This window comes from Mucilaginibacter sp. OAE612, assembly GCF_041806395.1.
Lineage (GTDB): Bacteria > Bacteroidota > Bacteroidia > Sphingobacteriales > Sphingobacteriaceae > Mucilaginibacter > Mucilaginibacter rubeus.
In genome coordinates this window covers 5651227-6112599 of the sequence record NZ_JBGMUW010000001.1, presented here as the reverse complement: position 1 = coordinate 6112599, position 461373 = coordinate 5651227, and the positions used below count along the sequence as shown (strand labels likewise).

The 461373-nt window shown below is 43.3% G+C and carries 394 protein-coding genes, 4 tRNA genes, 2 pseudogenes and 1 riboswitch (2 of these 401 cut by a window edge); of the genes and pseudogenes, 201 read left to right on the top strand and 199 right to left on the bottom strand.

The window, feature by feature from the left end:
• The 4 genes in view from ABID99_RS25515 to lpxB are tightly spaced (at most 41 nt apart) and all read left to right on the top strand, a layout consistent with a single transcriptional unit that may run on beyond the window.
• On the top strand, positions 1 to 964 hold the 3' portion of the coding sequence (locus tag ABID99_RS25515) for a hypothetical protein (RefSeq protein ID WP_373615507.1). 389 nt of this gene lie to the left of the window's left edge; 964 of the gene's 1353 nt are visible here — the last part of the coding sequence; its start codon lies off the left edge, out of view; it ends in the stop codon at positions 962 to 964.
• A gap of 41 nt (positions 965 to 1005) precedes the next feature.
• Positions 1006 to 1779: a 5'/3'-nucleotidase SurE gene (gene surE / locus ABID99_RS25510; protein WP_090532475.1), complete on the top strand. Its 774-nt coding sequence runs from the start codon at positions 1006 to 1008 to the stop codon at positions 1777 to 1779.
• 2 nt (positions 1780 to 1781) lie between these two features.
• On the top strand, positions 1782 to 2048 hold the full coding sequence (locus ABID99_RS25505; RefSeq protein WP_090532473.1) for a hypothetical protein: 267 nt from the start codon (positions 1782 to 1784) through the stop codon (positions 2046 to 2048).
• Positions 2048 to 3169 carry a lipid-A-disaccharide synthase gene (lpxB, locus tag ABID99_RS25500; RefSeq protein WP_188833681.1) on the top strand — a complete coding sequence of 374 codons (1122 nt, stop codon included), beginning with the start codon at positions 2048 to 2050 and terminating at the stop codon, positions 3167 to 3169. The genes ABID99_RS25505 and lpxB overlap by 1 nt, the downstream gene beginning before the upstream one ends.
• Before the next feature lie 95 nt (positions 3170 to 3264).
• Here the strand turns inward: lpxB and ABID99_RS25495 are convergent, their stop codons facing one another.
• From ABID99_RS25495 to ABID99_RS25475, 5 genes are all read right to left on the bottom strand, one after another.
• Entirely contained in the window at positions 3265 to 3432 is a 168-nt protein-coding gene (locus ABID99_RS25495; RefSeq protein WP_167516292.1) for a hypothetical protein, read from the bottom strand.
• Between the two features lie 381 nt (positions 3433 to 3813).
• Positions 3814 to 3978 (bottom strand): hypothetical protein, encoded by a 165-nt coding sequence (locus ABID99_RS25490; RefSeq protein WP_158604167.1) that lies wholly within the window; start codon positions 3976 to 3978, stop codon positions 3814 to 3816.
• 38 nt (positions 3979 to 4016) lie between these two features.
• Positions 4017 to 4145, bottom strand: a complete 129-nt coding sequence (locus tag ABID99_RS25485) for a hypothetical protein (protein WP_255485329.1) — start codon at positions 4143 to 4145, stop codon at positions 4017 to 4019.
• 41 nt (positions 4146 to 4186) lie between these two features.
• A complete protein-coding gene (locus tag ABID99_RS25480) occupies positions 4187 to 4363 on the bottom strand; it encodes a hypothetical protein (RefSeq protein ID WP_167516293.1) in 177 nt (58 codons plus the stop codon).
• A gap of 200 nt (positions 4364 to 4563) precedes the next feature.
• The gene (locus ABID99_RS25475) at positions 4564 to 5775 is read right to left on the bottom strand and encodes an MFS transporter (RefSeq protein ID WP_217633196.1); all 1212 of its coding nucleotides are present in this window, start codon (positions 5773 to 5775) and stop codon (positions 4564 to 4566) included.
• A 769-nt stretch (positions 5776 to 6544) separates the two neighbouring features.
• On the opposite strand from ABID99_RS25475, the gene ABID99_RS25470 reads away from it, so the two are divergent.
• A tRNA-Ala gene (locus tag ABID99_RS25470) sits at positions 6545 to 6618 on the top strand.
• Positions 6619 to 7030: 412 nt separating this feature from the next.
• Here the strand turns inward: ABID99_RS25470 and ABID99_RS25465 are convergent.
• Positions 7031 to 7390, bottom strand: a complete 360-nt coding sequence (locus ABID99_RS25465; protein ID WP_090532468.1) for a helix-turn-helix domain-containing protein — start codon at positions 7388 to 7390, stop codon at positions 7031 to 7033.
• 132 nt (positions 7391 to 7522) lie between these two features.
• Between ABID99_RS25465 and ABID99_RS25460 the strand changes: the two genes are divergently transcribed.
• The 11 genes from ABID99_RS25460 to ABID99_RS25410 all read left to right on the top strand — a co-directional run bounded on the left by ABID99_RS25460 (position 7523) and on the right by ABID99_RS25410 (position 25802).
• Positions 7523 to 7897, top strand: a complete 375-nt coding sequence (locus ABID99_RS25460; RefSeq protein ID WP_090532466.1) for a DoxX family protein — start codon at positions 7523 to 7525, stop codon at positions 7895 to 7897.
• Positions 7898 to 7932: 35 nt separating this feature from the next.
• Positions 7933 to 8646 (top strand): DsbA family oxidoreductase, encoded by a 714-nt coding sequence (locus ABID99_RS25455; RefSeq protein ID WP_373615505.1) that lies wholly within the window; start codon positions 7933 to 7935, stop codon positions 8644 to 8646.
• 7 nt (positions 8647 to 8653) lie between these two features.
• Positions 8654 to 9364 (top strand): SDR family oxidoreductase, encoded by a 711-nt coding sequence (locus tag ABID99_RS25450; protein ID WP_188833678.1) that lies wholly within the window; start codon positions 8654 to 8656, stop codon positions 9362 to 9364.
• Positions 9365 to 9920: 556 nt separating this feature from the next.
• Positions 9921 to 14063: a two-component regulator propeller domain-containing protein gene (locus ABID99_RS25445; protein ID WP_373615504.1), complete on the top strand. Its 4143-nt coding sequence runs from the start codon at positions 9921 to 9923 to the stop codon at positions 14061 to 14063.
• A 476-nt stretch (positions 14064 to 14539) separates the two neighbouring features.
• Entirely contained in the window at positions 14540 to 17602 is a 3063-nt protein-coding gene (locus ABID99_RS25440) for a SusC/RagA family TonB-linked outer membrane protein (protein ID WP_373615503.1), read from the top strand.
• Between the two features lie 10 nt (positions 17603 to 17612).
• Positions 17613 to 19532: a RagB/SusD family nutrient uptake outer membrane protein gene (locus tag ABID99_RS25435; protein ID WP_373615501.1), complete on the top strand. Its 1920-nt coding sequence runs from the start codon at positions 17613 to 17615 to the stop codon at positions 19530 to 19532.
• A gap of 404 nt (positions 19533 to 19936) precedes the next feature.
• Complete coding sequence (locus tag ABID99_RS25430; protein ID WP_373615499.1) at positions 19937 to 22387, top strand: glycoside hydrolase N-terminal domain-containing protein; 2451 nt, start codon at positions 19937 to 19939, stop codon at positions 22385 to 22387.
• Between the two features lie 173 nt (positions 22388 to 22560).
• The gene (locus ABID99_RS25425; protein ID WP_090532450.1) at positions 22561 to 23631 is read left to right on the top strand and encodes a glycoside hydrolase family 43 protein; all 1071 of its coding nucleotides are present in this window, start codon (positions 22561 to 22563) and stop codon (positions 23629 to 23631) included.
• 63 nt (positions 23632 to 23694) lie between these two features.
• Positions 23695 to 24042, top strand: coding sequence for a hypothetical protein (locus tag ABID99_RS25420; protein WP_090532449.1), 348 nt, complete (start codon positions 23695 to 23697; stop codon positions 24040 to 24042).
• A gap of 111 nt (positions 24043 to 24153) precedes the next feature.
• On the top strand, positions 24154 to 24723 hold the full coding sequence (locus ABID99_RS25415; protein WP_090532447.1) for a Crp/Fnr family transcriptional regulator: 570 nt from the start codon (positions 24154 to 24156) through the stop codon (positions 24721 to 24723).
• 65 nt (positions 24724 to 24788) lie between these two features.
• Positions 24789 to 25802, top strand: coding sequence for an NAD-dependent epimerase/dehydratase family protein (locus ABID99_RS25410; RefSeq protein WP_090532444.1), 1014 nt, complete (start codon positions 24789 to 24791; stop codon positions 25800 to 25802).
• A 103-nt stretch (positions 25803 to 25905) separates the two neighbouring features.
• Here the strand turns inward: ABID99_RS25410 and ABID99_RS25405 are convergent, their stop codons facing one another.
• Both ABID99_RS25405 and ABID99_RS25400 read right to left on the bottom strand, forming a co-directional pair.
• A complete protein-coding gene (locus tag ABID99_RS25405) occupies positions 25906 to 26109 on the bottom strand; it encodes a hypothetical protein (RefSeq protein ID WP_090532442.1) in 204 nt (67 codons plus the stop codon).
• Positions 26110 to 26197: 88 nt separating this feature from the next.
• A complete protein-coding gene (locus tag ABID99_RS25400) occupies positions 26198 to 28198 on the bottom strand; it encodes a family 43 glycosylhydrolase (RefSeq protein ID WP_175490070.1) in 2001 nt (666 codons plus the stop codon).
• Positions 28199 to 28712: 514 nt separating this feature from the next.
• Between ABID99_RS25400 and ABID99_RS25395 the strand changes: the two genes are divergently transcribed.
• From ABID99_RS25395 to prfH, 7 genes are all read left to right on the top strand, one after another.
• Positions 28713 to 30719 carry an alginate lyase family protein gene (locus ABID99_RS25395; RefSeq protein WP_373615498.1) on the top strand — a complete coding sequence of 669 codons (2007 nt, stop codon included), beginning with the start codon at positions 28713 to 28715 and terminating at the stop codon, positions 30717 to 30719.
• Positions 30720 to 31046: 327 nt separating this feature from the next.
• Complete coding sequence (locus tag ABID99_RS25390; RefSeq protein WP_373615497.1) at positions 31047 to 32660, top strand: glycoside hydrolase 43 family protein; 1614 nt, start codon at positions 31047 to 31049, stop codon at positions 32658 to 32660.
• Between the two features lie 63 nt (positions 32661 to 32723).
• Positions 32724 to 34805: a glycoside hydrolase 43 family protein gene (locus ABID99_RS25385; protein ID WP_373615496.1), complete on the top strand. Its 2082-nt coding sequence runs from the start codon at positions 32724 to 32726 to the stop codon at positions 34803 to 34805.
• A gap of 300 nt (positions 34806 to 35105) precedes the next feature.
• A complete protein-coding gene (locus ABID99_RS25380; protein ID WP_373615495.1) occupies positions 35106 to 36380 on the top strand; it encodes an alginate lyase family protein in 1275 nt (424 codons plus the stop codon).
• 460 nt (positions 36381 to 36840) lie between these two features.
• On the top strand, positions 36841 to 37572 hold the full coding sequence (locus tag ABID99_RS25375; protein WP_373615494.1) for a hypothetical protein: 732 nt from the start codon (positions 36841 to 36843) through the stop codon (positions 37570 to 37572).
• 5 nt (positions 37573 to 37577) lie between these two features.
• Positions 37578 to 38978 (top strand): RtcB family protein, encoded by a 1401-nt coding sequence (locus ABID99_RS25370; protein ID WP_373615493.1) that lies wholly within the window; start codon positions 37578 to 37580, stop codon positions 38976 to 38978.
• Between the two features lie 11 nt (positions 38979 to 38989).
• Entirely contained in the window at positions 38990 to 39595 is a 606-nt protein-coding gene (gene prfH / locus ABID99_RS25365) for a peptide chain release factor H (protein WP_373615492.1), read from the top strand.
• A gap of 345 nt (positions 39596 to 39940) precedes the next feature.
• On the opposite strand, the gene ABID99_RS25360 is transcribed toward prfH, so the two are convergent.
• The 5 genes from ABID99_RS25360 to ABID99_RS25340 form a co-directional block, all read right to left on the bottom strand.
• Positions 39941 to 41314, bottom strand: a complete 1374-nt coding sequence (locus ABID99_RS25360; RefSeq protein WP_373615491.1) for a leucine-rich repeat domain-containing protein — start codon at positions 41312 to 41314, stop codon at positions 39941 to 39943.
• A gap of 166 nt (positions 41315 to 41480) precedes the next feature.
• Positions 41481 to 42110, bottom strand: a complete 630-nt coding sequence (locus tag ABID99_RS25355) for a hypothetical protein (protein WP_373615490.1) — start codon at positions 42108 to 42110, stop codon at positions 41481 to 41483.
• A 19-nt stretch (positions 42111 to 42129) separates the two neighbouring features.
• Entirely contained in the window at positions 42130 to 43227 is a 1098-nt protein-coding gene (locus tag ABID99_RS25350; RefSeq protein WP_373615489.1) for a hypothetical protein, read from the bottom strand.
• Between the two features lie 2 nt (positions 43228 to 43229).
• A complete protein-coding gene (locus ABID99_RS25345) occupies positions 43230 to 44087 on the bottom strand; it encodes a methyltransferase domain-containing protein (protein WP_090532418.1) in 858 nt (285 codons plus the stop codon).
• Positions 44080 to 45834, bottom strand: coding sequence for an FAD-binding protein (locus tag ABID99_RS25340; RefSeq protein ID WP_354484803.1), 1755 nt, complete (start codon positions 45832 to 45834; stop codon positions 44080 to 44082). Before ABID99_RS25340 ends, ABID99_RS25345 begins: the two co-directional genes overlap by 8 nt.
• 71 nt (positions 45835 to 45905) lie before the next feature.
• Here ABID99_RS25340 and ABID99_RS25335 point away from each other — a divergent pair, with 71 nt between their 5' ends.
• The 3 genes from ABID99_RS25335 (at position 45906) to ABID99_RS25325 (ending at position 48519) form a co-directional block, all read left to right on the top strand.
• Positions 45906 to 47072 (top strand): aminotransferase class V-fold PLP-dependent enzyme, encoded by a 1167-nt coding sequence (locus tag ABID99_RS25335; RefSeq protein ID WP_373615488.1) that lies wholly within the window; start codon positions 45906 to 45908, stop codon positions 47070 to 47072.
• Between the two features lie 231 nt (positions 47073 to 47303).
• Entirely contained in the window at positions 47304 to 48239 is a 936-nt protein-coding gene (locus ABID99_RS25330) for a DUF6268 family outer membrane beta-barrel protein (RefSeq protein ID WP_354484800.1), read from the top strand.
• Positions 48240 to 48288: 49 nt separating this feature from the next.
• Positions 48289 to 48519 carry a hypothetical protein gene (locus ABID99_RS25325; protein ID WP_229701671.1) on the top strand — a complete coding sequence of 77 codons (231 nt, stop codon included), beginning with the start codon at positions 48289 to 48291 and terminating at the stop codon, positions 48517 to 48519.
• Positions 48520 to 48785: 266 nt separating this feature from the next.
• Here the strand turns inward: ABID99_RS25325 and ABID99_RS25320 are convergent, their stop codons facing one another.
• The 5 genes from ABID99_RS25320 to ABID99_RS25300 all read right to left on the bottom strand — a co-directional run bounded on the left by ABID99_RS25320 (position 48786) and on the right by ABID99_RS25300 (position 57055).
• The gene (locus ABID99_RS25320) at positions 48786 to 49826 is read right to left on the bottom strand and encodes an IS110 family transposase (RefSeq protein ID WP_091169225.1); all 1041 of its coding nucleotides are present in this window, start codon (positions 49824 to 49826) and stop codon (positions 48786 to 48788) included.
• 507 nt (positions 49827 to 50333) lie between these two features.
• Positions 50334 to 51842 carry a carboxylesterase/lipase family protein gene (locus ABID99_RS25315; RefSeq protein ID WP_373615487.1) on the bottom strand — a complete coding sequence of 503 codons (1509 nt, stop codon included), beginning with the start codon at positions 51840 to 51842 and terminating at the stop codon, positions 50334 to 50336.
• A gap of 13 nt (positions 51843 to 51855) precedes the next feature.
• A complete protein-coding gene (locus ABID99_RS25310; protein ID WP_373615486.1) occupies positions 51856 to 53454 on the bottom strand; it encodes a S8 family peptidase in 1599 nt (532 codons plus the stop codon).
• 115 nt (positions 53455 to 53569) lie between these two features.
• A complete protein-coding gene (locus tag ABID99_RS25305; RefSeq protein WP_373615485.1) occupies positions 53570 to 55243 on the bottom strand; it encodes a tetratricopeptide repeat protein in 1674 nt (557 codons plus the stop codon).
• A gap of 60 nt (positions 55244 to 55303) precedes the next feature.
• The gene (locus tag ABID99_RS25300; protein ID WP_373615484.1) at positions 55304 to 57055 is read right to left on the bottom strand and encodes a c-type cytochrome; all 1752 of its coding nucleotides are present in this window, start codon (positions 57053 to 57055) and stop codon (positions 55304 to 55306) included.
• Between the two features lie 194 nt (positions 57056 to 57249).
• Between ABID99_RS25300 and ABID99_RS25295 the strand changes: the two genes are divergently transcribed.
• The gene (locus ABID99_RS25295; RefSeq protein ID WP_373615483.1) at positions 57250 to 58566 is read left to right on the top strand and encodes an amino acid permease; all 1317 of its coding nucleotides are present in this window, start codon (positions 57250 to 57252) and stop codon (positions 58564 to 58566) included.
• 13 nt (positions 58567 to 58579) lie between these two features.
• On the opposite strand, the gene acs is transcribed toward ABID99_RS25295, so the two are convergent.
• Positions 58580 to 60481: an acetate--CoA ligase gene (gene acs / locus ABID99_RS25290; protein WP_090532845.1), complete on the bottom strand. Its 1902-nt coding sequence runs from the start codon at positions 60479 to 60481 to the stop codon at positions 58580 to 58582.
• A 497-nt stretch (positions 60482 to 60978) separates the two neighbouring features.
• On the opposite strand from acs, the gene ABID99_RS25285 reads away from it, so the two are divergent.
• Positions 60979 to 62637, top strand: coding sequence for a glutamine--tRNA ligase/YqeY domain fusion protein (locus ABID99_RS25285; RefSeq protein ID WP_373615482.1), 1659 nt, complete (start codon positions 60979 to 60981; stop codon positions 62635 to 62637).
• A gap of 185 nt (positions 62638 to 62822) precedes the next feature.
• Here the strand turns inward: ABID99_RS25285 and ABID99_RS25280 are convergent, their stop codons facing one another.
• The 6 genes from ABID99_RS25280 to ABID99_RS25255 all read right to left on the bottom strand — a co-directional run bounded on the left by ABID99_RS25280 (position 62823) and on the right by ABID99_RS25255 (position 69064).
• Entirely contained in the window at positions 62823 to 63605 is a 783-nt protein-coding gene (locus tag ABID99_RS25280) for an enoyl-CoA hydratase/isomerase family protein (RefSeq protein ID WP_373615481.1), read from the bottom strand.
• Positions 63606 to 63610: 5 nt separating this feature from the next.
• Positions 63611 to 64030: a cobalamin B12-binding domain-containing protein gene (locus tag ABID99_RS25275; RefSeq protein ID WP_090532397.1), complete on the bottom strand. Its 420-nt coding sequence runs from the start codon at positions 64028 to 64030 to the stop codon at positions 63611 to 63613.
• A 222-nt stretch (positions 64031 to 64252) separates the two neighbouring features.
• Positions 64253 to 65608 (bottom strand): exosortase N, encoded by a 1356-nt coding sequence (gene xrtN / locus ABID99_RS25270; protein WP_373615480.1) that lies wholly within the window; start codon positions 65606 to 65608, stop codon positions 64253 to 64255.
• A complete protein-coding gene (locus ABID99_RS25265; protein WP_373615479.1) occupies positions 65589 to 68096 on the bottom strand; it encodes an XrtN system VIT domain-containing protein in 2508 nt (835 codons plus the stop codon). The genes xrtN and ABID99_RS25265 overlap by 20 nt, the downstream gene beginning before the upstream one ends.
• Before the next feature lie 51 nt (positions 68097 to 68147).
• Entirely contained in the window at positions 68148 to 68450 is a 303-nt protein-coding gene (locus tag ABID99_RS25260; RefSeq protein ID WP_091166986.1) for a transcriptional regulator, read from the bottom strand.
• A complete protein-coding gene (locus tag ABID99_RS25255) occupies positions 68447 to 69064 on the bottom strand; it encodes a hypothetical protein (protein WP_188833656.1) in 618 nt (205 codons plus the stop codon). The genes ABID99_RS25260 and ABID99_RS25255 overlap by 4 nt, the downstream gene beginning before the upstream one ends.
• A 316-nt stretch (positions 69065 to 69380) precedes the next feature.
• Here ABID99_RS25255 and ABID99_RS25250 point away from each other — a divergent pair, with 316 nt between their 5' ends.
• Positions 69381 to 70199 (top strand): DCC1-like thiol-disulfide oxidoreductase family protein, encoded by an 819-nt coding sequence (locus ABID99_RS25250; RefSeq protein WP_188833655.1) that lies wholly within the window; start codon positions 69381 to 69383, stop codon positions 70197 to 70199.
• A gap of 2 nt (positions 70200 to 70201) precedes the next feature.
• Entirely contained in the window at positions 70202 to 71131 is a 930-nt protein-coding gene (locus ABID99_RS25245) for a TIGR01777 family oxidoreductase (protein ID WP_090532387.1), read from the top strand.
• Between the two features lie 237 nt (positions 71132 to 71368).
• On the opposite strand, the gene ABID99_RS25240 is transcribed toward ABID99_RS25245, so the two are convergent.
• The 7 genes from ABID99_RS25240 to ABID99_RS25210 form a co-directional block, all read right to left on the bottom strand.
• Positions 71369 to 72019, bottom strand: a complete 651-nt coding sequence (locus ABID99_RS25240) for a nucleoside recognition domain-containing protein (protein ID WP_373615477.1) — start codon at positions 72017 to 72019, stop codon at positions 71369 to 71371.
• A complete protein-coding gene (gene feoB / locus ABID99_RS25235) occupies positions 71961 to 73484 on the bottom strand; it encodes a ferrous iron transport protein B (RefSeq protein ID WP_373615476.1) in 1524 nt (507 codons plus the stop codon). The genes ABID99_RS25240 and feoB overlap by 59 nt, the downstream gene beginning before the upstream one ends.
• 10 nt (positions 73485 to 73494) lie before the next feature.
• On the bottom strand, positions 73495 to 73710 hold the full coding sequence (locus tag ABID99_RS25230) for a ferrous iron transport protein A (protein WP_090532383.1): 216 nt from the start codon (positions 73708 to 73710) through the stop codon (positions 73495 to 73497).
• Positions 73711 to 74142: 432 nt separating this feature from the next.
• A complete protein-coding gene (locus ABID99_RS25225) occupies positions 74143 to 74295 on the bottom strand; it encodes a hypothetical protein (RefSeq protein ID WP_188833653.1) in 153 nt (50 codons plus the stop codon).
• Positions 74292 to 74681 (bottom strand): VanZ family protein, encoded by a 390-nt coding sequence (locus ABID99_RS25220; protein WP_188833652.1) that lies wholly within the window; start codon positions 74679 to 74681, stop codon positions 74292 to 74294. Before ABID99_RS25220 ends, ABID99_RS25225 begins: the two co-directional genes overlap by 4 nt.
• A gap of 1 nt (position 74682) precedes the next feature.
• Positions 74683 to 75063 carry a glycine cleavage system protein GcvH gene (gene gcvH / locus ABID99_RS25215; protein ID WP_090532379.1) on the bottom strand — a complete coding sequence of 127 codons (381 nt, stop codon included), beginning with the start codon at positions 75061 to 75063 and terminating at the stop codon, positions 74683 to 74685.
• A gap of 123 nt (positions 75064 to 75186) precedes the next feature.
• Positions 75187 to 76164, bottom strand: coding sequence for a tetratricopeptide repeat protein (locus ABID99_RS25210; protein WP_373615475.1), 978 nt, complete (start codon positions 76162 to 76164; stop codon positions 75187 to 75189).
• A 109-nt stretch (positions 76165 to 76273) separates the two neighbouring features.
• Between ABID99_RS25210 and ABID99_RS25205 the strand changes: the two genes are divergently transcribed.
• From ABID99_RS25205 to ABID99_RS25195, 3 genes are all read left to right on the top strand, one after another.
• Positions 76274 to 77485, top strand: coding sequence for a serine hydrolase domain-containing protein (locus ABID99_RS25205; protein ID WP_373615474.1), 1212 nt, complete (start codon positions 76274 to 76276; stop codon positions 77483 to 77485).
• 125 nt (positions 77486 to 77610) lie between these two features.
• Complete coding sequence (locus ABID99_RS25200) at positions 77611 to 77925, top strand: YbaB/EbfC family nucleoid-associated protein (RefSeq protein ID WP_373615473.1); 315 nt, start codon at positions 77611 to 77613, stop codon at positions 77923 to 77925.
• Positions 77926 to 78219: 294 nt separating this feature from the next.
• A complete protein-coding gene (locus ABID99_RS25195) occupies positions 78220 to 78897 on the top strand; it encodes a metal-dependent hydrolase (RefSeq protein WP_373615472.1) in 678 nt (225 codons plus the stop codon).
• A 215-nt stretch (positions 78898 to 79112) separates the two neighbouring features.
• Here ABID99_RS25195 and ABID99_RS25190 read toward each other — a convergent pair whose 3' ends face one another.
• From ABID99_RS25190 to ABID99_RS25160, 7 genes are all read right to left on the bottom strand, one after another.
• Positions 79113 to 79298 (bottom strand): hypothetical protein, encoded by a 186-nt coding sequence (locus ABID99_RS25190; protein ID WP_188833649.1) that lies wholly within the window; start codon positions 79296 to 79298, stop codon positions 79113 to 79115.
• Positions 79299 to 79370: 72 nt separating this feature from the next.
• Complete coding sequence (locus ABID99_RS25185; RefSeq protein ID WP_090532368.1) at positions 79371 to 80633, bottom strand: glucose-1-phosphate adenylyltransferase; 1263 nt, start codon at positions 80631 to 80633, stop codon at positions 79371 to 79373.
• Positions 80630 to 82054, bottom strand: a complete 1425-nt coding sequence (locus ABID99_RS25180) for a glycogen synthase (protein ID WP_373615471.1) — start codon at positions 82052 to 82054, stop codon at positions 80630 to 80632. Before ABID99_RS25180 ends, ABID99_RS25185 begins: the two co-directional genes overlap by 4 nt.
• Positions 82055 to 82466: 412 nt before the next feature.
• Positions 82467 to 85274, bottom strand: a complete 2808-nt coding sequence (gene polA, locus ABID99_RS25175) for a DNA polymerase I (protein WP_373615470.1) — start codon at positions 85272 to 85274, stop codon at positions 82467 to 82469.
• Positions 85275 to 85432: 158 nt separating this feature from the next.
• Positions 85433 to 85996: a DNA-3-methyladenine glycosylase I gene (locus ABID99_RS25170; RefSeq protein ID WP_373615469.1), complete on the bottom strand. Its 564-nt coding sequence runs from the start codon at positions 85994 to 85996 to the stop codon at positions 85433 to 85435.
• On the bottom strand, positions 85996 to 86601 hold the full coding sequence (locus ABID99_RS25165) for an ExbD/TolR family protein (RefSeq protein WP_373615468.1): 606 nt from the start codon (positions 86599 to 86601) through the stop codon (positions 85996 to 85998). Before ABID99_RS25165 ends, ABID99_RS25170 begins: the two co-directional genes overlap by 1 nt.
• A gap of 107 nt (positions 86602 to 86708) precedes the next feature.
• Positions 86709 to 87056, bottom strand: coding sequence for a carboxymuconolactone decarboxylase family protein (locus ABID99_RS25160; protein WP_090532360.1), 348 nt, complete (start codon positions 87054 to 87056; stop codon positions 86709 to 86711).
• Between the two features lie 121 nt (positions 87057 to 87177).
• Between ABID99_RS25160 and ABID99_RS25155 the strand changes: the two genes are divergently transcribed.
• Positions 87178 to 87555, top strand: a complete 378-nt coding sequence (locus ABID99_RS25155; RefSeq protein ID WP_090532358.1) for a VOC family protein — start codon at positions 87178 to 87180, stop codon at positions 87553 to 87555.
• A 127-nt stretch (positions 87556 to 87682) separates the two neighbouring features.
• Complete coding sequence (locus ABID99_RS25150; RefSeq protein ID WP_373615467.1) at positions 87683 to 88042, top strand: VOC family protein; 360 nt, start codon at positions 87683 to 87685, stop codon at positions 88040 to 88042.
• Between the two features lie 223 nt (positions 88043 to 88265).
• On the opposite strand, the gene ABID99_RS25145 is transcribed toward ABID99_RS25150, so the two are convergent.
• The 18 genes from ABID99_RS25145 to ABID99_RS25060 all read right to left on the bottom strand — a co-directional run bounded on the left by ABID99_RS25145 (position 88266) and on the right by ABID99_RS25060 (position 106757).
• The gene (locus tag ABID99_RS25145; protein ID WP_373615466.1) at positions 88266 to 88598 is read right to left on the bottom strand and encodes an MGMT family protein; all 333 of its coding nucleotides are present in this window, start codon (positions 88596 to 88598) and stop codon (positions 88266 to 88268) included.
• Entirely contained in the window at positions 88598 to 89257 is a 660-nt protein-coding gene (gene trmB, locus ABID99_RS25140; RefSeq protein ID WP_373615465.1) for a tRNA (guanosine(46)-N7)-methyltransferase TrmB, read from the bottom strand. Before trmB ends, ABID99_RS25145 begins: the two co-directional genes overlap by 1 nt.
• Before the next feature lie 279 nt (positions 89258 to 89536).
• Positions 89537 to 89983 carry a hypothetical protein gene (locus ABID99_RS25135; protein WP_373615464.1) on the bottom strand — a complete coding sequence of 149 codons (447 nt, stop codon included), beginning with the start codon at positions 89981 to 89983 and terminating at the stop codon, positions 89537 to 89539.
• Between the two features lie 3 nt (positions 89984 to 89986).
• Positions 89987 to 90337: a phage holin family protein gene (locus ABID99_RS25130; protein WP_167516304.1), complete on the bottom strand. Its 351-nt coding sequence runs from the start codon at positions 90335 to 90337 to the stop codon at positions 89987 to 89989.
• A gap of 58 nt (positions 90338 to 90395) precedes the next feature.
• On the bottom strand, positions 90396 to 90662 hold the full coding sequence (locus tag ABID99_RS25125) for a YtxH domain-containing protein (RefSeq protein ID WP_090532345.1): 267 nt from the start codon (positions 90660 to 90662) through the stop codon (positions 90396 to 90398).
• A 163-nt stretch (positions 90663 to 90825) separates the two neighbouring features.
• On the bottom strand, positions 90826 to 91860 hold the full coding sequence (locus ABID99_RS25120) for an AI-2E family transporter (protein WP_090532343.1): 1035 nt from the start codon (positions 91858 to 91860) through the stop codon (positions 90826 to 90828).
• Positions 91861 to 91938: 78 nt separating this feature from the next.
• Entirely contained in the window at positions 91939 to 92142 is a 204-nt protein-coding gene (locus ABID99_RS25115) for a hypothetical protein (RefSeq protein ID WP_090532342.1), read from the bottom strand.
• A gap of 1 nt (position 92143) precedes the next feature.
• Entirely contained in the window at positions 92144 to 93592 is a 1449-nt protein-coding gene (locus tag ABID99_RS25110; RefSeq protein WP_188833643.1) for a sigma-54 dependent transcriptional regulator, read from the bottom strand.
• Between the two features lie 172 nt (positions 93593 to 93764).
• Positions 93765 to 94370, bottom strand: a complete 606-nt coding sequence (locus tag ABID99_RS25105; protein ID WP_373615463.1) for an outer membrane beta-barrel protein — start codon at positions 94368 to 94370, stop codon at positions 93765 to 93767.
• A gap of 392 nt (positions 94371 to 94762) precedes the next feature.
• The gene (gene pgl / locus ABID99_RS25100; RefSeq protein WP_090532338.1) at positions 94763 to 95494 is read right to left on the bottom strand and encodes a 6-phosphogluconolactonase; all 732 of its coding nucleotides are present in this window, start codon (positions 95492 to 95494) and stop codon (positions 94763 to 94765) included.
• A 7-nt stretch (positions 95495 to 95501) separates the two neighbouring features.
• The gene (gene zwf / locus ABID99_RS25095) at positions 95502 to 97016 is read right to left on the bottom strand and encodes a glucose-6-phosphate dehydrogenase (RefSeq protein ID WP_090532336.1); all 1515 of its coding nucleotides are present in this window, start codon (positions 97014 to 97016) and stop codon (positions 95502 to 95504) included.
• 26 nt (positions 97017 to 97042) lie between these two features.
• The gene (gene gndA / locus ABID99_RS25090) at positions 97043 to 98467 is read right to left on the bottom strand and encodes an NADP-dependent phosphogluconate dehydrogenase (RefSeq protein ID WP_176625907.1); all 1425 of its coding nucleotides are present in this window, start codon (positions 98465 to 98467) and stop codon (positions 97043 to 97045) included.
• Complete coding sequence (locus ABID99_RS25085) at positions 98464 to 99090, bottom strand: HAD family hydrolase (protein WP_129568969.1); 627 nt, start codon at positions 99088 to 99090, stop codon at positions 98464 to 98466. Before ABID99_RS25085 ends, gndA begins: the two co-directional genes overlap by 4 nt.
• Before the next feature lie 104 nt (positions 99091 to 99194).
• Complete coding sequence (gene tal, locus ABID99_RS25080) at positions 99195 to 100283, bottom strand: transaldolase (protein ID WP_176625905.1); 1089 nt, start codon at positions 100281 to 100283, stop codon at positions 99195 to 99197.
• Positions 100284 to 100551: 268 nt separating this feature from the next.
• Positions 100552 to 101259, bottom strand: coding sequence for a ribose 5-phosphate isomerase A (gene rpiA, locus ABID99_RS25075; RefSeq protein ID WP_176625903.1), 708 nt, complete (start codon positions 101257 to 101259; stop codon positions 100552 to 100554).
• 73 nt (positions 101260 to 101332) lie between these two features.
• Positions 101333 to 103336 (bottom strand): transketolase, encoded by a 2004-nt coding sequence (tkt, locus tag ABID99_RS25070; protein WP_373615462.1) that lies wholly within the window; start codon positions 103334 to 103336, stop codon positions 101333 to 101335.
• Positions 103337 to 103374: 38 nt separating this feature from the next.
• Positions 103375 to 104130, bottom strand: coding sequence for an ROK family protein (locus tag ABID99_RS25065; protein WP_090532325.1), 756 nt, complete (start codon positions 104128 to 104130; stop codon positions 103375 to 103377).
• A 242-nt stretch (positions 104131 to 104372) separates the two neighbouring features.
• A complete protein-coding gene (locus tag ABID99_RS25060) occupies positions 104373 to 106757 on the bottom strand; it encodes an alpha-L-rhamnosidase N-terminal domain-containing protein (RefSeq protein ID WP_373615461.1) in 2385 nt (794 codons plus the stop codon).
• Between the two features lie 153 nt (positions 106758 to 106910).
• Between ABID99_RS25060 and ABID99_RS25055 the strand changes: the two genes are divergently transcribed.
• The 10 genes and pseudogenes from ABID99_RS25055 (at position 106911) to ABID99_RS25010 (ending at position 115992) form a co-directional block, all read left to right on the top strand.
• Positions 106911 to 109319 (top strand): DUF2339 domain-containing protein, encoded by a 2409-nt coding sequence (locus tag ABID99_RS25055; protein WP_373615460.1) that lies wholly within the window; start codon positions 106911 to 106913, stop codon positions 109317 to 109319.
• Positions 109312 to 110529 carry a hypothetical protein gene (locus tag ABID99_RS25050; protein WP_373615459.1) on the top strand — a complete coding sequence of 406 codons (1218 nt, stop codon included), beginning with the start codon at positions 109312 to 109314 and terminating at the stop codon, positions 110527 to 110529. Before ABID99_RS25055 ends, ABID99_RS25050 begins: the two co-directional genes overlap by 8 nt.
• 183 nt (positions 110530 to 110712) lie before the next feature.
• On the top strand, positions 110713 to 111342 hold the full coding sequence (locus ABID99_RS25045) for a SprT-like domain-containing protein (RefSeq protein ID WP_373615458.1): 630 nt from the start codon (positions 110713 to 110715) through the stop codon (positions 111340 to 111342).
• Positions 111343 to 111396: 54 nt separating this feature from the next.
• A complete protein-coding gene (locus ABID99_RS25040; RefSeq protein WP_176625894.1) occupies positions 111397 to 111921 on the top strand; it encodes a Uma2 family endonuclease in 525 nt (174 codons plus the stop codon).
• A gap of 6 nt (positions 111922 to 111927) precedes the next feature.
• Complete coding sequence (locus ABID99_RS25035) at positions 111928 to 112428, top strand: DUF2199 domain-containing protein (protein WP_176625891.1); 501 nt, start codon at positions 111928 to 111930, stop codon at positions 112426 to 112428.
• Between the two features lie 60 nt (positions 112429 to 112488).
• Positions 112489 to 113127: an MBL fold metallo-hydrolase gene (locus ABID99_RS25030; protein WP_373615456.1), complete on the top strand. Its 639-nt coding sequence runs from the start codon at positions 112489 to 112491 to the stop codon at positions 113125 to 113127.
• Positions 113128 to 113189: 62 nt separating this feature from the next.
• Positions 113190 to 114416 (top strand): ABC transporter permease, encoded by a 1227-nt coding sequence (locus ABID99_RS25025; RefSeq protein ID WP_373615455.1) that lies wholly within the window; start codon positions 113190 to 113192, stop codon positions 114414 to 114416.
• Between the two features lie 15 nt (positions 114417 to 114431).
• Positions 114432 to 114797 carry a hypothetical protein gene (locus ABID99_RS25020; RefSeq protein ID WP_176625886.1) on the top strand — a complete coding sequence of 122 codons (366 nt, stop codon included), beginning with the start codon at positions 114432 to 114434 and terminating at the stop codon, positions 114795 to 114797.
• A gap of 99 nt (positions 114798 to 114896) precedes the next feature.
• Positions 114897 to 115275: pseudogene (gene rbfA / locus ABID99_RS25015) on the top strand (30S ribosome-binding factor RbfA).
• Between the two features lie 9 nt (positions 115276 to 115284).
• The gene (locus ABID99_RS25010; RefSeq protein WP_373615454.1) at positions 115285 to 115992 is read left to right on the top strand and encodes a peptidoglycan DD-metalloendopeptidase family protein; all 708 of its coding nucleotides are present in this window, start codon (positions 115285 to 115287) and stop codon (positions 115990 to 115992) included.
• A gap of 243 nt (positions 115993 to 116235) precedes the next feature.
• Here ABID99_RS25010 and bshC read toward each other — a convergent pair whose 3' ends face one another.
• The 8 genes from bshC to ABID99_RS24970 all read right to left on the bottom strand — a co-directional run bounded on the left by bshC (position 116236) and on the right by ABID99_RS24970 (position 123149).
• The gene (gene bshC, locus ABID99_RS25005) at positions 116236 to 117852 is read right to left on the bottom strand and encodes a bacillithiol biosynthesis cysteine-adding enzyme BshC (RefSeq protein ID WP_373615453.1); all 1617 of its coding nucleotides are present in this window, start codon (positions 117850 to 117852) and stop codon (positions 116236 to 116238) included.
• A 131-nt stretch (positions 117853 to 117983) separates the two neighbouring features.
• The gene (rimO, locus tag ABID99_RS25000; protein WP_373615452.1) at positions 117984 to 119321 is read right to left on the bottom strand and encodes a 30S ribosomal protein S12 methylthiotransferase RimO; all 1338 of its coding nucleotides are present in this window, start codon (positions 119319 to 119321) and stop codon (positions 117984 to 117986) included.
• A gap of 46 nt (positions 119322 to 119367) precedes the next feature.
• The gene (locus ABID99_RS24995) at positions 119368 to 119745 is read right to left on the bottom strand and encodes a GxxExxY protein (protein ID WP_090532301.1); all 378 of its coding nucleotides are present in this window, start codon (positions 119743 to 119745) and stop codon (positions 119368 to 119370) included.
• A 41-nt stretch (positions 119746 to 119786) separates the two neighbouring features.
• Entirely contained in the window at positions 119787 to 120752 is a 966-nt protein-coding gene (ftsY, locus tag ABID99_RS24990; protein ID WP_176625877.1) for a signal recognition particle-docking protein FtsY, read from the bottom strand.
• Positions 120753 to 120958: 206 nt separating this feature from the next.
• Positions 120959 to 121123 carry a DUF4295 domain-containing protein gene (locus ABID99_RS24985; protein WP_090532298.1) on the bottom strand — a complete coding sequence of 55 codons (165 nt, stop codon included), beginning with the start codon at positions 121121 to 121123 and terminating at the stop codon, positions 120959 to 120961.
• Positions 121124 to 121206: 83 nt separating this feature from the next.
• A complete protein-coding gene (rpmG, locus tag ABID99_RS24980; RefSeq protein ID WP_022830075.1) occupies positions 121207 to 121389 on the bottom strand; it encodes a 50S ribosomal protein L33 in 183 nt (60 codons plus the stop codon).
• Positions 121390 to 121470: 81 nt separating this feature from the next.
• On the bottom strand, positions 121471 to 121704 hold the full coding sequence (gene rpmB / locus ABID99_RS24975) for a 50S ribosomal protein L28 (RefSeq protein ID WP_022830076.1): 234 nt from the start codon (positions 121702 to 121704) through the stop codon (positions 121471 to 121473).
• Positions 121705 to 122006: 302 nt separating this feature from the next.
• Positions 122007 to 123149, bottom strand: a complete 1143-nt coding sequence (locus ABID99_RS24970) for an NAD(P)/FAD-dependent oxidoreductase (RefSeq protein ID WP_373615451.1) — start codon at positions 123147 to 123149, stop codon at positions 122007 to 122009.
• Between the two features lie 170 nt (positions 123150 to 123319).
• On the opposite strand from ABID99_RS24970, the gene ABID99_RS24965 reads away from it, so the two are divergent.
• Entirely contained in the window at positions 123320 to 124027 is a 708-nt protein-coding gene (locus tag ABID99_RS24965; protein WP_256337406.1) for a zinc metallopeptidase, read from the top strand.
• 207 nt (positions 124028 to 124234) lie between these two features.
• Positions 124235 to 125176: a YXWGXW repeat-containing protein gene (locus tag ABID99_RS24960; protein WP_373615450.1), complete on the top strand. Its 942-nt coding sequence runs from the start codon at positions 124235 to 124237 to the stop codon at positions 125174 to 125176.
• Positions 125177 to 125290: 114 nt separating this feature from the next.
• Here the strand turns inward: ABID99_RS24960 and apaG are convergent, their stop codons facing one another.
• Together apaG and dusB are read right to left on the bottom strand one after the other, a co-directional pair.
• Positions 125291 to 125677, bottom strand: a complete 387-nt coding sequence (apaG, locus tag ABID99_RS24955) for a Co2+/Mg2+ efflux protein ApaG (protein WP_188833635.1) — start codon at positions 125675 to 125677, stop codon at positions 125291 to 125293.
• 45 nt (positions 125678 to 125722) lie between these two features.
• Positions 125723 to 126715, bottom strand: a complete 993-nt coding sequence (gene dusB, locus ABID99_RS24950) for a tRNA dihydrouridine synthase DusB (RefSeq protein WP_188833634.1) — start codon at positions 126713 to 126715, stop codon at positions 125723 to 125725.
• Between the two features lie 39 nt (positions 126716 to 126754).
• On the opposite strand from dusB, the gene ABID99_RS24945 reads away from it, so the two are divergent.
• The 4 genes and pseudogenes from ABID99_RS24945 to ABID99_RS24930 form a co-directional block, all read left to right on the top strand.
• Complete coding sequence (locus ABID99_RS24945) at positions 126755 to 127699, top strand: CPBP family intramembrane glutamic endopeptidase (RefSeq protein ID WP_090532289.1); 945 nt, start codon at positions 126755 to 126757, stop codon at positions 127697 to 127699.
• The gene (locus ABID99_RS24940; protein WP_090532286.1) at positions 127700 to 127912 is read left to right on the top strand and encodes a DUF2007 domain-containing protein; all 213 of its coding nucleotides are present in this window, start codon (positions 127700 to 127702) and stop codon (positions 127910 to 127912) included.
• Positions 127909 to 128715, top strand: a complete 807-nt coding sequence (locus tag ABID99_RS24935) for a phosphatidate cytidylyltransferase (protein ID WP_090532284.1) — start codon at positions 127909 to 127911, stop codon at positions 128713 to 128715. Before ABID99_RS24940 ends, ABID99_RS24935 begins: the two co-directional genes overlap by 4 nt.
• Positions 128716 to 128741: 26 nt before the next feature.
• Positions 128742 to 129395 (top strand): annotated as a pseudogene (locus ABID99_RS24930) (phosphatidylserine decarboxylase family protein); the annotation flags it as partial.
• A gap of 756 nt (positions 129396 to 130151) precedes the next feature.
• Here the strand turns inward: ABID99_RS24930 and rplS are convergent.
• Positions 130152 to 130499, bottom strand: a complete 348-nt coding sequence (gene rplS, locus ABID99_RS24925; RefSeq protein ID WP_090532282.1) for a 50S ribosomal protein L19 — start codon at positions 130497 to 130499, stop codon at positions 130152 to 130154.
• Positions 130500 to 130747: 248 nt separating this feature from the next.
• Between rplS and ABID99_RS24920 the strand changes: the two genes are divergently transcribed.
• A complete protein-coding gene (locus tag ABID99_RS24920) occupies positions 130748 to 131164 on the top strand; it encodes a hypothetical protein (RefSeq protein ID WP_373615448.1) in 417 nt (138 codons plus the stop codon).
• 15 nt (positions 131165 to 131179) lie between these two features.
• Here ABID99_RS24920 and ABID99_RS24915 read toward each other — a convergent pair whose 3' ends face one another.
• From ABID99_RS24915 to ABID99_RS24905, 3 genes are read right to left on the bottom strand one after another with little or no spacing between them, the layout of a single operon-like run.
• Complete coding sequence (locus ABID99_RS24915) at positions 131180 to 131425, bottom strand: hypothetical protein (RefSeq protein ID WP_373615447.1); 246 nt, start codon at positions 131423 to 131425, stop codon at positions 131180 to 131182.
• A gap of 5 nt (positions 131426 to 131430) precedes the next feature.
• A complete protein-coding gene (locus ABID99_RS24910; protein ID WP_373615446.1) occupies positions 131431 to 131922 on the bottom strand; it encodes a hypothetical protein in 492 nt (163 codons plus the stop codon).
• 44 nt (positions 131923 to 131966) lie between these two features.
• Positions 131967 to 132533 carry an RNA polymerase sigma factor gene (locus tag ABID99_RS24905; protein WP_112653363.1) on the bottom strand — a complete coding sequence of 189 codons (567 nt, stop codon included), beginning with the start codon at positions 132531 to 132533 and terminating at the stop codon, positions 131967 to 131969.
• 165 nt (positions 132534 to 132698) lie between these two features.
• Here ABID99_RS24905 and ABID99_RS24900 point away from each other — a divergent pair, with 165 nt between their 5' ends.
• Positions 132699 to 133982: a hypothetical protein gene (locus ABID99_RS24900; protein WP_373615445.1), complete on the top strand. Its 1284-nt coding sequence runs from the start codon at positions 132699 to 132701 to the stop codon at positions 133980 to 133982.
• Here ABID99_RS24900 and trmD read toward each other — a convergent pair.
• The 8 genes from trmD to ABID99_RS24860 form a co-directional block, all read right to left on the bottom strand.
• The gene (trmD, locus tag ABID99_RS24895) at positions 133979 to 134659 is read right to left on the bottom strand and encodes a tRNA (guanosine(37)-N1)-methyltransferase TrmD (RefSeq protein WP_243484701.1); all 681 of its coding nucleotides are present in this window, start codon (positions 134657 to 134659) and stop codon (positions 133979 to 133981) included. The two genes, ABID99_RS24900 and trmD, sit on opposite strands and share 4 nt — an antisense overlap.
• A 106-nt stretch (positions 134660 to 134765) precedes the next feature.
• On the bottom strand, positions 134766 to 135137 hold the full coding sequence (locus tag ABID99_RS24890; protein WP_176625865.1) for a VOC family protein: 372 nt from the start codon (positions 135135 to 135137) through the stop codon (positions 134766 to 134768).
• 53 nt (positions 135138 to 135190) lie between these two features.
• On the bottom strand, positions 135191 to 135580 hold the full coding sequence (locus ABID99_RS24885) for a VOC family protein (protein WP_176625863.1): 390 nt from the start codon (positions 135578 to 135580) through the stop codon (positions 135191 to 135193).
• A 16-nt stretch (positions 135581 to 135596) separates the two neighbouring features.
• The gene (locus ABID99_RS24880) at positions 135597 to 135797 is read right to left on the bottom strand and encodes a helix-turn-helix transcriptional regulator (RefSeq protein ID WP_176625861.1); all 201 of its coding nucleotides are present in this window, start codon (positions 135795 to 135797) and stop codon (positions 135597 to 135599) included.
• Positions 135794 to 136231 carry a hypothetical protein gene (locus ABID99_RS24875; protein ID WP_176625859.1) on the bottom strand — a complete coding sequence of 146 codons (438 nt, stop codon included), beginning with the start codon at positions 136229 to 136231 and terminating at the stop codon, positions 135794 to 135796. The genes ABID99_RS24880 and ABID99_RS24875 overlap by 4 nt, the downstream gene beginning before the upstream one ends.
• A gap of 68 nt (positions 136232 to 136299) precedes the next feature.
• Positions 136300 to 136734 (bottom strand): hypothetical protein, encoded by a 435-nt coding sequence (locus ABID99_RS24870; protein WP_373615444.1) that lies wholly within the window; start codon positions 136732 to 136734, stop codon positions 136300 to 136302.
• 153 nt (positions 136735 to 136887) lie between these two features.
• Positions 136888 to 137415: a ribosome maturation factor RimM gene (gene rimM, locus ABID99_RS24865; protein ID WP_354484726.1), complete on the bottom strand. Its 528-nt coding sequence runs from the start codon at positions 137413 to 137415 to the stop codon at positions 136888 to 136890.
• Between the two features lie 123 nt (positions 137416 to 137538).
• Positions 137539 to 138060 (bottom strand): 30S ribosomal protein S16, encoded by a 522-nt coding sequence (locus ABID99_RS24860; protein WP_090532249.1) that lies wholly within the window; start codon positions 138058 to 138060, stop codon positions 137539 to 137541.
• 231 nt (positions 138061 to 138291) lie between these two features.
• Here ABID99_RS24860 and ABID99_RS24855 point away from each other — a divergent pair, with 231 nt between their 5' ends.
• Both ABID99_RS24855 and ABID99_RS24850 read left to right on the top strand, forming a co-directional pair.
• Entirely contained in the window at positions 138292 to 138828 is a 537-nt protein-coding gene (locus tag ABID99_RS24855) for a 5'(3')-deoxyribonucleotidase (protein ID WP_129568986.1), read from the top strand.
• Between the two features lie 54 nt (positions 138829 to 138882).
• The gene (locus tag ABID99_RS24850) at positions 138883 to 140235 is read left to right on the top strand and encodes a PAS domain S-box protein (protein WP_373615443.1); all 1353 of its coding nucleotides are present in this window, start codon (positions 138883 to 138885) and stop codon (positions 140233 to 140235) included.
• 55 nt (positions 140236 to 140290) lie between these two features.
• On the opposite strand, the gene pfkA is transcribed toward ABID99_RS24850, so the two are convergent.
• The 4 genes from pfkA to ABID99_RS24830 all read right to left on the bottom strand — a co-directional run bounded on the left by pfkA (position 140291) and on the right by ABID99_RS24830 (position 144436).
• Positions 140291 to 141268 carry a 6-phosphofructokinase gene (pfkA, locus tag ABID99_RS24845; RefSeq protein ID WP_090532241.1) on the bottom strand — a complete coding sequence of 326 codons (978 nt, stop codon included), beginning with the start codon at positions 141266 to 141268 and terminating at the stop codon, positions 140291 to 140293.
• 145 nt (positions 141269 to 141413) lie between these two features.
• Positions 141414 to 143171 carry a protein-disulfide reductase DsbD family protein gene (locus tag ABID99_RS24840; RefSeq protein ID WP_373615442.1) on the bottom strand — a complete coding sequence of 586 codons (1758 nt, stop codon included), beginning with the start codon at positions 143169 to 143171 and terminating at the stop codon, positions 141414 to 141416.
• A gap of 23 nt (positions 143172 to 143194) precedes the next feature.
• On the bottom strand, positions 143195 to 143647 hold the full coding sequence (locus ABID99_RS24835; RefSeq protein ID WP_354484718.1) for a protein-disulfide reductase DsbD domain-containing protein: 453 nt from the start codon (positions 143645 to 143647) through the stop codon (positions 143195 to 143197).
• A 15-nt stretch (positions 143648 to 143662) separates the two neighbouring features.
• Positions 143663 to 144436, bottom strand: a complete 774-nt coding sequence (locus ABID99_RS24830; RefSeq protein ID WP_373615441.1) for a biotin--[acetyl-CoA-carboxylase] ligase — start codon at positions 144434 to 144436, stop codon at positions 143663 to 143665.
• A gap of 47 nt (positions 144437 to 144483) precedes the next feature.
• On the opposite strand from ABID99_RS24830, the gene rsfS reads away from it, so the two are divergent.
• From rsfS to ABID99_RS24815, 3 genes are all read left to right on the top strand, one after another.
• Positions 144484 to 144858 carry a ribosome silencing factor gene (rsfS, locus tag ABID99_RS24825; RefSeq protein WP_091167167.1) on the top strand — a complete coding sequence of 125 codons (375 nt, stop codon included), beginning with the start codon at positions 144484 to 144486 and terminating at the stop codon, positions 144856 to 144858.
• Positions 144859 to 144948: 90 nt separating this feature from the next.
• Positions 144949 to 147060 carry an ATP-dependent zinc metalloprotease FtsH gene (gene ftsH / locus ABID99_RS24820; protein ID WP_188833625.1) on the top strand — a complete coding sequence of 704 codons (2112 nt, stop codon included), beginning with the start codon at positions 144949 to 144951 and terminating at the stop codon, positions 147058 to 147060.
• Between the two features lie 56 nt (positions 147061 to 147116).
• Positions 147117 to 147755, top strand: coding sequence for a lactate utilization protein (locus tag ABID99_RS24815; protein ID WP_091167171.1), 639 nt, complete (start codon positions 147117 to 147119; stop codon positions 147753 to 147755).
• Between the two features lie 119 nt (positions 147756 to 147874).
• Here the strand turns inward: ABID99_RS24815 and ABID99_RS24810 are convergent, their stop codons facing one another.
• On the bottom strand, positions 147875 to 148960 hold the full coding sequence (locus tag ABID99_RS24810) for a metallophosphoesterase (protein ID WP_176625842.1): 1086 nt from the start codon (positions 148958 to 148960) through the stop codon (positions 147875 to 147877).
• A gap of 150 nt (positions 148961 to 149110) precedes the next feature.
• Between ABID99_RS24810 and ABID99_RS24805 the strand changes: the two genes are divergently transcribed.
• The 6 genes from ABID99_RS24805 to ABID99_RS24780 all read left to right on the top strand — a co-directional run bounded on the left by ABID99_RS24805 (position 149111) and on the right by ABID99_RS24780 (position 153267).
• Positions 149111 to 149482 (top strand): hypothetical protein, encoded by a 372-nt coding sequence (locus tag ABID99_RS24805; protein WP_176625840.1) that lies wholly within the window; start codon positions 149111 to 149113, stop codon positions 149480 to 149482.
• Positions 149483 to 150149: 667 nt separating this feature from the next.
• On the top strand, positions 150150 to 150980 hold the full coding sequence (locus tag ABID99_RS24800) for a sensor histidine kinase (protein WP_373615440.1): 831 nt from the start codon (positions 150150 to 150152) through the stop codon (positions 150978 to 150980).
• Positions 150946 to 151587 (top strand): response regulator transcription factor, encoded by a 642-nt coding sequence (locus ABID99_RS24795; protein ID WP_354484707.1) that lies wholly within the window; start codon positions 150946 to 150948, stop codon positions 151585 to 151587. Before ABID99_RS24800 ends, ABID99_RS24795 begins: the two co-directional genes overlap by 35 nt.
• A 29-nt stretch (positions 151588 to 151616) precedes the next feature.
• Positions 151617 to 152687, top strand: a complete 1071-nt coding sequence (locus tag ABID99_RS24790; protein ID WP_373615438.1) for a PA0069 family radical SAM protein — start codon at positions 151617 to 151619, stop codon at positions 152685 to 152687.
• A 48-nt stretch (positions 152688 to 152735) separates the two neighbouring features.
• Positions 152736 to 152921: a hypothetical protein gene (locus tag ABID99_RS24785; protein ID WP_373615437.1), complete on the top strand. Its 186-nt coding sequence runs from the start codon at positions 152736 to 152738 to the stop codon at positions 152919 to 152921.
• 52 nt (positions 152922 to 152973) lie between these two features.
• Complete coding sequence (locus ABID99_RS24780; protein ID WP_373615436.1) at positions 152974 to 153267, top strand: PIN domain-containing protein; 294 nt, start codon at positions 152974 to 152976, stop codon at positions 153265 to 153267.
• Here the strand turns inward: ABID99_RS24780 and ABID99_RS24775 are convergent.
• The 4 genes from ABID99_RS24775 to ABID99_RS24760 form a co-directional block, all read right to left on the bottom strand.
• On the bottom strand, positions 153241 to 153630 hold the full coding sequence (locus tag ABID99_RS24775; RefSeq protein WP_373615434.1) for a DUF2809 domain-containing protein: 390 nt from the start codon (positions 153628 to 153630) through the stop codon (positions 153241 to 153243). The two genes, ABID99_RS24780 and ABID99_RS24775, sit on opposite strands and share 27 nt — an antisense overlap.
• Positions 153631 to 153712: 82 nt before the next feature.
• Positions 153713 to 154456 (bottom strand): zinc ribbon domain-containing protein, encoded by a 744-nt coding sequence (locus tag ABID99_RS24770; protein ID WP_090532210.1) that lies wholly within the window; start codon positions 154454 to 154456, stop codon positions 153713 to 153715.
• Positions 154456 to 155553, bottom strand: a complete 1098-nt coding sequence (locus ABID99_RS24765) for a Nif3-like dinuclear metal center hexameric protein (protein WP_373615433.1) — start codon at positions 155551 to 155553, stop codon at positions 154456 to 154458. Before ABID99_RS24765 ends, ABID99_RS24770 begins: the two co-directional genes overlap by 1 nt.
• A 32-nt stretch (positions 155554 to 155585) precedes the next feature.
• Positions 155586 to 155948: a TM2 domain-containing protein gene (locus ABID99_RS24760; RefSeq protein ID WP_090532206.1), complete on the bottom strand. Its 363-nt coding sequence runs from the start codon at positions 155946 to 155948 to the stop codon at positions 155586 to 155588.
• A gap of 130 nt (positions 155949 to 156078) precedes the next feature.
• Between ABID99_RS24760 and ABID99_RS24755 the strand changes: the two genes are divergently transcribed.
• The 5 genes from ABID99_RS24755 to ABID99_RS24735 all read left to right on the top strand — a co-directional run bounded on the left by ABID99_RS24755 (position 156079) and on the right by ABID99_RS24735 (position 163213).
• Positions 156079 to 157062 carry an NAD-dependent epimerase/dehydratase family protein gene (locus ABID99_RS24755; RefSeq protein ID WP_373615432.1) on the top strand — a complete coding sequence of 328 codons (984 nt, stop codon included), beginning with the start codon at positions 156079 to 156081 and terminating at the stop codon, positions 157060 to 157062.
• 3 nt (positions 157063 to 157065) lie between these two features.
• The gene (locus ABID99_RS24750) at positions 157066 to 157857 is read left to right on the top strand and encodes an SDR family oxidoreductase (protein ID WP_090532203.1); all 792 of its coding nucleotides are present in this window, start codon (positions 157066 to 157068) and stop codon (positions 157855 to 157857) included.
• 4 nt (positions 157858 to 157861) lie between these two features.
• Positions 157862 to 158137 carry a hypothetical protein gene (locus ABID99_RS24745; RefSeq protein WP_188833617.1) on the top strand — a complete coding sequence of 92 codons (276 nt, stop codon included), beginning with the start codon at positions 157862 to 157864 and terminating at the stop codon, positions 158135 to 158137.
• Positions 158138 to 158343: 206 nt separating this feature from the next.
• Positions 158344 to 160710: an ABC transporter permease gene (locus ABID99_RS24740; RefSeq protein WP_373615431.1), complete on the top strand. Its 2367-nt coding sequence runs from the start codon at positions 158344 to 158346 to the stop codon at positions 160708 to 160710.
• 142 nt (positions 160711 to 160852) lie between these two features.
• Positions 160853 to 163213, top strand: a complete 2361-nt coding sequence (locus ABID99_RS24735) for an ABC transporter permease (RefSeq protein ID WP_373615430.1) — start codon at positions 160853 to 160855, stop codon at positions 163211 to 163213.
• A gap of 208 nt (positions 163214 to 163421) precedes the next feature.
• Here ABID99_RS24735 and murF read toward each other — a convergent pair whose 3' ends face one another.
• Both murF and recQ read right to left on the bottom strand, forming a co-directional pair.
• Positions 163422 to 164777, bottom strand: coding sequence for a UDP-N-acetylmuramoyl-tripeptide--D-alanyl-D-alanine ligase (murF, locus tag ABID99_RS24730; RefSeq protein ID WP_373615429.1), 1356 nt, complete (start codon positions 164775 to 164777; stop codon positions 163422 to 163424).
• Between the two features lie 173 nt (positions 164778 to 164950).
• Complete coding sequence (recQ, locus tag ABID99_RS24725) at positions 164951 to 167128, bottom strand: DNA helicase RecQ (protein WP_373615428.1); 2178 nt, start codon at positions 167126 to 167128, stop codon at positions 164951 to 164953.
• A 236-nt stretch (positions 167129 to 167364) separates the two neighbouring features.
• On the opposite strand from recQ, the gene ABID99_RS24720 reads away from it, so the two are divergent.
• Positions 167365 to 169872, top strand: coding sequence for a M14 metallopeptidase family protein (locus ABID99_RS24720; protein ID WP_373615427.1), 2508 nt, complete (start codon positions 167365 to 167367; stop codon positions 169870 to 169872).
• A gap of 134 nt (positions 169873 to 170006) precedes the next feature.
• Here the strand turns inward: ABID99_RS24720 and ABID99_RS24715 are convergent, their stop codons facing one another.
• The 3 genes from ABID99_RS24715 to ABID99_RS24705 form a co-directional block, all read right to left on the bottom strand.
• Positions 170007 to 172454, bottom strand: a complete 2448-nt coding sequence (locus ABID99_RS24715) for an outer membrane beta-barrel family protein (protein ID WP_090532194.1) — start codon at positions 172452 to 172454, stop codon at positions 170007 to 170009.
• A 534-nt stretch (positions 172455 to 172988) separates the two neighbouring features.
• Positions 172989 to 174671, bottom strand: coding sequence for a PspC domain-containing protein (locus ABID99_RS24710; RefSeq protein ID WP_090532191.1), 1683 nt, complete (start codon positions 174669 to 174671; stop codon positions 172989 to 172991).
• A gap of 25 nt (positions 174672 to 174696) precedes the next feature.
• Positions 174697 to 175029: a PadR family transcriptional regulator gene (locus tag ABID99_RS24705; RefSeq protein WP_090532189.1), complete on the bottom strand. Its 333-nt coding sequence runs from the start codon at positions 175027 to 175029 to the stop codon at positions 174697 to 174699.
• 183 nt (positions 175030 to 175212) lie between these two features.
• Here ABID99_RS24705 and ABID99_RS24700 point away from each other — a divergent pair, with 183 nt between their 5' ends.
• From ABID99_RS24700 to ABID99_RS24685, 4 genes are all read left to right on the top strand, one after another.
• On the top strand, positions 175213 to 178374 hold the full coding sequence (locus tag ABID99_RS24700; RefSeq protein ID WP_090532188.1) for a SusC/RagA family TonB-linked outer membrane protein: 3162 nt from the start codon (positions 175213 to 175215) through the stop codon (positions 178372 to 178374).
• Positions 178375 to 178385: 11 nt separating this feature from the next.
• Positions 178386 to 179885: a SusD/RagB family nutrient-binding outer membrane lipoprotein gene (locus ABID99_RS24695; protein WP_090532186.1), complete on the top strand. Its 1500-nt coding sequence runs from the start codon at positions 178386 to 178388 to the stop codon at positions 179883 to 179885.
• Between the two features lie 23 nt (positions 179886 to 179908).
• Complete coding sequence (locus ABID99_RS24690) at positions 179909 to 180937, top strand: DUF1735 domain-containing protein (RefSeq protein ID WP_090532184.1); 1029 nt, start codon at positions 179909 to 179911, stop codon at positions 180935 to 180937.
• A gap of 128 nt (positions 180938 to 181065) precedes the next feature.
• On the top strand, positions 181066 to 182040 hold the full coding sequence (locus tag ABID99_RS24685) for a hypothetical protein (protein WP_373615426.1): 975 nt from the start codon (positions 181066 to 181068) through the stop codon (positions 182038 to 182040).
• Between the two features lie 112 nt (positions 182041 to 182152).
• On the opposite strand, the gene ABID99_RS24680 is transcribed toward ABID99_RS24685, so the two are convergent.
• Entirely contained in the window at positions 182153 to 183025 is an 873-nt protein-coding gene (locus ABID99_RS24680) for a hypothetical protein (RefSeq protein ID WP_373615425.1), read from the bottom strand.
• A gap of 132 nt (positions 183026 to 183157) precedes the next feature.
• The gene (locus ABID99_RS24675; protein ID WP_090532177.1) at positions 183158 to 183565 is read right to left on the bottom strand and encodes a DoxX family protein; all 408 of its coding nucleotides are present in this window, start codon (positions 183563 to 183565) and stop codon (positions 183158 to 183160) included.
• 627 nt (positions 183566 to 184192) lie between these two features.
• Between ABID99_RS24675 and ABID99_RS24670 the strand changes: the two genes are divergently transcribed.
• The 3 genes from ABID99_RS24670 to ABID99_RS24660 all read left to right on the top strand — a co-directional run bounded on the left by ABID99_RS24670 (position 184193) and on the right by ABID99_RS24660 (position 187027).
• A complete protein-coding gene (locus ABID99_RS24670; protein ID WP_373615424.1) occupies positions 184193 to 185497 on the top strand; it encodes an amidohydrolase in 1305 nt (434 codons plus the stop codon).
• A 123-nt stretch (positions 185498 to 185620) separates the two neighbouring features.
• Entirely contained in the window at positions 185621 to 186127 is a 507-nt protein-coding gene (locus ABID99_RS24665; RefSeq protein WP_373615423.1) for a hypothetical protein, read from the top strand.
• Positions 186128 to 186238: 111 nt separating this feature from the next.
• Entirely contained in the window at positions 186239 to 187027 is a 789-nt protein-coding gene (locus tag ABID99_RS24660) for a hypothetical protein (RefSeq protein ID WP_373615422.1), read from the top strand.
• Between the two features lie 156 nt (positions 187028 to 187183).
• On the opposite strand, the gene ABID99_RS24655 is transcribed toward ABID99_RS24660, so the two are convergent.
• Positions 187184 to 188746 (bottom strand): glycoside hydrolase family 10 protein, encoded by a 1563-nt coding sequence (locus ABID99_RS24655; RefSeq protein ID WP_373615421.1) that lies wholly within the window; start codon positions 188744 to 188746, stop codon positions 187184 to 187186.
• 337 nt (positions 188747 to 189083) lie between these two features.
• Between ABID99_RS24655 and ABID99_RS24650 the strand changes: the two genes are divergently transcribed.
• Positions 189084 to 190001 carry a hypothetical protein gene (locus ABID99_RS24650; RefSeq protein ID WP_373615419.1) on the top strand — a complete coding sequence of 306 codons (918 nt, stop codon included), beginning with the start codon at positions 189084 to 189086 and terminating at the stop codon, positions 189999 to 190001.
• Between the two features lie 189 nt (positions 190002 to 190190).
• On the opposite strand, the gene ABID99_RS24645 is transcribed toward ABID99_RS24650, so the two are convergent.
• The 10 genes from ABID99_RS24645 to ABID99_RS24600 all read right to left on the bottom strand — a co-directional run bounded on the left by ABID99_RS24645 (position 190191) and on the right by ABID99_RS24600 (position 198888).
• Positions 190191 to 191585 carry a hypothetical protein gene (locus tag ABID99_RS24645; RefSeq protein ID WP_373615418.1) on the bottom strand — a complete coding sequence of 465 codons (1395 nt, stop codon included), beginning with the start codon at positions 191583 to 191585 and terminating at the stop codon, positions 190191 to 190193.
• 12 nt (positions 191586 to 191597) lie between these two features.
• A complete protein-coding gene (locus ABID99_RS24640) occupies positions 191598 to 192398 on the bottom strand; it encodes a hypothetical protein (RefSeq protein ID WP_373615417.1) in 801 nt (266 codons plus the stop codon).
• Between the two features lie 24 nt (positions 192399 to 192422).
• A complete protein-coding gene (locus ABID99_RS24635; protein WP_090532159.1) occupies positions 192423 to 192923 on the bottom strand; it encodes a heavy-metal-associated domain-containing protein in 501 nt (166 codons plus the stop codon).
• Between the two features lie 69 nt (positions 192924 to 192992).
• Positions 192993 to 193382: a hypothetical protein gene (locus ABID99_RS24630; protein WP_373615416.1), complete on the bottom strand. Its 390-nt coding sequence runs from the start codon at positions 193380 to 193382 to the stop codon at positions 192993 to 192995.
• A gap of 173 nt (positions 193383 to 193555) precedes the next feature.
• Positions 193556 to 194236 carry an OmpA family protein gene (locus ABID99_RS24625; protein WP_112656120.1) on the bottom strand — a complete coding sequence of 227 codons (681 nt, stop codon included), beginning with the start codon at positions 194234 to 194236 and terminating at the stop codon, positions 193556 to 193558.
• A 256-nt stretch (positions 194237 to 194492) separates the two neighbouring features.
• Positions 194493 to 195827 (bottom strand): HAMP domain-containing sensor histidine kinase, encoded by a 1335-nt coding sequence (locus ABID99_RS24620; protein ID WP_354484656.1) that lies wholly within the window; start codon positions 195825 to 195827, stop codon positions 194493 to 194495.
• A gap of 4 nt (positions 195828 to 195831) precedes the next feature.
• The gene (locus ABID99_RS24615) at positions 195832 to 196515 is read right to left on the bottom strand and encodes a response regulator transcription factor (protein ID WP_090532151.1); all 684 of its coding nucleotides are present in this window, start codon (positions 196513 to 196515) and stop codon (positions 195832 to 195834) included.
• 9 nt (positions 196516 to 196524) lie between these two features.
• Positions 196525 to 197433, bottom strand: a complete 909-nt coding sequence (locus ABID99_RS24610; protein ID WP_139160022.1) for a hypothetical protein — start codon at positions 197431 to 197433, stop codon at positions 196525 to 196527.
• Positions 197423 to 197764, bottom strand: a complete 342-nt coding sequence (locus ABID99_RS24605; RefSeq protein ID WP_090532147.1) for a hypothetical protein — start codon at positions 197762 to 197764, stop codon at positions 197423 to 197425. Before ABID99_RS24605 ends, ABID99_RS24610 begins: the two co-directional genes overlap by 11 nt.
• Positions 197765 to 197949: 185 nt before the next feature.
• Entirely contained in the window at positions 197950 to 198888 is a 939-nt protein-coding gene (locus ABID99_RS24600) for an FAD:protein FMN transferase (RefSeq protein ID WP_373615415.1), read from the bottom strand.
• A 736-nt stretch (positions 198889 to 199624) separates the two neighbouring features.
• On the opposite strand from ABID99_RS24600, the gene ABID99_RS24595 reads away from it, so the two are divergent.
• Complete coding sequence (locus ABID99_RS24595; protein ID WP_373615414.1) at positions 199625 to 200752, top strand: glycoside hydrolase; 1128 nt, start codon at positions 199625 to 199627, stop codon at positions 200750 to 200752.
• Positions 200753 to 200884: 132 nt separating this feature from the next.
• Here the strand turns inward: ABID99_RS24595 and ABID99_RS24590 are convergent, their stop codons facing one another.
• A complete protein-coding gene (locus ABID99_RS24590; RefSeq protein ID WP_090532141.1) occupies positions 200885 to 201361 on the bottom strand; it encodes an Lrp/AsnC ligand binding domain-containing protein in 477 nt (158 codons plus the stop codon).
• A 151-nt stretch (positions 201362 to 201512) separates the two neighbouring features.
• On the opposite strand from ABID99_RS24590, the gene ABID99_RS24585 reads away from it, so the two are divergent.
• Positions 201513 to 201624, top strand: a tRNA-Asp gene (locus ABID99_RS24585).
• 584 nt (positions 201625 to 202208) lie between these two features.
• A complete protein-coding gene (locus ABID99_RS24580; RefSeq protein ID WP_373615413.1) occupies positions 202209 to 205631 on the top strand; it encodes a ThuA domain-containing protein in 3423 nt (1140 codons plus the stop codon).
• 157 nt (positions 205632 to 205788) lie between these two features.
• Here ABID99_RS24580 and ABID99_RS24575 read toward each other — a convergent pair whose 3' ends face one another.
• Positions 205789 to 206361 (bottom strand): porin family protein, encoded by a 573-nt coding sequence (locus ABID99_RS24575; protein ID WP_091167635.1) that lies wholly within the window; start codon positions 206359 to 206361, stop codon positions 205789 to 205791.
• 192 nt (positions 206362 to 206553) lie between these two features.
• On the opposite strand from ABID99_RS24575, the gene ABID99_RS24570 reads away from it, so the two are divergent.
• The 5 genes from ABID99_RS24570 (at position 206554) to ABID99_RS24550 (ending at position 211262) form a co-directional block, all read left to right on the top strand.
• A complete protein-coding gene (locus ABID99_RS24570; protein WP_090532134.1) occupies positions 206554 to 206769 on the top strand; it encodes a hypothetical protein in 216 nt (71 codons plus the stop codon).
• A 63-nt stretch (positions 206770 to 206832) separates the two neighbouring features.
• Positions 206833 to 208584 (top strand): S41 family peptidase, encoded by a 1752-nt coding sequence (locus tag ABID99_RS24565; RefSeq protein WP_373615412.1) that lies wholly within the window; start codon positions 206833 to 206835, stop codon positions 208582 to 208584.
• Between the two features lie 129 nt (positions 208585 to 208713).
• Positions 208714 to 209220 (top strand): hypothetical protein, encoded by a 507-nt coding sequence (locus ABID99_RS24560; protein WP_354484647.1) that lies wholly within the window; start codon positions 208714 to 208716, stop codon positions 209218 to 209220.
• Between the two features lie 250 nt (positions 209221 to 209470).
• On the top strand, positions 209471 to 210346 hold the full coding sequence (locus ABID99_RS24555) for a flagellar motor protein MotB (protein WP_090532131.1): 876 nt from the start codon (positions 209471 to 209473) through the stop codon (positions 210344 to 210346).
• Between the two features lie 373 nt (positions 210347 to 210719).
• The gene (locus ABID99_RS24550) at positions 210720 to 211262 is read left to right on the top strand and encodes a hypothetical protein (protein WP_208057663.1); all 543 of its coding nucleotides are present in this window, start codon (positions 210720 to 210722) and stop codon (positions 211260 to 211262) included.
• An 87-nt stretch (positions 211263 to 211349) separates the two neighbouring features.
• Here the strand turns inward: ABID99_RS24550 and ABID99_RS24545 are convergent, their stop codons facing one another.
• Entirely contained in the window at positions 211350 to 211787 is a 438-nt protein-coding gene (locus ABID99_RS24545; RefSeq protein ID WP_373615411.1) for a DUF5990 family protein, read from the bottom strand.
• Between the two features lie 137 nt (positions 211788 to 211924).
• Here ABID99_RS24545 and ABID99_RS24540 point away from each other — a divergent pair, with 137 nt between their 5' ends.
• Positions 211925 to 212581 (top strand): metal-dependent transcriptional regulator, encoded by a 657-nt coding sequence (locus ABID99_RS24540; protein WP_188833590.1) that lies wholly within the window; start codon positions 211925 to 211927, stop codon positions 212579 to 212581.
• A gap of 88 nt (positions 212582 to 212669) precedes the next feature.
• Here the strand turns inward: ABID99_RS24540 and ABID99_RS24535 are convergent, their stop codons facing one another.
• A complete protein-coding gene (locus ABID99_RS24535; protein WP_373615410.1) occupies positions 212670 to 213158 on the bottom strand; it encodes a hypothetical protein in 489 nt (162 codons plus the stop codon).
• Positions 213159 to 213323: 165 nt separating this feature from the next.
• Positions 213324 to 214307, bottom strand: coding sequence for a pyruvate dehydrogenase complex E1 component subunit beta (locus ABID99_RS24530; protein WP_373615409.1), 984 nt, complete (start codon positions 214305 to 214307; stop codon positions 213324 to 213326).
• Positions 214308 to 214495: 188 nt separating this feature from the next.
• On the opposite strand from ABID99_RS24530, the gene ABID99_RS24525 reads away from it, so the two are divergent.
• The gene (locus ABID99_RS24525; RefSeq protein ID WP_373615407.1) at positions 214496 to 216406 is read left to right on the top strand and encodes a DUF4153 domain-containing protein; all 1911 of its coding nucleotides are present in this window, start codon (positions 214496 to 214498) and stop codon (positions 216404 to 216406) included.
• Between the two features lie 9 nt (positions 216407 to 216415).
• Here ABID99_RS24525 and ABID99_RS24520 read toward each other — a convergent pair whose 3' ends face one another.
• Both ABID99_RS24520 and pdxA read right to left on the bottom strand, forming a co-directional pair.
• Positions 216416 to 217603: a DUF5009 domain-containing protein gene (locus ABID99_RS24520; RefSeq protein ID WP_321556689.1), complete on the bottom strand. Its 1188-nt coding sequence runs from the start codon at positions 217601 to 217603 to the stop codon at positions 216416 to 216418.
• 82 nt (positions 217604 to 217685) lie between these two features.
• On the bottom strand, positions 217686 to 218741 hold the full coding sequence (pdxA, locus tag ABID99_RS24515) for a 4-hydroxythreonine-4-phosphate dehydrogenase PdxA (protein ID WP_373615406.1): 1056 nt from the start codon (positions 218739 to 218741) through the stop codon (positions 217686 to 217688).
• Positions 218742 to 219013: 272 nt separating this feature from the next.
• On the opposite strand from pdxA, the gene rsmA reads away from it, so the two are divergent.
• On the top strand, positions 219014 to 219793 hold the full coding sequence (rsmA, locus tag ABID99_RS24510) for a 16S rRNA (adenine(1518)-N(6)/adenine(1519)-N(6))-dimethyltransferase RsmA (RefSeq protein ID WP_091167303.1): 780 nt from the start codon (positions 219014 to 219016) through the stop codon (positions 219791 to 219793).
• A 106-nt stretch (positions 219794 to 219899) separates the two neighbouring features.
• On the opposite strand, the gene ABID99_RS24505 is transcribed toward rsmA, so the two are convergent.
• Entirely contained in the window at positions 219900 to 220751 is an 852-nt protein-coding gene (locus ABID99_RS24505) for a DUF4198 domain-containing protein (protein ID WP_373615405.1), read from the bottom strand.
• Positions 220752 to 220810: 59 nt separating this feature from the next.
• Here ABID99_RS24505 and ABID99_RS24500 point away from each other — a divergent pair, with 59 nt between their 5' ends.
• Positions 220811 to 222790, top strand: a complete 1980-nt coding sequence (locus tag ABID99_RS24500; protein ID WP_373615403.1) for a thiamine pyrophosphate-dependent enzyme — start codon at positions 220811 to 220813, stop codon at positions 222788 to 222790.
• Between the two features lie 212 nt (positions 222791 to 223002).
• On the opposite strand, the gene ABID99_RS24495 is transcribed toward ABID99_RS24500, so the two are convergent.
• The 6 genes from ABID99_RS24495 to ABID99_RS24470 all read right to left on the bottom strand — a co-directional run bounded on the left by ABID99_RS24495 (position 223003) and on the right by ABID99_RS24470 (position 230071).
• The gene (locus ABID99_RS24495) at positions 223003 to 224655 is read right to left on the bottom strand and encodes a hypothetical protein (RefSeq protein WP_373615402.1); all 1653 of its coding nucleotides are present in this window, start codon (positions 224653 to 224655) and stop codon (positions 223003 to 223005) included.
• A gap of 4 nt (positions 224656 to 224659) precedes the next feature.
• Positions 224660 to 224824 (bottom strand): hypothetical protein, encoded by a 165-nt coding sequence (locus ABID99_RS24490; RefSeq protein WP_175490065.1) that lies wholly within the window; start codon positions 224822 to 224824, stop codon positions 224660 to 224662.
• Entirely contained in the window at positions 224824 to 226056 is a 1233-nt protein-coding gene (gene fucP, locus ABID99_RS24485; protein WP_373615401.1) for an L-fucose:H+ symporter permease, read from the bottom strand. Before fucP ends, ABID99_RS24490 begins: the two co-directional genes overlap by 1 nt.
• Before the next feature lie 13 nt (positions 226057 to 226069).
• Positions 226070 to 226993 (bottom strand): ROK family protein, encoded by a 924-nt coding sequence (locus tag ABID99_RS24480; protein ID WP_373615400.1) that lies wholly within the window; start codon positions 226991 to 226993, stop codon positions 226070 to 226072.
• Between the two features lie 21 nt (positions 226994 to 227014).
• On the bottom strand, positions 227015 to 228919 hold the full coding sequence (locus tag ABID99_RS24475) for a glycoside hydrolase family 97 N-terminal domain-containing protein (protein WP_373615398.1): 1905 nt from the start codon (positions 228917 to 228919) through the stop codon (positions 227015 to 227017).
• Between the two features lie 435 nt (positions 228920 to 229354).
• Positions 229355 to 230071 (bottom strand): hypothetical protein, encoded by a 717-nt coding sequence (locus ABID99_RS24470; protein WP_373615396.1) that lies wholly within the window; start codon positions 230069 to 230071, stop codon positions 229355 to 229357.
• 54 nt (positions 230072 to 230125) lie between these two features.
• Here ABID99_RS24470 and ABID99_RS24465 point away from each other — a divergent pair, with 54 nt between their 5' ends.
• Positions 230126 to 230842 carry an SAM-dependent methyltransferase gene (locus tag ABID99_RS24465; RefSeq protein WP_176625748.1) on the top strand — a complete coding sequence of 239 codons (717 nt, stop codon included), beginning with the start codon at positions 230126 to 230128 and terminating at the stop codon, positions 230840 to 230842.
• Positions 230839 to 232452 carry an FAD-dependent monooxygenase gene (locus ABID99_RS24460; RefSeq protein ID WP_373615395.1) on the top strand — a complete coding sequence of 538 codons (1614 nt, stop codon included), beginning with the start codon at positions 230839 to 230841 and terminating at the stop codon, positions 232450 to 232452. The genes ABID99_RS24465 and ABID99_RS24460 overlap by 4 nt, the downstream gene beginning before the upstream one ends.
• Before the next feature lie 62 nt (positions 232453 to 232514).
• Here ABID99_RS24460 and ABID99_RS24455 read toward each other — a convergent pair whose 3' ends face one another.
• From ABID99_RS24455 to aspS, 7 genes are all read right to left on the bottom strand, one after another.
• The gene (locus tag ABID99_RS24455; protein ID WP_373615394.1) at positions 232515 to 234431 is read right to left on the bottom strand and encodes a gliding motility-associated C-terminal domain-containing protein; all 1917 of its coding nucleotides are present in this window, start codon (positions 234429 to 234431) and stop codon (positions 232515 to 232517) included.
• A gap of 239 nt (positions 234432 to 234670) precedes the next feature.
• Complete coding sequence (locus ABID99_RS24450) at positions 234671 to 235612, bottom strand: acyltransferase (protein WP_176625741.1); 942 nt, start codon at positions 235610 to 235612, stop codon at positions 234671 to 234673.
• A 59-nt stretch (positions 235613 to 235671) separates the two neighbouring features.
• Positions 235672 to 236373: a LytR/AlgR family response regulator transcription factor gene (locus ABID99_RS24445; RefSeq protein WP_373615393.1), complete on the bottom strand. Its 702-nt coding sequence runs from the start codon at positions 236371 to 236373 to the stop codon at positions 235672 to 235674.
• Positions 236374 to 236746: 373 nt separating this feature from the next.
• A complete protein-coding gene (locus ABID99_RS24440; protein ID WP_208057661.1) occupies positions 236747 to 237346 on the bottom strand; it encodes a tRNA-(ms[2]io[6]A)-hydroxylase in 600 nt (199 codons plus the stop codon).
• Between the two features lie 207 nt (positions 237347 to 237553).
• Positions 237554 to 238009, bottom strand: coding sequence for an FKBP-type peptidyl-prolyl cis-trans isomerase (locus ABID99_RS24435; protein ID WP_090532090.1), 456 nt, complete (start codon positions 238007 to 238009; stop codon positions 237554 to 237556).
• 79 nt (positions 238010 to 238088) lie between these two features.
• Positions 238089 to 238553: an FKBP-type peptidyl-prolyl cis-trans isomerase gene (locus tag ABID99_RS24430; RefSeq protein ID WP_373615392.1), complete on the bottom strand. Its 465-nt coding sequence runs from the start codon at positions 238551 to 238553 to the stop codon at positions 238089 to 238091.
• Positions 238554 to 238616: 63 nt separating this feature from the next.
• On the bottom strand, positions 238617 to 240362 hold the full coding sequence (gene aspS / locus ABID99_RS24425) for an aspartate--tRNA ligase (RefSeq protein WP_176625737.1): 1746 nt from the start codon (positions 240360 to 240362) through the stop codon (positions 238617 to 238619).
• Positions 240363 to 240552: 190 nt separating this feature from the next.
• A riboswitch (TPP riboswitch) is annotated at positions 240553 to 240770 on the top strand.
• Positions 240771 to 240832: 62 nt separating this feature from the next.
• On the opposite strand from aspS, the gene ABID99_RS24420 reads away from it, so the two are divergent.
• From ABID99_RS24420 to ABID99_RS24410, 3 genes are all read left to right on the top strand, one after another.
• A complete protein-coding gene (locus ABID99_RS24420) occupies positions 240833 to 243286 on the top strand; it encodes a TonB-dependent receptor (RefSeq protein WP_373615391.1) in 2454 nt (817 codons plus the stop codon).
• Positions 243287 to 243355: 69 nt separating this feature from the next.
• Entirely contained in the window at positions 243356 to 243988 is a 633-nt protein-coding gene (gene pnuC / locus ABID99_RS24415) for a nicotinamide riboside transporter PnuC (RefSeq protein WP_373615390.1), read from the top strand.
• 323 nt (positions 243989 to 244311) lie between these two features.
• On the top strand, positions 244312 to 245403 hold the full coding sequence (locus tag ABID99_RS24410; protein ID WP_373615389.1) for an acyl-CoA dehydrogenase: 1092 nt from the start codon (positions 244312 to 244314) through the stop codon (positions 245401 to 245403).
• Between the two features lie 325 nt (positions 245404 to 245728).
• Here the strand turns inward: ABID99_RS24410 and ABID99_RS24405 are convergent, their stop codons facing one another.
• Positions 245729 to 246262 carry a YfiT family bacillithiol transferase gene (locus tag ABID99_RS24405; RefSeq protein ID WP_373615388.1) on the bottom strand — a complete coding sequence of 178 codons (534 nt, stop codon included), beginning with the start codon at positions 246260 to 246262 and terminating at the stop codon, positions 245729 to 245731.
• Between the two features lie 34 nt (positions 246263 to 246296).
• Between ABID99_RS24405 and ABID99_RS24400 the strand changes: the two genes are divergently transcribed.
• Positions 246297 to 247286 carry a hypothetical protein gene (locus tag ABID99_RS24400; protein WP_373615387.1) on the top strand — a complete coding sequence of 330 codons (990 nt, stop codon included), beginning with the start codon at positions 246297 to 246299 and terminating at the stop codon, positions 247284 to 247286.
• A 129-nt stretch (positions 247287 to 247415) separates the two neighbouring features.
• A complete protein-coding gene (locus ABID99_RS24395; RefSeq protein ID WP_373615386.1) occupies positions 247416 to 249245 on the top strand; it encodes an FAD-dependent oxidoreductase in 1830 nt (609 codons plus the stop codon).
• 799 nt (positions 249246 to 250044) lie between these two features.
• On the opposite strand, the gene dinB is transcribed toward ABID99_RS24395, so the two are convergent.
• From dinB to ABID99_RS24355, 8 genes are all read right to left on the bottom strand, one after another.
• On the bottom strand, positions 250045 to 251163 hold the full coding sequence (gene dinB, locus ABID99_RS24390) for a DNA polymerase IV (RefSeq protein WP_373615931.1): 1119 nt from the start codon (positions 251161 to 251163) through the stop codon (positions 250045 to 250047).
• A gap of 401 nt (positions 251164 to 251564) precedes the next feature.
• Positions 251565 to 252731, bottom strand: a complete 1167-nt coding sequence (locus ABID99_RS24385) for a toxic anion resistance protein (protein WP_090531250.1) — start codon at positions 252729 to 252731, stop codon at positions 251565 to 251567.
• Between the two features lie 87 nt (positions 252732 to 252818).
• Positions 252819 to 253433 (bottom strand): TerD family protein, encoded by a 615-nt coding sequence (locus ABID99_RS24380; protein ID WP_090531247.1) that lies wholly within the window; start codon positions 253431 to 253433, stop codon positions 252819 to 252821.
• 4 nt (positions 253434 to 253437) lie between these two features.
• On the bottom strand, positions 253438 to 253992 hold the full coding sequence (locus ABID99_RS24375; RefSeq protein ID WP_373615385.1) for a TerD family protein: 555 nt from the start codon (positions 253990 to 253992) through the stop codon (positions 253438 to 253440).
• Complete coding sequence (locus ABID99_RS24370; protein ID WP_090531238.1) at positions 253982 to 254827, bottom strand: phosphoribosyltransferase family protein; 846 nt, start codon at positions 254825 to 254827, stop codon at positions 253982 to 253984. The genes ABID99_RS24375 and ABID99_RS24370 overlap by 11 nt, the downstream gene beginning before the upstream one ends.
• Complete coding sequence (locus tag ABID99_RS24365) at positions 254824 to 255519, bottom strand: HAD family hydrolase (RefSeq protein ID WP_373615384.1); 696 nt, start codon at positions 255517 to 255519, stop codon at positions 254824 to 254826. Before ABID99_RS24365 ends, ABID99_RS24370 begins: the two co-directional genes overlap by 4 nt.
• Positions 255520 to 255651: 132 nt before the next feature.
• A complete protein-coding gene (locus ABID99_RS24360) occupies positions 255652 to 256317 on the bottom strand; it encodes a TerD family protein (RefSeq protein WP_090531234.1) in 666 nt (221 codons plus the stop codon).
• A gap of 4 nt (positions 256318 to 256321) precedes the next feature.
• Positions 256322 to 256897, bottom strand: coding sequence for a TerD family protein (locus ABID99_RS24355; RefSeq protein ID WP_090531232.1), 576 nt, complete (start codon positions 256895 to 256897; stop codon positions 256322 to 256324).
• A gap of 388 nt (positions 256898 to 257285) precedes the next feature.
• Here ABID99_RS24355 and ABID99_RS24350 point away from each other — a divergent pair, with 388 nt between their 5' ends.
• The 8 genes from ABID99_RS24350 to ABID99_RS24315 all read left to right on the top strand — a co-directional run bounded on the left by ABID99_RS24350 (position 257286) and on the right by ABID99_RS24315 (position 267032).
• A complete protein-coding gene (locus ABID99_RS24350; protein WP_373615383.1) occupies positions 257286 to 258017 on the top strand; it encodes a hypothetical protein in 732 nt (243 codons plus the stop codon).
• A 79-nt stretch (positions 258018 to 258096) separates the two neighbouring features.
• Positions 258097 to 260871 (top strand): TonB-dependent receptor domain-containing protein, encoded by a 2775-nt coding sequence (locus tag ABID99_RS24345; protein ID WP_373615382.1) that lies wholly within the window; start codon positions 258097 to 258099, stop codon positions 260869 to 260871.
• Positions 260872 to 260880: 9 nt separating this feature from the next.
• On the top strand, positions 260881 to 262056 hold the full coding sequence (locus ABID99_RS24340; protein WP_188833573.1) for a DUF4249 domain-containing protein: 1176 nt from the start codon (positions 260881 to 260883) through the stop codon (positions 262054 to 262056).
• A 47-nt stretch (positions 262057 to 262103) separates the two neighbouring features.
• Positions 262104 to 264488, top strand: a complete 2385-nt coding sequence (locus ABID99_RS24335) for a hypothetical protein (protein WP_373615381.1) — start codon at positions 262104 to 262106, stop codon at positions 264486 to 264488.
• Positions 264489 to 264675: 187 nt separating this feature from the next.
• Positions 264676 to 264749: transfer RNA gene (locus ABID99_RS24330), tRNA-Asp, on the top strand.
• A 112-nt stretch (positions 264750 to 264861) separates the two neighbouring features.
• Positions 264862 to 264935, top strand: a tRNA-Asp gene (locus ABID99_RS24325).
• Positions 264936 to 265184: 249 nt separating this feature from the next.
• Positions 265185 to 266402: a site-specific integrase gene (locus tag ABID99_RS24320; RefSeq protein ID WP_373615380.1), complete on the top strand. Its 1218-nt coding sequence runs from the start codon at positions 265185 to 265187 to the stop codon at positions 266400 to 266402.
• A gap of 84 nt (positions 266403 to 266486) precedes the next feature.
• Positions 266487 to 267032: an ORF6N domain-containing protein gene (locus ABID99_RS24315; RefSeq protein ID WP_373615379.1), complete on the top strand. Its 546-nt coding sequence runs from the start codon at positions 266487 to 266489 to the stop codon at positions 267030 to 267032.
• A 69-nt stretch (positions 267033 to 267101) separates the two neighbouring features.
• On the opposite strand, the gene ABID99_RS24310 is transcribed toward ABID99_RS24315, so the two are convergent.
• The 4 genes from ABID99_RS24310 to ABID99_RS24295 form a co-directional block, all read right to left on the bottom strand.
• Positions 267102 to 267890: a metallophosphoesterase gene (locus ABID99_RS24310; protein ID WP_373615378.1), complete on the bottom strand. Its 789-nt coding sequence runs from the start codon at positions 267888 to 267890 to the stop codon at positions 267102 to 267104.
• 47 nt (positions 267891 to 267937) lie between these two features.
• Positions 267938 to 268993, bottom strand: coding sequence for a hypothetical protein (locus ABID99_RS24305; protein WP_373615377.1), 1056 nt, complete (start codon positions 268991 to 268993; stop codon positions 267938 to 267940).
• The gene (locus ABID99_RS24300; RefSeq protein ID WP_373615376.1) at positions 268990 to 269886 is read right to left on the bottom strand and encodes a tyrosine-type recombinase/integrase; all 897 of its coding nucleotides are present in this window, start codon (positions 269884 to 269886) and stop codon (positions 268990 to 268992) included. The genes ABID99_RS24305 and ABID99_RS24300 overlap by 4 nt, the downstream gene beginning before the upstream one ends.
• Before the next feature lie 124 nt (positions 269887 to 270010).
• Positions 270011 to 271498, bottom strand: coding sequence for a hypothetical protein (locus tag ABID99_RS24295; RefSeq protein WP_373615375.1), 1488 nt, complete (start codon positions 271496 to 271498; stop codon positions 270011 to 270013).
• A gap of 192 nt (positions 271499 to 271690) precedes the next feature.
• On the opposite strand from ABID99_RS24295, the gene ABID99_RS24290 reads away from it, so the two are divergent.
• A complete protein-coding gene (locus ABID99_RS24290) occupies positions 271691 to 272098 on the top strand; it encodes a helix-turn-helix transcriptional regulator (RefSeq protein ID WP_188833567.1) in 408 nt (135 codons plus the stop codon).
• Between the two features lie 89 nt (positions 272099 to 272187).
• A complete protein-coding gene (locus ABID99_RS24285; protein ID WP_373615374.1) occupies positions 272188 to 273300 on the top strand; it encodes a tyrosine-type recombinase/integrase in 1113 nt (370 codons plus the stop codon).
• 699 nt (positions 273301 to 273999) lie between these two features.
• Here ABID99_RS24285 and ABID99_RS24280 read toward each other — a convergent pair.
• Positions 274000 to 274581 carry a helix-turn-helix transcriptional regulator gene (locus tag ABID99_RS24280; RefSeq protein ID WP_373615373.1) on the bottom strand — a complete coding sequence of 194 codons (582 nt, stop codon included), beginning with the start codon at positions 274579 to 274581 and terminating at the stop codon, positions 274000 to 274002.
• 565 nt (positions 274582 to 275146) lie between these two features.
• On the opposite strand from ABID99_RS24280, the gene ABID99_RS24275 reads away from it, so the two are divergent.
• The 3 genes from ABID99_RS24275 (at position 275147) to ABID99_RS24265 (ending at position 276319) form a co-directional block, all read left to right on the top strand.
• Positions 275147 to 275455 (top strand): hypothetical protein, encoded by a 309-nt coding sequence (locus ABID99_RS24275; RefSeq protein ID WP_373615372.1) that lies wholly within the window; start codon positions 275147 to 275149, stop codon positions 275453 to 275455.
• Positions 275456 to 275671: 216 nt separating this feature from the next.
• Entirely contained in the window at positions 275672 to 275983 is a 312-nt protein-coding gene (locus ABID99_RS24270; RefSeq protein WP_188833561.1) for a hypothetical protein, read from the top strand.
• Positions 275984 to 276073: 90 nt separating this feature from the next.
• Positions 276074 to 276319: a hypothetical protein gene (locus ABID99_RS24265; protein ID WP_188833560.1), complete on the top strand. Its 246-nt coding sequence runs from the start codon at positions 276074 to 276076 to the stop codon at positions 276317 to 276319.
• Positions 276320 to 276334: 15 nt separating this feature from the next.
• On the opposite strand, the gene ABID99_RS24260 is transcribed toward ABID99_RS24265, so the two are convergent.
• Positions 276335 to 276847, bottom strand: a complete 513-nt coding sequence (locus ABID99_RS24260; RefSeq protein WP_373615371.1) for a hypothetical protein — start codon at positions 276845 to 276847, stop codon at positions 276335 to 276337.
• A gap of 1107 nt (positions 276848 to 277954) precedes the next feature.
• Here ABID99_RS24260 and ABID99_RS24255 point away from each other — a divergent pair.
• The 20 genes from ABID99_RS24255 to ABID99_RS24160 all read left to right on the top strand — a co-directional run bounded on the left by ABID99_RS24255 (position 277955) and on the right by ABID99_RS24160 (position 292196).
• On the top strand, positions 277955 to 278383 hold the full coding sequence (locus ABID99_RS24255) for a phage holin family protein (RefSeq protein WP_373615370.1): 429 nt from the start codon (positions 277955 to 277957) through the stop codon (positions 278381 to 278383).
• Positions 278374 to 278850, top strand: coding sequence for a lysozyme (locus ABID99_RS24250; protein WP_373615369.1), 477 nt, complete (start codon positions 278374 to 278376; stop codon positions 278848 to 278850). The genes ABID99_RS24255 and ABID99_RS24250 overlap by 10 nt, the downstream gene beginning before the upstream one ends.
• Positions 278851 to 278854: 4 nt before the next feature.
• Positions 278855 to 279070 (top strand): hypothetical protein, encoded by a 216-nt coding sequence (locus ABID99_RS24245; protein ID WP_373615368.1) that lies wholly within the window; start codon positions 278855 to 278857, stop codon positions 279068 to 279070.
• Positions 279071 to 279074: 4 nt separating this feature from the next.
• Complete coding sequence (locus ABID99_RS24240) at positions 279075 to 279335, top strand: hypothetical protein (protein WP_373615367.1); 261 nt, start codon at positions 279075 to 279077, stop codon at positions 279333 to 279335.
• A 10-nt stretch (positions 279336 to 279345) separates the two neighbouring features.
• A complete protein-coding gene (locus ABID99_RS24235; protein WP_373615366.1) occupies positions 279346 to 279720 on the top strand; it encodes a hypothetical protein in 375 nt (124 codons plus the stop codon).
• Positions 279720 to 280916, top strand: coding sequence for a DUF2586 family protein (locus tag ABID99_RS24230; RefSeq protein ID WP_188833554.1), 1197 nt, complete (start codon positions 279720 to 279722; stop codon positions 280914 to 280916). Before ABID99_RS24235 ends, ABID99_RS24230 begins: the two co-directional genes overlap by 1 nt.
• Positions 280917 to 280918: 2 nt before the next feature.
• Positions 280919 to 281353, top strand: coding sequence for a hypothetical protein (locus ABID99_RS24225; protein ID WP_188833553.1), 435 nt, complete (start codon positions 280919 to 280921; stop codon positions 281351 to 281353).
• A 37-nt stretch (positions 281354 to 281390) separates the two neighbouring features.
• Positions 281391 to 281777 carry a hypothetical protein gene (locus ABID99_RS24220; RefSeq protein ID WP_373615365.1) on the top strand — a complete coding sequence of 129 codons (387 nt, stop codon included), beginning with the start codon at positions 281391 to 281393 and terminating at the stop codon, positions 281775 to 281777.
• A 72-nt stretch (positions 281778 to 281849) separates the two neighbouring features.
• On the top strand, positions 281850 to 283751 hold the full coding sequence (locus tag ABID99_RS24215; protein WP_373615364.1) for a hypothetical protein: 1902 nt from the start codon (positions 281850 to 281852) through the stop codon (positions 283749 to 283751).
• On the top strand, positions 283751 to 284368 hold the full coding sequence (locus ABID99_RS24210; protein WP_188833550.1) for a DUF6046 domain-containing protein: 618 nt from the start codon (positions 283751 to 283753) through the stop codon (positions 284366 to 284368). Before ABID99_RS24215 ends, ABID99_RS24210 begins: the two co-directional genes overlap by 1 nt.
• A complete protein-coding gene (locus ABID99_RS24205; RefSeq protein WP_373615363.1) occupies positions 284368 to 285474 on the top strand; it encodes a hypothetical protein in 1107 nt (368 codons plus the stop codon). Before ABID99_RS24210 ends, ABID99_RS24205 begins: the two co-directional genes overlap by 1 nt.
• Before the next feature lie 161 nt (positions 285475 to 285635).
• A complete protein-coding gene (locus ABID99_RS24200) occupies positions 285636 to 285932 on the top strand; it encodes a hypothetical protein (protein ID WP_373615362.1) in 297 nt (98 codons plus the stop codon).
• Positions 285929 to 286147, top strand: a complete 219-nt coding sequence (locus tag ABID99_RS24195; RefSeq protein ID WP_373615361.1) for a hypothetical protein — start codon at positions 285929 to 285931, stop codon at positions 286145 to 286147. Before ABID99_RS24200 ends, ABID99_RS24195 begins: the two co-directional genes overlap by 4 nt.
• Positions 286144 to 286440 (top strand): hypothetical protein, encoded by a 297-nt coding sequence (locus ABID99_RS24190; protein WP_373615360.1) that lies wholly within the window; start codon positions 286144 to 286146, stop codon positions 286438 to 286440. Before ABID99_RS24195 ends, ABID99_RS24190 begins: the two co-directional genes overlap by 4 nt.
• Entirely contained in the window at positions 286430 to 286720 is a 291-nt protein-coding gene (locus tag ABID99_RS24185; protein ID WP_373615359.1) for a hypothetical protein, read from the top strand. Before ABID99_RS24190 ends, ABID99_RS24185 begins: the two co-directional genes overlap by 11 nt.
• Position 286721: 1 nt before the next feature.
• On the top strand, positions 286722 to 287552 hold the full coding sequence (locus ABID99_RS24180; protein ID WP_373615358.1) for a hypothetical protein: 831 nt from the start codon (positions 286722 to 286724) through the stop codon (positions 287550 to 287552).
• The gene (locus ABID99_RS24175) at positions 287545 to 288033 is read left to right on the top strand and encodes a hypothetical protein (RefSeq protein ID WP_373615357.1); all 489 of its coding nucleotides are present in this window, start codon (positions 287545 to 287547) and stop codon (positions 288031 to 288033) included. The genes ABID99_RS24180 and ABID99_RS24175 overlap by 8 nt, the downstream gene beginning before the upstream one ends.
• On the top strand, positions 288030 to 288836 hold the full coding sequence (locus ABID99_RS24170; RefSeq protein WP_373615356.1) for a hypothetical protein: 807 nt from the start codon (positions 288030 to 288032) through the stop codon (positions 288834 to 288836). Before ABID99_RS24175 ends, ABID99_RS24170 begins: the two co-directional genes overlap by 4 nt.
• Before the next feature lie 24 nt (positions 288837 to 288860).
• Positions 288861 to 291467 (top strand): SGNH/GDSL hydrolase family protein, encoded by a 2607-nt coding sequence (locus tag ABID99_RS24165; protein WP_373615355.1) that lies wholly within the window; start codon positions 288861 to 288863, stop codon positions 291465 to 291467.
• Positions 291468 to 291488: 21 nt separating this feature from the next.
• On the top strand, positions 291489 to 292196 hold the full coding sequence (locus tag ABID99_RS24160; protein ID WP_373615354.1) for a GDSL-type esterase/lipase family protein: 708 nt from the start codon (positions 291489 to 291491) through the stop codon (positions 292194 to 292196).
• On the opposite strand, the gene ABID99_RS24155 is transcribed toward ABID99_RS24160, so the two are convergent.
• Complete coding sequence (locus ABID99_RS24155) at positions 292193 to 292357, bottom strand: JAB domain-containing protein (RefSeq protein ID WP_373615930.1); 165 nt, start codon at positions 292355 to 292357, stop codon at positions 292193 to 292195. The genes ABID99_RS24160 and ABID99_RS24155 overlap by 4 nt on opposite strands.
• Before the next feature lie 250 nt (positions 292358 to 292607).
• Between ABID99_RS24155 and ABID99_RS24150 the strand changes: the two genes are divergently transcribed.
• Positions 292608 to 293228, top strand: coding sequence for a hypothetical protein (locus ABID99_RS24150; protein ID WP_373615353.1), 621 nt, complete (start codon positions 292608 to 292610; stop codon positions 293226 to 293228).
• A 348-nt stretch (positions 293229 to 293576) separates the two neighbouring features.
• Here ABID99_RS24150 and ABID99_RS24145 read toward each other — a convergent pair whose 3' ends face one another.
• From ABID99_RS24145 to ABID99_RS24120, 6 genes are all read right to left on the bottom strand, one after another.
• Positions 293577 to 293705 carry a JAB domain-containing protein gene (locus tag ABID99_RS24145; protein WP_373615929.1) on the bottom strand — a complete coding sequence of 43 codons (129 nt, stop codon included), beginning with the start codon at positions 293703 to 293705 and terminating at the stop codon, positions 293577 to 293579.
• Positions 293706 to 294080: 375 nt separating this feature from the next.
• On the bottom strand, positions 294081 to 295055 hold the full coding sequence (locus tag ABID99_RS24140; protein WP_373615352.1) for a DUF5712 family protein: 975 nt from the start codon (positions 295053 to 295055) through the stop codon (positions 294081 to 294083).
• Positions 295056 to 295097: 42 nt separating this feature from the next.
• Positions 295098 to 295664: a BfmA/BtgA family mobilization protein gene (locus tag ABID99_RS24135; RefSeq protein WP_373615351.1), complete on the bottom strand. Its 567-nt coding sequence runs from the start codon at positions 295662 to 295664 to the stop codon at positions 295098 to 295100.
• Between the two features lie 391 nt (positions 295665 to 296055).
• A complete protein-coding gene (locus tag ABID99_RS24130; RefSeq protein WP_373615350.1) occupies positions 296056 to 296364 on the bottom strand; it encodes a hypothetical protein in 309 nt (102 codons plus the stop codon).
• A complete protein-coding gene (locus ABID99_RS24125; RefSeq protein WP_373615349.1) occupies positions 296361 to 296630 on the bottom strand; it encodes a helix-turn-helix domain-containing protein in 270 nt (89 codons plus the stop codon). Before ABID99_RS24125 ends, ABID99_RS24130 begins: the two co-directional genes overlap by 4 nt.
• A 211-nt stretch (positions 296631 to 296841) precedes the next feature.
• Complete coding sequence (locus ABID99_RS24120) at positions 296842 to 297603, bottom strand: hypothetical protein (RefSeq protein ID WP_373615348.1); 762 nt, start codon at positions 297601 to 297603, stop codon at positions 296842 to 296844.
• Between the two features lie 47 nt (positions 297604 to 297650).
• Between ABID99_RS24120 and ABID99_RS24115 the strand changes: the two genes are divergently transcribed.
• Positions 297651 to 297863: a hypothetical protein gene (locus ABID99_RS24115; RefSeq protein ID WP_373615347.1), complete on the top strand. Its 213-nt coding sequence runs from the start codon at positions 297651 to 297653 to the stop codon at positions 297861 to 297863.
• A gap of 7 nt (positions 297864 to 297870) precedes the next feature.
• Here ABID99_RS24115 and ABID99_RS24110 read toward each other — a convergent pair whose 3' ends face one another.
• Both ABID99_RS24110 and ABID99_RS24105 read right to left on the bottom strand, forming a co-directional pair.
• Positions 297871 to 299088, bottom strand: coding sequence for an IPT/TIG domain-containing protein (locus tag ABID99_RS24110; protein WP_373615346.1), 1218 nt, complete (start codon positions 299086 to 299088; stop codon positions 297871 to 297873).
• Positions 299089 to 299562: 474 nt separating this feature from the next.
• Positions 299563 to 301185, bottom strand: a complete 1623-nt coding sequence (locus ABID99_RS24105; RefSeq protein WP_373615345.1) for a hypothetical protein — start codon at positions 301183 to 301185, stop codon at positions 299563 to 299565.
• 774 nt (positions 301186 to 301959) lie between these two features.
• On the opposite strand from ABID99_RS24105, the gene ABID99_RS24100 reads away from it, so the two are divergent.
• Complete coding sequence (locus tag ABID99_RS24100; RefSeq protein WP_373615344.1) at positions 301960 to 302604, top strand: hypothetical protein; 645 nt, start codon at positions 301960 to 301962, stop codon at positions 302602 to 302604.
• Between the two features lie 456 nt (positions 302605 to 303060).
• Here ABID99_RS24100 and ABID99_RS24095 read toward each other — a convergent pair whose 3' ends face one another.
• Positions 303061 to 304761, bottom strand: a complete 1701-nt coding sequence (locus ABID99_RS24095) for a cellulase family glycosylhydrolase (protein ID WP_373615343.1) — start codon at positions 304759 to 304761, stop codon at positions 303061 to 303063.
• Between the two features lie 876 nt (positions 304762 to 305637).
• On the opposite strand from ABID99_RS24095, the gene ABID99_RS24090 reads away from it, so the two are divergent.
• The 15 genes from ABID99_RS24090 (at position 305638) to ABID99_RS24020 (ending at position 330951) form a co-directional block, all read left to right on the top strand.
• Positions 305638 to 309843, top strand: coding sequence for a two-component regulator propeller domain-containing protein (locus tag ABID99_RS24090; protein ID WP_373615342.1), 4206 nt, complete (start codon positions 305638 to 305640; stop codon positions 309841 to 309843).
• A gap of 552 nt (positions 309844 to 310395) precedes the next feature.
• A complete protein-coding gene (locus ABID99_RS24085) occupies positions 310396 to 313593 on the top strand; it encodes a SusC/RagA family TonB-linked outer membrane protein (protein WP_373615341.1) in 3198 nt (1065 codons plus the stop codon).
• A 31-nt stretch (positions 313594 to 313624) separates the two neighbouring features.
• Complete coding sequence (locus tag ABID99_RS24080; RefSeq protein WP_373615340.1) at positions 313625 to 315217, top strand: RagB/SusD family nutrient uptake outer membrane protein; 1593 nt, start codon at positions 313625 to 313627, stop codon at positions 315215 to 315217.
• Positions 315218 to 315241: 24 nt separating this feature from the next.
• Positions 315242 to 316756 carry a glycan-binding surface protein gene (locus ABID99_RS24075; protein ID WP_373615339.1) on the top strand — a complete coding sequence of 505 codons (1515 nt, stop codon included), beginning with the start codon at positions 315242 to 315244 and terminating at the stop codon, positions 316754 to 316756.
• Between the two features lie 62 nt (positions 316757 to 316818).
• On the top strand, positions 316819 to 318294 hold the full coding sequence (locus ABID99_RS24070) for a cellulase family glycosylhydrolase (RefSeq protein ID WP_373615338.1): 1476 nt from the start codon (positions 316819 to 316821) through the stop codon (positions 318292 to 318294).
• 1115 nt (positions 318295 to 319409) lie between these two features.
• Complete coding sequence (locus ABID99_RS24065) at positions 319410 to 319703, top strand: hypothetical protein (RefSeq protein ID WP_373615337.1); 294 nt, start codon at positions 319410 to 319412, stop codon at positions 319701 to 319703.
• Between the two features lie 67 nt (positions 319704 to 319770).
• Positions 319771 to 319995, top strand: a complete 225-nt coding sequence (locus ABID99_RS24060) for a hypothetical protein (protein ID WP_373615336.1) — start codon at positions 319771 to 319773, stop codon at positions 319993 to 319995.
• 189 nt (positions 319996 to 320184) lie between these two features.
• Entirely contained in the window at positions 320185 to 322317 is a 2133-nt protein-coding gene (locus ABID99_RS24055; protein WP_373615335.1) for a glycoside hydrolase family 3 C-terminal domain-containing protein, read from the top strand.
• A 151-nt stretch (positions 322318 to 322468) separates the two neighbouring features.
• Entirely contained in the window at positions 322469 to 324586 is a 2118-nt protein-coding gene (locus tag ABID99_RS24050; RefSeq protein WP_373615334.1) for an alpha-L-arabinofuranosidase C-terminal domain-containing protein, read from the top strand.
• A gap of 43 nt (positions 324587 to 324629) precedes the next feature.
• Positions 324630 to 326192, top strand: coding sequence for a glycoside hydrolase 43 family protein (locus tag ABID99_RS24045; protein WP_373615333.1), 1563 nt, complete (start codon positions 324630 to 324632; stop codon positions 326190 to 326192).
• 103 nt (positions 326193 to 326295) lie between these two features.
• Positions 326296 to 328461, top strand: a complete 2166-nt coding sequence (locus tag ABID99_RS24040) for an NPCBM/NEW2 domain-containing protein (protein ID WP_373615332.1) — start codon at positions 326296 to 326298, stop codon at positions 328459 to 328461.
• A gap of 127 nt (positions 328462 to 328588) precedes the next feature.
• A complete protein-coding gene (locus tag ABID99_RS24035; protein WP_373615331.1) occupies positions 328589 to 328975 on the top strand; it encodes a hypothetical protein in 387 nt (128 codons plus the stop codon).
• 4 nt (positions 328976 to 328979) lie between these two features.
• The gene (locus tag ABID99_RS24030) at positions 328980 to 329291 is read left to right on the top strand and encodes a nucleoside hydrolase-like domain-containing protein (protein WP_373615330.1); all 312 of its coding nucleotides are present in this window, start codon (positions 328980 to 328982) and stop codon (positions 329289 to 329291) included.
• A complete protein-coding gene (locus ABID99_RS24025; protein ID WP_373615329.1) occupies positions 329273 to 330049 on the top strand; it encodes a hypothetical protein in 777 nt (258 codons plus the stop codon). The genes ABID99_RS24030 and ABID99_RS24025 overlap by 19 nt, the downstream gene beginning before the upstream one ends.
• A 53-nt stretch (positions 330050 to 330102) precedes the next feature.
• Entirely contained in the window at positions 330103 to 330951 is an 849-nt protein-coding gene (locus tag ABID99_RS24020; RefSeq protein WP_373615328.1) for a DUF2971 domain-containing protein, read from the top strand.
• Between the two features lie 317 nt (positions 330952 to 331268).
• On the opposite strand, the gene ABID99_RS24015 is transcribed toward ABID99_RS24020, so the two are convergent.
• On the bottom strand, positions 331269 to 332018 hold the full coding sequence (locus ABID99_RS24015; RefSeq protein WP_373615327.1) for a hypothetical protein: 750 nt from the start codon (positions 332016 to 332018) through the stop codon (positions 331269 to 331271).
• 349 nt (positions 332019 to 332367) lie between these two features.
• On the opposite strand from ABID99_RS24015, the gene ABID99_RS24010 reads away from it, so the two are divergent.
• Entirely contained in the window at positions 332368 to 332595 is a 228-nt protein-coding gene (locus ABID99_RS24010; protein WP_373615326.1) for a hypothetical protein, read from the top strand.
• A 52-nt stretch (positions 332596 to 332647) separates the two neighbouring features.
• On the opposite strand, the gene ABID99_RS24005 is transcribed toward ABID99_RS24010, so the two are convergent.
• Genes ABID99_RS24005 through ABID99_RS23995 form a run of 3 tightly spaced genes read right to left on the bottom strand, consistent with a single transcriptional unit; the run spans position 332648 to position 337231 of the window.
• Positions 332648 to 334564, bottom strand: a complete 1917-nt coding sequence (locus ABID99_RS24005) for a hypothetical protein (protein WP_373615325.1) — start codon at positions 334562 to 334564, stop codon at positions 332648 to 332650.
• 10 nt (positions 334565 to 334574) lie between these two features.
• On the bottom strand, positions 334575 to 336605 hold the full coding sequence (locus ABID99_RS24000) for a hypothetical protein (RefSeq protein WP_373615324.1): 2031 nt from the start codon (positions 336603 to 336605) through the stop codon (positions 334575 to 334577).
• The gene (locus tag ABID99_RS23995) at positions 336602 to 337231 is read right to left on the bottom strand and encodes a hypothetical protein (RefSeq protein WP_373615323.1); all 630 of its coding nucleotides are present in this window, start codon (positions 337229 to 337231) and stop codon (positions 336602 to 336604) included. The genes ABID99_RS24000 and ABID99_RS23995 overlap by 4 nt, the downstream gene beginning before the upstream one ends.
• A 587-nt stretch (positions 337232 to 337818) precedes the next feature.
• On the opposite strand from ABID99_RS23995, the gene ABID99_RS23990 reads away from it, so the two are divergent.
• From ABID99_RS23990 to ABID99_RS23970, 5 genes are all read left to right on the top strand, one after another.
• Entirely contained in the window at positions 337819 to 338721 is a 903-nt protein-coding gene (locus ABID99_RS23990) for an AraC family transcriptional regulator (RefSeq protein ID WP_090531134.1), read from the top strand.
• 93 nt (positions 338722 to 338814) lie between these two features.
• A complete protein-coding gene (locus ABID99_RS23985; RefSeq protein ID WP_090531131.1) occupies positions 338815 to 339648 on the top strand; it encodes an oxidoreductase in 834 nt (277 codons plus the stop codon).
• A gap of 42 nt (positions 339649 to 339690) precedes the next feature.
• The gene (locus tag ABID99_RS23980) at positions 339691 to 340422 is read left to right on the top strand and encodes an SDR family oxidoreductase (RefSeq protein ID WP_373615322.1); all 732 of its coding nucleotides are present in this window, start codon (positions 339691 to 339693) and stop codon (positions 340420 to 340422) included.
• A gap of 132 nt (positions 340423 to 340554) precedes the next feature.
• Positions 340555 to 341400: an oxidoreductase gene (locus ABID99_RS23975; protein WP_090531125.1), complete on the top strand. Its 846-nt coding sequence runs from the start codon at positions 340555 to 340557 to the stop codon at positions 341398 to 341400.
• Positions 341361 to 341639: an Atu4866 domain-containing protein gene (locus tag ABID99_RS23970; RefSeq protein WP_090531122.1), complete on the top strand. Its 279-nt coding sequence runs from the start codon at positions 341361 to 341363 to the stop codon at positions 341637 to 341639. The genes ABID99_RS23975 and ABID99_RS23970 overlap by 40 nt, the downstream gene beginning before the upstream one ends.
• A 184-nt stretch (positions 341640 to 341823) precedes the next feature.
• On the opposite strand, the gene ABID99_RS23965 is transcribed toward ABID99_RS23970, so the two are convergent.
• The 5 genes from ABID99_RS23965 to ABID99_RS23945 all read right to left on the bottom strand — a co-directional run bounded on the left by ABID99_RS23965 (position 341824) and on the right by ABID99_RS23945 (position 348000).
• Positions 341824 to 342753 carry an NAD(P)-dependent oxidoreductase gene (locus tag ABID99_RS23965; RefSeq protein WP_090531120.1) on the bottom strand — a complete coding sequence of 310 codons (930 nt, stop codon included), beginning with the start codon at positions 342751 to 342753 and terminating at the stop codon, positions 341824 to 341826.
• Between the two features lie 271 nt (positions 342754 to 343024).
• Entirely contained in the window at positions 343025 to 345166 is a 2142-nt protein-coding gene (locus tag ABID99_RS23960) for a carboxy terminal-processing peptidase (protein WP_373615321.1), read from the bottom strand.
• Between the two features lie 189 nt (positions 345167 to 345355).
• Entirely contained in the window at positions 345356 to 345985 is a 630-nt protein-coding gene (locus ABID99_RS23955) for a tetratricopeptide repeat protein (RefSeq protein ID WP_090531117.1), read from the bottom strand.
• Positions 345986 to 346164: 179 nt separating this feature from the next.
• The gene (locus tag ABID99_RS23950) at positions 346165 to 347007 is read right to left on the bottom strand and encodes an isoaspartyl peptidase/L-asparaginase (protein WP_090531114.1); all 843 of its coding nucleotides are present in this window, start codon (positions 347005 to 347007) and stop codon (positions 346165 to 346167) included.
• A gap of 72 nt (positions 347008 to 347079) precedes the next feature.
• On the bottom strand, positions 347080 to 348000 hold the full coding sequence (locus ABID99_RS23945) for a cyanophycinase (RefSeq protein ID WP_373615320.1): 921 nt from the start codon (positions 347998 to 348000) through the stop codon (positions 347080 to 347082).
• Positions 348001 to 348172: 172 nt separating this feature from the next.
• On the opposite strand from ABID99_RS23945, the gene cphA reads away from it, so the two are divergent.
• Positions 348173 to 350812: a cyanophycin synthetase gene (gene cphA, locus ABID99_RS23940; protein WP_373615319.1), complete on the top strand. Its 2640-nt coding sequence runs from the start codon at positions 348173 to 348175 to the stop codon at positions 350810 to 350812.
• Positions 350813 to 351049: 237 nt separating this feature from the next.
• Here cphA and ABID99_RS23935 read toward each other — a convergent pair whose 3' ends face one another.
• Positions 351050 to 351712 (bottom strand): DNA-3-methyladenine glycosylase, encoded by a 663-nt coding sequence (locus ABID99_RS23935; protein WP_373615318.1) that lies wholly within the window; start codon positions 351710 to 351712, stop codon positions 351050 to 351052.
• Positions 351713 to 351863: 151 nt separating this feature from the next.
• Complete coding sequence (locus tag ABID99_RS23930; protein WP_090531102.1) at positions 351864 to 352982, bottom strand: DUF4407 domain-containing protein; 1119 nt, start codon at positions 352980 to 352982, stop codon at positions 351864 to 351866.
• A 116-nt stretch (positions 352983 to 353098) separates the two neighbouring features.
• On the opposite strand from ABID99_RS23930, the gene ABID99_RS23925 reads away from it, so the two are divergent.
• The 3 genes from ABID99_RS23925 (at position 353099) to ABID99_RS23915 (ending at position 354785) form a co-directional block, all read left to right on the top strand.
• The gene (locus ABID99_RS23925; RefSeq protein WP_090531100.1) at positions 353099 to 353413 is read left to right on the top strand and encodes a rhodanese-like domain-containing protein; all 315 of its coding nucleotides are present in this window, start codon (positions 353099 to 353101) and stop codon (positions 353411 to 353413) included.
• A gap of 2 nt (positions 353414 to 353415) precedes the next feature.
• Complete coding sequence (locus ABID99_RS23920) at positions 353416 to 353631, top strand: DUF6358 family protein (protein WP_090531097.1); 216 nt, start codon at positions 353416 to 353418, stop codon at positions 353629 to 353631.
• A gap of 245 nt (positions 353632 to 353876) precedes the next feature.
• The gene (locus ABID99_RS23915) at positions 353877 to 354785 is read left to right on the top strand and encodes a prohibitin family protein (RefSeq protein ID WP_188834231.1); all 909 of its coding nucleotides are present in this window, start codon (positions 353877 to 353879) and stop codon (positions 354783 to 354785) included.
• Between the two features lie 41 nt (positions 354786 to 354826).
• On the opposite strand, the gene ABID99_RS23910 is transcribed toward ABID99_RS23915, so the two are convergent.
• From ABID99_RS23910 to ABID99_RS23875, 8 genes are all read right to left on the bottom strand, one after another.
• Positions 354827 to 355384 carry a hypothetical protein gene (locus tag ABID99_RS23910; protein WP_188834232.1) on the bottom strand — a complete coding sequence of 186 codons (558 nt, stop codon included), beginning with the start codon at positions 355382 to 355384 and terminating at the stop codon, positions 354827 to 354829.
• Between the two features lie 84 nt (positions 355385 to 355468).
• Positions 355469 to 356104, bottom strand: a complete 636-nt coding sequence (locus ABID99_RS23905; RefSeq protein ID WP_090531088.1) for a hypothetical protein — start codon at positions 356102 to 356104, stop codon at positions 355469 to 355471.
• Between the two features lie 291 nt (positions 356105 to 356395).
• Positions 356396 to 358672, bottom strand: a complete 2277-nt coding sequence (locus tag ABID99_RS23900) for a GH92 family glycosyl hydrolase (RefSeq protein ID WP_090531085.1) — start codon at positions 358670 to 358672, stop codon at positions 356396 to 356398.
• 336 nt (positions 358673 to 359008) lie between these two features.
• Positions 359009 to 361195, bottom strand: a complete 2187-nt coding sequence (locus ABID99_RS23895) for a hypothetical protein (RefSeq protein ID WP_373615317.1) — start codon at positions 361193 to 361195, stop codon at positions 359009 to 359011.
• A gap of 73 nt (positions 361196 to 361268) precedes the next feature.
• On the bottom strand, positions 361269 to 362018 hold the full coding sequence (locus tag ABID99_RS23890) for a DUF3823 domain-containing protein (protein WP_090531079.1): 750 nt from the start codon (positions 362016 to 362018) through the stop codon (positions 361269 to 361271).
• A gap of 13 nt (positions 362019 to 362031) precedes the next feature.
• Positions 362032 to 363942, bottom strand: coding sequence for a RagB/SusD family nutrient uptake outer membrane protein (locus ABID99_RS23885; protein WP_373615316.1), 1911 nt, complete (start codon positions 363940 to 363942; stop codon positions 362032 to 362034).
• A gap of 14 nt (positions 363943 to 363956) precedes the next feature.
• The gene (locus tag ABID99_RS23880) at positions 363957 to 367130 is read right to left on the bottom strand and encodes a SusC/RagA family TonB-linked outer membrane protein (protein ID WP_373615315.1); all 3174 of its coding nucleotides are present in this window, start codon (positions 367128 to 367130) and stop codon (positions 363957 to 363959) included.
• A gap of 507 nt (positions 367131 to 367637) precedes the next feature.
• The gene (locus tag ABID99_RS23875) at positions 367638 to 368825 is read right to left on the bottom strand and encodes a class I SAM-dependent rRNA methyltransferase (RefSeq protein WP_373615314.1); all 1188 of its coding nucleotides are present in this window, start codon (positions 368823 to 368825) and stop codon (positions 367638 to 367640) included.
• 165 nt (positions 368826 to 368990) lie between these two features.
• On the opposite strand from ABID99_RS23875, the gene ABID99_RS23870 reads away from it, so the two are divergent.
• Entirely contained in the window at positions 368991 to 369845 is an 855-nt protein-coding gene (locus tag ABID99_RS23870; RefSeq protein ID WP_188834236.1) for a DUF2911 domain-containing protein, read from the top strand.
• A 100-nt stretch (positions 369846 to 369945) separates the two neighbouring features.
• Here ABID99_RS23870 and ABID99_RS23865 read toward each other — a convergent pair whose 3' ends face one another.
• From ABID99_RS23865 to ABID99_RS23845, 5 genes are all read right to left on the bottom strand, one after another.
• The gene (locus ABID99_RS23865; protein WP_188834237.1) at positions 369946 to 371655 is read right to left on the bottom strand and encodes a sodium:solute symporter; all 1710 of its coding nucleotides are present in this window, start codon (positions 371653 to 371655) and stop codon (positions 369946 to 369948) included.
• A gap of 108 nt (positions 371656 to 371763) precedes the next feature.
• Complete coding sequence (locus ABID99_RS23860) at positions 371764 to 371955, bottom strand: hypothetical protein (protein WP_090531057.1); 192 nt, start codon at positions 371953 to 371955, stop codon at positions 371764 to 371766.
• Positions 371956 to 372165: 210 nt separating this feature from the next.
• On the bottom strand, positions 372166 to 373407 hold the full coding sequence (locus ABID99_RS23855) for a DUF6596 domain-containing protein (RefSeq protein WP_354484570.1): 1242 nt from the start codon (positions 373405 to 373407) through the stop codon (positions 372166 to 372168).
• 46 nt (positions 373408 to 373453) lie between these two features.
• A complete protein-coding gene (locus tag ABID99_RS23850; protein ID WP_090531052.1) occupies positions 373454 to 373798 on the bottom strand; it encodes a YciI family protein in 345 nt (114 codons plus the stop codon).
• A gap of 34 nt (positions 373799 to 373832) precedes the next feature.
• Entirely contained in the window at positions 373833 to 374285 is a 453-nt protein-coding gene (locus ABID99_RS23845) for a carboxymuconolactone decarboxylase family protein (protein WP_090531050.1), read from the bottom strand.
• A gap of 212 nt (positions 374286 to 374497) precedes the next feature.
• Between ABID99_RS23845 and ABID99_RS23840 the strand changes: the two genes are divergently transcribed.
• From ABID99_RS23840 to ABID99_RS23780, 13 genes are all read left to right on the top strand, one after another.
• Entirely contained in the window at positions 374498 to 374956 is a 459-nt protein-coding gene (locus ABID99_RS23840) for a DUF1569 domain-containing protein (protein ID WP_373615313.1), read from the top strand.
• Between the two features lie 68 nt (positions 374957 to 375024).
• On the top strand, positions 375025 to 376113 hold the full coding sequence (locus ABID99_RS23835; protein WP_373615312.1) for an acyltransferase family protein: 1089 nt from the start codon (positions 375025 to 375027) through the stop codon (positions 376111 to 376113).
• A 181-nt stretch (positions 376114 to 376294) separates the two neighbouring features.
• The gene (locus tag ABID99_RS23830; RefSeq protein ID WP_373615311.1) at positions 376295 to 376891 is read left to right on the top strand and encodes a TlpA family protein disulfide reductase; all 597 of its coding nucleotides are present in this window, start codon (positions 376295 to 376297) and stop codon (positions 376889 to 376891) included.
• 24 nt (positions 376892 to 376915) lie between these two features.
• A complete protein-coding gene (locus tag ABID99_RS23825) occupies positions 376916 to 379171 on the top strand; it encodes a response regulator (RefSeq protein ID WP_373615310.1) in 2256 nt (751 codons plus the stop codon).
• Between the two features lie 745 nt (positions 379172 to 379916).
• A complete protein-coding gene (locus tag ABID99_RS23820) occupies positions 379917 to 381311 on the top strand; it encodes a TolC family protein (RefSeq protein ID WP_373615309.1) in 1395 nt (464 codons plus the stop codon).
• A gap of 7 nt (positions 381312 to 381318) precedes the next feature.
• Positions 381319 to 384570 carry an efflux RND transporter permease subunit gene (locus ABID99_RS23815; RefSeq protein WP_373615308.1) on the top strand — a complete coding sequence of 1084 codons (3252 nt, stop codon included), beginning with the start codon at positions 381319 to 381321 and terminating at the stop codon, positions 384568 to 384570.
• 4 nt (positions 384571 to 384574) lie between these two features.
• Positions 384575 to 385663 carry an efflux RND transporter periplasmic adaptor subunit gene (locus tag ABID99_RS23810; RefSeq protein ID WP_354484557.1) on the top strand — a complete coding sequence of 363 codons (1089 nt, stop codon included), beginning with the start codon at positions 384575 to 384577 and terminating at the stop codon, positions 385661 to 385663.
• A 222-nt stretch (positions 385664 to 385885) separates the two neighbouring features.
• Positions 385886 to 386221, top strand: a complete 336-nt coding sequence (locus tag ABID99_RS23805; RefSeq protein ID WP_090531024.1) for a tRNA-binding protein — start codon at positions 385886 to 385888, stop codon at positions 386219 to 386221.
• Positions 386222 to 386695, top strand: coding sequence for a nucleoside deaminase (locus ABID99_RS23800; protein WP_175490035.1), 474 nt, complete (start codon positions 386222 to 386224; stop codon positions 386693 to 386695).
• A 178-nt stretch (positions 386696 to 386873) separates the two neighbouring features.
• Positions 386874 to 387485 carry a superoxide dismutase gene (locus tag ABID99_RS23795; protein ID WP_091172779.1) on the top strand — a complete coding sequence of 204 codons (612 nt, stop codon included), beginning with the start codon at positions 386874 to 386876 and terminating at the stop codon, positions 387483 to 387485.
• Between the two features lie 179 nt (positions 387486 to 387664).
• Positions 387665 to 389116, top strand: a complete 1452-nt coding sequence (locus ABID99_RS23790) for an amino acid permease (RefSeq protein ID WP_373615307.1) — start codon at positions 387665 to 387667, stop codon at positions 389114 to 389116.
• Between the two features lie 12 nt (positions 389117 to 389128).
• Positions 389129 to 389554 carry a ferredoxin--NADP reductase gene (locus ABID99_RS23785; RefSeq protein ID WP_373615306.1) on the top strand — a complete coding sequence of 142 codons (426 nt, stop codon included), beginning with the start codon at positions 389129 to 389131 and terminating at the stop codon, positions 389552 to 389554.
• Entirely contained in the window at positions 389473 to 390162 is a 690-nt protein-coding gene (locus tag ABID99_RS23780) for a flavin reductase family protein (RefSeq protein ID WP_373615928.1), read from the top strand. The genes ABID99_RS23785 and ABID99_RS23780 overlap by 82 nt, the downstream gene beginning before the upstream one ends.
• Positions 390163 to 390224: 62 nt before the next feature.
• Here the strand turns inward: ABID99_RS23780 and ABID99_RS23775 are convergent, their stop codons facing one another.
• The 4 genes from ABID99_RS23775 to ABID99_RS23760 all read right to left on the bottom strand — a co-directional run bounded on the left by ABID99_RS23775 (position 390225) and on the right by ABID99_RS23760 (position 397555).
• A complete protein-coding gene (locus tag ABID99_RS23775) occupies positions 390225 to 391394 on the bottom strand; it encodes a PepSY-associated TM helix domain-containing protein (RefSeq protein WP_373615305.1) in 1170 nt (389 codons plus the stop codon).
• Between the two features lie 3 nt (positions 391395 to 391397).
• Positions 391398 to 393809 (bottom strand): TonB-dependent siderophore receptor, encoded by a 2412-nt coding sequence (locus tag ABID99_RS23770; RefSeq protein ID WP_373615304.1) that lies wholly within the window; start codon positions 393807 to 393809, stop codon positions 391398 to 391400.
• Positions 393810 to 393890: 81 nt separating this feature from the next.
• Positions 393891 to 396305 carry a TonB-dependent receptor gene (locus ABID99_RS23765; RefSeq protein ID WP_188834245.1) on the bottom strand — a complete coding sequence of 805 codons (2415 nt, stop codon included), beginning with the start codon at positions 396303 to 396305 and terminating at the stop codon, positions 393891 to 393893.
• A 314-nt stretch (positions 396306 to 396619) separates the two neighbouring features.
• On the bottom strand, positions 396620 to 397555 hold the full coding sequence (locus ABID99_RS23760) for a hydrogen peroxide-inducible genes activator (RefSeq protein ID WP_091172769.1): 936 nt from the start codon (positions 397553 to 397555) through the stop codon (positions 396620 to 396622).
• Between the two features lie 300 nt (positions 397556 to 397855).
• Here ABID99_RS23760 and ABID99_RS23755 point away from each other — a divergent pair, with 300 nt between their 5' ends.
• The gene (locus ABID99_RS23755) at positions 397856 to 399361 is read left to right on the top strand and encodes an NAD(P)H-hydrate dehydratase (protein ID WP_373615303.1); all 1506 of its coding nucleotides are present in this window, start codon (positions 397856 to 397858) and stop codon (positions 399359 to 399361) included.
• Between the two features lie 346 nt (positions 399362 to 399707).
• Here ABID99_RS23755 and ABID99_RS23750 read toward each other — a convergent pair whose 3' ends face one another.
• The 6 genes from ABID99_RS23750 to ABID99_RS23725 form a co-directional block, all read right to left on the bottom strand.
• Positions 399708 to 400538 carry an anti-sigma factor domain-containing protein gene (locus tag ABID99_RS23750; RefSeq protein ID WP_373615302.1) on the bottom strand — a complete coding sequence of 277 codons (831 nt, stop codon included), beginning with the start codon at positions 400536 to 400538 and terminating at the stop codon, positions 399708 to 399710.
• A gap of 1 nt (position 400539) precedes the next feature.
• Positions 400540 to 401067, bottom strand: a complete 528-nt coding sequence (locus ABID99_RS23745; RefSeq protein WP_373615301.1) for an RNA polymerase sigma factor — start codon at positions 401065 to 401067, stop codon at positions 400540 to 400542.
• 48 nt (positions 401068 to 401115) lie between these two features.
• Positions 401116 to 401997, bottom strand: a complete 882-nt coding sequence (lipA, locus tag ABID99_RS23740) for a lipoyl synthase (protein ID WP_090530990.1) — start codon at positions 401995 to 401997, stop codon at positions 401116 to 401118.
• Positions 401998 to 402157: 160 nt separating this feature from the next.
• On the bottom strand, positions 402158 to 402487 hold the full coding sequence (gene ytxJ, locus ABID99_RS23735; protein WP_090530987.1) for a bacillithiol system redox-active protein YtxJ: 330 nt from the start codon (positions 402485 to 402487) through the stop codon (positions 402158 to 402160).
• 229 nt (positions 402488 to 402716) lie between these two features.
• Positions 402717 to 403211: a 6,7-dimethyl-8-ribityllumazine synthase gene (gene ribH / locus ABID99_RS23730; RefSeq protein ID WP_176625556.1), complete on the bottom strand. Its 495-nt coding sequence runs from the start codon at positions 403209 to 403211 to the stop codon at positions 402717 to 402719.
• Positions 403212 to 403369: 158 nt separating this feature from the next.
• Entirely contained in the window at positions 403370 to 404047 is a 678-nt protein-coding gene (locus tag ABID99_RS23725; RefSeq protein WP_090530982.1) for a tol-pal system YbgF family protein, read from the bottom strand.
• A 230-nt stretch (positions 404048 to 404277) separates the two neighbouring features.
• On the opposite strand from ABID99_RS23725, the gene ABID99_RS23720 reads away from it, so the two are divergent.
• Both ABID99_RS23720 and ABID99_RS23715 read left to right on the top strand, forming a co-directional pair.
• Positions 404278 to 405378, top strand: a complete 1101-nt coding sequence (locus tag ABID99_RS23720) for a DNA replication/repair protein RecF (protein WP_176625554.1) — start codon at positions 404278 to 404280, stop codon at positions 405376 to 405378.
• Complete coding sequence (locus tag ABID99_RS23715; protein WP_090530976.1) at positions 405371 to 405661, top strand: DUF721 domain-containing protein; 291 nt, start codon at positions 405371 to 405373, stop codon at positions 405659 to 405661. Before ABID99_RS23720 ends, ABID99_RS23715 begins: the two co-directional genes overlap by 8 nt.
• Here ABID99_RS23715 and ABID99_RS23710 read toward each other — a convergent pair.
• A complete protein-coding gene (locus ABID99_RS23710) occupies positions 405648 to 405845 on the bottom strand; it encodes a hypothetical protein (protein WP_091172734.1) in 198 nt (65 codons plus the stop codon). The genes ABID99_RS23715 and ABID99_RS23710 overlap by 14 nt on opposite strands.
• 148 nt (positions 405846 to 405993) lie before the next feature.
• Positions 405994 to 406413 carry a nucleoside-diphosphate kinase gene (locus ABID99_RS23705; protein WP_091172728.1) on the bottom strand — a complete coding sequence of 140 codons (420 nt, stop codon included), beginning with the start codon at positions 406411 to 406413 and terminating at the stop codon, positions 405994 to 405996.
• Between the two features lie 210 nt (positions 406414 to 406623).
• Here ABID99_RS23705 and ABID99_RS23700 point away from each other — a divergent pair, with 210 nt between their 5' ends.
• The 5 genes from ABID99_RS23700 to ABID99_RS23680 all read left to right on the top strand — a co-directional run bounded on the left by ABID99_RS23700 (position 406624) and on the right by ABID99_RS23680 (position 411625).
• Entirely contained in the window at positions 406624 to 407634 is a 1011-nt protein-coding gene (locus ABID99_RS23700; protein ID WP_090530968.1) for a bifunctional oligoribonuclease/PAP phosphatase NrnA, read from the top strand.
• A 7-nt stretch (positions 407635 to 407641) separates the two neighbouring features.
• The gene (locus ABID99_RS23695) at positions 407642 to 408619 is read left to right on the top strand and encodes an FKBP-type peptidyl-prolyl cis-trans isomerase (protein WP_090530965.1); all 978 of its coding nucleotides are present in this window, start codon (positions 407642 to 407644) and stop codon (positions 408617 to 408619) included.
• 61 nt (positions 408620 to 408680) lie between these two features.
• On the top strand, positions 408681 to 409673 hold the full coding sequence (locus ABID99_RS23690; protein ID WP_188834251.1) for an FKBP-type peptidyl-prolyl cis-trans isomerase: 993 nt from the start codon (positions 408681 to 408683) through the stop codon (positions 409671 to 409673).
• A gap of 124 nt (positions 409674 to 409797) precedes the next feature.
• Positions 409798 to 410565 carry a TatD family hydrolase gene (locus ABID99_RS23685; protein WP_373615300.1) on the top strand — a complete coding sequence of 256 codons (768 nt, stop codon included), beginning with the start codon at positions 409798 to 409800 and terminating at the stop codon, positions 410563 to 410565.
• Between the two features lie 37 nt (positions 410566 to 410602).
• On the top strand, positions 410603 to 411625 hold the full coding sequence (locus ABID99_RS23680; protein ID WP_090530955.1) for an asparaginase: 1023 nt from the start codon (positions 410603 to 410605) through the stop codon (positions 411623 to 411625).
• 125 nt (positions 411626 to 411750) lie between these two features.
• Here ABID99_RS23680 and ABID99_RS23675 read toward each other — a convergent pair whose 3' ends face one another.
• A complete protein-coding gene (locus ABID99_RS23675; RefSeq protein WP_090530952.1) occupies positions 411751 to 412458 on the bottom strand; it encodes a LytTR family DNA-binding domain-containing protein in 708 nt (235 codons plus the stop codon).
• Positions 412455 to 413474 (bottom strand): sensor histidine kinase, encoded by a 1020-nt coding sequence (locus ABID99_RS23670; protein WP_373615299.1) that lies wholly within the window; start codon positions 413472 to 413474, stop codon positions 412455 to 412457. The genes ABID99_RS23675 and ABID99_RS23670 overlap by 4 nt, the downstream gene beginning before the upstream one ends.
• 235 nt (positions 413475 to 413709) lie before the next feature.
• Between ABID99_RS23670 and ABID99_RS23665 the strand changes: the two genes are divergently transcribed.
• The gene (locus tag ABID99_RS23665) at positions 413710 to 414522 is read left to right on the top strand and encodes a hypothetical protein (RefSeq protein ID WP_176625544.1); all 813 of its coding nucleotides are present in this window, start codon (positions 413710 to 413712) and stop codon (positions 414520 to 414522) included.
• 94 nt (positions 414523 to 414616) lie between these two features.
• Here the strand turns inward: ABID99_RS23665 and ABID99_RS23660 are convergent, their stop codons facing one another.
• The gene (locus tag ABID99_RS23660; protein ID WP_373615298.1) at positions 414617 to 416029 is read right to left on the bottom strand and encodes a glycosyl hydrolase family 18 protein; all 1413 of its coding nucleotides are present in this window, start codon (positions 416027 to 416029) and stop codon (positions 414617 to 414619) included.
• A gap of 366 nt (positions 416030 to 416395) precedes the next feature.
• On the bottom strand, positions 416396 to 417577 hold the full coding sequence (locus ABID99_RS23655) for an alginate lyase family protein (RefSeq protein ID WP_373615297.1): 1182 nt from the start codon (positions 417575 to 417577) through the stop codon (positions 416396 to 416398).
• Between the two features lie 279 nt (positions 417578 to 417856).
• Between ABID99_RS23655 and ABID99_RS23650 the strand changes: the two genes are divergently transcribed.
• Complete coding sequence (locus ABID99_RS23650; protein ID WP_090530934.1) at positions 417857 to 418390, top strand: OmpA family protein; 534 nt, start codon at positions 417857 to 417859, stop codon at positions 418388 to 418390.
• Positions 418391 to 418451: 61 nt separating this feature from the next.
• Here the strand turns inward: ABID99_RS23650 and ABID99_RS23645 are convergent, their stop codons facing one another.
• On the bottom strand, positions 418452 to 418919 hold the full coding sequence (locus ABID99_RS23645; RefSeq protein ID WP_373615296.1) for a DinB family protein: 468 nt from the start codon (positions 418917 to 418919) through the stop codon (positions 418452 to 418454).
• Between the two features lie 213 nt (positions 418920 to 419132).
• On the opposite strand from ABID99_RS23645, the gene ABID99_RS23640 reads away from it, so the two are divergent.
• From ABID99_RS23640 to ABID99_RS23610, 7 genes are all read left to right on the top strand, one after another.
• A complete protein-coding gene (locus tag ABID99_RS23640) occupies positions 419133 to 420845 on the top strand; it encodes an arylsulfatase (RefSeq protein WP_373615295.1) in 1713 nt (570 codons plus the stop codon).
• A gap of 44 nt (positions 420846 to 420889) precedes the next feature.
• The gene (locus tag ABID99_RS23635) at positions 420890 to 423373 is read left to right on the top strand and encodes a glutaminase domain-containing protein (protein ID WP_373615294.1); all 2484 of its coding nucleotides are present in this window, start codon (positions 420890 to 420892) and stop codon (positions 423371 to 423373) included.
• A gap of 1011 nt (positions 423374 to 424384) precedes the next feature.
• A complete protein-coding gene (locus ABID99_RS23630; RefSeq protein WP_373615293.1) occupies positions 424385 to 427501 on the top strand; it encodes an AsmA family protein in 3117 nt (1038 codons plus the stop codon).
• A gap of 334 nt (positions 427502 to 427835) precedes the next feature.
• Positions 427836 to 429479: a tetratricopeptide repeat protein gene (locus ABID99_RS23625; RefSeq protein ID WP_373615292.1), complete on the top strand. Its 1644-nt coding sequence runs from the start codon at positions 427836 to 427838 to the stop codon at positions 429477 to 429479.
• Between the two features lie 256 nt (positions 429480 to 429735).
• Entirely contained in the window at positions 429736 to 432504 is a 2769-nt protein-coding gene (locus tag ABID99_RS23620) for a TonB-dependent receptor domain-containing protein (RefSeq protein ID WP_373615291.1), read from the top strand.
• A 34-nt stretch (positions 432505 to 432538) separates the two neighbouring features.
• Positions 432539 to 433792 carry a right-handed parallel beta-helix repeat-containing protein gene (locus ABID99_RS23615; protein ID WP_373615290.1) on the top strand — a complete coding sequence of 418 codons (1254 nt, stop codon included), beginning with the start codon at positions 432539 to 432541 and terminating at the stop codon, positions 433790 to 433792.
• Positions 433793 to 433854: 62 nt separating this feature from the next.
• A complete protein-coding gene (locus ABID99_RS23610) occupies positions 433855 to 434955 on the top strand; it encodes a phytase (RefSeq protein ID WP_373615289.1) in 1101 nt (366 codons plus the stop codon).
• Between the two features lie 64 nt (positions 434956 to 435019).
• Here ABID99_RS23610 and ABID99_RS23605 read toward each other — a convergent pair whose 3' ends face one another.
• Positions 435020 to 435580: a thioredoxin family protein gene (locus ABID99_RS23605; protein ID WP_176625523.1), complete on the bottom strand. Its 561-nt coding sequence runs from the start codon at positions 435578 to 435580 to the stop codon at positions 435020 to 435022.
• A 153-nt stretch (positions 435581 to 435733) separates the two neighbouring features.
• Between ABID99_RS23605 and ABID99_RS23600 the strand changes: the two genes are divergently transcribed.
• The 3 genes from ABID99_RS23600 to ABID99_RS23590 all read left to right on the top strand — a co-directional run bounded on the left by ABID99_RS23600 (position 435734) and on the right by ABID99_RS23590 (position 441625).
• Complete coding sequence (locus ABID99_RS23600; RefSeq protein WP_373615288.1) at positions 435734 to 436762, top strand: arabinogalactan endo-beta-1,4-galactanase; 1029 nt, start codon at positions 435734 to 435736, stop codon at positions 436760 to 436762.
• 308 nt (positions 436763 to 437070) lie between these two features.
• The gene (locus tag ABID99_RS23595; protein WP_373615287.1) at positions 437071 to 440289 is read left to right on the top strand and encodes a VCBS repeat-containing protein; all 3219 of its coding nucleotides are present in this window, start codon (positions 437071 to 437073) and stop codon (positions 440287 to 440289) included.
• A 10-nt stretch (positions 440290 to 440299) separates the two neighbouring features.
• Positions 440300 to 441625 carry a vanadium-dependent haloperoxidase gene (locus tag ABID99_RS23590; RefSeq protein WP_373615286.1) on the top strand — a complete coding sequence of 442 codons (1326 nt, stop codon included), beginning with the start codon at positions 440300 to 440302 and terminating at the stop codon, positions 441623 to 441625.
• Between the two features lie 238 nt (positions 441626 to 441863).
• Here the strand turns inward: ABID99_RS23590 and ABID99_RS23585 are convergent, their stop codons facing one another.
• A complete protein-coding gene (locus ABID99_RS23585) occupies positions 441864 to 443693 on the bottom strand; it encodes an ABC transporter ATP-binding protein (RefSeq protein WP_373615285.1) in 1830 nt (609 codons plus the stop codon).
• 193 nt (positions 443694 to 443886) lie between these two features.
• Here ABID99_RS23585 and ABID99_RS23580 point away from each other — a divergent pair, with 193 nt between their 5' ends.
• Positions 443887 to 445815, top strand: a complete 1929-nt coding sequence (locus ABID99_RS23580) for a sialate O-acetylesterase (RefSeq protein WP_373615284.1) — start codon at positions 443887 to 443889, stop codon at positions 445813 to 445815.
• Between the two features lie 27 nt (positions 445816 to 445842).
• On the top strand, positions 445843 to 447366 hold the full coding sequence (locus ABID99_RS23575) for an acetylxylan esterase (RefSeq protein ID WP_373615283.1): 1524 nt from the start codon (positions 445843 to 445845) through the stop codon (positions 447364 to 447366).
• 27 nt (positions 447367 to 447393) lie between these two features.
• Here ABID99_RS23575 and ABID99_RS23570 read toward each other — a convergent pair whose 3' ends face one another.
• Positions 447394 to 448140 carry an SDR family NAD(P)-dependent oxidoreductase gene (locus tag ABID99_RS23570; protein ID WP_188834267.1) on the bottom strand — a complete coding sequence of 249 codons (747 nt, stop codon included), beginning with the start codon at positions 448138 to 448140 and terminating at the stop codon, positions 447394 to 447396.
• Positions 448141 to 448152: 12 nt separating this feature from the next.
• Positions 448153 to 449181: a LacI family DNA-binding transcriptional regulator gene (locus ABID99_RS23565; RefSeq protein ID WP_188834268.1), complete on the bottom strand. Its 1029-nt coding sequence runs from the start codon at positions 449179 to 449181 to the stop codon at positions 448153 to 448155.
• Between the two features lie 158 nt (positions 449182 to 449339).
• On the opposite strand from ABID99_RS23565, the gene uxuA reads away from it, so the two are divergent.
• The 5 genes from uxuA (at position 449340) to ABID99_RS23540 (ending at position 456599) form a co-directional block, all read left to right on the top strand.
• Positions 449340 to 450539 (top strand): mannonate dehydratase, encoded by a 1200-nt coding sequence (uxuA, locus tag ABID99_RS23560; RefSeq protein WP_373615282.1) that lies wholly within the window; start codon positions 449340 to 449342, stop codon positions 450537 to 450539.
• Between the two features lie 225 nt (positions 450540 to 450764).
• On the top strand, positions 450765 to 452945 hold the full coding sequence (locus tag ABID99_RS23555; RefSeq protein ID WP_373615281.1) for an alpha-glucuronidase family glycosyl hydrolase: 2181 nt from the start codon (positions 450765 to 450767) through the stop codon (positions 452943 to 452945).
• Positions 452946 to 452968: 23 nt separating this feature from the next.
• Complete coding sequence (locus ABID99_RS23550; protein ID WP_373615280.1) at positions 452969 to 454081, top strand: glycoside hydrolase family 43 protein; 1113 nt, start codon at positions 452969 to 452971, stop codon at positions 454079 to 454081.
• A gap of 10 nt (positions 454082 to 454091) precedes the next feature.
• Entirely contained in the window at positions 454092 to 454928 is an 837-nt protein-coding gene (locus tag ABID99_RS23545) for an alpha/beta hydrolase (protein ID WP_373615279.1), read from the top strand.
• A 42-nt stretch (positions 454929 to 454970) separates the two neighbouring features.
• Positions 454971 to 456599: a DUF5597 domain-containing protein gene (locus ABID99_RS23540; RefSeq protein ID WP_373615278.1), complete on the top strand. Its 1629-nt coding sequence runs from the start codon at positions 454971 to 454973 to the stop codon at positions 456597 to 456599.
• A 185-nt stretch (positions 456600 to 456784) separates the two neighbouring features.
• Here ABID99_RS23540 and ABID99_RS23535 read toward each other — a convergent pair whose 3' ends face one another.
• On the bottom strand, positions 456785 to 457969 hold the full coding sequence (locus ABID99_RS23535; RefSeq protein WP_373615277.1) for an alginate lyase family protein: 1185 nt from the start codon (positions 457967 to 457969) through the stop codon (positions 456785 to 456787).
• 429 nt (positions 457970 to 458398) lie between these two features.
• Positions 458399 to 459748, bottom strand: a complete 1350-nt coding sequence (locus ABID99_RS23530) for an alpha-L-fucosidase (RefSeq protein WP_373615276.1) — start codon at positions 459746 to 459748, stop codon at positions 458399 to 458401.
• A gap of 116 nt (positions 459749 to 459864) precedes the next feature.
• Between ABID99_RS23530 and ABID99_RS23525 the strand changes: the two genes are divergently transcribed.
• Positions 459865 to 461046: an ROK family protein gene (locus tag ABID99_RS23525; protein ID WP_373615275.1), complete on the top strand. Its 1182-nt coding sequence runs from the start codon at positions 459865 to 459867 to the stop codon at positions 461044 to 461046.
• 41 nt (positions 461047 to 461087) lie between these two features.
• On the top strand, positions 461088 to 461373 hold the 5' portion of the coding sequence (locus ABID99_RS23520; RefSeq protein ID WP_373615274.1) for a SusC/RagA family TonB-linked outer membrane protein. Its footprint extends 3026 nt past the window's final position; the window shows 286 of its 3312 coding nt (coding positions 1-286); it begins with the start codon at positions 461088 to 461090; the stop codon falls past the right edge of the window.

The window sequence follows — 461373 nt, the reverse complement described above, 5'->3', positions numbered from 1 at the left end:
TGCCATCCTTAAAAAGCAGGACAACATCATTATCAGGCCGATTGGTGACCCTAAAAAGTTCTTCAACTGGGTATTAAATAAAAAAGCTTTTCGCGATCGCGATGTGCCAAATTTTACCTATCAAACACTGGCCAATATATTAATTTCGGTAAAAAAGCAAGTTAACATCAATGACAGCAAAATATTTGCTTTAGGGCATTCAGATGGCTCGGACGGCGCCATTGGTTTGGGGCTTTACACGCCAAATCAATTCGCCGGCTCTATGGCGTATAATTCAATGTTCGACAATATCTTTGCCCGTGACTTTTATATCAGAAACATTATAAACAGTCCGCTATACGTGGTACATTCTGACCTCGACGATCTGCGCCCCATCCAACAAACCCGCATCATTATGGATTGGTTAAAAGATAGGCATGATCATCTGATTTACAAAGAATACATCGGCTACCAACATTACGATAAGCATTTAAACACCGACCTTCCTTATACACCCGTATTTATAAATAGTGTGAGCCGTAACTTATTCAAAAACAAAATCTATTGGGAATGCTATAGCGATAAAATTTATAATTCGTACGCATGGATAAAACTAACGGGTATCGATATCGGGCTTAATCGTGCTGCCTGGCATCAGTCACTTACTTTTCCTAGTTATAATAAGATCAAAAAAGGGATCGACACCGGGTACCGGCAGTATCAGGGCCTGAACAAAAGCGCCGCCGTTAAAGGGACATTTTTTAATAATACATTCAACCTTGAAACATCGGGTGTAAAAGAAACAGAGATAATGATTAGCCCACTAATGGTAAACCTGGAGCAACCGGTTGTTGTAAACATAAACGGCAAACAGGTTTTCAGGGACAAAATACAAGCTGATAAAAACTTTATGCTTCGGAATTTCAAAGCCAGTTTTGACAGGGATGCCATTTGGGTAAACTCGGTTAAATTAAAAGTAGAATGAGCCGGGCCGGCTACATTGTTGAGGATTGTTAACTTTGCCCAATGAAAGTTACCAAACCCACCATACTTGTTGTAAATGACGATGGCATCACCGCGCCGGGCATCAAAGCCCTGATGGATGCTATGGCCGAAATTGGCCGTGTTGTAGTTGTTGCTCCGGATAGCCCGCAATCGGGTATGGGGCATGCCATTACCATCGGCAAACCTTTACGGCTTGACCAGGTTGACATTTACGAGGGCATTGAAATGTACCGCTGCTCGGGCACTCCGGTTGATTGCGTAAAGCTGGCTGTTAACAAGATCTTTAAAGGTAAAAAGCCTGATCTTTGTGTTTCGGGCATTAACCATGGCCTTAATAACTCTATCAATGTGCTGTATTCGGGCACGATGTCGGCAGCGGTTGAGGGAGCCATTGAGGGTATCCCGTCGATAGGTTTTTCGTTAGATGATTATACTTTGCAAGCCGATTTTGAGCCTTGTATCAAGTTTGTAAAAGAACTTGCTTTACAGGTTTTAGCCCATGGTTTACCACAAGCCAGTTTGTTAAATGTAAACTTTCCTGGTACCAAACACATTAAAGGCATTAAAATATGCAGGCAGGCGGCTGCCAAATGGGCCGAAGAATTTGATGAACGCATAGATCCGCATAAAAGGCCTTATTACTGGCTTACCGGCGTTTTTCAATTAAATGATGGCGGCGAGGATACCGATGTGTGGGCTTTGGAACAGGGTTATGCTTCGGTTGTGCCGGTGCAGTTTGATATGACCGCACACCACGTTATCCCCTACTTAAACAACTGGAAATTCAACCTGTAATTATGCTAAACAAAAACGACGTATCCTTAGGCCTGCTCATTGGCGCCATACTGCCAGGTGTTAGTCTGTTTGTTTTTGGATTTCTGCTTAAAAATCAACTGGTTTTCATGCATAAGCCGGGCATTCCATACTTTGTAGCTTTTGCTATCAATTTGTTTATCATCCGTTATTTTTATGGAAAAGGGGCCGATAAAACGGGAAACGGTATCGCTATGATCTCGCTTTTGTTTATGCTGGCCATATTCATTTTTAAATTGCAATCCTTATAATGAAATATTACCTGGTAGCCGGCGAAGCTTCGGGCGATTTGCACGGGGCTAATTTGATGAAAGCACTCAAATCGCTTGACCCTGGTGCTGATTTCCGTTTTTTTGGCGGCGACCTGATGCAGGCCGAGGGCGGCACACTGGTAAAGCATTATGCCGATATGGCTTTTATGGGCTTTGTTGAAGTGGTTGCCAACCTGCAAACCATTCTTAAAAACATGCGATCGTGCAAGCGGGATATCTCTGCTTACCACCCCGACGTATTGATCCTGATAGATTTTCCCGGCTTTAACCTCAAAATAGCCGAATACGCCAAAGCTAACGGCATACCGGTTAACTACTATATTTCGCCCAAAGTTTGGGCCTGGAACCAGAAGCGGGTGTTAAAAATCAAACGCATTGTTGACCATCTATTTTGCATATTGCCTTTTGAGGTGGCGTTTTACAAAGAGTGGGGAATGGATGTTGATTACGTAGGCAACCCTTTGCTTGATGCGGTTTCGGCATTTGATCCTGACCCTGCTTTCCTGCAAAAAAATAAACTTGGCGTAAAAAAAATTATAGCACTGTTACCCGGCAGCCGCAAACAGGAAATCAGCAGACTGCTGCCCGATATGATCCGGGCTTCGGCCTACTTTCCTGAATACCAGTTTGTAATTGCCGGTGCACCGGCTTTTCAGGCTGATTATTATGCGCCGTACTTAAACGGCGCCGAGATCCCCGTTGTATTCAACGGCACTTACGATCTGCTGAATCGTGCCCATGCAGCTGTTGTAGCTTCCGGCACCGCGACACTTGAAACCGCGCTGTTTAACGTGCCGCAGGTAGTGGTGTATAAAGGCGGGAAATTAACCATCGCCATAGCGCGCATGCTGGTTAAACTCAAATTTATATCGCTGGTTAATCTGATCATGGATAAAGCGGTAGTGAAGGAGTTGATCCAGGAAGAGTGTACGGCCCACAAGATAGGTGAAGAGTTAAAACTGATTGTCAATGATGTAACCTATCGCCAAAACATGCTCAATAATTATGACGAGCTTGATGTGCGCATGGGGCAGCCGGGGGCATCAGCCAAAACAGCCGGGTTAATTGTTAAATATACTGAAGCAGATAGGAAATCATAGTAAATTCAGCGACTTCCTTAAAGGAAAAGACCATTATTGCTGTACGCACTGACGCTGGGATATGTTATTTCGCCAGGTTGCTTTTAACAACAAGCTCAGGATTCTATTTCCTTATCATTATTTTCTTCTGGTTTTAGTTCGGATTGGATGATATCCTGTTCCAGCTTTTTTTCATCTTTCTGGTTTCGCCTGATGATCCAAACCAGCAAAATAATAACAGCAATAACTACAATTGTTACTATGGGATAATTAACCTGGTCCATAATGTTTGTATTTATGTAGAGTATGTAATTTCACAGATAGCAATACACCATACAGACAATCAGTCTTTAGCTCCTGCTCGTGCAGGATCAATTGACCGTAACCGATTTGTTCATCACCTGGTTAACGGTACCACGCGTAAATAGATGGTGCAATATGGTGTTTAACTGCATAGGTCATTCGCCCGCCGCTTTACCCAAATAACCGTTTCATGCATTTCCTTTAGGTGACCAAAGTGTTAATATATTGTTATTTAATATTATACAAAGATAGCATTAAGCTTGCCCGGCTTTACTAAAAAAAATAGAGCCCTGTTTTTTGCAGGGCTCCACGTTTTCATAGGTGATGTTAGTACTCGATAGGTAGATATATATATATGTTGATCAAGCGGCAGACAGCGTTTGCTGTGCTGCTACCTGCTTGTTGTTGCTCATGAATTGGGTTTTGGCCCTGTAGTTTTTCAGATCTTCCCTCAACAGCTCCAATAATTCGGCATCAAAGCGTGCAAGTAATTTAGTTATTGCGGGGGTTGGTTTATATGCTTTCATAGGTAGATGTAGTGTAGGTGATGTTTTTTATATTTAGTTTAAGCTGCCGGCGTTAAATAGGGCGTTTTAGTTTTGATAGCTTTTAAGTCGCTCATGATGATGTTTTTAAGTGCATTATCAAAGCTTGCTATTAGTTTGGTGGTTGATGTTTGTTTTTGCGTTTTCATGTTGTAGGTTTTGATGTTTTTAATATTTTAATGTCTCCGTTTTAGTCTTTCTTTTTTTCGTTTCCGTTTTCGGTGAGGTTATCATGGCGGCGTTTTGCTTCTTTATATTGCCTTAATATTTGCTCCTCATCGCGTGGGTCTGAAGTTTTTGTCGGTTCCACTGGGTTTTCCCACTCTTTCTCTTCTTCAGGTTTAACCGCTTTGTCTTTTGCTTTCATAACAACTGCGTTTGATAAGTACTGATCTAAATCAATGCCAAACTTTTATCGGAGAGCAAAAAAAGTCATTAAAAAATCAGATTTATTTTACAATACGATGTAAATGACTGTAATACAGGGGTGTTTTTTTAGAAGAAATTTTTACTTTTTTTGATCAATTCAATGCCGACAACTATTCAAAGCAGATAAACAGGCATACGTTACCGAACATCAGTAGCAGTAGCGGACGATTTTTTGTAGTTTAACAAATGCACTATGATCACTATTACTGATAAGGCAGTTCCAATAGCACACACTCCGTTCCACTCATAGTTTTTCCAAACTAAGCTGGCGAAGAACGTGCCTAAAGCCCCGCCTATAAAATAAGACACCATGTACACTGTATTGATACGATTGCGGGCTTCCGGGATCAATGCAAAAATAATAGACTGGTTAGAGATATGAGTAGCCTGCACACCCATATCAAGCAGAATAACCCCGATGATGAGCCCTATTATACTATGGCTCGAAAAATAGAATACAATAAAAGAGATCAGGATGAGCGAAAGTGTATAAATTGATAATTTGTATGCATCCATTTTATCACTCAGGCGGCCCATAAAGCCAACGGCTACCGCACCGAAAGCGCCAACAAGGCCAAACATACCCGCAGCGGCGCTGCCCTCATTAAACTGAGGCTGTTTTAACAGGAATACCAGCGTTGTCCAAAATGCGCTGAAACCGGCAAAACATAAAGCCCCTCTGAATGCTGCCAATCTTAATTTAGGTTGGGTTTTTACTAAATGGATCAATGATTTCATCAATTTACCGTAATTGCCTTTATAATCGGGTTCAATTTCGGGCAAAAACAAAAATATCATAACCCAGATGAGCAACATTAACCCGGCGGCTATATAAAACATGCTTCGCCAGCCGAAATGCTCGCCTATAAAGCCGCTTAATGTGCGTGACAGCAAAATGCCGATTAATAAGCCGCTCATTACAAAGCCAATCTTCTTACCCCGCTCATGTGGCCTGGCTAAGTGGGCCGCCATTGGGATCAGCAATTGCGGAATAATCGATGATACGCCCACCAAAAAACCCGCTATCATAAGTATAGTTACGGAAGGCGCCATGGCGCTGGCTATTAACGATATGATCATGAGCACAAAATCAATTAAAATAAGACGCTTACGCTTAAGCATATCCGCCAATGGCACTATAAATAATAAACCCGTAGCGTAGCCAATTTGCGTAAAAAGCGATATTTGCTGCGCTTTTTTATCGCTTACGCCAAAAGTATTCGCCATATCGGCCAGTAATGGTTGGTTATAATATATGTTGGCTACCACCAAACCTGTAGCTATGGTCATGATCCATAAAGTTAATGGCGTAAGATGCGGGTGTTGTTTTGCGGTATGTGTTGATGACATATTTTAAAAGGCAGTATATTTTTGCTGCAAAAGTGTTAAAGCATCTTTAAAAAAAAGCCTTTGTAAAGTAATTTTTATTATGTAACTGCGTTTAGAACATAAATTGTTTTAGCAGGCAATCGTTCTTTAAAGAGCTAAAAGCAGTATTAAGGCAAAAAAAATGTGGTATTTTGGAGTTTTTTAAAGAAAAATTGGCGATTGTTTTGCTTTAAGCATACAATATGCTTTGAAATTTAATTTTAATATAGGTTTGGATCCTAATTTTACTTTAAAAATCATTTAAAATTAAATTTTTGTAAATTTTATAAATAAAACCGAATCTTTTTTTGATGAAAATGAACGATGTGGCGATTATTATAAAATAATTTGAAAAAATTGGTAATTTAATAATGTTTTATTCTTATTTTTGACAATAAGATACCGGATGGCAATGTAATTGATAAAACTTACAAAACAATTACAAAATATATTTTCCGAATATCAAAACTTAGTGTTACTTTTACACCGTGTTAAAAATAACACAATACATAAAGTAGTCTTCTCATAATTTAGGTTTATAATTGGTTAGTAAAGGCCCCTGCCCATCAGGGGCTTTACTTTTTTATTAAGCTTTCGTTCCGCCGGAAAATTAAGGCAAACCAACAGCATATATATTTAAAGTTTAAATTAAACAAACCGATAGTAATGGCAGCTGAGACAGGATTGGATAAAATAAATAACAATAGAATTTCATTTTAATTCACAAAATTCTATATTTGCAGCCCACCACGGGGGATTAGCTCAGCTGGCTAGAGCGCTTGCATGGCATGCAAGAGGTCATCGGTTCGACTCCGATATTCTCCACCTTGATAATCAGCCACTTACGAAAACAGTAAGTGGCTTTTTTTGTGCTTTATCAGGTTGTTTAGGGGCTTATTCAAGAAATTTTTTTGCAAAAATTACGTCATATTCACCACCAAAACAGGCTAAAATCGCTTAGATAAAGCTTTCTAAAAAGTTCTTCATGAAAAAAGCATGCAAGAGGTTGCTCCGGAACGCTTAAGGTCAATTGTTCAAGGTAATCAATCAATGCGTCTAAATGATAAACCGACAAAGCACTTTCGGTGTTGATCTTTGTAACCATTAATAGAGATGAAGAGGTCTTGCGTATTTTAGGTATTTGCCGCAAAATGGGCTTATGCTCGACGAAGCGGAAAGGATCCTAAGAGTTTCAACTTAGTTGGCGTCAGTATGCATAATAGAATTCCTGTTTAGCTTATTTTTTAAACAGGAATTTACGATGCGTAACTCCCCAGGCCGAAATAGCTTCAATTACTCCGCTTAAAGTCTTACCATGTTCTGTTAACTCATATTCCACCGTTATCGGCTTCGTAGGCATCACGGTCCGGGCTACTATTTGATTTTGCTCCAGTTCCTGTAACTCTTTAGAAAGCATTTTGGCAGCAATACCATCTATTCCACGCAGCAGATCCATAAACCGCACCTTGCCATATAGCAGAAGCCATCCGATAATCTGAATTTTCCATTTCCCCGATAATAAGATCATCGTATCCTTTATCGCAATCAATTGCTCTTTACAATCAGGTATTTCCGGGGCTTGCTTTTTTGTATTCATATTACTGCAAAATTACGATGGTCGATTTATGGTTAGCGGCTTAGTTTCATAGAGGAAACCGGTTTCCAAAGGGTAACAGATAACATTTATAAAGTTACTTCAAAATAATTTTGTGCCGTAAATATTTGAACCATGCAGAAAGAAAAAAGAATTTATTGGATAGTTATCATTATCGCCATGGCGCTGATTGTGCTGCCGTCCTATTTTGCCCCGAAAGCGTATTTAATAGAGTCCATACACAGACTTGGCTTCCCGGCTTACTTTGGTCTGGAATTAGACATCTGTAAGATCGTTGGCGCCATAATTATCCTCATCCCCGCCGTGCCCGTTATGTTCAAAGAATGGGCTTATGTCGCTTTCGGAATATTGCTGCTTTCCGCAAGCCTGGGGCACTGGCTCGCTGATGGCCCCGCAAAAGGTATAGCACCGCTGATCCCGTTTGCCATACTATGTGTATCCTACTACTATTTCAGAAAACTAAACTATCCGGTGACCGCAAAACTGTAAATAGTAATGCCGTTTAAAAAAGAAAGCACAAAAAAATGAAAATAGAGATCTGGAGCGATGTGATATGCCCGTTTTGCTATATCGGCAAAAGGAACTTTGAAGCTGCCCTGGAAAAATTTCCTGACAGGGACAATATGGAGGTGGAATGGAAGAGTTTCCAGCTTGACCCTGTCATGTCGGAAGTGCCTCAGTATCAGGAAAACATGTGCCAGTTTGTGGCTGCAAGGAAAGGGATCAGCTATGAGCGCTCGGTTGCCATGCACGGACAGGTAGGAATAATGGCTAAGAATGCGGGACTGCAATACAATTTCGATAAAATGCTTGTCACTAACTCGCTGAAAGCGCATCGTATTATCCAAATGGCAAAAACAAAGGGACTGGGAGAAAAAGCAGAAGAACGCCTGTTTTATGCCTATTTCACAGAGGGCAAGAATCTTTCTGATGATGCGGTTCTAACAGAACTTGGAATTAGTATAGGCCTGACGGCTACAGAGGTGAAAGAAGCCCTCACCAATCCTGTTTTTCAACATCAGGTGGAAGCAGACGGTGCAGAAGCATCCAGGCTGGGGGCAAAAGGGGTTCCTTTCTTTGTAATAGATCGCAAATATGCCATCGCTGGCGCTCAGCCCGGTACTGAAATTCTTAAAGTACTGCAAACTGCTTACACTGAATGGAAGAAGGACAACCCCGGCCTGATCCATGTTAGACGGGGTGATACCTGTGCGCCCGGTAATGACTGTACAAATTAACTGATCAATGAAAAAACAAAAAAGAATAAAGATGAAAAAAACAATAGCCATTGTCGGTGCGGGTCCGGGTGTAGGATTTGCCGTGGCAGAAAAATTCGGAATTGAAGGCTACAATGTTGCGCTGCTTGCGAGAAATGTGGAAAAACTAAATGCGCTGAAAGACGATCTGTTAAAAAAAGGCATTGAGGCTGCAACTTTCCAGGCCGATATATTAGACCGGGGACAGTTGACACGCGCACTGCAAGAGGTTATCCACCATTACGGAGCAATTGATATATTGGAATTCAGTCCGACCCCCACCTGGGAAAGTATGCGGACTGCCCGGAATATAGATATAGCAAATGAACAATATCATCTCGACTACCAGGTACTCGCTGCAATAACTGCCGTGCAGGTTGTACTCCCACAAATGCTGGAAAGGAAAGACGGTAGCGTCTTGTTTACTACTGCGTCCTCCGCCCAGCATCCAGTAAACAGAACCGCCAGCTTCGGCGTTGCCGCAGGCGCTTTATTAAATTATGCGCGGTTGCTCAACATGGACCTGAAAGAGGACAGCATTTTTGCTGGTATTGTGTCAATTGGTGCTTTGGTTGTAAGTGAGGGTAAACACAAAGGGGATTTTCAGGATGGAATGCCAACGATAACAGCAGCAGAGGTGGCAGAAGCGCATTGGAATCTTTATAACCAACGCAATGTTGCAGAAATCATGTTGCCTTAATTTGGCGGCGGAGTTTGATTATCAGCGTTGAAGCAGATCCATGCAAATGCAATCGAATAAAAGTTTTTCGCGTTCGATTAGATCAAATATATGGATATTTCGGAGGTCTTGGCCATTATGTTCCATGCGCTTGAGGGCACCGTTTTGTGTTGATAGTAAAGACAATCAAAAGTCAGTCAAATTCACAATGAGGGAATAAAAAACTACTCCCAGAGCCCAAAAACCGTGTTTGGGAGTTGTTTTTGAGGCCCTGAATAATCCGATCTCCACATCTTTTCCGCAAAATCCGCCGAGTTTCGCACGAAATCGGCGGATTTTCTTTTTTTACATACGTTTTTAAACAGTCTGGGATGTCCCAAAAATGATGGCGAATAAGACCCGCTGCCGCCTGATAAAAAGACGAAACCTTTGAGAATAAGCCTGGAAATACCCTATAGTCATAAATTAACAATGATATTTGCATCAACTGGGTTATATTTGTCAAAACAACACCAATTAAAATATATTACTGAAGCCTTTATTGGTTGCTGCGAGTGACTATTCATCATATTTTATTATGCTTAAGTTTAAAAGCTGTTATATATTGACATGCCTGCTCTTTTTGTATGTCCCATCTCAAATTTATGGACAGGCTGCTATAAACTTTACATCTATTACGATAAAAGAAGGATTGTCTTCGAATACCGTAAATACCATTATAAAAGACCGGTTTGGATTGATGTGGTTCGGAACCGGAAACGGGCTTAATAAATTCGATGGCAGTAATTTCGTTATTTACAGGCATGGCGCATCTGGTAATAGTATTCCTTCCAACGAAGTCTTGTCAATGTTTGAAGATAAAAGTGGGCGGATATGGGTTGGTACCAGCGGAGGGGGGCTTTCTTATTACAACCGCAAGTTTGATCGGTTCGAACCTTTCAGGGGAGATGGTTCCTGGCGAGAAATTTCAGACATATCAGTCAGGGCTATTTGCCAGGACCACCAGGGCAAATTATGGGTAGGCACCTATGAAGATCTCCGGATAATTGATGCGAAAACCGGCAGAATTACGCCTGTTAAGATTCCGGAACCTGATAAAAAGGACGCGGGCGCGTTTGTCGTCCTCTCTTTGTTCGAAGATAGTCGACAGCGGATGTGGATTGGTACCAATTACGGGTTATACCTGTATGAATGGTCGTCAAATTCCTTCAAAAGGTTTTCGCACAATGAACAGGGCAGGTACACGTTAAGTAATAACACGGTTAAAGCAATCATTGAAGATAGAAAAGGCAGCATTTGGTTTGGTACGTACGACGGGCTGAACAAGTGGACAGACGATGGGCATTTTGAAATTTTTCGTTCTGGCAATCAATCGCCCCTGGGTCTGGACAATAATGCAATTTTCACGATGTGCCTGGCTAAAGACGGAAAGATCTGGATCGGAACAGAGGGTGGGGTCAATTTATTCGATCCTCAACTAGAGGTTTTTCAGCAATTGACCGCAGATCCCAGGAATGCGGGTAGCCTGAAAAGCAATTCCATACGCAGCATATTTATTGACCCTGCAGGTATATATTGGGTTGGAACTTTTACCGAAGGGATCGGAAAATACGACCCTCATCTTGCACTCTTCAATCACAAGAAAAGTGACCCTTTCGATCCTCTCGGTCTAAAATCTCCGCTTGTAACCGCTTTCGCGGAATGTAGCAACGGGGGCATTTTTGTAGGGACCGACGCAGGTATTGGCTTGCTCAACAAAAAGACAGGCCTTTTGCATTCCTATGATATACAAAGTAAGTTGAAACGCCGCGGAAGCTCACTGGCCGTAACATCACTTTATATAGACAGGAAAGGAAACTTGTGGGCGGGAACTTACCATAACGGGCTTTTCCGAATCGACACCGCTACTCATAGATATCTACAATATACAGCTGAGGGCAATGGTCATGGAATTTGTAGCAATGATATTACTTGTATTAACGCCGACGCGAGTGGCAGAATTTGGATAGGTACACTGGGTCGGGGAATAGATATATATGATGAAAATAGCCATTCATTTTCACATCTCACAAGTCAAAACGGGGCCGGCGGCCAGAGCCGGAGTTTACCCGTTAACGGTTTTATTTCTTCTATTATTCCGGGCCGGGACGGGCGCATGTGGATTGCTTCGATGGGAACTGGAATCGTAGTGCTTGATACTGAGCATCAAAAGTGGACGCATTACAATAAAAAAAATTCGGCACTGGCCGACGACGTTGTACTGAACTTATTTATAACTAATGACGGCAGTGTTTGGTCTGGCACCAAACAGGGGATTAGCTACTTCGACGAAAATCAAAAAAAATTCATTTCTTACGGTGAAGATCAGGGCCTGGCTAATTCCTTCGTAAAATCAATTTTGCAAGACGATAAAGGTTTCCTGTGGTTAAGCACAGATCGCGGAATCAGTTCGTTTGATTACAAAAGAAGGGTTTTCCGCAATTTTACTAACGAAAACGGCGTACAGCAAGGAGCTTTTTCTTCAGGCTCAGGAATAAAAACCAGGGACGGCAATCTTTATTTTGGAGGTCAGGACGGCTTTAATTTTTTTAATCCATCGAGATTACCGGTTGTCTCTCGTCCCGGACGGGTAATTCTAAGCAATTTAACCGTTGATAATGCGATAGTAAATCCTGGAAATGAGTCACCGATTCATGAGCATATCAGTACCGCAAAAGAAATCACTTTGAAATACGGCCAAAATTTTTCCATCGGTTATGTGGCACTGGATTATACATCTCCTAAACAGAATTTATATGCTTATCGGCTAAAAGGTTTTGATAAAGCCTGGAATTATGTTCAAAATATTCGGACAGCCAGCTATACCAATATTGATCCCGGGACCTACAGTTTTGAGGTGATGGCCAGTAAAGATGAAAACCACTGGAATAACCCGGTGACGACGATCAGGATAACTATATTGCCGCCGTTCTGGCGAACAGTTTATGCTTATATTGCTTACGTGGTTATTTTAGGATCGGCTTTGTTTTTCATAAGGAGACGTGGTATTCAGAAGATCCGGAGGCAATTCGAGCAGGCCCAGGAGAAACTTCAAGTCAGTCAGCTTATTGAACAGGAAAGGCGGGAAGCTGAACGTTTGCATGAGCTGGACTTGCTGAAAATAAAGTTTTTAACAGATCTAAGCCACGAGTTTCGAACCCCGGTGTCGCTGATCCTGGCCCCGGTCGAAAAACTGCTTGAAAAATCTGTTCCGGGGAATGACATCGAGGATCTGAAAATGATCAATAGAAATGGTCGCAGGTTACTCAACCTGGTCAACCAGTTGCTTGACTTTCGTAAAATGGAAGAGCAAAAGTTGAAGCTCAGCCTTTCGGCGGGAGAGATTATGTCTTTTATCACCGAGTCGTGCGAAGCATTTCAGGATCTTGCTTTAAAAAAACAGGTTACACTGGAAGTTGATGTGCAACAGGAAGAGTTGCAGGCTTACTTTGACCCGGATAAGCTGGAGCGGGTTATTTTCAACTTGTTGTCTAACGCTTTTAAATTCACCCCTGCCGGCGGGGTAGTTTCTGTCAGCGCCCGGGCTGAAAAGAGTTCGTTGTTGAGCACAGGCCTGCTGCTTAAGATTACTGATACCGGAATTGGCATACAGGCCGATGATCTCGAAAAAATATTTGAACGCTTTTATCAATCGCGCCAAAGCAGTGCAATAGTCAACCAGGGTACCGGCATAGGCCTCTCCATAACCAAAGAATTTGTAGAACTTCACGGCGGCACCATTCAGGCGGAAAGTATAGCAGGACAAGGTACAAGCTTTTTAGTAAGGCTTCCGCTCACCGCTGCGGTGGAGGCCGGTACCTGCGAAACACCTCCCGTTTCTGATAGAGAAAACGCTAAAGACAGGCAGGCCAGCAGTGAAAACCCTGAACTAAAGCCAACCGTACTACTGGTAGAGGACAACGACGAATTCCGCTCTTATTTGTCGGATCACCTGAAAAAATACTATCATATTATTGAGGCGGCCCACGGTAAAGAAGGGTGGCAAAAAACACTCGGCGCCCACGTTAACCTGGTTGTCAGTGATATCAACATGCCCCACATGGATGGGATTGAGTTGAGCAAAAAAATTAAAGCCGATAAGCGCACCTGCCATACCCCTGTAATATTATTAACGGCAACAACCGGGGAAGAGCATCAGTTAAAAGGCCTCAAAACAGGTGCTAATGATTATCTTACGAAGCCTTTCAATTTCCAAATCCTGCAAACCAAGATCGATAACCTTCTTGACCTGAACAAAAATCTAAAGGATACATATTCCAGGCAAATACAGATGGTTAGCCCACAGGTTGAAATGGAGTCGGCCGATGTAAAGCTTTTAAATTCGATCATGAAATATATAGAAGACCAATTAAGTGAGCCGGGGCTATCAGTTGAAGAACTGAGCCGGCATGTGGGCATGAGCCGGGGGTCACTTTATTACAAACTTCTGGAAATTACCGGGCAAACCCCGGTGGAGTACATCCGTAACGTCAAACTTGACAAAGCAGCCCAGTTGCTGGAAATCAGTGATTATAATGTAGCTCAGATCGCCTATATCACAGGCTTCGGCACACCCAGTTATTTTTCGCGGATCTTTAAAACACGCTTCGGCATGTTACCGTCGGAGTACATGATCATCAAAAGGAATATGTCTAAAAACAAGGCCACTCCTGCAATTTAAGGCGTCCTATAGCCTCCGCAGCCATCTTTTTACACAATGGTACATGTATCGGAAGCAGCATTCCGGATATTCGGAGGTTCGCGCGCTCAAGGCAAAGTAATTCGGCAACACTGCAGAAACCACCCAGAATGGCATCATTGAACAAATGTATCACGAATTTTGCGATTTGTCCTACCCTAATCCCTTTAAAGCGATGATCTTCGGCATAGCTATGAGGGCATTCCTGCCGCCATATACAATTTATAAACTAAAAAAAACATTCTGATTTATTTGATATCGTCCGGATTAAGATCCGCATTATGTCACCATCAATTTCGCAATCGATTGCGAAGCTGGTCATAATAAAGTTATCGTTGTGATTTAACAAACTATAAAATGAAAAACCTGATTAGGGGCCCGGACGGGAAGCATATTAAACTCAAACCTGGGCGAATTGTTCCATGGCACAAAAACTTCAATTTTTTTAAACCTGAATTATGAAAAAATCATTACAAACTATTCAAAAGAAACCTTTCTTGCTGCTGCTGGCGGTTTTGCTTTCCAGCCTTACAGCATTTGGGCAAGGCAGGAAAATAAACGGTACCGTAGTCGATGAGAAGGGTCTGCCTTTACCGGGCGCTACCGTAAGGGCAAAAACAGCTAAAGCAACGTCAGTAACCGATGTTGCCGGCAATTTCACCATAACTGTCCCTCCAACCGAGAAGGCGCTTATTGTGACTTTTATTGGTTATGCCGACCAGGAAATCCAGATTAACGGGCAAACCCATTTATCCATTCGTCTTAGCCAAAGCAGTAACAGCCTTAACGATGTGATCGTTATCGGCTATGGTAGCCAAAGGCGGGAAGCTGTAACGGGTTCAGTCGCGTCGATCAGCGGCGAACGGATCCGTGATATTCCCGCGCCTAATATCAGCCAGGCCATACAAGGCAGGTTACCCGGCGTAGAGGTCTCTCAAACTTCTACAAAACCAGGTGCAACGATGCAGATCCTGATCAGGGGCCAACGGTCGCTTACTGCAAGCAATGATCCTTTGATCGTACTTGACGGCATCCCTTTTACCGGCTCTCTTGGAGATATTAACCCTAACGACGTTAAAAGTATCGATATTCTCAAGGATGCTTCCGCCACAGCTATTTACGGCTCGAGGGGAGCAAATGGCGTTGTACTTATTACCACGAACAGGGGCCAGGTGGGAGGAGCCGCGAAAATTACCTATAATACCTATTATGGGGAGCAAAAACTTTTCGCCAGGTACCCGATGATGACCGGTCCCGAATTTTTAAAACTACGTAAAGCGGCAGGCCTGTACACCAACGCCGTAGACGAAGCGGACGATGTTAATACCGACTGGCAGAAGCTTTTTTACAGAAGCGGTATGGTTTTCAGCAATGACGTAGGTGTTTCCGGAGGCAGCCAAACGGGTACGTATAATTTCGGCGGCGGCTATTATAAAAATCAGGGCCTTATTCCTACGCAGCAATATACCCGCTACTCCATGAGAGGATCAGTGGACCAGAATGTAGGCAAATACGTTAAAGTTGGCTTTACCACTAACAATAACTATAATCTTACTGAAGGCAGCCAGGTTGGCGTTGGCAGTGTTTTGGGACTTTCGCCCCTTGCCAATCCCTATAATGCGGACGGAAGCCTGAAAAGAACCGTTAAAACGCCACTGTCTGAAAGTTTTGTGTTGACCAAAGGCATCATCAATAACCTCCACGATCAATGGCTCAACGAAACAAGAAATTACGCCACATACAACTCCGTTTATGGAGAAGTAAAAATTCCGTGGGTGGAAGGCCTGAAATACAGGGTAAACCTTGGTCTCGATTATGTGCAAAGCAACAACGGCAATTATACCGGAGTTGGGATTGGTAGTGCCACGCCTACAACGCCGTCAACAGCGGGCGTAAGCAACTCAGCCCAATATCACTGGGCGGTTGAAAATTTGCTGACCTACGACCATACTTTCGCCCAAAAGCATAACATAAATGTCGTAGCCCTGTATTCTACCGAGCAAACCAGGTATAATTCTTCCAGCATGTCGGCCAAAGATATTCCAGCTGATGCTTTCCAGTTTTATAACCTGGGTGCAGCAACCGGCGAAATCACAATCGGCAACGGCAACTACAGCCAGAGCGGCCTGATGTCCTACATGGGTCGTGTGATGTATTCATACGATGACCGCTTCCTGCTGTCTGCCACCGTGCGTTCGGATGCCTCTTCCCGTTTAGCTCCAGGTCATAAATGGCACACTTATCCCGCGGTTTCAGCGGGCTGGAATATCATGAACGAGTCTTTCATGAAAGGCATTTCGGTCATAGATAATCTGAAACTGCGCGCGGGCTTTGGGCAAACCTCAAACCAGGCAGTAAACGCTTATCAGACATTAGGTACTTTGGGTACGCGTCAGTATAATTTCGGCGACACAAACTATGCTACGGGCTATTATGTAACCCAGCTTCCAAGTCCAACTTTAGGTTGGGAATACTCCAAGACATGGAACTATGGAATAGACTTTTCTTTGTTTAAACATCGCTTATCAGGTACTGTTGAATATTATGTTACAAATACAAACGACATCTTACTGGGCGTAGGACTGCCGCCTACCGCAGGGGTTGGAAGCTATACTGCAAACGTTGGGCGGACTCAGAACAAGGGGCTTGAGTTAAGTTTGAATGGTACGCTCATCAATAAAAACGGGTTTACCTGGGATTTGGGTATTAATATCTATGGAAACAGGAATAAACTTGTGGCGCTCGCTTCAGGTCAGACACGTGATGAGGGCAACGCATGGTTCGTAGGCCATAATATAAACGCCATATACGATTACAAGAAAATAGGATTGTGGCAGTCTGGCGACCCTTACCTGAGCACCCTTGAACCGGGCGGAAATGTGGGCATGATCAAAGTGTTGTATACCGGAACTTATGACGCCAACGGTCAGCCAACAAGGGCCATCGGGGCTGCCGATCGTCAGATCATCGATGTTGATCCTAAATTCGAAGGCGGCTTTAATACGCGTGTGGCATATAAAGGCTTTGATTTTAGTGTTGTAGGTGCCTTTAAGAAAGGGGGCACGCTCATCAGTAGCCTGTACGGCTCAGGTGGCTATCTGAACCTGATGACAGGCCGCAGTAATAACGTTCAGGAAGATTACTGGACGCCTGATAACACAGGAGCAAAATATCCGAAACCAGGCGGTATCCTGAGTGGCGATAATCCGAAATATGGCAGTACGCTCGGTTACTTTGATGCATCCTATCTCAAAATCCGGACAATGACGCTTGGTTATGATTTCAGCAAGCTGCTCTCAAAGCACGCGAACATGCGCCTGCGCACTTATTTCACGGTGCAAAATCCATTTGTATTTTTCTCGCCTTATCACAAAGAGTCAGGGATGGATCCTGAACCAAACTCTTATGGTAATGAAAACGCGGCGGTGCCCCTGTCAAACAGTTTAAGACGATTCCTGACAGTAGGCAGCAACGCCCCTTCGACCACGAATTATGTACTTGGATTGAATTTGACATTTTAACATTATCAACATGAAAACTTTAAAGATAAAAAGCGTCATAAAATCCACGCTTTTGCTAACGGTCTTATCTACGGGATGTAAAAAAGTGCTTGATGAACAACCGCGTTCCTCCTTCACCCCGGAATATTTTAAAACGGTACAGGGTGTAAATGGTGGATTAACAGCCATGTACGCGCACCTGCGTAATATTTACGGGCAGGCTTATTACTATAATTCGGGTGTTACCGGTACCGATGAAGCTACATGGGGCCAGAGCGCCGACGGAAACTTCAAAGATCTGGATTGCTCAGGCGTCGGTATCATATCTTCAACCAGTTATCCTACCAGTATCATATGGGGCGAGTCTTTTACAGACATCAACACTGCCAGCGGTGTAATCGAAAACGCAAGCGCCGTGGGGATTTCCAGCGCTCTGATTGCTGAGGCCCGCTTCTTCAGGGCATTTGATTATTTTTTGCTGGTGCAATCCTACGGCGGCGTACCGCTTGATCTGGGGTCGGGAGCGTTGAAATTTAATATCACGCCTTCAAGGACGTCGGTGCGTAATACGGTACCCGAAGTTTATACAAAGGCGATTTTCCCGGATTTACTGCAGGCGATCAATGATCTGCCGGAAATCGGCCGGGTAACCGGCGGACTGACCAAAACGGCAGCTCGCCTTTTCCTGTCTAAAGCATATTTAACTTATGCATGGTGGTTGCAAAATCCAAACGGTATTCCTACCTACCCTGCAAGTAGCCGGACAGATCCCAATGGACACGATGCTGCGTGGTATTTTCAAAACGCCTACGATATCGCCACCACCGCAATTGATAATCCGGGCTCGTTCAAATTACAGCCAACATTTTACGATGTGAATGTTGGCACAAACGACCGTAACAGCGAAATGGTGCTTTATGCAGACCATACCCAAAGCAGTGAAAAATATAACGGTTCGAGTTTGACCTACGGAAGCGGCGGCGCTCCGGATAACTTTGCCGGCTGGATGATGACCTGGAACTATCCCAACATAATCAGTGGCGGGGTGAACTCCGTTCTGCGTGAGGCAGATCAACATTTAGGTCGGCCCTGGGTTCGCATGGCCCCTACTGTTGAAGTACTGAAAAACACTTTCGCTGATAAAGTAAACGATTCACGATATGACGGAACTTTCACAACCGTATATCGCGGAAACTGGCAAAAGGGCGGAAACACGGCCCAGACCTTAGCTAACGCCAACGGCTTGCCCGTTGCACAGGGGGGCGCGATACTCTCGTTCCTGGATAATGACGATCCGAACGTGGTGTATGCCAAAGGAAACGGGAATGTTGGTGCCGGGCTGCTGCCAGGTAGATCAGATTGGGTGGTCAACCCTGGCGATATAAGCCGGATAATTTATCCGGGACTCTGGAAACTGGGGCCTTATCGTACAGATAACGGCACAGGTTTGGGACAGCCAAATGCCGGTAGTACGCGTCCTTATCCAATAGCAAAATTCTCGGAGCTATACCTGATCGCAGCGGAGGCGGCAGTTAAAGGCGCCACTGTTAAACCAGGAAAATCAGCACGTGAACTCGTTAACGTGCTGCGGGCACGCGCAGGAAAGTGGCGTTTCAATAATAATGGTAATGTAGTAAAGATTGAAGACGATAGCCAGGCTATGATGGCGGCTACTCCCGCAATCATCGACATGAACTATGTATTAGCGGAGCGTTCCCGGGAATTTTATGCAGAAGGCGGCCGCTGGTTCGATCTGGTACGGACACAAAAGTGGGGGGAACTTGCTGCTTCCTTTACAATTGCAGGAACCACCTTTGGAGACCATACGCCGGTTAAAGTTACACGTTCCATCGACTCGCATCTCTATCTTCGCCCTATTCCGCAGGGGCAAATAGATGCATTAGTTATGAGCGCTGCTGATAAGGCTGCCTACCAGAATCCGGGCTACTAAGCTGGAGAAATAATGATTTTTTAACGAGGCTGTTCAATGTGAACAGCCTCTTAATTTCTTCCGGTCGGTGATGCTTAGCGTACAGCATTTGCATAATTATACGATGATCTTTCTCGTGTTTGAGGGGCAATTTATACGGCTTAATGCAGCTTTCCGGTTTAACATTTGCGCAATTGTATTGCGCAGGCCTATTCGGCGAACCCTGTTTTCTTTAAAACGGAGCTTGTTCGAAAATCAATCGGGATAATTAATCCGGGGATAAAATATTGTTCATAAGGCTAATAGTCAATATATTGTAAGAAAAAAGCAGCCATACTTAAAAAGTGACTTGCGCTATAACCCAATAAACTGACTTGCAAACCGGCACGGGCTTGTATACCCCTGTCATAACTAAACTGATAAAATTGAAAAAGACATTTTTAGCAATAATTGCAGGCCTTTTTTGTGCCGTCGCCTGGGGACAAAATAATCAATCCGCTCTTCGGGATCTGCGTTATAGGCTATGGTACACCAGGCCCGCCACCAACTGGAATGAGGCCCTGCCGATAGGGAATGGTTTTATAGGTGGAATGGTCTTTGGCGGCGTACAGCAGGAACGCATCCAGCTCAACGAATCTACCATCTGGGGAGGCGCCCCCAACAACAACATTGATTCGGCCGCTAAGCCTCATATTGAAGAAGTACGCGTGCTTTTGGCGCAAAAAAAATACCTGGAGGCGCAGGCGGCTGCCAATAAATATCTCGGCCCGAAGGGCAACAGCGGCATGCCCTATCAGCTCGCTGGCAATTTGTATATCAATTTTCCCGGCCAGACGGACGTTAGCAATTATTACCGCAACCTGGATATTGAACATGCCACAGCCACAGTACGTTACAGCTCGGGAGGCGTTCAGTATAAGCGGGAATACTTTACCTCTTTCAAAGAACATGTGTTACTGGTACGGCTGAGTGCTGATAAACCGGGAATGATCAATTGCAAGGTAAGGCTCCAGAGCCCGCTTGTACAAGAGATTAGCGCAGCTAACCAGGAAATCGTTCTTTCAGGTAAAAGCAGCGATCACGAAAATCAAAAAGGCCAGGTCAGGTTTAACATGATCGCCCGTGTAAAAAATCATGGGGGCACGATACAAACGGATACTTCCGGGATGACCATCGCCCATGCGGACACGGCGACTATTTATCTCTCCATCGGCACTAATTTCATCAACTATCACAACCTGTCAGGAAACGCGCCTGGGCGGGCCCGCAACGATATGCAGGCTGCCTGTACCAAATCGTTTAATACCCTGCGCCAATCTAATATCAGGTTTTATCAGTCGTACTTTAACCGGATAAAACTGGACCTGGGCATGACAAACGCGATCAAGCTGCCCACAGATGTGCGGATACAAAACTTTGCAGGTAACAACGACGCCCAACTGGCCGAACTGTATTTTCAATTCGGGCGTTACCTACTGATCTGTTCGTCACAACCGGGATCACAACCGGCCAACCTTCAGGGCATATGGAACGGGGAACTGAAAGGTCCGTGGGATAGTAAGTATACCGTCAATATCAATACTGAAATGAACTATTGGCCGGCGGAGGCCACCCAACTATCTGAGCTGGGCACGCCTTTATTTAACCTCATCAAAGATGTTTCCGTAACCGGTAAGGCGACAGCCAGGCAGATGTATGGGGCCAGGGGCTGGATGCTTCATCATAATACAGACATCTGGCGGATTACCGGTATAGTGGATGGCGCATTCTGGGGCTTATGGCCAACCGCAAATGCCTGGCTGTGCCAGCATCTGTGGGAGCATTATCTTTTCACGGGAGATAAAAAATTTCTGAAGCAATATTACCCGGTAATGAGAGGTGCCGCTACCTATTTCGTTGATGTGCTGCAAAAAGAACCGGATCATGGCTGGCTCGTCGTAAGCCCGTCTGTTTCGCCCGAGCACGAATACATAACCGGGAGCCATGAGGTGTCGGTTGCTGCCGGGACCACGATGGATAACCAATTGGTATATGGCTTATTTACAGATGTTATATATGCTGCGGCAGACCTGAATACAGACAAAATATTTGCCGATTCGCTGAAAGCGCTGCGCGAAAAATTGCCGCCAATGCAGGTGGGCCGGTACGGGCAATTGCAGGAGTGGCTGGACGACCTTGACCGGCCAACTGACAATCACCGCCACGTATCGCACCTTTACGGACTTTTCCCGGGGAACCAGATCTCTCCTTTTATACATCCGGAATTATTCGCCGCGGCCAAAAATTCATTGGTATACCGTGGTGACGTATCTACCGGCTGGTCAATGGCCTGGAAGATTAATTTGTGGGCCCGGTTATTAGACGGCAATCACGCTTACAAGCTAATCAAAGACCAGATAAAACCAGTCATGACCGGATCCGGAGGCACATATCCCAATTTATTTGACGCACATCCCCCCTTTCAGATTGACGGCAATTTTGGCTGTACTTCGGGGATCACCGAAATGTTGATGCAAAGCCATGATGCTGCAATCTATCTGCTGCCTGCTATGCCCGACGACTGGGATAAAGGCAGCGTAAACGGACTGATGGCCCGTGGCGGATTCAAGATAGACCTGGCATGGTCAGGCCGTCACCTAACAAAACTCGTTATACATTCGGCCCTTGGCGGGAATTGCCGGCTGCGTGTTAACGAACTGCTGAACAACCGGATGTTAAAAAAAGCAAACGGGGTTAACAGCAATCGATTCTATCGTATCACCGACATCGCGCAACCCATCATCAAAAAAAACGATAAAGATCTAAACGTAAAACTCCCGAAAAGTTATTTATATGATCTTCCAACCCTGGCAGGTAAAACATACCGCATTATTTGAGTAATTAATAAGATGAGTTGTAGTAGCAATTTCCCGCTATAAACATATAAAAGGGAATTGGCCGGCGATATGATGAAAAAATGCCGGACAACCCGGGCTATCCAGCCCCGTCAAATTAAACATCGAGGTATAAATGCCCTGCCTGCTGCCTTTGGAAAACAATATTAACAAAGATGAAACAAACCCAATTTAAACTTATCTGCACACTCATGGCGGCGGTTTTCACCGTAAATCAGGCCGCCGCCCAAACAAAACAAAAACAAACCTTTTTATCTCCTCCCCTCATCAGGTCGATTTATACCGCAGATCCCTCCGCACATGTTTTCAATGGTAAAATTTATATTTACCCTTCTCATGACATTGACACAGCCGTAACCGACAACGGCGGCGGCGATCACTTCGCGATGAGGGATTATCATATCCTTTCGCTCGATCATATCAACGGGCCGGTAACCGATCACGGGGTAGCCCTCGATATAAAAAATATCCCCTGGGCAGGAAGGCAGCTATGGGCGCCGGATTGTGCTTACAAAAATGGCGTGTATTACCTTTACTTTCCGGTGAAGGATAAACAAGATGTTTTCCATATTGGCGTTGCTACTTCCAAAGATCCCGCCGGGCCTTTTAAAGCCGAACCACAGCCAATTGAAGGCAGTTTTAGTATCGATCCGGCGGTATATACAGATTCGGATGGCCAAAGTTATATGTATTTTGGCGGTATCTGGGGAGGTCAGTTACAGCAATGGGCCACGGGCCAATACCAGCCCAACGGTTCTAAAACCGACCTTCAGAACGACGATGCCCCGGCGCTCAGTTGTAAAGTGGTCAGGCTAAGTTCGGATATGAAGCATTTTGAGGGGCCGGTGAAGGATGTTATTATCCTGGACGAGAGCGGGCGCCCGCTGCTGGGAAAAGACCATAACAGGCGTTTTTTTGAAGGGCCCTGGATGCATAAATTTGAAGGTAAATACTATTTCACCTACTCTACAGGCGACACGCATTACCTGGCGTACGCTACAAGTGATAAGCCATTCGGCCCCTTCCGCTATAAAGGAATATTTTTGAAACCGGTGCAGGGCTGGACCACGCACCATTCTATTGTGGAGTTTAAAGGAAAATGGTACCTGTTTTACCACGACACGGAAATCTCCGGCAAAACGCACCTGAGAAATGTTAAGGTAACGCCGCTTTACCATCGTTCAGATGGCAGTATTGCCCTGATTGACCCGTTTAAATCAAAATAAATTTAGAATAAGCCATATGATGAAGCGTAAAGGAGGATCAATTTGCTTAACATTTCGGAATGGATGCAAAAATTAAAGAAAGGCGACACTGCTTTTTTCAAACCACCCAAAGGCAAATTACTGGCAGACAACAGTGCCAAAAATTTCGAGCTCATTAATGATATTACTTCATTGTCGCATTTATACGAAATCAACTGCAATCTTGCAGTCAGCAAATCCATTTTCGGCTTTATTTATGCCGGACAGGATGGCAATTTTTTCCCGGACATAGATGGCAATTTTGTATTCACTCATCATATAATTATAACTGTAGTGACAAATACCATCGTCAGTAAAATCATTACCCATCTACCCAAAAATCTAAATGATGCCATTGCTTCGGGCATTCCGAATCTGCATCGCTTTGTATAACCATTTAAAGCACGATAAAACGATGCCATTTCAAAACTTACAGACAAAACCATCCTGGAAAACGGAAAGGCAAAAGCCGATAACGGTTAATAAAATTTCTAAATTTACAAAATGCATGAAAAGTTATTTGCACTCCTATCCCAAACAATCACGCCGGAAGATAGGGCCTTGTGCAAAGACTTTTTTGAGTATGTACTTTTCCCCAAAAACCACATCTGTGAAAAAGAGGGAAGCATTCCGAAGTATCTTTATTTCGTGGTTTCTGGCTATGTACGACTATTTTATTACAACGAGAACGGAGATGAGGTAACCACACATATCAATTGTCCGCCAGGATTTATTACTTCCTACTTCCACTTTGTCAACCAAACAAAATCCAACGAAAATCTGGAATGTGTAACGGAATGTGAATTATTGAGAATTACGAAAACGAATCTGGATCAACTAACACAGCAAAGCACAGTCTTCAGGGATTTCAGCATCTCGGTTTTCCAGCAATCACTTGCCTATAACGAAAACCGCTCAACAGAACTGGCAACACTAAGTGCCGAAGAACGCTATCGCAAATTAATGAAAAACTATCCGCAGATCTTACAAAACGTACCGCTGCAACACATCGCATCTTTTTTAGGAATGAACCCTAAAAGCCTAAGCAGAATACGAAAGGAAATCATTAAGTAACATTTGTGAAGTGCCTTTAAAAAGCCAATCTTGAATTTTGTACCATCATTTAAACATCAAAAACTATGGCACAGAAAAATTTGGCATTGGTTACAGGTGCAAACGGACATCTGGGCAATAACCTTGTGAGATTGCTTATCGAAAAAGGCATTCCTGTCCGGGCTTCGGTTCGCAACATTAAAAACCAGGAATCTTTTGCAGGACTCAATTGCGAAGTGGTTCAGGCTGACATCACCGACAAACAATCCCTGGCTAACGCCTTGCAGGATGTAGATGTTTTTTATGCCGTAGGTGCATCGTTCAAACTTTGGGCAAATAACCCGAAAAAAGAAATTTATGACGTCAATCTTTCCGGGGCGAAAAACATGATTGAAGCCGCCGCAGAAGCCGGTGTAAAACGGATTGTATATGTAAGTTCCATAGCGGCGTTAGATTATTCCAGACTTCCTACAAAGGAGAGCTATGGCTACAATCCCGACCGCAGGGATATGTATTACAACTCGAAAAATGACGGTGAAAAACTGGCGTTCGAGTTGGCTAAGAAACGTAACATTGAGCTGGTTGCCGTACTGCCTTCCGCAATGATTGGCAGTGAAGCATTTGCACCATTGAACGTTTCCTATAACATCATCCACCTGATTTTGAAAAAACAAATTCCTGTTGAAACCAACATTACGCTCAATTGGATTGATGTAAAAGACGTTGCCGAAGGTTGTTATCTGGCTGCAACAAAAGGCAGGGATGGTGAGCGGTACATTCTGGCAAACGAAAAATGTATGTCGATAAAAGAAACTACCAAAATCGCCCAGGAACTCTTCCCTGAACTGAATATAAAACTGCCAGCCGCCGTTCCAAAACCCATACTTTTGACCATTGCCTGGCTGATGGAAACCGGAAGCAGAATCACGGGAAAAGCACCATTGCTCACTACCAAAGACATTAAAATGTTTTCAGGACTTCAACAAAATTTTGATATTTCAAAGTCCAGAACAGAATTGGGATTTATTCCAAGAAACCCGGTGCAGGTAGTGAAAGAAGCAATGGTCTATTTGATTAAAAATCGGAACAAAATATATTAGTTGAGATAGTCGGATATATAACATAAATGATTTTTAACCTCCTTGTTTTCCGGATCTGAAATAATTACGGTTACGCTCTGATAGTCCAAGTAGAAAATCCTCATTAGAGATGCTTTAATCGCATTTGTATTTGAGGATTTTCAGTTGGCTTTAAAAATAACGTAGCATCGCTGAAAAACTTATACCTTCCGGTGCTCTCATCTTCTTTGGCTTCCTTTCCTGTTAAGCCTGGGCGGTTTGAAATTCTGTTTACTCCTTTGTTTGCAATTGCTTGTACTGCTGTACCATTTTTTTCTGCGGTTTTCATTTTTAAATGATAAAAAAGGTAAGGATAGCAATCGGGAAGCAAGGAGAGCGCCTGCCTTTATAACCAGTTAGTTTCGGGCAGGGGCAGCTTATTTAAACAATAATGATCTTATCGCCAAAGCATTCTTAGATCCCTTTATCTTAACATATAGATCATGCTGACCGGCAATGGCGGGTATCTTTGCAGATATGGCCGACCATTTATTCAATGAGCCCGTACTTTTAACTGGTATAACGGCGATTCTCCTGCCGTCTTTGTTTAGGTCATCGATCCATATTTCAACGCTGCCGTTATTAAGCGCCGCGGCGGTCAAAGAAATACTGGTTGCTTTGTTTGCCCCTCTCCCCATATCCACTCCGCCCAACATCACCCAACCTCCGGCATCATTGTTTAAGATAACGCCATCAACCTGAGATAACGTAACGCCCCAATAATTATTGGCGCCTGCTAAGGGCTGCTCCGAATAACCGTCTTTATAAACGAAAAGATCGAAATCCGCTTCCCTGCCTTCAGCAAAAAGGCCCAGGCTGGTACCTACCCACGAATTAAAATTAGGCTGGGCTTTGTCCAGTTCACTTGCATTGATGACCGTACCGATTTGATGCCATTGCAGACCATCAGAACTGTAGTAACCGGTTAGCTCATGCGCTTTTCGCTCCAGTTTCAGCCATACGCTTTCCCCAATTTTGTTTTCTGTGCTGAACGACTGGCCGCCCATCGCGAAATTGAATATTTTTCTGCCTTCTTCAAACCCAGTACAAAGACGCACGTTTACCGATTCATTGCCGGAAGCAAGGTAAATCCCCGCCTCTTGCCCCGATGCCAGTGCATTCAGCCTTACCCGCGTAACGAGCGAATAATAATGTCCCGCCTCTTTTTGCAGAATGTGGGTCCTGCCAATTTTCGGCTTAAGCCTAAGCCAGCCTTTATTGTCAGTGACTGAATACTGTTGCGCAGCGTTCTTGTTGAAAAAATGCCAATACAACGACAAATTTGAACTTGAAAATTCATCCGACCTCGGTAAGCGCCAGGCCAGGCCGTTATTTGTAAGATTTGGACGTGCAAGGGGCATATCTGAGGGATAAGGAACAAACGGACGGCCGTCGGCTGTCCACTGAACCTGCAAAATCAGGTCCTGCCTTCCCTGGCCGCTCCAGTCATCCCCTTTGGGTGCATCGTAACTTTGAGCGATACACCACCAGGTACCGTCACTTAACCGAAATGGAGACGACATATGATTGACTGATCTGAACCTGTTATCCGGATCTTTTGAAAACGCGAATATTTTTCCAAGGTTCTCCCATTTCGCTGAATCCGCAGTAAGTGATCTTGAACGAAGTACATATTGCCCGCCTGTAACATCACCAGCCATGAAGTAATAATACCAGCCCTCCCTCTTACACATCACAGGGCCCTCAGCCCAGCTATATTTCTTGTCATGATTGATCCAGTCCAGGTTAATCAATTTGCCTGTCAGGTGGCCGGAACGATCGATCTGCTGTATGCGGTTAGCTGTCTGACTGGCTTTAATGATCATGTAAGGTGTGCCGTCGTCATCTACGAAAATAGAATTATCGTAGCCGATAGGGCCTGTATCCGGGGTTGTTTTAACTTTTTCAGGCGCAGACCATGGCCCCGACGGTTTCGCGGCGCTTGACATGTATTGCCCGCCTCCTGCGCTGTTTGAAAAATAAATACGATAAACGCCATAAAAATAGGTTATTGCGCCTTGCCAAATGCCGGCACCCGGCGCCCCGGACTTTAACTCATCCCAATCCGCGGGCACAACCCTTGAAATGAGCTCCCAATGCAACAGGTCTTTGGAATGGAGAATCGGTAAGTTAGGGACGAAATGAAAACTGGAGCCGCACATGTAAAAGTCATCGCCAACCTTTAAGAGTGTCGGATCCGGATGATCCCCGGCGAGCACCGGATTGACATAAGTTCTAACCAGGGTTGCTGCATCCTGGGGGTAAGGGGCCGGCTTGATATCTTCTACCTTGTTGAACTGGGCCATAGCGCCATGATACCAGAAGAAAGAACAAACAACTATTAAACTACAACGGGAAATAATGGATTTGAAAGTCATCAGTGTACAAATGAATATAAGACCTAAAAATATGATTACAGCATTCGCCCGGATGTCCTGTATGTAACTAATCGTACAACGAATGTGCAAAATCGCCATATTGATAACGCTCATTGCAGATATCGAATAGCTGATTATCCATATTGTGATTAGACTTTAGATGACATGATCAAAGGCGCCGAATTATCAAAACAAGACTATTGTTCCATTTTTAAGTCATTGCGGCAATAGTAATGAGTATAAAAAAAGGTAAAAAATGTCTTTCCTGTATGTGCCTTTTTTATAAAAAACTGTTAAGAGTTGTACTGTGTGCTTTCCTGCTGATATAGTGAGTATCTTCCGGGCTGAACGTGTGCAAGGCGTCCGATTTGTCACTTATAATGACTATAACAAATGATAAACATTAGGCACAATTGGCGTATTACCGGGCCTTTTGTAATATCCGCAGGGCCGGTTGGTTTAAATTTTCGACGAATTAAAAAAATATTCAATTTTAATTATTTAAGACACGTTTATGAAAACAGTTGTCAGGTATCTTATTAATGCTTCAGCGCTGTTGTTTTGCTTTCAAACTTCAACAGCACAACAGTTTGTCCATCCGGGGCTGCTTCAAAGCCGCGAAGACCTGGCCAGAATAAAAAACGGTGTTGCCATGCGCATCGAGCCCATTTTTACGGGCTATAATGAATTAAAAGAGAATCGCCAGTCGCAGTTCGATTATAAAATGCAGGGGCCAATGGAGATGGTTGGCCGAAATCCTACCGTGGGCCAGGGTGTTTATGATGCTGACGCCAATGCGGCCTATCAGAACGCCATCATGTGGACCATAACAGCCGATCAACGTTATGCGGAAAAAGCAAAACAAATTGTTGATGCCTGGGCATCGACATTAAAATCCATAACAGGCCGTGACGCCGTATTAATGGCCGGTCTTGGACCGTTCAAAATGGTTAATGCCGCGGAAATTTTGCGCTATACCAATTCAAACTGGACACCTGTCAAAATTAAGCAAGCTGAGAAGCACTTTAAAGAAGTGATTTATCCGGTTATTAAAGATTTTGCACCTTTTGCTAACGGCAACTGGGATTCAGCTGCACTAAAAACAATGATGGCCATAGCAGTATTCTGCAATGACCGGCCAATGTTTGAACGCGCGATGGTGTACTATCAATACGGCGAAGGCAACGGCAGCCTGCCCAATTATATTATTAATGAAGAAGGACAGTGCCAGGAAAGCGGAAGAGACCAGTCGCATACGCAATTAGGTATTGCGCATCTTGCCGATTGCGCCGAGATAGCGTGGCAACAGGGACTAAACCTTTACGGTATACTCAATGATCGCCTGCTCAGGGGCTTCGAGTATACCGCGAAATATAATTTGGGGGAGGATGTCCCCTATTTGCCCGCAATGGACCGGAGCGGAAAATATTTGCATGCTCAGATAGCTACAGAAGGGCGCGGCAAACTGCGTGCGGTTTATGAAGAGGTATTTAATCACTATGTTCACCGGGCGAATAAAACGGCCACTTTTACGCAGAAAGCTGCTGAAAAGGTACGACCGGAACCGCAGGGTACACCGGGTGCAGACCATATTGGCTTTGGTACTTTATTGTACTCACGCAGCCTGCAAACTATTGATCCCTATGCAACCATTACGCCCTGCACACCGTCGGGATTGATGGCCGTGCCCGGGAATGGGTCCATTCAATTGACGTGGGTACCGGTACGGGGAGCCACTTTTTATCAGGTTAAAAGGGCAGTCAATGGGAAAGGAAAGTTTAAAATAATTTCCACCAGGGTTACTAATGCACAGTTTCAGGATAAAAACGTAGCCTCGGGGCGCAAGTATGTGTATACGGTATCGGCGGTGAATAATAAAGGCAAAAGTATGGACGCCTATCCTGCTGCTGTTACAGCGGGATTGCCCGCCGGATGGTCGGTTACCGATCTCGACCCCAAATCAAAAAAAGGACAAGCACGGTCCTTGGAATCTGGTTTTACTGTTGAAGGTAACGGCTTGGGATTTACCGGAAACGAAGAGCAGGCTACCTACATCCATCACAAATTAGTGCCTTATCAAACGCTCGCCATTCATTACCAGCCGCAGTTGACTTCGCAGTTCACCGGTTTCGGCATTTCGTTCCGGCAGTCTGCAAAGGAAAAGGGGACCGGGGTAAATTTGCTGATCTATCCAGAAGTTTCGCAACAACTTGAGGCTCCAAAATGGGTAGTAACCTGCACGGCACGGCTTCACCCGGGCGATAGTTTAACACAGGTGGGAGCGACGCTCGATATAAAAGAACCCGTGATATCTTTTAACCGTATGACGGGCGGTTGCTGGTTGAAGTTGGTTCAGGAGCAAAACCAGGTAAACGCGTTTTATTCCGCGGATGGTAAAGATTGGCAACTGATCGGGACTGTTGCGCGAAACCTATCGCTGACAGAAGCCGGCATAATTGTTTTTTCAGGGCTTGAAGCGGTATCTACAACGGTCAGGTTTGATCAGGTTAGGTTAGAATAATCTTTTAAAAATATTAGTATAGCCGGAAATGCTGACATCGTCAGGTCGGGTTTATATCACAAAAAGTCTATTTGGAACAACAATATTCTTTTTGATACCCATAAATTCGTATCAACCATTTAGCCTGAGCAAACAAACCGGCGATCATGTCTGCTGGTTGCACCATCAATTTTGGTATACCTGCGGTCGAAAAGCCCGGATTTTTACAGGGCCTGATAAGCTGGGTCAACTGAGGTGCATTATAAACCTTGTTTAAAACCGGTTATAACGTTACAGATTTTTAAACCCGATAAATGAAAACTAAGCTTTCCCTGATTTTTTAATACTATGTTCGGTAAGATTTCTTTTGCGCCCATTATTGCTGGCCTTGTTTCAGCCCTGCTTTGTTTTAATAAAGCCAGTTGCCAGCCTAAACAAGCAGCCCCGCTATGGGGCAGCTGGACTCACTGGGGCGACCAACCCGACGGTACTTACCGTAACCCTGTCTTACCTGGTGATTACAGCGATGTGGATTGCATCCGGGTGGGTACCGACTATTATGCCGTGTCCTCTACGTTTCAGTATTCGCCTGGTTTTGTGATCCTGCACTCTAAGGACCTGGTGAACTGGCGCATCCTAGGCCACGCCGTCAACGATATTTCGGTGATTTCGCCGTCTATGAATTATACCAGGATGGACCGTTATGGCCGTGGGATCTGGGCGGGTGCCATACGCTATCATAACGCCCGTTTCTGGATCTACTTCGGAGATCCGGACGAGGGTTATTTTATGAGTTCGGCCACACGGCTCGAAGGCCCCTGGGCACCTTTAAAACGTGTACTGAACGAAAAAGGCTGGGACGACTGCTGCCCGTTTTGGGATGATGACGGCCAGGGCTACCTGATAGGCACCAGGTTTGCCGACAACTATAAAATCCACCTGTTTAAAATGTCGGCCGATGGCTCGGTGATTGAACGGGAAAGCGACAAGGTGATCTACCAGTCGCAGGGCAGCGAGGCAAACAAGCTGTACAAAATTAATGGCTATTATTACCACCTGTTTAGCGAGGTGCGCAACAACGTAAGGGTGCTCATGATGGAGCGGGCCAAAAACATCCGGGGTCCTTACGAAGGCCCGCGGCAATTGAGCGAAGGTCAGCCGCAATTTAACGAACCCAACCAGGGCGGATTAGTGCAGGCAGCTGACGGTAAGTGGTACTTTTTGACCCACCATGGCTCGGGCGATTGGTCGGGCCGGATATTGAGCCTGTTACCCGTAACCTGGACTAATGGCTGGCCTATCATTGGCCAGCCTAATGCAGTGGGCCTTGGCGAAATGGTGTGGCAGGCCCCCATGCCCGTAACCGGCACCGACCGGGCTGTTCCGCAAAGCTCTGATGAGTTTACCGGCAGCACGCCCGGACCACAGTGGGAATGGAACTACCAGCCCCGCGCCGGCAAATGGTCCTTAACTCAGCGAAAAGGCTGGCTCAGGCTGCACGCCTTCAAACCGCTCAAAAACGATTTGCTGTATGCCGGCAACACCATAACCCAGCGCTGCTACCGCACCAACGCCAACGAGGCCACCGTTAAAATTGACTTGGGCGGTATGGCTGTCGGCCAGCGCGCCGGGCTATCGCACTTTGGAGCACCTCATTATGCGGCGGCCGGTGTAGTGCAAACCAGCCGGGGTAAACAGTTGCAGTTCTTTACTGAAAATGCCGTAACCGACGGCCCCATCATCAAGGGCAATAACATTTGGTTACGCACAGTGTGGGGCCTGGATGGCAAAAGTAATTTTACGTACAGCACGGATGGCAGGCATTTTAAACCCATTGGCGAAACCTATCAGTTAAGATGGGGATCATACAGGGGCGACAGGCTGGCCATCTACAGTTTTAACGATCTGCAAGATGCCGGTTTTATTGATGTTGATTACCTGCACTATCAATATTCCCATTAACAACAGCTCTAAAAGGGGTGCAGACTGACTGACCCTATAACATGCATAATCCCTACCAACCCGATGATCCGCTTAATATCCGCACTGCAATTATTATTCGTTTACAGTATATTGACCACGGCCCCGGCCGCCGCGCAATCCTGGACGGCCGACAATGGTAACGGCACCTACACCAACCCGTTGTTCTACGACGAATTTTCAGATCCCGACCTGATCCGGGTAAATAATGATTTCTACATCACAGGTACCACCATGCATAGCGTACCGGGCCTGCCGGTGCTGCACTCTACCGATTTGGTGAACTGGCAGCTGGTGAGTTACGCGCTTCCGCGTTTTGACGACAGCGATGATTTTAATCTGCGCAACGGTAAGGAAGCTTATGGACAGGGTATCTGGGCTCCCTGTATCAGGTACCACAACGGTACATTTTATATTTTCTCCAACATAAACCGGCACGGCCTGCAGGTATTTACCGCTAAAAGTGTGGCCGGCCCCTGGAAACAATATGACCTTAAAAAGCCTGTTTATGACCTTTCGGTACTGTTCGAAAACAACAGGATCTACATCGTTTACGGGCAAAGCGAAATCAGGATGATTGAACTCAAGCCCGACCTTAGCGGCTTTGAACCCAATACCGGCAGGCTGCTCATCGCACGAACCGAGGCTATGGGCGAAGGCAACCATTTTTATAAAATCAACGGTAAATATTACATCACCAATGCCGATGGCGGCCGTTTGCAGTGCGCCCGGTCTGCCAATATCTACGGCCCTTACGAAACTACGGTGATAAGCGCCAAAGAGACCATGGGCACTTCGCTGGGCTGGTTTACCAACAACATGGGCCAGGGCACGCCTGTACCTTCCCCCACCGAAAACCTGACCATGGTTAAGCGTAATGACCAGCTGTTAGCCTCCGTGCCCATGCACCAGGGCGGTATTGTAGATATGCCAAATGGCCAGTGGTGGGGCTTTTCGATGATGGACTTCAGGTCGGTGGGCCGTACTACGTTCCTCTCGCCTGTTACCTGGCAGGATGGCTGGCCCTTCTTCGGCATTGAGGGTAACCTCGGCCGTACGCCCAAAACCTGGTTTAAGCCGAACAACACATCAGCACCGCATGCCCCTTATGTGCGGAGCGACGATTTTAAATCAGGCCAATTGGCTTCCGCCTGGCAATGGAACCATAACCCCATCAACACTCACTGGAAACTTAAAGCCGGCGAACTACAGCTGCACACCCTACCCGCCAAAGATTTTTTATGGGCACATAACACACTTACCCAACGCTGCGTGGGCCCCGAGAGCGAAGCTACAGTAATCCTGGATGCCTCGCACCTGAAGGAAGGAGATATCGCCGGTTTAGGCCTGATGAACATCCCTTACGCCTGGGTGGCCGTACTGCGTGAGGGTAACGGGTATACGCTGCGTTTTTTTGACCAGTATAGGCATCAAACTATTGATAAGCCGCTACAATCGCCGCGGGTGAGCCTACGGGCCTTTGGCGATTTTGATAACGATATTGCCCGGTTGAGCTACAGCACTAACGGAACGCGGTTTGAAAGCCTTGGCGATACCATTCGCCTGCCTTACCAGTTAAAAACATTCCAGGGTACCCGTTTTGCGCTGTTTGCCTACAATACCCAAAATAAAGAAGGCGGCTATGCCGCATTCAGTAAATTTGAACTGAAGGAGCCCCTGGCTGACCGATCCAAAAATCTGCCCATCGGAAAAACAATTACACTAACCAACCTGGCCGACGGCCGCATGGTACGGGCCGATCCCCACGGCATGCTCGTCGCGGGACGGAATTACCTAACTAACGAAAAAGACGCGGGCTACAATTTCAGGGTGATTGACCGGGGAAATGGCCGCGTTGTGCTGCGGGCTATGAACGGTACCGGCTTTGTAACCATTACCGGCCAGGGTATGGCGGCCGACGTTCGGCTCAGCCAGAAGGAAACTGCCGCCAGCCTGCTGCTGTGGCAGGATATGCTACGGGGCCAGTGCATGCTGCTCTCATTACATACCAACCGTTTTGTGGGCCTGAACCCCCATACCGGCGAATTTTATGGGGCCGACTGGCCCGGAACCCTGCCCGGCAAAAAAGATGGTACCGTTTTCAGCTGGCAGGAAATTGCTCCATAAACCCGCGGCAAGTTTACCTGTATGATGCAGGCCTATACGGTGCAATTATCGGCTGTTTCATTTGGCCAGCGATGCCTGTCTATGAAAAAGCTTAGCTGTTTTTGAACCGGTGCCCTCCCTTATTTACCTATAAACACAGGAATGTGAACCCTCTGATTTACCACCAATTCGATTTAAATTTAATTTTTGATTAATATTAATTCTGGAGAGTATAAACAATTTGCTTTATTGTCTTATAATGGAGCTTTGCTCAGACTATAAGCTAAAATATTGCTCACTAAATTTAATTATATCTACAAAATGAAAAGTAAATCAATTCAATTGGCTATTTGTGTCATAGCCTCGCTTTGCGGATGCAGTAAACCGGTATCTGTTAAGAGCGTAACAACCGGCGGTAAAGACAGTGTAGCAGGCAAAAATTTAACGTCATATTCGTTAGGCAGCGTTACAACCATTGTTCACCCGGGAATGCTGCATTCGGCAGCGGATTTTGCCCGGATGACGGCCAAAGTGAATGCCGGGGCGCAACCCTGGCTCGACGGCTGGAACAAGCTCGTCGCTAACGGCCATTCATCTGCTACGTATGTTCCCAGGCCGGTAGATACTATTGTGCGCGGGAGGGCGGCAAGCGGAAAGGGTGAGAATTATATACTGGCTTGCCAGGACGCGGCCGCGGCTTATCAAAATGCATTACGCTGGAAAATTAAGGGCGATACCGCCTGCGGGAATAATGCCGTAGCTATTATGAACGCGTGGGCCGCAAAATGCAGACTGATTGACGGCGATAGTAACAAACAGCTTGCAGCCGGGCTGCAGGGTTACCAATGGGCCAACGCGGCCGAAATTATGCGTGGCTACAGCGGCTGGTCGGCATCCGATTTTACCGCTTTTAAAAACTTTATGCTTAATGTGTATTATCCCGTATCAAGCGATTTCCTGGCGAGGCATAACAATACCTGCGGAACACATTACTGGTTAAATTGGGATATGTCAAACCTTTGTACCGTGCTGGCCATTGGCATTCTTTGTGATGATATCAGTAAAGTTAATTACGCTATCAATTATTACCAGCACAGTGGTGTTGGTACCGCGTATATAGGGCGTGTAACCACCGCCACCTATCCCAACGGAATGGACCAGGCGCAGGAAGCCGGAAGAGATCAGGGGCATGCCACGATGGAAGTTCCGCTCTTTGGCACTTTTTGCCAGATGTTATACAACCAGGGCCAAAACTTTTTCGACTATAATCCCTGGAACCATGTTAACCCGCCGCTTTTGGGGGTAAGCGAATATATCGCGGCTTACAATATCAATACAACCAACACTGTCCCATATACAACTTATAATAACTGTGAAAATTCAAACCAAACCGTTATTTCAAGCGGAGGCCGGGGCAATGTTCGCCCGGGTTGGGAACTTGTTTATAACTATTATGTTAAAGTAAAGGGAAAAACAGCCACTTATACCACTCAATTTGCAACTAAAGTACGCCCCGAAGGAGGTGGCGGTGACTACGGAGGTAATAGTGGCGGCTATGATCAATTAGGCTTTGGCACACTGACCTTCTCCCGTTAAACAACAAACAACTAAACAGGCTGCACTGGCTTTGTCAAATATTGACGAAGCCAGTGCTTTCCTATGGTAATAGATACGCGCAGTTTAAATCATAAACAACAAGCACTGGCGATGGAAATTGTAGCTACTTTGCGGCCCAAACCTGCAAACTAAATAGCCGCTTCTTGATATTTCGAATTAAATTCTATCTTTGTATCCAATTCCTGATTTGTTAATCTTTTAAATATCAAGGAATCATGGCAGAGCAAATCTACATATCGCCCCTTTCGCTCATTGCCTGATCAGGCAGGCAAACCCCTGTATTTTATTAAATAATTAAACGGTTGCGTCAGTAACCTGTGCATTATTTTGCCTGCCCCCAAATTCACTGGATTTTTTGAGCGCTTTAACAAGGGTATATCCTTACTCAAGGACGAACTGAGATCAAAAATCAAATTCAGGAAAATTAAATGAAAGTGTGATGAACACACATGAATGGCCGCGCTGTGTCAAATCGGCACGGCGCAAAAGGCGGCTCGTTAAAACCGGTCGGGATAAACAACTGATACAGCTTGACAAACGGCGCGATGAACTAAGGGAGCAAAGAAGGCTTTTGCCGATGGTTGCGCTTGAACACCCGTATCAACGTGGCTGGAAACGTTTTTTTGTGTTGCGGGATGACCAGAAGCATAACCCGGGGAAGGACTTTTATGAAGCCTTGCTAATGAAAATTAACACGGGTGAATATCATCAGGACAAATCCTTCAAACGGAAAAAACGACGCAAACAACGTTATGTGTACCAGGCAAAACCGCAAATGCTGCGTGAATTGTCGCAGCATAGCTGGGATATCAACAAGATCAATTTAACCGAGCAGGAAAAGGTTTGCTTTACCCGTGTTGAAACTTTTGATGTTAAAACCTACCGTACCGAGGTGAAATATGTGTTTGCCGAGCCCTGGCGATATGTGCTGAAGGTGGTACCACATATGGTTACGCATATCAAAATGATCGATACGGATATTGAAACGGAGTTAGCGTGGATAGACGAACACTTTGATAACAACCACTTATGGCCGCGCATTAACCTGTTAACCCGTGGCCGGAGCTATCGCTGGAGAGATGAGTTTAACGACCGACCAAAATACATTAACAAATTTAAAAACATACCCAGGTATTCCTGTAAAGAAGCTTACCTGGAATTAGAAACATAACCCACATGGGCAATTTAAGAACAAAAGATTTAAGTAAAATAGGTTATCATAATGATCAGCTGCGAAGCCTGGTTATTGGTATAATCTCTAAAAATTTCAAGCACCATAGTAAGCAGCAGCTACTGGACCTGTTGGTGGATATTAAGAACGATCCGGAAGCATTTCTGGATGATGAGCTAACAAGCAAGATAGCCGAAAAGGTAATTGGCAAAACGGATGCACCATCGTTTAAAACGTTTGCACTGCGTGATGAACCGGTGTACTGCAAAACTTACGGAGGCAAGGGTATTGAGCAATCGGCCAAAAAACAAATGGAGCTGGCTAATATGCTACCTGTAAGCGTTCAAGGTGCATTAATGCCTGACGCGCACATGGGTTTTGGTTTGCCTATTGGTGGCGTACTCGCTGCAAACAACGCGGTAATTCCCTATGCTGTAGGTATGGATATTGGCTGCCGCATGGCGCTGTCAATTATTGATGAGAGCGATGGTTTTCTAAAAAGGTTTGAATATCAAATTAAACAAGCCTTAAAAAATCATACTCATTTTGGTATGGAAGGAGGTCTGGAGGTAAGGCAGGAGCATGAAGTGCTGGATAGCAGTATATTTAATGAGATTCCATTTTTAAAACCGCTGCGGAGTAAGGCGGTACGGCAATTAGGCACCTCGGGCAACGGAAACCACTTTGTGGAGTTTGGCGAGATCGAACTTTTGGCTGATAACGCTTTAGGTTTACCCGCTAAAAAGTACACGGCCTTGTTAACACATTCAGGCAGCCGGGGTTTAGGCTCGGCAATAGCGAGGCAGTACACGCAGATAGCCATGAATACCTGCAAACTTCCGCGCCACGCACAGCAACTGGCCTGGTTGGATATGGACAGCGAGGCGGGCCAGGAATATTGGTTAACCATGACCCTCGCCGGAGATTATGCCAAAGCTTGTCACGAGCGCATACACGCTAACCTTTTAAAGGCTTTAGGCTTGAAAGCTTTGCACGTGGTAGAGAACCACCACAACTTTGCCTGGAAAGATCGATTGGCTGACGGCCGGGATGTTATTATCCATCGCAAAGGCGCGACACCGGCGCATCAAGGCGAGCTGGGTATTATCCCCGGCAGTATGACCACACCGGCTTACCTGGTATCGGGCAAAGGCACAAGTGATGCTTTATATTCTGCATCGCACGGTGCCGGCCGGGCCATGAGCAGGCAAAAGGCTAAGGACAGCATGACGGTTTCGGCCATGAAAAAGTTGCTGACCAATGCAGGTGTAACCTTAATTGGCGGTACCGTTGAAGAGAACCCCTTAGCTTATAAGGATATCGAGGCCGTAATGGCGATGCAAAGCGACCTGGTTGATATTCAGGGCAAGTTTTATCCACGTATCGTTCGGATGAATAAGGAGTAGTGATGAAAAAGATGATGATACAAATCACTTCAGGCAAAGGCCCGGCAGAATGCTGCCGGGTTGTAGCCCGCGTACAAAACCTGATGTTGAAGCAAGCCAAACAGCAAGGCATTCAGCTTGAAGTACTGGAAAACAAAGCCGGCGGGTTAAACGGCACTTTACTATCCGCTACGATGATGGCTACAGGTAATAACCTGGATGCCTTTGTAAAAGAATGGAACGGCACTATACAATGGATAGCGCAAAGTCCGTATCGAAAATACCATAAACGTAAAAACTGGTTTGTGGGCGTATCTGTTTTTGACGTAAAAAAACTGATGCAATGGAACCCTAAAGATGTAAAGCTGGAAACCTGTCGTTCGTCGGGGCCAGGTGGCCAAAATGTAAACAAAGTGGAAACCGCGGTTCGGGGGACACATTTACCATCGGGACTGCAAGTTATGGCAATGGATAGCCGGTCGCAGCTCGAAAACAAAAAGCTTTGTTTAGCCCGGCTGGAAGCCAAAATACTGATCTGGCAAACAGAACAATTAATAGAGCAACAGCAAAACCAGTGGCAGGAGCATAACGCCCTGGAGCGTGGTAATCCGGTTAAAACCATCAGGGCAGTAATTTAAAACAGGCGGCAAAAGTAACCGGGTTTTTTCGTAAAAGCCTCAAAACGGCGTTTGGCTGTTGTTTTAGAAGCTTTGAATCCTCTGATATTCTCCATATATCGATTACCAGGCTTTTAGATTAATTTCTAAAAGCCTGTTTTTTTATGGGCACTACGCCGGTACAACACTTTTCGTAAGTTTTATTGATATGTTCCAATCCCAAACTGCGTAAAAAATAGACTTGTAAGGTTTTTGGCCAAAACGTTGTTGTCCCAGCGGAAAGTATCTTGTTATCCGTTTCGTTAATAAATTAACTATCGGCTGATCCTATTGATACTGTCGACACGGCACCAGTATATTAATCATTTATCTGGTTTGAAAGTGAATATCACAATGCGGCAACCACTGCTTTAACTGTATCTTATCTCCTTTTGATAAGTAATTGTCATCCAATCTTATCTCTTTTAATTTTGTTAATTTTTTGATTTCAGGAGAAATATAACGAAGTGGGTTATTCCAAATTTCAAGTTTTTCGAGATTAACCAACGAACCTATACAGTTAGGGATACTATCTATTTGGTTATCAAAAATTAGTAATTCTCTAAGATTTGACAGATAGCGAATATTATCAGAGATGCGTTTAATCTTATTGCTATAGACCTGTAATGTTTGAAGCCCACTTAATTTATTATCTACGAAGCCCAAATCTTTAAACTCATTTTCTTCAATTGAAAGCCATTTTAGGTGAGGAACAGTCTTGATTTTTTCAGGAAACATTGACAATTTATTGCCAGAAATATCAAGGTATTCTAAACTATCAAGGTTTGAAAGATCAGTTTTAATTTCGCGGATTTCCGTTTTTCCTACCAGCAGGCTTTTTAGCCCTCGCATTTTATACAAATCATCAGGAAGTGACTTTATGGGGTTTGCACCCAAATAAACACTATGAAGTGATTTAATTTTATAAAGCTGTGGGGGTATTGTTGTAAATTTATTCTCCGCGAGGTAAATTGTATTAATTGGTAATGTGCTGACAGCATCGGGCAGGTAAGCAAGTCCGGCACCTTGAAGATTTAGATACGCTCCCTCATTAGCCATTACAATTGACACTCCTGAAGACGTATAAAGGGTTTTCAACTTGCCTGCATCAATTTTGTTCACAATTTCTACTATACGCTTCTGCGCTAATGAATCGGATTGCCCCCTTTTGCTAAATAACCATGCCTTTACTATTCCCTTGCTTTTAATGCAGGGATATTGAAAGTTTGGGTTCCATTCAATGTCATTCGTTTCAACTGCAGATCTATCGGAGTACCGGTATCGTTGCCAGGTTGGCATCTCTTCCTCTTTTGTAGACGTGATGACAATACCGCTATCCGGGATGATAACAGTTTTAGTCCAAAGAAAAGCTGGAGGTAGCTCAGGGTAACCTTGAATTCCGAAAACTATCCCTGCTGCGCCCCTGGATGCTTTAGAGAAGATAAAAGTTGTATGTTCCTGCCATTTCAAAGCACAATAAGAAACAGTAAGAATATATACTGCCGATACTCCCATCTGTATTAGTTTAAAATGTTTAGTCTTGGAAGCAAAATAATTAATGAGATAAAGTAATATTGAACTTATCATCATCAATATCCCTATTCCCAGTCCAAACCCACCGGTTAAGTAAATTATTGCAAGGCCTAAACAGATGGCCAATATGGCAAGGGCTTTGAGCGGAGTTATGTTTGATCTTTTCAATTTTGTCAAGCTTGGAATCGCTAATACTAATATGGCAACAACCAGGAATCCTTCCCTGTACCCAGATCGTAATGATAAACTCCCGCGCGCATGCCTGCGTAAATAATATTATTTCTGATAACCATTGAATTGGGATAAAGAGCCGCGTACCATAATCCTTTATCTACTAAAAAAATATTTGTGCATTTCGACCTACTTTTAACAAACTTTTAGAAGTAATAATGATAAAGTTATCTTGATGATCTAATGCAATAGCTTCTGGTGCTGTTGGTAGTTTTAAGTGTTCTCTTACAGCCCACTTATCATTTGGTTTGTAGATTTCAATAATGCTTCCTTCCGAGGTTCCTAAGTGTGCAAGCCCTTCAATGGCGTATTGTTTGCCTCCTCTATTAATAAACTGCACTATCTCATGATTTGATATTTTATAATAATTCTTACCATCACTTGAAACCCAGTATAGAGCACCACCCCATTCACCTCTGTAAAAGCCCACTAAATAACCATCTTCTACTTTCAAGATTGAAGCCCTTCCCCCAAAGTCACGACTATCAGCTTTTTTAACTTTAATTTTAAAAGGTAATTGAGGAGATGGAAGTTCTTTCTTATCTACCACAAAAACAGAATCGTTTTTCTTATAGACAGCCCATTCGTGAAAAGAGAAACCATATTTTCTGAGGCTGTCCGGATTAGTAGGAATTGGATGCGTATTCCAGTTACTGATTAGCTTTTTATCAGTTTGGCCTAAACAACTTTCGAGGCTAAATACTATTAATATAATAAGTAGGTTAACTTTCATAAGTTGTAGAAAGAATTAATTAATAATCATAAATATGCTCTATCGTCACTCCTTTTAGTTTAAGTGTTCTTACAAGCGAGCTAAGGTTTCCCACCGTTGTCACTATAGCAACCCTGCTTAAGCCCGGCTTGGTAAAGATTGGCTGAGTAAATAGTATTTTATAATTACCGGTAACATTTAAAGGCCTGTCAGTTAAAACAGTAAGCATAATAGCACTTTTATTTCCGGCAATCTCAGTAAAACCAACACCATTTTCTGCCAGCTTATTAACCGCTGTATTGAATTCAGCATAACGCGGTAAATTAGCCAGCACCATACCGTTTGGCAATACTTTTACATTATGCATAAATCCGGTTGTATCCAAGCCTGTGGGTAGCCTATCCATCATTACTGCTGTTTGCAACGAGGCTGTTTCATAAGCCGATTTGGTGCCGAGGCCAATCAACCAGCCATAGCCGCTTTTAACCAATAGTTCGGTGGTTAGATAATAGCGCCTCTCCAGTTTACGCAGCAAATGCGGACCGGAGAAAGAGGTGCTGCTCCACAACATTTTAAGCTGATGGCTAAAATCATACTCGTACCATGGCAACGCCTCAATAAATTTCACATAGCTGTATTCATAGTCGGCGTTAAACTTATCTTCGGCGGTCATTTCTTCGTTGGGGCTGATATCGGTCACCCGGCCAATAACGGTCTCGTAAAATGATTTGATACCGTACTCAACGGTTGTGCTGCCGGCTATTACCCATATCATCACATGGTAGCCGGTATTGAAAGGGAAATTTCCTTTAATCTGATCGTACATTACACCGTAACCACCCCACATCTGGTCAACATGTTTCAGGTATGGAAAGGTGGTTGAAGTATGGGTTTTAAAGTAATCTGCCTGTTCAGCCGGACTAAACACCAGGAACCATTCGGGGTAGGTCAGAAAAGTTTGATCAGGCGGACGTACGGCTGCCTGAGGTGTTAGCGGGTGCTTATTGATTGACAGCCAGGCTTTATCCACCAATAAACCCTTCCCGGCAGGCACAGTGGATGGCTTCCTGTTTTTAACAACAAAAGTTATGATAGCCAGTAGCAGCGCAATTAATGTCAGTATCCTTAGCCTTTTCATGCCTATATTTTGGTAAACAACATTAAGGTATTATCGGATGGGTCTTTATCTTGTAGTATTCGTTTACCGGCATCTTTAAATCCCGCCTGCTCAATAATGGCTGCCCATTCATCTGCGGACTTGAAGTTTTTAAAATCTCTGGCTTCAAACTCCCAGGTTTCGTTCAATCCCACATTAAATACCGTATGCACCAAAGAAACAAAGGTGGCCATTTCTGGCGTTTTAACATTATGGTCGCGGATAACAAACGAGCCGCCGGGCCGTAGGATTCGGTATATCGATTCCACAAACCCATCCAGCTTCGCTACCGGGCAGTGGTGTAAACCAATATAGCACGTAACCACGTCCAGGCTTGCATCAGGAATAGTTAAACTACTAATTGGGTTATAGCCATTAATATCCACAAAATTGCCCAGCTTGCCCAGCTGCCCCCGCTCCATAATGTCTCCCGGCGAATTGGTTGGCGCGAGATCATTAATAAGATATATCGGGCCGGTGACCTTGATTTCTTTTCTTAGCTGACTAATATAACGACCGGTAGAACCAATCTCGGCATAACCCGAGATCTGTTTAACATCGCCCAATAACCCCAGTGTTTGCCTGACTATTTCTTTTTTTTGCTTTTTGAGCGCTGGCAAGGCATAAGTCAGTTCTGATAAGAATGGCTTAATGCTTTTCAATTTGCTTTGAACTGATTTATAGATCTCCTCATCGGTTTTGCCTATGGCGGTTTCTTCTTTTATTAATTGATGGAATTTATCCTCGGGATACAAATGAAATATCACCTGTAAAAAGCGGTAAAAATCGTCGCTCCATTTGGTATCGTTAAATACTGCTTTAAATTCGGATGTATTAGCCATTGCTTTTGGATTTTAATGGTTGATAATAGGTATCCCAAAAAATGTTCCTGAATTTATAGTCAGGATCAAGCTTGGTTTTCAGGTCGAATAACTTTTGCGCGTTAGGATATGCTTTATGAAACTGTGCCGCGGTTGGATGTACCTGGTAAGGTAAATAATAAGCACCGTTTACAGCAATTACGGCATCAGCCAGCTCACGGGTCCATACAGCAACAGCATGTTTAGATGCCGGATCTGTGCGTTGCTTGTAATAAACCACAAAAGCAAATACCTCTTCCCGTGCCCATGCCAGGTAGGTGCCCGGATCGGCTTTGGCATGTCTGATGGATACATTAAGCACGTTAACATTAAAACGGATAAATATTTCGGCCATGGCTTGTTCAAATTCCTCAAAGCGCTGAACAGGAACAAAGTATTCCAATAATACATAAGTGCTGTTGATTCGTGATTTGGGTTCCAGTTCGGCCACATCATAACCGGCTTCGTAGTTGCGCCAGTGGATCTTTTTGCCCCTAAACAGTAAAGGGTCAATTATAAACTCGCGGTAAGGCTTGCCTAATGGTCTTTCTGTAAACGCCCACAGGAAATACCGCTCCAGTGGATAAGATTCTTTCAGTGGCATCAGCCGGGTTTTAACTGTCGGCTTTTCGGTGGTTTCTATCCAGCTTACAGCTCTTAAACGCGTGTATTTTGGTGGGTAGATATCGCCGTTATGGAAAACTACCTGTGAATTATCGCGTATGGTTTTGAAGAAGTAATCTTTATATTCTTCAACTTTCATTTTTTTATCAATTCGTTTAATGGCCAGGTTATCGGCTAACTCGAGTTCGGCCTGAACGATAACGCCAATGCCATTATAACCGCCAATTGCGCCAAAGAATACTTCCGGGTTTTCTGTTTTAGTAGCATGCACTAACGAGCCATCGGCTAACACAACATCAATTGACCGTACTGATAAAACAACCGGCCCCATGCCCATATATCGCCCATGGGCATTAACACTCAATGCGCCGCCTACCGTGAAATTGGCATAGGTTTGCATGACCTTGATGCTCAGGTCATACTCATCAATATATTGCTGAATATCGCACCAGCGGATACCCGTCTGTACTTTGATGAGTTTATCTGCTGCTGAAAACTCCAGTACTTTGTTCATTCCGCGCATATCAATATGCAGACTATGCGGGCTTGCTGTTTGTCCACCCATGCTGAAACGGCCGCCGCCTACGGAGATAGCGCCGGTAGCGTTTTTAACAATTTCGCAGATTTCTTCGACCGAAGTTGGACGCGCAATTTTACTAACCAATACGGGATTCAGCCGGGTTACATCGTCAATAATACGCTCATCGGTTTTAAGGTGGGGGATCTCTTTACCTTCATCGTTTTTCAAATAATCGGGCGCCGACCCGGGTACCGAACCGTATTGGTTTGTCGTATAATCCCCTTTTTTGAAACCTAACCGCCAGAATAACCATAATGGCCCAAGCACGGGTATTAAAATAGTAAACAGCCAATAGCCTGAATAGCCCTGATCATGCAGGCGCTTAATAGAAGTAGCTATAATGATCCAGAATAATAAAGGATATAGGATAAACGTAGCACCTTCGCCAACAAGCAATATCAAGTTGTACAACACGTAAAAAGTGCACCAGTAAAACAGGGAAGCCAGCCAAAAAGCCCCTTTTGATAAGCGGCCGTTAAAAGTAAATAGCAGATAGGTTACAGGTAGTTTTTGTTTCAGGCGCATGGATGGTCTTGGCAATATGCTAATATATCATTACTTTCAATTATAATTATAGCCGCTTATATAAATGTAACATGATACCCAGAGGTAAATTATATATCAGCTATAAGAATTTGGTTGAAGGCGTTTATTATTGCCTTACTGATCGCTTTCGCTCACCAGGGCCGGATGTCGATCAATGCGCTAACGAAATGGTTTGCCTCTCGGTGAGAACTGGAATCGATCTGGTATTAAATGCTTTGAATTTTCCGCCGGGCTTCGAGATGATTGTTACCGATATCAATATCCCGGATATGTTCGCCATAATTAACTGGCACGAATTAACGCTTGTTCCCATCCCGGTTAATAAGTATACCTTAAATATGTCCCCGGCCCAGGTGGAAGCAGCAATTACACCTGCAACCAAAGCTATACTGATCACTCACCTTTTTGGCGGTATCATGGAAATTGAAGAGATAGTTGCCATAGCAAAAAAGCATAACCTCATTATATTTGAGGATTGCGCACAAGCATATGCCGGTAATTTATATAGCGGGAATCCCGCATCAGACGTAGTGATGTTTAGCTTTGGCTTTATTAAAACCAATACGGCTATTAGCGGGGCGATGATCAAAATAAAAGACCCGGGTTTGTACACTGAGGTTGTTGCGCAAAATGGGCACTACCATCAACAAAGCACTGCAGGCTATTTTAAAAAGCTTTTTAAAGGGCTGTTTGTAAAGCTGCTCACCAATAAAGTTATTTATACCGGGTTTTATAATTTAGTAATGGCTTTGGGAAAAGACTTTGAACAGGTATTAGGTGGCTTTACAAAGGGCTTCCCCGGCAACGATATTTTTAGACAGATCCGGCATCAGCCTTCCACTCCAAATCAAAGGCTGCTCCGAAAAAAACTTGCTAACTTTGATCAAAATAGTATTACTAAAAGGATCCAATTAGCTAAAGATATTTTATCAAAGATCCCCGATAATTATAAAATTGGTTTTGAGAACAAGAGGCATTCTTACTGGGTGATGCCTGTTGAAACCCATAATCCGGACGCACTGATCAAACACTTGCGTAATAACGGTTTTGATGCCTCGCAAAAAGCATCAAGCTTAATCAAGTTGAGCGAGGCGGGCGGCGTTCCCAAACCTGAAGAATTAGCATTAGACAATCTTGTTTATTTACCAGTATATCCCGCTATGAGCGCAAAAGGCCGTAATAAACTAATACAACTAATAATCAATTTTTCGCACTAATCTCTTCTTATGCTGACAGGTTGTGGTGCTTTAACGTTTTCCATAACTGGGCTTCAATTGCTTAACCATATCCCTGGCCGAAAGATATCCGTTTATTAATAAAAAATAGCCCGAACTACCCCACCCATCCAAATCCACTTTAAAAAAATATCATCAACAGCAATGAGGGTAAAACGCTTCAGGCGTGTTTAAGAGACAAATTTTAATAATCGTCTTAACAACACAAATGCTATGAAAGCAACATTCCTGATCTATCTTGTTATCTTTTTGATTTCGTTTAAATTTACTGCAGGCGCCCAGCAAAAAACGGCAACCAATGCCGATTCTGTATTTAAGCCCAAAATCGGATCATTTGATGCCGGTTACTCCTACTCGCCGTTTACCGTTAAAAATAAAAACATGAACATCAGGCAAGTGAATGCTTCGCTCAACGTACCGCTGATAAATAATTTCAGGGACGGAAAGCTTGATTTTTTACTTGCCGGCGTTAGTTACAGCGGGCTTTCCTTATCCGGAACAGGAAAATCATTCGGCGGTACTGATTTTTATTCTATTTCGGTGCCCATCACTTTTCAAAAATCGTTTTCTGCAAAGTACGCGCTGCTGGTATCAGCAATCCCTACCTTATCATCCGACCTGAAAGATGTTTCGGGCGAAGACATGCTATATTCAGGCTTTGCCATGCTCAAGATCCGTAAGTCTAAAACCTTTTCCTACGCCGTAGGTGTGGGTTATTCAAGGCAGTTTTTTGGTACGATACTGCTGCCGGTTATCGGGATAGAATGGCAGATCAGCGAAAAACTGAGCCTTAGCGGCACCCTGCCCGTTTCCGAAAAATTAAAGTACCAGCTCAACGATAAAAGTATCATTGGTTTCAGCAGCGACTTTGGCATTGGCGGGGGCTCGTATCGCCTATCAAAAAAAACCGGGTCAAATTATTTACAGGTACAGCAGTATAAAAACACGCTTTTTTATAATTACCAGCTGGCTAAAAACTTTTCGGTACAAATAAGCGGTGGTTACAATTTTGTGCAGCAGCTTGACTTGTACAACAAAGATCAAAAAGTTAACTGGGCACCATTTAACGACCTGAACAAACGTGTTCCCCTGGTCGAACTGAAAAAGGCCGGCTTTACCGTCGAATCGGGGATCAGCTACCGGTTTTAATCCGGAGCAAGTATTCCTTATCAATGTATAACATCAATCAACCGCAGCAATGGAAACAACTATTAATTTAATGGTCGAGGTTTTTAAAACAAATGTTGAGGATCCGGCGCAGGCAGCAAAATTGGTAGGCCTGCTCCAAAACCGCATTACCAATAGCAGTGTAAATTTTGACCTGGAAGATTGTGATAAAGTATTGAGGATAGAGGGCCCGGATGTTTCACCGCAATCGGTCGTGGGCATCCTTAAAGATTATGGCTACAAATGCCAGCCGCTCGAATAAACATACCCGGATTATAATGCTTGTATTCCTGTTCGCTTGTCAAATAAACCCGAAGAGCTGTTAAAAAACAGATGAAACGCGTCATTGAGAAAGCATCAAGGTAACCTGAAAAAAGCCGTTATGGCATGTAAAATATATTTTAGGGATATTATGTGTGGGGCCGCGTTAGATTCTGTGTTGATATGCAAAAGTTATTTTTTATTTTTGAGTCTTAGGCAGCTTTATGTTAGCCTGTTTAGGGCAGTCCTTCAATTGAAGCGACTGCTCTAACTATTTTCGGATATGTGTGCATTCTGTTGAAGGTAGTCTTTTTCGAATGGTTTGTTGGTTTTGTATATAGTGTATACCATCTCCAATAATTTTCTTTGTACTGCTACAGTAGCTTTCATTTTCACGCTATTTCGGGATACGATCCGGACAAATATAGCTTTATATCTTTCTGAATGTCTTATGGCCGCTAATGCAGGTAAGTGCATGGCTTTTCGTAAATGCTTGTTCCCCCTTTTAGATATCTTGGGTTTGCCCTTAACGGATGAGCCGGATTCTTTTTCCCTGACATCCAGCCCGGCGTAACTGGTCAGCTGCTTTTTACTCCTGATCAGCTCAAAGCCGTTTGTTTCGGCTATGATCACAGTGGCCGTTAATAAGCCGACTCCAGGAATAGTGGTAATGGTAGCCAGTGTTTGTTTTAAATGTTTGTCCTGTGCTACAGCTGTTCTAATCTCAGTAAGTATTTCTTTAAGTTGTTCACCAATCATCTTTATCCTGTCCATCATTCTGCGGATAGTATCTTCCCCCGGAAAAGCTTCGGACTGTTCAGCATGTAGCTGGTTCTTGATCATGGTTCTTTCTGCAATAAGTTGTTCTCTTTCACGGGTTATCTGCCGCAGGGTCCTGAACACCCTTTTGGGTTGTACCCAGTTATCCAGTTTCTTTTCAAGTCCGAACATGGCTATGGCAAAAGACATTGATTTATCGGTAATTGTTTTGATCTCCAGTGTCTTGAAGAAGTTTGAGATCTTGTTGGGCATGACAATACTTACAGCATACCCTTTGCCGGCCAGATAATAAGCAAGGCGCTCGTGGTATACACCTGTGGCCTCCATTACATATCTTAATGGATATTGGGGGATGCTTTGCTTGTTTATCCATACTTCCAGGTTTGCAAATCCTTTTTCATTGTTTGGAAAAATCTTGTTCGCATAAACTGTTATAACTGCCTGCTCATCCATCTTGCCGATAGAAACCACCAGCTCTTTTTGAGCCACATCAATACCTACTACTTGTTTTAATAATCTGCTTGCCATTGATCAAAGTTTTTAACTGTTATAAGTGAAAACCTTTCTTCGTTTTTCCTCCTGTTGGTTATCCTGGATATACTGCCTGGTCGTATTCCTTACATTCTGTTCAAACTCAAAAAAGTAAAGGAGTGAGGCTATATCTAACGCTCAACATGCTCAAGGCTGTTTGGGATTGCTGTGCTCTCACTCTTTTCACTCATAAAATCATTACAATAATATTAGATGTAAACATAGGAGGGATTGCAGTGTAAAGCCCACAGCGTGGATTGGGATTGCGGGCGGGAAAAGCGAGGACTTGTAACGTAAAGCCCGGGCCGCAGGCAACGCCCAAATCTATAAAATCAATCGAAAAATGTACTTAATAATCAATAGCTTACAATCATGCCATTATAAGAAACGAAGCAATCCCGAACTATACGGAGCAACTCTGCTAACCGGGGATTGCTTCGTTACAGCAATGACGGCTTTTTCAATAAGATTTTATCAAACCATTTTAAACTGCATCCAGGGCAATTATTTCAGCACAAAGCAGGAAGAAGGATGGGTCCTGTCGTTGTAAATATCGTTAAGCTGCGTTGGTCCCGAAACGGTATCAAAAACCATGATATTATTTTCGCCTGCTACAAAATGAGGCCATTGCTTATCATTAACCTGGCCCGGAGCTTTGCCTTTTATAAAGTTTACCCAGGTTTGGTGTATTTGGTTAGCCAGTTTTAGTTCTGTATCGTTAAAATTGTTTTGTTTGGGTAAAAACCAAACATAGCCTAATTCATCGGCATGGGTTGCACCGGTACCATCGCGCTTGTAATCAAAACGGTACATCCAAACGTGGCTGCCTGCCTGTGCTAATGTGTTAGCCAGCCGGTAGCTGTGCATCTGGTACATGTATTGGGTGAGTACTTTTATGGCAGCGCTATCTGCATTGCCATTTTTAGCCTCACTTTCAAAGGTTGATAAAATATAACGGTAATTATCACCAAACCAACCATATAGCACGGTGCTATCGGGGTGGTTGAGGCGTTTATCAAAATTCATAAACATTTTACTTTCAAACTTATTGGTACCGATCAGGAAGCGTACTTTATCATTCCTGTTTTTGAGGATATATTGATATGGATCCTGCGAAATCACCGCGCCATCTATCACCGGGCCAAAATAGTTGGTACCCTGTGCCCCATTGCTGATGTTTGCCTGTGCTGCTATAAGTTTTTCGGCGGAGATTTTGAGGAGATCGGCAGGTTTGCTAACACCCAGCTCGGTCATTAGCCGCTGCCTGATGCCCTTAGCCGTAACAGAATCCCGGATGCATTGCACGGCGCCACTTTCTAAAATCTGCTGGTTGAAATAGCCTTTGGATTGCGGTGTTGCCAACAGGGCACTGGTGAGTTTAGCCCCCGCCGATTCGCCCATGACGGTAACCTTCGAAGCATCGCCGCCCATAGCTGCAATATTTTGCCTGATCCATTTCAGCGCCATGATCAGATCGAGCAATCCATTATTGCCGGATGATTGGTAGGATTTGTTTACATCGCCCAAATACATAAAGCCGAAAACGCCAAGGCGATAATTAATGGTAACGGTAACAACACTGTCATCGTCGGCAAAAGCGTGCCCGTTCATCCCCATACCCGAGCCGCCTGTAAGCGAGCCGCCATGTACCCATACCAGCACCGGAAGCTTAGCATCCCTTGCTGTTGTTGGTGTATAAACGTTCAATGTCAGGCAATCTTCGCTGCCTTTTAGCCCGCCTGTGCCGCCACCCTGCGATGCCGGGCTTCCAAATTTTTCGCATGAAAGCGTATCTTTCCATGCCATCATTGGCTGCGGGGGCATAAAACGCAAAGGGCCAACCGGTGGTTTAGCATACGGGATGCCTTTAAACACCAGGGTTGGCCCTTCTTCGATACCTTTTATCCATCCGCCTGATACTTTTGTTACAACTGTTTGGGCAGAGGTGGTAAAACCTAAAAATATGCCCAGTAAAAACGTGTAAACCGGAATCAGGCGGATGATATTTTTCATAAAATGGTTGATCTTAATAAGTGGCAGCCAGCTGAAGCGCGTTATAAGCATTAACAACGCCGCCGGTTATACAAAGATCGGTAAACGGAACTTCTTTTTTAGTCTCACCATCTTTAATCTCCACATTATGTGATATTTTCACTACCGATTTCATGATGATCTCCTTAACCTGTACAGCCGTTAATTTTGGATAATATGAACGGATGAGCGCCGCCAGCCCGGTTACAACCGGTGCCGCCATACTGGTACCATCATGCTCGGCATAGGCTGATTTTGGTGTGGTTGAATTGATGGCTACTCCCGGTGCAAACACATCAACACTGGTTTTGCCATAATTGGAGAAGGACGCTTTCAGCGTTTCATCGTCTTTAGGGCCCGATGCGCCAACTTCTATCCAGGCACCGGCTACGCCGCTTTTGTCTTCATAAATACGGTTAGGGACGTTCAGTTCAACTTCGGTGTTATTGTTGTCATTACCCGCGGCATGTACCAGCAGCACATCCTTGCTTAACGCAAATTTTACTGCATCATCAACTGCTTTTTTATTGTACGAGTAACTTTTGCCGAAGCTCATGTTGATGACCTTAGCGCCGTTAGCCGCAGCATAACGAATGGCGTTTGCTACATCCTTATCGCGTTCATCGCCGGTAGGCACTGTACGTACCGACATGATAGCTACATCATTGGCCACACCCATAACACCAAGGTTGTTATCCCGTATCGCTCCAATGATCCCGGCAACGTGGGTGCCATGATCAGCATCCGGGCCGGTTACGTCATTATTGCCATAAAAACGCTCATTAGCGTTGTTATAGTTATCGCCCACGGTATCTCTTGAATTGAAATTAAGGTTGAGGTGATAATCCAACTGTTCTTTAAAGTGAGTTAAGCCGCCGTTTACCTCTTTCTCCCTGAACTCGGCTACATTTTTAAACGAAGGCAGGGCGCTTACCAATACACGTTTAACATAGGCCTCACCATTATCTTTAGGCTCAAATTTGGTGATGTCATCAAGGCTTGGGTTTTGGTTGCCCAGCTTCGCCAGCACCCCATCAAGCAGGGTATTGAATTTATTGATCACCGTATAGGTTTGTTGAGCTTTGGCAACCTGCTTATCCATATCGGCTTTCATAGCGCTGTACGCTTTAAAATCGGCAAGGTCTTTCCCGGTAAGTTTGGTACTGTCAACGTTGGCAAAGCGGGCGTTGTTGATCCGTACCAGCCGGGTAAGCTCCAGGTTATCATAATGTACATCTCCCTTGGCCGATCCTATAAAATCCCAGCCGTGCACGTCATCAGCATAACCGTTTTTATCATCATCCTTTTTATTCGCGGCGGTTTCTTGCGGGTTGTTCCAGATCACCTTTTTAAGGTCTTCATGTTCAACATCAATACCCCCATCAATTACGGCTACCAGCACGGTAACGTGTTTTTTGCCTTTTAACAGTTCGTTGTATGCTTTTTCGGTACTGATCCCAAATACAGAATCGGTTTTAAGATCAAGGTTTTGCCAGTTAGGTTTAGTTTTTGGAGCTTCCTGCGCATAAGTGAATACAGGTAAGCAAAGCCCGGCTACCAGCACAAGCTTTTTAAGCGGAAAATTGTTTATCATTAATACTTTCAGTAATAGTTTATAAGTACAAAAACTCTAAAGTAGGTTTTTAATTGTTTAAAAAATGTGCGGGTTTGGTGATTTTAACACGTTTTCAGGAAAAATATCTTGCCGGTCACTCTACTTTTTGCTCAAAAATATGTTCAATTATAAATTTTGATTCTTCTACATAAACCTTTTTCCTGATCAGTTCCCGTAAATCGTCGGTGGCACCATCCCTTATCTCATAGTTCTTTTCTTTACAGGTTTTTATAAAACCTGTATACAATTGTTTCGCTTTGCCTGTTTCGCCTTTTGCAAGTGTGGCAAGCGCTATATTAAACATGGCGTAAGTGGCGTCATCCTGGTATTTCAGCGCCTTGTAAGAATATTTTATACAGTCATCAAATTTACCAGCACAATAACATGACCACCCCAGGTTACCCAAGGCATTGGCATAAGTGCTGTCAATAGCTATTGCTTTTTTGGCGGCATCAATAGCTGCCAGGTAGTTACCCGATTGCGTATAACTTAAATTGAGCCCTACGTAGGCGTATTTATAGGTTGGGTCGGCCTTTACTGCTTTCTGATGATAAGTTATGGCTGTTTCATATTGCTTTTTCTGATAGTAGCAATCACCTATCCTGTCGTATGGAAAAGGATATGATTTATCAATGCTGATAGCTTTTTGGAGATCTTTTATGGCATCATCCAATTTATCTGCGTAATAATAAGCGTCGCCGCGATCAACATAAAAAGTCCGTCGGTCGGGTTCCAAGTTGATGGCCTGTGTGTAAAGACTGATAGCTGTTTCGTATTCGTTTCTGTCGCAGTAAATATCACCTTTCAGGTTATAACCATCACCGTCGTCGGCATTTTGGTTAATATGCTGATTGATAAAATAAAGGGCGCTATCAGGCATATCCATATTTTTGTAGCACCTGGTGAGGTTGTAGTAAGTCCAACTATAATTGGGCTTTAACCGTAATGTCAATCGCAGATCAGTTGCTGCTTCCTTATATTTTTCAAGGTCGGTCAGGCAGTCGGCCCGGTCATAATAAAGTACAAAATAGCCCGGGAAAAATTTAATGGCCTGGTTGTAATCAGCTATCGCCTTGTCAAGCTCATCAAGATTATAATAGCACTTAGCTCGCATCTGGTACGCATGGGCATACTGTGGCCATACCGCCAATATTTGATCACAATACGTTATACATTCGTGGTATTTATGTTCATCAAACAACATTTCTGCTTTCATTGTGTTGGCCGAAATCAATTCCGGGCTGTCTTTTAGCAACCGGTTCAATTCAGTGCCTGCGGCCGATTTTCCTTTAAATGACGCGGTAAGTAATTTTAATCGTTTAGCAAAAACGGTATTAGGAGCATTTTTAAAAAAGCCGTCTAAAATTTTATCGGCATTTTTATCGCCGGGCTGTGATGTGAATACCAGTTTAAAAAAATCTTTCCCCAGCTGTTTTTCCGCAGGCGAAAGATTGCTATTGTCAGCAATATCCTTAACAAGGCTAAAAACTTCATAGCCCTGATAGGGCATGATCCGCGTTACATCTTTTTGTAAAGTGATGTTTTTAATGCTTTTGGATAGCAACATCATTCCTTTATCAATGCTGTCTTGCCTGAAACAGGTGATAGCCTCTTTTAAATTGGATGCATAGTCGCTGATCTGATAACCAGGTGCGGTTATTGGTACAGAAATTTTTTTACTGGAAGTATCCGCCGGTACTAAAGCCCAGGTGGTTAAGGGGCCTAAAATGAACAGCCAAAAAGCTATTGGTTTGAATGATAAGGTCATGCTATAAAAATAGCATATCCGGTTAATATTAAAAAATGGAAATGGGTTGCCGGTTTAATCCTATTTACCCAGTTCAGCCCTAACCTTTTTTACCTCAGCCGCGGTAACCAGGCTGCTGTTATTACCAAAATTATTGCGGATATAGGTAAGTACCGCCGCGATATCAGCATCACTTAAAAAATTATGCTTGGGCATGGCGCTGTTGTAAGGCCTGTTTTTCACCTTGATAGGGCCATCCAGACCATTAAGCAGTACCCTTATAGCGAGGTCTTTTTCCATAAACTTACCACCGGTTACCCATTCAGATCCGCTAAGCGGCGGGATCATATTACCATCGCCGCGGCCATTTTTTTGATGGCAGTTGGCACAATAGGTATTGTAAATTTTAGCGCCACCTTTGAGCATGCCGGTTTGCAAATCGCTCTTTAAAACATCGGGCAACCTGAAACCCGGAAGTTTTTTACGGAGCTCCATTTTGGCAAGTTCGGCCTTGCCAAACCCGGCTTTGTTACCCGTGTAGGAAATTTTCCAGATCTTTCCTTCCTCTGTTTCGCTGATGTATAAGGAGCCATCCGGCCCCATGGCCAGCCCCATTGGCCGGTAAGCCGCGTCACTTACGCTTACTACCGTGTTTTTTCCGGTAAAGCCATCGGCAAAAATTTCCCATTGCCCAAAAGGTTTGCCGTTTTTAAAGGGTACAAAGCATACAAAAAAGCCAGCCTGTGGGTAAGGCGATCTGTTGGTTGAACCATGAAAAGCAATAAAAGCCCCGTTTTTATATCTTGCCGGGAACTGATCGCCGGTATAAAAAAACAGGTCGTTGGGGGCCCAGTGCGCCGGGAAAGCCATAATAGGCTGAGTGTATTTAGCGCCGTTGCCGGCTTTTATGCCATCGCCGCCATATTCGGGGTTCAGAAGTTTTTTCTTTTTAATAGGATCGTAATAATAATATGGCCAGCCTACATCAGTGCCCTTTTTTACTTTAATAAACTCTTCAGCAGGCAGCACCGCGCTTTGCCAGGCGCTGAATATTTTAGGGAACTGCAGACGCAGGTCGTCGCGGCCGTGGGCCACCACATACAGGCAATTGTCGGCAATATTCCAGTCCATGGCAACAACACTGCGCAGACCGGTAGCATAACGGATGCCGTCTGTCTGTACCTGGTTGGGTTTAGCCTCATCAAACTGCCAGATGCCCCCATATTGCTGCAGCAAGGGGCAGCCCTTGATCCCTTTTGAACCGGGGACCCTGTTTTGCTCCTGGCAGGCGTTTGAGGGCGCGCCAAATGCTACGTACATGTGCCCGGCATTATCAAAAGCCAAAGGCTTGGCATCATGTTCATGCGGAGCGGTAGCATCATGCAAGATCAATTCTAACGGGCCATCAGGCACCAGCAATTTAGGATTTAGTTTAGTGCGATAAAAATTTTCTTCCGAACTAAAGTACAGGTAGCCTTTATGCACCCGCATCCCTGTACCATACGGACCTTTATCTTCATAATTGGCAAACTTTTTAATAATATCTGCCCGGCCATCACCATTGGTATCACGCAGCGCAACATTACCACCGATAGAATCGGGGAAGCGGAGTTTTACATAAACATCGCCATTGGTGTTCACCGCGATATGACGCGCGCGGCCTTCCAAACTATCCACCACCACAACCGCTTTAAATTTGCCGGGCAGGAATAAGCCGCCATTGGTGGTGTCAGCAGCAGGCGGTACAGTGTTATGGCCTATATTTTTAAAACTGATAATCAACAGTGCACACAGCACCAGCATCACGCCGGTCATAGTTTTTTTGCTTTTCATTTGAGACGAACAGGTTATCTAAATGCAGGATTGGTATTAAACGGCAATGCCCTGCTATAAAAGCGATTTTGCAGGTAAATGTTTAGGAAGATTCATTTTTATTGGCTGAGAGACTAAATATTATAACATGGGCCGGATGTAAGGATATCATGTTATCCCAAAAAATCCTATCTTTTCAACAAAACAAAAGATCCATGCCCGAAACTCATCCCGAAAAAAACAAATTAGGCCTGTGGACCAGCACCTCGCTGGTGATTGGCAATATGATTGGTGCAGGCATTTTCCTGATGCCCGCGGCTATGGCTTCGTTCGGGAGTATTGGTTTGCTGGGCTGGGTGTTTTCGGCAATAGGCTCGTTCTTTTTAGCGAAGGTTTTCAGCAACCTGAGCAAGCTGCTGCCCCATGCCACCGGCGGGCCGTATGCCTACACCCGCGACGGGTTGGGCGATTTTATTGGATTTTTAGTGGCCTGGGGATATTACCTCGCTGTGGCCTGTGCCAACGCGGCAATTACTATCTCGTTTGTGAGCGCTTTAAGCACCTTTTTTCCAATATTGGGAAGCAGCAGTGTTGTAGCTGTGATTACCGGTTTATGTTCTATCTGGTTATTAGCTTATATCAATACATTGGGCGTTGTTACTGGCGGCAAGCTGCAATTGGTTACCACTATTTTAAAGGTGTTACCACTGCTGCTGGTAGCTATCGGCGGTTTGTTTTTCATTAAGGCAGCAAACTTCAGTCCTTTTAACGCCAGCGGGACAGGCATAGTCAGCGCCCTGCAGGCAACGGCTACCATGACCATGTTTGCTTTTATTGGTATTGAAAGCGCCACCGTACCATCGGGCAGCGTGGCCAATCCCGAAAAAACAGTGGCCAGGGCAACCATGCTGGGGCTGCTTATTACCACCTTTATCTATATACTGGGGAGTGTAAGCGTGATCGGTATTATCCCGGCGGCGCAGCTGCAAAAGTCACTTACGCCTTATGCCGACACCGCGATGATCATCTACGGCAGCAGCGCCCGCTACTGGGTAAGCGCCGGTATTGCCATCGCCGCTTTCGGTTCACTGAACGGGTGGACGTTATTGCAGGGGCAAGTGCCTTATGCCATTTCAAAAGATCAACTTTTCCCGCCGATATTCAGCCGCACTAATAAAAAGGGTGTACCTTATATGGGTATTATCATCAGCAGTATCATGGTATCGCTGTTTATGGCCATGAATTATACCAAAGGCCTGGTAACACAATTTAAATTTCTGCTGCTGCTTTCGCTGTTGAGCGTTTTGATCCCCTATTTGTTATCGGCAGCGGCTTACCTGGTTATCCGGGTACGAAAAAGCCCAAAGGCAGGGGGCTGGGCCGGAGCTATAGCACTGGCTATGCTGGCTTTTGCCTATGCGCTTTGGGCTATTGCGGGAGCCGGGCAGGAAGCTGTGTATTACGGCTTTTTACTGCTGATGGCCGGGATCCCGTTTTATGTTTGGGCTGCATTCACAAAAAATGCGAATTAGTTTTTCTTAAATATTATAAGGCCCCTGCTTTGATTTCGTCAACTACTGCCGGATCAAGCAAAGTACTGGTATCGCCCAGGTTTGAGGTATCCCCCTCGGCTATCTTGCGCAAAATGCGGCGCATGATCTTGCCCGAACGGGTCTTTGGCAAGCCGGTTACAAACTGGATCTTATCAGGTTTGGCTATCGGGCCAATGATACGTGATACCGTCATGATGATATCCTTGCGGGTAATGTCCTCATCGCCATGCTTATCGGGGCTCACCACATAGGCATAAACACCCTGGCCTTTAATATCGTGCGGATAACCCACCACCGCCGATTCAACTACGCTACTATGCATGTTGATGGCATTCTCCACTTCGGCAGTGCCTATACGGTGGCCGGATACGTTCAGTACGTCATCCACGCGACCGGTAATGCGGTAATAGCCGTCCTCATCGCGCAGACAGCCATCCCCGGTGAAATACATGTTTTCGTAAGTGGCGAAGTAAGTGGTGCGGCAGCGCTCATGATCGCCATAAGTAGTGCGCAGCATGCCCGGCCACGGAAATTTGATACACAGGTTGCCGCTTACACCGTTGCCTTCAATCACTTTGCCGTTTTCGTCAACCAACACGGGTTGCACGCCTGGTAATGGTAAGGTAGCATAACCCGGTTTGGTTGGGGTAATGCCGGCGATAGGAGAAATCATGATACCGCCATTTTCGGTTTGCCACCAGGTGTCAACAATCGGGCAGCGGTTTTTGCCGATATTGTCATCAAACCAATGCCATGCTTCCTCATTGATAGGCTCACCTACAGAGCCCAATTTTTTAAGCGAGCTAAGGTCTTTATTATTGACATTGTCCAGCCCAAAACTCATCAGTGAGCGGATAGCTGTCGGCGCGGTATATAATATGTTTACTTTGAATTTATCTACAATCTCCCAAAAGCGGCCGCAGTCAGGATAAGTTGGGATCCCTTCGAACATCAGCGTGGTAGCCCCCTGGGAAAGCGGGCCATATACGATATAAGAGTGACCGGTGATCCAGCCGATATCGGCAGTACAGAAATATACCTCGCCCTGGTTGTACTGAAATACGTTGGCAAAAGTATAACCGGTATAAACCATATAGCCGCCGCAGGTATGTACCACCCCTTTGGGTTTACCCGTTGAGCCAGATGTGTACAGGATGAAGAGCATATCTTCGGCATCCATTACCTCGGCGGGGCAGCTTGGGTTACCTTGTGTTTCCACTTTTTTGATCTCATCTTCCCACCAAACATCGCGGCCTTTGATCATGGATACCGGCGTGCGGCTGCGTGTAAGCACAATCACTTTTTTAACCGAACGGCATTGTACCAAAGCATCATCAATCACAGTTTTGAGCGGCACTTCCTTGTTGCCGCGCTTGCCGCCATCGCAGGTGATCACGATGTTGCACTCGGCATCATTGATCCTATCGGCAATGGACTGTGCAGAAAAACCACCAAACACTACCGAGTGGATAGCACCGATACGCGCGCAAGCCAAAACAGCAATAGCCAGCTCGGGGATCATGGGCATATAAATACAAACACGGTCCCCTTTTTTTGCGCCGTTATTTTTAAGTACGTTGGCAAACTGGCACACTTTATCATGCAACTGGCGGTATGTTAATATCCGGTGGTCTTCTTCCGGGTCGTTAGGTTCCCAGATGATGGCCGGTTTATCGCCAAGAGTTTCGAGGTGACGGTCGAGACAGTTTTCGGTAATATTGAGTTTTGCACCCTGGAACCATTTGATCTTAGGCTCCTTAAAGTTCCAGTCCAGTACGGTGTCCCACTTTTTTTGCCATAAAAAATTATCGGCAATGCCGGCCCAAAACTGCTCGGGCTGCTCAACACTTTGCTGGTAAACTTTTTTGTACTCTTCAAATGATGTAATTTTCATCGGTTGGTTGTTTGGTTGATGAAGCTGTTCCGGGTTTAAATTGTTTGTTTTTTTGTTGCCCCGCACCAGTTTCATGCTGGTTTAAATGGTGGGCGTAATTTAATAATTTATGTGTGATGTATATATTAAAATTCTTACTTTTTAAAATATTTTAAAAAGTAAGAATTGGACTATTGCAGGCTTTAGATTTTGGTATTGTTATTGGTTTGTGCAGGAGGCGCGTTAGGGATAGAAGTGGAAAGCCCGCAGCGAACGAGGGGGAGCGTAGGGGCAATGCGAGGACTTGCAACGGATAGCCCGGGCCGCAGGCAACGCCCATGTTATAAACCCGATTGGGAGGCCATCTCCTTGCATTGGATACCCGAGGTATGGGACGCCGATATATCCGGCATGGCTTCCTGTTTTGACTGGCCAATAATACACAACCGAATATGCTATGATAATGCGCACAGCCGCCTAAAATTTTGTTACTTTTGCTCATATTGCTATACTAATTTATGAGCGAAGAAAGATCACTGAACTTTATAGAGGAAATTGTAGAAGAAGATTTGGCTGCCGGTAAAAACGACAACCGTGTACTTACCCGTTTCCCGCCCGAACCTAATGGTTACCTGCATATTGGTCATGCCAAGTCAATTTGCCTTAACTTTGGTTTGGCAAAAAAATACAATGGCCTTACCAACCTCCGTTTTGACGATACCAACCCCGTTAAGGAGGATGTTGAATATGTTGACAGTATTAAGGAAGATGTAAAATGGCTTGGCTTTGATTGGGCCAATGAGCTTTATGCTTCTGATTATTTCGATCAGCTGTATGCCTTTGCCGTTGAACTGATCAAAAATAACCTGGCCTATGTTGATGACAGCACAGCCGAAGAAATAGCCGCCCAGAAAGGTACGCCTACCGAACCTGGTACGCCCAACCAGTACCGCAGTCGCTCAGTAGAAGAAAACCTGCAGCTGTTTGCCGATATGAAGGATGGCAAATACCCCGACGGCGCGAAAGTACTGCGTGCCAAGGTTGACCTGGCATCGCCCAACATGCACCTGCGCGACCCATTGATGTATCGTATTAAACACGCTCATCACCATCGTACAGGCAATAAATGGTGTATTTACCCCATGTATGATTTTGCTCACGGGCAATCGGATGCTATTGAAGAGATCACACACTCTATCTGTACGCTGGAGTTTGTACCTCACCGTCCATTGTACGATTGGTTTATTGAAAAACTGAATATTTTCCCGTCAAAACAATACGAGTTCGCCCGCTTAAACCTTAATTATACGGTAATGAGCAAGCGCAAATTGCTGCAGCTGGTTAACGAAAACTATGTTGATGGCTGGGACGATCCGCGTATGCCTACCATCAGTGGTTTACGCCGCCGTGGTTATACCCCTGCTTCTATCCGTGAGTTTTGCGAGCGTATTGGCGTTGCCAAACGCGAAAACATGATAGATGTTGGCTTGCTGGAGTTTTGTATCCGCGAGGACCTGAACAAAACCGCATGGCGCCGTATGGCTGTGCTTGATCCGGTTAAGCTGATCCTGGATAATTATCCCGAAGGCGAAACCGAAGTGATGCATGGCGAAAATAACCCCGAAGTTGAAGGCGGTGACGGCGGCAGGGATATCCCTTTCGGCCGTGAGTTGTGGATAGAGCGTGAGGATTTTATGGAGGTTGCACCTAAAAAGTTCTTCCGCCTGGGTATCGGGCTGATGGTTCGCCTTAAAAACGCTTATATCATTAAAGGTGAAAGCATTGTTAAAGATGCCGATGGTAATATCACCGAAATTCATTGCAGCTACCTGCCCGAATCAAAATCGGGCCATGATACCAGCGGCATTAATGTAAAAGGCACCATCCACTGGGTGAGTGTTGAACACGCCAAAACTGCCGAGGTGAGGTTATACGACCGTTTATTCCAGGTTGAAGACCCTTCAAATGAGGATGGCGACTTTAAAGATTATATCAACCCTAACAGCCTGCATGTATTATCAACCGTATACATTGAACCAGATTTAGTTAATGCCGAGTTAGGCAAGCCGGTTCAGTTTATGCGAAAAGGCTATTTTACTTTAGATAAAAACTCGACTGATGATAAACTGGTGTTTAACCGCACCGTTACATTGAAGGACGGTTGGGGTAAAAAGTAATCACCCCTGGCCCCCTTAAAAAAATCATGTCATTGCGAGCGTAGCGTGGCAATCGCACGGAAGAATATCCGCCCTGTATAGCATGCGATTGCTTCGTCGTTCCTCCTCGCAATGACATGTTTTTTGTGTTCCGGACACCCGTGACGACAACAACGGCATAGCCTTGAGTTTTCAGCTTTTAGCTTCTATTCTCCTTTAAATTCAGCCTTCCGTTTTTCCATAAAGGCTGCTACGCCTTCTTGAAAATCTTTTGTGCCGAAGCATTTCCCAAATTCGGTTATTTCAGTTTCGTAGCCGTTAACGCCATCGGTATAAGCGGCATTGATACTGCGGATAGCTGCCGCAAGGGCTAAAGGGGCACGGGATAATATTTTATTCAGGATCTCTTCGGCTTTAGTTAATAGTTCTTCGGGGTTAACTACGTGGGTAACCAGGCCATATTGCAGGGCATCGCCCGCGGTGATCATATCTGCGGTCAGGATCATTTCCATCGCTTTGCCTTTACCAACCAGTTGGGTAAGGCGTTGTGTACCACCATAACCAGGAATCAGCCCCAAAGTAACTTCAGGCAGGCCCATTTTAGCATTGTCAGATGCTATGCGGATGTGGCAGGCCATGGCCAGTTCGAGCCCACCGCCCAAAGCAAACCCATTTACCGCTGCTATTACAGGCTTGCTGCCGTTTGCTATTAAATCAAAAACTGCGGTGTGGCCAGTACGCGAAAGCTGTGCCCCCCCTTCAATATTCAGCGCTGCAAACTCACTGATATCAGCTCCGGCAACAAATGCTTTTGGTCCGGCTCCGGTAATGATGATACCACCTACCTTCGGATTTTGGAAAGCTTCAGTAAAAGCGCTATGCAGTTCGGCCAGCGTATCTTTATTAAGAGCGTTTAGTTTGCTTTCGCGGTTAATGGTGATTTGTTGAACGCGGCCCTTGTTTGTTATCAGTAAATTTTGAAATTCCATAGGTATTAGAAATTGCGGTGTTCATGTACCCAAGCGGTTATATATTTTACAATATCCTGCGTACTGGTGCCGGGCGGAAAAAGCTCGCCAACACCCAGCTTTTGCAGCTCAAGCATATCTTCATGCGGAATAATACCACCGCCGGTAACCAAAACATCATCCATTTTTTTCTCTTTAATGAGATTAATGATGCGCGGAAATACCGTCATGTGCGCGCCCGAAAGTATAGAAATGCCAATGGCGTCCACATCTTCCTGCAGGGCTGTATTCACCACCATTTCGGGGGTTTGGCGTAGCCCGGTATAAATAACTTCCATACCTGCATCGCGCAGCGAAGTGGCAATAATGCGCGCGCCGCGGTCATGGCCATCGAGCCCTACTTTGGCAACTAAAACACGGATTGGTCGGTTAAAGGTATTACTCATGAATAACCTATTGGTTTTTGTAAAAGTAATAAGAAAATTATGGAAGTTTATTTATGTTTCATGCAATGTAGGGAAACCTCATAATTCGATCCGTTTTACCAATTTTATATTAAAAAATTTCTACACAAATGCTTTATAAGATCTCCACAATTAATCGAATTACACGAATATAAAATTGATTCAATTCGATTAATACGTAAAAATTAGTGTAAAATTTTTCATTTATTGTTTAATAGCCGGCAAATTCTTCACGGCCTCTAACAATGCGGCTTCTGTAGCTGCGTTAACGTTTACCAGGTAAAACGGCTTGGCTCCTTTTGCTGCTGCCCATCGCCATTCAAACTCATTGATTGATTTCATGTTACCATTATCAAACCACCAGGCAGCGTAAATCTTATCCTTTGCCTTGGTAAGCACTCCTAAATAAACCTGCCGACCGGCAATTACTTCCTTTTTTATCGTACTGAAAATATAACCGCTTCCCTGCCAGCAAATCATGGGGTCATGTTCGGGGCAATAAAATCGAGAGGGTTTCACATAAACCAGCGCACCGGTATTTTCAAATTTAATTACCCCGCTTTCCAGTACCGATTTTTTATAACCGGGTAAGGATACGTTACTTACGCTTTTGTCCTCCAGGTCATCTATCGATTTGATGTTTATAGTTATTACAACCAACGCCACGGCCAAAGCAAGGTGTATCAGCGGGAAGCGCAGTTCATCCGGCGCCAGCCTGATGGTTTTATAAAACCGCGGATCGATGTATGGTTTTTCGGTTCGTTTCAATACGAAAGAAGAAAGGAACAATAAAGGCAATACCACGTAAATGAGCAGGCAGATAATCCCGGTCAGGTCATGCATCGTTGTACCAGCCGGTATTTTGAAAAAAACCAGCAGCAGGATACGGCAAAGGTTGCACAGGATGTTGAGCGCAAAAGTAAGCACCAACAAAAACAAGATCCACACCAGGTGCAATTGCTTTGCCGCCTGCCGCTGGTAATGAGCTATTATAAACAGGCAGATCATGAACGAGGTGGCAAGCATATGCAAACCTGCGCAGGCCTGGTCCACAGAAAATTCGAAACCTTTAAACCGGATGATGTTGCCTGCAGCGCTGGCTTCCATTCCCATAGATGCAAGCAGAGAGGCTGCTACTTCACTAAGCCAGATCCTTAAAGGAAAGCTGAATGTATTACTGACATATTCGAACGCGGGTGAAATGAGCAATAACAACAGGAACAATACCAGGCTTATTTTTCCTTTTAAGTTCTCAAAGAAAAGCAGTGCAGAAAACAGCAAGGCCAGGAACAAATTTGTTTTAACCGGAAAATAAATGGCAACTGTTGTAAAAACAATGGCCGGGACGAGGTGCCTTAATGAAAGGCTCCCACGCTTTACCTTGCAGATATAAGGCAGCAACGCCAGGCCAAGCACCGTATTGGCATCCCACTTAAAATAAATGATACCTAACCTCGCTGCAATGCCAATGTATATTAACCAGCAGCTACTGATGATTAGCCTGCTGCCGGTTAATTTAAATGAGATATACTCCTGCAAATTATAGCTCCGGCTGAACATGCTTGCTCTTATATACTAAGAAATTTATCACCGCTATTACAACCAGGATCAACAACCACTCACCGGGTTCGGGTACTGCGCCCGATGATTTTGCAGAAGCGTTTTGAAGGCTGTTCTTATTTTCATCAATCCCGAAGCGTTCATAATCTTTTTGAGTTTCGAGTACAATAAGGCTCGAAACAGGCGAGGCTATAAAAGCCTGGTTAGCCTCATCGATAATATCCGGCTGCACATAGGTTTTATCAAAATAATGCGGACCAACCTTTTTCATAATATCGTTATAAGCAAACAGGCGTAGCAGGTGGTCAGGCGCATTGCCTGCTTTTAAAGTATCGCCAGTTTGTTCAATAACTAAACCCGATTGAGCGAGCACAACATGAGTTGAATCTTCCTGCGAATGGCTAAATTCATGTTTTGTGAGCTTACTTTGCAGCGTTGCTACATCTCCTTCGTTATAAGTGAATACCCGCATCTCTTTCAATGCCTTTAAATAAGGTGTTAGGTTGGTGCCGATATTGTATAACTGCAATTGTTTTGCACCCGGCAGATAGCTGGTTAATGCTTTGCCAAACTCCGATTCGTCAAGGTCGCGCAGGTTAGGAGAGGTTTCGGCGCATTTGGTAATCAGCAATGAACTTTCGGGGTGTTTGATCTCATTAACCGGGAACATACTGAAGTTGAGTTTGCCCATCCTGCTGTAAACATTGTCACGGTTATCTTCAGTCAAAGCCTCAAGCTTGCCATCGTAATAGTAAACTTTTTTGGTTTTGATGGCCGGCCAAAGCTCGTCCAGTTCGCTGGCCGACCAGCTTGCGTTAAGGTCGAGGTAGACGGCTTCCGGGTTAAAGTTTGTGGTTTGAGGCACATAATCTTTCAGCTGATAGCCTTTGCCTGCAAATGCGAACGGCATATCGGCAAGCGGCGGGGCTTTAAACGTGATCTGCTCATCCGGTTGATAAGGCCGGTCGGCAGTATAAACGCCTTCGCTGATCTCATCAAAGTTTGGCATGTGGAGGCTTTCAGGTTTCTTCGAAAAAGATACCTGGATGGCTTCGGTTGCGTCTTCGGGCGATGGGCCATCGAAATAACTGCTTTCATAGGTAAGCATATCGCTTTGCTTGCGCAGCGGACTGGTGATCCCCACCCTGAATTTGCGGTTTTCTTCGGGAGTACATGGAAAAATTCGTGCCGTTACTGTATTGCCCTCCTGCCAGTGAATTACCGATGGGTCATGCTGCTCAACACCTACAATCTCGTGATAGGCAGAGTCGGCTTTGGCTTTGGTGGTTAATCTTGATTTTTGTTCTTTACCATCTATCCATAATGATAAGGAACTAACAACCGAACCTTCGGGCACATGGAATGTGTATATCGCCTCTTCTTTGCCAAGCCATGCCCGAACGCCCCCGTTCTCAGTGTTGTGTACGGTTAGTGTTTTTTCGGTATAAGCTAAACGGTATTCAGGAAAGATTTTAACATTGGTGATCACGTTGGCCGTTTTTAACTTATCGCCGCTCCAAAGCCGTTCCTGCGCCTGGTGGCGGGAATCGTACATGGCTTCTAATATTTTTATCCGCTCCTTTTCGTCAAGGTTTAAGTCGCCGCCAAACAGGCTTGCTATCACTATAAAAGGATCATGCTGCATTGGTTCATCGAATGAGGCTTTATTCCAATCGCCCCAATACCAGCTATCACTAAGGTTGGCAGTTTTATACACGATGCCCGCTTTGATGATCCGTTGCGCTATAGCGTTTTTAGGGATATTTTGACTGATCACCACCCAGGTCGGCAGTTTGCCTTCAGACAGTGTATTGTGATTGATAGCAAGGTTAACCTGGTTATTGATGCTTTTCCATTGCCATATAAATATGCTGCATGCAATGACAGGCACTAACAGGCCAGCCCCCAATGCCATTTTTAAGGACTTGCTGCCCCTTACTGTTCTTTTAATGGTGATAAACGTTACTATAGCCAAACCCATCGGCACAAAAACATGCAGCGAAAGCCCCAGCGCGATAGCTGCAAAAATGCCGATGAGATACATGGAGGTAAGGTATACGCTGTAATAAATAAAAAGCAGGAAAGCCATCCCCAGGAAAAATGTCACCACGTGTTTCATTTTTGAACTGAGCTCATTCATAAATACAGAAAGTATAATGCTGATTGTGGAGATACAGATAACAACCGACAGCCAGGTAACCGAAGTGTTGAAAACAGGGATGCTCAGGTTAAGTGCGAACGCGCTGATGAACCAAAGTGCCAGGAGGAGCACCCAATAATGTAAGCGCCTGAATCCTTTATATATCACCACAAAGAAAAACACAAGTGAGGCGGAGTAATTGAAGCAAAAAGCACCAAAAGCAGTTCCTTCGGTAAGTTCAAAAAGGCCGGACCCCTCCATAAGGAAGAATCCGGCAGATATAGTGATTAGGATTAGGCCAAGTTTAACAACACTATCTTCAAATAAAATTGCTTTAAGGTTTTTCATATTTTATAAATTAAAAGTACTTTGTATTTCAAAGTTTATAGATAAAAAAAATTACAGTTTTTGTTGTTTGATCAAATTTTCGAGGGCAAGGAGGTGCAATTTGAAGGCGGCCCGCCCTTTTTCGGATGCCAGGTAACGTGTATTGGGTTTGCGGCCTATGAAAGTTTTCTCCACCTGGATGTATTCTTCCTTCTCCAGCGCTTTCAGGTGCGATGCCAGGTTACCGTCGGTAAGGTTAAGCAATTCTTTAAGCGAGTTAAAGTCGTAGCTTTCATTAGCAACCAATACGCTCATGATTTGCAGGCGAATGCGGTTTTCAAAGGCTTTATCAAACTGATCTAATGATATCTTCACTTATCGTATCTAAAATGCATTACTGTACCATAAATAATGTGGAGCAGGCCGAAACCCAGACTCCAGAAAATTAAGCCGTAACCCGGCATTACAGCACACAGCAAACCTAATAAAATCTCCAATATCCCCAAGCTTCTAATACCCGAATATGTATAATGGCTGCCTGCAACTAACGACATGCCATAAAATATCAATGTAGCAGGTGCCACAACACCATAATAACCACGATAAACAAGTATAATAGTAAATAAACCGCCGCTTACCAATGGGATTGCCATATTAATGAGCAGGCGTTTGCTTCCGGCGCCCCAAAAAGGCTGACTGTTTTTTTTAGCCTTGCGTACCGATAACCAGATCCCTGTGCCAATAGACAATACAAGCACCGCGATTGCCACGATAAATAATTTTATGATCAGCAATTCTTCATTGTAAGTATGGCGCTCCCTGAGGGTAGTATACTCGCCCTGCAGCAAACTGTATCCTATGCCGGCGCCGGCGAAGGCATAGATGCCTGCCATCACACCCGAAAGGCCGCTAAGCGAAATAAACTTGGCCGAACGCTCCATCAGGTCGCGGATGGAACTTAACTCTGCATGAATATCTTGTTCTTTCATCAAAAGTACTTTGTTGTTCAAAGTTAAATATAAGATTTGATTTTGCAAGAGGGGGATTGAGTTTTCTCAAATTATTTGCATCGCGCATAGTTAACTCACCCGGTCTGCGCTTCGCTGGACCACCCTCTCTTCGCCTTCGGCGGAAAGAAGGTAAGAAAAATAAAAGAATAAATCCCCTCTTTACGCTTGCGTAGAGAGGGGTGACAAGCGCAGCGATGTCGGGGTGAGTTAACACGCCGGCATACTTAATTTAATTTCAGTATTTATTGAAAGTTTAAAATATATTGTATATTTGTTTCAGAAAACACTGAAAATTATGAAAACGCTCAAGAACCACATGATCCTGTTTGATGCAGAATGCCCCATGTGCCGTGCTTATACCGGTGCCTTTGTAAAAACAGGGATGCTTGATGCTGATGGCCGCGCTGCGTACCAGGAAGCACATGCAGGTACCTGCCCTGTTTATGACAGGCAACGGGCTGTTAACGAAATAGCCTTAATTAACCTGAAAAGCGGCGAGGTTACCTACGGTGTTAAAAGCCTTTTCAAAATAATTGCCAATACCTGGCCTGTATTTACTCCCTTATTTGCTTTTAAACCATTCATCTGGCTCATGAGCAAGGTTTATGCTTTTATATCATACAATAGGAGGGTAATTATCCCTGCTGCCGAAACCGGCTTCGAATACCAGCCTGCGTTTAAGCTGCATTATCGTTTATTGTATTTGCTTTTCACCTGGTTTTGTACAGGGTTTATCCTTACCGCTTATGCACATCTGCTTAGGGGGATTGTTCCTTTAGGCAGCCCCTATCGTGAGTACCTGATTTGTGGCGGGCAGATCCTTTTCCAGGGAGCAGCTATATGCAGCTTTGACCGCCGTAACCTGTGGACCTACCTCGGCAACATGATGACCATCTCTTTTGCCGGCAGCTTATTACTGCTGATGGGGTTGGTTGTAAATCACTTTTTTCAATTCGGCCCGCTGATTTACACCCTGTACTTTATGGCGGTAGCAGGTTTAATGCTCCTTGAACACGTCCGCCGTACCAAATTGCTTGGGCTTGGCTGGGTGCTCACCGTTACCTGGGTAACTTATCGTATTGTTTTATTATTACTTATTTTAAACCTTAACTGATCATGAAAGCTTATAAAAAAATCGTACTGGCCGGCGGCAACGGTTATCTCGGTACCGTGCTGGCCAAATACTACCGCGATTTGGCAGACGAGGTGATCATCCTGGCCCGCAAACAAAAACCTGTTGATGGCAATGTACATACCGCTGTTTGGAATGGTGAAACCGAAGGGGGATGGACGGTTCACCTTGCCGGTGCCGATATGCTGATCAACCTGTGCGGCAAAAATGTAAACTGCCGCTATACCGAAAAGAACAAGCGGGAGATCATCCGTTCAAGGGTGGTACCTACCGAACTATTAGGCAGGGTGATCCATAAGATGGAAAACCCGCCAAAGGTTTGGATCAATGTAACTTCTGCCACCATCTATCGGCATGCTGAAGACCGTCCGCAGGATGAGGATACCGGTGAGATTGGTTATGGCTTTTCTATTGATGTTTGCAACATCTGGGAAAACACTTTCTTTAAAACAGATACGCCCCATACCCGTAAAATTGCCCTGCGCATGGGCATTGTGTTAGGCCGAAGCGACAGCGTTTTTCCGCGGTTGCTTAACCTGGTTAGGTTTGGCCTCGGCGGCAAACAAGGCGATGGGCAGCAATACATAGCCTGGGTGCATGAGCATGATGTAGCCCGGAGCACCCAATGGCTGTTAGACCACCCCGAATTAAATGGCATATTTAACTGCACTGCCCCTGAAGCCGCAAAGAATACTGATATGATGCAGATTATCCGCAAGGCTTATGGTGCGCCTTTCGGTTTACCTGCCCCTCAGTGGCTGCTGGAAGTCGGCGCGATGGTAATCGGTACCGAAACCGAACTGATATTAAAAAGCCGGTGGGTAATGCCCAAACGCTTACTGGATAGCGGGTTTATATTTCAATACCCAAAAGCGGAGCATGCGGTGCATGATATTTTGAGTTTGAAGAGGTAGCAGGTTAATAATATGGCAACGCGTGATGAATTTCTTCAACACGGACGCTGCCGGGAGTCTGGGCTTTAAATAGCGAAACTTAATAAGCAGGTATTGGTAAGAATAGTTTTTACTATGAACTAAAACTACTTCAGCCCCCGATATACTTCGCTATCCAAAGTCGGAGACTTCAGCAGTGCAAACATTGCTGAAACATTTAGGGCTATGAACCATCAACTATGATCCATGAACTAAAAATTACTTGAGCCAATGGTATACGATAAAGCTCGCCGTATAAGCCAGCGCGGTCATATAGGCAAACTGGGCAGCGGGCCAGCGCCAGTCTTTGGTTTCGCGGTAAACAACGGCCACTGTACTGGCACATTGCATGGCGAAGGCATAAAACATCATGAGGGAGAAAGCCACCGCTAAGGTAAATACCGGCTCTCCGGTTTGCGGATTTTTAGCCTCGTGCATTTTTTGCTGAACCGATTGCATCTTATCGGCATCGCCCTCCACGCTGTAAATGGTGGCCATGGTGCCCACAAATACCTCGCGGGCAGCAAAGGAGCTGATGAGGGCTATACCTATCTTCCAATCGAAGCCAAGGGGTTTAATAACGGGTTCAATAACATGACCAAATACGCCGGCGTATGAGTTTTCCAGTTTTTCGGATGCGATAACTTTGCTGAGGCTATCCGGCGTCATGGTTTTGGTATATTGAGGCTGGGCGTATTGTTTATCTATCTGGGCAAACCTGTCGCCGGGGCCATATGATTTCATTACCCACAGGATCACCGAGACCGCAATGATCACTTTACCGGCCTGCAGTACGAACGTTTTTGAACGGTCATACATCGTAAAGATCACGTTTTTCCACCTTGGCATGCGGTACACGGGCAGTTCCATAATAAAATAGCCGCGTTCGCGGGCTTTTGAGGATAAACTTCATCACAAAAGCCACAATAACCGCCGAAAAGATGCTGAGCACATACATCGCCGTAAGCGCGAGGCCCTTCATATTAAAGAGCCACCAAACGTTGCGGTTGGGCACTACCAATGAAATAAGCAAGGTATAAACCGGTAAACGGGCAGAGCAGGCTACCAGGGGGGTAACCATAATGGTGATCATCCTGTCTTTCCAGTTTTCGATAGTGCGAGTACTCATGATAGAAGGCACCGCGCAGGCAAAACCGCCGATAAGGGGTACTACCGATTTGCCGTTAAGCCCTACCTTGCGCATCACCTTGTCCATCATAAAAGTAACGCGCGACATATAGCCTGTATCTTCCAAAATGGAGATGAGCGCGAACAGGATGGCGATCTGCGGGATAAATACCAATACCCCACTCAGGCCGGCCAATACCCCATCGATGATGAGGCTGCTCAGCGGACCGGCTGGCAGTATTTTAGCGGCGCCGGCCTGCAGCCAGATAAACAGGTTTTCGATGAGCGACATCGGGTATTCCGACCATGAAAAGATAGCCTGGAATATGAACAGTAAGATGGCGAAGAAGATCACAAAGCCAAACACTTTATGGGTAAGGATCTTATCTATCTTATTGCTTATGGTTTCGTCGTGCGCCGTTTCAGCTTTTTTAACCGTATCGTAAAGCAGGTCGTTGATGAAGTTGTACCGGGCGATGGTTTCTGTAGCCTGTGCCTTTTGCGAGTGGAAAGAATGCTCCTGCTCCAGTTGTTCAATCCGGTCGCTCTCGGCTGCTGAAAGGTAGCTTAGCGTTTCGTGCTGGTGGGCAAGTTGCAAGGCTATATATGGATTTTCAACCTGCATCTCCCCTTTTATTTGCGCTATGATGCCCGGCGCGATGCTTTCGATATCAATAGTATCCTGTTGCAGCGGCACGCTGTTGGCAAAAGCAATGGTGCTTTTAAGCTTGTCAATGCCTGTATTTTTCCTGGCAGAAATAGGGACTACCGGAACGCCCAGTTTTTGGGCAAAAAGATCAATATTAATTTTGATGCCCGCCTTGTCCGACACATCTACCATGTTAAGCGCCACCACTACGGGGATCTTGAGATCCGCAACCTGGGTATAAAGCAGCAGGTTGCGTTTTAAATTGGATGCATCAAGGATCACCACAACCAAATCGGGCACCATGCCTTTTGATTTATCGGCCAGTACCGAAAATACGATGGATTCGTCTTTACTTTTGGGATAGATGCTGTAAGTACCCGGAAGGTCAATTATTTCGGCCATGCGGCCGTCAGGCAGGGTACAAAAGCCTGTTTTTTTATCAACAGTAACCCCCGGAAAGTTCCCGATTTTTTGATTTAACCCGGTTAATATATTAAAGAGAGTTGATTTACCGGTATTTGGATTTCCTACAAGTGCAACTCTTATATTGGTTTTCAACGCTTACAAACTACTGCAAAATGATGGTGGATGCTTCAAACCTGCGTAAGCTAAGCTGGTAGCCTGATACGCTGATGGCAATAGGATCGCCAAGAGGGGCGATGCGCGAAATGCGGACCTCTTCGCCGGGTAAACAGCCCATCTCCATCAGTTTTACTGACATTTCAAGATCGGTAAATTCCTTTACAATACCAGTTTCGCCTATTTCCAGTTGTGACAGCTTCATCATTTATAATATAAAACGTAGCAAATGTAAGCTTATTTATATTAAATCCAAATAAGATTTGCTATGATGTGCAGATTTTAAATGTGCAGGTGATTTTTGATTTGTAAATGACAATTCGAGATGCAGTTGTGAGGATTTAGATCTGCAGATTCCGGATCGGCAAAGCATAAATTGGGTGCCTTCACTGACACAATTATGTCAGTGTTCAATTTTTAAAAAAGGAGTGTTCAACGTTTAATTTCTAAAAAAAGCAAGTAGCTGATTATCAATGATGATGTGTTCATGTTTGATACTTTGCTAATAGTTAGTAAAATTAAGTATCTGATTATCAGTGATGTTTTTTTGAAAGTAATTGCAAGTGTTTACACTTTTAAAAATTGAACACCCGTAAATTGAATAGTAAATGTGCTTTGCTGATATGGATTTACCTGGCTAAGCCATCATTTGCACATCTGCACATCTGGAATCGGCAGATTTAATTTCCCCGAAATGCGGACAGCCGCAACCCTTATGGAAAATGCCGCATGATGAACCTGCTGTTAACAGCAGCGCGCCTAATAAAATAACCAGTTTATTTTTTTTCATTTTTTTCCAATTGCCTCAACAGTTAGCATTACACTAAAAATCCCCATACACGCTCCAAGTACATCGCAAAAAAGATCGTTCCAGTCGCCGCTGCGCCAGGTAAAAACAGATGCCTGCAGCACTTCAATAAGCGCCCCGAAAAATACACTGGTTGCCCATATCACGAATGCCCTTGTATACGTAATCTGCCGTGGTTTTTGTTGCCTGATAACGCCAAAACAAACCAATACAATAAGGGTGAAAAACAAACCGCAGTGCGTGAGTTTATCAAAGCCCCTAAAAAACAGCGGGGATTTATCAACAGAATCAAGATGTACCGAGCAAATAATTAAAACAAATAAGGCCCACAAAATAGCGGGCCCATGATATTTTAAAAACAGCTTCATCTTATACGCCGATAACCGTTTTATAATCGCCGGCAGATAAAAGTGAGTCAGCATCGGCAGCATCAGCTACGGTGATCTTTACCATCCAGCCTTCGCCATATGGGTCGGTGTTAACCAGTTCGGGTTGGTTATTTAATGCCGGGTTAACTTCTGTTACGGTGCCGGCAACAGGCATAAACAGGTCTGATACCGTTTTTACTGCTTCAACGGTGCCAAAAACTTCGTCTTTAGCAACCTCTTTACCTAATGAAGTAATATCAACATACACAATGTCGCCCAGTTCGCTTTGAGCAAATTCGGTGATGCCTACGGTAGCTACATTGCCTTCAACCTTAATCCACTCGTGGTCTTTGGTGTATTTTAATTCAGCCGGAAAATTCATGTCGTTAAATTTTGTGTGCTCAAAAATAGTAAAACTTTGGCTTTCGCAATTATTGATATGTAAATTATAAAATCATCATTTTCTATATGGCATAGCAATGATTTATCAGCGATAAATTTGTAATTAAAACTTTCTTTCGGCAGATGCCATCCAGTCATCCAGGGCCTTCCGTTGGTCTGGGTTGTTTTGCAGCCACTTTGCTCCCGCTGTTTTATCGGCGCTTAAGCTAATTAATTTAACTGCTGTTGAAAAGCTTTGAGATTGGGCCAGCTTATAAAAGAAAGCCGCGTAATAATCCCAAAAGAAGGATTGCCTGCCCGGCTTTTCGCCAAGTTTGCCAACCGCCGTAAAAATGTTTTTCAACTGGGTTTCCAGCTGACCGCCAGAAACCGAAACGGCGGCGCTTAGGGTTTTATTGAGTAACAGGGTTTCCGGATCCGCTTTAGCTGCTTTCAGGTCGCCGCCTTTTAGTAAACTTTGCAGGTTGGTATAGGCTTCATCTGCACGGGGTCCCTCCGGGTCAAGTAAAAGGAAACTACACAAACCCATTAATGCCGGTACCCTTTTGTTTTGGTGGAAAGTTACCAGCCCGTATAAGCGTTGGCTATTAGCATGTTTAGGATCGAGTTTAATGGCTTCAATGGCAGCCAGCTCGGCATCGGCATATTTTTGCGCGCGGAAATAGGCTATCCCCAGGTTAAAATACAGCGGCTGATACCCCGGCTTCAATTTAATCCCCTCTTTATAAGCGTCGATGGCCTGTTGGGGTTGACGTGCAGTATCATAAATGCTGCCCATTAATTCATAAGCAGGCCCAGTTAGGTCGCCACCTGTTTTTATCACTTTGTTGAGATAAGGCACCGCTTCCGTACCCTTGCCTGATGCAGCAAGGCTGAAGGCCAGCTGATAGTTGGCCTGCGCGTTATCTGGCTCGGCGGCAAGTGCCTCTTTATATTTTTCAATAGCCGCCGAATAATTTTTTTCGCTGTTAAGTTTGATACCCTCCTTAATAATACTATTGACATCCGTATTTTGAGCATGCGCCAACCCTGTGCTAAGCACGAGGGCCATAATAAACAAGCCTTTTTTCAACAAAACCATACTTAAACATACTAATTGTGCTAACTAACAGAAAATTTTAAAACTTTAATCAATACCTGCTGTATAATTTCTAATTTTCGCATTCGTTTAGTGTGAGATAAATTGATTTATGAGATTAGTGTACAAAAGCCTGGTAGTGTTTGCTGCCCCCCTGTTACTGTTAGCCTGTTCATCCAAAAATAAAAATAAAGACCAATCGCAGTCGCAGGTTGCCGCCAGGCCGCTTGATACCACCGCGTTGCTGGCCTACAATCCTAAAAATGCTGATAAAAAGATAGATGCCGTAATGCAGGAGCTGCATCGTACCCGCGGTTTTAACGGTAATGTGCTGGTGGCAAAAAAAGGAAAAATAGTTTATGAAAAAGCCATTGGCTGGGCCGACTACCTGCATCGCGACAGTCTGAAAATAGGCTCGCAGTTTGAGCTGGCTTCGGTAACTAAAACTATGACATCAACCGCCATCCTCCTGCTGATGGAACGCGGCAAATTGAAGCTTGACGATGACGTTAAAAAGTTTTTCCCTGATTTTCCCTACGATGGTGTAACTATTCGCTTGTTACTTACGCACCGCTCGGGTATGATGAATTATGTATATTTTATCGACGATATTTACCGGAAAAATCATCTGAACCAACGCAAAGGGCTTACCAATGCTGAGGCTATGAAAATGATTGCCGATTATAAGCCAACGCGCTTCAACGAGCCCAATAAGCGTTTCCTGTATAACAACTCCAACTTTATGGTGCTTGGTTCCATCATTGAAAAAGTGAGCGGAATGAGCTATGCCCAATTTATGCAGGAAAATGTGTTTAAACCAGCCAGTATGACACATACCCATGTTTACTCAAAAGCGGTTTATGATAAAATCCCGGTTGATGTGGTGGGGCACGACCGCGGCCAGTGGCGTTATTCGGTAGTGCAGAACTTTTTGGACGGCCCGGTGGGTGATAAAGGCATTTACAGCACGGTTGGTGACCTGTTCCTGTTTGATCGTGCTCTGCGCGCGGGGTTGTTATTAAAACCGGCTACGCTTGATTCGGCCTATGTGCCACGCAACCCGATGGTGCACGGACATTTCAACTACGGCTACGGCTGGCGTACATTTACAGCACCGGGCGAGGAGGTAATTTATCATACCGGCTGGTGGCATGGGTTCAGGCATATTTACCTGCGGGATATGAAACACGACATTACCATAGTATTGCTTACCAACCTGGCCAACGGCAGTTTATTAAAGCTTGATGACCTGTTTAAAGCTGCTGGCATGCCTATTGTACGTAAAAGTGCATACAATGGTAATGGCGATACCAGTGATGATTAATTTTTTTGGTGAAAGGTTTATTGAGTTGATTTGGTGAGTGGTTTTAATAAACCGATTGATCACCTTTCCTCAATCCGTATTCCAACCATTCACCTAATCAACCACTCACTAAAAACTAAAAAATCATGTTTGATAAATTAATGGAAGCCCAGCAAAAGGCTGGCGAAATGAAAAAACGCCTTGATGCCATCAGTGTATCAGGCACAGCCGAGGGCGGCAAAATAGTTGTGAACGCTAATGCCAATAAAGTGATCCAATCGGTACAGATAGATCCTGATTTTTTAGCCGGTGCCGACAAAGAGGAACTGGAAGAGTTATTGGTTGTTGCGATCAACAAGGCGCTTGAACAAGCCGAAAATATTAGCCAAAGTGAAATGGCTACCATGACCCAAAGTATGTTTGGTGGCTTAGGAGGCCTGGGTAATATGTTTGGGAAATAAAATTATACCATCCCATCTTAAAAATGTCATTTCGATGAGCGAGGGCGGGCAACAGCGGCAGCGCTAAGAGAAATCGTATACGCCATTCATAACAAACTATTCATGGCGGGTTCACAGGCTTAGGAGATTCCCCCTCGCACAATGCACAAGTCAACATGGCTCGCTCTAAATGACATTTTCTTTAAACTTGCAATTCTCTCTGTCTGTTTGAATACCTATGTGTAACTTTTCTGCCACTAAATCAAATCGTTGACATAACTGTTTACTTTTGATCAGATCATAAAATAACATTCTATGAAAACTACTTATTATGGGCAGTCGGCCCTTGAGATTGTAGCTGGTGGAAAGAAACTGCTTTTCGACCCATTTATAAGCCCTAACCCACTGGCAAAGGACATTGACATTCACAGCTTAAAACCCGATTATATCCTGGTATCGCATGGGCATGGCGATCATGTGGCCGATCTGTTGGATATAGCTAAAAGCAGCGGGGCAAAGGTAATTTGCATTGCCGAAATTGCCGGGTGGCTTGGCACCAAAGGGATTGAAAATGTACACGGCATGAACATTGGCGGTGGCTTTAACTTTGATTTCGGCAGGGTTAAAATGGTAAACGCTATACATTCAAGTACTTTACCTGACGGTTCGCCAGGTGGTAATCCTGCGGGTTTCTTAATTTTTGCAGAAGGAAAAGTGATCTATTTTGCAGGCGATACCGCGCTTACCTATGATATGAAGTTATTGGCCGATGAAAATCTCGACTGGGCATTTCTGCCTATAGGTGATAATTATACCATGGGTGCGGATGATGCCATTAAAGCGTCGGCGTTTATCAATTGTAAAAACATCATCGGCATTCATTATGATTCATTCCCGGTTATTAAAATTGACAAGGATGAAGTAACAGAGAAGTTTATCAAAGCAGGCTTGAATTTGAAGTTGCCGGCTATTGGCGAAACTATTGAGTTGTAAAAAAACACATCAAATAAAATAATCGTCATTGCGAGGTACGAAGCAATCCCCATGAAGCAGAGCGGCTGTACAAGTCTCTCTGTAAAGTTTGGGATTGCTTCGTACCTCGCAATGACGGTTGGAGATATTTTCAAACGTAAACAGCCCCGGCATTTTGCCGGGGCTGTTTGCGTTTGATACCACCGGACTTAAACTTCCGGCTTCAGACTAAAGACTTATTTTCTCTTCATCTTCATGGTGTCTTTTTTCATGATGGTATCTTTTTTCATTTTTTTCGTTTTCTTCTTCTTGGTAGTATCAGTTTGCATAATGCCTTTTGAGGGGCGAACTACTGTACCGTGAGCGAAAACGCTGCTGAACGAGATCGCTGCTAAAGCGATCATACATAGTGCCTTTTTCATAGTTGATTATGTTTTAGATGGTTAGTTCTATCTATAACAAATTAACTATGGTTTGTTTTTTTTATTTTTTAATTAAATAACCGTGCCGCTTGGTATTATAGCCCGTTTCTTAACTACAACAATGCCATCCTGCACGGTATGGGTTCCATAGTCACCGTCTTCAAGTTTTTCGCCGCAGTTGATGGTTACGTTATTACCGATGTAAGTATTTTTATCGATAATGGCGTTTTGGATATGGCAATTATCGCCTATACCCATAATTGGCGAACCGCTTTCTTTACATTCGGCAATTTCCTCAAGGGTTTGGTAATTATCGCTGCCCATTACGTAACAGTTTTCGATAATGGTATTAACTCCAATGCGGGTACGAATCCCTATTATAGAATGGATGATCTGTTTGGCATTGATAATACAGCCGTCGGCAACAATAGATTTTTCCATCAGCGTGCCTGATATTTTTGACGGCGGCAACATGCGCGCACGGGTGTAGATCGGGTTTTTATCAAACAGGTTAAACTTGGGGATGTTATCGGTTAAACCCAGGTTGGCCTCGAAAAATGAAGGGATAGTACCAATATCTGTCCAGTAGCCTTCGTATTGATAGCTGGCTACGCGATGGCCTTCAATTGATTGTGGGATGATCTCTTTACCAAAGTCGGTACGCTCGTTGCCTTCAAGCAATTCATATAGCAATTTTCGATTAAAGATGTAGATACCCATTGACGCCAGGTATACACGGCCTTCAGCTTCCATCTCCGGACTAACCTCTGACGCCCAACTTTCAAAATTGCTTTTAGGTTTTTCGATAAATGAGGTGATCATGTTGTTTTCGTCAGTTTTCAGGATCCCGAAACCCGGAACGTCAGCCGCATCAACAGGGATGGTAGCTATCGAAATCTCGGCATTGGTTTCGATATGATGGTTGATCATATCTTCAAAATCCATCTGGTACAACTGATCGCCCGACAGGATCAGCACATACTCAAACTCATGGACCGCCAAGTGGTGTAAGCTTTGCCTCACAGCATCGGCCGTACCCTGAAACCAGGCCACGCTTGATGGTGTTTGCTCTGCCGCAAGAATATCAACAAAAGCATCACTAAAACTGCTGAAGTGGTAGGTGTTTTTGATGTGCTTGTTTAACGAGGCCGAGTTAAATTGCGTTAACACATAAATACGCGTAATACCCGAGTGCAAACAGTTTGAAATGGGAATATCCACCAAACGATATTTACCCGCAATTGGAACTGCCGGCTTTGACCGCGTTGCGGTAAGCGGTGATAAACGGCTGCCCTGGCCGCCACCGAGCACAATGGAGATTACTTTGGATGTCATAAAGTTAGTTTTAAGCTTTCGTATAGTTCAGTGTATTGTTGTGTTGAGCGTGCCCATGAAAAATCAAGGGCCATCATTTGCTTGCGGAGCTGCTGCATTTTTGCGATATCCTGGTAAAGTTGTTTTGCCCTGAAAACCGAGTGGCAAATATCTTGTACGCTGGCCTGTACAAAGCGGATCCCGTAGCCTCCCTCATCGCCAAAATCAATGACAGAATCTTTCAATCCACCAGTAGTACGTACAATTGGCATGGTGCCGTAACGCAGTGCATAAAGCTGATTAAGGCCGCAGGGCTCTACCCGCGATGGCATCAGCAGGAAATCGGCCCCGGCATAAATCAGGTGCGCCAATGACTCGTCATAGCCAATAAAAGCATTACAATGTTCAGGATATTTATTTTTAAGCTGAAGCAGCGCCAGTTCATTTTCCTTATCGCCGGCCCCTAATATGATAAAGTTTACTTCGCCTTCGTTTTCGAGCAGGCTGCGCTCAATGGCGGCTGGCAACAGGTCGGCCCCTTTTTCAACAACCAGGCGACCGATAAAAGTGAATAACGGTTTTTCGGGATCGAGCTCAAAGCGTTTGCAAATAGCTTCTTTATTAGCCCTTTTGCCTTTGGCCAATGTTTTAGCCGAAAATTTGGTTGGGATCATTGGGTCGGATTGCGGGTTCCAAACCTCGGTGTCGATGCCGTTCATGATACCGTAGCCCTTTGCCCGTTCAATGTAAAACAGGTACTCCAAACCATTGGAGTTATAAGTAAGCTCCTCCAAATAAGTTGGAGACACCGTTGTATAACGCCAGCTGCATTTAACCGCGGCGGCAAGTGGGTTGATCCCGCCCGCCCAGTCAAGCAAGCCCGTTTTGGTCAGGTCAATTTCAGGTAATAAGGATAGCCTGTCCCAGCCGAAAGCGCCGTGGTACTGGCCGTTGTGTATGGTAAATATGGTTGGGGTATTGGCCAGCCTTGTATATAGTTTGGAATGATAAAGTAAAAACGGGACTAACCCGGCGTGGTGGTCATGACAATGGATCAAATCAGGCGTTTGCTGTGAATAACTGATCCAATCTAAAAATGCCAATTGAAAAGCCATGAACTGGTCGCGCTCATCAGGGTAACTGTAGATATTTTCCCTGTCGAGCAAGCCAGGAATTTTTACTAAATAAAGTTCAAAACCAAGTTTATTTGTTTTCTCTTTCAGTATCTCGAAGAAAAGTCGGCGATTACCGAGTAAGGTTGCAGCAGCAAACACAATTTCAAAGTCGTTTTCCTGGGTAAACTTACGATCGTAAAAAGGCATAACAACCGCAGCCTGCAAACCTGCAAGGTTCTGGTACTTAGGCAATGCGCCAACAACATCGGCAAGCCCGCCAACTTTAGCAACGGGATAGCACTCGGCACTCAAATGGTATATTTTCATTCAGGTTTTATTGGCTCAATTTAAGCAAAGATTACCAAAAGAGAAACCCGCGGCAATTAATATAGTTTTGTAAAATTTAGATTAAAAGCGCTGAAATTTTATTACCGTTAAGATGTTATAGTTGTAAAAATGATAGGGAAAAAGGAAAGGGATAAGTATAGGTTAGTGTATTATGAAGAGGGAAAAATAGTCTTATATTGCAAAATGCATCATAAATTATAGATATGTCATTGCGGTGTCCGCCAGGATAGCCCGAAAAATTAACTTGCGCTCGTTTGCAACGAGTGCTTAACACGGTTAGGCGATTGCATCGCCAGAGATGCGTTTTAAACGCAAGCCCATATTAAGCGCTCGTTACAAACGAGCGCAAGGATCACATTTTTTAGAAGCTCCCCTTTAGGGGGCTGGGGGGCTAATGCGCCTCCAGCCAGTTTAAGCCAGTTCCAATCTCAACCATGATCGGCACTTCGGTTTTAATGGCGGTTTTCATGTTATGCATAATGATCGGTTTCACGATCTCTACTTCATGATTCGGAACGTCAAACACCAACTCATCATGTACCTGCATAGTCATGCGGGTATCCAGTTTTTGTGTCTTAAGTTCTTTGTGGATATTGATCATGGCTATTTTGATCATATCGGCGGCTGAACCCTGTATTGGGGCGTTAATAGCATTTCGCTCGGCAAAACCACGAACGGTTGCATTGGCCGAATTGATATCGCGCAAATAGCGGCGGCGGCCCATCAGCGTGCACACGTAGCCATTTTCGCGGGCGAAGTTCATGGTATCGCTCATGTATTGTTTAATGCCGGCAAATTGGATAAAGTATTGTTCAATAATTTCGGCAGCTTCTTTACGCGGGATCCCCAGGCTTTGCGATAAGCCAAAGGCCGATTGCCCGTAAATAATACCGAAGTTAACAGCCTTGGCATTGCGGCGCTGATCGCTGGTTACTTCATCAAGCCCGATGCCGTAAACATTAGCAGCTGTTGCCGTGTGGATATCGTGGTTATTGATAAAGGCCTGCATCATGTTAGGATCTTTGCTGATCTCGGCAATGATGCGCAGTTCTATCTGCGAATAATCGGCGGATACGATGGTATGATTGCTATCTCTCGGGATAAAAGCTTTCCTTACCTCGCGGCCGCGCTCGGTACGGATAGGGATATTTTGCAGGTTGGGGTTAACGCTGCTTAATCGGCCTGTTGCGGCAACAGCCTGGTTGTATGATGTATGTACTCTGCCTGTTTTAGGGTTCACCATCTGCGGCAGCGCGTCTACATAGGTCGACTTTAATTTTTGCAGCTGGCGGAAATCCAGGATATCGCGCACAATATCACTTTTGGCAGCTAATGAAAGCAATACATCCTCTCCGGTTTGATACTGGCCAGTTTTGGTTTTTTTGGCTTTAGGGTCAAGCATCAGTTTTTCAAACAAAACCTCGCCCAGTTGTTTTGGCGATGCAATGTTGAATTTTACGCCTGCTTTTTCATAAACTGTTTTTTCATATTGGGCAATATCTGTTTCCAGTTGCTTGCTAAACTCACGCAGGGTATCATGGTCTATTTTCACTCCCTCGTACTCCATATCCGCCAGTACATAAATAAGCGGGTGCTCTATCTCGTTCACCAGTTTTTCGCCTTCAACCTCTTTTAGTTTAGGCTCAAAAACATCTTTTAGCTGCAGGGTGATGTCGGCGTCTTCGGCTGCGTATTCTTTAATTTTTTCAAAATCAACATCGCGCATATTGCCCTGATTTTTGCCTTTGGGCCCGATAAGTTCTGTTATGGAAACCGGTTTGTAGCCCAGGTAATTTTCCGACAGGATATCCATATTGTGGCGGGTATCCGGATCAAGGATGTAATGGGCCAGCATGGTATCAAACAGAGTTCCTTTCACTTCGATGTTGTACCATTTCAGCATCAGGATATCAAACTTAATGTTTTGCCCTATTTTTCCGATATTTTCATTTTCAAGCACTGCTTTAAATTCGGTAACAATGCTTTGTGCCCCGGCCTGATCGGCAGGGACGGGTACATACCAGCCCTGCCCTGGTTTAACAGAAAACGACAGGCCTACCAGTTCGCAATGATTAGGATCGGTACCGGTGGTTTCGGTATCAAAGCAAATGGTTTGCTGCTGCGCTAATATTTTGATGAGTTCGGCGCGTTTCTCAACAGTGTCGGCCAAATGGTACTCATGCGGCGTATTGTTAATGTTTTTGGCAGCGATGATCAGGTCCTCACGAATATCTTCCACATCAACCGTCATGGTGGTACGACCAGTTGCCGTTGGATTGCCAAAAAGATCGATCTGGGTTCCGGCCGGTTTCAGTTCAGTAATACTGAAATCATCACCAAATACACGCTTGCCTAAAGTACGGAACTCTAATTCGGCAAAAAGCGGCTCTAATAGTTCCTTACTTGGAGCGCATACTTCGAGGCCTTCTTCATCCAGTTCAACAGGTACATTTAGCAATATGGTAGCCAGTTTTTTCGACATCAGGCCCTGCTCTTTAAACTGTTCAACGTTTTCGCGCTGCTTTCCTTTAAGCTCATGGCTATGCTCAAAGATATTTTCCATCGAGCCATATTGTTTAATAAGGGCTTTGGCCGTTTTTTCGCCGATGCCCGGAATACCCGGAATGCCATCAACCGCATCACCCCATAGGCCTAAAATATCTATCACCTGGTCAACACGCTCAATTTCCCATTTGGCCAGTATCTCTTTAACGCCTTGTATTTCCATCTCGTTGCCCATGCGGGCCGGTTTGTAAATGAAAATATTGTCTGATACCAATTGGCCAAAATCCTTATCGGGAGTCATACAATAAACAGTGTAGCCCTTTTGCTCGGCTTTTTTTGCAAGGGTACCGATGATATCGTCGGCCTCGTAGCCATCTGAAGTAATAACGGGGATGTTAAAGCCGAGGATAATTTTTATTACATAAGGTAAAGCTTTTGCCAAATCTTCGGGCATGGCTTCGCGGTGAGCTTTGTAGCCTTCAAAATCGGTATGTCGTTCGGTTGGTGCTTCGGTATCAAAAACCACGGCCATGTGGGTGGGGGCCTCCTTTTTCAAAACATCCAGCAGGGTGTTGGTAAACCCCATCATTGCCGAGGTGTTTAGCCCGTTTGAGGTAAACCGCGGTGTTTTACTTAAAGCAAAATGCGCCCGGTAAATAAGGGCCATGCCATCCAAAAGAAATAGTTTTTTCATAATATCATTGACACTAATTGCACGAATTTAAGCTAATTGACTCGAATTTTTTGATGCCGGTGTTTATGCAAAGAACACGATTTTTAATGAATTGCATGGTTTTAATTTCATTATCAATTTGTGTAGTTCGGTCACATTCGTGAAAATTCGTGTTTGTTTTATTTGAAGCTGCAATCAGGAATATGATCATTTACCATACCGGTGGCCTGCATGTGGGCATAACAAATAGTACTGCCGAAAAACTTAAAACCCCGCTTTTTCATGTCCTTACTGATGGCGTCAGATTCGGGGCTGGTAGCCGGTATTTTGTGCGAATGATTTACGATTGGCTTTCCATCGGGCATAAAGCTATACAGGTATCTATCAAACGAACCAAATTCTTTTTGTATACCGATGAACAGTTTAGCATTGTTGATAGCGGCTAATATTTTAAGTCTGTTACGGATGATACCCTCGTCATGCATTAAGCGCTCAACATCTTCATCGGTAAAAGCTGCCACTTTTTGCACATCAAAATTAGCAAATGCCTTACGATAGCCTTCGCGGCGGCGCAATATAGTGATCCAGCTAAGCCCGGCCTGTGCAGATTCTAATATCAGAAATTCAAATAAGGTATGATCGTCATGAACTTCTTTGCCCCATTCTTCATCGTGATATTTGATATATAATTCGTCGGTGCCTGCCCAGGAGCAGCGGATTAAGTTGTTAGTTTGATTGCTCATTATATTTGTCTTAGGTAGGAATAAATGATTGAAAATTTGGTGATTTTTTGCTGGCCTAACATGTCTATTACATTTTTGATCTCGGGGTAAGGGGTTTCTCCGTCGGCCATAATAAAAATACGTGTTAAACTATTATGTTTTTCGAATGTAGCTTTGCGCGATTCTTTTATCCATTCGGCTAATTCATCGAGCCTTAATCCCGGTTGATTGTAATAGTCTGTAGCGTTGTAGTAACCCGAAATATATTTTTTGATTTGAGCCAATGGCGTTCCGATCACATCCGTTTCGCCAAATTTATTTATCTCAGCTGGTGTGAAATCAGTGTTGTATTTATTTCCTATTTGTTTGAGTGTTGCTTCGCGTATATCTGGAGCATCAAGCTTTAGCATTAACTTTTTTTGTCCGATAAGTATAGTGGTAATGGTGAAGTAGCTATCAGGATCTGCAGTATTAAAAGAAGACCCCGTTGGCAAATTGATCAAAATAGGATAACGTATTGCGGGACGACCACTCAGCATGAGAAATGATAACACGATCAATAATAAATTGAACATCGGAAACATGTCTACGTCAAAATGCTTTCTGCGGAATTTAGGTCTGTACATGGTGTGAAAAGGTTAAGTAAAGGATTAAACAACGGCATTACAAGGAGCGAATCCTATACTGCTAAACAGGAACTCGCTTCACTCCTTATAACGACGTTGTTGCGTACTTATTTCACTTCATTTAACTCATCCCAATACTCAACAGCCCTGCGGTAATGCGGAATAACTATTGATCCGCCAACCAAATTGGCAATCATAAAGATCTCGTTCATTTCATCATGGTTGACGCCGGCTTCGTGGCATTTGCCGAGGTGGTATTTGATACAATCGTCGCAGCGTAAAACCATACTGGCTACCAGGCCGAGCATTTCTTTGGTTTTAACATCCAGTGCACCTTCGGCATAGCTGGTGGTATCAAGCGCAAAAAAGCGTTTAATGTTGGTATTGGCGGTTTCCATGATCCTGTCGTTCATTTTAGAGCGATAGGCGTCAAATTCTTCTACAAGTTTTCCCACGGGATGTTGAATTAATTATCGAGTAAATATTTAAGCTAATTAAGCTAAAATAATTAGCAATTAAAAGTATAAATCTTTATTTTTATCCGGTAACATTAATAACAAAATTTACCGGATAATTATGGAAAGCCTATCGCCCAATATTTTTGTGAAAGACATCGCCGCAACCATCAGCTTCTATGAACTGCTTGGTTTTAAAGTAGCCATGAGTGTACCCGAAACCGGTACTGATCTTGTTTGGGCCATGATGACCAATGGCAGCGTTACCATGATGTTCCAAACGTTTAGCAGTTTAGCCAATGACCTGCCTGAGATAAGCCGAGTTGATGGCGGCTCATTACTGTTGTACATCAACCTGAAAAATATCCGTACCTTTTTTGAAGAGATAAAGGATAAAGTAACCGTATTAAAAGTACTTGAAGCAACCTTTTATGGTGCAACCGAATTCTCGATAAAAGATAATAATGGTTATGTGCTTACTTTTGCCGAGCATGAATAATTAACTTATTGATTAACAAATCGTCATTGCGGAGACGAAGTAATCCCCAAACAGCAGAGCGACTAAGCAAGTTTCTCTGTATAGTTCGCGATTGCTTCGTACCTCGCAATGACGCCTTTTTCATAATATGATCAACTTTAAACGTGCCGACCATATCCAGGTTTGCGTTCCGTTAGAACGGCTGGAAGAAGCAAGGATTTTTTATACCGACGTGGTGGGGTTACAACGGATAGAACGACCGGCCTTTAATTCAAAAGGTTACTGGTTTCAGATATCAAATATCCAGCTTCATTTAAGTACCGAAGATGCTTTACCGCGCACATCGCGACATACCGCCTTTGAGGTTACTGATATTGCAGAAGCGCGACGCCATTTGGAAAGCTATGGCGTTGAGTTTTGGGAAGAACCTGTTCTTCCGGATCGCACACGGTTTTCATTTATTGATCCATTTGGAAACAGGATGGAGTTGTTGCAGTTTACGGAGTAAACTAATAACTGCTGCTGGAGCCAACAAGTATTGGGAAGATTAAATTATCTATATCTTGAAATAAAAAAAATGTCATTGCGAGCGTAGCGCGGCAATCTCGTCGCGTATAGGTCGGTCTATACTTGACTTTTATGCATTGGCTACGAGACTGCCACGTCGCGCTCACGCACCATCCAGCTCGCTCCTTACAGCAATGACATGGTTAAATGAGTTTAGCGGGAGATTACAACGCCAGCTCTACCGTAGGGTCCCAAAAAACTGTTTTAAAATCCTGCACTTGATCGTCAACCACTTTTACGCCTTCACTTTCCAGCATTTCGGCCATGCGGTTACCGCCGAAATGGGCTTTTGCAGTTAACAAACCCTGACGGTTTACTACCCTGTGTGCAGGTACCGGAGGTTTTACATTCCCGGCTGCCTGCATTGCCCAGCCTACCATCCGCGATGAGCCTTTGGTACCAAGATAGGCTGCAATAGCGCCATAGGAAGTTACCCGTCCGGGTGGAATGAGCCGGGCTACCTGGTATACTTTTTCAAAAAAATTAATGTCCTCCATCAGGCGTTTTCAGGAAATGAAAACTTAAGGTAGTTAATGTTTTTGTTATCCTTTAAATATTTTTTCTCGTAGTAAGTTTTGATAGAAAGCACATCGTCTCCATATTCCGAATGATAAAGGTCTTCGGTTCTAGCGTGAAGGTTTAGCTTTAGCTCGTCAATTTTTTCGGTGGTATAAGCGTGCAGTCCGTCGTTATCAGTTTTAAGGTTAACGCAGCCATCAGGTTTTAAAATGATGACATATTTATCCAAAAACCGGGGCGATGTCAGTCGCTTTTTTTCGCGGCTTATCTGCGGTTGCGGATCGGGAAAGGTGATCCAGATTTCGTCTATTTCGCCGGGAGCAAAATAATCAAGCAGGTTCTCGATCTGGATGCGTAAAAAAGCAACATTAGGCACACCGTCTTCGATGGCTGTTTTGGCGCCGCGCCAAATGCGGTTCCCTTTGTAGTCGATACCAATGAAGTTTTTATTGGGGAACATGCGGGCGAGGTTCACGGTATATTCGCCTTTGCCGCAGGCCAGTTCAAGCACAACCGGGTTACCATTCTTAAAAAACTCAACGGCCCACCGGCCCTTAAACGGTTTGCCGGCATCTAATTGCAATACATTACTAAAGGTTTCAACCTCGGCAAAACGCCTTAACTTATCTTTTCCCACTTTACGTTTTTAAAATAAAGCGCAAAAATATTGAAATTATTTTAACACGAATGATTTGCTTGTTGCAGAGCAATTAAATCGAATTGCACGAATTGGTTTAATGGATCTGTATAGCAGGTTTGAGAAATTCGAATAATTAGCAAAATTCGTGTGGGAATTTTTAACACGAATTGATTTGCAGATTGAGCAGCAAATAATCGAATTACACGAAGTTCAAAGATTAAACTTAATTCTAATTCGTGAAATTCGTCTCAATTCGAAAAATTCGTGTAAAAATTATTATACTACTGCCCCGCCCACCGGCTTAACATAGGGCGCGGGCTTATATTCAGCATCTTCTTTCTTTTTAGTGAACTTGGCGAAAAGCGCTTTTGCTTTGTCCCAAATGTTGCTCACGGTATCCTCATTAACATAATTTGAAGCTTTTTGTGATACCAGGCCAACCAGTGTTTTTACCAAAAAGTTGGAGTGTTTAAAAAGCGTTTTATTCAAGGTAAGCGGAATCACGAACCTGGAGATGAGGTTGAGAATATCGGGATGAAAAAAACTGGTATTTTTTACACCATCAGTATCATTTGAACGCGGGAACAGCGTAAGCACAGTCGAAAATAAAGCAGAGGGGCTGTTAACGCGCGCCTTTAAAGCCACCGATTGCTGTTTTTCAAGTGTTTTTAACCTGAATATTTCGGCTTGCAGATCGCTGATGTTGGTGATATGAAGATCCATGGTTTATCTTTTAAATATTTTTTGAATAAAGATGTTGATAAGCGGCCTTTCAAGGTGTCGTTTAAATATCTTGATAAACATGGCTATCAAAAAGTAAAGCACGGCAATACATCCAAAACCCATCCAGTAAGAGTGTAAAATATCGGCAAGAAAAAAGCCTAAAGTAACACTTGCAAAAAGAAAAGCCAGTACCATGCTTATTACAGTCACCAAATCGGCAATGATGCTTGCTAATATGGAGGTACCACCTTCAATCGCTTCGTATTTTAAAAGCTTAAACCGGGTTTCGGCATATTCCTTTAACTGATCAACTATTGGGGGTACTGGTGGTTGAGTCTCTTTTTTATCTTCCATGAGTAAGGTTATATATCCCGGATGTTTTATCCGCATCCGGGATTGGTGTTATACATGCTTATGCGTGCTCCAGGTCGTCCTGATATTCTTCTTCGGCACCTTTAATTTTCGACTTGATGTTTTCAACAACTTTGTCTTTTAAGCCAACCAGATTGTCAATTTCGGCAGCGGCAGTATCTTTTATCGACTCTCCAAGGTTTTTTAATGATTCGGTAAGCTTGTCGCGGGTTTCATTGCCTTTATCAGGTGCAAACAAAATACCTAACGCTGCCCCTGCTGCTAAACCGGCAAGCAATGCAACAACTACTTTTGAGTTATCATTCATTGTAATATAATTAAAAGTTGAACATTTTATTAGTTACGTGTAAATATCCTGCCAAATATGTGCATTTGGCACAATTATTTTTATTTAAGTATAAATTAACTTTTATCAGTCAAATAAATTTTACCCTGTGTTCACAAAACTATTCAGGGCTGTACGATATATTTTATATGCTGTTAATCCGTTCAAGCCTGTCGGCCGCCATGCGGTTTGTTTCATAAATTTCCATCAGCAGCAGGAAATAGGATAGCAGTACCGGGCCAAACACCAGGCCCAGGATCCCGAAAAGGGGCAGGCCTATAAAAACGCCTATTATCGAAATAATAGGGTGTGTGTTGGCAACGCGTTTATTAATGATCATGCGCAAAAAATTATCAATATTGCCAATGAACAATAAACCGTAAGCCAGTAATGCTACTCCCTGCCAGTTGTGCCCCTGTGCAAACAATACAATGCTTGCCGGGATACATAGCGTTGGTGCTCCTACAACGGGTAAAAACGAAATAAAGATAGCGATAACCCCCCAAAAAATCGGGTCGGGAATGCCAAATATCCAAAATCCGTTGGCGAGTAGTATTCCCTGTGTAAGTGCTATAATTCCTTGGCCTAAAACGTTTGAATAGGTAGAATCGCGCAGGGCATTGGCAAATTTCAATGCGTGCTGCTCCCTGAATGGCGCATATTTCAACAACCCGGCCTCAAATTCACGTATTTGGGTAAACATGAAATACAGTATAATATACAATACCAGCAGGGTCAATATGGTGTTGGCCGCGCTGCCCAGTATAGACGGGAAAAGACCGGTGGCAAAAGTGCCTAATTTTTGTAATGTCTCTTCGGCAAAATGAGGTTGATTAAGGTTTGCGCCGGCAAATGCGTCAATTTTTGAGATCCATTGGTCAATCGGGAGATCTTTAAGGTTGATGCTTGAAATTTTGCCCACAACCATTATGCTTAGTGTTAAGAAAGGGATCACGATAACAATAAGCGATATAAAAATAATAAGCAGGGCCACCAGCGAGCGGTTCCACCCTTTGTTTTCGGCAAGATTAATGTAAAGGGGACGAAAAATGGTGAACAGCACTACTGCGCCAAGAATTGAGCTAAACAAGCTGCTGAGCGCATATAATAAGAAACAGCCAAGTATAATGATACTCGCCAGGATAATATTGTTGCGCTGCTTATAATTGAAGACTGACATGTAGGCTGTTGATTGATACTTGCTTAAACAAAAAAACGCCAAAAAGTTTTAGCGTTTCAAGCATTAATTGCAACGCCTTTAATTGGTATCGTTAAGCAGGGTATTGATCCGGATTGAACTTATTTCTATGGTATCCATGTAAAACAAACAGTCTGATGTTGGATTGGGTATTTCATACCGTAATTGCTCAAGCGCCAGGTGAATGTTTGATAATTGATTTTTTATATCGTGCCTTAATTTGCGCATGGCCTCAGCATCGTCCTTTTCTTCATGAGCACCCATTTTACTTAAGGTTAATGGCCTTCATTTTATTATAGAGGGTTTTGCGGTCGATATTCAGGATCTCGGCAGCTTTGGTTTTGTTGAAATTAACTTCCCTTAATACCCTTATAATTGTTTCATATTCGGCCTCGAGCGCGGCATTTTTAAGGTCATGACGGGGTTCTTTAGCCTCGGGCGCTTCTACCGCATGCGCTGTGGTATGATGATGCTGCGTATAATGATTAGCCGTTTCGTATGATAATTTATAGGTCGACATTTCAAGCGGCAATGCTTTAAGCGTGATCTCATTGCCCTCGGCCAAAAGTGCTGCACGGCGGATCACGTTTTTAAGCTCGCGGATATTGCCCTGCCAGCGGTAATTCATAAAGCAATCCACAACCTCCTGCGAAAACGATTCAACGTTGCGCCCGAGCTCCTGGTTGGCTATTTTTAAAAAATGTTCGGCCAGTAAGATAATATCATGGCCGCGCTCACGTAATGGCGGCATGTAAATGCTAAACTCGTTAAAGCGATGATAAAGATCTTCGCGGAAACGGCCCTTCTGAATCCCTTCCTGCAGGTTCTCGTTGGTGGCTATGATAATGCGTACATCAAGATCTATCTCTTTGGTACTGCCTATTCTTTTGACTTTACGTTCCTGTACGGTACGAAGTAAAGCTGCCTGGATCTCGTACGAAAGGTTGCCCACTTCATCTAAAAATAAAGTGCCTCCGTTAGCCATTTCAAAGTGGCCTATTTTAGTATATAAAGCGCCGGTAAATGAACCCTTTTCGTGACCAAAAAATTCACTTGCCGCGAGCTCCTTGGTTAAAGAGCCGCAATCCATGGCTATAAAAGGCTGGTTATGCCGCGGACTGTTGAGGTGAATGCTTTTCGCTACGGATTCTTTTCCGGTACCACTTTCGCCTAAAATAATAACACTGTAGTTTGTTGGTGCCACCAGTTCTATCTGCCGGGCGAGCTCTTTTGACGCGCGGCTGGTGCCGGTTACAAATTCGGCTGCAAAAACGGTTTTTTTTACAGTGTTAACTTTAGTTTTCTCAGGTAAAATAGTCGCCTGGGGCTCCTCGTCAATTTCAACCAGGGCATGGTGTGTTTCAAGGGCCTTATTAATAGTATTTAATATTTCATCGGGATACAGCGGCTTGGTGATATAATCATAGGCCCCCATTTTAATAAGCTCAACCGCCATTTTAATATCTGAATAGCCGGTGATGATGATAACCCCTGTTTTTGGATATTGAATTTTAATATTGCGGAGCATTTCGCGGCCGTCGGTGTCTTCGAGCCTGAAATCACATAGTACAAGTTGATATTCACCATTTTTCAACGCTTCCATCCCCCCGGTACCGCTTGATGCCGTACTAACGTCAAACCCATTCCGCGTCAAAAACTTCGATAGCAATAACGCCACATTAACTTCATCATCAATGATGAGGATCCTTTTCATATTCAGCAATTATTGTGCGGTAAATGTAATATTACGTGTCAAAATACAAACAATGTGCTAATTTATACGATTTATTTAATTATAAAGGTTCATATCAACTAAAAAAACATAATAAAAAGGGGAGCCCGAATGAGCTCCCCTTTTTATATCAAGGTATGTGTAGGGCCATATATTAAAAGCCGTACGCTACACGTAAACCTATAAAGTTAACCTTGCTTGCGTCAACGCCGGTAGCATATTTGGTAGTTGCTTCGTAGCGGATACCAGCATCAATAAAACTGCTTGCACTTACCGGGAACTGAACACCAACTTGCGGAGCGTAAACAAATGCAGTTGATTTATTAGCGCCAACGTCAGATTTGTTTAGCAGGAATGCAGCACCGGCTTCACCTTGTACGTAGAAGTTGCTGATCGGGAAGTATTTCAAACCTGCTTTAACCGGGATCAAATGAAAATCGGTAGGGCTAACAGTTGTATTACCTACAACCACATCATTTTTACCAAAGATATTGTTGTAACCTGCGTTAACAGTAACAAATAACTGGTTTGAAACCACCGGGATATCAGCTTGTACCGAACCGCCTAAATTCCACTTGTAGTTATCTTTGAAATCGCCAAGAGGAATGCCTGCGTCAACACCGATGCTGTAACGGATGCCGCTTTTAGTTGTAGTTGATGTTGTAGTAGTGGTGGTAGGTGTAGATGTTTGTGCTTTTGCACCAAATGCTAAGCCTGCAAATGCAAGGGCTAATGCTGAAACTTTGAATAAATTTTTCATAACTATTGTTGTGTTTTTGATATATGTTGTTTTAAACACACAGCAAATTAACAACACAAATCAGATGCGATTTTTCATCCAAAAGTCATGAATATTTAATCGATTGATTAATAGTAATTTATTTTTTGACCCTATTGGTATTTTAGTCAGGGCAGTGTAAAATGCCGTCGTAATTGCTGTTTTTCTGTCAAAATTAACATTGGCTTAACATGTGTTTTTGACCCGAAAAATGATGAATTCTGCGTGAAATTGGGCGAAACGATTAAATATCGAAAAAAAATCCTGTGAATTTAATGTACAATGTGCATCCGGTAATCATTATAGAACCGCCAAAACAAAAAGGGCTTAAGCAAATGCCCAAGCCCTTTAGTTGGCTAAAATAATAGCGGATATTATTCTTTATTCTCCAATTCGGCAGCAGCCGGTTCGTCGAGGAACCATTCTACTTCGCCGGATATGGAATCAATAAGCTGCGCCGGATAAAGCTCAATGTCCTCATCATCTTCCAGGATGTGTTTTACAGCTTCGGCTTTACCTGCGCCGTAAACTAAGAATGCTATTTGAGCAGCATCATTAATAAGCGGTGCGTTGAGGGTAATGCGCCATACCTGCTGGTCTTCAAGCCATACTTCCTTTACGCCGGGTACACGGTCATGCAGCACCGGTGTATAAGGGAATAATGATGCGGTGTGCGAGTTATCGCCTAAGCCTAACAGCACCAGGTCAAAACTAGCTTCGCCATCATCAAAAAACGCCGAGATCACCTCCCAGTATTTGGCAGCGGCTTCGGCAGGGCCAAACGATGTCTCAACCGGGAAAATCTGTGCCGGACTGATCATCAATGGCTCAAACAACGCTTTTTTTGCCATTAGGTAGTTGCTGTCCTTATGGTCATGTGGCACGTTGCGCTCATCGCCAAAAAAGAAGAAAACCTTTTCCCAGTTCACCTGGTCGGCGTATGTTGTTGAAGCTAATAGTTCGTATAGCTTTTTAGGTGAGCTGCCGCCCGAAAGCGCCACACTGAACTTCCCGTTTTTGTTAATAGCTTCGGTAGCCAGGGTAACAAAGTGATCTGCCAGCCCGGTTAAAACTTCACCTTCCGTGTTATAGATATTCAGTTTCATCAGCTTTTTATTTTTTACCGTTTACAGGTAAAGTAAACCAATTATAACCGTCGCGGGCAATTAAAGCTTCTGCTGCTTCAGGGCCCCATGAATCGGCCGAATAATTAGGGAAGTTAAGGCTCTTTTTATTTTGCCATGTGTTTAGTATCGGCATTACCAGTTCCCATGCTGCCTCAACCTGGTCACCACGCATAAACAGGGTTTGATCGCCCATCATGGTATCCAGGATCAGTGTTTCATAAGCTTCAGGCGCCTGGTTGGTATAAGTACCTTTATAGTCAAACACCATATCAACGGCGTTTAATACCATATCGATACCCGGGCGTTTAGCCTGAACCTGCAAACGGATGCTCATCTCTGGCTGAATGCTGATGATCAACCTGTTTTGCTGCCAGCTTTCAGTAGCTTCGGCCGGGAAAATCTGGTGAGGGACATCTTTAAACTGGATAGTGATAACTGAAGATGACTGGTGCATTCTTTTACCTGTACGCAAGTAGAATGGTACACCTTGCCAGCGCCAGTTGTCGATGAAGAACTTAATTGCTGCAAAAGTTTCGGTATTTGATTCCGGATTAACTTTTGGTTCTTCGCGGTATCCCGGTACTTCTTTACCTTTCATCCATCCGCTGCCGTATTGGCCCCTAACTGTTGAGTTACGTACGTCTTCAGCGGTAAACTTGCGCATTGCTTTCAATACGTCAACTTTGCGGTCGCGTACTTCGTCGGCGCTAAAACTGATAGGAGGTTCCATAGCCACGTGGCAAAGCAATTGCAGCAGGTGGTTCTGGATCATATCCCTCATCGCACCTGAGCCATCATAATAGTCGCCGCGTTCTTCAACGCCCAATTGCTCGGTAACTGAAATTTGTACGTGCTCAATATGGTTACGGTTCCATAACGGCTCCATAATGGAGTTGGCAAAACGGAAAGCCATGATATTTTGAACAGTTTCTTTACCCAGGTAATGATCGATACGATAGATCTGGCATTCATCAAAAATGCTTTTCAATAACTGGTTCAGATCTTTTGCAGTTTCCAGGTCGTGTCCAAATGGCTTCTCAATGATGATCCTTACACGTTTTTTATCATCGGCCAGTTTAGCTTTTGATATGTTTGAGGCAATGATCGGGAAGAAATTAGGCGCTACCGCAAGGTAAAACAACACGTTTGCCTTAGTTTTCCACTCGGCGTTGTGTTTCTCAATGCGTTTGCCAAATTCTTTGTATGTTTCAAAATCAGTAGCGTCAGATACCTGGTAATAAACGTTTTTTACAAATTCGGCCCATTGTTTATCATCCGTTTTACCGCTGCGCGAAAACTGGTTGATATCTTTATATAGGTTTTCTCTGAACTGCTCGTCGGTTAGCTTGGTACGACCGGTACCAATGATTGAAAATTGTTTGGGCATCCATCCATCTAAAAATAGATTATATAGGGCCGGCGCAATTTTCCGGGAGTTCAAATCTCCCGTTCCACCAAAAATGATAAATATGGTAGGGTCTGATTTAGCTGTTGTGCTCATTGTTTTGTTTTAATTAATAGCGTCAATTAGTCGTTTGCCGGAGCCCATTGTGTATGGAAGGTGCCTTCTTTACCAATCAGCTCATAAGTGTGCGCGCCAAAATAATCACGCTGGGCCTGGGTAAGGTTTGAAGGCATTCTTTCGCTGCGGAAAGCATCAAAATAGCTCAATGCTGAAGCATAACCAGGAGCAGCAACACCGGCAGCAATAGTAGCCGATAATACTTTCCTGATGCCTGGTAAGGTACCGGCAACCAATGCCTGTATATCACTGTCAAGCAACAGGTGAGGCAGTGCCTGATCTTTATTGTAAGCGTTGTAAATGTCATTCAAAAACTCTGAACGGATGATACAGCCGCCTCTCCAGATCTTGGCAATTTCGCCTAAATGTAGGTCATATTTATATTCTTCAGATGCTTTGGTAAGCAGGTGCATACCCTGTGCATAAGTAAGGATGCTGGTAAAATAGAAAGCCTGCTCTAAAGCAACCAATAACTCCTCCTTATCGCCTTTAAGCTCGATAGGGTCGTTATAAAGGGCAGAAGCTTTTTCGCGCAGTGATTTGTATTTTGAAAGATCGCGCATAGATACCGATGTATCGATGGTTGGGATTGGAGTTACCAAATCCATAGCCACCTGCGACGTCCATTTACCTGTGCCTTTAGCTTTCGCTTCGTCCTTAATATCATCTAACAATAAATGATCGGTTCCAGGTGCTTTGTATTTGAAAATATCTTTGGTGATATCTAAAAGGAATGACTGTAAACGGCCTTCGTTCCATTTAGTGAACAGATCGCCAATTTCGTCGTTACCTAACTTTAAGCCTTTTTTAAGGATCTCATAAGTTTCGGCAATTACCTGCATGATACCGTACTCGATACCATTGTGAACCATTTTAACAAAGTGACCTGATGCGCCAGGGCCAATGTAAGTAACACAAGGTTCGCCATTAACTTTAGCAGCGATGGCTTCAAAAATAGGTTTCATCACAGCATAAGCATCCTTATCACCGCCCGGCATCATGCTTGGGCCGCGACGGGCACCCTCTTCACCGCCTGATACACCCATACCGAAGAAATGCAGGCCTTTAGCCTCCAGTTCCTCAACACGACGGTTTGTATCAGTAAAGTGCGAGTTACCGCCATCAATCAGGATATCGCCTTTTTCCAATAACGGGGTTAATTCCTCAATTACAGCGTCAACAATTTTACCGGCAGGCACTAACATCATGATAGCCCTTGGTGTGGTAAGGCTGTGTATAAATTCTTTAACATCGGCAAAGCCCTTGGCGGCCCTGTCACCAGCTTCCTGGTTCAATGAATCTACTTTACCGGTATCTTTATCGTGCCCGGCCACCGCGAAGCCATGATCGGCCATGTTCAGCAGCAGGCTGCGACCCATAACACCCAGGCCTATCATACCAAAGGCGTATTTATTTTCTGTTGCGCTCATGTTGTTTTGAGGTTTTCTTTTTTAAGAGTTTCTAAAATTTTCTTAGTGTTTTCGAGGCTGGTATGCTGGAACGACCGGATGCCTAATTTTTGCGCGGTATCGACAAACATTTTCCTGTCGTCGAAATAAACGCATTGCTGAGGCGATACCTGGGCTATACCCATAGCTAACTGCCAGATACCCGGATCAGGTTTACGCATTTTTACTTCGCATGATGATACAAAGGCATCAAAACATTCATGCAGCTTAAACTTACGTACCCTATAATCGTTTAGCTCCTTACCCTCGTTGTTCACTGATATAATGCGGAAGCCGCAATCTTTTTTCCAATCTTTCAGGAATTGCAGCATAGGCAATTCAACAGAGGTAGAATAGATAAAATCCTTAAAATCTTCGCGTACAAAATCCCGCGGGTGGTTAAATATCACCGTATCAAGGTATTCGTCGAGCGTGATGCTACCAATTTCATATACGTTAAAAATGAAATTATGCAGCGCGTTAACTTCGTCGTAATCAAGGTTAAAACGTTTGGCCGCTTCTTCGCGCGCCTCATGCCCCCATCCGTTCGACAGCAAAATGCCGCCCACGTCAAAAAAAAGGATCTTCAGATCAGCAACTTCCATAGATGTATTTGTATTGAAGTCGTTAGCCTAAGTCCTAAGTTCAAAGTCAAAGAGATAATCCCGACTTCGAACTTAAGACTTCCGACTTAAGACTTAGAACTTGATTACTTATTCTTCTGTGTTTCGATGGCGTTCAACAACTTTTCAAATGGCTTGTTGAATTTTTCGATGCCTTCATCTTCTAACTGCTGGGTTACAGCAGCAAGGTCGATACCTAAAGATGGTAGTTTGGCTAAGATCCCGGTAGCTTTATCTAAACCGGTTTCTAACGTGTTTGCAGCAACACCATGATCACGGAAAGCGTCAACAGTTTCCAAAGGAACGGTATCAACTGTGTCCGGGCCAATTAATGCCTCAACATATTTGGTATCTTTAAAAGCAGGGTTTTTACTACCTGTACTTGCCCATAATAAACGCTGTGGTTGTGCACCTTGCTCGGCAAGTTTTTTCCACCTTTCGCTGCTGAATACCCTTTTATAAATTTCGTATGCTTTTTTAGCTGATGCGATTGCGACCTCACCATACAGCTCTTTTTCGCCTTTTGCTTCAATGATCGGGTCCACAACAACATCAATACGGCTCAGGAAGAAACTGGCTACTGACGCAATGTGGGCAATTTTATGACCTGCAGCTAAGTGCTCTTCCAAACCGGCAATGTAAGCTTCGGTTACTTCTTCGTAACGCTCTAAACCAAACAGCAGGGTAACGTTAATGTTGATGCCTTTTGCAATAGATTGCTGAATAGCGGCCAAACCTGGTTTAGTGCCAGGGATTTTGATCATTACGTTTTCGCGGTTAACTTTTTTCCAAAGTTCTTCGGCTTGTTTAGCAGTACCTTCAGTATCTAAAGCCAGGAACGGAGAAACCTCAAGGCTTACGTAACCATCAACTTTGTTTGATTCTTCGTAAACGCCTTTAAACAGGTCGGCAGCAGCCTGGATATCTTTAACAGCTATTTCAAAAAACAGCTTTTCGTTGTCGCTTTCAGATTTGAGCGCGGCAATATCAGCATCATAATCAGAACTGCTGCTGATAGCCTTTTCAAAAATTGCAGGGTTTGAAGTAACGCCGCGTACGCCGTCAACGTCAATTAATTGTTTAAGTTTTCCTGATGAAATGATCTCACGGTCAATAAAATCAAGCCAGATACTCTGACCAAAACCATGTATCTGCGCTACGTTATTAGTTGCCATAATAGGGTTTGTTTTTGTGTTTGTTAATTATTTTGTTAAAAGCGCGATGAAGGTAGTAAAAATTGCTACCAAATCGGTCTATTATGTAAAGTTCTTAATAAGAATGTCAGTAATTGTAAGATTTATATCATACTTTGTTAACATTTCCGGGGTAAGTCTGCAGTTTTTAGCAGTAAATGCCGGTTTTTAGTCTTAAATTAGAATTAGCAAATCAAAAGTCTCATTTTCTTTAAGATTTCGGACTAAAGATGTCGACTTAAGGCTAAATCTAACTGTTCGAGGCCATGATAATATTTACATCAAAGCCGATAAAAAGCCCGCTTTCAATTACACCTGTTATCGATTTAATATCCCTTTCAAAACTTTTACCAATTTCATCGAATTTGCAATCCAATACAAGGTTGCCATTTTCTGAAATTATCGGGCCGTCTTTACCTTTTGCCGGACGGATAGCTATTTCGATGGCCCCTAAACTTTTCAGCTCCTTTTCCACATAAGGCAATGCCTGCGGGAAAACCTCGATAGGTACCGGAAATTTCGAGCCTAATTTATCAACCATTTTCGACTCATCAACTATAATATAACTTACTTCACTTGAGCTGATGAGCAACTTCTCTTTAAACATAGCCCCGCCGCGCCCTTTGATCAGGCTTTTGTCGGGGTCAACCTCATCTGCTCCGTCAAAAAGCCAATCGGGTTTATATTCATACAGTGTTGTAACAGGCAAACCTAATTTGGCGCAAAACATAGAAAGCTCTACCGAAGTAGGGATAGCCTTTACATTCAGCTTTTCATCTTTTACCCTTTGGGCAATGGCCACCAAAGCCAGGTATGATGTTGAACCCGAGCCAACACCTATAATATCGCCATCCTTAACTTTTGCCGCTATTTCGGCAGCTACCTTTTGTTTGCCTTCGATATTGATAATCTTATCGGCCCACTCCAGGTTATTTATCAGGTTGCTGTTCCAGTTCATGTTAGTTTAGAATCAAGAAGTCAAGAGTCAAGAGCCAGGAAAATCTTGATTCCTGACTCTTGATTTCTTGCCTCTATAAAAGAGCTTTTGCTTTTTTAACAACGTTATCAACAGTAAAGCCGAAGTGTTTGTACAGGTCTTCGGCAGGGGCCGATTCACCAAAGGTGGTCATGCCCAGCATATCGCCTTCGTCGGTGATGTATTTGTGCCAGCCCATTGGTGATGCCATTTCAACCGCCAAACGTTTTTTACTTGCTTTAGGGAATACTGATTCTTTATAAGCCGCATCCTGTTTTTCAAACAATTCCCATGATGGCATACTTACCACGCGGGTTGAAATGCCTTCAGCTTCCAGTTTTTCCTGTGCCTGCATAATTAAAGCGACTTCAGATCCGGTAGCGATCAGGATCAAATCAGGGCCTTTGCTGCCTTCTGAAAGGATGTAAGCACCTTTTTCCAGGTTTTCGGCTTTGCCATATTTGTCCTGATCAAGGATAGGTAAGCCCTGACGGGTGAAGATCAGCACAGTTGGGCCGCCTTTTTTCTCGATGGCAACACGCCATGCATGCGCGCTTTCGTTGGCATCAGCCGGACGGATCACGGTTAAGTTTGGTATCGAACGTAAAGAAGCCAATTGCTCAATAGGCTGGTGAGTAGTACCATCCTCGCCCAAGCCGATACTGTCATGGGTATAAACAAAAATCGGGTTTATTTTCATGATGGCTGCCAAACGGATTGGCGGGCGCATATACTCAGAGAACATCAGGAACGTAGCCCCAAAAGGTAATAAGCCTTTGGTTAAAGCCATACCGTTTAACGCAGAACCCATGGCATGCTCACGGATTCCGAAGTGGAAGTTGCGGCCTGCACGGTTTTCTGATGTAAACGAATCGTACTCTTTCAGGTTTGTTTCTGTTGATGGAGCAAGGTCGGCCGCACCGCCAATAAGGTTTGGCAATGCCGGCGCAATAGCGTTTAATACTTTGCCTGAAGCCTGGCGGGTTGCCATTTTAGGGTCCGAACCTTTAAATACCGGCAATTTATCTTTCCAGCCCGCAGGTAGTTCGCCTTTCGCGGCAGCTTCGTATTCGGCTGCTAATTCAGGGAATTTTGCTTTATAATCTGCAAATAATTTGTTCCATTTTTCTTCAACTGCAGCGCCGCGTGCACCTTTTTTGTGATAGTAATCCAGCACCTCGTCAGGTACGTTGAATGATTTTTCAGGATCGAAACCGAAGAATTGTTTTACCAGTTTAATTTCATCGGCACCCAGCGGCGAACCATGTGAACCTGCAGTGCCCGATTTATTAGGGCTGCCATAAGCTATCAGCGAACGAACGCGGATAAATGACGGTTTCTGAGTTTCGGCTTTAGCATTGATGAGGGCCAGCTCAAGCGCATGGGTGTCATTAACATCTGTCAAATCCTGTACGTGCCAGCCGTATGCGCGAAAACGGGCGCTTACATCTTCATTAAAAGCAATATCAGTGCTGCCTTCAATTGAGATGTGGTTGTCATCATATAAATAGATCAGGTTACCCAATTGCAGGTGACCAGCCAGTGATGCCGCTTCTGAAGTTACGCCCTCCATCAAGTCGCCATCACTGCAGATGGTGTAAATATTGTAATTGAATAGCTCGAAACCTGCCTTATTGTAACGTGCGGCCAAATGTTTTTGCGCGATAGCGAAACCTACCGCGTTGGCAAAGCCCTGTCCCAGCGGACCGGTAGTTACCTCAATGCCCGGGGCCAAGCCATATTCGGGGTGACCGGCAGTTTTGCTGTTTAGCTGGCGAAACTGTTTGATATCATCTAAAGAAAGATCATAGCCCATTAAATACAAAAAGTTGTACTGTAAAATACAAGCATGGCCTGCCGAAAGGATAAACCTGTCGCGGTTTGCCCAATCAGGGTTTTTAGGGTTGTAGTTCAAAAACTTTGTCCATAAAACGTGGCCCATCGGTGCCAGCGCCATAGCTGTACCCGGGTGGCCTGAGTTTGCTTTTTGCACAGCATCGGCTGCCAATACCCTTACGGTATCAATCGCCAATTTTTCTATGTCTTGTTGGTTTTCCATTTTGTTATCAGGTATTGTAGTTAGTGTTATTTTTTAATTTATTCGGTAGGTGTTGCAATTTTTCGTTTGGTTTTACTTTCGTCCTCGCTGAGCCAAAGCCTCGCGCCACCTTTGATACCATCGGCATTGGTAACTATCTTCATATTTTTGTCGAGCTTAAAAGTAAGCTCATCTGAATTGCCGCCGCCAATGTATAAAGTATCGTAATTGAATACAGTTTTCAATATTTTGAAAACCTTTTTCATGCGTTTGTTCCATTTCTCTTTGCCTTCTTTCTCCAAAGCCTTCTCGCCGATATAGTTATCATAGGTAATACCTTCTTTTATCGGGAGGTGCGCCAGCTCAAAGTGGGGCAATAAATGACCGTCCATTAACAAAGCAGTACCAAAACCTGTGCCCAGGGTTATCACCATTTCGAGGCCTTTCCCGGCAACTACGCCAAGCCCCTGCATATCGGCATCGTTTACCACCTGTGTTGGTTTGCCTAATGCTTTTTCCAGTTTTTTGCTTAAATCAACATCGGCCCAGTAATCGGTACCAAGGTTAGGCGCGGTTTTAACAACCCCGTTTTTTACATAACCCGGAAAACCAACCGATATTTTATCATATGCCGGAAAATCCTTCACAAGGGTGTTGATAGCTTTTATAACGTTTTCGGGATTTGCAGGAGCGGGAGTAGGTATCTTGTCGTACTCCATTTTTAAATCCCCTTTTTTATTCAGGATAGTGGCTTTAATGTGTGATCCACCGATATCGATTGAGAGAACCCTTAATTGGGATGGTGTTTTTTTCATTTAGCGTAATTTATTTAGCTGGTTAGCAATTTGGTGAAACCCTTAGTTCCCAGCGCATAAATATCACATTTTAATAATATCAAATTGTTAAATAATGCGATAAAATCAATTTATCCCATTAAAGCAACAAAGGTAAAGTTAGCGTTGCTTTTATTTAACGAGTCAATATTTAAAAGTATTTTACTTATGCGTGGCAAAATCAGTGCAATTAAGGTAAAATGTAAATACCCCGGTTATTTTTTTCAAATGCTTAAACTGTTATTACCTGTTTTAAGTGTAAAAGTTTTTCCTTTCCACACAAAAATGCCCGATGTGTTTTTGGGGAGCGCTATGTTGATACTCCATTTTCCTTTATCGAACACATATTTGGCATAAACTTTTCCGTTAGGGTGAGGCACTTCACCGCTGATATTTCTGATCTGGCCCAAATGCGGCTCAATTTTTATTTTGCTGAAACCCGGCGCGTACGTATCCACGCCTAAAACAGTACGGTAAAATTCAATATTCGGACTTGCACCCCAGGCGTGACAATCGGAGCGGTTATGGTCAAGGTCGGAGATTTCGGCCCAGGTGGTTAAGCCCATTTTGATATTATCCCGCCAGATGTTAAGCCAGTTTAAATAATCATCGCCGAAACCGCCTTTAACCATGGCCTGGTGCAGGTAATATTTAAAGTAGATAGTGCATTTGGTGAGTGTGCTGTCATTCAATAATTTTAAGCTGATGTTATGCGCTGTGGCATTGGATACCATACCTGCTAATATTGCTATAGAATTGGTATGCTGCGAAAATAATTGCTTGTCCTCGGTATCGGCATAAAGTTTTTTGCCAGCATCCCAGTATTTACTTTGGATAGCGGTTTTTAATTGCGCTGCTTTGGCCTTGTACATTTCAGCAAACGCGGGCATTCCCATTTTTGCTTCTATTTCGGCGGCCTGCCGATAGGCCCACATCAACTGCAGATCTAATATAGCCGAAGTGCCTTTGGCGCTTTTAGGGGCCTGGCCAAAATCCCAGCCTTTGTCATTAACCCAGTCAACAAATGTCCAGTACGGGGTATCTTTTAAGGAGCCATCGGCTTGCTGATACTTGCTGAAAAAATTGAGCACATCGCGCATGCCGGGCAGCTTGTCTTTAATAAATAAACTATCGGGCCGGTACATCCAGTAATCATGCAGCATGCCGATATACCAGAGCGAAAAGGTGGAAATAATTTGGGGCGAGAATGAGGGGTGGCGGCTCAGTGTGATGCCCTCGGCCAGACGGGAATGATCCATCTGGTTGATGGCGTTGCGCACCAGGCGGTCATCGCCGCTATTATAAAAAGATACCAGCGCCTGGATGCGGGTATCGCCAACGTATTGCAGCTGTTCGTAGTATGGACAGTCGGTATAGGTTTCACCAGCGCAAAGGCGGGCGGTGCGCCAGCCAATATCCAGCATCTGCTGCATTTCGGGGTTGGAAGTTTCCAGTTTAGCATTCATTTTAAATGGATACCCGGTGAATGTTCCATAGATATCGTCAATAACCAATGGCTCATCTTTGGTGGTTATTTTTACTTCGATATACCTGAAAGTGCGCCATGTTAAGGTAGTAAATGAATTGCCGGAGGCGCCGTCAGCAACTATGCTGTCGCGCCTGCCAACAAAGATCTTTCCATCCACATCATTCCGGTTACCTTTAACCGGGCCTTCCGGGCCACTTAAACTTTTAAAAAGCGATTCGGTATAAGTAATGCCAATACCGGCGTTTTTGCCCTTGCTGAAATTGAGGGTTAAAAACGCGTTAGTTAAATAGGTTTGATCGAGCAATAAAGTAGCCGACGTATTAGCCGGGATAATACCCGCTGTTTTTGTTGCCGGGAATGTAGATGAAACAGTTACCCCATCCGCCTTCCGTAAAACCGGGATCCTTTGCAAGGTCATTTCCATGGCGGGTATTGACGATGGAACCAGCATCCAGCCAAAGGCATTGGTTACGCCTTTGGGATTTCCGTTGTCAATACGGATAGCATTTTTCCAGCTACTGTCATCAAGCCCGGTCGTGTTCCAATCTTTTATAGAGAGGTTTAAATCTATCCGCTCGCCCGGCCCGGCAACATAATAGGGATGCCAGCCTATACCGGTGATAGGCTTAAATGATTTATCACGGATACATTTCCAGGTTTTATTGGTATTGATTATTTCTTCATTTGGCGTATCGCCCTGCATAATGAAACCTGTTTGTAAGGAGATCTGTGCTTCGGGGCGATAATCGCCATCATTCCAAACTACAGCGGCAATGAGGTTTTTGCCCGGCTGAAGATATGGTGCCAGATCAACCGTTTCATAATTCCAGTAATAGGTATCTCCGCGGGCGGGGCCTAACGAAACCAAAGTTTGGTTAACATATAATTTATAACGATTATCTGCCGATATATGAACGACGAAGGAAGCAGGCTTAGCTGAAAGCTCAATGCTTTTCCTGAAGTAATAAACGCCATATTCTTTTAATGATTCCTGTGGAACAGTGATCCACGATGCTTTCCACTGGTGTTTTAAAAGCGCCGGACTGATGGTTTGCGCATAGGTGGATGCTGTAATAAAAAGAAAACACAAAAAAAAGTAACGTTTAAAAGATGTCTTCATGAAATAGGGTGGTTTATAGGTGATCGGCATTTGCCTGTACAGCTAAATTACAATTAAAGCTTTAATTTATATGCAATATGCCTATTGGCCGGCAGGCCTGATAGTGGAATATTTCATAATTCCGTTATCTTTATTTTTTACAAACCTAAAACTATGGATGTATTAGCCGTCTTTTTATTAGTGGTGATCATTATAATAATGCTGAACCACAAGGGCAGTTTAAACAATAAGATCAAAGAACTTGAATTTAGAATATTCGAACTAAAAGGTATTATTGAACAGCTTAAGATAACCCGGCCGGGTGCTGAAGATGTCAAAAAAGCAGAAGAACGGGCACCTGCAATCATAGCTCCGCCACCTGCACCTTTTATACCAGAACATCCTGTTGAAAAACCGAAAGCTCCTGTTGAGGCAGAGATAAAACCAGAACCTATTACACCTCCAAAAATTGAACGGCAGCCCGAAGTTATTGAAGACAGCCAGTCGATTATCAATCGCCCTATAAAAACACGCGATTTTAGGCCCGCGAAACCTTTGCAGCCCAGGCCGTCTTTCTTTGAGCGCCATCCCGACCTGGAAAAATTCATTGGCGAAAATCTCATCAATAAAATAGGCATAGCCATCCTGGTGCTGGCCATTGGCTTCTTTGTAAAATATGCTATCGATAACGATTGGATAGGCTTAGTAGGCCGCGTGGGCATAGGTATTGTTTGCGGCGGTATTTTGATTGGTGTTGCACACGCACTCCGCAACAGTTATAAAGCGTTCAGCTCAGTATTGGTGGGCGGTGGTCTGGCTGTGTTTTATTTTACCATAACGCTGGCCTATCAACAGTTTAACTTGTTTAATAGCCAAACAACAGCATTCATCATTTTAATTGTGATCACCATTTTTGCAGTGGTACTCTCCTTATTATATGATAAGCAGGAACTGGCCGTAATTGCTTTGGTTGGCGGTTTTGCCAGTCCTTTTATGGTGAGCAACGGAAGCGCCAACTATAACGGCCTGTTTATTTATCTGCTGATATTAAATACCGGGCTGCTCATCATTGCGTACTATAAAGCATGGAGGGTGCTTAACATTGTTTCGTTTGGTTTTACGGTAATTGTTTTTTCAACGGTGCTGTATACACTTAAACCTCCTACCTACCATTTCGGCTTTATTTACGCCAGCATTTTTTACGCGCTTTACTTTTTTATCAACATAGCCAACAACGTACGCGAAAACAAAAAATTTATCGCGTCCGATTTCAGCATTTTGCTGCTCAATACCGGGTTATATTTTGCTACCGGCCTGTACCTGTTAACCATGATGCATGCTGAGCAATACCGGGGTTTGTTTTGTATTTGCCTGGCTGTGGTAAACCTGGTGCTTTCATACGTCCTGTTCCGCAATCGTAAGGTGGATACTAATATTTTGTACCTGCTTATCGGCATTACGCTCACGTTTATTTCGTTAGCTGCTCCTATTCAGTTGCATGGCAATAACATTACCATTTTCTGGGCTTCGGAAACGGTGCTGCTTTACTGGTTGTACCTGCGCTCGGGCATCCAGCTTATAAAATATACATCTGTGTTTTTATGGATAGCCATGCTGCTGAGCTTGTTAATGGATCTGTTCCAAACTTATGGTAACTACAGTTTGAGTTTGACCATTATTGCCAATAAGGGTTTCATCACTACACTATTCGCTGCTGTGAGTTCATTTTTACTTTCGGTATTGGTTAAAAAGGACGCAACCAAGCTGGAGCATACCAATGTTTTCACCGATCAACTTTTTGGGGTAGCCGCGCTTGTGCTTTTATTTTTAAGCGGTCTGCTGGAAATCAACCACCAGTTCCTGAACCATTACCCGGATACCAACCTTAATATTTTATATGCGATGGTGTATACGCCTGTGTTTGTATTTATCTACTATACGTCATCGCCCAAAATACAGGTTATCAATTTTAGCAGCAACACAAAATTTGTGATACTGTTCATCTGCCTGGTTGTTTACCTGTTACTTACACCACAATATTATTCGCTGCAACATTTGATGCTCGAAACTAAGAAGCCGTCGATCAGTCATTTTATGGCACATTGGATTGGTGCTGTATTTATCGGTCTGTTGTTTTACAGGGTGATCCGCTTATGTCAGCAAAATATGAACGAAGGCCTGAAAAAAGCGTTTACCTGGGTATTAAGCGCGGGCGTTGTATTGTTTTTAAGTTTTGAGGTGAGCCTGATGAGCAACCTGCTATTTTTTAGTAAAGCTAATTCTATCGATCAAATAGAAACCGTATACGTAAAAACCGGCTTACCCGTATTATGGGGACTGCTTTCCTTCGCATTGATGTGGCTGGGCATGAGGTACAAACTGCGGGTGATGCGTGTAGCTTCGCTAACGCTGTTCTCGCTCACACTATTAAAATTATTTTTGTTCGATATTAAAAACATCCCGGTTTGGGGTAAAATAGCTGCTTTCTTTTGTTTGGGAGTACTATTGCTTATTGTGGCCTTTATGTACCAGCGAACAGCAAAAAGATCCATTGCCGATGATGAAGCTAAAAAAAATGAATAAGCTAATACTTTTAACACTGCTGCTTTGCGGGGCTATATTACCGGCATCGGCACAAAAAAATTTTAAATATAAAGCCGCGCTGCACAAGATTGACAGCACCGGTTTTTACCGCATTGGCTTACAGCCGGAATTGGTAGCAAAGGCCAAACCCGACCTGTCGGACATTCGCATTGCAGACGCGAAAGGCGACTTTGTGCCTTACATCCAGGCTGGCAGCCTGCCGCAAAGAAGCCAGCAAAGCTTTGTTGTTTTCCCGGAGATCAGTAACACGCCAAAAACCGATACCAGTACTGTTTTTATCATAGAAAATAAAACCGGACTGGTACTCGACCGCCTTTGGATCAGGCTGCAAAACACAGCCGTAAAACGTAAAGTGAACCTGCTGGGCAGCGATGATCTGAAACAGTGGTTTGCCATCCAGGAAGAGATCCCCTTGCAGGAAGCTGTACAAAACAGTGAAGGCACCTACCTGCAATCGTTATCCTTCCCGGCGAGTAACTATCGCTATTTAAAAATCCAGGTAAACGATAAAAACAAAAACCCGGTTAAGTTTTTGGAGGCCGGCATTTATACAGAGTACGCATCAACAGTTCAAAGTTACACGCCTGTTGCGCCTTTAGACATCACCCGTACCGATAGTAATAAAACTACCTTTATCGACATTAAGCTGAACGATAATTACCAGGTAAACAAATTGCACCTCAATATCAGCGCACCAAGGTATTATAAACGAAGTGTTACCGTTTGCCAGTTTATAAACAATGGCAGGGAGCTCTTGAGCGAAGCCGAACTGTCATCAGATAAAACAACTGATCTGTTAATTGCAGCAAAAGCCAACCACCTGTTAATAGAGATAAGCAACGGCGATAATCAGCCGCTGAGCATCGGCGAGATCAAAGCGTTTCAATCTGACGAATATTTGATCAGCTACCTTGAAGCCAAGCAAAGCTATCGGTTCCTGGTCGGCGATCCTTCAGCTCAGGCACCGGAATATGATCTTAAGTTTTTTGCTGATAGTATTGGAGGGAACACCCCGGTTATTAAACATGAGGCTGTTGTTAAAAATACCGGCTATGCAGTGGCAGCAAAACCTGCCGGGAAAGATTACACTGTACTGATTTGGGTGGCTATTATTGTTTCGTTAGGGTTGTTGTTGTTGTTGACTTTGAAGATGACCAGGGAGGTGAAGAAAAAGGAAGGGGAAAGATAAGATTTACACCCTTTAAATTTAGGATGAGATTGGATGTAGAGGTTTGCCCATCCCGGCAGACTTATACTTTAGAGCAAATAACCGTCAGCAGAAGCTTAGAGAGTAAATCAAAGTTTTACAAACCATCGACTATGGTTTATGGACTATCAACCACAAATTCTTACATTTGTATTGAGGTAAAAATTGGATAAAGTAAAAGTTTTAGAGAAATATCTACCGGCAGAAGCGGCCCCGCTCATTGCCCGGTGGATTGACTACTTCAAATGTGAATTTAAAATTTCGCGCAACCGTAACAGTAAATTTGGCGATTACCGCTCACCTTATGGCGGCAAAGGTCACCGTATCTCGGTTAATTACGACCTTAACCCCTATGCTTTCCTGGTAACTACAGTGCATGAGTTTGCACACCTGCATACCTGGAACGAGCATAAGCAAAAAGCCAAACCTCACGGAACAGAATGGAAAAACAATTTCAAAAAAATGATGCAGCCATTTTTTGAAAAAGAGATTTTCCCGGCAGATGTTAAAAAGGCTATTGTAAACTACCTGGATAACCCGGCGGCGTCAAGCTGCTCAGATTTGAACCTGTACCGCTCGCTGCGCAAATATGATCCCCCCAAAACATCCGAAGCAATTTTAACGGTAGAAAAGATCCCGATTAAGGCATTGTTTAAGCTAAAGGACGGTAGAGTGTTCCGCAAAGACGAAAAGCTGCGTAAGCGCTTTAAATGTACCGAAGTAGCTACTAAGCGTATCTATCTGTTTAGCCCGGTAGCGGAGGTGGAGTTGATTGAAGGGGCAACGGCGGCGTAGCATACTTTTTTATTTAAGCCGTTTTAACTAAATTAGCATAAAAGTATTTACAACATGAGTACTACCATCCCTGCAACTGCTGTCGATATATACCGGATGCTGCCCGAGGGTACCAGGTGCGAAGTGTTGTACAACCAACTCATCATGACCCCGGCACCTAACACCGATCATCAATTCATTTCCGTAAAGCTTTCGGCGCTGTTATATAACTTTTTAGAAGAAACAGGCAAAGGTGTAATTCTGCATGCGCCTGCTGATGTTTATTTTGAACAGGAACAATCCGTTTTGCAACCGGATGTACTGGTGATCCTGAATGAAAATAAATCAATTATTCAAAAGGATGGTATTCATGGCGCACCTGATGTTGTTTTTGAAATATTATCCGGCAACCGCATTCATGATACTTTAAAAAAGAAAAGTTTGTATGAAAAGGCGGGCGTAAAAGAATACTTTATTATCGATCCGGAAGATAAAAAGGTGGTTATGTTTGCCTATAACGAATCCCGCCAATACGAACTGATATACGAGCTCACCGGCAAAATCACCTCCGCGATTTTGGGATGCAGTTTCAATTTATAATATAAAATGAGCTACAGATGTGCAAACTGCGGCATGGTGCATGAAGATTGGCCCTCTATTACATATGGCGCTCCCGCCACCTATAGCCAACTTACGGAGGAAGAAAAAGATACAATTGCTGAAATGGGCTCTGATCATTGTATCATTCATAAGCCTCAACAAACAGATCGCTTTATCAGGTGCACTTTGATGCAAAAAGTTAATGACCATTGTGATAACCTATATTATAGTATTTGGGTGTCGTTGAGTGAAAAAAGCTTTAATGATTACATGCATAACTTCAATAACGAAAATTACTTAGCAGGATATTTCGGATACCTTTCCAATAATTTACTGGGTTATGAAAACACCATGAATATTTATACCAACGTATTTACCCAGGCAGGTAATAACCGACCGGAAGTTGTACCTCATGATGATTTTGACCATCCTTTTGTGAAGGATTATTTTGAAGGAATAAGTTTATCCGAAGCTCAAAGAAGAATAGACATGCTATTAACTAAATAGCTTTCCATACTCAATTCTTAACCTTCAACACCCAATCAATTTATTCCGTACTTTTACCGCATGGCAAAAGTTATATCATTTGTAAATAACCCTTACCAGGAAAATACTTATGTTTTGTATGATGAAACCGGCGAATGTGTGATCATTGACCCGGGCATGTATACCGCACCAGAGCAAAACACCGTGGTTAGCTTTATCAAAAACAATAACCTCAAGCCTGTTATGCTGCTCAACACCCATTGCCATATCGATCATGTGCTTGGCAATAAATTTGTATTCGAACAGTATGGCCTTAAGCCCCGTTTCCACGTTGGCGAGTCGGAAGTATTGGCTGCTGTGGTAGCTTATGCGCCATCTATGGGCTTCCGTTACGATGTATCACCTATGCCTGATGAATTTTTGCCCGAAACCGGGACCATCCATTTTGGCAACACTACGCTACACTTGATATTCGCACCCGGCCATTCGCCTGCTCACTTGTGTTTTTATGATAAAGAGGCTAAGATCCTGATAGGGGGCGATGTCCTGTTCAGGCAAAGCATCGGTCGTACGGATTTGCCGGGAGGTAACTTCACCCAACTGATTGATAACATCGAAACCAAGCTGTTTACCCTGCCCGATGATGTTACGGTTTATCCCGGCCACGGCCCCGAAACAACCATCGGCTACGAAAAACAAAACAATCCGTTTTTAACTTAGTTAACCCCATAGTAACGTTTTATAAAGCATAAACAAAACCTGAACGCATAATTCCCACACAATTGAACACCTCCATTTACATAGCAAAGCGTTACCTGTTCTCGGGCAAAAAAATGCATGCTATCAATATTATTTCGGGTATATCCATGTTGGGGGTGCTCATTGGCAGCGCGGCTTTGCTCATTATCCTTTCGGTGTTCAATGGTTTTGAAAAATTTATCCTTTCGCAATACAGTAATTTTACGCCCGAAATAAAGATAGAAGCCAAGGTTGGCAAAACCTTCAATCCCAATACATCTTATTTCGCCTCTTTGCATAAAGATGCGCGCGTATTTTCATTTACCGAAGTATTGCAGGAAAAAGCCCTGATCAAATATGGCGATAAACCATTTTTAGGTACCGTAATGGGCGTGAGCGATGATTTTTTGAAAAACAACCAGCTCGACAGTACCATAGCCAGCGGCTCATTCACGCTTAAAAGCGGCGATCAAAATTTTGCCGTTATTGGCGCTACCATACAGGGGAGCTTAGGTATTAATGTTCATGACGAGCTTTCGTCCATGCAGATCTATTCGCCGCGGCGCGATGCGGAAAACTCGGCTAATCCTTTAAATGAATTTGTTGTACGCAGCATTAACCCATCGGGCGTATTCGACACACAACAGGAGTTTGATGATATAGCCATAACCCCCATAGAGTTTGCCCGCGACCTGCTTGACCAGCCGGTAAATGTTTCTTCACTACAGCTTAATTTTAAGCGCGGCACCAATATCGATGCCATGCAAAAAGACATCCAGGATAAAATAGGGAAAGACTTTACCGTAAAAAACCGCAAGGAACAAAACAGCGAACTTTACAAAACCCTTAATTACGAAAGCTGGGCGGTTTACATGATCCTTACCTTTGTGCTTATCATCGCAATATTTAATATCATTGGCTCGTTAACCATGCTGGTTATTGATAAGCGCAAGGACATTGCCATTTTAAGCGGACTGGGCGCCAATAAAAATATGATCCAGGGGATTTTCTTTTTTGAGGGAATGATGATCACCGCTATTGGCTGTATTATCGGCATAACGCTGGGCTCCATTTTTTGCGTGCTGCAGCAGCATTACGGATGGATAAAAATGGGGGCCAAAATGTCGGTGTTAGACTCGTATCCTATCGACCTTAAAATTAAGGATTTTGGCCTGGTGCTGCTAACCGTTGGCGGCATTTCGGTAATAGCTGCCGGCATCAGCGCCCGTTTAAGTATTAAAGGATTGGATGAAATCAAACAGGATTTGTAAATTTGTTAAATGGGTATGAGGTATATCAAAGTTTTTGTTTTGCTGCTTGTTGTTATTACTGTTTATGCATGTAATAATGATGCCCATAAAAAAGATGGGGTTACGCTTTATAAAGGCTTGTATAGCGCAGGGCCCGAAATTAAATCATTTAAAGATTGCGATAGCGGCCAGGAGTTTTGGGCTGTTGACAGTTCGGCGCAACTGGAGCTTCAGTATTCGCAGCTCAATTTCGAAAAACCCTACGAACCGGTTTACGTTGAGGTTGAGGGCATCAAATCAAAATCGGGCGATGTTGGTCGCGGGTCTGAATATGACAGTACACTCGTTGTAAAAAAAGTAGTAAAAATAACCAAAGAGATCCCGCAGGACGTATGTAATTAACCCCCTGCCGCCATTGTTAATAAAAGCCTAAAACAATAACTTAGGCTTTTGCATTAAGCATTAAACACTCATCTGCCTTATCGGCGTAACTAACAACCCATGGAATCAAAACGTCAGCAAAAATTTGCCGGAGTAATACAGGAAGACCTTGCAACAATTTTTCAGCGCGAGGGCATGAATTATTTGCCTAATACCCTGATAACTATCACCAAGGTACGCGTAACACCCGATTTGGCCATAGCCCGCTATATTTTTAAGCTTTTTGGGTAACCCTAATGTGCAAACCGCTTTGCATACCATCAAATCGCACGCTTCGGAGATCAGGTACAAACTGGGCGCCCGCATCAAAGACCAGGTAAGGATCATTCCGCAGCTTGAGTTTTTTGTTGACGATACCAGCGAATACGTTGAACGCATGGACAAGATCTTTGATAAGATCAGTAAAGAGGAACGCCAGCCCGATACCGAAGAAAACTAATAGCCACTGATGGACCGGCACACCTTGTTTGCTAATTACGTTAACAATCATCCCGAAGCCATTGGCAAAGTGGTTGATTTTGATGCAGACCATGACCGCCTTTACCATTTTGACCTTACTGCCGCCAATAAGGAATTGACGGCTGAGGTTATTAACATGCCTTGGATGTTTAGCCAGTTAGTGAATGAAAAACTGCGCGACAACAATTGCCGTTACGGTATTGGCGGGTACATGGAGCACCGTACCATTTATGCCTTTAGCAGTCATTTTGACACAGATGATGAGCCCCGGCGCCTGCATTTGGGCGTCGATATCTGGAGCGGTGCCGGAACGCAGGTATATGCCCCGCTTGATGGCATTGTGCACAGTTACCAGGATAATAATACCATTGGCGATTACGGCCCAACCATTATTTTACAACACGACCTTGATGGCTTAACCCTTTATAGCCTGTACGGGCATTTAAGCCGTAAAAGCCTGAACGGGCTTTCTAAAGGTATGCCTGTGTCTAAAAACAGCCAAATAGCAACCCTTGGCAATGCCGATGAAAACGGCCATTGGCCGCCGCATTTACATTTTCAGCTGATGTTTGATATGGAAGGTAAACAGGGCGATTATCCCGGTGTAGCTAAGTTTTCAGAAAAAGAGATCTGGCAGAAGAATATACCTGACCCCGGCTTGATATTGAGGTTTCCGAGGGCGGTGAATGTAGGGTAGCACCCCGTAGAGATGCATAATTGCGTCTCCCTCACAATTCTTAGCTGGCGCAAGTTTTGTGTGATTGCAAATGCTGAGGTAACTTGTGCCTTCTGCGTAAACGTATAACAGGATTTAGCATTTAAACTGTAAACTTTTTTAGGACGATACATTCGGAAAAGCACAAGTCATCCACGCTTATATCCCCCACACAAGACTTGCGCTAAAAGGGGCCGGTGCTGGGATAACTTGTGCGCCCTGCTGTCATTTTTCCGTTAATACCGTAAACTTAAAATCAAGCGGTTCAAACAAGCGGATAAGCTCATCAATAAAAGTTTGCCCCCATTTTACATACATGAGGCCGAAGTTTTCAGAACGCTCCTGCAGGCTGTCTTTCGGGAAGAGCTCGGCTTTGACAGCGGTTAGTTGCTCCAACCGTACACTGTAATTTCTTTTTTCGGCACGGATTAGTTTCTTTTCAAGGTTATCCATGGCCTTTTTAAGGCGGGCCTGTACAGCCGCAGCTGATGGTGAAAGGGTAGGATCTATCTTGTGGGCGCGGAGTTTTATTTTCTCAAAAAGGTTTTCCATTTCGCGCCATTCTTCGGCAATGCTCAGGTTATGGCCGCTGTGCTTTTTGATCCAATAGGTTTGCAGGGCATCGCTTTGTTTAAACAGGTCTATAGCGTCAAGGTTCATACGTTCAACCTTGGCGGCCTGTTCTTTTTTGATCACCAAAGCCGAGTTGCGAAGGACGAGGATAGGGAAATCAATTTTATAATGATCAAAATTGGATTTCAACTCGAGCCAGTAAACTACCTCTGCACCACCACCGATGTAGGCAATGTTTGGTAAAATACATTCCTGGTACAGCGGGCGCATCACCACATTAGGGCTAAAGCGTTCGGGATATTCGGCGATCTCCTTTTTCAGCTCAGCTTCAGTAAACCTGATTTCAGTATTGAGCACCTGGTAGCTGTCATTCTCGAAAACTATCCGCTCGCGAAGCTGATCTTTCAGGTAAAAGAAATTGATCTCGCGTGGGTTAACCTGGATGTGTACACCAAGCTCGTGCAGCTTTTGGTTAGTTTCGGTAATGTTTTTAAAACTATGCTGACCGATGATGTCCTGCTCCATAACAGGCGCGAACTCTTTTTTAAACTCATGATCATCGGCATCGATGATCACCAAACCATATTGCCCAAAAAGTGAATTAACCAGATAACGGGTAGCATCGGCCAGCTTATCAAATTTGGTATAGGCGGTTTCAACAATTTCGGCGAGCTCGGTTGCATGGCCTTCCATGCCTAAAACACCTTTGTACTGGTTAAGCGCCTGGCGTATACTCACCGGGTCGATACGGCCGGTTGCCCCCGAAGCCTCATACCACCAGTGTACTTTTTTACCGCCAATGTTGGTATAGTTAATCTCGGCAAAGTCGTGGTCTTCGCTGGCCATCCAGTAAACAGGCACAAAATTTTTATCGGGATGGGCGGTTTTCAATTGCCGAGCCAGTTTGATAGCCGTTGCAATTTTATAAAGGAAATATAAAGGCCCGGCGAAGATATTAAGCTGGTGACCGGTTGTAATGGTAAAGGTATTATCCTGCTTTAACAGCTCCAGGTTTTGGGCTGTAAGGGCAGTTGAATAAGTACATAATTTACCCGGCTCTTTGCCTAAACACTCGTACTGCTTAGTTAAAACACGTACCAGCACTTCGCGATCAGCAACTACCTTTTTGTTTTTCAAAAATTCGGCAAAACCGGCCATATCCGGGCGGTAACCATAAAAAGGCCGTAGTTCGGGTTTATTGTCGATATATTCGGCAACTGTGCTTGAAAAAAAACCGGTGTCTTTATAACTTATACAGGATGCGTCCATTGTTGATTTCGGGTTTTGGATGCTCAGTTCAGATTTCCCCTAAAACAAAACATCAGCAAATAAAATTAAATGCTGATGTCGAAATTAGATTATAAATCGCAAATCGCTTTACAGCCGACCGCAAATTAACATTATTTTACAATTTGTCCATAAAGGTCAAAGTCTTCTGCGCTGTCTATCTTTACGTTAACAAAGCTGCCAACGGTAGCATAATCAATGCTGGCATCAATCAAAACTTCGTTATCAACCTCGGGCGAATCAAATTCTGTACGGCCAACAAAGTAGCCACCATCCTTTTTATCAATCAGCACTTTATAAATATTGCCAATCTTTTCCTGGTTTTTATCAAAAGAAATGCCCTGCTGGATTTCCATGATGGCATCGGCACGCTCCTGTTTTACTTCTTCAGGTACATCATCAACCAAAGTATGAGCATGGGTCTTTTCCTCGTGCGAATAGGTGAAACAGCCCAAACGGTCGAACCTGGTATCCTCAACCCATTGTGCCATCTCTTCAAAATCCTGCTGGGTTTCGCCCGGGTAACCGGTGATTAATGTAGTACGCATAGCAATGCCCGGTACGCGGTCGCGGATCTCGTTCACGATATCAATGGTTTTTTGTTTGGTGATGCCCCGGCGCATTGATTTAAGCATATTATCGGTGATGTGCTGCAAAGGCATATCCATGTATTTGCAAATATTTTCACGCTCGTTCATCACATCCAGGATCTCCATCGGGAAACCTGAAGGGTAAGCATATTGCAACCTGATCCACTCGATACCGTTCACATCAGATAAACGGCGGAGCAGCTCATCCAGGTTACGTTTGCCGTAAAGGTCGAGACCGTAATAGGTTAAATCCTGTGCAATCAGGATCAATTCTTTTGTTCCGTTTTTAGCGAGTTTTTTTGCATCCTCAACCAATTGTTCAATCGGCGAACTCAGGTGTTTACCCCTCATTAAAGGGATGGCACAAAACGAGCACGGACGGTTACAGCCCTCAGCAATTTTAAAATAAGCAAAATGCGATGGCGTTGTTAATAAACGCTCGCCAATAAGTTCGTGCTTGTAATTTGCACCTACAGAAGCCAACAGGTTTTGCAGATCATTGGTACCGAAATAGGCATCAACGTTGGTGATCTCGGCTTCAAGCTCAGGCTTGTAACGCTCGCTCAGGCAGCCGGTAACAATTACCTTACCTACTTTGCCCTGCTCCTTAAGTTCGCTGTATTGCAGAATAGTATCTATCGATTCCTGCTTGGCATTATCAATAAAGCCACAGGTATTAATTACTATAATATCATTTTTGCCTACCTTCTCGGCCTCATGCACCACATCAAACTGGTTGCCCTTCAGTTGGCCCATTAATATCTCCGAATCGTAAATATTTTTTGAGCAACCTAACGTAACCACGTTTACACGGGGTTTGGCTTGCTTAACAGATGGACGGGAAATTTCTTTTGTCTTCATTATTTCCAATTGATTTCAGTGATTTTTTTGATTTCACTGATTCCATTTATACAGACAGTCTTTTAATTGAACAACTTACATTGCCAAAGTTAATCAATAAGCCTGTCTTGATTTTACTTGCTTTTAAATAGGATAAGAGTTGCTTTTGGAAAATTATCGGTAAAAAAGGGCCGGTCACTGCTTTTAGTTCAACAATAACTTTGCCTTCAATAAAAAAATCACATCTAAATTCTCCAACACACTTTTCCTTAAAATATAATTCGAATTTCTTTTCTGTTTCGAAAGCTAAACCTTCTATTTGTAACTGATGTTGTAAAGCTTTTGAGTATACTTTTTCGATAAACCCTGGCCCTAAATGTTTATGAACTTCAAAGCAACAGCCTATTATTCTCTCTGTTAATGAATCGTTTTCATAACTTGCCATGGGTAATCGGTGAAATCAAAAAAATCACTGAAATCAAAAAATCAAGCTTTAAACAAGCTGTCAACAAACGCCTGCCTGTCAAACAGCTGCAGGTGATCCATTCCCTCGCCAACACCTATATATTTAACCGGAATCTTAAACTGATCTGATATTCCTATAACCACACCACCTTTAGCTGTACCATCCAATTTGGTTAGCGCCAGGGCGTTTACATTGGTAGCTTCGGTAAACTGCTTGCATTGCTCAATGGCGTTTTGCCCGGTTGAGGCGTCCAGTACCAGCAGTATCTCATGCGGAGCACCGGGGATCACCTTTTGCATCACGTTCTTGATTTTGGTTAGCTCGTTCATCAAACCAACTTTATTATGCAAACGGCCGGCAGTATCTATAATAGCTACATCATCGCCATTGGCCACAGCCGAACGAAGGGTATCATAAGCAACTGAAGCAGGATCGGAACCCATAGCCTGAGCAACAACTTTTACACCAACACGTTCACCCCAAAGTTTAATCTGGTCAACCGCGGCTGCACGAAAGGTATCGGCAGCGCCTAAAACAACCTGGTTGCCAGCCTGCTTAAGCTTATGGGCCAGCTTGCCTATGGTGGTGGTTTTACCTACGCCGTTAACGCCAACTACCATAATTACGTATGGCTTATGATCGCCATATTCAAAATTGCGGAAGTCGTTACTGTTGTTTTCGGCAAGCAGTTGCTGAATTTCATCTTTTAACAGGGCGTTCAGCTCGTTTGTGCTTACATATTTATCCCGGGCAACACGGGCCTGGATCCTGTCAATGATCTTGAGCGTGGTGCTTACGCCAACGTCGGATGTAACCAGGATCTCTTCCAGCTCATCCAACACATCATCATCAACGGTTGATTTACCGGCGATGGCTTTGGTGATCTTTGAAAAAAAGTTATCCTTGGTTTTTTCCAAACCGGTATCAAGCGCCTGCTGTTCCTGCTGCGTGTTTTCCTTTTTCTTAAAAAAATCAAATAATCCCATGTTCGTTGATATGCAAATGTGCTAATTTCAGATGTGCAGATTGTTTGTTCAATGTACTAATTTCAGTATTCAAATATGTTGCCATATCAAATCACCTTTCTTCATCTGCGCATTTGCACACCTGAAATTTGCACATCTAATTTCATTCAACAAAAAAAGCCCTCTCGTTAAAACAAGACGGCTTCAATATTTTAATCAAAGAGTGATTATATAGTTTTACCTGCAATTGCATCCTTAACTAAATCGTTAGGGACAATTTGCTCTTTGAATGAATAAGCACCAGTTTTAGGTGATTTATTCATGGTGATCACTTTTGAATATTCTTTGCCTTTACCTGCTACTTTCAGCGTTGCAACTACTTTCTTTGCCATGTTGTTTAATTATTGATTTAGTGAATTATTGAGTTGGCTATATCAAGATAAAACTTAATGAGCCAATCAATCCGGTCAACTAATTATTTAATCTCTTTGTGAACGGTTACTTTCCTCAAAACAGGGTTGAATTTTTTCAACTCTAATCTTTCAGTTGTATTTTTTTTGTTCTTAGTGGTGATATAGCGAGACATGCCTGGCATACCGCTTGTTTTGTGTTCGGTGCACTCTAAAATCACCTGAACCCTGTTGCCTTTTTTTGCCATTTTCTTTTTATGTTGTACGTGTCACCTCACGGCTTACGTAATTTTTCAATTTATTATACTGCTAAACTTGAAAGTCAACTACTAAATGTAGCCTTTTTTAACAAATTTATTGATGCAGGCGGTAATACCGTTTTTGCTGATAGTTTTTACAGCAGAAGTAGATACCTTTAAGGTAATCCATTTATCTTCTTCAGGAATATAAAACTTTTTAAGTTTCAAGTTAGGATGAAACCTGCGTTTTGTTTTAACGTTTGAGTTTGAAACGTTGTTACCTACGATAGATCCTTTTCCTGTTAGATCACAAATTCTTGACATGACAAATATTTTTAATTATCAACCCTTTATCCAAAAAGAGTTTGCAAATATCAGACTTTTAAATCAAATATTCAACAGTGATTAAAAAAAATTTCAAAAAAGATTTACAGTAGTGCCAGGCGCTTATCTATTTAGCTAATAACAGGTTATTCTTACCTGTGTTGCTGTCGTCTGAACTCGAATTGATGGAATTTGATCAATTAACAGAATGCTAAGCAAATTCGATGAATTCTTTTAATTTCATAAATTCGAGTTCAGACAAAATCGGCGAGTAATTTACCGGGTTCTTGAAAATCAATTACTTACGAATTAAGTAACAACTCTGCCACTTCCTCACCTACCAAGCTCCCCATGGCAACGCCCATGCCATTGCATCTCACAGCGCAAAAAATATTAGGCTGCACCTGTTTTACTATCGGGCTGATCTCCTGCCCGAAACCCATGATGCCGCTCCACCAATAATCAATCTCTACATTTTGGCCGGGGAGGATCACCTCGTTCAGATAGTTTATCAATTGCTGTTTAACTTCATCGGTATGCCCAAAATCCCAGGTTTCTTCCGCTTTATAATTGAGGTTACGGCCGCCGCCAAACAATACCCGCCCATCAATATTGCGGAAGTAGTAATAACCCTGGTTAAAATGATAAGTGCCTTTAAGTTTTAACCCTGGAACAGGCTTGGTAATCATTACCTGTCCGCGGCCGGGTACTACATCAAGCTGAGGATATAGCTGGCTTGCAAAAGCATTTGTAGCCAGGATCACTTTGCCCGCTTTAAAAATACCTTGCGAAGTGCCGAGCCTGATGTGCTGATCTTCCTGTCCAATAGCGGAAATGCTACAATTATTAAGTACCAATACGCCGAGTTGGTATGCTTTATATAAGAGAGTACGCATCATTTTGCCGGTTTGGATCTGCCCTTCAAAAGGGTTGTATATGATATGCTTCACTTTATTGAAGCCAAAGCCTGCAATTTTTTCATCAGCTACTGAATAAATGTCAGCATGGCCTATAGCTTGTTGTAATAATTTGTTAAGGTGGTCTATTTGATCAATACACTCACGTGCATGGCTTTCCTCATGATCCATAAAAAGTTCATGTCCACCATATTGATAATAATCGATGTTAGCATCACCCAAATTTTCCCTTAATCGTTGCAGCCCTTTCCACTTGTAGGTCACCAAGCGCACGGCCTCTGTTTCTGATGAATGATTTATTGCCTCAATTTGTTCCGAAACTGTACCAAAACAGGCAAAACCAGCGTTTTTAGTACTGGCGCCTGACGGTAGGAAGCCGCGTTCCAATACTAAAACTTTTAAGGTTGGTTGCTGTTTTTTTAACTGAAGGGCGGCGCTAAGGCCAACAAGTCCGCTGCCAATAATGATAACATCGGCGTTATCGGTAAAGGCTGTACGCTCCCAGTATGAAAATGATGGCTCCAACATGTTCAAAAATAGCTATTCGGGAAGCAAAAACTTTGAGGTAGCCTAATGCTTTTAAACTTTTTGCTTAAAGCGGAATAGTTTTTGAACAAGCGCTGTAACGTTTGTAAGGTTTCAACCTACTTAGTTTTAACTTAATATTTATCAATCATATGAATCACATATCATTAATTATGGGATACATCGCGCCGAACTCGGCCTGGTTCCTGATGATTATTGTTGCCCTGGTAAGCTTTATTGTACAATGGCGGTTCAGGAGTAAAATTAAGCAGTATTCTGAAATTGGCTTAATGTCTGGCTTATCGGGACAGGAAGTAGCCGTGAAGATGCTGCGCGCCCATGGTATCTTTGATGTACAGGTAATTTGTGTTGAAGGACAGCTTACGGATCATTATAACCCCGAAACAAAAACAGTGAACCTGAGTACCGATGTTTTTTACAGCCGCAGCATTGCCGCTGCCGCTGTCGCCGCACATGAATGCGGCCACGCCGTACAACACGCCGAGGCTTATGGCTGGTTAAGTTTCAGATCGGCTATGGTGCCCGTTATCAACGTGGCATCAACTATTACCCAGTGGACTTTGTTCATCGGCATTATGCTGTTATTCTTTTCAGGTAGCCCTTATGTTTTGGCAGTTGGTGTTGCCGCGCTTGCACTGGTTACATTTTTTAGCTTTATAACCCTGCCGGTTGAGTTTGATGCAAGTCGCCGGGCGTTGGCGTGGCTGGATAACAATTATGCTGTGGTACAAACCGGACAAGAACATGAAATGGCAAAAGATGCCCTCTGGTGGGCTGCCATGACCTATGTAGTTGCCGCGTTGAGCGCTCTGGCTACGCTGGTTTACTATGCATCGTTTTTATTTAACAGGAGGAATTAACCCCCTAACCCCCTAAAGGGGGAAGGATTGTTGTAATTATAAAGGCCTGTTTCATTCGGAAACAGGCCTTTGTGTTTTAAAATGACACTTGCACTCCCCCTTTAGGGGGCCGGGGGGCTTTTAATCTTCATGATCTGTTCATTTAACAGGCCGAAACTTAATGTAATGTTCATGTTACACGGGTAGGTTTGGGTAAAATCATATATCATGAAAAAAATAGCAAGTGTATTTATGGTGCTTTTGATAGTGTCAGCAGCATCCGTTAAAGCCTATGCACAAATCAGTATAGGTGTTTCTGTAAATATAGCACCGCCTGTATTGCCTACCTATACCCAGCCGCCCTGCCCTGTTGATGGATATTTATGGACACCCGGTTATTGGGCTTATGACCAGGATGGCGGATATTACTGGGTTCCGGGAGTGTGGGTGAGTCCACCCAGGGTGGGTTATTTGTGGACGCCTGGTTACTGGGGATACGATGGTGCAGTATACGTTTTTCATGAAGGCTACTGGGGTCCGCACATCGGATTTTACGGCGGTGTAAACTACGGCTACGGTTATGTTGGAACCGGTTATGTTGGCGGACGCTGGGCCGGCAATTCATTTCAGTACAATACCGCTGTTGTGAATGTTAATAACACGGTTGTGCATAATACCTATGTCAACAAAACTGTTATCAATAACAACGTTACCGTTAATAATAACAGTTTTAACGGACCGGGTGGTGTGACCGCAAAACCACAGCCGCAAGAGCAGGCTGCCGAAAAGGAAAATCACATACAGCCTACTGCTGATCAAATTACCCACCGGCAGGTTGCGGTAAAAGACCCAAGCCAATTTGCGAAAAATAATAACGGGCATCCGGCAACCGCTGCCATGAACAAGTTCAACGGAAGCCGTTTTACACCGGAAGGAAGCAGGGCACAACCCTCAGTAAGAGCAAATGCAGCAGCTAATCCGGCTCATGCTGGTAATGCTGCACCATCTGCCGACAATTCCGCTAACAGCCATTCTCCAGCCAGGAGGACAAATGTCGCGGCAGTAAATAATGGTGCTGCAAGGGCTGCCGCTCAGCATAGCAACAGAGCTCCCCGCAGGCAAGCTTTGGCTCCGCGCGAAGAAAGACCGCATAGGGAAAGACAACGATAGCCCCAATCTTAAAACCATATATAAAGAAAAGCCCTAACGGAGTGATTCCGTTAGGGCTTTTCTTTATATTTTTGATTTGTCTTTCTTGTTTCTTGAATCTTGCCGTCTTGACTCTCAATTCAGCCTGTATGGCGCTATCAGATAAAACTCCGGGATTTGTACATTGAAGTTGGCGTTATCCAACAGCCGGACCATGTGGTATTCGCCTTTCATGTTGCCCATGTCGGTTTTAAGGTTACAGCCTGATACATACTCATGGGTATGGCCTGGCTCAATAACAGGCTGCTGGCCTACTACACCTTCGCCTTCCACTTCGCGCTTTGCACCGTTTGAGTCAAATATATACCAGTGACGGCTCATCAACCTGATGGCGTAGTTGGTCATGTTTTCGATGCTTACCTTGTAGGCAAACATAAAATGATCGTTTGCCGGGTTTGAATACTCCGGCTGATATATGGTTTCGATGGAAACCTTAACACCCTCAGTTATAGTGGTAACCATGTGACAAGTATCGTTTATTTCAAATATATGGAAAGGGAGCAAATATTAAGCCATTTCGATGGCATATTTTTCTTCGATCTCGGCCAAAATCTGGTCAACTGCTTCAAGATCAGGGGCGGTAACAAAACGCATCCTGAACTCTTTGAAATGATCTATCCCTTTAAAGTAGTTAGAGTAATGCCTGCGCATCTCGAAAATGCCCGTTTTAGGGCCTTTCCACTCTATTGATTTGTATAAATGGGCCCGGCAGGCTGCAACGCGCTCGGCAATTGTTGGCTTATCCAGGTATTCGCCGGTTTTAAAATAATGCTTTACTTCACGAAAAATCCATGGATAACCAATCGCGGCACGACCGATCATCATGCCGTCAACCTCATATTCCATACGCCACGCGGCGGCCTTTTCGGGCGAATCGATGTCGCCATTGCCGAAAATGGGGATTTTTATCCGCGGATTTTTTTTGATATCTCTGATCAACGACCAATCGGCTTCGCCTTTATACATCTGCGAGCGGGTACGGCCGTGTATAGTAAGTGCCTTGATCCCCACATCCTGCAGGCGTTCGGCAACTTCGTAAACATTTTTAGTGTTATCGTCCCAGCCCAGGCGGGTTTTTACGGTTACCGGTAAATGTGTGGCCTCAACAACCGCTTTGGTCATGGCTACCATTTTATCAATATCCTGTAAAAGGCTTGCGCCGGCACCGCGGCAGGCCACCTGTTTTACCGGGCAGCCATAATTAATATCCATTAAATCGGGATTGGCCAGCGTAGCTATTTCGGTAGCTTCGCGCATGTGGTCAATATCACTGCCGAAGATCTGGATGCCGATAGGCCTTTCGTATTCAAAAATATCCAGCTTTTGCCTGCTTTTTGCCGCATCGCGGATAAGGCCTTCGCTTGAAATAAACTCTGTATACATCATATCCGCGCCGTTTTGCTTACACACATAGCGGAAGGGCGGATCACTCACATCCTCCATCGGCGCCAGCAGCAGCGGGAACTCCCCTAAATCAATATTTCCTATTTGTACAGACATCCTTATCTTTAGCCTGCAAAAATACGAATTTTACATCGAATGATAAAAGCCTCATATCAAAGCCCTCAGCCACAGGGAAGTCAAATAACGCCGTTTTTACAATTTATAATACTGATTGCGCTAACTATAGGGATGCTGATTGTGTGCGGTTTAATAGCTGCCGGGATTATCGGGGTAATATTCGGATCACAAACACTTACGGATACATTTACTTTTAATACCCGAAATCCGCATGTTGGTGCCGCTTTATGGACGTTGCAAATCATCAGTACTACGTTGCCCTTATATCTTGCCCCTGTAATTTTTGCGCGCTTTATAGTAAGGGAACCTGTAGATTATTTGAAGATTACCCCCAAATTTCCACCGGTGCTGTTATTGCTGATCCTCTCTATCATGATCTGTTCATCCCCGGTTATGGAGGTATTAGTAAATGTTAACCAGAAACTGGTTTTGCCGGCCCCATTAAAAAGTTTGGAAGATGCGTTGCGCGCAATGGAGGCCCAGGCCCAAAAAGCCACCGAAGCCATGCTTCAAATGAAGACCATATCCGACATGCTTTTTGCGGTTTTAGTAGTTGGGTTGTTAACTGCCATTGCCGAAGAGTTTTTATTCAGGGGGTGTTTGCAAACCATCATGATCCGGTGGACAGGAAATCCGCATGCAGCTATCTGGATCACGGCTATCCTTTTCAGTGCTTTTCATATGGAGTTTTTTACCTTTTTACCGCGTGTGGCGCTGGGCGTGTTTTTTGGCTATTTTGTAATGTGGAGCGGCAGTATCTGGACAAGTGTTTGGGCGCATTTTTTAAATAATGCCACCCAGGTTGTGATCCTGTATCTGTATTCGCAAAAGCGCATTACGCTTGATCCTAACGATCAGCACGTTTTTAATTACCAGAGCTATGCATTAAGCCTGATAATTATTTTAATTTTGCTTTTTATGTACAGAAATACTGCTAAAGGAAAAAGCCCGCTGTTGAGTTAAATGGAAAAAAACTGGGTCAAAATTTTTACTTCAACTAATTTTTACCAATCAGAAATTGTTAAGCAAATGCTTACCGGGAATCATATTGATACCGTTTTGCTGAATAAACAGGATTCATCGCACCGGAGCTTTGGCGAAATAGAAGTTTACATTCACCAGGAGGATTTTAGTAAGGCTATTGAGATCATGATCCTCAATCAAATTAATATATGAAACAACGCGCCATCACTGGCTTATTTTTTATTATCGTAATGATTGGGTCCAATTTACTGGGCCCTTATGTATTTAGTGTTTTTTACCTGCTATTGAGCCTGTTTTGCTTGCTGGAGTTTTACAAGTTGGTTAAACAGGGCGGTATGCAGCCCGAGCGTTTTACTGGGGCACTTGCCGGCGTAATCATGTTCTTCTTTTTTGCGGCTAACTGCTATTTCCCGGCATACAAATACATTATCCTGCTGCCCATACTGCTTAGCTTTATCCCGATAGGCGAGTTATATAAAAAATCTACCGCGCCATTCACTAATATTGGCTTCACTTATTTGGGTTTGCTGATGGCTGTTGTGCCGTTCATGTTTTTCCATGCCATGGCTTTTACACGGGGAGATGGTGTTTTTAACTTTCACGTGCCGCTTGGTTTTTTAATCATGTTGTGGAGCAATGATACCGGGGCTTACCTGGTGGGCAGCAAGTTTGGCCGTAATAAGCTGTTTGAAAGACATTCGCCTAAAAAATCATGGGAAGGTTTTATTGGCGGCATCCTGATCTGCGCTTTGGCGGCATATATTTTGAGCCGTTTTTATACAGAATACAATTGTTTCGACTGGATCATTATGTCGCTTATCATCTCAAACTTTGGCACCATGGGTGATCTGGTTGAATCCATGTTCAAACGGAGCCTGAACGTAAAAGATTCGGGAGGCATATTGCCTGGCCATGGCGGCCTGCTCGACAGGTTTGACGGCTTGCTAATGGCCGCGCCAATTGTATATGCATACCTGTACTTAATTTCAAATTAGTAGTTTTGTATTAAACACAATAAATAATGACCATACATAAAGAAGGCTATACCTCACTCGCTATTACTATCCTGTTCATTTTTGTTTTAAATGCGCTCATCCAGTTTTACATGCCAACTGCGCATACGCTGAAATGGATAGTTTATATTTTTTCGGGTGCTTTATTTTTGATCATCCTGCAGTTTTTCCGCAGTCCGTTCTTCGATATTGAAACAGCCGAAAATACTATACTATGCCCTGCCGATGGCAAGGTTGTAGTGATTGAAGAAACCGAAGAGACCGAGTTTTTAAAAGATAAACGCATTCAGCTTTCAGTTTTCATGTCGCCGGTTAATGTGCACGTGAACCGTAACCCAATTGCCGGCGTGGTGAGCTATTTTAAATACCATAAAGGCAAATACCTGGTTGCATGGCACCCTAAATCATCAACAGAGAATGAGCGTACTACCATAGCTATTGAAAACAGCAAAGGCGTAACCGTATTGTTCCGGCAGATAGCCGGTGCATTGGCCCGCCGTATTGTATGGTATGTTAAAGAAGGTGATATTGTTGAGCAGGGTCAGCAGTTTGGCTTTATTAAGTTTGGATCAAGGGTGGATGTTTTCCTGCCGCTGGGCACTAAGATCCTGGTAAATATTGGCGATGTAGTAAAAGGCGGCCGTACCATTTTAGCCGAGCTGGTTGACGCTGAGCCTTTAAAAGAAGCTGCGAAACCTGATGCCATTGTTGTTCCCGAGCCAGCTGCAGCATCTGTTGAACCAGCCGTTTTGGTAGAAGAAACGCCTACTATGAACAGCATTACTCCTGCTCCATCATTGGTAGTTGATCATCCCGAGGCCGTAGAAGGACAGGCTACGGAAGATGATACTGCAGAGAAAGCCACTAAGAAAAGGTCATCTGCACCAAAACGAAAAAAAGCTGGCGATGATGATGCGGTGGCTAAAGAAGCGGACAGCGAATAATTAGCGTACGTTTTATTATAAGAAAGGCAGATGGGGTAAACTCTCATCTGCCTTTTTTTTGTGCTTTTTCGAAAAGCTATTTAAATGCGTCATTGCGAGGTACGAAGCAATCCCGATTAGTATAGCGGCTATGCAAATTCGCTCTGTAAAGTTGGGGATTGCTTCGTACCTCGCAATGACGTGGTTTTTATGGCTGTTGCACTGTCGCGGGTTTAGCGATAGCGTAACCCATGATTCGACATGATTGAAGCTTTCAGCTTCAGTGGCATCTTAAGCTGAAAGCTTAAGCCATGGTTCACCAAGGGTTACAAACCCGCGGTAGTTTACTTTGATAGCTTGCCTTTGCCTTCGTATTTGAAAATCAATAGATTAAGAGGACCGTTTTTCAAAAACCATCACATAGCAAAAGGCCTTACCGAAATTATTTCAGAAAGGCCTTTTAATCTTTTATATACCGCTAAGCGGTTGGGTAAATTAAACGCGTTTTGATTTGATACGAGCTGCTTTACCAGTAAGGGCACGTAGGTAGTATAGTTTAGAACGACGAACTTTACCAACGCTGTTAACTTCGATCTTATCGATGTTTGGAGAGTTAACAGGGAAGATACGCTCAACGCCAATGCCATTTGATACTTTACGCACAGTAAAAGTTTCGCTTACACCAACGCTGTTACGCTGAATAACAACACCTTGGTAAACCTGAACGCGTTCTTTATTTCCTTCTCTGATTTTATAGTGAACACTTACAGTATCACCAGCTTTGAAGGATGGAAGCTGCTTTTTTTCTACTGATTGCTCTTCAACAAATTTTACTAAATCCATGATTTTAAGCTCTTAATGCGATTTTTAGCCCGTAAAAATCGGATTGCAAGTATAGGGATTATTTTCAATAAATGAAAGTCAAATTTAAAAATTTCCACATTTAGTTTTTTTATTAACAGTGGGTTGTGGTGTTTTCCGGTATTAACTGAATTTTTAATCCAGTATTTCAAATATTGAAAGTAATAAAGCGCATATATAGTCAAAATATTTACTTAAAGTTTTTACCTTGACTATTTATCAGACTTCTCATGCGCCAATCAATTCATCCAGTTTCCCAAGCCACAATAATTGCTAAATGGTTGTTTTTTATTAACCTCGTTCCTGCCCTTTTAGCCGGCGTTGTTACAATTCTTACATTTACCAACCTTGTTTTAAGCCGTTTTAAAAGTATTTACGATTGGGTTCTTATCGCTTTGTTATTGCTTGGACTGATGGCTCAATATATTTACTATCAGCAGATGACGAATACTGATCATGTCATTAACCCGTCGGGGTGGAAATACTCGATAATTATCAACATATTTTTTATAATAGGACATTTGGCAAACTTTATTAGCAATCCTTCATTGGTAATACTGATGGTTGTTTACCCTGCCATTTTTCTTGCTATTAGCATCAAGGGATTAAAATTGATAAGACATTCCGAGGCTTCATCCATTTCGTAATGTTCAGATAGGTTTTTATTTTTTGATGGCTTCCGGCACCGGCTTCTTCTCCGTGAAATAAGCAATTAGTGTATATACCAGTCCAATCAAAAGCAGGTTAAATACAAAATTGATGAGCGTATCGCTTACCGAATGCGAGCGTCTATCGATATCAATAAACGTAAAAACAGCATAGACAAGTGCAATGGTCAGTATGACCCAACCAATAATGGATACAGGCAGGTAGATGATCCCTTTGCGGGTAAACCAGTTTAGTTTCATGATGATTAATTTTTGATGGATATGTTTTCTGTCATGGCGAAATTGATGAACGCGAACACGATGGCAAGGCTGATGAGGATCAATACAATGTTCCACAGTTTTAACCTGATACTGATATTGAGCTCTTTTATTTTGCGTCTGTCGGGATCTATTGGCCGAACCTGTACATGAATAATGGAAAGCAGGTTGATAACTATGCAAACAACAGGCAGTATGAACAATACCAGCGGGCCGATATAATCGATATAGGGCACTTTTTCCAGCTGTACCATCACGCTGAACATGGCACTAAACCAGTTTGCATTAATGTGGAAGTGATAATACATAAATACGCACAGCAAAAAGTGGCAGGGCACTATCACCAGCCACAATCCCAGGGCTGCCGAACGCCCGGCGTTCATGATGGCCATTTTCACCATGCCCTGGTGTTGGGATGGGTTTACATCGGGTACTTTTAAATTTTCCATTCGCTTTAAAAATTCTTCTTGATCTTTCATGTTAATTACCCTTATAATGCATTAATTGGTTTTGGTTGCAGTGCTTAAAGCATGTTTCTTAATTTCTCCAGCCCGCGCGAAAGCAACGATTTTACCGTGCCTTCATTTTTATCCAGGATCTCGCTGATCTCGGTATTTGTTTTCTGTTCAAAATATCTTAAGGAAATAACTTCCTGGTATTTAATATCAAGCTTAAGCAGGTTTTGACGGATCTGGTTGTAATCATTGTAAGCTTTCAGTTCCTGCTCCATCATCTCGCGCTCGTTGCCGGCATGGTCATGCAGCAGCTTTTCCATCTGCGGGTTTTCCAGCAGTTGCTGTAACGATTCCGGTTTGTATTTACTGCTGCGGTAATACTGATTAAGCTCATTGGTGGCAATGCGGTAAAGCCATGACGACAGGCCTATCCCCCTCCATTTAAATGAACCTATCTTCAAAAAAGCTTTTAGGAAAGTTTCGGCTGCGATATCCCTTGCCAGGTCATAATCCCCACAGCGACGCATAATGTAGCCGAATACCGGTTTATACCAACGATCGAACACCTGCCCGAAAGCAGCCGGGCTGGTTCGGCATTGTTCAATAAGCTGGGCTTCGGTGTGGTTAGGGTTCATAGCTGCAACGCCACTATAATGCAGTGAGCATTATTTGGTTGCAATCTAATTTAAGGAAAAACACAGTGTTAATATAACCGCTATGTTTTAACAAAGCGTTGAATTTTGAATAATTATATCCGGAGATAGGCTATAAATTGGTATCATTGATATATGCCATATCATATGCGTTTTAATGTAAAGCAAAACCCCTATTTCCTGTTTTCACCGTTCCTTGTTTATTATGTTTATCGTGTATTGAAATTTAAATATCCTGTGTTGTATGGTGATGAGCCAAGGTACGTAGGTTTTGCATCTAACTTAATTCATGGTTTTTATTCGCCCCCCGCGCCTGATATCAATTTATGGAGTGGTCCGGGTTATCCTATTGTACTTATGCCTTGTGCCGCCTTGCATTTGCCAATTATTTGGTATTCCTTATTAAACGCGCTTTTCTTTTACCTGTCGGTAGTGTTTTTTAATCAGGCCCTGCGTTATGTGGTTAAGGAAAAACTGGCGATGCTATTTGCTGTTATATGGGCATTTTATATTAATCTTTACCAGTTTTTACCCGCTATTTATACCGAGGTTTTTACTTCATTTTTAATAGTAAGTATTGTATACAGCATCACCTTGTATTATGTAAAGCGTAAAACAGTATACCTTGTACTTTCAGGCTTTCTGATTGGTTTCCTGGCCTTAACCAAGATCATTTTCGGTTATGTAATATTGCTTTGTTTGATTATCTGTTTGCTGTTAAGTATCATAAAGGTGATAAGAATATCTTGTATTAATGCGGTTTGTATCTTCGCTATAGCCTTGCTTACTACAGTACCCTACCTTTCTTATACCCAAAACCTTACCGGAAAGATTTTTTACTGGGGAAATTCCGGAGGGATGAGTTTGTACTGGATGAGTTCGCCTTATGATTTTGAATATGGCGACTGGAAGGTTCCCTATCTGTCTAACTCAATACTCCCGATGCCGTTTAAATCAACCGAAGGCGATTCGTTGCTGCAAGCAAATCATGCCAAAGAAATATCTTTTATCATGGCGCATCAAGGCGTTGAGCAGGATGAACTTTTTAAAAAAGCTGCAATCAGGAATATTAAATCCGCACCTAAAAAATTTGTAAAAAATTATTTCTACAACATCTCGCGGATGCTTTTTGATTTTCCTTATTCATATACCTATCAGCTTACTCAAACAATAAGCAACATTATTACAGGATCCTTGCTTTTGTGGGCTTCCGTTATTTGTTTAGTGATAAGTGTAATTAACCAGAAGAAGATCATCTATCCGGTTAAGCTAACAATGTTGCTTTTTACGGTTTACTTTTTGCTTAGCGGCTTTGCAAGTGCTTACGTGAGGCAATTGGATGTTGTAGTGCCGATACTGCTTTTTTGGATAGCCTGTACTATTAATAAAATGCCAAAAATGAGCTTTAAGTTTAAAGAAGCCGCTGTTTAATCTTTATCCAGCAGATCCGGCCGTCGTGCTTTTGTACGCTCTAATGCCTGCTCGTGGCGCCATTTTTCTATTTCGGGTGTGTTGCCTCCTAAAAGGATGTCGGGGACCTTGTGCCCGTTCCAGTCGGCCGGACGGGTATAAACAGGGGCATCCAGCAGGTCGTCCTGGAACGAATCAGACAGTGCGGATGTTTCATCGCTCAATACGCCGGGGATAAGTCTTACCACGGCATCAACCAATACGGCGGCAGGCAGTTCGCCGCCCGAAAGTACGTAATCGCCTATAGAGATCTCGCGGGTTACATAAATGTCGCGGATGCGTTGATCGATACCTTTATAATGACCGCAAAGGATAATGATGTTTTTTTTGATGGAAAGCTGGTTAGCGATAGCCTGATTGAGGGTTTCGCCATCGGGCGACATGAAGATGATCTCGTCATAATCTCGCTCTGATTTTAGTTTTTCAATACATGCCGCAAAAGGTGGAATGGTCATCACCATGCCGCTGCCACCTCCGTACGGATAATCATCCACGCTTTTTTGCTTGTTGGTGGCATAATCGCGCAGGTTATGAACAACAATTTCGGAAATCCCTTTTTTCTGCGCACGCTGCAAAATAGAATGTGCAAAAGGGCTTTCAAGCAAACCGGGCAATACAGAGATGATATCGAAACGCATATTTTCTTCAGATTCAGGATAAAAGAATCAGGATGCAAGATTACTGAAAAATGTCCTCTCTCCGAAATTGTCTTGATTCCTGAGTCTTGCAATCTTGCTTCTATGACTATCCTCTATGCTGATAAATTCCCCATAAATTACCCGCCGGATCAGTAAAATGTGCGGTAATCTCAGGAAAGTCTTTACCAATGGGTTGAACAATGATACCTCCGTTAGCCTCTATCAGCTTAAGTGTTGCTTCTGCATCATCAACCATAATGGAGATCAGTAACCCTGCTTTGCCCATTGGTTCGCGACCGGTTATCCACATGCCGCTTACTTCACCTACGCCGTCATCAAACGAGGCGGAGCCGTGATTATCCGTACGGATGTGCCAGCCGAAAACAGTTTCAAAAAACTTTGAGGATATGCTGATATCAGTAGCTGGAATCTCGATATAACATATTTTGCCGTTGCCGTAGGTGGGTTGCTTTGCCATAATGGTGCTTTTGATTCTTGTCTCTTGATTCTTGTTACCTGCTTCTATATCAACTATATCGCCTTCTCAATCATCCATCGATGCCCGAAAGGGTCAATAAAGTCACCCTGGCGGTAACCATAGTCCCAGTCCGTTACTTCAGAAGCTATCTTTGCACCGGCTTGTTTTGCAGCTTCCATCACCGCATGCACATCATCAACAAAAAGACCGATGGTAACGCTGGTAGCCTTTGTAGTATCGGGGCAAAGCACAGCCGTTCGCTCGGTTTCTTCGTGCAGGTGAAAGATGGTTCCGTCTATCGAAAGCTCCGCTACATGGATGCTGCCATCATCATTACTAAAACGCCTGAGTTCTACCGCGCCCAAAGCTTTAATGTAAAAGCTGATATCGGTTACACCATGCGGAATGGCTAACTGTGGTGCGAAGCTTGGTTTTGTTGCCATGGTTATATTGGTTTAATTAATCCTCTTCATCTAAGGAAAAAACATCTTCTACAGGTTTGCCAAATACACGGGCTATTTTAAGGGCCAGCACGGTTGACGGCACGTACCTGTTGCTTTCGATGGTATTAATAGTTTGCCGCGATACCCCGATAAGCTCTGCAAGCTCGGCCTGGGTTATGTTTTTGATGGCGCGCTCAACCCTGATGTTGTTTTTCATACCTGCCCCTCTTCCTTATTGATGAGACGGTTGTTCTGAAAAATTTTCCACCTGAAACGTACAATAAAAAACACAAGGGGTACCAATAAATTTAAAAACAAAATATGTTCGGTATCTTTACTTAATATTAAACTCACTACCAAAAGTATATAATTTACGTAAATGGCCCATTGCAATGAGTCGAGCCTGAGTTTAAAGATCTGTTCGTCTTCAATGCGTTCTTTTGCGAAAGCGATAAAGAATAAACCTATGGCCATGAGCAGTGTGGTAGTCATAAAAAAGATGTGATGACTGTTAAACAGGTCGTCGCTTACCGGTTCTTCATGCATACTAAAGCCCATCTCTTTTTTAAACATCACAATGGGGATATGGATCAGGAAAAGTGCAAGTCCCAAATATCTAAACCAGTGCGGAAATAAGAAGTGTGATTTCATGATTGTAAAATTTGCTCGAAACACAAGATGGCTGTATTCTAAATTTTTCTTATTGGATCAAGTATAGTTTAATTTGATTCTTTTGCGAGGCTTCTATTTAATAAAAAAACCTTCCATCTAAACCGGATGATAAAGAATATCAAAGGAGTAATGACATTGTAGGCTACAATTTCAAGAAATTTAAAGCCATGTATCAAAACAACTAAGATCAGAAAAAGGCAATAGTTTACATATATCGCCCATTGTAATGAGTCCAATCGCAGCTGTGAAATATGCTCATCTTCATCTTTTTCTTTGGAGAAAGCAATAAGTAATAATCCGATGATAACGATGATAATATTAAAGTCGTTTGTGATATTCATCCAGATATTGGGAACATCTCCTGTTTGGGCGAAGCCCTGGGGATAAATAAATTTTAAAGCAACCGCTTTTAATATATCTATGACAAAACACAAGTAACCGATTAGTCGACAATAATGCGGAAATAAAAAGCGTGATTTCATAATTGTAAAGTTTGGCTTACCAAAAGTAAAATAAACTTTACAAATGTCAAATATTTTTGACAAGTATTTTTTAAAATTCCGTTAAAAAAAATGCCCGTGAGACGGGCATGAGGGAATCTTATTTCTTTAATCTAAAAGTCTTTACTCTCAAACTTAACCTTCCAGGTAAATATCCAGCAACCCTTCGGGCAGGTCAATGTAAATCTCACCGCCTTCAACATCAATACCTTTAATGATCTCTAAGTTAAGCGGGAAAAGTACTTCCTTATTTTTGTATTGAACTGTGGCTATCAATTGCTGGGGATATTCCTGCACCGATAATATTTCGCCCAGTTCACCGTGGGTTTCATCTATAGCAATAAAGCCTTCCACGTCATTCAGGGTAAATTCGCTCTTTTTCTTTTTAGGTTTTAGCTTACCTGGCAGGTAGATATCCCGCTTTACCAGGGTTGATGCTTTTTCAATGGTATCAACATCTTCCAGGTTTAAGTAGGCGTTGTTTTTTTGCAGGTACTTTATTGATGATACAAAATAAGGGATCATTTTACCCGCAATGTCAATAAACACCGCGTTAAATTTAATGGCTTCAATGCCATCAAAATCAACGTAGATCTGTAGCTCGCCCTTTAAGCCTTTGGTTTTTAGGACGCTGCCTATCCTGAAATGCTCTTCGGTTTTCATTTAAAAATATAATTAAACAATAATGGCGAAGCTGTTTGCCTCGCCATTATTCGGATTTAAGAAATCAAACGTATAGATTCAAGATAAATTACTTTTCCTGCGTTCTGTACGCTTTTTTCAAAATTATTCTGCGCTTTCAGTTTCTTCAGTTGCTGCATCTTCTGCAGGAGCTTCTTCTTCGGCAACAGGAGCGTTTTTAGCAGCAATAGCAGCAGCTTTTTCTTCGCTCTTTTTAGCTTCAGCAGCTAAAGCAGCTTTGCGGGCTTCGTCTTTAGCAACATTAAGGCTGGTTTTTTTACCGGTGATTTTGCTGTCTTTCTGGTCAAGCCACTCAGCAAATTTGGTTTCAAGTTGCTCTTCGGTTAAAGCGCCTTTTTTAACACCGCCTTGTAAGTGTTTTTTGTACAGCACACCTTTGTATGAAAGGATAGCACGACAAGTATCGGTAGGCTGGGCACCGTTGTTAACCCAATCTAAAGTTTTGTCGAAATTGATGTCAATAGTTGCGGGGTTGGTGTTTGGGTTGTATGAACCTAAACGCTCAATGAAGCGTCCATCACGTGGAGCGCGTGAGTCTGCTACTACGATATAATAAAAAGGTTTGCCTTTTTTACCGTGTCTTTGTAGTCTGATCTTAGTTGCCATTGTAAATTTTTATGTATTCAACATTATCCCCGGAGTTCTTTCTGCGGGGATGCAAAGGTATTAATTTTTATCATAATTAAAAATGGTTGATAATTAATTATTTATGGTTGAAGTGAATGGCTGATTGGGTTGACTGGTGAATGGTTGTTTTTGTAGGACATAGTTTGGTTTATTTAGCTGTTTTTTAAACTTAACATTGCAATAATTTAAAAAAATCGGAACTTACCCGCCATGAGCATTAACAGAAAAATACGGATAGCTATTGATATGGATGAAGTTATTGCCGATACCATTGGCAAATTCATCAGCATGTATAAAGAAAGGCATGGCGAAGAAATAAGCCTGGGCAATATGGAAGGTAAGGAGTTTAGGGAAATCCTGCCACCGCACTTAAGCGAAACCTTGCGGGTTTATATTAATGAACGGGGCTTTTTCAGGGATATCCCGGTAATGCCGGATGCGCAGGAAGTAGTGAAGGCCCTGCACGAAAAGTACGATGTGTACATAGCATCGGCCGCTATGGAGTTCAAGTACTCGCTGGAGGATAAGCAGGAATGGCTGGAAGAACATTTTCCATTTATTTCGTGGACAAACATTATTTTTTGCGGGCACAAGATTTTGGACGTGGATATCATGATAGATGACCGGATCAAAAACTTCACCACGTTTAATGGCCGGAAGATCCTGTATACCTCACCGCATAACATGCTGCTTACCGACTATGAGCGGGTAAATACCTGGAAGGAAGTTGCAGCGAAATTATTGTAGTTGTTTGTTTATCATGTAAATAGCCATATCTTTAAGTATTCACAGCTTGTTTATATGTTTAACCCAAACCCGGCTGCAACCGGAAATTGTACAATTGTTTTTGATATCGATGAACAGAAATACCTGTTTGTAAGTGAAAGCTTTTACAGCCTTTTTGAAGTAGGCGCTGATCACCTTCGTCAAAATGTTGATTTTTTGATTGGATTGGTAAAGCCCGAAACATTTGCCGGTGTAAAGCAGCTTACTGAAGGGCTTGCTATGAACGAGTCGATCCAAATAACTTATCACCTGGAGGCCAGCCAAAAGCAGCTAACCGAAAAACGGACATTTGCTACTGATGGGCTCACCGGTCATAAAATTATATTAAGCAACATTACCTCTGCCCTGGAAGGTGTACGTACCCCGATCCCTTTTATCAAACCCGGGCTAAGCGAGCAGTTTCTCAATTCGCTTATTGATTCGCAAACAAATTTCCTGGTACGGATAGATATTAATGGCAGATTTAGCTTTGCTAACCGCAGGTTTTTTAAAACCTTCGGTTATGATGAGGCTGACATAGTAGGTCATCACTTTTCCAAAACAACCATTCCGGAAGATGCGCAGCTGTGCCAGGAGGCTTTTGTGGAATGTATTAATAATCCCGGCAAGATCGTCAGGCTCGCTCACAAAAAGCCTGCTAAAAATGGGAACCTGCATGATACCGAATGGGAGTTTGTATCCATCGCCGACGATAACGGAATGGTAGTTGAAATACAGGGCATAGGCAGGGACATTACATCTCAAATGCAAATGCGGGAAGAGGCTTTGCATATGAAAGACAGCCTTGAAGCATTGATCAATAATACCCGTGACCATATCTGGTCGGTTGATAAGGAGTTGCGTTATTTGTACATGAACCAAGCCTATGTTGAGCAGGTGACTCATTTAACGGGCCAAAAACCTTTTAAAGGTGAATACTCCTATAAACATCAGGGCTTTGGCAAGCAATTAATTGACGATTGGACTGTTTACTATAACCGTGCTTTAAGCGGAGAAAGGTATGATATTATCAGTGAAAGCATCGATCCGGTAAATGGGCAGCGTTTGTATTATGAAGTTAATTTTAATCCTATTTACACCGCTGCAGGCGATATAATAGGTGCAGGTTGTTTTGGTCATGATATTACCGAAAGGCTCAAAATACAGAAAGAACTCGTGAGTCAGAACGATCGTTTAAGAAATGTTGCTTCTTTAAGCTCGCACGAGCTGCGCCGGCCTGTGGCAAGCATGCTTGGGCTTATCAGCTTAATGGACCATGAAGATTTTTTTAATCCCGAAAACAAGGAGATCATAGCGCACCTGTTTACTGTGAGTGCTGAAATTGATACAGCGATAAGGCTTGTTGTTGACAGTACTATTGCCAAATAAAATAGCCCCGGCTTGATTAAGAGGGGGCTGTTTTTATTTATCGTTTTAGCTTAAATTACATAGAAAGCATTTCAACCAGTTTAATCATGTTTGGATCAATGCCCTGGTGGTGTTTAATAGCATGCTCAAACGGAGTATAAGCAATTTCACCATTGATAAGGCCTATCATTTCGTTGCGGTGCCCATCTCTCAAAGCTTCAACTGCGGCAGCGCCGACACGGCTTGCCAAAACCCTGTCCATACAGCTTGGTGCTCCGCCGCGTTGTATGTGACCTAAAATAGAGATCCGGGTATCATAATTAGGGAACTTTTCCTGCACTAACCTGCCCACTTCAAACGCGCCCCCCGCATCTTCACCCTCGGCAACAATTACTATACGCGATGTTTTATCTTTACGGCCAAATTCAAGGCGGTTTAACAAACCTTCGAGCCCGGTTTTGCTTTCAGGGATCAGGATAGCCTCGGCACCGGTAGCAATACCAGTACGTAAAGCGATAAGGCCCGAGTCGCGGCCCATTACTTCAACAATAAATAAACGGTCGTGTGATTCTGCAGTATCCCTGATCTTGTCAACAGCGTCAACAACAGTGTTAATGGCGGTATCGTAACCAATGGTAAAATCGGTGCCTACAAGGTCATTGTCAATTGTACCTGGTAGGCCAACCACCGGAATATCATATTCGCTGCCAAAAACTTTAGCGCCGGTAAAAGTACCATCGCCGCCAATGGCTACCAATGCGTCAACTTTATTTTTTACCAGGTGCTCATATGCTGCCTTACGACCTTCGGGGGTTCTGAACTCATCACACCTTGCAGTTTTAAGGATTGTACCACCACGCTGGATGATGTTTGAAACGGATTTACGGTTCATGGTAAAAAAATCACCTTTGCCCATGCCGTCGTAACCACGGCGGATCCCCGTGACTTCAATTCCGTAATACATGGCGGCACGTACCACCGCCCTTATGGCAGCATTCATTCCGGGGGCATCACCACCTGAAGTAAAAACGCCGATATTTTTGATCTGAGTCATTTTTTTGTTTTGTTATGAACAGGCTAACCTATTCATAACTAATTAGGGTTGTAAATATTGTTCATTATTCAAACGCCGCGCCTAACCAATAAAACGCGGAATTTGAATTTTGCGCGAATTTACACTTATTTTTTTAACCCGATCTCTATTTTTTGTAAGCGGCTATGCCACTGTCTAAAAATTTAAGATAGCTGGCTATGTCATAATTTGCAGGTGACGGTGCAATTTCTGCACCTGACGCATCTTTAAGTAGGTTGCCATTGCTGTCGAGCATTACATATAACGGTTGAGAATTTGCATTGAAAGTACCCGCTTCTAAATCGCTCCATTTACCGCCCAGGGTTGTGATTTTCTTGCCACTATATTTTGATGTGAATTGTTCGGCAGCCGGTAACTCGGCTTTGTCATCAACAACCAGTTGCAACAGCACAAAATCATTTTTAATGCGGCTAAACACCTGCGGATCTGACCATACGTTGGCTTCCATTTTACGGCAGTTAACACAGTTAAAGCCAGTAAAGTCAATGAGTATCGGTTTATGCAGGGCCTTTGATACCTGTAAAGCTTGATCATAATCATACCATGCATCCAACCCTTTGGTTTTGATGCGGGTATAGTTGGCAGCATACTTGCGTTCGCCAATGCTCGCGGGTATGGCCGCTGACGGACTTGCTGCTGATGAGCCTGAACCATCCGGAATATTTGAAAGGTTGAAATCCTGAGTGGCTTCGGGAGGTAAAAACGCACTAATAGATTTTAAAGGCGCACCCCACAAGCCCGGGATCATATAAATAACAAACGCAAATACGATTATAGCCAGGAACGTGCGCGGAATAGTAAGGAATTTTACATCGCTATCATGCGAAAACTTGATCTTGCCAATCAGGTAAAGCCCGATCAGTAAGCCAATGGCTATCCACAACGATAAAAATATTTCCCGGTCAAACCAGTTCCAGTGATAAGCCAAATCAACGTTTGATAAAAACTTCAAAGCAAATGCCAGTTCAAGGAAACCCAATACAACTTTAACGCTATTAAGCCATCCGCCCGATTTAGGCAGGGTTTTCAGTGCTGAAGGGAATAAAGCGAATATGGTAAAAGGCAGTGCTAAAGCCAGAGAAAAGCCGAACATGCCCATTGCCGGGCCAAGGCGATCACCTTTTGAGGCTGCATCAACCAGCAATGTTCCTATAATAGGGCCTGTACAGGAAAACGAAACAACAACCAATGTTGAAGCCATAAAGAAGATGCCTGCAAGGCCACCTTTATCCGAATTTGCATCCAGCTTATTGGCCAGCGAACTTGGTAGTGTGATTTCAAACGCGCCCAAAAAGGAAATACCAAAAACAATGAGCAGCAGAAAGAAGAATATATTAAATATGCCATTCGTGGCCAGTTCATTAAGCGCGTCCGAGCCAAAAATGATGGAGATCAGCAAACCTAACGTAACATAAATTACAATGATTGATACCCCATATATAAGCGATTGCATAACAGCTTTGCTCTTGCTGCCGCTTTTTTTGGTAAAAAAGCTTACGGTTAAGGGCAGTAAAGGATAAATACATGGCAAAATTACCGCGGTGAAACCGCCAAGTAACCCCTCAATAAAGATTTGCCAAAGTGATTTTGGCTTTTCTGCTGTTTTTGAAGCAGCAGCAGGCGCTTTTGATGCCTTTGCCGCTTCTGCCTTTTTTACCGAATCGGCTTGCTTTTTCCTGATAGCTAAGCTATCGGCAGCAGTGGGAATATCCGTAAATGTAACATCGGCAGCTGACACAGAAGTGTCGGCTGCTTTTTTTTGCACAGCATAAGCAGGGTTTGCTCCGGTTATGTTAAAAATAATGAGGGTAATTAATGTGATAAGCCCGGCGCGCAGGTAAGCACCTTTATTTAATAATTTCATGACTACTGTTAAGGTGTGCTGAATTATTTACCTAAAGGGATAGTGAAATCAACATCTTCCGGTGGCAGGCATTTCATATCGTTACAGGTCATGTAGGTTAGTTTGCCAGTAACTGCTGTTGCTTTGGGCGATTTTAAACTGATTTTTTGGCTAAAAACAACTTCCTTTTCAAAATAGCTTACATTCATGCTGAATGATTTTTCGTATTTGGTTACCGGCGTAGGCTCGGTAGTTTTGCCAACGGCAGCATATAATTTTGATGGGGTAAAATCAAATGAAGTTTTTATTGGGCCGCCGTCTTTTACGGTTTGTGAGTAAATGTGCCAGCCGCTTTGTATCGTTGCTTTTAAAAATACTACAGCTTCTTTGTCATTTACCTTTTTTGCCGCGTATGACCACCTCACCGGCGATTCGATCTGAGCGTAAGCGCCAACGCTGATGATAAGCGCGGTTACCAATACCAATAGTTTCTTCATTTGTGCTTTACTTTATTATTTATTTAAAAATTTCAATTCTTTAAGGTTAAACTCTAATTGCTGTCCGTTAGTATCTTCAATAACCAGCAAGCCATTTGGCAGTACATTTTTTACAATGCCATTGAACTGCTCGCTGTTTGACTCAAAACTTTTAACCTCGTTTAACCAGTATAGTCGGCTTAAGTAAGTATTCCTTACAAAATCAATTTGTCCGGCCTTCAGTTTCAGGTAGTATACTTCAAGCTTTTTGCAAATTTCCGATAATAACAGTGTTAAATCATAATCCTTTTGTAAGATTTGTTTTACAGAGGTGGCATTTGAGGCGCCGGGCGGAAAATTTTCCTGGTTTATGTTCAATCCTATGCCAATAACCGAGTCTTTGAGCTGCCCGCCCTGTATAGTATTTTCGATGAGCATGCCACCGAGTTTCCTGTCGGCATAGTAAATGTCATTAGGCCATTTTATTTTTAGCTCATCACCTAATAATAGATGCAGGGCATCATACACCCCTAAACTTACCGCGCGGTTCAAATCAAACTGGGCATCAACAGGTAAAAAATGGGGTTTTAATAAAAGGCTGAACGTAAGGTTTTTTCCGGGTTCGCTATGCCAGGTATTTTGTTGCTGGCCCCGGCCGGCGTATTGCTCTTCTGCCATAATGACCGTACCTTCGGGTACTGGCTTGGAATTTGACAGTAGTTTTTTAAGAAAACTATTTGTTGAGTCAACTTGTTTAATTGTTACTAAATTTTGACCAACAAATAATCCTGAAAATATGTTATTTTGCAAAGTGTAATAATTTTATACTCAAAAACGTTCAAAACTAATTCTTTTTGATGGTAAAAAACAAAGTGTTAAGTGAATCTGCCTATATTTCAGAGCTGGCAATACATGGTATCCAGGAAAAAAAAGGCAACGATATTATTAGGTTAGACCTTCGTAATATATTCAGTTCAGTAGCAGATTATTTCGTGATCTGTCATGCTGATTCGTCGACACAGGTAAAAGCTATAGCAAATAGCATTGAGGATGAAATTTTCAAAGCCACCCAAGCCGAGCCCTGGCGCAAAGAGGGAATTGAGCATGGCGAGTGGATACTGCTTGATTATGTGGATGTTGTGATCCATGTGTTCAGGACCGATAAACGTGAGTTTTATGGAGTGGAAGATTTGTGGGGCGATGCAGATATTAAATATTATAAAAGTGCATAAACATCCGTCACAAAAAGGCTCAACGCATAGTCTTACTGTTACCGCGTAAAATTTAAATTATAGATTGTAAGTTTGAGCTCGTAAAAAGAAATGAAAGATATTAAAGATTCTAAATCAGAAAATCCAAGACCTATCCGTAAAATTGTGAACAAGAAGCCCTCGCCAAAACCGCCCAAGTTCAATATCATGTGGCTATATGGTATTGTTATTTTGGCCTTTTTACTGATTCCGGCCTTGTTAAACGGCGGATCGGGCAAACCGGTTACTTTCCAGGAATTTGAAGCAAACATGCTTCGTACAAATGATGTTCAAAAAATTGTAGCTTATAAAAGCGGTGACCTGGTAATGGCCGATGTTTACATTAAACAGCAAAGTTTGTCAAAACCATATTTTGTTAATAACACCTCTAAAGAAAAAAACTTTTTTAATACCAGTACCAACAGCGGTCCGCAGTTTACTTTTACAGATGCCTCTTATGAAAGCCTGAAAAAGTCTATCGCCGATGCTCAAAAAGATGTACCTGATGATCAAAAAGTATCTTTACAATTTGAACAGGGACATGAAAGCCTGTTATCAAACTGGTTGGTACAAGGTGTTATCATGGTGATATTGTTTGCCGGCGTGTGGATCTTTATCATGCGCAGGATGAGCGGTGGTTCGGGCGGTGGTCCGGGCGGCCAAATCTTTAACATCGGTAAATCAAAAGCTACCCTGTTTGATAAAGAAGCCCAGGTAACCGTTACATTTAATGATGTTGCCGGTTTGGAAGAAGCCAAACAAGAGGTAATGGAAATTGTTGATTTCCTTAAAAATCCGAAGAAATATACTAACCTGGGTGGTAAAATTCCTAAAGGCGCGCTGTTGGTAGGATCGCCGGGTACCGGTAAAACCTTATTGGCCAAAGCTGTTGCAGGCGAAGCTCAGGTGCCTTTCTTCTCCCTTTCAGGATCAGACTTTGTGGAGATGTTTGTAGGTGTAGGTGCATCACGTGTACGTGATTTGTTCCGCCAGGCTAAAGACAAAGCTCCTTGTATCATATTTATTGATGAAATTGATGCTATCGGCCGTGCCCGTGGTAAAAACAATATCGTAGGCGGTAATGATGAGCGCGAAAACACCCTGAACCAATTACTGGTTGAAATGGATGGTTTCGGTACCGATTCGGGTATCATCATCTTGGCTGCAACTAACCGCCCTGATGTACTGGATTCAGCGTTATTGCGTCCGGGACGTTTTGACAGGCAGGTATCTATCGATAAACCGGATTTGATTGGTCGTGAGCAAATTTTCAAAGTTCACCTGAAACCAATTAAATTATCTGATGGTGTTGATGCCAAGAAATTATCTGCACAAACCCCTGGTTTTGCCGGTGCTGAAATTGCCAACGTTTGTAATGAGGCTGCGCTGATTGCCGCCCGAAAAAATAAAGAGTCGGTTGATATGACCGATTTCCAGGATGCTATCGACCGTGTTATCGGTGGTTTAGAGAAGAAAAACAAAATCATCTCTCCGGAAGAAAAACGCATTGTTGCTTACCACGAAGCAGGTCATGCTATTGCTGGCTGGTTCCTTGAACATGCTGATCCGTTGGTTAAGGTATCCATCGTTCCCCGTGGTGTCGCTGCCTTAGGTTATGCCCAATATCTGCCAAAAGAGCAGTTTTTGTACACTACTGAGCAATTGCTTGATGAAATGAGTGTATCTATGGGTGGTCGCGTTGCTGAAGATATCGTTTTCGGTAAAATTTCTACCGGTGCACTGAGCGATTTGGAGCGTATCACCAAACTTGCTTATGCCATGACCAAAATTTATGGTATGAACGATAGTGTTGGTAATGTATCATTCTATGATCCGCAAGGCGAGTACCAGTTTAACAAACCATACTCAGATACTACTGCCGAAATGATTGACGCTGAAGTACGAAAGCTGGTTGATGTGGTTTATCAAAAAACCAAAGACCTGCTGAATGCTAAACGTGATGGCCTTGAAAAGATAGCTCAGAAACTATTGGAAAAAGAAGTTCTTTTCCAAAGTGATCTGGAAGAAATTTTGGGTAAGCGTCCGTTTGACGAGCGTACAACTTATGATAAGTTTGTAAACGGTGAAGCCGCGTTAAATCCGGATGTGGATAACAATGCTATTCCAGACTCGCTGACTAATCCTGAACTTTCAAGAATAGAGAGCGAAGATCCGAAACTTTAATTTTTAAATTATAATACAAAGCCACCGGCAAAGCTGGTGGCTTTTCTTTTTTAGCCATGAGGGATATCACTACATCAAAAGAAAAACTGCTTAAAAAAATCAGGAAAGCACTTTTGGAGAAAAGGGATAACCCATACCCTCAACTGGAAGACCAGCCCCTTTATCCTGCAACGGATGAAATGCCTGAGGTAGTCTTCGCCGAACAGTTTACCAACGTAGCAGGCCAGTTTGTTTTTTGTGAGGATGAGCTGCAATTTATTGAAAACCTGCTTACCCTTGCCGAAGAACGTAAATGGCACAAAATTTACTGCTGGGAACCTAAGTTGCAGGAGATCCTGAACCAGTTTGAATACCCGCACTACGAAACTGATAAAGATTTTGAACAAGCCGAAGTTGGTTTTACCCTTTGCGAGGCTTTGATTGCCCGTAACGGCAGTATTTTGCTTTCAAACGGTAACATGGCTGGCAGAAGGTTAAGCATCTATCCATCGGTGCATATTGTGCTGGCTTACACTTCGCAAATGGTTATGGACTTGAAAGATGGTTTTAAACTCATCAAAACCAAATATGGCAACCAGCTGCCATCTATGATCAGCACGGTAACCGGCCCAAGCCGTACGGCTGACATTGAAAAAACACTGGTATTAGGCGCCCACGGCCCTAAAGAGCTTTTTGTTTTTATGCTGGAAGGGTGACCGTTGATTTTTTTGATTACGATGATTTCGTTGATTTTTTCTTTTTAGGATTACACCGATTGATTTTTTGATTTCTCCGATTGAGGTTAGCCTGTTGTCTTTCGCCTTTTACCTCGGTCTTAAAATAGCTCTTCCAGCCTGCACTCCTCCAGTATTATCCTTTCACTTTGGTTTTGTGCGTTATATTCCCATTTTACGAGGCGGATTTGGCCATCGGCAATTTCAATGCCTGTTATATCGCCATCATCGTAACAACAGCAGCCGCTATTGAAATAGCTTGGGTCGCATGCGCTGAAATCGGGAGCCACATCACCTTTCACTTGCCGGTTAACGATCTGTTTATTTAGTTCATCGGCCAGGTTATCGTCTCCGGCTTTCCTTGCTTTCGCGATATCGTTATACAGTTTTTCGAGGTGGGTTAACGACCTGAATACCGGTTGATGTGTGTGCCCGGTTATTAGCAGCGTGTTTTTTTGCCTCTGGCTCCATTCATACATAATGCGGTTATGATCTGTTTTGAGCAAGTCGTTATTTGCCGGGGTATTAATATTAACCTTCAGATATGCCTGGAAAGGTGCCCATACATTGGATACAAACCATTTACTGAACCAGTTGCCATCGCTTTGCAAATCGCCCTGGTGGCCATGCGTCATGAATATATTTAGTGGTTTACCATTAACTGTTGTTTGTAGTACAGCTCCTTCATAGATCTTAATTACTTCATCATAAATTTGCTTTAATCCAACTGCCGCTAAAGGGTCATTGTCCCAAAACAGATCATGATTGCCAAATATTTTCATGAATTCTTTACGTTGTATGAACCGTTTTTCGCTTTCAAATGTGGCTTTGTTGTGCTTTTTTATGGTGATGAATAAGTTTTCCCAAAGCTCCTCGCTGTCGCCAAGATTGATGTAGAAAAATTGTTGGCTGTAGTAATAATCAAGTGCTGTAAGGTAGTTCTTCTCGGCAAGGGCGAAGATATCCATATCGTCCCGAGCTCCCTTGTGTTGATCAGAAAAGATAATGAATTTACCTTTTTCTGCATCAAAGGGTATTAAAAGGCCTTTTTTACCCGACCCGGTTAGCAGGTTTTTGTATAACCGGTTCAATGATCCGTTAACCCGCTTCTTATCCGGTCGTGACGAGAGCCTGTCGGCCAACCGGGCAACTGGCTTAGTTAACAGTTTTTGTAAAAACTTGCGCATGACTTTTTAACGTATGATATAGTGTATTGTGTTGTAAGTTGACAGTTACTTTTACCGTGTTTAAACGGGATATAATACAGTGAAATAACGGATAGGTTGTTTTATTATAATTAGTTAGATTAGGCCTGATTTAAAGACACCCTAAATTATATGGAACCTATTGACTTAAAAACAGCCAGGGAAATGGTAGCCCGCTATAAGCAAACCCGAAAAGCGGTTATTGACAAACATCATGAGGTTAATGATACCGAATCTACATGGCTCCCGATAGACAAACTGAAGGAGTTTATTAATAATCTGCCGCCGGAAGCTACTGGAGTGAGGATACATTTTGGAGTGCATGATGCGGATCATAAAAATGCACCGCATCAAACATCGGTTGCAATAGTTGGCACAGTGGCAGGGAAAGGTGTGGATCAGCATATAGATGCTATACAGAGTGATGATGTGGCAAGCTTGGCGGTAAGTGGGTTAGCTGCTTTAAAATCAAGCAAGGATTGCCCGCCGACATGTCAATCCTGATAAATTTGTAAGCTGCATGAATGCTATTATATATTATTTTAGCGTTCATGCTTGATTCCCTTTATTATGTGATGTTTGTAGTGGCTTTTATATGTTGTATATTCACATATAAGTCGCTTGACAAAAATTTTAAATGGTTTTTGCCTTTCTTAGCTTTTGGGGTATTTTATAATTATCCGGCTATTTTTCAACTGCTTATTATTAACCATACCAACGCTTGGTGTAATAACTTCAATGACATACTGGAGTTTATTTGTTATACAATGTTCATCATGTCATTTGATGATCGTACAAAACGAAAAAAGTTTGTATATATAGCTGCGGGTGTTATTGTTGGGTTAACACTTATTGATATATTTCTCATTCAGGGTTTCTGGCATAGAGCGACTATCGCGATAGTTATACAGAATATATTTGGCCTTTGGCTTGTTTGTGATTATTACTATAGATTATTGAATGATGATAATGACGAATACATAGAATTAATATCACACCCCCCGTTTTTGGCGATAACGGGGATTTTTTTCTATTATTTGGCAATGACATTTTATTACTCTTGTTTCAGCTTCATGGTGTATAAAAACAATTATCATTTTTACCTGATAGCAATAACATTGTTGGATCTTAACTCATTAATGCTATACGGCCTATTTTCATTTTCCTTTATATGCTTTTTCAGGAAGAACAATTTATCCTCATAATAATAGCGGGTACTGCTTTATTGCTTCTGTTAGGGGTGTTCATGGTTAGCTTTATGCTCATGTACCAAAAAAAGCAGAACAAGAATCTGCTTGAGCGCGAAAACCTAAAGGCCTCATTTAAGCAGGAAATGCTTAAAACGCAAATAGAGATCCAGGAGCAAACGCTTAACGATATAAGCCGTGAGATCCATGATAATATCACGCAGGTTTTGTCATTTGTAAAATTGAACCTGGGCCTGCTTAACAATAGCCTTGATGACGAAAAAAAAGCCCGTGTAAATGAGAACCGCGAACTGGTTTCGCAAACCATTAATGATTTGAGGCACCTTTCAAAAAGCATGAGCTTTGAGCATATCAGCTCACAGGGGCTTATAAAAACCCTCGAAACCGAAACCGAACGTTTAACCCGCAGCGGCATCATCAATGTTATTTTTGATGTTGGAGGTGATGTATATAGTTTAGGCGAGCAGCGCGAACTGGTGATATTTCGGATCTTCCAGGAAGCGGTAAATAATACTTTGAAATACGCTAAGGCAGCTAACCTTAAAATCGGTTTGTATTATACTGCACAAATGTTTAATTTGCTCATCGAAGATGATGGTGCTGGTTTCAATGCTGAAAAGGTTGATAATAAGGGCGGTTCGGGATTGCGGAACATTGAAAACAGGGCAGCTTTAGTAGGCGCGGACGTAATTATTGCCAGCTCGCCTGGTAAGGGTTGCCAGATAAAATTGTCGTTCAATCCCCTGGTACAACAAATTTATGCTAAAGGAACCCATTCAAATAGCCTTAGTTGATGATCATAAACTCTTCAGGAGCGGTATGGCTGCTCTTGTCACCAATTTTAAAAGATACAACATACTATTTGAGGCCGCAAACGGGCAGGAACTGATAAATACCATAAACAACGGCACTGTTCCGGATATTGTATTGCTGGATATCAGCATGCCGGTTATGGATGGGGTTGAAGCTGCACAGGTGCTGCGGGCCAAACATCCCGGTGTCAGGATTATTATTTTATCCATGTTCGAAGATGCCGAAAAGGTGCTGATCATGGTAAAAATGGGTGTTAAAGGCTACCTGCTTAAAGATTCGGAACCGCATGAAGTTGAAGACGCCCTTTTGAAAGTTGCGCAGGGAGAGCTTTATTACCCCGAGTTTGTAACCCGCCACCTGATTACCAACTTTAACAGCAAGTTAGAAAACATAAAGCTTAACCCGCGCGAAATCGAATTCCTGCGCCTTACCGGCACTGAGCTTACTTATAAAGAAATTGCCGAAACCATGAACATCAGCGTGCGCACCGTTGATAGCTATCGCGACCAGCTTTTTGAAAAACTCCAGATCAAAAGCCGCGTGGGGCTGGTTTTATACAGCATAAAAAATAAACTGATTGAATTGTAATTTGCTAATAAATTTAGCAAATTTGTTCAATGTCACATGAGGAAAATCCGGATTTTTTTAAAGGACGAGGGGCGCAGGTAAATACGCACAATAAGTTTCTGAAAAACAAGTATGTACTTGATCATATCGAGGGTATTGACGAGCCTTTGCTTGAAAATAGCAACACGCAGCTTTTTGAAGAAACTCCAAAAAAAATAGTAAGCGAATCCAATAGTCCCGATCTGAGCCATATGTACTCGATCAACCCGTACCAGGGTTGCGAGCATGGTTGTATTTACTGTTATGCCCGTAACAGCCATGAATATTACGGCTTTAGCGCCGGGCTCGATTTTGAGCGCAAGATCATTATTAAACCCAATGCCCCCCAGCTGCTTGAGCAATATTTCAACAAAAAAAATTATAAGCCGGTTTGCATCATGCTGTCAGGCAATACGGATTGTTATCAGCCTGTTGAACGGAAGCTTAAAATAACCCAGGCCTTGCTGGAAGTTTTTTGGAAGTATAAAAACCCGGTAAGCATCATCACCAAAAACAACGTTATACTGCGCGATATCGATTTGCTTACAGATATGGCCAGGCTGAACCTGGTACATGTAAACATATCCATCACCTCCCTTAATGAGCAACTGAGGCAGAAACTTGAGCCGCGCACTGTAACAGCAACAGGCCGTTTGGCGGTTGTTCAAAAGCTTTCGGAAAAAGGCATCCCGGTACGGGTAATGGCAGCGCCGATCATTCCCGGGTTAAACAGTAATGAAGTGCCTAATATCATTAAAGCCGCCGCCGACAGAGGCGCTTTAGCCGCCGGTTTTACCATGGTGAGGCTCAATGGCAGCATAGCCGAAATTTTTAGCGACTGGATCTACAAGGCTTTTCCAGATCGCGCCGAAAAGGTACTGAATATGATCCGCTCGACACATGACGGCAAGTTGAATGATAGCGATTACGGTCGCCGGATGAGCGGCGAGGGCAAGGTGGCCGAATCAATTCACCAGATGTTTAAAATGGCTTGCAAACGCTTTATGAGCGATAGGCAGATGCCAGAATATGATTATAGTTTATTTGTACCAAGGAAAGGGAAACAGACGAGTATGTTTTGAGGGGGATATTTATATAAAAAACATTAAATTTGTTATGAAAGGATTGATATGGTATTAGTATTAAAAAAGGGAGCATCCAAAAAGGATATAGAGGCTATTGAAAAGGCACTTTATAAGGAAGCGCCGTCTATGGGTTTCGACGCAAAAAAATACAATGGAAAAGTGCCTTTAAAAGAAAATCCATTGACCATTCAAATTAAGTTAAGAGATGAGTGGGAAAGAGATATTAGTTGATACGAATATTATATTGTATCTGTTGGATGGGAACGATACGATATAAAAGTTATTGCAGGGTAAGCAGATCTGTATTTCATTTATAACCGAACTGGAACTAATAGAATTTAAAAACCTTTCAGAACGCGATGAAAAACAAATACACGGCTTATTAAGTGATTGTTCAATTATTCAGATGAATAATAAATTGAAAGAACAATATGTAACAATAAGAAAAAAATATAGTTTAAAACTACCAGATGCTATCATAGCGGCAACAGCCATTACATTCAATCTGCCGTTTATAACATCTGATAAACAATTCAAAACTATAAATAAGCTAAAGCTTGTTTCTTATGAGATTTGAATTTTTTAACCCTAAGCCGTCAACCCCAACGCCTATCCCCACCCCAAAAACATAACACAACAAATCGCCCCACAAAAAGCCCTCACCTAAAACGAGCCTGCCAAACAGGGTATGCCTCAGGTCATTTATCCAGGGCGCTTTATAAAGCTGGCTAAACTCTATCACGAAGCAAAACGCCAACGCAGCTACAACAGTAAACATACGGGGCTTGCTAATAAACAGAAACCTCATGATAAAGCAAACCATAGTGGCCCATAAAATATCGCCTATGAATAAAGGGATGAACTTAAAATGGCGGGATAACAAACCGAGGATAATGGTTGCTATTGTTAATATCAAATAGGTTATCCGGTTTTTAGGCATGGAATAAATATCGGCTAAATAAATGCAACAAAAAAGGCACCCACCGGGTGCCTTTGATATATTTAATTTTATAAATGGTTGCTTATGCTTCTTCAGCTTCTAAAGCCATTTGCTCGTCAACAAGGATACGTCCGCAATGCTCGCAAACGATGATCTTTTTACGCTGACGGATGTCTGACTGGCGCTGAGGTGGGATCTGGTTAAAGCAACCAGAGCATGAATCACGTTGAATAGTTACAACTGCAAGACCGTTTTTAGCGTTTTGACGTAAACGGGTGTAAGCGGTTAATAAACGCTCTTCGATGTTGTCCATAGCTTTTGCAGCCTGGGCATTCAACTCGGTTTCTTCTTTTTCAGTTTCGGCAGTAATGGTGCCTAATTCTTCTTTCTTGGCGTCAAGGTCGGCCTGGCGGGCTTCCAGATCCGCCAATGCTTTTTCGTAAACCTGGGTTTTGTTGGTGATTTCGAAACCGTATTCACGGATCTTCTTTTCACTCACCTGTATATCTAAGCCCTGGATCTCAATTTCTTTTGAGATAGCATCATATTCGCGGTTGTTTTTAACCTCGTTAAGCTGGCCTTCGTATTTTTTGATGTTCGCCTGAGCTTCTTTGATCAGGTTTTTACGGGTAACTATGTCATCTTCCACATCGTCAAGTTCACCTTTGATCTTTTGGATGCGGGTTTCAAGGCCTGCAACGTCGTCCTCAAGGTCGGCAACTTCCATTGGCAATTCGCCCCTTACCTGGCGGATCCTGTCAATCTTGGTGTGGATAGTTTGTAGTTCGTATAAAGCTTTAAGCTTTTGTTCTACGGTTTGTTCCATTAAATAAAATATTTGACGGGGTTTGTATTTACTTCTGTTAAACGGACGGCAAAGATAGGGAATTTTTTTCTAATTATTTCATACAATAATTGCTGCGTAAATTGTTCACTCTCAAAGTGTCCGATATCTGCAATAACTATCTTTCCTTCGGCATCAAAAAACTCATGATACTTGTAATCGGCCGTGATAAAAACGTCGGCTCCTGCGGCTATGGCATGCTTTAGCAAAAAGCCCCCCGAACCGCCGCACACAGCTACTTTTTTAACGTGTTTGCCCAATAATTTAGTATGCCGTATCACATGCGTGCGCATCTTATCCTTTACATGAAACAGGAAACTTTCTTCATTAAGCGGCATTTCCAACTCGCCTATCATACCCGAGCCTACCTGCTGGTGCTGGTTGGTTAAATTGTAAAGATCATAGGCAACTTCTTCATACGGATGGGCCAGGATCAAAGCCATCAGGATCTTGCTCTCCAAATTGGCCGGATATACGGTTTCTATCCTTACTTCATTTTCCTTGTGGCGTTTGCCAATTTCGCCCACATAAGGGGTTGCGGCATCATTGCCTTTAAATGTCCCTGTTCCCTGTGCATTAAAACTAACCTCGCTGTAATTACCAATATTGCCTGCGCCTGCTGCAAACAAAGCATCGCGTACAGTGTCGGCATGGTTTAGCGGAACGTAAGTAACCAGTTTTTTGATCAGGTTATGTTTGGGCAGCAGTATTCGGCTGTTTTTTAAACCTAAAGTTTCACAGATACGGGCATTAACACCGGTCATGATGCTATCCAAATTGGTGTGAATAGCGTATATAGCAATACCTTTACGGATAGCTTTTTCAACCACCCGTTCCACATAGGTTTTGCCGTTGAATTTTTTTAACCCCTTAAAAACGATAGGGTGGTGCGATATGATCACCTGGCAGCCGGTAGCAATAGCCTCATCAACCACAGCTTCGGTACAGTCAAGCGAGATCAGGGCCTGGCTTACCTCCTGCTCCGGGTTGCCAACTATCAGGCCAGAATTGTCATAATCTTCCTGATAGTTGAGCGGTGCGAGGCTTTCAAGGTAAGCGGTTAAGGCAGATAGTTTCATTAATTTTTTTTAGAGATAAATAACGGCTTTGTTTAGCTGCTCATTTTAGCCATTTGGTAGCTTTCATAAGCCATATTCTTATTATACTCCAAAGTTATCGACTTATTGTTGATCAAATCCACAATAGTGCCAATCCAGCAAAAGCCTACTGTTAGCAAATAAACAATACCCATCCCAATCTGGCCTAATACAAAGCGCTGAATGCCGGCAAAACCTACAAAACCAAGCAAGGTAAACAACAATATATCCTGCGAGTTTTTGCGCTTATTGCTGTAAACCATGTAAAAATATTTTTTCTGGCTTTCTGTAAGATCGGGGGTGGCGTGCTGTAAAAATCCCAACTCTTCCGGCGAAAAACCGGCAAACGTACTATGCGGGTCCTGGTACATGTTCATATAGGTAAGGCTTATTAAAAAGTAATAAGCCAAATTTAAATATTTACCGCATTAAAACTATAGGTTAAAAATGATTTAAAAATTCTTTTCCATACATAGGGGTAAACAATAGTGAGGTTGTAATACCTGTATGAAAGTTTTAGTAACCGGGGCAACAGGGTTTATTGGCAGGCAGCTCACGTTATCGCTGGCTATGCAGGGCTATGATGTTAAAGCCTTATGCCGTAATACCGATCACCCTTATTTAATAGAGCATAAAAATATCGAACCGGTTACCGGCAATATTCTGTACCGCCAAAGCCTGGGAAGGGCTATGCAGGGCTGCGAACAAGTATACCATACCGCCGCCATGGCCAAAATGTGGTGCCGTAACCCCGATGATTACCATGAAACCAATGTTGTTGGTACCCGTAACGTACTTGAAGTTGCAGCAGGCGCCGGTGTACAGAAAATAGTTTACACATCAACCTGCGGTGTTTGGGGCCCAACAGTAAAATACCCCATGAGTGAAAACGATCCGCGGATAGCAGGTTTTCCCATTGCTTACGAGCGTACCAAATACCTGGCCGAACTTGAAGTGCAAAATTTTGCAAAGCAGGGAGGGATATACATCGTTACAGTAAATCCATCACGCGTATATGGCGAAGGGCCTGTTACCGAAAGTAATACAGTAGGTAAAATGGTTTCGGCCTATTTACGCGGCAAATGGCATTTTATTCCTGGCAATGGCGAACAGGTAGCCAATTATGCTTTTTTAACCGATGTGGTTGATGGACATTTGGCGGCTATGAATAATGGAACCAGCGGCGAACGCTATATTTTAGGCGGAGAGGATATTAGTTTTAATGATTTTTTCAAAACAGTACATCAGGTATCAGGTAAACAACATCGTCTCATTCATCTGCCGTTAAAGACTATTGAATTTTATAGCCATTTTGAAAAGCTTAAATCACAGCTTACCGGGCTGCGCCCTTTCTTTTTGCCTGAGTTTGCCGAACGTTTAAAGTATGATCAAAAATACAGCAGCAATAAAGCCATAACGCAGCTTGGTTACCGGATAACCCCTTTTACAGAGGGGATGCATAAAACCATTAATTACCTTCAACAAGCCTGAAGCATGATAGATCAGACAGCCATTATAACCGGAGCCAGCGAAGGGTTGGGTAAATCGTTTGCCATTGAACTGGCGTCGCGGCAAATAAACCTGGTACTGGTATCATTGCCAGCTACCGGATTGCCTGAGCTGGCATCCTTTATCCGTAAAAACTTTGAGGTTAAAGTGAATTATTTGGAAATTGATTTAACACTTGCCGAAAGTTACCCTGCAATTTTTAATTACCTTAGTGATGAGCAAATTACGGCTCACCTGCTCATCAATAATGCGGGTTTAGGTAACTGGTCGTGGTTTGAAGATTTGAACATTGGGTTTTATAAAAAGCAAATTGAACTGAACGTGATTACACCTGTACTGCTTACACGCTTGTTCCTGGCCCAGGCCGATGTCTCTGCTACCTCTTATATATTGAATGTAGGGAGTTTGGGCGGCTTGTTTGTGGTGCCTAAAAAGCAGGTTTACGGTGCTACCAAATCATTTATCAGGTATTTTACCAAATGTTTGCAGCTGGAACTTCATGGCTCAAATGTGAAGATCAGCTTGCTTAGTCCTGGAGGGATCAATACCAAGCCCGAGTTGCTGGTAATGAATAATAAACTCAAAGGCATATCAAAGGCAACCATTATGGAGCCCGGGCACGTAGCACGTATAGCGGTGGATGGTTTGCTGAAAGGGAAAAAAGAGATCATCCCGGGTGTGGTAAACCGGATGCTTGTTTTATTAAACAGTTTGCTGCCTGCCGGTGTTAAAGAAATCATTATAAGGCAGCGACTGGCCACCATTATTAAAAGCTGACAGCATGATCATTTCATTACTTACCTATCGGCATATTAAAAACCTTTGCAGCTTTTTTAAGCGCACCCGCAATAGTTTTAAGCTTATTAATAATGAGCGGATCGTTATTATTTCGGGCAGCATGCGCGGATTGGTATTGTATTTTGACCGCGATGCATGCGAGGTGAAAAATGGAGAAACAGATTTCATCAGTATTGATATAACGCGCGATTTTTCGGTTGAGATGCTGATGCGGATCCTGGTTAATCACAACATGATAACTCCTGTTTTTGAAGGTTGATTGCCCTCCGGGTGCCCGCGTTTCAATTTTCCTGAGCTATTTCATCTGATGCGAAATTTTAAATTCGTACACCCGTTGTAACGTATCCGAACGATATTATCTGTCTATGTTTTTAATAAATTGATTATTAATGGTTTATATCATGGCTCGAATTTTGAAGACACAAAATCCCAGATCTTCGTTAGTAACCTTTAGCCTTTGTAATCATGATCAGAACTTACTTTAAACTTGCCTACCGCAATTTAATTAAGGATAAAGCTTATTCTATTATTAATATATCAGGTTTAGCTGTTGGCCTTGCAGCAAGTATCCTGATATTGCTTTGGGTACAAAACGAAACAAGTTATGATCAGTTCCATAAAAATGCAGGGCAATTATACCGTATAAACTGGGATGTTGATGGTTTAACTGTGGCCGGTACCCCTACCGCAATGGCCGCATCCGTAAAATCACAATTGCCGGTTGTTAGAAATGCGGTGCGCATCAGCCCGAAGAGTTACCTGTTTGAAGCCAACGATAAAAGGTTTATAGAAGACAAAGTAATTTATGCCGATCCTAATTTCCTGGATGTATTTTCATTTCCGCTTGTAAAAGGTGATCGTGCAGAAGCTCTAAAGCAAATAGATGGCGTTTTAATAACAGAAGCAACAGCCGCGAAATATTTTGGCGATCAAAATCCCGTTGGTAGGTTTTTAAAGAAAGACAATAGTGAAAACGTAATAGTGACCGGGGTTTTAGCCAACATCCCTGCTAACTCGCACATGCAATTTGATTTTGTAATGCCAACGGCAGCGTTATACAAAGCTAACCCTAAGGTGGAAAAATACCAATGGGAGGCGCCCTATTTTCATACTTATGTTCAGTTAGATAAAAATTTTGACCCAAGCCCTGCCAATTTAAAAAAATTGGAAAGTCAGATTTTTCAGATCTATCATAAATACGAACCACAAATGAAAAGTGCGTTCCATCTTCAACCCGTTACCCAAATTCACATGGCCCCGGCGATAGAGATGGATTTACCCGGACACGGTAATGCGCTGTACCTAAAAATGTTTTTTGTTGTAGCTATTTTAATACTTGCCGTTGCCTGTATCAATTTCATGAACCTGGCTACTGCGCGTTCGGCCCGAAGGGCTAAGGAAATTGGTTTGCGTAAAGTAGCCGGAGCGCAAAGGTTTCAATTGATATTCCAGTTTTTAAGTGAAGCCGTGTTCATTGCTTTTTTATCGTTGTTGCTGGCACTTTGGATAGTGATTTTAGTTCTGCCACAGTTTAATCAGTTAGTTGGTAAGCAACTCGCAGTTAATTTCGGTGATGCGAAGCTCTGGCTTAGTTTGCTGTGTATTGCCTTGGTAACGGGGGTGATATCGGGCAGTTACCCGGCGCTGTTTTTATCCGGTTTCAACCCTGTTAAAGTGCTTAAGGGGAATGTGAAATCAATGGGTGGTAATTTAATTTTTCGCCACGCTTTGGTGGTTACCCAGTTTGTTGTTTCGGTGGTTTTACTGATAGGTACGATAGTTATTTACCAGCAACTTAAGTTTGTACGAGAAAGAAATCCCGGCTTTAACAAATCCAGTCTTTTATATATGGACATGAACGGTGACATGGTAGATAAAGAAGCTTTGCTGAGAAATGAGCTACGGCAAAATCCGCTCACCAGTGATTTTGCTATTACCAACGAACTTCCTATAGATGTGGGAGCCGGCGCAAACGTTTCATGGCCGGGCAAGGATCCCAAAACACTTGGTAACCCGACACCCGGGTTATATGTAAGTGAGAATTTTGCCCATCTATTCGGATTGAAGCTACTGGCAGGTCGTTTCTTTTCCGAGTCGATCAAAACCGATTCAAATAATTGTGTCATTAACCAAAAGCTACTGGGCTTGATGGGCTTTACTGATCCTGCAGCAGCCATTGGCAAACCGATGACATTGCACAACAAACCAAGTATTATTATTGGTGTGGTTAAAGATTTTAATTTTAAACCTGCCCAGTCGGCCATTGAACCCCTGATCATTGCTTTAACAGGTGGCGGTGGTACAATGGTTATACGAACTAAGCCCGGAGCAACCTTTGCAACTATAAAGGCTCTGGAGAAAATGAGTAAAGAAATTAGTCCTGCTTATCCTTTCAGCTTCAATTTTGTTGACCAGCAAATGGCAAGCCTTTACCATGGAGAGCAGCAGATGGGTAATATTTTTAAACTATTTGCGGCAATAGGCATTTTTATTTCATGTCTTGGTTTATACGGTTTATCGGCGTTTATTGCCGAACAGCGTACCAGGGAAATAGGCGTACGCAAGGTATTGGGCGCATCGGTATTTAACCTGGTTTATTTATTATCATCCGGAATTACCAGGTTGATCCTGATAGCTATCTGTATAGCATTACCGGTTGCGTGGTACGCGGCAAATACCTGGCTGGCTGGATTTGCTTATCATATTAATGTTAGCTGGCTGATATTCTTGGTGGCATCGGGGTCAGCTTTGGGTATAGCCTGGCTTACGGTTAGCTATGAATCTATCAAAGCCGCAACCGTGAACCCTATTAAGAGCTTAAGAACTGAGTGATGCTTGCGTTACATAAATGAACACCCAATTGTCCGTATCCGAACGATAATGTGCTGTTGCTTTCATTTAAGTTGTTGACATGTAGCTATTTGTGATATTGGCACTGTTTTGCATGCCACACAATTAAATAAAACGGATTTTTATGCTGAAGAACTATATCAAAACCGCCTGGCGGAACCTTGTCCGCAATAAGTTTTATTCGGTGATCAATATTGCCGGGTTAACCCTGGGCCTCGCCATTGGGATCCTGATCCTGCTTTGGGTGCAGGACGAATTTAGCTTTGATAGCTTTCATAAAAACGCATCAAATATTTACCGGGTAGAGCTTTTTGGCGGTACAGGGGCCAGCAAGCAGATCTGGCAAACAACAGTGGCACCGATGGGGCCGCTGGCTAAACAGGAACTGCCCGTTGTGCAAGATCAGGTGCGCATAACCAATAACTGGTTTTTCTCATTATTTAAATACCAGGATAAAATTTTTAACGAGCAGGCGGTAGGCTTTGCTGATCCCTCCCTGTTTACTGTTTTTGATTTTCCGCTGATTGAAGGTAACAAGGCAAAGCCTTTTACGAACGATAATTCCGTAGTGATTACAAAAAGAACGGCAAAAAAATATTTCGGTAATGAAGATGCTTTAGGAAAAGTTATTGTGGCCGATAATAAAGAGAATTTTACTGTATCGGGCGTTATTGATGATTTCCCGCTTAACTCAAGCATTAATTATGATATGATCATGTCCATGAGCTATCATATCAAATATATGTTTACCAACAATAAGGTTGATCTGAACCATGATTTCAGCAATTACGCTTATGAAACCTATTTGTTGTTGAAACCGGGCACTTCTTTAAAAAAGCTATCGGCCGATTTGAATAAAGTTCACCTGAAACGGAAGCCTGAAGATACCGATGCCGATTACCTCTTGCTGCCCGCAACTAAAATGCATCTTTATAATGCGGACGGTACCGACCGGGGGATCAGCACTGTACATATCTTTATCATTATCGCCTTAGTAATATTAGTGATTGCCTGTATCAACTATGTTAACCTTTCAACCGCGCGGGCCATGCTGCGCGCCAAGGAAATAAGCATGCGAAAGATCATCGGCGCGGCAAAAACACAATTGTTTATGCAGTTTGTGGTAGAAACAGCTTTGCTGTTTATCCTTTCGTCGGTTTTAGCAGTGTTGGTAATTTATAACGTAATTCCTGTATTTAATGAAATTGCGGGTAAGCAACTGGTATTTAATCTTTCCAACTACCATATCTGGTTGGTTATTGCGGGTACCATCACTGCTACACTTGTATTGTCCAGTATTTACCCGGCGCTACTGCTTTCATCTTTTGAACCATTAAAAGCACTCAAGGGTAAAATCTCCAATGGTATTGGAGATGTGCTTTTCCGTAAGATCCTGGTAGTGGTGCAGTTTACCTTTTCAGTAGTATTGATCATCAGTACCATTGTGATCACCAGCCAGCTTAATTACATCCGGTCAAAAAATTTAGGCTATGATAAAAGTCACGTGTTTGCTTTTTGGATGCGCGATATGAAAGATCATTATGATGCTGTTAAAGCCGAACTTTTGAAACAACCGGGTGTTGAAGCCGTAACGCGTTCAAGCGGCAATATTGTTAATAATGGTGGTATTTCCGGCGATAACGATTGGGATGGTAAAGCCACCGGTCAAACGTTTATTGTACATCCCCAAGGAATTGATAAAGATTTTATTTCTTTTTTCAAGATAAAAATGGCTGCAGGTCGCGGTTTTGATGGCTCGGTGAGTGATTCGGCTCATTATATACTGAATGAGGCGGCAATTAAGGAGTTGGGCATGAAAGACCCGATTGGCAAACGTTTCAGGTTACGTAAAACCGAAGGGACAATCATAGGCGTGGTAAAGGATTTCCATTTTGCAAGTATGCGTGAAAAAATTGGGCCGATGGTGTTTTTCTACGCCCCGGATACGTATGCTTCACTGTATATTAAAACAACCGGCGATGGTGCGCCAAAAGCCATAGCAGCTGCCGAAAAAGAGTTTAAACAATACAATGGGCAATTTCCGTTTGGTTACACTTTCCTGGATGACATATTCAACAAACTTTACCAGGGCGAACAGCGGGAAGGTACATTGTTTAACTATTTTGCGGGGATAGCTATTTTAATCTCCTGCCTTGGCCTGCTTGGTTTGGCAGCTTACACCGCTCAGGTACGTACCCGCGAAATTGGTGTGCGGAAAGTTTTGGGTGCTACCGTAACAAATGTTGTTGCCTTGTTAGCAAAAGATTTTATTAAGCTGGTGCTTATTGCTATCGTTGTGGCTTTCCCGATTGCCTGGCTGGCCATGAGCCACTGGCTTGATGAATTTGCTTACCGAGTTGGCATAAGCTGGACAGCCTTTGTATTAGCTGCCGTGATTGCCCTATTGATTGCCTTTATCACTATCAGTTTTCAATCGGTTAAGGCCGCGTTGGCTAATCCGGTTGATAGTTTGCGGAGGGAATAATAGTTGGTTCAAATTGGTAGAGACTCATCACATGCGTTTCCCGAATACTGAAGACTTACGAAGTTTTCAAAACTTCGTAAGTCTTCAGTAATGATTGATATGGAAATGTAGAGACGCATTATATGCGTCTTCCGAATGCAGGACCTGCAAATTGATTGCTTACCCGTTCTCATGGGAAACACATATAATGCGTCTTTACTTTGAAAACTTAAAACAATTCCACCAACCGCTCTAAAGCCATTCCTCTTGATCCTTTGATCAGGATAGTTGAATTGGTAATAGGCTGTGCTTTCAAAGCAGCAATGGCATCTTCGGCAGTTTCATAAAACTTGTCCATGGTCCATGGTCCATGGTCCACGGACTGCGAAGCACCTAAAAAATCCTTTCCGATAAAGATGCGTTCATCAACAGCGGTATCCATAGCTTTGCGGATAACAGATGCATGTTCAACAGCCGCTTCCGGCCCCATTTCAAACATATCGCCCAAAATAAGTACCTTCCTTTTTGCTTCAATTTTGCCCACGTTTTCAATGGCTACAAACATGCTGCTTGGGTTGGCATTGTAATAATCGCAAATGAGCGTATTAGTAGCTGTTTGTACAATTTGCGAGCGGTTGTTTTTAGGCTGATAACCCTCGATACCGGCGTTGATTTCATTAGCCGGTAAACCGAGATATGTTCCGATACATATGGCTACTAAAATATTGGGCAGGTTATAAGTACCAGTTAGCTGGGTTTTAACTTGATAGCTGTCGCCGGTTTTATTATTGGTCCACTCCAAAGTAAGTAAGGGAGAGTTTTCCAACAGTTCACCGCTAATGAGATTATCAATGGCATCAGTACCATAATACTTCACATGACGCAAACGACGGGCCGCAGCCATCTCCATTAAAACAGTATCATCGCTATTGATAAAGACAGCACCATCTGTTTTGCTTACTCTCCCTTTAGGGGGCAGGGGGGCAAAATAATCATACAACTCTCCTTTACCCTTCTTTACACCTTCAACTCCGCCAAAACCTTCCAGATGCGCTTTACCAACATTGGTAATTAAGCCAAGCGATGGTTGAGCAATGCTGCAAAGCAGCTCGATCTCTTTTTGGTGATTGGCCCCCATTTCAATAACGGCCACCTCGTGGCTGGCATCAATGGTTAAAATGGTAAGTGGTACACCAATATGGTTATTTAAATTGCCTTGGGTAGCCTGGGTTTTAAAATGCTGCGATAATACGGCATTGATCAGTTCTTTGGTGGTGGTTTTGCCGTTGGTACCTGTAAGTCCGATAACCGGGATGTCAAGCTGACGGCGATGATAACGCGCTAAATCCTGCAAGGTAGTTAAAACATCCTCAACCAATAAATACTGTTCGCCCAGTTGATATTCGGCGTTGTCAATTACCGCGTAAGCTGCACCGGCCTCAACTGCTTTTTGTGCAAAAGTGTTGGCGTCAAACTTATCGCCTTTGAGGGCGAAGAACAGACTGCCAGGCACGATCTTCCGGGTGTCGGTGCTAATTACGGGGTGTTTGAGGTATATATCGTACAGTTGGGTTGTGGTAGTCATGTGTGTTGAACAAATACAATTCAAAAATATGTCATCATTAGCTTGCGCACGTTTGCAACGAGTGCTTAACGTGGCTCGGCGATTGTATCGCCGGGCTTGCGTTTTAAACGCAAGCCCATTTTAAGCGCTCGTTGCAAACGAGCGCAAGATTGTTCTTTCAAACTTAACAAAAATTATTCCCCCTTGTTCATCCAGCCAATTACAGCTTTGATTTCACCGTAGCTGTAATCATCGCCTAAAACTTCTTTTAAGGGCGATAGTCTTTCAGTTCCATAACTTTCAACGGCGTCGGCAATAACAGCGATCTTTTTCTGCGGAACTATTTCGGTGATATCCAGATCGCCGTTTTGTACATAATAACTCAGGTGTGTTTCTATGGTAGCTGTAGTGAACCCGCGCTCAGCAGCTATTTCGGCAACGGTTTTTCCGGAGCGATATAGGTTAAACGTTTCGGCTTTAGTATCATTGCTTCGCGAAGAAGATTTGGTTTGCCCCGGTGATTTCGCCTTCCGCTCCCGTTTAGGCGATTTCTGTTTTATTTTTGAGCCGAGGCCTTTTTCAGCACAATAAATCTTAACCGGTTCAAGCAGTTCGCGACCATAACGGGCCAGTTTAATATCGCCAAAACCAGAAATCATTCGCAGTTCATCCAAACTTTGCGGTAGGTAGGTAGCCATTTCCTGCAGTGTAGCATCGGATATAATAACATAAGCCGGTACATTTTCACCCTCGGCAATGCCCCGCCTAACTTCCCTTAACCGGTTGAATAACGGAATCTCATAAGGCAGGTTTTCTTCATGGTGAACCTCTTCAACTTTTTCTATCTCAATAAACTCAACCTTTTGCCCGCCCTTTAATACGTCGGTGCTCTGCGCGGTAAGTTTTAATACCGGGTATTCATCGCCGGCGGTTTGCAGATAGCCCATACTAATCAACTCGCGGATGTGGTGCTGCCAGTCGGCCTTGCTGATATCTGCACCGATACCGTAGGTTTTTAACTGCTTATGTTCTTCACGGATCTTATCGCTTTTTGATCCCCGCAAAAAATCTATTACATAGTTAGCCCCGAAACGTTCATTTAACCGGGCTACCGCCGAGAGCGCTTTTTGAGCGATCAGCGTGCCATCAAAACGTTTATATTCGGTTAAGCAAACATCGCATGAGCCGCATTTGGCCGGGAATTCTTCGTCGAAGTATTTCATCAGGTATTGCCTGCGGCACGATAGCAGCTGGCAATATTTAACCATATCATTAAGCTTATTAAGCATGATGCGGCTTTGCTGCTCATTGCCTTCTACTTTGGCAAAAGCCTGCAATTTCATTGCATCGCCGGGCGAGTAAAGCAACAATGCTTCCGACGGAAGCCCATCGCGTCCTGCCCTGCCGGTTTCCTGATAGTAACCTTCAATGTTTTTTGGCAGATCGACATGCACCACATAGCGCACGTTTGATTTGTTGATGCCCATGCCGAAAGCGATGGTTGCCACAATGATCTTCAGGTCATCTCGCAAAAATGCTTCCTGATTACGGGCTTTTATTTCGTTACTTAACCCGGCATGGTAGGCTTCTGCAGCAAAGCCTTCATCTTTTAAATCCTCGGCCAATGCCTCGGTAGATTTGCGGGATAGGCAATAAATAATCCCCGACTCATCCTTATGTTCATTTAAAAAGGCGATGAGCTGTTTAAAGCTGTTCTTTTTAGGCGCCACGCGGTAAGTAATATTTGCCCTGTTAAATGAGGATACAAATATTGCCGGCTTATGAAGGTTGAGCTTTTCAAGGATATCTTTTTGCGTAAGCTTATCGGCTGTAGCCGTAAGTGCTATAACCGGCACCGACGGAAACTCTTCCTTAAGCCCGGCAAGCATTAAATACTCAGGCCTGAAATCATGTCCCCAAGAGGAGATACAATGTGCCTCGTCAATAGCTATCTGTGCAACTTTCAGCGTTTTTAAAAAAGGAATAAGCTTACTTTCTTTATTTTCTTTGCTTTCGGCACTGAACAAACGTTCGGGGGCAAGGTAAAGTAGTTTGATCTCATTGTTTCGGAGCCGGTTTACAAGCACCCTCGTTTCCTCGGGATTTAACGACGAATTGAGGAAAGCCGCAGGGATGCCGTTAACGTTCAGGCTATCTACCTGGTCTTTCATCAGCGCAATAAGCGGTGATATTACAATGGTCAGCCCATCGAGCAGAACAGCAGGTAACTGGTAGCACAATGATTTGCCGCCACCGGTAGGCATCAGCGCCATTACATCCTGCCCCTTAAGTATATTTTGAATGATAGCCTCCTGCTCATGCCTGAAGGTACTATAACCAAAGTATTTTTGCAGGGCCTGGATAGGTGTCATGTTTGTTAATTGCAGATATGCAAATGTGCAGATTTCAGATTATAAATGTGCGGATTTCAGATGTGCAAATTTTAGATAATGCGCATCCTATTTGTTTTGTGTTTTTATAAATAAATTCAGTGTATTTTCTAATCATTTACATATCTGCACATCTGAAATTTGCACATCTAACAATTTGCCAATATTTTTCTGCATATTAGCTTATCTCTTTTCTCCTATATATCTATTATTTATTTATGATAAAAAAACATTTACTCCTTTTTGTATTTGTAAGTTTTTTTTGCCCGGCCTTTGCGCAAAAGATCCAATCGCCGCAGGAGTTCCTGGGTTATAAACTGGGTGAGCATTTTACTCCACATTATCGTATCGCCGAATATTTTAGATACGTTGCGTCGGTTTCAAAAAATGTAAAACTTCAGCAGTTTGGTACTACCAACGAGGGCCGGCCTTTACTGGCGATGTTCATCGCTTCTGATGAAAATATTGGCAGGCTGGAAGAGATCCGTCATAATAACCTTAAACTGGCCGGGATTGAAAGCGGTGGCGGCAGCACTGCCATGCCTGTTGTTACCTGGCTAAGCTATAATGTACATGGTAACGAGCCTGCATCAAGCGAAGCTTCGATGTGGACTTTGTTTGACATGGTTGATCCGGCAAATGCTGCTACTAAAGCCTGGCTTAAAAATATGGTTGTTGTTATCGATCCTTGTTTAAACCCCGATGGGCGCGACCGCTATGTTAATTTTTATAATTCGGTAGTTGGCGCTGCGCCAGATCCCAGCCCAACATCGCGCGAGCACGTTGAACCATGGCCGGGAGGCAGGGTAAACCATTTTTATTTTGACCTTAACCGTGATTGGGCCTGGCAGCAGCAAAAAGAAACCCAGGCCCGCGTAGGCTTATACAACCAATGGCTGCCGCAGGTTCATGTTGACTACCATGAGCAGGGTTACAACGCACCTTATTACTTTGCCCCTGCTGCCGAGCCTTACCATAAAGATATTACCCAATGGCAACGCCAGTTCCAGATCACCATTGGTAAAAACAATGCCAAGTACTTTGACCAGAACGGCTGGATGTATTTTACAAAATACGAGTTTGATTTACTGTACCCATCATATGGCGATACTTATCCTTTATACAATGGCTCTATCGGCATGACGTATGAGCAAGGTGGTATCAGTGCCGGTTTGGCTGTGGTTACCCGCAGTGGCGATACCCTTACCTTGGTGCAACGTGTGGCCCATCACCATTCAACAAGTTTAAGCACGCTTGAAATAGCCGCGTTAAATACTCAAAAGCTGTTGGATGAGTATAAAAAGTTTTTTGACAACAGTCGGGCCAATCCCCCGGGCGATTACAAAACCTATGTTATTAAAAACGATAACAATAATAAAATTAACGCGTTGGCAAAAATGCTGGGCCGCAACGGCATCCAGTATGGTTTTGGCTTAGCTAATAAAACCGTTACCGGCTTTAACTATGTTACCCAAAAAACGGAGCAATATAATGTTGGCGCAAACGACCTGGTAGTTAATGCCTATCAGCCTAAAGCAGTATTACTGCATGTGCTTTTGGAGCCCAAAACTTTTATCCCGGACTCTAATACATATGATATTACAGCATGGTCGCTTCCATACGCTTATGGTTTAAAGGCCTATGGGTTAAAAGAATCATTTAAGCCTGCCAGCACCGAGTGGAGTGTTGCTGCACCTAAGCCGCTGGTAAATACCCATGCCTATGCTTATGTATCGGCATGGCAATCGGTTAACGATGTGAAATTTTTGGCCGCTTTGCTTAAAAAGAAGATTAAAGTGCGTTATGCCGAAAAGCCATTTGAAGCAGGGGGCAGGCAATTCACAGCAGGTTCATTAATTGTTACCCGTGCAGGCAACGATCTGGCCGATTTTGACCAGGTGGTTACTCAAACCGCTGCATCACTTAATCAGGAGATCACCCCTATTTCAACAGGCTTTGTTGATAAAGGATCGGATATCGGTTCGGATGCGGTAAGGTATATCCATCAGCCTAAAATAGCATTGATTGCCGGAGATGGTATAAACTCCGAAGCAATGGGTGAGGTTTGGCATTTGTTTGAGGCACAAATTGGATATCCGGTCACTTTAATAAGGTACCAGGATTTAAGTCGCACAAAACTGGGCGAGTTTGACGTAGTGATTTGTCCCGATGGGCGTTATGAAGATTTTCCTTCAGAGAAATTACAGAACTGGATCCGTGATGGCGGTAAGCTGATAGCCGTGGATAATGCTGTATCATTACTGGTTGATAAAAAAGGCTTCCTGATTAAGCATAAGGAAGAGAAAAAAGAAGACAAGGATAAAGAAAAGGACAAGGATAAAACCGTTAAATTATATGGAGATCGCGACCGGTTAGCGCTTAGCGAGTCCATCCCCGGTGCTATTTATAAACTGAACCTTGATAATACACATCCGCTTGGCTTCGGTTTGCCTGATTATTACTATTCGTTAAAGCTGAATGACGATATCTACGATCTTTTTTCGGGCGATGACGGCTGGAACGTGGGCACCATAAAAAAGGATGGCTACGTATCGGGCTTTGTTGGTGCGGAATCAAAAAAGAAGATCAACAATGGCTTGCTGCTTGGCGTACAACCCATGGGGCGTGGTTCGGTAGTTTATATGGTTGATGACCCGCTGTTCCGCAGCTTCTGGGAAAACGGTAAGCTGTTATTCAGTAATGCCGTATTTATGGTGGGACAGTAACCCCCCAGCCCCCTGAAGGGGGAGCAGCGACATCGCTTTAAAAGTAAAGGGCTTGTTCCATTTTGGAAACAAGCCCTTTACTTTTAACTTATAGCCATGCTAATCAAAGGCTCCCCCTTCAGGGGGCTGGGGGGTTAATTATTCCCCTTTACCCTTCCTTTTTCATCATCGGCGCCGCTGCGGTGCTGACGCATTTTGATAGAACTGTTACCAAAGTTATAAGTAAAAGTAAGGCGCATTACCCGGGTATCATTTTTTTGTTTGATAACAAAGTTATTGTTCACCACCTGGCTGCTCAAGTCATTGCGGCGGATGTTGAAGATGTCATCGCATGAAGCTTTGATGTTGAATTTCTTTTCCATGAATGATTTACTGACACCCATATCTACCGAGTAGCGCGGCCTGATCTTGTAAATGCCGTAGGTTAATGATGATTGATAATCGCCGGTTACTTCAAAGCGGTAGCCTGCAAACTTGAATGTTTGTGTTGTACGGCCCTGGAAAGCCCATTGCCCATCATTGAACTTTTGACCAGCAAGGGTATCCGACTTAAAGCCCAGGTAAAACGCGGTTGCGTTAACATTGCCCTCCCACCATTTGGTAATGGTGAATGGTGTGTTGATGTTGACATTGTAACCGGTTTGTGTTTGCAGGTTTTGATGTGTTTCAAATGAACGCTTGCCTTCTGTTAAAATCAGCTCTGTAATAGCATCGGTTGTGTGACTGTAACCAAGGCTTACATTGATAGTTTTATTATAAGTATAATTAAGCTCAAAGTTTTGAGTGTATTGCGGGTTCAGGAACGCATTACCTTGCGAATAAGTGTAAGGGTCAAGGTAATAAACAAAAGGGTTCAGATCGTCATAGCCCGGACGGTCGATACGGCGGCTGTATGAAAAGCTTATCTCGTTTTTATCATTAATGGTTTGGTTAATAAATACGCTTGGGAACAGGTTTAAATAACTCCTCTTAACAGGTGTACTGCCAATCAGGTTACCTGTAGACCGGGTTTGCTCGGCACGTAAGCCTAATTGTACCGAGAATTTTTTGAACTGTTTGTTCAGGTTCAAATATCCGGCGTTGATTTTTTCGGTATAAATAAACCGGTTGGTACGTGTAGTATCATTAATATAAGCACCGTTGCTGAAGATCTGCGCTTGCAGGTCATTATCGGTTTTAACACTGCTGAATTTTACCCCGGCTTCCAGTTTGATGGTTTTGGTAAGCGGTTTGGTGTAGTCAGCTTTACCGGTGTAGATGCTTATGGTTGAAGGTGTTTGGTTACGCAGCATTTGTGGTTCATGCTGTATACTTCCATCAGGTAAAAAATAATCGGTATTGTACATGGCATTGGAGTTGTTTTTGAATTTAGAGTAATCCAAATCAATGCTCAGCTCCTGGCCGTTGGTATCAAGCTTAAGCCTGTCGTTAAGGTTAAGGGCGAAGTTTTTATAGGTTTGCCTGATATCTGATGTAGTGCGCAACGATGAATCGGGTACGCCAAATTGTTTGCCGATAATTGTGCGGTTATCATTCAAGTCTTTTTCGCTGTTTGAATAGCCGCTTACCACAAAACCTATGGTATGTTTTGGGGTTAGGTCATAATCGGCACCTAAACGATAGTTGTTGTAATGGTTGATGCTTGGCAGGCTTGATTTCTGGTTGAAATAAGTTTTATTGCCAAGCGAATCAGTAATGATACGGTCAATGCCAATATCATGGCCGCGTTTGTTATCACCCCTGCTTAATGAGGTAAATACATTGAGATTGCCTTGTTTGTGATTAAGGTTTAGGCTACTGTTATCGCGCCAGTATTTGCTTTTGGCACCACCTACAGTGATACTGCCGTTTGTGCCCGATTGTGTATTCTTTTTTAATTTGATGTTGATGATCCCTGAGTTTCCTGCTGCATCATATTTTGCCGATGGGTTGGTAATGATCTCGATAGATTTAATGGTATTGCCATCAGTTGAACGCAGTAAAGTAGCCAGCTGCGCTGCTGTAAGATAGGTTAGCTTGTCATTGATCATGACAGTTACGCCTTGTTTGCCTTTCAGGCTGATGTTATCGTCCTTATCAACAGTAACGCCCGGTGCACGTTCCAAAATTTCCATGGCTGTGTTGCCAGCTGCAAGTACGCTGTTTTCAACGTTCATTACCGTACGGTCAATTTTACGTTCAATGAGCGGTTTGGTAGCAGTAATAGTTACTCCCTTTAATTCGGTACTGCCTGTCTGCAGGTTCAAAGCCGGAGCTGTAACATGCGGTGTATTTGCAGGCACGGTGAAGCTTTTGCTTACAGCTTTTTGATAGCCAACAACAGTGGCTTTAATAATATAGTTGCCCGCTTTTATGTTGTCAAAAACATAAACACCGGCATCGTTACTTAATGCTCCTTTAACCACGGTTGAATCGGAGGCGCGTAAAAGGCTTACAGTTGCATAGTCAAGTGGTTTGCCCTGCTCGTTAACTAAGGCTCCAGATACCTTGGCGGCAGGCGCGGCCTGCTGGGCAAAGGATACACTACAGCTGATAGCAACAAGCAGCAGTGTATAAAATATGTTGTGTATGATAGCTTTCATTTTTAGTTCGGTTTAAAATTAAGGGCAATACAATGCCACTAAAGGATTGCTCCTTTTTTAAAATTTGCAAATAAGTGTTAGTTGTACCCGGTGTGTTTTATCCGGTTTTTAGGGTTTAGTAGTTATGAGATATAGGCGATTGTTTTCATAGTATTCCTGCTTTTGATTTAAATTGTTGGCAAAACAATCCCACCTGGCTTTTAGGCCATTTTTTAACGATTATTAAATTTATGTTGCCGGATCACCCGGAAATGGTAACTGTGTTGCTTTTTATAGTAAGATGCAAAAACAGGGGTGTTGGTTACAGATTATTTTCACTTTTTAATGCAGGCATTAAATTTTTTGCCATATTCTTAATAATCCGGAAGGTAATTGGCATTTCATTTTGGCGAATAATCTTTGATTTGAGGTTTGTTACCCTGCTGTTTAAAAGCGGGTTACCGCTTGTTTGAAGCAGGAAATAGAAGGGTATAATAAGCCCGCTAAAAATTAGCAGGCTTATATATTTAAAAAGTGTTTTCACAGGGAAATGGTTTATTGTGCTTTTGCTGTATCGGCGGGGCTTGCCGGTAAGGTATCCTGTTCCTGTTTGAGCGCCTTTAGGCTATCTGCTTTGAATTTGGCTGCCTTTATCGGGTCAACTTTGCATTCCAGCCCATTGGTGGTCATGATATAGGTGGCTGTGGTAATGCCATCACCATCGCTTTTGCACTCATATATGTTAAAGTTGATGTTACGGTCGAGTTTTTGATCAATGATGATCTTAGCGTTAAGCGGTACTTTTAGGGTTAGATGTAATTCCTGCCCGCGCCATAAAAAGCCTTTAGGCATTTCCAGGTGACGATCGAAATTTAAAACAGAATCTTTTTGCTCAAAACGATAGGAAGCGCTGCGGGCGTTGATCAAGGCTTCCTCAAGGTTGCTGCCACGGGCGCTGAAGGTTTCGACCAGTACAGGTTGCGGCACATCGCTTTTTTCGATATCGATAGTAACATTACGGTTTGGCATATCATTGCCATTAAAATCGTCATCTAAAATGATCATGCCTTTAAAGCGTTCATTTATTTTAAGGCGGGTGCTATCCTCATTGCTTAAATACTTGGTGTCATTCAGCTGTAGGTAATACGTGTTGTTTGTAGTTGGCTTAAGTTTAACTGTTTGCGTAAACTTACCACCCTCACGGAAGCTGGCCGCTGTTTTTACGCCATAGTATGAAACCGCGCCCAGCGAGGCCAACCAGATACATAATAAGGTAGTACCAATTGAACGGTTAAATGAAGCTTTTTTAAACAGGAAGCCTATCGTTGATAAAATAATAGCTAATAAAGGTATAGATAACACTAAAAAGCCGCTCGCCATGAAAATACCATTAGCCTGGTGATTAGTGATGTTGAATGGGAACAGGTTATAGATTCCCATATTACCTGCGGCAAATAAACCGATAAGCGAAACTATGAGCGCTATGGTCATGCCAAGGCAGGTTAATAAAATGGCTGCGGCTAATAGTTTACCCAGTAAACTGCCCGTACCTCTTAAAAAGGCGCCAAGATGTTCAAAGATATCGCTGATCAGATCGCGCACCTGGTAAATGAACGGTTTGGCTTCATGCTTAAAGTTTTGAAGGTTTTCGCGTACAGTGCTCAACTCTTCTTCAAAGTTCTTTTTAAAACCCTTCAAATCCTGCTTTTCACCCTTCATAGCCATACGGTCGGCACGGGTTATGGCTTTCGGCACAACCATCCATAATATAATATATATAACAAGGCCCATGGCGGCAAAAGGCACTAGGATAACAAAGGCCAACCTTACCCAGGCCGGGTTAATGTCAAAATAATTGGCAATGCCGGCGCATACACCACTGATGAGGTGATCGTCCGGATCGCGGAAAAGCCTGCGGCGTTCGGTATTGTACTCAAACGGATTGCCACCTGCAGTTTTGGCGTCGGTTTCGGCGGTTTCAAAATCCTGTACGCTGCCCATTTGTTCTGTAACTTCCTTAACGTCGGTCTCAACAATAACTTGTTTGGCGTCTCGTGCCAGGATCTCGTTAAACATTTCGGCAATGCGGTTTTCAATGTCGGTTGTGATCTCCAGGCTATCGGCCGAAGTAGAAAAATGACGCTTTACATCCGTCATATAGTTCTTCAACACTTCGTAGGCATCTTCTTCAATGTGAAAAACCATGCCGTTTATATTTATGATAATTGTTTTGTTCATGATTATAATGAGTTTGTAGGTTTTTCTATTTTCTATCGCCGATAGCTGTTTGAACAGCAAATACCAGCTCCTGCCAGGTTTTATCTAATTGTTCAAGTACGGCACGGCCTTCGTCCGAGAGCACATAGTACTTTCGGGGCGGCCCTGAAATTGACTCCACCCAGTTATAGGTGAGCAGTCCGTTATTTTTTAAACGGGTTAAAAGAGGATACAGAGTACCCTCAACTACAAGCAGTTGGGCTTTCTTAAGTTCAGCAATTATGTCTGATGCATATGTTTCGCCCTTAGCTATGATGGAGAGGATGCAATACTCCAGTATGCCTTTCCTCATTTGGGTTTGGGTGTTTTCGACGATCATAATACAAAGATATATGTTTTAGATTGTATTATGCAATACATAGTACTATAATTATTATTCTTTTAGCTGAAACTTGGCTTTTTGAAAAAAAAATGACGTTTTCAAAGAAATTACTTGACTTTTTGATAACGTAACATTACTTTTATGATTAATTAACTATTAACTGATCTTATTATTAACGAAATGAAAAAACTTCTACTCGTAAGTTTGTGCTTACTTGTGTTGTCCATGACGCAAGTATTCGCGCAAAATCGTACAGTTACTGGTACAGTTACGGCCAAAGATGACGGCCTTCCCATCCCTGGGGTAACAGTAAAAGTAAAGGGTTCAACAATCGGGACCCAAACCAACGCAGCCGGTAAATTTTCTCTAAGTATCCCGGAAAATGCGGTCCTTGTTTTCTCTTTTATCAGCTACGAAAGCCAGGAAATCTCTTCAGTTCAGCGTTCTACTTTCAATGTTGTGTTGGTTAGCGCCAGCAGGCAGTTAGGTGAGGTTGTTGTGCAGGCGGCTTACGGCGTTCAAAAGCAAGCACGTGCGGTTGGTTATGCTTCAACTACTGTTGACAGCAAATTATTAACCGAATCAAAAGTAACCAACATTGCTAACGGCTTAACCGGTAAAGTAGCCGGTTTGCAGATCAACACTGTGAATAACGGTGTTAACCCCGACGTTCGTATCGTGTTACGTGGTAACAGAAGTATCAACGGTAACAACCAGGCTTTGGTTGTTGTTGACGGTACGCCGGTATCAAGCAACTTCCTTAACCAGATCAACCCTAACGATATTGATAACGTTACTGTACTGAAAGGTGCAGGCGCGTCAGCAATCTATGGTTCTGAAGGTTCAAACGGTGTGCTTTTGGTAACTACCAAACGTGGTTCTGGTGTTCCAACCATTACTTACAGTAACACTACTCAAATCGAAAACTTCTCTTACTTCCCTAAATTACAAAGGCAATTTGGTGGTGGCGCAGGTGAGGTGATCGATCCTAACACTGGTTTCTACGGTTATGTTCCTTACGAAAACCAGTCTTACGGTCCTAAATACGATGGCTCTACTGTAGATATCGGTTTACCAACAGCAGATGGCAGCCAGCAAAAAGGTGTTTATGCTTCAACAGGCAAAGATCCTCGTATGGCTTTTTTTGATACCGGTTTAACCGAGCAAAATGATATTTCGTATTCAACAGGTGATGCAAATAGTAGTTTTTACATGTCTGCTCAGGATGTTTATACTAAAGGTGTAGTTCCGAATGATAGGAATCGTAGAACAGGTCTTAGAGTGGCGGCTATGAGAAAATTCGGTATCTTCAAAACCGATTATTCAATTGGTTACACCCGTACAAATACTAACGTAGCAGGTCCCGACTTTTTCCAGGGAAGAGGTGTTTATTGGAACGTACTTAACCAGCAAGCTAACGTTGACTTAAGGAAATATCAAAACCTTACTGATAAATATTCTGATGTAAACGGTTACTATAACTCTTATTATCCAAACCCTTACTGGCAAACAGTAAACTCACGCCAGGTAACCAGGAAAGACGCGTTAGTAGGTAACGTTACTTTCTCGGTTTCTCCAACCAAATGGTTTGATGCTTCTTATAAAGTGTCTGCATCTTACGGATGGCAACAATATAGGGCTACCAACGCCGAAGTTGATTTTAGTCCGTATGCATTAAGCGATCCGGGAGGTACCCACAATATCGCTTCTCAGGTTAAATTTAAACCAGGTAGCGTAGCCGATGCTGATTATTTTGGCGATGGTGGTAATGGTTACTCTCGTTTACAAGGTGACTTTTTCTTAACCTTTAAACACAAAATCGGTGATTTTGCCGGCAACTTATTATTAGGAAATTCAATCAATACGCAATATGTTAAGTACGTATCAAACGGCTCCAACAACTTGCTTATTAAAGATTTCTATAACTTAAGCTACAGAACAGGTGAGCCATTGGCGGGGGAAGGCGAATTCAGGAAAAACCTTATCGGTTTATTTGCTGATTTGAACTTATCTTACAAAGATTGGGCATTTTTAGAGGTAACCGGTCGTAATGACTGGAGCTCTTTACTTTCAAGTGCAAATCGCTCATTCTTCTATCCATCAGCTAAATTAACTGTTGTTTTAACCGATGCTATCCCTGCATTGAAAGACAACAAATGGTTATCATATGCCAAAGTAAGAGGAAGCTATAGTAAAGTTGGTCAGGTAAATATTGATCCATACTCATTACAAAATGTATTTGCAAGTACTTTAGGTGCCCCATTCGGTTCAACACCGGCGCTTTCATTAAGCTCAAAATTGAATAACCCTAACCTTAAACCAGAGCTTTCATACGAGCAGGAATATGGTTTGGAGTTAGGCTTCCTCGACAACCGTTTTTACCTTGCGTCAACTTACTATAATACACACACTAAAAACCAAACATTCCCTGTAGCTATTTCTCCTGCTTCTGGTTATTCATCAGCAGTACAAAACTTAGGTGAAGTACAAAACAAAGGCTTTGAGTTTGAAGTAAAAGGCTCGTTGATCAAATCAACTGACTTTTCATGGGATTTAGGTGGTAACTTAGCTTTATTGCGTAACAAAGTATTATCCTTACAAGAAGGCACTACCGAATTCCAGTTATTATATAACAGTGGTGCTGCAAGTAATAGCTATGCTATTGTTGGTCAGCCATTCCCTTATATTAAAGGTTCTGACCTGGTACGTGATCCTCAGGGCCATGTTATTATCGACGCTTCAACCGGCTTACCAAGTTTAACCGCAGGTGTAGTGCCTTTGGGTAATGCTGCTCCAAAAACAATTTTGGGTGTTAATACAGCAGTGAGGTATAAATTCATTACATTATCGGCCGTTGCTGAATATCGTGGTGGTTACTTTATCAATAACATAGTAGGTCAGGCCTTAAACTTTACAGGTACTTCTTATGTATCTGCAACTGCCGGCCGTCAGCGTTTTATTTATCCTAACTCAGTTATTCAAACAGGTCCTAATACTTATGTTCCTAATACCAGTATTTCAATTCCTGATGGTAACTCTGGCTTCTGGACAAGCTCTGCATATTACAATGCTACCAGTACTTATGTAAACAGCGCTGCATTCTGGAAATTAAGGGAGGTTGCTTTAAACTTTGATTTAACCCGTTTCATCAAAGGTCAAAAGGTTATTAAAGGCTTGCAATTTGGCTTAGTGGGTCGTAACTTGTTATTGTTCAGGCCTAAGAGCAACCCATGGACAGATCCTGAGTATAGCATAGATAATTCGAATGCTGTAGGTACAACCAACGAAAATCAAACGCCGCCTACCAGGATCTACGGTGCTAACCTTACAGTTAAATTTTAATTTGTATAATCATGAAAAAATATATAGCATATTCACTGATTTTACTTACTGCCACGCTTAGCAGTTGTAAGAAAAGTTTTCTTGACCAAACCGTAAACCCTAACCAGCCAACTGTTGCTACACCTGCGTTAGTATTAACCGGTGCATTAACAACAACGGCCCGTAACATCAATACAGGTTTTACGCTTGAAGGGTATTTGATGGGGTATTGGTCGCCGGCTGCGGGTTACGCTCCAAGCAACTCATTGCTTACCTATAACTACACCACAGCCGATTACCAGGTATTTACTCCGTATTACCTGAACCTGGCTAACTACGATTATATCATTAAACAGGCATCTGCAGATAAGTCGCAGGTTTATTATGTAGCTATCGCACAAGTTATGGAGGCCTATAACTTCCAGATTTTGGTTGATAATTATAATAATGTTCCTTATAGCGATGCTTTTCAAGGGGCAAAAGGACTTACCCCTAAATATGACAAGGGTACAGATATCTATAAAAGCCTGATCGCAAAAGTTGATGCAGCTATTGCCGCTATAAACGGTGCCGACGCCTCTGTTGCAGTAACGCCTAAAGCTTCGGAAGACGTAATGTTTAAAGGTGATATGACCAAATGGAAAAAGTTTGCCAATACCTTAAAGCTACGTTTGGTAATGAGGCAGGTTCCAAATGTTATAGATGCGGCGGCAGCCAAAACTTTGATGGCCAATAACTTATCAGAAGGGTTCCTTGGAGCTGGTGAAGATGCTACTGTAAACCCAGGTTACACTAATATTGATTCTAAGCAAAGCCCTTTCTGGGAACGATATGGCGCTAACCAGGCTGGCTCTAACGCTGCACCGAATATTACTGCCGGAGATTTTGCCGTTAAATTCCTTAACAACAATAATGACCCAAGAGCTACTGCATTTTACCAGCCACTTTCAAATGGTAGTGTAGTGGGTAACGTGTTTGGTACACTTGTTCCAGTCACCGCAAGTAATATTGGTAGGGTTGATCTTTATGGAAGCAATGCCTCTAATAATATAGGTTTGTTGAAAAACCCATCTATGAACGCCGTGGTTCTTTCTGCTGCTGAAGCCTTATTTTTACAGGCAGAAGGGGTTCAACGAGGAATTATTACTTCCAGCCTTAGCGCTCAGGCTCTTTACGAGGCAGGTATCACCGCATCATTTGTTTATGCAGGTTTGACCGCAGCTCAGGCTACTACCTATTATCAACAGGCTACTACAAACGTTGGATGGAATTCGTCAACCGATAAAATTCAGGCAATCATTGTTCAAAAATGGGTTTCATTAAATGGTTATGGTAACCTTGAAGCTTACAACGAATATAGAAGAACTGGTTTTCCTAACCCTCCGGTTTCAATTTATACAGGTGTAACTACTAAAGTTATACCAAGCAGAATCCTTTATCCTTCTTCTGAGTATTCTCAAAACGCTGTTAATGTTCAGGCGCAGGGAAGTATAAATCAATTTACGTCGAAAATATTTTGGGCGAAATATTAAACTGACTTTTAATCTAAAAAGAAATGAAAAAGAAATATATAACCCTATACTCGGTACTGGCTTTTCTGACTGTGCTTTTTAGCTCATGTCTGAAAAATGAAGCTAACTACACAGATTTTAGTAAAGTAGGAGCTTTAGTGGAGTTGCCATTATCTGCATACACGGGTGCTGGAAAACTTACACCTGTAGCATTGCCTATACAAGCCGCGGCACAACCTATTTCTATAGTTGTTAACCTTGCGGCGCCACAACCACTTAAAAGCAATCTAACGGTAACTTTAGCATTAGATCCGGCTGCATTGAAAGCTTACAACGATAAGAATATAGCTCAATACAAAGCTGATAGTACTGCAGCAGCTAACGATGCTACAGGCGGTACTGCAGAGCCAACTTATCCTACAATTTATACAATGCTGCCATCAACTTTTTTTACGTTGAGCGCTCTTACCGCGGTGATTCCAGCTAATCAAAATACTGCTTCAATCACTGCAAATGTTGTTACTAAAGATTTTGACTTATCTGCTAATTATGTTTTGCCTATTAGTATTACTGACGCAAGCGGTCAAAAAATCAGCAACTATAAAACAATCTTATTTAACGTACAGGCAAAAAATAAATATGATGGTGTATACACCGTTACCGGTACGTTGAGTGATGCTAACGTCGGAACTATTACGGGTAAATATCCATTGACAGGCGTGTATCTGAAGACACAAAGCGCTACAACCGCGGTGATGTTTGATCCAGGATTGAACGGTGGTACTTACGGACACCAGATACTGAACAATGGTGCCGGAAGTTACTACGGTAATTTTGCCCCTATTTTCACATTTGGTGCTAATGATGTAATTACTACCGTAACAAATTATTATGGGCAGGGTACTAACTCTTCATCAAGAGCTGCTCAACTTGCAACCGGAAGCACTCCAACAGCAACAGGTACTCCTGGAACTACCGGATTTTCTTTCACTGTTAAATATATTATGGTACAAGGTGGTAGTCCAAGAACAACTATAACCGAAACTTGGAAATACACAGGCGCAAGACCGTAAGAATATTATTATTTCAAACTTTTACAAGCCTCACATTTTGTGGGGCTTGTTTGTTTAAACAACAACAATTGAATTTTTATATTTGATAATATCATCCTATTTTAAAGCATCTATAACTAAAATAAAATATGAAAGCAATCCTAACCTCAACGCTGGCCTTATTTATTGGCGCTAACAGCTTTGCACAATCACAAAACATTAAAGGTGTAGTAAATGATCAGCAGGGTGAACATGTGCCCTATGCTTTTTTGGTTGACGTGGAACATAAGAATGCTACTTATGCTGACTCAACCGGAGCGTTCAACATGCAGGTCGCTCCTGAGGCAAAAATCGTTGTAATTGCCGGTGGCCATAAAGAATATACGTTTAGTCCGGACAATAAAGCCAATTATAACATTGTTTTAGAAGGAAAAAATGAGGGAGCAAATAGCGATACAAAAATCAAAAGGTCTATAGTTCAAAATTTTGATACGTTCAATTCACGGGTTAACACCATGAACGCGACCGGAAATGGTACTGTATCAGTGACTACGCGTCAGGAAGCTACTCAGGGCAGCAGGTATTTATATGATTATTGGGTACACGGTTATGTGATCAGTGCTGCTGACTCAATAGTGCAAAACACGCATTACCTGTTTAACTACGACAAGATGAATGGCAGCTTAATGGTGAACAAAGACAATAACACCGTGCTTCAGATAGACGGTAACAGCTTTAAATCATTCGTATTGTTTGATAAACAGGTTAGCAACCATGTTTTTGTGAAGGTGCCTGCTATTTCGCTACAACGCTATGTTGAAGTCATTGCTGATGGCCCTAAATACAAAATATATAAAGATGTTGCTACCAAATTCCATAAGGCCGATTTTTCGACAAATGGCATTGCCTCAACAGGAAATAACTACGATGAGTATATAGATCAGAATTTTTATTATGTTATTAAAGATGGCGGACAACCTGTTAAACTTCAATTGAAAAAGAAGGCGCTTAAAGAAGCCTTTGCGGCTGATGCCGATAAATTGAACAAGTTTATGTCGGCCGCCGGTTCCGGTGATATTGACGAGAATTATGTGAAGCAGTTGGGACAGGCAATGAATAAGTAATTATTTTCTCTATTATAATAAAGCCCGGGTCATATATGTGAACCGGGCTTTGTGTTTTTTTTAAGAAGTTCTTCTATGGTTTAATTCTGAGTTTATTAATCAGATATATAAACTATGAGATATCCAGATTGCCATTAAATACAAATGATGTACCGTTTGCTCTATAAATGGTTACGGAAACATGATATATAGTTCCTCCTACTAAACTATAAGTCCCTGAGCCAAAACCACCAGACATGCCTTGTTCAATGCCTTCTTTAAATACTTTAGTAATAGAAATGTTACCGTTAGTCCCATAAACATCATATACAATAGTATTATCCGCAGGATCCGGAACCGCACCTACAAATTTAGGTGCCTGGGGCGTAGCCGGTGTTGGAGTAGGGTAACTTATAGAAGCTAAAGCCCAATGTGAGCCGGTTGTCACCCTTATGAGTTTGCCTGTAACAGTCACATAGCCTCCCATTCCACTTGTATACGAGTCTTTTATATAATCCGATGCTAAAGGAACCTGGCCCTGGCCGCCAAGTTTTTCGTAATTGTCACGGGCCTTCATGTAATTATCAACGTCCTTTTGAAAAGCCTGGAGATCAGGCAAAGCTATTGTGCCTATTGATAAAATAAAGAAGTCCTGTCCGGCTGAAACGCTTGATGAAATCATATTGCCATTACTATAAACGCCATACGACGCATCTAAGCCGGGTATTCCGTTTACTAACGTAGGATACGCCGTCTGGTTCCAAACAGGTGTACCTATCATTTTTACTTCCGCTCCTGACCATACACCTTTATAGGTGTCAAAGTTCTCTCCGGGTTGTCTTGGCTGTAGTGTTAAATCGGCATAAGTGTAGGTTGGTTGTGTGGTATTCACCTTAGTGCTTTTGCCTTTACCGCTTTCATCATTAACGGATTTAAAAGAGTCCTTCTGGCATGAACTAAAACCTGCAAGTATTAGCAGCATGCCCCATAATAATTGTTTTTTCATATTGATTTGTGATATATTTTTTATAAATATATGATATCAATATGTTTCGTAGCAATAGGTGTTTTAACGGTATTTGATAAATATTTAATTGATAATAGCGGAGATGGTTGCTTTAATATTAAATTAATGTAATTATTTTTTATCAACACTATATTTCCCCGGCCCAATAAATATTAAACCGGCAAACGTAACAGCATCTTCAATGGCATGAGCGGCACCGCCCAGCCCGTCGCCGGTACCCAGGTGCATTAAGGCCGCAACTATAAGGTTGATAAGCATCAGGATACAAACCGGCCTGAATGCCAGCCCGATGATAAGCAGGAAACCTCCAAAACATTCTGTAACAGCTGCAAGTAATCCCCAAACCACCGGCCAGAAATGGATTCCTACATATTTCATTGATTCGCCAATATCTTTCCAGTTTTGGGTACCACCCATCAGTTTGGGATAGCCATGATAGATAAACATAATACCCAACCCGATGCGGATGACCAGAAGTCCAAGATTTTTGTAATTGCTTAAATTGCCTAAAAGTGCCATTTAAAGATATTTTGTTGATATGAGGGCTTAAGGTAATAAAAATGTTGGAGGGTAGTAAAATATGGGACTTAATTCCCAGGGAAATCGCGTTTAAAATAATTCGATCTGTTTTACTAATCTCATACTGAGAAATTTTTACACTAATGCATTGCAAGTTCTCTACAATTAATCGAATTACACGAATCTTAACTTAATTCAATTCGTGTAATTTGATTAATACGTAAAAATTAGTGTCAAAATTTCTCAGTTATTGTTTTTCAATCCACATGTGGTTAAAAGCGATTTCCCTGACTTAATTCCGTTTTTGAACGGACATAAGCTTCTTAATGGGAGCTACGCAATTCTGCGCTTTTTCTTCCTTAAGTTAACGGCTACCCGGCTCCGGTTTATCAACGAATTAGGTAACCCTGTTGGCTTGTTAAAAGGTTGATTTTTAATGATTTGTATATTAAAAATCGAAATTGTGTTAACTCTGTTAACCCCCTTTTAGCCCCCGAGTTAACGGCTATGTACTCGCATAAAAAGAATCGTGCTTCCCTGCTTTTTTGATTGTGGCTCATAGCCGGTGCTTCTCAATCTACCATATTCAAACTATTGTGCTTATATTACTATCACTAAACAACCCGTATGAAAGCAAGCCTTATTTTATCCTTATGTGTTTTTTCGTTACAAGCATTGGCGCAAAAAAACCCGCTGCGCCAGCATGTAAATGCTAAAGCCGATGCCTTGCAGGAGCAGGTAACAACCTGGCGGCGTGATTTTCATGAACATCCCGAACTGGGTAACCATGAGGTACGCACTTCGGCCATTATCGCCAAACATTTACAATCATTAGGTATTGAGGTAAAAACCGGCATAGCCACTACCGGTGTGGTTGGGGTGTTGAAAGGCGGGCATCCGGGCCCGGTTGTGGCTTTGAGGGCGGATATGGACGGGTTGCCGGTTATTGAGCGTACGCCTGTGCCGTTTGCATCTAAAGTAAAAACTACTTATAACGGACAGGAGGTTGGCGTGATGCATGCCTGCGGGCACGATTCGCACATGGCCATACTGATGGCGGTTGCGCAGGTGCTATCGTCAATGAAAGCAGACTTGCACGGAACCGTAAAATTCATTTTTCAACCCGCCGAAGAGGGCGTTGAACCCGGTCAAAAAGGCGGGGCAGAGCAAATGGTAAAAGAGGGCGTGCTGGAAAACCCCAAAGTTGACGTGGTTTTCGGGCTGCACATTAATTCGCAAACGGAGGTTGGCAAAATAACCTACCGGCCGGGCGGTACAATGGCCGGGGTTAATGATATGCAGATCATCGTAAAAGGGCGGTCGGCCCACGGGGCTTATCCATGGTCGAGTGTTGACCCTATCGTAACCTCGGCCCAGATCATCAATAACCTGCAAACCATAGTGAGCCGCAATATCAATGTAACCGAAAACCCGGCAGTGGTAACTATAGGTGCTATAAAAGGCGGTAACCGCTCAAACATCATCCCCGAATCGGTTGAAATGCTGGGTACCCTCCGCTCCTTCACCCCTGCTGACGAAAAAATGCTGGTTACCAGGGTAACCGAAATTGCCACCAAAACAGCCGAAGCGCAGGGAGCAACAGCTACGGTAAAAATACCCTACAGCAACCACTATCCTGTAACTTATAACGACCCTGAGCTCACTCAAAAAATGCTGCCAAGCCTGCAGCAAACTGCCGGCGTTGCTAACGTACTATTACGCCCGCCGGTAACCGGTGCCGAAGATTTTAGCTTTTACCAGGAAAAGGTACCGGGCTTGTTCATATTTTTGGGCGGTATGCCAAAGGGGGGCGATCCGCTGAAAGCACCATCGCACCATACACCCGATTTTTATATTGATGAAAGCGGCTTTAGTTTAGGTGTAAAAGCCTTGTGTAATATGACCATTGATTACATGAACAACAAGAAATAAGTATTCAGTATCCGATAGTTCTTTTTAATTGCAGCTGAAACAATAGCGATCAAAAAGTATTTTTACAACGGCTTATTCGTATATTGAACGGCTTTAATAGCATAGTGTGAAATCGTTAAGATCATGAAAAAGCATTTACTACCCCTTTTATGCCTGTGCATGTTTATGAGCAGTTTGCCTGGTATTGCAGCTTCGGCAAAAATGATGCTGCCTGCCGATACGGTAGCTAAATTAAAGCCCGAGGTACGCCAGGTTGTTGAAACGGTAATAAAAGCTTCCGGCACTTTCAGTATCGAAGCGGTATCTGATCTTTACGCTCCTAATGCCGTAGTAGCTGATGAACAGCCTCCTTTTTCGTGGAACGGGCAACTGGCTGGTGTACAGTGGATAAATTCGGTACAAAAAGCGGTTAAGGATTTTAAGATCAGGGATTTTAAAGTCGATTTGCAGCGTATCAAAACTTTTCAGCAAACGGAGGAGATAGTTTACCTCGTAGCCCCCGTAGAATATACCGGGCTTGTGAACGGCGAGCATTTTGAAGAACAAGGGGCTTTTTCGTTCGTATTAAGGATAGTGAGCGGTAAATGGCTCATTAAAAGCCAGGCCTGGGTACCGCGCAACGGCATGTAAAACACCAGTCTGTATCATATGCTGGTCTACTTTTGCAATCTGAATTTAAAATTAAGATTGACAAACTCCCCTTTTAGAGATGGCCCCGGTTTTATTTATAACTTAGCTTTTATGAACGCTATCCTACATATATTAAATGGCGATGCCGCGTTAGATGGTTTTGATCAAACCGGTCTCGATGGCGATGTTATGGTTTGGCGCGAGGTGTTTTCTGAAGGCCCTTTACAGGAAAATATCCTTTCAGGAAGTTTCTGGACCGCGCGCCGCGATTGGATTGGGACAACATTCGATGCCCCGGCAGATGAATATCAGCATAAAGTGATAGATGAGCTTGGCAAACTAAACAGCCGGTATACCGAGATTAACCTGTGGTTTGAATTTGATTTGCATTGCCAGGTAAACCTGCTGGGCGTATTGGAAATGCTTTCGCTGAAAACCGATATGTCGGCCCCGGCCATTTATCTCATTTGCCTGGCCGATTGCGTTCAGTTTGATAATAAGAAAGGCCTGGGTGAATTAACCGGCGAACAATTTGAAGAATTGTATGATGCCCGCGAGCACCTGAACGAATGGGAGCTCGGGCTGGCCGCCGATGCATGGAGGCTATATGTTAATAATGACCTCGCCGGGTTAGAAAAATGGCTAAACGAAAATATCTTTTGGGGCGGCCTCCCGCTGCTTAAGCCCGCACTACAGGCACACCTTAAACGGATGCAAACCAATGCGGATGGGTTGAGCTATATCGAACAAAAACTACTGGATATTTATAATGGCGGCGCAAAAACCAAAACGGCCATTTACCACGCTTTTTGGAAAAATGAAGGTATTTTTGGCATGGGCGATAGTGAGATCGATATCTACCTCAATAAACTGAAGGACAAAGGGTTGATTGAGTTATAAGTTGTGTCATTTCGACTGAGCAGAGAGGGGTTGAACATTGAGGCGAAAGCGAGATCTTATACGCCCGGCTTAAACGCATTGCATACCCGCTTGTTTATAGTGCATAAGATCTCTCACCCGGTCCTCGTTTCGAAATGACAACGGGATATTAAAGCATTACGGAACCGTGACGGCTATCGTTGGCGACCTTTCACTCTCATTCTTCATCCTATCTAATGCTGTGACTACATAAAAATAAGTTTTACCCTTAATAACAGTATTATCATCATACCCCAGTGTGGGGTCATATTTGATTTTGAGAATGTTTTTAGGGTTGTCGATGTCTATCTTTTCACCATCGTTAAAGCGGTAGATCACATACCCATAAACCGGCTCTTCGTCTTTAGCTAAAGTTGGAGTAAGCCACCTTACTGCTACACTTTTACCTACGGCTTTGGCCGTAACCTGTTGAGGGGCGTTAGGCGGTATCGAATCGCGCCATAGCATTACCGGCGGCAGCGCAGGATATTGGTAATAATTGTCACGCAACGAGTCGGTAAAGCCAAGCGGGTTGCTGGTGAGTGAGTTGGAACTAAAGTAAACACTGCCCTGCACCCTTGGGTTGTTACGAATAAGTTCTATTTGCTGAGGTAGCTGAGCCGGGTTTCTGAAAGCCTGAACTTTGCGCTCATTGATGCGGTAAGCCGCCTGGCCTACATATAAATGCCTGCCATAAGTATTGTCGCCCCACCAGTCGAGCAGCTTTTGAAAATCGGCAGCACGGTTGCCTATCTGCCAGTAAAGCTGCGGATTGATATAATCTATCCAGCCTTCTTTTACCCATTTGCGAGTATCGGCATAATTTTCATAATACGAGGAACCGCCATTGGTTTCGGAACCTTCCTCATTTTGCGCTTTATTAGCCCAGATGCCAAAAGGGCTTACGCCGAATTTCATGTTAGGATCATGCGCGTGAACGCTGTCGGCAATCATATGTATCAGCAGGTCCACATTATGACGGCGCCAGTCTTTAATATTATCGTAACCCTCACCGTACTTTCTAAATGTTTCCTCGTCGTTTATTTTTTGACCTGCAATTGGATAGGGATAAAAATAATCGTCCATGTGTACGCCGTCTATGTCGTAATTATCTACAACATCCAGAATTACCTGTACAATATAATCGCGCACTTCGGGCAGGCCGGGGTTAAAAGTTTTAATGCCGCCGTAGGTAAAGAACCACTCAGGCTTTATTTTGGTAATATGTTGCGGGCTAAGCGCTGCAAAGTTGCCATCAAAAGTGGCGCGGTAAGGGTTAAACCAGGCGTGCAGTTCCATACCGCGTTTATGTGCTTCGGTGATGGCAAATTCAAGCGGGTCATAGTTGGGGCTTGGGGCCTGGCCCTGTTTACCGGTTAAATATTTCGACCAGGGCTCACGGCTTTTGGCATAAAATGCATCGGCAGCGGGCCGTACCTGCAGCATAACCGCATTGATCCCGGTTTCCTGGTGCGAGTTTAGTATATCTATAAGCTCTTGTTTCTGCTTTTCTGATGGAGCTTTGGAGTTGGTTGGCCAGTCGATGTTAACCACGGTGGCTATCCATACTCCCCTGAATTCGCGCTTAGGCTGCATTTTTACATCAACCGGTGCCGGTACAAGATCGGCCGGCTGCGCATTAACTGTTAAACTTGTAAACAGGATTATAATCAGGAGTATGAACCGTTGGTATATATGCATCAAATAGAATTAAATTGAAAGTTGCAAAGATATAAACTCATAACGTAGCAGGTTTATTATGAAGTATAAAAATTGAAGCCTTATTGTGTTTTAAACATTTTGTAGTTATTTTAGCTCAACGCCTAAAACAATTGATGTAATAATTTTTTAAAAAATCATATTTTTAGTGTTTTAACGTTCAATATGTTAACCATTAAGGATAAACGCATCTGTATGTACTTGCAGGAAAGCGCTTTACATCAATTAACAGTTGATATTTCGTTAAAAACTAAACACTATAGCTAAGCTTTTGTTATACCACTTGCTTAACTATGCTAAAACTTAACATTTAATTGCTATGGAAAACCAATCTGGGCAACAACAACCTAAGAAAAACTCAAACGTCATTTATTTTCTTATTGTAGTAGTGCTTGCTTTATTGGGTACCGATGTGTATCTGTACCTGCAAAAAAACAACTCCGATAAAAAAATAGTTTATCAGCATGATGAGCAAACAAGGCTGCAAACCGAGCTCGACAGTCTTGAATCGCAGGTTGAACAGGTCACTGCAGGCAAAGCCAAAATGACCGCGGCATTAACCGCAAAAAACGACTCGTTGAAGTCGACCATTAAAGTTCTGAGGGCTAAACTGGCTAAAGGTAAACTTACCGCACAAGAACTTGCCAAAGTACAGGAGGATGTAAAGCAACTCCGTTATTTTGTAACCAAGTATACTGCCGACATTGATGAGCTCAAAAAACAGAACACATCGCTCACCACCGAAAGGGATACTTTAAAAACCAATTTGGCAACGGTTGCCAAAAAGGTGGATACGCTATCCAAGCAAAATGAAGACCTTGGCGCTAAAGTGAAAGTAGCCCAGGCGCTTAAGCTGGCAACATCAGATGTGGTGGCCTATAAAATAAAAGGCAGCGGAAAAGAGGTTGATGTAACCCGTGCAAACCCAGCCAAAAAACTGAAGATCAACTTCACTGTGGCCAGCAATACTTTGGCTACAAAAGCTATGCATGATATTTATGTACGCGTCATTGATCCAACCGGAAACCTGATTACAGCACCTGATTCAGGAACTTTCAGCGCCGATGGCCAGGACCTGCAATACACCTACAAAACATCCATTGATTTTAAGGATGATGGCACACAATACACCATCGACTGGATAAATCCGGCCCTGCCATTCCAAAAAGGAACCTATACCATTATGCTATATGCTGATGGCGGCACCATGGGAAAAACAGGTATTACACTTAAATAATCATCGGCACTAATTTTTCGAATTAGGTCGAATTTCACGAATACACACAAAGAGGCCCGGTTTGCTGCTGCAATCCGGGCCTCTTTGTGTTTTGTCTGATGTTCAGACGAAACTGTTATTGCAAGATGGCGGAATTATGAATTGTTTTTAATTCGTGTAATTCGACTTAATTCGAAAAATTAGGGATCATTACATTTTCATCAGCGCCGGGCTTATCCTTAAATAAACTTCAAAGCCAACAGGTGCGCTACCGTAAAGCGGCTTTAACGCCGATGGTGAAACATTGAGCGTAGCCTGTACGCCGCCGGTAACATTGGTGTTTTTGAAGCTGCTTAAAATACGGTTTGCTCCCAGGGTTAAAGCATTGATATTAAAGTTGGGGTTAAGCGGGTAGGCATCGTGCATGTCCAGTTCTTCGGCGTCTTTTTGCACAAATTCATATCGGCCATAAACAGCGGTTTTATTGAGCTGTAAAGTATTCTCCAATAAAACAGACGGCTGCGTTTTATGATTGTCCGAATAATGGTTTTGTCCGTAAACCAGTGTAGTTGCTACATAACTGTTTTTGTTCAGCATTTTGGTATGGATGGCTGATGCAGTGAACCTGTTTACGTTTTGCCCCGGCTCGGCTTCTTCCGCGCTGTGGATCCATCCGTCTGATACTTGCAGCGCCCACTTTTTGGATGGATTATAGGATAAACGGGCCGAGTATGAGTCAAACCGCATTTTATCAAAATCATAGCGGTGCTCATCCGGCTCGCGGCCGGTAAATATGGACCCCTCCAGCTTTACATTTTTTAAGCGGAAGCCCAATGTTGCAACACCAAAGGTGATATGTGTAGCATCCTGGTAATGATGACCAAGCGGCGCATCGGGGTCATTGATGGCCGAAAGGCGGTGCATAAATACCGGCGGACCTAAAGCCGGCTCTCCCGGGTAACCGAACGAGAGATAGAGATCAGCATCCTTAGCCACGCGCTGGGTATAAGCTACACTCAACTCAGCAAAGAGATCATGCGGGTGCTGTTTGTCGACCAATTTTTGTCCTTTGTATGATTCGCCGGTTTGATACAGGAGGGGATAACCGCCGTTGCCCACCAAAAAGGGATCGAACGAGAACATGGTATTAATGGAGAACAGCCCATTATTGCCTACTTTTCGCTGGGTCATGAACATGAACCAGTTGGGTACATCAATCCTGTTACTGCCACCTCTCTTGCCCGAATTAAACAGGTCCTGGTTGTTATACCGCGCAAAAAAGCTACCATGTACCATGCTCATCCATTTTTTACCATGGATCATGTAGGCATACAGTGGAGTTTCATCAGGCACCCATGAGGTACCCGAACCGTCGCGGTTCATGGGGAGATCGCGCGAGAACTGGCTCGTCATCATCATCATATGGTGCATGGGCGTATCCTTTTTCATATTGCCCATATCCATACCATCCATAATCATGGGTTTGGTGCTGTTCATGCGCATATTCTTTTTTGTGGTATCACTCATCTTCATATCGTGATGGTGCTGGGCGGATGCGCCCATAGCAGCAAGGCTTATGGCAACGAACACAATATATGCTTTCATAGTAGTGTAGGGTTAAAGATTAAAAAAGTTGTACTCCAGCCTGATGAGGTACATGTTTTTAGTATTCCGTTGCATATCATTATAGATAGGCGTACGGTACGAGAAATCAAGCCGGCAGGTACTGTTAAAGATCAGTTGCAAAGCGGGTGCAACATCCAGATAACTTTCGCTATGCCCTGGGTTGATTTTGCCCAGCAGTTCACAATACAAGTTTAAATTTACCTGCTTGTAGTCGCGATAATTACGTGGCAAAAGCAAATAGCCGCCAGATAAGGTATAAGCCGCGGCATTACGTACTCTATTGGTTGAAATTTCATAGTTCCCGCTGTTATCAAAAGCCCGCAAATAGCTTGCCGAACCCGAAAGCGCCAGCTTATGCAGCAACTGGGTGAAAACCATCCCGCCTTGTGCTCCGCTGTTATCCCCTTCCAAAGTGATTTCACGGTTGACTACGGGGTTGTTGATGCTTGCCAGTTTAGCAAAAAATGCGCCCCTGAAATGCTTTTGAACGGTATCGATAGAAAGGAACCGGTACTTGGCGTACACGCTGCCACCTTCAAAGTGCTGGCTTGAATTATAATAATCAGACATGTAAACCGAGCCATGCACCATCAAATGTCGGCTAACACCATACATGGCTTCAATAGTACTGCGGTTTTTGTACGATGGCTTAAAGTATCCCTGGTTTTCCATGCGGATGCCCAATGAGCCGGTTGCCATGTTGCTGGCAGGTTCTGTATTTACATACAGTTCCTGCGCCAATACAGGGCGTGCCATTACCATAAGGCAAACAGCCAATAATATCCTCTTCATAAAAAATGATGTTAAATGAAGAATTTAGATGGCTAAATGATAAACGCGGCCGCTTGCAGGGGCTGTATCCGTAACCTGACCAAGGTATTTTTTTGATACCGATTTGGGTGCGAAACCATTGTCAACCACGGTAAAGCTCACGTCGCCGGTAAATGATTTATCGGCAGCGTTAAGCAGGCGGTAAGTATCGCCCCCGTAGTTAAATGTATTCTCGGCAACTTTGGTATTAGCAAAATTATAAGTGGCTTTTAAACTGTTAACCGAAAATCCCGAGCCCTGAACCTTTTTGCTGATCTGCTCGAAATTTACCGGAACGTCATTTTTAAAGGTAATGAGGTAAGTGTTACGGATCAGATCAGTTTTGATTTCGCCAATAAACGGCAGCGTGCGTAATGCTTTTTCGGTAGATTTGGCACATAGGGCGCAGGTAAGGCCGCTAACCTGGAGTTCGGCTTTGGTAAATTGGGCTTTAGCTGCTGTTACAGAAAGCGCAAATATGATGATGAATATTTTTAAAGTTTTCATGTTGATCGTGTAATTAATTGTTAGAGAATAAACTATTGATAAGGTTTACCGGGTTTAACAATTAACAGATCAAATGCGGAAGATACAGTTGCGGATAAATGTGGCGATGCCCTGAACCGATGGATCGGGAGGGCTGCGGTCATAAAATTTGTCGGAAGAAGAAGATGGCAAGGCCGGAAATAGGCTATCGAACGACCAGCTTGGCAGTTCAAAGCCAAACATCTTTGCTAAAAACGAAGTTGATTCGCCCTGGTGAGCGTCTTTTACTTTTACTTCAAGCTGTTTATCCTTGCAGCATTTCATTTTGCCGCCTTTTTGGTCCATTTTGCAGTTAACCGCCGGGGCATCAATTTTTACAGATGCTACGTAGTCGCCGCAAATATGGAAATTAAGAGCAAAGCCCAATACCGTAACTGTGTACAGTATAGTGAGTAATATCGCTCCTGATCTTTTTACCATACTGCAAAAGTAGGTGATTAACTTGTTGATTACAAAATGTTTTTATCAGTTGGGATAACACATTGTTTAACAAATGTGCGAATAGTGATTTTGGCATATACCAAAAAGCCCCGGCTTTGCGCCGGGGACTTCTTCTTTAAACTATTAACTGATCTTATTATTAATTCACTGTGTTACTGGGCAGCTTGTTTAGCCTGCTCCTTCATTTTTTCGTTTGCCACAATGGTGATCTCAACCCTGCGGTTTTGTGCGCGGCCATCGGCAGTGGTATTATCGGCAATTGGTTCGCTTTCGCCTTTACCGGTCACTGTCATACGTGATGAAGCTACATTACCCGCAACTAAATATGATTTTACAGCATCCGCCCTCTTTACTGAAAGTGTTTGATTATAACTGTCAGATCCGGTATTATCGGTATGGCCGATGATGGTAATGTTAGTTTCAGGGTTTTTCTGTAATGAGGCAGCCAGGTTTTGCAGGTTAGTTTCCGCAGCGGGTTTCAAATCTGATTTATTGGTGTCAAATAAAATACCTGAATCAAATTTAACCAAAATGCCTTCACCTTCGCGGGTTACTGTGGCGCCAGGCACTGTTTGTTTAATCTCGGCAGCTTGCCTGTCCATGTTACGGCCGATAAAAGCACCTGCGGTACCACCTACAGCACCACCTATAATAGCACCTAAAGCGGTATTACCGGCAGCTTTACCAATAAAAGCACCTACTGTACCACCGGCACCCGCACCAATAGCAGCACCTTTTTGTGTTTTTGTAAGTGAATTACATCCTGAGCCTAATATGCCTGCTGTAGCTAATGCTATACCAAGGGTGGCTACTTTTAATTTAAGCGTTCTCATCGTACTTGTATATTATGTTATACCGTACTTTTTACAAAGCAGATGCCAAAAAAAGCGGATGGCAGTATTATGCGCCGCTTCTATCAAAAGAACATCTCCCATCAATCATAGCAACATTTTTTTAATGATAAGTAAAGTTAATTTCAATGAAGTAAAGAATACGGGATTATTGATTTTTGCAACACTGCCCGATTTTTAGTACAAAGCAGCAGTAAAATTTTTGCTACAGTACAATTTGGCATGCCTTTTTGCAGTTTTAGGAAATTACTATCAGTGTAGCCGGGAAAATAAGTTTAAAGGTACTTCCTTTATCTTTTTCAGAAATTACATTGATTTCAATATCATGAAAGGCCGCTATTGATTTTACAATAGGCAGGCCCAATCCAAAGCTGTCTTGTTGTAATGACTGTCTGAATTTTTTAAAGCGGTTAAAGATCAGCGGGATGGCGTCTTCATCTATACCGATGCCGGTATCAGCTATACTGATCATATACTTATCATTTACAGCAATGCCTGTTACCTTAATGCTGCCGCCCTCATGATTGTATTTAATGGCATTGTTGATAAGATTAAAGAACAGGTTAAAGAGTAAAAATTTATTGATGTTGACAAAATGCCAGTTCTCTGGCATCAACATTTCATAGCTGATGTTTTTATCCTGCAGGCGAATGGAGATCTCGTCATAAACCTCTTGCAACAGTTCGGATACCGATACCTTGTCTTCTTTTAAAAACTGTTCGTTCTCTATCTGGGAAATGAGCAGCAGCGTTTTCGTAATGCTCTTCAACCGGTTCAGGATCTTTTGCATTTCCAATAACCTGCCTTTAAGCTCATCGTTGATATCCTCCTCCTCAAACATATTCTCGATTTTTGACTGAAGGATAGAGATAGGTGTCATAAGCTCATGCGATGCGTTGGAAATAAACTCCCGCTCTTTATGAAACTTATCGGCAATGGTTTCGATCATGTTATGGATACTGATATCCAGATGCTGAAAATCTGATGTGGTAGTACGTACCTGCCGGTAGGTATGAAAATTAGGGAATTTTTGCCCTACAAGCTTGGTTTTAATAATAAGCCGTAAAGGCTTAAGTACATAGGTTGAATATACCTGGTCGGCCAGTACGGTCAGCAAAATCATTCCCAGCAATACCTGGAAAGCTATATTTTGCAGGGGAACGCTGGTTTCATCCAAAGTATCCACACTTTTGCCAATTTCCAGCAGGTAATTTTTGTTCTTAACCTTAAAAGTGTGACTTAATATGCGATACTCTAAAGTATCCCCTTCACTAAAAAGCCGCTTGCCTCTTTTTATAGTATCCAGGAAATAATCGGGATCAACTTCGTCCAGGCTGATATATTCTTCCTTAAGCGGGAGGTAGCTGCCGTAGCCTTCGCCGTTTTCGATGTAGGTTTCAATGCCCTTGCTTTTTACAATTTGCAGCAGCTTGTTTTTTTGTTTGATAAGCTTGCTGTCGACATAATTACGGCTGATATTTTTGATCAATACAGGAACAAGCAATACAAATAGTATCACGATAACCAGCTTGGAGATGGCGTTAAAAAGGGTAAGTTTTGTTCCTAATTTCAAATACTCAGGCGTTGATCTTTATTTTATAACCCAAACCACGTACCGTTTCCAGCCAGTCGGGCGGGGCATAGGCATTTAATTTTTTACGGATATTTTTAATATGCGCGTCAATATAATTGCTGTCATAATCATTATTTACCACGCTGCCCCAGATATGCTCGCTCAGCTGCATGCGGGTAAGCGTACGGTTTTTATGTAATATCAGATAGGCTATGAGGTCAAATTCTTTTTTGGTAATGGTATTAACAACGCTATTATAATAGGATATAGTACGTGCGGTAAGGTCGATCAGGAAACCACCCAGTTCAACAATGTTATTTTTAACCCCGAACTTACGCCTGATGATGGCCTGCATACGGCTTTGCAGCTCAAGCAACGAAAAAGGCTTAGGCAGATAATCGTCGGCGCCAAGGTCGAGGCCTTTGATCCGGTCGTTGATCTCTGCACGGGCGGTGAGTATAATACATGCCGCCTCCGAATTAGTCTTTTTTGATTCCCTGAGCAGATCAAGGCCGTCATAATCGGGCAGGCCCAGGTCTATCAATATAAAATCATACAGGTTTGTGGCAATTTTTTCGGATGCCGAAGTGCCGTCAAAACAAACCTCGCAGATATAGTTATAGTTTGAAAGAAAAATTTCAAGTTCGTGGGCAAGTGCTGTTTCGTCTTCTATTATTAAAACATTCATGTATTATGATTAATAAAAAACGTAGTAAAAAGTTAAATTATAAAATGACTCGCGCCGGTTAAGCAATACTCCTTCTACGTTAACTGGGATAGAATATTTGTACGAAAATTCAAACGTATAATGTGGCCGGTTATAAGCCACCGGGATTTTGAAGCTGTAATTAAGCATGTTGAACCGGCGGTTACGGCTCGCATAACGCGGGTCATATTGTATAGAAATATTGGCGGCCTCGTCCCTGAAATGATGATCAAGTGAATAGCGCTGAACAAAATTCTGCGTGCCCAGGATAAAATTAAAGGAAGGGTTAAAGGAAAGAAAATCCTGGTCGTCAAAAATGCTCCAGCTGCTTTCCCAGTATTTTGAATTGCTTATCGTTAAAAAAATGTCGTTCGATTTGCCGAAAAGATAATCAAGCACAGCACTTGTTTTCAGGTAATGCCAATCGTATGAATTTTTAAAATTGATATCATTTGAGGAGGCCGACTTGATAACCTGTGCTGCATCCCTGGCAAAAAAGAACCGCGTATAACTTACTGAGCCGGAAAAGGCTTTCGAAAATTTGTAAAAATACCCTCCGCCCAAATCAACCTCATCAACAGGGGCATACCCCAAAACTTTAAAGGCCGAGCCATATAAAAAGATACCCGACTTGGTATTATAAATCAGATCGGCAGTAACAAAAGGATATTTTACCGGGCCGGTACGACCAAAAAACAGCACGTCGCTGCCATAACTTACCCCGGCCGAAATTGACCGCTTACGAATAATGGTATCAGAATCGGCTACTAAGGGGTGCTTACCGGCAAAAAGGCGCAAATCAGTATCCGCACCAAATACGGTACCGCTTGCAGCCATAAAAAAAAGTAAGCAAAGGTATTTCATCAATATGGTAAATTGTTTAACCGGTTTAACTGCCATTTCTCCTCGGTATTTCGGGCGGGCGCTCCATGCCTTCGGGGCGGCGCTGCCTTTTGGGTTTGGGCTTAGGCGGTACGGCATCGTCGTCAACAGTAGCCGGCTTAGCCTGCCGCTTTGCTTTGGCTATTTCTTTGATTTTTTTCTTTTCATCCTCCAGTTGCTTTTTGGTTTTGGTAGTAGTATCAGCCGCTAATAAAGTATACGACAACGCACCCGGTTTTTTGTTACCGGCATGAGCAAGCGCATCAATGTTTTTTGTAAGGGCATTGGCAAATGATATACGTGTTGCAAATATCAATAACAGGACAATATACGCAAACCACTTTATCATTGAGGAGAAGAAAAGGTAAAAATAAGGCTCAAATAAAGGACAATTTAAATGTTTACACCAAAATGAGAAAGGTACAACAAATAACAATTCATTTGCAGGAGCACTTGTAAAAATGCCGATGCAAATGAATTATCCGAATCACAATTATGATGAAAGGTTTATGAGTGTACTTTAATGTTTGAAAGTCAGAGAGCGATGTCTTTTGACGGATAAACCCGGTTTTGATCATCAATAATAACGCAGGCCACCTGGTTAAGCTGATTGATCATGTATAGGCCGGCGTTAACACCTATGGTGAGTATTGGTGTGGCCAAAGCGTCGGCAAATTCGGCGGTAGGGCTAAGGATGCTTACGCTTGTAATACCGCTAACCGGAAACCCTTTTTTAGGGTTAAATACGTTGGTGAATTTTTTATTGCTGATACTTGCATATTTTTCGGCATTAACCGATGTTGCAAAAGCAAGATTACTGATCTCCAAATCAGCAAAGGGTTGGTTTAGCTGGCTAATGTCGGCATCGGCAACAGTCCAGGGCTGCAGGTTTGGCTGTAAGCCCCATGCAAGCAGGTCACCACCAAAATTGATCACGCCGCTGCTTACACCGTTCATTTGCAATACATATTTGGCCCTGTCGGCGGCGTAACCTTTGCCGTTTGCGCCAAAACCTATGCGCATCCCTTTTTCTTTTAGAAAAACAGTTTGTTTTACAGCATCAAGCACTATGTTTTTATAGCTGGCCAGTGGAAGCGTACGTTTGGCGGTTTTTACCAAATTGTTTTCGGCTGTGGCTTCGTTAAACGCGTTATCAGCCAGGTAGGTAATATCAAAAGCGCCGTAAGTAAGTTCTGATATTTGCAGTGCCCTGTTAATGAGCCTGAATGTTTCACCATCGGCTTTAACCGGGGCAACACCGGCATTACGGTTTATGTGGTTGATGCTGCTGTCATCGCTAAAAGCCGAAAGCAATTTTTCAACCCTGTTAATTTCATCAATGGCAATGTCAATTTGCTCATCGGCCAGCAGGGGGTTATTGCCCACTACACTAATCTCAAATTTATCGCCCATTAAACGTATGTTGCGTTTGTAGACTGTTAAATTATCGGTTAAAGTTTTTATAGCCAGCATAATAATAATAATAATCTTTTAAGTATCTAAAAATGAACACACAATGCACCGTAAATTACCTTACGCGAGTTTGATCAATTACGCTACATCACTCCTTTACAAAAACTAAAGTAGCGGCGCTTTATGAAATTGAGATGAAAAAGGCTTTTTAATTAATATAATTAACTGATTTTGACATTTTTTAACACTTAAATGATAAAAAGAGTTAAAGCGGACAGAAGCGCTAACTGAAGAGGGCAGTGTTGAAGCAACATCGAAATAAAATATCTTTTTTCCTCTGCTTTTATAAATCTTCAGCAGGATATGGTGTTGAAGATCCTGAAAGTAATATAGTCCATATAAAACCTGATTATGTCCATTTATCAGCTTGTTTTATTATCGAAAATTACGGACCAATTATCAATCAAAGAAAAGTTTATGAGAAAGAATCAAATCCTTTCAGCGATAGCTGTGACACTGGCTTGCGCTGTTTTGTCCTGTCGTAAAAATGCTGTCCCTCCTGCACAGCAACGCGTGAATCAGCCAGTTATAAATTCCGTTCAAAGCGGGGGAAGCATAACTGTAGGAATAGGAAGCCCCCTCCAGAAGATTGACCTTATAGGGGCGGGCTGCTATTTTTATAGTGGGCACCTGGTAAACGGGATAACTAATTTTTACTGATGCAAGCAACTGGCTTTGGCATGACCTTAATGTAAATGTTTTTAAAATTGTACTTAGAGCTGATGGAGTGGAGGATGTGAATGATAACACAGACCCGAATAACACAGATTTTTCTAAATTTAATTTTACCGGCAATTCTAACCTGGTTGACCAGATAACAGCGTTAAAAAAAGCGCAGCTTACAAATCCGGCTATTAAAGTTTGGGCTATTGTATTATCTCCGCCTAAATATTTGAAAACTAACAATAGCGTTAATAATGGAGGAACGCTTAATGCCAGTGTAACCAATGCTTATAGCGAGTTCGGCGAATTTTTGTACGCTCATATTAAAAATCTAAAAGACAATGGAATAACTGTTAATTATTTGAGCTTAATGAATGAGCCTGATTATCCGTCTTCGGGTATAGCATATGAATCGGCGGAGTTTACCACAGCGCAAGCCCAAAGTGTATATACAAGCACTGCCGGATGGCTTAAAACTAAATTACAGTCATTGAGTATCTCTGTACCTGTTTTTGCATCTCCGGATTGTATTGATGTAACCCATACCGGATCATATGTTTCGGGGCTTAATGCCTCGGGGAACGTAAGTCTTTTCACCACTCATCAATATTTAAATAGTTCGGCTGCTAACTTTTCAGCGGCCTCTTCATCAGCGGGTGCCAAGGGCCTGTATATGACTGAGTGGCACGCTGGCTTTGGTATGGGAACTACACCGGATGAATTAACGGCTGCCCTCGACCTTGTTAATAAATTTCAAGATGCCTTTAGGGGCGGAGCGAAAGGCTGGCTGTATTTTGAATGGGGTAATCCTGAAACTAATTTTGGCGGGCTGCTGTATACTCCCTGGGGAGCACCGGCGGTACGAAAGAAAAATTACTATGTTTTTCAACAATATACGGCTAACCTGCTTAACGAAAATTATATTCCTACAACCTTAACTGGCATAACGAACTTTGGAGCGGATAATGTAAGCGCTTTTACAACCTCAAACAAAGCCGATATTAATGTAGTTAACTGGAATGCCGATCCCCAAAACAGGGTTAGACTGTACTTTGGCGGCAATATAAGTACAATAAGGATTTACAGGACCAGTGCAACGGAAAATAACGTGTTGATTTGGAGCCAGGATAATGTGAATCAAAATTATTACGATGTTGATTATGCCGGAAAATCTTTCACTACAGTAAGGGTGACATGGTAATCGGGTCATGAATTTTCCCTTTTCACGTTCAATGGTCCGTTTTTTGGTAATTCAATTTAAGGTTTTCATAAAACAAACGCCTATAGCCCGGTAAAAACCAGGCTGTAGGCGTTTCAATAATTTGAGTAAAATTTATTCCAGCGTTATTTGCCTCCTGATACTTTCTTCAAGCGAAATGAAGGTTTCGGTACGTTGAATGCCTCTTACACCCTGGATCTGCTCGTTCAAAACTTCACGCAGGTGAGTGGTATCATGACATACAATTTTAGCAAAAATGCTCCATTCGCCGGTAGTGTAATGCAACTCGACAATTTCTTTAATTGTTTTTAATTGCTTTACAGCTTCATTATACTGTGATCCTTTTTCGAGGTAAATACCCAGGAATGCAGTGATGTCATATCCTAACTTTTGCGGATCTACCTCAAGGCTGGCCCCTTTTATTACACCCATCTCCTCTAACTTTTTCATCCGCACGTGTATGGTTCCGCCAGAAACAATCAACTCTTTAGCTATCTCGGTGTATGGAGTGGTAGCATTTTTCATTAATATTGATAAAATCTGGATGTCAAGATTATCAATTTCTAAATTTTGAGCTTTTCTGTGGGACATAAATTTGAATATCTATATTGAAATACAAGTTTAATTAAAATTCGATTAAAAATAAAATATTTTTGTTGAAATATTTGCAAGAAATAGATAGTCCTATTAAATTTGTATCAAGCAAAAGGGAAATGCTTAATGTTCTTTAAAGTAAAAACAATGTTGGGTGGTGAAATTTTTGGCAGACACACCTCCTTGTCCCGGTGGCGGAGATCATGGAAAACCCGAAGCGGGCTAACCACTCTGTGAAGGTTCGAATCCTTCCCCAACAGCAAGTTTAAGTACAAAGTCAGAAGTCTTAAGTCAAAAGACTTAGAACTTCAGACTAACGACTTAAGACTTACAACACTGTAGGATGGTGAAATTTTTGGCAGACACACCTCCTTGTCGCGGTGGCGGAGAAATTGGGAAACTTTTAGCAATAAAAATAACCACTCCGTGAAGGTTCGACTCCTTCTCCTACAGCTCTTCTCATAATTTAGGTTTATAATTGGTTAGTAAAGGCCCCTGCCCATCAGGGGCTTTGCTGTTTTTACAGCTTTTTTATTTTGCGCTCTCCAAAATATTGTAATCAGCCTAAGCCAATTCGCATAACATCATCCGGATAGCTTCACGGGCACCTGCCGAAAAAAGCAGGAAAGGAAATAACCTTTCTATATATGACCGGACGCAGCAAAAACCGTCAAAATTACAGTAAAAAATAATGTGTCATTTTTACACATTGGATATTGTTTCGTAAAGATTTAGTTATAAATTTGGTTGGCAACAATTTATTGCAATCGATTGTGGTATATTGCTGCCTTAAGTCCTGAAACCGATCCGAACACCAATTAACCCAATCTGCAATTAAGTCGATATGAAAAAAATCGTCCTGATGGTTCTTGTGGCATTCAGCTGCATTTACTTATCCTGTAACAAAACACGCCCCAATAAACCGCGCGTGCTTATCTTTTCAAAAACCATGGGCTTTCACCATGCATCCATCGATGCAGGCATAGCCGCTATCAAAAAGCTTGGCGCCGAAAATGGCTTTGAGGTAGACACTACAAAAAACTCGGCAATGTTTAACGAGGATACCCTCAAAAAGTATTCAACTGTTATTTTCTTGAGCACCACCGCCGATGTACTTGATTACAGGCACGAAGCGGCTTTTGAACGTTATATTCAGGCGGGAGGCGGTTATGTAGGCATTCACGCCGCCGCCGATACAGAATATGACTGGGGGTGGTATGGTCGCCTGGTTGGCGCCTGGTTTTATGACCACCCGGGTATCCATGATAAAAACCCGAATGTACAGCCCGGCACTTATAATATAGTTGATGCCAACAACGATGCAACTAAAGATCTGCCTAAAGTATGGAAACGCACCGATGAGTTTTACAGTTTCCGCAAGCCATTGGCTACGGATGTGCATGTACTCATTACCCTTGATGAAAGCACCTATAAAGGAGGTAAGCGCATGGGGCTGCACCCCGCCACATGGTATCATGATTTTGACGGGGGGCGGGCGTTTTATACAGCTATGGGCCATACCGACGAAAGTTATAAAGAAACAGGCTACCTGAAAATGCTGCTTGCCGGTATTAAATATGCCATAGGCGAAAATAAAGAATTGGATTACAGCAAGGCTAAAACCCAACTGCCACCCGATGAGGATCGCTTTAAAAAGACACAATTATCAACCGGCGAATTTTTTGAGCCAACCGAGATGACCATATTGCCGAACCTGGATATTATGGTGATCCAGCGCCGCGGCGAGATCATGCTGTACAAGCACGATACCCAGAAGGTAAAGCAGGTTGGTTTTTTTGACGTGTATTGGAAAGCCCATGTGCCCAATGTAAATGCCGAAGAAGGGATGCTTGGCCTGGCCAAAGACCCTGAGTTTGAAAAAAACAACTGGATTTACATTTATTACAGTCCTGCCGATAGTTCGGTAAACCGCCTTTCAAGGTTTACGTTTAAAAACGACACACTGGATAAAAAAACCGAGAAAGTTATTTTGGAGGTAAAAGCACAGCGCGAGATCTGCTGCCACACAGGGGGCTCAATAGCCTTTGGTCCGGGGCCTGATAAAACCCTGTTCTTCTCGGCCGGGGATAATTCAACTCCGTTTAATGAAAAAGGACAGAAATATGTAAGCAGTGGTTATGCTCCGCTTGATGACAGGCCGGGTCACCTGCAATTTGATGCACGCCGCTCGGCCGGTAATACCAATGACCTTCGCGGTAAAATTATGCGTATCAACCTTAAGGATGATGGTACATATGAAATCCCCGAAGGCAACCTGTTCCCGAAAGGTACTCCAAAAACCCGCCCGGAGATTTATGTAATGGGCGACAGGAACCCATACCGGATTTCGGTAGATCAGAAAAACGGCTACCTGTACTGGGGCGAAGTGGGTCCGGATGCGCATAATGACAGCCTTGACAACCGTGGCCCCATGGGGTACGACGAGGTTAACCAGGCTAAAAAAGCGGGTAACTTTGGCTGGCCATATTTTGTGGGCGATAACAAACCGTACCATCTTTATGATTATGCCACAGGCAAATCGGGCCCGGCGTTTGATCCTAAGCACCCGGTTAACAACTCGCGTAATAACACAGGTTTAACCGATCTGCCGCCGGCGCAACCTGCATTTATCTGGTACCCTTATGGTCCATCGGCAGATTTTCCGCAGGTTGGCGCAGGTGGCAGGAACGCTATGGCTGGTCCGGTTTATTATACCGATATGTTCCCCGAAGAAACCCGCCTGCCTGATTATTATAACGGCAAGTTTTTAGCATACGACTGGATGCGCGGCTGGATAAAGGCCATCACGCTAACTCCTGAAGGTGATTTTGACAAAATGGAACCTTTCTTCCCTAAGCTGAAGGTAAACTCCATGATTGATATGGAAGTTGGTCCAGATGGCAGGCTTTATGGGTTGGAGTACGGCAGTGGCTGGTTCTCGCATAACCCGGATGCTGGCCTGTTCCGCATTGACTATATTTCAGGCAACCGTCCTCCCGAAATTTCATCTTTCAAAGCTGATAAAACATCAGGCGTGCTGCCTTTTACTGTTAAGCTGACTGCCAAAGCCGCTGATCCGGAAAAAGATAATATTTCTTACACCTGGAACCTGGGTAATGGTGTAACTAAAGAAACAACCACCCCATCGCTTAGCTATACTTACACAACAGTTGGCGATTACAAAATTACTGTTGAAGCAAAAGACGATAAAGGTGCAGCAAGCAAAAGCGCGCCGGTTAGTATTTACGCGGGTAATGAGCAACCAACTGTTACTATCGCTATTACAGGCGGCAATAAGTCATTTTACCTGCCTGGTGTGCCATTCAAATACGCGGTTAACGTAACCGATGGACCTGACACCAAAGCGATAGATCCAAAACGCATTTATGTTGGGCTTGATTATATCGAAGGCTTTGATAAAGCACAATCAGCCACGCAGCATGAGCAGGGCGAGCCCGAAAATCGTGGCAAAACCCTCATGCTCACTATGGATTGCAAAAGCTGCCACAAAGAAGATGGCAAATCCATAGGCCCGTCATTTGTTCAGGTTGCGGCCAGGTACAAAAAAGATCCTAATGCCATGGCCAAACTCACCCAAAAGGTAATTAAAGGTGGTGCCGGTGTTTGGGGTGAAACCGCAATGTCTGCCCATCCAAACATTAAGCAGGGCGACCTTGATCAGATCATTAACTGGGTGCTTTCCCTCGATAACAGCAATCAGAAACCTTCGTTAGCTGCATCTGGCACTATTATGCCTGCTCCGCCTGAAAAACAACAAGCGGCGGCGCTGGTACTATCGGCCAAATACACAGATGACGGCGGTAATGACATTAAGAAGTTGACCGGAAGCGCCATTGTATCATTAAACAGCAGTACTTACCAGTTTAAAGGCACCGAAAAATTCAACGGGTTTACCGCCTTTAAATACAATGGCATTAACCTGATGATCTATCCGGGTACCGACGGTTGGTTTGCATTGGAGAATATCGATTTAACAGGCGTACGCTCCATTAACCTAACCAATTTCTGGCAAGCGCCACCTACTGCTCCGCTTAATTTTGAATTAAGGCTCGATTCGGAAACAGGAACCCTTGCAGGTAAAGGAAGTATGCCTGTGCCTGCTAAGGATGCTAAAGGCGGTGCTGTTCACCTTGTACTTACGCCGGTAACTGACGGTAAAACGCATAAGCTGTTCTTCATATACAAACCGGCAAGTAAAGCCGCTATGACAGCAGGGGTAACATCAGTTGTATTTAGTGCGAAGTAAATGTCCCCTCTAAACCTCCCCCTAAAAGGGGAGACTTTGAAGAACGCAACTCTTTTTTTGGAGAGCGCTTTATAAAACACAACGGCCCGGCAGGTTAACCTGCCGGGCCGTTTTTGTTTTCTCCAAGTTCGTGTCCCCACGAACTCTCGATAAATCTTTAAAAAATCTTAAAGCCCACACTCAGTGCCCAAAGGTTCTGACGTTTGGCAAAGCTATCGCTAACTTTGGTTAAACCGCCTTCGTAACGCAAATCGGCAGTGATTGAACCTATATCAACACCAGCGCCGGCCTGGAAACCAATATTGCTTTTGTTAAAATCATTGAATGCATTACCTACGTTATTACTTACGCTGGTGCTTTGATCAAGCGTATAAGTATAAATCGGCCCGGCCATAATACGGAAATTCAAATCTTTTTGGCCAAATGACTTACCTACCAATAACGGCACATTCAGGTTAGTGAACCTTACCTTGCCACTAAATGCGGTATTATTATCATTTGATTCAAATTTACCGCCGGTACCGCTCAGGTAAAGCTCTGGCTGTAAGTAAACGCCGTTGCCTACGCGGGCAAATAAACCGGCCTGGTAGCCGGTCAGGTTTTTGTCGTTAAAATTATCGGAGCCAATTTTTGAAAAGTTGACACCTCCCTTTACGCCTAATGAAAATTGTGCTTTTGCACTGATGCTTACAGCTATCAGCAATACTGCACTTAATAGATACTTTTTCATGATTTTCGATGTTAAATGTAAAGCCATAAACGCACGTTATCCTTTAAATTGTATACGGCCCTACGCTATTAATTTACTTTGGTTATAACCCGGCCCATATTTGAGCCGTATCAGGTATTATCAATACACGAGCCAAACAATTAACAGTAGCAACTTGGTATTTTTTATATTTTTGCTGAAAATAAATTGAACATGGCTGAAATCAGTATTACCAACAAGGATTGGGAACGCGTAAAAATTAAGATTCAACGTAAATACAACCACCTTACAGACGAGCAGTTAAAGTATAGCGAAGGACAGGAAGAAAGCTTGATTACCAAACTGATGGACCTGGTAAACCGCGATCGCAAATATGTGGTTTTCACCCTAAAAAAGGCCTTGGTTAATATTGATACCAACCGACTGTAAAATAGACACTGCGGTTATACAAACTGGACAGCTTTTTTGTATTTTTATTTTTTTCGAGGATAAATGATGAAACAGGGGTTAGTGTTCAAAAAAGGATACAAAAGAGCAGGCTTATTTGCAGGTATTGCATTGCTGGCCGCGGGTATAGTGGGTTTTAATGACGACCTGTTCCAGATCTCGAAGAACCTTGATGTTTTTGCCTCTGTTTATAAAGAGGTTAATATCAATTACGTTGATGACATCAATTCGGCCAAGCTGGTAAAAACCGGTGTTGATGCCATGCTCGATGGTCTTGACCCTTATACTGAGTTTGTGCCCGAATCGGAAATTGAAGATTATAAGCTGCATTACGTAAGTACCCAGTATGGCGGCATTGGCGCCAGTATTTTTTTGCGTAACGGTAAAGTATTTGTATCCGAAGTGTTTGCGGGCTTCCCGGCCCAAAAAGGAGATGTACACCCCGGCGATCAGCTCCTGAAGATAAACGATGTTGACCTTAACGGCAAAAATAACGACCAGGTAAGCCAGCTGCTTAAAGGTTCAAAGGGCGCAGCTATAAAACTGTTCATCAAACGGGATAATACACCTCAGCCATTTGAAAAGAACCTGGTTCGTGACGAGATCAAGCAGCCTAACGTATCATACTTTGGCATGGTTGATGGCAACATGGGGTACATTAAACTGGATAAATTCCTTGAAAATTCGGCTGCCGAAGTTACCAATGCGCTCGTCGAGCTAAAAAAGAAAAATCCCAACGGTATCATCCTTGACCTTCGCTCAAATGGCGGTGGCATACTACAGGAAGCCGTAAAAATAGTGAACCTTTTTGTGCAGAAAGATGTGGAGATTGTATCGCAAAAAGGAAAGATAAAGGAAAAGAACTTTACTTACAGCACCATTAGCGCACCGCTTGAACCCGATTTGCCTTTGGTGGTATTGGTTAACAGCCATTCGGCATCGGCAAGTGAAATTGTTGCCGGCGCCCTGCAGGACCTCGACCGAGCGGTGATCATCGGGCAGCGCAGTTATGGTAAGGGACTGGTACAGCAAACTTTCAATTTACCATACAATAGCCTGGTAAAAATTACCATCGCCAAATACTATGTGCCTTCGGGCCGTTGTATCCAGGAGCTGGATTATACCCACCGTAAGGATGATGGCAGTGTGGTAAAAGTGGCCGATTCGCTGATCCATGAATTTAAAACAAAAAACGGGCGCTCTGTTTATGACGGCAGCGGCATTTACCCGGACCTGTTTATCAAACAGGAAAAATTTGCCAATGTTACCCAGGCATTGGTGGGCAAACTGCTGATATTTGATTATGCCACCGTTTACCACGATAAGCACGCTAAAATTGCCGATGCCCGTTCGTTTACGCTATCTGACGGCGAATACAATGACTTTATAAAATACCTGGCCGATAAAAATTACAGTTACACCACCGCATCCGAAAAATTATTAACCACCTTAAAAGTTGAAGCCACTAAGGATAAACAGTTCAACGATATCCAGGCCGAGTATGAAGGTTTGAAAACCAAACTTATTGCCAGCAAAAAGAACGATCTTGTTCAACATAAAGACGAAATCAAGCAAGTACTTGAAAACGAAATAGCGTCACGCTATTACTATGAAAAAGGCCGTTACGAAACCAATTTTAAATACGATAAGGAACTTGCACAGAGCGTAAAAACCATGCAGGATAAAGCCCAGCTGGCATCAATATTAAAAGGCGAAGGCAGCTATAAAGTTATCGGAAAACCTGTATTGGCCATGGCGGCTAAAAAAGCAGCCGATAAAGATGACGACGACGAATAGGTTGAACACCAGTCTGTTTCAATTCAAAACACACATTGCATCCAATTAGTTACCCCTTGCAATAGGTAAGGGAGTTAAACTTTTATGGCCTGTTATTGTCATATACTTACAAACAAACAATAACACCAAATGAAAAAGATAATTTTAACAGCTGCCATATTATTAAGCAGCTTAACCGTAAAAATAGCCGGCGCGCAAATAAGCTTAAATATCAACATAGGCAGTCAACCGGCATGGGGGCCTGTAGGTTATGACCATGTAGATTATTATTACCTGCCCGATATTGACGCTTATTACGATATCAATGCCCATCAGTATGTTTATTATGATAACAATGTTTGGGTGCATGGCGCTATGTTGCCGCCGCGCTTTGGCAACTTTGATGTTTACCGCAGCTACAAGGTAGTAGTTAACGAGCGCACCCCTTGGGTTAGGAATGATGTTTACAAACGTAAATATGCCTCGTACAAAGGCCGTCATGATCAGGTTGTAATTCGTGATAGCCACGATGAAAAATACCGTAACCATTGGGTTGAACGTAAAACTGTGCGCAGGGTTGACGTAAAACAAAAATCAAACGGTAATAAACGCGGACATGATGGTCATGACAATCACGGCAATGGCCACCGCGATTAAGTTTTTGTATTGTTTAATTTTGATTGTTTTTATGAAGGACTGTCCCCCAAAAAGGACAGCCCTTTTTTCTTGCAATTCCCCTTATATCTTCCCTTAGGGGCATAGTTGGCCTTCGGCACAAAAGTTGCCCCTTTATGTCACATTCCGGTTAACTTTAATAGTTTACCTGTATAGGTTAGCTATAAACGAACATTATATTCGTTACTTAGCTAACCGATTTATTGTTAAACGATTTAAATCAAATTACACTATGAAATACCGAATATCCATTTTGGCTCTGCTTGTAACAGCAGTATTAGGCCAAAGCTGTGTAAGCAGCAAAAAATACAAAGAGCTGGATGCTAATTACACACAATTGCAGAACAGCACCAAAGACCTGAGCATTAAATACCAAACCAGCGAACAGGCCCTTGCCGTGGCACGTGGCCGTAACAAAAGCCTTGAAGAGCAAATTGAGCAGCAAAAAACAAATGTAACCGCTTTGCAGGATGCCTTGAACAAATGTTTAAACTCAAGCAGCCAGGGCAATGTGAATATATCAAAGCTGGTTGATGAGATCAATGCTTCAAACCGCTATATACAGCAGTTGGTTAACGCTAAAAACAAAAGCGATTCGCTTAACATGGTGTTGACCAACAACCTTACCCGCTCATTAACTCCGCAGGAAACCCAGGATGTTGATGTAAAGGTATTGAAGGGAGTGGTTTACATTTCATTATCTGATAATATGTTATATAAATCAGGTAGTTATGAAATATCTGATAAGGCAGGTGCTACTTTAAGCAAGATAGCCAAGATTATTATGGACTATAGCAATTATGATGTGCTGATTGAAGGTAATACGGATAATGTTCCTATTTCGCAGAAAAATATCCGCAACAACTGGGATTTAAGTGCTTTACGTGCCTCATCAGTAGTGCAGGCCCTGCAAACCACTTACCAGGTTGATCCTAAACGTTTAACTGCCGGTGGCCGTGGTGAGTATAATCCTATCGCGGATAACTCAACCCCGAGTGGTAAAGCACAAAACAGGCGTACTCAAATTATCATAACACCAAAATTGGATCAATTTATGGACCTGATAGGCAAAGCACCGGCCGATCAGCCCGCGCCGCCTAAACAATAATTGTAGTTTAGCTATCAATTTCAAGCCACCCGGTTGGGGTGGCTTTTTTGTGCGGCTATTTTCGTATGTTTTTGCAGACAGTATTGCAAGGGCTGAAGCAGGGCGCCGGGAGGGTCGGAAAGCTTTTATTTTCCATACAATTATTAACCGAATGATAACAAAATACAATTTTTTTAATTTGGAATATTGCTCATTTAATTAAGACGGAAAATAACTAACATTTGCTGTGTTACAATTAATTGAGCTTGCTTCATTACACTAAGGTTGCCATTACAATGGCATTTGTTTTGAATAAATGGAGCAACAGATATTGAGACAGGTTAAACCATGGGCTTTAACCATAGTCATATAAATATAACTTATTACACGCGTTATGAAAAAGATGATTTTATCGGCAGTTATTTTGTTAAGCTGCTTCTCTGCAAAAATAGCTTCTGCACAGGTTAGTATTGGTTTAGGGATCAACATAGGCAGTCAGCCCGATTGGGGGCCTGTAGGCTATGATCATGTTGACTATTATTACATGCCTGATATTGATGCTTACTACGATGTGCCAACCCATAATTATATTTACTATGAAAACAACGTATGGGTACACCGCAGGTATTTACCTGTAAGGTATCGTAACTATAATGTTTACAATGGATATAAAGTTGTGGTAAATGAGCGTAACCCATGGATACGCAACGCATACTACAGGGATCATTATTCCGGCTATCGCGGCCGTCATGATCAGGTGATCATCCGTAACAGCCGTGATGTAAGATATGCCAATCACTGGCGCGGCGGCGATCGCGGATGGCATGGCGGTAACCCAAACAGAGGCGGATGGCACGGCGGCGGTGATCATGGTCATGGTGGCGGGCACGGTGGTGACGGCGGACATGGTCACGGTGGTGGTCACGGGCATCACTAATAAACATTATTATATAGCAAATAGGCTTCCTGACAAGGAGGCCTATTTTGTTTCCAGGGCATATCTATAAGTTCATTGAGGCTCAGTTTAAGGCATATTTACCTTCCAGCCTTCAAATGGTTTGACCGTAGCACAAATGGGACTGCCGTCTTTTGCTGTTCCCGGAAAGCTCGTTATAAGGAATGCAGTCGAATGGTGGCCAAGCTGGGTTATCATGTCCCAGGTTACTCCGGAAAGCGGAACTTTAACTCTGCGGCTCCAGCCTCCCACCTGGCCTGCATATTCACCAACGTCAATATAAAGGAATTGACTTGCGGGCTGTCCCTGTACAAACGGCCCCGAAAATCGAAGATCATTGATCTTCTGCGGATCGCTTTTTAATTGGATCGTCAGATTAAATTGGATATCCAGCCCATCGGATCGTTGTGTCTGAATGGTTTCATATCTGTTTCCGCTGCCCTTTTGAATTCCGAAATCTACCCCCGCCGGAGGATTTTGCAGAATAATACAAAGTTGAATATCCATATACAATTATAATTAAAACCAATCTTCAAAAGTTTTATCCGGAGTATTTTCTTTTAAGTTGAGGCACTACCTAACGTTCAGGATGTAATAAGCGCTTTACTTTTGCTTATGTTTGTGTTTTATCAAATTGATTACTGATGTATACGCTTTCGGAAGAAAACTATTTAAAAGCTATTTATCGCCTTGCATTACAAGGGAAGGATTTTAAAATAACACCCACCGCCATTGCCGAATCACTCAGCAATAACCCGGCCTCAGTGGTAGATATGATCCGTAAGCTTACCGAAAAACAATTGATAGAATATGATAAAAAAAATGGCGTAAGGCTAACCCAGCAAGGCTTAAAGGATGCTACATTAATTGTACGCCGCCATCGCCTTTGGGAAGTTTTTTTACTGGAGAAATTAGGCTATCACTGGGATGAGATCCACGATATAGCCGAAGAACTGGAACACATTAACGATGCTACCCTTGCCGACAGGCTGGATAAATTCCTGGGCTTTCCTGAATATGACCCACATGGTGACCCTATACCAAAGGCGAACGGTAAAGTGCCTAAATCTTATTCCGTAAGCCTTTCTGAGCTTAAACCCGGTGCCCAAAGCCATGTTGCCGCCGTGCGTGACACCAGCAGTTCATTTTTGCAATACCTTCAACGGTTGAACATAGGGATAGGCACAAAAATTCAGTTGATTGAAAAAATTCCGTATGACAATTCGCTGGTGATAAAAATTGAAAACCGCGGGGATACCACGGTTTCGCAAAAGTTTGGCGAGAATATATTGGTGGACTAATTTTAGGTTAAAGGCGAAAGGATAAAGATGAAAGGGGTTCAGTTAATCTTTACAAAAAAAGCCTTTTGCCTTTCGCCTTTTACCTCTTTTATGGTTTCCCCGTTACTCTTGATGATTCGGCAAGTTCACCATCAACGTCTACATCAAAGTAGAGGCGGTAGATCTCCCATTCATTTTTGGGTTTGTAAAACATAAACGTCATGCGGGCCGGTTGGCCTTCGTGTTTAAGCAGATAGCTGTACAGAACCAGGCTATTTGAAGCCTTGCGTTGCATGATCAGGTCCTTGCCGAGATATTTGCCTATTACACTTCGCATGGAATCTATTTTGACAATAATCCCGGTAAGCCGGGTTGAATCCATCTGCTTGTTGCTTTTAAAAATATCAATCACTGCACGGGCCGTGCCTTGCTTGTCGTATTCTTTAAAAAACTTATCAATAAAGGTTTGTACCCCGGTTACCGGAGCTGCGGCCGGAGTTGCCACCTGGGTTTGTGCCGAGGCGACATTGCCAGTGAATACCAGCGCCGATACAATAAAAAATAAGGGTTTAAATGCTTTAAAGTAGGTGTATCGCATGTTCAAAAATGTTAATTTTTAAAAGTAGGCATTTTTTACAAATCCCCCAATAATAGCTATTAAGATGATTGAAATGTGGCAAAGCGGGCAGTTAAAATAAAGTTTCAAAAAATAAAGAGCCCGGTATTCTCATATCGGGCTCTTACATATTTTATATTAAAACGATTACTTGGTAACGTACATTACTTCTTTAACCGCTTTGATCACCCTTTCAGGGTTTGGCAGGTATTCCTGGATCAAAGTTGGAGCATATGGAAGCGGAACATCGCCACCCATGATACGTAAGATAGGAGCATCAAGGTAATCAAACGCGTCTTTTTGAACTTTAAAAGCAACCTCGGTAGCAATTGAACCTAACGGCCAGCTTTCTTCAATAATTACCAGGCGGTTTGTTTTCTTTACAGATTCAATAACTGTAGCATAATCGATAGGGCGTACAGTACGCAGGTCGATCACTTCAGCGTGGATACCTTCTTTTTCAAGTTCGGCAGCGGCTGCAATAACCACTTTCATGATCTTACCAAAGCCAACTAAAGTAACATCGCTGCCTTCTTTAACAACTTTTGCTTTACCCAGCGGGATATAGTAAGTTTCTTCAGGAACCTCGCCTTTATCGCCATACATTAATTCCGACTCCATAAAAATAACCGGATCGGGATCAAGGATAGCTGATTTTAATAAACCTTTAGCATCGTATGGGTTTGATGGTACAACCACTTTTAAGCCAGGGCAGTTAGCATACCAGTTTTCAAAACACTGGCTGTGCTGTGAGCTAAGCATACCTGCATTACCGGTAGGGCCGCGGAAAACAATCGGCACCGAAAACTGGCCGCCGCTCATTGACATCATTTTGGCAGCGCCATTGATGATCTGGTCGATAGCTACCAGTGAAAAGTTGAAAGTCATGAACTCGATGATAGGGCGTAAGCCGTTCATTGCCGAGCCGATGCCGATACCGGCGAAACCCAATTCAGAGATGGGCGTATCTATAACACGCTTTGCGCCAAATTCGTCCAGCATTCCCTGGCTTACTTTGTACGCGCCGTTATATTCGGCAACCTCTTCACCCATCAGGTATATATTCTCGTCGCTGCGCATTTCTTCGACCATGGCCTCTCTTAGCGCTTCTCTGAATTGTATTTCTCTCATTATCGTAAAATGATGTTTTTTTGCGAACGCAAATATAAACACTAATGTGTTAAATGCAATTAACCGTGGTATTGGTTTGATTTTTAATACATATATTTTACATTTTCATCATTCTGCAAGAAGTAAAACCTCAAACCGAACCTCAAAAACACAAATAAATACTACATTAGTTCCTAAACCTCACACAAATGAAATTCCCGTCATTAAAAAACCTGTTACAAAGCGCGGTAAATACCATTAAACGTTATCCGTTTGAAACACTTTTTGCCTTAGCTGGCACCATAGCAGCTACTATAGAGATCGAACTTAATCACCTTAACCGTATAAGCGAAAACTGGTGCATGCGCACTATCATGATAGCCAACCTTGGTTTCCTGCTTAGTCTTTCAGCTACGCTGTACACGCAAAGCAAAGGATGGAAAACAACCAAAATAGCATTAGCAAAAATTGCAGCGGCTGTGATAGCTGTACTGTTCATATTTATTATTAATCCCCCCGAACGACAGGCAGATTATACCCGGTTCTTTTTGCTTAGCCTGGCTTTTCATTTAATGGTTTCTTTTGCTGCCTTTACCGGCAAAGGCCAGATACGAGGATTTTGGCAGTTTAATAAAACTCTTTTTTTACGCTTTTTGGCATGTATGCTGTATGGCGTAGTATTGTTTGCTGGGCTGGCCGCAGCAATAGGAGCTACCAACTTTCTGTTTAATTTTAAGTTTGAGTGGGATACTTATCAGATTTTATGGGTATGGATCACAGGGATGTTCACTACTACCTTCTTTTTAGCGGGAGTACCAACAAACACTCGCGCGCTTAATGAAGATGAAAGCTACCCCAAAGGCCTAAAGATCTTCACCCAATATGTACTCATCCCGCTATCAACAGTATATGTGCTCATTTTACTGGCTTATGAAATCAAAATACTCATTGAATGGAAGCTGCCCAAAGGCCTTGTATCAAACCTGATATTAGGTTATGCCGTATTTGGCATATTATCGCTCCTGTTGGTATACCCCATCCGCGAGCAAAACGAAAACAAATGGCTCAAAACCTATACCCGCAGCTTTTACTTTTTATTAATCCCATTGCAGATATTGCTGTTTGTTGCCGTTGGCACAAGGGTATTTAGCTATGGCGTTACCGAATTCAGGTATTTTTTGATAGCACTTGCTTTGTGGCTGCTGTTCATCTCGCTTTATTTTTTACTGTTTAAAAAACAGAATATTAAGATCATTCCCATCTCACTCTGCATGCTAACCCTGCTTAGTATCTACGGGCCACAAAGCGCGTTTACCATGAGTATGTATTCGCAAAGGGGTATGGTGATTAGCTTTTTTAAAAAGCATAATGGATTTAAAGATGGAAAGCTGACACTTGTTGATAGCACAAAAATCAACATGAAGGAAGGAAGCCTCGGCGCAAGCAGGCTCAGCTATTTCATTTATCATTACGACCTAAAGGGCTTGCAACCCTATTTTAAAAGAGATTTAAACATAGTTGCTGATTCATTAGCAAAACAAAAGGGGGAGTACAACAACCTGCTGGTTGACAGGGAGGGGTTAAGGACTTTAAAATATCAATGGGCAAAAAAACAATTGGGCCTAGGCCGTTTCAGTGATTATTATTATCCCTTTGCTGAGACAACAACCGATTTTTCAGAGAGCGAAAGCTATGTGTTTAGTCAAAAAGAAAATATCACGGTTGTTAAAGGATACGATATTGAACTTTCAAGCAACCTGGGGGCAGATACTGTGATTAATAACTATAATGGCATCACTATAAAGCAAGTTTATTTTGCCGAAACACACAGGTGCAGCTTAATGCTTAATAACGATATAGTTAAATTTGATCCCATTGAGATTGTGAATAAAATGATGACCGATACTACTACGCTCGAAAAATATCGTAGCAAAAAGAATAAAGATAACCTTTATATGCCAAAAGGCTATGAGCTGCCAGCAAATCTGATGCAGGTAACCAGACAAACGCCCGGTTATACTGTAGTATTTCAATTCAGCAGTATTTACTTTGATCGTTCAAAAAAAGGAAACCCAGATATAAAAAACTTTAGTGGAACATATCTCATCAAAATAAAGTAAACAGTCAGCTTATATCTTAATCCTGATATTGATTTTATCCAATAACCCCGTAAGCCATACCATTACAAAAGCAAATACAATGCATTTTATGAGGCCCCCGGTGCCCTGGCTCAGGTATTCGGGGTAGCCTATCCTGCTCATTTCATATATGGGATAAAACAGGAAGGGCACTATGTAACAGGTAAAAGTGTTGGTGCCGGCGGGCTCTATCACCTTAAACCAGTTGTATTTATTTTTAACGTCAACCAGGAAAATAAAGAAAGCATATACCACCAAACTAATGCCGGTACAAATGAGCACCCATGAAGGGGTATCGCGTTCTTTGGAAATGCCGCCACTAAAATAGCGTACTATAAAGCCCAGGTTAAACAAAATTATTGCAATCAGGATCATGGCCACCCAAAGCATCTTCATTTCATTATTGGCCTTGAGGCGCATGTACAATACAGAAATAAATACCCCTGCCATTGTGAACGATTGCATGGCGCCATTACCCGCAATCCAGATATAGCCCTGCAGCTTGTCGATAAAATCAAGAAAGCCGAAATGCACATCCAGGTTAAAGAAAATGAAGAACATCCAGGCCGCCAGTTGTACCCATAAATGCCCGTCGGAATAGTAATAGATAAGTGCGCAAAGCATGTATGACCAGCCTATCAGGCCTAAAATACCCCACCAGGTAAAGTGAAGCCAGGTATGCCCGGGGTCGCTGGTACGATATAGCAACGCCATGCCTGCAAGTAACAATATACCGAAGCCCTGCAGCAAATAACGTTTAGTTGGCGACGTGTCCTTGCCGTAATCTAAAAAAATAAAGAAGAAGCTGAATGTAACCAGGCTTTCCCAAACTGGTTTGGGTAACAAGGTGGCAGCTTCATTGTAGGTTTCCATGTTGGCATGGAAAAAACCTATAAAAATGAGCGCGAATGAGCGGCTCACTATCCGTGATAATAGCTTGAAATTATCGCCCTGCTTTAACCTGTTTTGAAAAGCAAAGGGAATCGAAAGCCCGACTATAAATAAAAACGCGGGAAAAATAGTGTCGGCCAAACCCAGCGCATCAACATTTGAGCCCGCGTGTTTAAGCCATGTTGGGGTATTCGGAATGCCATCCAGGTCATTCACAAATATCATGAGGAACATTGTTACAGCGCGGAATGCATCTATTGAACGTATGCGGCTAAGAAAATTATTCATTCAGTCATGTAAATGCAACAAGCAGCGTAAATGTTTTAATTTAACGGTAATTAAATTGAAACATTACTATTACAAGGCTTTTTTAATCTCTGTCGCGGCTTAGCTTGCTGAATAAAAGTGGATTTTCATTAAGTTCGAGTCCTTCCCTGCGGTTTTTGACAATGTGGATAGCTGTAAACAGCGCTTCGCGGAAGGAGACCTCAGAAGCCTGGTTTTTTCCTGCTATATCATACGCAGTTCCGTGATCGGGCGAGGTGCGCACAAAGTTTAGCCCGGCTGTAAAATTAACACCTGTTTCAAAGGCGATCTGTTTAAAAGGGATCAGGCCCTGGTCGTGATACATAGCCAGTACAGCATCGAACTGCAGGTAAGTGCCATTGGCAAAAAAACCATCGGCCGAGTATGGGCCAAATGCCAGTATATTATTTGAGCGGGCTTCTTCAATAGCAGGTATAATGATATCTTTTTCTTCGCTGCCGATGAGGCCGTTATCGCCGGCGTGGGGGTTAAGCCCCAATACGGCTATTTTTGGCTTGCGCACCCAGAAATCATTTTGCAAACTATGGTGCATTAGCTTCAGTTTGGCCAATATTTTTTCGGCGGTAATGCTTTCGGCAATTTTTGATACCGGGATATGACCTGTAACCACGCCAACGCGTAAAGTATCGCTCACTAAAAACATCAGCGATTCGGCAGCACCATCGTATTGCTGCAAATATTCGGTATGGCCGGGGAAGTGAAACTGCTCACTTTGGATATTGTCTTTATTGATGGGGGCGGTAACCAATGCATCTATATAACCTTCTTTCAGGTCATAAACAGCGCGCTCCAATGATTTAAAAGCGTACTTGCCTCCTGCTTCCGTAACCTGCCCTATATCAATCTTTACATCTTCCTCCCAACAGTTGATCATGTTAGGTTTGCGAAAATGAGTTTGTGAAGGATCATTGATCACCAAAAAATTAAGCTCATTAACCTGGGTCGCGCGGCGGTGGAACGAAGCCACTTTGGTATGCCCGTAAACAATAGGCGTACAATAATCATAAATCTTACTATCGGCCAAAGTTTTAATAATTATCTCTAAACCGATGCCGTTTACATCGCCAATGCTGATCCCAATTTTTAATTTATCGCTCATTATTTTTTTATGATTTCACCGAGTTTTATGATTTCACCGATTTTTTTAAGCGGTGATTTCAATATTTTAACAGTGATGATTATTAATGGTTTATAAAGCTAAACGGCCTTTGGCCTTTTGCCTTTCGCCTTTAACCTTCAACTTAGGCAATCCTTTTACCTTTAACTTTTCGCCTTTAACCTATCTTTACACCTGCAAATAAAAGATTTTAAGCTTATAGTTCCTGATAAAAGCACAAATATGATTTAATTTGCTCAAATATTTGATTAATAATGACATTGGTAAGGGCAAAAAAACATTTAGGGCAACATTTTCTTACTGATAAAAACATAGCAGCAAAGATAGTGGACAGCCTGAAACCCGAAGGGCGATTCGGCCATGTGCTTGAGGTGGGGCCGGGCATGGGTGTACTGTCTGATTTTCTGCTGCAAAAAAGCGAGTACGAAACATCACTCATTGATATTGATACCGAATCGTACGATTTTCTGAAAAAAAAATACCCGCAATTAGGTACCCGCCTTATCAATGCCGATTTTCTGGAGCTTGATTTTAAAAGCATTTTTCCCGAAAACTTTGCCATTATCGGTAATTTCCCCTATAACATCTCATCGCAAATACTTTTTAAGGTGCTTGACAACCGCCAGCAGGTGGTTGAGGTAGTGGGCATGTTCCAGAAAGAAGTTGCTGAACGCTGTGCCGCCAAACCAGGCAGCAAGGAATATGGTATACTCAGCGTGTTTTTACAAGCCTATTATAAAGTGGAATACCTGTTTACGGTGAAGGCCGGCGTCTTTAATCCTCCGCCCAAGGTGCTTTCGGCAGTGATCAGGCTTACACGCAACGATAAACAAACACTTGATTGCGACGAGAAATTATTTTGGCAGATAGTGAAAGCGGGTTTTAATCAGCGCCGCAAAACCCTGCGCAACGCCATATCATCGCTCATCAACAAAGAAAAATTGACTGATGAGCCTGTCCTCGATCTGCGTGCGGAAAGATTGAGTGTGGAGGATTTTGTTAAACTTACTAACGCTGTTTCAGCGAGCAGGTAGGTAATTGATGTTTTAGCCCCTCTAAATTTCCCCCAGAAAGGGAGACCCACATGACGCTTCTATATTTTTAACCCGCTACTAAAACCTGCAACTGCTGTAAAAAAAATCAATGCTTATTTCCAAATCCAAATTCCCTGTATGAATTTGGTACGTCATCGGTATTGCTGAAGGCAAAGGTAAAAGTAGTACTCCAATTCTCATAGTCGGCTTTTTTATCCTGCGATGGTTCAACATGGGTTGAACTGACCATATATACCCCCTCCCGGCTCAGTTTAAAAAATACCAGGCCATTGCTGTCGCTCAATAATTTTTGCGGAACGATGGTGCCGTTCAAAGTACGTACATATTGCATCACCACAGCATCTTTCATGGGTTTACCTTTAAAAAGCACTTGAGCGGTAACATCATCGCCATAGCTTGATTTATAAGGGTTTTGCTGTATTACAATTTCATATTCCTCACCCAGGGGTTTATCAAAGTCCTTACCGTTAGCTTTATCAACAGAAATAAGGGTTTTGCTTGACTGGTGATACTTTTCAACAAAGTATTGCTGACTACTGGCCCGGGCTTCTTCGGCCATTTTATCAAGGCCTTCACTTTCAAGTGCTCTGATAAATTTATTCCTTTCCGATTCTGTTTCATCATCCCTTACCAGTTCAAAAAGTGCAAGACCGGAGTTTTGCAGCTCATAGACAAGCAGACTGCTATCGGCAGAGTTACTGACTTTTGAAAGGTCCGTTTTCTTTGAGCCTTCATACAGCATAAATTTAGTTGCCTTTGCTGTGGCAAACTTAAATTCATTTTCGGGTTTAAACTCGTTGCCGCTCAACAAGTGCAGGTTAAGCTTATCGCCTTTGTGAACGTAAAAATTATGTGGCAATAAGAAAAAATCCTGCGAACTGGCCGCAAAGCCTATCATGAGCAGTAATATAATGATGAAAATAGAGGTGCGCTTCATAGTTTTTGGATAGTATCACCAAACATACAAAGTTTTAAAAACTTCAGTAGTTTTACGTTATGATTTTTGACAGGAAAAACCTCGATAATGATACTTTGCTGGAATTTTATAAAAAAATGCTGTTTCCGCGCATGGTTGAAGAGAAGATGCTGATCCTGCTGAGGCAGGGCCGCATTGGCAAATGGTTTTCGGGTATCGGCCAGGAAGCCATAGCAGTTGGCAGCGCCCTTGCTATGAATGCCGACGAATATATTTTGCCTATGCACCGCAACCTCGGTGTTTTTATATCGAGAAATATCCCCTTGTCGCGGTTAATGGCGCAATGGCAGGGCAAACCCTCGGGCTTTACTAAAGGGCGCGACCGCTCCTTCCACTTCGGTACCCAGGAGTATAAGATCATTGGGATGATATCCCATCTCGGTCCGCAGCTTGCCCTGGCCGATGGCATTGCCTTAGCGGATGTATTATCGGCTAAAAAAAAATCAACCCTTGTTTTTACCGGCGAGGGTGCCACCAGTGAAGGGGACTTTCACGAAGCACTTAACATAGCCTCTGTTTGGAAGCTGCCGGTAATATTTCTGATCGAAAATAATGGCTATGCCCTTTCAACCCCAACCAACGAACAATATAATTGCCGCGAACTGGTTGATAAAGCCGTAGGCTACGGTATTGAAGGCCGCCGTATTGACGGCAATAACCTGCTTGAAGTTTATAACACCATAACCTCACTTAATAAAGCTATTCGTGAAAATCCGCGCCCTGTTTTGCTGGAATGTATGACCTTCAGGATGCGTGGCCATGAGGAAGCATCAGGCACCAAATATGTTCCCACTAATTTATTTGAGTGGTGGGCAGGAAAGGACCCGGTTACAAACTTTGAAAAGTACCTGATTACCGAAGGGGTTTTGTTTAAAGACATGATCTCTGTTATCCGTAAGGAGTTCGCCGCCCTTATTGAAACCGAAATTGAAAAGGCTTATGCCGAAACAGATATTATACCGGATGTGGCCACCGAGGTGCAGGATATGTACAAGCCTTACAGCTTTCCTGCTGTACAGCCAAAATCATCGCCGGTTACCAGTAAGCGCTATATAGATGCCATTAGCGACGGGCTTAAACAAGCTATGCACAAACACCCCAACCTGGTGATCATGGGACAGGACATTGCCGAATACGGCGGCGCATTTAAAATTACCCAGGGCTTTGTTGAGGAGTTTGGTAAGGCCCGTGTACGTAACACCCCCATTTGCGAATCGGCAATTGTTGGTGCAGGCATGGGACTTGCGCTTAACGGTTACAAAGCTGTGGTTGAAATGCAATTTGCCGATTTTGTTACCTGCGGCTTTAACCAGGTTATTAACAACCTGGCAAAAACGCATTATCGCTGGGGGCAGGGCGTTGATGTAGTAATACGGATGCCTGCGGGTGCAGGTACCGGCGCAGGCCCCTTTCACTCGCAAAGCAATGAAGCCTGGTTTACCAAAACTCCCGGCTTAAAAGTGGTTTACCCGGCTTTCCCGGCAGATGCCAAAGCCCTGCTGCTTGCCGCTATTGACGATCCTAACCCGGTAATTTATTTTGAACACAAATACCTGTACCGCAGTATCAGCGCCGATGTGCCCGATAATGATGTAATGATAGAGATAGGCAAGGCTAATGTGATTAGGCAAGGCGAAAAGGCCAGTATAATTACATTTGGTCTTGGTGTACACTGGGCATTGGAGTATGCAGACAAGCATCCCGATCAATCCATAGAGATCATCGACCTGCGCAGTCTGCAACCCTGGGATCAGGAAGCGGTGGAAACCAGTGTTAAAAAAACAGGCCGGGTGCTGATTTTGCATGAAGATACACTCACCAATGGTTTCGGCGCCGAAATTGCGGCCCATTTGGCCGAACATTGCTTTAAATATCTTGATGCCCCCGTAATGCGTTGTGGTAGCCTCGATACAGCCATCCCCATGAACAAAGCTTTGGAAGATCAGTTTTTGGCCAAGGCGCGATTGGAAGAAAGCATGGAACGGCTGCTGGCTTATTAGCAGGGCCCCCGAGCTATACTTCTATTCCTTTAGGTTTCATGTAGCGCTGGGCAGCACCGTTAAATATTTCGTTAACTCTTGATCTTAACTGATTATTGGCGATCAATTCGGGTATAATAAAAGACTATACTGCTTATTTCATTGCCTTTTAGGTGAAACACATTGAGTTTTTAGAAGAAGCATAACTACGGTTAATATTAAAAGTGTTTCAATTATTTTTCAATAAAAAAGGATTGTTCAACGGGCATTGCCGTTTGCAGTTTAGGCTCATGGCTATTACCATATTGCCAGGCTACCACGGTAACTTTTACCGGGAAACGGCTTCTCGGCGGAATAGCTGTAATATTTAATGTATTGCCTGATAGCTCCGCCGGGCCTTCTAATACATAAAACCCCACAGACACCTGTGCATCTGAGCTGGCATCCAATTTTATTCCCTTTGCATGTGCCTTTTGGTTGGGGACCGGAAAAAATGTAATATGCTGCTCCTTCCCCGCTGTATTGTGTGGCGGCACAAGCATTTGTGATTGCTGTACGGCCGGTTTATACTCAGCATCTCCAGGATGGGTAGCAGCAAACCACAACTCATAACTATGCGGGTTCTCCCAAAAACCGGCCTGCGGGCTCAATCTGAAAGTGGAATCATTTATCTTGATAACCGGGCCTGTAATGCGGTTAATAGCAATAGGAATATTCCCGGCAGCATGCCCTATAGCGGAACCAACCGGCATGCCAGCCCAAACAGGTAAGCGGGGACTGCCCCCGGGCACCGTATCATAAAATGCAGCATGGAGTTTAAAAGTGATGCCATCGGCTTCAGGTTCAAATTTCAGGTTTACTTGCTGGTGCGTATTACGCTGTTCAACCATCCCGCCATGCTGTACATAACCTATGAGCTGTGGTTTTTGATTACGATGTTTTGCCTGGTAGGTTATTGTTGCCCGTGCTGTTTCTTCATCAAAATACCAAAAGGCTTTTGAAGCATCGCCATTATACCTGCCTACCGGTGCTGCATCCGCGGCGGGCAATTCATTATAGCGCCATTTATCAACCAGCCAGCCGGTTTTTGTCGGATCGATATCAATCAATTTCGGAACGGTACCCAGAGGTACATTTTTTGGCAAGCGGTACTGCATGGCTTTTTTAATGTAGAAGGCCAGGTAACCGGTTTTTTCAGGCGTGGCAGCGAAATGCCCCTGTGCAGGGTTGGATAGCATACTCAACGGCAGCAACGGATGTTCCTGTCTTTCTTTTAATCCTTCATCGCTCCAGGTGTTGGCAGCTTCGTATTCGCCCATTGTTTCCAAACAAGGGATATAGTCCAGGCTTTGATCTTTACGCCAGATATCGGGAGCAAAAACGTTTCTTACATATGGCCATTGCCCGCTTACCGAGATGCAAGCAAGCGTACGCGAAGGGTTCCATGCACCAAAATAATAAGGTGCGCTTGCCGCTGCCGAATGCCCGATAGGGATCACCGGCGCTGTTTTCAATTCGCTATAACCTGAAATATCAGCGAGGTCATTGATCAACGTGTTAAACTGATCTCCGGCGCCCTCATTAAACAAAAACTTAAGATTGAAAGCCGGGCTAACCCAAATCTCCGCAACACCCAACTTGCCCATTTCCTTTCTGAATTGAGGATCTTCCAATATGGATTGCTCCTCCATATTGTTCTGGGCGAATATGACCGCCTTCACTTGCTTACAATTCGGCGATATCCATAAAAAAGCCCTTGACGGATCCCGCTTGGTACCAGCAGGCTTAACCGCCACAGACCATTGCCAAACAGCCGCTTGTGCTACCGGCAGATCTACCAACATCAGCGAGCTTAAAAAAATAAAATAGAGACAATACCTTCTCATAATTTTAATTCAATACAATTTCAGCATCGGCGCTTGCCGGCATATTAAAACACCATTGTTTATTGAAGCCCTGGTTTACCGGCTCGGCTTTTATCGTTACATTATTGAGTGTGATAGTATGGTGTGCAGGCAATATGTGGGTTGATATGTTTCTCCGGGCACTTTTCATTAGTGTTTAACTTTATAAAATTTAGCGCCGAATAAAAAGATCACCGCGTAGCAGATGATCGGAAGGTAATAAGCGTGAGCGACACTATGATTGGCTATCTGCCCCATTATCATTGGAAATACCGCGCCGCCCACTACCCCCATCGCTATAAAAGATGAAGCCTGTTGTGTATGACTGCCCAGGTTTTTGATCCCTAAGCTAAAAATGGTGGGGAACATAATGCTAAAAAAGAAGTTGATCATCAGCAGGGCGATGTATGATGTCCAGCCCAGGCTCTGTGCAACTATCAGGCACATTAAGATACTGCCGCAGGCAAATGCCGCTAATAATTTATTAGGCGCGATATAAGTCATTAACGAGGTGCCCACAATACGCCCCAGCGCCATCATCCCCATAAAAATAATCATAAAGTAACCAGCCTTTTCATTACTGAAATGCATAATATCCACACCGTAGTTGATAAAATATGCCCAGGTGCCGGCCTGCGCCGCCACGTTAAAAAACTGTGCCGCAACCGCCCATACGAAATGCGAATGCTGATATAGTTTTTTTGATGGTTCCACGTCTACGTTAACCGCATCAGGATCGACGGCCGAAGTTTCTGTATGCGGATCTGTTAAAACCGGAATTTTCAAAAAAATAAAAGCAACTGCTATAAGTATAATCACGCAGCCAATGGCCACATACAGCGTTTTTACGGAAGTAAGATCGGTTGAATGCATCGTATCCGAACCTAAAAGGAAATAAGAACCGATGGCCGGACCGATCATGGTACCTACCGCGTTAAATGTTTGCGCGAAGTTTACACGTTGGTCGCTCCGGCGCTGATCGCCCAGGGCGGCCGCAAAAGGATGCGCCACAGTTTCTAAAGTGGCCATACCGCAGCCCATAATAAATAAGGCTATCCTGAAAAAAGTAAATGAGGCCGCGTTGGCTGCAGGGACGAAAAGAAATAAACCCAGGGCAAATAAAATCAGCCCCAGGATTACGCCCGGTTTATAACCAAACTTCTTTAGAAAATATCCTGCGGGGATGCTCATAATAAAATACGCTCCAAAAACGGAGAACTGGATTAAACCGGATTGAGATTTGGAGAGATTAAGCACATTTTGAAAATGCTTGTTGAGCACGTCGCTCATGGAATGCAATAAACCCCACATTAAAAATAGCGAGGTTACAAATACAAAGGTTACGATGAATTTTTTCTCGGTAAAAGCTGGTTTATTGGTCATATTGTTGTTAAAATTAATTACTCGGGTGATTGGCGTTAAATAAGATATTAAGTCCTCGCCTGCTATCAAAAGCCGCAGCAGCACCCATCAGCGCCGCGTCTTCTCCCAATAAAGCTAATTTTATTTTTAAACTTTCAGCATATGCTGTTAACTTGCTGGTAAGTTCATCCAGAAACATGCCCGATGCTTTTGCGATATTGCCACCAATAACAATCACATCAGGACCCTCGGTTTGGATAATGTCCCGAAGGAATAAAGACAGGTTGACCGTAAACTCATCAAAGATGTTCCTAACCACAGCACTGTGTTTGGACATTGATATCAGCGCGCTTACGCCGGTAGCAGACAGCCCGGTTATTTCACGATATCGCCGTAAGAACCATCTTGTTGAGAAATAATCATCTGCAATGCTATCTTTATAAGGTCCGCCGCCCAGGTTTAAATCTTTCACAATACCATCAACGCACAAAGCTGAACCAAACCCTGTGCCCAGCGTAAGCCCAAGAACCTTACAGGAGCCGGTGCCTGCTCCCGCTACAACTTCCCCTTGTAAAAATGCTTCGGCATCATTTCGGAACAGGATATTTGCAGCATCTATGCTGAGCTCTTCCGACAAGTATAACTTAATATTTAAACCATAAATGGCCTCATATTTATGCAGGTCTTTGATCAGTGAAACCCCATTTTCATAATCAAACGGGCCAGGCATGGCCAGGGCAACCTGCTGAGCCGGAGAGCCGAATTTTTCATAAGCCTGTGTCAATGCTTTCGCCCAGGTTTTAAGTATTTCAGTTGCCGTTCCATGCGAGTCCACACTTAACCTGGTACGGGTATCTTCAATGATCATTTTTTTTTCCAGATCAATGACCGCTGCTGTAATATGCGTACCGCCGATATCTGCACTGATTACATAATTATTTTTACGCTGTTGGCTCATGTATGCTATATATATTATGGATTATTTTTCGGGAGTAAGATAAACCGCCTCTCCGCCTGATGGCAGCAGGGCAAATTTTAATACTGTTTTACTGTTAACACTTTTGCTGCTGACCCTAACGTGCGTCTCAGTATTCACCGATGGGTCATCGCTGTAAATAGTCGCTTTATATTTTTTACCGGGTTCTAAAAAACTCAGATCAAGTTTAATTTCACGTGCATCATTATTAGTGATAGTACCTACAAACCAATCTTTTCCGCTTCTGCGGGCTGTGGAAATGAATGCGCCGGGTGTTCCCTGCACTATTTTCGTTTCGTCCCATGTGGTTGGGATCTTGTCCCAAAACTCCAGTTCGGGCTCATTATGCTCCGCCGAAGGCTTATCATACCAATACAGCGTTTGCAGCGGGCTGTAATAAATTGCGGCCAACGCCAATTGATGGGCATGGGTAGTTTTAATACGTTTATTAAAATAACAGAAGGTATAATCGGCTGCTCCGGCAATGTACCGCGTAAAAGGCAGCACGGCGTTGTGCGTGGCATCGGGCATTTCCTCGTTACCACGGATCCCTTCGGCCGACATCAGGTTTGGCCAGGTACGCTGCTCGCCGGTTGGCCGCCAGTCGTCATGAATGTTTACCATGATCTGGGCAGCGGCCGCCTGTTGAATTGCTTTTTCTACCCAGGTTGTCCAGCGGTGGGACCCCTGCTGCACAAAACCAAATTTTACGCCTTTTACACCCCATTTATGATAAATAGCAAATAAACTGTCACTTTGAGCTAATAAACCCTGCTGATTAACATATAACCAAACACCAACACCCCTATCCTTGCCATATTTGATTATACCAGGCAGGTCAAAATCAGGTATAGCAACCTTGGTAGCATCCGAGCCAAAGCTAAATGCCGGTCCGTACCATTTCCAATCAAACAGAATATATTGCAGGTTATGCTTTACCGCGAAATCAATATTTGTTTTTGCATCATTTGTTGTCATGGCCATTACCCGCATGATTTTACCGGGTTTAATCCAATTGGTATTGGCTATTGCCGATGGCTCATTAAGATTCAACATCATGTAATTATGTTCAATCAGGTCGCCCGGTTTTTCAGCTATTATGATTGCCCGCCATGGTGTGCCTACCGGCGAGATGAGCTGCGCCCCGCCAAACATAGAGGTTACCAGGGTGGATGGTTTATCGGCACTCAGCTTAAATTTAGTGCGCGCATAATCAATTAGCTGTGCTTCCCCCAGCGCTGCAAAAAGGCCGTCAGGCAATTCGATGGTTAACGGCCGTTCGCTTTCGCCGGGCCAGTTTTTTAGCGGCAGTTTGTAATATGGCGCTTGTGCCCAATTGGCAAACCAAGCCTGGGTACCTTCAGGCAGGTGAAACTCGGTATTTTCCGCAGTGATGTTGTAGTAGGTTCCTTTAGGGTTTTCGCGGAAATAATACCGGAATGCTACTCCCTCGTTGTAAACCCGTACCTGTACCTGCATTACATAAATGGGATTGTCATCCTTTACCAGCGTAATATTGATTGCGTTGTAATGATCCCGGATCATAGCCCGCTCTCCGGTAACTGGTGCCCATGTGGTATCATGCCGGGATGAATCAGCGCCGGTGACCAACAGGTTTTCGCACCAGTTTTTATGCTGATCTACCTTCAGCGCCATTGCTTTTTCTGAAAGGTTATTATCCAGTTGCAGATCGAGTACCGACTCCAGAATTACCGGTTTGCTTTTATAATCCACGCTATAGTACATGGCACGCTTCCCGGCCTTAACTTTTTGACGGAACCTGAATGTTATATTTTTATCCGGCGACCGAAGGCTAAGTACAGAATCTTTTATTCCCTGTCCCCGAACCACACTGATAAAGCAGCTTAACCATAAACCGGTAATCAATATTATTGCGTTTTTTTTCATGTCAGATAGTATTTATCCAGGTAAGACAAATAATTTCACGATTTATAATCATATGAAAAGCAATTAGCAGTAATAATTATAAAGAGGATTTGGATCTTACTGATAGATAGTATATTGCAGATAGGTAAGGGTAGGTAAATAGGAGCTAAAAAAGTGAGAGCCTGACCTGTGCGAGCATATGCAAATTGAACCGGCCACTTTTAACCGCCCATTGGCAGCCTTCAAGGTTGAATTTCGGCCCAGGGTATGATTCCCCTTCCGTCCAGATCATGAAACTCTCATCTTAAATGCCCGGGCTTGCCGTAAACTCTTTAACGTTGCAAAGGCTTAAGCGGCTGTAGCGGTGTTAACTGCCCAACTTTTATCCTTGCCCGATAGGGAAAAGTAATGGGCAACAGCACTACCCTTGCTTCCTGAAAAAAAAATCATAAGCAATTACGCAGCATTCGAAATATACTTCACCAGGCTTCTTTTGGCCACCGGCAGCAGTGTTTGCTCAAGCGGAAAAGTGATATCACTGTGTACATAGTAAACCGCGGGGTTGGGCATAAACTTGTTCCTGTTTATAAGACGCAGTTTAATGCTTTCGGGGGTATTGGTGATACTTTGCTCGTAGGCATCAACAAAAGCTACGTTAATGCCGCGGTATTTATCATCCTTGCCTTCAAAAATAGTGATCTGGTACTCGTAGATCCGGTTGGTTCGTTCCTTGCCATTCTGTAACGAAAAATAACCGTGATAAGGCATTAGAGGGGTAATGCCTACGGGATCGATATTCACATGGCTTTCTACAAAATCATAAATGTCCCTGCCGGTTTTTATAGCCGGGTCCATTTTGCCTAAGGCATAGGTAATGATCTGCTCTATCTCCCGCATGCTTTGATCATCCATAATGATCTTTTGATAGGTAAGCTTTACTGCGTCGATATCAGCCTGTGTTAAGCGTTGCGGAAAGGCCTGCTGTAGCAGCGATTTATTTTTTTTAAAATCGATGAGGTTGTTATAATGAAATATCAGGTCGGCCAGGTTGGGATATAACCGGCTGTTATCAAAGTGACTGTTAATTTCCTGCAGGTAGCTTAACAGGATATATTTTTTGTATTCAAAATCAATATGACCTTCAATAAACCAGTTTGCGCCTAATTGCCTCATTTTTCAGACTCCTTTTGATAGCTTAAATTAAACAAAAAACACCAACTTTGCAATATGCCCTATGGAACCCTTTATTTAATTCCCGTACCGCTGGCCGATGACGCGGCCGCAAAATCATTTACGCCCTACCTTACTGATACCATAAACAGTATCAAAGAGTACATCGTGGAGAATGAAAAAACCGCCCGTCGCTTTTTAAAAGAGGCTGGCTTGAAAACCCCGCAAAGCGAGCTTTTGATCCATGATTATGGCAAGCATAATCGCGACATGGGTAAGGCCGATTTTTTTAAAGGCCTGCAAGCAGGTAATGATGTTGGGCTGATGAGCGAAGCCGGCTGTCCCGGTGTTGCCGATCCCGGTGCCGAGATTGTGGATAAAGCCCACCGCATGGGCATTAAGGTTGTACCCCTGGTTGGCCCAAGTTCTATTTTGCTGGCGCTGATGGCTTCAGGCTTCAGCGGACAAAGTTTTGCATTTCACGGCTATCTGCCTATTGATAAAGTGCTTCGTGCTAAAAAGATCAAAGAGCTGGAAAGCACAGCCATAAAGCTTGATCAAACCCAGCTATTTATCGAAACACCTTTCCGCAATAACCCCATGCTTGAGGAGATCCTGAAAACAGGCAATCCCAAAACCAAGCTTTGTATAGCCTGCGACCTAACCTCCCCAACCGAGTTTGTGCAAACTAAAACCATTGCCGAATGGCAAAAGAAAGTGCCTGATCTGCACAAGCGCCCAACCATCTTTTTACTCTATCACGGCAATAAATGACCATAAGCCAGCAGCATACCCCAGTTGTAATAGTGGGCGCCGGTCCGTCAGGTTTGATGATGGCCGCCCAGCTTTTACGCTATGGTGTGCAGCCGGTAATTGTTGATAGCAGGCAGGGGCCAACCACACGTTCAAAGGCGCTTGCCGTTCAGGCACGATCTATGGAGATTTACCGGCAGATGGGCATTGTCGATAAAGTGCTCAATGATGGTAAACGGGGAGGAGGTGTACAGTTTAACCAGGACGGTGAAGAGGTTGCCAGTCTTTCGCTTGCCAATGTTGGCGAAACGCAAACGGTTTTTCCATTTATCCAGATGTACCCGCAGAGCAAAAATGAGCGGTTATTATTGGATTTTATTACCCTCAACTGCTGCCCGGTATACTGGAACACATCGCTGCTGTCACTAAGCCAGGATACCGGTAAGGTAACATTGAAGCTGCAAAGCGGCGAGGATAAACAAACCATTACCTGCGACTGGCTGGTTGCGGCTGATGGCGCTCACAGCACTGTGCGCAAGCAACTGAGCATTCCTTTTAATGGCGATACCTACCAACACCAGTTTTATTTAGCAGATATTAAAATAGATGCCAGCTTTGGCGATAAGGTTAACCTGTTCCTCTCAAAAAAAGGTTTCGCGGGCTTTTTCCCCATGCCCGATGAACGGAGTTATCGTGTGGTAGGCAACCTGCCCGATAAGTTTGATAAAAAAGACGAGCTTCAAATTGAAGAGGTGTTACCACATTTGCGGGATGTAACCCAACAACAAATCATTGTTGAACATACCAACTGGTTCACTACCTACCGCCTGCATCACCGAATGGCCGATAAATTCAGGGAGCAGCGCTGCTTTTTAATTGGCGATGCCGCGCATATCCACTCGCCGGTTGGCGGGCAGGGGATGAATACCGGCTTGCAGGACGCCTATAACCTGGCCTGGAAACTGGCAGGTGTGGTTAATAACCAGCTTAAGGTATCGGTGTTAAATACCTATGCGCAGGAAAGGATGCCGGTAGCAAAAGAGCTCCTTAATACTACTGACCGGATCTTTAAAATGATCCTGTCGCGTAACTGGTTCATTAACTTACTAAAGAAATATTTGCTGCCTGTTATTTTAAAATGGGTATGGAGGAAACCCAGCCTTCGCGAAGCCTTTTTTAAACGGGTATCGCAAACCGGTATCTCCTATCGCGACAGCGCCATAAACCTTAACTTAAGCCATGCCAGCCAGATCAAAGCAGGCGACAGGCTACCTTATCTCAAAGTGTTCGACGAAAAGCGGGAGGTGGAAACCGACCTGCATGAATGGTGCAGTAAACCGGGTTTTACGCTCATCTGTTTAGGCAAGCTCAAAGAGCTCGACCTGTTTACCATTGCCAAATGGATCACCCAAAACTATGGGGCCAGTCTTAATTTTTTTTACCTGCCGCCATCAGCAAAAAATCAACACATTTTCGATGCTTTCGCCATCAAAGAAAACCAAAAGAAAGCCCTCATCATACGCCCGGATATGCATATCGGTTTTTTAAATGATGTGGTGGATGTTGATATGATGGATAATTATTTGCTGAATGTAGTGGGGGTGAAGCCGATCATAGTTCATGGTTCATAGATCATGGTTGCCTGCGAATTGTTCCTGCCTGCGTATTTTCGCCATGAACCATCAACCATGAACTAACGAACCACCATCACCCAGCCGCTCATTACATTGCCATTCTTTAAATCTATCACATAATAATATGTTCCTGACGGAATATCCTGGCCGTTAGATCTGCCATCCCAGGCTTCAGGATAGCCTGTGCTTTTAAACACCAGTCCGCCATAGCGGTTAAATACCTGCGTTGTCGAGGTTTGGTAAGTATTCAACGCCTCTATCGCCCAGGTATCATTAACCCCGTCACCATTGGGTGTAAAAGTATTGGGGATAACTACTTTTTTATAAACACGCACAAATACCTGGTCGGTTGCTTCGTCACCGCAGCCCGAGTTTGATGCCACGTGCAGGGTGTAGGTGATATCTTCCATTGGTGAAGCTGTAGGCGTAAGCTCAAGGCTGCTGCTCAGGTTATCGGTCGGTGTCCAGTAATAGCTTACGTTGGTTCCTTTGGTGCTGCCGTTAAGTGTTGTTGACTGGCCCTGGGTAATGTACCTGTTGGGCCCGGCATTGGCCACAGGCTTTTTTATAATATCTACTTGTACTGTGGCTGTCGAGGTACAAGTGCCGTTACTTACTGTTACAGTATAAAGTGTATTATCTGTTGGGCTGGCTACCGGGTTAGCGATACTGGTATCTGAAAGGTCCGTTGCCGGCAACCATGAATAGGTTGAGCCTCCGCTGGCATTTAATGTAACCGAACTCCCCTCGCAAATTGGCTCAACCGCATCAACAGCCGCAACGGGCTGGGCGTTTACTACCACTGTCACTGGCACCACAACCTCGCAGTTAGAGGATGATTTAACCGTAACATGATATGTTCCTGCAGCAGCAGCGGTCACATTGCTGATAGTTGGGCTTTGAATGGCCGATGTAAAACCATTTGGCCCCGTCCATTGATAGCTCACCCCGGTTGATGCGCTTAGCGTTAACGTTGTGCCTGCGCAAACCGGTGTATTGGCCGTTGCTGTTGATTGAGGCGGTGCGCCAACCGTAAGTGTAAGCACATTTGATGCAGACCGGCAAAGGGCCGAATTAATATTACCCGCCTGCGCCGTTACTGCCCGGTAGTAATAAGTACCAGCCACTGATGGCGATGTTATCTGGTAATTTGAACTGGTGCTGTTTGCTCCGGTAAGATCCGTCCAGGCCCCACCGCCGTTTTTGTATTGCCATAAAACGGTATAGCCACTGGGGATGGTCGTATTGAGTGTATAGGTTTGCGGAACATCTGAACAGGCCGATGCTGTATTGGCTGAGTTTGAAGTGCTGAAGCTGGCCTCTATCACAGGACCATAAGGTCTGAAAACAATATCATCAATGGCAAGGTCATTGGCAGGGGCACCGCCGGCGCTGTTATTGATCATTTTGATCACCACATCGCCGACACCAGCCGGTAGCGTAAAATTGAACGACTCCTGCACCCATTCATAATTGTTGCTTGTGCGGGCAATGGTGCCGGTATTAAAGCTTTGAATAATTGTTCCGTCAGTTTTTTCGATGGCGAAAGTGATGTTAGGCGGGCTGATATCATTGCTCCTTAACAAATTCACTACCCAGGCCGAAAACTGGTAGGTGGTATTGGAACATAAACCGGTAATGGCGCGCTTATAAAAATAATCGGTTTTGGATACGCTGGCATTTACCACCATCATATAGCCGCCTGTATTGCCTGTATGGTCTGTGGCCGACCACCAGACGTTGCCTGCACCCGCGGTAGTATTTTCAATTGTATACGAGCCGTCGCTTGGGAAATTGGCACTGCTATATGTATAACTGGTTGAGCCCGAATCGGCAGGCAAGGCACCGGAATGTGTTGAACTGCCTGAGCCAAAGGTAATGCTCACCACAGGATCGCCAAGGCTTTGCGCGTTTGTTTTACGAACTAATATAATGAGAAAAAAGCTGATTAGGGGGAGTAACTTTTTTGCTTCCAACGGAATACTGTTTTTAAAAAAGCGCCTGCATGTAACTACTAACACACAGACGCTACTATCGCAACTATTATGAAAAGGGGTATTAATAAACCATTTATGGGGTTATAATTGGTTTATGATATAAATATTGGGACAAAGCTGGTTTTCATCAATAATGTATCGATGAATAGCGCTTTTGTATTGGTGAATGTAAAAAGGATTTGCAAAAGAGTTTAAAACGCTTGTAAATAACCGGATAATCAATACCTGATCCGTTTGGATAACCGTAAACAGGGCAGTTCTACCAGGCGATAAAACAGGTAAGCAAAACTGATACTTACAGCAATGCCTGTTAAAAATTCAAACGCCCTGAATCCAAATGTTTTTGGCAGGTGCATACCCATAAAAGCTACAAGACTGCTCCCAACAACATCATGGGTAAGGTATAACGAAAAAGAGATTTTGGAAAAAAACGCAATAACCGGGTGGCGTTTTAACGGCAATATTAAAAGGGCAAGTGCCGTAAGGCCGGCAGCCATAGGAAGCCACCCTGCACCATATAAACCAATGGCAGTTACAGCTACGCCATATATCAAAACTTCAGTTAACCCTCTTTTACCTGTCAGGTACAGGTAATATAATATCCCAAGAGCAAAAAAAGGAAAAACGTTTAACAGTGTTGATCCGGGTACGGGTATAAATAAAGGCAATAAGCAAATCAGGGGCAGGGAGATGGCGCCCCATTTTTTTATAATAATTGGAAAGAAAACGCCGATGAACAGGTAATATTGAAACTCAATCCCCAGCGTCCAGTAAACGGGGTTTAGGTATGGGCGACCAGTAAAATTGTTGATATAAGCTAAGTGGGTTAATATGTTACTGATATCGGGCCGATAATTTGTGTTTAATAAATACCCGGCCAAAATGGTTAATAATATGGAGGCTATGTAAGGCGGCTCAATGCGTGTTATTCTTTTTAAAATGTACTTGGGGAATAAGGCCCAGCTATAATTTTCAGGAATAGCCCAGCAAATTATAAAGCCTGACAACAGGAAAAACATTTGAACGCCCAGCCAGCCGTAGTGCAGGCCGGGTAATGATTTGCCGCCAAGATGAAACAAAGCTACCGCCAATGAAGCTATTGCCCTGATATAATCAACCTGCTGGATATGTTGCCTGGTTTTGTTCTCTGTTAAAGTCATTATATAAAAGCCAGTTGATTAATTTTATTGATAAGCCAATCAAGAGAATTGCGTTCATTTTACTTCTGTTTCGACCAGTTGCGTGCAAAATCATTATAGCTTTCGCTTACCGGCAGCTCAACATTTGTAAGCCGCACCTTACGATTTTGAATAGACCGGATCTTGTTGACAGGTACGATATAGCTGCGGTGAATGCGCTGAAATTTGGCGGAGGGCAATTTCTCCAATACCTTTTTCATGGGTATCAGCGTAAGGATGGTTTTATCATTAGTGATATGGATCTTGATATAATCCTCCATACTTTCAATATATTCAATAGTATCCAGATCTATTTTAACCATGCGGTATTCGGAGTATACATACAGGCTTTCGTCAGTTTCGTCGTCGGTGGGCTTGTTTTTGTACTTGTAGTAATCAAACGCCTTTTCAACAGCTTTGGTGAAGCGTTTAATATCTATCGGTTTTAAAATATAATCAATCGCTTCCAGTTCAAAACCCTCATACGCAAACTTTTTATAGGCGGTAGTAAATATTACCATGGGTTTAGTCTGCAAAGAGCGCACAAGGTCAATACCGGTAACATCGGGCATGTTGATATCAACAAAAAGAAGATCTATTGGGGTGTTTTTTAAAAATTCGGCGCCGGTTATAGCATCTTCAAAAGTATTAACCATTTGCAATGCCTGGAAGCGTGATACATATTCGCTTATAAGCCTTAAGGCCAGCGGTTCATCATCAATGGCTATACATTTAAGCACCATAATTTAAGTTTGTAAAGTAAGTTGAACAATATACTCATTATTCAGGCTGCTTATATTGAACAAATGCCTGCCAGGATATCAATGTCCAGGCGCTGTTTGGTGTTGTTTATGCCGATGCCGGTATGCTGGTAATCACTTTTCCGTAAACCAAAAACCCGGTTTTTGCAGTAAAATGAAATATTGCGCTCATTAATATTAATTCTAATATCAATAGCAGCAGGTTCGCGCTTGCTTACGCCATATTTGCACTGGCCCCGGGTATTTAAAAAAACAGCGGAAAGGCCATGAACAGTCTTAAGTTAAAAGTCTGTAGTTTAAGTAGTAAGTGAAGCGTGCAGGTCAACACGTCAAAGCTTCGATTCAGACTCAAAACTTACCCATGAATAGTTTCACCTTTACCGTAGTTCTGAATTACCTGGGCTTCATACTCCAGAAATTGTTTCCAGCGGGCTTCAACATCAATTTCTTCAGCGTATTTTTTGGCCAGCCGAATAAACATAGAGTAGTGGGTTGCTTCGCTTACCATTAGTTCGTGGTAAAAAGTTGCCAGTTGTTCATCATTAATATTTTCGGACAGCACTTTGAAGCGTTCACAGCTCCTGGCTTCTATCATAGCCGAAAATAGCAGCCTGTCAATCAGCTGAGCTTCGCGGCCTCCGCCGGTGATGATAAATTTTCTGAGCTCGTTCACATAGTTGTCCTTCCGCTCGCGGCCGAGAATATAACCGCGTTCCAATATAATATCATGTACGCGTTTAAAATGATCCATTTCTTCCTGCACCAGCAGGGCCATTTCCTGTACCAATTCGCTCAGGTTGGGATTTTGAACAATAAGCGTAATGGCATTGCTGGCTGCCTTTTGTTCACAAAAAGCATGGTCGGTCAAAATTTCTTCAATATTGCTCTCTACCACGTTTTTAACCCAAAGCGGATCGGTAGGCAACTGCAGTTTTAGGATGGTTTTCTCACTCACAGCACAAAGATAGTTTTTGGAGGTGAAAGGTTAAAGGCGAAAGGTAAAAGGTATTTTTACCGTGGAAATTAAAAAATGAAGACCATCTTTATGGGATAGCCTTCGTTATTGGCGCTTGATCCGGTATGAGTACCGGTTGCCGTGTTTAGCACATCATGCCGGCAGTAAAAACCATACCAGCAAGGTTTTTCTATAGCATTAGTTAAATCAACTAAAACTAAGCAGATCAATTGTAAATACCAAAACCGAATTTGCGGGGATGCTTCCGGCCGCACTATTGCCGTAGCCTTCTCTTGAGGGGATCACCAAAATAATCCGACCGCCGGTTTTTACATACGGCAGGCCCGATTGCCAACCCTTGATAAGGCCCTGCAGGCTTTGGTTAATGGTGCCCGAGTCAAATGTAGTTCCATCCAATAGTTTGCCGGTATAAGTTACTTTAACAGTCGATTTAATGGTTGGATTTGCACCTGTTCCCTGGATTACTATCTTGTAATAAACACCAGAGCCATCAGCAGTAGTATGAAAAGCAGTGTCAGTACCGATATAAGCTTTAATAGCGGCATCATCCGTGGCTGCCTGTTTTGAGGCATCGAATTTGTCTTTTGAGCACGAGGTGAGGATCACCAATGGGGCGAATACGAATAATAGAAATTTCTTCATTAGTTAATAGTTCTGTTTGGATTAATTTGACGCGCAAAAGCTACAGAACGCTACAATAATTGAACTTATTTTGGGAAGATTAGTTAAATTCTGTTAAATCGACAGTGAAAACCAATACCGAATTTTCGGGGATACGGCCTACGCCATTTGCACCGTAGGCAAGGCCCGAGGGTACAATGAGCAATATGGTGCCGCCCTGTTTTACCAATGGAATACCTATTTGCCAGCCTTTTATCAAACGGTCTAACGAGCTTGAAAAACCGCTTGCTTTATCAACTACCATATCATTTAACAGCGCTGCGGTATAATTTACAGTGACCAACGAATTTTCGTTAGGGTTCCTCCCCTTACCTTCGGATAAAACCTGGTAATAAATACCGGAGGGGTGTTTCTGCACTTTGATCTGCGGGTTGGCCTTCAGGTAAATGCGGATCAGCGAATCATCTGTTTTGGCTTGTTTAGCCCGGTTTAATTTCGCTGAGTTATCACATGACATCATCAGTGTAATAATAACCGCGCTTAGCAATAGAATGTGTTTTTTCATGATAGGGGTCCAAATAAAAGCCCCCTTTGCAATAAAGGAGGCTCAATTTATGTTTTGGGTTGATTAAACCGTTGTTTTTATTTTTAGTTCGGTCATTTGTGCTTCGGCAATGGTTGATGGTGAATCGATCATCACATCGCGGCCCGAATTATTTTTAGGAAATGCGATCACATCGCGAATTGAATCCAAACCTGCAAATATCGATGCCAAACGATCGAAACCAAACGCGATACCACCATGCGGAGGTGCTCCATATTCAAAAGCATCCATCAAAAAGCCAAACTGTTTCTGTGCTTCCTCCGGCGAGAAACCAAGGTGCTTGAACATCAATGATTGCAAGCCGCGGTCATGGATCCGGATAGAGCCACCACCAATTTCGGTACCGTTGATCACCAAATCATAAGCATTGGCACGTACAGCTCCCGGTTCGGTATCCAGCATGGCAATGTCTTCGGGTTTTGGCGAGGTGAACGGATGGTGCATAGCATGATAACGGCCACTTTCTTCGTCCCACTCCAGCAACGGGAAGTCAACAACCCATAGCGGCGCAAAAGTATTTTTATCGCGAAGGCCTAAACGGTTACCCATTTCTAAACGCAGTTCGTTCAGTTGTTTACGCACCTTATCAGCGCCACCGGCCAGGATCAGCATCAAATCGCCTTTTTCGGCATTGAAAGCAGCAGCCCAGTTGGTCAGCTCATCTTCACTATAAAATTTATCAACCGATGACTTCAGGGTGCCATCCTCATTGTAACGGCAATAGATCATGCCGGTTACACCAATTTGCGGGCGTTTTAACCACTCGGTAAGCTCATCAACCTGTTTACGGGTATAACCTGCGCAGCCTTTGGCGTTGATGCCAACAACCAGTTCTGCATTGTCAAAAATGCTAAATCCTTTGCCTTTAACAATATCATTCAGATCAACAAACTCCATCCCAAAACGTAGGTCGGGTTTGTCAGATCCGTATAAACGCATAGCATCTGAATACAACATGCGCGGCAGTTCAACCAAATCAATACCCTTTACAGTTTTGAACAGGTGACGTGTAAGGCCTTCAAAAATATTCAGGATATCTTCCTGGCTCACAAACGAAAGCTCGCAGTCGATCTGGGTAAACTCTGGCTGGCGGTCGGCACGTAAGTCCTCATCCCTGAAACATTTTACGATCTGGAAATAACGGTCAAAGCCGCTTACCATCAATAATTGCTTAAAAGTTTGGGGCGATTGCGGGAGGGCGTAAAATTCACCTGCGTTCATGCGGCTTGGCACTACAAAGTCACGCGCGCCTTCTGGAGTCGATTTGATCAGTACCGGGGTTTCAACTTCGATGAAATCAAGCTTATCTAAATATTTACGCACTTCCTGCGCCATCTTATGGCGAAGTACCAGGTTGTTGCGGATAGGGTTACGGCGCAGGTCGAGGTAGCGATATTTGGCACGCAGTTCCTCGCCGCCATCGGTTTCGTCCTCAATCAGGAACGGCGGCAGCTTGGCAGCATTAAGCACTTCAATATCAGTAACGGCAATTTCAATTTCGCCGGTTGGGATTTTGGTGTTCTTGCTGGCACGTTCAATTACATCACCGGTAACTTTGATCACAAACTCACGACCAAGCCCGCGGCTTTTTTCGCGCAGGGTAGCATCTGTATCTGTGTTAAATATCAATTGGGTTAAACCATAACGGTCGCGCACGTCGATAAAAGTGGTACCGCCCAAATCGCGCGATTTTTGTACCCAACCGCATAAAGTAACGGTTTGGCCTAAATGGCTGATATTTAATTCGCCGCAGGTATGAGTTCTAAGCATAACAATGTTTTATAAAAGTCTGCAAAAGTAGGGTTTTAGTTGGAAGTCTGGAAGTCCGAAAGTCGGAAAGTCCGAAAGTAACAGTATTCTTTCTGCATAATCTATAGGCTTACTGGCTTTTGAGTGCAGATATTCAGCTTTCGGACTTCCTGACCATTGACTTTCGGACTTAAATCCTATCTTTGCCTCAATAATTCTCAAGGGGTGCCTTGCTTTGGTTGCAAAACAAACTGCAGATTGTTTACCAAACTGAAAGACGGGCTGAGATCATACCCAGGGAGTAAGTCAATAAGTACTAAGTTTTAAGCCTTAAGTCAAAGCGACTTTGGACTAACGACTTCCGGCTCACGACTTCCCCCCACACCTGATCCGGATAATGCCGGCGGAGGGATAAAGGTAAATAAGTTAAGTGTACTGCCGCGTTACCCTGGCGCGCAGATGGTTTAACTCAATTTTTGTTTTACAACATTTTGAAAAATTTATTTGTGGCTGTTATGGCCCTGTTGTTGCCTGTTATGGCATCGGCCCAGCTTTCCATTTCGGGGAAAGTGACCAATCAATCCGGCGAAGCATTGGCCGGCGCAACTATTACTATTTCAAACCCTCAGCAAAGCACCGTTACCGACGCTGCAGGTAAGTATAGTTTTAACGATCTGAAAAAAGGCAATTATGCCGTTAAAGCAAGCTATATCGGCTATCAACCTTTAACCAAAAGTGTTACGCTTGCTGCTAATCAATCAATTAACTTTTTATTGGGCGGCAGTACATTTACTGCCGATGAGGTTACTGTAACCGCTACCCGTGCAGGTAAAAACTCACCTACAACATTCACTAACCTCAGCAAAAAAGATCTCGAAAAAAACAACTTTGGCCAGGACTTGCCTTACCTGCTTAACCAAACGCCATCGGTAGTGATCAACTCGGATGCAGGTACAGGTATAGGTTACACAGGGATCCGCATCCGCGGATCAGACGCATCGCGCATTAACGTAACGGTTAACGGCATCCCTTTAAATGATGCTGAAAGCCAGGGCGCATACTTTGTCGATCTGCCCGATTTTGCATCATCTATCAACACCCTGCAAATCCAGCGTGGTGTGGGTACCTCAACCAATGGAGCAGGTGCCTTTGGCGGTAGTATCAATGTACAAACCGCTACTCGCAGGGATACCGCTTATGCTCAGCTCGATAACTCGGCAGGTTCATACGGTTCATTAAAAAACACCGTAAGCGTAGGGACTGGTCTGCTTGGCGGCAGGTTCAGTATCGACGGGAGGTTATCGCGCATCCGTTCCGACGGGTATATCGCCCGTGCATCATCCCGTCTGAAATCATTTTTTGTAAGCGGTGCTTATTATGGTGATAACAGTACTTTAAGATTAAACGTGTTCTCGGGCCATGAACGTACCTACCAGGCCTGGAACGGCGTAGCCGATTATGTAATAGGCGATGATACCCGCCCGGATAACCGTACTTATAACGAACTGGGAGATATGGGTAACGGAACCTTTTATAAAGACCAGGTTGACGATTACCTGCAAAACCATTACCAGTTACTGTACGATAAAAAGTTTTCGGATAAACTGTCGTTCAGCGGGGCCCTGCATTACACTCATGGCGAAGGTTATTACGAAGAGTACAGGAAAGGAGATGCTGTGAGTAATTATGGTTTATCACCTGTTATTTATGGTACCGATACCATTTCAACCACTAATCTTGTTCGCAGGCTGTGGCTTAATAATGATTTTTATGGTGTTACTTATGCCTTAAAATATCAGCCTACTACCAAATTGAACTTCAACCTTGGCGGCGCCTATAACGAATATAAAGGTGCGCATTATGGTAATATTATTTCTGCCGAAGAAAGTATAGGCGTTGGTCCTAACTATCAATACTATCGGGATGATGCCAAAAAGAAAGATTTTAACATTTTTGGCCGTGCCGAATGGCATGTAGATAAATTTTTGTTGTATGCCGATATGCAATACCGCCACATTAATTATTCGTTCTTCGGTATCGACAAAAACCTTAACAATGCGCAGCAAACAGCGCAGTTAAACTTCTTTAACCCTAAAGCAGGTGTTACTTACCAGTTTAATGAGCACAGTAATGTGTATGCCTCCTTTGCGGTGGGCAACCATGAGCCCAACCGCGATGATTATGTCGACTCGCCTCCGCAAAACCGGCCGAAACCAGAAAACCTGAAAGATTTTGAGGCCGGCTACCGCTTCAGCTCACCTGTTTTTAGCGGGGAGTTGAATGGTTTCTACATGCTATATAAAAATCAACTGGTATTAACCGGCTCATTGAATGATGTAGGCAGCCCGGTGCGTACCAACGTAAAGGACAGCTACCGCGCGGGTTTGGAATTCAGCGGAAAAGTGAAAATCACTGATCAGTTAAACTGGAGCGCTACCGCAACGCTCAGTACTAACAAGATTAAAAACTATCACCAGTTTTTCTCTAATTATGACGATGGCTCGCTGGTTGAAGAAACTTTTGCCAAAACAGATATTGCCTATTCGCCGTCTTTCACAGGTTCAAGCGTAATCAGTTACAGTCCTGTTAAAGGCGGAGAAATTGCCTTCATCAGCAAATATGTGGGTAAGCAATATTTAGATAATACCATGAACCGTAATCCCGAAGGTTTTGGCATAGCACCCGATAATGCCGCTAATCCTTATGCCGCCAACCGTTTGCTGAACAGCTTTTTTGTGAACGATGTGAGGCTGAGGTACAGCTTCAGTGTTCGCTCGGTTAAAAACATAACTGTTGGTCTGCAGGTTAATAATATCTTCAGCGAGAAGTATGAAAACAATGGTGCTACCTACCCGGATATTGAAGGTGGGCATGTAATTAACTATAACTATTACTTCCCGCAGGCCCCGCGGAACTTTATGGCATCGTTGAGTCTGGGATTTTAATGGGCCGTAATTTTATATCGACGCAAATTTTACGAATTGGATCGAATTTCACGAATTGAGGATTAGGATATGAATCATTGGCTCGACCTGTTCATTGAACAAATAAAGGAAACCACCTGGCTGCAATGGCTTGCCGTTGCGCTGGGTGTTACCGAGGTGTTGCTGGCCCGCGTAAATAGCATATTGTTGTACCCGGCAGGAATATTGGGTACGGCCATCTCGATATTTCTGCTGATGGAAGTTCATTTGTATGCCGAATCGGTACTGAACGGCTACTACATTGTAATGAGCGTTTATGGTTGGATCTACTGGGTAAAGAAACGGAACGAGCCTCCGGTAAAAATTACCTACTCCACCAAAAATGAATGGATAATAAGTTTGGCGATCAGCATTGTGGGTTGGGTGGTATTTTATTACATGATCAAAAACCTACCTGCTAAGTATTTTACACCGTCAAACGTGCCCGGCTGGGATGCTTTGGTATCCTCTACCGCCTGGGCAGGTATGTGGTTGCTGGCACGCCGTAAAATGGAGAATTGGATTTTTTTGAACATTTCCAACTTCTTCGCGGTGCCGCTTCTGTTTTACAAAAAGCTGCCTATGTTTGCCATGCTCACCATCTTCCTGTTTATTATAGCGATATGGGGCTATTTTGAATGGAAGAAACAGGTAGAGGCAGAGCGGTTGGTGGTTGGAGATTAGAGGTCAGGAAGAATGTTCAATGGCCAGGTTGTACCAGGTGTTCAATTTTAAAAAGTGTAAACACCCGGCGTTTTTTGAAAAATCAACATGGCTGATAACCAATGCTTTACGAATTTGTTGAAATTCAATTTTAATCAAATTGAACACCTTGGTTCTGGTAATCAGCGCTTTGTGTTTTTAAGGAGCCGAAACATTGAACACCCGTTTTTCAAAAATTGAACACTGACAAAATACTGTCAGTATCTTTTGTTATCCTGATGGTAAATTGAGTATTGTCTGTTACGCTTTAAGCCTTTTGCTTTCAGCTTTAAGCTAAATAAAAAATGCATCCATCACAAAATTTAAAACCCGAATGGGTTGATATCATCCGGAAAGATGCTCCTGCAGCTGAGCAGGCCGGCAAGCTGCAGCCTGATCAGCTGGCGCTTATTTATGAGCAGGGCTGGTTTAAATTTTTAGTGCCGCAAGTTTATTCCGGTTTGCAATTGGCGTTGCCGCAAATGGTACGGCTGGAAGAAAGCCTGGCCTGGGCCAATGGCAGTTTGGGTTGGGTTGTGACCCTTTGTGCCGGTGCAGGTTGGTTTGGTGGATTTCTGGATCCGGCTTTAGCTGCAGAGATCATGACCAATCCGCAATTGTGCCTGGCAGGTAGCGGCGCATCAACAGGTACAGCTACCATCAGTGGTGATGGCTATATGATCAACGGTACCTGGAAATATGCCAGCGGTGCACATCATGCCACACATATCACTGCAAATTGCATCATTAAAAAAGGCGATGACACTGTTTTGAATGATGAGGGCGAACCGCTGATACTTCCTTTTGTTTTCGACAAAAAAGATGTTAGTATTTTTCCGGCCTGGAAATATGTTGGCATGATGGCTACCGGAAGTGATGCCTATGAAGTAAAAGACCTGTACGTTGATAAAAATCGTTGTTTTAAGATCGACCCGCAGTATACGGTTGTAAACGAACCTTTATATCGCTATCCCTTTCTGCAATTAGCCGAAGCAACGCTGGCTGCTAACCTTTCGGGATTAGCTGTTCATTTTCTTGACCTGTGCGGACCGGCCTTTGATGAACGGATGAATAGCCCGCGTTTAACCGAACCTCAAAAGGTATACATTCAACAATTATTGACCGAACAAACTGCATTGATGAATGAAACCCGGGCAGCGTTTTATAATACTGTTGATAACTCCTGGAACAACTTTGAATCGGCCGATAATAACTGCTTACAGGAAGTAAGTTTAATGAGCCGGAAGCTGGCCAAAGTTTCGCGCGAAAGTGTGGATAAGCTTTATCCCTACTGTGGTTTATCTGCCGCCAACCCGGATACAGAAATTAACCAGGTATGGCGGGACCTGCATACCGCAGGTCAGCATTCGCTGTTAACCTTTGAATCGATTGATTAAAAGATATTCAGTTAGCTCGTTCGTAACCCCGTAAAAAATCGGAATGAAGTTTGAAATTTATTTAAAGATGGTGCATGGAGCTGCGTTAGGGATGGGAGCGGATACCGGCCTGTGGCTAAGGCCTTGTGCAGTATGAGCGTACAGCCCGGGCCGCAGGCAACGCCCATATTTATAAATCAATTAAAAAACGCATCCGATAATCAATAACTTACATTTACGTCATAACGTCCCTTCAGAGCCTCTCGCAGAGAGACCCTGAGGGAACATAAACTTTATCCCGGTAAAACACACCTTTCGCCTTTTACCTTTATCCTTTCACCTCAAATCAAACCTTCGCAAACTTCTTCACCGTTTCGGTTACATGTGCCAAATGGTGGTTGCTGTGCCATGCGTACAGGGCCAGTCCTTTTTTCAGCGATATCGTTTCGCCCGAGGCCGGGTGAACAAATGTGCGTGCCCATTCGTTTTCGGTGAAACTTTCAAACAGGGCTACAAAATGCTGATGGATGCCTTCCAGCATTTTTAATGAAGGTTCAACCGGCAGGCGGTAATCTGGCAGCAATGCCCAGTCGGCCTCTTCATATGGCTTTATGGTTGGGTTATTTTCGGTAAGGGCAAGCTTAAAGCGGGTAATGGAATTCATGTGGCTATCGGCCAAATGGTGAATCACCTGGCGCAGTGTCCAGCCGCCGGTGCGGTATGGCGTATCCAGTTCCTGGTAATTAAGGCCGGCAATTGCATGACGCAGCTTCCCCGGCAGGGTAGCAATATCTTCAATCCAGCCGCGCATATCTTCGGTAGTGTATGAAGCCGGGGGCGCAAACTTCCCAATAGGGTATTTCATTTGTTCGTCTGTCATGGATTTTAAAAAAATAATGGTAAAATAATAATTTTTGAATAAGGTTTTTTATTTTTATGAACCTATTTTTCTTATCAACAATATTATGGCTGATGAAACCTCACCTCCGGCAAACTCTGGAAACAACAATACGCAAGCTCCCAACTCTGTAAATGGAGGTAAAAGTAGCAGTCCTTGGATAACAAACGTTATAATTCCGATTGTTGTAACTCTACTATTAACTAGTGGCATCATAAAGTTTTTTGGAGATGAAATACTTGCTGTTTTTAACAGAAATAAGGAATATACTTGTACTGTTATATTAAAAAATGGCCCAAACGAGCTTTTACGGAATGTTACAGTTTTTGTTGATAGTAAGCCTTATAACTCTCGCGATAATGGCACTGTAATATTCAAACTAAAAGCCGGTATTGATTCGTTAACATTTGTATACGGAAATGCTCCGCACAGCGAAAATTTCATTATAAGAAAAGACACCACTTTTACTTTTGATATAGGCAGCTCTCTTTCAAATCCGATCACTGGTTTGGCTTTGAAACCTAAAAGGTTACCACAACCTAATAAAAACCCCAATCAAACAACAATTCAGGTACCCACTAACGTATTAATTATTCCGCCAACTGTATCTACAGGGGGAAATACTTCACAAGCGCCTTCAAATAATCCGGTTCAAATACGTGTAGACGAACTTAATGCGAACCAAATTTTGGAACACTTAGAGCTAAAGGTTAAAATTGATAGTAATGATTCATATAGGGGGCGTGGAGAGCAATTTGCATACCATTATAACTTAACAGGTAACGCTGAATATCTCGGTCGTGTAGCTCATGCATATTATAAAAGGAATGACCCCACTTTTCCTGAATATAAGAGAAATGTTTTTAACGTGTCGGGCTTAAGCGGTAACAATCTTGAATATGTTGGTTATCAATGGGGTAGTGTAACTAATACCTATGTTCAAGTTGAATTGACAAATGGGGAAAGATCATCTGTTTTTTTAAAAAATATTGTCTACGAAAAATAACCTTTCCAGCTAAAAGGAAATTTATTTCACGGGCGCTTATTATATTATTTTATTAGGTGTGCTAATTAATTTTAAACTACCACAAGCTTTTGACCTATTTTAGCGTTCTGTAGATTGTTAATTTAACTAATGATAAAAAAGTTACTGGCGGTACTTTTAGTTTTTAACTGTACGCTATCCTTTGCGCAAACCATTAAAACCGATATATTAGTTGTAGGCGGAAGCGCAAGCGGAACAGCCGCCGCCATACAGGGTGCACGAAGCAAACTAAAAACCATGCTGGTTGAACAAGGCCCCTGGCTTGGCGGCAGCATTACAGCTGGCGGGATGAGCATAGTTGAAGGTAACCGCAATTTACCAACAGGCATCTGGGGCGAGTTCAGGCGCAGGGTGCGGGATTTTTATAGCAAAACCCCGGGTTATGATACTGCTTACAATGCTACGCTAAGATTTGAACCATATACCGGGGCCGCTATCCTCAAAAAAATAACCGATACGGTAAAAAACCTCACTGTAAAACTAAATACCCCATTTACAGGCATTAAAAAAGATGGCACCGGTTGGGATGTAACTATCACCCTCGACGGGAAAACCGCTACCGTAAAAGCTAAAGTAGTTATTGATGCTACGGAAACCGGTGATGTGGCCGCCAAAGCAGGCGAAACCTACGTTTATGGTTTTGAGGCTAAAAAGCAAACTAACGAAGCCCTGGCGCCTGATAATGAATCGGCACAGTTGCAGGACCTTAGCTGGATTGTTATTTTGAAAGATTTTGGTGCCGCGACAGATAAGACCATTGCCAGGCCCGAAGGCTATGATGCCGCGGCGTACACTTGCCTTAAGGGTAAGAATATTAAAAAAATGCTTGATGATGGCAGGCTGCCCAATGATAAATACATGATCAAATGGGCCGAATGCGGAAACCAGTTCCCAGTTGCCCCTGATAATTTAAAGCCGGAAAACCGGGAAGCTTTTTATGCCAAAGCACGCTTGCATACTTTAGGATTGATCTACTATCTGCAAACCGAACTGGGCTACAAAAACCTCGGTTTGGACGAAGACTTTACTACCCCCGATCATTTGCCATATCTTCCATATTTGCGCGAGGCAGGTCGCGCGACAAAAGGTTTGGTGAGGATGATGCTGGATGATGTGTACAAACCTTACGACCGCGAATCAAAACTTTACCGTACAGCCATTGCCGTTGGCGATGCCTCGCCGGGGCAGCATTATACAGATGCCAATGCTCCGAAAGTTATTTACCCGCCTTTCCCTGCTTATGGAGTGCCGTTAGGAGCTATCGTATTGAAAGATCTGGATAATTTACTGGTAACGGAAAAAGCCATGTCGGTAACACACCTGGTAAATGCCAGTACCATGTACCCATCCGTACAAATGGCCCTTGGACAGGGTGCCGGTGCAACCGCAGCCTATTGCGCCTTTTTTAAAACCACTACGCAAAACTTAAATGTGCGGATAATCCAGGGGGAACTGCTCGACTTTAAAGCCTGGATCATGCCCTTTGCCGATATTAAACCAACCGACCCGTATTTCCGGGCCATGCAACAGATAGGAGCTTCAGGGTTATTAAAAGGTGTACAAAAAGCAGATGGCAATACCGCGCGTTTGTTATTTCAGCCTGATTCCTTAGTTGCCACAGCCGAAATCAAACCAACGCTGGAAGAGATTTATACCCGGGGCTTTTTATGGTTTAATAAAGAGAAGCCCGGCCCGGTGTTCACGGTAGGAAACCTATTATCGTTTATCAGCGAAACTACGCTAACCGATCCGCATACTTTGGAGATTGCCATGCAAAAGGCCTGGAAAGATCAATATAAATTCAGTTCTGCTTTTGATATGAAACGGCCGGTAACCCGTCGTGAATTTGCTATACTGGCCAACAGGTTTTTTAATCCTTTTGCGCGGTCGGTGGATATTACGGGGAGGATGGTGAATTGACGATCATTTAAAAATATCATTTTGACCTAAAAAGAGAAGTGCTGTTCGAAGTCTCTGACTTCGAATTAAGTATGCCTGTAGTCTGAGACGACAGAACCCAAAACATTTCCTGTAGTTACAAACTACAAATATAATGGTCCAAAGTCAAAGACTTCGGGCAGTGGGGGTGACATGATTAAAAACGGGTGTCATGCTGAGTGATTTAAATCCGTTGGATTCTGAAGGAGCAATGACATCTCCTCCACGTCATTGCTGAGTTACGAAGCAATCTCTTATAGGCAGACAAGGTGCTTAGTGGTATTGAACTTACATCGTCGCGCTCTTGGCCGCGCGGGGCCAGATACTTTTGTCTTGACACAAAAGTATCCAAAAAGTCAAGTCAGCAGATAGGCTTCTTTGCGCTCACCCACTCCACAACCCGTCGCGCCGGCCTTTGCCCTGCAAAACGGGCAGAACCACGGGCTGCAATTATTTTGCCCGCTACGCTCGCGCTTTCCCAATGCTTCTGCAAAAACTTGCTATGCCCCTTCCAGCGCTCAAGGCCACCATTGTTCTGCCCGCTTTCATCCGAAGCTTACCTGCTGACGGGAACATTCTTTATTTATTATGTCATGGGTAGCCTGTCGAAGCATAGCGGGCTGGGCCTCTGTGCGCGACCCTTCGACAGGCTCAGGGTGACAGGCCCTCTTTGTCATTTCGCTTTGAGAGCCCACCGGATTTAAACGCTACTCATGACAAAAAACAGGTAATGATAAACCTGTCTCGGCAATCGTTAACATGCCCCTGCATAACCAAGTTTTTATAACTCCAATTCCAACTGATCCCCCGGCCCAAGCTCCTTATCATCCCGCTGCTTAACCGGCAATTCGCCAAAGTTTGAAAGCGAAATGCCCAACAGCCGCACTTTTACATCATCAACACCTGTGGCAGCCATCAATTGTTTGGCCGTATGACTGATTGTTTCCAGATCGTTTACCGGTGTGGGGAAGGATTGATTGCGGGTGATCTGTTTAAAATCGTGGTATTTTACCTTGAGGGTAATGGTGCGGCCTTTCAATTCATATTTAAGCAGCCGGTTATGTACGGTGACCGCTATTTTATCCAGTTCAGCCTCCATTTCCTCAAGAGTTGTCAGGTCATAAGCGAAAGTATCTTCGGCGCCCAGTGATTTGGTTTCGCGGTGGGGTTGCACTTCGCGGTTATCAATACCGCGCACTATCTGATAGTAAAATTTGCCAACCTTGCCAAAGTGTTTTATAAGGTCACTTTCTTCCAGTCGTTTCAGGTCGGCCCCGGTATGCAGGCCCATCTGTTTCATTTTTTGAGCGGTTACCTTGCCTACACCAAAGAATTTTTCGACGGGCAGCTGCTCCATAAAATTTTCGATGCTTGATGGTCCGATAAACTTCAGGCCATCGGGCTTATTGATGTCAGATGCTATTTTGGCTACAAATTTATTGATAGACACTCCTGCCGATGCGGTGAGCTGCAGTTCGTCTTTAATAGCCTGTTTGATAAGTTTGGCTATTTCAATGGCCGAGCCGATGTCCTGCTTATCGTTGGTTACATCCAGGAAAGCTTCATCTAAAGAGAGCGGTTCTATCAGGTCGGTATAACGGCTAAATATTTCCCTGATATGCTGTGACACCTCGCGGTAAACGTTAAACCTTGGGCGTACAAACAAAGCATGCGGACACAGTTGCAATGCCTTTTTCGATGACATGGCCGACCGGATGCCAAATTTTCGGGCCTCGTAACTGGCGGTAGCCACTACACCTCCCCGGCCTTCGGGCAAACCGCCCACCACCAAAGGTTTACCCCGGTATTCCGGAAAATCCCGCTGCTCAACCGACGCGTAAAACGCATCCATATCAATATGGATAATTTTACGATGGGTATTGGGTGATTGCTCGGTCATGGTGATAAGAACAAATATAGGCGGGTTGCAGGTTTGCTGCAATTGAGCTAAGGCTGCAATTGTGGGGATTGAGCAGAAAGTGGCTGGATATGCTCGAACAGCTTCCATTTTATAAACTGCTTAAAGAGCAGAAAAAAGGACGGCCCAAAACAAAGAAAGTTATAATAATTATTGATAATCAATAGATTAAATGTTTGTCTTTAGGTTTAAGCAAAAAGAAAGGCAGAACCCTTCACCGGTCTGCCTTTCAAAAAAATAGAAATAAAACTATGAGAGCAAAAATACATAAAGTTTGCCTTTACGGGCAAACTACGTTCTGCCCTCAATCTCAAAAAAACAAACTCATTTTTATTGCTTTCGCTTAAATTGACGGTTATGCCCGGAAGGGAGTTGGGTGGGCCTTAACTCACACTCGTTACCGTTTTCTTCAGTTCTGTTTCCAGGTTTTGAAGCTCGGTATTTAACGTGCGGCGATTGGCCGTGCCTTCATCGTGGATCCGTTTTACCTCAGTAAGGGTTTCAATAAGAGATGAAGTGGTCTTTTTCAGTGTATCTAACGATACTACCGTTTTTTCATTTTCGCGGGCTACATCAATACTGTTTTGTTTCAGCATTTCGGCATTCTTTTGTAAAATGGTATTGGTGGTATCCGAGATCTTTTTCTGCATCTCCACATTCTCTTTCTGACGGTTGAGGGCAACAGCTATGGTGAGCTGGTTTTTCCAAACCGGGATAGTGGTTGATACGATAGATTGCGCCTTTTCGGCAATGGTGGTATTGTTGTTCTGCACCACACGGATCTGCGCCAGGGATTGCAGCATAATAAAGCGAACTACCTTCAGGTCGGCAAGGCGTTTATCAAGGCGGTTCACAAAATCGCGCAGATCGGCAATTTCATAGTCCTGGTAGCCTGTCGGGTTACCGTCCATCACAGCCAGTTTTTCGTTAAGCTCATTGTATTTGAGCTGCCCGGCGATGATCAGGTCTTCCATTTGCTTGATATAAGTAACGTTGCTGTCAAACATGGTTTGCAGCGAGCTGTTATCCTTTAACGAATTAACGCGGCCTGCCTTGATCTTATTGGTGATCTTATCGATGTTATTAACCACGGTATCGTATTTCTGGAAAAGCTTTTTGGTATCAACCACCAGCTTTTTCATGAAGGGGATATGTGATATAAATGAGGTGAATGCGTTTTGGTTCAGCTCGTCAACGTCAATATAATTAAGCTCGGTAAGTAACTCGTTAATCAGCCCGCCTACCTCGCCAGAGTTATAGGTGCGTACTGAAGTAAGAAAGTTGTTGCTGTATTTCTCCATGGAGTTTTGTACCTCAACACCATAGTTCAGTATCGAGTTAACATCGGCTGGATTGATATCTTTCCCCATTTCACCGTACTTTTGCAGGTCCTGGTTTGGTATAGCGTCAAGGTTGACATTACCTTGTTTATCCACCTTCATCGGCACATTGCCGGTTGGTGCGGCTGCCGCCGGAAGATCCAGATTGGTTGGAGTGATCAGCGGTGGTATATTTAGATTTAGTTCATCATTGTTTGGTGCACTTTCCATAATCTTATTATTAATGATTTAGTAGTACTTAATTAGCTGATCTTAAGCGCCACCCGGCTTAATACTTAAGATCAATGAATTAAACTTTTACAAGTAGGTTGCGGTTACAGTTTTCACTGTTTCTTCCAATTTACGGTCGCGGGTTGGTTCGCCGATGGCATTAAATTTCCACTCGCCGTTCTTTTTGTAAAACACGCCCATCACCATAGATACATGGCCTGCAAAATCCTTGCTGTGCGCAATATCATAAGTAGCGAAGATTTCGTTAACACGGGTTGGCGTACCTTCATAAATACGGATAGAGGCAAACGGTATAGTGCCGAAGTCCTGGCCACGGAAGCTGTTTAACACAAAGGCTACATAGCTTATGGTTGGGCTCAGCGTAGCAAAATCAACGGTGATCACTTCATTGTCCAGGCCGTCGTTGCCGGCCATATCGCCGGTTAGGTCATCACCGCTGTGCCTTACAGCGTGGTCTTTTGAACGCAGGTTTCCGAAGTAGATTACATCAACCAAACGTTTGCTTTCATCATATAAAATGCAGCTGGCATCAAGGTCAACGGCCTCTTTGGTAGTGCCAAAGCCAAACAGGCCTTTTCTTTCTATCGCGCCCCAGTTTATCCCAACGCATACATTTTGTAATTTGCTGCCGTTACTTTTTTCAAGGCTGATCCGCTGTCCTTTTTGAAGATTGATAGCCATAATTTTAGTTGTATTTGTTTAAATAATCCTGTAAGCCGCCTTTCATACCGGCACCCACAGCTTCAAATTTCCAGTTGTTATCTTTTTTGTAGATACGGCCAAATTCAACCGCGGTTTCTATCGAAAAGTCTTCTTCCAGTTCGTATTTCAAAATATCGACGTTAGTAGCCGAGTCAAAAATGCGGACAAAAGAGTTGCGTACCTGACCAAAGTTTTGGCGGCGGCTTTCGGCCTCATGAATGGTTACCACAATGCAGATCTCAGTAGCACGCGGATCGATCTTTGAAAGATCAACAATGATCTGCTCATCGTCACCGTCACCTGCACCGGTCAGGTTATCGCCGGTATGCTCAACAGCGCCATCCGGAGACTTTGAGTTATTATAGAAAACGAAAAATTCGTCGGACAGTATTTTCTTATTATCGCCCATGATGAACACCGAAGCGTCCAGGTCAAAGGCCGAGCCTGTTGATGAGCTGTTTGTATCCCAACCAAGGCCTATCGTAAATTTAGGGGCACCAATAGTTTCCCTTTGGCCTTTTTGCAAGTTAATTGCCATGCTGAATTAGTTTATTATTGTTTATTAATAGGTTTTGTTTAATAAAGTTTAAGTTAGGTGTATAGGCTTCAATGGTATGATAACCATTACCCAAAGCCATATCATACAGCAAGTTTATGAAATTGCTGCCTTGATCTTGTATAAAGATGCAAAAACTTTCGTGATCGTAATTTAAAATATATTTTACTATGCGGGTGTTGATGCAAAAATTAGTGCCCTTAATGATATCATTTAAATGGTAAATGTTTTTAACATGATGATAGTTAAGATAATTCTCAATATTGGGGTGGATGTTTTTGTTCACCAGTTCGGCAAAGTACAGCATGTAAATATCGTTCTGTAAACCGTATTCATTTACCATTTTCATGATCATACGCTCATGACTGCCGGTGATCTTGATGTCATCTAAAAAAAGCAGGGTTTTGTCTTTAAGAAAATCCTTATCAATATGAAACGAATCGTTACCTATTAAATTAATCCTTTGCTCGGCATCCAGCTCGCCATAATCTTCCTTATAAGTTATGGTGCGATGAACCTTCGTTTCCTGTACAACCGGGTAACCATGATGGGCCAGCCAGCGGTTAAGCCTGCACACAAAGTGGTTTTTCATTGCAAAAGTAGCCGTAGGAATAAATGAGTATGGGCTTGATATAACTACGATCTGTTTTTCTATTGGCTGTTTAGTTAAGATTTCGCTGATAAAGCCATCGGCCAGATCGGTGCCGAAGTAGCGGGATACCTCGCCATCGCCAAATTTAAAGCGACTGTAATCATCGGCATCGAAACCAAAATGTGTTGCGCTGTTGATATGATGTAATGAGTAGGTAGCTTTCATAAACTTAATAAGGTTAAAATGGATAAGTTGTTTGAATTGATGAGCAGGCTATCAAGGCCTGCATCTTTAGCCCCCGCTATATCTGCCGCCGGGTTATCGCCTATATGTATGATACCTGACCGGTCTATCTGCTTTGGTTTATTACACTCTTTAACTTTTTGCACCATCAGCTTAAATAAATCCCCGTTTGGTTTCGACATCCCCTCCTCGTCCGAATAGATCTGAAAGTTAAAGAACGTATCCAGCCCCAATTTAACCATTACCTTGCGGAGCGTTTGTCCTTTTATAAAGCCGGTATTACTTAAAATACTCAATGAGCAATCACCTTTTTGTTTTAGATGCTGTAGCACCTCAATTGTTACAGGTGAGTAAAGCACCGGCAGATAGTAAAACAGCAGGGTTTCCATGTCGGCATACAGCTTATCGATATTAACATCGGCAAGCGGATACTGGTTATCATTAATTGCGCTGATCACCATCAGGTACATTTCATCCGCGTCAATGTTTTTACCAGTACGTTCGTTCACGGCATTGCACATGAGGTCAACCTGTCTGAAAGCCCTTGCCACATCGTTGATGTTTTTACCGCCGGGATTAAAATCCCGGTGAAAGATCTTAGTGCGTTCTATCTTAAAGTACGGGTTTGACTTGATCAGCGTGAGCCACAGATCAAATGAGTAATGTTGGTACATTTATGTTTAGGTAGAATTAAACTTAACCAAAATGTCATTGCGAGCGTAGCGTGGCAATCGCTTGCTATACAGAGCGGCTATGCTTACGTGCGATTGCTTCGTCGTTCCTCCTCGCAATGACATGTTTTTATATTAATAGTTCCGAAGCAATTCCGAAAGACTATCAGTACTATGCGGATCACCTATGGCACGGAATTTCCAGGTGCCGTCTTTGCGGTATACTTCCGCAAAGGTCATCGAACACATGCCGTTGTAAGTTGAATCGCCGGAGAGACTGAACTTAGCGATCTCTTTACCATGGCTGTCAACCGCGCGGATGAAAGCATTCTCCACCATGCCAAAGTGCTGGTTGTTTTTACGGCCCTGATAAATAGCTACCAGGAAAAGGATGCGGTCATATTTCGGATCGAGTGAATCAAGCTTTACGATGATTTGCTCGTCATCGCCCTCACCGGCCCCGGTGCGATTATCGCCGGTAAGCCAGATGTGTCCCGAAGGGTGGCGCATCGAGTTAAAGTAAATCACATCTCCCTCGAACATATTGATAGTACGCCCATTAGCGGTTTGTTTGGCATAGCCGCGATTCGCTACTTTACCGTTCTTGTCCAGCAAAAATGCAATCGCATCCAAATCATATTCTGCCTCTTCGGCACCGCCAAACAGTTTGCCTAAAAAGCCGCCATGGGTTTTCCTAACGTCCCAGCCCAAACCTATAGTTACTGACGACAGGTCGAAGCTTTCGCCTTTATCATTTTTACGCAGGTCAATTGTTTGACCTTTTACCAAATTTATAGCCATTGCCTTATTTGATTATTTGCCCTTTAAAATATTTACTTAAAAAGAAGGCCAGGTCTTCTTTGTAACCCACACCAGATGCTTCAAATTTCCATGCGCCACCGCGTTTGTATAATCTGCCAAACTCAATGGCTGTTTCGATAGAAAAATCCTCGCCCAATTCATACTTGCATACTTCGGCACCCGTTTGGTTATCTAAGATACGAATGTATGAGTCACGCACCTGGCCAAAATTTTGACGACGGGCTTGTGCTTCGTGAATAGTTACCACAAACAGGATCTCCTGGATGCGGGCATCTACTTTAGTGAGGTCAACAGTGATCGATTCATCATCGCCGCCATCGCTGTTACCGCCTGTTGGGTCATCGCCGGTATGATGTACAGATTGCTCGGGCGAGTCGACATTATTATAGAATACAAAAAATTCATCCTGGGGTACCAGTCGGTTAGCATCGATCATGATAGCCGATACGTCAAGATCGAAGTCATAACCTGTACCTTCGTTTGGGTTCCAGCCCAAGCCAACTGTCATTTTTGAAAGGCCGATATCAATTTTCTGCCCTTTTTGTAAGTTAATAGCCATTTTAGTATGTGTTATTTTTAGGTAAAACCTGTGTAGCCTATTGGGTTTTGCGCGGCGCTGCAGGTATTGAGCCGGAGACAAACCGGCAATTAAACGCTTAATCTAAGGTAGATGTTTTATTGAGGTGATATTGTAAAATTGTCTACACAAAAATAAGACGATGACAGGGGGCGGTTGTTACAGAAGAGGGGAGATAATTTAGTTGCGTAATATGCAATTATTTAACAATGGTTGTTGCATCTGTTTTAGCTCATTCGTAATGGTACGTTGTAGTCGCCCAGTCGCTTTTTTATGTAACACGATTAATACACTTGCTTTAGTGTATTAAGGGAGAGGGGTTTGGTAATTAAGTGAAAGTCATGTAAATTCCGTTTTTATAAAAACCTAAATGGTAAAAAAATCACTCCTGGCCTTAGTTATCACCTGGGGCATAATGGCAAACGGTCATGTTTCTGCACAAACGGGTCCCGATAGCACGGGTTTAGGCCTCGTAATTGCTAATTATCACACTGCTATAGGGCAACAATCACACTTATATAACGGGCCCGAATATGAGTTTTATGATCCCATAATAAAAGGTAACGCATATGTTTTTGACAATAAGTCATTTACGGCTGGAGATGTAAAATACGGGGCAGCGGTTTATCGCGATGTCCCGATGTTATATGACCTGAATAAAGATTTGGTGGTTATACTGCTTTATAATCACTTTACAAAAATTTCATTACTAAGCGAGCGTGTGCCGGAGTTCTGGCTGCTCAACCATCATTTTATACGCATTACTACCGATTCGACAGGCCAGGCCCGTCTTGCTACCGGTTTTTATGACCAATTATACCAGGGAAAAAAGATCGGGATCATTGTAAAAAGGGCCAAGAGCATCCAAACCAACACGGGAAACAACACCATCGAATCTTTTTTTAGCGAAACCAAAGATTATTATGTTAAAAAAGGGGATAACTATTTCAGCTTTAGCGGAAAGGGCGGACTGTTAGATGTTTTGAAGGATAAAAAGAAGGAGTTGCGGCAATATATAAAAGCCAATCATATCGACTTTCGCGAAAATCAGGAACAGGCTATAGTGGATGTAACTACTTATTATGATCATTTAACTAATTAATGCGGCGTGCCTTATTATTTAATAACAGGGCAAAAATAATATAGCATTAATGTATACGGCAGGAAAATAAAATAACCGGATGAAAAAAATTTACTTTCTAAGTTTCTGTTTTTTGATTTTAATTGAACTGTGCCAGGCCCAGCAGGGTCCGTTAAAATCAATCAGCGTAAACTTTCAACAAGCTACTATTGAGCAGTTTGTAACAGAGCTGGAAGCAAAATCAGGCTTTCATTTTTTTTACGACGCCATGCAGTTTGACAGTTTGAAAGTAACTCTGCAGGCAACCAATAAACCTATTGAAACCATATTGAGCCAGGCTTTTAAAAACACCGGTTTTAGTTTCGCCATAACCAAACATCAGCAGGTGTTTTTAACTAAAGGGCGCGAAATACAAACCGGACTGGCGGTAGGTTATTTTGGCATTACAACTGCCAATGCAACTGCAGCAAATATAAGTGTGTCCCCGGCTAATACTGATCTTGATAAAGATAAAAAGATCCCCGAAGCAACAACCGAAAATAAGCTATACGAAATAGGGATCAAAACCAACACTATTGAGGCGGGTACGGCAACGCTTTCGGGATATGTAAAGGAAGCAAAATCGGGCGAATCTGTAACAGGTGCCAGCATATATGTAACCAATACCAAAACGGGGGTAGCTACCGACCAGTTTGGCTATTTCACTATCAAATTACCCAAAGGCAGGCAGGTTTTAAGCGTTAGGGGCGTTGGCATGCGCGATACCCGCAGGCAGATCATCCTTTACTCGGACGGCAAGATCATTATTGAAATGCAGGAGCAGGTAACCAGCCTTAAAGAGGTAAAAATCTCTGCCGAAAAAGTAGCTAACGTACGCAACGTTCAGTTAGGAGTAAACCGGCTCGATATTAAAAGTATTAAACAAGTACCTACTGTATTTGGTGAGGCAGATATATTAAGAGTAGTGCTTACCCTGCCCGGCGTTCAGTCGGTAGGAGAGGCAACGACAGGTTTCAATGTACGCGGGGGCTCGGCCGATCAGAACCTGATCCTGATGAATGACGCCACCATTTATAACCCCTCGCATTTTTTTGGCTTCTTTTCATCATTTAACCCCGACATAGTTAAAGATATCGAACTATATAAAAGTAGTATCCCCGAAAGGTTCGGCGGGCGTTTATCATCGGTGTTGGATGTTACCAATCGTGAGGGTAATAAAAAGAAATTTACCGGTTCGGCAGGCATTGGTTTAATCACCAGCAGGCTTAATGTTGAAGGGCCTATCATCAAGGATAAAACCTCGTTTTCATTCGGAGGCCGTACCACGTACTCCGACTGGCTCCTTAAGCTCCTGCCCGATGCCTACAAGCACAGTTCGGCTTCATTTTATGATCTTAACCTGGATATAAGCCACCAGATTGATGATAAAAACAACCTGTATCTAACCAGTTATATAAGCAGGGATAAATTCAGGCTTAATAGCGATACTGCTTACAGTTACAGCAACAGGAATATCAACCTAAAATGGAAGCATAATTTTAATAATAAACTATTCAGTGTTATTACGGCCGGGATAGACAAGTACCAATATGATGTTTCAAGCGCCGATAACCCGGTAAATGCTTATAAGCTGAATTTTGATATTAACCAAAGTAATTTTAAAACGGATTTTACCTATTACCTTAACCGCAAAAATACTGTCGATTTTGGGTTAAGTTCCATTTATTATAAGCTCCATCCGGGCAGCTTTCAGCCTCTTGGCGCCCAATCATTGGTAGCTCCTGATGTCGTTTCCACACAACAGGCCCTGGAAAGCGCCTTATACCTGGGCGATAAGTTTGACGTGACCGACGATCTGTCGATAAGCGGTGGTGTAAGGTATTCGATCTATAATTTCCTGGGGCCGCAAACAGTGTATAACTATGCGCCTAACCTACCCAAAACAAGCGCCAACCTGTTGGATAGTACCTATTACGCAAGTGGTAAGTTTATTAAAACTTATTCGGGGCCCGAAATCAGGCTTTCGGCCAGATATCAACTGGGCGATAACCTATCGATCAAGGGCGGCTATAACACACTCAGGCAGTATATTCACCTGTTATCAAACACAACTGCCATATCCCCCACTGATGTTTGGCAACTGAGTGATCCCAATATCAAACCTCAATATGGTGACCAGGTATCATTAGGCCTTTATCATAATTTAAAATCAAACACCATTGAAACGTCGGTCGAGGTTTACTACAAACGATTAAGGGATTATCTCGACTATAAGAGCGGCGCTAACCTCGTATTAAACCATCATATTGAAACGGATGTGGTAGGTACAAAAGGCAAAGCATATGGAATTGAGTTTTTAGTAAAAAAAGCCACCGGGAAAGCCAATGGGTGGATCAGCTATACTTATTCGCGCACGTTTTTAAGACAAAATGATCCTAATGCCGGCGATTTGATTAATGGGGGGGCTTATTATCCTGCAAATTTTGATAAGCCACATGCTTTTAATTTTATTGGTAACTACAGGTTTTCACATAGGTTCAGTGTTTCTTTAAATCTTACTTACAGCACGGGCAGGCCTATTACCCTGCCTATTGCCAAGTATGAGTATGGTGGTTCCGAGCGGGTATTTTATTCGGACAGGAACCAATACCGCATCCCGGATTATTTCAGGTCGGATTTTTCAATGAACATAGAGGGCAACCATAAAGTGCACCAATTAACCCATAACTCATTTACAATAGGGGTGTATAACTTAACCGGCAGGCAAAACGCGTATTCGACATTCTTTACAGAGCAGGGAGGGGTCATTAACGGGTATAAGCTGTCCATATTTGCCAAGCCTATTCCATTTATTAATTACAATATCAGGTTTTAATTGAAAGCGATGAAAGGAAAACGATATATATTAATTTTATTATTGCTGGGGGGCATATACAATGCCTGTAAAAAGCCTTATAACCCTAAAATTGTTGACTCTCCCAATCATTACCTGGTTGTTGAAGGGGTAATAAACAATGGCAGCGATTCAACCATAATAAAATTAAGCAGAACGGTTAACATCTCAGGCAATGTAAGCACAAGCGGAGTTGATAATTGCGCGGTATCTGTTGAAGCCGAGGGGGGAACAGCATATTCACTTACACCCCGGGGAAATGGGACTTATGTTATACCGGCGCTTAACCTGGATGTGTCAAAAAAGTACCGTGTGCATATTATCACTAACGATAATAAAGAGTATGCGTCTGACTATGTTGAGGTAAAAAAGACACAGCCAATTGATAGCATAGGGTTTAATATTAAAAATGGCAACATGCAGGTTTATGCAAATACGCACGATGCTTCCAATAGCTCCCGATATTATAGGTGGAGTTATGAAGAAACGTGGCGCTTTCATGCTAAATATCAATCGGCCTATATGGTTGATCCTGTGGCTAAAGCAGTTGTTTTTCGGCCACCCAGTGAGTATAATTATTACTGCTTTGCGGGGGCCAAATCCAGTACCATAGTTATAGGATCATCAGCTAAGCTGTCACAAGATGTAATATACCAGCAACCGGTAACAACCATAGCCTCAACATCTGAAAAGATTGAAATGCGTTATTCCATTTTTCTGAAACAGTATGCGTTAACCAAAGAAGCTTATCAGTTTTGGGAAAATATGAAGAAAAACACGGAGCAATTAGGAAGTATATTTGATGCGCAGCCATCGCAGTTAACAGGGAATATCCACAATCTTAAAGATCCGGCTGAGCCTGTTATTGGCTATATAAGTGTAACCAACATTCAATCGAAAAGAGTATTTATTGACAATGCCGATCTCCCTCGCGATTGGGCGCCTACATATCCATATGATTGCGGTCCCCTTGATACTGCACTCTTTTTTAATCCCAAAACCAAACAAAATGATGTACTGGGCATCATAATTAATGGTAATGCAATACCTGTGCTTGATATAACCGAGAAAATGAACGTAATAGGTTATACTTATTCATCAATTGAATGTACCGATTGCAGGATCAGGGGACGAGTACAAACTCCCTCATTTTGGAAAGAGAGATAAAAAAGTTTATGAATGATGCCATGAAAATAAATCAATAAGGTTTGGCTATGAATGAAATTAAAAAACTTGCTGTGGTTCCGATGATTTCCGGCATGTTACTGTTGTCAGTGAACGGGGTGGCGCAAACTATAAGCCAAATCTCCGACAGCTTTAACAAATACTATCAGGCTACTGTACAGGAAAAGATTTTTGTACATACTGACAAAAGCGCCTATATGACCGGCGAAATTTTATGGTTTAAAGCGTATAACGTTGACGCTACTTATCATAAGCCGCTTGGTCTTAGCAAAGTTGTATATGTTGATGTATTGGACAACAAGCAAAATGCCATAATCCAAACTAAAATAGAAATGAAAAACGGCCTCGGGAGTGGCTCTGTTTATATACCAGTATCGGCAAGCAATGGTAATTATAAGTTAAGGGCCTATACCAACTGGATGAAAAATTTTACTCCTGATTATTATTTCGAAAAGAATATTACCATTATTAATCCTCTAAAATCTCCCGAAGCCATAACTAAAGTACAGGCACCGGGCTACGATGTTCAGTTTTTCCCGGAAGGGGGAGATTTGGTCGCGGGTATTAACAGTAAAGTTGCTTTTAAGGTTACGGCATCAGACGGTACAGGCTTAAGTGAATGCAGAGGTTTTATTGTTGATCAGAAGCACGATACGGTAGCGCGCTTCCGGCCATTGAAATTTGGTATTGGCAGCTTTTTATTCACCCCGATAGCCGGGAATGTTTATACGGCTGTTATTAAATCGGGCAATACCCCGGCTGTTACCAAAGAGTTACCTGCCGTTGAAAGTCGGGGTTATGTAATGGCTGTAAAAGATGCAGGTAGCACACGGGTGGAGATCACAGTAAAAGGCGCCGGCGTTGAAGCTGGCGAATTATATCTGTTTGCTCATACAGGCCAATCGGTTAAAGCCGGCATGACAGCACCTTTTAACAACGGCAGTGCCATTTTTACGCTTGATAAAGCTAAATTGGGCGAAGGAGTGTCGCACTTAACAATTTTCAATAGCGCCAGACAACCCGTGTGCGAAAGGCTTTATTTTAAACGTCCCAAACAAAACCTCATTATCGAGGCCTCTGCTGATCAGCCTTCATATACCCGCCGTAAAAAGGTAAGTGTGGACATCGCTGCCAAAGATTTTTCGGGGCGCGTAAAACCTGCTAACCTGTCAATGTCGGTTTATAAGATTGACTCATTACAAAATATTGATGCCGGCGAAATATTCAGCTATCTGTGGCTCAAGTCAGATTTACGTGGAAATATTGAATCGTCAGGCTACTATTTCAAAAATTCCGATGCTGAAGCCGACACGGCCCTTGATAACCTCATGCTAACACAAGGGTGGCGAAGGTTTCAATGGGATAATGTATTTGGTAATAAACAGGCGGCATTTAGTTTTTTGCCAGAGTATGACGGGCACCTGATTACCGGTAAAATAACCAATACGCAAACCGGTGGTATTGCCAAAGATGTAGTAGCTTATTTAAGTGTCCCGGGAAAACGGGTACAGCTGTATGCCGCAAAAAGCGATTCGACAGGCAGGTTGATTTTTAATACACGACAACTTTATGGTCCCGGCGAAATAGTAGTTCAAACCAATTCAGAACGGGATACCACCTATCATATTGATATTTTAAGCCCTTTTTCTGAACAATTCGCAAAATCCCCAATATTAAAATTTAACCTAACCCGGGGCATGCAAAGTGCCATTGAAGAACTAAGCCTGGGCACGCAGGTTCAAAATATTTATTTAGGCAATAAGATCAAGCACTTTTATGAGCCGCAGGTTGATAGTTCGGGTTTTTATACAACCCCCTATAAAACCTACCTTTTGGATAACTATACCCGCTTTACTACAATGGAAGAGGTATTGAGAGAGTATGTAAAGGAGGTTTGGGTTAACAGATCGCAAAAACGGTATCACATCAAAGTATTGAATGGTAATGGATTTTTAGATGGCGACCCCTTAGTGATGCTTGATGACGTACCTGTTTTTAACATAGATAAGGTTATGGGTATTGACCCGTTGAAAGTTCGTAAGCTGGAAGATGTTCCGTACCGGTATTATTGGGGACCATCTGTTTACGAAGGAATCTTAAGCTTTACAACTTATAAGGGCGATCTTGGCGGTGTTGAAATAGACCCAAAGGCAGTAGTGCTCGATTATGAAGGTCTGCAATTACAACGTGAGTTTTATTCTCCGGTATATGACACTGAACAGTCAGTAAAAAACAGGTTACCCGATTTCAGAAACCTGCTTTATTGGGGGCCGGATATCAATACTTCAGCCGCTGGTAAAAATCAGTTGTCGTTTTATACGTCTGATCAAACAGGGAAATATATAGGAATTGTACAAGGGGTTACGTTACAAGGTGACATCGCAAGCCAATATTTTAGCTTTGAAGTGAATTAACTACTATTAAATTTCTACAGGATTTATATTTTGTGATTTCCTGATTTAATGTTGAATATCAGTAATTTACAGCCACCAAAAAAGGCACACCGCACAAAAAAGTGCTTAATTTTCAAAATAATGAACTTTTTTGAAAAAACAATTTGTGTAGAATAAAATGGTTTGTATATTTGCACACCCAAACGGAGGAGTGGTAGTTCAGCTGGTTAGAATACATGCCTGTCACGCATGGGGTCGCGGGTTCGAGTCCCGTCCATTCCGCTAAAAGCCTTACTGAAAAGTAAGGCTTTTTTGTGTTTTAAGCTTTTTTTATTTTAAGTTCTACAATTTGTGTAGATCAAAAAGGTTTGTATATTTGCAACCCCAAACGGGAGGAGTGGTAGTTCAGCTGGTTAGAATACATGCCTGTCACGCATGGGGTCGCGGGTTCGAGTCCCGTCCATTCCGCTAAATCAATATTAAAATTGAGCAAAACCCTTCAAATGATATCATTTGAAGGGTTTTTGTTTTTAGACTAATCCAAATTATTCATCTGAAACCATAATTCAGGTGAGTAATCCGGTGAGTCAATCAAAGTAGCTCAATGACTCACCAATTCCGTTGCAACTGTTTGATATGCAGCATGTTCGGTAAATGAACATCTTGCGCTCAAGTGATGAGAAAATTAATTTTGTTTCACTATTAATCCTCATTTCCATGAGAACAAACGTCAATCTGCTTTTCTATTTGAAAAAGCCAAAGAACTATCAATCAGGCCCAATGCCCGTTTATCTCCGGTTTACTGTTGACGGTAAACGGTCAGAAACCGCCGCCGGAAGAGCCTGTGAACCCTCCCGCTGGAATAATAAAGCCGGAAGACTTACAGGAACGAAAGAAGATGTCCGTGCCTTAAACAATTATCTCGATGGATTACAATCCAAGGCCTTCGATTGCCACCGGGTCATGACCCTGCACGATGAATTAATCACTGCTGAAACTTTGAGGAACAAGTTTATCGGAAAGGTCGATAAGGTAAGAACAATTACAGCAGTATTCGCAGATCATAATCAAAAGATGCAAAACCTGGTAGGGCATGAATTTGAGAAAAGCACTTTGCAGCGCTATTCAACTTGCTTGATGCACATCAAAGATTTTATGCAATGGCAATTCAACGTATCGGACCTGCCTGTTACCAAAATTAGCTTTTCCTTTTTAAATGATTTTGAATACTATCTGAGAAGCATCCGCAAATGCGGTAATAACTCTGCGATCAAATACATCAAAAATTTTGGAAAAATCGTAAGAATCTGCCTTGGTAATGGATGGTTAACCGTAGATCCTTATCTCAACTATAAACCGAAAACTTCGAAGGTTAACCGAATCGCACTAACTAAAGATGAACTGAAAGCGCTCTCGGAAAAGGAGATGCCGATGGAGCGGCTGAAATTGGTGAAGGATATTTTCCTCTTTAGCTGTTACACCGGTCTTGCGTATGTCGATGTAAGTAAACTTAAACGTTCTGAAGTGCAAAGAGGAATTGATGGTGAGAGCTGGATTTATACAAACCGCAAAAAAACCGATACGTTATCCCGGATTCCCTTGCTTCCTTCCGCACTCGAAATTATGGAACGATACTACGAAAACCCGCAATGTCAATGCGACGACAAGGTATTGCCGGTATTAAGCAATCAGAAGGTGAACGCTTATCTTAAAGAAATCGCCGATTTGTCTGGGATCACTAAAGTACTTACTTTCCATATTGCCAGGCACACGTTTGCTACCACGGTCACGCTAAATAACGGGGTGCCGATAGAAAGCGTTGCTAAAATGATGGGACATACCAGTATCAAAACCACGCAGATTTATGCCAAGGTGATGGATCATAAGATCAGTGAGGATATGAGCATGCTGAAGCAAAAGTTAGCTGCGAGTTGACTGAGTGATCGAACACGGGATAGCAGACTATCCCGTGTTTCTTAACTCATAAGAAGGTTCTGATAATTTAAGATGAAGATGACAATGGCAAATAATGACTTAATACCCGAGGAGATCGTAGTAAAACAGATTTACTACATAAGAGGCCAAAAAGTAATGTTGGACAGCGATCTGGCAACGCTCTACCAGGTAGAGACTAAACAATTGAAGAGACAGGTCAGAAGGAATATAGAAAGGTTTCCAGGCGAAGATTTTATGTTTGAACTTACACCAGATGAGTATAGTTTAATTTCAAGGAGCCAAAATGGCACCATGAAACAAGGTTATAATATTAAATATGCCCCGATGGTTTTCACGGAATTAGGTATCAGCATGCTTTCAAGTGTTTTAAACAGTGCATCTGCAATTCAGGTAAACATCAGGATCATGCGAATTTTTATTCGCTTACGCCAAATACTCATAGATAACACAGAGTTGAAGCTGGAAATAGAACGTATCAGAACAAAACTTGAAAGCCAAGATAAAAATATTGACTTGCTATTCGGCTATCTCGATGAACTGATCGAAAAAAAATCACAGCCGATGGACAGAAAAAGAATAGGTTATATGCCTGATACTGATAGCTTTTAAAAAACAGGCATTCAATTTGTCTTTATTTATTCAGGAACACTGGCATGGATTTCCATGCCAGTGAATCCTTTATGCTATCTGTGCCTCAATTGTTATTGTCTTGCCGCGATCAAAATTGCTATGCTCGTCCTGATGTACATATCCGAGTTGATTGGTCAGCAGCTTAGTTTTCCCGATATTAAATTCAAGTGTAGCATCGTGATGATGGCCGTATATCCAATAGTCAACACCGCTGTCCTCGATAAAAGCATCTAAGTCAGTTGCAAAAGCTTCATTTAAAACGCTGTCTAAATATTGTTTGGGATAATGCTGAAACGTGGGCACGTGATGTGACACAACGATGTTCCTGATATCCTCATTCCGGTTATCCGCTCCAGCCTTCAATGCAGTTTCGAGAAATGCCAGGGAATCTGAATGCATTTGGTTGTATTTTTCGACCGAGAACAACCTGCCCTCATCTTTAATCACCCTGAAATCCATCATCCCCCGTTCGATATAACGGGCTTTATATTTCGATATTTTCGACCATAGTGTCGTAAAATGGATCTTGACCCGGTTCAATTCAATAGTAGAATTGTTAAGCAGCGTCACGTTAGATCGGATCGACTCACGAAAAACACCTGACCTGTTGGCTATATCGAAATGGTAAAATTCATGATTACCGGGAACCCAGTAAGTGTGTTCATAATTGTCGGCAAGCAAACTAAAGAAATCACTATGACGGTCAATATCTTTCAATGGTATTATATCTCCCGCCAATAAAAGGATATCTCCATTTATCTGCAAAGGGTTTAAAGCCATATAATTCCGGTTTTCCGGGAATTCCAGGTGAAGGTCCGAGGCTATCTGTAATTGCATAATTGTAAATGTATTTAGTATTTATTTAACGATGGCACACTCAAACTTCAGAAATCATTTTTATCCGCTTCTTTCAGCCATTCATCATTGGACGGATTATAAGGATCCAGCCAGTCTGCTTTGGCATTCGCCCAGGAAAACCATTGCGGATCGGGATCCTGCACAGCCAATGTATATTCCCGGATGAGCTGAGCTCGCTTCCAGCGTTCGGCATCCCTCATCAATTCTTTAAAAGCTTCTTTTTCCTGTTTTTTTCGAGCTTCAAATTCAGCTTTTTCTTTTCTTTCCCGCTCCCAGTTTGCCTGCCAGATCCGCGCTTTCTCCAGGTAAAGTTCTTCTTCTTTTGCAGCCAGTTCCAGCTTTGCCAGTATTTTGGGTAATTGCTCTTCCAGCAAAACTGCTTTGAGATCCTGCCATTCTGATTTTAACCTCGTTTCAATTCTGAAAACAACTTTCCCGTTCGGGTGCCATTCGTAATTACGATACGATTTATCATATACCCTCACCTTGGTTGTCCGCTCCCGAAATGTCACTTTTAATTTGATGTTACGTATCACAACATAATTGCCGTCGTCATGCAGTTCAAATGAATAGCCTCGTACCCTCACGCATTTGATAAGCGTATCCATAAAGCGGAGCGCACGTCCTACGTTAGCAGGTGAAACTTTGATATCCAATTCCCGCTTTGCGGTCATCGCCATGCCTGGAAAATTCGGATCAGTCAGTCTTTTGAGGCTCTCCCTGGCAGCGAGCGTAACCGGCTCGGGTCTGACGAGACGATCAGGCACCCTGAAAGGCAGCTTTTCGGATGCCACTTTCCTGGTATGAATTTTTAGCTGACTAACCTTTTTTACCGGTGCTCCGGCGGGTCGTTCCTCAAATACAGCCGGTTTATAAATTTTGCCCGTCACCGGTAGCACTGGCTGTTTCAGTTTATGCCCTGCCTGGATTTTGGCCCACTGTCCCCGCTTTGGAATAGGAACGTCCATGCGGATACATAACTTACGAAAGCCGACATCAGATATGATATATTTCTTCGCGATCAGCGTCATGGGTGTTTCCCAAACAAGCCGGTATATCTCTTCACGTGAAAATGTGATCATAATACCGGGGCTGCTGCTTTTAATTCTTCAGTATCGAACTCACCCAGGCTGCGCAGGTATTTCAATGTGATGACCACCGAGGAATGCCCCATGATCTTTTGCACCATATAAACATCCTTTGTTCGGCGAAACACGTCAATTGCAGCAGTATGCCGGAAAGAATAAAGGGTTTGTTTGGGATAGATCAGGCCGTGACTTAGCATTTTCTTTTTTTCGCGGTTCCATTGCTTGCCAAAATAGGTCTGGTTGAAAGGTTCGTTAATACCACTGAATATATTATCTTCCCTTTTTAACTCCTGTAATACCGGCTCCAGTTCTTCCCTGACGTAATCCGGCACGTATACCACACGGATTTTGCCGCCCTTATTCTCTGAGCCGTCCAGATGAATTTCTGTATTATCTTTCCTGAAGTGCTTTTTGGTTAACAACCTGATCTCCTCATGCGGACGCAGCAGGCATCCGTAGGTCATTAGGCAGCAACGGTAAAGATTTGTGTGGTTAGCTTTCAGGAAAGTAAATACAGGCTCTAACTGTTCTTTTTCGTAAGCCAGATGGAGTGTTGCTTTAACCCGCCTGGATTCAGTTCTTTTCGCGGCCATCAAATCCTCGTCGATCATTCTTGAAGCAAGGTTAAAAAGTATATTCAGCCCCCGCCGCCTGTTCATGTAATATGTTGCGGAAGAGCCGAAAAGCTGTAAGAACTCTTCGATCCTGGAGGTCGTCAATTCCCGGATCGACATTTCACGTCCGTCCGCTCCAAGAAACTCCATGAAATGGTTGAAGGCGTAGCGTAAATTGTTTTTGTGGTGCTTGCTTAGATCGGATTCGAGCTTTTTATTCAAGGCCTGCTGGAACAGCAGGCCGATTGAATCGTTTTTATTTGATTTGTTCATCCAACAAAAATCCTGTGATACCGCGAGGTGAGTCGCAAACTCGTTTGTAAATTTCCAAAAGTCTTACAAGTCTAATAACGGAAGATATCCACTGAGTGGCATAGCAAACCAGCAAGGATAATTGTTATTCTGTTAATTCAATTCTTTTTAATTCTTTCTTGTAAAACTTTTCGACCTGTACCGTCAAACGACGAACGGTATCAATGATGTTATTTACGACGAATATATTGAGGGAACTTTCATAATTTGCAATTTTGGTATAGCGGTCACATAGACGTTGAAAATTCTTTTTGCCAATGGTTGTGTCTAATTCAAATATGTTGGCGAAATCATCGGATAACATCCGTGTTAAAGTCAATAGCTTCTCGAGGTCATTAACCGGCTGTCTGAAGCCGATGGCCAATTGCAGCACACATTTGAGTGCATACCCTGAGACCTGGCTTAAAAAGAAGGTTGCTATCCCGCAATCGTAATCTTTGGCAATCCGCTCGGCATCTGTTAAAAATGCTCTGCCGATTTTATTCCATTTGGTCCAGATCGCTCTCATCGCCTCTTTTTGCTTCTCGGCTGACTGAATCTGGAACGGGGGCAGTATAAATCCATCTTTAGAATAGATATTAACCCCCTCGGTAAAAACATAATTCCAGAAACGACCATCGGATTTTATACCTTCAACTGCACTTCTGACACTGTAAATAATCGGATACACCTCGGTTTCTTTTGTAATCGAATCTGCCAGTTTTCTTTTCCACACCGCATCTTCATTGTCTGTTAAGATTAGAAGGAAAGTGAAATTTGGGGATTTAACCTCACCGAGGTAAATGATCGCTGATAATGATTGTTCAAGATCTAATATCCCTCCTGCAAGTTTCGTATAATCATCCCTGCGGGGCGAGGCGGACTCTGACATTCTGATTGATTCGAGGTTAACAAGATTTTGCTGTTTTAGTCGAATGTCCTCGGCTGGAGGGGGATGATCTTCAGTGCTAACAGTATCATTATCTCTGGATTTATACTTTTTGCTTTCATAAGGGTAACCACTTTCAATTTGATTGAGCAGCCACGCGGCAGAGTGCAGTTTACAAAGATTATTGTATATGCTCTCCATCTTCAAGATGATGCTTTCATTATTGAGTTCGTAGTCTTGTAGAGCTGCATACAGCCACTGTTGCAGATGATCGCGGTAAAGTTCCACGCCTATCTCTTCATACACTTTAGTTAAAGCAAAAAACGGATTCAACAACTCTTTTTCATATAGATCATTAGGAAAGTAAGCCCATTGCTGTTTGGCTTCCTGTAGCTCCTCAAATGTTATGATATCAGGGCCTTCATCAACACAATCAATTTTGCGAGTAGTCCACAGTACATGGCACGCTTCAATCAGGCGAAACCATTGGCGAACGCTGTAAACTAATTCGCCCGGTCCCCTCTCGCCGATATAATAATCATCAGAGAGGGCCGACTCCTTCAACTTGGTTAACTGTGTTTTTTCAAAACAAGGGTGGTCTGCGAAGAAAAAGAATTCTGAAAACGCAGCATAAGGATTCTGTATCTCCTCGAAATACAGATTTTTAGGATAGTGTTCCCAAGGTACGTAATGACGAAAATACATATAGTTTGATTTAGCTGGCGATGACTTTCATCGCCGGTACAAACTTTTACATATTGTGGTTTCTAACCTAATCGCCCCCTGTACTATGTAATACCGTTGAAGGGATAAATTACTCAATATTATTTCTATATTAGATAAAGCAAGGCTTTTTATTATTTTGTTTAATTTTGAACGAACGCTATATAATAACTTATGAACACGACTGACACATCAAAAAATATACATCAAGGCCGCAACGTTAAACGCTTTCGTGAAATGATGGGACTGAAACAAGAAGCACTGGCAATTGCGCTTGGTGACGAATGGAGTCAGAAAAGGGTGTCTTTATTGGAACAGAAAGAAGTTATAGAAGATGATATATTAAGGCAGGTGGCTGAAATCCTAAAAGTGCCTGTAGAAGCGATCAAAAGTTTCACAGAGGAAGCAGTTTTTAACATAATCGGTAATACCTACCACGATACTTCGAGTTCAGTTCAATATCAATGTACCTTTAACCCTATTGATAAATTAATTGAGTTATTCGAGGAAAACAAAAAGCTATACCAAGAGCTACTTAAAAGCGAGCGTGAAAAAATCGAAATCTTTAAAAATAAAAGTTAGTAATAATTTTCAACTTTGCTAATAACCTAAACACTTCAAGCCTTTTATCGGTTGATCTGTTACTTCATGCGTAACTAATTTTGAACGCCATGAAAGTAACAATCAGAAAACACGCTCTTACAAAGGGGCGTCACCGCCTGTTTTTGGACTACTATCCACCAATCGTAAACCCAAAAACAAATACGCAGACCGCCTACGAAAACCTTAAACTCTTCGTATATGACCATCCGGCTACTTCCGGCGAAAGAAATCATAACAGGACTACGATGGAACTGGCAACAACGATCTGCGCGAGCCGCCAGCTCGAATTACAGGCTCAGAAACATGGAATGTCTCCAAGTTTCAGGAAACACGAAAGTTTTATTGCCTATTTCAGAAAACTTGCCGATCAGCAACGTGGTTTGAACTGGCATAACTGGGATAGCAGTGTTAGGTATTTTCAACTATTCGCCGATAGGGCAGATTTAAGCTTTGCTGAACTTGACCTATCCCTCTGCGAACAGTTCAAACGTTTTTTACTAAGTGAACCCAAGTTGCGCGAATCAAGGTGTGGCATCGGGCATAACAGCGCACTAAGTTATTTCAATAAATTCCGTACAGCATTAAAACAAGCCTGGCGTGAAAAACTCATCAACGATGATCTGCATGCCTTGTCGCCCGGACTAAGAGAAATTGAAGCAGAAGTGGAGTATTTAACGATGGATGAAATACGGAAATTGCTTGAAACGCCCGTGAATGATGATCTGTATAAAAGAGTGGTATTACTTGCAATTTTAACAGGTCTTCGGTTTTGCGATATCAAATATCTTACCTGGAAACAGGTTCGCGGTGAACGGGATAACTACTACCTACAATTCCGTCAGCGCAAAACATACAAACCTCAGCACGTTTACATTTCTAACCAGGCATTTGATTTAATGGGAGAACGTGGCGGTCCTGAAAAAACTGTCTTTCCAAAAGTCAACTATAACTACACCCGGAATATGCTCAAAGCCTGGCCAAGGGAAGCGGGCATAAACAAACACCTGACGTTTAGTTGCCTTCGGCATACCTATGCAACCTTACAACTCGATCATGGCACAGATATCTATACTATATCAAAACTATTAGGGCACAGGCACCTTAAAACCACGCAGCGATATACTCGTGTAATGGACAAGGCAAAGAAAGAAGCAGCGAGCCGGATTGTCCTCGACTTTTGATCTGCGCACACCCAGTCATATCACCGCTTAAACACCTGGAGCTGTTAGCAGGGAAACTGTCAAGGGCCGGCGATAGTCGGTTTACTTGCCCTTGACAGTTTTCATGCGTAGCTATCTTTGTAACTGCGGTGCGATGACTAATCAATATTCAGCGGGTGGGACAGGCAGGTGTGTATGAGGAACGAATACACTCCTGCACGCGCGGCGGTAAGGCTGGCGGCGTAATGGAACCCGGAGCGCGTGGTGTAATGTAGCCACCTGCCGCAGTCGCATGGGCCTCGTGGTCTTTACTTAATAATAAGAATAACTAACCATTGTCTTTCTCTCGCAACTATAATTCACTCGCAATCCACTGTATTTTTGTTCGTCAATTGTACTTTAACGGTCGCCTATAAGATCTTTTTCCAATTGATTGCAAACCATAGCTGAGGAGGAAGATGTTTTATCCAGCCAACGTTTAAAAATGTCGCTTTAGTTGCATGAATATCATTTTACAAATTAAGCAATTTAACCAGTTTGGTATAACTTGATATAGATCAAGCTAATGCAAGGCTTCATTTATCAATTTTGGCTCGAAAATGATTATTACAAACGAGGTAATTTTGTCTTATCTATATTGCCGGCACAAGGCGTATCTAGAATTAAGCGGGAATGTCGGTAGATTGTCTGCTATATTGAGTTCATCAAACGGGAACTTGCCTATTTATCCAGCAAGTTTTTTGATTTCAATACCCTCATGATTTCTGTAAGATCCGCCTCCAGGTTGTTCACGCGTTTATACATATCAGTCGGGTGCCGGAACTTATTATTGATATGGCCCACTGCAAACCAGATCTCAACCACTTCATCAGGGTAGATCTCCTGGTTAGGGTACAGGTTGCGGTTGTCCAGAGCATCGGATTTGGCGACGATAAAGCCATATTTCTGGATCCTGTTCAGCAGTCTCTTGATCAGTATTCCCCGGTCCCTGGTTACGATGATGTGCACATGATCTTCTACGATATCCTCGAACTTTTCCACGAAACGCCCTACTACGATTTCTTTGTTTTCGAGTGTTGGGAACATACTGTCGCCGTCTACCTCGAATGCCCGGTGCGTCCCATTGTTCAGGTAAGGCAAGCTAAAAGATGCAAGTTTCTCCATATACTCCCGGTCTGCGTATCCCTTGGGATACCCAGCGGAGGCCCTGACGGGCACATACAAAATGGTCTCGTTGCCGTCGTTATCTACGCTGATAACCTGGATCGGAGAAATTGGCGGGTGGCTGGCCTGAAGCTGCATGAAGCTACCGGTACGCCTGACCGTACTGGTCGCAATTCCTGTTTTTTCTTTGTCATCAAGGGGGGCGTTTCCATCCTTTTCATCAAGCAGCATCGCCCCGTCGCCCGTGATAAGCCAGGTTAGACTAATGTCTAAGTATGTCCTGCAGATCTTTTCCAGTATGGAGCTTCCGATGCCGCCGTCCCGTTGCTGAGACTTCTTTATATAGCCATTTCCCAACAATAATTGCCTCTCAGCCTTTGAGGGAGAAATCTTTTTGTGGGCTAAAAAAATTAAAAGCCTGTCTATGGGCCTGTTAGGCATAATCTGATAATATTATTAGACTTTTGTCGAATTTTATTTGCAAATAATAGACAATAGTCTAATATTTGTATGTGCAAAGGAACATTATTATGAGCAAAAATAAAAATATTAAATCCACTTATATCAAGAAAAACGGTACCGACTCGTTCCTACACACACGTACAGCGGGTGATACCGACCGGGGGGGCAAAGGATGCGTTGCCGCCGGTGTAAATCATGCGCTGACCTTTACTCGCCATCAACCTGTTTAACACACTTGAATATGACACTAAAACTAACCATCCGGCAGGCGGAAGCGTTGCACAACCTTTTCCGGGAGATCGTGAACCAGGATCCTGCCCCTGATATTACAGAAAGCCTAGTAAAAGACCTGCTGAAGTCGGTCTTCAGAAAACTGGAGGCGAAACTGGCAGCGAGGCTTAAAGGGGATGGCTATAGTATATCGCTGACTGATATGGAGGCCAAAGCATACTATCTTTATTTTAGCCAGCGTTACCTCGGGGAGGGGTGGAGATACGAACAGGCATTCATCAATGACCAGCTGAACCTTTTAAATAAGCTTTACGCATGAGCAAGGTACACCGGACAGGCAACGCCACGCAAAGACAGCGGTTACAGCGGCTGCCGGTTGAGGACTGCAAACCTTTTAAATATGCGCTGCGTCAGCAGGGATAACACCATATAACAATCCTACTGTAACTTTTAAAAGGATCAGCTTTTGAATGACCCGGGCCGGACATTATCGCTGATAATTTCGTTTTACTTTTATTTTATATCTAAACCAACTATGGCACTCGGTAAGCAATTGATTTCCAATATACTCTCGGAACCATTAAAAAAAGAAGGCGTTAAGCACGTAAAAGGCATTTTTAAAGCGCGCCGCGATCATGATATTGTATGCCGCCTGTATTTTCATTACAAGATCAAAGGCCTGCAATATGAGCGCGCGGTTGAAAAACTGAATACTGAATTTTACTTGGGTGAAACAACAATTTCCCAGATCATTATGCAGGAGCGTGATGTGCTCGAAAAGCTTAAATCGGAGGAAGCGGACAGCAAATACCTTCAGAAGCTCCTACCTCACTTCAACTGGTCATAAACGTTATACCTGGCGGAGATCCTCATGACAAGGCCGCAATTGCCGCGGGCCGAATTCAAATTGAAACGGACAGAAACAAGAACCTGACACATGGATATACAACAATACCACGAGGCTTTGGAGTTTATAAATTATTCCGTCGTGGAAGCGCTGGGCTTCAAACCGGCCGGCGCCTCCTCTTTTCTTATAGGAATTTCGGAAATATACCGGCTCGGAAATATAAGCATAGCGTTTACCGCCGGTGATGAGATCTTTGTAACCGTAAGCGATGAGGTGAGAGATATCAGACGGACCACCGAACTGTTAGCCCTCTTAAACAAAAAAGCCGCTGGGTAAAGCGGCTTTTTTGTTTTAGGACAATTGCAATGACAGTACCATATCGGGACGCTGACCCGTGTGTCCGACCTGCATGGCGGTGTCGTCGACGAAGCCAAAGCCGAAACGCAGCGCTCGGACCCGGATATCAGTCCGCTTTCTGCGTTTGTTCTTGGCACGGACCCTGCTCATGGGATTAAAATACTGCTGGTCGCACCAGCCGTGCAGGGCCTGATTGATCTTGTGTTCAAGATTGAAATAATCAGCTGCAGTAGATCCGCTGTCCTGCCCCGGCCCCGGTGCCGCCATGGCCAGTAATAATTCAAGTATGGCGTCCCCCTGCTGGATGGATTTCTTGTTGTCCGTATAGTTAATATCGATCCGTCCAAGCAATACGCAGGGAAATAGAACCGGACTCGCATTTTCTTCGCCCCATTCCAGCTGCCCGATATCCATACCGATAAATTGTAAATCAGGGATCGTGGCAAGCCGCTCCTGTACGCTCGAAAATACATTGGCCAGGATGGCATCTGTTTGTGATGTGCTCATTTATTTATTTTTTTGTTAATATACTGTTAGCCAGTAACCCATAACGCTGGAAAAAAATCCTTAGCAGTATTTTATCGGTAATGCCGGGCTCTTGGTATTCAAAGATGTCTGTTTTACCGCTTTCCCGCCAATCGCATATTCTGATGATTAATGCGCTGTGCATCATTGGCTGAAACGATAGCTATCATCCTGAAAAAAGGCAGACAATGGGGATGCTGTCTGTAGGTGCTGTCTGCATCTGTATACTGTGTAATATCTGCAGCAACCGAAAAAGCGTCCTGCGCAGTTCTGCAAAAAACAAAGCGGCGAAATAGTTACAAAGTGCATTCATTCCGACGCGCCCGGCGGCAGGCCCGCGTTTTCACCGTCAGTTTCGGCCGGTCTTATTAACAGTTTTAATACGCTATAAAATAAGCAGCGGAGCCCTGCTGTTCCCAGGCACTTTGATTATCGGTTATTCCGACAAATGCAGCTTACGGACAAATGCTATACCTGCATAATCCCGGTAGGGGTGCTGGAATCCGGGTTGTCTCATTATTAACCGGATGCCGGAGGGGCGCCTCCCGGATATTGAAATCTGTGGGTTTTGATTGCTAAAAATATTAGTAATTGCTTCATTTTGAGCATGGTGCTTTTTCTATTGAAATGAATAAAAAAACGAATGATTAACGCAACTTTTATCATTGCCAAAAACGCTGTCAATCAATCAGAAACACGGTTTTTTATCTCCGAAATAGCGCCGTACGTTTGTCATGAAGCCGCTTGGAAAAGTAGCGGAAAAAAGAAAAATGACAACCTGTAGCGACGGCTTGGGAATCCCGGAAACAGGGAAAAGCACCAGCTGCTTTATCAAAGGGCCGCCCGCCGCAGGGGCAGGAAATGCCTACCGGTCGTAAGTGTACCCGCGCCTTAATAGTCCCCCCGATACGGTCAGGGGCGGCGCGGTTAAAAAAAAGAAAAATGAAGATCTATATAATAAAAATATGTACCATGATAAGTTCTCTGCTAACGAGGATGCTCGTAACTTTTGACTACGAGGACCTGCGGACCCTTTTTCAAAGCATTGCTCCCTCCTGTAAGTACAGCCTGACAAGACCGCTGCTCGTGGTGAGCCTGACGTTCCCCGGTTTTTCGGGGCTGGCCTCACTCGTTCCGGATATCCCGCTAGCGCTCGGTATCCAGACAGCTGCCCTGATCATGATGCTGATGGCCTTTGTGGTAGAGTTGTTGAGCGGTATAGCAGCATCCAGAATAAAAAAGGAACGTTTCAGCAGTTTTCGCCTCTCCCGGTTTTCATTCAAGGTTTTTATATACCTGGTGCTCATCGCGGTCCCGTACCACTGGTCGCAGAATTACGCGGCTAAGGGGGAGGCGGTCATGGCGGAATGCTTTGACTGGCTGCAGAACTTCCTGATCATCCATATCGCGCAGGAAAACATGGTTTCCATACTGGAAAACCTGGCAGTAATTGAAGGCAAGGAAAAGTCAGCCTGGATCGAATCAATCAAAACTAAAATAACATCATTATGGCGATAAATAAACACACGCTCAGTGAACGCGGATTAAATATAATAAAGTCGTTCGAGGGGCTGAAATTAACCGCGTATCAGGACGAGGCGGGTAAATGGACGATAGGTTATGGGTGTACTTACTATGCAAACGGCAAGGGGATACAACCGGCGGACCGGCTGCCCAACAAGGAATGCGCTGCGGATCTGCTTTCAGCGGTTTTAAAAGACTTTGAGCGGACGGTTAACAGGGTGGTGAGTGCGCCCGTCAACCAGAATCAGTACGACGCGCTGGTCAGCTTTCATTACAATACCGGCAGCCTGCCCTCAAGTACCCTGCTCAAAAAGCTGAACAAGGAAGATTATACTGGTGCGGCGGCGCAGTTCCTCGTCTGGAACAAGGTAACCGATCCCGGAACGGGAAAGAAAAAAGTCAGCGAAGCGCTGGTTAAAAGACGTGAAAAAGAAACGAAACTGTTTAACACCCCTGCCTGAATAAATGAACAATATTTTAAGAGTTATAGGCGGTCTTTTTGCAGGCCTTTTGCAAAAACTGACCGGGCTCACGGCGCTCAGGGTACGCCTGCCCGAAGGCATAGCGATCAGTAACCAGCAAATCGATTACTGTATCACCGTGGTGAATAATATCAAGAACGCCCTGAACGGTGACCTGACAGCCGGACCGGGCCTCGCTGCTCGCCGGCCCCGCCGATGAGCGTATGAGGAAGATGATTGAAGAAGCATTGCCAGGCATATTATCTGGGCTCACTTTTTCGGCCGGTAACCAGCCAGCCGGTCCTGGTGATCTGCTCAGCGGACCGCTTGATAAAATAAAATCCGCCGCTGATGCGGATAAGGACCATCTATACCATGCGCTGGCCGCCAGGCTGATGACGGTCGTTGGCGAAGGCCGTTTAAGCTGGAGCGAGGCGGTGAGTATACTTGAAATCTATTTTAAGCAAATATTCAATAAACAATAAACCATATAAAATGAAAATCGAAAAGAACCAAGCGTTCATCAAGGCTCTCAGTGATGCCGGGGTCACGCAAGCTTCGCTCGAAGTACTGTTTGCGACCCACCCTGAACAGGAAAGCGTCTTTGTGACCTCAGGCGGACTGGCCTTTTTCTCTGAAAGCCCCGCCGATAGTCATTCGCAAGAGCTTGCCTGCGCGGATTTTATTGAAGTTACCCGCGGAGAGACACTATTCGGGGAAGCTTTAGGAAAAGACCAGGCGAAAGCAGCTGCCGGCACAACGAAGAACACTTTAGCGGAGGCTTTTGCCACCGTAGACGATGAGAGAATACCATTTCAAAACAGCCTGATAGAAAAGGCAACCCAATCAATTAAAGGAGATAAAAACTAATGATTCCTGCAGTAAATGTGCAACTGGCCAAGGGCCAGTTAGGCGGTTCTACCGCAACCAACGACAATATAACAGGCGTTTTGCTTACCGGTTCCGGAACTGGAACACTACCGCTGCTTACCCCGGTTAAGCTTGTAAGCTTAGCAGACGCCGAATCCAGGGGCATAACCGAAGAGGCCGAACCGGAGGCCTACCAGTTCGTCCGTGAATTCTACAGTATTGACGGTACACAGGGATGCCCGGTATACCTGATGCTCGCTGCCGCGGCGACAAGCTTAACGACGCTTTGCGATGTTACCGTAGCAACCGGTCTGAAAAAACTGATCGATTTCGGCGGCGGAGACATCCGTGTAGCCGCCGTTGCACGCACCCCGGTTACCGGATATACGCCCACTGTATCCAAGTTTATCGACAGCGACGTGATCGCCGCGGTTCCGAACGCGAAAGCTTTCGCCCTGGCAATGTTTGCCGCACACAAACCGTTGCGTATCCTGCTTGCAGCCCGCGTTAACGATGTGACAAGCAGCACGATTGACAATCCAAATGAACTAACTGCCAATAACGTAGGCCTGGTGATCGGCGGAACCGCAGCCAACGGCGTTACGTCTCTGGGCCTTGTGCTTGGCAGAATCGCCGCTACCGCACCGCATGTCAATATCGGCAGGGTAAAAGACGGAGACCTGCCGATTAGTAACTATTTCATCGGAACGCAAAGTATATTGCCTGACCTGGACAATCCCGACCAGGCTTATTTCAGGCAGCTTGACCAGCTGATCGATGCAGGATATATCACGGTCAAAAAGTATGATCAGAAGGGCGGTTTGTTTATCAGCAACGACCCGATGGCCAGTCCTGAAACAGATGACTACAACAGCCTTACTTTTGGCCGTGTGATCGACAAGGCGGCGATCGTTGCCTACCAGACTTATGTTAATGAGATCAATGATGACATCGATCTTGATGACAACGGCCGGATTGAACCGGTTGTGCTGAAGGCACTCGAGGCTTCTATGGTAAATGCACTTAACCTGAATATGGCGGAGAGCATGAGCAGCGACCCGGTTGTTTATATCGATGACACCCAGCAGATCACGCAAACCTCTACCCTGCAGGTTGAAATAGGCATCCGCCGTAAAGGATACAGCAAATTAATCAATATCAAACTGGGTTTCAATAACCCGCAAAACAACAATTAAAGATGGCAAATTATGTAAACAGTCAGGAACTGGAATGGAAACACGCGGACCTCAGTTTTCTTGGTGTAACGATCCGTGGCCTCCGTGGCTTTAAATACAAAAAATCTACCGAAAGCGAGCACCTGTACGCGGCAGGCGACCAGCCGGTCGGTATCCAGAGCGGCAATAAAAAGATCGAGGGCAGCATCAAATTGTTGAAATCAGAGCTTGATCGCCTGAATAAAGCGGCCAGAACCGCGGGTTATGCTGATTTCAGCGAAGTGCCCTACCAGGCGATCGTTGCGACCTTCCATTATAAAGAAGCCTTCGGCCGCGATAAGCAGACAGACATCATTTCCGGCATCAAATTTACGGAATGGGAGAAAGGCATGGAACAGGGCGCCAAGATGATGGAGATCGACTGCCCGTTCATTGCGCTGAGCTTAAAGTCTGAATAACAGTATTTTTAATAAAATAAATTATAAAAATTGGATCGTGAAAACAAGAGATATAATGCCCCGCAATGCCGGGAATGTTACGCCGGAATTGCTTGCTGCCTGGAAAAAAGATTATCCCGGCGGCGTTTTTGAACTCGTAGTTCATAGCGGCGAATTTGAAACCATTCACAGTGAAGACAGCAAAGCACCCCTCAGGGTGCCTGTTGTTCGCTATAAAGGTTATATGCGCAAGCCGACCAGGGACGAGATGCGCGAACTGACCTCTAAGCAGACCGACCCGGTTACCTACACGGAGATCGTGTTGGATACCCTGTGGCTGGGCGGCGACGAGGAGATCAAAACCGAAGATGAGGTTTTTTACAGCATTATGCCAACCGTTCAGAGCGTACTGGACATCAAGTCATCGGAGCTAAAAAAATTATAGAGGCCGCCCGTGGCGATGTTAGTAGCAACTATCTCGGATTCATTGATACCACGATAGCCTACTACACCACCTATGATCCCTCAACATTATCCGATGAGCGTTGGGCGGAAGTTTATAAACAAATTGAACAATTACGAAAAGAAGAAGCTAAACAATATGGCTAACATTGTCGAATTTACTGTCCAGATACGTGATATTGCTTCCGGCCCGATGCGATCATTGACCAACAACGCGAACTCGGTATTCAATAACATCAGTTCCAGAATCAGCCGCGTCAGTGCTCAGGTACGGCGACTGGATTCGCAGATCCAGGGTTTGACCCGGAGCCGCCAAATCTCGATCGACACCGGTGAGATCAGGAAGGCAAGCCGGCAGCTCGCCGCGCTGGAAGCCCAGTGTATCAATCTCTCCAAAACCGAAGATAAAGCGGAAGGCGGCAAAAAAGATAAAAAGGAGAGCAAGGTAAAGGACTGGCTCGATAAAGGCATCGGCAAGATGTTCGGACTGGGGACAGACCTCATTGAAAAGGGAATGTCCAGAGATAGAGAAGGCGATGCTATAGAAATCATGGGCGGTAAAAAGGGAGGTAAGCTAAAGAACGACCTCAATACATTCGCGGACCGCAACGGGATGGGTGATGATGTATTTAAAGACGGCAGGAAGCTGCTGGCTTCCGGAATAGTACCTGAGAATATTATACCGGGGCTAAAAATGCTCGGCGATGTGGCCCTGGGCGATTCCGGGCGAATGAAAGCGCTTACCGATGTGTTCGCCGAAACGGCGAGTACCGGTAAACTGGCTGCCGGCGACCTCCCTAAATTTATCGACGCCGGTTTTAATCCGCTGCTTGAGATGAGCCGGAAAACGGGCCGGACTACCGCCGAACTCAGGGAAGATGTAGATAAAGGCAAGATCAGCTTCCAGGCACTTGCAGAAACGCTGCAATACGCTACGGGCCCGATGGGTACATTTCATAATGGAATGCAGCGTATGGGAGAAAGCCCGGCAGGTAAAATAGCGGCGCTCCAGGAAACAATTCAGTCGTTGGGTGTTTCCATTGGAATGGCGTTGCTGCCCGCCCTTGGCTTTGCTGCTGATCTGCTCAGCCGCTTTGCAGGCAACAAGCCGCTTATGTATGAGATCGCAGCCGGGATCGGAGCGATGGCAATTGCCTGGGGCTTATATTCTGCCTGGACACAGCGCGCGGTAATATGGCAGGCCATACTCGACGGATTGATGCTTTGGCCTATCGTGCTCGTGGGAGTACTGGTAGGCGGGCTCGTATGGCTAATCAGCAATCTGGAAGGTGTAGGGAAAACATTTACATCTATCTGGCAGATCATCAAAAGCGGTTTTGGTTTAGCCAAGGTGCTTTTTAGAGAATCATTCCAGGAATGGGTTTATACATTCGATTTTCTCTATCTTAAAGCCAAAAGTATCTTCCAGTATATCGGCCAGCTGATCAGCAACACCGCCCGGGCTATTGACCTGGCTCTAAAGCGAGACTTTTCGGGCGCAAAAAGTGTACTCACCGCTCACATCAGTACAGATGCAGACAAAGAGATCAGTGCGCTGAACAGGAAACGTGCAGCCCAGTTGGCCGAAAACAGCAGGGAGTTCGCCGGGCATTTGCAATCTGTAAAGGCCGGTTGGAACGGGATAGGTATTAAATGGAATAAACGTAAAAACGAAAACGGCAGTTCCCCGTCCGAAAAGTGGATACCCACAGGAGTAACAACGCACGCTGCGTTAGGATCGGCAGGAACTGTTCCTGCAACGGTCGGCGAGACTGCCAAGGGAATCGGCGGCGGCGGGCAACGGAACCAGGTCATCAATATCGCCAAGCTTGGTGTGGATCAGATCAGCCTGCATGCTGCCAGCGTTACGGAAGGCGCAGCCGAGATCCGGGCCATATTCATCGAAATGTTTAACCAGGTAATTAACAGCGGTAATGCCGCAGTAAACCCCAACTAATGTTAACAATAAACCAATCAGATACTGTCTTTGACATCGCAGCCATTTTCAGGCAGTTGTACGGCTATAAGCCTGCCCAGATCCCGGAGTTGCCGTCTGCAGCGGCAGAGCGTTCCTATAATTTCAGCCCGCGTGCGCCAATGCTGACGAACCCTTATGGTAATTCCTATTACAGCGGCGAAGATACAATAGGGCGCGAGGTATTCTGCCCGCTGACCATTATGGTCGGCCAGATTGAATATTTTTTCCCCTATACCGTCATCGGTTTTGAACGAGAAAAAATGATCAAGGAAACAGAAATGTCGGAGGCTGGAGGAACGGCCAAGCAGATCATCAGCATGAAGGACTGGAGCATCTCGGTCAAAGGTTTCGTGATCGGATATCAGGAACAATTACCCGGTGACGAGCTGCAGGCGCTCAAATATGTGTTTCAGAGCAAAGAGGAGGTTCGGTTGAAATCAGCTTATTCAGACCTTTTTCTTTCCGCAGATGATCGCGTGCTGATCTACAAGCTGTCCATTCCTGAAAAACCAAGGGTGATAGGCGTCCGTGACTTCGCAATGGAAATGAAAAGCGACAGCATTTTAAAATTAACGATCGATTCAAATTCAAAGTAATGGCTTTTGTACTGAACAGCATTATCAACATAGGCAATTACAGCTTTGCCGGTGGCGTCAACGACCTGGTGATCAAAAAGAACATTCATACGATCGTCGATAGCGCAGTTCTCAAAATACCCGGTGCCGTCCGGATCGTCAGGGAGATCCCTGCCATCAGGGACGCACTTGGTTTTGCGGGGTTGGGAGAACCGGGCAGTGCCGCTAACCGTCGGGCTGAAAGTATCGATATAGCCAAACTATTCAGGGAGGGTGACCCGGTCAGCATCGACCTTGGATACAACGGTGTGCTGCAGAACGAGTTCCGGGGCTTTGTCAGACGGGTCAATATTACCACGCCGGTCAGCATTGAAATGGAAGGCTATGCATGGCAGCTCCGCAACAGGAACATATTGGCCAGCTGGAAGAAAACCACGCTACGCGAGGTTCTGGGGCAGGTTATAGCGGGGACAGATATCGTTTTAAGCCCGGACATACCGGACATGCCGCTGATCAATTACCGGATACCGAACAGGAACGGGCTCCAGGTGCTGGAGTCCCTGAAGGATCAAATGTTCCTGACGGTTTATTTTGATGATAACGTTCTGTATGCCGGCACGGAGGAAACCAGGACAACAGCGACCGGGGGTATTACTGAAAGCATGACCAACCTGGAACAGGTGACTTATAAGATAGGCTATAATTGTGCCTCCGATCAGCCAGACCTGAAGATCAGATCAGCTAAGGAAACCAAGGTACTGGTCAGGATAAAACAACATAGCCGGACCGGCGCTGTCACCACTTATGAGGCTGGAGATCCGGGAGGTGCAGTAGAGGAACGCAATATCCCGTTTACCGGCCACCCGGACAGCCTGGCCTCCCTCGCGAAAAACGGACTTAAGCAACTGAAATATGATGGTTATGAAGGTTCGCTTTCGGGCTTGCTCGAACCCTTTTGCAAACCCGGCTGGAAGGCAGTCATTTTTGATGCCCGGTATGACGGTGGCCGGGCTGGTACCTACTTTATAGAGGGCACCGAGGTTGGTTTCGGGGTTAACGGGGGAGAGCGGAAGGTCCAACTAACCTACCGTTTGTCGGAAAGTTCAACTAACACGGAGGTCAAATGAATGAATTAAATAAACTAAGAAGGTCGTTTGTAAGGCTCGCCCATGCAGGCGGCCCGGTGAGTTTTCATGATGCTGTTGTCGTTGCAGTGGATCAGGACGCTTTTACCTGTGACGTACTGCTGGATGAGGCAGAGGTCTACGGCGTGCGGCTGAGAGCGGTGATGAGTGACAGGAAAAGTATTGATGTGTTGCCGGTCGCGGGCTCTCCGGTAGTGATCGGGAAGCTGGCAGATGATGATTATATCGTGATCGCCTGCGATCAGATCGCCATGTACCGGATAACGACCGGGAACACAGTTCTGCGGGTCGACCCTGAAGGTTTATTGGTCAGTAAGGACGGAGATACCCTGGGGAAGATCCTGAATGACCTGGTCCGCGGCGTATTAAGTATCGCTGCTCCGAAGGACGTGCCCGCTATAACCGAATTGATTGAACGCATAAATGATCTTTTACCATGAGCCTGGATACACAAGATTTTAAAGCGGACCTGAAAGAGGTCTATACCCGGACCTATGAGGCGTCCGGGGACAGAGATGCGGCGCTGGACGCTTTTATCGATGCTTTTGCAGATAGGTTGGAAGCATATATCAGGACAGCCGACATCATATATAACAATGGTTTGACAGCCGGGAGCAACCCGATAACAGGAACTTTTAACGGGCATTTACAATGATTGATTACCTGATGGATGACAAAGACGATCTGCTGATCGTAAACGGCGACTTCGTTCGCGGTGAAAGTAACCAGCAGCAGCAGCGGAAGCTGCTGCTGGCTGAAAAGGGAGAATACCGGCAGGCGCCGCTGGCTACGGTCGGCACGTTCCAGTTTTTGAATGATGAAGGAAGTATCGCCGGTGAGGATTTGCTGCGTGAGATTAGGCTTCGCTTCAGTCAGGACGGCGTGGCGATCCAGGGCATGGGATTTGAAAACGGCTTTTTAAATATCAGAGGAGACTATGTCAAATAATAAGATAATTAAGGCAGGCCAGGCACTGGCCGATATCGCCACGCAGTACACGGGGACAGCGGAAAACGTGTTTGCGCTTGCTGCCCTGAACGGAATTGGGATAACGGATGCGCTGAAGCCAGGGGCAACGATAGATGCGGGTATGGTAAGCGTATTTGAAGTAGCCAGCTACTTCGCGACCTACGGCATCAGCCCCGCTTCGTCGGTTGCTGATGTACAGGTGCTTGCCCCCGCCGGGATAGAGTATTGGATAATTGAATACGATTTTATAGTAAGTTAATATGGCACAAACAATAGAATACTGGAACGGCCAGATCATCAGCAAGGTAAACAGCGATGAAACACTGGCGGCACTGGACCACACCAGCGCGGTGGCCGATTTTAAATTATGGGCTTATATTGTGGCCTTCGTAGCATGGACGGTCGACGTACTTTTTGACCTGCGCGCTGCCGAGATCACCGACACGCTGGCCACCAAAAAACCGCATACGTTGAACTGGTACCGGGAACTGGCGCTGCGCTTTCAATACGGGCAGACGCTCCTGCAGGATACTGATCAGTACCTGAACAGCGGCCTCAGCGATACGCAGATAGCAGCCCAGAAAATTATCAGCCAGGCGGCGGTTACAGAAAATACTGATGGCTCTGTCAGGATGAAAGTAGTGAAACAGGCAGGAGGCGACTACAGGCAGCTTTCCGATGACGAAAAGCTCGCGTTCAGTGCCTACGTCTTTGATACCAAGGATGCCGGGGTACGTGTTCACGTGGATAGCCTGCCTCCCGATGATCTTAAACTGGTACTGGATGTTTACTATGATCCGCTGGTACTCGACGGCGTAGGAGCCCGCATCGACGGAAACGGAGACACTCCGGTCATCGACGCGGTTAACGCTTACCTGCAAAACCTGCGGTTCAACGGAGAATTTGCCAAGACGCGGCTGATGGACCAGCTGCAGGCCGTGGAAGGCGTCGAGCTGGTGGGGATTTTAAGCGCGCAGTCGCGATATGGTATCCGTCCCTTTTCCGAGATCCAGGAGCGGCTCATACCGGATGCCGGTTACCTGAGGGTTATAGAGGATGGTTTCACCATAAATTATTACCCGTATGCCTGATTATGATAAGCTTTTCAATATCGGCTATGACAGGCTGATCATGGAATCCATACCCGGTTTCAAACGAAAACCGGTGCTATTCGCCTGGCTGCGCGCACTGTGCAGCCCCTTTGTGCTGCTTTACAACCGGTTGATGGTACGCCGGGCGGCAGATCTGTACAACCTCATGCATGATGGCAGGGTCTTCAGCCTCCGGGCGGTGCTGAACGACCGTTTTGATACCACTGGGCGGCGTATCTCCATAGCTGACGCTTTCGCCTTTGACCGGACCTTTATTTTCCGGACTGATGAAAATAAACCTTTGTTTGCCGGTACAATAGCGCTTCACAACCCCGGGGATTACGGCGATACAGGTGTAGACTTTATCGTCAACGTGCCCTCCGCGGTCCCGCTCAGCGCGCAGGACCTGGTAGAAATGAACGCCCTGGTGAGGTACTACAAACTGGCAGGAAAACGATTTTTAATATACAGAACGATATGAACAGATATGATTTTACACAGCCTGGCGGTTTCCCGTTTGACCAGGGTGTTCTTCAATTCATGCAGGATTGCATCAATACCGCGGCTTCGGCTGCAAACCTTTCGGGACCAATGTCGATCTTATCCGGCTGCGTGGCCAGCGGCGGGTCGGTCAGTAACGGCGTGGTGATCATTAACGGAGAGATCCTGCCTTTTACGGGCGGTGTCGCACAGGCCAAAGTCATCATTATGGAAGAAGCTACCGCGCTGACTTTCGAGGATAATGCCTCCCGGACGGTAAAGTATGTCCGTACAGCTAAATTCGGCGATAACGGTGTAAGCAGTTATCTATGGGCGAATTTTAAAAGAAATACGGCAGAAGGCGTGCTGGCCCGCCTTGATCGCTTAGAGGGGCTGCTAAGGCCATTTGCCGGTCCCGGAGGTATGGTTTGGTGGAAGGGGTCGATTGAAAATATTCCGGCTGGTTGGCAAGAGGTTGTTGATTGGCGGGGTAAATTGCCGATGCATTGGGATCCGGCCGATGCTGACTTTGACACAGTGGGAAAAATTGGCGGTGCAAAAGATGTAACCATGACGCTGGATAATTTAATAAAGCACACTCACCCTACTAATCGACCGCGTACCGATCATATCGGTGACCAGTATGAAGGCAATTCTTTGAAGAGCGACGATGATCGCGGCTTATATTCGGGAGATGCTATTGCTACTGGCCCTGCCGGAAGTGAAACGCCTACTCCAATGAAAACCATTAACCCCTACGTAACAGGCATGTGGATTGAGCCGATTCTCGGCTTTTTTGACTAAAAAAATTATAATACCATTATAAAGATGACAAGAGCACAATTAAAAGCATTTTTTACGAGAGGCGCAAAGCCTACCGCCGGGCAATTCGCTTCGTGGATTGATTCGTTTTGGCACAAAGATGACGATACTCTGCCTATTAGTAAGATTGGTGGCTTGTCTACCACGCTGGCCGGGAAAGCTGCAAACGAAGATTTACAAAATGAGGCTACCACACGCGCAGGCGCCGATGAGGATTTGCAAATGCAAATTGATGAACTGACAGAAAGCGGCGGCATAGGATATACAGCCGAAGATGTGGCTAATAAAAATATAGCAAATGGATACGCCGGGTTAGATGAAACTGGTAAAGTTTCGGCAAGCCAGTTACCCAGCTACGTAGATGATGTGCTGGAGTTTGCCAATTTCGTAGCATTACCCGCACCGGGCGAAGCTGGTAAAATTTACATTACCACGGATAATAATAATGAATACCGCTGGAGCGGTTCAACCTATATTCAAATCGTCGCATCACCGGGTACTACTGATGCGGTGCCCGAAGGTGCAACAAACAAGTACTTTACCATTTCAAGAGTTTTAAACTCCATTTTAACAGGTATCGGCTTTGGCACATCAACAGCGGTAGCCGCTACCGATAGCATATTGCAGGCTTTTGGAAAACTGCAGGCTCAAATAACGGCTCTGTTTAAAATTCCCACTGGAGGTACAGCCGGGCAAATACTTGCAAAAAACAGTAACGCCGATGGTGATTTGCATTGGATAAATCCACCTGTAGACGGCGCACAAGGCCCGGCAGGTGTTGGAGTGCCAAACGGCGGTACTGCTGGTCAAATACTGGCTAAAAACACCAATACCGATGGTGATACACATTGGATAAACGCACCCTCTGGAGGTGGCGGCGGTTCGTCCGAACCTTCCGGCCAAATTAAATCATTTAGGGTTGATTACGGCGCTGTAGGCGATGGCGTAACGGATGATACGGCGGCTATCAATGCAGCTTTGGCAGCTAATACAGCAATATTTGATACAGGCGATTTTTTGGTAACTAATTTGGTTAACAAATACGGCTGTAAAATATTAGGAGGCGCAAGGATTTTACAGCAAACGGCCAATATCAAACAGCAGATAAATACCGCTTATGCCGATTCTCCAATGATTTTTGGCGAAGAATATTTATCCGCTTTCCATAAGAAATTAATAGCAAAAACCCCTACCACGGTCGTGCTTTCAGGTGATAGCACGACTTATGGCGTTGGTTCGACAAGTGGATATGATCCAACCAGCTTGCTAATAGATATGACCGCGCGTCAATATGTCCAGTCGGCAGTTACATATGTTAATAACGGGCAGTCTGGTAGAACTTCGCAGGACTGGCTTAACACCTATTTAGCCGTTGACTTGGCTGCGAATCCTGATGTATTGATTCTGAGGTGGGGAATAAATGACGGTTGGATTCATCCGGGTACTTCAAAAGACCTTCTTGACCGGATTGATACCGGGCTGTCCACTATTAGGGCAAACGCCAATTTTACCCAGGATAAATTGTCTATCATTTTGCAATCCCAAAATACTACACAAGATGATAACCTTGACCATCGCGGTCAAATATGGAATGAAGAACTGAATAATGGCTTACGTGCACTGGCAAGAAAATATCAATGTTGTTTCATGGATATTTATGGGATATTTCAGGACAGTAAGAATTCAAGTGATTACTTGCTGCCTTATAGCAACGGAAATATTCACCCCAAAAACACCTTTTATGTGGAAATAGCAGCGAAGACATTTGAAGTTTTATTCCCGATATATTACCGGAATGGTGGAGTAAACAACCGGGGCCAAAGGGGTATTACAAATGCTGCCGCCCCGTCCACTTATCCTTTGGCCGTGTCCTTAGATTTTGTTTTAGTATCAGATGGTTTCCCGGTTAATGGCCTTATGATGACTACCAGAGGCGGACTTAATGACGCACAGGTTGTGCAGCGATTGAACAATTATGGCGGTTCAGAATCTATTGAATATTTCCGAACTGGTTTTGTTGGTGATGGAAATACTTTTAACGCTTGGGAAAAAGTTCAAAAGGTAATTACTCCGACTTACGTTGACAAGGGTGATTCAGGCAAGTTATTGACTACAGCCGCTTCACTATATCCATACGGTGTATCTGTTGATTTTGTGTTTAATGGAAACGGGTGGCCGATAAGTGGTATGTTGATAACCACTAAAGGAGGCTACGGTAATGGTGTTAGCATTATTCAGCGGTTGACCAATTATCAAAACCCTACAGTTGAATATATACGGGTTGGCTCATATGATAATTTTGGTACAAGTGGTTGGCAGGATTTTAAGCCCGTTCAACTTATTGCACCTGTTCAAACATTTTTTGATAACGGCATGTCTGGAGTAACCAGTACGAAGAACCCGGTGTTATGGAAAAATGGTTATTCAGCGGATTTTGTTCTCGCAAGCGATGGCTTCCCAATTAACGGGTTTTTAACTACTGTAAAATGTAGTGATCAATTGGTCAGACAGGAATTAACTTCCTATGATACCGCTACAAATATGTACGTGCGTGTCGGCTATACTGGGGGTGGGGGAAACTGGCAAGCTTGGAAACAAGTAACCTTAGTATAACAGGGATTGTTATATTTGGCTATGAAAAAAATGCTTTTGTTTTCAATTGTCATCAATATTATTTGCTTGCCGTTGGCATCAATCTATATCATTAGAAAGATACAGTTTTACAGCGATAATAACACCGATAGCAAAAGCACTTATAGCTTTAATATCTTCCAGAAAATTAAGAATTCTGAATATAAGCTTTTGACCACCGACACTTCGTCGGTGGTTTTTTTAGGTGATAGTTATACTCAAAACTTCGATGTAGCGGAGTTTTTTAACTCGGCTAATATTAAAAACAGAGGTATAATAGGAGATGGTATAGCTCAATTACGAAATAGGATAGATTATATTTTAGCTGGCAGGCCAAAAAAGATTTTTATAATGATTGGCATTAATGATTTACTTAATGGTGTTCCCGCGCAAGTTGTTGCAAATGGTGTAGATAGTTTGACAATGACTATTAAAAAAAGCTCTCCAACAACAAAGATTTATATTCAAAGTGTTATACCAACAAACTGGAAAACATACACCACAAATGAGCTCGTTTTACCTAAAATAAATGCATTAAACCAGCTTTTAAATGAGAACAGTAAAAGGAGTGGTATAACTTACATTGATTTATATCGGCTGTTTTTGGGCAAAAAAGGGATAAAACCAGAATATGACAGCGGAGATAGTTTACATTTAAACGGTAATGGTTATTTAGTATGGCATGATGCGTTAAAGCCTTATTTAAATTAATTGTCCATCAATGAATAATACCCAGTTTTTTTTATAATTAAATGATCTAACAGACGTATGTCTAATAATTCCGCTGCTTTTTTTAAACGCTCTGTTGTTTGATAATCTGCAAACGATGGGCTTTGCGGCGGTTTTAGCTGTTTTAGTAAAGAAAAAAAAATATCATTGCATTGTGAGGCTTTTAAAAGGCTTTTGAAAGGTATTTTTTAAACCAGACATCAAAAAAAAGCAGTTTTTGGGCGAAAAAAAAGGCCCTTTTTAAGCCGCTCAATCAAAGATTATTTCGGAAAAATCAGCAAAAAAACCTCGCATGTGGATTTAATTTTTTATCGCATGTCGAATTCGCGATTTTAAAAAGGCTTAAGATCATTAGCACGGAAATATCAATGTGCGTTTTTTGACACTTATGCTATGTGGCAAGATGCAAGAAACGCATCTGATTACATGGGCGATGCTTTACACCCACAGTCTGTATTTTACGCGTGGCAGGCTGATAAGCTTTTCAATGTTATTTTCCCGTCAATTTTCCGACCAGTCTTAAACAATAATTTTGTGCCTGGGAATGTATTCACAGCTACTCAACCACCATCCGATTATCCCTTGGGGTTGAGCCAATTCGAGGCGAGCTCAACATTTCCGGTTCAGGGGCAAGTAATCACATTCAGGTCAAAAGGTAGCAATGGTACAATAAATCAGTACGTACATGGCCGGGGCTTTTATGGAAATCAGTTTTGGTATAGGTCGGGTAGTACAAGTGACGGATGGTTCCCTTTTATAAGATTATTAGATGGTAATACCGTTGCATCAGGAATTTATACTACTGATCATTATGATTTTACAAACACCATTTCAACAGGTTTTTCAAGTGATCAGAACCTTAAAGGGTTTAGTGTTACTCCGATGAATTCAAGCGCGCGAGCAGCAATTATAGCCAGTATGTCTGTGATCAGCGGGATTAATATTAGATTAAGCTATGATTCCTCGGCTCCGGCAGTAGTAGGGTCTACTTTCGCGTGGACAGCGTTTCTTTGATCGTTGATGGATGTTCAGATGGTTCTATCCAGCTACACGATTGATCCCAACCTGTTGAGGGGCCTTCGTCAAGCGCAATCATTTTTTTGCCACACCATTTGCAAGTACGCTCATTTGGTTTGTATATCCAGTAATGAATATTATACCTACAAATAAGATTTTTAATATACAATAACATACCTTAGCTATTAAAACCATTCGTTAATACTGTAATATACCCAATTTAAAACTATTAACAAAATTACTTTTTTCATGTTTACTTTATTATAGTCAAACGGGGTATTTTAATTGGCGTAGACAGATTGATGACTATGTAAATAATTGATTAGCATTGAAGCCCCTTTAAAACTAAAGGGGCTTTTTGTTATCCATTAATGAATAATAACCTTTTGTCTTTATTATTAAATGATCTAAGAGGCGTATATCTAAAAGCTTCGCTGCCTTTTTTAATCGATCTGTCGCTTGATAATGTGCCAATGATGGGCGAAGCTCTACAGATGGATAATTGTGCAATTATGATATTTGTTGCCATGCTGCTTAATGCACAGGAAAGGTAAACTCTATGTCGAAATGTGTAGTATCGCTGTTGCCAGTATTTACACACCTGTCATATCACCGCTTAAACAACCTGAGCTGTTAGCAGGAAAACTGTCAATGGGCGGCGATAGCCGGTTCACATGCTCTTGACGGTTTTCCTGCGGAGCTATCTTTGTGACTGCGGTGCTGTTGACTAATCGAAAACCCGCGAGTGGGAAAGGCAGGTGTGTATGAGGAACGAATACCCTCCTGCCGCAGCCGCATGGCCATTTTCGTCTTTCAAAATGAAATATTTGTTTGTAGTAACATCCTAATTCAACGTGAAATGGTCCTGCCCCTGGATTTTCTCTTTCGTTTTCTCTTTTCCTCAATCTCACTTTCTGCAACGATGTTAGCACCTCCCATATACATTGGTTCCAGCATCACTTCCAGGAAGCCTGCAGCTGTCTTCCCCACTGCGGACGGCATCTCGCCCGTTGTCGTAAACAAACCATCAGCTACCCCCTGCGCAAGTTCATTCGCCACCGACCTGCTTTCATAATTCTGCGAAGCACCTTCAACCAATACACCCAGCTGTTCCCGCTGTGATATCTCGCCGTTCTTCTGTATATTGGCGTATGCCATCGTATCTTTAAGCTGCCTGTCAAATCCAAACAGACTATCAAAAAGAGACTCCCCGCTTTGTTTAAACGCTACCCGATCAAATTGGCCCATCTTTTTGGAATGCGTTTCGTTCTTGCCCCTCGAAGTGTTCATTGGGCTAAGCTTGATCTTATTGGTTATATCCTTACGACTGACGATAACCTGCACATGCATCTGCTCGCCCTCCTTACGTTCGCCCCGCTGTTTCAAACCCTGTTTTACTTCCGGATCATTATGGCTGTAATACCGATAGTTTTCCAGCTTGGCGAACCATAACAGGTCTTCCTTACCATTGACACCATTCCGGTTAAAGTTCCTGGCATAAGCATCCATCACCCTGACTGCAAATCCTTTCATCTGTTCTATAGAACCCTGTTCGCCAAATTGTTCTTTTAAGAACCTTATCTCTTTCTGACTCGGGCTGATATTGACCAGGAAAAACTTAGCGTCGTCTTTGCCCAGCTTGGCAACATTACCATCGATGCTGCGCATGACCTCATAAGGTTCGATCCTGATCCGCTGACCATTGAACCAGCATTCAGGTTTCTGTTTATGGTCAATCCTATTTTCTTTTTCCAGATAATTTACCAGCCCTGCGCTGCTACCTTTGTTTGCCGCTTCCTTGTTGTCCGTGATATTGATAAACATAAGTCTCCTGATACCCTAAAAAAGAATTAAGATTAATGATGATTAAAGCAAACTGACCTGTGATCTGGTAAGCGCGATCAGCTCATCCTTTTCCCGGCCTGAGGTCATCATACCGAAAGCGTCCCTGGATCTGATGTAACTGTCAAGAACAAACAGGAATTGCTTTTTTAAATGTTCCTTACTTTTTTGGCTTTTCGAGATCGTATTCATCAGGGCATCTATGCCGGTTAGCCTTTGCGCTAAGGCATGCTGATTATTCAGCAAATCCGTATTTGCCTTGAGAACCTGGGTATTGAAACTTTCTATGATCTTGCCCTGCGACACAAATATCCTGTCCATTTCTGTTTTAATCGGAATGAGCAACATATTCTCCTGGCTTTTGATAAAACCGATATACTGCTGATGATTTTTCATCAGTGCATTCTTTAATAGTTCATCATTCAGATCCAGCGGATCTTTCTTGCTCTTATAAAAGTAGTCGACCATCTGGATAAACACCTGCCGTTTGGTCCTGCCCAGTTTAAGGGCGATCTTTTCAAACTTCTGGTCTACCGCGACCGGATACCTCACTGATCTTACATTGATATCTTCTACTCTCATATATTCCATATTGATAGCATAGCTGTTTATACAGTTATGCCATAATTTCTATATACAGAATACTCCTAAGTATCCTGTTTTCTTTTATTTCACAGGCGGAAACGCCCTAAAGTATCCCCGGAGGATACGTAAATCCCCCGTAGCGAAGCGTAGGGCAAGCAAAGTAGGGCTCTGCCCAACTTCCGCTTGCTCCCTCCGCTTTTGCGAAGCGACCACCGCTTTTCTTCCTGATTTGCGAAGCAAATCATTACCTGTACAGCTATCGGCTGCACCGGGTTTATATATTATATAGCTCAATATCTGACTATGCCTATATCGGAATAATCAGTTATTCAGATATGCGGTTATCCGTATAGCCCGATATGCAGATATAACGATATAAAATATCGGGCTACACTTCTCAACCGGCAGGCCAGTAAACCTGGCTGCCGAGTTTGGGGTGGTATGACGGCTGATAACGGATGTAACCATATTCATCGAGTTCTTTGATACACTTATGATAGGTTGCGATAGAGGCGATCTTGCTAACCGTCATCATCGCCTTCCGGGTGATTGAAAAAGGGGTGGCATAACCATTCCGTTGCCAGTGAATGAACAGGCCTGTAAACAGGCTGACATGCGTTGCATTGAGCCGCTCGTCTTTGCTCATGCGTTTGAGCAACTTACTATAACCGGCAAGTTCACTGACCGCAATTTTATGAATACTCATTGCAGTCCTCCTTCCAGTAGCTTATTAATGTCGTCGAGCTTGTAATACATGATGCTGCCGATACGGGTATAACTCAATGTCCCGTTGATCCGCAGGTTCTGTAAGGTGCCCGGTGATATTTTGAGCAGCTTTCTTACTTCGTTACTTTTGAGCCATTTTTTGGACTGGCCCTGGCCATCCAGTTGAACCAGCCTTTTGATTTCTGTTAACAGTTCGCTTTTAAATTCATTCAGATCTCCTTTAGTGATCAGTTCGCTTGCATTCATAATCGCCTCCTTCGTTAAATCATTACTTAATACTTGTACCGTCCATACCGGGTACTAAGCAAAGATGTGGGCAAAGGGATATTTTTCATTACCATAAGCCAAGCTATGGTAACGGCAGTCAAAGCATCGTGCTGAAAAAGAGTGCGCTGAATAGTTTCGTGGCAATTGTTAATGTTTGCCTGCAAAAGAAAAGTGAACGTATGATCAGTTCTTAACCTGCCCTGCGTTTTGCAGGAACGATGTTAAAATGCTGGTTTTCGGCGGGGATGGCAGATGACCTGCCGCTCGGGTTACCTGCGTCACGCGGATAATAGCGCCGTACACGGTCTAACTTGATCGGCTCGCCGTCTTCCTGAAAGTACCGGCAAATCAGTTTGGCCCAGGTGATCGGCATCTGTGAAAATACCAGTTCCTTATCGCCAACTTTTAGCGCCTCGATCTTCTTGAAAAGGTCAACTACCGTGAGGAAATGACCACTGGTAATATTGATGGGATAATCGGTATCCAACTTCTCAGCCTCCCTGCGCTCATCCATCAGGCGTTGCACTTGTTCTTTGAGTATCTTGATCTGGCCTTCCTTCTCTGCAATGATCTCAGCCTGGGTACGGCCAAGGTTCCACTCATCAATACTTTGAAGATATTCTGCAAACCGATTAAGGTGAAACTTGTAGCGGAAGGTTTGGGCATGACTGGAAATATACCTGTCTTTTTGCCTTAACTGTACAACAGTATCCTGTATGACTTCCCACACATACCTGAAGAACTCCTGCTCAGTTGCATCATCGTATTCAGATAGAAAGAATTGGAGATGGTATTTGTAAACTTCATCGAATTCTTGTTCATTTTTTCGGTAAAGCAGGTTAAGAAAGTGGTTGTCCTCAACTTTTTTGTTCCAAAAAAATGGGCGGCCTATATCATTAGTGTCTTTATTAAAATCGAAAGGCGCCCGGTGTTTGAAGTATTGTTCTCGCATAGGTTAGACTTTAACCTAAAGTTAATAATTTAAGCAAAATTTGCATTTTGAAAACGGAAGAATATCGAACTATTTTAAAGGTTCAGCAAAAGGCTTGTGATTTCCGCATCGGTACGATCTCACCAGAACTTCCTCCAGGCACAGGTTTAAAGAAGGTCTGTATTTATAACTTCCTGATCGCCGGACTGGAAATTGGCCTACATGTATTGACCGTCTGTTGGCGGGTTAAGGTATCCCCGGGAATACCCCGAGCCAATTGAACGGACTTTATTGCAAACCTATTTTGCGGATGCTTTTGTTGCCTCTATCGGTAACATATAAAATCCCGTTTTTGTCGATCGCGATGTTTGTAGGGGCATTAAATGTCGCTGTCGTTAAATTACCGTCGCTGTTGCCAGTCCTCTTGGGGATGCCCGCGAAGGTGCTGACCGTGCCATTGGGCGTAACTTTACGGACAACGTTGTTTATCGGCTCGGCCACATAGATGTTGCCGCCGGCGTCGGCTACGATACCTGTTGGGTTACTAAACCTGGCAGCCGTGCCTTTACCGTCCAGGTACCCTGGTACGGTACTGCCGGCAAGCGTGGTCACATTTCCCCGGGTATCTATTTTGCGGATCGCGTTGTTGCCCCAGTCGGCTACGTAGAGGTTTCCGTTCGCATCGAAAGTCAGGCCGCTCAGGTAGCTAAAGTTCGCTTTCAGCCGGGGGCCGTCGCGGTAGCCGAAACTATATCCTGCGAATAGAGCCACATCGCCTGTTTGCGTTAGGGTACGGATGATACCGTTACTGTCGCTGAAATACAGCGTGTTGTTTTTATCCGTTACGATGGCTGCGCTGGTATTTATTCCCGGGAAGATTTCATAACCGCCGCTCCCGATCACTCCGCCAAATTTACTCGAGGCAAAGGTGGTTACAGTGCCGGAGTTATCGATCTTTCTGAATGCTCCGTTCCCGTTATCGATCACGTATATATTACCGGCATGGTCGGTGGCCACATTCCCGGGGAAATTGTACCTGGCATCGGCCAGGGTGCCGTTCACGAAACCTGGGGTGACCTGACCGCTGAATACAATGGCCTTACCGGTGGTATCGATCCGGTAGATCATATTAAAGTGAAAGTCGGATACATATACATTGCCGGGGCCGTCAACTGCGATACCCGTAGGCCATTCCATTAATTGGTACAGGTTGGGGTCGGTGCTGCCTAATGGCCGCACGTAGCTAGCCAATGTGGTTACCATCATGGTATATTGGTAGTTAAAAACTGGCCCAGTGACCTTTGCCGCACCACTGACGGACAGGCTCATATTACCTGTGCCCGCGCTAAGCGGGACGATCGCGGTTATGATGGTTTCCGTCGCAGCGGTAATTTCGGCCGGTTTACCATTGAACCATACTTTATTGTTCCGTGTGTCTGGATCAAATCCGCTCCCTTTAATTTGTACGACGGTACGGTAGGGGCCAGTATAAGTACTGAGAGACAATATAGTTGGTTTTAGGTCGGGACTACTGCCGTCCCCGTTACGCTCCGTATGTTGCTTTTTACATGTGGAAATTATAAGCAATAAGGCTATTAAAAGGGGGACCTTCGCGGTGCTGAGGTATTTTGTGACAGGTTGCATAAATAATTTAGCAATATACAAAATTTAAGTGTCGAGTTATAAAAGAAAGGCAACCTGTTAAATCTATAGAGAAAGTAGAGGGTTTGTCTTGCGGTTATAAATCACTTTAGATTTCTTTGAAAAACAGATATTTCGTATATTTGAAGTACAACGATTTATGGCCAAATACAGTTTTGTACAAATCGTTGAATGATCTTTCAGTGATTTATAACTCATTATAATTTAAGGACTTACAAGCAAGGTTCGATTCCCGCTCTAAAACATCTTCATGTCGCAATGACCCCACCTCAAAAAGTTGGTTTTATTCACCTCATCCAACACTTTGTCACCGCAATATTAACTAACCTTTGAATCTTTTATATAATAACGTTCAAGGGTCTCTTTTAATAAACTCATGTCGGTCTGTTCAACAAGCCGGATCAATTTTTTTCCATCATAGGCAATGTCGATCTGATTTGGCTTAAGGCTACCGGCATTCAATTTCGTCAAATATGCTTTGCCTTCATTGTCGAATTTTCCCGAATTGATAAATGCCGCTTTAATCTTATACTGTTTGTAATAACCGGTTGCGTGATGTTTTTTGAAAGAAAGTAGAGTGCGTGCAAAGAACCACTTCAGCGTGTTCTTCGTTTGATAATCCCCCAAAGGTAAATTGTAATTCTTCATGCTACCTTTGAGTTCGACGACAATGATTTCTTTGGTGTTATTCGACCAAATCACAAGATCGTACTCATAGTATCGTCCTTCTTCTCCGAGATCATCCATGGCTAATAATTTCCCAGACTGGTCAATGTTGCAAAGTGGGTACAATTGCCTGAACAACTGATACATGAGCGACTGAAAAAAGTCTCCGATTAGATTTTGAAGATTGAACTTATTGCCAGTCTGATCAATTAAATCCAGGGTATCCGAGATCACCAACACCGGATCGATGTGATGGGATTGCCCGGTTTGCTCGCTTATTTTAATAGTAGCCGTATTATTGATAACATCGTAGATGCCGGTGCCAAAAAAGGCGGCCATGTTATAGGTTAGGATGCCTAACGACCGGGCCCTGTTTAGGGCTTCACCCGATATTTCCTTGTAGACAAGGACAGGGATGATTTTTCTCTCTTTGCGGGTATGATTAAGCAGCACTTGAACCCGACCAAAAAAACCGTCAAGATCAAAAATTTCGTAGCTTCGGCTGAGGACAACGTCAATTACTACCAATGCATGTTTGGCGTTTTTTAGGTGCTTTCCTCCGTAAGTCGTGTTGATACCGGTCGTTTGCGTATACGCAAAAGCATCCCAAACGAAATTATTATGTGTTGCACCCAATGATGGGGTTTTACGGCTACGATAGATCACATTTTCGTTATCTATCAGGTTAAGGTTTTCAAGACTGGTCAGTATATCGTAAATGAAGATCGAATCGGTCACCATGGCCGCAAAATGATTCGCAAGTAGGCTTTCAATAGTGGGTTGATCCACATAGTTAGCGACCAGGTATTTCACATTATTCTTGTCCTTGTGAATACTTACCAGGTTAAAATGGTTTATTTCTAAAATTATATCATCTAGCGCCGGATTTTTACTGTTGGATGGTTTTAACTGGCTACTGGTAATCTTCAGGGCCTCGTAATACGAAAGTACGCCGCCGCTTTTTTTAATGGCTGAGAGGAGTCGAAAAATTGGCGGACGCCTTCCCCGAGCCAATCCAATGAGATCATCAAAGCTGACGGTTTTAAATTGGGAATAATAAACGAACATGCCTTTCCCAAACGATACTGGATTGCTAGACTGCACAAAACCTTTTTGGACAAAGCGCTCTATGATCTTTCTTGCGGACGGATTTGTTTTCTTTAAGTTTTTGACAAGTTTATCACGTAATTCGTCACCGAAATAATACCGATTATTTTTTTGAAAAAGAGCTTGTAAATAGGCGTCCGGGTCTTGGTTTAGGATAGGTTTTGTCACACTGCTCTTATATTATTTTAATTTCTGATGATACAGTTAATAAGCTATATAGTATATAAGTAGTAAAGCTAATTAATTGCATGTTTAAAAGTTTATGATTGTTTATATTCTGACCACAGTTCGCTACTGTTAAATAAACAAAAACAAGTAAACAGCCTTAAATTTTCCTAATTCAGTAAACGCCCCTCCCCTGATACCTCCTCCAAACCAAGTATTCAACACAAATTAATAGATCAACTAGCTTCTTATCTGCAAATTATCAATGATAATAAATAGTTATCTATCGTTGGCTGGAATGACTTAAACAAATTTAAGTGATGAAATACTAGCTGCTATTGGGTGAGAAGCAACCTCTAGTTCAATTGCAGATAGGTAAGTCGTTATTATGACATAGTCAAAAGCTCTATGGAACGAAATTTATAATTGCAAACGAGCGTTTAAAGGTCTATTTGTGAGGAAAATATATGTTTTACAAACTGTGTAATCCCAAATATATAGGAAATCAAATCGTTTGTCCTGAGTCGACGCTATGCGGCTTTCGTTTTCGAATCGAAGTTTGCATATCGAGCAGACAATTCCTTTTCTGCTTCGTCGAAGACATTCATCTTACCGTTTGAATCTATTATTTCTATAACTGTGGCAAATGACTGTTTGTATTGATTGTTTAGCTTGCCACGCACAAAAAGCCGTAGACGGAGCTCCCAATCACCAGTGAGATAACCCCGTGTAAATTCTTTTTCAAATTGTAATATCGGGTTCCAGGCTAAACCGTACTTGCTGGATGAGGTAATCGAAGTTACTTTAAACCCAACTATAACCAATATCTCTACGTTTGAATCAGAACAACTTAAGCTTATAGAAGCTAAATTCAATAAGGAATTAAGTGAAGTATTAAATAAATTAAAAGCGAATACATTTTGTCTTGTCTCTCAAAAGAAAATAAAAGTCCTCGTAGTACAATATTACCAGGCATTATGTTTACTTCAAAAACAAGCGTTGGTAAACTTGCAAGGATACCCTGCAGATCATCCGTTATTTTATACAGGCGAAAATTTATTGCAATACCTTCAAAACATTGAAAATAAAATCAATTTGCGTTATGAGATCTATTTAAAAGATGCCCGACCTCTTCCCATCAATAAAAATAGCAATGATAAAAATAGCAATGTTAAAATAATGTGCAAGCTAAGCGTTGATCAGCTCGGTATTATTTTGAAAGCCGCGGATGATGTTAAGCTCATAATCGCGAGTTCCTTGAGTATCATATTTCGAATGGTCGTCCCATTTTTAGCTACCGAGAAAAAGACCAATATTTCGTGGGATAGCATGCGAAAAACTACCTATGTCATGGAACAGCGAGACAAAGATGTCGTTATCGCTATTTTAGAAAAGCTTATATCGCGGATCAAAGAATATTAATGAAGCTTATACCAAACACCTAACACAGAATGAACTTGGCTGCCGAAGGTCACTTTAGTTAATTTTTAGTTGGAAAGAGATGGTTCGGTTGGTCGTAAAATATTTGAATAGCATTTTGTTCGGGCAAACATTTAGGGAATTTCTTAATAGGCGAGGTTATTCCCAAGCCGAACCCCGGACCAAACAGGGCTCATTCAGTACAATCTGATGATAGCAAAATATATATAGTCGTAAATTACGTCAATGCCAGCAGCGAATCAGCAGGTTACCGATGATGGTCTGCCATATTTTATGCGTCACCTATTTTAATCCTTAGTTCAGACCACTTTTGATTCAATGAACTTGACCTAGCAACATCTAATATTAAGAAAAATCTCTAACACCTCATTTAAAACAGAGGCATTAGAGATTTTGGCAATTTTGTGAAATAATTTAATTGATTACTTTGTATCTAACTTATATTTTCACAAACCCCCATTGCTGATTTTTGCCCCCGAAGTAATCAAGTTGGTCAACTGCGCTACCATTTCTGAATGGAACTGCGGGATCAGTCCCTAAAGTAACTTCCAGGGCTTTTCCGCTATTTACGTTGATGATTTTATAGAATCCATCGTAGGTTGGCTGAATTAACCAGTTTTGATTGGGGGTGCCAGTACCTGTATAATCCCACATATCCACGGCACCGCCGTTAGCGCCAGACCAACCCCATACCTCTAAACATTTCCCGCCAACATGCATAGGGGTTAACAGGTAGCTGCCATTTGCCGCAGCTTGCACTTTAAATTGCTGATTTGCTCCGGATACATAATCCCATTGATCTGCCAGCGACCCATTAGCAGTTGCCCAGCCACCGATCTCCAAAGGCTTAAAACTATATCTATTGATGATTTGGTACACACTACCAACCTGAAATACTTGGGATGCTCCGGTTTGTGCCCCTTGTACAAGGGCCGCTAAATCCCGTTGATCCTTTACGGCGTAAGTCGACCTGTTAATGAGCGAACCGATATCCCAAAGAAATGGATGAATACCATTCGCTAATGCCTGGTGCATATTGTAATTATACCAATACGCCCTGGAAGCAAGATTGAAGTTTAAAGAGTCTCCCGTAAGGTTTCGGTCCATTACCGCAAATTCGCCCATTATTACCGGGATTCCATGGTCAACGAATTTTGTTTTCATCATTTGGAAATTTCCGCTAATGGTCGATTCCTCACCCCATGTCGGATTGTTCGCAACATCGAAGGTGGTGTGATATCCCGAGCCCCAATAAAAAAATCTGTTACCATATGATTGGTCGGCGTCCAACAAACAGAAGTTCCAGGGAGTGTAGTTATGGATTTCCACCATCAAACGGTTGGATGCCGGATCTGTTGGCATAGTGTTCATCAGATTGTTCGTATAAACAATATCACCTCCTTTGGGCCCCTGGATAACCAGCGTCCTGTAGCTGTTGTGCCCGCCGGTTGACCTCACCGCGTTGATAAAAGTTTGATGATAAGAAAGCAGAACTCTCATCCCTATGCTATCCGTTGCATTAGGTTCATTCGTGCTGGCAAAAAGCAGGTGTTGATCAAAACCACGCATTTGTGTTGCAATTTGTTCCCAAAGTGCTTTTTGTTTGGCGTTAACGGCGGCCTGCGCGGTGGTAGTGCAATTAAGCTCCAACCATCCGCCGTCCCAATGTATATTTAATATCGCATACATCCCATCGTTAACGCAGTATTGCACCACCTGCTGCACACGGGCAAGCCAGGCCGGGTCTATTTTTGAGGTTGTTGAATCCGGTACATGTGACCAATTCCAATTGCAAGGGATCCTTATAGCGTTAAACCCCCTTTGTTTATAGCTGTCGATAAGTGCCTGGGTAATATTGGGGTTTCCCCACCCGTTTTCGTTATTTGGGGCTTCCATAGTGTTGCCAATATTAATACCCAACGTCATATTTGCAGCGATTTGAGTTGCTGTACTGGTCATTCCTGTTTGATCGGGTGCTAGCGGCGAAATATTGTAACTCGGATAACTGGTGGCGGTTAGCGTTTTAGTGCTCGTTTTAACAAGCGATTTAACGTCCGGAGAAGCGATTTGTTGCTTCTTGCACCTTGTCAATGCCGGGATTGCAAGAATGCATAAAAAATAACTTAAAATTTTCTTCATAAAAAAATTGGTTAAACTGGCGGCATTTAAATTTGCCACTATTAATAAATTGGTTAATTGCGAGTGTAAGTGTCAGACAGCATGGTGAAATGAGCACATATATCATTGCCTTTTAGGCTTATGTAGATATTGGCATAGGTAGTTATGTTGAAAACTGCTTTTAGCAAACGGTGTATTAAAAAGATTAATAATAAGGCAGTTGCCATTTCGCATAAGGCGGATTTAAACATTAGTATCATTATTCGATAGGATAAAATGGCCTGAATCGGTTTATTTATGTATTGGTTAAATCTTGTTTTTCAATGCAGAAGGACAATTAATGGAAACAATGCAATTACAGTTAACATAATACAACCGTTGGAACAACGGGCATGTTTAATTAGCGATAATTGAATTGGTACCAGGTTTATAATTGATTAGTAAAACTACAGAAGAGATAATCTAATGATGGGAGGTAAAAGTTAGAAAATACGGCTGTAAATGTTAATTTTTTTAAAAAAAGCACGGGTTCTGTAGGTGTTTTGTACAAACAGTTGTCTTATCTGAAATAGAATTTATAAAATGGTGTAGAGACTCTGTGTTAACTACATAATTAACCGTAACTAAGAGTATTTCAGTACTTTTTGAACAGACGATCCGGATACCCTCTTAAGCGACAACCTGTAACAAGCTTCATTTCAATGTAAGTTCAGGTATGGCCATACATGGTATTGGCAACTCGTTTCATTCAGAGGTAGATATTTTTTTCCGCTGATCAAATAAAGGAATTGACACTTTATCTCGTTAATTACGAATTTATTTTACTTTTATGCTACGGTGTGTCTCGGCTTTCTAAAGGGCCAGGTTCTTGATTATGAAGATATCAACTAAATTTTAATGCGTATAAAACTTTATATTGTCGTTTCAGTGTTGTTTTTTGCTTACACCAACAATTTTGCGCAAAACAGCCAATACCAGTTTTCACGGCTCAATATAAGCAACGGACTCTCTCACAACCAGGTTAATTGCATATTAAAAGATATTAAAGGCTTCATGTGGTTCGGCACGGCTTCCGGGCTTAACCGATATGACGGTTATACTTTTAAAGTATTCAAGCACGACTTAAATAATAAAAACTCCATTAATGATGATTACATAACTAATATTTGTGAAGGGCCCGACAAAAAATTATGGATAAGAACCCGGGCTGGATATTGCTTTTATGACCCGGAAACGGAGCAGTTTAACAATAATGTATCGTCAGTTCTCAATGCTTTCAAACTTCCGGGATATCCGTTCGTCTCCAGGATACTTCACAACGGCAAAGGCGGCTTCTGGTTTTTGTTTCCTGATTCCGGCATTTACAGATATAATGAATTGAAAAAAACTACCACACATTATTATCATCACCATAGTTCAAGCCCATCATTATATTCAAGCTTTGTTACAGATATTGTGCAGGATACAACCGGCAATGTATGGCTTGCTTATGACGACGGCGTAATAGAGCTATTTGATGTAAAACGCAATGCAATTACTTACCATACAGATATTTTTAAAAAAGCTGCTGATAATAAAGGCAGGAACTACTCGCTAACTATTGATAGTGATGGCGATCTCTGGGTGTTTAACCCTAACATGGATTCCGGCGTCTATTATTACAGCCGCCGTACGGGACGGTTTCGGTACATCACAAAAGAATCGGCAGAAACGCCGCTTACATCGAACAACATCACTAATATTATTCAAGCCGACGACGGCCTCATATGGATATCCACTGATCATGGCGGAATAAATTTATTGGATAAAAAAAAGGGGAAAATTACGTATTTACTAAATAGGGAAGATGACCCAAAATCGTTGGGACAGAACACCGTAGCGCTTTACAAAGACAACAAAGGTATTATGTGGGCCCGTACGCTTAGAGAAGGGATAAGTTATTATCATAAAAATATAATCAGGTTCCCGTTATACAGGCACTTTGCCTCAGATCCCCGGAGTCTTAGTTTTGAAGATGTTAATCAATTTGCCGGAGATAAAAACGGTAATTTATGGATTGGTACCAATGGAGGCGGTTTAAATTATTTTGATCGCAAAACTGGCAAGTTTACCCAGTATAAGCACGATCCGGCAAACCCGAACAGCCTCAGCAGTGATAATATTGTAAGCTTATGTATCGACCATGACCAGCAGCTATGGATAGGTACCTATTTTGGCGGGCTGGACCATTTTGACGGAAAAAAATTTATTCACTACAAACATAATGGCAAGGTGCCCACGAGCATTGCTGATGACCGGATATGGAATATCCTGGAAGATTCATCAAACCGGTTATGGATAGGCACTTTTGCGGCGGGTTTGCAAATATTTGACAGAGACAAGAAAACATTTTTGCCTCCCTTTAAGCAAACGGATATCAGGTGCCCGTATACAGCCGCTTTATTTGAGGACAGACTGGGAAACATTTGGGTAGGAGGGTATTTGGGAATAGATAAAATATTAAAAAACGGACGTGGCGTTATACATTATAATAAAAAGAACAACGATCCTAACAGTTTGATCAGTGATGACATCAATAGCATCACTCAGGATAGTCGCGGTCTGATGTGGATAGCAACAAGGGACGGACTGAGCATATTGAACCCTGAAACCAACCGTTTTATCTCGCTGACTAAAAATGACGGGTTGCCCGACAACCAGGTTTTGAATGTATTGGAGGATAACAGGGGGGCCATGTGGCTAAGCACATCAAACGGGCTTGGCCGGATAGCGCTGATGCCAGGCAAAGGCGCCTATAAGTTCCAATTTGAAAACTTTGATGAAACAGACGGCCTGCAGGGCAGAGAGTTCACTGTAAATGCAGCTTTGAAAACCAATAAGGAAGAATTGGTATTTGGCGGCTCGCATGGCTTCAATATTTTCGATCCACTGAGTATACATACGGAAATAGATGAGCCTGAATTAATTTTCACCGGTTTCCAGTTATTCAACAAAACCATGGCAGCCAACGAAGCAGTTGACGGCCATGTTATATTGTCTAAAGCAATTTCGGCCACACAGGAGATAACGCTGAAGCACAATGAAAATGTGTTTACCATAGAATTTGCCTCCTTAAATTTCTTTAACCCCAATAAAATAACGCACCAGTATATGATGGAAGGTTTTGATAAAGGGTGGCTTACTGCAAACACGGCTACCCGGAAAGCTACCTACACAAACCTTGACGGAGGCGATTATACTTTTAAGGTACGGGCCATTGGCCAGGAAGGAAAATGGAAACCCAGCTATATAAAATTAAAAATAAAGGTATTGCCCCCGTTCTGGAAATCTACCTTAGCTTATGTTATTTACGTGTTGCTAATAACCGGGACCCTCTTTTTTATACGTCGGCGCGGAATACAAAAAATAAGAAGACAATTCATAGCAGAGAAAGAAAAATTTATAGTCGAAAAAGAGAAACAGGAAGCAAAGTTGTTAATTGAACAGGAGCGGCAGGAGGTTAAGCGGATGCAAGATCTTGATCAACTGAAAACTAAATTTTTGACCAACGTGAGTCACGAGTTCAGGACACCGATTTCGCTCATCATGGCACCGGTCGAAAAAATGCTTACCCGCGCTGACCAGGAACAGAAACTACAACTGGGCATGATAGGAAAAAACGCCAGGCGATTGTTGAACCTGGTAAACCAGTTACTTGATTTTCGGAAAATGGAAGTTCAGGAGTTGAAACTACATTGCAAGCCCGGGGATATTGTAAAGTTTATTAAAGAGACATACCTTTCATTTACAGATATTGCCGAAGAAAAGGGAATCGACTTTGTTTTTGATACCACTATTGATTCGCTGTTTATCAATTTTGACCATGATAAGATAGAACGGATATTATTTAACCTGCTATCAAATGCCTTTAAATTTACATCCTCGGGTGGCCAAGTAAGCGTATTGCTCAATACAGATAAGGATATCGGCGATCCCCCGCTTGAAATTAAGGTGATTGATACCGGAATTGGCATTCCGCATGAAAAACAAGGTAATATTTTTGAGCGGTTTTTCCAACACGATATTCCCGAATCGATGATTAATCAAGGCAGCGGTATAGGCCTTGCAATAACGCACGAGTTTGTGAAGATGCATGGCGGAGAAATAACGGTTGAGAGTGAGCCCGATCACGGCAGTTGTTTTACCATTAAACTGCCATTTGTTGTTTATGCCGGCCCGCAGATAGATGTAACAGCTGACCCGGAAGTTTATATGGAGAATCCGGGGCGCGATAGCCACGATGAAATTAAAACCATATCTAAACTACAGCGAGCAAATAAAAAGCCGACGGTTCTTTTAGTTGAGGACAACGACGATTTTCGTTTTTATCTGAAAGATAACTTAAAGGATATATTTTTTTTAATCGAAGCTTCGAACGGTAGAGACGGATGGCAAAAAGCCCTATCGCAGCATCCTGACATTATTGTAAGTGATATCAGCATGCCCGAGATGACAGGAATTGAACTGTGCAAAAAGATAAAGAATGATAATCGTACATCACATATTCCCATAGTTCTGCTAACCGCGCTAACGGGTGATGAAGCGCAGATAAAGGGTTTGGAAATTGGTGCTAATGATTACATAACAAAACCATTTAATTTTGAAATACTGCTTTCAAAAATCAAAAATATCTTAACCCTTCGGGACTACTATAAGCGGACGTACAAAAAACAAATAGATGTACAATTGCAGGAAACTCCTTTACAAAACGAAGATGAAAAGCTGTTAATGTGTATCGTTGACTATATAGAATCGAATATATTAAACGAAAGCCTTTCGGTTGAAGAATTGAGCCGCAAGATGAATATGAGCCGGGTATCGCTTTATAAAAAAATTTTAATGCTTACAGATAAGTCGCCTGTTGACTTTATCCGTTCTATAAAACTTAAAAAGGCGGTGTATTTGCTTGAAACCAGCCAAATGACAATCAGTCAGATTGGCTACGAAGTTGGCTTTAGTTCGCCCAAATATTTTACAAAAGTATTTAAGGATGAGTATAACACCACTCCCTCCGCCTATCTCAGTTCAATTCGTCAACAGAAACTGAATGAAAAGATCAGTTAATTAAATTTAATTGCCAGTCCCCCTTTCTTGTTCACATTATGACAGCCACTTGCTCCCGATTTTGTTGTCATTTGAAGTCAAAATTACGTAAGGAAATAAAAAGACATCAAAAGTGGAGTAGTTTTCTGTAATATAATACTCTGATTTTGAGATAATTGTAATGTAGTTAACATTTTGATCTGTAATCATTATCAAATTCGGTATTCCTTTCTTTTTAACAATCATAGTTTCATCCCCCGGAATATAAGTTCAAAGTAATGTATTTAAAAGACGTTGCTTTAAACAATGTTCCACCAATAACCAATAGGACCAACAGTTAACTTTTTTGAATTAGTAAACATGCGTCTGACTGTACCTGAAGTTTTTTAACTGATTGTTCGGGCAGCCGTTTTCATGTGAAGAAACTAACAGTAAAGTAGTTTTCAAAGGTTGTTTTTGGGTATTGGGCTATCTGAAAGATTGATAACAAATAAATTATGAATGAGAGAAAAGCCAATTAATTACTAACCAAAACAATGAACCAATTATCAAACCTTAAAATCCTTTTAAAAGATGGATAAAAATTTACAAAAGAGAGTGAAATACCAAATTTCATTAATTATCGCGGGTATATTTCTTTATATATCTGCCCATGCACAATCCGTAAATATTACGGGCAAAATAACAAACGTCGACGATGGGCAGCCAATACCAGGGGTAAGCATTAAAGTTAAAGGGACAGGCCTTGGAACTATATCCAGCATTGATGGTAGTTATACCATAGCGGCAGATCCGGGCAAAGTGCTGGTTTTTACCTTTTTAGGTTATTCAACACGCGAAATAACTATTAAGCAAGCGGGCGCAATTAATGTCACCCTCAAATCAACATCCAGTAACTTAGATGAGGTAGTTGTTGTTGGCTTTGCTAAGCGAGCAAGAAAAGATCTTACAGGCTCCATAAGTTCCATATCGGGTAAAGAATTGAACAAAACCCAACCAACCACGTTTGACCAGGCCCTGCAGGGTAAAGTTGCAGGTGTTGTGGTTCAACAGGTATCGGGTCAGCCTGGTGGCGGCGTATCTATTCAAATACGTGGTGTGTCGTCAATAAGCGGCTCCAATTCGCCTCTGTACGTCATAGATGGTATCATTATTCCACCGGTCGGTGATCCGGGTAACGGTTCTAATCCATTAAATGCCATCAATCCTGCCGAAATTGAATCAATAGATGTATTGAAAGATGCTTCGGCAACAGCCATATACGGTTCGCAGGCAACGAATGGCGTAGTTGTTATCACTACAAAAAGGGGTAAATCCGGAGCACCGCAGATAACTTATGATTTCTATACCGGTTATCAGGAAATATTCAAGCGGCTGGCTACGGTAGATTTGCAACAACATGCTACTTTAATTAATGCCCGGGCCGTTGCCTGGGGCTTTGATGACAGGCCCGAATATGCCAACCCCCAATATTTAGGTAAGGGTACCGACTGGCAAAAAGAATTATTCCGGAAGGCTCCGATGATGAATCACACACTTACGGTAAGCGGCGGCGATACCAGAACCCAATATTTACTATCAACCTCGTATTTTAACCAGCAGGGGATAGCCCTTGGGTCTGATTTTAAGAGATACTCGATAAGGCTGAATTTAGACAATAAAGCCACTAATTGGCTAAAAATAGGGACCAGCCTTCAATTGGCGCATGTTGATGAAAATGTAGCTGCGACCGGTAATAGCGTAATCAATACCGCGCTAAGCATTACGCCCGATATTCCGGTAACCAATTCTGATGGCTCATGGGGTGGTGTTACCAATCCCGGCGGGGTGGTGCAACCTGTCGCCAACCCGGTGGCATTAGCCAAAATTATCAAAGACCAAAGAAAGAGGAATCAAATATTCGGCAATGTGTATGCCGAAATACAATTTGCTAAAGATCTGTCACTACGAAATGAACTATCCGGTAATTTCGATTTTAATACGGAAAATAGGTTTTCTCCAACTTATACTTTTGGTAAAGGTAATACCAGCCCTAACATAGGTTCCTCTTACGCCGGCCAAAATTTTTATATAGTCATACGCAATTTCTTAACCTATAACCATAATTTCAATAAATTTCATATTGATGCTTTGGCTGGTCATGAATCGCAGGAAAGTACTTTTGAAAATCTTAGCGGCTCGCGAACAAATTTCCCTTCAGACAATGTGCAAGGGCTTAATTCGGGGGATGCTATCACGGCTAAAAATGGAGGGGATAATTCATATTCAAATCCTCCGGGGGGGGCTGCACAGGAATCCTGGTTCGGCCGTGTCAATTTTTCCTGGGATGACAGATACCTGATCACCGGCAATATACGGAACGATGGTTCTTCAAATTTTCCAGCTGGTAATCGTTGGGTTACTACGTATTCGGGTGGATTTGCCTGGAAAATTAATAATGAATCATTTTTAAAAGGTATAAAAGCTATAAATGAATTGAAGCTGAGGCTTGGTTATGGGCTAACCAACAATCAGGGCATACCGGGCAATACCTTTGTAACACAACTTGCATCGGTGTCTAACAGCCTGTCAGGTACAGCACAGTTTCAAAATAATTTAGCAAATCCGGATGTGAAGTGGGAAAAAACTGATTATTACAGTGCTGGAATTGATGCTACGTTCTTTAACGGCCGGCTAAGTTTTACACTTGATGTTTACGACCGCGAAACAAACGGCCTTTTATTACAGGTGCCGCTTCCGGAATACTCTGCTACCGTAGCGGGTTGGGGGCCGGGGGCTATGCAAGCGCCTTTTGCTAATGTCGGTAAGCTAAGCAACAAAGGGTTCGACTTCCAGATCAACTCCACCAATATTAATTCTAAAAACTTTAGCTGGAAAACCGGTTTTACCCTATCGCGGAACATTAATAAGGTGACTTATTTAGGTGCTGGTGGAGATCAGGCTAACTTAAGCAAAAAATCTTATCTGGATGCAATTAACGATGTAGTTGAAAAAACGGTAGTGGGCCAGCCCATTGGCGAATTTTACGGCTATGTATTTGATGGGATATTTTCAAAGCCATCTGATTTTCTAAACCATGCCCGTCCTGCCGACGCAAACGGCAACCATTATCCGATTTCTCAGGCGGGTGGCGGTATCTGGTATGGCGACCGTATGTTCAAGGATTTGAATGGCGACGGTATTATCGACTCAAAAGATCAAACCTTTTTGGGCTCCCCGATCCCGAAATTCCAGTATGGTATCAATAACTCATTTAACTACAAAAAATTTGATCTGAATATTTTCTTTAGCGGCAGCTATGGCAACAAGGTATTTAATGAAATGGCAGTACCACCAAGCTATCCGGGAACTCATACCGCCTTTTTTACATCGGTGTTAAATTATGCAAAATTGGCTCTGGTAGATCCTAACGGCTCTGCATCCGATGTTAACAATGTATATGTTACCAACCCAAACACTACCGTTGTAGGATTGAGAAACGACAATACCAATGTTAATAATCGTCCTAATAGTTTGATGATCGAGGACGCTTCATTCCTGCGGTGCAAAAATATCACCTTAGGTTACCGCTTGCCGGAAAGCCTTTTATCCAAAATATCTGTGCAGTCTGTTAGGGTATATGCCAACGTATCCAATGTATTTGTAATTACAAAATATAAAGGCATGGATCCCGAAATCGGTTCGTGGAACCCGCTTCAGGCAGGTTGGGACAGCGGTTATTATCCGCAGCCAAGAGTATTCACTTTTGGTGCAAACATAACCTTGAAATAATAAAACGATCACCGATTTAAAATATATGTTTATGAAATCAATTCACAAAATTATCATCATCCTGCTATGTGTTGCTGCAATAGCCGGATGTAAAAAGAGTTTTTTGGACCGTCCGTCCAACTCGCAGATCAGTTCTACTAATTTTTATAAAACCACTTCCGATTTAAGGCTGGCTACGGCAAGCCTGTACGCCGGTCAGGAGTGGTATCAATTTAACAATGATGCCTGGTTACAACTTGGTGACATATTAAGCGGCACAGGCAGCGTCCTGTACAATGGCGATTTGGTACAGCTTTTTACGCGTACTATTACCGGACAAAATGGTAATGTAACCGGTGGCTGGGTCGGCCTGTACAATATTGTCGGGCAATGTAATGGCGTTATTAATGCCATACAACAGCAGGCGTCTCCGTCAATTTCGGCGGCAGACAAAAACGCTGCCATCGCTGAAGCAAAATTTGTTCGTGCCGTTTGTTATTATCATTTGGCGGTGTATTGGGGTGCAGTGCCTATTGTTGAAGATAACAGCAAACTGATCAAAGATCCGCTGCTCCCTCGTAATATTGTTTCGGATGTTTATAAATTCGTTGCCAAAGACCTGACTTTCGCAGCAAATAACCTTCCTAAAACGGATGACAAAGGCCGGGTAACTACCTGGTCTGCGCAGGGAATGCTGGGCAAGGTATATTTGACAATGGCAGGTTTGGGTCAAAGTGGCGGCCAGCGCGACCAGAAATTGCTTGACAGTGCCAAAAAGTATGCGGGCAACGTATGTAAAAATAGCAATTTAGATTTGCTGCCCAGCTATTATGACCTTTTTAAGGCGCAAAACAACGATAGCCCGGAATCATTATTCTCGCTTCAATGGGCCGCCGGTGTGGGTTATGGAAGTGGCAACGCTTTACAAGGTTATTTTTCGCCAAGCAACACGCTTATTCCTCAAAAAAATGGGGCATGGATACCCATGCAGCCAACCTACGATTTATACCGGATGTATTCCGATCAGGATTCGATAAGGCGTAAAGCTACTATTATGCTGACTGGAGATGTATATCCCGAATTGCTTCAAGCCTCTGGTGGTTATAAGGCGACCATGGTCGGCCTGAAAAAACACATTATTGGCAACGAAATAGATAACAATTCGCCAACAATGGATGTCAGGTCATCCCCCGAACATAATGCAATTCTTAGATTGGCCGATGTGTATTTGGTATATGCCGAAGCTATTTTGGGTAACAATGGTACTACAAGCAATGGTGACGCCATAACTTATTTTAATAAAGTGCGCGCAAGGGCCGGCGTGGATATTGTGGCTGTGATAACCCCGGCTTTACTGCGTAAGGAGAGAAGGATTGAACTTGCTTTTGAAGGACAATATTGGATAGACCTCGTTAGATATTCTTATTATGATCCAACTAATGCGGTAAAGTTTCTTAATGATCAAGATGCCACTCATGGCCGGATTTCGTTTACTTATGACCCTGCAACGAAAATAGCTACAAGAGACACTATTGCCACTCCAATTACGCTTCCGGCAACTATCAATTCATTTACGTTGCCAATTCCGTCATCTGAGTTGACCAGCGATCCTAAATTGGCACAGCCGCCGGTACCATATTATTAATTAAAACATTTAAAATATTTTGATATGAAAAAGAAATCATACTTAAGCTTGTATTTTTTGTCATTTCTCTTTATGATAGTGGCCTTAATGCCAGCTTGTAAAAAGAATGCGGATGGCGGAAGCAGTGCCCCTCCGGTTATCGCGGCTATTAAAAGTTATGTGGCATCACCTAATGATACGGTTTTACATAGCGCAGTGGCAAAGGGCCAATGGGTGGTAATAACCGGGCAGAATTTGCAAAATGCAACTCAAATATCTTTTGACGGGGTTCCCGCCTCTTTTAACAGTGCCTTGTTCGCCCCCGGCAGTGCTGTTGTACAAATCCCTACTATAGATTTTGCAAAAATTGATACTGCCAAACTGTATACGGTAAAATATGTTACAGGAGCAGGTTCAACAACGTTCGCTTTCAAATTAGGCCCGCCGGCGCCAACTATTAGCGCCGTATCCGATGTGTTTGCCGCCCCTGGCGATTCGGTTTACCTGTACGGTGCCAATTTACTATTGGTTCAACAGTTTTCATATGGTGGAACCAAAATTCCAAAATTTAACTCAAATGCCGATGGTACCTCCCTTGGTTTTCTAATGCCGGCAACCACGTCCGACAAGTTTATCTTAGTAACCACCAAATCTGGTACTGCCCGGGATACCATAAATGCAAAGCCAATCATTTCCGGCATTTCCTACGTTAATCCCAAACTTGGTGATTCGGTTTATATTTATGGTGCTTACCTTAAGACTATCCAGTCAATTTCTTTTGGCGGTGCTACAATTACTAATTTCACCGAGGGTCCACGTGGCGCTTACGTTAAGTTTTCGGCTCCAGATGAGAACAGCTACTCAAGTGGACCAGTGACCATTGTTACCAGTTATGGAACGGTTTCTATTGTTAATAAAGTAAATACTCAAAATAACGATAAAGTAGGTCTTTTAGGAGATTTTGAGTGGGGTGATAATTTTGGTTTTGGCTGGGGCCAATTTGAACATTTAACTGGGGAGTGGGAATATCCCCAATTTAATGGTTCGATGGGAAAAGATCATAGTCAGTTTATGGTTATTGATTGTCCTAAAGATAATCCTGTTTTAGCTGGCGGTGCAAGTGTTTACATCCCATTGGGTAATTCTAATACGGGTAATCACTGGGTGCCTGTGGCAAATGTTACAGATCCTCCTGCAAACTGGGCTCTTCAATTTGATATAAGTGTGGCTCAGCCATGGAAAGGAGGTACTCTTTATATTAGAACTGAATTTGCAGGCGACACTTATGTTGCGCGTTATGAGCCATGGAAAATCCCTAATTCAAATAATACCAAAGCTTTTATAACGAAAGGTTGGCAAACCGTAATTATTCCTTTAACTAACTTCAAATCAAAAGTTGACGAATTAGGGGATGGTGTATCAATTACTCGCATAAGCGATCTATTAGGGCCTACTGGTGCGAATAGTTATAACATGACCCTCAAAAATTTCAGTACTTCGTCAACTGCAACTGGTTTTTATGCCGCTATCGACAATATTAGGTGTGTGAAAATCAAATAGCCTACAGCCCCGCGGCAGCATATTGTTCGTAGGGCTTTTTAACCAATTAAAATAAAAACAAAATGAAAATTAAGTATTGTTTTACAATATTGATATCGCTTATTACAGTTATATCTTTATTCTCCTGTAAAAAATCAAATCCGGCCCCGCAATTAGCAGTAACTACGCTCTCCGTAACTTTTACCGGTGATGGGGGGACCCAGGACCTATCCATTTCAGCTAATGCCGATTGGAACATCACCAATCCCGCTTATTCGTGGTTGCAATTAAATACAACAACAGGCAAAAGCGGCAGCACTGTTATTCATTTAACAACATTATCGGAAAATAGTACTGGGGCAAGCCGCTCTGCTGTTTTATACATAGAATGTTCCAATGGCCAGGCAAGAAGGCTAATGGTTTCTCAGGCCCCCAATTTATACCCAGGTTATAATACATCGCCCAAAGCGCCAGACATGACCGGAATGAGCAGCAATGCCGTGCAACTGGCGGCAAAAATGCGTATGGGAATGGGAATAAATTTTGGCAATACCATGGAATCATACCCAGACGAAGGTGTTTGGGTGAGTAGTAAAATTACCGAATCGTATGTGAAATATGTAAAAAGTTTAGGTTTCAATTCTGTACGGATTCCATGTAGCTGGGTTTGGGCCCATTTAAGTGATAAGAGCAAGGCAACAATTGATCCTGCGTGGCTTGCGCGAGTGAAACAAGTGGTTGGATGGTGTGTGGCTAATGATATGTACGTGGTACTGAATGCTCACGGTGATAATGGCTGGCTGGAACGTAATGTCAATGCAATAAAGAAAGATTCCACTAATGCGATGGAAAAGGCGATTTGGGAACAGATTGCTACAACCATGCGTGATTTTGATGAGCATGTTATGTTTGCCGGCACGAATGAACCTTCGGTTGACAATGCCGAGCAGATGGCCATACTTAATGGTTATCACGAAACATTCATCAATGCAGTTCGCTCTACCGGAGGCAGAAACAGTAACCGGGTGCTGGTTGTGCAGGGACCTTCAACTGACTGTATTAAAACTTCTCAGCTGATGACTACTCTTCCTCACGACCCGGTACCTAATCGTTTAATGCTTGAGGTACATTTCTACGGGCCTTGGCATTTTAATATGGTAAAGGACGGCGATAATGGTCCGGGCACCAAAGCGAGTTACTACTGGGGGAAAGGGAATCTTTCTACTATTGAGCCAGAGCGCAACGCCCCCGATGGAGAAGAGGATGAGCTTGCGGCAGAACTCGGAAAGATGAAAAAGTTTGTTGATAATGGTATCCCTGTGATACTGGGTGAATATGCAACCTTTAGGCGGACTCCCGAATACGGCGCGGGTAATCCTAAGGATACGCTGATGCACAACAGGTCTGTGGATGCCTGGACAACTTTTGTTACCAAAACGATGAAAGCGAATGGTTATCTGCCATTCTGGTGGGAGATTGGTTTTGGTTTAGACAGATCTAATAATGTGGTAAAGGACCAGCGTATGTTAAATGCCCTTAAAGCAGGATATAAACCGTAATGTTAGATTAAAGCGCTTCGATGACGGTACTGTGAAGAGATTAGACAGCACCGTCATGGAAGTGATTTAATCAAATTCTGTGATCCTTATGGATCACGGAATTTTTAAAAGTTTAGCTTAAAGTTATGACTGGTATTGATTGTGAAAGGGCAAATTAAACTAACAAAAATGAACTATATCGTAAATATGAAAAATTGAAGTCAAGGGATATTTTTAGGTTTCCTAATCGTTATCGTCTTATTCACATCATCTTGCAAAAGAACGAAGAGTCCGGATCCGCAATTAACCGTTAGTGTATTCACCATAACTTTTACGGGTGTTGGGGCGAGTATATATCCGTTTCAGTGCCCATTTGAGCATCAGTAATCCCGCTTATTCGTGGTTGCATTTAAGTACAATATCTGGCAAAAGCGGTAGCGCTGTTATTCATTTAACAACATTATCGTAAAATGGTACAGGGTCAAGCTGCTTCGGTGTTTTATTTATAAATTGTTCCAACGGCAAGGCTAGAAGGGTGATGGTTTCTTAAGTCCCACCTCATACCCAGGTTATAATACATCGCCTAATGTGGTAAGGGATCAGCATAGGATAGATGCCATTAAATTAGGATATAGATGAAAGTAATGTTGGAATAAAGCTTTTTCTGTAGTAGCGGTACTGTGAACAGATTAGACAGTACCGTTTTCCGGATTGCGGCAACTATGTGCGATTTTGATGAATACCTAATGGTTGCCAGCTCATAACGAGTCCAATGCAACGGATAATACCGACATCGAATGTTTTAATGCATTATCATCACTTTTGTTAATGCAGTGCGTAGTACCGGTGGTTAGAACAGATATCGCACGCTGATTCTTCAATCCCACAGTACTACAATCGATTTGGCTAATGAATACCTGAAGGTTGACAACGTATAAAAAGCGGTACAATTACCTTCAAACCCTACACCACTGAAAAAGAGTGGAGTGGCTTTAAAAATACGCTAAATTTTACTATGAAAGATCAAAAGTTTGAAAATTAAATAAGTGAGAGTTTTAGTTGTTTATAAGTGGATGTCTGGGGCCTTTACCGAGAGGTTCCGGCATTTTTTTAACTCTGATAATTCTGTTTTCAATATGACGGAAATCAACAGTAATCTATTCGAATGCATGACGATTGCCGCGGCAAATGATACTAGGTTAAAAAAATGGAATATGGAAGATCAAATGATTTCAAAAGCGCCGGAATTAGATGAAAGTGAAATTAAATCTTTGATAGAGGATTTTGATACGATTGGGATGTTGCTTAAGGAGCACCTTACTATCTTCAGTAGCCCCATCTTAACGCCTGAAGCGAAAAAAATGTTAGCCGAAGGGGTAGTCCTTGTTAAGAAGTTTACTCAAAAATGTTTAGAACATTATGGGATTTAGAATATTATGGGATACTCCCGCGAATTTGATATCCGGGCGAATGATTACCTGGTTAAAAAAAGCGAACATGGAAAATCAAATTATTTCAAAAGCGCCGGAATTAGACGAAAATGAAATTAAAGCTTTAATAGAGAATTTTGAGACGATCAGTATTTTGTTGAAGGGGCACCCTGCTTACTTCAGGAATCCTCTCATATCGCCTGAATCAAAAAAAACACTTGACGAGGGCTTGATACTTATTAAGGAATTCACTCAAAAATGTTTAGAGCATTATGGGATGAAGTACCTTTAGAATGAGATTTCAACAATACGCTATGTGGATATGATTAGGCCCACGCAACAAGTTGAAAACTTATAAAGAAGAAAATGGCTCGCCTAGCTGGCCTTGGAGCAGCGTATGTTGAAAATTACGGCCGCCGATAAATAGTAACGAGGAGAAGTAAAGAAATAATATTTTATGAAATATACGATTGCCTGTTTTATGGCATTTTTCTTGGCCGGCGGGGTTTCGGCACAAAATAAGGGTGAGGCTGTTTCTAACGCGAAGATCAACAGTATCGTCAGCAAAATGACCCTTGAAGAAAAAATAGAGATGTTACATGGTAATGCCTTATTTTCTTCGGCAGGAGTACCCCGTTTAGGTATTCCCGAACTCACATGCGATGACGGGCCATTAGGGGTACGTGAAGAAATAAAGCGTTTTGATTGGGCTTCGGCTAACTGGACAACTGATTCTGCCACTTTTCTACCCAATGGTTCGGCAATAGCGGCTACCTGGAACCCGGTTATGGCTAATAAGTACGGGATAGTTATAGGGGAGGAAGCGAACGCCCGCAAAAAGGATATAATGCTTGCACCGGCATTCAATATTTGCAGAATGCCCCTTTGCGGCCGTACGTATGAATATTATTCTGAAGATCCTTATTTAAACAGCCAATTGGCTATTCAAGCTGTAAAAGGAATTCAAAGCCAGCATGTGGCAGCCTGTATAAAACATTTTGCCGCCAATAACCAGGAACTTAACCGTAATAGTGTAAATACCATAGTTGATGAAAGAGCCTTGCGCGAAATTTATTTCCCGGCATTTAAAGCAGCCGTACAGCAGGGTAATGCTTACACAGTTATGTCGGCTTACAATAAACTGAATGGTTATTGGTGCTCTGAGAATGATTTTTTGCTAAATAAGGTACTGAAAGACGAATGGGGCTTTAAAGGTGTGGTCATGTCAGACTGGGCCGGGACGCATCATACAGTTGCAGCCGCAAACAATGGGCTTGACATTGAAATGGGATCAAGCGGCGCGTATGATCGGTGGTATTTTGCCAAACCTTTGCTAGCCGCTGTTAAAGCGGGCCAGGTTTCTGTAAAAACGATTGATGATAAAGTAAGCAGGATCTTGTGGCTCATCTATCACACTTCTATGAGTTCCAATCATCCTAAAGGATTGATCGCTACGCCGGAGCACGCCAAAACTGCATATAATATCGCTGCAGAATCTATCGTTTTGATAAAAAACGACAAGCATTTATTGCCCCTGAAAGCAAGCGCGGTCAAAAGGATTGCTGTTATAGGAGATAATGCTGTACGTACTTTCGCTTTAGGAGGCTACGGCGCCGGCGTAAAAGCTAAATATGAGGTTACCGCTTTAGAAGGGATAAAATCAAGGTTCGGCAAAATAGCCAGTATCAGCTTTGCCCAGGGCTATAAAGCAAACTATCTGGCCAATAATAGTGACGAACAAAACCGTGGCTATGACCAACGCGATCAAAAACTGATTGACGAGGCGGTAGCGCTTGCAAAAACCAGCGAGGTTGCCATTTTATGTATCGGTTCAAACCGTGAATACGAAAGTGAAGCCCATGATCGTAAAAGCCTGGAACTGCCTTTTGGGGAACAGGCATTAGTGAACGCGGTTACGGCCGTCAATCCTAATACCATTATTGTAATTATGGCCGGCGCTCCGTATGATCTGAATGAAATCAAAAAATCGAACCATGCGATTGTCTGGTCCTGGTTTAACGGATCAGAGGCCGGTAATGCACTGGCCGATGTATTAACAGGTGCTGTAAACCCATCAGGCAGGTTGCCATTTACTTTTCCGGTATCGTTAAAAGACTCACCCGCTGCTGCCTTAAATACTTATCCGGGTGAAGGCGCTACCGCTGAATATAAGGAGGGCATACTGGTTGGCTACCGCTGGTACGACACTAAGAAGATTCAACCGGAATTTCCTTTCGGTTATGGGCTTTCCTATACTGATTTTTCTATCAGTCATTTTTCCGCTGATAAATTAAACTACGGAAGAAATGAAACCATCCGTGCAAAATTTACGATTAAAAACACTGGCAGCCGTTACGGAGCTGAAGTAGTGCAATTGTATGTAAGCGATCCTGTCAGTTCGGTTTTGCGCCCTGAAAAAGAATTAAAGGCCTTCGAAAAAGTTTTTCTGCAGCCCGGCGAAACTAAAACCGTCGAACTGGATGTAAAGGTTGGCGATTTGGCTTTTTATGACGAATCAAAAAAAAGTTGGAAAATTGAAGCTGGTGAATTTGTGCTGCAATTAGGTAATTCATCACGCAATATTTTAAAAACCGTAAAAATCGCGGTTAAATAAACCCATTTCAGAAGCAGTTTGAAGTATATGGAAAGTCTGTGAATATACAGGCTATCCGGAATACCGATAAACTCAGAAATAGTTTTTAATGGGGATGCCCCGTTGGCCTTTAAAATAAGTGTAAAAAAAACAATAAATAATATTAAATTTCATGATGAAAAAGTTATTACCCGTTTCAGGTTTGTGCCTGTTCCTGTTCACAGCAACAAGCTTGAAAGCGCAAAACCCTAAGCTTACGCTTGATTTAACTAAACCCGGCGCAAACGTAAGTCCGCAACTTTATGGGTTGATGACCGAAGAGATCAACCATTCCTACGATGGGGGCTTGTATGCCGAACTGATCAGAAACAGGATATTTAAAGACAACCGCAATACGCCGGAAGCCTGGAGTGTAATCAAGGAAGGTGGCGCGAAGGCCACAATTCAATTGGTTGCCACAAACTCCGACTATGTACCAGCAGATCAGCGGCGCCATGCAATTAATGGCGCGTTAACTACCTGTTTAAGATTATTGGTTGATACAGGCGGTAGTAGGGCCGGCATTGCAAATGAAGGCTATTGGGGCATACCTGTTTTGCCTAATACAACGTATAACGCCTCTTTTTATATTAAGGGTACGGAAGGTAAGCCAGTGCCTAACGAGCCATGGGCTCCCAAGCATACAGCTGCTGTAACGGTAATTGCCGATAACACGGCCGGGCCTATAACCGTAAGCATAGAAAGTAATGACGGTAAAACGGTATATGCTTCGGGGACTATTAATTTGGTAAAAAGCACCTTTTGGAAAAAATACGAACTTAAATTAACAACCGGCGCTGGCGTTAAACCAACAACTGATGCCCGTTTTGTTATTTCAACAAACCGTACCGGGGTTTATTATTTTAATCTCGTTTCTTTATTTCCGCCAACTTATAATAACCGCCCTAATGGCAACCGGATAGATCTAATGAAGTTATTGGCCGATATGAAACCCCGATTTTTACGTTTCCCCGGCGGTAATTTCCTTGAAGGCCCGAAATTGAACGATGCCTTCCCATGGAAAACTACTTTAGGGGCGCTTGAAAACCGTCCAGGCCATGTCGGCTCATGGGGCTACCGCCCCAGTGACGGAATGGGCTTACTTGAATTTTTAGAATGGTGCGAAGACCTGAAAATGGAACCGCTGCTTGCCGTTTATGCCGGCTATTCACTCGATGGCGACCATGTGGACGCAGGCCCGCTTTTAAAACCATATGTAGAGGATGCGCTTGATGAAATTGAATATGTTACGGGCGACATACACACCTACTGGGGCGCTAAGCGTGCGGCAGATGGGCACCCGGCGCCTTTTAAACTTAGCTACGTGGAGATTGGTAACGAAGATGGGTTTGATGCGTCTGGCAGTTACGACGGACGTTATGCCCAGTTTTATGATGGCATTAAAGCCAAATATCCTAACCTTCACTGTATTGCAACCATCGGCGGTAAGGACTGGCTTGGGACCAGGAGTAAATTAACCATTCGCAAGCCCGAAATTGTAGACGAACATTATTACCGTAATGCCTGGGGAATGGAAGAGGATGCGGCACATTATGATAACTACGACCGCAATGGCTATAAAGTGTTTGTAGGTGAATGGGCAACAACGGAAGGCATGCCCACCACCACTTTGAATGCCGCCCTCGGTGATGCCGCGTGGATGACAGGTATGGAGCGCAATTCGGACCTGGTTATCCGCTCATGCTACGCGCCATTACTTGCAAATGTAAATAAGGCTACTGCAACCGTGCCGAAAGGATGGCAATGGGAATCAAACCTGATAGGTTATGATGCATTGACAAGTTTTGGTTCGCCATCGTACCATGTACAAGTGATGTTTAACAGCTATATCGGCAATAAAGTGGTGCCAATAACAGGCGCCAATATACCAACCCAAACCAGGCCCGCCACCAAACAGGACAGCGCGGCGAACAACATGCCGAAACCTATACCAGGCATGTTTTATGTAGCTACCCGGGACACCAAAACGGGAAAACTGTTTCTTAAAGTAGTAAATGCAACAGGAAAGCCGCAGCAGGTTGATATTGATTTAAAGGGGGCCGGAAAGTTTTCTCCCGAGGGTATTATCGTGGTCATCAAAGGTGATAAACCCGAAGATACAAACACGATCAGCGATCCTGTAAAAATAATTCCTGTTACCTCCAAGATAAAAGTGGCTGGTGCTAAATTTACAAGGACCTTCGATCCATATTCAGTAAACGTGCTTCAAATAAATACATTAACTAAATAATTAAAACAGGTAAGAATACCAGGACAAAAAAACAAATGTTAATATGAGAAATGCGTTTTACAGGTTATGGATGACGGCCTTACTTATCACGCTTATAGCGGCGTGTTTATACGCACAAAAAGCAACTAACCCCATTATTTATGCAGATGTACCAGACATATCAATAGAACGTGTAGGCAACAGCTATTACATGAGCAGCACAACGATGCACATGAGTCCCGGTGTACCGATTATGAAATCGAACGATCTGGTAAACTGGAAGACGGTAGGTTATGCATATGATACTTTAGCAAATATTGATGCAACAAATCTCACAAATGGCAAAAATATGTATGGAGAGGGTTCGTGGGCAAGTTCTATTCGTTTCCATAATGGCACCTACTATGTGAGCACATTTGCGTCAACCACAGGCAAAACCCACATCTATTCTACAAAGGATATCGAAAAAGGCCCGTGGAAAGCAAGGTCGTTTACCCCCCTAATGGGCGATAACTCCTTGTTTTTTGATGATGATGGGAAGGTTTATATGATTAGTGGGGGCGGGAAGTTGAGGTTGGTTGAACTGAAAGACGATCTTTCGGGCATAAAACCGGGCGGAACGGATGAAACCATTATTGAAAATGCAAGCTTGCCATCAGGCACTACCGGTCTTCCCGCCGAAGGCTCACAACTATTTAAGATCCGCGGCAAATATTATCTTTTCAATATTACATGGCCAAAGGGCAACGTGCGCACTGTTATCATACACCGGGCAGATAAAATTACCGGCCCGTATGAAGGACGAATTGGCCTACAGGACCTGGGTGTGGCGCAGGGAGGATTGGTTGAAGCGCCAAATGGGGCCTGGTATTCTTATTTGTTCCGTGATTATGGCTCGGTGGGCCGTATTCCCTATTTGGTGCCCGTAAAGTGGGAGGATGGATGGCCCGTTTTGGGCACTGGAGGCAAAGTGCCTGAAACACTCGATCTGGCGGCCGGTAAAGGTTTGATCCCGGGCATCGTCGCTTCAGATGAGTTTACCCGTAAAAAAGGCGAACGGGCATTACCACTGGTTTGGCAATGGAACCATAACCCGGATAATAGTTTGTGGTCTGTTACAGAGCGGAAAGGGTATTTACGACTTGCCACCGGCAGGATCGACACCAATTTCCTGACGGCACGAAATTCATTGACACAACGCACTATCGGCCCGGTATGCTCCGGGACAGTTTCGCTCGATATTTCTAAAATGAAAGATGGCGATTTTGCGGGCTTGGGCCTTTTGCAAAAAAATTACGGGTTGGCCGGTGTAAAAATAACCGGGGATAGCAAAGCTATCATAATGATCAATGCAAGCACTGGGAAACCCGTAGAAGCACAGAAAATCTCCTTAAATCAAAAGGTAGTATACTTTAAGGCGGAATGCAATTTTACGAACAGAAAAGACGTGGCCAATTTTTTTTATAGCCTGGACGGGAAAACATGGATACCATTGGGTACACAATTAAAAATGGCCTATACCTTCCCGCATTTCATGGGCTATCGTTTTGCTTTGTTTAATTATGCTACAAAAAATATAGGCGGGGCGGCTGACTTTGACTTTTTCCATATAACAGGTTCCATTTGATATCAATATTTTTTTTAATGGGAAGGTGGTTAACTATTGGGCGGGAAAGCCAGCCTGTTCGACCGGTACATCATATATAATACACACAGAATCTAAAACAATAATGAAAATCAGAAAGAAAGTATTGCCAGTAACAGCTTTTTTTGCTGCGGCGGGGGCGCAGGCTCAAAACCCGAATATACAAGCCATTTATAAGGTCAATGCAGCGCATCCTATCAATTATAAATTAAAAATAAATACAGCAAGTAAAAGCATATTTACTCTTGTCTTCGCTATTATCCTCAGCTTAGGAAGCATAAGTACTCTTTCTGCACAAACTGTTTGGTTAGATCAACTGGATCTCAGCGCAACTACACAGGGTTGGGGCACACCTAAAAAAAACAGGTCGGTTGATGGCAACATCATGACCATTGCAGGCAAAACTTTTGAGCGTGGCTTCGGCACACACGCAGAAAGCTCTCTTTTTATTCAGCTCGGTGGTAAGGCAAAGTCGTTTACCGCGCAGGTTGGCATTGATGATGAGGTGAAAGGGCGTCAGTCCGCCGTAGAGTTTATTGTATATGGCGATGGAGGGAAGCTTTGGTCGAGCGGTGTAATGCATGAAGGTGATACTGCCCGGCTATGTAATGTGAAACTTTTGGGTGTGAAGAAACTTGAGCTGCTGGTGACCGACGGAGGAAACGGTAACAGCAGCGATCATGCCGAGTGGGCAGATGCAAAATTTGAGGCGGATGGAGTGGCAGGTTTCACTACTTATTATCCTGTCCCAAGTGAGCCTTACATCCTTACCCCTAAGCCATCGGCAAAACCGAAGATTAATAGCGCAAGCGTTTTCGGTGTCCGCCCGGGCTCGCCGTTTCAGTTCAGGATACCTGCCACGGGAGACCGGCCAATGACCTTTATGGTTGCCGGCTTGCCTCAGGGACTAAAGCTGGATCAAAAAACGGGAGTTATCACTGGTAAGCTTGTAAAAGCCGGCACTTACGTTATTCAATTGAAGGCAAAGAATGCGAAAGGTATAGCCGAAAAAGGTTTACGCATTATCTGTGGTGATAAAATTGCACTTACCCCGCCAATGGGTTGGAATAGTTGGAATTGTTTCGCTGGAGAGGTTTCTGCTGAGAAAGTCAAGCGCGCTGCGGAAGTAATGGTGAAAACCGGACTTGTAAATTACGGATGGAATTATGTAAATATTGACGACTACTGGCAAAATAACCGGGATTCGAAAGATCCTTCCCAGCAAGGCAGGTTCCGGGACGAAACTGGTAATATAGTTCCTAATAAAAGGTTTGGAGATATGAAATCCCTGACAGACTATGTGCATGGCTTAGGTTTAAAGATCGGCATCTACTCCAGTCCTGGTCCCTGGACCTGTGATGGCGGTGCCGGCAGCTATGGTTATGAGCTGCAAGATGCCGAGAGTTATGCCAAATGGGGTTTCGATTACCTGAAATACGATTGGTGCAGCTATGGGGGAGTACTAAATGGAATACCTGGTAACGACCCAAACAAAGTAGTCTCCATATCTTACAATGGAGGGTATCAATTGTCTACCGCCGTCAAACCATACAAAATAATGGGAGATTATATCCGTCAGCAACCCCGCGACATTGTTTTCAGCTTGTGTCAGTACGGAATGTCGGATGTTTGGAAATGGGGCGGTTCGGTAGGTGGAAACACCTGGCGTACAACAAATGATATAACAGACAACTGGTCCAACGTTAAAAGTATTGCATTAGCTCAGGATCAGTCTGCAGCCTGGGCTAAACCCGGTAACTGGAACGATCCGGATATGCTGGTTGTAGGAACAGTAGGCTGGGGTAGCCCACATCCCACCATGCTTAAACCAGATGAGCAGTATCTTCACTTCAGCCTTTGGAGCCTTTTCTCAGCGCCTCTGCTAATTGGTTGCGATATGGAAAAGCTGGATGCCTTTACCCTGAATTTATTAACAAACGATGAAGTGATTGCTGTCGATCAGGATGCTCTTGGCAAACAGGCTACCTGTGTTCAGACTATCGGAGATTTGCGCATTTATGTAAAAGAACTTGAGGATGGCAGTCGTGCGGTAGGCTTTTGCAATTTCGGTCTGGAGAAAGTGGATATCTCTTACAAGGATCTGAAAAAGCTTGGTATCTCAGGAAAGCAAAAGGTGCGTGATCTTTGGCGTCAGAAAGATATTACGACAATACATGCGGACAAAGAGGCTCTTTCGGTGAAGGTTCCGATACATGGAGTAGCTTTGTACAAATTTACGCCGATTAATTAGCAGGATAAGCTCTGTTAACCTGCATCTATTTTTCTACAGGTTCAGATCGCCTTAAGACCGGGCAGAATGAATTCATATTGGATATTAACGGATTGCTCAGTAACTGATGAATTGACCATTATAAATTATGGCATTGATGAATTACTTGAATAAATCCGCATTGCTATTACTGTGCCTGGTATTTATACTAACTAAAAAGAGAGCTGCTGTTGCAACGCATCGTAAAGTAAGTACAAAAGTAAAAACTGATAAAGGCGGCAAATGGATGTTGCATTTTCCGAAATTTAAGGCAGGAGGCCCGTATGCTGTCAAAATTTCTGAATCAGGAAAGCCCGACTTCGCAATAAAACTAACGAGAATTCTTGTCGGGGAGTTACGTTTCAACGGCAGAGAGATGCAAAAAAACCTTATGCCCGCATTAAAACCTGGGCCGTGGGCGGGTGGTAATAAGATTGCAGTAAAAACGACTCAAAATCAATTAGCAAAACATGAAACGTACCAAATTAAAAAGTAAAATAATGAAAACAAGACTAATGCCAGTTGCGCTACTTGTATTAAGTATTGTACTTGCAACACACATTACGGCTTCTGGACAAATAATTGCCAAACATCGCCTGATTGTCATTACAGACATCGGAAACGAGCCTGACGATTTTATGTCGATGGTCCGGTTGATGCTATACGCAAATCAAATCGACGTTGTAGGGCTCATCGCTTCAACATCCATTCACCAATCAAAAAAGGTTAGCCCAGAACTCATTGAAAAAGTCATTCGTAGCTATGAGAAGGTGCAAATGAGACGGCCATTAAAATGCACTATGCGCAATTAGGCCTGACAATCAAAAGGATCTTTTCTGACCTGAGCATCCTTCCCGCCAAAACGATCGCCCGGCTCTACGATGAGTTGTTGACAAAGGGCACAATGGGCAGGAAGGTACTTTCTATTAACGGGTATCAGAAAGCATATTTAGGCGTTCATTATCAGGTGGGTTTTGATGAAACGCAAAGGGCGAATTTCAATCCTATACCCTTGAAGGACAACTATGTTAAAACGCCGGAATTTTTATTAGCCGAAAGTGGCTTAAGCCCCTATTATAACAGGGAATCCGTTCTCGCGAAAATCAGGGAAAATTATTCCGGATATCTGTCTAATACGCATGCCAGTTTGGCCCACTGGCGGCGTAATCCGAACTTCCCGCTCATCATCAATAATCTCCGAAAAAAAGGCTGGCGTGACTGGCAGATATTAGCCGCAATGGCCGATTTTCTTCTACATGAAAAGGCAACGCAGATAGCACCTCCGGCTAATTTTAATTCCCAGGATGACTGGCGGGCGGCTTTTAAAACAGCATATGCCGAACTCAAATCAACGGACGAAAAAGACAGCTATATGGAAGTGCCGGCAGAAGAATTAGCCGGCCCTCATTTTGAGCCTTATTTAAATAAGGTTCCGGCCGATATTCTGGAGGTCTATGGGCTTCAGAAAAACATGGATTTCCCGAACTTTACTGCTTTCAGGGCCATCCTGGATGCACGGTTCGCTTTTTATTCCGACGATGTTAAAGAGCTGAGTCCTTTTAATTTTTAATGATTTCCGTTCGATGTAACAAATCTTTTTCCCAAATAACGACCGCTAAATAAATGATCCAGAAAATATACAAATACCGGCCCTTGTCCGACTTTTTATTCAAAGAACTACAATACCAGGAGCTGTATTTTGCATCCTATCAGGAACTCAACGACCCTTTTGACTTGAATGTACGGATTGATTTTTCGGTTGAAAAACAGGAATATATCAGTGAACTGGTTCGTTATCTTTTTAAGACCACGCTCATTCTTAAAGACGAGAAATTGACCTCGAGGAAGAAGCAGAACAACAGCAAGTTGGTTGAATTTATACATGATGAAGAAAAATGCGCGCGTTTTGAAGAACTGATCTATGGGCATATTCAAAGCGCAAAAGGCACCGAGCGGTACTTATTTTTCGACATGCTCGAAACGGCCATTGTCCGGTCGATCAGGGAACTCAAACTGAAATTCTCTTTTGATTTGGCAAACTTCAGGTCGGAGATTTTAAGGATCACCAGTAAATTTCTGAACAACAGTTATGCAACTTGCTTCTCGGAGGATCCTGCGAATTTCCTGATGTGGTCACATTACAGCAGCAAGCATAGCGGTATTTGCCTCGAATTTTCGCTTCAGGGCATTGCCGGATTCAATTATGAAATGACCGGACCACGAAAATTTGACGAAGGTAAACCAGGGGACCGGTATGCCCTCGGGCATATTCCCTTCCGGCAGTTTGTAGACAGTGTCAGCCGCGTAAATTATGGGGAAGAACAGCCCTGCGTTAATTTTTTTGATTTCGCCCCGGTATTTGCCAACGAATATGATGTGGATCTCATCAATTTAAGCAAAAGCAAGTGGCACGGGTATGCCCGCCATCGGCAAAATCTCTTTTTAACAAAAACAAAAGCCTGGCAGTACTAAAAGGAATGGCGGGCGATCGATATCAATTTTAGAGCACCCAAAGAACCGGAGGAACGAATCCGGCATTATCCGGTTGAATCCTTAACTGCTATATACTTTGGGACACGTACTCCTGAACCCGTTAAATCGCGCATTCACAAATTGTATAAAAATAAATCGCATGAACCGATGTTTTTTGACTGTAAGCTTTCCAATGGGATTGCGCTGGAATTTGAGACATGGCAGCCAGCGGAGGAAGACTATTAGCTATTTTATCATTTTTCCTGGCTGAAAAAAAACCGCCATCCTGACCGTGTAACAACCCTTACCAGGCTACATCATCTTGAAATACCCGTTAAATATTCAACTATAGCTACAGGTTCCGATAAGATCTTTACTTTATAAAGCTGCTCTGCGTCAACAGGAGGACTTCTTAAAAGATGATGAAAACGTTTTTCGGTTAAAAACACGTCCGCATATCCTACGGCAGAACAGGAGTGAAGCAAATCAAAATAGTCGTTGCTTTTGTAGCGCTGATCCTTGTTTACCGCCATTGCCGCATGTATGGCTGCCATTAAATACATGTGGGGAGCGTACTGTTTAAATAGCCGGATATGGCTTTCGGCGCTGACGTTGTTTTTTGACGGTGCGAGTTTCCAATCTGCATAGCTCTTTATGATTGAATTTAGTTCGCGCAAAACCAAATCCTTGAATAGTAAAGGCTCTTCATTCTGGGCCTTTGCCGAATTAAATATCCTGGCGATGATATCGCCGGAATTCTCTTTTTTCGCATGGTTGCCGTCCACATACTCCTCGAGTGTGGATTTACATAATTCGTCAAAACGGATATTTTTTAAGATCTCGGGCATTCCGTCGAAGCCTTTGAGGACGGTTTGGCTAAATATCGGGTTGGATTCAAAGACAGTACTTAAGTGATACCTCGGAATCAACGGCTCTCCGGAAATTGCCCGGTCAACGTTAGCCAGTACATTGAGATTTATATTGATCGTGTTAAATATAACACCTTGTCCGATCCTATCGAAGACTTTAGCAGTTGCTTTACGCCGCGGCTCGTCGATCTTGTCCATCTCATCAATGATGGATGATGATATTACACAAACGAGAAGAATCAAGCGCGTTAATCGGAGATAAATTCAGGGTTCCTGTACGAGTTCTTGATAACGAAACCAGAGAGCCGATCACGGCAGACCAATATTTCTTTTCAATAGAACATTTGATCCCCCGAAATAAATAGTATGATCAAACGGATGCAGTTTTTATTGAATGGAGTCAATGGCGCAAGATCAGCAAGTCCTTTTACTGATTACAATTTCTTTACGCTAATAATTATAAAATGAATTTATTAATTCGTTTTTTGTCTCGTTTATCGGCCAGTAAAGATTGTACGGTTGAGCCTGTTATTAAGTTCAATAATGATTGGAAAACCCAAATGTTGGGGATAAAGTCAAAAAACAAATCATTACGCGAACAACCTGGGAAAATCAATCGGCGACTTACTCTGAGGGGTATTATTATGGTAAAATCATTTTGATCGATGATGGTTACGCTGTGATTAAGTATAAACATTTAAGAGCACTTGAACGCGAAATGCTAAAAGATCTTTTATGGGTTTCCGAGCTTGAATGGGAAAAAGTTCGAAACTAGATAGCATACAAAGAAATGTATGATCCGTGGTCAAATAAATTCTCTTTTGTGATTAAAGGACAATAGCGCTAGGTGTAATGCGGTTTGCCGGAACTTTGATCACTACGATGCCGCGAGGTTCAGGGTCTTTTGCGGTCGAAACTATCTCCAACTTAATGTTACTCTCAAATGAACCGATCCCATTAGGTTTTGGCAATAAATCAAGAACCAGCAAAATACCGACTTTCGCGGATGTATTTTGATATTCCTTAGCCTGCCCCAGATATTTTATTTTTAGTGCGTCAAAAGATGTGTTTTTAAATTCCCGTTTAACTTCCGTGCAAAAATTAAATGAAAGGTACTCGAAATAAACATCAGCACGACCACCTGCCACATTCATTTCCTCCACCTTTATTTTACCTCTCAACATAACAGGCTGCATGTACTCAAAATAGTCAGTTTGGAGCACATCTTCTTTTGGAAAGGTTCTGGTTTGAAATAAATATTTTGCTTTAGAATGATTGGCCCCCGTGTTATCCATGCGAAGTTCCAAAAACCTAAGCGAATGAAATAGGATCGTATTGAATGCCTTTTTGATTTCCGGATAGCTGTATGTGCTAACAGCCTTTAATCCATTAGTTAGATCGTTGAATTGCTTTTTCAAAATCAAAGAAACGTCAGTGGTTTGATCTGCCGTATATGCCACAACAAACTTATCAAATTCTGTTAAGGCATGAGCAGGAAGGTAAGCCAGTGAGGGGACAGCATCCGCCAAAGATCTAGATACTGCCCCCTCACCATTTCCCGATTGCCACGATGATTTATAAATTTCTATATCAGCGTGTAACTGCTGGGCTATAATAGCCACTTCCTGATCCTTACTAAGTTGAAGCCATTGCTCTAAAAGGAAAACCTTTTCCGGCTGTTCAATAAACTTTGCCTGAATGATGGGTCTGGTTAATAATTCAAGGCCGCCGGTTGCAACCTTTTTAAATATAGTGCGGCTGCAATCGTATATTTTGAGCATGTACTTTTCTATAACGACGATTGGCTCAAGCCACGCAGGTGTTGTGAAATGTTCGAGTAACATGGTTAAATAGTCCGCCATCTCATACCAATAAAATATTTCGGTATTACGCAGGCCTATCCAATGAATCTGTTGATTATAATTATCCCAGGCATTATAAATCGAAAGTGCGCGTGTTAACGCTTCCACCTGCACTTTCAATTCTGATATATTTTCCCGGTCAACGAACTTTTTCAATGTCAAAATCGCTGCTGTATAAACATCTGCGTCGTACCTGCCGTATGCGCCGGCTCGTCTGAATAATCTCATGGCCGAATCAAAATTTATAATGGCCAGGGTTTGAGTTTCTGAGTTAAGTGCCTTCGTAAGAAAACACATACCTAATTCATAAAGAGCGTCATCCTCTCCGACTTTAGCGGTGACGAATTCAGTTAATTTATCTACAAGATCTTCTGTTTGAAAGTCTGTATAGCAAACACCTGTAATTTTGGCAACGTATTTTAGGTATTCAGGATTATCAGTGGTTTCAATGCCTATCAAATAGCCTATCAGGCGATACCTTTTGGCTTTATTTCTGACCGCGATCTCGAAAGCGCCAAGCAGAAAGTAACCACGAATCATCGATTGACCAGAAACATCACCGGCACGATTCAAAAGTGTGTCAAATGTGTAAGCTAATTTTTGTGGCTGAGTACAAAGCGTTTCTATTGCATTTCTGATAGCTATCGGATCATTATTGTCTGTAAAGCATCTAATAATAATTTCTTGTATCAAAGGTGAATTAGTGTTCTGATCAAAAATCTTCGCATCTTCCAATAATATTTTCAGGAACTCGTCCATCATCTTTGAGTTCGCAACGACATCGATCAAATCATGGTAAGCGTTTAATCCTCCCAGGTCGTCGACGCTGACTAATTGGCCAGATTGCAATAATTTAATCAACAATTGTTCTATCTCTTTCATCGCGATAGGCCTACCATAAGAAGTCATCACCTTTTGCATGTAACCGCTGCTTATTGTCGATATGCGCCAGTAACGTCGGCGATGCAACCGACGCGATTATGATTTGTAACGAAGGCAAAACTTTGCAAAGGCCTTCTAATCCATTGATCAAATTATTAAGGTCTTCGGGATTTACCTCTTGAGCAGCGGGAGAATCAATCACTAGAAAACCTGGATGTCGGCCTAGACCGCGTTCTTCAGCAACAGAAATCAACGCGATGGTAACTATAACTTTTAATCGTAACTGCTCACCCTTAGATACGTTAGAGTAAGAAGTTGGACTGCCATCTTTATCAATTTTAAGGTGTGGATTGCTCGTTAGTGCGACAGACTGGTATTGACTTAGGCCTACTATTTTACAATAACCTAAAATCCTGTCATTAACATCCTGTAACAGTTCGTCCTGAAGATCTTTGAATCTCGCATGTGTAATTTTGATCGCCGTCTGTAAGATCTTGTTCTCGTCGATAACTTCCGCTACCGGCTTCTCTTTTTCATCCTCAATCACAGCTGGTTTGACCGACTCAACAGTCCTTGCTGTTTTGTATTCTTCCTCTAATATTTCCAACCTCGTCACCTCATTCTTAAGGCCATCCAGTTCGGTTTGCGCTGCACGGACCGTTTGTAGGTTTTCTTCATACTCATCCATGGCAGCTTTAAGGTCAGTTATGGACTGTGTAAGATTAGCATGCCTGAGTTTTTTTGACCGGACACTATTTTTCATTAGGTCGCACATTGCTGCTGATGCTCGCACAGATTCTTCCAGTTCGGATAAGATAACGTCGGAATCTTCGGTGTCGATCATTCTTTTATCACAGATCGCGCAAGTATGCTCATTCTTTTCCTTTTCAAGTTGCTCTAGAGTAATTTTGCTTTCACAATGAGGGCAACACGTAGGGTTTAGTCGTTTAAATACTGCATTAGCTGCTTTGTCTTCTAAAAAACTGTTGAGCTTTTTTTTGTCCAGAACCCATTCTTTATTAACCAGTTCTGCCTTGTCTTCCTCATCTATCAGTTCAAGATAAGCCGTTTTTTCCGCAGCATAATTTACGTTATATTGTTTTTGCAGATCATTGTAGCCGTCATTATTGAACTGTGGAATTGGTCTTAAAGCCATTTCCTCACGCTTCAATTTTAATTCGCTTTGAATTTCGACAAGGCGCTGGCGTCTGTTTTCTTTATCGCGGTCCTCAAAAACAGTTTCAACCTGGGCCTCGCTTTTCAATTGTCCGTCCAATGCTTTAAGTGCGGCATGAGTTGATATCCATGGCAGGCCCAAAAACATATTAAGGATTCTCGTAGGTAAGCCGCTTAATGCCGTGTCGCCGAACAATGCGCCGTAATCTGTTCCGATGAAGAGAGCCGCAGCCAGTGCGGGCCAGCCATGCACAACTTCTTTACCTGCTTCAACTTCAGAACCCGACTGTCGAAAAGAGGCAATCTGGTTTAGTCCGAGTTCATTTAGCCAAAAATCGGATACGACCTCAACCATTTCATCTTCGCTATTGAATTCAGAAACAACACTATTTTTTGTGTCCCCTTTTAGCAATTCAATCTGACCGCTGACTACATTATCTGCCTGCCGCAAGCTTAACTGATATTTTTTATCATCTATCCTAAATTTCAATGCTGCTTCATTAATCCAACTCTTTACGCCCGACTGCAAATCGGCAGAAGCTTTACCTTTAAACAACCACTTAATAACTTCCAGGGCCGTTGTTTTTCCCTTGCCATTTTTATCAGAGAGTATACCCCAAACGCCAGCATTCAGATCAGCAAATTCAAATTTGAAGTCATTATTATATTCACCTTTTTTTTGACCTGAAAACGATATGTCAAGAAAATTCACTCGCTTTGGAGTACCTGTGTTAGGCGATTGCTTGATATTATATTTCTTAAGAAACCGTTCGACGATTTTTCGATCGTAACCGGATTTCTCAGCGATATTATCTAGCCATCCTACCTTTTTCTTTTCAGTTGCGGCGGTCGTTTTTTTACTCATTTTGCACGGTTTAGGGCCTTAAGTCTATTAATTACTTCGTTTTTTATGGAGGGGATTTGCGTACCGAGTTGAGTAGTGGCATAACTCATATGCTTATACTGTCGGTCTTTTAATGCACTACCCCCAAGTGATCCGGCTATTTCTTTTACCAGCTTTGCCCGTTCGTCATACCAAGCCAAAGAAGGGAATTCAGCGGTCACTTCATCAACTAATTGGACTGACAAAGGTGTTATGTAATAATAATAAGCCTTTATAGTTTCATCGGACTTATCCCCGTCCTGATAAACCAAGCCTTTAGACACTAATAGGGACAATGACTCATGTAGGTTTTCGAACGCGCCGAAACGGTAACGGATCATAGGAATTGAGCGCAGATCTGGTTCCTGATCGTCAATAATATTTTCCGCTTTAAGTAAGTATTTATCTTCTCCAGTTTCGTCATACTTATTTAGCAGTTCATATGCGAGAAAATCGGGATACCGAACCCAAAAGTCCAGCGCATGTAATTTAGCTTTCCCATCAAAAAAGCCCACATATCCATCGGGATGGTTTGAAATCTGATCAGATCCTCTTACTAAAATGTAAAGTAAACGGATAGCATCTTGAACTGTAGTAGTTTGAGACATTTATAAAAGTAATGATAAAGGCAGGTATTATTAAAAAATACAATCATCTAATATAAATACAGCATTTTAAAAACAAGAATTATATATGATATAAGCAGATTGGAAAACGTTCCAACTTGCTTTTCATTACATCCATAAATTGGCTAGAAACAAGGTTAGGAGACCATGGCTTCAATTATTGAAAGCTCAATAAGATAGGATTCTTGCATTATGCACACTTGCGATGAATAAATGATAACTGAACATTATCTATCAGTTGATCGACAAACATTGTTTTAATTCAAGAACGTTAAAGTGTATTTCCTTTGTAATAACCTCCTTATTTCTTAATTTTGCATTAATCATTTGAAATCAAACAGCTTTAAAATAAAAGTGAGTTTTAAGAGAGTTGCTTTTATGATAGTTGGTAAAATATTGATAATGAGCGATCGATGAACATGGTTCATGTCCCGTCCATTCCGCTAAAAAGCATTTTAAAAATGTTCAAAGCCTTTAAATCACGCGATTTAAAGGCTTTGAACATTTACCTCAAAATATTAAATTATCCGTGTTTTGATGCCTTGGTTTGATTTTTGTAACTTTGTTTTATGTCGAAAGCAGAAACACTTCAAGATTTTTATCAAAGAAAGGTTAACTGGCTGCCCGGTAACCTTCAGCAAAGCATCGGTCACTTTAATGTGTTCAGGATTGAGGATTGTATTGGCCCTAATGCAAAGCAGGTAACCTACAGCCGCCGTACTTTTTATAAGATCAGCCTGATGCGCGGCGATAACATTATTCATTATGCCGATAAAAGTATCAAGCTTTCGGGTTCAACGCTGATGTTCTTCAGTGCCATGGTACCTTATACATTTGAGCACATGTCTGATGACCGCACTGGTTTCTTCTGCATATTTACCGAAGAGTTTTTTCTGGAGAAATTCAGGACAGGCTTAAGCGAGTTTCCGATGTTTGGGCTTAATGCCAAGCCGGTTTATGCCTTAAATGATGAACAGGACGCTTATGTAACCGCTCTTTTTCAGAAAATGCTGTCTGAGATTAATACCGAGTATGCTTTTAAATATGATCTGCTCCGTAATTATGTTACGGAAGTAATTTATTATGCGCTTAAAACGGAACCATCCGAAAATGTTTATAAGCATGTAGACGCTAAATCGCGCATAACATCAGTATTTACCGAGCTGCTTGAAAGGCAGTTCCCTATTGAAACCCCTTCACAGCGGTTTGTATTGCGATCGGCCAATGATTTTGCACAACGGCTTTCGGTGCATGTAAACCATCTGAACAGGGCAATTCGCGAAACTACCGGCAAAACCACTACCGATCATATTGCCGACAGGCTGCTGAGCGAAGCCAAATCATTATTAAGGCATACAGACTGGAACATTTCTGAAATTGGTTATTGCCTGGGCTTTGAGGAGCCGACACATTTTAATAACTTTTTCAAGAAACAAACCCAACAAACACCAAGCTCGTTCCGAAATGTTTGAATTTTGTAACCTTTGGTTTGATTAATGTAATGTGCCCCCTTTGTTGCTGCTGTAACTTTGTTTTATCTCAAATAAACAAAGCAAACAATTTTTATGGACAACAACAAAGTATGGTTTATTACCGGGGCTTCGAAAGGTTTTGGCCTCAGCTTAGTAAAACAACTACTGGATGCAGGACAGCTTGTTGCCGCTACTTCCAGAAATTTACAGGAATTAACCGCTGCGGTTAATACAACAAGCAATAATTTTTTACCCCTACAAGTCGATCTGGTAAACGATAGCAGTGTATCGCTTGCATTGCAACACACCTATGAAGCTTTTGGCCGTATCGATGTAGTGATCAACAATGCCGGCTATGGCATTGGTGGAGCTATTGAGGAACTTAGTGATGCCGAAACCCGTATGGCATTTGATGTAAACGTATTTGGTATGCTGAACGTGATCCGTGCGGCAATGCCATACCTGCGCAAACAGCGCTCAGGCCATATCATCAATATTTCATCTATCGCAGGTATTACAGCTAATACCGGCTGGGCAATTTATGCAGGGGCCAAATATGCGGTGATCGGTATTTCGGAAGTGCTTGCTGCTGATGTTAAGGAATTGGGCATTAAGGTAACCGTGGTCGCTCCCGGCGCTTTCCGCACCAGTTTTCTTACTGCAGGATCGCTTTCAATTACTGGCAACCAAATTGATGATTATACAGAAGTGCGCGCCATTCATAACAAATACCTCAAAATGGACGGCAAGCAAGCCGGTGACCCGGAAAAGGCTGCAACTGCTATTATCAACACAGTTTATGAAGAGAACCCGCCATTGTACCTTTTATTAGGTGGCGATGCATACAATCGCGCTTTGGCAAAGCTTGATACTTTACACAATGAAATCAGGCAGTGGGAGGATGTAACCTGCTCAACTGATTTCTAAATTTTATTCCGTTTACCCTATATCTACCTATATAAACACCAAATGGAAAGTATCAAGGATAAAGTGATTGTAATAACCGGTGCCAGCAGTGGCATCGGCGCATCTGCTGCCCGCAAACTGGCACAACTTGGCGCTAAAGTGGTTTTGGCTGCCCGCCGGGAAGATCAATTGAAAAACCTGGCACAGGAAATTGGCGAAAATGCAATTTATGTAGTAACCGATGTTGCCAGGCGAACTGATCTGGATAACCTCATTCTGCAGACCATAGCCAAATTTGGCCGAGTTGACGTAATGTGGAACAATGCCGGCATCATGCCCATCTCTTTTTTTGAAGAAGGTCATGTTGATGAATGGGACAAAATGATCGACATTAATATTAAGGGCGTATTGTACGGGATTAATGCTGTGCTGCCCCACATGCTTGAACGCGGCCAGGGGCATATCCTCTCCACGTCATCGGTTGGTGGTTTAAAAACGTCGCCGGGCATTGGCGTTTACAGCGGTACCAAGTTCGCGGTCAAGGCTATTATGGAAACCCTGCGCGAGGAAGTTGCCCAAAACATTAAGGTAACCACCATTTACCCCGGCGCAACTAAATCCGAATTAGGACATGACATTACCAGCCCTAAAATTAAGGGCTTGTACGGCAACCTTGCCAACATGCCAAAACTTGATGAGGAGGCTATAGCCAACGCGGTGATTTACGCTATAAGCCAGCCGGATAATATCTCCGTTAACGAGGTGGTGGTACGGCCGCTCGGACAAACACGATAGAGCAGGTTGAATTCATTATAAATCGGTGGAATCATAGCCTATCGGTGAAATCCCAAAAGACAAAATAGGTGAAAATCATAAACAATCATTGAAATAGTAACAAGTAAAATCAAAATCTATCAAATACAACATATGGAAAACAACAAAGTATGGTTTGTAACTGGTGCTTCAAAAGGACTGGGACTTGCCTTAGTAAAAAAACTATTGAATGAAGGCTATAAAGTAGCCGCTACATCGCGCAATTTAAGCGATTTGACCAAAGCAGTTGACACGCAAAACGAGCAGTTTTTACCCCTCGCCGTTAACTTGACTAGCGAGTACAGTGTGCAGGAAGCCGTTGAGCATACTGTAAAAACCTTCGGAAAAATTGACGTTATTGTCAACAACGCTGGTTACGGCTTATTAGGCGGTATTGAAGAGCTTACCGACCGCGAGGCCCGTGATAACTTTGAGGTTAACGTATTTGGATCATTGAATGTGATCCGTAAGGCGTTGCCTTATCTGCGTGCTCAAAAATCAGGTCATATTTTAAATGTATCGTCGATAGGTGGCTTCACCGGCGCGTTTGCAGGCGGAGGTATTTATTGCGCCACCAAGTTTGCCGTTAATGGTTTCTCCGAAACATTATCAGCCGAAGTTGCACCGTTTGGCATAAAGGTTACCATTGTACAGCCGGGTTATTTCAGGACCAATTTCCTGTCGGCCGGTTCATTGGCGGTACCTCAAAACCAGATAGCCGACTATCAAAACGTTCGCGATACAGTAAATTTTCACCAAAACGACATGGACAAGCAACAAGCCGGCGACCCTGAAAAAGCAGCCGAGGCTATGATCAGCATAACTAACGAAGCTAACCCACCGCTAAATTTATTTTTGGGCGAGGATGCTTACGGTCTGGTTGAAAAGAAGCTTGCCTTCGTTCAAAACGAATTAGCAACATGGAAAGAACTAACGCTTTCAACAGCAATACAACAATAAATGCTCATCATTATATAGGTGTATGGGTTACCCGCGATGGGTTTATACGTCACGAATTTTTGCCTAACGGGCGCTACACTGAGGCCCGAGGCGACAAACAAAATGCCTACACAGGTTACTACAGTGTATTAGGGAACCACGTTGAATATCTTGACGATACCGGCTTTACTGCCGAAGGCGATTTCAGGGACGGGGTGTTTTACCATGCCGGCATGGTATTGTACAAGGAAACGGCATAACGAATATATTAAATCAGTTATCATTTCTGCCAACCCGGCCCGGAAATGTATCTAAACAGAAATCTCCTGCACCATGCCTTATAAAGTATGCATGGTGCAGGAGATTTCTCTTTCATGTGACTTACAAGGGGCATTCCTTACACTGTCGCAATTATTAAAGATATGTGTGGTTCCGATAATCTGCCTATCCTTTCAAATCGGCCAGCTTTTCGGCCATTACCTCGCTGATCTTCCGGTATGAATCAAATGTCCAGCCGGCAACGTGAGGGCTTAACAGCACTTTGCCGCTTCGTTTTAATTCCTCAAACCATTGTTGCTCGGCAAGGGCCGGGAATTTTTCAACCTCCAATACATCCAACCCTGCCCCTAAAATTTTGCCTTCGCGTATGGCGTTTAGCACGGCACTTACTTTAGCAGTTTTGCCGCGTGAGGTGTTTAAGAAAAAGATAGGCTTTTTAAAATGGAACAGGTATTCATCATCCACCAGCCCGTCGGTTTCTGCAGTTAGGGGGATATGCAGGCTCAGTACATCGCTGTGCTTTACAATTTCTTCCATGCTTACCTCGCGCGCATATTTATCACTGAAGCCGGTTTTGTATTTATCGTAAGCAATAACATTTACCTGGAAGCCCGAAAGTTTCCTGGCAAAGCTGCTGCCCATATGGCCGTAGCCGATAATACCTACTGTTTTACCTTTTAGCTCGTAACCCCGGTTAGCCTCGCGCAGCCACTTCCCCCCGCGAATTTCGGCGTCGCCGCGGTTTAGGTTGTTCATTAATGACAGCAGTAAACCTATGGCATGTTCGCCTACGGCATCTGAGTTGCCTTCGGGTGCGTTGATGAGTTTTATACCTTTTTGAGTAGCATAATCTTCATCAATATTATCCATACCAGCGCCGGCGCGGGCTATGAATTGTAGGTTGGTAGCTGCATCAAGCACGGCTTTATCCACCCTGAATTTTGAGCGGATCACCAACCCTGCATAGTCGCCTATGATTTGCATGGCTTCGTCAGGCTTAATCAGCGGACGGTAATCGCAGGTGTAACCCTTGGCCTCGGCCATCTCCATGAAAATGGCATGCACATCATCAACAATAAGAATATTATTTTTCAACGTTGTATCGATTTTTATAAGAGGCCAAATTTACAAAATGCCGGGGTATTAGCCGGCAGGGTTTTATAACAGGGAGGTGATTTTTAAGAATATGACACTAATTCCCCGAATTAAATCGAATTACACGAATTTTATTTTTTGATGTAAGGCATCTAAGTATATCAATTCGTGAAATTCGATAAAATCCTTCTTAACCAGTAATGCATTTGTGTATAAATAAAAACGCCCGGCATCTTTCAATTCCGGGCGCTCAATATTATTAATAATTTGCTTAGTTAGCCGGTTGCGATACGCTTGTATACTTATTATCAAGGCTGATATAATCGGTCATGATTTGGCCGGCTTCGCGTTTTACAAAGTCAAGGTCTTCGTTTTTAGGTTTGGTTTGACCCTTTTTAAGGGCTGGCAAACCTAATGCTACCCGACGCAGGTTGTTACGCTCAAATGATTTCGCTTCATCATCGTCACGTTGTTTCTTCAAATCAGATTCTTTTAACGATACGCTGTCATCGGCATCATGTTTTTTGAAATCAGCAATATCTTCAAGCAGGTATTTATAGCTGTCGCTGCCGGCCATGCGTTGGTCGTGCAGTTTTTTTAGCTGTGGCAGTACGCCGGTAAAATCGCCTGTTTTGGTATAATCTGTTTTGGCAATGATGTCAAAAGGCATGGCTGATGGTTCGGTATCTTCGCCATATTTATCCAATGGAATAACCGATGGGAATGAAATATCAGGTGTTACCCCTTTGTGCTGGGTTGAATTACCGCTGATACGATAGAATTTAGCTATGGTAAGATTAAGTTGTCCGTAAGTGCTTTGGCTGCCCGTTGAGGTTGTTTTTTTGGCACCGCCAACAACGCCTGCAATTTTTTCACGAAGTGAAGAACCAATCACCCGGTCAAGATCGATAGCGCTTTGTACCGAGCCTTTACCATAGGTTTGGGTACCCAATATCAACCCGCGACCGTAATCCTGTATTGCACCTGAGAAAATTTCAGATGCCGAGGCGCTGAAACGGTCAACCAGTACTGCCATAGGGCCACTGTAAGTGATATCCGGATCTTCGTCTTTATCAATTTCCACCTGGTCTTTAGTGTCACGCACCTGTACTACCGGGCCGGTTTTAATGAATAAGCCGGTAAGCTCAATGGCTTCCATCAATGAACCGCCGCCGTTTTCACGCAGGTCGATCACCAGGCCATCTACATTTTCTTTCTTTAACGAGTCAAGGATCGCCTTAACATCATGGGTGGTACTTTTATAGTTGGGGTTGCCTGCCTTATAGTCGTTAAAGTCAATATAGAATGCCGGGATAGATATCACACCTATCCTAACCGTTTTACCATTGCTGTTGTAAGTGCGGATCTCTTTTTTGGCCGATTGGTCTTTCAGGATGATCTTCTCACGTACCATTTCAACCACTTTGGGCTTGCTTGATGCATTTGCACCGGCAGGCAATATTTCAAGCCTTACCGTTGTGCCTTTAGTACCGCGGATGATAGCGATGGCATTATCAACACGCCATCCCACCACGTTCTGAAACTCCCCGGTTTTACCCTGGGCTACTGCAACGATACGGTCATCGACACTTATCTGGTGGCTTTTATCGGCTGGCCCGCCAGGAACGATAGTTTTGATGGTTACATACTCATTCTCTACCTGTAACGAAGCGCCGATCCCTTCAACCTGGCGCGACATTTCGATATTGAAATTAGCTGCGTTTGATGGGTTAAAATAGTTAGTATGCGGATCGATAGCCTCGGTAAAGGCATCCATGAAGTATTGGAAAACATCCTGGTTTGATAACTTGTTGCTTTGGGTTAACAGGTTTTCATAACGTTTTTTGAGCGTTTCCTTGTTCTTAGCCATATCAGCATTGGCCAGTTTCAGGTTTAGCAAATCGTATTTTACGCGCTTGGTCCACATGGCATCCATATCGCTTTGCGAAGCAATCCATGGCAATTTATCACGATCATAAACAAAGGTTTCGGTTTTATTGAAATCGAAGTTTTTATTGATCTGCTCAATTGAATATTTTACGTGTTCGATATACCTTTTTTGAAAAACGTTGAAGATATAAAAAGCATCGGCCAGGTTGCCGGCTTTAATATCATCATCAAGTACGGTTTTATATTTTTCAAAATCCTTGATATCTGATGCTAAAAAATAGCTGTGGTTCTCGTCGAGCGATTTGATATACCGGTCGTAAATGATGGTGGATACTGAATCGTTCAGCGGAACTTTTTTATAGTTGTAGTTAGAGATTAATGATGCTACCTGCTTACAAACAAGGCTTTGCTGTTCATCGGGCTGTAAATCATTTGAACCTGCTACTTTAACAGGTTTGGATGGTGATGCTTTACAGGCGAGGGCTGCGCCCAGCACCAATAACAAATATACTTTCTTAAACATATCTTTTACTGTAGTTAAATCGGGGTTGGTGTAAAACATCAATACTTGTGCCTATTATTAATTTGCTAATGTAAAATAAAAAAGAGACAGTCAATATGCTGTCTCTTAATTACTAATAACAATAATACGATTATGTTTTACTAATAGTATGCAGGCAGCACCATTTTACGTTTTTGTTACAAAAAAACACTATTTGTTAACCGGTTTGGTAATTGTACCTGCATCGGCGGTTTCGGCAAAGTGGGTTTCGGTGTGCAGCGTATTAAATTTATTGTCCTGTAAATAGCGCGTTTTTTTCTCTACAGTAGCCAGGTCAAAAGTCAAACCGCGGGTAACAGCCAGTTGGCGGGCTTCGGCCAGATCTTGTTTAGCTTGTGCGTAATCGCCGTAATCGGCTTTTACAGTTGCCAGGTCAAGCAGGTTGGCTATGGTATGCCTGTCGTCGTTTTGCTGGCGCGATATAGAAATACTTTGCAGCAGGAACCATTTGGCCTCGGCCAGGCGGTTTTGCTTCATATACATCTGGGCCAGGTCGCTAAAGTTGTAGCTGGCAGCATTATATACGTGAAAACGCATGTTGTGCTGCGCGGTTTTCATAACCGATTCCTCGATCATGGCCAGCACATATGGGGTATGTTCAATAGTAAACGGGCGGATCTTTACTTTAGCCAATGCAGGAGCGGGCAGTCTTTTAATAGAGTGGCTTTGTGCATAAGCCATTTGCGGAGACCGGGTACGCTTATTGAACGGCTTGTAATACCATTGCGCTGATGCATCGAACCCAACAGCGCATAAAATAATAAGTAGGAAATATCTCATTTAATCTTTTTCCTGGGTTTAAACTGTTTATTTTAAATTAATCAGCTTAACAAATGTAATTATTTGTTAACGGGAAAACAATACCTGTAAAAAGCAGTAAATACGTAAACGCCTAAAAGCCACCGTTATTTTACAGATACTGAACTTATACCTTTCTACGGAAAAAATAAATTTAGGTTTTAGTTAAAAACTTCAATATCTCCGTCATGCAGGGCCCAAACCATGTAAGGATGTGTATCTGAATGATAGATCTGCCCATCAGTAGTAATACCGATTACACCGGCAAAGCCATCGTAAGGTTTCATTTCATCGAAGGTTTTTTCGGTAGCAGCCATAAGGGGCATGCCATCGGTTACGCGTGTAACAATTTTAACAGCTACTGAGCCGCTTACAATATCTTCACCTACGCCGGTACATGAAACGGCAGCAAACTCATTTGCATAATTGCCTGCTGTAGTAGCCGAATCACTAACCCGACCGGGTATTTCAAAACCTTTACCGCCGGTGCTGGTGGCTGCAGCCAGGTTTCCATGCACATCCAATGCAACGCAGCCCACGGTGCCAAGCCTTATAGAATCGCTTAGTTTCTGTTCGTATTCGTGACGTCGCTGCGGGATTTCCGGGTTATAATATTTATGACCGTTTTCTATAGCAAAATCGCATGCTCCTTTGCCGCTCAATACACGATCATCATAGGCTTGCAGTTTTTCGGCTACACAGATAGGGTTTTTAACGTCTTCAATGTTGATGACGCCCGAAAAGCGCTGGGTTTTACCATCCATCAAAGAGGCGCTGAGGCGGATCTTGCCGTCGCTCTGGATCTGTGAGCCGGTACCTGCGTTAAAAAGCTCGCAATCTTCAAGCAGCCTTACGGTATAAACGGCCGTTTCGGCAGCAGTGTGGTGTTGCAGATGTTTGTATCCTAACTGCACTATGCCGTTCAGGGCCTCCTGTTTGGCCAGCTTTACTTCCTGGTTGGTATGCGATTCGCTAAAAAAACCGCCGTGAATAATTATTTTCATAATTATAAATTAAAGTAGATGTACCTGCATAAATAAGGCCAGGCTATTTATAAGAACTTTATGCAGTTTAAATTATTGTAATAGATTGCTGCCAGGTGCATGTATAAAAACACCTTCTTCAACTTTTACGCTCTTTTTTATGAGTAAACGGTGTTGCACCAGATCGTACTTATCAAATATCGACATGACGTGTACCCTCAGGTTTTCGATAGATATTGGCGAACCAAGCTCCACATCGTATATATTAGTTGATACGATGTTGCGTCCGTCAACCAAAATAATAAGGCCCGAGCCGATAGCTTCCATCATATAACCTTCGGTAATAAGTAAGCCTGTATCTTCGCCCAAACCTATCCCCAAAATGCCGGGGTTAGTTGCCACGGCATACATTAACCGGCCTATGCGCCCACGCTGTACAAAGTGAGTGTCAACAATCACCGAATCGATAAAGCCAAGGCCGGCGGTTATCTGCACTTCGCCTTTAACCAGGGCTTCGTTACTTTGCCCGCGGTAGATCATATGTGTGGATGCTGCCGCAGCGCCTGCCGAAGTACCTGCTATCACAAAGTTTTCTTTTTGATAGCGTTGTTTAAGGATCTGTAAAAATTCGGTGCCGCCAAAAATGGCTGTTAGCCTGAGCTGGTCGCCGCCGCTGAACATCACTACATCGGCTTTACGGATCCTGTCTAAGTATGCCTTGTTCCCCGCATCTTCGCGGCTTTTGATGTGCAGTACGTTAACATTGGTAACGTTGAGCTGACCAAACGCCTTGATATACTCGGCGCCGACAAGCTCGGGGATTTGAGAGGCGGTGGTGATCACTTCAATTTGTGAGCCTTCGTGCTTAGCAGATTCGTTAATTATGCGCCTTAATATGCCTTGTTCAAAAAATTTGATATAATCGGGCTGCAAAATATGCTCCTGGAGGGTAACATTGCTCCCCATATCAACCGCGCCGCCTATAATTATTAGCTTACCTTTCGGGACAATCATGATTATTTCACACTATCTTAATACAACTATATACAAATTACGATAAAAACATGCACAAACACAGGAACTAATAATAAATAATGGCTTTTCGCCATCAAAAATTTTATTCCCGTGTTATGTTTTATAGTTTTAAGGGGAAAATCAGACTGACAAAAAAATAGCATTCTACATAATGAAGATCGAGAATATCCAGGTACTACGCGGACCCAACATTTGGAGCATCAGGCGCAAAAAATTAATACAAATGCGGCTTGATCTGCAGGAGATGGAGCACCGCCCCTCCAACGAAATAGATGGCTTTTATGAACGGCTTGAAAAGCTGCTGCCATCGTTATACAGCCACCGCTGCTCGCCCGGTGTACCCGGCGGTTTTTTTCAGCGGGTGATTGCCGGCACCTGGATGGGACACGTTGTTGAGCACATTGCCTTAGAGATCCAGACCCTTGCAGGTATGGATACCGGCTTTGGCCGCACCCGCGAAACCAAAACAAAAGGCGTATACAATGTAGTATTTGCCTACCTGGAAGAAAAAGTTGGCGTTTTTGCAGCCGAATCGGCCGTGCGCATAACCGAAGCGCTGATAAAAGGTGAGGATTACAACCTGGATGCTGATATTCAGCAAATGCGCGAGATCAGGGAAAATACCCGCCTGGGGCCAAGTACCGGGTCAATTGTAGAAGAAGCGATCGCAAGGGATATCCCATGGATCAGGCTTAACAACCAATCATTGGTGCAGTTGGGTTACGGCAAAAACCAGGTACGTTTCCGCGCTACCATGACCGAAAAAACCAGCAGCATTGCCGTTGATATTGCCAGCAACAAGGAAGAAACCAAACGACTTTTACAGGAGCAGGCCATCCCCGTTGCTAAAGGCGTAACTATTTCATCGGCATCGGCTGTGCCCGATGCCATCCGCAAAGTGGGCTTCCCGCTGGTGTTTAAACCGCTTGATGGCAACCACGGCCGCGGCATTTCTATCAACATAAAAACTGAAGAAGAGGCGATTGAAGCTTATGAGCACGCCGCCAAAATATCGCGCCGGGTAATTGTAGAGCGTTATGTTACAGGCTTTGATTTCAGGGTGTTGGTGATTGATAATAAAATGGTTGCTGCCGCCCTTCGTAAACCGGCCCATGTTACAGGCGATGGCAAGCTAAATATCCAGGAATTGATAGACCTGGAAAACGCCGATCCGCGCCGCGGCTACGGGCATGAGAATGTGCTTACCGAGATAACGGTCGACCGTGATACCCTCGATCTATTGGCAAAAAAAGACTACACGCTTGAAACCGTGCCCGAAAAAGATGAGGTGGTTTATGTAAAATCAACTGCTAACCTAAGCACCGGCGGCACCTCTGTTGATGTTACCGACCATGTGCACCCGCAAAATATTTTTATTTGTGAGCGCATTTCTAAAATCATCGGCCTGGATATTTGCGGCATCGACATCATGGCGCAAAACCTTACCGAGCCGCTTACCGATACCGGCGGAGTGATACTGGAAGTTAATGCCGCACCGGGCTTCAGGATGCATATTGCTCCGAGCGAAGGCTTGCCGCGTAACGTAGCCGGACATGTGATTGATATGCTTTACCCAGCCGGTAAATCGGCCCGCATCCCTATCATAGCTATTACCGGGACTAACGGTAAAACCACTACCACCCGTTTGATAGCCCACATTGTTAAAAATAATGGTCACCGGGTAGGTTTCACCACATCGGATGGAATCTACGTACAAAACAATATGATGCTGAAGGGCGATACCACCGGCCCTGTAAGCTCGGAGTTTATACTGAAAGACCCAACAGTTGATTTCGCGGTATTGGAAACAGCCCGCGGGGGTATCCTGCGCTCGGGCCTCGGTTTTGGCTTTTGCGATATAGGGGTAGTTACCAATATCCAGGAAGATCACCTTGGCTTATCGGACATTCATTCATTGGAAGACCTTTCACGCGTGAAAAGCGTAGTGCTTAACTCGGTTAAGAAGGATGGCTGGGGCGTTTTAAATGCCGATAACGAGTATTGCGTACGCATTGGCAAAAAGGCCGAATGTAATATCGCTTATTTCAGCCGGAACGAAAATAACCCAATCATTAAATCACATTGCAAAAAAGGGGGCATTGCCGCTATCTGTGAAAACGGGTTTATCACCATTTTAAAAGGCGACTGGAAGATCCGCGTACAGCGTACCATCCTGATCCCGCTTACGTTTGGCGGTACTGTGCCCTTTATGATCGAGAATGTGCTTGCCGCAACACTGGCTACGTTTTTATGGGGATTTAAAACAGAAGACATCAAGATCTCGCTCGAAACTTTTATTCCATCGGCCTCACAGACGCCGGGCCGTATGAATATTTTCGAGTTTAAAGATTTCCGCTTCATGATTGATTTTGCCCACAACCCGGATGGCTATACCGGCATCAAGGAGTTTTTAAAGCATATCGACTCGCCGCTTAAAATAGGTATCATAGCCGGGACGGGAGACAGGCGGGATGACGATATCCGCGAACTGGGTAAAATATCGGCCGAAATGTTTGATTATATCATCCTGCGCCAGGAAAAACACCTGCGTGGCCGCACCGCCGAAAATATTATTGGTTTACTCAGGGAGGGAATTGAATCAGTTAATCCTAACAAGCAGGTTGAAGTAGTGCCTAAGGAAGTTGACGCTATTAAACACGCCATGAGCCTGGCCCGCCCGGGAACATTTATTACGGCCCTGAGCGACGTGGTTGATAATGCCATTGAAACCGTACAGGATTACCAGGAGCAGGAGAGGAATGGCCTATTTAATGCCCCCCCCGCCCCCTAAAGGGGGGGCCTTTGATAAGCATATTTTTAATGCGTTGGCTAAGCCGGCGCATTTTTTGTTTATATGCTTTTGAGCATGGACAGCACCAACAGGGGGTTAACAGGGTTAACATAATTTCGAATATTTCATTATAATAATCTGAATATCAATTATTTAATAGAGCAGAGGGGTTGCGCGAAGGCTCTGATAAAATATTCGACTTGTATTCGGTGTTATCACTTGAGCCTCCGAAGATCTTTATTTTTTAACGCCTTGCCTGGAGGGTTTGGGTGGGGCCGGTACTCTTTGGCTCAGATAATAATGCCACAAAATCATCGCTGCTACCGTTCGGTATGGTTTCCATTGTTCGGTCACCGCTAACAACTCTTCTTTGGTAATATCTTTTGGCAGATTTTTTACCCGCTTAAGCGCATTCACCGCGGCAAGATCGCCGATAGGGAAAACATCCGTGTGCTGCAGTACAAACATCAGGTAAACATCAACCGTCCAGTTGCCAATGCCTTTGAGGGCGGTTAGTTTGGTACGGATAATATCATCAGGCATTTGTTCCATTTCGGCAAGGTTGATCTGCCCGCTTACAATGGCTTCGGCAAGGTATTTTATATAGATGGTTTTTTGGCGACTTACATAACATGCCCTGAATTCTTCATCGGTGAGCAGTAAAACCCGTGCAGGGGTAATTTGCTGTACCCGCTCGCGCAATTTATTTAAGGCCGATAGTGCCGAAGCCAGGGACACCTGCTGTTCTAAGATAATATGCACCAGTGTTTCAAAACTATTGGGCCTTGACCATAGTGGTGGATAGCCATGATTTTGAAGGATCAGGGCCAGATCAGGATCATTAGCTGCAAGATTATCACAAATGGAATGATAATTTGAATGTGAAAATTGCTCAAACATAGGTTGATATTATGTTTTGCAAGATGGGAGATTGGGTTGGTAATTGCAAAATATTCCACAGTAGAGACGCATAATTGCGTCTTCGCCTATAAATCGGCCCTGCATAGTTGGGAGACGCAATTATGCGTCTCTACGGGAAAAATGCAGGGTTTTACTCGTAACTATGCCGCTCAAAATCATAATCAGATTGTGAGGTAATGATCTTTTTTCGCCGCTCGATATCCGTATCCAGGTTGTGATCGTAAATATTATCGGTAACCGCTATATCACGTTCTTTATCACGTTCGGCAAGGTGGATATTGGCTTCGGCTGTTTTGGCGATAGCCGTATCATAAGGCCCTTTGGGCGACATCAGCTTTACAAATACCGGCAAACATTCAAACAAAATGAACAGGTAGCCGATAAAAGAGATAGCAAGGTAGGTATCAAGGTCGCGCTTACCGTTTTCGGTATAGGTAAGCTGGCCCAACGCCCAGTTACGGTCGGAAAATCCTGCTATACTGGCTAAACTATCTAACTGATGCTCAGTGAACAGCCGGGTACTGTTTAAACCTTCATAATCTTTCCGGGCGCTCAGGTACTGGTCCATCTGCCCTAAATTATCAGTAACGGATTTAAGCCGGGCTTCCTTTTCTTCCAGTATGGCCTGCTTTTGCTTGGCATAAGTGCCATAACCGGTAATGCCCGATGTTTGGTTGGTTTTATCACCGAAAACTTCCTGGTTAAGCTGATAACGTGAGCGGTTAATATCCCGCTCCAATGAATCTTTTTCCTTTTTCAAATCGGTGTTTTTACCCAGTTCCATGGCATACTTCTGCATGTAGGTTTTTTCGAGGGTATCAATTTTACTGCGTTGCCCTTTTAAATAGGCAGTTTTTAGTTTCTGGCGAATTTCTTTATCGAAGATCTTGAGTTCAAGCGGGCGTGATATCACAATACCTATCATAATGGCCAGCAAAATACGGGGCGATGCCTGCAGGATCTGCTGGTTGGTTGTGCCTTCTTTGTTGATACTGGATACAATGTAGCGGTCCATGTTAAAAATGGCCGTTCCCCATAGTAAACCGAATAGTATAGCAAAGCCTACAGCAAAGGCATCGCCATTAAAAACAAAGTACATGGCATAACCGCCGGATAACGCGGCAAACAGTGCAGTGAAAAATATAGTTGCCCCAATACCAACATACTTATTATGCTCAATTGGGTACTTTTTTAAGGTATCGATATGTGCTCCTGAACAGAACCAGAAAAAGCGTGTAACTTTTTTCATTAAGTAATTATTGTGTAAACATATATGAAACGCTCATACACTTTGATTGTTACAAATAACAAGCCTAAATATTTGATTAAGAAAAAAACTACCTTTGGATTATAATTACATTTAACATGAACGAGATAACCGTACAGGAACTAAAAGAGAAAATTGACAAAGGCGAAGATTTTCAACTGATTGATGTTAGGGAAGATTTTGAATACGAAACTTCAAACCTTGGCGGGCAGCTTATACCGCTTGGCGGCGTGCTGATAGAATCGGAAAAGATAAGTAAAGACAAGCCGGTAGTAGTAATGTGCCGCAGCGGTAAACGCAGCGCGGCTGCTATTATGCAACTGGAGCAGCAGGGTTTTACCAACCTGTCAAACCTAAGAGGAGGGATCCTTGCATGGCAGGCCGAAATTGACCCTGAATTAAACGTATACTAATAATGGGCTTTAAACTGGTGCTCAATGTGCTTTACACCATGGGCGTAGCTTTGTGCTTTATTGTAGCTTATAAAATGTTTACCGAAAAAAACTACCTGATCATGGCCGGTGCCATGGTTGTTGGCGTAGTTGTGATTTTCATGAAGCTGAGGCTTTTGAAACAGGTTAAAGAGACCCAGCAAGCCCCGCAAAATAAAAAAGGCAAAGGGGCTAAGTAACCCGATATTAATTAGTCTAAAGACTTACGAAGTTTCTAAAACTTCGTAAGTCTTCTCTACTTCTAATAGCGCAAGTTTTGTGTAAAGGAACAAGCGCCGGCTAACTTGTGCCGTTATGCTAAGTCGGCAAAAAAAATACGCCCCTTTCGCATCCATCTAATTCCCGGCAATAACAGCCTTAATCCTCTAAAAAACATTCTTTTATAATAAGCTTGCAGCATGCAAAAAAAGCTTAACTTCATTGCATGTTTATAGCAGTATTAGGAGTTATTGTACTCATTGTGGGTATAGTGCTCAAACGTTCGCCCGAACCGGCCGGCCGCTTTAACGGCGTGGTAACCGCGGTAGGTATAGCCATGGTGGTACTTGGCTTATTACTCAATATATTTAAAGTTATTGAGCCGGGCAAGGTAGGGGTTCAAACCCTTTTTGGCAAGGTGCAGGACCAGGTGCTTGAAAGTGGCTTACACATTATAAACCCTGTTGTAGAGATCACCACTTTTGATGTGCAGACCCAAACCTATACTATGAGCGCGGTTAATAATGAAGGCCAAAAGGAAGGCGATGATGCTATCCGGGTGCTGTCATCAGATGGGCTTGAGGTTACTATTGACCTGTCAGTACTTTATAAGGTGAAGCCCGACAAAGCCCCTTACATTATGCAGAACATAGGCGAAAACTATGTGGATAAGATCGTTCGCCCGGTTTCGCGCACGGCCATCCGCGATAACGCGGTTGCCTATGCTGCTGTCGACCTGTATTCGACCAAACGACAGGAGTTTCAGGATAAAATAAACCGTTACATTACCGCCAGTTTTGAAAAACGCGGACTGGAACTACAACAAATCCTTGTGCGCAACATTACCCTGCCAGCCTCGGTACGCGCCAGTATCGAATCAAAGATCAATGCCGAGCAGGACGCCCAGAAAATGCAGTTCATATTGCAAAAAGAGCGCCAGGAAGCCGAACGTAAGCGGGTGGAAGCGCAGGGTATTGCCGATTATCAGCGTATCCTTTCAACCGGGTTATCGGATAAGCAACTGCAATACGAAGCCATAAAAGCACAAAAGGAAATAGCGCTTTCGCCCAATGCCAAGGTGATTATTATTGGCGGCGGAAAGGGAGGCAACCCGATAATGATCAGCGATAAATAGTGCGTGATTAATGTACCTTGTTTCGGGCGGGCATAAATGGATTAGTCCGCCCTGTAGGCTTTCAATACTTTCCTTTCCCTGCCTTCCCCGGGCCAAAGGGTAATCTTATAGTGATCGGTACCTTCGTCCTCATCGGGATTTACGTTTTTTACAGCATACGAATAAATGCGTATGCGATATCTTGCCGGGGTAACAATGGCTTTTAAGATAATTTTAGTATCCGGAAAATTCAGGACCTCCATAATGCCCGAACTTAGTTTTACGCTGCCCTCAACAACATGGTCGTATTTGCTGAAATCTTTTTCTGCGTCGGCTGTGTTGAGCACATTAAGTTCGGCCCGTACGTGGCCATAGCTGGCTATTTTTATGCCGATGATATCTTCGGTAGTCCCTAAGCGCGCATTTTGGGCGTCGGTGTTCCAAAAGGTAGTATCACCGGTGGTACCGGTAAAGGCCGAATCGCAGAGGTAAAATTGGTTATGGGTAGTGAAAAAATCGAGGTTGTATTTGCCGGAGGGGTGTAAGGAAAAAGCTAATATCGCAGGCAGCGCCAAAAGACATACGAGTAAGACCGAAACGTTTGTTTTTTGGCTTTTCATTGATAAGGCAAGTTACAAAAAAGATAAAAGTAAATTACCAATTAAACGTAAACAACCCCGAATATCTGCTTAAAAACCATATTCTTATTGCTTTTGCCTGGCTTTATTCACAACCTCTTTAAAATCGGCATAATAAGAATCTATTGTTTCTTTTTTGATACCTGGCCAAAGGCTTTTATCAACGCTTAACTTATCTATGTCTTCGTCTTTTACCTTATCATGTGCTGTTAAAACGTTGATCCATCGCTGATCATATAACTCGTCATTTGCAGTTACATAAGCTACAACCTGGGGAACAACCTTTTCTAAGGTATCCAGATGCTCAAAGGCATATTGGTTTATCGACATCCCGATTGGGCCGTTCCAGTTGGCTGCCGATACCGTTTTATCTACACTGCGGTTTACATCGTATCTTGATCTTAATTGCGCTACATAAAACCAAAAACAGGCATCGCTATATTTTTCCTGCCCAAATAAAACTATAGCCATAGTAAATAATACCGGAGGGATATGTTTATTGGCGTTGGCCTGCACAGAGGCAATAAGTTTATTTTGAGTTTTGTTGGCGCTGGGATCATAAAATGCCATCATCACCTTCCCGTCTTCATCATTCAATATGATCTGTTCGGCCTTTGATTGTCCCGCCTTTAAAGCCGCAAAATCCTGCGCTTTAACAATACAGGTAGTTGTGATAAGTACGAAAAGTAAAAGATATTTCATGGTTTAGCGTTGATTGCTAAATGTAGGTAAAACAAAACTTTTAGATGGCATATCTAAAACAAAAAACGCATAACCCGCATCTCCCATCATGCATGTTTGATCTGCATAGCGGGAGACGGCATGTGATGCGTCTCTGCAAAAAATAAAAAAAGGACGGGAATGTGCGATTCCCCTCTTGAGAGGGGCGGAGGGGTGTGTTTCTGCTTTGATAATCAAATCGCACAAACACACCCCTGCTCTCGCTCATTCCCGCCGCGCCCCTCTCAAGAGGGAATTTTTAAGGAGGGGTGTTTATTTCTCGTTACTCATTGAATAAGGCACATCGGCATCTTTGGTACCGCGGTCTTTATTCGGAGTGGCCTGCATATCAAAATCAAGTACTGCACCATTTAGTAAACCTTTATGGCTTAACCAGTTATTAGTGTATGGTTTGCCATCAACTGTAAGTGTGTTTACATACTTGTTATCTGCGCTGTTTTTTGGCGCGTTGATGGTGATGGTTTTGCCATTCTCTAAATTAACAGTTACTTTTTTAAACAGCGGGGCACCTAAAACATACTGGTCGCTGGCCGGGGTTACCGGGTAAAAGCCCATTGCTGAGAAGATATACCATGCAGAAGTTTGACCGTTATCCTCGTCGCCGCAGTAACCATCAGGAGTTGCCCGGTAAAGCCTGTTCATTGCTTCACGAACCCAGTACTGGGTTTTCCATGGTTGATTTGCGTGATTGTAAAGATAGATCATGTGCTGGATAGGCTGGTTACCGTGCGCGTATTGGCCCATACCTGCAATCTGCATTTCGCGGATCTCGTGGATCACACCACCATAGTAGCTGTCATCAAATACCGGCGGCATTTCAAATACGGAATCCAGTTTGGCTGCAAATTGCTGCTTGCCGCCCATCAGGTTTATTAAACCCTGAATATCATGGAACACGCCCCAGCTATAGTGCCAGCTGTTACCTTCGGTAAAGGCATCGCCCCATTTAAACGGATTAAATGGCGTTTCAAAAGTACCATCCTGATTTTTACCGCGCATCAGTTTAGTTTGCGGGTCGAAGATATTACGATAGTTTTGGCTGCGTTTTTTGTAGATCTCTATTTCCTTTTTAGGTTTGCCCAAAGCCTTACCCAACTGGTAAATAGCAAAATCGTCATAAGCATACTCGAGAGTACGGGCAGCATTTTCGTTGATCTTTACGTTGTATGGCACATAGCCTAAAGTGTTATAATACTGCACACCCCGGCGACCGGTAGCATTAGGCCCTTCGTTGTTGGCACCGTGTTTAAGGGCCTGGTATAAAGTCTCGATATCGTAACCGCGCAGGCCTTTCAGGTAAGCTTCAGAAACTACCGATGCAGAGTTGTTACCAATCATACAATCCGCATAACCCGGGCTCGACCATTCAGGCAGCCAGCCGCCTTCTTTGTAATCATTGATCAGGCCTTCCTGCATTTCTTTGTTGATAGATGGGTAAACCAAGTTCAGGAAAGGATACAATGCCCTGAAGGTATCCCAGAAACCGGTACCGGCAAACAGGTAACCCGGCGCAACTTTACCATTGAAAGGGCTGTAATGTACATTTTGCCCATTGGCATCCACCTCGTACATCTTGTTTGGGAAAAACAGCATACGGTAAAGGCTGCTGTAAAAAGTACGGGTTTGGTCAATAGTACCACCTTCAACATTTAAACGACTTAACGTTTTGTTCCAGGTATCTTTTGCTTTTTGGCAGGTAGCAGCAAAATCATCGTTGCCCAACTCGCGTTTCAGGTTAAGTTCGGCCTGCTCAATGCTGATGAATGATGAGGCTACTTTAAGATGAACTTTTTCACCTTTAGCGGTTTTCAGTGTGATCACCGCACCAGCATGATCGCCGGTGTATTCCAGTTGCCCGGCATCCTGTTTCCAATCGTGCCATGCAGAGGCCAGCGCGAATGGTTTATCTACATAAATAACAAAATAGTTTTTGAAGTTGGCAGGTACAGCGCCGCTATTTTTAGTGCTATAGCCAATAATCTTTTGCTCGCCGGGCATGATCTTTACGTATGAGCCTTTGTCAAAAGCGTCGATCACGATATGCGAGTTGTCACTTTTAGGGAAAGTGAATTGGAAGCTGGCAGCGCGTTCGGTTGGCGTTATTTCAGTTGTTACGTCATAGTCGGCCAGGTAAACGCTGTAATAGTATGGTTTCGCTGTTTCAGCTTTATGCGAGAACCAGCTGGCGCGATCTTTTTCATCCAGTTTTAACTTACCTGTTTCGGGGAACACAGAAAACATACCATAATCATTCATCCAGGGCGATGGCTGATGGGTTTGTTTAAAACCGAGGATCTTATCGGCATCATAAGTGTACTGCCACCCATCGCCCATTTTACCGGTTTGCGGTGTCCAGAAGTTCATACCCCATGGCAGTGCTACGGCCGGGTAAGTATTCCCATTGGAGAGCGATGGCTTTGATTGCGTGCCCATAAGCGGGTTGATCAGATCGACAGGTGACGGCACCTTTTCTTGTGCTGAAAGTGCTGCCGGTAAAAAGGCAAACGCCAGGAGAAGTAATTTTTTCATTTATTATTTGGGGACTTTATTTTCAAATCAATACAGTATTATCGGTACTCAAAGAAATTTAAAACGGGGATTGCGCGATTCCCTCCCTCTGGAGGGTGTAGGGAGGGGTTAATCACCATGCATATTCATTAGCAAAGCCTACAAACCCCTCCCCGCCACAACACTTTCCACCGCACCCCTCCCAAGGGAGGGAATTAAAAAATCTTCCGAATAGCCGTTATCAATACAAGGACAAATTTTTTGAGCGAATTACGGAATCTCTTTTCAAAAAAACTTCCGCACGTGAAATTTCGCGTACGGAAGCATAAATCAACTCTCTCTCAAAAAAGACTCTTTTTACCATTTAATGCTCACCTTAATACCATCGGGACTGTTGGCAAAGCCCAGGTACAGGGTTTTTGATGATTTATCCCACGAGGATTTTACATCAGCAATGGTTTTTCCTGTATTATCGGTAACTACTGTTTCTTTCGGTTGCGCCGGCAATAAGATCCGGGCGCTGTTTAATGTATTAATCGGGCTTTTGGCTACAAAACTGTAACTATTTTCCGTTGTAACTTCATCATAAACCCTTGAGGCCGAAGCTAATACTTTTGGTTGCTTTTTATCTTCAACACGTTTAACTACGTATAACAAGGCCTGCTCATTAGGATTAATGATTTTTTTATCCAACACAGGTAACTGCGGATCAAAAAGGTCGATAACGGGGCCTTTAACAGTGTATGATTTGCTGTCAGTGTTTTCGTCCATTACCGAAATAATATCATACGGGCCGCGCTCCAGGTACATGCTATTTTTAAATTTTAGCTTACCACCATCGGCATCTTTTTCATAAGCTTGTTTTACAGTTTTGATGAAATTATCATCATTATTAGCCTGCATTACATACTCTTTGGGGTTTTGCCTCAGTACATAAACCGCTCCTTTACCAACAGCAAAACGCTGATCATTCCCGGTTGGGTTTATACCCAGCAGTTTAAACAGGTGCTGTGATGGCGCTTTAAAATTATTGCCTTTGGTATCCCACCATTCCATTACCGATTGATAGGGATCATCATCGCGACCGGTGTAGATCAGTACACCGCCATTTTTAATCCATTCGGCCAAATGCTCATGAACTTCTGCTGATACCGGTTTCATGTTGGAGTAGCTCATCACCAAAACTTTGATATCCTTAAGCGATGCCGCATAACCCAGGTTTTCTATGTGTACGGTTTGTACCGGAACGCCGCGCTTTACCAGTGGCAGCGTTTGACCATAGAAGTTAGAGAACTGCGGATCTTCAAAGCCGTTATGTGTTGGGAAACGCTGGAACATTAGTGTGTTGCTCATCAGCACGCCGATTCCATTAACACCAGATACTTTGTTGGTTGAAACAGGCATATCATTCAGCGCATTCACCATGATCTGCATCTGGGTGGAGTAAAATTGCGGGATCAGCGTTTTTTCATTAGTGCCCAATACCGGGTATGGATGCGTGTAGATACGTTCTGGCCATGGCATTACCTCGTAATCGGCAACCATCGGGTACAACAGTTTGGCGGTAAAAGTAGCCTGGTAGTTGCGTTTGTAATCGCTCCAGTCATGCACACGGTCTTCAATCGGGTCGGTCAGGAAAAACACCTTACGACCTGTCGGCGCTGTCATGGATACTACCGAACCATATTCCAAAAACGCGTTCTCAAATACACGCTCCTTTTCTAAGCCATTAAAGTAAGTAGGCTCACGTGAAGTACCCGTCCAAACCTGGGCGATGTAACCATCAATACCCGGTAGTGATGCCAGACTTGCCTCCGGACTAACGATTTGCCATGACGAATAATTTACCAACGAGTGTGTAGCAATAAACACCTTAATGTTCATCCCTTTGCTTTTGCCATACTCCTTGGCGTATGATGATACCTGTTTGATGGTTTCATAGTACAGGTTATATTTTAGCTTGTTGGATAAGTAAGTATTTTCAGGAGATGCATCCTGTGGTTTCCATGGGAAGCCGTAATATTTTTGCCATTGGTTTTTAAAGCCGGCGCTATAACCTGCGCGGGCCCAAAACTCAGGTTCTTCTAAAAAAATGTTGGTGATCCCTACGTCTATTACCCGTTTGACGACGGCAGTTTTCATGTATTCGATAAACGAATCATCGGGCACAACATAAGGCATATCCTTCCCGTGGAAAATTGTATCGCCTCTTTGGGTTACCTGCCCTACGCCAAGGTGGTTTTTACCGTCCCATTTACCCAAAAAGTAATCTTTGTAGTCGCCCCAGGCAATACCGGTCATGAAATTTACGTCATAGCCACGGTCGCGCCATGATTTAACGCGTTGCTCAAAGGTCATATTAGGATGATCATTAGTGCCGTAAACAATGGCAATATCTGATCGCACATCAATTTCGGGCCTCCAGGGATTGCTGGTTTGGAAAGCCGTTTTCTCTTTCAGGGAAGCCGGTTTGGGGTTAGCATCCTGCGCATAGGCGCCGGCAGCGAGGGCAAGTCCGCAACAAAAAAGCAGCGTATTCTTCATAGTTATATTTTATAAAACTGTGTTGGAAGGAACCACTCCTACGGCCCCTCCCTCACACAGGTATTATTTGTTTTTACGGAACCTTTACCTCTTTAACGTCGGTATAGTTATAATAATTAAGGCCATAGGAAACCCTTGCACCTACGCGGATAAAATAGCTCCTTTTACCCGGCAATGCGCCACCAAGCGTGGTAAGACTAAGAGTTTTACCAACCGAGTTATTTGCATCATTACCGCTCAGCTTAGGTGTGTAGCGGTTATCGTAGTTATTATTGCCTACGTAGTTGTTTGAATTAACAAATACAGCCACATCGCTCACGTTTTGCTGAAAATTAGGATCGGCAGTACCCCGGGTAACTTTAAAGCTGGTAGTTATGGTGCCATCAGCATTCAAAACCGGATCACCAACCCACTCTATCCGTAAAAATGGCTCAACCGAAAAATTTACGGTAGTTACATCCTTAACATCAACTGTCTGGCTTTTATCAACAATGGTTTTGCCGGCATCGTCAACCTGCACCAATGGCACAAAAGCACCCTCTGCCGAAATTACATTTTTACCTGCAAACAGTTTGGTGTTTTGATAAGTACCATCCTGAAATGAGGATATATAAAAAGGGGTTGGGTTAGCGCTCCAGCTTATCTCCAATAATTTGATGCGGGTGCCTGAACCTTGTTCTGTTTGCAGGCTTTTGCCTGTACCTGCATCCGTTACGGTGCCTTTTAAGGTAACATTGGGAGCGGCATAATTATCAACTTTTTTGCATGAGCTGCCTGCGGCAACCAATACACTTAATGCTATGCTATAAAATAGTTTTTTCATCTCTCTCTTAAAATTAATAACCCGGATTTTGAATTAAATTCTGGCTTTTCTGGATCTCGTCCTGCGGGATTTGCTCGTAGTACCAGCGCACATCAAAAGTGTATCTTGAATTACGCTCGTCTAAACGGGCATCAAAGAAATACTTACCATCATTGGCCGAATAGAAAGGCATCAACGTACGATAGATTGTGCTGTTTTGCTCTTTATCGGCAACCCTCCAGCGGCGCATGTCCCAGTATTGTTTGTTTTCAAAACCAAGCTCTTTTTTGCGTTCCTTACGTACTACGTTAATGGTTAGGTCGGTGGTACCAGTTAATAGGTCGGCACCAGCACGCTCACGGATCTGGTTGATCTGCGTAAAGGCATCCTGTAAATAGCTTTTATCCGACTGGCCTAACGAGTTCAGCTCTACGGCAGCTTCGGCACGGTTAAGTAATACCTCAGCATAACGCAATTCTATCCAGGTTTGATCAGAACGGTTTTCCAATACTTCAGATGTAGGTTTATCCGGTACGATATATTTACGGATGGAGAAGCCAGAAACAGAGTTGGTTCCATCGCCTGTAAAATAACCGCTTAAACCGGCAGGGTTCATAGTTGTGCCATTGGGTAATTTATATGGCGTTTGGCTTGCGTTTGCTGATTGAACAATGTTATAAGTAGGATAATGAGCAGTTGAACCTGCAGGCAACAGCGGATTGATTCCACCAACTGAAGAACCGGTATAAATGCCCCTGCGGATCTCGATGCTTACACCTTTCATCACATCCCCCGGCAAAACTACGGTTGCCCTTAGCCTTGGTTCGGCATTGGCAAATATATCCATGGTGTTGGTGTACAGATCGTATTTGCCACCGGTTGTAGTTTTGATAGTACCATCTGCATTTTTAGGAAAACCGTCAAACAGCTCCACAAAATCCAATGTCGGGTTAACTTCTGATGAGTAACCGTTAGCGCCCATTAACTGGCGTGGCACATTATAAGCATCATATCCATGTACCGATTCAGGGTAGTGATACTGGCGTACAAATATGTTTTCAGGGCTTGATGCATCAAAAAACATATTCACGTAGTTTAGGTACTGCGCGTTTTTATCGCCCGCAGCCCATGCTTTTTTGTACAAGCTGTATTTGCCGTCAAGCAGTGCCGCGGCATCATAAGCTGCTTTAAAATAAGTAACCGCCTTTGCAACCGGGATACCACAAAGCCTGTTGCCGCTGCCATCAACCAATGAAATCTGGTTATATTTAGCTACTGTACCGGCGTAAAGCATTGCCCTTGATTTGAAACCGGCAGCCACATACTTATTGGCCCGGCCAACCTGATTAGTTTCAGGAAGATTAGCGTAAGCATAATCCAGGTCGGTGCCAATAAAATCATAGATCTTTTCTTCAGAATTACGTGGTATTTTTAACTCCTCGATGCTTTGCTCCGGGTATTTAAGCACCTTATCAACCAACGGAACGCCGCCGTAGCGTTTAACTAAAGCAAAATAGGTAGCAGCACGAATAAAGCGGGCTTCACCTAACCAGTTGTTTACCTGATCGTTGGTGAAGTTGCCGGCGTATTTGCCAATGTTCTCGGAAAAATAGTTAGCATCGCGAATGGTGCGGTAACAATCGCTCCAGGTTGACAACCCGGTATTTTCCTGCATTGAACCATTCTGGTCGCGGCTAAGTGCTTCGCCAGTGGTAGCGCTTGTTGGGCTGATAATCCAAAACATGTTTAAGCCACGTTCAGGTGAATATCTAAAATCCTCGATAGGGAGCTCGCTGTACATGCGGGCCATATAGGCAGTTACCCCGGCCGCGCTTGAAAATACATCCTGATCGCTAATGATACTTGGAGGCAGGGTGTCAAGCTTTTTACAGGCTGTTGTCCAGCAAAGTAAAAAAGTGAGTATGATATATGGGAACTTTTTCATGATCTGATGCTTAATTAAAATTTAACATTTAAGCCAAGTGAGAATATTTTATCCAACGGATACAGGTAACCGTAATTTGCGGATGGGTGTTCGGGATCGAGATATTTGAGGCCGGTAACGGTAAGGATGTTGTAACCGTTGGCAAAAATCCTTGCACCCTTTATTCCGAGCACTTTTGCTGCACTTTGCGGGATTGTATAACCTATCTCGGCTGATTTAAGCCTTACATAAGCAGCACTGTGGATGTTTGATAGCGAGTTTGTATTGGCAGTTGTACCTGTAAGAGCAAATGTACCTGGTGTCCATACCGTATTAGGATTATATGGGTCGGCTTTAGGATCAGTTGGGTGGTACCTGTCCATAAACATGGCCAATGCACTTCCGCCACCCCATAACGGGATATTTAACTGCTCAATGTATGATACGTTAATACCAGCAGCGCCTTGTAGTACCGCGTTAACATCAAAGCCTTTGTATGATGCGCCCAACGTTAAGCCAAAAGTTGTAGCCGGCGTACTGTAGTTGTTATTGCTCACGTTTTGAGCTATAGGGTGTACGTCCTGATCGTTAATTACACCATCACCGTTCCAATCCTGCAAAATGTAATCACCAACCACGGCGTTACGGGATACAAATTGAGGGCTATTCAAGATCTGCTGATAGTTTTGGAACTGTCCATCCGCACCATAACCCCAAAAAATATTGTTGTAGCGGTTGTCATTATTGTTATGCCAGTTTAGCTGTGAGTTACCATAAGCTCCATGAATTTTGCTTACCCATTTGCTGCGTGTATAACCGAATGTACCTTTAACCATATAATTTACATTGCCTATATGATTACGGTGGTTTAATTCGATATCAAAACCCTGAGTTTGATCACTATTTAAATTTTCCTGCGGCAGGCCAGCACCTACAACGCCTGGCAACGCCTCAATCCGGGTATCAAGCAAACCGCTCCTGTCGCGTCTGAAAACATCTACGGTTAATCCCAATAAACCATTCCAGGCCTGTAAATCAACACCGGCGTTATAAGTTTTGGCAACCAGCCAAAATATGTAAGGGTTATTAATACCCCTGCTTTGTGCAGCGTTAATGAACGTGCCATCAAACACCGATCCCGGTGGCAGTCTATTATTGTCGCCGGAAGCAGGATAATTGTAACCAGCCAGATAATTGAAATTATCAAGATTTGAGTCATCACCCAATTTGGCATATGATAACCTGATCTTCAGATCATCAACAAATGAAAGAGCTGAGGAGTTTTTCCAGAATTTTTCCTGCGATACTCTCCAGCCTAATGATGCTCCAGGGAAAAAGCCCCATCTTTTTAATGGCGAGTTTTTTGAGTTGGCATCATTCCTAAAACTAAATTCGGCCAGGTATTTGCCGTTATAATCATAATTTAATCTGCCAACATATGATTTTGAAATAAACTCAGATGGCAAGCCGTCATCGATAGATGCCTTTTGGTTAAGTGAGTTTCCGGCCCCAAGCTGATCAACCGGTAATGACAACTCTTTCATAGCGTTAAAGTTATCAACCCCCTGTGACCTTTCTTCATACAGGAATAAGCCCGTTAAAGTGTGTCCACCTTTTAATGCCTTGTTATAATTTAGCGACAACTGCATTAAGCTATTAGGCTTTTCATAAAACTGCCTGGTAATTGAGCCTGGGGTTTGATTGGCTATGGGAGAATAGGTGTCTTTATTTGCATCATAAGTGTACTGGTTGTATGAACGCTGATACAGCTTGTTGTTTGACATGTAATAATCATAATTATACAAGCCTTTTACACTTAAGCCCGGCACAAAAGGCACGGTATAGGTTGCCGACATTGATGATTGAAACCATTTATTCGCAATCTTTTTATAACCGCTGATGCCTGCATCTGATAAAGCGACAGGGTTTGAACCATCAACCTCGCCATTATTTAAATACGACGGGTTATTATTGGCATAAACAGTTTGGGTTGGTACCTGGCGCCAAAATGAACGGATAATCCACCATGCATCATTATAAAGCTGATTTGTTTGCTCGATAGTTGCAGCCAGGTTCAGATCAACAGTAAGGTCTTTGGTTACTTTAGAACTGATGTTTGAGCGTACATTGTATTTTTTGTAGTTCAAATCATTGCTTTTGAAAAAGCCGTTCTGATCGGTAGTACCCAAACTCAAAAAGTAGTTAGTATTTTCACTGCCTCCCGACGCGTTCAAGTTATGCTGCTGTTGCGGCGAACTGTTGGCAAAAACCTGCGAATACCAGTCGGTGCTTTTTCTTGAACCATTTCTGAAAGCTTCAAAATCGACGTCTGTGTATTTTACCTGTCCTCCATTAACATTGTGCAATAATTGCTCGTTTACCAATGTCATGTAATCAATAGCACCAACCGGTTTTGGCATGTAAGCCGGAACCTGCCACCCATACGAACCCGAATAATTGAGATCTATAGCACCTTTTTTACCTTTTTTTGTGGTAACCAATACAACACCGTTAGCAGCACGAATCCCGTAAACAGCAGCCGAAGCGTCTTTCAATACCGAAACACTTTCGATATCGTTAGGATCGAGCCTTGAAATATTATCGCGAGGAACACCGTCGATAATCACTAATGGGTTACCGAAACCACGGATATCAAATGAGTTGCTGAATGAACCCGGCTCAGAAGTATTTTGAGTGATTCGCACACCGGCTATTTTACCGGCAAGCATATTGACCGCGTTCTCGTTTTTGGTGGTCACAATCTCAGAATTGGTAACCGAAGCCACCGAACCTGTCACCGATGCTTTTTTCTGCGTACCGTAACCTACTACAACCACCTCGTTGATGTTGGTGGCATTTGGCAATAATTTAACAGTTACACTTTTTTGAGAACCCACAGCAACTTCTTGCTGTATATAACCCAAAAAGCTAAACACTAAAGTTTGGCTTGGTTCGGCATTGATGCTGAACTGACCATCTATATTAGTAGTAGTTCCATTGGGCGTACCTTTAAGCTTAACGCTAACGCCAGGCAGGGGCTGCCCATGCTCGTCATTTACTACACCGGTTATTTTGCTGCCCTGAGCAAAAGCCGAAGTACACATGGCTAAAAATAAAAGGGCGGTTATGCAGCATTGAAGCATCCCTTTAATTTTAGCACGATAACGGATGCGATGGCATCCATCATAATTGGTAAAATTTTCGTACATAAATAATTGGTTAATGGGTTTATAACTCTTGCCAAAAAGGGAAGCAAAAACCATTAAACAGGGATGGTTAAACCCGCTTAATACATTTCATGTTTTCCATTTGGCACAGCAATGATATAGCGGGTGGTATTAAAACGGGGGTTAAAAAAGGGGTTAATTGGGCTAAAATTTTATTAACCGCCCAAAAATTAACCGCTTTTTTAAGCTGATGGAGGTATAATTTAAAAAACTGGCGCGGGTTTAGCGATAGCATGCCTTGTGTTCGCTCTTGACGAAGCGCATAAAAACATGTCATTGCGAGGAACGAAGCAATCGCACGGGAGCATGGCCGTTTTGTATAGCATGCGATTGTCACGTCGCGCCCCCGCTCATTTCCTGTTCCGCGCTTCGCAATGACATGGTTTATTATTCACACTTAAAAACCTGCGACAGTGTTAACGTCGAAGGCCTGTTTTGCATAGCAAAACAGGCCTTCGACTAACGTACCCCATTTGGGGGGATGGGCGACTAAAACACCCGGCAAAGCAAACCTTTCAAATACTCACCTTCGGGGAAGGAAGCACGTACCGGGTGGTCTTCCGGCTGGTGGAACTGGTAGATAAACTGTACCTGTTTCCCGGCATCGAGGGCAGCCCAGGCAATTACCTGTTTAAAGGTTTCCATATCCATGGCACCTGAGCAAGAGTAGGTAGCCAATAAGCCACCTTCGTTAAGTAACAGCATACCTAAGCGGTTCAAATCTTTATAAGCACGCGAAGCCCGGGTAAGTGCCGAGCGTGACGGTGCGTATTTTGGCGGATCAAGTACGATTACATCAAACTTCTCGCCCTCATCCCTGAATTTACGCAGCTGCACATTCACGTCGGATTTAATGGCTATGTGTTTAGTTGCATCCAGTTTATTTAACCTGATGTTTTCGGCCAGAGTTTCAATAGCCAGTGCTGAGCTATCCACACTGGTTACTGATGCCGCGCCTTCCTTAAGGCTGTTCAGCGTAAAGCCACCGGTGTAACAAAAACAATCCAATACTTTTTTACCCTTCGCATGCATCGCCAAAACATGGCGGTTATCGCGCTGATCGCAATAAAAGCCGGATTTTTGGCCTTCGGTGATATTAATGCCATAAACCACATCGTTTTCCAGAACTTCTACCAATTCGGGAGGCGGATTGCCTGCAAGTACTTTATTTTCTGCTTCGGCCAGGCCTTCATGAGCACGGGAAGCATTATCGCTTTTATCCGAAATACTTTCGGGATTAAGCAACTTCGTTAACTCATCAATAATGACAGGCATTACATTTTGAATACCTGAGGTAAGCACCTGCACGGCCAAATGCCCGGCATATTTATCAACAATAAGACCAGGTAAATAGTCAGATTCACTGAAGATCAACCGGCAGGTATTGGTTCTGTTAGCTAAGATGTTATCCCTGCTTTTAACCGCGGTTGCTACTTTTTCGCGAAACCATGCTTCGTTTACCTGAACGTCCTTATTCCATTCCAGCAAACGCAAAGTAACCCGCGATTGATCGTTATAAAAACCATAGGCCATGAATTCGCCTTGCGCATTCAGCAGTTTTATCACATCGCCATTGGCAGGCTTACCCTTTACTTTTTCAATCGCTCCTGAAAATACCCAGGGGTGCCTTTGCAAAATGGCTTTTTCTTTGCCTTTCTTTAATATAACGTCAATCATGTGTGCAAAGGTAATAAAGCGTTGGCAATTTTAGCTTTGCAGTAACGCGGCCTTCATTTATTACGTATTTGTATTGAGGCTTCTAAACCTTGAAAATATTTTTAGGTCATACACAATAATATCCGCATTAAAACATTTGGTATCTTAGATTCGAAAACTATAATCATGAAAAAAACCTACGTACTCCTGTTCAGTATGCTGATAGCGTGCTGTTGTTTTAGCTCAAAGTCATATGCTCAGATACCTCGCATACCTGAGGCCAGCTCAACTCAAACCATCATCCAGGATTTCGGATTAGGGAAAATAACCATCACTTATTCCCGTCCAAATGTTAAAGACCGCAAAATATTCGGGGGCATTATCCCTTACGGCGAAGTTTGGCGTACCGGCGCCAACGCGGCAACAACCATCACTTTTACCGAAAAAGTTGTTATTGAAGGTAACCCCGTGCCTGCGGGTACTTATTCCCTGTTCAGTATCCCTAATAAAGGCGAGTGGACCATCATCCTCAATAAAGTGGTAAAACAATGGGGCGCTTATAGTTACAAGCAAGACCAGGATTTTCTGCGTTTTAATATCAAGCCAATCCGCGTGAGCGAAAAACGCGAAACGTTTACTATGGCTTTTGTTAATACAACTACCAAAGCAACCGACCTTGTTTTGGTTTGGGACAAAACCGCGGCCTATATCCACATGGAAACTGATGACGATGCCAAAATCACAGCCAATATTGATGAGCTGATGAAAGGCGACCGCAAACCATACTATTTCAACGCCATACAATACTACTACGAAAACCATAAAGACGTTGATAAAGCCCTTGGCTGGGTTTATGAGGCTGAAAAAATTGAGCCTAAAGGCCCATGGTATAAGCTTTGGGAATCGCGTTTGTTACTGCGTAAAGGCGATAAAGCTGGCGCAATTGCCGCTGCCGAAGCCGGTATCGCTTTAGCCAACGCCGACAAAGATGAAGAATACGCCCGCTTAAACCAGGAAGCCCTGGATCAGGCTAAGCGATAGCCCTAAGCTCCACCCAACCCTCCCCGGAAGGGAGGGCTTTAAAAAGAAAATCGCTGTTTTTTATACGAAATGGCGATTTTCTTTTATGAATTGATAATATTCAGAAAGTCTCCCCAACCGTGGGAGATTTAGAGGGGGCTCCTGCACTAATTAACCACGCAATCACAATCAATAAAACAGCACCGATAGCATTGAGCCACAAATAAGCGATTACATCAAAATAGCCCAGGATACAAATAATTGCTTCCGTTATAACTGCCGCTATAAATACCGCAGTCCCTTCTATTTTTTTAAGATAGAAGGCCACTATGAACACTCCAAGGATGGTTCCGTAAATATAAGAGCCCAATTGATTTACGGCTTCTAACAGATTACCTATGCGGCTGGCGTAAAGGGCCATCCCAATGCAAACCAGGCCCCAGAACACGGTTGCCAGGCGCGATGCATTTAAATAATTCTGATCTGTAGCGTTGGGATTAACAATGCGTTTGTAAATATCAACCACACTGGTTGATGCTAATGAATTTAAAGCACTTGCGGTTGAGCCCATTGAGGCCAGAAAAATAATGGCTATCAGTAATCCTATCAAGCCTTTGGGCAGATACTGGGTAACAAAGGTAAGGAATACATAGTTGGTATCGTTATCATCGGCCTTAGGGTTGTTCTTTTTCATCAGTTCAATGGCGTTTTGCCTGATGAGGCGGGCCTTAGTGTCGGCCACCTTTAATTGATCTTTGGCATGACTGATCCGATCTTCATTTTTACTGTCGATGGCTTTTATCAACTCATTAGCCTTGATCTTTTTTTGCTCAAAAGCCTGGCCATATTGCTGATTGAGATGGTCATATTCCGTAGCGTAAACGCTTTTTTGAATTTGTTTAACCTCATACTGGTTAAAAAACATGGGCGGGCGGTTAAACTGGTAAAACGCAAAAACCAGCACCCCTATCAGCAGGATCAGGAATTGCATCGGGATCTTGATCAGGCCATTCATGATTAGCCCGAGGCGGCTTTGCCCTACCGAGCTGCCGGTTAAATAACGGCCAACCTGGCTTTGATCTGTACCAAAATAGGAAAGCTGTAAAAAGAAGCCCCCGATCAATCCGCTCCAAACGGTATAACGGTTATTGGGGTCGAATTTCCAGTCTATCACGTTCATACGGCCCATTTTACCGGCCATTTTGAGCGAGCTCATGAAACTTACATTGCCGGGCAACAGGTAAACAACCAGTACTCCTGCCAAAAACATCCCCGTAAAAATAATGCTCATTTGCAATAGCTGGGTATATGACACAGCCTTACTGCCGCCATAAACAGTATAAACAATTACCAGCCCGCCTATAAACAGTGTAGTGTAAACCGTATTAATATTTAATATGGTTGAGAGGATGATAGACGGAGCATAAATGGTAATGCCGGTTGAAAGGCCGCGCTGAACCAGGAAGAGGAACGATGTAAGCGCCCGGGTTTTCAGGTCAAAACGCTGTTCCAGGAATTCGTAAGCAGTATAAACCTTAAGGCGATGGAAAATGGGGACAAAGGTGATACAAAGTACGATCATGGCCAGGGGCAGCCCGAAGTAGAACTGCACAAAACGCATCCCGTCTGAATACGCCTGGCCCGGTGCCGAAAGAAAGGTAATAGCACTTGCCTGGGTAGCCATTACCGATAAGCCCACATGGTACCAGGGCAATGAGCGGCTGCCCATCAAAAACTGGTCGATATTTTTATTATTGCCGCTTTTCCATATGCCATAAAGCACTATAGAAAATATGGTAAGGCCTAAAACAATCCAGTCGGTTAAACTCATTCAAAGAATTTGGTAATGAGCCAGAATACTAAAACTAAAAAAACCAGCCATGCGGCAACAATGCCGTAAAACTGGTTCCAATTTTTTATAAATGAAGGTAGGTCAGGATCAGGCCTCTTCATTACGGCCACGAACTAACACGGCGATATATGCAGCAGCAGTTAACAAGCCTAAAACACCACCTACAAAAATCCAGGTAAAGCCTTTTTCAATAATACCGCCTACAAATAAGCCAGAGATTAATCCTACCAAATAGTATATGTAATCAAAGTTTTCTTTTTCTTCTTTATGGTGTCCCATGATGTTATGTATATGATTGCAGCAAAAATAGGTGATTAATTGAATTTTACCAAAGTTTGTTTTGTAAAAGGATTGTGCGGTTTAAAAGCTCATAAATGACACCAATTATCCATCCGGTCTCCGGTTGGTTTTAAATGCACTATCGTTGTAAATATGCCAGCAGCTTTGCGGTATGCATGAACCAATCCCCTTTCAACTATTGTAAAGAGGCTATTCCTGCAAGTTTTTTAACCGCTCAACATTTCCCGCCATAGTTGCCTTATCATTTGCAGAAGTAGCCAGGTTCATAGCTGTTTCGTAATGCCCTAAGGCTTTTTGATTATCTATGCCGGTATACAGGTTGCCCAGCAGCGAATAATAAAAGTGGTTATTGCTCAGGTTCAGTTTTTCGGCTTCGGCTATTGCAGCCGGTTTTCCATTAGCTTTGGCAAGGGCAAATGTCCGGTTCAGCGCGGCGATGGGCGAATACTCCAAGATGAGGAGGCTATTGTACAGTTGTAATATATTTTCCCATTTTTCGGCAGCATCCTCCTTAATGGTATGCCAGTAAGCTATGCCGGCCTCAAGGTGATATTTAGTTATTGAAGTTCCGGTTGAGGCCTGGTTCAGGTAGTAAATGCCTTTATTAATCAGGTCCCTGTCCCAAAGTAATTCATCCTGATCCTCATAGAGGATCATTTCACCATGATCATTGGCGCGGGCCTCAAACCGCGACGCGTGGAAACACATCAGCGCAAAAAGTGCATTTACGGCAGGAATATTGGTGGCCGGATTTTCAATAAGCAGGTAATTAAGCCGCATAGCTTCAGTACAAAGATCACGGCGAAGGGTGACGTTTTGGGAGGTTGAGTAATAACCCTCAGAAAACAGCAGGTAAATGGTTGTTAAAACAGTTTCCAGCCGGCTGCCGATCTCGCTCAGGCTTGGCTGCTGAATCCGGATTCCCGCCTCCTTCAGTTTTTCCTTTGCGCGGTTTATCCGTTTGTATATCACCTCCTTGTTTGCTAAAAAAGCATCGGTAATTTCCTGTATACCAAAACCGCAAAGCAGGTTAAGGGCAAGCGCCACCTGCGACTCGGCCGAAATAACCGGGTTACAAACCGTAAAGATCATGGCCAACTGGCTATCAACTATGTTTTTGGCAGACAGGTCGATCTCTATTTCGCCTGTGCTGTCGGTAGTATATTTTATTTCGGGCAAAAGCTTTTGCTTAAAAATCGTATCCCGTTTCAGGTAATTTTTGGTTTTATTTTTTGCAACGGTATAAAGCCATGCCGTCGGATTATCAGGTAAACCTTTCAGGCTCCAATTTTCAGTGGCTGAAAGGAAGGTGTCGCTCACAATATCTTCGGCAATTTCAATATGTTCAATACCAAAAAGGCGGCAAAGCACTGCTGCAATTTTCCGGTACTCGGTGCGGAACAGGTGAGGTAAAAGTTCTTGGGGTTGCATAGGTTAAAATAAAAATGCCTTTGCAAAAGTACAAAGGCATTTTATTTTATACGGCAGGCACAGCCATTCGTACTTCAACGGTGGCCCCCCATTGCAATATCGGGCAGCCTTTGGCAATTTCAACGGCCTCATCGTAATCTTCGGCCCTGATTATAAACAACCCGCCTATCGATTCCTTAATTTCGGCATAAGGACCATTGATCACGGTATTTTGCTTAATTGTACGGCCATCGCCATCCCAGCGTTTGGGAGCACCAACCAGTTTGTTTTGGGCCGCGATGCCGCCTATCCAATCCTGGAAAGGTTTTATAGCTGCCTGCATTTGTTCGGGCGAGGGACTGGCATCTTTACTTTTCAGATCCCTGTGGATCACTAACAAAAATTCATTCATAAGGCTATGTTTTAATGGCGTTAATATAAGCTGTTTATGCAAACTGGCCAACCTGGTATGTGCCGGGCGTATTTGGGAACGATAGGTTGATGCGGTTCCAGGTGTTAATGGTGGTAACGGACAGCGTAAGGTCTATCAGTTCTTCATCACTAAACTGCGCCTTGGCTATGTTGTACACTTCGTCGGTTACATGGCAGGCGGTAACGGCTTCGGCCCAGGCAAAGGCGGCCCTTTCACGATCGGTATAATAAGGCGATTCTTCCCAGGCGCTCAGGCCGTATAAACGTTGTTCAGTTTCGCCTTTGGCACGTGCATCTTTATAGTGCATGTCAAGACAATAAGCGCATTTATTGATCTGTGATACCCTGAAATTTACCAACTCACGAAGGGATAACTCAAGGGGCGACTTTTTAAGATAAGTATTAATACCGAATAATGGTTTTAAGGCATTTTGGCCTTTTTCCCACATGCTGATTCTCTGTTCCATTTTGTTTTAAATTTATGTTGTTAAAACCCAATGACAACCGTGCTTAGCAGATTGGACAAAATGAAAAATATTTTTTATTTTTTATAAGATCGGAATTCATATCGGGAATTTTTGTTGGGCGGCATCTAATGCATCGCCCGCTTCGCAGATTTTCCGGTTTAACTACATATACATATAATACGTCTCTGTATAAAAATACCTATCTTTCCCTCATGGCCTTACCCAATATTTTCACTGCAGAGGTAGCTGATGATGTAATCAGCCGGATCAACAAGCTCACGCCGCAAACCTCACCGAGGTGGGGTAAAATGAACGTAGCACAAATGTTGGCACACTGCTGTGTAACGTACGAAATGGTGTATGAAGATAAGCACCCCAAACCCGGCTTGTTCATGAAACTCATCCTGAAAATGCTGGTTAAAAACAAGGTGGTGAGCGAAATTCCATATAAACACAACAACCCTACAGCGCCTGCATTTCTTATTACCGGCGAAAGGGATTTCAATACCGAAAAAGCCCGGTTGATAGCCTACATCCAAAAAACACAGCAGCTGGGCGAAAAAGCTTTTGATGGCCGCGAGTCGCATTCGTTTGGCTCCTTAACCATTACCGAATGGAGCAATATGTTCTATAAACATATTGACCATCACCTCACCCAGTTTGGCTGTTAAGCGCATAGTTTGAACATACGGTTAAATTTTCCTTTCTTTACCGGCATATAGGTAAATCGATATAGTGCATGGAAAAACTAAGCCCCGCCATCCTTAAAACCAAACAGCATTTTGAAATTCTTGACGGCCTTCGGGGCATAGCAGCTATTGCAGTTGTTACTTTCCATTTTATGGAGATTGCTTATTCCGACTACAGCAAGGATTTTATAGGTCATGGCTTTTTAGCGGTTGATTTTTTCTTTTGCCTGTCGGGCTTCGTAATTGGTTATGCTTATGACGACAGGATCGGCAAAATGGGCATAAAGGAATTTTTCAAATCGAGGTTGATCAGGCTGCACCCGCTTGTTGTTTTTGGCTCGGTATTGGGCTTGTTAGGGTTTATATTTGATCCATTTAATGCCCAACCCATAGCCCGTAGTGCGGGCAGTATACTACTATTATTTCTCAGCTCCATATTAATGATTCCTAACCCGACAATGAATGAACGGTATTTTAACTTGTTTGGGTTTAATGCACCTGCTTGGTCATTGTTTTGGGAATATGTAGCTAACATTGTTTATGCACTTGTGCTTTGTCGCCTTCAGCGGCGCTACCTGATTGTCCTTGCTGCAATTTCTGCTGTAGGTATTTGCTATGTGGCAGCTCACTCAGGTAATTTAATGGGCGGCTGGAGCGGCGGAACTTTCTGGGATGGAGGTGTACGTATAGCTTATTCTTTTACCGCTGGTTTGCTGGTTTACCGTTATAACCTTATCGTCAAAAATAAGCTTGGTTTTATCGGTCTTTCTATTTTATTGATGCTGGCTTTCCTGTCTCCGTTCTCAACATGGAACTGGCTTACCGAGCCTTTTATAGTTATCATTTATTTCCCGTTAATGGTTTCGCTGGGAGCAGGCGCTGTTCTTAACAACAGCTTACGTAAAATATGTGTTTTTTCGGGGAGTATCTCTTATCCTTTATACATGACCCATTATGCAGTAATGTGGATATTTGGTAATTATTATGCGGCAAATAAACCAGATGCTGTTCACCTGGCGTATATCATTATACCCGGATTAGTTGTATTAGTTACATTTGCTTACCTGGTTATGATAGGTTACGATATCCCCCTGCGTCGTTACCTAACCGAAAGAAGAAAAAAACAGGCTGTCAAATAACTGAATGGCTATTCGTTTGCTTAATTAAAGATTAAGGAAGGATTTAGCCAACGGTTAAATTAAAACCTGTATGTTTAAAATGCCGGAAAAGTGTTTTTTATACACTAAAAATAATTATTTTTACAAATGGTTTTGTGCTGATTTTCAGTTGTTCTGTTGAAGTATGCCAACCTTTGGTACAATGAAAAAAACGTTAGTTATTGGTTGGCTCGTGATACTTTTAATCGCTGTTGGCGCTTTGTTTTGGTATAATGAGCTGCAATACCAGTTGCCTACTCCTGTACCCGAAAACTATAAAGCAGTAAAGCAGGGTACGATAGTGTCAATCAACCCCAGGCACTACCAGAATCGCAGTAAACCGCTGTTCCTGCATTTTTTTAATCCGGATTGTCCCTGTTCAAGATTTAATATCAAACAGTTTAAGGCTATTGCCCAGCAATATCACAGACAGGTGAATTTTGCCATCGTAATCATGAGCAGTAAACGCTTCACCGAAAGCGAAATCCAGGACAAGTTTGGGATGAAACTCCCCGTTATATTTGATCCCTCGGTTGCTGAGGCCTGCGGGGTTTACTCAACACCCCAGGCTGCCCTTATTGATACAGGCAGCAAGCTGTATTACCGCGGCAATTATAACATAAGCCGTTACTGTACCGATGAAAAAACAAGCTTCGCCAAAGTAGCGATCAACGGTTTACTGAACGACAATACACGCCTAACATTTAATAAACTTGCATTAACCTCATACGGCTGTCGACTGCCCGACTGTCATAATTAATATTACCCCTAAATATCAATCATTGTGACCGCAGACATAGTTCAAAACATTAATTTTCAAACCGAGATCAAAGACCGCTCAGACAGGTTGATGGATTATTTCCTGCCTGTGCATTTTGTAGTTGGTTTAGCATTGGCCTATTTTTATGATACATGGCTTATTGCCTTTGGCGTTGGCGGCCTGTGCCTGCTGGCGTATTATACTGCTAAAATAGCCCTGCCTAATTCTTCCTTATACCAATATGTGCTGGCAGCTGTATTAGGTATTTTTATGGCCCAGTATATTTATCAGATGCACGGCTTGTTTGAGATGCACTTTTTTGCTTTTATTTCGAGTGCGCTGCTGATCACCTACCAAAACTGGAGGCTACAATTGCCATTGCTTTTAGTTGTTATTGTACACCATGCTGTTTTCAGCTATCTGCAGGATATTGGCTATGGCGGCATATTTTTTACCCAGCTCAATTACTTTGATCTTCAAACGTTTAGCATACATGTGTTGCTTACCGGGGTTATCATGTTCATATGCGGACTTTGGGCCTACCAGTTGCGCAAGTATAATGAACTAAGAATAGTACAAACCCTGCAAATGGCCGATCTGCAGCGGGAAGCCCAGTTATCGCTCGAGCGCAAACATAATGAAGAGGTTTTGGCAGCTGCAAACCAGGAACTAAACTATTCAAACCAGGAACTTCAAAAGGCACGCCTCGCGGCTGATCAGGCTAATCAGGAAAAAAGTATTTTCCTGGCCACCATGAGCCACGAAATCCGTACGCCTATGAACGGGGTTATCGGGATGTCGGCTTTATTGAATGAAACTGAGCTTAACGATGAGCAGCGTATGTTTAACGAAACCATCATCAGCTGCGGCGAAACGCTCATCCATGTGATCAATAACATTCTTGATTTTTCAAAGATAGAAGCAGGTAGCCTTGATCTTGAACAGGATGATTTTAACCTGCGGCAATGTATTGAAGATGTGATGGATATGTTTGCCATTAAAGGCGGACAATTGGGGCTCGACCTGGTTTATGAAATTGCCGAAGATATATCGCCGGGTATCATCGGTGATCCGCTGCGGCTTAAACAGGTGCTTATAAACCTGGTAAGCAACGCCATAAAATTTACGGAGAAAGGTGAGGTTGGTATTAAGGTTAGCTGTGTTGACAAACAATCTGATGGCTTGCTGAAATTAAGATTTGATGTTTGGGATACAGGCATAGGCATTCCGCATGATAAGCTGCACCGGCTGTTCAAGGCATTTTCGCAGGTCGATTCATCTACTACACGTAAATACGGAGGTACCGGTTTAGGTTTGGCTATTTGCCAAAAGCTTGTTGCCCTAATGGGCGGCAGTATAGGCGTTGAAAGCGAGCCCGGTGCTGGTACCAGGTTTTTCTTTACCATAAACGCCTATCCCGGCGAGATTTCCCACCGGCAGCCTGCCAGTTTTGATCTTGAGGAACTGCGCGGCAAAAAGATCCTTATAGTTGATGACAACCATACCAACCTGTCTATTTTAAACCGCCAGTTTGAAAACTGGAACCTTAAATCGGTACCGGCAGAGTCTGCCGCCGAGGCTTTAGTGATCCTGCAGAGAAACAAAGACATTGACCTGGTTATAACCGACATGAACATGCCCGTTATGGATGGGGTTATGCTGGCCCGCATCATCAGGGAAGGGTACAGCCACATTCCTATTATACTGCTAAGCTCGGTTGGCGAAGAATTTATAAAAGATCAGCGAATGCTGTTTACCTCTGTTATGAGCAAGCCGATAAAACAACAGGTACTGGGCAAACAGGTTTTTATGGCGCTCAGGAATAAATCGGTCCAAAACGATGATAAACAAACTAAGAGCAAGCTCTCGGTTGATTTTAGTGATAAATATCCCTTCAATATCCTTATTGCCGAAGATAATGAGGTTAACCAGCACGTTATTAAACACATTTTAAACAAAATGGGCTATAAGCCGGGTATGGCCCAAAACGGGCTCGAAGCTATAGAGGCCCTGTACAAAAACGATTACGAGCTTATTTTAATGGATATGCAGATGCCTGTTATGGATGGGCTTGAAGCAACCCGTGTAATCCGCAAAGACGACATTAAGCAGCCTGTTATCATTGCTTTAACAGCCAACGCCATGGCCGGCGATGAACAGGATTGTTTGCAGGCCGGTATGAATGATTACCTGAGCAAGCCTGTAAAACTGGATGAGCTGATGAATAAGCTTTCGAAATGGCACACTTTAGTTAATAAATCCGCAGTTCGTCAGGGTTGATGCAACCGCATTCCTGCAATAAGTTTGAGGCTTGGTACGCCATCAAGGGTAGGATAATTACCTGGCGGAGGCTGCTTCGACTTAATAGTAGTGAAGTTTCCTCATCCCGGTATGCAGAATATAAATGCAACAATACTTTTGCAAAACAATTAGGTTATTTTTTTCATTTTTGTACAGCATAAGCAATATGTTGAATAAGCGAAATACCGAATTTTTGAGATCGTTGCGGATATTATCGGTAATGGCCTTTTATTTGGTCATCGCGAGCAGTCATGTTTTTTTCCTTCCCCGCTTAACGCAACCGGGCCGTACACGTTCAACAGGATTCAATTCGGTTTTTAAACGAAAGATGGAGAACCTGCACAGCAGCTTCAGCGAATCAAGCTACATTCAAAGACCAGACAAATCAACCCTTGAGGAGAAAAAGTCTGTTACCGATTTGATCAGCGCTGTTGTAGGCAGTTTTATCCTGCTGTTTTTTGCATTGCAGCTATGGAAATTAAATCCGAAGCAATTAATCCGAAACTTCAGGATTATACCCGGGTATCGATACTCCTATCTTTCCCTTTGCACTTTTCGCATTTGATTTGAATGATTAAAGGCGCTCTGTCTTTAGATACATCTTCGATCATTTTTTCAATTAAATTAATTATCCATCGTTTACCGGCATTTTTTGCAGTACTTACTGATCTGTAGCGATCAGTGTGCGGGCATTTCCCGGTAAGCATATTCCGTACATCAAGATATGCGAATTTCAAAGAAGTTCTGCTGCCTGTTTATAGGCCTGCTAATAACAGCCTGTACTTATGCGCAGCAACAAGGTAACACACCGGTTAGCTTAAAAACGCTGCTCAACAGCGTAAACCGAAACGCACCCACATTGCTAACCGATTCAGCAGCTATAGCGGTTAGGCAAGCCCAGGCCGCTGAAACCAGGAGCAGCTGGCTCCCTAACCTGAAACTAAATTACCAGGCAGATTATGGGACTAACAACAATGTTGCCGGCCCGTATTTTGGCTTTGGTATCATTCCTTCCAACTCCAGGGGGGTACGGCCCGAAAGCAATACCACTACCGTTTCAGCCAACGTTGGGGTAGCCGCGCTCGACTGGGAGATCTACAATTTTGGTGCCTATGGTGCTCAAAATAAAGTAGCCAACTCTGATATTCAGGTACAGCAAAACCAGTTTGCTGATTCCAAATACCAGTTGCAGGCTTACGCCATTGGCAATTACCTGCTCCTAACGGAACTGGAAAACTTCCTCACCATCCAGGCGCGGAACATAAAACGCAATCAGGAGATCCGCCGGTCGGTACAGTCGCTCGCCAAAAGTGGGGTAAGGGCAGGTGTTGATACCAGCATTGCCGAGGCCGAACTGTCAAAAGCCCGTTTGAACTATATCGAACTGAACAACCAGGTGAAGCAGGTACAGTTACAGCTTTCGGCTGTCAGCGGCTTACCCTATCAGACAATAGTACCCGATACGGCTGCCGAAACAAATCTTATCAATACCGCAACCGGCCTCGACCCTTTGGTGATCGACACCACCGATCATCCTTTGATCAATTATTATAAATCGGTATATCAAAACAGTTTGCAGCGGGAAACACTCGTCAAAAAAAGCTACAATCCTAAAATATTATTGGAAGGCGCCGTTTGGGGCAGGGGATCAAGTGTTGATGCTAACGACCATTTTAACAGCCTAAGCAGCGGATGGGGGTTCGACAGGAATAATTACCTGGTAGGTATAGGTGTTTCCTATAACCTATTTGATATCCGTCGCCGCCAGTTAAAATTACGGACACAACGTGCCAATACCGATTACTCCCGGAAAAAGCTGGAAGAGCAAAAGCAATTGCTGGCGGTCAATGCCAACCGGTCGGGCGTAGAGCTGCAAACCGCCCGCGAACGCCTGGTTGAGATCCCTCATCAGCTTAAAGCGGCTTCTGATGGGTACCGGCAAAAGTTGTCATTATACAAAAATGGGCTAACCGATATCATTGAGCTTAACGCCGCGCTCAATATCCTTTACCGCGCCGAAACTGACTATGTACAGGCCAAATATGCCTATTCAAATGCCCTGTTCCAGCAGGCCGTTACCGGCAACCAGGTAAATACTGTATTAAACCTTTTAAAATAATTTAGCTATGTCAATGGTCACATCCGCACTTAAACGGCCCATCACAACGGTGGTGGTTACCTTGAGCCTGCTCATCTTTGCAGTGCTTAGTGCTATAAAAATACCGATAGATATTTTCCCAAAATTAAACCTGCCCACCATTTATGTTATTGAATCATATGGCGGTATGTCGCCGCAGCAAATGGAGGGTTTCTTTTCAACCCGTTTGCAAGACCAGTTTCTGTATGTGAACGGCATCAAAAGCGTTACCAGTAAAAACATCCAGGGTTTAACTATGGTTAAGCTGAGTTTTTACGAGAGTACAGACATGGCCGAAGCACAGGCCCAGGTGGCTTTGCAGGTAAGCCGCGTAATGAGCTTTTTCCCGCCGGGAGCGCTGCCACCGCAGGTTGTAAGGTTTGATGCTTCATCGTTGCCTGTTGGGCAATTGGTACTATCCGCCCCCAATCGCAGCCTGAAGGATATTTATGATATGGCGGCTACTAAAGTAAGGCCTATGTTTGCTACTGTTCCCGGCTTATCGGCCCCGCCGCCGTTTGGTTCAAACGCCAGGTCCATCACCTTAAACGTTGATCCTAACAAATTAAGAAGTTACGGCTTGACGCCCGATGAGGTAGTAAGTGCGTTGGCTAAGTTCAATGTGATGTCGCCTTCGGGTAATTTAAGGTTAGGCAACACTATGTTTGTAACTACGGTTAATACGTTGATTAACCAAACAGATGAATTTGGCAATATCCCCGTAGTTACCAAAAACGGCGTTCCCATTTTGGTAAAAGATGTTGCCCGTGTTGCCGATGCTACCGACGTTACGGTTGATTATGCGCTGATTAATGGCAAGCGCTCCGTTTATTTGCCGGTAGTAAAAACCGCCGATGCCAGTACCTGGAGTGTGGTACAGGCTTTGAAAAAGAAGATTCCGGAAATTCAGGGCCTTTTACCCGATGACGTTAAAATCTCGTATGAGTTTGATCAATCCATATTTGTGATAAACGCAGTAAAAAGCCTTATGACAGAAGGCGGTCTGGGCGCGTTGCTCACCGGCCTGATGGTATTATTGTTTTTGCGCGACTGGCGAAGCAGTTTGATCGTGGTGATTACTATCCCGGTATCTATTTTGTTAGGTGTATTACTTTTAGGCTTATTCGGCCAAACCATCAATATCATGACATTGAGCGGGCTTGCCCTCGCCATAGGCATTTTGGTTGACCAGGCGACGGTAACCATCGAAAATATTCACCAGCACCTGGAGATGGGCAAAAGCAAAGCACAGGCTATTTATGATGCCTGCCAGGAAATCTCGTTCCCCCTATTGCTCATCCTGCTGTGTATCCTTGCAGTATTCGCGCCATCGTTTATGATGAACGGCGTACCTAAAGCGATGTTTTTACCCCTGTCGCTATCTATCGGCTTAACGATGATCGTATCGTACATCATAGCGCAAACACTGGTGCCTATTTTATCAAACTGGCTTATCAAAGCCGAAACCTATCAGCATTATGAACATGGGAAATTGCATGCTCATGCCGGCGAAGCTTTAGACCGGCCCGAAGAAGGGCAGGTAAACCATCACCTGCAACAGGAGCAAAAACATCCCGAAAAGAATGACCTGTTTGAACGGATAAAGATCCGTTTTATACACATCATTGAACGCTGGATGCATAACAAAAAGCTAATTGTGCCTGTTTATCTCGTGGTTGTTTTGGGACTGGCCGGTGTTTGCTTTGTTACCATTGGAAAAGATATGATGCCGAAGCTCAACAACGGCCAGTTTCAGATCAGGATCAAAGAGCCGGATGGCACAAGACTTGAACGTACGGAAGACGGGCTGAAACAGGTTTTGCAGATCATCGACAACACGGTTAATCATCACGTGGCAATTACGTCTGGCTATGTGGGCATAGTGCCAAGCAGCTATGGTACCAGCAATCTTTATGTATTTAATACCGGTACACATGAAGCGGTATTACAGGTTAACCTTGATGAAGATTACCACATCAATATGGATGAGCTTAAAGATGCGCTCCGTAAAAACATAGCATCGCGCATGCCCGATCTCCGCATCACTTTTGAACCTATCGACATGACCGAAAAGATCATGAGCCAGGGTGCATCTACACCTATCGAAATAAGGGTAGCGGGTAAGGATATGGCACAGATAGAAGGCTACTCGAACAAGGTTTTGGCCGGACTTAAAAAGATCAGCTACCTGAGGGATGTGCAGATCAGTCAGCCTTTAAAGTTTCCTGTGGTGGCAATAACGCTCGACAGGTTGAAAGCTGCTCAATTAGGCCTGGATATTAAAGATGTTGCCCGCTCGGTTACAGCAAGTACATCATCAAGCCGTTTTACCGAGAAAAACCTTTGGTTGGATGATAAATCGGCCTATACCTACCAGGTACAGGTTCAAATTCCAGAGTATGTGATGAATACAATGGATGAGTTGAAAGAGATCCCACTGGTGAAAGGCCAAAGTACACCTGTACTGGGTGATATCGCCAGCTTTAAGGTTAATTACGTTCCTGGTGAATATGACCGTACCGGTCCGCGCCGCTTCTTAACCGTGAGCGCCAATATTTACAAGAAGGATTTGGGCACCGCTACTGCCGCGGTGCAGCAGGTTATCAAATCTGTCGGGGCACCGCCTAAAGGCCTTATTGCTGAAGTTAAGGGTATGTCGAGCTTGTTGACAGAAACGCTCGACAGTTTGCAGAACGGTTTGATGTTTGCCATTTTGGTGATCTTTTTATTGCTGGCCGCCAATTACCAGTCGTTTAAATTATCCCTTACAGTACTATCTACCGTACCGGCAGTAATATTGGGATCGCTAACAGCATTACTGCTTACCGGTTCAACACTTAACCTGCAAAGTTACATGGGCATGATCATGTCTACAGGGGTATCGGTGGCAAACGCCATCCTGATCGTAACCAATGCTGAAACCCTGAGACTGGATTATAAAGACTCTACAAGGGCAGCCATTACCAGTGCGTCCATCAGGTTAAGACCAATCCTCATGACCAGTTTGGCCATGATGGCAGGTATGATCCCGATGGCATCAGGGATGGGTGAAGCCGGCGAGCAAACCGCACCTTTGGGCCGCGCGGTGATAGGCGGCTTATTTGCCTCGACGTTAGCTGCGCTGTTTATACTACCGCAGGTGTTTGCCTGGGTACAGCAAAAAACCACTTATGATTCACCGTCCTTAATGAAGGACGTAAATGTTAATGAACCTCAACAACTTGAAACCTCCAATAGCTAATATTATGAAACTAAAATATATTATACTGCTAAGCAGTATCAGTTTAATGGCCGCTTGCGCCGGCAACCAAAAACCGGTGGACCTCACAGGAACCAAAAAAACCACCCAAAAAGCAAGCGGATATGAAACCGGCAAAGTGTCGGAAAAAGCACTGTCAAGCGAAGCCCGCCTTCCGGGCCAGTTAAAGCCTTATAACGAGGTAAACCTGTTTCCGAAAGTAAACGGGTTTGTAAAAACCGTTTTTGTTGACCGTGGTACTTTGGTTAAAAAGGGACAATTACTGGTAACCTTAGAAGCGCCGGAAATGGAATCGCAACTGCAGGCCGCCGATTCGCGGTACATGCAGGCTAAGGAAAATGCTGTTGCCAGTAAAGAAAAGTATCAGCGTTTAAAAGAGGCTGCAAAAGAACCTGGATCAGTTTCGCCGCTTGAATTGGATAACGCTTTAGCAAAAATGAAAGCTGATGACGCAATGGCCCGTTCAGAAAGCTCGATCGTAGCATCTGTACGCACCATGCAGGATTACTTGAACATTCGTGCACCGTTTGATGGCATGATCATTCAGCGTAACGTATCTCCGGGAGCTTTGGTAGCCCCGGGTAAAGGTACAGACCTGCCTATGCTTATTTTGCAGGATACCCGCAAGCTGCGTTTAGAGGTTTACATCCCCGAAGATTTCGTAGACAAAGTTGACTTAATGCAGCAGGTAAAATTCACTTTTAATGCTATGCCGGGGCAGGAACAAACAGCCAAAATCAGTCGCTCGGCCAATGCTTTAGGGAGTATGCGTTCTGAAGCTATTGAAATAGACGTACAAAACCAAAATGGAATACTAAAACCGGGGATGTATGCCGAAGTAAAGATCCCGATGCTTTCGGGCGCCAAATCGTTGTTAGTGCCCAACAATGCCATCATCCGGTCAACCGAGAGGGAATATGTAATAGCCGTAAAAGACGGCAAGGCAGCATTAATTGATATAAAGGAAGGATTATCCAGACATGACTCAACCGAAGTATTTGGGAACCTGAAGGCCAACGATATCATTCTTAAAAATGCCAGCGATGAAGTGAAGGACGGAGCGGATATTAATTGAGAGTGTTAGAGGCAATGGCTAAGCCTAAGCGGCTTGGAACAGGACTTTTACATTCGGTCCCATGAGCAGAATTGTCGCGTTTCATTATTATAACTCATCAGTTCATGATACATGACGCATTAATTTTGTTCACCAATGCCCATATCAAACCCTTTACTTAAAATTGGGGCAAGGGCAGCTTTTGGAGAAGAGCGAGAGACATATTTTTTTACCTTTGCCCCTATGGAAACCATCACCTGGCATGATTTTGAAAAAGTAGAACTGCGTGTAGGCACTGTATTGGAGGCAATTGATTTCCCCGAAGCCCGTAAGCCGGCTTTTAAAGTGAGGGTTGATTTTGGCACTTTCGGCATCCGGTGGTCGAGCGCACAAATCACGAAGCATTACACCAAGGAAGAATTGGTTGGCCGGCAGATAGTGGGTGTAACAAATTTCCCTAAAAAGCAGATCGCCAATTTCATGTCGGAGTTCCTGGTTACCGGCTTTGCCGATGAGAACGGAGACATTGTGTTAACCGCTGTTGAAAAGCCTGTGCCAAACGGCAGCAAACTTATTTAAATGAGATATATCAGTTTCGAGGATGAGGCCTCTATATCGCCCGATGAATATTTTATGGGCGAAGCGTTAAAAGAAGCCCGCTATGCATTGGAGGAGGATGAGATTCCGATTGGGGCAATTGTGGTTTACAATGGCCGCATTATAGGAAAAGGGCACAATCTTACCGAACGGCTTAACGATGTATCGGCCCATGCCGAAATGCAGGCCCTTACTGCGGCCGCTAATTTAATTGGAGGTAAATACCTGCAAGGCTGTACGCTGTACGTTACTATGGAGCCCTGTGTAATGTGTGCCGGGGCTTCATACTGGTTCCAGGTAAGTAAGATCGTTTTTGGGGCCTATGATAACAAACTCGGGTTCGGCCGCATCAACCAAAAAATAACCCATCCCAAAACAGTGATCACCGGCGGTATCCGCGAAGCTGAATGCAGCCAGCTGGTGAAGGATTTTTTTAAGGGGAAGAGGAAGAAGTGAGTTAATAGTTGATGGATCATAGTTCATGGTAATAAAATAGCTATATAAGCTATGATCCATGAACCATTAACTATGAACTAAAGAAAACATGACAATTATTTAGAACAAATAGTTCCGTCAACGCTTATATTTGTTACGTCACAACAAACAGTAAACTTTAAAATAAACAACTAAAATTATGGCATTTACCCTACCGGCGTTATCCTACGCTACTGATGCTCTGGAACCGCACATTGATAAACTGACCATGGAAATTCACCATGGCAAACACCACCAGGCTTATGTTACCAACTTAAACAAAGCTTTGGAAGGTAAGCCTGAGGCTGAAAGCAATATCGACGATATCATTAAAAATATCTCTAAATTCCCCGCTGCTGTGCGTAACAATGGCGGTGGCCACTACAACCATACCTTGTTCTGGACCTTGTTATCACCAAACGGTGGCGGCGAGCCTACAGGCGCTTTAGCTGATGCTATCAAAAGCACTTTCGGTTCATTTGCCGATTTCAAAACTAAAGTATCTGAAGCAGGTGCAACCCGTTTTGGTTCTGGCTGGGCATGGTTAATTGTTACTGCTGATAAAAAATTAGCTGTAACTTCCACTCCTAACCAGGACAACCCATTAATGGACATCGCTGAAGTTAAAGGTACCCCAATTTTAGGTATCGACGTTTGGGAGCATGCTTACTACCTGAAATATCAAAACCGTCGTCCGGATTACTTAGCAGCTATCTGGAATGTGATCAACTGGAACCACGTTGCCGAGCTTTACGCAAAAGCAACCGCTTAATATTATTTAAGCTCATAAACAAAAGCGGCAGGATCTGATGGTCCTGCCGCTTTTGTTTTACTTCATAACTCTTGCGCTCGTTTGTAACGAGCCCGAGAAGTTTGTTTATTTACCTTCCAATTATACACCCACGCTTAATCCCTGCAATAATCTACTAACTTTGTGGACTTTTTTATATCATGATCAAAAAGCCCATAGAAACCCTGCTCCGCGAATCGAAGGAGGAAGGGGAACATTCATTAAAACGCTCGCTTGGGCCCGTTAATCTTATTTTAATTGGGATAGGCATCATTATAGGGGCCGGTTTATTTTCGTTAACCGGTATAGCGGCGGGCCAGCATTCGGGGCCCGCGGTAACTATTTCTTTTTTAATTGCTGCTGTTGGCTGCGCTTTCGCTGCCCTTTGCTATGCCGAGTTTTCGGCTATGATACCTGTTGCGGGGAGCGCTTACACCTATTCGTATGCTACCATGGGCGAGCTTTTTGCATGGATCATAGGCTGGGACCTTGCGCTTGAATATGCCGTGGGCGCAGCAACAGTGGCCATCAGCTGGTCGCAATACCTTACTAAGTTTTTGTCGTGGTTTGATCTGTATTTGCCTCCACAGCTTACACTTTCGCCTTTTGAAACTGCAAAAGCAGCAAATGGTGATATTATTAACGGGATCATCAATTTGCCAGCTGCGCTCATTGTGATTTTGGTTACCAGTATCATTATCCGGGGTACAAAAGGTTCGGCATTGGTTAATGCCATTATTGTAACTTTGAAAGTGGGCGTGGTGTTGGTGTTTATCGCGGTTGGGTGGTCATTTATTAACCCGCAAAACTATCATCCCTATATCCCGCAAAATACAGGTGTTTGGGGTGATTATGGCTGGTCGGGCATATTGAGAGGGGCGGGGTTAGTGTTTTTCGTGTTTATTGGGTTTGATGCTGTATCAACCGCGGCGCAGGAGGCCAAAAACCCGCAGCGCAATATGCCTATCGGGATCATCGGCTCGCTGCTGATCTGTACGGTACTCTTTATTGTATTTGCGCACGTAATGACCGGCATGGCCAACTATAAGGAATTTATAGGCTCGGGCGCACCGGTTGCCATCGCCATTGAAAAAACGCATTACCAGTGGTTGAGCAAAGCTATTGTGCTGGCTATTTTAATAGGTTATACCTCGGTAATTTTGGTCGATCTGTTAGGCCAATCACGCGTGTTTTTCTCTATGTCGAAAGATGGTTTGCTGCCGAAGGTTTTTTCAGAAGTGCATCCCAAATTTCGCACACCCTGGAAATCGAATATTATGCTTTGCGCTTTTATAGCCCTCTTTGCCGCATTTGTTCCGATACGCGTGGTTGGTGAAATGACCAGTATTGGTACCCTGCTGGCATTTGTTATGGTTTGCGCCGGTGTACTTATTTTACGGAAGCAGCAGCCTGATATTCACCGGCCGTTTAAAACACCCTTTGTGCCATTGGTGCCGGTGCTGGGTATCCTGACCTGTTTTGCCATGATGACGTTTCTACCCGGCGATACCTGGTTGCGTTTGGTCATTTGGCTTGCAATTGGTTTGGTTATCTATTATACTTACGGCAAAAAGAACAGCGTTATCCGCAAAATGCTTGCAGATAAACAATAACGCCATCAATTGATGACCGAAGAGATTTTAAAACTAAAAGTTGAACGCATAAAATGGGAAACTCCAGATACGGCTACATTTTATTTGAGCAGTATTGATAGTAATCTTATCCCTTATACCGCAGGGCAGTTCATCACACTGATATTTAACCACAGGCAGGAAGAGATCAGGCGCTCGTATTCGTTAAGCTCGTCGCCCGATGAACCATACCCTGCAATAACTATTAAGCGCATTACCAACGGTGAAATATCCAGGTTTATGCTCACTAAAATAAAGGAAGGCGATGAGTTAACAGCATTAGCCCCTGCCGGCCGTTTTATCATCAGTGACCATCAGCAGGAAAAGGATCTGTTTTTATTTGCGGGCGGCAGCGGCATTACCCCTATATTTTCGCAACTGAAATATATTTTGAACCGGGTGAGGGTAAAAGCAGGCTAACCCTCATTTATAGTAATCAAAATGCCGCTTCCATTTTATTCAAAAACGAGCTGGATAAACTGGCAGCCAAACACCCCGAAAGGTTGACAATCATTTACCTGCTTAGCAGCGAAGGTAACCGACTCAACCCCGATAAGGTAGAAAAGCTGGTGAAGCAATACGCCAACTTCAACCTGGCAAATGCTGAGTTTTACCTTTGTGGCCCGTTTGCTTTTATGCGAATGATCCGGTTCGACCTGGTGTATATGGGGATTGATCAGGTAAAGATCCGCCGCGAAAATTTTGTGCTCGAAACAGTTGCCGTAACAAGCAGCTTTACTAACTTTCCACCTAAAAACATCAAAATAAAATACCGGGGCGAGCTGCACGATATTGTAGTAGGCGAAAACCAATCCATACTGCAGGCCGCCCTGCAAAACAATATCCCATTACCTTATAGCTGCCGGGGAGGAATATGCTCTACCTGCATGGTTAAATGCACCGGCGGTAAAGTTGAAATGGTGAAAAATGATGTACTTACTGAAGCGGATCTTGCACAAGGATGGATCTTGACCTGCACCGGGCATCCCTTGGATGATGAGGTGGTGATTGGCCCCCCAGCCCCCTAAAAGGGGGACTTATACCAGGACGCGAAAAGAATAATCAACGGAATCAGTGTAATCAAGAAAAATCAACGATCAGTTGGCAAATGTTGCCTTACTGTCCTTCTATGCACCACCGTTTTTACCTTTTTTGATTTGGATTTTTTGCGTTTGCCGAGCCAGATGATAAAGCCGGTGATTGGCAAGCTTGCACAAATCAAACTGGCCAAAAAAGCAATGATCTTACCGGGAAGGCCTAAGATTTGCCCTACGTGAATATCATAGTTCATGTTATTCATTTTCATGCCGGCACTTTTTTGCTCATGCGCGATACGGTTCAATAATTTGCCGGTGTATTTATCGAAAGAATAGCTATCACTTTTATAGTAGTGCAGGGCTTGCGCGTATGCGGTTACGCCTATGGCACCGGCTTTAGCAGCATCGTCGTAAATTAAAAACATTTCGGCATTTGGCGAGGCGGCTTTGGCTGATAAATATGCTTTGTTGATAACCTGGGTAGTATCTATCTTCCCGTTCAACAACGAATCGGACTTGAAAACTACCTTTTCTTCGGGATGTGCTTTGCCCAAATTAGCGGCTGTGTAAATAGCTTCACGCATCCAGTCAAATGATATTGACAGACCTGTTATGGCCAATATGATGGCCACGCTGGTGGCATAAAAGCCCAAAACATTATGCAAGTCGTAATTAACACGGCGCCAGCGGCCACCCCACTTAATAGTGAAGCTGCGTTTACGGTCGCTTTGACGTTTGGGCCACCAGAGTATTATGCCGGTGATCATCAGCACCACAAAAATTATCACCGATATGCCTACTACCAGGGTGCCGATATTAGCCGGGAGCAACAGGTACAGGTGAATATATTCAACAATAATAAAAAAGTTTGAAGCGGGGCTTTCGGTATGGGTGATCTTACCTGTATAAGGATTCAGATATACAAAAAGGAGGCCATCTTTCTTGTCCGTTACCAACACCCCCGCAGGACGACCGGTACCGTAATAGTAAACATAACTGGCCGTAGCGCCTTTACGGCCTTTCAGTGCTTCGGACTTAAGTATTGATGGTGCTATGTAGGGTTTAGCTTGTACCTCAACCTTACGGTAACTGTGTATCGCATCCTGGATCTCGTCCTGAAAGCAAAAGATACAGCCGGTTATACTTACTATAAATACCACCAGCCCGGATATAAATCCAAGCCAGCGATGTATAAACAACAGTGTTTTTTTAAAAGGTGTCATTCATTAAAATTTGTAGCCGATACTTAAACGTACGTTTGTTGGTGCTTCTGCCTGCCAGCTGTAAACAGTTTTGCCGTCGGTGCTCAACCCCTCATGACCGCCTGAATAAAGGTATTTGTTAAGCACGTTATTTACATTTAACGCAAAACTCATCTTCTTGATCTGGTAGGATGCGCCTGCATCTAAACGGAAGTAGTTTGGCAGATCAGAAGTGCCTGTGCCGAGGCTCCATGGCAGGCGGTCAAGCTGCCACTGATATCCGGTTGAAAAGCCCAAACCTTTTAAGCTGCCGTGCTGTAAACGGTATGTTAACCAGGCATTGGTAACATGTTTTGCAAAGCCGGGAACAGGATTGCCAACATTTGCAGGGTCGGTATCTTTAGAAATCTTCGAATCGGTATAAGCATAGTTAACCATCAGGCTGAGGCCGGTTATGATTTCGCCGCGGGCATCAAATTCAACACCTTTTGTTTTAGTTTGACCTAATTGCAAAACGTAATTTGCTGCAGATTCACCATGTTTGTCGGGGTCGGTTACCAACTGGTTGTTTTTAAGGATCTGGTAAGCAGATAAGGTAGTATTCCACTTTCCATCAAACCAGTCGCGTTTTAAACCAAGCTCCATGTTGTTGCCTGTAATAGGCTTAACTTTTTGGCCGCCGTATATTTTACCTGTTTGCGGCACAAATGATTGATCATATACCGCATAAGCAGTTGTAGTAGGATCAATGTTAACACTTAACCCAAAACGGGGCGTAAATTTATGCCCTTTGGTATCGCCGGCATAAGGATCGGTTGTAATGGCATGGGTGTAACGACCAGCTACAGTTAAACGCAATTTCTGATCAAAAAAGCCCAACTCATCCTGTACATAAATTGATTGATATTTTTCGGTATTTACAGCGTTTTTACCACGTTCGCTAAGTGGCACCGATCTATCAAACACAGGTAAAGTAACAGGGCCATTATTTGGATTGTGGATATTGAAAGGGTTTGCGGGATCAGAATCAAGCGAGCCTGATTGAAAATAATCCGGAATGTAGTACTTGTCGCCAATATCAAGGCCGCTTAACAGGCGGTGAACAACTTTGCCTGTATTAAATTCGCCGTTTAAAAAAGCCTGGGCAAATTTGTTTTTGTTAACAGCATCCCATAAACCAAGGTTACGGTCAACATCGCCGTTGCTGCTGATGCTGTTTATCCAATAGCTATATGCCGTTTGCTTATAATAAAAATAAGCACCCTGCGCGGTAACTTTCCACTTGCTGTTAAAGGTATGCTCATAAGTTAAAAACGCACTTTGGTCCCGGATGCCCGATGATGGCGAATTTGAAGGCGCGTTAGTAAAGTTGCGCGGCAGTGTTGCATAGCCATCAGTGGAGAACAGGTAGGCGGTACCAAAGGCATTCATGCGCTGGTACTGGTAGGTATACTCGGCAGTGAGGGTATTTTTGCTGTCGAATTTGTAGCGTAATACGGGAGCGATAGCCGTACGGTTGGTAAAATCATACGGGCGCCATGATTTTGAAAGCTGGCCCATCAGGTTGAGGCGGTATTGCAGTTTACCGTTTTTAGTAAGTACGCCGTCAAAATCGGCAGTGGCACGGTAGCTGTTAAAACTGCCTGCAGTAAAACTGAATACCTGGCTGGTAGTGCCGGTAGGCTTTTTGGTAACTACGTTATAAAAACCCGAGGGGTTGCCGTTGGCCAGCATGAATGCAGCAGGGCCTTTTACAAATTCAATCCTGTCAACAAATGACATATCCTCGGTTAGCGGGCCCCAGGTAGCTTCGATGTTCATACCGTTGCGGAAAGGTGCAAGCCTGTCGCCACGGGCATTTACACGGGCATAATTGCCCCAATGCTCCTGCATGGTTAAGCCGCTCACATTGCGCGATACGCCTTCGAGCATGTTAAAGATCTGCTGGTCCTTGATCTGGTCGGAAGATACCACCTGGATATTTTGTGCCACTTCAAGTAAAGGCTCGTTTAACCTCAGGCTGGGTGAGGGGTCGTCGATCTTATATTTTTGTTTCCTGCCCGAAATTAAGACCTCACCAATTTGGTTGGCGTTTTCGCGCAGCATAAAGTTTACGGTAACGCGTTGTCCATCGGCCAGTTCAACTGCTTTTTCTTCAGAAGCCAGGCCCACAAACGTTACTTTGATGGTGTAGCTGCCCGGTTTTACCTTGTTAAAGGTAAATCTTCCGCTTTCGCTGGTAACCGTGCCGGCAGATATGCCATTACCTTTAAGGCTTACGGTTACACCGGGAACGGTTTGGCCATCGGCAGTCGTGATTGTGCCGGTTATGGTGCCGGGTTTTACCTCGGCCAGTGCGGGTATATTGAAGAGCAGCAAAACTGCCCATAATAAAAGAGGAGGAAGCTTACAGAAAGAGTGTATGGATTTGGACATTTTATTCAGGATTAACAGGAATGATAGGGTTAACTTAAAGCAGGAACTGTAATACACTCCTGCTTTTATTTAATGGCTGTTTTAAAATTTATAGGTTGCGCTTAATGCAAAACTTCTTAGTTTTTGAGGGTTAATGGTGGTGTAACCTATCCAGTATTTTTCATTGGTAAGGTTGTCAAGCTTAGCGCCAAACCGGTATTTATTAGTATCATAAAATGCTGATGCTCCTAATACGGTGTAAGCCGGCAGGGTAAATACCCCAATGGCCCGGCTGTTTACGATCTTATTATCGCTGGCATAGTTGCCGCCGAAACCCAGACCAAAACCTTTCACTGCACCTTGATGAAATTTGTAGCTTATCCAAAAATTTGCCAGATATGGCGATGAGGCGGTTGCTGGCCGAAGACCTTCAACGCCGGCATCGGCGCTTTTGGTAAGCTTTGAATCATTATATGAAAAACCTGCTACGATGTTAAGGCCAATTATTGGGTTGGCTATTACTTCGGCTTCAAAACCTTTGCTGTATTGGGTTCCGTCCTGTACCGAAAGAATGGGATTTATGGTGGAAGGACGTACGATATTTTTCACTTTGATATCATAGTAACTTACCGTACCGCTCAATTTACCATCGAAGAGGTCAAGTTTTACGCCACCTTCAATTTGATTGGCTTGCTCAGGCTTAAGCGGTTGGTTGTTTTCGGTAGTACCGGTTTTGTTGTTAAAGCTGTTTTGATAATTGGCAAACAGCGATATGTGGTCTTTAACGGGTTGGTAAACCAAACCAAATTTTGGCGAAAAGGCGGTTTGCTTATATGCCCCGGATGTGGTTTGAGTTGTTGGGTCATAGTTGCCTTTGTTGTCAAACCTGTCTACGCGTAAACCTGCCGATGCTATCAGTTGATCCGTAATATTAAACACATCAGAGATATAAGCGCTGTAGGTATTCCGTTTAAACATGGAAGGGTAGGTAAAACCATAAATGCCGGTAGCATAAAGGGCGTCCATAGCCGCTTTGTTGAAATTGCGGTAGTTTTGATTGCCGGTTACAGATATAGTATCGAGCGTACTGCCAAAAAAATATTGCTGCGAGTTTTCCCTGAAGAAGTCCAGGCCGCCTACAAACCGGTTACGGAATTTACCTATTTTGAAGTCGCCGTTAAAGTTTTGCTGGATCTCGATCATGTCATCTTTACTTTTGCGGGTTGACTGATCGTTACGGGAAATAGAATCGCCTGGCAACAGGTAGTAGTAAGGGCCAAAGCCGTTCGAATAGCTATGGGTGAGGCTCAGGTTGGTACGTGTTGTCCAGGCGTTGGAGATCTTGTATTTTACTTCGCCATAAAAATTCCTGTTTTGTGACGTTTGAGTCAGGTCATTTCCATGATAGCTTTGTTTGTAGTCGAGCTTGAGCTGATCGGCACGACTGTAACCCAGGGCATCGATGGTTTGTCCGTAAGGGAAAAAGAAAATAGATTTTCCGATATTGGTACCATATGACAGTTCAGCATCGGCACTAATGGTTAACCTGTCGGAAGCCTTATAAACAATGCTTGGGTCAATAACCACATTCCGCGAAAAGCCGTTGTTTTGGAAACTACCGTCATGATTAAAAGCAGTATTTAAACGGAAGAGTATCTTTTTATCTTTATCGAGCGGAGTGTTAATATCGGCGCTGCCCCGGTAAAAACCAAAATTGCCGCCAGATAAGCTCACTTCTCCGCCAAATGTATCATAAGGTTTCTTGGTAACACGGTTGATCAGGCCGCCATATGAGGTTAAAGAACTTCCGAATAAAGTAGCAGAGGGGCCTTTAATAATCTCAATCCTGTCGATGTTAGCCGCGTCAATGCCATTAGTTATAATCCCTGCAATGCCGTTACGCATGGTACTTTGTACAATAAAGCCCCTGCTATTATAATAAGCGCCGCCATCGCCGCCACGACCGGTAGCTTCCCACATTTTTTGGATCCCAGGGGCATTTTTTATAGCATCATCAACAGAAAATATCAATTGTTCCTGCATCAGCTGGCTGCTTATGGTATTATAAACTTGTGGGTTTTCGAGGTTGCTTAAAGGCATTTTGGCAACATCCTCGCTTCGTGAACGTTTAAATTTATTGGTTTTATTAGCATTTATATTTACTTCCTGCAAACCATGAATAGTATGATCAACAGTAATAACAGGCAACACAGTTGTTTGCCCGGCTGTTACGGTTACTGGTTTTTCCTGTCCTTTTGTGCCAACTTCAGATACTACAAGTGTATAATCTCCTTGCGGGGCTTTAATTTCAAATAAGCCGTTTTCATCGGTTATGGTACCGTACCTGGTGCCTTTAAGTACTGCCGAAACGTTTTCGGCAGGCCCATTTTTTATGGTGACAATTTTACCTTTAAGGATGCCTCTGGCTTGCTGGGCAAGGGCCGGGATGGTGCCTATAAGTAGCACTATAAATGAAAGTGAAAAGATTTTTGAGAAAGATGGTTTGGGTTGATCCATTTTATTTAGACTAAATATAAATAATAGCGCAAAAGTAGTCAGGCGGGTGTTATAATGCAAATTATTTATAATAAATCTAAATAGTAAACTTAATGTACCTGTTGTTCAGATGCTTGCGGATATAAGAATGGAAAATTGCTAATCCGGCAAGGGATTGCCAAAGCAATACCATCGAAATTATTCAGAAAAAGAGTAGTTAAATTTAAGAATCATGTAAACGGGTTCCTTCTATAATCCTGAAGGCTGTCATCATCTAATGAAGACTTGCGAAGTCCCCCCAAACTTCGTGAGTCTGGTAGATAGATAAGCAATTACTAAATATCCATCACTTCCTTTTTCTTTTTGCTTTTCATCCGCTTTGGCACAAATTCCAGGATTTCAGCTTTTAGTGCTTCAATCATGCGGCGTTTTAAAAAGTTGCGCTGTATCACAATGCTTACCTCACGGGCAGGTTCGGGTGATTTAAAATAGCGCACCTTATCCAGTTGTTTCTCGCTAAGCTCAGATAGGGCCAACTCAGGGAGGATGGTAGCCCCGTTATTTTGGTCGACCATGCGTTTTAGGGTTTCAACGCTGCCGGTATTGTATTCAAAATGCTGAAAGCCACGGGTTGATTTCCGTCGCTGGCAAATATTTAAAACCTGCTCGCGCATACAATGGCCTTCGTTCAGGATCCAGATCTCCTCCATATCTATATCATCCGGCACAATATTTTTCTTTTTAGAAAGTTTGCTGTTTTTGGATACATAGGCTACAAAATTTTCATAAAATACAGGGATTTCGGTAAGGTTGTTTTCATGAAGCGGGGTAGAAAGGATGCCGCAGTCAAGCATACCAAGTTTTAGCTGTTGAATGATCTCTTCGGTAGTTTGTTCCCATACAATCAGTTTTACCTGCGGATATTTTTCAATAAAGCCATGGATGATTTTGGGTAATATATAGGGTGAAACGGTAGGGATAATGCCTACCCGTAATTCGCCCGACAGTTCCTTTTGCCTGTCGGATATAATTTCCTTGATCTTTTCGCTCTCAGACAGCATTACACGTGCCTGGGTAATTATTTCAATCCCTATTTCGGTAGGCACAACGGGTTGTTTGCTTCGGTCAAAGATCTTAACGCCAAGCGTATCCTCCAGTTTTTGTACCTGCATACTTAATGTTGGCTGGGTAACAAAACATTTTTCGGCTGCCAAAACAAAGCTGCGATAAGTATCAACAGCCACAATATACTCCAGTTGTGTGATAGTCATGTAATATAGATAAATGCTATGTAAAGGTAATAAATATTGATTTTATCTATTCAAATATTTCGCAAGGCTGGATTATAAATGCAACTAATATGAAATCAAAAAAGATGTTAAATACCCACATTTCTAATAAACTAAAGTCCCGTAAACGGGCACTTAAATATTGTAAAACAGCTTGCCAGTCCTTCTGTTAAAATAAATTTTGCAGCCAGATTTTTGGATATTGTTATTTGTTCCGCAGTTCGGTATCTCTGCCAATAATTTCTCTTAAAACAAAACCATTAAATCCTTACTTTAGGATATATGCTTCCTTTATTAATTGCCGAACAAATTCGCGAGGGCGATGCTTATACTATCGCTAATGAACCTGTTGCTTCTATTGATTTGATGGAACGCGCCTCAAAAGCTTTTGTGGGTTGGTTCGTTAACCGTTTCCCCGATAAAAACGAGCCGATAACTTTTTACTGTGGTACAGGGAATAACGGCGGCGACGGGCTTGCCATTGCGCGTATTTTATGTGACCATCATTATAATAAGCTCAACGTTGTAATAGCCCGGTTTTCTGATAAGGCATCGGAGGATTTTAACATCAATTTTGAAAGGCTAAAACAAACTTGCGTATCTATAAAAGAACTTGCCAAAGATGAAGAGATCCCGGCGGATAGCAGCCCGGTAATTATTGACGCCCTGCTTGGCAGCGGCTTGAACAAACCGCTCACCGGCAATTATGAACGGCTGGTTAAGTTCATTAATGATTTGGGCCGAATAGTTGTTGCTGTTGATGTACCCACAGGTTTTTTTTCGGAAGGGGAGGTAGCCAGGGATACCATTGCAATAAAAGCCGACCTTGTAATTACTTTTCAGCAGCCTAAAATCAATTTCCTGTTACCGGAATCGGCACCTTATATCAATTGCTGGGAGGCCGTGAATATTGGCATCAATGAAAAATTTATCCAGTCGTTAAATTCACCGTACCAGCTTGTTGAAGAAAAGGACGTGAGACAAATACTAAAACCACGTCATCGTTTCAGCAATAAAGGCACATTTGGTCATGTGCTGATTATTGCAGGGCAGGCAAAAACCATGGGAGCGGCGCTATTAAGTTCATCAGCTGCAGCACACGCAGGGGCCGGCCTGACAACCGCCAGCATCCCCGAAAGTGGTTTAACCGCGCTAAACAGTTATCTGCCCGAGATTATGGCCATAGTCAGGAACGGTGATAAACTGCCTGATATTGAATGGAATAAATTTAGCTCGATAGCTGTGGGACCCGGTTTAGGCAAAGATGCTGAGGCTTTAACATTATTAAAAGCAATCATCAAAAACTATAAACAACCGTTGGTTATTGATGCCGACGCGTTGAATCTACTTGCAGAAAATAAGACATTATTAACTCAGCTACCCGCGGGAAGCATCTTAACCCCGCACATGAAAGAGTTTGACAGGCTTTTTGGCGAACATACCAACTGGTGGCAGCGGCTGCAAACCGCTATAAAAAAGGCAAAGGAGTTAAACTTGTGTGTCCTGCTGAAAAATGATTATACCATCGTCGCTACACCCAATGGCAAAGCTTATTTTAACTCATCAGGAAATGCTGCTATGGCAAGCGGAGGTATGGGCGATGTACTTACCGGCGTAATAGCTGCGTTGCTTGGGCAAAAGTATCCGCCGGATCAGGCTTGCATCATTGGTGCCTACATTCACGGTAAGGCCGGCGATGAACTCGCATTGCCAAACCGGATGCATGTTGTTTTACCCGGTAAGCTTATTGCGCAATTGCCTGTTACTATGGCAAAGTTAAGGGCATAAAAAAAACGGCTGCAAGTATCATACAGCCGTTTTAATTAACTATTAACTGATCTTATAAAGAACTAAATACTCAAATCCGGGGAGTTAGGTTTACCAGGTTCACTGTTTCTCGTTATGTCCTAACTAATCATAAGACGTTTGCACGTTCCTATTAGTTACAAAAAAACTAATAATTGGTTTTGGTTTTCGTTAAAAAAATGTTAAATTATTAAACCAGTGTGGTTTAGGTTTACACAAAATACAAGTAATTAACGTATAAAAATCGAAAAGCTTACATTTTTTGGGAATAAATCCAAAAAAATGTAAGCTTTTAATCATTATTGAGCCCTGGGAGGCCTTTTTCGCTTTAAAATTTGCCCATTACCACCATTTGTGATAGTGTTGGATTTGGACTACCACCTCTTGGCTCAAGCGTTACCGCGAAGGCATCGGCCGAGGCTATGGCTTTCATATTTTTGAATCCGCTTGAATCTGCCGTGGCGTCAAATACACCCAGATCAACAGGTTTACCGCCTACCAGTGCCCAAAGCTGGTATTGATGAGCCTGGTCATTTGCAGGCAATTTAAGGCCTTCCAGGTCAATCACCACTTTTTGTTTGGATGGGCTAAAGGCTACGGTCATCACCGACTCAGGCGATTTTTTAGTTCCTTTCAGGCGGATCAATTTATATGAGGTATCTCTTAAAAGGCTCAGCTCGTTGTCCTTTGCGCTAACGGTAGTGCTAAAATGCTGGTTTTGCAACTGCATAGCATTTAGACGGGTATTGGTATCATTAAGGCGGTTGTAAAGATTATACAAAGCCACCGCGCTTGCTAACAATAAAACAAGGCATGCGGCAAATGCATATTTATAAAAATTAATTTCTTTTTGTTTGTCGGGTGGCCGTGTAACCACAACTTTTTCCCGTTCGGTATGGGTTTGTGTAGGAAAGTCATTATCGTCGCCAAAATTAGTAAGTAAGCTTCCTAATATACGGCTGCGTAAATGTTCAGATGGTTCAATCGCGTTTTCTCCGGCATACAATTCCATTGAGCGTTCAATTTCGGCAAGCTCTGCCTTAATAGCAGGGTACTTTGAAGCCAGTTCTTCAATCTGTAGCTTTTCGGCAGGGGTAACATCCCCTAATACGTAAAGCTCCAGTATCCCTGTTTCAATATATGCTTTTAAATCTTCCACTTCAATTAAAATGTTTTCTGAGTTCCTGGATAGCCATTCTTAACCGGGTTTTAATGGTACCCAACGGAATGCCCAACTCTTCGGCAGCTTCCACATGGGTATAGCCTTTAAAATAAACCAGCTCAATGATCAGTCTTTGCTCAGGTTTTAGTGTTTGCACTAAATTTTTAACACCCATTAACTCAGGTTTGTAAACCGTGTTTCGTTGCTCGTCAATGAAAGTTACGTTATTTTCAATATCCTGGTTTTTATTCTGATTCTTAAAATCTTTCGATCTGGTCTTATCTATTGCAAGGTTGCGCGCGATATTAACCATCCAGGTAAATAAACGGCCTTTTTCAGTACTGTAGCTTGAAAAGGAATGCCAGATTTTTACAAAAGTTTCCTGTAAAACATCTTCGGCTATAGTGGTGTCATTTATAATGCGTGATATTACCCCGAATAAGGAGGCCGAATACATATCATATAAAGCTTCGACGGCAATTTTTTCCCGGTGCCGCAATGATAACACCAGTTCTTCTTCCGACATCGATATTTTTCGTTTCTTACTCAACCCGATGAAGATATAAAGGAATTATCACATTTCAAACAAGTGTTTTTCTGCATGGTAAGATGAGCGCACCAGCGGCCCGCTTTCAACATACCTGAACCCTTTTTGAAGGCCAAATTCCTTATAACGTGCAAATTGATCGGGATGGATCCAGTCAATCACCGGATGATGGTTACGTGTAGGCTGTAAATACTGCCCCAGCGTAAGTATATGAACACCTGCAGCCAGCAAATCATCCATTGCTTCTAAAACATCCTCCTCGGTTTCGCCCAAGCCAAGCATAATGCCTGATTTTGTACGCAAGCCCGCTTCCGAAATATGTTTCAGGGCTTCAAGACTGCGGTCATATTTTGCCTGGATCCGCACCTCTTTGGTAAGGCGCCTTACAGTTTCCAGGTTGTGTGATACAACTTCGGGCCTGGTTTCCAAAACGCGGGCAAGGTTATCCCAGTTGCCTTTAAAATCGGGCAGCAGGGTTTCTAAAGTAGTATCGGGGCTTTCACGGCGAATGGCATTGATGGTTTCGGCCCAGATAATGGAACCGCCGTCTTTCAAATCATCACGATCGACGGACGTAATAACGCAATGTTTTACCTGCATTAGTTTTACAGAAGTTGCTACGCGGTTTGGCTCATCAACATCAACAGCTAAAGGCCTGCCGGTTGCAACGGCACAAAACGAGCACGAACGGGTGCAAATATTACCAAGGATCATGAAAGTGGCCGTGCCGGCACCCCAGCACTCTCCCATATTAGGGCAGTTACCGCTTTCGCATATGGTATGCAGTTTATGAGTATCAACAAGGCTGCGTACGTGAGCATATTCTTTTCCTGTAGGAAGCTTAACCCTAAGCCAATCAGGCTTACGTACAGGCTGGCTAACAGCAGGAACTACCGGCAATTCAATCATGGTACAAATGTAGTTAAATATTTAGTTGATGGGGAATGGTTCATAGTTCATAGTAGCAGCAAATGACTGCAAAATAATCATCAGCATTTGCAGCAACGTAATTAATACTAAAAATACCTTATGAACCCATGAACCATGAACTATGATCCATGAACAAAATCTAAATCAGCACTTCTAAAGTTTCGTCAACGGAGATGCCGCTGTGAGACTGGTCAAGAATGCATTCGCCATTTTTAATGAGTAACAGTTGGGGCGATTCGTGGTGTACCTGGAACAATTGTGCTACCTGGTTTGACAGGTCGCGGTATTTGATCAGGTCTAAAAAGTAAAGGGGCATATTTTCGGGAAGATTATCCCAGTCAAGCTCAAAACGCCTTTTGGCCATCATGCTGATGGAGCAGCGTGTGCTATGTTTAAATATAAGGCTATAGCCCTCTTGTTGTTTGATCGCCATTAGCTGATCGGCCGTCTCCAACGAAATCCAGTTCATATTATTAATAGTTAAAATGCTATAACGTAATTATAACACAAAAACTGTGTAGTGTGTTTAAACAGGTTTAAAAATGACAATTAACTGTTAACGGCCTGTTTTAGGATATGAACCGTAAGCCGGGCATAATTTATTTGAGCAGGATGATGCTGTTGCAACTGCCGCGGCTATAAGTGCTATATAAACTAATTTTTTCATATTGAGCTAAAATTAATTGCTTTAACGGGTTTTAACTGTTTAATGTTTCAGCAAGAGCTGCCATTTTAATGGCCGTGATGGCCGCTTCGTCGCCTTTATTACCATGTTTACCGCCGGCCCTATCAATGGCCTGTTGCTGATTATCAGTAGTTAAAACACCAAATATAACAGGTTTTGAGTATTTTACGGCAACATTACTTACTCCGTTTGCTACCGCGTTGCAAATAAAATCAAAATGCCTTGTTTCGCCCTGTATTACACATCCCAGGCAAATTACAGCATCAAGGTTGCCTTTTTTTAATAACAGCTCTGCTCCCGATGTAAGTTCAAAGCTGCCCGGTACCTGGTATGAAAAAATGTTTTCGGCCAGTGCGCCATTGCTTATCAGGCTTTTGTATGCACCCTGGTAAAGCGCATTAGTAATTTCGGCATTCCATTCGGCCACAACTATACCGAAGCGGTACGGTGCTGCTGATGGTATTTCGGTATTCGAAAAGTCGGAAAGGTTTTTAAGATGGGTAGCCATTTGATTTCGGATTTGGGAATTTCGAAGGTTCGATTTCGGATTTGTTAAGCCTTGTGATCGACGATCAAAATCTGCTTATAAAAAAAATCGATTCCGAATTTAAAGGTATTTAAAACCTGATAAATCCGAAATCGAAATTCTCAAATCCGATATTAAAATTATTGTTTTGCTTCGGCGCGGGCTATATACTCGTCGATATTTTGAGCCTCAGCGCTTTCAGGATATTCGGTTTTTATTCTTTTATAAGCTTCAGCAGCTTCTTTATTGTTTTTTTGAGCCTCATAAGTTAAACCTAACTTCTTAAGGTAAAGCGGCGATAAAAATTTATTCTTTGCTTTATCAGCAGCTTTGCTGAAATAAGTTTCTGCTTTTTCGTAATCTTTCAGTTCAACATAAGCGTCGCCTGTGCTGCCAAAAGCCTCGGCTGCTACCATGTTATCGTCGCCGCGGTAATTGGTTAGGTTATCAATTGCTTTGCGGTAGTCACCTTTATTTAAATAAGCTGTACCTAAGTAAAAATAAGCAAGGTTAGCAGCTTTGGTATTGCTGTAATCGCTGATGATCTTTTCAAAACCAGGGAAACCGGCATCGCCTTTAATGGCTTTGTCCCAGTTTTTTTGCTGCCAAAAATCCTGCGCTTTGTACATTTGGTTAGCGGCAGTAACTTCACGTGGACCTAAGTATAATTTAATGTAAATGAAATAAATAGCAATAAGGGCAATAATAGCCCCTACAATAAATAGTAAGCTTTTCTGGTTCTCGCGTACAAATTTGCCACTCTGACCAAAATTGTTTTCTGGTGCTGCAATTTTGGTGTTCGCCTGGGTTTTTGACATTGTTGTTCTAAAATTAAGTTTGCAAAAATACGGTTTTCAAATTTACTGGCAATACCTTTTGTATTAAATCTTTAAAGAGAGTGGTTCATGGTTAATAGTTCATGGTTCATAGCCGCTGGTAGCTTCTTTACACGTTAAAAAGGATGTTAATGCTTAATAGATTTAAAGATTACTATGAACTATTAACCATGAACCATGAACAACTCAAAAAAACGTAACTTTGCCATCTCATGCACCTGCAACAGCTGTCAGTTATTAACTTTAAAAATTACGATGAGGCCGAACTGGTTTTCAGCGAGGGGGTTAACGCTTTTACAGGTAATAATGGCGCCGGCAAAACCAATTTGCTTGATGCTATTCATTACCTGTCGTTATGTAAAAGCTATTTTAACCCGATAGACAGCCAGCAGATTAAACAGGGTACCGATTTTTTTATCATCACCGGCATCTTTAATAAAAACAATCAGCCCGAAGCTGTTGCCTGTTCTGTAAAGCGTAATCAAAAGAAACAGTTTAAGCGCAATAAAAAAGATTATCAGCGCCTGGCTGATCATATCGGACTGTTACCGCTGGTAATGATATCACCAAATGATACCAGTATCATAACCGAAGGTAGCGAAGAGCGCCGAAAGTTTATCGATAATGTGATATCGCAAACAGATAATCATTATCTGGATGAACTGATTGTTTATAATAAAATTCTTACCAATCGTAACGCGCTTTTAAAGCAGGTAGCGGATACAGGGCGATATGATGCCGGCTTGTTTGAAGTGATTGATGAGCAATTGAACGCTTCGGGCAATCGCATTTTTGAAAGGCGCCGGGCCTTTATGGAGGGTTTTGTTACTATATTTAATAGGCATTACAGTTTTTTGAGCGATAATGCCGAGCATGTTGACCTCGTGTATGAATCGCAACTGCTTGCCGATGATTTAAATAATTTATTAAAAAAGAGTTTTGACCGTGACAGGGCGTTGGAGCGTACCACGGCGGGCATTCACAAAGATGATCTGCAATTCAATATCCATGGTATGGCCATGAAAAAGTTTGGGTCGCAGGGGCAGCAAAAGTCATTTTTAATTGCCCTTAAGCTTGCTCAATATACTTTTTTATATCAGCAAAAGGGATTTAAACCCTTGCTTTTGCTTGATGATATTTTTGATAAGCTTGATGACGGCCGGGTTACCAAATTAATGCAAATGGTATCCAATAACGATTTTGGCCAGGTTTTTATAACCGATACCGGGGTTGAGCGGGTTGAAAGCGTTTTTAATAAAATAGGGGTACCTGTTAAACTATTTAAAGTAAAGGGAGGAGCGATTGATGCGTAAAACCAACGACAAAACACTTAAGGAAGCTATTGAACAAATGCTTAATGTGTATAAGATCAAGCGGCGTTTTGACGAAACCGGCGTTATTACTGCCTGGCCCGACCTGGTAGGCAAATCAGTAGCCAATCGCACCAAAGAGTTATTTGTGCGCGATAAGAAATTATTCCTGCGGATAGAATCATCAGTAATAAAAAATGAATTGATGCTGATGCGCAGCCAGATAATTGAAAAGATAAATAACGAAGCTAAAAGTGTGCTTGTTGAGGAAATTATCTTCCTCTAAGCATGCGTAAGCTGTTATGCTTTAATTTGATATCATCCGTAAGCTTTGAATAAGCAAGAATGAACAGACCGGGAATGGTAAGCGCAAGCTGGGCTTCGGGGTGTGTTCTGTAAAGCATTAGTGATCCAATAACCAACATTACCAATATAAGTACGTAAAATATGTATTTGAATAATGGTTTCATGTTTTGTGATATTATTGGTTGATTAAATATGTAATATTGTTTAGGTGGATATTGTAAAGTTACAAAAAACGTAACCATAATTACAAAAAAAACGTAAAAATTTCGGGTGTAACTTTTGGTTTATATAATTACACCCGAAATAAGTTACTTAAAACCTTTCAAAAGCCGAGAAAAAGAAGTTTCCTTCAATGTCGGCATTCTCGTCAGAGTCTGAGCCATGAACGGCATTTTCACCAATTGATCTTGCATACAGGTTACGAATGGTACCTTCAGCGGCATCGGCCGGGTTAGTGGCGCCAATCAGTTTACGGAATTCGGCAATAGCGTTGTCTTTTTCAAGAATAGCTGCTACAATAGGGCCCGATGACATAAATTCAACCAATCCATTATAAAAAGGACGTTCTTTGTGCACTTCATAAAACTGGCCCGCTTTTTCGGCAGATAATTTAGTGTATTTAAGCGCCACGATTTTAAAGCCGTTTTTGGTAATAATGTCTAAAATAGCACCGATATGCCCGTCTGCAACGGCATCAGGCTTTATCATGGTAAATGTTCTGTTGTTTTTCATTGAAATAATTGTTTCTTTTTTGGGTTATTAATAGATTAAATGCCTTTGTTACGTTAGTTTTAAAATATAAGCTTACTGATGCTTATGATAACATTTAAAATTTGCGGCAAAAATAGGCTTTTGTTACTGTAAGATAAAGCTTTTTGAATTAAATTAGATGGTTTGTATTTCATTTATTTATTTAGCTTTGCAACTCTTTTTTAAGAATTGATGTTAGATTTAGCTTCGCTTACTGACCTTTTAACGAAACCTCAAAAAATAGTGATCACTACCCATCATAAACCTGATGGTGATGCTATGGGGTCGTCATTAGGCTTATATAATTATTTGATACAGCAGGGCCATCATGCCAGGGTTATTGCCCCTACAGATTATCCTGACTTTTTAAGCTGGCTGCCGGGTAACGAGAATGTTATTATTTATACCGAGCACCGCGAAGAAGCTGCCGCCCTGATAGCAGATGCGAAACTTATATTTTGCCTCGACTTTAATGCGCTGAGCCGTATCAATGACATGGGCGAGCTGGTTGGCGAGAGTAATGCCTACAAGATCATGATCGATCATCACCTGGAGCCTGCCGATTTTGACGATTACAGGCACTGGGATATCAATGCCTGTGCTACTGCGCAGTTGGTATATGATTTTATAGTAAACGAGCTTCACCACAAAGAACTTGTAAATAAGGATGTGGCAACCTGCCTTTATACAGGTATTATGACCGATTCGGCTTCATTCAGGCTTCCCAACACTACATCCGGAGTTCATCGCATAGTTGCCGATTTGATAGATGCCGGTGCGGTTAACTGGCGCATTCATGAGTTGGTGTATAATAGCGCATCTGAAAACAGGCTGCGCTTTTTAGGCCATTGCCTGGCTAATTGCCTGGAGGTGTTGCCCGAATTTAATACAGCTATAATTGCAGTTAACAAACATGACCTGGAACGTTTTGATGTTGAAACAGGCGACACAGAAGGTGTGGTAAATTATGCATTATCGATGGCAAGCATCCGTTTGGCTGCTTTCATAGTTGAACGAAGCGACAGGGTAAAACTTTCATTACGCTCAAAAGGCGAGTTCCCGGCCAACGAGATTTGCAAAAAATACTTTAATGGCGGCGGTCACCGCAATGCGGCCGGTGGTCATTCTGAGGATAGCCTTGAACAGGTTATACAACAATTTAAACAAATTTTACCCGAATATAAAAAACTATTAATACAGTAAAAAAGTAATGATGAAAAGAAAACTGATGTTTCTGTCACTTGCGGCTATTGGATTTGCAAGTTGCAACGGTGGGTTTAAGCAAGGCGAAGGTGGCTTGCTTTATAATATCCACACCTCAAAAGGCAATCCTAAAGTTAAGGAAGGTGACTTTATGACACTGAACATGATCCTCAAAACCGATAAGGATTCAATTATCAATAACTCTTATGATAACGGCCAGCCTATACCAACGCTGATGCCTAAACCTCAAACCAAAGGTGATATTGTTTCTGGCTTAGCATTATTGGGCGAAGGTGATAGCGCCACCTTTAAAATTGCTGCTGATTCGGTATTTAAAGGCGGTCAGCAACGCCCGCCGGGCTTTAAAGGTAAATACCTGGTTTATACTATTAAAATTGAAAAGGTAGTTGCTAAAGGCGCACTTACCGAGCAAGTTTTCCGCGATCGCGTTACCCAATACATGAAAGGTCAAACCGACGCCCTTAAAGGTAAAGAGCCTGCTAAGATCCAGGGTTACCTGGATGCACATAAAGACCTGAAATTTGTAAAAACTGCATCAGGCTTAAATTATGCAGTTACTACACCAGGCAGTGGTGCTAACGTAGCAGTAGGTGATACAGCAGTAATTAATTATACTTTGAGGCTTGTTACTGGCAAAGTTTTGGAAACAAGTGTTAAAGCGGTAGCTGTAAAAGAAAAGATGCAGATCAACCCAATGAACCCTTATCAACCTATTCGCATTCCGGTAGGTGAAGGTAAAGTGATCAAAGGCTGGGACGAAGCTTTTCAATTGTTTAATAAAGGGACTAAAGCGATGTTGGTTATTCCATCATCATTAGGTTATGGCGATCAGGGAAGCCAGCAAATGCAGCCTTATACGCCGCTTGTATTTGAAGTTGAGCTGGTAAATATCATCCACCCAAATCCAAATGCACCAAAACCGGTTGCACCGCAAATGCAAATGCCAACCCCGACGACTAAATAGTTATCATGTTTTACAAAGCCTTTCCTGCTTAAAACAGGAAAGGCTTTTTTATTTATAACTTATGAAAAAACATATTTTTTCTTTTTTATTGCCGGCGCTTTCCGCGCTTGCTTTAAATGCAGGTGCGCAAACGGTTGGTTTGCAGAAAACCGCTAAAGGCGCGCTTTACCAGATCTATACTGCTAACCCGGGCAACAAAGCTAAGATCAACGATGTGCTTACTTTTAACTTTATCCAGAAAACCGATAAAGATTCAGTACTGTTCAGTAGTTATAAGGCAGGGCATCCCGTACAAGCCCAGGTGCAGGCCTCGCAAAATGTAGGCGACCTGATGGAAATATTCCCGCTGCTTGCAGCAAAAGACAGTGCCCTGGTTAAAATTCCAACCGATTCGGTATTTGTTGGTCATGAAGAAGCCCGTCCGCCATTTTTACCTAAAGGCAGCTTTCTTACTTTTATTTTAAAGATAGAGAAGGTGCAATCATTAAATGATGCCATTGCCGAAAGGAATGCAGGCCTTGAAAAACTAAAACAAGCTGAAACAGCCGACAGAGAAAGCTATATTACGGCACATGGTCTTAAACCTGTTACTACAGCTTCAGGCTTAAAATACGTGATAACCAGCCCAACAACCAAAAGAAAGCCACTTAACGGCGATACCGTGCTGGTAAATTATACCGGAAAGTTGCTTAACGGTAAACTGTTTGATACCAGTATTGAAGCTAACGCCAAAGCGGCGGGTATACAACAACCAGGCCGTCCGTATGAGCCTATAAGCGTTGTTTTAGGCGAACATAGGGTAATATCAGGTTGGGATGAAGGTTTGCTTTTATTAAATGAAGGTTCAAAAGCAACATTTATCATTCCTTCAAATCTTGCCTATGGCGAACGTCCTTACGGATCCGAAATCCCCGGATACAGCACATTGGTATTCGATATCGAACTGGTAAAAGTAAAACCAGGCAAACATGCCGCGGTTACCCCGAAACCGGCTGCTGGTAAAGCTCCACTAAAAAAAGCCGGCACAAAGAAACCGGCCGCTAAAAAGAACTGATAGAAGAAACCTCTCGCCAAAAGCGGGAGGTTTTTTGTTGGTAGTCGTCAGGTAATTAATTGAAAGTATCGATACTTTACCGCTATAAATTCGTTATTAAGTATTCAAGGTTTATTTTTGCAGCATGGTTTTAACCGACACGCACACCCATCAATACTACGAAACCATTTCTGAAAAACGCGCGGCGTTAATGCAGCGTTGTATCGATAATAACATTACCCGTTTGTTTTTACCCAATGTTGATGCGGCTTCCGTTCCGTTGGTTTATGGTTTGGCGAATGAGTATCCTCAATATTGCTACCCGATGCTGGGCTTACACCCCTGTGATGTAAAGGAGAATTGGGAAGAAGAACTTTCGACCATCATGAATGCCCATCAGCAAAACAGGATCTATGCCATAGGCGAGATAGGTATTGACCTGTATTGGGATAAAACGCATTTAAAGGAGCAGGTAGATGCGTTTGTAAAACAGATCAACTGGGCCAAAAGCCTTGATCTGGCCATTGTGATCCACTGTCGCGATGCTTTTGATGAGGTGTACGAAGTGCTGAAGGGGGAAGCAGATGAAAAGTTACGAGGTATTTTTCATTGTTTTGGAGGTACTCTTGAACAAGCTCAAAAAATGATCGATCTTAATTTTTACCTGGGCATAGGTGGGGTAGTTACCTACAAAAACTCGGGGCTTGATAAAGTAATACCGGAAATTGACCTTAAACATATCGTTTTAGAAACAGATTCTCCGTACCTTACGCCTGTTCCGTTCAGGGGTAAACCTAACGAAAGCTCGTACCTGGTATATATAGCCCAAAAGGTGGCGGAGCTTCACCAAACAAGCATTGAAAAAGTGGCAGAGGTCACTACCGAAAATTCCAGGCTTGTATTCGGAATATAAAATTGTTTAATATTTATATACAGCATAAACTTAATTAATGAGCCAAATTTTGATCATCTATACCGGAGGGACAATAGGTATGATGAGTGATCCGGTTACAAAGGTACTCAAGCCTATCAACTTTGAGCAGATAATGGATAACGTGCCCGAGCTTGAAAAGCTTAACTGCCGTATCAAAGTACACTCGTTTGATGAGATCATTGATTCATCAAACATGAACCCTGAAATCTGGAGCGAGCTGGCCGGTTTGATCCAGTCAAACTATCATGATAATGATGGTTTTGTGATTTTGCACGGCTCGGATACGATGGCATATACCGCGTCGGCATTAAGTTTTATGTTAGAAAACTTAGGCAAGCCCATTATTTTCACAGGCTCGCAACTGCCGATAAGCGCCATTCGTACTGATGCAAAGGAAAACCTGATGACAGCTATTGAAATAGCTAAAGCTAAAAAGAATGACCGCGCCCGCGTGCCCGAGGTTTGTATCTATTTTGATTATAAACTGTTCCGTGGTAACAGGGCTTTTAAATATAATTCATCAAAGTTTGAGGCTTTCCGCTCGCCAAACTATCCTATATTGGCCGAATCGGGCGTTCATTTACGCTTTAGCGCGAACGATATCAGGCTGCCTGAAGACGAAAGCTCGTTAATTGTACACAATAACCTGGTGAATGATGTGGGCGTATTGAAGTTATACCCGGGCATAAGCCCTAAAGTGGTTGAGAACATTTTAAGCGCCGATGTGCGGGGTATAGTAATGGAAACCTTTGGGGCCGGTAATACCACAACCGACAGTTGGTTTATTGATTTGCTTAAAAACGCTATCGACAGCGGTAAGGTAATCCTTGATATTTCGCAATGTAAGGTAGGTACGGTTGAACTCGGCCGTTACGAAACCAGCAAACACCTCAAAGATATCGGCGTAGCCAACGGCTATGACATGACTTTTGAATCGGCTGTTACCAAAATGATGTACCTGCTGGGCCAAAGCGATGATCCCTTGCAGGTAAAAGAATGGCTGGAAACGGATTTGAGAGGCGAGATTACGGTATCGTAAATTCATCGGTTAGTGTTGTACCGAATATGAAAATTTGACAGATTTTAACACGAGCCTTTGAAGACTTACGAAGTTTCAAAAACTTCGTAAGTCTGGATTGGTTAATAAGGATGTTCATGTAAGATTTAAAATATCCTTCTATTAATAAGTTTCATAAAACTATCTTTAAATTTTTCGCTTACGGGGATGTGTTTATCCGCGATATAAATATGGTTGTCCTGAATTTTTACCAGTTGTTTGGTATTTACAATATAAGAGTTGTGCACCCGCACAAAGGGGGCCGAAAGCTGCTCTTCAATATCCTTGAGCCTGCGGTAAATTAATAACTGTTCCTGACTGGTAACAAGCCGTACGTATTCCTTTTCGCCTTCAAAGTATAAAATCTCGTCCAGTAGGATCCTGCGTAACACCTTGCCCGATTTTATAAAGAAATAGCCCTCATTAACCGGGGTTTGTTGCATCACCGGTTCGGACTTGCCAAAATACGCTTCAATCTTTTGCATGGCTGCCAGGAAGCGTTTCAGTGTGATTGGTTTCAGCAGATAATCAATAGTTTGATAGGTATAGCTTTCGGCAGCATATTCTGAATAGGCAGTAGTAAACACAATTTTGGTTTGCGGTGGAAGCAAGCCTGCCAGCTCCATGCCCGTTAATTGCGGCATGTTGATATCCAGGAAAATAAAATCAACCTTATTGGTTTTTAAAAAGGCCAGTGCCTCAAGCGCGTTATAACATTTGGCTTTAAGCTGCCACTGCGTACTTTGCTGCACCAGGATCTCCAGCAGGTTAACCGCGTTAGGTTCGTCATCAATTATGATACAGCTTAAATTCATGCTATCGGGATCTTTAAAAACGCGGCAAAGGTGTTGTTACTTTTATCAATTTTCAGGTCAAAATTTGAACCGTACAGCATGGTTAGCCTTTTGGTTAAGTTGACAATGCCGAAACCGGCAACACGTTTGCTTGCTACTTCGGCATGGATAGCATTGTTGGTTTTAAAAAAAAGATAATCACCCTGCTGAACCAAAGATATACCAATAAGGTTTTGTTCGCTCGATTTGTCGATGCCGTGCTTAAAAATATTCTCTACAAAGGTCATGAGCAGCATAGGCGGGATGCGCAGATCCGAATTGAAATTCTTTTCAAAAAAAACAACCACCTCATGCCTGATCCTGATTTTTTCTAATGCGATGTAGTTTTCAATGAACTGTACTTCGGTTCCGATGGATACATCATCCTTGGGGCTTTCATCAACAAAATAGCGCATAATGTCCGAAAGCCGCTCAATTAATGCCGCGGTGCGGGGAGCCTCACGGTAAGCTTCGTAATAGATGTTGTTAAGCGTATTGAACAAAAAGTGCGGCTGCACTTGTGATTTAAGCAGGTTTAGTTCGGCCTGGCTTTTTTGAATCATAATCTCTTCCGTTTGCTGCTTTAGTTTAAAATACGCAATTGCTATACGAAAGATCAGGCTCATAATGAAAATGAGCACCCCGCCCGAAACATAATTAATGATGGCTTTTTGACTGATATGCTCTGGTGTTTTTGCAAAAAAGGTATTATAAATAAGCAGGGTTGAATAACCCCGGAGCACACCCGTTGCCACTAAAAAAATGATGACAAGTAATACATACCAAACATATTTTTCCTTTTGGTAAAATACAGGATACAGGAAGAGGATGTTACCATATATGATAGCTGCGTAAAACGTAGTGTTAACAATGGTATAAACAGCCGATTGGCCTGCTCCATCCATCGGCAGATAAGAAAAAAACAGTAACAGCGACACCGCTAACCATATCAAAAGCTGGAGTTGTGTAATGGAAGGGCGGGTTTTAAATAGTTGCATTTTTAAAATTACTAAGCTTTTTGTTTGTGAATGCCGGTTTTAAATAGTTGCCGGCATTTATTCAATAAATGGCACTAAATGTTCAATAAGTTGGTCTGCAGGTATATTATTGAATAAATACAGTAGTAGGCTAAAAAGAACGCGGCAGTGGTTTAACCGGTTTCATCGGATGGTTGATAAAAGACAGTTTTGAATTGTTAACAGAAAAGTATCCTTATCAAACCATCAAATTATCATGAAAACCGAACAATTAGCCGAAAAATTAGTAGCTGTAAGCCTTAGCTTGTTACTGCTGCTATCGCACACGCCTAAAGTATTTGCTCAAACCGATACCATCCGTGTAAAAGACAAACGCCTGCTAACATCGGCGCTTAAACCTGGGTTAAAGCAATACCTTGTGTATTTTCAAAATACAAAGGACAACCGAAGCTTGAAATTTTGGCTTTGGCTGCGCGATATAAACCTCGAAACCCGTAACGGTGAAAAGGTATTTACCATAACCCAGCACTGGTATGGCAGTGATAGCTTATCATACCGTTCCATTTATTCCGTTAATAAAGTACCTGATTTCGCGCCGATTTATCATTCAGAAACCATCGGCAAAAAAACAAAAGCCTTTAACTGGGCTGCCGATAAAGTGATAAGTGCCGACACCGTTGCCAATAATGAGGCTAAGAACTTTAAGCTTGATTTTACCTTCGCCAACTTTAATTGGAATTTAGACATTGAAACCTTTGAGATGTTACCGCTTGCCGAAGGCAAAAGTTTTGCTATCCCCTTTTATGAGGCCGGGATCCCTGCGCCGCTTTATGTTTTATACAAAGTTACCGGCAGCGAGTTGATTACTACATTGGATGGTAACAAAGTTGATTGCTGGAAGCTATACAACGAAAGCGATTACAATGGCCGCCATTTTACCGAAACCTACTGGATCAGTAAAAAGAACCATGAGTTTTTAAAAGAGGAGGATTCTTTTGGAGGGGGGTATCGCTACAAAATAAAAATGATGGGTGCCGCGACTAACCTGCTGCCGAGGTTTGCGAAGTAAAATACATTAAAAGAATATACCAATCCTCTGAAAAACAGCCAGGGCTATGATACTAAAATCATAGCCCCGGCCTTTGGTATAAGCAGTTAATAGTTTACTGATTCAACCCAAATGCTTCCCAGCCCGATGCGGTAGCCCGGTTACAGGTCATGGCCTGCGTTCCGTTTTCGCTGGAAATGAATTTGCCGTTGTTGCCGCGCAGCGTTATTTTTCCATCGGTGGTAATTATCCAGTCAAATTTTTCCCAGTCGCTTGGCGTGGTGCGGTTACAGGTGATGGCTTGTGTGCCGTTTTCTGATGATACATATTTACCCATGCTGCGCAGGTAGATTTTGCCGTTGCCTGCGTCAAGAACGGTGAAATGTTCCCAGTCGCCGGCAGTGGTGCGGGTGCAGGTCATAGCCTGCGTGCCGTTTTCGCCGCTTACATATTTACCATTAAAGCCTTTAAGCGATATTATAGTGCCTATTGGAGGAGCTGGCGGAGGATTGGTAGTACCGCCGGTAATAATAGTGTTCATGGCCGAAAGCAGGGAGTTGGCACCCGAAGCGTCGCCGCCCAAATCCCAGATCATCATGCCCCCTGCCTGGTTAAGTGCCAGGGTAGTTTTGCTTTTAATAGTTGGGATGCCATTATAGCCAAAAGTTTGAAAGGTATCTGAGTTGGGGCTACCGCCTATAGCTAAAACATCAACATAGTTCATGGTCGAATAATCGTACCGGTTATCCCTTGCATAAAATGGAACCCCCAGGATAGTTTTGGCTGCAGGCAAACCACGGTTTGCCCAATAGTTTAAACAATCAACAGCCGATTGGTAGGTAGAGTGCTGAAAGTTGTTGTCGTCATAATCCATGATGTTGATCCAATCAAGGATAGGGAACATATTGCTGGTAACGTAAGTAGCCCCAACCGAGATAGAGGCGATGGTACATAACCTGCCGCTGTTATGCATGGCAGTTGATAGTTCCTGCAGTAATAAATAAAAGTTATTGGTTTCGGTACCTGCCGAGGGGAACTCCCAGTCGATATCCACGCCATCAACATTGTACTGGTTACAAAAGTTGACCATATTATTAACAAAAGTAGTACGGTAACCGGCATTGGCTACAATAGGATGGAAGGCATCGCCGCCACCACCACCGCCTACAGATATCATTACTTTAACATTATGGCTGTGTGCGTTTGATACCAGGCTGGTGAATTTTGAAAGGTTATCGAGCGGGTTCAGCCCTCCGGTATTGGTAGGGGTAAGAAAGGCGTAGTTAATATGGGTTAGTTTGCTGTATTGTACTGTATTTACATCGCCCTGCCAGCTGGGTAGGTAACCTATTACTTTAAAGGAGGCGATAGGTACAGCATTATTAACGGAGACTGGCTTGTTGCTGTTATCGTTGTTTGAATCGCTGCCGGTTTTAAACGGGTTCATGTTATCCTTTTTACAGGATGGTAGCACTGCGAGCGCAGCCAGGACCAGGCCAAGGAGGTAAGAGTTAAGTTTCGATCTCATAAGTTAATTTGTTAAATGGTTTTAGATGTATTATTTGGTTTATAAATAAGCCGGGCAATAAAACACAAACCTGTTAACCAAATTCATGATACTTATGAATATCATATACTAATACCAGGAAAGGCGCGTTAATAGGTATAATAGATGTTTTTGTATTGGTAAAATTATATAAACATCTTATTATAAATACCTTATAATAACCTCAATACGATTCGATCACAAGCGTGGTAGTGCTTTTGTAGTGTGATGATACACGGAGAAAACCCGCCTTCCCGACAAAAAAATATTTTGATGATACGCTTAACTCACAGTTTATATATTATTATAGACAGGAAAAAGCGCTGATGGGGGAAGTCGCTTACCCGATTAAAACCAGATGAGCGGGTGCCTGATGGGTAAATTTCGGATAACTTCTTCAACCTGAGGATTATGATCCAGTTTTTGCCAGGTTGTTAACCACACTTTTTCATGGTAGGCATTAACGCCAAACAGCAGGAAAGGCTGCGCAATTGGCCAGTTGTCCCAGTACATTACGTCGGGTTTTAAAGTCCATTTACTTTTATCTGCCACAAAGGGATATAGATAACTTATCCCTTTTTTGATGGATTTGCCATCCGGTGTTTCAAAATTCCATAAATTATCCTGCGGGCTTGAAAGGATCTGGCACAGCATGGTCATGGCATCGAGGTTAAAAATAGAGTAACCATAGGGTTTGGTACGAGCCATCTCTAAGGGGAAGCTGCCGTCGGTACCCATTTGGCGGGGGAGCAATATCGTTTTGTATCGCACGCGAATCGAATCGAGTACTACTTCATTTTTACAAAGTTTGGCAAAGGAGGCTACCTGCATAGCCCAGCAGGTGGCGTGGTTGTTTTTAACATCCCTTTCCTGGATGCCGGGTTTACTGGTCATGAGCCAGTTGGTATAATCGGTAAACCATTTTTTAACAGCGGCTGTAGTTTCGGCATCCATGGCCTTTTCCATCACGATAATGCCTTGCGCAACTTCCATGAGATGAATGGTGTCGATAATGCCATAATTACGGCCGGTGAACTGTCCCTTAACTGCCTGGGCGAACCAAAGACTTGGGTTCATCAACGTTTCGGGATCAATAAACCAGGCTTTAAGGTGGATTACAGCCTGTTTAACATATTTTACATCTCCGGTTATTTTATAGGCCGATGCCAGGGCGCCGATGATCTTACTAAAGCGGATCATGGCTTTGCGGTGTTCTACAAAGTTATCCGGGTTGCTAAGCCCGTCACGATTGATGTAAGGGCCATCGGGATTTTTAGGATCAGGCCAGAAATAATCGGCTTCCGAAAAAAAGTCGTGTTTACCGCCCGCACTCCTGGGTGAAGATGACGCTGTAACTGTAACCGGCTGCTGTTGCATGGCCCAGGCGGCCTCGGTCATTATTTGCTTTTTGAGAGTTTGTTCTGCAGCTTTTTCTACCGGAGATTTATCTGGTTTTGATTGTAGGGGCGTAAAAGCAAATTGCGTTAAGGTTGTAACAGCAATTAAAATTGCAGCAAATAATTTTTTCATGGCGATGGTTTATAATGGTGCCGACAAGATAAGCATAGTGGATAATTGTTTTTGGTGTGTAGGGGATTGGTGGAGGCGTTTTTTCACGACAACGTTGAAGTAAAAAACGCTTAGCGCATTTATTCTTCATTAGGATTTGCAGGTTCTCCAGGCAAATGGCATAACTATTGATTAAATAATCTACATCAGTATGTAAAAAGCGTTATCCAGCCATAAAATTATGGTTAGGCACTATAAACATTATGCCAACGTTTTTTATGTTTACGCAAATCATTAGATATGAAAACTCTAAAAACACCTTTATTAGCTCTTGCAATAGCTGTTTTAGCTATCACTACCCAAGCCTGCAAAACCAAAAAAGCGGTTGTGCAAACACCGCCACCGGCCCAGCCAACACAACAAGCTGCAACACCTCCGCCCGCACCAAAACCGGCGCCAACCCCTCCGCCGGCACCTGCTCCTGCACCGGAGAAACCAGATTATAATTTCAGCAACATCCAGTTTGAGTTTAATTCGGCGGTGTTAAAAACTGCTTCGTACCAAACTTTAGATCATATTGTTAAAGAACTGAAAAAAGACCCGTCGGCGAAATTTGTTTTAAATGGCAATGCTTCTGCCGAAGGTACTGCCGAGCATAACATGTCGTTATCTGTAGATAGGGCAAACTCTGTAAAATTGTACCTGGTAAACAGCGGTGTTAATGGCGACAACCTTACTGTAAAAGGCTGGGGCGAAAGCAAACCGATAGCTGATAACACTACCGAAGATGGCCGTGTGCTTAACCGTCGTGTTGAGGTTAAACTGGCACAGTAAATAAAAATTTTCAATGGGAACCACAGGCAGCTCATTGGGCTGCCTTTTTTGTTAGATAAAATTATTCGGCACCGTTAACCAACTGAAAAATAGTGAATAAATGATGGGCCTCATGTAATACAAAAAACTCGGCCCATTTTAAGATAGCTAGCCTGCCATATTTAGGGTGTGCGCCAATGCGAGACAATTCGATGTCGCTAAGCCCCGACAACAGATCGATAATTGTTGTCCTGTCTGCATTTATCACATCCAGCAGCTCTCTTAAACCCATTAATCTGAAAGGTATAAATTCAGGATCGAGATCTCCGGTGTAACGATCAAAAACAGGCGTATCTTCATTCAATATCAGGTGTATACGGTCTGTAAATATTTTCTGGTACCGGGCCAGGTGGGCTATGTTATCTAAAGCGCTCCATTTGCCGGGTACCGGTGGCGTAATTAATTTATCATTGCTTATATCTGCAACTAATTGTTCTATGGTAAGATGTTGGGTTTTTAGTCTTTCGGAGAGTGATGTATACAAGCTCATATGCCTTACGGTTAATTTAAAAATTCATCACAAAAATGATACGATTTTACTAATGATTGAGCCGTTTTGTGTAAAATGATTGCTTTAATTTGGAATGTGTAAAACTGTCCGTAGTGCTATATGTTCAGGCATAAAAGCCCCGGTCATTTTTTAACCTTCCTGCTTTATTAAAACGTAAATTTAACCGAACTGGCGCAGGTATTTTGATCACCTATGAATAAATATAAACTATATGCCGGCTTATTTTGTGCCGGTGCAATAGCGCTTGTTTCAGTTGCGTGGCAAACTAAAGCCGTGAAGCAATCTGAGCCGGCAAGGAAACGCCCGAATATTATCGTGATCCTGGCCGATGATATGGGTTTTTCTGATCTGGGCTGTTATGGTGGTGAGGTTAATACCCCCAACATCAATTACCTTGCTCAAAATGGTATCCGCTACAGGCAATTCTATAACACATCGCGTTGCTGCCCAACAAGAGCATCTTTACTTACCGGTTTATACAATCAGCAGGCAGGCATAGGCAAAATGACCGACGCCGAAGACGAACCCGGCTATCTCGGTCATATTACAGAAAATGCAATAACCCTTGCCGAAGTTTTGAAATCCGCGGGTTACCATACCGCCATGTCGGGAAAGTGGCATGTGTCCAACACCAACGGGCAGCCTAACACGCAGGACCAGATGGCCTGGTTAAATCATCATAAAGATTTTGGCGATTTTTCGCCCATTAGCCAGTACCCAACCAGCCGCGGGTTCGAGAGATTTTTTGGAACCATTTGGGGCGTGGTCGATTTTTACGATCCTTTTAGTTTGGTTAGCGGTACTAAGCCCATTAAAACAGTCCCCAAAAACTACTATCATACAGATGCCATTAACGATACAGCGGTAGCTTATATCAAAGGCTACGCTAAATCGTTAAAGCCGTTCTTTTTGTACGTTGCCGAAAATGCACCGCACTGGCCGCTGATGGCAAAGCCAGAGGATATTGCCAAATATAAAGACACCTACAAAGCGGGCTGGCAGGCAATCCGCGAAGCGAGATACAAAAAGATGGTGAAGCTTGGCCTTATCGATCCTGCAAAAACAAGGCTGTCCGATCGCTGGAAAGGTGATCTGCAATGGGAAAACAATCCTGATAAAGAATGGGACGCCATGGCTATGGCTGTTCATGCCGCTATGATCGACAGGATGGACCAGGGCATTGGCCGCATTGTTAAAACGCTGAAAGAAACGGGACAGCTGGATAACACGCTTATCGTTTTCCTGTCGGACAATGGGGCAAGTGCTGAAAACTGCGCTGCTTATGGTCCAGGTTTTGATCGCCCTAATGAAACCCGCGACGGACGGAAAATTGTTTATGCCACAAAGAAAGAAGCTTTGCCAGGACCGGAGACTACTTATTCGTCAATCGGGCCGCGTTGGGCAAACGTAGCCAACACGCCGTATGAATATTGGAAAGCCGAATCATATGAAGGAGGTATCCATACACCGATGATTGCCTTTTGGCCAAAGGGAATTATTGCTAATAGAGGTGGCTTTAATGATCAGGTGGGCCATGTGATGGATTTCATGAGCACTTTTGTTGAGCTGGTCGGGGCCAAATATCCTAAAACATATAAGGGACATAATATTCCACCGACTACAGGTATCAGCTTGGTGCCAAGCTTTAAAGGCAAACATACTCCCGGTCATGAGGATTTGTTTAACGAGCACTTCGGCGCGCGGTATGCGCGTTCAGGAAACTGGAAGCTGGTATCGCTGAGTAATGATACTACCTGGCATTTGTACGATCTGTCGCGGGATAAAACCGAAACTGCCGATCTGAAATCAAAATACCCGGAAAAAGTGCATCAACTGGATAGCCTTTGGCATATCTGGGCAAATACGCACCAGGTTTTTCCAAAGCCGGGAAATAAGAGTAAATAATAAAAAACCAACAATAAATTAAAACCAAAAGTAAAACGTAGTTTATGAACCGCATTTTTAAAAAAACGTACTTGCTTGTTTCCGGACTGGCAGCATCGTTTGTTGCACAAACAGCGCTGGCACAGGATAAGATGCCGTCTTATCCGCTGATCACGCACAACACTTATTTCAGCATCTGGTCAAACACCGATAAGTTAAATGAATCAACCACCAAACACTGGACCGGGAAAGACCAATCGTTACTGGGCCTCATTAAGGTTGATGGCAATTACTACCGTTTTATGGGCGCATCGGCCGTTAATTATAAAACCATTTTAGCAGCTACCGACGAAAAATCGTACAACAGCCAATACCTGGCCGAAACTGCCCCGGCAGAAGGTTGGGAAAAACCGGGCTTTAATGATCAGGCCTGGAAAAGCAGCGCTGCGCCATTTGGCGATGAACGTGCAGGCAAAGGCACCGAATGGAGAGGTAAAGATATTTGGGTTCGTCGGAAATTCAATATTGCCGAATTACCGAAAGGCCGTTTAATGCTGAAAATTTATCATGATGATGAAGCCGAAGTATACCTGAACGGCCAGCAGATTGCTGCCGAAGGTGGTGCTAATGGCGATTTTGAAACTGTTGCATTGCCTGCCAGTGCAAAATCGAATCTGAAAGCAGGCGAAAACGTTTTGGCTATCCATTGTAAAAACACCGGTGGCGGCTCGTTTATTGATGCCGGTCTTGCTGAAGAAGTGTTGAGCAAGGATGACGAAGCCGTTAAACTGGCTGAGCAAACCAGCGTTAAAGTTACAGCTACCCAAACCGTATATAACTTTAAAGCAGGTGAGGTAAACCTGAAGCTTACTTTTACTTCGCCATTGGTTATGGGCGATTTGAAATTACTTACCACCCCGGTATCATACATCACTTACCAATTGAAATCAACCGATGGGAAAGCTCATGATGTTCAGATCTATCAGGGGGTATCAAGCAATCTGGCTGTAAATACACCATCACAGGAAGTTACGGTATCAAAATACAGTCAGAACGGCCTTAAGCTGTTAAAAGCCGGCACTGTGGAACAACCGGTATTACAGAAAAAAGGTGATAACCTGCGTATTGACTGGGGCTATGTTTATGTTGCTTCGTCAACCGCCGGAGCTAAACAATACATCACTCCCGAAGGTGATGCTGTTTCATCATTCCTGGGCGCCCAAAAAGGTGAAGCTACGGTTACTGGTAAACAATTCATGTTAAGCACAGTATTACCATTTGGTAAAGTGACTGCTGCGCCGGTATCTAAATTTATTTCGGTTGGGTATGATGACATCTATGCTATCCAATACTTCAAAACCAATTTAAGGCCATGGTGGAGGAATACTCCGGGTGCTACTATTGAAGGCGTACTGAGCGATGCTACCAAAGCCTACGCTAAAGTGATGGGCACTTGTGTAAAAACAGATGCTAAGATCTGGGCCGATGCGGTTAAAGCCGGTGGTGAAAAATATGCTAAGTTATGTGTAATGGCTTATCGCCAAAGCATAGCCGCACACCAATTGGTTAAAAGCCCGGAAGGTGAATTGCTGTTCCTATCTAAAGAGAACTTTAGCAATGGCTCAATCAATACGGTTGACATTACTTACCCTTCGGCTCCAATGTACCTGCTATACAATCCTGATTTGTTGAAAGGCATGATGAACGGCATCTTCTATTTCAGCGAAAGCGGTAAATGGAACAAACCTTATTCATCGCACGATTTGGGCACCTACCCATTGGCAAACGGCCAAACTTATGGTGAAGATATGCCGGTTGAAGAAAGCGGCAACATGATCATCCTTAACGCTGCTTTAGCGAAAGTTGAAGGCAATGCCAACTACGCTAAAAAGCACTGGAAAACATTAACCATCTGGACTGAATACCTTGCCAAATCAGGCTTTGATCCGGGTAGCCAATTGTGTACTGATGATTTTGCCGGTCACCTGGCACACAATGCCAACTTATCAGTAAAAGCTATTGTAGCTATTGACGCCTACGGCGAATTAGCCGGTATGTTAGGTGATGCCGCAACCGCTAAAAAGTACAAAGCGATGGCTAAAGATATGGCCAAAAAATGGGAAGAAAAAGCCAACGCGGGCGACCACTACGGCCTGGTGTTTGACAGCAAAGATACCTGGAGCCAGAAATACAACATGGTTTGGGATAAAGTGTTGGGCTTGAAATTATTCCCTCAAAAAGTGTACGATACCGAGCTTAAATACTATTTAGCACACCAAAAAGAGTTTGGTTTGCCGCTTGATAGCCGTAAAACCTACACAAAAAGCGATTGGATCCTTTGGACTGCATCTATGGCCGATAACAGAGCTGATTTCAACGCTTTAGTTGCTCCGGTTTACAAATTTGCTACCGAAACTTCATCACGCGTACCACTAAGCGACTGGCATGAAACTACCAATGGTAAAATGGTAGGCTTCCAGGCGCGTAGTGTGATTGGCGGTTATTATATGAAAACTCTAAGGGATAAGTTGGCGGGTAATAAGCCTTGATGATGAGTGGTGCGGTGAAAACACCGACCACAGGCTAAAATATCAATTGAAAAAGGGGAGCCCGCTACGCAAGCTCCCCTTTTTTGTTAAAGTCTGGTCAAAGTTACGACCACTAAACTTCAGCCAGTAAGCGAAGGTCTTACCTTGTACTGATACAGCTTGTGGTCGGTGTTTTCACCGCACCACTTTTTTCTACATGTGTTCCATATAGGGCGTTATCAATTCATTGTCCCCATTATTGATATAGTACGAAGCAGATGAATGCAAATAATTTTCAGGTAATTGGCATAGCCCGGCTTTAACAGGGTTGTTGTGTATATAATCTAACTTTTGTTCGAGCACTGTGCGATTGTACATTGTTGCCTTATATGGTCGCCGTTCCCAAAACTGATACTCGCGATCGTTCTGAGTGCTTTTGTAATTGTCCAAACTTTGCGAGGTGTTTATTAAGCTAAACTTGAGTTGTTGCGCGGTAAATTTGCTGAAATGCTGTTGTACATTTTTGTTAAGCCAATCAGGTTGTTTGCACCACAAAATATGTACGTGATTAGGCATTATCACATAACCATAAAGCCATATCCTATTATTCTTTACTAAAAAGCTTAAACTGTCGATTACGATTTCTTTGTGATTATCCGGATCAAGTAAGGGTTGCCAGTTAAGGCAGGTTGCAGTAAAAAATTCTATGCCCTGATGCATTATTGATGTTTGTAATACGAATATAACGAATCATGTGGTGCGGTGAAAACACCAACCACAGGCTTTTGGGATTTTAATCGTAATACAGCCTATAGTGAGCATAGGTTGTAAGGAATCATATGGTGCGGTGAAAACACTGACCATATTTTGCATTGAATAATCAAACTATAGTGCACAGTCTATACAGCTTGTGGTCAGTGTTTTCACCGCACCACTTGCGCCATCCCCCCATCACTTTCTCCTAACATAATTTGATACTCAATAATTGGGTTTTATGATTACTTTCATGCTTCGTTAGCTATAATAATTTCTATGCCGCTCCCCTTAAAAAAAATATTGGTTAAAACGCTTAAAATAAGCGCCATCACCGTTGTTAGTTTATTGCTGTTGATGTTCCTTTTACCTTATCTTTTTCCCGAAACAGTGACTCAGAAAATAAAGCAATGGGCCGCCGGCAGCGTAAACAGCAAGCTTTCGTTTTCGAGTACGCGCTTATCATTCTTTAAAAAGTTCCCGTCGTTAACGCTTACACTGAATGATTTTGTACTGAATGGCAGCGTACCTTTTCAGAATGATACGCTGGTTTCCGCTAAAGAAATTTCACTGGCTATAGATCTTTCTTCGGTGTTTAAAAGCAAAATCAATGTAAATAAGATCTATCTTGATCATGCGTTGATCAACATCCAGGTTGACAGTGCCGGTAAAGCCAATTACAATGTTTACAAATCATCTCCACCTAAACAGGATAATAAAGCGGATACCGCAAGCGCATCATTAGGGATTGAACAGATTTTGATAGACAAAAGCCACCTGGTTTATGACGACCGCTCACTGCCCATGCAGATCAACGCGCGGGAACTTAACTATAAAGGCAGCGGCGATTTAAGCAAAGACATCTTTGACCTTTATAGCCACGTAGACGCGGCGTCAGTAGATTTTTATTATGGCAACAAAGCTTACGTGCTCAAGAAAAAAGTAAATGCCGATCTGGTTACCAGTATCAATACCAAATCATTGGCCTTCGCATTTCAAAAAAACGACCTGCTTATTAACAAGCTCCCAGTTAAATTCAAAGGCCGGTTTGAATTCCTGAAAGATGGTTATGATATGGATTTCAAGATCAGGAGCGATCAGAATGACCTTGGTGATGTTTTTACCGCCATTCCGGATGAATACGCCAAGTATGTTGATAACATGGATATCAGCGGTAATGGCATCATCCAGCTTGATCTTAGCGGAAAGTACATCGCCTCAAAAAATATTATGCCTAACCTGGGTATCAGCATGAAAGTGCGCGACGGTGCCATCGTTAACAAAAGCACCCCCGCTCCGGTTAAAAATCTGTACCTGAACATGGATGCCAGTTTGCCTGGCCTCAACCCCGACAGTTTAAAAGTTAATATTGATTCGGTTTATTTTAATATTGGTAAGGACTACTTTGGTTCGGTACTGAAATTAAAGGGAATCAAATCGCCATATATTTATGCTAAAGTGAATACCGAAATTGACCTGGAGCAATGGTACAAGGTTTTTGGCATTAAACCATTCCAGGTAAAAGGAAGGTATGGTTTGCATTTACTGGCCGAAGGTAAGTATATCACCGGCATCAGGAAAACGGGACTAAGGCAAAAGGTAGATACCGTGATAACCAGTATCCCGCAATTTAAACTCAGGTCAACTTTCAGGAATGGCTATTTTAAATACAGCAAGCTGCCGCAGTCTATCAACAATATTAGTTTTGACCTGGATGCCGCTTGTCCGGACCATAACATTGGCAATGCCACTGTGGATGTGCGCAACCTGAACATTAATGCACTTAATAATTACATCAAAGGCTATCTAAAATTAAGCAATAAAGCAGGCGCATTGATTGATGCCGGGTTGAATGCTAAATTCCATTTAGATGATATCAGGCAGTTTTACCCGGTTGATAGTATTGATTTCCGCGGTGATTTTGATGCCAACCTGCAAAGTAAAGGCAGGTATATTCCGGCCCGGCGCATCTTCCCGGTTACCAATGCGGAGATCAACCTGAAAAACGGATATATCCAAACCAAATACTATCCGCACCCTATGCAAAATGTACAGGTTAGCGTAAATATTTTTAACAATACTGGCTCGTTAAAAGGGCTTAAGGTGGATATTAAACCGGTATCCTTCAATTTTGAAGGCCAGCCATTTTTACTGAGGGCCAACCTCCGCAATTTTGACGACCTTGATTATAACGTAACTTCTCGAGGTAGCCTGGACCTGGGTAAAATTTACAAAGTGTTTGCCGTAAACGGATATGATGTAAATGGTTTTGTAAGCACCAACTTCAAACTGAAAGGAAAGCAAAGCGATGCAACCACCGGCCATTATGATAAGCTGGATAACTCGGGCAGCATGAAGGTGAAGAATATCAAGCTTACAACTGAGCTATTCCCGAAACCATTTTTTATCACCAACGGCGTATTCAGCTTTAACCAGGATAAAATGAAGTTTGATCAGTTTAAGGCTAACTATGGTAAATCAATAGTAGTGCTTGACGGTGCTTTATCCAATGTAATAGGCTATGCCATGCAACCAAATTCGCCGTTAAAAGGCGAGTTTAATTTGAAGAGCGATTTGATCATTGCCGATGATTTTATGGCTTTTGCAGGTGTGCCTGCATCTGCCAAACCAACCAAATCATCGGGTGTGATATTGGTGCCCTCCAATCTTGATCTTAATTTTGCTGCTGATGTAAAAAAAGTTAAATATAACGGACTGGATATCAGCGACGCAAAAGGCGCAATGAATGTTACCAACGGGCAGATCGTACTTAAGCAAACTGGTTTCAGCCTGATAGGTGCCCCTGTAGTGATGGACGCCACTTATGGCAGCATCAATCCGCAAAAAGCATTTTTTGATTATCATATCAACGCGAAAGAGTTTGATATTCAGAGGGCCTACCGCGAAATTAAGTTATTTCATGATATGGCAACTTCGGCCGAGCATGTACAAGGTATTGTATCTTTAGATTATAAGCTTGCGGGTAAGCTTAACAGCGATATGAAACCGGTTTACCCATCATTAAAAGGCGGTGGCGTACTTTCTGTAAAACAAGTAAAAGTATACGGATTGAAATTATTAAGTGCGGTTGGCAAGCAAACCGGTCATGACAGTGTTGGCCACGGCGATGTAAAAAAGGTTGATATCAAAAGTACTATAGCCAATAACATCATGACTATAGAACGTACCAAAATGCGGATTGCAGGTTTCAGGCCGAGATTTGAAGGACAGGTGGGTTTGGATGGCAAACTGAACCTGAAATTCAGGCTGGGGCTGCCGCCCTTCGGTATCTTCGGCATCCCGATGACTATCACCGGTACCCAGGATAAACCTATTATCCATTTGGGCAAAGGCAAAAAAGAGGATGAGCTGAAAGAAACTCAGGACGACGAGTAAAAGTGCTTGCTGGTCTCATTTGTTTGAAAGAAATAAAAGCGTCGGGTTGTGTGATTCCCTCCCCTGGGAGGGTGTAGGGAGGGGTTTCATTGCCTTGCCTACTCCTTTCAAATAGCGGATAAACCCCTCCCTGCCACTACGCATTCCCACCACGCCCCTCCCGAAGGAGGGAATTGAAAAAACTTCCGCTGCAGATTATATGAATGTAAAATAGTTAACACACGATTGTTAGTTAACATTAAGTTCATATTGAAATGCTTCTTTTGTTTGTCTTTTCGTACGCAGGTATCAGAAGAAGATTTCTTTGCAATGACAATCCGCTTAGTTTTCAGATATGATTAAACTCTACACCAGGCTTATTCAATTAGCATTTTACCTGTTTGTATTAATATCTGGTACAGCGGCACAGGCACAATCAAACAAAACCGACCGGTTTCAACAGCTTCAATCGCTCTCACAGCAACATCCCGATTCGGTGCTTATCATTCTGAAAAAACTCCACGCCGATGCTGTTCAGGATAATGATAATCTTACCGCCGGCTTGAGTCTGCAGCAAATGGGGCAGATCTGTTTTGACCAGGGGCATTACGCGCAAGCCCTTGATTTTTATTTACACGCCGATAAGGTATTCGCGCAAGTAGGCAACAAGGATTTATTGGCCGACAATTGGGGCAAGATGGGCATCTTGTATTATTACAACAGGCAGCCTGACAAGTCATTTCAGTTATATAACAAGGCACTCAATCTTTACAAAGCAACCAACAACAAAAAAGGCCAGGCCGAGATCTTTGGAGCGATAGGGCATTTGTATGAAAAGCATCATAAGTATGACAGCTCCTTTTATTACCAGCGCCTGGCGCTAAACCGCTATCAGCGCATCGGAGATGATTATGGGCAAGCAAAAATATATGAGAACCTTGGCAGTATCCATGAGGATCTGGCCAATTATGATTCTTCATATTCCTGCTTCAGAAAATCATTAGAGATTTATAACAAGTACAATAATGAAGTCGCAAGTATTGAGGTGATCAATAACATTGGCGATATTTTGCGGAAAACCGGTAAATATGAAGAAGGGATCCGGCAATCGCGTAAGGCTTATGCGCTGTCATTAAAAACAGGAAACCTGTATCAGTTAGCTGCTTCCTGTCGTGACCTCGGTAAGTCGTATCAACTGCTTAACCGGATGGATAGCGCCTATCATTACCTTGAATTGAGCCGTAAATACTCGCTTGAGGTGTATTCGAGGGAGAGCATTAAGCAAACTTCATTTTTGCAGGTGTTGTATGATATGGATAAAAAGAGCGATGAAATTACCCGGCTCAATAACATCCGGAAAACTAACCAGATAGTTACCATTGCCGGCGTTACCATTTCCCTGTTGCTTGTCGTTCTCGGTTTTGTAACCTTCAGCAGGCAACGCCTCAAAATACGCGACCAGCGTGTCCTGGCCGAGCAAAACCGGTCGATTTTTGAAGCCCAACGCGATTTGATGGAGCTGGAGCTCAAGAATAAACAACTGGAAGAGGAAAGCCTTAAACAACAGCTGGAACTTAAAGGGCAGGAGCTGTCATCGCACACCTTAAACCTGATCAAGAATAACCAGTTGTTAGAGAGCATGCGCAATACGTTGCAGGATATGGTGAAAGAAGATAAGCGTGATCAGAAGCGGCAGATGCAGCAAATTATCCAGCAAATAAATCAAAGCTTTAATCACGAGCAGCACTGGAAAGAGTTTACGGTAGCTTTTGAACAAGTTCACCAAAGCTTTTTTGAAAAGCTGAAACAACGCAGTACAGATCTTACCTCAACAGATCTGCGTTTGATAGCCCTGCTTAAAGTCAACATGGATTCGAAGGATATTGCCGGTTTGTTGGGCATCTCTATTGATAGTTTACGGGTTGCCCGTTACCGTTTACGCAAGAAACTCAACATTGACCAGGGCGAAAATCTTACCACTTTTATACAGGCCCTATAAGTTGGTTATTGTTAATTTCTTCATTTTTTGGGGCTTAACATTAGTTTAATGTAACGGTAACTGAATGATAATGGAGGTTTTTGTTTTAATTATTTTATTGAAAATCAATTAATTGTATTTTTTAGTTGCTGTTGCGTATACGCCCTGTGTAACGCTGTTTCCTTTTTGTAACGGCATATTTTAGCAGATGTATTGTGGGTTTAAACACTTTTGCGCCGTCAAAAAAGCAAATCACAATTGCATTAATCGTCGCAAAATGAAAAAATACTTACAAACATTCTTGTTCATGCTTTTGTGCGTTACCGCCGCTAACGCAACAAAGTTAAAAGGTCATGTTTATGACCGCAAAACCGGCGAACCTATGGTAGGTGCTACCGTGAGCCTCGACCGAACGAAGATTGCTACTACCACCGGGCTGGACGGCTCGTTTGAATTAAAGGACGTACCAAAAGGCTCTTACACTGTTAGGGTATCTTACATCTTGTATACCACAGCAACGCAACAGGTTGAAATAACTAAAGAAGACAGCCCACATCTGAAAATATACCTCGAGGAGTCGAATAAGCAATTACAGGAAATCAGTGTTGTATCTCAAAAGAACGGATCAACCGAAAGGACAGCCCGCCGAATTGAGCAGCAGGCCACACAGGTAATGAACATCGTATCGGGCAGGGCTATCGAGGTATCTCCCGATTTAACGGTGGCTAACGTTATCTCACGTGTATCAGGTGTATCGGTTGAACGTAACACCAACGGCGATGGCCAATATGCCATCTTACGTGGTATGGATAAACGCTATAATTATACTCTGGTAAACGGCATCAAAATCCCAAGTCCCGATAATAAATACCGTTACGTTCCGCTCGATATCTTCCCTTCAGATCTGCTATCAAGGCTGGAGGTTTATAAAACGCTTACGCCAAACCTGGAAGGCGACGCTGTTGGGGGCGTGGTTAACATGGTGATGAAGGATGCTCCTGAACGCTTTGAAATAAACGCCAACATCGCCGGTGGCTACAGCCAGTTGCTGCTTGATCGTAAATTTATGAGCTATGATTATTCAAGTATTAACCATAAATCCCCTTATGAAATAAATGGTAAAGCCTATCAGGCAACGCAGTCCGATTTTGGTACCGGAACTTTAAATTATTCGCTTAAACATCCTGCACCAAACCTTGTTGGTAGCTTATCATTAGGTCAGCGCTTTTTTAATAACAAATTAGGCGTGTTGGTAGCCGGTAGTTATCAAAATACCTATCGGGGTAGCAACAGTGTATTCTACAACACTAAAGTAAATCCAACGGCCGAATATGCCGCGGTTACCAGCCGGGATGACAGGGAATATTCCGAACAGCAAAAACGTTACGGTGTATTTTCAAAAGTTGATTATGTGATAGACAGCCGCAATAAGCTGAGTTTGTTTAACACCTATGTTAACTTAACCAGTATCCAGGTCCGCGACGAAAAATCTACCAATTTTTCAACTGATTACGACCCGGATAAAGGAAATGCTCAGTTAGGTTATTCAACCCGCAGCCGTTTTACCGAGCAACAAATTTACAGCGGAACGCTGCGTGGGGATCATAAATTGTTTAACGATAAACTTAAGGTACAATGGTCGGCAGTTTATTCTTCAGCCGAAAACGAAGTGCCTAATAATACCACCATCAGCCTAAACGGTGTACGCGAAAACTTTGTCGACAGGCGCACTTATCTCACTAACGGCACATCGCTTACCCACCGCTGGGAACGCAATACAGACGAAGATAAAGCAGGTTATTTAGACCTCACCTATACCGCACCAATTGGCGGTGTTAATGTCGATTTCTCTGCCGGTGGTTTATACCGCGATAAAGAGCGCAGCAGCTTCTATAACAATTATAACCTTGCTGCCGCCAATCCAGGCGCATTGTATGGTACCGATTTTACGAATTACACCCAACTGAATTTTAACGTTACAAATCAGGCGGGTGCAGTTGCCAATTCATTAACTAATGATGCATCTGAAAAGATAGGTGCCGGCTATGGTATGTTTAAATTTACTACAAAAACTATTCAGGTAGTTGGTGGTGCACGCGTTGAGCATACTAATCAGGGTTATCACATGCTTTTCCCTCAGGGTGAATCACGCCCTACGGGTAATCAAACATACACTGATGTATTGCCAAGTCTAACGCTCAAATACTTTTTAACCGATAAACAGCAACTGCATGCCTCTTATTTCAAATCGATTAACAGACCTGGTTTTTACGAGATTATACCAGGAACCAGGCCGGGTGAGGACTATGACGAACGTGGCAATGCCGATCTGAAACATGCTATTGCAGATAATTACGATTTAAGATATGAACTTTTCCCTGACGCAAGCATGCAGTTTTTAGCCGGCGCGTTTTACAAACAGATTAAGGACCCGATAGAGTATAGTTTCCAGGCGGATGCTACACGCGGCCAGGATACTTATTATGTTCCGGGCAATTTCGGTACAGCTAAAAACTATGGATTAGAGCTTGATTTGGTTAAGTTTTTTAACAAGTTTGGCGTAAAAGCTAATTATACTTATACCCATTCACGCATCACTACCATCAAAGATACTTATATCGCCGATGCAAATGGTGATACCCACTTGACTACGGTGAATCAAACCAGGCCTTTATATGGTCAGTCTGAGCATATCGCCAACCTGTCATTATTATATAAGGACACTAAGAAGGGCTGGGATGCACAAATTGCCGGAGCCTATACCGGTCCGCGCATCAACACTGTATCGCAGTTTGTGAATAATGACCTTTGGCAGCGTGGCTTTATCCAGATGGATGCATCAGCCGAAAAACGTTTTAAAAATAACCTGAGCGTATTTATCAAAGCGGGCAACCTGCTTAATACCCCAGCTAAGTTGTTCCTGAAAGGTACCAACTCTGAAAACGCTACGCTGAAAGATGATAACATCGTAGCAAACGGACAAACCTTAATCCGCAGTGACTACTATAAGCAAACTTACCTGATAGGTGTTCGATACAAACTTTAAAATAATTTATCAACCATAAATAAAAGGCATTATAATGAAACTAAAACAAATATTCGCGGCAGTGCTGCTATCGGCCATAGCCTTTAGCAGTTGCAGGAAAGCCAACCTTGATGTTGACACCAGCTCAAACGATGGATCGGCAAGCGGTGAAGTATCAGGCGTTTGGGCTAAAGGCAGCACGCAGATCATTAAGGGTGATATTATTATTCCCGAAGGTAAATCGCTTACTATTGAAGAGGGGGTAACCGTGTTGATGGATACCATTGCTAAACCTGAATTTATAGTAAAAGGGAATCTGTACTCATTAGGTACCGCCGAAAACCCGGTTAGGATAACCGTAAACCCGGCATATCGTACCGACGCCAAAAAATTCGGAAAAATGTGGGGTGGGATCCTTGCAGCTAAAACCTGCGCCGAGCTGGTACTTGACCATACTATTTTGGAGTATGGCGGTAATACCACTTCTGATGCTTCAACGTCGGTAAAACAAGGCCTTTACAAAGCAGTAGCCGGCGAAAATGTACCCGCGTTGTGGTTTTCGAACGTTAACGGCAAACTGATTGTTGTAAACTCAACTATCCGCAACTTTCAGGAAGATTGTACTTATATAGAGGGTGGCAAGATCATTTTTGCCAACAATACTTTTTATACCACAGGGGTAACAGGCGGTGAGGCCATGAACTTTAAATCGGGCTGTTTGGCTGACGTTGGCTTTAACTTGGTTTACAGCGCCAACACCAATGCATTGAAGTTATCGAACTCGGGCGACCGTACGCCGCAGGCTTACATCATCTGTTATAATAACACCATGGTAAATACCGGCTGGCGCAGGCCATCGGCAAAGGGCGGTTCTATCTGGCTGGAAAACAACGTACATGCCGATATTTACAACAACCTGTTTGCAAACACCCGTTTTGGTATCAAACGCGACACCAAATCAACTGAAGATAAACGTTCCGTGATCAGCAATAACCTTTACTACGGCTACGATCAAACTACGGTAAACCAGTTTCAGCCATCAAAAGATATTATTGGTGGTGTTAATGAGGTCAGAGGCACAAAAGCAGGCGATAACGATCCTAAATTTGTGAACTATCCTGAATCTACCCCGGTACTGAACGCAGTTTATGATGTAAACTGGGATTTTCATTTGCAAAGCGGTTCTCCTGCTTTAAATCATGGTATAACCAACTTCACCCGTCACCATGCTGCGGGTATCACCGTAAACGGGATAAATTACGTATCTCCTGCCCCGGCTAATTACATCGGCGCTTTCGGAACAAAATAAATTAACTCATGGCAATGATCCTGCACTCTTTCCTTGCAGGATCATTTTTTTAATAATGATCGATGAATAAATTAAGCAAATTAACATATATATTATTTGCTGTAGCCATAGGTAATACGGCTTGCGGCCAAAGCCAGATACGCAACAGTAAAGGGCTTACCATCCCGGGCAGCACAGCACCCGAAATAAAACCGGTAGTTATTACCGAACCGGTATTATATGATACTGATGATCCGGCCATATGGATCAACCCGGCTAATCCGGCTAAAAGCCTGATCATCGGCACCGATAAAAACAGCGAAGGCGCCCTTTACGTGTTCGACTTGCAGGGTAAAATTATTAAGGATAAGGTGGTTCGTGGCTTAAAGCGGCCAAACAACGTTGACCTTGCCTATGGTTTAATGCTTGGCGGCAAGCCCACAGATATTGCTATTACCACCGAGCGCATGACCCATAAACTGCGGATCTATTCATTGCCTGATATGAAGCCCGTATACAATGGCGGTATCGATGCCTTTGTTGGCGAAACCGGCTTTGAATATCGCGATTTAATGGGTATCTCTATCTATACCGCAAAAGACGGGAAAATGTATGCCATCGCAGGCCGCAAAAATGGCCCGCAAACAGGCGGATATCTCTGGCAGTATTTGCTTGAAGATGATGGTACAAGCAATGTTAAAGCTACATTGGTACGTAAGTTTGGCAAATACAGCGGCAAAAAAGAAATTGAATCAATAGCTGTTGATAATGAGTTAGGGTACATCTACTATTCAGACGAACAGGTAGGGGTACGCCAGTATTATGCCGACCCTGAAAAAGGCGACCAGGAGCTGGCTATATTCGGTACCACAGGCTTTAATGCCGACCACGAAGGGATCTCGATTTATAAGCTTACGGATACAACCGGATATATCCTTGTATCTGACCAGGGTGCCAACCGTTTCCAGATCTTCAGCAGGGAAGGCACCAAAGCAAATCCTTTTGAACACAAGTTGCTGAAAATAGCCAACGTAGCCGCAAGACAAAGTGACGGCAGTGACGTAACTGCTACTCCTTTAAATGATACCTTTAAGCATGGCATTTTTGTGGTAATGAGTACCGATAAAACTTTTCACTATTACCGCTGGGAAGATATAGCAGGCAAAGAACTTAAGGTAAAATAGAAGTTATAAGCTATTCGTGTAAATGATAATTCCGGGCAGGTCATCTGTCCCGGAATTGCTGTTATCATAATGTTGCATTAATAATATCTAAAAACTCCAGCTGAAAACTTTCACCTTTATCCTCGTTATACCATTTCTGCAATGCTATCTTTTTTTCGCCCATTTCAATATGGTCTTTAACCATTTGAAGGTATAATCGCTGGCACTCAGCCGGCCGGGGGCCCCAGGTACCGAGGTCTTGATGGTGTTCATCTGCAATAATAATCTTGGGGATTGACCGGGTGCCATTGGTAAGGTAGCTTTCAATCAAAAACGGTGGCGAGTCCCTTAGCTGGTAATCAACTTTAATAAGCGGATTCAATTCCGAAAGGCGATGCAGGAATGGTATGGTATGCGAAGCATCGCCGCACCAGGCCTCGGTAATAACCGTCCATAATTGTGGTTTACTGATCTTTTCGATGGCATTTGTCAGATCCGGGTTCAGTACGCCAACCTTTAGCCAGCGCTGCTGGCGCGACCAATTGAGCTTTGTATAATTTAAATAATCCGGGTTGTCGTACGGAGCCGGCGGATTAGGGCTGTTCAAAATATCGAAAAATAGCTGTTGATATGCTGTGAAATCCATAATAATTGCATTTGGCGCCATTTATGGCAATTCCTTTTACGATATGAAATTAAATAATGTGCGTGTGAATTTTGTTGATGTAGATTAATTTCGATAACCTTTACAGGGCTATGATTAATATACTATGTATTTTTGATTATCAAAGCGGGGTACATGAAAATTAAAATAAACAAACTGCTATTAATAGCAATAAGCCTGGCATGCACCAGCGCTTTATCTGCCTACAAATATTCGCCGGCTAAAAACGTTCCGCTTAAGTTTAAGCAGATCATGGGCGCCGATATTTCATTTATCCCCCAGTTGGAAGCTGGAGGGCATAAGTTTTATGATAACGGCGTAAACAAGGACCCTTTCACCATTTTGAAAGATCATGGCTTTAACTATGTACGGCTTCGTATATTCAATAATCCTAAGGCCGATAGCGGATACTCGGCAAAAGGCTATTGTGGTTTGGAAGATACCAAGAAGATGGCCCTGCGTATTAAAGAAGCCGGAATGGGCTTTTTACTTGATTTTCATTACAGTGATAACTGGGCTGATCCCGGTAAGCAATACAAACCCGCCGCCTGGAAAAGGCTCAACAACCAGCAACTGCAGGATTCTATAAAGGCATTTACCCGGCTTACATTGCTGGCCCTAAAAAAGCAGGGCACGCTGCCCGATATGGTGCAGGTAGGTAACGAAATTAACCACGGCATTTTATGGCCCGACGGCCGTGTCAAAAACCTGGATACCCTGGCTGGCTTTTTAAAGGCTGGCATTAACGGTGTCAGGAGCGTGAGCGGCAATATCAGGGTAATGCTGCATATTGCCTGCGGCGGGCAATATGCAGAATCAAGATACTTTGTAGATAACATGCTCAAACGCGGCGTTAATTTCGATATCATTGGCCAATCATATTATCCCGAGTGGCATGGCACACCGGATAGTTTACGCAACAACCTTACCGACCTCACCGCCCGTTATAAACAGGATGTGATAGTGGTGGAATATTCGCAGCGCAAACGCGAGGTAAATGATATAGCTTTTTCATTACCTGGTAATAAAGTTAAAGGCTCTTTTATTTGGGAGCCCTTTAGCTGGGGCGAAACCTTTGTGGATAAACAGGGGAATACTAATGCGCATATGGCTACTTATGACAGCATTAGTAAACAATATCATATTCGGCTGCCCCTTGAATAGGAGGATCATGATACGCTTTGGCTTTGTCATAGGATAAATAAGGGCAATTCCAATTTGCAGAGTCACTATATATAGCTTCTTAAAGCGATTTTTCTAAAAATGCTTTGCATGTAGAATAATTGTTATATTGACATCAAATTTGCGATGCCTATTTATCGCAGCCACAATAAACCAAAATGAAGATATTCCGGTGCCCCCTCCCGCTTAAAACGCGAAAAGAACGATCGTTTTTGATGTTTCCTGCTGTATGTGCTCTGGCGTTATTTGCAGGGTGCAATCATGAACCCTCTGCCAACTCACAACAACCCTTGTTTAAACTGTTGCAGCCGGAACAAACCCATGTTGAATTCGCCAATACCTTAACCGAAGGATTAAACACCAACGTGCTGATGTACGAGTATTTTTATAATGGTGGTGGCGTGGCAGTTGGAGACTTAAACGGCGATGGCCTGCAGGACCTTTATTTTACCGGCAATATGACCGATAATAAATTGTACCTGAACCAGGGCAATATGCAATTTAAGGATATCACTGCTGATGCCGGTGTAGCAGGCAGGCCCGGTCCCTGGAAAACAGGTGTAACCATGGCCGATGTTAACGGTGACGGTAAGCTGGATATATACATATGTTATTCGGGTAAAGTACGGGCCGGGAAGCGGGTTAACCAATTATTCATAAACCAGGGAAACAATGCCGCCGGAGTGCCCATGTTTAAAGACCAGACCGCTGATTTTGGCCTCGATTTTCCATCATTCAGTACACAGGCATACTTTTTTGATTATGACAGGGACGGTGATCTCGACCTGTTGTTAATTAACCACAACCCAGGCCGGATCAGTATTATGGATGATGCCTTTGTTAAGGAGATGTCGGCCAAAAGGGATAACGAATCAGGGATCAGGCTGCTGCGGAATGACAATAATCATTTTACTGACGTTACCGTCGGTGCAGGCATTATCAATACACCGCTATCATACGGCCTTGCAGCAGGTATCGCCGATATTAACGGCGATGGCTGGCCGGATATCTATGTATCCAATGATTACAGCATTCCCGACAGGTTGTACATTAATAATGGCAAAGGCAGTTTTGCCGATGAGCTTCAGAAGCAGATAGGCCATAGCTCGTTTTACTCCATGGGGAATGATGTAGCCGATATTAATAATGACGGCAAACCCGATATCTACACCCTGGATATGCTTCCCGAAGATAACAAGCGGCAAAAACTGCTGTTCGGTATTGATAATTATGAAGCCTTCGACCTGAACCTGAGGGTAGGCTTTTATTATCAGTATATGCGTAATATGCTGCAGATCAATAACGGCAATAACTCGTTTAGCGAGATAGGACAGCTGGCAGGCATCTCCAATACAGATTGGAGCTGGTCGCCCCTTTTTGCCGATTATGATAATGATGGCTGGAAAGACCTGTTTGTAAGTAACGGTTATACCCGTGACTACACCAACATGGATTTCCTGAAGTTTATGGGCGATAACCTTAAAGACAGGCGCGTAATGCGGCAGGACCTCCTGGATATTGTAAGCCAGATGCCATCATCGCAAATGAAAAGTTACCTGTTTAAAAATAATGGCAATACCACATTTACCAATACAAGCGAGCAATGGGGCATAACGATGCCATCAAACAGTAACGGCGCCGCTTATGCCGATCTGGATAATGACGGTGACCTTGATCTGGTGGTAAATAATATCAATCAGCCGGCTTTTGTTTATGAAAACCAGGCCGCTAAACAGAATGATAATCATTATTTATCGATAAAATTAAACGGCAATGGTGCAAACACGCAGGGAGTAGGTGCTAAGGTGAGCATCTATTCGGGCAATAAAACGCAATACCTGGAGCAAATGCCAAACCGTGGTTACCAGTCAACCGTTTCAACAGTACTGCACTTTGGATTGGGAAAAGATAAGCAGGTAGATTCATTAAGGATTACCTGGCAAAGCGGTAAATCACAGGTACTTCAAAAAATAAAAGCCGATAAACAACTTGTTTTAAACGAAAAGGACGCCACGGCTGCAAGTCCTGTACGAGAACAGATCAATCCAATATTTAAAGAGGTGCCGGCCCTTATAGCAAGCAGCGAAATCGATAACACTACCAATGATTTTAAAAGGCAGCCATTAATGGTTAACTCCATATCGTTTTCAGGCTCCATCCTTACCAAAGGCGATGCAAATGGCGATGGGCTTGAGGATATTTACACCGGCGCGCATGATGGCAAAGCCGGTGTTTTGTACCTGCAGCAAAAGGATGGGAAATTTATCAGCAAAGCTGTACCCGCCTTTGAAGCCGATAAAAACAGTACCGATGCCGCCGCTTTATTTTTTGATGCCAATGGCGATGGTAAGCCCGATCTGTATGTAGCCTCCGGCGGCTATGCAGATTATAAACCGGATGACGCGCTGCTGCAGGACAGGCTTTATCTCAATGATGGCAAAGGAAATTTTAACAAGACAAACAACGCTTTGCCCAAAATGATCAGCAGTAAAAGCTGTGTTAAAGCAGCCGATATCAATGGCGATGGTTTTCCCGATTTATTTGTCGGCGGCAGGGTAATACCCGGGCAGTATCCCGAAGCGCCCGAAAGCTATATTTTGATCAATGATGGCAAGGGGCATTTTACCAACGAAACCGCAAAATATAACCCGGCATTGAAAAATATAGGGATGGTGACCGATGCTGCCTGGGTTGATATGAACGGTGATAAAAAGCCCGACCTGGTGCTGGCCGGCGAATGGATGCCGATCACGGTTTTTGAAAATAGCGGCACTAAGCTAACCGATGCCACAACAAAATACTTTGATAAAAAGTATACCGGCTGGTGGAACTGCTTACAGGTAAGCGACATCAACCATGACGGCCATCCGGATATTATAGCCGGAAACGTAGGTTTAAATACGCAATGTAAAGCAAGCGACGCCGAGCCTGCGGAAATGTTTTATAAAGATTTTGATGATAACGGCTCCGTTGACCCGATGCTTTGTTTTTACATTCAGCATAAAAGTTACCCCTTTGTAAGCCGTGATGAATTGCTTGACCAGATGAGTGTCATGCGCGGCCGGTTCCCCGATTATAAAAGCTACGCCGATGCTACCATGGACAAGATCTTTACTGCCGAAGAGATGAAAGATGTAAAAAAACTGACAGCTAATGAACTGGCTACAGCATGCTTTATCAGTAATGCACAAGGAAAATTAAAGCAGGCGACGTTACCTTTACAGGCCCAGTATTCGCCGGTTTTTACCATTACTTCATTTGATTATGACCATGATGGCAAGGAGGATATTTTGCTTTGCGGCAACATCAACAAGGCCCGCATCCGTTTCGGTAAATATGATGCTAACTATGGCGTATTGCTAAAGGGGGATGGCAGGGGTAATTATCAATACATAAACCAGCAGCAATCGGGCTTCAGCATCCGGGGAGATGTCAGGAGCGTACTTCCATTAAATAATGTTTTACTATTTGCCCTTGATAAAGGCAAACTAAAGGCATACAAGCAATAATACAAAGGCAATGAAAAAACTGTTAATGCTAATACCTGCCTGTGGCTTATTTGCGATGATAAGCTGCAGCCCGAAAAAGCAACCCGAACTAACCAACCAGGACGTGAGCAAAGTTGTTGGCCATATGACCAGCGTAATGATCCATGATGTTACCAACCCGCCATTGGCCGCCCGTTTTTTTGCTTATACCTGCCTTGCCGGGTATGAGGTAGTTGCCGAAAACGACAAACAGACCCATAGTATGCGCGGTGTATTGAATCAATATCCGGATATCAAACACCCCAAACAAAATACCGGTTATAATTATCAGCTAAGCGCGGTACTGGCCATGTTTGAAACATCTGCCAGGCTGTTGCCATCGGGTACCTTAATGCTGGGCTACGAGTCTTCCTTTATTGATTCGTGCAAAAACATCGGCTTCAGCAGCGAAGTTATCGACAGTTCAAAAAGCTATGCCAAAACAATCAGTAAACAGATCCTGGCTTATGCCAGGGCCGATGGTTACCGGAAAATAAGTAACTATCCACGCTATAAGCTTAAGCAAACACCCGGTAGCTGGGACCTGACCCCACCTGCTTACATGTTGCCGGTTGAGCCTTATTTTAATACCATCCGTCCCATGACGCTTGATTCGGCCGCACAATTTGTGCCTGATGCGCCCATTCCATTTTCAACGGATAAAAACTCAGCTTTTTATAAATACCTGCAGATGAGCTACGCCAAAAGTGGCAATGCCTTAAAGCAGGAAGAAAAAGATATTGCCAATTTTTGGGATTGTAACCCTTTTGCCGTTCAAAATGACGGGCACATGCTTATTGGCCTAAAAAAGATCTCGCCGGGGGCACACTGGATGGGGATAACGGCTATTGCCTGTAAGCAGGCCAAAACCGGTTTCTCTAAAACGGTGCAGATCAATACCGCTGTAGCCATAGGCCTGCTGGATGGTTTTATTTGCTGCTGGGAAGATAAATACCGCACCAACCGCATCAGGCCCGAAACGGCCATCCGCAGGTATATAGACCCGCATTGGAAACCCTTGTTGCAAACCCCTCCGTTCCCGGAATATATCAGCGGGCATTCGGTGGTTTCAACAACGGCTGCGGTTATCCTCACGCATTACCTGGGCGATAAGTTTAAATATACCGATGATGTGGAAGTAAATTATGGCATCCCGCCAAGGCATTTCAGTTCGTTTACACAGGCTGCCAAAGAAGCCGCTATTTCAAGATTTTGGGGAGGCATTCATTTTATGGATGCTATTGATAATGGTATCGTTCAGGGGAATAAAGTGGGCAACCTGGTTGTTGCTAAAATGAGCGGGCAAAGGAAGTTGTAGATATAAGCATGGTTGTTATGAGCGGCGGCGAAAGGGTTTTTCGATAAGTGGAGTTGCTATACAGGGCGAAGATGGTGCTTTCATCTCTCATGACAACTTAAAAAGGGTGTCATGGGTAGGCCCTCGAAGCATGGTGGGCTGGCCTCTGCGCGCGACCCTTCGACAAGCTCAGGGTGACGGGCCATCTTTTGTCATTTCTTCTTCAAAGCCCAAAGGATGTTTGCTTAAATATCATCCCTTACTGATATCCCGCAGCCTGCAAGCTAAATAACTCGGCGTAACGGCCATTGTTTGCCATTAGTTCCTGATGTGTGCCAGCCTCAAGGATTTTGCCCTTTTCCAATACGATGATCCTGTCAGCGAGCCTTGCTGTTGAAAACCGGTGGGAAATAAGCACAGCCGATTTACCCTGGGTTAAGGACGAAAAACGCTGGAATACCTCATACTCGGCCCGGGCATCAAGCGCTGCAGTAGGCTCGTCAAGGATGAGCACCTGTGCATCTTTCATATAGGCTCTTGCCAGTGCAACTTTCTGCCATTCGCCGCCCGATAATTCAACACCTTCGTTAAACCGCCTGCCCAGCCATTGCTCGTATCCCAGCGGAAGTTTGGCTGCAAGCGCGTCTGCAAGGCTTTCCTGGGCAGCTTTACGGATTAGTTCGGTATTGTCCTGCTCATCAATGTTTCCTACCGCAATATTCTGCGAAAAGCTCATCTGGTAACGGATATAATCCTGGAAAATAATGCCCAGGTTTAACCGGAGATCGGCAATGTCATAGTCTCTCAAATCCGCGCCATCCAGCAGGATACGCCCTTCTGTAGGATCGTACAGGCGGGCCAATAATTTGACAAGTGTTGTTTTGCCGGCGCCATTCTCGCCTACCAGCGCAATTTTTTCGCCGGGGTGCAGGGTGAAGTTCAGGTGCCTGTTGGCCCATGATTCTGCATTATTGTATTTGAAACCGACGTCCTCAAATGTGAACCCTTGCTTTATTGGGTTTGGAAATGGTAAAGGAGAAGCAGCAACTTTGATCTTTGGTTTGATCTCAAAAAACTCATGGAAATCATTGAGGTAGATAGCCCCCTGTGAAACTGATGTAAACCGGTTCAGCGAATTTTCCATCAAGCTGCTCAATTGCCGGAATGAGCCCGCCAGGAAAGTAAGCGTACCTACAGAAGACTTACCCGTAACAGTTTGATAAATAATAAAACCATACGCGGCATAGTAGCCAACACTGCCTAAGACAGAAAAGAAGGTGCCCCAGGCCGAACGCCGCACGGCTAATTTGCTGTTATCTGCATAAAATTTATCTGATAACGTTTTAAAGCGGTTTATAATAAAATCAGACAGGCCGAAGATCTTGACTTCCTTAGCTGTTTCGTCGCTCGCGCCAAGGTAGCGTACATAATCAAGCTCTCTTCGTTCGGGTGTCTGGCTACGGGTGAGTGCATAATTCTGGCTGTTGAAATAGCTTTCGCCCAGAAACGAAGGGATGATAGAAATGAGTAGTAACAGGATCAGCCAGGGATTTAAAGTCAGTAAACCGGTAAGCAGGAAAGCCATGGATATAAAATCCTGGATCTGGCTCATCACCTGTGATAAAAGCACGGTACGCCCAACGGTTTGCTGCCGGGCACGCTCCAGTTTATCATAAAAAACAGAATCTTCAAACTGCTCCAGGTCCAGTGTGGCCGCATGGCGCATGATACGCATGGAGGTATAGTTGGCAAAAAGATCACCCAACAGGTTGTCCATCAGGCTGATCATCCGGTTTAGGCCGTCGGTTGCCACCGCAAGCAAAAACTCGATAATAACCAGTTCCCATAATTCATGCTGGCTTCCGCCGTGGCGGTTGAGCAATACTACCTGATCAATGATCAGCTTACCTACGTACAACAAGGCAACCGGCATGGCCGAACGTATAATACGTAACAAAAAGCTTGCTGTTGTTTTACCCGGACTGCTTTGCCATACCAGCCTGAAAAACCCAGGGAGATTGCTTAATGCCGACAAGCGCTCTCTGAATGAGATCTTTTGCTCTGGTTTGATATTTCTTGTTTTAGCCATCTTCCGGTTTTGATAAATGCGATTTTAAACAAAAAAATGTTCATTGCTACTGCGTTGCAGGACTATGAACACATTTATGATCGTTTACTGACTAATTAGGAATTAAAATGAAAAAGATTTGTGCAATCGATTGCACAAATCTTTTTTTATTTGTTACTTAGTCAAATAAACCATCAATAAATATTTCGGAGTTATGAGGTCGGTGAAGCTATTACTTGTCGCGCTGTTAGCTTGTTTAATATTACCGTGTTATGGAATAGTGCGCCTGCCGCAACTGGTTGCCGATGGCATGGTATTACAGCGCGATGCCAAAGTAAAGATCTGGGGATGGGCCGATGCAAGCGAAAAGATCACCGTTAATTTTCAGCATAAAACATACCGCACCGTTACTGACGAAAGCGGTTCCTGGAAAATTGCCCTTCAGCCAATGAAAGCCGGGGGGCCGTATACTATGGAAATCACCGGTAATAATCTTATTACTATCCGGGACATTTTAATTGGCGATGTATGGTTTTGTTCCGGGCAATCGAATATGGTTTTGCCTATGGAGCGGGTTAAGGAAAAATATCCTGATGAAATAGCAAAAGCCAATTATCCGCAGATCAGGAATTTTTTTGTTAAAACGGAATCTGACGTAACCAGGCAACATTCGGATCTGTTACCTGGTAAATGGGTTAAGGCAGATTCTGTAACTGTTTTAGGTTTTGGTGCCACATCGTGGTTTTTTGCTAAACAGCTTTATCAAAAATATCATGTGCCTATAGGTATCATCAACTCAAGTGTGGGCGGTACGCCTATTGAGGCATGGATCAGCAGCGAGGGCTTAAAGAACATTCAATCATATCATAACAGGATTGCCCAGTTCAGCAATACGGCATTTATGGACAGTGTATTAAAAAAGCACCCGGAACCAGTGGAACCGCTTGACGCAGATAAAGGCTTAAATGAGCCTAAACCATGGTATGATACCACCTATCAGCCGCATAACTGGCACCGTTTCTGGCTGCCGGGCTACTGGGCCGATCAGGGAGTAAAAGGCCTGAATGGCGTGGTATGGTTCAGGAAAGAAATCACACTGCCCGCATCGGCACAGAGTAGAGCGGCCAAGCTGTATTTAGGGAGGATAATAGATGCCGATCAAACCTATGTTAACGGCAAAAAGGTGGGGAACATTACCTATCAGTATCCGCCAAGGCGTTACTCGGTACCTGCCGGTTTATTAAAGCCGGGCAAAAATATTATTGTGGTTCGCATTACCAATGCATCGGGCAAAGGCGGTTTTGTGCCTGATAAACGGTACTATTTGGCAATAGCCGGTGATACCATCGACCTTCGCGGCGACTGGCAGTACAAAGTTGGGCAGGTGTTTGAACCCGTTAGGATGAAACCGGAATTTTCGGCCCAGAATGAACCTACCGGGCTTTACAACACCATGGTAGCGCCCGCTATCAATTATACTATTAGAGGTATAGTTTGGTACCAGGGCGAAAGTAATTCCAGCCGCGCATCCGAATATGGAACCTTGTTAAAGGCTCTTATTGCCGACTGGCGGAATCGCTGGCAACAAGGTAATCTTCCCTTTATTTACGCCCAGCTTCCAAACTTTAACGAGGTACAGTATTCGCCAACAGAAAGCGACTGGGCGCAATTACGCGCCGGTCAGCTTGAGGCCCTTGAAGTGCCCAATACTGGTATGGCGGTAACCATTGATGCCGGCGAGTGGAATGATATCCACCCTCTTAATAAAAAAACAGTGGGTGAGAGGCTTGCCCGCGCTGCCGAAAATGTTGCTTATGGCGATGTGAATGTAGTACCATCCGGCCCGATTTACCAATCGGCTAAAATTGAGGGGAATAAGATTGAGATTGCTTTTAAAAATACAGGTGCGGGGCTTGTCGCTATTGATGGCGAGGAACTGTCACAATTTGCCATCGCCGGGGCTGATAAAAAGTTTGTTTGGGCAAAGGCAATTATTAATGGAGGTAAGGTGTTGGTTTGGAGCGATAAAATCCCTGCACCGCTTTACGTAAGGTATGCCTGGGCCGATAACCCGGATGGCGCGAACCTTTATAATAAAGAAGGCTTGCCGGCATCACCTTTCCAAACCGGTAAACTGCAATAACCATAAACTAATTTGAAACCAGGGGCGATGAAAAGTACTGCCTTCTTTTTCTTACTCACATGGGCCATTGCGGCGAAAGCGCAAACCCCGGCCCCGGTAAATTTCACTGCTGACCATGACCATCAGTATATGATGAAGCAATTAGGAATTAAAACCTTGCGTAACGGGCCAAGCGGCGATGAATCGGCCCCTAATCATGCTAATTATGATGAAGCGCTGGCTAATCCTTATCCTGATTTGCCTGACGCCCTTACACTAAAGAATGGTAAAAAGGTAACTACAGCCGAAATGTGGTGGAAACAGCGCCGCCCCCAAATTGTGAAGGATATGGAGCGTGAGGTTTATGGCCGCATCCCTGCTAATGTACCGAAAGTAACCTGGACGGTTAAAATAACCGATAAAGAGCGGGTTGGCTTTTATCCGGTGATTGCCAAACAACTGATAGGCCATGTTGATAATACGGCTTATCCGCTTATCAACGTCAATATCGAAATGACCTTAGTGCTCCCCGCAAATACCAAAGGACCGGTACCGGTATTGATGATGTTTGGCCGAAGCGCGCTACCGGCGCCGGCGCAGCCTCCCGCTGCTGATGTGGAAAAAATCAACGCTGCATTGAAAGAACTTCTTTTAAAAGAACATCCCGAGTTTAAAACTATTTTTGAGCAATATCCCGCTTATAATCCTATTGCCGAACAATCTCCCTTTGGTCCCGGTGGTTTTCCAGGGATGAAAGGCGACCCACCGACTGCCACGCAACTAATTGCCAATGGATGGGGGTATGTACTTATAGATCCGTCGTCTATCCAGGCGGATAACGGGGAAGGTTTAACTAAAGGGATCATCGGTTTAGTGAACAAAGGCCAGCCCCGTAAGCCGGAGGATTGGGGAGCTTTACGTGCCTGGTCGTGGGGAGCGGCACGCGCATTGGATTACCTGGAAACAGAACCTGCGGTTGACGCCAAACATGTAGGTATTGAAGGTGTTTCCCGCTATGGAAAGGCAGCGCTGGTAACACTTGCTTTTGAACGAAGGTTTGCCATGGGGTTGATAGGTTCGTCGGGTGAGGGAGGGGCCAAGCTGCATCGTCGGAACTTTGGCGAAGCGGTTGAAAGCCTTACCGGCGGCGAATACTACTGGATGGCCGGTAACTTTATGAAATATGGCGCATCGGATGCTGTATTCGGTGCTAAAACCGCGAAAGACCTTCCGGTAGATGCGCATGAACTGATTGCCTTGTGTGCGCCGAGGTTTACTTTTATAAGCTATGGCGTGCCGGAACAGGGCGATGCCAAATGGCTTGATCAGCAGGGAAGCTATATGGCAACTGTAGCTGCGGGCTCGGTGTTTAAGCTGCTTGGTGCAAAGGACCTCGGCGTTTCAAACGATTATAAAACCGAAAAAATGCCGCCGGTTAATACTGGCTTGCTTGATGGCGAGCTCGCCTGGCGTCAGCATGATGGGGGGCATACCGATGCCCCAAACGTAAAATATTTTATCGCCTGGGCTAATAAGCTGATGCATTATGGTAAAGAAAGAAACGGAAGATGACGTCTCCTTCACGTCATGCCGAATTTATTAAAACCCTATCGAATTTCCACCATCAACCTGTAAAACAACCCCGGTTACATATTTGGCGGCATCTGTCGCTAAATAATAAACGGCTTCGGCCACATCGGCAGGTTCACCTAATTTGCCCATTGGGGTACGGCCCATCACTTTTTGCTTGCGGGCAGGATCATTATCCAGCGCCTTTGCCGACATATCTGTAGCTATAAAGCCCGGAGCAACGCAGTTAACCCTGATGCCTTGCGGCGAAAGCTCGGTAGCCATGGCTTTTGTCATACCTTCGATGGCGGTTTTAGATGCGGTATAGGCAATAACATACGGTATGCCGTATTGTGCAGCCATCGAACTGATGTTAATTATGCTCCCACTGCCAGCTTTCAACATGATTTTTACTACCTCGCGGCTTATCGCAAATACCGAAGTAAGATTGGTTTGGATCACTCTGGCGAACTCTTCATCGGTTACCTGGGCGAAAGCTTTTTTATGGTTAATGCCGGCATTATTAACCAAAATATCAGGTGCGCCAAATTCAGCTTCTATTTCTGCTACCAGTTGCGGTATACCGGTTGTATCACTCAGATCATATTGCCTGTAACTGCAAAGATCGCCAAGCTGTGTTACTGCCGCAATAAGTTTTGCCTCGTCGCGGCCTATGATGATGGTTTTGATGCCCTGCTCTGTGAATTTTTTGGTGGTAGCAAGGCCAAGGCCCGAGGCACCGCCGGTTACGATAGCAAGTTTGGTCTTTGAGTTCATGGATTTTTTAAGTTATTTTCTTCTGGAGGATTCACGTATTATCAATTCCGATCTGAGGATGAGGCTATGCGTTTGTTGCAGATCCTGCCTGTTTGCCAAATGATTGATAAGCATATTGGCGGCAACCTCACCCATTTCATAGCCTTTATAATTTACTGTAGTGAGATTGGGCTCAATCACACAGGCCGCCGGGTCATTATTGAAGCCCGCAACTGCTATCTGTTCGGGAATTTTGATGCCTGCCTTTTTCAGTACTTGTATACAGCTAACGGCACTGACATCATTAACTGTAAATATGCCATCGGGCAGCGGATCCATTTGTAAAATGGTTTCTGCCGCTACCGCAGCTTCTTTAGCGCTCAGGTCGTTGATGATCACCAATTGCCCATCAAAATCAATTTGGTGTTCTTCAAGAGCTTTTTTATACCCGCGCAGGCGTTCGGCGTAAACATTGCGCAATTGATTTCCGGTAATATGTACTATCCGTTTGCAGCCCTGTTCAAGCAGGTGCTTAGTTACCTCATAAGCGGCTTTGAAGTTATCGATATAGATTTGCGGATACTGCTCGTGCTCAAAAATCCTGTCGAAGAAAAGCACCGGGATATTGCGTTTGATAAAAGGTTCAAAATGCTCAATGCTGGTGGTATCATAAGCTAATGAAACCAACAGGCCGTCAACCCGGTTATTCAGCATGGCCCTGGCGTTGCTGATCTCTTTCTTCATCGTTTCTAACGACTGGCTGATGATGAGGTTGTAGTTATTGTCGTTCACCACTTTTTCGATGCCTGCAATAACGTCCGACATGAAACTGCTGTTGAGCCGCGGCACAATAACGCCGATGATGTTGCTGTTTTTACGGCGTAAATTGCTGGCGAACGAATTGGAGCGGTAACCCATTTCTTCGGCTGCTTTGATAATCTTCTTTTTGGTATTTTTATTAACCCGCGGGTGATCTTTGAGCGCACGGCTAACCGTAGCTGCCGAAACCTTTAATTTTTCGGCAATGTCATATATGGTTATCTCTTTTCCGCTGTCCGGCATATAGTTAATCTAAAATATATAAACGATGTTGCATGTTCGGTAATAACCGCAGCCAGATTGTTCAGGGATAAAAGTATAAAATTATTACACATTATTTAAAATTTATGCAATCGATTGCATAAATTTATCGCGTTGATAGCAATTCGTTTTTAAATAATATGGTACCAGATTTAAAACAAACTTTCAGGTGGTTTGGCCCCGGCGACCCGGTAGCTTTAAGCGCAATAAAACAAACGGGAGCAAGCGGGATAGTTACCGCGCTTCATCATATACCTTGCGGGGACGTTTGGGATCGTGAAGAAATCAGGCAGCGGAAAGTGGTAATTGAAAGCGCAGGCTTTAACTGGGCGGTTGTGGAGAGCGTAAATATTCATGAAAGTATCAAAATTGGTAGTGCGGAACGTGACCGCTACATTGATAATTATATTCAAACACTGCAAAACTTAGCGTCGGAGGGAGTCTTTACGGTGTGTTACAATTTTATGCCCGTATTGGACTGGACCCGCACGCATCTTGATTATCGATTAGCAAACGGTGCTTCGGCCTTGCTTTACAACGCTCCGGCTTTAGCAGCTTTTGACTTGTATATTTTAAAGCGCGAGGATGCCTTTAACGAATTTAGTGCCGAACAACAGGCAGCCGCAAAGCATTACCTCGATGGGCTGAATGACGAAGACAAAACGCTGTTAACCAATACAATATTGGCCGGCTTACCTGGTACAGACGAGGTTTTTACCATTGCGGAGTTTAAAGAATACCTTAACAAATACAGTGAGGTAAACACGCAAGCATTAAAGGAAAACCTGTTTTATTTTTTACGGGCTATAATCCCATATGCCGAAAAACTGGGCATTAAAATGTGTATCCACCCTGATGATCCCCCGTTTCCTATCCTGGGGCTGCCCCGTGTAGCATCGTCCTTAAATGATCTTACTGATATTGTAAATAGTTATCCTTCAGTTGCCAATGGTATCACGCTTTGTACCGGCTCGTTAGGTGCATCGGGCAAAAATGATCTTCCTGAAATTATAAGTCGACTGGGTAATAAGATCCACTTTTTACACCTGCGCAACGTGGCCCGGCAGCCGGATGGCAGCTTTTATGAGGCCGATCATTTAACAGGCAGTGTTGATATGTATGCCGTGATGAAAGCTATTATCAATGAACAGATGGCCCGTAAAAATGCAGGCCGGAGCGATATGGCTATCCCCATGCGGCCTGATCACGGGCATAAACTACTTGATGACTTTAATTATGATACCTATCCCGGCTATTCGGTAATTGGCAGGTTAAAGGGCCTGGCCGAGTTACGCGGATTGGAGATAGGGATTAAACGAATTCTGTACGACGAGCAATAGCTGCAATAAATAAGGTAGCTTAAATAAGGAATCAATAATTAAATTCCTATTGCTAAAAGTCATAAAAGTTTTTATATTGCAATCGATTGCATAAAGCTAAAACTTTATAAACCATACTAAATGAAGTGGGATCTTAATCCATTTCATTCATGAGTTTTTCAACAGATCAATTATGTGTTTTTATAAACCGCCTACAGGTTTATAAAGCTTGAATTTAATAACGGCATGGCCAAATATCCATTAAAGAACGTGTGTTTACTGGTGCTGCTTTTCATGGCGGCGATAAATAAAGTGTATGCAGACGATGGCTATAAATTATGGCTTGAATATAATAAGGTGAGCAACCGGCAAATGGCCGTTACTTACAGGCAACAATTGCAAAACATGATCTTCCCGGCACAGTCTGACCAGCTTAAAGCTGCAAGGATCGAGCTCTTAACTGGCCTTGATGGAATGCTGGCCCTAAAGCCACGAGATACTAAAAGCATAACCAATGGGCAAACTATTATAATAGGTACGCCGCAATCAATAAAGGCTTTTTCGATAACTGCCCCCGATAGCATCGGCAGCGAAGGGTATGTTATCAAAACTACCCTTGTCAATCAAAAGAAATGTATCATCATAACGGCCAACACCGATGCAGGGGTTATGTACGGTGTTTTTAATTTTTTAAAGCTGATCCAAACCAATCAATCTATTAATAAACTTGATCTTTCAGGTCACCCGAGGATGATGTACCGGGTACTGGATCACTGGGATAACCTGAACCGTACCGTGGAGCGGGGCTACGCGGGCTCATCCATCTGGAACTGGCACAAGCTGCCAGGTGTGGTTGACCAACGTTATATTGATTATGCGCGGGCCAATGCTTCGGTAGGGATCAATGGCTCGGTTGTCAATAATGTAAATGCCGATGCACTGATCCTTTCGCCCCAATATTTGTTAAAAGTGCAGGCGCTGGCCAAGGTATTCAGAATATACGGTATCAGGATTTACCTGTCGGTAAAATTCAGCAGCCCGGTTGAGCTGGGGGGCCTAAAAACTGCTGATCCGCTTGATCCCGCGGTAAAAAAATGGTGGGCCGATAAGGCTGATGAAATTTATCGCTACATCCCTGATTTCGGCGGGTTTTTAGTGAAGGCTAATTCGGAGGGACAACCCGGTCCGCAAAGCTATGGCCGTACCCATGCCGATGGAGCAAATATGCTCGCCGATGCTTTAGCTCCTCATCATGGCATAGTGATGTGGCGTGCCTTTGTTTATGATAATAAGGTACCCGACGATCGCTTTAAGCAGGCCTATAATGAATTTAAACCTTTTGATGGAAAGTTTAGGGATAATGTGATTATCCAGGTAAAAAATGGTCCGATAGATTTTCAGCCAAGAGAACCATTCCACCCATTGTTTGGTGCTATGCCCAATACCCCGCTGATGATGGAGTTCCAGCTTACCCAGGAATATCTTGGCTTTTCAACCCATTTGGTTTATGAAGCGCCTTTGTTTGCCGAATGCCTGCAATCGGATACATATACGCCTGGAAAAGGTACAACCGTTGCGCGGGTGATCAAGGGTGATTTTAACAAAAAACTGATAACCGGCATGGCGGGCGTGGCTAATATTGGCACTGATTTAAACTGGTGCGGTCATCCCTTTGCTCAGGCTAACTGGTATGCCTTCGGCCGCATGGCCTGGAACCCTGACCAGTCTCCAGGTGTAATTGCCGCCGATTGGCTCAAAATGACTTTTACTAATGACGATAGGTTTGTGTCGCCGGTAAAAAACTTCATGCTGCAATCGAGGGAAAATACAGTTAATTACATGACCCCGCTTGGGCTGCACCATATTATGGGGGTGTCAACGCACTACGGCCCTGGTCCCTGGGTAGATAATGCCGGTCGCCCCGATTGGAATGCCACTTATTACCATAAAGCCGATTCGGCTGGGATAGGCTTTGACCGTACCGGAACAGGCAGTAATGCGCTATTACAATATGCACCCGAAGTTAAGGCACACTGGGGAAACTTGCAAACCTGCCCTGACGAATACCTGCTGTGGTTTCACCATTTAAGCTGGACCTATAAAATGCGTTCCGGAAGATCATTGTGGGATGAGCTCGTTCATCATTACTATATGGGGGCCGATTCTGTTAAACAAATGGGCCTTACCTGGGATAAAATGCAGGGCAGGATAGATGCCGAACGTTTTACGGAAGTAAAACAACTGATGCAGGTTCAGTTAAGCGAGGCAATAACCTGGCGCGATGCCTGTGTTTTATATTTCCAAACATTTTCAAAAATGCCTGTCCCGGTTATCTACCCCAAGCCGGAGCACCCGCTGGACTATTATAAAAAGATGAAGTTTTATTATGTGCCGGGCATAGGGGGCAATAATTACATGACCAATTAATCACCACCATAAACCAAACGCCGATGAACAAGCAATTTACCACCGCAAAATTAATCCTCGCGCTTTTTGCACCACTGTGCATTTTGAGCGCATGTGATTCATCAACAAAAAAAACAGCTGATACAGCCGATAGCACAAAAGCAGATACAGGCAAAAAAGTAAAGTATCTTTCCGAGCCGCTCATCAGTTCCATTTACACGGCCGATCCATCGGCCCATGTATTTAACGGCAAAATTTATATCTATCCATCGCATGATATCGATGCGGGTATTCCCGAAAATGATAACGGCGACCATTTTGCCATGAAAGATTATCACATCCTGTCGATGGATAGTATTGGCGGCAAGGTTACAGATAATGGTGTGGCACTTGATATCAAGGATATTCCCTGGGCTGGTCGGCAGCTGTGGGCGCCTGATGCAGCTTTTAAAAACGGTACTTATTACCTGTATTTTCCGGTAAAGGATAAAAAAGATGTATTCCATATTGGTGTGGCGACTGCTGCAAGCCCGGTTGGCCCGTTCAAAGCCGAACCTGAACCAATAGCAGGAAGTTACAGTATTGACCCTGCCGTTTTTACGGATACCGATGGTAAAACCTACATGTATTTCGGTGGGATCTGGGGTGGTCAGCTTCAACGCTGGATCTCCGGTAAATACGAGGCAGATGGATCAAAGACCGATTCGAAACAGGAAGATGCCCCAGCCATAAGCTGTAAGGTAGCCCTGCTAAAGCCTGACATGAAAACTTTTGACGGTGCTGTGAAAGATGCTGTTATTTTAGACAGCCTGGGTAAACCATTATTGACCAAAGATCATGACCGTCGCTTTTTTGAGGGCTCATGGATGCATAAATACAATGGTAAATATTACTTCACTTATTCAACCGGCGATACACATTTGCTTTGCTATGCGATAGGTGATAGTCCGCTTGGGCCATTTACTTATAAAGGCGTGTTTATGAAACCGGTTCAGGGGTGGACAACCCACCATTCCATCATCGAGGTAAAAGGTAAATGGTATATATTTTATCATGATACCCAACTATCAGGCAAAACGCATCTGCGCAATGTAAAGGTAACCGAACTACAGCATAACGCTGATGGATCTATTAAACTGATCGATCCGTTTTTGTAATCTCATCGATATGAAAATCCTTAAAGCTTTAACCCTGTTACTGCTATTGCTTGATTTGTTGGGGACGCATGGTTTTGCGCAGCAGGTTAAGCCGGTTACTATCCCCAACTCCGAACACCGGCAAATGCACTCCGAACTGGCCGGTAATGATTATGATATTTATATTCATTACCCGGCAGGCTATGATACCGCCAAACAAAAATTTCCGATATTGTATGTGGTTGATGGTGATAACGACTTTTCACCGTCGCTGGAGTATTTGGGACTATTGATGGCCGAATATCATATTCCTGAACCTATATTGGTGGCCATTGGCGATGGCGGCCTGATTGGTACGCCCGGCAACAAACGTAACCGTGATTTCACACCGGTTGCATTTCCCAATGTGGCCGAAAGCGGTGGTGCGCCGGCATTCCTTGCTTTTATTGAGAAGGAATTGATCCCAGCGATAGATGCCGGTTTAAAGGCAGACCCTACAAACCGTACGCTTTATGGATATTCAATGGGTGGCTTATTTGCTACTTACACCTTGTTTGAAAAGCCCACGCTGTTTAAAAATATCCTGATAGGCAGTCCTGCATTGGGTTATGGTAACGGAGCTGTATTTGAAACTGAAAAGCAATATGCAGCCAAACATAAAAGCCTGCCCGTAAATGTATTTATGGAAGTGGGCGGATTGGAAACTCCGGGACAGGTTGTGCCTAACAAACAATTGGTGGCGTTATTGGAAAGCCGTCATTATGAAAATCTTGTTTTTAAGCATATCATTATTGATGATGTTACTCATTTATCGGGTAAACCTGTTACCATGCTCAAGGCTTTGGCATGGGCGTATGCACGTAAGTAACAGATAAGATTGTTTTTTATATCCGCGTATTCAAAAAGAGTTATGAAGGCTCGCATATTGATATTTGTTTTGTGCTGTTTGGTAGCCTTTAAACCTAAGGCACAAAATACCGTAAAAGCAATACCACATTTACAATATTATGGCGGTAATGCTGAATTATTGGTAGATGGAGCGCCGTACTTAATGACAGGCGGTGAACTTGGAAACTCGAGCGCCTCAAGCGCGGCCTACATGACCCCAATTTGGCCCAAACTGCAAAAAATGCACCTTAACACAGTGATAGCGCCGGTTTATTGGGACCTATTGGAGCCACAAGAGGGCAAGTTTAATTTTACACTGGTTGATGATTTGATTAAAAGTGCCCGGCAGTACCACATGAAACTGGTGCTGCTTTGGTTTGGCACCTGGAAAAACAGCATGAGCTGTTATGCGCCAGGTTGGGTTAAAACCGATCAAAAACGTTTCCCACGTGTGGCAAACAGTGCATGTGGGCCTGAAGAGATCATTACGCCGTTCTCCAAAGATGCTTTGCAGGCAGATATTAAAGCTTTTAGCGCGTTAATGCTGCATATTAAGGAGGCCGATAGTAAGCTTCGCACTGTACTGATGGTGCAGGTTGAAAATGAGATAGGTATGCTGCCGGATGCCCGCGATCATTCGAAACTGGCCGATGAAGCTTTTAACCGGCAAGTCCCGACAAAGCTAATCTCCTGGTTAAATTCGCACAAAGACAAGCTTGTACCCGAAATGCAAAAAATATGGCAGGATGGAGGAAGTAAAACTTCAGGTAACTGGGAGTCGGTTTTTGGCAAAAGCCCGGCTACCGACGAGCTGTTTATGGCCTGTTACTTTGCCGAATACGCTAACGCTGTAGCTAAAGCAGGCAAGGCCGTTTACCCGCTGCCAATGTATGTGAACGCAGCCCTTAACGCTCCGGGTAAAAAGCCGGGACAGTACCCTTCTGCAGGCCCCTTGCCGCATTTGATTGACGTATGGAAAGCAGCAGCACCGGATATTGACTTGCTGTCGCCCGATTTTTATAACCCTAACTTTAAGTACTGGAATGACCGTTATACCCGGCCTGATAATGCCCTGTTTATCCCCGAGCATCGTTTTGAGGATGGAGTGGATGCCAAAGCTTTTTATGCCATTGGCCATTACAAAGCGCTGGGCTTTTCTCCTTTTTCTATCGAAACCGATAACATAACGGCAGGAGAGCCACTTTCCCAATCGTATAATATCATTCATCAGTTATCAGGTGAGATTAGTAAGGCTAAACGCAAGGGAACTATGGATGGTGTATTGTTAAGTAAGGATGCGGATACCATACGGCTGCAAATGGGCGATTACATGCTCACGGTTTCGCATGATTTAGCCCTGGGCTGGTCGCCCAAAGCAAAGGATGCAAACTGGCCGTTAACCGGAGGTATTATAACAGCTTTGGCTAATGATGAGTTTTATGTAGCCGGCACAGGTTTGGTCATCAGTTTTAAGCCGGTAAAAGATGGACTACGTGCAGGTATTTTACAGGTAGACGAAGGGATATTTGTTAACGGAAAGTGGCAGCCGGGACGCCGTTTAAATGGCGATGAAGATCACCAGGGAAGGCACTTAAGGATCCCGTTGGGCGAATATGGGATCCAGCGGATTAAGCTTTATAATTATAAGTGATCCATACAAAAACAGACCGGGTTAATTTCGGCATGTCGGGAATAATTTCAGTTATATATTTTGCGGATGCTCCTCACCGTTAATGCAGAAGTCAATCTGTATAAAGCAAAAAAAGCCGCTCCGTTAAATGAGGTCAGTCATAAACGGAGCAGCCGGGATAAAATTTTTATTAAGCGAATGCTTTATTAAAATGTGGTTGGCACATTGTTATGGGTGTAGTTTGTCCAGCATAGGAAACCGATATCTCCATTAGGCAGGCCGTTACTGTCGCATACATAATTGCTGGCGATGTAACTGGTTTCGGTAGTGCCGTAATGACGATTAGCCACTTCAATTCCCGGCCAGATGGGGTTGTTTACATTACCGTTAGGTGAGCATGGCGGCGATACTGTCCCGTGCATCAGCTTGTATTGGTAATTAAACCCGGTTAACAGGCGACTGCTGCTGGCCGAGTAAATTGACAAATCCCCCTGGATGCCTGCAATGTTGGCGGCATAGCTTAAACCGGTAAGAGAGTACTGGTAATGCACATAATCATTGTGCGATCCGCAGATCTCGCCGTTCATCGAGCCATCTGAGGCAATTACATTGGGCAGCACCGTTTTTACAGCAGTTATGCCATTTTGGTATACTGTTTGGCTATCTTCAAACACACCGATAGCCATTTTTGCATATCCGGCAGATACGTTCCAGTTGTTGTTAAAGTTGGGCACGTTATTGATGTAGTTATCTTTCATGTTGTTCAGAAAGTTTACAAACTGGGTATTTTCCGTTGTAGTCCAGCCGCCGCCAACGCCACTGGCCGGGATATAATATTTGATGATTTCGGCTGCTGCTGCAAAGGTAGGCGCTGCCCATGAAGCCTCAAGCGAAGCCTGGTTAGGCTGTGAGCCGGTTACACTGAAGTTTTGAAAGCTATTGGCCCAGCCATCGAGTATTTGTTTTACGGTAGTTGCATATGAAGCGTTACCGGTTTTAGCCCAGCGTAGTGCCAGGGCATAGCTTAACAAGGCATCGCCTTTAAAAGCAATTTCATCGGGCGTGGTAACGCCGCCGGCAACCTGTACAGTGGCTTTGTAGGCGCCGCTGGGGCTGTGGTTGTTGCAATAGTTGAGTACAAACTGGTAAGCCGCAAGCCGGTTCGCATCATTTGAATTGGCTTGCTGCCCCACATAATCAAGCGTTTGCTGCGTGTTGAGAATGCCGGGATGGATAAAGCCGGTAGCCTGGGTTTTTAATGCCGGTGAGGTAGCATCGTTGCTTGCCGCCGCCGGCGAGACTTGTTTTTTAGTGCAATAAGTAAAAAATAACGCCACAAAAAAGGCCAGGCCCAGCAGGGTTGCAAAGGTAGTTTTTGGTTTGCTGTTCATAAATTGGTTTTTAATTTACAATTGGTTTCACCGGCATAACTTATAAAACAAAAAGCTTAAGGTTACGAGGCGTGTTATTGCCTTGCATTAGGTTTTACCGTTGTTTTAAGAAGGTGCCGGATAATTGGTTTGATGAAACAAAATTATTGTAAAGTATTGATTAAAAGCAAGATGTGATGATGTCGATACGCTTTGTCCGCAATGGCACTTCGCGATTGGGGGAGCTGTTTTAATGGAAAAAAAAATTTAATTTTTTTTTCCTGATACGGTTTATCCGCATAATGAATGGTGGGTTGGGGCCCGATTGAGAGTAGATTAAAAACAAAAGCCTGCAATTGATTACAGGCTTTTGATAAATTGATATCAGGATCAGTAAAGAACTGGCGTACGAATATTTAAGCTTTAGGCTTTCTGCCTTTCGCTTTCCTGTTACTCATTGGTGAGAAATCCTCCTTTGCCACGATAAAGGTCAAGCTTGCCGTTAAGCTCAATTTTTATTACCGACATGTATTTATCCTGCTGGTTTTCGGGAATTGGGATGTACAATAAGCCCGGTACCGCACTCCATGAAATTTTGCCGACGATTTTATACGTTAGCGGCGTATCGCTCCCAAGAACCGTTATTTTTTTGATGTTGTTTTTTAAGCCTTTCACCAATACCGGCGCACTTGTTTTAGCCGGAACAAACAAGTATACAGTGGTCGAATCTTTTGACAGGGTACTTGCACCATAGTAATGCCCTTGTGGCATGCCTGCTATGGTATTAAAAACACCTTCGCCGTTTTTCTTGTTCCATGCCCCCAGTTCTTTAAGCATGTTCACTTCCTGCGGAGGGATACTGCCATCGCCCTTAGGGCCAATATCCAGTAGTAAATTTCCACCGTAGCTTACGGCATCAGTAAAAATGCTGATGATCTCATAAGGGGTTTTAAAATTCGTGTCCTGTGGCTGATAGCCCCAGTTATCGTTAATGGTCATACAAAGTTCCCACCATTTGTAATTAGGCCTTGATACCGGGAAGTTTTGCTCAGGGGTATCATAATCGCCAAAACCCTGCAAGCGTCCGTTTATGATCGCGTCGGGATTGTAGCTTAACAGTTTTTGTCGCACTGCTGGTGCGTTCCATTCTTGGGCACTATGTTCCCAATCGCCATCAAACCACCAAAGGTCGGGGTTATATTGTTTGGCCAGTTCATCCAGCTGTCCGTTCATAAAGGTTAAATATTTTGCCCATTTCGCAGGCTGCGCATTAACCTGGTACCTGCTGCTGTCTTTCAAAAAACCCGGATAATCGGCGTGGCTCCAATCTATCAGCGAAAAGTAAGCTCCTGCTTTTACACCACGCGCACGCAAGGCATCGTACAACGGTTTTAACAGATCTTTTTTGGCGGGAGTCTTTTTTACTACATTCAGCGGACCGTATTTGCTGTTCCATAAAGCTACACCATCATGATGTTTGGTGGTCATTACTGCGTAGCGCGCACCGCTTTCTTTAATCAGTTCCGCCAGCTCATCTGGATGATATTGATTTGCCGTAAAGCCTTTTAGCTGGTTCATATAATCAGGATAGCTGATCTTTTTGTTATGAAAACTCCAGCTTTCATCTATCCCTTTTACAGAATAAATGCCGTAATGAATAAATATGCCCAGCTTACCATCGGCGAACCATTGCATTTTTTCTTTGATCTCATCAGGATTTACACGGTGTTGCGCCTGCGCGTAACCACTGTATAACATGGTAAAAAATACCATAAAAAGGCGTGATAGATTTCTTCTCATTTTCAAAAGTAATTATTGCTTTTATAAATCTATTAGATACTTTTTAAAAAAAATAAAAAGTTTTCTTTCTTTATTAAATTAATTTATTTAAATATGCAGATATAAACCCCTGCCGCATGTTTCTTAAGCATATTGACCTCATCAAAGGGCTGTATTACAGTAAAACAGCTTCTCTTAGCGACCTGAGTATTTATACTGGCCGAAGCATTCCTTATGTGACCAAAGGGATAGCCGATTTGATGAAGTTGGATATTGTAAAGGAAGTAGGTATAAGGGCGTCAAGCGGGGGCAGAAAGCCCGCAACTTATTCATTGATAGCTGATACCGGTTTTATCCTTTCGGTAGCTATGAACCAGTTTTTGACAAGAATTGTAATTGTCAATATGAATAATGAGTTTGTGGGAGAGGTGCAGGAGTTTGAATTAAAACTGGGCGATAACAAGGATGCTATCCATTCATTGATAGCCTGTATCAAAGCTGTAGTTGTTAATTCAGGATTGCCACAAGATAAATTTTTGGCTATAGGGATTACCATGCCTGGGTTTATTGACGCGTTTTTGGGTAATAACCTGAGCTTTCTTAAAGCTCCGGAAGAAACATTGGTAACCTACATTGCCAAACAAGCCGGACTACCTGTGTTTATTGAAAACGACTCGACGGCCATAGCCCTGGCCGAGCAAAAATTTGGGCTCCCTATTGCCCGTAATAATTCCATGATCATTAACCTGGGCTGGGGCGTTGGTTTGGGGATGATCATCAATAAAGAGATATTTAAAGGGCACAGTGGTTTTGCGGGAGAGTTTAGCCATTTGCCGCTTCATAAAAACGGAAAGCTATGCTCATGCGGTAAGCAGGGCTGCCTTGAAACAGAAGCTTCTTTGCTGGCTATTGAAGCTAAAGCTGCTGAGGGCCTGAAACAGGGGCAGGTTAGCAGCCTCCTAAAATACGATACCGTATCGGCAGATAATATCATTGATGAAGCACTTAAAGGTGATGCCTTTGCAATAAAAATCATTGCCGAGGCTGCTTATTTTATTGGCCAGGGCCTGGCCATATTGCTGCATTTAATGAATCCCGAAAGCATCATTTTAAGTGGGAAGGGGAGCGTTATCGGTAAATTATGGCTCAGCCCCATTCAGCAGGCCATGAACGAGCACTGCATTCCCCACTTAACCACCTACACCCAATTAGCGGTTTCAAACCTGGGCAATAACGCGCAACTGTTAGGAGGCGTAACCACGGTGATTGAAAATCTGTATAAACTTAATCCGCAGGCCAATATTTCTGAGCCTACATAAACATATTCAAGGTCTTTTTTTAACTCAATTAATCAATTTTCATGCAACAATTTTATCTAAACTTGAAAAGGTGGGTGGTCCTGCTACTGCCCCTTTTTATCTCGGCAAATTTATTTGCCCAAACCAATGTTACGGGAGTGGTGCGCGATGACGCAGGGCCTTTACCGGGTGTAACAGTGTTAGTTGTGGGCACAACAACCGGTGTGCAAACCAACATAAACGGTGCATACAGCATTAAAGTGGCTAAAGGCGCAGTGCTTAAATTTTCATCTGTAGGCTATACACCAAAAGAAGTTACCGTGGGCGACAATGCTGTGATCAACGTAA

Coding starts and splice junctions, on each gene's coding strand:
- surE (WP_090532475.1), top strand. CDS start 1,006: ATGAAAGTTACCAAACCCACCATACTTGTTGTAAATGACGATGGCATC.
- ABID99_RS25505 (WP_090532473.1), top strand. CDS start 1,782: ATGCTAAACAAAAACGACGTATCCTTAGGCCTGCTCATTGGCGCCATA.
- lpxB (WP_188833681.1), top strand. CDS start 2,048: ATGAAATATTACCTGGTAGCCGGCGAAGCTTCGGGCGATTTGCACGGG.
- ABID99_RS25495 (WP_167516292.1), bottom strand. CDS start 3,432: ATGGACCAGGTTAATTATCCCATAGTAACAATTGTAGTTATTGCTGTT.
- ABID99_RS25490 (WP_158604167.1), bottom strand. CDS start 3,978: ATGAAAGCATATAAACCAACCCCCGCAATAACTAAATTACTTGCACGC.
- ABID99_RS25485 (WP_255485329.1), bottom strand. CDS start 4,145: ATGAAAACGCAAAAACAAACATCAACCACCAAACTAATAGCAAGCTTT.
- ABID99_RS25480 (WP_167516293.1), bottom strand. CDS start 4,363: ATGAAAGCAAAAGACAAAGCGGTTAAACCTGAAGAAGAGAAAGAGTGG.
- ABID99_RS25475 (WP_217633196.1), bottom strand. CDS start 5,775: ATGTCATCAACACATACCGCAAAACAACACCCGCATCTTACGCCATTA.
- ABID99_RS25465 (WP_090532468.1), bottom strand. CDS start 7,390: ATGAATACAAAAAAGCAAGCCCCGGAAATACCTGATTGTAAAGAGCAA.
- ABID99_RS25460 (WP_090532466.1), top strand. CDS start 7,523: ATGCAGAAAGAAAAAAGAATTTATTGGATAGTTATCATTATCGCCATG.
- ABID99_RS25455 (WP_373615505.1), top strand. CDS start 7,933: ATGAAAATAGAGATCTGGAGCGATGTGATATGCCCGTTTTGCTATATC.
- ABID99_RS25450 (WP_188833678.1), top strand. CDS start 8,654: ATGAAAAAACAAAAAAGAATAAAGATGAAAAAAACAATAGCCATTGTC.
- ABID99_RS25445 (WP_373615504.1), top strand. CDS start 9,921: ATGCTTAAGTTTAAAAGCTGTTATATATTGACATGCCTGCTCTTTTTG.
- ABID99_RS25440 (WP_373615503.1), top strand. CDS start 14,540: ATGAAAAAATCATTACAAACTATTCAAAAGAAACCTTTCTTGCTGCTG.
- ABID99_RS25435 (WP_373615501.1), top strand. CDS start 17,613: ATGAAAACTTTAAAGATAAAAAGCGTCATAAAATCCACGCTTTTGCTA.
- ABID99_RS25425 (WP_090532450.1), top strand. CDS start 22,561: ATGAAACAAACCCAATTTAAACTTATCTGCACACTCATGGCGGCGGTT.
- ABID99_RS25420 (WP_090532449.1), top strand. CDS start 23,695: ATGCAAAAATTAAAGAAAGGCGACACTGCTTTTTTCAAACCACCCAAA.
- ABID99_RS25415 (WP_090532447.1), top strand. CDS start 24,154: ATGCATGAAAAGTTATTTGCACTCCTATCCCAAACAATCACGCCGGAA.
- ABID99_RS25410 (WP_090532444.1), top strand. CDS start 24,789: ATGGCACAGAAAAATTTGGCATTGGTTACAGGTGCAAACGGACATCTG.
- ABID99_RS25405 (WP_090532442.1), bottom strand. CDS start 26,109: ATGAAAACCGCAGAAAAAAATGGTACAGCAGTACAAGCAATTGCAAAC.
- ABID99_RS25400 (WP_175490070.1), bottom strand. CDS start 28,198: ATGACTTTCAAATCCATTATTTCCCGTTGTAGTTTAATAGTTGTTTGT.
- ABID99_RS25395 (WP_373615498.1), top strand. CDS start 28,713: ATGAAAACAGTTGTCAGGTATCTTATTAATGCTTCAGCGCTGTTGTTT.
- ABID99_RS25390 (WP_373615497.1), top strand. CDS start 31,047: ATGTTCGGTAAGATTTCTTTTGCGCCCATTATTGCTGGCCTTGTTTCA.
- ABID99_RS25385 (WP_373615496.1), top strand. CDS start 32,724: ATGATCCGCTTAATATCCGCACTGCAATTATTATTCGTTTACAGTATA.
- ABID99_RS25380 (WP_373615495.1), top strand. CDS start 35,106: ATGAAAAGTAAATCAATTCAATTGGCTATTTGTGTCATAGCCTCGCTT.
- ABID99_RS25375 (WP_373615494.1), top strand. CDS start 36,841: ATGAACACACATGAATGGCCGCGCTGTGTCAAATCGGCACGGCGCAAA.
- ABID99_RS25370 (WP_373615493.1), top strand. CDS start 37,578: ATGGGCAATTTAAGAACAAAAGATTTAAGTAAAATAGGTTATCATAAT.
- prfH (WP_373615492.1), top strand. CDS start 38,990: ATGATGATACAAATCACTTCAGGCAAAGGCCCGGCAGAATGCTGCCGG.
- ABID99_RS25355 (WP_373615490.1), bottom strand. CDS start 42,110: ATGAAAGTTAACCTACTTATTATATTAATAGTATTTAGCCTCGAAAGT.
- ABID99_RS25350 (WP_373615489.1), bottom strand. CDS start 43,227: ATGAAAAGGCTAAGGATACTGACATTAATTGCGCTGCTACTGGCTATC.
- ABID99_RS25345 (WP_090532418.1), bottom strand. CDS start 44,087: ATGGCTAATACATCCGAATTTAAAGCAGTATTTAACGATACCAAATGG.
- ABID99_RS25340 (WP_354484803.1), bottom strand. CDS start 45,834: ATGCGCCTGAAACAAAAACTACCTGTAACCTATCTGCTATTTACTTTT.
- ABID99_RS25335 (WP_373615488.1), top strand. CDS start 45,906: ATGATACCCAGAGGTAAATTATATATCAGCTATAAGAATTTGGTTGAA.
- ABID99_RS25330 (WP_354484800.1), top strand. CDS start 47,304: ATGAAAGCAACATTCCTGATCTATCTTGTTATCTTTTTGATTTCGTTT.
- ABID99_RS25325 (WP_229701671.1), top strand. CDS start 48,289: ATGGAAACAACTATTAATTTAATGGTCGAGGTTTTTAAAACAAATGTT.
- ABID99_RS25320 (WP_091169225.1), bottom strand. CDS start 49,826: ATGGCAAGCAGATTATTAAAACAAGTAGTAGGTATTGATGTGGCTCAA.
- ABID99_RS25315 (WP_373615487.1), bottom strand. CDS start 51,842: ATGAAAAATATCATCCGCCTGATTCCGGTTTACACGTTTTTACTGGGC.
- ABID99_RS25310 (WP_373615486.1), bottom strand. CDS start 53,454: ATGATAAACAATTTTCCGCTTAAAAAGCTTGTGCTGGTAGCCGGGCTT.
- ABID99_RS25305 (WP_373615485.1), bottom strand. CDS start 55,243: ATGACCTTATCATTCAAACCAATAGCTTTTTGGCTGTTCATTTTAGGC.
- ABID99_RS25300 (WP_373615484.1), bottom strand. CDS start 57,055: ATGAAAAGCAAAAAAACTATGACCGGCGTGATGCTGGTGCTGTGTGCA.
- ABID99_RS25295 (WP_373615483.1), top strand. CDS start 57,250: ATGCCCGAAACTCATCCCGAAAAAAACAAATTAGGCCTGTGGACCAGC.
- acs (WP_090532845.1), bottom strand. CDS start 60,481: ATGAAAATTACATCATTTGAAGAGTACAAAAAAGTTTACCAGCAAAGT.
- ABID99_RS25285 (WP_373615482.1), top strand. CDS start 60,979: ATGAGCGAAGAAAGATCACTGAACTTTATAGAGGAAATTGTAGAAGAA.
- ABID99_RS25280 (WP_373615481.1), bottom strand. CDS start 63,605: ATGGAATTTCAAAATTTACTGATAACAAACAAGGGCCGCGTTCAACAA.
- ABID99_RS25275 (WP_090532397.1), bottom strand. CDS start 64,030: ATGAGTAATACCTTTAACCGACCAATCCGTGTTTTAGTTGCCAAAGTA.
- xrtN (WP_373615480.1), bottom strand. CDS start 65,608: ATGTTCAGCCGGAGCTATAATTTGCAGGAGTATATCTCATTTAAATTA.
- ABID99_RS25265 (WP_373615479.1), bottom strand. CDS start 68,096: ATGAAAAACCTTAAAGCAATTTTATTTGAAGATAGTGTTGTTAAACTT.
- ABID99_RS25255 (WP_188833656.1), bottom strand. CDS start 69,064: ATGAAAGAACAAGATATTCATGCAGAGTTAAGTTCCATCCGCGACCTG.
- ABID99_RS25250 (WP_188833655.1), top strand. CDS start 69,381: ATGAAAACGCTCAAGAACCACATGATCCTGTTTGATGCAGAATGCCCC.
- ABID99_RS25245 (WP_090532387.1), top strand. CDS start 70,202: ATGAAAGCTTATAAAAAAATCGTACTGGCCGGCGGCAACGGTTATCTC.
- ABID99_RS25240 (WP_373615477.1), bottom strand. CDS start 72,019: ATGGAACTGCCCGTGTACCGCATGCCAAGGTGGAAAAACGTGATCTTT.
- ABID99_RS25230 (WP_090532383.1), bottom strand. CDS start 73,710: ATGAAGCTGTCACAACTGGAAATAGGCGAAACTGGTATTGTAAAGGAA.
- ABID99_RS25225 (WP_188833653.1), bottom strand. CDS start 74,295: ATGAAAAAAAATAAACTGGTTATTTTATTAGGCGCGCTGCTGTTAACA.
- ABID99_RS25220 (WP_188833652.1), bottom strand. CDS start 74,681: ATGAAGCTGTTTTTAAAATATCATGGGCCCGCTATTTTGTGGGCCTTA.
- gcvH (WP_090532379.1), bottom strand. CDS start 75,063: ATGAATTTTCCGGCTGAATTAAAATACACCAAAGACCACGAGTGGATT.
- ABID99_RS25210 (WP_373615475.1), bottom strand. CDS start 76,164: ATGGTTTTGTTGAAAAAAGGCTTGTTTATTATGGCCCTCGTGCTTAGC.
- ABID99_RS25205 (WP_373615474.1), top strand. CDS start 76,274: ATGAGATTAGTGTACAAAAGCCTGGTAGTGTTTGCTGCCCCCCTGTTA.
- ABID99_RS25200 (WP_373615473.1), top strand. CDS start 77,611: ATGTTTGATAAATTAATGGAAGCCCAGCAAAAGGCTGGCGAAATGAAA.
- ABID99_RS25195 (WP_373615472.1), top strand. CDS start 78,220: ATGAAAACTACTTATTATGGGCAGTCGGCCCTTGAGATTGTAGCTGGT.
- ABID99_RS25190 (WP_188833649.1), bottom strand. CDS start 79,298: ATGAAAAAGGCACTATGTATGATCGCTTTAGCAGCGATCTCGTTCAGC.
- ABID99_RS25185 (WP_090532368.1), bottom strand. CDS start 80,633: ATGACATCCAAAGTAATCTCCATTGTGCTCGGTGGCGGCCAGGGCAGC.
- ABID99_RS25180 (WP_373615471.1), bottom strand. CDS start 82,054: ATGAAAATATACCATTTGAGTGCCGAGTGCTATCCCGTTGCTAAAGTT.
- polA (WP_373615470.1), bottom strand. CDS start 85,274: ATGAAAAAACTATTTCTTTTGGATGGCATGGCCCTTATTTACCGGGCG.
- ABID99_RS25170 (WP_373615469.1), bottom strand. CDS start 85,996: ATGAGCAATCAAACTAACAACTTAATCCGCTGCTCCTGGGCAGGCACC.
- ABID99_RS25165 (WP_373615468.1), bottom strand. CDS start 86,601: ATGTACAGACCTAAATTCCGCAGAAAGCATTTTGACGTAGACATGTTT.
- ABID99_RS25155 (WP_090532358.1), top strand. CDS start 87,178: ATGGAAAGCCTATCGCCCAATATTTTTGTGAAAGACATCGCCGCAACC.
- ABID99_RS25150 (WP_373615467.1), top strand. CDS start 87,683: ATGATCAACTTTAAACGTGCCGACCATATCCAGGTTTGCGTTCCGTTA.
- ABID99_RS25145 (WP_373615466.1), bottom strand. CDS start 88,598: ATGGAGGACATTAATTTTTTTGAAAAAGTATACCAGGTAGCCCGGCTC.
- ABID99_RS25135 (WP_373615464.1), bottom strand. CDS start 89,983: ATGGATCTTCATATCACCAACATCAGCGATCTGCAAGCCGAAATATTC.
- ABID99_RS25130 (WP_167516304.1), bottom strand. CDS start 90,337: ATGGAAGATAAAAAAGAGACTCAACCACCAGTACCCCCAATAGTTGAT.
- ABID99_RS25125 (WP_090532345.1), bottom strand. CDS start 90,662: ATGAATGATAACTCAAAAGTAGTTGTTGCATTGCTTGCCGGTTTAGCA.
- ABID99_RS25120 (WP_090532343.1), bottom strand. CDS start 91,860: ATGTCAGTCTTCAATTATAAGCAGCGCAACAATATTATCCTGGCGAGT.
- ABID99_RS25115 (WP_090532342.1), bottom strand. CDS start 92,142: ATGGGTGCTCATGAAGAAAAGGACGATGCTGAGGCCATGCGCAAATTA.
- ABID99_RS25110 (WP_188833643.1), bottom strand. CDS start 93,592: ATGAAAAGGATCCTCATCATTGATGATGAAGTTAATGTGGCGTTATTG.
- ABID99_RS25105 (WP_373615463.1), bottom strand. CDS start 94,370: ATGAAAAATTTATTCAAAGTTTCAGCATTAGCCCTTGCATTTGCAGGC.
- pgl (WP_090532338.1), bottom strand. CDS start 95,494: ATGAAACTGAATATCTATAACACGGAAGGTGAAGTTTTAACCGGGCTG.
- zwf (WP_090532336.1), bottom strand. CDS start 97,016: ATGAGCACAACAGCTAAATCAGACCCTACCATATTTATCATTTTTGGT.
- gndA (WP_176625907.1), bottom strand. CDS start 98,467: ATGAGCGCAACAGAAAATAAATACGCCTTTGGTATGATAGGCCTGGGT.
- ABID99_RS25085 (WP_129568969.1), bottom strand. CDS start 99,090: ATGGAAGTTGCTGATCTGAAGATCCTTTTTTTTGACGTGGGCGGCATT.
- tal (WP_176625905.1), bottom strand. CDS start 100,283: ATGGCAACTAATAACGTAGCGCAGATACATGGTTTTGGTCAGAGTATC.
- rpiA (WP_176625903.1), bottom strand. CDS start 101,259: ATGAACTGGAACAGCAACCTGATAAATAACCTGGAGTGGGCCGATAAG.
- tkt (WP_373615462.1), bottom strand. CDS start 103,336: ATGGAAAACCAACAAGACATAGAAAAATTGGCGATTGATACCGTAAGG.
- ABID99_RS25065 (WP_090532325.1), bottom strand. CDS start 104,130: ATGAAAAAAACACCATCCCAATTAAGGGTTCTCTCAATCGATATCGGT.
- ABID99_RS25060 (WP_373615461.1), bottom strand. CDS start 106,757: ATGAAGACATCTTTTAAACGTTACTTTTTTTTGTGTTTTCTTTTTATT.
- ABID99_RS25055 (WP_373615460.1), top strand. CDS start 106,911: ATGGATGTATTAGCCGTCTTTTTATTAGTGGTGATCATTATAATAATG.
- ABID99_RS25050 (WP_373615459.1), top strand. CDS start 109,312: ATGAATAAGCTAATACTTTTAACACTGCTGCTTTGCGGGGCTATATTA.
- ABID99_RS25040 (WP_176625894.1), top strand. CDS start 111,397: ATGAGTACTACCATCCCTGCAACTGCTGTCGATATATACCGGATGCTG.
- ABID99_RS25035 (WP_176625891.1), top strand. CDS start 111,928: ATGAGCTACAGATGTGCAAACTGCGGCATGGTGCATGAAGATTGGCCC.
- ABID99_RS25030 (WP_373615456.1), top strand. CDS start 112,489: ATGGCAAAAGTTATATCATTTGTAAATAACCCTTACCAGGAAAATACT.
- ABID99_RS25020 (WP_176625886.1), top strand. CDS start 114,432: ATGAGGTATATCAAAGTTTTTGTTTTGCTGCTTGTTGTTATTACTGTT.
- ABID99_RS25010 (WP_373615454.1), top strand. CDS start 115,285: ATGGACCGGCACACCTTGTTTGCTAATTACGTTAACAATCATCCCGAA.
- bshC (WP_373615453.1), bottom strand. CDS start 117,852: ATGGACGCATCCTGTATAAGTTATAAAGACACCGGTTTTTTTTCAAGC.
- rimO (WP_373615452.1), bottom strand. CDS start 119,321: ATGAAGACAAAAGAAATTTCCCGTCCATCTGTTAAGCAAGCCAAACCC.
- ABID99_RS24995 (WP_090532301.1), bottom strand. CDS start 119,745: ATGGCAAGTTATGAAAACGATTCATTAACAGAGAGAATAATAGGCTGT.
- ftsY (WP_176625877.1), bottom strand. CDS start 120,752: ATGGGATTATTTGATTTTTTTAAGAAAAAGGAAAACACGCAGCAGGAA.
- ABID99_RS24985 (WP_090532298.1), bottom strand. CDS start 121,123: ATGGCAAAGAAAGTAGTTGCAACGCTGAAAGTAGCAGGTAAAGGCAAA.
- rpmG (WP_022830075.1), bottom strand. CDS start 121,389: ATGGCAAAAAAAGGCAACAGGGTTCAGGTGATTTTAGAGTGCACCGAA.
- rpmB (WP_022830076.1), bottom strand. CDS start 121,704: ATGTCAAGAATTTGTGATCTAACAGGAAAAGGATCTATCGTAGGTAAC.
- ABID99_RS24970 (WP_373615451.1), bottom strand. CDS start 123,149: ATGTTGGAGCCATCATTTTCATACTGGGAGCGTACAGCCTTTACCGAT.
- ABID99_RS24965 (WP_256337406.1), top strand. CDS start 123,320: ATGGGATACATCGCGCCGAACTCGGCCTGGTTCCTGATGATTATTGTT.
- ABID99_RS24960 (WP_373615450.1), top strand. CDS start 124,235: ATGAAAAAAATAGCAAGTGTATTTATGGTGCTTTTGATAGTGTCAGCA.
- apaG (WP_188833635.1), bottom strand. CDS start 125,677: ATGGTTACCACTATAACTGAGGGTGTTAAGGTTTCCATCGAAACCATA.
- dusB (WP_188833634.1), bottom strand. CDS start 126,715: ATGTCTGTACAAATAGGAAATATTGATTTAGGGGAGTTCCCGCTGCTG.
- ABID99_RS24945 (WP_090532289.1), top strand. CDS start 126,755: ATGATAAAAGCCTCATATCAAAGCCCTCAGCCACAGGGAAGTCAAATA.
- ABID99_RS24940 (WP_090532286.1), top strand. CDS start 127,700: ATGGAAAAAAACTGGGTCAAAATTTTTACTTCAACTAATTTTTACCAA.
- ABID99_RS24935 (WP_090532284.1), top strand. CDS start 127,909: ATGAAACAACGCGCCATCACTGGCTTATTTTTTATTATCGTAATGATT.
- rplS (WP_090532282.1), bottom strand. CDS start 130,499: ATGGATTTAGTAAAATTTGTTGAAGAGCAATCAGTAGAAAAAAAGCAG.
- ABID99_RS24920 (WP_373615448.1), top strand. CDS start 130,748: ATGCGCCAATCAATTCATCCAGTTTCCCAAGCCACAATAATTGCTAAA.
- ABID99_RS24915 (WP_373615447.1), bottom strand. CDS start 131,425: ATGAAACTAAACTGGTTTACCCGCAAAGGGATCATCTACCTGCCTGTA.
- ABID99_RS24910 (WP_373615446.1), bottom strand. CDS start 131,922: ATGAAAGATCAAGAAGAATTTTTAAAGCGAATGGAAAATTTAAAAGTA.
- ABID99_RS24905 (WP_112653363.1), bottom strand. CDS start 132,533: ATGAACCCTAACCACACCGAAGCCCAGCTTATTGAACAATGCCGAACC.
- ABID99_RS24900 (WP_373615445.1), top strand. CDS start 132,699: ATGCGTTTTAATGTAAAGCAAAACCCCTATTTCCTGTTTTCACCGTTC.
- trmD (WP_243484701.1), bottom strand. CDS start 134,659: ATGCGTTTCGATATCATCTCTGTATTGCCCGGTTTGCTTGAAAGCCCT.
- ABID99_RS24890 (WP_176625865.1), bottom strand. CDS start 135,137: ATGGCAAAGCAACCCACCTACGGCAACGGCAAAATATGTTATATCGAG.
- ABID99_RS24885 (WP_176625863.1), bottom strand. CDS start 135,580: ATGGCAACAAAACCAAGCTTCGCACCACAGTTAGCCATTCCGCATGGT.
- ABID99_RS24880 (WP_176625861.1), bottom strand. CDS start 135,797: ATGAAAAACAACATCAGGGTTGAGCGCGCCATCAAAAACATAACCCAG.
- ABID99_RS24875 (WP_176625859.1), bottom strand. CDS start 136,231: ATGAAATCACACTTCTTATTTCCGCACTGGTTTAGATATTTGGGACTT.
- ABID99_RS24870 (WP_373615444.1), bottom strand. CDS start 136,734: ATGAAATCACGCTTTTTATTTCCGCATTATTGTCGACTAATCGGTTAC.
- rimM (WP_354484726.1), bottom strand. CDS start 137,415: ATGAAAACCGAAGAGCATTTCAGGATAGGCAGCGTCCTAAAAACCAAA.
- ABID99_RS24860 (WP_090532249.1), bottom strand. CDS start 138,060: ATGGCAACTAAGATCAGACTACAAAGACACGGTAAAAAAGGCAAACCT.
- ABID99_RS24855 (WP_129568986.1), top strand. CDS start 138,292: ATGAGCATTAACAGAAAAATACGGATAGCTATTGATATGGATGAAGTT.
- ABID99_RS24850 (WP_373615443.1), top strand. CDS start 138,883: ATGTTTAACCCAAACCCGGCTGCAACCGGAAATTGTACAATTGTTTTT.
- pfkA (WP_090532241.1), bottom strand. CDS start 141,268: ATGACTCAGATCAAAAATATCGGCGTTTTTACTTCAGGTGGTGATGCC.
- ABID99_RS24840 (WP_373615442.1), bottom strand. CDS start 143,171: ATGAAATTATTAAATAAAGGTGCTTACCTGCGCGCCGGGCTTATCACA.
- ABID99_RS24835 (WP_354484718.1), bottom strand. CDS start 143,647: ATGAAGAAACTATTGGTATTGGTAACCGCGCTTATCATCAGCGTTGGC.
- rsfS (WP_091167167.1), top strand. CDS start 144,484: ATGGTAAAAAACAAAGTGTTAAGTGAATCTGCCTATATTTCAGAGCTG.
- ftsH (WP_188833625.1), top strand. CDS start 144,949: ATGAAAGATATTAAAGATTCTAAATCAGAAAATCCAAGACCTATCCGT.
- ABID99_RS24815 (WP_091167171.1), top strand. CDS start 147,117: ATGAGGGATATCACTACATCAAAAGAAAAACTGCTTAAAAAAATCAGG.
- ABID99_RS24810 (WP_176625842.1), bottom strand. CDS start 148,960: ATGCGCAAGTTTTTACAAAAACTGTTAACTAAGCCAGTTGCCCGGTTG.
- ABID99_RS24805 (WP_176625840.1), top strand. CDS start 149,111: ATGGAACCTATTGACTTAAAAACAGCCAGGGAAATGGTAGCCCGCTAT.
- ABID99_RS24800 (WP_373615440.1), top strand. CDS start 150,150: ATGCTTTTTCAGGAAGAACAATTTATCCTCATAATAATAGCGGGTACT.
- ABID99_RS24795 (WP_354484707.1), top strand. CDS start 150,946: ATGCTAAAGGAACCCATTCAAATAGCCTTAGTTGATGATCATAAACTC.
- ABID99_RS24790 (WP_373615438.1), top strand. CDS start 151,617: ATGTCACATGAGGAAAATCCGGATTTTTTTAAAGGACGAGGGGCGCAG.
- ABID99_RS24785 (WP_373615437.1), top strand. CDS start 152,736: ATGGTATTAGTATTAAAAAAGGGAGCATCCAAAAAGGATATAGAGGCT.
- ABID99_RS24775 (WP_373615434.1), bottom strand. CDS start 153,630: ATGCCTAAAAACCGGATAACCTATTTGATATTAACAATAGCAACCATT.
- ABID99_RS24770 (WP_090532210.1), bottom strand. CDS start 154,456: ATGGAACAAACCGTAGAACAAAAGCTTAAAGCTTTATACGAACTACAA.
- ABID99_RS24765 (WP_373615433.1), bottom strand. CDS start 155,553: ATGAAACTATCTGCCTTAACCGCTTACCTTGAAAGCCTCGCACCGCTC.
- ABID99_RS24760 (WP_090532206.1), bottom strand. CDS start 155,948: ATGAACATGTACCAGGACCCGCATAGTACGTTTGCCGGTTTTTCGCCG.
- ABID99_RS24755 (WP_373615432.1), top strand. CDS start 156,079: ATGAAAGTTTTAGTAACCGGGGCAACAGGGTTTATTGGCAGGCAGCTC.
- ABID99_RS24750 (WP_090532203.1), top strand. CDS start 157,066: ATGATAGATCAGACAGCCATTATAACCGGAGCCAGCGAAGGGTTGGGT.
- ABID99_RS24745 (WP_188833617.1), top strand. CDS start 157,862: ATGATCATTTCATTACTTACCTATCGGCATATTAAAAACCTTTGCAGC.
- ABID99_RS24740 (WP_373615431.1), top strand. CDS start 158,344: ATGATCAGAACTTACTTTAAACTTGCCTACCGCAATTTAATTAAGGAT.
- ABID99_RS24735 (WP_373615430.1), top strand. CDS start 160,853: ATGCTGAAGAACTATATCAAAACCGCCTGGCGGAACCTTGTCCGCAAT.
- murF (WP_373615429.1), bottom strand. CDS start 164,777: ATGACTACCACAACCCAACTGTACGATATATACCTCAAACACCCCGTA.
- recQ (WP_373615428.1), bottom strand. CDS start 167,128: ATGACACCTATCCAGGCCCTGCAAAAATACTTTGGTTATAGTACCTTC.
- ABID99_RS24720 (WP_373615427.1), top strand. CDS start 167,365: ATGATAAAAAAACATTTACTCCTTTTTGTATTTGTAAGTTTTTTTTGC.
- ABID99_RS24715 (WP_090532194.1), bottom strand. CDS start 172,454: ATGAAAGCTATCATACACAACATATTTTATACACTGCTGCTTGTTGCT.
- ABID99_RS24710 (WP_090532191.1), bottom strand. CDS start 174,671: ATGAACAAAACAATTATCATAAATATAAACGGCATGGTTTTTCACATT.
- ABID99_RS24705 (WP_090532189.1), bottom strand. CDS start 175,029: ATGATCGTCGAAAACACCCAAACCCAAATGAGGAAAGGCATACTGGAG.
- ABID99_RS24700 (WP_090532188.1), top strand. CDS start 175,213: ATGAAAAAACTTCTACTCGTAAGTTTGTGCTTACTTGTGTTGTCCATG.
- ABID99_RS24695 (WP_090532186.1), top strand. CDS start 178,386: ATGAAAAAATATATAGCATATTCACTGATTTTACTTACTGCCACGCTT.
- ABID99_RS24690 (WP_090532184.1), top strand. CDS start 179,909: ATGAAAAAGAAATATATAACCCTATACTCGGTACTGGCTTTTCTGACT.
- ABID99_RS24685 (WP_373615426.1), top strand. CDS start 181,066: ATGAAAGCAATCCTAACCTCAACGCTGGCCTTATTTATTGGCGCTAAC.
- ABID99_RS24680 (WP_373615425.1), bottom strand. CDS start 183,025: ATGAAAAAACAATTATTATGGGGCATGCTGCTAATACTTGCAGGTTTT.
- ABID99_RS24675 (WP_090532177.1), bottom strand. CDS start 183,565: ATGGCACTTTTAGGCAATTTAAGCAATTACAAAAATCTTGGACTTCTG.
- ABID99_RS24670 (WP_373615424.1), top strand. CDS start 184,193: ATGAAAGCAAGCCTTATTTTATCCTTATGTGTTTTTTCGTTACAAGCA.
- ABID99_RS24665 (WP_373615423.1), top strand. CDS start 185,621: ATGAAAAAGCATTTACTACCCCTTTTATGCCTGTGCATGTTTATGAGC.
- ABID99_RS24660 (WP_373615422.1), top strand. CDS start 186,239: ATGAACGCTATCCTACATATATTAAATGGCGATGCCGCGTTAGATGGT.
- ABID99_RS24655 (WP_373615421.1), bottom strand. CDS start 188,746: ATGCATATATACCAACGGTTCATACTCCTGATTATAATCCTGTTTACA.
- ABID99_RS24650 (WP_373615419.1), top strand. CDS start 189,084: ATGGAAAACCAATCTGGGCAACAACAACCTAAGAAAAACTCAAACGTC.
- ABID99_RS24645 (WP_373615418.1), bottom strand. CDS start 191,585: ATGAAAGCATATATTGTGTTCGTTGCCATAAGCCTTGCTGCTATGGGC.
- ABID99_RS24640 (WP_373615417.1), bottom strand. CDS start 192,398: ATGAAGAGGATATTATTGGCTGTTTGCCTTATGGTAATGGCACGCCCT.
- ABID99_RS24635 (WP_090532159.1), bottom strand. CDS start 192,923: ATGAAAACTTTAAAAATATTCATCATCATATTTGCGCTTTCTGTAACA.
- ABID99_RS24630 (WP_373615416.1), bottom strand. CDS start 193,382: ATGGTAAAAAGATCAGGAGCGATATTACTCACTATACTGTACACAGTT.
- ABID99_RS24625 (WP_112656120.1), bottom strand. CDS start 194,236: ATGAGAACGCTTAAATTAAAAGTAGCCACCCTTGGTATAGCATTAGCT.
- ABID99_RS24615 (WP_090532151.1), bottom strand. CDS start 196,515: ATGAATGTTTTAATAATAGAAGACGAAACAGCACTTGCCCACGAACTT.
- ABID99_RS24610 (WP_139160022.1), bottom strand. CDS start 197,433: ATGGCAGTTAAACCGGTTAAACAATTTACCATATTGATGAAATACCTT.
- ABID99_RS24605 (WP_090532147.1), bottom strand. CDS start 197,764: ATGATAAAGTGGTTTGCGTATATTGTCCTGTTATTGATATTTGCAACA.
- ABID99_RS24600 (WP_373615415.1), bottom strand. CDS start 198,888: ATGCTGGCTATAAAAACTTTAACCGATAATTTAACAGTCTACAAACGC.
- ABID99_RS24590 (WP_090532141.1), bottom strand. CDS start 201,361: ATGTCCCACAGAAAAGCTCAAAATTTAGAAATTGATAATCTTGACATC.
- ABID99_RS24580 (WP_373615413.1), top strand. CDS start 202,209: ATGAAAAAAATCGTCCTGATGGTTCTTGTGGCATTCAGCTGCATTTAC.
- ABID99_RS24575 (WP_091167635.1), bottom strand. CDS start 206,361: ATGAAAAAGTATCTATTAAGTGCAGTATTGCTGATAGCTGTAAGCATC.
- ABID99_RS24570 (WP_090532134.1), top strand. CDS start 206,554: ATGGCTGAAATCAGTATTACCAACAAGGATTGGGAACGCGTAAAAATT.
- ABID99_RS24565 (WP_373615412.1), top strand. CDS start 206,833: ATGATGAAACAGGGGTTAGTGTTCAAAAAAGGATACAAAAGAGCAGGC.
- ABID99_RS24560 (WP_354484647.1), top strand. CDS start 208,714: ATGAAAAAGATAATTTTAACAGCTGCCATATTATTAAGCAGCTTAACC.
- ABID99_RS24555 (WP_090532131.1), top strand. CDS start 209,471: ATGAAATACCGAATATCCATTTTGGCTCTGCTTGTAACAGCAGTATTA.
- ABID99_RS24550 (WP_208057663.1), top strand. CDS start 210,720: ATGAAAAAGATGATTTTATCGGCAGTTATTTTGTTAAGCTGCTTCTCT.
- ABID99_RS24545 (WP_373615411.1), bottom strand. CDS start 211,787: ATGGATATTCAACTTTGTATTATTCTGCAAAATCCTCCGGCGGGGGTA.
- ABID99_RS24540 (WP_188833590.1), top strand. CDS start 211,925: ATGTATACGCTTTCGGAAGAAAACTATTTAAAAGCTATTTATCGCCTT.
- ABID99_RS24535 (WP_373615410.1), bottom strand. CDS start 213,158: ATGCGATACACCTACTTTAAAGCATTTAAACCCTTATTTTTTATTGTA.
- ABID99_RS24530 (WP_373615409.1), bottom strand. CDS start 214,307: ATGAGAGAAATACAATTCAGAGAAGCGCTAAGAGAGGCCATGGTCGAA.
- ABID99_RS24525 (WP_373615407.1), top strand. CDS start 214,496: ATGAAATTCCCGTCATTAAAAAACCTGTTACAAAGCGCGGTAAATACC.
- ABID99_RS24520 (WP_321556689.1), bottom strand. CDS start 217,603: ATGAATAATTTTCTTAGCCGCATACGTTCAATAGATGCATTCCGCGCT.
- pdxA (WP_373615406.1), bottom strand. CDS start 218,741: ATGAGCGATAAATTAAAAATTGGGATCAGCATTGGCGATGTAAACGGC.
- rsmA (WP_091167303.1), top strand. CDS start 219,014: ATGACATTGGTAAGGGCAAAAAAACATTTAGGGCAACATTTTCTTACT.
- ABID99_RS24505 (WP_373615405.1), bottom strand. CDS start 220,751: ATGAAGCGCACCTCTATTTTCATCATTATATTACTGCTCATGATAGGC.
- ABID99_RS24500 (WP_373615403.1), top strand. CDS start 220,811: ATGATTTTTGACAGGAAAAACCTCGATAATGATACTTTGCTGGAATTT.
- ABID99_RS24495 (WP_373615402.1), bottom strand. CDS start 224,655: ATGAGAAGGTATTGTCTCTATTTTATTTTTTTAAGCTCGCTGATGTTG.
- ABID99_RS24490 (WP_175490065.1), bottom strand. CDS start 224,824: ATGAAAAGTGCCCGGAGAAACATATCAACCCACATATTGCCTGCACAC.
- fucP (WP_373615401.1), bottom strand. CDS start 226,056: ATGACCAATAAACCAGCTTTTACCGAGAAAAAATTCATCGTAACCTTT.
- ABID99_RS24480 (WP_373615400.1), bottom strand. CDS start 226,993: ATGAGCCAACAGCGTAAAAATAATTATGTAATCAGTGCAGATATCGGC.
- ABID99_RS24475 (WP_373615398.1), bottom strand. CDS start 228,919: ATGAAAAAAAACGCAATAATATTGATTACCGGTTTATGGTTAAGCTGC.
- ABID99_RS24470 (WP_373615396.1), bottom strand. CDS start 230,071: ATGAGGCAATTAGGCGCAAACTGGTTTATTGAAGGTCATATTGATTTT.
- ABID99_RS24465 (WP_176625748.1), top strand. CDS start 230,126: ATGCCCTATGGAACCCTTTATTTAATTCCCGTACCGCTGGCCGATGAC.
- ABID99_RS24460 (WP_373615395.1), top strand. CDS start 230,839: ATGACCATAAGCCAGCAGCATACCCCAGTTGTAATAGTGGGCGCCGGT.
- ABID99_RS24450 (WP_176625741.1), bottom strand. CDS start 235,612: ATGACTTTAACAGAGAACAAAACCAGGCAACATATCCAGCAGGTTGAT.
- ABID99_RS24445 (WP_373615393.1), bottom strand. CDS start 236,373: ATGGTGCTTAAATGTATAGCCATTGATGATGAACCGCTGGCCTTAAGG.
- ABID99_RS24435 (WP_090532090.1), bottom strand. CDS start 238,009: ATGAAGAAATTTCTATTATTCGTATTCGCCCCATTGGTGATCCTCACC.
- ABID99_RS24430 (WP_373615392.1), bottom strand. CDS start 238,553: ATGAAAAAACACATTCTATTGCTAAGCGCGGTTATTATTACACTGATG.
- aspS (WP_176625737.1), bottom strand. CDS start 240,362: ATGCTTAGAACTCATACCTGCGGCGAATTAAATATCAGCCATTTAGGC.
- pnuC (WP_373615390.1), top strand. CDS start 243,356: ATGAATCATTGGCTCGACCTGTTCATTGAACAAATAAAGGAAACCACC.
- ABID99_RS24410 (WP_373615389.1), top strand. CDS start 244,312: ATGCATCCATCACAAAATTTAAAACCCGAATGGGTTGATATCATCCGG.
- ABID99_RS24405 (WP_373615388.1), bottom strand. CDS start 246,262: ATGACAGACGAACAAATGAAATACCCTATTGGGAAGTTTGCGCCCCCG.
- ABID99_RS24395 (WP_373615386.1), top strand. CDS start 247,416: ATGATAAAAAAGTTACTGGCGGTACTTTTAGTTTTTAACTGTACGCTA.
- dinB (WP_373615931.1), bottom strand. CDS start 251,163: ATGACCGAGCAATCACCCAATACCCATCGTAAAATTATCCATATTGAT.
- ABID99_RS24385 (WP_090531250.1), bottom strand. CDS start 252,731: ATGGAAAGTGCACCAAACAATGATGAACTAAATCTAAATATACCACCG.
- ABID99_RS24380 (WP_090531247.1), bottom strand. CDS start 253,433: ATGGCTATCAATCTTCAAAAAGGACAGCGGATCAGCCTTGAAAAAAGT.
- ABID99_RS24375 (WP_373615385.1), bottom strand. CDS start 253,992: ATGGCAATTAACTTGCAAAAAGGCCAAAGGGAAACTATTGGTGCCCCT.
- ABID99_RS24370 (WP_090531238.1), bottom strand. CDS start 254,827: ATGAAAGCTACCTACTCATTACATCATATCAACAGCGCAACACATTTT.
- ABID99_RS24365 (WP_373615384.1), bottom strand. CDS start 255,519: ATGTACCAACATTACTCATTTGATCTGTGGCTCACGCTGATCAAGTCA.
- ABID99_RS24360 (WP_090531234.1), bottom strand. CDS start 256,317: ATGGCTATAAATTTGGTAAAAGGTCAAACAATTGACCTGCGTAAAAAT.
- ABID99_RS24355 (WP_090531232.1), bottom strand. CDS start 256,897: ATGGCTATTAACTTACAAAAAGGGCAGAAAATTGATATCGGCCTTTCA.
- ABID99_RS24350 (WP_373615383.1), top strand. CDS start 257,286: ATGGTAAAAAAATCACTCCTGGCCTTAGTTATCACCTGGGGCATAATG.
- ABID99_RS24345 (WP_373615382.1), top strand. CDS start 258,097: ATGAAAAAAATTTACTTTCTAAGTTTCTGTTTTTTGATTTTAATTGAA.
- ABID99_RS24340 (WP_188833573.1), top strand. CDS start 260,881: ATGAAAGGAAAACGATATATATTAATTTTATTATTGCTGGGGGGCATA.
- ABID99_RS24335 (WP_373615381.1), top strand. CDS start 262,104: ATGAATGAAATTAAAAAACTTGCTGTGGTTCCGATGATTTCCGGCATG.
- ABID99_RS24320 (WP_373615380.1), top strand. CDS start 265,185: ATGAGAACAAACGTCAATCTGCTTTTCTATTTGAAAAAGCCAAAGAAC.
- ABID99_RS24315 (WP_373615379.1), top strand. CDS start 266,487: ATGGCAAATAATGACTTAATACCCGAGGAGATCGTAGTAAAACAGATT.
- ABID99_RS24310 (WP_373615378.1), bottom strand. CDS start 267,890: ATGCAATTACAGATAGCCTCGGACCTTCACCTGGAATTCCCGGAAAAC.
- ABID99_RS24305 (WP_373615377.1), bottom strand. CDS start 268,993: ATGATCACATTTTCACGTGAAGAGATATACCGGCTTGTTTGGGAAACA.
- ABID99_RS24300 (WP_373615376.1), bottom strand. CDS start 269,886: ATGAACAAATCAAATAAAAACGATTCAATCGGCCTGCTGTTCCAGCAG.
- ABID99_RS24295 (WP_373615375.1), bottom strand. CDS start 271,498: ATGTATTTTCGTCATTACGTACCTTGGGAACACTATCCTAAAAATCTG.
- ABID99_RS24290 (WP_188833567.1), top strand. CDS start 271,691: ATGAACACGACTGACACATCAAAAAATATACATCAAGGCCGCAACGTT.
- ABID99_RS24285 (WP_373615374.1), top strand. CDS start 272,188: ATGAAAGTAACAATCAGAAAACACGCTCTTACAAAGGGGCGTCACCGC.
- ABID99_RS24280 (WP_373615373.1), bottom strand. CDS start 274,581: ATGCAGCTTCAGGCCAGCCACCCGCCAATTTCTCCGATCCAGGTTATC.
- ABID99_RS24275 (WP_373615372.1), top strand. CDS start 275,147: ATGACACTAAAACTAACCATCCGGCAGGCGGAAGCGTTGCACAACCTT.
- ABID99_RS24270 (WP_188833561.1), top strand. CDS start 275,672: ATGGCACTCGGTAAGCAATTGATTTCCAATATACTCTCGGAACCATTA.
- ABID99_RS24265 (WP_188833560.1), top strand. CDS start 276,074: ATGGATATACAACAATACCACGAGGCTTTGGAGTTTATAAATTATTCC.
- ABID99_RS24260 (WP_373615371.1), bottom strand. CDS start 276,847: ATGAGCACATCACAAACAGATGCCATCCTGGCCAATGTATTTTCGAGC.
- ABID99_RS24250 (WP_373615369.1), top strand. CDS start 278,374: ATGGCGATAAATAAACACACGCTCAGTGAACGCGGATTAAATATAATA.
- ABID99_RS24245 (WP_373615368.1), top strand. CDS start 278,855: ATGAACAATATTTTAAGAGTTATAGGCGGTCTTTTTGCAGGCCTTTTG.
- ABID99_RS24240 (WP_373615367.1), top strand. CDS start 279,075: ATGAGGAAGATGATTGAAGAAGCATTGCCAGGCATATTATCTGGGCTC.
- ABID99_RS24235 (WP_373615366.1), top strand. CDS start 279,346: ATGAAAATCGAAAAGAACCAAGCGTTCATCAAGGCTCTCAGTGATGCC.
- ABID99_RS24230 (WP_188833554.1), top strand. CDS start 279,720: ATGATTCCTGCAGTAAATGTGCAACTGGCCAAGGGCCAGTTAGGCGGT.
- ABID99_RS24225 (WP_188833553.1), top strand. CDS start 280,919: ATGGCAAATTATGTAAACAGTCAGGAACTGGAATGGAAACACGCGGAC.
- ABID99_RS24215 (WP_373615364.1), top strand. CDS start 281,850: ATGATCCCTCAACATTATCCGATGAGCGTTGGGCGGAAGTTTATAAAC.
- ABID99_RS24210 (WP_188833550.1), top strand. CDS start 283,751: ATGTTAACAATAAACCAATCAGATACTGTCTTTGACATCGCAGCCATT.
- ABID99_RS24205 (WP_373615363.1), top strand. CDS start 284,368: ATGGCTTTTGTACTGAACAGCATTATCAACATAGGCAATTACAGCTTT.
- ABID99_RS24200 (WP_373615362.1), top strand. CDS start 285,636: ATGAGTGACAGGAAAAGTATTGATGTGTTGCCGGTCGCGGGCTCTCCG.
- ABID99_RS24195 (WP_373615361.1), top strand. CDS start 285,929: ATGAGCCTGGATACACAAGATTTTAAAGCGGACCTGAAAGAGGTCTAT.
- ABID99_RS24190 (WP_373615360.1), top strand. CDS start 286,144: ATGATTGATTACCTGATGGATGACAAAGACGATCTGCTGATCGTAAAC.
- ABID99_RS24185 (WP_373615359.1), top strand. CDS start 286,430: ATGTCAAATAATAAGATAATTAAGGCAGGCCAGGCACTGGCCGATATC.
- ABID99_RS24180 (WP_373615358.1), top strand. CDS start 286,722: ATGGCACAAACAATAGAATACTGGAACGGCCAGATCATCAGCAAGGTA.
- ABID99_RS24175 (WP_373615357.1), top strand. CDS start 287,545: ATGCCTGATTATGATAAGCTTTTCAATATCGGCTATGACAGGCTGATC.
- ABID99_RS24170 (WP_373615356.1), top strand. CDS start 288,030: ATGAACAGATATGATTTTACACAGCCTGGCGGTTTCCCGTTTGACCAG.
- ABID99_RS24165 (WP_373615355.1), top strand. CDS start 288,861: ATGACAAGAGCACAATTAAAAGCATTTTTTACGAGAGGCGCAAAGCCT.
- ABID99_RS24160 (WP_373615354.1), top strand. CDS start 291,489: ATGAAAAAAATGCTTTTGTTTTCAATTGTCATCAATATTATTTGCTTG.
- ABID99_RS24150 (WP_373615353.1), top strand. CDS start 292,608: ATGTGGCAAGATGCAAGAAACGCATCTGATTACATGGGCGATGCTTTA.
- ABID99_RS24140 (WP_373615352.1), bottom strand. CDS start 295,055: ATGTTTATCAATATCACGGACAACAAGGAAGCGGCAAACAAAGGTAGC.
- ABID99_RS24135 (WP_373615351.1), bottom strand. CDS start 295,664: ATGGAATATATGAGAGTAGAAGATATCAATGTAAGATCAGTGAGGTAT.
- ABID99_RS24130 (WP_373615350.1), bottom strand. CDS start 296,364: ATGAGTATTCATAAAATTGCGGTCAGTGAACTTGCCGGTTATAGTAAG.
- ABID99_RS24125 (WP_373615349.1), bottom strand. CDS start 296,630: ATGAATGCAAGCGAACTGATCACTAAAGGAGATCTGAATGAATTTAAA.
- ABID99_RS24120 (WP_373615348.1), bottom strand. CDS start 297,603: ATGCGAGAACAATACTTCAAACACCGGGCGCCTTTCGATTTTAATAAA.
- ABID99_RS24095 (WP_373615343.1), bottom strand. CDS start 304,761: ATGAAGAAAATTTTAAGTTATTTTTTATGCATTCTTGCAATCCCGGCA.
- ABID99_RS24090 (WP_373615342.1), top strand. CDS start 305,638: ATGCGTATAAAACTTTATATTGTCGTTTCAGTGTTGTTTTTTGCTTAC.
- ABID99_RS24085 (WP_373615341.1), top strand. CDS start 310,396: ATGGATAAAAATTTACAAAAGAGAGTGAAATACCAAATTTCATTAATT.
- ABID99_RS24080 (WP_373615340.1), top strand. CDS start 313,625: ATGAAATCAATTCACAAAATTATCATCATCCTGCTATGTGTTGCTGCA.
- ABID99_RS24075 (WP_373615339.1), top strand. CDS start 315,242: ATGAAAAAGAAATCATACTTAAGCTTGTATTTTTTGTCATTTCTCTTT.
- ABID99_RS24070 (WP_373615338.1), top strand. CDS start 316,819: ATGAAAATTAAGTATTGTTTTACAATATTGATATCGCTTATTACAGTT.
- ABID99_RS24065 (WP_373615337.1), top strand. CDS start 319,410: ATGACGGAAATCAACAGTAATCTATTCGAATGCATGACGATTGCCGCG.
- ABID99_RS24060 (WP_373615336.1), top strand. CDS start 319,771: ATGGAAAATCAAATTATTTCAAAAGCGCCGGAATTAGACGAAAATGAA.
- ABID99_RS24055 (WP_373615335.1), top strand. CDS start 320,185: ATGGCATTTTTCTTGGCCGGCGGGGTTTCGGCACAAAATAAGGGTGAG.
- ABID99_RS24050 (WP_373615334.1), top strand. CDS start 322,469: ATGATGAAAAAGTTATTACCCGTTTCAGGTTTGTGCCTGTTCCTGTTC.
- ABID99_RS24045 (WP_373615333.1), top strand. CDS start 324,630: ATGAGAAATGCGTTTTACAGGTTATGGATGACGGCCTTACTTATCACG.
- ABID99_RS24040 (WP_373615332.1), top strand. CDS start 326,296: ATGAAAATCAGAAAGAAAGTATTGCCAGTAACAGCTTTTTTTGCTGCG.
- ABID99_RS24035 (WP_373615331.1), top strand. CDS start 328,589: ATGGCATTGATGAATTACTTGAATAAATCCGCATTGCTATTACTGTGC.
- ABID99_RS24030 (WP_373615330.1), top strand. CDS start 328,980: ATGAAAACAAGACTAATGCCAGTTGCGCTACTTGTATTAAGTATTGTA.
- ABID99_RS24025 (WP_373615329.1), top strand. CDS start 329,273: ATGCACTATGCGCAATTAGGCCTGACAATCAAAAGGATCTTTTCTGAC.
- ABID99_RS24020 (WP_373615328.1), top strand. CDS start 330,103: ATGATCCAGAAAATATACAAATACCGGCCCTTGTCCGACTTTTTATTC.
- ABID99_RS24015 (WP_373615327.1), bottom strand. CDS start 332,018: ATGGACAAGATCGACGAGCCGCGGCGTAAAGCAACTGCTAAAGTCTTC.
- ABID99_RS24005 (WP_373615325.1), bottom strand. CDS start 334,564: ATGAAAGAGATAGAACAATTGTTGATTAAATTATTGCAATCTGGCCAA.
- ABID99_RS24000 (WP_373615324.1), bottom strand. CDS start 336,605: ATGAGTAAAAAAACGACCGCCGCAACTGAAAAGAAAAAGGTAGGATGG.
- ABID99_RS23995 (WP_373615323.1), bottom strand. CDS start 337,231: ATGTCTCAAACTACTACAGTTCAAGATGCTATCCGTTTACTTTACATT.
- ABID99_RS23990 (WP_090531134.1), top strand. CDS start 337,819: ATGTCGAAAGCAGAAACACTTCAAGATTTTTATCAAAGAAAGGTTAAC.
- ABID99_RS23985 (WP_090531131.1), top strand. CDS start 338,815: ATGGACAACAACAAAGTATGGTTTATTACCGGGGCTTCGAAAGGTTTT.
- ABID99_RS23980 (WP_373615322.1), top strand. CDS start 339,691: ATGGAAAGTATCAAGGATAAAGTGATTGTAATAACCGGTGCCAGCAGT.
- ABID99_RS23975 (WP_090531125.1), top strand. CDS start 340,555: ATGGAAAACAACAAAGTATGGTTTGTAACTGGTGCTTCAAAAGGACTG.
- ABID99_RS23970 (WP_090531122.1), top strand. CDS start 341,361: ATGGAAAGAACTAACGCTTTCAACAGCAATACAACAATAAATGCTCAT.
- ABID99_RS23960 (WP_373615321.1), bottom strand. CDS start 345,166: ATGTTTAAGAAAGTATATTTGTTATTGGTGCTGGGCGCAGCCCTCGCC.
- ABID99_RS23955 (WP_090531117.1), bottom strand. CDS start 345,985: ATGAGATATTTCCTACTTATTATTTTATGCGCTGTTGGGTTCGATGCA.
- ABID99_RS23950 (WP_090531114.1), bottom strand. CDS start 347,007: ATGAAAATAATTATTCACGGCGGTTTTTTTAGCGAATCGCATACCAAC.
- ABID99_RS23945 (WP_373615320.1), bottom strand. CDS start 348,000: ATGATTGTCCCGAAAGGTAAGCTAATAATTATAGGCGGCGCGGTTGAT.
- cphA (WP_373615319.1), top strand. CDS start 348,173: ATGAAGATCGAGAATATCCAGGTACTACGCGGACCCAACATTTGGAGC.
- ABID99_RS23935 (WP_373615318.1), bottom strand. CDS start 351,712: ATGTTTGAGCAATTTTCACATTCAAATTATCATTCCATTTGTGATAAT.
- ABID99_RS23930 (WP_090531102.1), bottom strand. CDS start 352,982: ATGAAAAAAGTTACACGCTTTTTCTGGTTCTGTTCAGGAGCACATATC.
- ABID99_RS23925 (WP_090531100.1), top strand. CDS start 353,099: ATGAACGAGATAACCGTACAGGAACTAAAAGAGAAAATTGACAAAGGC.
- ABID99_RS23920 (WP_090531097.1), top strand. CDS start 353,416: ATGGGCTTTAAACTGGTGCTCAATGTGCTTTACACCATGGGCGTAGCT.
- ABID99_RS23915 (WP_188834231.1), top strand. CDS start 353,877: ATGTTTATAGCAGTATTAGGAGTTATTGTACTCATTGTGGGTATAGTG.
- ABID99_RS23910 (WP_188834232.1), bottom strand. CDS start 355,384: ATGAAAAGCCAAAAAACAAACGTTTCGGTCTTACTCGTATGTCTTTTG.
- ABID99_RS23905 (WP_090531088.1), bottom strand. CDS start 356,104: ATGAAATATCTTTTACTTTTCGTACTTATCACAACTACCTGTATTGTT.
- ABID99_RS23900 (WP_090531085.1), bottom strand. CDS start 358,672: ATGAAAAAATTACTTCTCCTGGCGTTTGCCTTTTTACCGGCAGCACTT.
- ABID99_RS23895 (WP_373615317.1), bottom strand. CDS start 361,195: ATGAAGAATACGCTGCTTTTTTGTTGCGGACTTGCCCTCGCTGCCGGC.
- ABID99_RS23890 (WP_090531079.1), bottom strand. CDS start 362,018: ATGAAAAAACTATTTTATAGCATAGCATTAAGTGTATTGGTTGCCGCA.
- ABID99_RS23885 (WP_373615316.1), bottom strand. CDS start 363,942: ATGAAAAAGTTCCCATATATCATACTCACTTTTTTACTTTGCTGGACA.
- ABID99_RS23880 (WP_373615315.1), bottom strand. CDS start 367,130: ATGTACGAAAATTTTACCAATTATGATGGATGCCATCGCATCCGTTAT.
- ABID99_RS23875 (WP_373615314.1), bottom strand. CDS start 368,825: ATGATTGACGTTATATTAAAGAAAGGCAAAGAAAAAGCCATTTTGCAA.
- ABID99_RS23870 (WP_188834236.1), top strand. CDS start 368,991: ATGAAAAAAACCTACGTACTCCTGTTCAGTATGCTGATAGCGTGCTGT.
- ABID99_RS23865 (WP_188834237.1), bottom strand. CDS start 371,655: ATGAGTTTAACCGACTGGATTGTTTTAGGCCTTACCATATTTTCTATA.
- ABID99_RS23860 (WP_090531057.1), bottom strand. CDS start 371,955: ATGGGACACCATAAAGAAGAAAAAGAAAACTTTGATTACATATACTAT.
- ABID99_RS23855 (WP_354484570.1), bottom strand. CDS start 373,407: ATGCAACCCCAAGAACTTTTACCTCACCTGTTCCGCACCGAGTACCGG.
- ABID99_RS23850 (WP_090531052.1), bottom strand. CDS start 373,798: ATGAATGAATTTTTGTTAGTGATCCACAGGGATCTGAAAAGTAAAGAT.
- ABID99_RS23845 (WP_090531050.1), bottom strand. CDS start 374,285: ATGGAACAGAGAATCAGCATGTGGGAAAAAGGCCAAAATGCCTTAAAA.
- ABID99_RS23840 (WP_373615313.1), top strand. CDS start 374,498: ATGGCCTTACCCAATATTTTCACTGCAGAGGTAGCTGATGATGTAATC.
- ABID99_RS23835 (WP_373615312.1), top strand. CDS start 375,025: ATGGAAAAACTAAGCCCCGCCATCCTTAAAACCAAACAGCATTTTGAA.
- ABID99_RS23830 (WP_373615311.1), top strand. CDS start 376,295: ATGAAAAAAACGTTAGTTATTGGTTGGCTCGTGATACTTTTAATCGCT.
- ABID99_RS23820 (WP_373615309.1), top strand. CDS start 379,917: ATGCGAATTTCAAAGAAGTTCTGCTGCCTGTTTATAGGCCTGCTAATA.
- ABID99_RS23815 (WP_373615308.1), top strand. CDS start 381,319: ATGTCAATGGTCACATCCGCACTTAAACGGCCCATCACAACGGTGGTG.
- ABID99_RS23810 (WP_354484557.1), top strand. CDS start 384,575: ATGAAACTAAAATATATTATACTGCTAAGCAGTATCAGTTTAATGGCC.
- ABID99_RS23805 (WP_090531024.1), top strand. CDS start 385,886: ATGGAAACCATCACCTGGCATGATTTTGAAAAAGTAGAACTGCGTGTA.
- ABID99_RS23800 (WP_175490035.1), top strand. CDS start 386,222: ATGAGATATATCAGTTTCGAGGATGAGGCCTCTATATCGCCCGATGAA.
- ABID99_RS23795 (WP_091172779.1), top strand. CDS start 386,874: ATGGCATTTACCCTACCGGCGTTATCCTACGCTACTGATGCTCTGGAA.
- ABID99_RS23790 (WP_373615307.1), top strand. CDS start 387,665: ATGATCAAAAAGCCCATAGAAACCCTGCTCCGCGAATCGAAGGAGGAA.
- ABID99_RS23785 (WP_373615306.1), top strand. CDS start 389,129: ATGACCGAAGAGATTTTAAAACTAAAAGTTGAACGCATAAAATGGGAA.
- ABID99_RS23775 (WP_373615305.1), bottom strand. CDS start 391,394: ATGACACCTTTTAAAAAAACACTGTTGTTTATACATCGCTGGCTTGGA.
- ABID99_RS23770 (WP_373615304.1), bottom strand. CDS start 393,809: ATGTCCAAATCCATACACTCTTTCTGTAAGCTTCCTCCTCTTTTATTA.
- ABID99_RS23765 (WP_188834245.1), bottom strand. CDS start 396,305: ATGGATCAACCCAAACCATCTTTCTCAAAAATCTTTTCACTTTCATTT.
- ABID99_RS23760 (WP_091172769.1), bottom strand. CDS start 397,555: ATGACTATCACACAACTGGAGTATATTGTGGCTGTTGATACTTATCGC.
- ABID99_RS23755 (WP_373615303.1), top strand. CDS start 397,856: ATGCTTCCTTTATTAATTGCCGAACAAATTCGCGAGGGCGATGCTTAT.
- ABID99_RS23745 (WP_373615301.1), bottom strand. CDS start 401,067: ATGTCGGAAGAAGAACTGGTGTTATCATTGCGGCACCGGGAAAAAATT.
- lipA (WP_090530990.1), bottom strand. CDS start 401,997: ATGATTGAATTGCCGGTAGTTCCTGCTGTTAGCCAGCCTGTACGTAAG.
- ytxJ (WP_090530987.1), bottom strand. CDS start 402,487: ATGAACTGGATTTCGTTGGAGACGGCCGATCAGCTAATGGCGATCAAA.
- ribH (WP_176625556.1), bottom strand. CDS start 403,211: ATGGCTACCCATCTTAAAAACCTTTCCGACTTTTCGAATACCGAAATA.
- ABID99_RS23725 (WP_090530982.1), bottom strand. CDS start 404,047: ATGTCAAAAACCCAGGCGAACACCAAAATTGCAGCACCAGAAAACAAT.
- ABID99_RS23720 (WP_176625554.1), top strand. CDS start 404,278: ATGCACCTGCAACAGCTGTCAGTTATTAACTTTAAAAATTACGATGAG.
- ABID99_RS23715 (WP_090530976.1), top strand. CDS start 405,371: ATGCGTAAAACCAACGACAAAACACTTAAGGAAGCTATTGAACAAATG.
- ABID99_RS23710 (WP_091172734.1), bottom strand. CDS start 405,845: ATGAAACCATTATTCAAATACATATTTTACGTACTTATATTGGTAATG.
- ABID99_RS23705 (WP_091172728.1), bottom strand. CDS start 406,413: ATGAAAAACAACAGAACATTTACCATGATAAAGCCTGATGCCGTTGCA.
- ABID99_RS23700 (WP_090530968.1), top strand. CDS start 406,624: ATGTTAGATTTAGCTTCGCTTACTGACCTTTTAACGAAACCTCAAAAA.
- ABID99_RS23695 (WP_090530965.1), top strand. CDS start 407,642: ATGATGAAAAGAAAACTGATGTTTCTGTCACTTGCGGCTATTGGATTT.
- ABID99_RS23690 (WP_188834251.1), top strand. CDS start 408,681: ATGAAAAAACATATTTTTTCTTTTTTATTGCCGGCGCTTTCCGCGCTT.
- ABID99_RS23685 (WP_373615300.1), top strand. CDS start 409,798: ATGGTTTTAACCGACACGCACACCCATCAATACTACGAAACCATTTCT.
- ABID99_RS23680 (WP_090530955.1), top strand. CDS start 410,603: ATGAGCCAAATTTTGATCATCTATACCGGAGGGACAATAGGTATGATG.
- ABID99_RS23675 (WP_090530952.1), bottom strand. CDS start 412,458: ATGAATTTAAGCTGTATCATAATTGATGACGAACCTAACGCGGTTAAC.
- ABID99_RS23670 (WP_373615299.1), bottom strand. CDS start 413,474: ATGCAACTATTTAAAACCCGCCCTTCCATTACACAACTCCAGCTTTTG.
- ABID99_RS23665 (WP_176625544.1), top strand. CDS start 413,710: ATGAAAACCGAACAATTAGCCGAAAAATTAGTAGCTGTAAGCCTTAGC.
- ABID99_RS23660 (WP_373615298.1), bottom strand. CDS start 416,029: ATGAGATCGAAACTTAACTCTTACCTCCTTGGCCTGGTCCTGGCTGCG.
- ABID99_RS23655 (WP_373615297.1), bottom strand. CDS start 417,577: ATGAAAAAATTATTTGCTGCAATTTTAATTGCTGTTACAACCTTAACG.
- ABID99_RS23650 (WP_090530934.1), top strand. CDS start 417,857: ATGAAAACTCTAAAAACACCTTTATTAGCTCTTGCAATAGCTGTTTTA.
- ABID99_RS23645 (WP_373615296.1), bottom strand. CDS start 418,919: ATGAGCTTGTATACATCACTCTCCGAAAGACTAAAAACCCAACATCTT.
- ABID99_RS23640 (WP_373615295.1), top strand. CDS start 419,133: ATGAATAAATATAAACTATATGCCGGCTTATTTTGTGCCGGTGCAATA.
- ABID99_RS23635 (WP_373615294.1), top strand. CDS start 420,890: ATGAACCGCATTTTTAAAAAAACGTACTTGCTTGTTTCCGGACTGGCA.
- ABID99_RS23630 (WP_373615293.1), top strand. CDS start 424,385: ATGCCGCTCCCCTTAAAAAAAATATTGGTTAAAACGCTTAAAATAAGC.
- ABID99_RS23625 (WP_373615292.1), top strand. CDS start 427,836: ATGATTAAACTCTACACCAGGCTTATTCAATTAGCATTTTACCTGTTT.
- ABID99_RS23620 (WP_373615291.1), top strand. CDS start 429,736: ATGAAAAAATACTTACAAACATTCTTGTTCATGCTTTTGTGCGTTACC.
- ABID99_RS23615 (WP_373615290.1), top strand. CDS start 432,539: ATGAAACTAAAACAAATATTCGCGGCAGTGCTGCTATCGGCCATAGCC.
- ABID99_RS23610 (WP_373615289.1), top strand. CDS start 433,855: ATGAATAAATTAAGCAAATTAACATATATATTATTTGCTGTAGCCATA.
- ABID99_RS23605 (WP_176625523.1), bottom strand. CDS start 435,580: ATGGATTTCACAGCATATCAACAGCTATTTTTCGATATTTTGAACAGC.
- ABID99_RS23600 (WP_373615288.1), top strand. CDS start 435,734: ATGAAAATTAAAATAAACAAACTGCTATTAATAGCAATAAGCCTGGCA.
- ABID99_RS23590 (WP_373615286.1), top strand. CDS start 440,300: ATGAAAAAACTGTTAATGCTAATACCTGCCTGTGGCTTATTTGCGATG.
- ABID99_RS23585 (WP_373615285.1), bottom strand. CDS start 443,693: ATGGCTAAAACAAGAAATATCAAACCAGAGCAAAAGATCTCATTCAGA.
- ABID99_RS23580 (WP_373615284.1), top strand. CDS start 443,887: ATGAGGTCGGTGAAGCTATTACTTGTCGCGCTGTTAGCTTGTTTAATA.
- ABID99_RS23575 (WP_373615283.1), top strand. CDS start 445,843: ATGAAAAGTACTGCCTTCTTTTTCTTACTCACATGGGCCATTGCGGCG.
- ABID99_RS23570 (WP_188834267.1), bottom strand. CDS start 448,140: ATGAACTCAAAGACCAAACTTGCTATCGTAACCGGCGGTGCCTCGGGC.
- ABID99_RS23565 (WP_188834268.1), bottom strand. CDS start 449,181: ATGCCGGACAGCGGAAAAGAGATAACCATATATGACATTGCCGAAAAA.
- uxuA (WP_373615282.1), top strand. CDS start 449,340: ATGGTACCAGATTTAAAACAAACTTTCAGGTGGTTTGGCCCCGGCGAC.
- ABID99_RS23555 (WP_373615281.1), top strand. CDS start 450,765: ATGGCCAAATATCCATTAAAGAACGTGTGTTTACTGGTGCTGCTTTTC.
- ABID99_RS23550 (WP_373615280.1), top strand. CDS start 452,969: ATGAACAAGCAATTTACCACCGCAAAATTAATCCTCGCGCTTTTTGCA.
- ABID99_RS23545 (WP_373615279.1), top strand. CDS start 454,092: ATGAAAATCCTTAAAGCTTTAACCCTGTTACTGCTATTGCTTGATTTG.
- ABID99_RS23540 (WP_373615278.1), top strand. CDS start 454,971: ATGAAGGCTCGCATATTGATATTTGTTTTGTGCTGTTTGGTAGCCTTT.
- ABID99_RS23535 (WP_373615277.1), bottom strand. CDS start 457,969: ATGAACAGCAAACCAAAAACTACCTTTGCAACCCTGCTGGGCCTGGCC.
- ABID99_RS23530 (WP_373615276.1), bottom strand. CDS start 459,748: ATGAGAAGAAATCTATCACGCCTTTTTATGGTATTTTTTACCATGTTA.
- ABID99_RS23525 (WP_373615275.1), top strand. CDS start 459,865: ATGTTTCTTAAGCATATTGACCTCATCAAAGGGCTGTATTACAGTAAA.